This window comes from Tenggerimyces flavus (genome assembly GCF_016907715.1).
Lineage (GTDB): Bacteria > Actinomycetota > Actinomycetes > Propionibacteriales > Actinopolymorphaceae > Tenggerimyces > Tenggerimyces flavus.
The window spans coordinates 4831741-5291037 of the sequence record NZ_JAFBCM010000001.1 but is presented as its reverse complement, the minus strand read 5'-3'; the positions used below and the strand labels follow the sequence as shown (position 1 = coordinate 5291037).

Below are 459297 nucleotides of genomic sequence, written 5' to 3'. Positions count from 1 at the left end.
CGGCCACCTGGCAGGTCGGCGGTTCCTCCGGCGACTTCAGCTGGAACTACCCGATGGCCGTCCCGCCGAGCACGGGCGGTCCCGCCCCGCAGCTCGCGCTCGGCTACGTCTCCGGCGGCGTCGACGGCCGCACGGCCTCGACGAACAACCAGCCGTCGTGGGTCGGTCAGGGGTTCGACCTGCAGCCCGGCGGTTCGATCGAACGCCGCTACGCGTCCTGTGCCTCGAAGCCGGAGAAGACCGGCAACAACGGCACCCGCATCACCGGCGACCTGTGCTGGTCGTCCGAACGAGGCTTGGCGGACAACGCGACGTTCACTCTCAACGGGGCGGGCGGCGAACTCGTCCGTGACGACGACTCCGGCACGTGGCGTCCGCGCAACGACGACGGCTCGACGATCGAGAAGCTGTCCGGCGCGACCAACGGTGACGACGGCCGCAACGCCGCGGACAAGGGCGAGCACTGGCTGCTCACCACGAAGGACGGCACCAAGTACTACTTCGGCCTGAACAACCTGCCCGGCGGCACCGACGTGACGAACTCCAGTTGGACCGTTCCGGTGTACGGCAACCACTCCGGCGAGCAGTGCCACGCGACCGCGTTCGCCGACTCGTGGTGCCAGCAGACCTACAAGTGGAACCTCGACTACGTCGTGGACAAGCACGGCAACACGATGAGCCTGTACTACGACACCGAGGCCAACTACTACGGCCGGAACTCCACGGCGACCGCGGTCACGAAGTACACGCGTGCCGGCAGCATCAAGCGGATCGAGTACGGCCAGCTGGCGGGCGCGCTGAGCACCGGCCGGGTCGGGCGGGTCACGTTCGACACCACCCAGCGCTGCATCGAGAACAGTCCCTGCGCGACGCAGCCGGACTACCCCGACGTGCCGATGGACCAGCGCTGCATCAACGCCGACGGATCCGCTCCGGCGAAGTGCGAGAACAAGCACAACCCGACGTTCTTCACGATGAAGAAGCTGAGCAAGGTCACCGCCGACATCTGGCGCGGCACCGCGTACCAGCCGGTGAGCTCGTGGACCCTGCGGTACTCGTTCCCCGACAATGGCGACGGCACCAGCCGCAGCCTCTGGATGACCGCGATCACGCACGCCGGGCACGTCGGCAACGCCGGCGGGGTGGCGATCCCCGAGGTGAACTTCGACGGCGAGCCGAAGGCCAACCGGGTCGACCCCGTCGGTGACCAGCTGCCGCCGATGAACTGGTGGCGCATGACCCGGGTCAACTACGGCACCGGCGGCTACCTGAACATCGGCTACTACCCGGTGGACTGCGTGCCCGGCGACGTTCCCGCGCCGGACACGAACGGACGTCGCTGCCATCCGATGAAGTGGACGCCGCCCGGCGCGACGACGGAGCGGACCGACTGGTTCCACAAGTACGTCGTGAAGTCGGTCGAGGAACACGACCTCGTCTCCGAGGCCGAGCCGATGGTGACCACGCTCGAGTACCCGAACGCGCCGATGTGGCGGCACGACGACGAGGACGGCCTGGTCGAGATCGGCCAGAAGACCTGGTCGCAGTGGCGCGGCTACGACGTCGTGATCACCAAGAAGGGCAATCCCGGCGGTCCGCAGATCGTCACCGAGAACCGCTACTACCGCGGCATGGACGGCGACAAGACGTCGGTTCCGAACGTGTTCAAGGACGTCAAGGTCACCGACTCGACCGGCGCGAAGGTCGATGACCTGCTGCCGCTCGCCGGCCAACCGCGTGAGGTCCGGACGTTCAACGGGGCCGGCGTTCTGGTGGACCGGACGATCACGGACCCGTGGGTGTCGGAGCCGACCGCGACGCGGGTGCGTACGTGGGGCACGACGAGCGCGTTCCAGACGCAGCAGCTGGCCAACCGGCAGGTCGAGACACTCGCCGGCGGCGGCTTCCGCGAGAGCGGCGCGAACAACGAGTACGACACGAACGGCGTGCTGCTGCGAGCCAACGACCGCAACGACCTGAGCACGGCCGCGGACGACACCTGTACCTACTACGAGTACACAAAGAACGACGCGCTCGGCATCACCGAGATGCCGAAGCGCGAGCTGACGGTCGCCAAGGCGTGCAACGTCGCGTACACCAAGGACGACGTCGTCGGCGACAACCGCACGTTCTACGACAACGCCACCTCGCTGGACGCCCCGCCGACGAAGGGCGACGTCACGAAGACCGAACGGCTGAAGGGCTTCACGTCGAGCGGGACGCCGGAGTACCAGACGGTCAGCACGGTGAAGTACGACGGTCTCGGCCGAACGACCGAGATGACCGATGTTCTGAACCAGAAGAGCACGACGACCTACACGCCGGCCGGTGCCGGGCCGGTGACGAAGATCGAGACGAACAAGCCGAACGGCCAGAAGACGACGATCGAGCTCGAGCCGGCCTGGGGTGAGGAAGTCGCGATCACCGACGAGACCGGCAAGCGCACCGAGGCGACGTACGACGCACTCGGACGGACGGACCAGGTCTGGTACCCGGGCCGAGCTGGTAGCGCCAGCGCGTCGATCCGCAGCGGGATCGCCGGTGCCAACGTGGCCGGTCGCGCGGCGGCGGCCGACAATGCCGCGACCTCGGATGTCGACTACGACTACGGCATCTTCGCGAACAAGCCGCCGTTCGTCACCACGAAGTCCCTGCAGACCGACGGCAGCATCGAGACCTCGTACCAGCTGTTCGACGGCCTGATGCGCCCGAAACAGACGCAGGAGGCCGCACAGGGTGGCGGCCGGATCATCAGCGACGTGGTCTACGACAGCCGCGGCCTGGAGGTGAAGGAGAACGGGCCGTACCACAACGCCGCCGCACCGGTACCCGACGTGGTGGCCGAGCCCGACGAGCTGAGGCTCCCGAGCCAGAAGGTCACCGAGTACGACCTCGCGGGCCGACCGGTCAAAGAGATCTTCAAGTCCGAGAACGAGCCCAAGTGGGAGACCATCCACACGTACTCCGGCGACAGCGAGTCGGTCGATCCGCCGAAGGGCGAGACGCCGGTCACCCGCTTCACCGACGTACAGGGCCGGCTGCTGGAGCTGCGGCAGTATCGCTCCGCCACGCCTACGGGTACCGACTACGACTCGACGAAATACACCTACAACAAGTCGGGTCAGCTGGCGACGGTGACCGACCCCGAGGGCAACCAGTGGAAGTACGAGTACGACGTCCGTGGCCGGATGTTCAAGGAGACCGACCCGGACAAGGGCGCGACGACGTACACGTTCGACGAGCTCGACCGGATGGCGACCAAGACCGACGCACGGGGGGCGACGCTCGCGTACGAGTACGACAGCATCGGCCGGACGACGAAGATCCGCGAAGGATCGGCTCAGGGGCCAGAGCGAGCGTCGTGGGTGTACGACACGCTGTTGCCGGGCATGCCGACGTCGTCGACCCGCACCGACACCGACGGCGACAAGTACACGACGCGGATCACGGGCTACGACGGCGCTGGTCGTGCGACCGGGACCGAGTACGTGATCCCCGCGTCCGAGGGCGAGCTCTCCGGCACCTACCGGTTCGACTCGACCTACAAACAGGACGGGCAGCTCGCTACCGAGACGCTTCCGGGAGTCGGTGGGCTTCCGGCAGAGACACTGACGTACGGGTACGACGAGAAGGACCAGCCGACGACGCTCGCTTCCGCCTCCACCACCTACGTGCGCGAGACGGGGTACACGCGCTTCGGCGAGGTGCAGACGGTCAAGCTCGGCGCGACCGGCGGCAAGTGGGTCGAGCTGGGCTACACGTATGAGACGGCCACTCGACGACTCCAGCAGGTGGTGACGCAGAAGGAGACGCTGCCGCGGATGGTGGCGACCGTCGACTACGTCTACGACGAGTCCGGCAACGTCACGAAGGTCACCGACACCCCGTCGTCGACGAGCGGGGCGCCGACGGACACACAGTGCTTCACCTACGACTACCTGCGCCGGATGGAGCAGGCGTGGACTCCCAAGCCGGGTACGGACAACGTGGCCGGCGACTGCGAGGCCGCGCCAACGGTGGCGAACCTCGGTGGACCGGCGCCCTACTGGAACGCGTGGACCTTCGACAAGACCGGCAACCGCAAGACCGAGACGAAGAAGTGGTCGGGCGGCTCGACGACGGCGACGTACACCTATCCGAACGCCCGCGCCGCGCAGCCACACGCGCTGCAGAGCGTCGTCACGACCGGCTCGGGAATGCCCGCCGGTGGGCGCACCGACAGCTACACCTACAACGAGACGGGCGATCTGAAGACTCGCACGCTGAACGGTGTCGGCGAGGCGATGACGTGGAACGCCGAAGGTGACCTGGAGAAGGTCGCCAAGAACGGCCAGGAGACGTCGTTCCTCTACGACGCGAACGGTGAGCGGCTGATCCGGCGCGACGCCTCCGGGACCACGCTGTATCTCGGCGACACCGAGCTCACCCTCAAGGCTGGGGCGGTCAACGGGACCCGGTACTACCAGCACGGCGAGCAGACGATCGCCGTACGGATGGGGAACAACCTGCACTGGCTGGCCTCGGACCACCACGGCACAGCCACGACGGCGATCGACAACACCGCTGTGCAGAACGTGCAGCGGCGGCGCCAGGACCCGTACGGCAACGAGCGCGGCACGGGACCTGCCGCGTGGCCCGGACAGCGCTCGTTCGTCGGCGGAACGGCGGATCCGTCGACGGGACTGATCCATCTGGGGGCGCGGGAGTACGACCCCACGACCGGACGGTTCATCTCCATCGACCCGTTGGTGGACATCGAGGACCCGCAGACGCTGAACGGGTACTCGTACGGCAACAACAACCCCGTGTCGTTCAGCGACCCGGACGGCAGGTCGTGGTTCTCCAGCATCGTCTCGAGCGTCACGAACGTCGCCAAGACGGTCACCAAGCGCGTGACGGACACCGTCAAGGAGGCGGTGAAGGTCGTCACACCGGTGGTCAACTGGGTAAAGGACCGAGCCACTGACACGTTCTCGGCGGTGCGGTCCTTCGTGGCTAAGACCGTCGAGGTGACGAAGAAGATCGTCAAAACGGTCAAGACCGTGGTGAAGGTCGCGGTCAAGGTCGTGAAGAAGGTGACCAAGAAGGTCGCCCAGGTCGCGAAGAAGGCTGTCGCGAAGGTCAAACAGGTAGCCAAAGCGGTGGTGAAGACCGCGAAGGCCGTCGCCCACAAGGTCGCGGCGGTGGCCGTCAAGGCAGCGACCTGGGTCTACGAGCATCGAGCGGCAATAGCCATGGTGGTCGCCGAGATAGCCCTGACCGTCGCGATCGGCGCGTTGACCGGCGGGGTCGGAGCGCTCGCCGTCCGGGGTGCCATGTGGGGTATCAGGGCGGCGGCCAGCGCACATCGAGCGCACTCGGCGGCCAAAGCGGCGAGAGCGGTCGACAAGATCTTCAAGGATCCGGTGGGCCAGCTGATGCGCAACGGCAAGCTCAAGTCGATCGACAAGGTCAAGGACACGGTCGACAAGGCTGGCAACTGGGAGGCCGGCACGCTGTCGAGGGGAAGCGCGGCGGGCAGGGGCTGGAAGGCAGTCGAGAAGAACGCGCGCGGCAATCCCACCGACCGCATGATGCAGTGGCATCCTGGCGGCGGTCACCACGGACCGAACCCGTACTACAAGGTGTCGAGTGGCAGGACTGGAACCGTGAGAGTGGGTCTGGACTTCCCGTGAGCGTTCAAGCACGACAGCTGATCGGACTGATGCGGGCAGTGGCACGTTTGGCGCTGCCCGCCTCGGACCAGCTCGCCTATCTGGCGAGCATCGGGGTCGGCGATCTCGCCGACGAGCTGGCTCTCGATCTCGATGACTACAAGGCGTCGCTCCAGGCCGACCTCGGGTTGACACCGGGTGAGCTCGGGCGGCTCGAGGCGATCGACGGATTGCTCGTCGAGCTGACCGAAGCAAGCGACGAAAGCCTGTGGAGGACGAGGGGCCTCGTCGAGGACGAGCGGTGGGAACGGATCCGCCAGCTCGCCCGCGAGTTCCTGTTCATGCAAGGGCAGTGAAGGACGCGTAGGCCTCGGCCGATCGGCGGAGGGTCCAGGGTTCGTTCGTGGTGACCGATGAACGTGGGTGGTCGTGGTGCGGCTGAGGGGTTGGGCGTTCGCTGCTGTGGCGGTCGCGTTGATCGTGCAAGGGATGGTCGCGACCGCTGCTCCGGCAGCAACGCTTGGAGCCGAGCCTCGCGGCCCTGCCGCGAGTGCGGCGGTCGCGCCGGCGAAGGAGCTCGCGCCGATGGCCGCGGCTGGCGTGCGGGCGAGGGAGACGGGGAAGCGGGTGGAGGTGTCCGCGTTCCGCACGGAGACCTCCGAGATCTACGTCAACCCCGACGGCACCAAGACGATGGACCAGCATCCGCTGCCGGTGCGGGTGCGTACGGGGGAGGGGTGGGTCGCGCCGGATCCTTCACTGCGCAAGGGGATTGACGGGTCGTACCGTCCGGTCGCGGCGATCACTCCGATCGTGCTGTCCGGTGGGGGCGGCAAGCACCTGCTGACGTTCGGCGAGCCCGGCAAGCGGGTCGACCTCGGCTGGGTCGGGAAGCTGCCGGCGCCCGTCGTCACCGGCTCGCGAGCGGTCTACCCCGAGGTGTTTCCCGGCGTCGACCTGCGGATCGACGTCGGCGTGAACGACTTCACGCATCTTTTGATCGTGAAGAATCGCCAAGCGGCGTTGAATCCCGCGCTCAAGACGCTCCGGTACCCCGTCAGCAGCGACGGACTGAAGCTGTCCGTACGGCCGGACGGGTCGACGCTCGCCACCAAGAACGGCAAGACGGTCTTCTCCGCCCCGCCGCCGACGATGTGGGACGCGGACGGCAAGCCGGAGCGGCTCGGCATCCAGCTCGCGAGCAAGACGATGACGTTGACGCCGAACGCCGGCATGCTGACCGATCCGAAAACGAAGTTCCCCGTCGCCATCGACCCGTCGCTCGACGGCCGGCTCGTCAACTGGGCGCACGTCAACCCCAACATGGACGGCCTGAACGCGTGGACCTACGACCGGAACGACGAGGGGGCCAAGGTCGGCCGCGCGTACGGGTCCATCGCGAACCTCTACCGGTCGATGTTCCTGCTCAACACGACCAGCGGCGCGCAGACGATCGCCGGCAGCCAGATCGTAAGCGCCACCTTCCGGATCACGCTCAACAAGACGCCGAGCAGCACAGTGACACCCGTTCAGCTATGGCGGCTGACCGACATCCAGACCAACCAGTTCATCAACTGGGACAACAGCGTCCCCGGCTTCTGGCTGGAGAACCTCGCCGAGGTCAAGGGCGAGGCGTATCCCTGGACCGAGGACAACCCGATGGAGTTCATCGGTGGTCCGGGCACGCTTCTGCATCGGGTGGTGCAGGATGTCGCGAACGCGCGCCGTCCCACAGTCACGCTCGGCCTGCGCGCACCGAACGAGACCACGTCTGCCGTGGCGCAGAACCAGTGGAAGAAATTCCACCCGAACACAGCCGTGCTCTCGGTGACGTACAACACCGCGCCACTGATGCCCAAGAACCTGAACTTCACCCGGTCGCGGCCGTGCGGAACGGCGGCCGATCCGACCGCGATCGCCACCCTGAAGCCGCAGTTCTCCGCGATCGCGAACGACCCGGACGCCGGCGACGCCGTCACCACGACGCTGCAGATCCTCAACCAGGCAGGCACTGTCGTCCACACGATCGACGTCGGTCCGACCGTCACTGGCGCGGCGTTCGCCTGGCCGGAGACACCCGCCGGCAAGTTGGCGGTGAACACGCTCTACCGCTACCGCGCGTTCACCCGAGACCCCCAGACGACCGGACCGGCGACACCGGACTGCTACTTCACCATCGACTCCGTCAAGCCGTCGATCCCTCGGATCCAGTCCAGCGACTACCCGCACGGCGAGCCCACCCTGTTGACCCAACGGGCCGGCACCGTGACGTTCCTCCCCGGCACGACGACGGAGACGGACGTGACGGAGTACGCGTACGGCTTCGACCAAGACGACCTTTCCCTGTCGGTGAAGGTGAAAGCCGACGGTACGGCCACGATCCCCGTCACGCTTCCACAGGACGACCCGTCGAAGACGCTGTACGTCAAGGCGGTCGACGAGGCCGGCAACGTCAGCGCGACCCGCCCACCCTGGTCCCTGCAGGCGATCGAACGTACTCCCGAGGACCCCGTCGTCCCCAAGACGCGCGGTGACGCCAACGGTGACGGCAAGGCCGATGTCACCGCGGTGTTCGATCACGGGTACGGACGGACCGCCATCTGGAACGTGACCTCGGACGACGGAAACGCCTTCCACAGTGGCTACATCGGCTGGGACAGCGGCGAGGCGGGTGGCTTCGCGTTGTACCGCACCAAGCCGGTGCAGGGCGACTTCGACGGCGACGGCCGGACCGAGCTCGCGATGTTCCGCGAGGGGGCGGGCCGGCAGGTGTGGCTGTACCCGCTCGTCTCGGACGGCAACAGGTACGACATGTTCCCGCACGTGTGGACGAGCCCGCCGAACAGCTGGCCCCTCAGCACGGCCCGCGTGATCGCCGGGGACGTGGACGGCGACGGCAAGGACGACATCGTCGTGCAGAACGCGGGCACGGGCGACAACTGGTCCGCGCTGGTGTTCCGTGCTTCGGACGGTTTCCGGACGCCGGTCACCTGGACGACGGCCGCGGTGGGCAACCCGTGGTCGCGCAGCGCGCCGCTGCTCGCCGACGTCGATGGCGACGGCAAGGACGACCTGCTGAGCATGCGGAACCAGACCGACTGCCGTACGACGGTTGATCTGTACAAGTCGACCGGCACGGGCTTCGCCGCGGCCACGACGATCTACGACAGTGGCGCTGGTGCGTTCTGCTGGGAGAAGAGCCGGACCGCGGTGACCGACGCAGACGGCGATGGCAAGGATGACGTCGTGGCTCTGTACGAGCACGCGGCCAACGACGCGGGGCTGTTCGTGTTCCGCTCTTCGGGGACCGCTCTGTCTGCTTCGTCGTGGTGGCGGCGTACGGGTGAGCTCGATCTGGCGAAGGCGTCGCTGTCTGCGGGCGACTACGACGGGGACGGCAAGGGCGACGCGGCGATCGTCTACGCGGGCGGCGCGAGTGGCGACCGTCAGGTGTACACGTTCCACTCCAGCGGCGCCGCGTTCGGCGACAAGGTGCTCGGCTGGGGTGGGCCGGTCGGCGCGGTGACGGGGCCGAAGTTCGACATCGAGCAGCGGACGTACGAGCTCGTCAACCGCAACAGCGGAAAGTGCCTGAACGTCCAGGGCGCGAGCACGGCGAACGACGCGCGGTACGTGCAGTACCAGTGCCTGCCGGTCGACCTGAACGCACGCTTCCACGTCGAGCAGGTAGCTGGGTCGGACCAGTACGCGCTGAAGCCGGTCCACACCGCGACGGCCGCCGGTCCGTTGAAGTGCGCGGACGTCGAGGACTGGAGCATGGTCGACGGCGGCCAGCTGCTGCAGTGGCCGTGCGGCAACGGCAACGGCGACCCGACGGCGAACCAGCAGTTCCTGCTCGAGTACGTAGACGGCGCCGCGTACGACACGGTGATCCATCTGAAGGCCGCGCACAGCGGGAAGTGCCTCAGCATCCTCAACGGGACGGTGGCCGACCTCGACCCAGTGAAGCAGGAGACGTGCGGGCAGGGCGCGAACCAGCAGTGGATCCTGCGCCCGGCGTTCAACGCGACCCAGCTGGGGGAGGGTGGTGCCGGCCGGTATCGCGTGGAGGCGGCGACCAGCACGGCACGGGTGCTGGACATCACGAACTGCCAGACCGCGGACGGGTCGGACGTGCGGATGTGGGCGTGGGTGACTGGGAGCCCGTGTCAGAGATGGAAGCTGGAGAGCATCGGTGACGACGTCTACAAGATCGTGGATCCGAACTCGAGCAAGGTGATCGACATCGACGGCTGCTCGAAGCTGCCCGGCGGGACGATCCACACGTGGACGAGCAACGAGTCGGAGTGCCAGCGCTGGCGGATCGAACCGAGCCCCGGTGGCAGCTTCTCCGTCCTGCAGCTCGGGTCGGGCTTGTCGCTCGACGTTGCTGGCTGCAGCTCGGCCCAGGGCGCCAACGTGGACACGTGGTTCTACCACGGCGGCGCCTGCCAACGGTGGTTCTTCAAGCGCCAGTGACCGGCGTGATCATGTACGTGATCATGAAGCCAAACTGTGCGTATACGACGGCTACGGCTTCACGATCACGTACATGATCACGGGCCAGGGGGCGCGGACTTGACCTCAACGTTGCTTGAGGTTCTACGTTCGAGGACATGACTGGCACCGCAATGCCGCAACGTGCCGGTCGGCGGGAGTGGATCGGGCTTGCCGTTCTGGTCCTGCCGACCGTTCTGATCTCTGTCGACATGTCCGTCCTCTACCTCGCCGTCCCCAAGCTCTCCGCCGATCTCCAACCCACCAGCGTCGAGCTGCTCTGGATCACCGACATCTACGGGTTCCTGATCGCCGGCTCCCTCATCACCATGGGCACGATCGGCGACCGGATCGGCCGGCGCAAGCTGCTGCTGATCGGCGCCGCCGCGTTCGGCCTGGCCTCCGTCCTCGCCGCGTACGCCCCCACGCCGGAGCTGCTCATCGCCGCCCGCGCGCTCCTCGGCATCGCCGGCGCGACCCTGATGCCGAGCACGATGTCGCTGATCCGCAACATGTTCCACGACGACAGGCAACGCACGGTCGCGCTCAGCCTCTGGATGACCGGCTTCTCCGTCGGCACCGTCATCGGCCCGCTCGTCGGCGGCCTGCTGCTCGAGCACTTCTGGTGGGGCTCGGTGTTCCTCGCCGGCGTCCCCGTGATGGCGCTCCTCGTCGTCCTCGGCCCGTTCCTCGTCCCGGAGTTCAAGACCCTGACGAACGGACGGATCGACCTCCTCAGCACCGCGATGTCGCTCGGCGCCATCCTCGGCGTGATCTACGGCCTCAAGCAGATCGCCGCCGACGGCCTCAGTCTGGAGGCGGCGGCCGCGATCGTCGCTGGCGCGGGCCTCGCCCTCGCCTTCGTACGCAGACAACGCCGGCTCGAGCACCCGCTGCTCGACCTCGACATGTTCAAGATGCGCGAGTTCACCGCGGCCCTGGTCACGATGATGCTCGTCATGCTGGTCGGCCCCGGCACCGCGTTCCTCGTCAGCCAGTACCTCCAGCTCGTCGCCGGCCTCTCGCCCCTCGAAGCCGGCTTCTGGTCGCTGATCCCGGCCGTCGCGATCGTGCTCGGGTTCGTCGCCGCGCCGATCCTGTTCCGCTGGCTCCCGCGCGTGTACGTCGCCGCCGGCGGCCTCGCGATCGGCGCGCTGGCGCTGCTGCTGCTCACCCAGACCGACCAGACGTCCGGACCGCTCGTCCCGACGCTCGCGCACACGTTGTTCTTCCTCGGCGCCTCGCCGCTGATCGTCGTCGGCATGGACCTCGTCGTCGGCTCGGCTCCGGTCGAACGTTCCGGCGCCGCCTCGGCGATCTCCGAGACCGGCTCCGAGCTCAGCGCCGCCCTCGGCATCGCCGCGTTCGGCAGCATCGCGACGGCCGTGTACGTCAGCGGCCTACCGGCGGACGCCTCGGCAGCCGTACGCGAGACCCTCGCCGCCGCGACCGGACCGGAGCTGGAACAGGCGCGGGAGGCGTTCGTCGGCAGCCTGCACGTCGTCGGCATCGTCGCCGCCGTGGTCGTCGCGACCGCCGCCGTCCTCACCGCGGTCCTGCTCGAGCGCGACAACGCGCGCGAGCCCGAGCTCGAAGTCGTGGAAAGCTAGTGCCCATGGACATGGAAACCACCGCGTGGACCTCGCTCTACCACGCGATGACCGCGGAGGAAGAGCGCCGCCCGTTCTCGATGGCGACGACGAAGCGGATCCTCGCCTTCGCGCGCCCGCACCGTCAGTTGCTGATCGCCTTCCTCCTGCTGAGCGTCGTCACCGCCGTACTCGCCGTAGCAACGCCGGTACTCGCCGGACGGGTCGTCGACGCGATCGTGAACAGGTCCGCGTTCAGCCTCGTGCTGTTCTTCGCGATCGTGATCGCGGTGATCGCGCTCGCCGAGGCCGGCCTCAGCGTCCTGCAACGCTGGCTGTCCGCGCGCATCGGCGAGGGACTGATCCTCGACCTGCGGACGGCGGTGTTCGACCACGTCCAGCGGATGCCGATCGCGTTCTTCACCCGCACGCGAACGGGCGCGCTGGTCAGCCGCCTCAACAACGACGTGATCGGCGCGCAGCGGGCTTTCAGCGACACGCTGTCCGGCGTGATCAGCAACGTCGTGATGCTGATCCTCACGCTCGTCGTCATGCTCGGGCTGTCCTGGCAGATCACCCTGATCGCGCTGATCATCCTTCCGGTGTTCGTGATTCCTGCCCGCCGCATGGGCAACCGGCTGGCCCGGATGGAACGTGAGGCCGCCAACCACAACGCCACCATGGGCAACACGATGACCGAACGGTTCTCCGCGCCCGGCGCCACGTTGGTCAAGCTGATGGGCCGCCCCTGGCACGAGTCGGAGGAGTTCGCCCTGCGGGCACGGCGTGTTCGCGACATCGGCGTCCGTTCGGCGATGGTGCAGTGGATCTTCATCGCCGCGCTCACGCTGGTCTCCGCGCTGGCGTTGGCGGTCGTGTACGGGCTGGGCGGCTTCTACGCGCTGCGTGGCACGCTCGATCCCGGCGACGTGGTCGCGCTGTCGTTCCTGCTCGTCCGCCTGTACGCGCCGCTCACCGCGCTCGCGAGCGCTCGCGTCGAGGTGATGAGCGCGCTGGTGAGCTTCGAGCGCGTCTTCGAGGTGCTCGACCTGAAGCCGCTGATCCAGGAGAAGCCGGACCCGAAGAAGGTGCCGGACGGCCCGGCTGCGGTCGAGTTCAAGGACGTGAAGTTCTCCTACCCGTCGGCGGACAAGGTCTCGCTGGCCTCGCTCGAGGAGGTCGCGAAGCTCGACACCCGCGGCGGCGAGGAGGTGCTGCACGGCATCTCGTTCCGCGCCGAGCCCGGGCAGATGGTCGCGCTGGTCGGCTCGTCCGGCGCGGGCAAGTCGACGATCGCGAGCCTGCTGCCGCGGCTGTACGACGTGGACTCCGGCTCGGTCACGATCGGCGGTGTGGACGTACGGGACCTCTCGTTCGACTCGATCCGCGACGCGCTCGGCATGGTCACCCAGGACGGGCACCTGTTCCACGAGTCGATCCGGTCGAACCTCATGCTCGCCGCCCCGGAGGCCACCGACGACGAGATCTGGGAGGCACTGCGCCGCTCCCGGCTGGACACGTTGATCGGCTCGCTGCCCGACGGGTTGGAGACGGTTGTGGGGGAGCGCGGCTACCGGCTCTCCGGCGGCGAACGGCAACGGCTGACGATCGCGAGGCTGCTGCTCGCGAAGCCGCGCGTCGTGATCCTCGACGAGGCGACCGCGCACCTGGACTCCACGTCGGAGGCCGCGGTCCAGGCCGCTCTCGGCGAGGCGCTCGCGGGCCGGACCGCGGTGGTGATCGCGCACCGGCTGTCGACCGTCCGGGCCGCCGACCAGATCCTCGTGATCGAGGGCGGCGTCGTGGTCGAACGAGGCACCCACACCGAGCTGCTCGCCGCGGGCGGGCGTTACGGCGAGCTGTACCGGACCCAGTTCGACCACGAGGACAGTCCGGCACCGGTCGCCTGAGACACACGTACGGGGTGATCTCCCCATAGTCGGTGGGCTCCGCAAGACGCGAGGCTCAGCTCCATGGAGTCCACCGACCACCGTCGTACGCCCTCCACACCGCGACCATGCGCAAGCTCGACGTCCACTCCCGCCTCCAACTGGCCGCCACCTCGACCGCCTCCGCGCCGAGTGACTCCCCAGTGGTGGCAAATGATCATGTTTACATGATCATTTGCCGCTCTACGTGGGGTACACACCGTGCAAAGTAGCCACTCGCCAGGTAAGGCGACATCGGTGCCCATCCGCCAACACCACCGACTTCTGGCCCCGCTCAGCCGCTCCTCGCCCCGCCACGCCCCGTGATCATGTACGTGATCATGAAGGCGGAACCGCCCCAGGTGCCAGTTCGGCTTCATGATCACGTACATGATCACCGGGGGCTGGCGGTCGGTCAGGTGCCGGTGATGTCCTCCGGGCGGACCGGGATCCGCGCCAGCGCACGACCGGTTGCCGCGCGGATGGCGGCGACGATGGCGGGCGTGGACGAGATCGTCGGCGGCTCGCCGACTCCTCTCAGACCGTACGGCGCGTGCGGGTCGGCGAGCTCCAGCACGTCGATGGTCATCGGCGGCATGTCGAGGATCGTCGGGATCAGGTAGTCGGTGAACGAAGGGTTGCGCACCTTCCCCTCCGACACCTGGATCTCCTCCATCACCGCCAACCCCAACCCCTGCGCGGAGCCGCCCTGGATCTGGCCCAGCACGGCCTGCGGGTTCATCGCCTTCCCGACGTCCTGCGCGCACGCCAGTTCGACCACCCGCACCAGGCCCAGCTCCACGTCCACATCCACCACCGCGCGGTGTGCCGCGAAGGCGTACTGCACGTGCGCCACGCCCTGCCCGGTCCGCTTGTCCAGGGCGAACGTCGGCCGATGCCGCCACTCCACGGTCTCGTCGACGACCTCAGAACCCAACACAGCAACGAGATCCAGCGACTCGTACGACGAAGCACCACCCGCGAGCTTCACCACCCGCGCCCGGACGGCGTCGCACGCTGCCTTCACCGCACCGCCCGTCACGTACGTCTGCCGCGAGGCCGAGCTCGACCCCGCGCTCCCCACCGAGGTGTCCGCCGGCGCCATCGTCACGTTCGCGACGCCGAGCTCGGTACGGGCGATCTGCGCCATGACCGTCACCAAGCCCTGGCCGACCTCGGCGGCCGCCGTCTGCACCGACACCACCGGCTCACCGGCGACGACCTGCAGCAGCACGCGCGCCGTCGAGTAGTCGTCGAAGCCCTCCGAGAAGCCGACGTTCTTGATCCCGACCCCGTACCCGATGCCGCGCACGACACCCTCGCCGTGCGTCACGTTCGACACGCCACCAGGCATCGAGCGCAGATCCGTGTCCGCCACCGCCGGAAGGGGCTTCGCCTGCACACGAGACAGCAGCTCCGCCACCGGAGCCGGCGAGTCGATCACCTGCCCGGTCGGCAACGACGAGCCCTCGCTCATCGCGTTGAGGACCCGCAGCGCCACCGGGTCCATCCCCAATGCCGAAGCCAGTTTGTCCATCTGCGACTCGTACGCGAACGCCGCCTGCACCGCGCCGAAGCCGCGCATCGCCCCGCACGGAGGGTTGTTCGTGTACATCCCCCAACAGTCCATCGCGACATGCGGCACGACGTACGGACCGACGCCGAGCGTCGCCGCGTTGGCCACCACCGCGGACGTCGTCGACGCGTACGCCCCGCCGTCCAGATGGACCGACGCCCGCACGAACACCAGCCGGCCGGAAGAATCAGCCCCGTGCTCGTACCGCAGCACCGCGGGGTGCCGGTGCACGTGTCCGAAGAACGACTCCTCGCGCGAGTAGACCATCTTCACCGGCTTGCGCGTGTGCAGCGCCAGCATGCACGCGTGCACCTGGATCGAGATGTCCTCGCGCCCACCGAACGCGCCGCCCACGCCGCCGAGTGTCAACCGCACCTTGTCAATGGGCAGGCCGAGCGCGTGCGCCACCTGCCCCTGATCGACATGCAGCCACTGGGTGGCGATGTAGAGGTCGACGCCGCCGTCTTCGGCGGGGATCGCGAGCCCGGACTCGGGACCGAGGAACGCCTGGTCCTGCATGCCCACGTGGTACTCACCGGTCACGACGACCTCGGCCTCGGCGTCGTCCGGCGAACCGGCGCGGATCCGCACGTGGCGCACGATGTTGCCGCCCTCGTGCAGGTGCGGCACGCCGTCGAACGCAGCGGTCTCGACGTCGACGACGGGCTCGAGCACCTCGTACTCGACGGCGATCTTCGCGATCGCCCGGCGCGCGGTCTCCGGATGGTCCGCGGCGACGACGACGATCGGCTCACCGTGGTAGCGGACGATGTCGACCGCGAGCACGGGTTGGTCGGCATGTTCGGGACCGTAGATGTTCTCGCCCGGCACGTCCTCGTGCGTGAGCACCGCGTACACACCCGGCAGCGCCAGCGCGGCCGAGAGGTCGACCGAGAGGATCCGCGCGTACGGATGCGGGCTGCGCAACGTCGCGCCCCACAGCATGTCGTCGGCCCACAGGTCGGAGGAGTACGCGAACTCCCCACGTACCTTGAGGATTCCGTCCGGGCGCAGCGGGCTCTCGCCTACGCCGCCGACGGTACGGGTGCGGAGATCGGAGGGCGCGGTCATGACGCCATCCGCCGACCGACGACGGCCAACTCAGCGGCGATCTCGGCTTCCGAAGTCGTCAGCAGCTCGTCGGACTCGACGACCGCCTCGCCGCCGACGAGCAACAACGCGAGCGGCGGAACGTCCGAAAAGACCAACGCCGCAACGGGATCCATGATCCCCGCGTGGTCCAACCCGGACAGCCGCCACACCGCGAGATCGGCCAGCTTGCCGACCTCGAGCGAGCCGAGCTCGTTCTGCCTGCCCAGGCACCGCGCGCCGCCCATCGTCGCCAGCCACAGCGCCTGCCGCGGCGTCAACGCGGTCGCGCCGTCCCGCCAGCGCGCGACATACAAGGCCTCCTGCAACTCACCGGCCAACCCGCCCGCCTCGTGCGACGCGGCACCGTCGACGCCGAGCCCGACCGGAGCGCCGGCATCAAGCAGGGCGCGAACGGGCGCCATGCCCGCGGCGATCCGCGCGTTCGAGCTCGGGCAGTGCGCCACGCCGGTCTGCGAAGCGCCGAGCCGATCGATCGCCGCGTCGTCGAAGTGGATGCCGTGCGCCAACCACACGTCGTCGGCCAGCCAGCCGAGCTCGTCGGCGTAGTCGATCGGCTTCACCCCGAACTCCGCCAGGCACTGCTCTTCCTCGTCGACCGTCTCCGCGAGGTGGGTGTGCAGCCGCGTCCCCGTACGCCGCGCCAGCTCGGCGCCCTCCCGCATCAGCTCCTTGCTCACGGTGAACGGCGAGCAGGGCCCCACCGCGACCTGGATCATCGCGGCCGGCGACGGATCGTGGAACCGCTTGATCGCCTCCTCGGTCGCGAGCAACGCCGCCTCGGTCGTCTCCACCACACTGTCCGGCGGCAGCCCGCCGTGCGACTCGCCGCGGTCCATCGACCCGCGTACGCCGAGCAGCCGGATGCCCACCCGCTCGGCGCCGCGGACGACCGCGCCGAACACGTCGCCGCCCTCGCGTGGATGCAGGTAGCAGTGGTCCGCTGCCAACGTGCAGCCGGACAACGCCAGCTTCGCCAGGCCGGCCGAGGCGGCGGCGTAGAACTCGACGTCGGTCAGCCGCGCCCACACCGGATACAACGTCGTGAGCCAGCCGAACAGGTCCGACTCGGGCGCGTACCCACGCGTCGCCCACTGGTACAGGTGATGGTGGGTGTTGACGAACCCCGGCGTCACCAGGCAGCCGGAGCCGTCGATCCGGCGATCGACCGCGCCTTCCGGCGCGGGGCCGGGGCCGACCGCGGTGATGCGACCGTCCTCGATGACGACATGGCCGTCGGCGTACTCGTTGCTCGCGTGGTCCACCGTCGCGATCGCGGCGTGCTCGATGACCGTTCTCACTGCCGAACCCCCGTTCGCGCACGCGTCGCCGCGAGGCGCACCGCGTCGATGATCATCTCGTACCCGGTGCACCGGCACAGGTTGCCGGCCAACGCCTCGCGGATCTCGGCATCGGACGGATCGTCGTCGCGGCGCAGCAGCTCGTGCGTCGCGACGATCAAGCCGGGCGTGCAAAAACCGCACTGCACCGCGCCCGCCTCGATGAACGCCTCCTGCACCGGGTCAAGGTCGTCACCGGACGCCAGGCCCTCGACCGTACGGACGTCCCGGTCCTGCACCTGCCCCGCGGCGACCAGGCACGAGCACACCGGAACGTCGTCGAGATAGACCGTGCAGGAACCACATTCGCCTTGCTCACAAGCGTTCTTGGAACCCGGCAGACCCATCCGCTCACGCAGGACGTAGAGCAGGCTCTCGCCCTCCCAGACGTCGTCCGCCTCCTGCAAGGTCCCGTTGACAGTGAACGTCACACGCATCAGGACCACGCTCCCGTTTGATAGTCGTGCCAGGCCCAGCCCAGCGTGCGGCGGGCCAGCACACTCAACGCGTGCCGGCGGTACGCCGCCGTTCCCCGTACGTCGTCGATCGGCGATGCCGCTGCCGCCACGAGACGGCCGAACTCCAGTCCCACCGTCTCGGGGAGCGAACCCCGCGTCTCCCAGGGCAGCTCGCCCGAGAGGAACGCGTCCGCCTCGGGCGCCCGCACCGGTGTCGGCGCCGCCGAGCCGATCCCCGTTCCGACGACCCGCTCCCGAGGGTGCAGTGCGAGGCCGAACGCGCACACCGCGATCACCATCGCGTTGCGCGTTCCCACCTTGCTGAACTGCTGCGGACCAGTGGCGAGGGGGAGCAGCACCGAGTGGATGAGCTCGTCCGGCGCGAGCGCGTTCTTCTTCACCCCGGTGAAGTAGTCGTCGATCGCGATCTCGCGGCGCCCGCGGACAGACTCCGCCACCACCACCGCGTTCGACGCGAGCAGCGGGGGATGGGCGTCGCCCGCGGGAGACGCTGACCCCAGGTTGCCGCCGACCGTGCCACGGTTGCGGATCTGCGGCGACCCGACGGTACGCGAGGCGAGCGCGAGCCCGGGCAGCCGCTCGCCGAGCTCGGTGATGATCCGCGTGTACGGCACGCCGGCGCCGAGCTGGATCGAGCCGTTCGACGGGCTCCACTCGCCGAGCTCCTTCACCCCGCCGAGGTCGAGCAGGACGTCCGGCCGCCGGACGTCGAAGTTCAGCTCGACCATCACGTCCGTACCGCCGCGGATCGGCAGCGCGGACGGATGCTCGGCCTTGGCGGCGAGGGCGTCGGTCCAGGTCGTTGGCCTCAAGAACTCCATGACAGGTACCTCACCGAGCTGATCGTGCCACGTCGGCGGTCTCTTCGGCGTCCGATCCGTTCTTCGACGGCAGGTGGTTGAACAGCAGGTTCAACAGGATCGCCGCGATCGAGCCGGCCGCGATGCCGGAGTCCATCACCGTACGGAACCAGGTCGGGAACGCCTCGTAGATCGTCGGCGCGCCGACCGGGACGAGCCCGATGCCGAGCGCGACGGCCACGATGAAGAAGTTCGAGTTGTCCTTGAACGACACCTGCGACAGCGTGCGCACGCCGTACGCCGCCACGGTGCCGAACATCGCGATCCCCGCGCCGCCCAGGACGGGCAGCGGCACGGCCGCCACGACCTCGCCGAGCACCGGCACCAGCCCGAGCAGCACGAGGATCGCGCCGCCGGCCGCGACCACGAACCGGCTGCGCACCTTGGTGAGCCCGATCAGCCCGACGTTCTGGCCGAACGCGGTGTACGGGAACGTGTTGAAGATGCCGCCGAGGACCGTCGACAGCCCGTCCGCCCGCAGCCCGTCGGCGAGCACGACCCGGTCGACCTTCTTGTCGACGAGGTCGCCGATCGCGAGGATCGATCCGCTCGTCTCGGTCATCGTGACGAGCATGACGATCATCATCGCCACGATCGCGCCGAGCTCGAACGTGGGCAGACCGAAGTGGAACGGCGTACTGATGCCGAACAGCGGCGCGTCGCCCACCTTGGAGAAGTCGGTGAAGCCAAGCGGGATCGCGACCAGCGTGCCGATCACGATGCCGAGCAGGACCGAGACGCGGCTGAGGAACGGCGGCGCGAACCGCTGCAGCAGCAGGACGACGAGCAGCACGCCGGCCGCCAGCGCGAGGTTGCGGGGAGCGCCGAACGTCGGCGCACCGACCCCGCCACCGGCCCAGTTGACGGCCACCGGCAGCAGGCTGATCCCGATGATGAGGATGATCGTGCCGGTCACGAGCGGCGGGAAGAATCTCAGCAGCCGCCCGAAGACCGGCGCGAGGATCACCACCATCACTCCGGACAGGATCACCGCCCCGTAGATCGCCGGCAGCCCGCCGCCGGTCGTCGCGATGATCACCATCGGGCTGACCGCGGCGAACGTGCAGCCCTGCATGAGCGGCATGCGTACGCCGAACCGCCAGACGCCGATGCACTGGATCAACGTCGCGATGCCCGAGATGAGCAGGTCGGCGTTGATCAGGTACGCGAGGTCGGCGCTCGGGAGCTTCATCGCGCCGCCGACGATCAGCGGAACGGCGACCGCACCGGCGTACATCGCGAGCACGTGCTGGAATCCGAGAGCAGCGAGCTGCCCCCACGGCGGCACCTGGTCGACCTGTGCCTTCGTGGGCTTTGGGGTGTCGTTGCTCAAAGCGGCTCCTTACCAGGCGTCTTCTGCGGAGGGGAATCCGTCGCGCTGGACCGTGCCCTGGATCAGCCCGTACGGTCGGTCGTCGGCGTGGAACACCTCACCGGGGTTGGTGAGCCCGAAGGGTTCGAGGTCCATGACGAAGTGGTGCTTGTTCGGTAGCGAGAGCCGGATCTCGGCAAGGGTGGGTTGACGCTCGAGGACTTGCTGTCCCATGGCGTAGAGCGTCTGCTGGAGCGAGTAGCTGTACGTACCGACGAACGCGTCAAGCAGCGCTTGCCTCGCCTGTGCGTACGACGCGCCCCAGTCCTCGGAGTGGGTGCCGTGCCGCCAGTGCGCGTTGACCGCGGTCGCGAGGATCCGGTCCTGGGTCTCGCCGAGCGTGGTGTACTCGTCGCGCGGGAAGCCCCAGAACTCCGAGTCGGTCGAGTTCAGCACGACGAGTCCCTCGACGCCGGAGACGACGTGGGTGTTCGTGCCGTCGTAGGTGACGGTCGTCGTACGGACCGCCGCCTCGCCGCGGGCGAACGAGTGCGGCGCGTCGCCGATGCGCTGCCAGGCGTACTGCTCGACGCGGATCCGCGCGCGGTGGATCGGCTCCTGGGTGTCGACGAAGTGCCGGGCGAGCCGCAGCGCGAACGCCTCGATCTCGCCGATGCCCTCGCGGGCGAACGCGTAGACGGTGTTCTTCTGCGTGTCCGTCGGCAGCACCTTCGCGTTGTCGCCGGTGAGGTGTGTGTCGATGAGATCGCCGGACAGCGACGTGCTCACGTTCAGGTCGGTGATCCGGTGCACAGGGGAGTCGCGGTCGATGCGGACGACGCGCGTCTCGGCCTTGCCGTACTGGTTGGGACCCAGCGCGATGGCCATTAGGTCCCCCTGTAGGTGGAGTAGCCGAACGGGCTGAGCAACAGTGGCACGTGGAAGTGCTGGTGCTCGCTGTCGGCGATGCGGAAGGTGACCGTGACCTCGGGGAAGAACGCGTCCTCGCCGAGGTAGCCGCCGGTGTCGAAGACGAGGCGGTGCAGGCCGTCCTCGACGTCGGTGTGCCAGGCGCGGATGCGGCCGTCGCCGTCGGTGTGGTGCGTGTCCCGGCGCTGCCAGCCGTCCGGCGTGTGGGTCTCGAGATGGACCTCGACGCCGACGGCCGGTGCGCCGCGGGCGGTGTCGAGAACGTGGGTGCTGAGGCTCATTGCTCGAACCATTTCGTGAGTCGGAGGTCGGCGATCTTGCGGAGCTCGTCTCGGACGACCTCGCGCTCGGTTTCCTCGTCGTTGGTGAGCCTGGCACGCACGTTCGCCAGAATCTCAGCCGCTGACTTGCCTGTCGCGAAGATCAGGAAGACGTGCCCGAACCGCTCCTCGTATTCGACGTTTCGGGCAATCAGCTCATCCCGTTCGGTCTGCTCGGACGTCGCGGCGGCACTCTGCTCCTGTTTCGACCAGGCGGCCTCGGTGCCGGCGCCCTTCGCGCGATCGCCGATCCGGGGGTGGGCGCTGAGGCCTTCGAGGACGTCGTTCCAGCCGAGGTCGTCGAAGATCGTCGCGGAGACCGTTCTCAGGTCGTCGACGTTGACGTACGGCCGGCGCGCGGCCAGCTGGCCAGCCCAGCTCGCCGAGGCACAGCAGGCGAGCAATTCCTGCCTCGCCTCGCTCGGTGGCAGCTCGTTGAAGCGTTCAAGAGTCGCGTTCACCGGCCTAGCATGCCCCGTCGGTGCTTGGGGAGTGAGAAACACTCGCCTTCCTGGGTGCCGATGACGCCGAGGAGGCGCAGCGCTGTGGTGGCGCCGCGCCACGTCCCGGGACGGATGCGGGCCGCGCGCCCGCTCGAGCCGGTGTAGTAGTCGGCGGAGACGAAGGCGAGTTGCGCGACTTGCTCGCGCCTCAGCCCGGGCGTCCGTCTGCGCGGATGGCCTCGTCGGTGCGGCGGAGGCTCGACGGATGACTACTGACGAAGGATTGCTTACGGGCAAGGTCGCGTTCGTCACCGGAGTGGGCCGGCGGAGGGGATCCGCGTCAACGCGATCGCGCCCTGGGACGACGTTCACCGGATGATCCGCTCCTGGGAGATGCACGCGCCTCGCGTTCAGAGGCGGCTGATTGCCGCGACCCCCTGCGCCGCGGCGCAGGGGGTCGCGGCGCAGGGGGTCGCGGCCCCCTGCGTCGCGGCGCCCAACTGGACGAGATCGCCGAAGCTCTCGCGCCTCCGCGTGGCCTCGGGACTTCGTTATTGGTTGGGGTTCCGGCTCACTTACGGTGTTAGCTCCCTGCTGTTGCTTTGCCTTGCTGTGCTTGGGCGGGCTGGCTGGTCGGGCTGTTGCTTTGCCTTGCTGTGCTTGGGCGGGCTGGCTGGTCGGGCTGTTGCTTTGCCTTGCTGTGCTTGCGCGGGCTGGCTGGTCGGGCTGTTGCTTTGCCTTGCTGTGCTTGCGCGGGCTGGCTGGTCGGGCTGTGGCGGCGGTCGATTGTGGTGGCCGGTCCGGGGCGCGTCAAGGGCGCCTCTCTGGGGCGCTTCGCGGAGGAGAGGCGTCGCTTCGCGACCGCGTAGCGGCCCTTGACTCGCCCCGGCCCGGCCACCAGTTTCATACGCGCCGCCCCTACCCCCGGAACAGTGTCCCGGGACAGGCCTGCCTGCGCCTTGGGTCTGTTGCCGTGTTGCGGCTTCTTGTGGAGCCCCCGGTCTCTTGTGGTGGCGATGATGTCGGGGATTTCCCTTGCCGGGTTGGGCATTAGCCTGATTCGGCTGGTAGAATTGCGCTATGGAATCGACCACCTGCTCGAACACCATCGGCACCGCCGATGGTGTGTCGGCGTGGTCGATGTCCGATGACCAACTCACCACCGCGCTCCTCGACAACGCCACCGAGCTGAACCAACTCCAGGGCCGGCGGCTCGAGCTCATCCGCGAAGCCGACGCCCGGAACCTCGCCGTGTCGGCGGGTGCGGCGAACACCGCGCAATGGGTCGCCGGCGTCCTTCGGGTCCCGACAGCTGAGGCCGGTGCGATGGTGAAGCTCGCCAGCCACCTCGACACCGAGTTGCCCGCCACCGCGCAAGCGTTAGCTAGCGGCGAGATCTCGGTTCCGCACGCACGAGTGATCTCCCGGGTCGTGACGATGCTGCCCTCCCACATCGCCACCCCGGAACTCCGCTCCGAGGTGGAGGCGACCCTGCTGAAGAACGCCGCCATCTTCGACCCGAAGGTCTTGTCGAAGGTCGGGAACAGGCTCTTGGAGACCGTCGCGCCGGATCTTGCTGACCAGGTCCTGGAGTTGAAGCTCAAACAGGAAGAGGCCAGCGCTGAGCGGGACCGGTTCCTGCGTATGTCCTTCGACGCCACGTCAGGGACGTGGCGGGTCACCGCCCGGCTCCCCAAGATGGTCGGGGAACGCCTCAAACTGGTTCTCGACCCGTTGGCGGCGCCGCAGCCCGGACCCGACGGACGTGACACCCGGTTCCCCGAACAGCGCAACGTCGATGCTCTTGATGAGGCCTGCCGTCGGTTGTTGGCTGAGCGGTTGGTGCCTTCCCATGGTGGGAACCCGACCCAGCTGGTCGTGACCGTCACTCAGACTGGTGGGCGGACGCTGCACACCGGGATCGAACTCTCGCGCAAACTCGTCGACCAGCTGATGTGCGAAGCGGACCTCACCTACCTGGTGAAGCCCGAGGACCAGCCCGGCAGAGTCACACTGCTGACCGACACCCAGCAGCGACTCTTCCAAGGGAAGCTGCGCCGGTTGCTCGAGCTCCGAGACGGTGGCTGCGCGTTCCCCGGATGTGACCGGCCACCCGGCTGGTGCCACGCCCACCACGTGGTTCCGTGGAGTAAGGGTGGACCCACCACTCGCGACAACGGGGTTCTGCTCTGCGGCTACCACCACCGACTGATTCATCAAGGCGCGTGGCAGGTCCGCATCGCACTCGACGGATTACCCGAGTTCTTACCCCCGGACTGGATCGACCCCCACCAACAACCACTCCGCAACCACCGCCTCACCCCGGCCGCCTAGAGCGGCGGCCGGGGCGGCGAGTGTTGCGCGTGGCCAAATCGCCAACTGTCACCCCACACGGCCAACAACCCCTCTACCTGGCGCCCACCCCACGTAAAGCGGCCAATGATCATGTAAAACATGGTCGTTGGCCCCGGCACCCGCAGAGTGTCGCTCATGTCCCGCGAGTCAGTGATTTCGACAGCTGGTCGGGAGATGTGGCGCCAGACAGTCTGGGCCGGAAGGCTGGGGCGGGTCATGATCCGGGCAAGGTGACGGCGGGTCGATCGTTCGGAGGACGCCGGCTTGGCGGCCGTTGTGCTGAGATGGCTCCGTGTGGGTAGCGACGTTCCTCGGCACCTGGTGGCGGACACCACCGTGGCGTGATCGGTTGGCGCTGGTGCTCACGCTGCTCATCGGCGCCCTGATCTACTCCTCGAACCTCTACGCCGTCGTTCCCAGCCGGCTCGCCGACCTCCCGGTCGGCTGGCGGTTCGCGATCTTCGCGGTCGCCTGCGCCCTGCAGTTCTGGCGGGCGAGCCGTCCGCAGGTCGCGTTCGTGGGCGGCGTCGTCGTGCTGGCCGTCGACGTGCTGCTCGGGCCCACGTTCCCCATGTTCCTGGTGATCGGCGACCTGCTGTACTGCGTGGTCCTGTACGGCCGGCGCGAGTTCGCGCGGGTCGTCGTCGTCCTCACCGCGGTCACGTCGGTCACCACGGCGGTGGCGATCGCGACCCAGGTTCCCGACTGGCGCAACGCGCTCGTGACCTTCCTGCAGGTCGCCACCGTGCCGCTGATCCCGGTCTGGTGGGCGTTGAACGTACGCCAGCACCGCGACATCGCCGACGCCGAACGCATTCGCGCCGAGCAGGCTGTCCAGATCGCCGAGCTCGACCGGCGGGCAGCCGTCGCGGCCGAACGCGCGCGGATGGCGCGCGACCTGCACGACGTCATCGCGGGCCAGCTGTCCGCGATCGCGATCCAGGCCGAGGCGCTGCTCAGCACCGGCGCGAACGGGGTGCCGCCGAACTTCCGCACCGTGCTCGAGTCAGTACGCCAGAACTCCGTGTCCTCGTTGAACGAGATGCGCACGATGGTCGGCCTTCTCCGCGCCGAGGACACCGGCGAGGACGTCGACCCGCACACCTCGCCGCCGCGGTTGAGCGAGCTGTCCAGGCTGCTCGACTCCGCCCGTGCCGGTGGTCTCGACGTCCAGACCGACGTGGACGTTGGCGGGCCGTTGGCGACGGCCGTCGACCTCGCGGCGTACCGGATCGTTCAAGAGGCGTTGACGAACGCGCTCAAGCACGCGCCCGGATCGACCGTTCGGGTGAGCGTCAAACGCGAAGACGACGCCCTCATCGTCGAGGTCGTGAACCCACTGGCGCGGAACGTTCCCGCGTCCTCGAACGGCTCCGGGCTCGGGCTGCTCCATCTAAGAGAACGCGCCCAGGCAGTGGGAGGAACGCTGGCGGCTGGCAAGCTGGGCGACCGCTGGCAGGTACGCGCCGAGCTTCCCGTGGAAGGGAGGAACCCTTGACCACCAAGGTGTTGGTCGCCGACGACCACGCCGCGATCCGCGTCGGCCTGGTGATGATTCTCAACGGGGCCGAGGATATCGAGGTCGTCGGCGAGGCTTCCGACGGCGCTTCCGCGGTCTCGATGGCCCGAGCGTTGCGGCCCGACCTGGTGCTGATGGACGTACGCATGCCCGGCATGGATGGGATCGAGGCCACCCGCGAGCTCGTGGCGGACCGCGTGTGCGAGGTGCTGATCCTCACCACGTTCGACCTCGACGACGTCGTTTACGGGGCGTTGCGCGCCGGGGCGGCCGGGTTCCTGCTGAAGTCGGTCGACGCGGCACGGCTGGTCGACTCCGTACGACGCGTGGCTGCGGGCGACGGGGTGATCGAGCCGAGCGTGACCCGGCGGCTGCTGACCACGTTCGCCACCCAGGCGCCCGAGCCCGTCGCCGCCCCACCAGGACTGGACGACCTCACCGACCGCGAACGAGACGTGCTCGTCTGTCTCGGCGAGGGCATGTCGAACCAGCAGATCGGCAAGGCCCTGTTCATCGGCGAGACGACGGTGAAGACGCACGTGTCGCGAGTGCTGGCGAAGCTGGACCTCCAGTCGCGCGTACAGGCCGCGATCCTCGCGCAGGAGCTCGGGCTCACCTCGGGTCCTTCGAAAGGATGACCCGCTAGTCGTACGGCTCACTGACGCGGCCGAAGGGGGTTCGGCGCGAGGCTCTTAGTCGTGACGAACCTCATCGAACTCCTCAGGGACAACCCGCTCGTCGCGGTGATCGTGGGCGCGGAGGTCGCGTTCTGGGTCTTCATCGCACTGGGACTCTCGGCTCGCTACCTGCTGCTGAAGAAGAAGCTCGGCGCGGCACTGCTGATCTGCGTTCCGTTGATCGACGTCGTGATGCTGGTCGCCACGGTGATCGATCTGCGAAGCGGCGGCAGCGCGGACATCACGCACGGGCTCGCGGCGACGTACCTCGGCTTCAGCGTGGCGTTCGGTCACAGCATGATCCGCTGGGCGGACGTACGGTTCGCGCACAGGTTCGCCGGTGGGCCGGCGCCGGTGAAGCCGCCGAAGTACGGCGCGGAGAAGGTCAAGCGCGAGTGGCGCGAATGGCTGAAAGCCTTGCTGGCTTGGGCGATCGCCTGCGGAATCATGGGCATCCTCGTCGCGATCTTCGGCATGAACGAGCAGACGCGGGTCTTCTGGGAGTGGCCGTGGGGCTGGATCCCGCGGCTGACCATCGTGCTCGGCATCTGGTTCGTCGTCGGTCCGCTGTGGGTGTTGCTCAGCCCGCCTCGCCAACCCGCTACCTCTGAACGCTGAAAGGACAACCCATGAAGGACTTTCTCCAGATCATCGGCGTGATCATCGCGGTGCCGCAGGGGCTGGTGCCGATCATTCTGAACGTGCTCGACAAGAACCTCAGCGGTTGGCAGCTGGTCAGCCATCTGCCGGAGGGCCTGCAGATCGGGGCCTCGATCGGCGCGCTGATCATCGGTGGCCTCCTGCTCCTGCTGGGCGACGCGGTGGGCAAGAAGCGGCGGGCCTCGGCTGCGTAGGCCGGGTCGCATGGAGGGGAGCTGAACGGGCAACGATCGTTGCCCGTTCAGTGCTGTGGGGGCGGAACGGGCGCGGGACTTGCTAGCTTTGCGAGGCTGCGAGCGCGGGCACGGCGCCGATCACCTCTCGAACCCACGGAGTCCTTACGTGCCTGCTGTTTCGCGCGCCACCCGCCTCGGCGCGGTCGCATCCGTTCTGCTCGTCGCTCTGCTCGCCGTCAGCGGCTGCGGCGTCCTCGACTCGAACACGGCGTCGCCGGGACCGAGCGCAACTACCAGCACCGGACCCACGGCCGACCCGACCGCGCTGCCGCAGACCTGTCAGCTGCTGACTGCGGACGAGGTGAAGTCGCTCACCGGCCTGACCGTCGAGGACCAGGCGCCGAGCGACGAGGACGGCAAGCGGGGTTACGAATGGACCCTCGGCCTGAAGCACCTCGTCGTCGAGCTCGGCGTCACCTCCGAGTCATTGTTCAAGGACGAGGCCGACGGCTACGACGTCGTCGAAGGAGTCGGCGACCAGGCGTACGTCCAACGTGCGTTGCTGTTCGCCCGCAAGGGAACCACCAGCATCTACGTCGACGCCCCCGGCGAAGACGATGCCGCCCAGACCGAGACCGCGAAGAAGGTCGCGCTCAAGGTGATCGAGAAGCTCGGCAGCTAGAACCCGATGCATAGGTCGGTGCTGCTGGCGGATGGGCGCGCGGTGGTCAGGCGGAGACGTCGTCCAGGGCGGCGGTGATCTCGGGCGGAAGGGTGACGTCTTCCACAGTCAGGGACCCGCGGAGCTGGGCGGCCGTCCGGGCGCCCACCACCGGGGCCGTCACGCCGGGGCGGTCGCGGACCCAGGCCAACGCCACCTCCAACGGCGCCAGGCCCAGGCCGTCCGCCGCCCGGACCACCGCGTCCACCACGCGGTGCGAGCGCTTGTCCAGGTAGATCCCGACGAAGCGTTCGAAGTGCGGCGACGCGGCCCGCGAGTCGGCCGGCGTCCCGGACCGGTACTTCCCGGTCAGCACGCCCCGCCCCAGCGGCGACCACGGCAGGACCCCGAGGCCCAACGAAGCAGCCGCCGGCAGCACCTCGCGTTCGATCCCGCGCTGCAGCAGCGAGTACTCCACCTGCGTCGACACGATCGGCGCCCGACCGGGCCACGCCTGCTGGTACGTCACCGCCCGGCCCGTCTGCCAGCCCGAGTAGTTCGACACCCCCACGTACCGCGCCCGGCCCGACGACACCGCGTAGTCCAACGCCGACAGCGTCTCCTCCAACGGTGCCGCGTCGCTCCACGTGTGCACCTGCCACAGGTCCACGCACTCCAGCCGCAGCCGCCGCAGCGATCCCTCCAGATCGGCGAGCAGCGTCCGCCGCGACACGTCGACCACGCGGGTGCCCGTACGCCGGGAGATGCCGGACTTCGTCGCCACCACGAGCAGGTCGCGCGGTACGAGATCGCCGATGAACGAGCCCAGCACCCGTTCGCTGTCACCGTCGGCGTACCCGGCGGCCGTGTCCACGAGCGTCCCGCCCGCGTCGACGAACGCGAGCAGTTGGTCGCGCGCCTCGTGCTCGTCGGTGTCGCGGCCCCAGGTCATGGTGCCGAGCGCCAACCGGGACACCTTGAGACCGGTTCGACCGAGATAGCGCTGCTCCACCGACGAGAGGCTACTGGAACGGCGCCCAGCCGCGGCCAGTAGGCTCGCCAGGCCACTCACCCACAGACGACACACGCAGGGAGTCGCTCGCGCATGCGCCTAGGGCTCAACCTCGGTTACTGGGCCTCCGAAGGCCACGCGGACAACCTCGCCCTCGCCGTCGAGGCGGACCGGCTGGGCTACTCGAGCGTGTGGGCGGCCGAGGCGTACGGCTCCGACGCGCTCACCGTCCTGACCTGGGTCGCGGCGCACACCGAGCGGATCGACGTCGGCGCCGCCGTGTTCCAGATCCCGGCGCGGACGCCCGCCGCCACCGCGATGGCCGCCGCCACGCTCGACGCGCTGTCCGGCGGCAGGTTCCGGCTCGGCCTCGGCGTGTCCGGGCCGCAGGTCTCCGAGGGCTGGTACGGCGTCCCGTTCGCCAAGCCGCTCGCCCGCACCCGCGAGTACGTCGACGTGATCCGCAAGGTGCTCGGCCGGCAGAAGCTCGAGTACGACGGCGAGCACATCAAGCTGCCCCTTCCCGGCGGCCCGGGCAAGGCGCTGCGGCTGCTGTTCACGCCGGTCCGCGACAACCTGCCGCTCTACATCGCCGCGATCGGCCCGAAGAACCTCGAGCTCACCGGCGAGATCGCCGACGGCTGGCTCGGCATCTTCGTCGCGCCGGAGTTCACCCCCGAGCTGCTCACCCAGCTCGGCGCCGGACGGGCCAAGGCCGGCAAGGACCTCGAAGGCTTCGACGTGGTCGCGAACATGCCCGTCGTCATCGGCGAAGACCTCCAGCAGTGCGCCGAGCCCGTCCGCTGGTACGCCGCGCTCTACGTCGGCGGCATGGGCAGCCGCGAGCAGAACTTCTACAACCGCCTCGCCGTCCGCATGGGCTACGAGGAGGCGGCCAAGACCGTTCAGGACCTCTACCTGGACCGCCAGCACCGCGAGGCCGCCGCGGCGGTGCCGTTCGAGTTCCTCGACCGCACCGCGCTGCTCGGCCCGATCGAGCGCATCACCGAACGGCTCCAGGAGTATGCGGCAGCCGGCGTCACCACGCTGTCGATCACGCCGTTCTTCGGGGACCAGCAGACGAAGCTCGACACGCTACGGAAGATGGCCGAGGCGCTCGACGCGTCCGGCGTGGGGGAGTAGGCGAGTGCAGCACACGGTCGGGTGGTTCGAGGCGCTGGTCTACGGCGTTTTGCAAGGTCTTACGGAGTTTCTGCCGATCTCGTCGAGCGCGCACATCCGCATCGCCGGCGCGCTCGTCCCGTCGTGGGGCGACCCCGGTGCCGCGTTCACCGCGGTGATCCAGCTCGGCACCGAGGCGGCGGTGGTCCTGTACTTCCGCAAGGAGATCTGGGCGATCATCAAGACCTGGACGCTCGCGCTGTTCCGGCGTGAGCTCCAGCGCGATCCGAACGCCCGCATGGGCTGGTTCATCATCATCGGCACGCTGCCGATCGTCATCCTGGGCCTGCTGTTCCAGGACACGATCGAGACCGCGCTGCGCTCGTTGGTGTACATCGGCACCACGCTGATCGTGTTCGGCGTGATCCTCGGCATCGTGGACTCGTTCGCCAAGAACGCCAAGCCGCTGACCCAGCTCACCTGGGTGCACGCGTTGCTGTTCGGGCTCGCCCAGGCGATGGCGCTCGTGCCCGGGGTGTCGCGGTCCGGCGGTACGACGACGATGGGGCTGCTGCTCGGCTACACACGCGAGGCAGCGGCGAAGTACTCGTTCCTGTTGGCGATTCCGGCCGTCCTCGGCTCGGGGCTGCTCGAGCTGCTCGACATCGGTGGCGAGAACGCGCCGGCGTGGGGGCCGACGATCCTCGCGACGATCGTGTCGTTCGGGATCGGGTACGTGGTCGTCGCGCAGTTCATGAAGTACATCTCGTCGCACAACTTCAAGCCGTTCGTCGTGTACCGCGCGATCCTCGGCGCCGCCGTGCTCTCGCTGCTGGCGCTCGGCGTGATCCAGCCGTTCAGCTGAGCCGCAGGTCGATCCACCGAGCGGTCTCGCCCGGTAGCGCGTAGCGCTCCACCTCGACGAAGCCGTGCTTCAGCGCGAACGCGAGCCCGTCCGCGTTGCTCTCCAGCACCACGGTCTCCACGACCCGCGCGCCGGCCGCCTGCTCGAGCGCACGGGCGTACAGCCGGCCGCCGATGCCTTGCCGCCGATGCTCCGGCAGGACCCGCGCGATCACCGTGACCGCGCCGTCCTCGTCCGGCGCGCGGATGGTCGTGCAGCCGACGAGGACGTCGTCGAGGTACGCGACCTCCAGCACGTTCCGGTGCGCACGTTCCCGCACCTCCGCCAGCGACAGTGCCGCCGGCGGGACGATCACGTTGTGCACGTGCCGCCAGTCCTCGAGCATCTCGTCGGTCGTCAGCCGTTCGATCCGCAAGTCAGCCACGGCGCCAGTCAAGCACCTCGTCCCCACGCGGACCTAGCACCAGCCCGGGGGAGGAGTTGTCGTTCGTCCGAACAGCCGATGCTTCCGCGCCGACCAGCCGAAAGGCTGGGAGGCATGACACCGAAACGCCTGATCGCGGCCGGGTTGGGCGTCGCCCTCGCCGCGACGGTGGGACTGGCACCGGTCGCCTCCGCCGACGCCCCGACGACGTTCACCATCCCGAAGCCCACCGGCCCATACCGGACCGGCACGACCGAGCTGCACCTCGTCGACTCCTCCCGCGAGGACCCGTGGGTCCCAGGCAAGCGGCGCGAGCTGATGGTCAGCGTCACGTACCCCGCGGCGCGGGTGCAGGGGTACGAGCGCGCGGCCTGGATGCCCGCCGCAGCTGCCGCGCACTTCGACCAGAACACCTCGCCGGGCTTCGGTATCGAGCCCGGCACGATCGACTGGGCCGGCACCCGCGCGTGGTCCCGCGTCGGTGCGCCGGCCTTGCCGGGCAAGCGCCCGGTCGTCGTCTTCTCGCCGGGCTTCGGCGTTCCTCGTACGCTCGGCACGGTTCTGGTGGAGGAGCTCGCCAGCCGCGGGTACGTCGTGGTCAGCATCGATCACACCCATGACGCGTCCGAGGTGGAGTTCCCCGGTGGACGGGTCGAGGTCGGGGCGGTTCCGGACCTCACGACCGACGTGCTGAAGAAGGTCCAGGCGACCCGGATCGCCGACAACAGGTACGTGCTCGACCAGCTCGCAGTTCTGCGCCGCGGCGGCAACGCCGACGCCGAGCAGCGGACTCTGCCACGCGGTCTCGGGCGCTCGATGGACCTGTTTCGGGTGGGCATGTTCGGCCACTCCGCCGGTGGTATCGCTGCCGCGCAGACCATGGACGAGGACAGGCGGGTGGACGCGGGGATCAATCTGGACGGGACGTTCGCCTGGGACGCGGGGAACGACCTGATGCCCGTCGCCCAGACCGGTGTGCGCCGGCCGTTCCTGCTTTTCGGCGCCGGCGCGACTACGCACCTCGCGCACCAGTCCTGGAAGGCGTTCTACGAGAACTCGACCGGCTGGAAGCTCGACCTGAACGTCCCCGCGGGGGAGCACTTCACCTTCACCGACACGATCGCGGTGATGCCGCAGCTGGTGGCGAAGGGCGTCGTGTCGCCACAGATCGCCGAGCAGCTCAACGGCACCGTGCGATACCCGGCGCGGGTCCTCGCGTCGGAACGCGTCTACGTGACGGCGTTCTTCGACCAACACCTGCGTGACATTCCGCGGCCGGTGCTGTGGGGACAGTCGCCGCGGCATCCGGATGTGGAGTTCGTCCGCTGACGGCTACGGTGAGCGGGTGCGAGGCTCACCGAACCGACGACCGCGAATCCCGCTGCGTCGCATGCCGCGCGTCAACTGGGCGCGGCAGACGCCGACCTGGCGGGAGGCGCGGCCCGGGCTGATCGAGGGTGCGCTCAAACGGGCCGAGGCGCGGCCGTCCGGCAACTGGTTCGTGCTCGCCGCTTCGTCGGAGGTCCGTGCGGACCGGCCGTTCGGGCGGACCGTCGCGGGGATCGAGCTGGTGGCGTGGCGTACGCAGGACGGCGCGTTGCACGTCGGGCCAGGCGCCTGCCCGCACCTCGGCGCGCCGCTCTGCCTCGCGGCGGTCGACGAGGGCCGGCTGGTGTGCCGGTGGCATGGGCTTTCGCTGTCCTCCAAGGGCTTCCCGGGTTGGGACCCGTACCCGGCGTACGACGACGGCGTCCTGGCCTGGGTACGGCTGGACTCGGTCGGCGGCGAGGAACCGCTGCCCGCGCCGGTGATCCCGCCCCGGCCGGCGTTGTCCACGAGCGTGGCGGCCGTGATGACGGCGGTCGGAACGTGCGAGCCCACCGACGTGGTCGCGAACCGGCTCGACCCCTGGCACGGCGCGTGGTTCCACCCGTACTCGTTCGCGCATCTGGACGTGCTCGAGGCGCCGGTTGATCCGTTGCCGGAGGACGATCGGTTCACGGTCGAGGTGACGTTCAAGGTGGCGGGCCGGGTGGGTGTGCCGGTCCAGGTGGCGTTCAGCTGCCCCGAGCCGCGCACGGTCGTGATGCACATCCTGTCCGGCGAGGGCGCGACGAGCGTGGTCGAGACGCACGCGACGCCGCTGGACGCCGACCCGTTCGGCCGCCCGCGTACGGCGGTGATCGAGGCCACCATCGCGTTCTCCGACCGCCGCGGCTTCGCCCTGGCCCGCACCGCCGCCCCCTTGCTGAGGCCAGCGATGCGCTTCGCGGCAGCCCGGCTGTGGAAGGACGACCTCGCCTACGCCGAACGCCGCTACGAGCTCCGCACCACCGGTCGGCTGCCGAGCTGACCGGGTAGGGCGCCCGACTGCTCGAGGGCGGCGGCGATGTCGAGGAGCTTGGTTTCGGACCAGCGCGGGCCGACGAGCTGGACGGCCGACGGGAGGCCGTCGATGACGCCGGCGGGGACGACGAGGCCTGGGAGGCCGGCGAGGCTGGCGAAGACGAGCTGGCTGCCTGACTCGAGGTACGACACCTGCTCCCCGTCCACGTCCACCGTCCCGTAGCCGTCGACGTGCGGGAACGGCAGCGTCATCGCCGCCGGCAGCAGGAGCGCGTCCACGTCGGCGAAGAACGTCTCCCAGACCGCGACGATCCGGTCGCGCTGCGACAACGCCTCGAAGTACCAGGCGAGCGACTGGTTCTCCACGCCGCCGGTGATGGTGTCGAGCAGCCCGTTGAACAGCTCGTACATCGCGTCCCAGTCCAGCGCCGGCTCGCGTTCCTCGACCTCCGCGCCGGCCGAGGACGCTGCGGCGGCGACGCGCGAGACCTGCTCGCGGACGACGTTCGCCACCTTCGCTCCCGCCAGCGCCGGTGTGAACGCCAGCCGCAATGACCCGAGCGAGCGCACGGCCCGATCCTCAACCGGTACGGGCGAAACGTCGCCATCCAAGCCGTCCGGTCCAGCGGTCAGACGGAGCGCGAGGTGCAGGTCGTCCAGGCTGCGGGCGAGCGGTCCGAGGGAGTTCATGATCCGTACGGTCCGGGCCGGACCACCAGGCGGCGCGAAGAAGCCCGTGACCGAGACGCGGTGCTCGGTGGGCCTGAGCCCGTACACACCGCAGAACGCGGCCGGCAGCCGGATCGAGCCGGCGAGGTCGGAGCCGTACTCCAGCGGCGTCATGCCGGTGGCGACCGCGGCAGTCGCGCCACCACTCGAGCCACCCGGCGAGCGGGTGAGGTCCCACGGGTTGTTCGTACGGCCGAAGAGCTCGTTCCCGGTCTGGTAGTCCGCTAGGTACGTAGGCACGTTGGTGTGCCCGATCAGGTTCGCGCCGGCGGCTCGGAGGCGGGCCGCGACCGTACCGTCCGCCGCGGCGATGCGGTCGAGGTCGGGCGTCCCGACCGTCGTCCGCAGGCCGGCAACGTCGAGCGCGTCCTTCAACGTCATCGGTACGCCGTGCAGCGCGCCCAAGGTGTCGCCGCGCGCGACCGCCTTGTCGGCCTCCTCGGCCTGAGCGCGGGCCACCTCTGGGTCGAGCGAGACGACCGCGTTCACCGACGGGTTGTCCTCGTCGATCCGCGCCAGCTGGGCGTCGAGCACCTCGCGAGCCGACGCCTCGCGGGTACGGATGCGGCGAGCCAGCTCGGAGGCGGTCAGGTCGCAGAGCTCGGTCATGAACGGTGTCCTTCGATCGACAGCTGCAGCTCGGTGACCCACGCGTCGATCCGGTCGGCCGGGCATTCGATGGTGTGCTCCCGGGGATAGCCGAGCGCGCGGTAGCCGTGCGCGTCGACCCAGCGGGCGAGCCGGTGCACGGTGGTGAGGACGTGGTCCATCGACCCGCGATGCAGGATCGTGGCCGCGCCGGTGAGAGCCGGCAGGTCGCGTACGGCGAAGTCAGGGCCGTGGTCGACGGCGACCGGCATCGCCGCGCGGACCAGGACGCCGCCGTCGTCGGCGTCCTCGTACATCGCGATCGGCAGCCCCATCGGTCGGACGCCTGCCGCGTGCAGCCGGCCGCCGAGGTCGCCCAGCAGCGGCCGGATCACCGAGGTGATGGACTCCGGCGAGAAGTCGGAGGCCGCACCGGTGAGCTCGGCAACCCGTACCGGCGGAACGTCCTTCAGCACGACCTCGTCCGCCGACATCGCGCCCTCCTGCTCGATCGACGCGAGGCGCGCGTCGACGCTGAGTAGGCGGGTCTGGTCGTCCGCGATCCGCTGGGCGAGCTCGGCCTGCCGCAGCTTGAGCATGCCGCGCAGCTCCGCCACGCTGACGTGGTCGTCGAGGATGCTCTGCACCTGCTGGAGGGTGAACCCGAGATCCTTCAGCGCCACGACCCGGTTGAGCCGCGCGAGCTGGTCGGCCTCGTACGACCGGTAGCCCGTGACCGGATCGGTGTACGCGGGCTGCAGCAGCCCGATCGCGTCGTAGTGCCTGAGCATCCGCACCGACACACGGCCGTGTCGGGCGAAGTCGCCGATGCTGAACATGAGACCAGTTGTAGGCCCTGACACCGTGTCAGAGTCAACCGCGGCCTAGCGCTCCTTGGGTGGGAGCCGGATGACGGCGGTGCCGTCGGAGAGGTCGACCTTGCTGCGCGGGGGCGCGCCGTCCGGGTTCTCCACTGGCGCCTCGGCCTCGTGCTGGCGCTGGTCGAGCTCCCGCTGCTTGCCCGGGTTGAAGATCGCGTCGATTCCCTCGAGCGCCGTGCCGACCCCGCCGCCGGTCTCGGAGGGTTTGGCGTGCTGCATCAGCCAGCTGAGCAGCGGGAACACCAGCAGGACCGCGACGACACCCACCACGATCGCGACCACACCCCACCCGCTCATGGCGTCAGCCTACGTCGCGAACTGCCGGCTGAGGGTGCGAAGCAGCCGGGAGCGGCCGTGGTTGGGAACGGTCCACACCGGGTGGCCGCGCAGGTCCCAGCGGGCGAGGAGCGTGTTGGCGGCGAGCAGGCCACTCGTCGCCGCGCGTTCCATCAGCGCCACGGGGAGATCGACGCGTACATGGTCGCCGGCGAGCAGCACGCGCGGGTCGGGGGTCGTGATCGACGGCCGGTGCGCGAACCCGTCGACCGCGAACAGCGGGCAGTCCGCGCGCAGCTCGTGCCGTTCGTCGACGATCCGCGCCGCGGCCGTCTCGGGATACACCCGGTGCAGCGCGTCCAGCAGGGAACGCTGCACCGAGGGCAGGTCGTGGTCGTACGGCAACGCGTACGCGTGCAGCTCGACGACCGAGCCGCCTGTCGCCTCCGCCCAGCGGCGCGCCTCGCCCTCGTACTGGTTCAGCACCGACACGTTGTCCAACGGCCCGTAGCCGGCCGTCCCGACGAACGGCTCGCGCGACACCGGACGATCAAGCCAGTAACGCGAAACGAGAAACGGGGGAGCGGAACGCAGACTGTCAACCCGAGGTTGCCAAGCCCCAGGATCCATCGACCGAAGCCCCGCGACGTCCGCCGCGACCACCACCGCGTCGGCGTCCAGCGACGAGACCGACGAGACCGCGGTCCCGGTGTGCACCTGAGCGCCGAGTCCCTCGAGGTACGTGCCGAGCCGCGACCACCACGGGAACGGCTCGGCCGGAACGTCGAACAGCAGACCCTCGGACGAGCCGAGGAAGTACAGGTGGAACATCGTCACGAGCTCCGCCGCCGACAGGACGTCCGGTTCGGCGAAGAAGCTCCGCGAGAACACCGAGAACGCCAGCTCCCTCGCAGCGGCAGGGAATCCGATCCGCTTCAGGAACTCGTCGGCCGACAGCGCGTCGTACCGCTCGTACACCGCCGGCACCGACACGTCCACGAGGGGCAGCGCGTTCCGCGGCCGCAACCCGAGCAGGTCACGCGCCGACACGGTCGGGCTCGAGGCCATGAACGCGGCAGCGTTCAGCGGCGGCACGCGCGGCAGCTTGGCGAAGCTGTCCCGCGTCCCGTTCGCGTGCAGCAACGGGTAGTCGGCCACCGCGACGAGCTGGTCGAGCGCCGGATCGACGCGCCGCAGCAGCGCCCGCAGGTTGTAGTACTGGCGGAAGAACGCGTGGAACCCGCGCGTCATCGTGACGACCGAGCCGTCCCGCAGCGTCGTCGGCCAGCCGCCCGCGCGGCCGCCGAGGTACGCCTCCCGCTCGTACAGCGAGACGGCGACGCCGCGTTCGGCCAGTGCCACGGCGGCGGACAGCCCGGCGATCCCGCCGCCCACCACGGCGACGCGCGGACGTCCGTCGACCGAGGCCCGAGCACGTCCCGGCGCGGCCGGCAGCAGCACGGCCTTCCGGTCCCGCCGCTCGTCCCGGACCAGCGGCACCGCACGTTCCTCGACCGGTCGCCGGCCGAGGAACGTGTGCACGATCCCGCGCTGCCACCCCGTGACCGGCAACACCCGCACGTCGCCGAAGCCAGAACGCCGGAGCCGCGACGCGAACGCCGAAGCGCCGTCGAACGCGAGCACGCTCCGCCAGAGGTACCGGTACAACGTCGCGTCGCCCGACAACGCCGCGCCGGCCGGGATGATCACGCTCCAGCAGATCGCGTTCCAGATCGCCTTGGCCACCAGGGAGTCCGCGACGGAGTACTCGTGGATCGCGAGCGCGGCACCGGGCTTCAGCAGGGCGTGGAGCGAGCCGAGCACCTGGTCGGCCGAGGGGACGTTGCGGATCAGGTACGCCGCGAAGATCCCGTCGAACGGGCCGCGGACGCCGGCCGCGGCCAGCCCTTCGGCGCGGGCGTGCACGAACCGCACGTTCGCCGGCCACGACTTGGCGCGCGCCTGCGCCAGCATCCCGGCCGACGCATCCACCGCGACGATCTCCGCCTGCGGAGCGACGGCGAGCAGCGCCGCCGTCGACGCGCCGGTTCCGCAGCCGAGATCCAGCAGGCGCAGCCCCGATCCATCACCGGACAGGCCGAGCCGCCGCGCGGACAGCCGCAGATGCTCGTGGTAGCCGGGGTTGGCGCCCACCAGCCGGTCGTACGCGGCCGCCGCCCGGTCGAACTCCTCGGGCACCCTCACAGCCGCGACCCCAGCCGCTCCCGCGCGAGCGAGCGCGACCCGATCCACACGAACAGCACCGCCAGGCACCACAACACGACGCCGACGACGATGACCAGCAGCCGGTTGAGGAACACCAGCCCGGAGAACTGCCCGACGATGATGAACACCAACGGCAGAACGGAGACGCCGGCGATCTGCTGCGCGCCCTGGATCGTCCGCGTCCGGGCCGAGATCACCAACGACAACGCGAGCGCGGCACCGGCCAGCGACGGGCCGAGCCACAGCACCAGCAAGAGCCAGTTGACAGTGGGCAGGAACGGTCCGCCGATCGCGGACCACAGCATGACGTCGGTGACGATCGCGTAGACCAGCGTGCCGCCGAACAGCACGACGTACGCGGGGATCAGCGCGACGAGCAGCTTCGCCACGAGCAGGTCGCGGTCGCTCACCGGGGCGAGTAGCAGGCCTTCGAGTGTGCCGCGTTCTCGTTCGCCGGCGACCGCGTCGGTGGCGATGACCTGCGCGACGATCAGCGGGACGACGAGCGTCAACGGGGGCAGCAGCGAGCCGAGCACGAGGCCGGCGAGTCTGGGGCCTGACTCCTCCGGCAGGTCGCGGACGATCTCCTGCGGCACCGTGCGGAGCAGGTCGGCGAGGTCGCGCGGCGGCAGCTCGAGCTGGGCGATGAGGCCCGCCAGGACGGGCATGACGAGCACGAACAGCACCGGCATCACGATCATCGGCACGATGACCGCCTTGCTGCGCGCGACGACGGCGAGGTCGCGGCGCACGATCGCCCGGATCGCTCGCCAGTTCATGCCGGCCGTCCCGCGTAGAGCGCGAGGTAGACGTCCTCGAGGCTGGGCTCGAACGGGCGGACCCCGTAGATGCGTACGTGCGCCGCGGCGAGCGAGCCGACGAGCTCGGGCAGCTGGTGACGGGGGAGCCCTCGGCCGCGAAGCACGGTGCTGCCGTTCGGACCGGGCACCACCTCGATCGCGTCGGCACCGACGGCCTTCGCGAGGATGTCCCGCGCGGTCTCGGCGTCCTCGCGGGCGACCTCCACCTCGACCGCCGCGGCCGCGAGCTGCGCGCTGAGCTCGGCGGGAGTGCCGGCGGCAGCGACCCGCCCGTGGTCGAGGACGACGACCCGGTCGCACAGCAGCTGCGCCTCGACCAGGTCGTGCGTACAGAGCACGACGGTCCGCCCGGCCTCGCGGGACAGCCGGGCGATCAGCTCGCGAACCATCCGTACCGCAAGGGGATCCAGCTGTGCCGACGGCTCGTCGAGCAGCAGGACCTCCGGCTCCGGGAGCAGGACGCGGGCGAGCGCGAGGCGCTGCCGCATGCCGGCGCTGAAGCCCTCGACCCGGTCCTCGGCGCGGTCGGTCAGGTCGAACTCGGCGAGCGAACGTTCGATGCGTTCGGTCAGCCCGTCGCGCGGGACGCCGAACAGCTCGGCCGCGAAGCGCAGGTTGGCCCGCGCGGTGAGCCGCAGGTCGAGGAACGGGCCGGTGGGCAGCACGCCGAGCCGGCGGCGTACGGACACGCCGTCGGCGACCGGGTCCTGCCCGTCGACGCGCACCTTGCCCTTCGTCGGCGTGAGGACGCCGGCGATGAGGCGGACGACCGTTGTCTTGCCCGCGCCGTTGTGGCCGAGCAGGCCGAGCACCTCGCCGCGTTCGATCGACAGCGTGACCCCGTCGACGGCGCGCACGACGCCGTTCTGGGCGCGCCCCTTGGTGTCGAACGTGCGGTGCACGTCGGCGAGCTCGATCACAGCCACTTCTTGGCCTTGAAGTAGCGGTAGACGCCGTAACAGGCGACCACCATCGCGACCATCACGAGCGGGTAGCCGAGGCGCCACTGGAGCTCGGGCATGTGCACGAAGTTCATGCCGTAGACGCCGGCGATCATCGTGGGTACGGCGACGATCGCGGCCGCCGCGGAGATCTTGCGGACGTCCTCGTTCTGCTGGACGCCGACGCGGGCGAGGTGGGCGGAGAGAGCGGAGGTGAGCAGCTCGTCGAGCGACTCGGCGTACTCCGCGAGCTTCTGGATGTGCTCGGAGACGCTGCGGAAGAACGGTGCGGCGTTGTCCGGCACCAGGTTGACGCTGCCGTCAGCGAGCCGCGTCATGGGCTCGACCAGCGGGCGGGACGCCTTGCGGAAGCGGAGCAACTCGCGCTTGACACGGTAGATCGCGTTCGCGTTGTCGGTGCGTTCGTTGGAGAAGACCGACTGCTCGACGTCGTCGGCATCGGTCTCCAGCTCGAGCGTGACGTCGCCGTAGGAGTCGACGACGTGGTCGCAGATCGCGTACAGGATGCCGGCCGGGCCGTGGCCGAGCAGGCTCGCCTTCTGTTCGAGGTCGGCGCGGATGTCGCCGAGCTGGCTGCCCTCGCCGTGGCGAACGGTGACGATGAAGTTGGCGCCCATGAAGATGTAGAGCTCGCCGTTCTCGACCGTGGAGTGGCCCGGGTCGTACCAGAGCGTCTTGAGCGACAGCAGCATCATGTCGTCGTACAGGTCGAGCTTCGGCCGTTCCCGCGCGTGCATGGCGTCCTCGACCGCCAGCCGGTGCAGGTCGAACGCCCGCGCGACCTCGTCCAGCTCGTCCTCGGTGGGCTCGACCAGGCCGATCCAGCAGAACGCGTCGTCGGACTGCTCGATCCGCGCGACGGCACTCCGGACGTCGGGCGCGGTCTCGACCCGCCTGCCGTCGAGGTAGACCCCGGAGTCCACGATCACGTCCCCATTGTGGTCGACCGTCCCTGAGCAAGCCGCTGACCCCACGCCGATCGCGCCGGTGATCATGTACGTGATCATGAAGGGAAACCGGCGTATATGACCGGTTCGGCTTCATGATCACGTACATGATCACGCCGCGGGGTGCGCTGGGCCGGTGCGGTTGGCGGACGTGGGTAGGCTCGCGGTCATGGCGACGTTGCTGCTCGTCCGCCACGGTCGGACGAAGGCCAACGCCGATGGTGTGCTGGCTGGATGGACGCCCGGTGTCGGGCTGGACGACCTCGGCCGCGGGCAGGCCGAGACCCTCGCGACGAGGCTCGCGAGCATCCCGTTGGCTGCCCTCATCGTGAGCCCGTTGGACCGCTGCCAGGAGACCGCGAAGGCCCTGGGCGGCCTCGACGGCCGCCCCGAACCGGTGACCGACGAGCGGCTCGGCGAGGCGAAGTACGGCGACTGGCAGGGCGAGAAGCTCAGCAAGCTCGCCAAGGATCCGCTCTGGAAGGTCGTGCAGCAGAACCCCAGCGGCGTCGTGTTCCCCGGCGAGGGCGGAGAGTCGCTCCGCACGATGTGGGACCGCTCGGTCGACGCCGTCCGCGAGTGGGACGCCAAGGTCGAGGCGGAGCACGGCCCGGACGCGATCTGGGCCGCGGTCAGCCACGGCGACGTGATCAAGGCGATCGTCGCCGACGCGCTCGGGCTGCACCTGGACCAGTTCCAGCGGATCATGGTCGATCCCTGCTCGGTCTCGATCGTCCGCTATACGCCGCTTCGTCCGTTCGTGATCAAGGTCAACGACACCGGCAGCGACCTCACCGCCCTCGTCCCCAAGAAGCCCCGGAAACGCCGCGCCAAGGCGCCGAGCCGAGATTCGGACGCGCCGGTCGGCGGCGGAGCCGGGACCGCGTAGGGTCGTATCCATGGCGCGCGTCGTCCACCTACACGAGATGCCCGAGCGCTTCGTGGCCGGAACGGTCGGAGCGCCGGGGCAACGTAGCTTCTATCTGCAGGCCCGCTCGAGCGACCAGATCACCACGGTCGCGCTGGAGAAGGAGCAGGTCAGCATCCTCGCCGAGCGCGTCGACGCGATGCTCGACGAGGTGCTACGCCTCACCGGCGGCAAGGCTGTGATCCCCGCGATCGTGCCGACCGACCTCGACGACGACAAGCCGCTCGAGCAGCCGATCATCGAGGAGTTCCGCGTCGGCACGCTGCGGCTGGCCTGGGACAGCGACACCGAGAAGGTCGTGATCGAGGCGTACGAGGTCACCGAGGAGGAGTCCGACCCGCCGCCCCCGGTGGAGGAGGACCCCGACGCCGAGGGACCGGAGACGCTGGTCGTCCGCATCACCGGAGCCCAGGCCCGCGCGTTCGTACGCCGGTCGCTCGCCCTCATCTCGCAGGGCCGGCCGCCGTGCCCGTTCTGCGGCGGGCCGCTCGACCCCGACGGGCACCTGTGCCCGCGGCAGAACGGCTACCGCCGGACCGAGCTGTAACGAACCGGCGATGGAATCCCTGGACCAGGCGGACGCACTGCGCCTGCTGCAGCAGGGCGACCTCTCGATCGAGGGGCGCCTGGTCGCGGCGTCGAACGCGACGTTCTACTGCTCGCTGACGATGGACGGCGTGCAGGCCGCCGCCGTCTACAAGCCTGTACGCGGCGAGCGGCCGCTTTGGGACTTCCCGAACGGCACGCTCGCGCAGCGCGAGGTGGCGACGTACCTGCTGTCCACGGCCTCCGGTTGGAACCTCGTCCCACCGACTGTGCTGCGCGACGGGCCGCTCGGCGAGGGCATGGCACAGCTGTGGATCGAGCCGGCGACCGACGTCGAGATGATCGACATCGTGCCTCGCTCCGAGGTGAAGCCCGGCTGGCGGCACGTCCTCGACGCGTTCGACTCCGACGGTGACGAGATCAGCCTGGTGCACGCGGAGAACGAGGACCTGCGCCGGCTCGCGGTGTTCGACTCGGTGGTCAACAACGCCGACCGCAAGGGCGGGCACGTGCTCGTCGACGAGCTGCAGCGGGTGTTCGCGGTCGACCACGGGCTGTGCTTCCACGAGGAGGACAAGCTCCGCACCGTGCTCTGGGGCTGGGCGGGCGAGGCCATGCCGCCCGAGTACGCCGAGGTGCTGGAGAAGCTCGAGTGCGACCTGGCCGGCGCCGTCGGCGGGGGACTGCGGAAGCTGATCCACCGCGACGAGCTGGACGCGCTGCGGACCAGGATCCAGCGGCTCCGGCTCTATCCGGTGTTCCCCGAGAGCGGTGGCGAGGGCTGGCCATCGATTCCCTGGCCGGTTTTCTGACGCCCGATAGGCTTCTAGGCATGAAATCCTGGTCCTCTCCAGACGTCCCCCGGCTGCCCGGAGCGGGACAGGTACCACAGATCTTCGACGTGGGGAGCGGCTCGCTCCGCCCCAGCGCGACCGGCCAGCAGGCGCGGATGTACGTCTGCGGCATCACGCCGTACGACGCGACGCACATCGGGCACACCGCCACCTACGTCGCGTTCGACCTGCTCAACCGGGCCTGGCGCGACGCCGGGCTGGACGTGACGTACGTCCAGAACGTCACCGACATCGACGACCCGCTGCTCGAGCGCGCCACCCGTGACGGCGAGGACTGGGCGGGGCTGGCCGAACGGCAGACCGAGCTGTTCCGGGGCGACATGTCCGCGCTGCGCGTGGTCGCGCCGGCGCAGTACATCGGCGCGGTCGAGGCGATCCCACTGGTCGTGGACTTCGTCGAGGGGCTGCGCGGCAAGGGCGCGGCGTACTCGGTCGACGGCGACCTGTACTTCCCGGTCGGGTCCGATCCCGACTTCGGTGCGGTGTCCGGGCTTTCTCGTTCGACCATGCTCGAGGTCTTCGCCGAGCGTGGCGGCGACCCGGACCGCGTGGGCAAGCGGGACCCGCTCGACTGCCTCCTGTGGCTGCTCCAGCGGCCGGGCGAGCCGGCCTGGTCGTCGTCGTTGGGCAGGGGCCGTCCGGGGTGGCATGTGGAGTGCTCGGCGATCGCGCTGGAACACCTGGGGATGAGCTTCGACATCCAGGGTGGCGGGTCGGACCTCACGTTCCCGCACCACGAGATGTGCGCGTCGGAGGCGCAGGTGCTCACCGGGGAGAAGCCGTTCGCGCACTCGTACGTCTACCAGGCGATGGTGGCGCTGGACGGCGAGAAGATGTCGAAGTCCAAGGGCAATCTGGTGTTCTCGTCGAAGCTGCGTGCTGACGGTGTGGACCCGATGGCTATCCGGTTGGTCTTGCTGACGCACCACTACCGGTCGCCCTGGGAGTGGTTCCCGTCGGACCTCGAGGCGGGGACTTCGCGGCTCGCTCGGTGGCGTGCGGCCGTTGGTTTGCCTTCCGGTGCGGACGCGTCGAAGGTCCTCCCTGGCGTACGGGACGCGCTGGCCTCGGACCTGGACGCGCCGGCAGCCGTCGCTGTCGTCGACGGGTGGGTGGACGCGACGCTGGCCGGAAGCGGCTCCGCCGGGGACGCTGAGGCACCGGCGGTCGTTCGTTCCGTGTGTGACTCTTTGCTCGGTGTCGCGCTCTAGCTTGATCGACTTGATCGACCTCGGGGGAGGCTGAACGCATGTGCCAGTTCCATGGCGGCGGGACGAGTGTGCCGTCGCCTGACCGGCTTGGTCGGCGCGCGTTGCTGGTCGGGGCCGGTGGGTCGGTCGCCGCCTTGGCGTTGTCGGCCGTGGCCCAGGCCGCGCCGCGAGCTCTGGGGCGGACGTGGGCTCTCGTCGGCGCCACGGTGATCGACTCGGTGCGTTCGTCTCCGCTGGTCGATGCCACGGTCCTCGTGCACGGCAACCGGCTCGCGCGGGTCGGACGGCGGCGCGACGTCGTACTGCCGCCGGGCACGACCGTGATCGACGGGCATGGGAAGTACGTCATCCCGGGGCTGGTCGACATGCACCACCATCTCGGTGGGACGTCGCTGGAGGAGCGGGCGGCGAACCTGCGGCAGCTGTTGGCGTTCGGCTACACGACGATCTTCGATCCGGCAGTGTCGTTGCCGGATCTCGTTGCGCTGAAGGGCTTTGCGGAGTCTGTCGACGCGCCGTACCCGCGCTACTTCGGCACGGGGCCGATGCTCGGGACGCCCGGTGGGTGGGGCGACTTCGGGACGCCGGAGACGCGGGTCGTGCCGTCCTCTTCGGCCGCCGCTTCGATCGTTGCCGAGTTCGCCGCTCATGGGGCGGACGCGATCAAGGTGGCGAACGACAACGTCTTGTGGGGCGGCGGATCTGCTGCCGAGATGCCCGAGGACGTCCAGGTCGCGATCGTGGCCGCGGCCCGGCGGCATCGGCTGCGGGTGTTCTTCCACGCGCCTTCGCTGCGGCTGGCCACGCAGGCCTTGCGGGCTGGGGCGCGCGGGCTGTTGCACGGGATCGTCGACGCGCCGCTGGACCGGTCGTTCCTCCGGCTGCTGCGGCGTTCCGATGCGTCGGCGTTGGAGACGTTCTCGTTGTTCGAGACGTTGGGCGACGTGGTGTCGTACGTGGGGCGGCAGCAGGCCTTCGACCGGTTGGGTCTCTATCCCTCGTCGGTGTACGACGCCTTGCGCAGTCCCGAGGCGATCGCCGCGATCGAGGCCTTCGTAGACCCTTCGGTGGTGGCGAAGCACCTGCCGATGCTGCGGGCGAACTCCCGGCGGCTGTTCTCCAGCGGCGCGAACGCGACGTTCGGCTCGGACGGTGGGACGTTCAGCCAAGCGCTGGGTGTGTCGAGCCACCTCGAGCTCGCCGTCCACGAGTCCGCCGGCCTGCGCCCCCACGAGATCCTCCGCGGAGCGACGTTGGGCGCGGCTCGCATGCTGGGCAGAGGCTACGAGCGCGGCTCGTTGGCCCCCGGCAAGCTCGCCGACCTGGTGGTGCTGAACGCGAACCCCTTGCAGTCCATCGCGAACCTGCACTTCGTCGACCAGGTGGCGAAGGACGGAAGGCTCTTCCGCGCAAGGGACCTGCTCGCCTAGATCTCGGCCAGCCAGGGGTGACCTGGTTGGAGCTGCTCCAGGGTCTTGCGCAGCCAGGATCGGCGGGACGGTTCCAGCAGCGGCAAGGTGACGGCGAGGTCCGCGCGGTCCTTCTCACGGTCCAGGTGCGCCTTCAGCAGCAGGGTGATCTCGGGACGCTGGTACGTGATCCCGTCGTGCTCGAACAGCACCCCAGCCATCGGCAGCCGTACGGCGTGGTCCCGGATGCAGAGCCACGTCGACCCCTCGTGCGGCGTCAGCAGCAGGTCGAACAGCCACGGGCTCGAGCCGTCCCGCCGGACCCAGAGCTGCCGGCACTCGTCCGGCAGGTCCGACGCCGATCGCAGCGGCCGGATAGAGCCGGCCACGTTCGTCCACACGCAGAGCGAGGAGCCCACGTGGGACAGTAGGCCAGCAAGGTCCGAACGCAGGATCGAGACGTCGATGTCCTCGTGCTCCCGCTCGACGCCGGTGAACGCCTCGATGGTCCAGCCACCGACGATCCACCACCGCACCGGCAGCCCAGCCAGCAGCGAGGCCACCCCGACAGGTGAGGGCGGCGTCCATGGCCCGTACCAGCGGTAGAACTCAGCGTCGTCCAGCAAGAACTCAGCTCTCCGGGCGCTGGCGCTTCAGATACCGCTCGAACTCCCGCGCGATCGCCTCGCCCGTCGCCTCCGGCAGGTCGGCCGCGTCGCGCGCCTCCTCCAGCGACCGTACGTACTCCGCCACCTCGGAGTCGTCCCGCGCCAGATCGTCGACACCGCGCTCCCAGGCGCGCGCCTCCTCGGGCAGCTCGCCCAGCGGAACGGACAGGTCGAGCAGGTCCTCCAACTGTCGCAGCAGCGCCAGCGTCGCCTTCGGGTTCGGCGGCTGGCCCACGTAGTGCGGCACCGCCGCCCACAGCGACACCGCCGGCAGCCCGCGCTGTTGGCAGGCGTCCTGCAGTACGCCGAGCACACCGGTCGGCCCCTCGTACCGCGAGGCCTCCAGCCCCAGCGCCTTCGCCAGCTCCGGGTCGGTCGCCGACGAGGTCACCGGGATCGGCCGGCTGTGCGGCGAGTCCGCGAGCAACGCACCGAGCAGAACGGCCATCCGCACCTTGTACCGCGACGCCTCGGTGAGGATCTCCGCGCAGAACTGCCGCCACCTCATGTTCGGCTCGATGCCGCGGACGAGCACCACGTCGCGCGGGGCGGCCGGGCGCCGTGCGATCAGGACCCGGCTGGTCGGCCAGGCGATCGAACGGACGCCGTCCTCCTCCATCGACACGGTCGGTCGGTTGACCTGGAAGTCGTAGTAGTCGTCGGGGTCGATCTCGGCGACCGGCTTGGCCTCCCAGGCGTCCACCAGGTGGTCGAGGGCCGCACTGGCAGCGTCCGCGGCGTCATTCCAGCCCTCGAAGGCTGCGATGAGCACCGGGTCCTCGAGCTCTGGCGAACCCTCGAGTTCGGCCACGTGATCGTCCCCTTCCACTGCCCTCGACCCCGCGGAGAGCGGGACCGCTCCGCTCAGCCTACGTGCCCGTCCCCACATCGCCGCACGAACCGGGCCGCCCAGCCCCTGGGACACGCATCTCGCGTGCCAAGACTGGCGTCCAATAGCCGGACAGGCTGGGTACGCTGAACGCTTGTCGCATGTCCGCGAGGGGAGAACCAAGGTGCCTGCCACAGCTGCCGAACTCCGTCGGGCGCTCACTGAGCGCGTCGTCGTGGCGGACGGCGCGATGGGCACCATGTTGCAGGCGTACGACCTCGGCCTGGACGACTTCGAGGGCCACGAGGGCTGCAACGAGATCCTGAACGTCACCCGCCCCGACGTCGTGAAGGCCATCCACCGCGCCTACTTCGACGTCGGCGTCGATCTGGTCGAAACCAACACCTTCGGGGCGAACCTCGCCAACCTAGCCGAGTACGGCATCACCGACCGCATCTACGAGCTCTCCGAGTCCGGCGCCCGGCTGGCCCGCGAGGTCGCCGACGAGTACGGCAAGTGGGCGCTCGGCTCGATCGGCCCGGGAACGAAGCTGCCGACGCTCGGCCACGTGCCGTTCGCCACGTTGCGCGACGCGTACCAGGAAGAGGTCCGCGGACTGATCGACGGGGGAGTCCACGCGGTCATCGTCGAGACCGCCCAGGACCTGCTCCAGGCCAAGGCCGCCGTGATCGGCGCCAAGCGGGCGATCAAGGCCGCTGACGAGGAGATCACGCTGATCGTCTCGGTCACCGTCGAGACCACCGGCACGCTGCTGCTCGGCAGCGAGATCGGCGCCGCTCTCACCGCGCTCGAGCCGATCGGCATCGACCTGATCGGCCTGAACTGCGCGACCGGCCCGGCCGAGATGAGCGAGCACCTGCGCTACCTCGCCAAGCACGCGCGCGTCCCGCTGTCCTGCATGCCGAACGCCGGCCTGCCCGAGCTCACCAGCGACGGCGCCCGCTACCCGCTCAGCCCGCAGGAGCTCGCCGACGCGCACGACCAGTTCACCCGCGACTACGGCCTCAGCCTCGTTGGCGGCTGCTGCGGTACGACGCCCGAGCACCTGCGGCTCGTCGTCGAACGCGTCGGCGGCCGCGAGATCACCCGACGCAAGCCGCGGCACGAGCCGGGTGCGTCGAGCCTCTACCAGCACGTGCCGTTCCGGCAGGACATCTCCTACCTCGCGATCGGCGAACGGACGAACGCCAACGGCAGCAAGGCGTTCCGCGAGGCGATGATCGCCGGCCGCTGGGACGACTGCGTCGACATCGCCCGCGCGCAGATCCGCGACGGCTCGCATGTTCTCGACCTGTGCGTCGACTACGTCGGTCGCGACGGCGTCGCCGACATGCGCGAAGCCGCGGCGCGACTCGCGACCGCGAGCACGCTGCCGATCATGCTCGACTCGACCGAACCGCCCGTGATCGAAGCCGGGTTGGAGATGTTCGGCGGCCGGTGCGCGATCAACTCGGTCAACTTCGAGGACGGCGAGGGGCCGGAGAGCCGGTTCGCGCAGGTGATGCCGATCGTGCGTGAGCACGGTGCCGCGGTCGTCGCGCTGACGATCGACGAGGAGGGCCAGGCCCGTACGGCCGACACCAAGGTCGCGATCGCCCACCGGCTGATCGAGACGCTGACGGGGCAGTGGGGGATGGACGAGAGTGACATCCTCGTCGACACGCTCACGTTCACGCTCGCGACGGGGCAGGCGGAGAGCCGGCGCGACGGCATCGAGACGATCGAGGCGATCCGCAAGCTCAAGCAGGAGCACCCGAACGTCCAGACCGTGCTCGGCCTCAGCAACATCTCGTTCGGCCTCAACCCCGCGGCGCGGCAGGTGCTGAACTCGGTGTTCCTCGCCGAGTGTGTGAAGGCCGGACTCGACTCGGCCATCGTGCACGCGAGCAAGATCCTGCCGATCTCGCGCATCCCCGACGAGCAACGGCAGGTCGCGCTCGACCTCGTCTACGACCGGCGGCGCGAGGGGTACGACCCACTGCAGGCGTTGCTGGAGATCTTCGCCGATGTGAAGACGGCCGACACGAAGGCGTCGCGTCAACAGGAGCTTGCCGCACTCCCGTTGGGCGAACGGCTGCGCCGCCGCATCATCGACGGCGAGGCGAACGGGTTGGAGGCCGACCTCTCCGAGGCGTTGGGGAACGGACGGCCCGCGCTCGACATCGTCAACGACGACTTGCTCGACGGGATGAAGACCGTCGGCGAGCTCTTCGGTCGCGGCGAGATGCAGCTGCCGTTCGTCCTGCAGAGCGCCGAGGTGATGAAGACCGCGGTGGCGTTCCTCGAACCCCACATGGAGAAGACCGACGACGACGGCAAGGGCACGATCGTGCTGGCGACCGTCAAGGGCGACGTGCACGACATCGGCAAGAACCTCGTCGACATCATCCTCACCAACAACGGCTACAACGTCGTCAACCTCGGCATCAAGCAGCCGATCAACCACATCCTCGACGCCGCCGAGCAACACCGCGCGGACGCGATCGGCATGTCCGGGCTGCTGGTGAAGAGCACCGTGATCATGAAGGAGAACCTCGAGGAGATCAACGTTCGCGGCACGGCCACGCGCTTCCCCGTACTGCTGGGAGGCGCGGCGCTGACGCGAGCGTACGTCGAGGAGGATCTCGCGCGGGTCTACGACGGCGAGGTGCGGTACGCGCGGGACGCGTTCGAGGGACTGCGACTGATGGACGCGGTGATGAACGTGAAGCGCGGCGTGCCCGGTGCCGCGTTGCCAGAGCTGCGACAGCGGCGCGTACGGACGACGCAGCTGCGCGAGACGCCGGTGTCGGACATACCCGCGCGGTCGGACGTGGCCGTCGACAACCCGGTGCCGACGCCGCCGTTCTGGGGCGACCGGATCGTGAAGGGCATCCCGCTCGGGGATTATGCGTCGATGCTGGACGAGCGGGCGACGTTCATGGGCCAGTGGGGCCTGCGCGCGGGTCGTGGGTCGGACGGGCCTTCGTACGAGGAGCTCGTCGAGACCGAGGGCCGGCCGCGGCTGCGTACGTTGCTGGACCGGATGCAGACCGAGAACCTGCTGCAGTCCGGCGTGGTCTACGGCTACTTCCCGTGCGTGTCGAAGGGTGACGATCTGATCGTGCTGTCGGAGTCGGGCGCGGAGCGTTGTCGCTTCACGTTCCCGCGGCAGCGGCGCGACCGGCACCTGTGCCTGGCGGACTTCTTCCGGCCGGAGGAGTCGGGCGAGGTCGACGTCGTGGGCTTCACGATCGTGACGGTCGGGTCGCGGATCTCGGAGGAGACCGCGAAGCTGTTCGCGTCCAACTCCTATCGCGAGTACCTGGAGCTGCACGGGTTGTCGGTGCAGCTGGCCGAGGCGCTGGCCGAGTACTGGCACGCGCGGATCCGGGCGGAGCTGGGCTTCGGTGCGGAGGACTCGTCGGAGCTGGACGACATCCTCAAGCTGGGTTACCGAGGAGCGCGCTTCTCGTTGGGGTACGGCGCATGCCCCAACCTCGAGGACCGGGCGAAGATCGTCGACCTGTTGAAGCCGGAACGCCTGGGCGTGACGCTGTCGGAGGAGTTCCAGCTGCACCCTGAGCAGTCGACGGACGCGATCGTCATCCACCACCCCGAGGCGAAGTACTTCAACACCTGACCCCGGGCGGCGGTCTCATCTCTGCCTGACAGGATGTCGGTCGATGAGCCCCTTTCGCCCCATCTTCGTCGTGGGCCTCGGCCTGCTCGCCGTCGCGATTTCCGCTTGCAGCACAGGCGGTGCCGCTGTGCCTGACGAGGTGCGAGGGTGGGAGCGGGCTGAGCTCTACAGCCATCGGGACGTGGTCGAGTACGACCGGGTCGCGGTCGGGAGCAATGGGCAGCTGGCGGCTTGGTTGACGCGGTCCCGCGGGGTGACCGATCTATTGAGCGTGTCCGCGTGGGGGCCGTCCGACCGCACGGAGCATCAGGAGCTCGACCTCCCCGAGGGCGTCACCGGGCAGGAGCTGATCCCCGCCGCGATCGCGGTCGACAACGTGGGGTGGACGGCGGTCGCCGAGGTGCGGCCGAAGGGCGACCTCACCACCGACGTCGCGGTCTGGTCTGGCGCCTCCCGTACGTCGGAGGTGCCCACCACTCTCGAACTGCCCGACGGGCAGGTCGTCTCGCGCACGCTGGCCGCAGGCAGGTCGCGCACCACGGCGGCGGTGCTGGCGCTCACCGGTGTGGCGTCGCCGGGCGCGAAGGGCCTGCCCGAGGCGTCGCGGCTGATCCTGTGGACCGCCACGATCGACCGGAACGGGACGACCACAGGCGCGTGGAAGCGCACCGAGCCCGACCTTGGCACCCGCCTTCCGCTGAACACGGCCGCCATCGTCGGCGCCGGAGCGAACGGGCTCGTACTCGCCGGCACGACCAGAGACGGCGACGCAAAGCTGTGGACGTCTGCCGACGGGAACGCCTGGAAGCCGCAAGAGGGCACGCTGCCCAAGGGCATGGCTGAGCTCGAGCTCCTCGCGCCGCTCGTCGACGGTTCGGCGTTGGTCGCCTGGGCCGACCAGGGGCGAGCCCAAGAAGCCAAGGTGTGGCGCTTCGACGACGGGAAGCTGACCGACCTCGGCACCATCGCCGGCGCCGAGGGTCAGTCCCTCGACCTCAAGAGCGCGGCAACCGTCGACGACCGGCTCGTCGTCGCCGGTTCGACGGTCCAGAACGACACCTGGCGGCCGTTCGTGCATGCCCGGAACGACGACGGTGAGTGGATCGCGAGCGACCAGGCGGATCTTGTCGGTCAGCTCGACTGGTCGATCGAGGCCATCGCGGCGCAAGGCGACGACCGGCTGGGCGCGGTCATGGTGAGCACGCCGTTCCACATCGACGTCTCGACCTGGACGTGGCGCCGCCCCACCGACGCGAAGTCCTAAGGCTGGTGGGAAGCCGGCACGACCTCGTCGGCCGGCGGAGGCGGGGGAGGCGTGCCGTCGCCGAACGGGCGGCCACCCAAGGCCTCACGGCCGTGCGGCAGGAGCCAGCCGGACAGCTCAGGACCAACCGGCACGATCTGCGTCGGGTTGATCGACGTGTGCACCACGTAGTAGTGCCGCTTGATGTGGTCGAAGTCGACCGTGTCCCCGAAGCCCGGCGTCTGGTAGAGATCCCGCACGTACGCCCACAACACCGGCAGCTCCGTCAGCTTCGAACGGTTGCACTTGAAATGTCCGTGGTAGACCGGGTCGAAGCGGACCAGCGTCGTGAACAGCCGGATGTCCGCCTCGGTGATCGTGTCGCCGACCAGGTACCGCTGCGACGACAGCCGCGCAGACAGCCAGTCCAGCCGCGAGAACAACGGACCATAGGCATCCTCATACGCGGACTGCGAGCTCGCGAAGCCGGCGCGATACACGCCGTTGTTCACGTCCCGAAAGACGACGTCGTTGATCTCGTCGATCTCGTCGCGCAGTTCCTTCGGATACAACGAAGGCGCCCCGGGACGGTGAAAGGCAGTCCACTCCGTCGACAGGTCGAGCGTGATCTGCGCGTAGTCGTTCGTCACCACCTGACCACTCGGCACGTCCACGACAGCAGGCACCGTGATCCCACGCGGGTAGTCCGGGAAGCGCGCGAAGAACGCCTCCTGCAAACGTTCGATGCCGAGCACCGGGTCGCGCCCATCGGGATCCAGGTCGAACGTCCAGGAACGCTCATCGTGCGTCGGCCCCGCGATCCCCATGGACAGCACGGACTCCAGCCCGAGCAGCCGCCGAACGATCACCGCCCGGCTCGCCCACGGACAGGCCCGGCTCACGACCAGCCGATACCGACCAGCCTCGACGGGCCAGTCGTCGCCGTCGGCGGTGATGCGGTCGGTGATGTAGTTCGAGTCGCGCTTGTACTCACCCGTGGAAGCCATGCCTCCATCGTGCCCCCAACGGGCGCGATCACACGCTGTGAGTCCCGTCACCACATTGGGACACGGAAGGTTACGGCGAGGTAAACTGCTGGGTCGGCAGCGTGCCGAACCCCCCACACCCGCGCGGCTTGGCTCGCAAAGCAGCAGGTACTGACGTCCAACGGAAACGTTGATGCCGTCGGCGCGAAACTGCAGCGAGCCGAGACGCGCCAATGAGAGAGATCAGGGAGCCTCCGCTTGACCGCTGCCGTTCACGAGCCATTCCCGCTTGCGCCCGAAAAGCTACTGCTCGACCCCGCCGTCTTCACCGCTGGCGACGCCCCGACGCCGCGGACGCTGCTCGACATCCTCGACGACACCATCCGCCGGCACCCCACCGCGGACGCGATCGACGACGGCCGCACCGTCCTCACCTACCGCCAGCTCGCCGCCGAGATCCGCGTCGTCGAGGCGCGGCTGCGGAGCATGGGCATCGGTACGGGCGACCGCGTGGGCATCCGCGTTCCCTCGGGTACGACGGACCTCTACACCGCGATCCTCGGCACTCTCGCGGCCGGTGCGGCGTACGTCCCGGTCGACGCCGAGGACCCCGACGAGCGCGCGCAGTTGGTCTGGGAAGAGGCCGGCGTCGTCGCCGTGATCGGCGACCGGCACACGATCGAGCCCAAGAGCACGCCGACCGGCGAGACCAGCCGGCGCCCCGGCCCGGACGACGACGCGTGGATCATCTTCACCTCCGGCTCGACCGGCAAGCCCAAGGGCGTCGCGGTCACCCATCGCAGCGCGGCCGCGTTCGTCGACGCCGAGGCCGACCTCTTCCTGCAGGACGAGCCGGTCAACCCGAGCGACCGCGTCCTCGCCGGCCTGAGCGTCGCGTTCGACGCCTCCTGTGAAGAGATGTGGCTCGCCTGGCGCCACGGCGGCTGCCTCGTTCCCGCACCGCGCAGCCTCGTCCGCACCGGCATGGACCTCGGCCCCTGGCTGGTCGAGCAGCGCATCACCGTCGTCTCGACCGTGCCCACGCTCGCAGCACTCTGGCCGATCGAGGCGCTCGACGACGTACGGCTCCTGATCTTCGGTGGCGAGGCGTGCCCACCCGAGCTGGCCGAACGGATGGCCGTCGAGGGACGTGAGGTCTGGAACACCTACGGTCCCACCGAGGCCACTGTCGTCGCCTGCGCAACGCAGCTCACCGGTGAGGGCCCGATCCGCATCGGCCTCCCGCTCGACGGCTGGGAGCTCGCCGTCGTGGGCAAGGATGGCGCGCTGGCCCAGCTGGGCGAGGAAGGCGAGTTGGTCATCGGCGGCGTCGGCCTCGCCCGTTACCTCGACCCGGTCAAGGACGCGGAGAAGTTCGCGCCGCTCGAAGCGCTCGGCTGGGACCGCGCCTACCGCAGCGGCGACGTCGTACGTGCCGAAGCCGAGGGGCTGATCTTCGTCGGCCGCGCCGACGAGCAGGTGAAGCTCGGCGGTCGCCGGATCGAGCTTGGCGAGGTCGACGCGGCGCTGCAGGCACTGCCGAACGTCGCCGGCGCCGCGGCCGCGGTGAAGCTGACGAAGTCCGGCAGCCAGCTGCTGGTCGGGTACGTCGTCCCGGCCGGCGACTTCGACCAGGCCGCCGCCGTCGCCGCTCTTCGCGACAGCCTCCCGGCCGCGCTCGTCCCGCTGATCGCGGTCGTGGACACGTTGCCGACCAGGACGTCCGGCAAGGTCGACCGCAACGCGCTGCCCTGGCCGCTCGCGCAGTTCGACATCGCCGCGACCGCGACCGGGCTCACCGGCACGCAGGCTTGGCTGTCGGAGCAGTGGGCCGACGTGATCGGCATCCCGCCGGCCAACCCGACCGCCGACTTCTTCGCCAGCGGCGGCTCGAGCCTGTCCGCCGCGCGGTTGGTCTCGCTCGTGCGTACGCAGTTCCCGACCGTCTCGGTCAGCGACATCTACCAGCGCCCGACGCTCGAGGCGCTCGCGGCCAAGCTGGACGAGCTCAGCGAGCTCACCACCGCCGTTCGCGAGAACGCGCCGACACCCCGTCGGGCTGGCATCCTGCAGACGTTGCTGATGCTCCCGCTCTTCACCGTCGTCGGGCTGCGCTGGACCGTCGTCCTCGCCGCGCTGAACAACGTGCTCGCGTGGACCGGCACCTACACGTTCGCGCCAACCGTCTCGTGGTGGTGGGTGCTCGCCGGCTGGGCTGCTTTCCTCAGCCCCGTGGGACGAATCGCCATCGCGGCGGGCGGCGCGCGGCTGCTGCTGCGTGGCGTACGGCCCGGCACCTACCCGCGTGGCGGCAGCGTGCACCTGCGGCTCTGGACCGCCGAACGACTCGCCGAGCTGTCCGGTGCGACGAACCTGTCCGGCGCGTTCCTCACCTACTACGCCCGCGCGCTCGGCGCGAGGATCGGCGAGGACGCCGACCTGCACGCGTTGCCGCCGGTGACCGGAATGCTCAAGCTGGGCAGGGGATCGGCCATCGAGCCCGAGGTCGACCTGGCCGGTCACTGGCTGGACGGCGACCGGCTGCACCTCGGCCGGATCCGCGTCGGAGCCGGTGCGACCGTGGGCGCGCGCAGCACGTTGCTGCCCGGTGCCCGCGTCGGCAAGCGTGCGGAGATCGCCCCCGGCTCGTGCGTGACCGGTTCGGTTCCCGCCGGCGAGCGCTGGTCCGGTGTCCCCGCGACGAAGACCGGCAAGCCGCACCGCTGGCCCGAGGTGCGGCCGGCCCGGACGCGGCGCTGGACGTTCGCGTACGGGTTCGCCGCGCTCCTGCTCGACCTGCTGCCCGCGATCGCCGGGGTCCCGGCGCTGCTCGTCCTCGCCTCCTTCGTCACCGGCGCGCCGAACCTCAGCGACGCCGTCGTGAGCGCGCTGCTCGCCGTACCGTTCGCGACGATCGCCTGGATGGTGACGTACGCGGGGCTGATCCTGCTCGGCGTCAGGCTGTTCGGGACCGGGCTGCGCGGCGGCTACCACCCCGTGCACGGCCGGGTCGCCTGGCAGGCGTGGGCGACCGAGCGCCTGATGAACATGGCGCGGACCGGGCTTTTCCCCTTGTACGCAAGCTCGTTCACCCCGACCTGGCTGCGCGCGCTCGGGATGAAGGTCGGCCGCGACGTCGAAGCGTCGACCGTGCTGGCGCTGCCGTCGATGACGACGGTCGGCGACGGCGCGTTCCTCGCCGACGACACGATGGTCGCGTCGTACGAGCTCGGCGGCGGCTGGCTGCGGATCGAGGCCGCGCGCGTCGGCAAGAAGGCGTTCCTCGGCAACTCCGGCATGACCGCGGCGGGCCGTTCGGTCCCGAACCGCGGCCTGGTCGGCGTGCTGTCCGCGGCGCCGAAGCGAGCGAAGAAGGGCACCTCGTATCTGGGCATGCCGCCGATCAAGCTGCCGCGTTCGGCGGAGGAGGCGGACCAGTCGCGGACGTTTGCACCGCCGACTCGACTGCGGGTCGCGCGGGCGTTCGTCGAGTTAGCGCGCATCGTTCCGGTGATGGCGACACTCGCGATCGCGGTGCTGGCGGTCGGTGCGTTGGAGGCCGTGGCGAACACGTACGGCTTCCTGGTCGCCGGGCTCGTCTCCGGCGGGATCCTGCTGGGCGGCGGGCTGGTGGCGTGTCTGCTGGCGATCGCCGCGAAGTGGCTGCTGGTCGGGCGGTTCCGCACCAGCGAGAAGCCGCTGTGGAGCGCGTTCATCTGGCGCAACGAGCTCGCCGACACGTTCGTCGAGGTCCTCGCGGTGCCGTGGCTGATCGGCGCGGTCGGCGGCAGCCCGGTGATGAACGTGTGGCTGCGCGGGCTCGGCGCGAAGATCGGCCGCGGTTCGTGGAACGAGTCGTACTGGCTGCCCGAGGCGGATCTGATCTCGATCGGGGCCGGCGCGACCGTGAACCGAGGGTGCGTGGTGCAGACCCACCTGTTCCATGATCGAATCATGCGAATGGACACGTTGGTTCTGGACGAGGGCGCGACGCTCGGGCCGCACGGCATCGCTCTGCCGGGCGTGCGCATCGGTGCGCGGACGACGATCGGCCCGGCGTCGTTGGTGATGCGCGGTGAGACCGTTCCGGCCGCGACCCGGTGGTTGGGGAACCCGATCGCCGCCTGGCGGTGAGCTCGCGGCACGGGGGAGCGGCGCGGTCGGACGACCCGTACTTCCCCCAGCACGGCAACGGCGGGTACCGGGTCGCTCACTACGACCTCGAGCTCGACTACAAGCCGCTGCCCGGGCGGCTCGACGGTCGCGCGCGGATCACGGCCGTGGCGACGCAGACGCTGCCGTCGTTCACGCTGGACCTGGAGCAGTTCCGCGTCGCGCGCGTGGCGGTGAACGGGAAGCCGGCGAAGTTCTCGCTCCGGTCCGGCAAGCTGCACGTCCACCCCGCACGCGCGGTGCATTCGGGCGCGGAGTTCGTGGTCGACGTGCGGTACGTCGGCACGCCACGTCCGGTCCGCAGCACGTGGGGCGACCTCGGCTGGGAGCAGCTCGACGAGGGCGCGCTGGTGGCGAGCCAGCCGACCGGCGCGCCGTCGTGGTTCCCCTGCAACGACCACCCATCGGACAAGGCGACGTACCGGATCGCGGTCACGACGGCGACGCCGTACACGGTCGTCGCGAACGGCAAGCTGGTCTCGCGGCGGGTCGGCGCGAGCGCGACGACGTGGGTGTACGAGCACGCGTCGCCGATGCCGACGTACCTCGCGACCGTGCAGATCGGGCCGTACGAGCTGGTGCCGTTCAGGTCGCACGGGGGATCGGTGCCGCAGCGGGCGGCAGTGCCGGCGGGGTTGATGAAGCGGTTCCGGCACGACTTCGCCGACCAGCCGGCGATGATGGAGACGTTCGAGGAGCTGTTCGGGCCGTACCCGTTCGGCGAGTACGCGGTCGTGATCGTCGACGAGGACCTGGACGTGCCAGTCGAGGCGCACGGGCTGTCGATCTTCGGGCGCAACCATGTCGACGGGCACCGCGGGTCGGAACGGCTGATCGCGCACGAGCTCGCGCACCAGTGGTTCGGCAACTGCGTGACGCTCGGGTCGTGGCGGGACATCTGGCTGAACGAGGGCTTCGCCGCGTACTCGGAGTGGCTGTGGTCGGAACGCTCCGGCGGCGACTCGGCGGGCGCCCACGCGGCGCGCGTACGGGCCCGGCTGGCAACGTTGCCACAGGACCTGGTGCTGGCCGATCCCGGTGCGGCGCGGATGTTCGACGACCGGGTCTACCGACGCGGTGCGTTGACGGTGCACGCGCTGCGCGTGGTGCTGGACGACGGACCGTTCTTCGCCTTGCTGCGCGACTGGGTGGCGACGTACCGGGACTCGGTGGCGACGACCGCGGACTTCGTCGCGCTGGCCGAACGGCACGCGGGGCGGTCGCTGAAGTCGCTGTTCGACGCGTGGCTGTTCGCGCCGAAGCTGCCCGTGCTGCCGCAGCCCGGTGCGTGAGGCAGACTGAGGGCCTGTGAACGCGTTGCAGGGAGTGCTGTTCGACCTCGACGGCACGCTGGTCGACAGTGAGCCGCTGTGGTTCGAGGTCGGCCGTACGGTGATCGAACGGCACGGCGCGGTCTGGACCTCCGACAGCTCGACCAAGCTGCTGGGCGTCAACCTGCCGAAGATCGGCGAAGCCCTCCAGCGGGCGGTCGGTCGCGCCGACCTGAGCGGTGAGTACCTGCTGAACGAAGTCGTTGTCGAGATCTCGGGCCTGCTGCGTTCGTCGGTGATCTGGCGCCCCGGAGCGGTGTCGCTGTTGGCGTCGTTGAACGCGGCGAGGGTGCCGGTGGGCCTGGTGACGGCTTCGTACCAGCCGATTGTCGACGCGGTGAGGTCCCACCTGCCGGCCGGAACGTTCCAGACGACGGTGTCGGGGAACGACGTGAGCCAGGGCAAACCGCACCCGGAGAGCTACCTGCTGGGAGCCAAACGCCTGGGCCTGGAGCCGGAGCGCTGCGTGGCGATCGAGGACTCCCCGACCGGCATCGCGTCAGCAGAGGGAGCCGGCTGCCACGTGATCGGCATCCCCAGCCAGCAGCCGTTGCCGGAGTCCCCGGGCCGCCTGATCCTGACGAGCCTGGAAGAGATCGACCTTCCGCTCCTGCAGAGCCGAGTCGGCTGAGGCGCAAGGACGACGCAAGTACGGCGCAAGTGGGGCGATTTACCCTCGCACCGTGGAGATCCCGGATCCGCCGGGACTCGTGGAACCGGGGGTACCACGATGCTCAGAAGGCTCATCGTCGTCCTGGCCGCGATCGTTGCGGCGGTGGCGTTCGCACCGACGGCCGGCGCGACCGACTCCTCCGAGTCCGCGGCATCACTCGCACCCGAGGTCGCCGCGCCCGCGGAACCGGCAGCATCCACCTGTGAACCCGGCTACCTCTGCTTCTGGACCGAGGACGACTACCAAGGAGCAAAGGGCAAGGTCGCGGGCAACAACAAGTGGTGGGGCGCCTTCTCGCAGCCGGCCTGCCCACGTGGCACCTGGAACGACTGTGCTCAGTCGGCCAAGAACCGCGGGACTTCGTGTACGGCCATCGTGTACTCCGACGTCGACTACGGCGGCGCTCGTCACCCGATCGAGCGCGGCGGAAACCGGCCAATCCTCTGGTACTACGGGTGGAACCGAGTGATCAGCTCCAACAGCTGGTGCTAGAGCGTCCTCACCATGCGGCGCCTCTTCGCGTGGACGGTCGTCGCGACGTTGCTGCTCGCCGGGTGCGGTGCCTGCGGCCCGGCGAGCAGCCCGCCAGCTGCCGACCTCGATGCCCCCACTCTCGATGCCACTGCCCTCGACCTGGTGACTCAGTCAGGGTCCTTCCACCGCCGGCAGCATGCGGTCAAGGTGGCCGAGGAGACTCTCGTTGGTACCTGCATGCGAGCTGCGGGCCAGGACTATCCGACGAGGCTTCCGCCCCTGGATCACCGGACGGACGAGGACCGCGCGCTGCGGACCGAGGAGCGCCGCCGTACCGGGTACGGATTGTCGCTCGGCGCCGATGATGGTGTTCCGGCCATGGATCGACAGGTGCGTGGTCTGTCGGCGGAGCGACAGCAGGCGTTCGCCCGCGCCTTGTTCGGCGCTGAGGACAACAGGCGTGCGATCGAGGTGGCCGGAACGGGACCGGTCACCTTTCCTGGCGAAGGATGTCTTTTCGAGGCCCAGCAGGAGATCTACGGGGACATCCTCACCTGGGCGCGCGTCACGTATGTGCCCGAGGCGCTCAACAACAGGCTCGGTGGTTCCGTCACGAGCGCGCCCGCCTATCTGCGGACGATGCGCGGATGGAGTGCCTGCATGGCACGTCGCGGACATCGCTACGCGTCACCCGCGGAGGCGCAGGCGGACCTGACCAACCGCTATCGGGCGGGCAAGAGCGACCGGCTGCTCGAACAGGAGATCGCCGTCGCGGTCGCGGACGCCGACTGTGCGCGCGAAGGCGGCGTCGTGCGGCTGGTGCTCGACGAGAAGCGGCGCATGGCGAACGCGCTGCCGGAAGCTGAACGCCGTTCGCTCGCCGAGCTCGCCGAGGACTGGTCGCGAGCGGTGCGAACGGCCGGAACGATCGCCTTGGTCGCCTTACCCGGCCAATGACCGCTCTACCTGGCGTCCACCCCACGTAAAGCGGCTAAATGATCATGTAAACATGATCGTTGGCCCCAGGTCGGCCCGGACCGGGCGAACCAACGGCCGGGCGAACGATCGAGGCTAGAGGTCGAGCAGCTCGAGATTCGTCGCCAGCGAACGGAATCGCTCAGCCGGATCCGCGACCAGCCGACGCTGCTCCAGATCCAGGATCCCGACCACAGCGGTCAGCTCCGCCGACAGCACGCCGTCGGATACCCGGTGGAACTCCTGCCGCACCCGGAACGTCTTCCCGCCGGGCCACTCGAACACGCACGACACGTCCACCTCGTCGCCAGAGCGCAGCTCGCGCAGGAACCGGATGGTCGTCTCCAGAGCCACCGGGCCCACGCCCGAAGCGATCAGCTTGTCCTGCGGGACCCCGATCGCGCGCATGAACTCCCAGCGCGCGTGTTCCCCGTACTGCAGATAGACGGCCTGGTTGAGATGTCCCTGGGTGTCGACCTCGTACCCGCGGACCCCGATCCGGACCGTGAACGGCTTGCTCATCGTCGTGCGATCTCCCTCGCGACTTCCACTCCGCGCCGCCCACCCCCGCGGATCCACGTCAGGTCCCCGCCATTAAGGTTACCCGACGGTAGCGAGCCCGAGGCCGCAGCGAGAATCGTACGTATCGGACAGTTCACCACGCACTTCCGGCCGGCGAACTCGACAGCGCGAGGAATTGCTGCCAATCTCGCCGATCGTTAAAGAATCGCGACCCGGTGAGGATGGCGAACAAGTTCCGGCTGAGAGTCGGGGGAGCTATCGTGCGGGGTCAGGTCCGGATCGGGCCACTCACGGACAACCGAGGTGGGAGCATGCGACTGAGCTGGGGCCGTAAGGCCATGGTGCTCGCGGCGGGAAGTGCGCTCGCACTGGCCCTCGCCGCCTGCGGTGGCGACGGAAACGGGGGAGGCGCCGCGCCGACGAGCGGCTCGAGCGGCGGTGAGCAAAAGCCCCTGGTGTTCGGTACGACAGACGCGTTCGGCACGGTCGACCCCGCGGGCTCCTACGACAACCCGGGTTGGGAGATCCTCTACAACACCGGGCAGACGCTGCTCGCCATCCCGCCGAAGGGCACGCAACCCGAGCCCGACGCCGCGGAGAAGTGCGACTTCAGCGACCCGAAGACGTACGTCTGCACGCTGCGCGCCGGCCTGAAGTTCTCCGACGGCAGCGCGCTCGACAGTGCCGACGTCAAGACGACGTTCGACCGGATGATCAAGATCGCCGACCCGAACGGTCCGTCCAGCATCTTCGCCGACCAGCTCGAGACCGTCGAGGCGACGGACGCGACCACGGTGACGTTCAAGCTGAAGATCGCCGACACCACGTGGCCGTACCGCCTCACCACCGCCGCGGCGACGATCGTCCCGTCGGAGTACGCGCAGGACAAGCTGCAGGAGAGCACGCCCGAGACGGTCATCCTGTCCGGCGTCTACAAGATCGAGAAGTACGACCCCTCGCAGCAGATCATTCTGGCGCCGAACGAGAACTACCAGGGCTCCAAGGAGCGCAAGAACAGCAAGGTCCTCATCCAGCTCTTCAAGGACGAGGCCTCGCTGAAGACCGCGGTCGAGAGCGGCGACATCCAGGTCGCGTACCGCAGCCTGAACCCGACGCTGATCAAGGACCTGCAGGACAACGGCGCCGCCAAGGGCGTGAAGGTCGTCACCGGCGACGGCACCGGCATCAGCTATTTGGTGTTCAACAACAAGAAGGCTCCGTTCGACAAGAAGGAAGTACGGCAGGCCGCCGCCGCGCTCCTCGACCGGACCACGATCGCCAAGCTGGCGTACAACGACACCGTGCAGCCGCTCTACACGATGGTGCCGAAGGGCATGGACGGGCACGTCGAGGCGTTCAAGGACCTCTACGGCGACAAGCCCGACCCCGCGAAGGCGAAGACGCTGCTGCAGACGGCCGGCGTGACCACGCCGCTCAAGGTGCAGATGTGGTACAGCCCCGACCACTACGGCGAGGCGTCCGCGGACATGTACCAGGAGATCGAGCGGCAGCTCGAGGCCGGCGGGCTGTTCGACATCGAGCTCAAGACGATCGCGTGGGAGCAGTACAAGGAGCAGTACGCGGCCGGCGCGTTCCAGGCGTTCCAACTCGGCTGGTACCCGGACTTCCCGGACCCGGACAACTACCTGTCCCCGTTCTACGCGACGAACAACTTCATCGGTGACGGCCTCGGCTACTCCGACCCGAAGGCAGACGAGCTGCTGACGTCGGAGAAGACCGAGCAGGACCCGGCGAAGCGCAAGACCACGATGGAAGAGCTGCAGAAGTACGAGGCCGACGTCGCGCCGATGATCCCGATCTGGCAGGACAAGATGATCGCGGCAGTGCGCGACGGTATCACCGGAGTCGAGGAGACCTTCGACCCGCTGTACACGTTCCGGTTCTGGCTCGTCGACACCAGCAAGGCGAAGTAGCAGTTGACCTGAGTGGGGCTCCGCGTACGAGCGGAGCCCCACTGTTGTTCACGACCGGGGAAGGACGGTTCAGAAGGTGGCGGCAGGTTCGGGGTCCATGCGTCAGTACCTGCTGGTCCGGCTAGGCCTGGTCATCCCGAACATCTTCGTCCTGCTCACGTTGGTGTTCCTGCTGCTGCGGGTCGCTCCGGGTGACCCGATCTCGGCGGCCCTCGGCGGCCGGCTCCCTCCCGAGGTTCTCGCCGAACGTCGGGCCGCGGCCGGGTACGACCGACCGCTCATCGTGCAGTACTTCGACTATCTCGGCGACGTGCTTCGCTTCGACCTCGGTACGGCGGTCAGCGACAACCGGCCCGTGACGACGATCCTCTCGATCAACGGCGGCGCCACGATCAGCCTCGCGGTCTCCGCGATCATCATCGCGATCGTCATCGGGCTCCCGCTCGGTCTGCTGGCGGCCCGCTACCGGAACTCGGTGTTCGACGTCGTGGTCCGGATCTTCGGCATCCTCACGTACGCGGCGCCGGTGTTCTTCGTCGGTGTCATCGCGATCACCATCTTCACCGGCATGCTCGGCTGGCTGCCGTCCGGCCAGCAGGCCGGGCCGATCTACCAGGCCACGGTCGAGGCGAAGACCAACATCTTCCTGCTGGACGCGTTACTCGCCGGCAACGGCGAGGCGTTCGTCGACGGCGTCGAGCACATCATCATGCCGGCGGTCACGCTCGGGTTACTGGTGATGGGCGTGCTGGTGCGCATGATCCGGGTGAACGTGGCGCAGACGCTGCGCGACGACTACGTCGAGGCCGCCCGCGCCCGTGGCATTCCGGAACGCCGCGTCGTCTTCCACCACGCGTTCCGCAACGCGATGGTCCCGTTCGTCACCGTGCTCGGCCTGCAGGTCGCGCTGCTCCTGTCCGGCGCGATCCTCACCGAGTCGACGTTCAGCTGGCCGGGCGTCGGCTCGGAGCTGGTCCGCTACATCAACGCCCGTGACTATGTCGCGGTCCAGGGCATCATGACGATGGTGGCGCTCGCCGTCACCCTCATCAGCTTCCTCATCGACCTCGTCAACGCACTCATCGACCCGCGAGTGCGGTACTGAGGGGAGTTTGGACTGATGGCGATCACACCCACCGTCGAACCAGGCGAACCGATCCACGCGGGCGATCGACGGCGCTCCTGGCTGGTCCGGTTGGCGCTGGCCGTCGCGACGCCGTACCGGCAGTCCGCCGGCATCGCGCGCGGCATGCTCATCGCGGGCACCGTTCTCACCGGCCTGATGATCATCCTCGCGGTCTTCGCGCCGTTGATCGCGCCGTACGACTTCGACCAGGTCGCCGGCGACGACGGGCAGCGTTTCGCCAAGCAGGCACCGCCGTCCGGCGAGCACTGGTTCGGAACGAACGTGCAGACGTTCGACGTGTTCTCCCGTGTGGTGTGGGGCGCGCAGACCGAGCTCAAGGTCGTGCTGCTGTCGCTGGCGTTGACCATCGTCGTGGGCGTCCTGCTCGGCCTCGTTTCCGGCTTCGTCGGCGGCTGGCTGGACCGCGTGCTCGTGTTGATCATGGACGCGTTGTTCGCGTTTCCCTATCTGCTGTTGGCGATCGTGGTGTCGTTCCTGCTGGCAGGCAAGCTCGGCAGCGGCATCGTCACGGCGGCGGTGTCGGTGACCGTGGTGTACGTACCGCAGTACTTCCGCGTCGTGCGCAACAGCACGGTGAGCGCGAAGGAGGCGACGTACGTCGAAGCCGCGCGAGCGATTGGCGCGCCACCGTTGACGATCATGATGCGCTACCTGTTCACGAACGTCGTGCAGAGCGTGCCGGTGATCGCGACGCTGAACGCCGCCGACGCGGTGGGAACCCTTGCCGCGTTGGGGTTCCTCGGCTACGGCATCCAGGCGACCGAGGCGTCGGAGTGGGGCTACGACCTCAACCGCGCGGTCGACGACGCGTCGGTCGGCATCTGGTGGACCGGCGCGTTCCCCGGCCTCGCGATCGTTGTACTGGTCGTCGGTCTGACGTTGGTCGGTGAGGGGCTGAACGAGACGTTGAACCCGACGCTGCGCGTACGGAGGCTGCTGCCGGTCGTGCTGCCACCACGCAAGCCGAAGGCCGCCGCCGCGGAAGGGAGCGGCCGATGAGCGGCGAACGGGTTCTGTCGGTCTCGGACCTGCGGGTCTGGTACGGCACCGAGCGTGGACCTGTCCGGGCTGTCGATGGCGTGTCGTTCAACCTGCACGCCGGCGAAACCCTAGGCCTGGTTGGCGAATCTGGCTGCGGCAAGTCGACCCTCGGCCGCGGCGTGCTGGGTCTGCTGCCCGCCGGGGCGAAGGCGGACGGCGAGATCGACTTCAAGGGCACCGACCTGCTCGGCGTCGGCCGCCGCGAGCTCGAGGATCTGCGCGGGCCCGAGCTCGGGATGATCTTCCAGGAGCCGCTGACCCGGCTCAATCCGTTGATGCGGATCTCCGAGCACTTCGAGGAGACGCTCCGGACGCACGAGCCGAGCATCGGCAAGGACGAGACCCGGCGGCGCTCGATCGACACGCTGCGCCGGATGGGCATCCCGCCGACGCGGTACCGCGCGTTCCCGCACGAGTTCTCCGGCGGCATGCGGCAGCGCATCATGATCGCGCTGGCATTGGTGCTGCGGCCGGCGTTCATCGTCGCCGACGAGCCGACGACCGCGTTGGACGTTCTGGTCGAGGCGCAGATCATCCGGATCCTCGCCGACCTGCGCCGCAACTTCGACACCGCGCTGCTGCTGATCACGCACAACCTGGGCATCGTCGCGGAGGCGTGCGACCGGGTCGCGGTGATGTACGCCGGCGGCATCGTCGAGGAGGGCGACGCGCGCGAGGTGTTCGGTGCGCCGCAGCACCCGTACACGCGGGAGCTGCTGCGGTCGACGATCTCCTTGCAGACCACGGGACTGCATTACATCCCGGGCTCGCCGCCGGACCTGGTCGAGCCGCCGTCGGGGTGCCGGTTCCATCCGCGTTGCCCGGACGCGATGGAGGTGTGCTCCAAACAGGATCCGATCGAGGTCATGACGCCACAGGGCCAGCGGGTGACGTGCTGGCTGCACGGGCCGGAGGCCGAGATCCCGTCGGGTGGGCGCGCGCGGCTGGTGCGAGAGGAGATCGACGTTGCCGACGAAGCCTGAGGCCTCCGCCTCTGTGTCTGCCTCTGACGACCGTGAGGTCATCATCGAGGCGCGCGATCTCGAGGTCCATTTCGCCTTGCGTGGTGGGTCGTTGGGCCGCGTCTTCGGTGCCGGCGGGGGAGTGGTCAAGGCCGTCGACGGGGTCTCGTTCCAGCTCCACCGCGGTGAGGTGCTCGGCATCGTGGGGGAGTCGGGCAGTGGCAAGACCACGCTCGGGCGGGCCGTGCTCGGTCTCGTTCAGCCGACGGGTGGGCAGCTGCTCTATCGCGGGCAGGACCTTTCCAAGCTTTCCGAGAAGGAGCTGCGCCCGTTCCGGAAGAACCTGCAGATGGTGTTCCAGGACCCGTCCGCTGCGCTGAACCCGTCGATGGACATCGAGACCGCGGTCGGGCATCCGCTGGTGATCCACAAGGCGGTCTCGTCGAAGGCCGAGCGTCTGGCCAAGGTCTCCGAGGCGCTGGAACGGGTGGGGCTGTCCCCGGTCGAGCGGTTCCTGACGAAGTACCCGAGCGACCTGTCCGGTGGGCAGAAGCAGCGGGCGGTGCTGGCGCGGGCGATCATCATGCGGCCGGAGTTGCTGGTCGCGGACGAGCCGGTGTCGATGCTGGACATGTCGGTGCGGGCGAAGATCCTCGAGCTGATGCTGGAGCTGAAGAGCGACCTGGATCTCACGTACGTCTACATCACGCACGACCTGGCGACCGCGAAGTTCTTCTGCGACCGGATCGCGATCTGCTACCTCGGCCGAGTGGTCGAGATCGGGCCGACGGCGGAGATCTTCGCCGATCCCAAGCACCCGTACACGAAGGCGTTGCTGAAGGCCGTTCCCGAGCCGGACCCGTCGAAGTCGGTGGCCCGCGACCTGCCGCGCGGCGAGATCCCCGACGCCGCAGCGCCGCCGCTGGGCTGCTCGTTCCATCCGCGCTGCCCGGTCGCGTTCGACGCGTGCGGATGGGAGACCCGCGACCTGCGCGCGCTGCTGGAGCAGCACTGGGTGGCGATGCCGGAGGAGGAGTACGAGTCGGAGCGGGCGATCGTCGGCAACCTCGACGACCTCGACGCCGCCAGCCACACCGCGGTGCTCCGCCCCGGTCGCGGCTTCGCGTCGGAGGACGTTCAGGCGCTCCTCGACCGCGTGCGCGCTGCTGATCCTGACGAGCCCCTGTGGCGTGGCGTGCGCGGTGTCGAGACGCGGCCGAACGAGGTGCAGATCGACTTCGACCCGGGCACCGACCCCGAGCTCCGCCTCTCCAACACCGTCGACGTCGCCTGCCACCTGTACTGATCGCCTCTCGCGCCGAGCCTCACGGCATCCCGGGCCAATGATCATGTTGACATGATCATTGGCCACTTTGCGTGGGGTGGACGCCAGGTAGAGGGGCCACTGGCCGTGTAAACCTGATCGTTGGCGGCGCGCGGCGCGACCTAGGTCGCGCCGCCGGGGCGGGTGAGGCCGCTCTCGTAGGCGAAGACCACGGCCTGGACGCGATCGCGCAAGCCCAACTTGGCGAGCACGTTGCCCACGTGGGTCTTCACGGTCGTCTCCGACACGAACAGCTCGCCCGCGATCTCGTTGTTGGACAGGCCGCGTGCCACGTGCCGCAGGACTTCGCGTTCGCGTTCGGTCAAGCGGGCAACGAGATCGTTGACCTTCTCGTTCGGACTCGACAGGTTCTGCGCGAAGCGGTCGAGCAGTCGCCGAGTGACGCCGGGGGCGACGACGGCGTCGCCGCGGGCGACGATGCGGATGGCTTCGACGAGGTCGTCAGGCGGTACGTCCTTCAGCAGGAAGCCCGACGCTCCGGCCTTCAACGCCTCGACGATGTACTCGTCGAGGTCGAACGTCGTCAGCACGAGCACCTTCACCGAGCTCGAACGGTCCGTGCCCGTGATCTGCCGGGTGGCCTCGACGCCGTCCATCCGCGGCATCCGGATGTCCATCAGGACCACGTCCGGCTGCAGCGCCCGCGCCTCACTGACCGCCTTCTCGCCGTCGCCTGCCTCGCCGACCACGGCGATGTCCGGCTCGGACTCGAGGATCATCTTGAAGCCGGTACGCAGCAACGGCTGGTCGTCGACGAGCAGTACCCGAACCGGCGTCGCAGGTGTGGTCACGATGCCACCCGGTCGAGCGGCAGCCGTGCGACGACCTCGAAGCCGCCGACCGAACGCGGTCGTGTCTCCAACGTTCCTCCGTTCAACGTGACCCGCTCCCGCATCCCGACCAACCCATGCCCCGGACGCCGCCCGGGAGTAGCAGGCCGGCCGCGACCACCGTCGTCCGTCACCGCGACCACCACGGCGTCCGGCTCGTACCGCAACAGCACGGCCGCGCGCGTCGGCCCGGCGTGCTTCAACGTGTTCGTGAGCGACTCCTGGACGACCCGGAAGATCGCCAGGTCCACGCTCGACGGCAACGGACGCTCCGAGCCGACCACCGTGAAGTCGACCTCCAGACCAGCCTCGCGAGCCCGCTCCAGCAGATGGTCGAGCTCGGAGACGCCAGCCTGCGGCGCCAGCTCGCGCGCCTCCGTACCCTCGTCGGTCTCGCGCAAAGCGCCGACGATCCGGCGCATCTCGGCGAGCGCCTCCCGCCCGGTCTCCTCGACCGCCTGCATCGCCTCGATGCTGCGATCCGGCGCCCGCTTCACCGTGCGCCGGGCGGCCGCCGCCTGAACGGTCATCACGCTCACGTGGTGGGCGACGACGTCGTGCAGCTCCCGCGCCACGCGCGTCCGTTCCTCCGCCAGCGCGGCACGGACCTCCGCGGCGGCCGTACGTTCCAACCGGTCCGCGCGGTCCTCGAGGTCGTCGAGATAGATCCGGCGCGCACGCAGCGTTCGGCCGACGGCCCACAGCCCGATGAACTGGATGACGATCGCGCCGAGCACCTCCGGCCCGAGCGCCTGGCCCTGCGCGGCGAACGACTCCTGGTGCATGAACGCGTAGACCAGCGAGCCGCCCGTCGACGCGGCGACGATGAGCAGCCCAGGCAGCAGCGCCGCGTGCATGCCGAGCGTGTACGTCGCGACGAGAACGGCGAACGAGCCGCCCAGCGAGCTGTAGCCGAGGAAGCCGGCGAGGTAGTACCCAGCGCCGACGGCGAGCGCGACCAGCACCGGGTACCGGCGTCGCACCGCCAGCGGCGCGCCGGCGGCGAGGGCGAAGAGCACCGCCCAGAAGTCCGGGTCCCGGAACGGGGGCGCGCCGGCGCCATAGTCGCGGACCAGCAGCCCGAGCAGGTTGGCGATCGTGACGACGACCGCGAATCCGATGTCGATCTTCTGCAGGTGGGCGCGGAACCAGAACAGCGGTCGCGCTCCACGTTGCTCCTGCACGAACCGAGCCTATGGCGCCTCGGCGCGTGCGGACTCATCCGTGCAGGTGAGATCGGCTCCGACCTACGGGGGAGTGACCCACCGCCACACCGCCGCAGGACGTCCGGTGGCGCGCACCCGGGTGCGTTCGTCGGTACGTTCCAGGCCCTCGATGCCCGCCAGCGTCCGGTTCAGGTTGCCGGGGTCGGGTCGCGTGGCGGTCAGCGTGGCCGTAAGCGAGACCGCCCGGGTCGCCGGGAACGCCTCGCCGGTGAGTGCCCGCGTGAACGCCAGGTCCCTCCACAGCTTCCCCGCCAAGAGACCCCGCGAGGTGGCGACGATCTGGTCGTGGTCGAACGCCAGCCTCGGGTGGTCGTCGAACGGCACCCACTGCGCGAGCGTGTCGCCGTCGTACTGGCCGATCACCGCCCACATCGCGATCGACAGGGTCGGGCCGCGCGGGTCCCGGTTCGGTTCGTCGAACGTGACGAGCTGCCCGACCGCCAGGATGTGGTCAGCGGGAACGCCGAGCTTCTCCGTCACCGCGCGCCGCGCGTCGCCCTCGAGCCGCGCACCGAGCCCGAGCAGGACGCCGGGCAGCGCGCGCCGACCCTCGTACGGGCCACGCGGGCGCCGCGCGATGCCGAACGTGACCTGCCCGTCGTCAGGCCAGAATCGCAGCGCGACGACGTCGATCGAGACGGCGGACTGATCGAGCTCCACGATCAGCGATCATGCCGCAACCCTGCTCCTGCGGTCGGCGCGGTCCGGACCGTAGGCGGTGAGGACCACCGGGACGCCCAGCTGCTCCTCGATCCACGGCACCGGATCGGCCGGCATCGACGTGAGCACGGGCTCCGCGGTGGTCAGCAGCTTGGTGAGCCGCTCCTGGTAGGCGAGGTCCTGCCACGGACCGCAGGGCAACTCGTCGACCAGCCCCTCCTCGGTGAGGTACGCCGCGGCCGCCTGCCCGGGAGCGACGTCCAGATGCGTGACCGCGAGCCCGTCGACACCGCCGCAGGAAGCGATCGCGTACCGCAGCAGGATCGGGTCGAAGTGCCCGAGCCGGAACGCCCCCTGGAACTCGCCGGTGGCGTTGTGCGGCTCGGGATGGCGCAGCGTCGGATCCTCGGTCGGGAACGGACCCGCGCCATGCCTGGTTTGGTATGTCCGCACGACGCCGAGCACGTACGTGCCACCCAGCCGGCGGGCGTTCCGTGGCTCCACGGTCGACCACGTCGTGTGCGGATGAAACCCACGCCACTCGTCCAGCAACACTCCTTGCGCGCCCTCGAAGACGAGCCGCCCGCTCGGCAGAGAGTCGACGATCCGTACCGCCGAGGCGAACTCGCGATAGAGCGCGACGAGCTCATCGACCGAGCTGGGTCCGACCAGCGGCTCGTAGTGCCTGGCGAGTTCCTCGAGCTGCCGCCGGAGCCGGCCCGGGTCGCGGCAGTCCGCGACCTGTGGCGCCTCGCGGGTCAGTGCGTACGACGCCGTCTCGCCGATCCCCTTGCCGCACGAGCCGTGCCGGCGGGTCTCGTCGCGCGCCCGGTTGGCGGCGACGTGGATCGGGGTGGTGAGCAGCGCCCGTTCGTGTACCGAGACAAGCGCCAACGGATCGGCGACGCCCAGCGCCTCGAGCGCGCGGGCCTCGGCCGCGAGCGCGATCGGCTCGACCAACATGTGCTCGGACAGCAGGGTGGGCACCCCCGAGAAGGTGCCCGACCCGAACTGGGAGAACGTGTGGTGCCGACCCTCGGCGACCACGTTGTGCGCGGCCTGGGCGCCACCGTTGAACCGGACGACCGCGGCGACGGGCCGGGTGGCGCACAGCCAGTCGACGGTCGCGCCCTTGCCGGCGTCGCCGAAACCGAGGTCGACGACGATGACGTTCATCGGGTCGCCAGCGCCTTCCGTACCGCGGCGGCCTCGTCGCCCGAACCGATGTCGCCGAGGTCGGCGAGCCCGGTACGTACGTCGATGCGGTCCTCACCGACGCCGACGATCAGCGCGATGAGCTCGCACACCGCGGCCGGGTCCGGCAGCTTCACGAACCGCTCGCCGAGCAGCCGCTGCCAGTGGTCCTCGATGTCCAGGTGGTCGTAGTAGCTCGACCCACCGGGCAGGATGTACGTGACGTGCCAGCGCTCCTCGAGCGTGGCGTAGATCGACGGGACCGAGACGTCCTGCGGAAGGTCGTCGCCGATCACCGCGCGCACGTGTCGCCGCGCCAGCCGCGGCTTGTTCAGCTCGTCGCCGATGATGAACAGATAGCCCTTCTTCTGCCGCTTCTCCCACGCGTCGGTGGCGATGTGGCGCGCCATGAAGTACGCGGCGAGCTCGTAGCTCTCCGACTTCTGCCCGCCACCGTTGCCCTCCAGGAAGATCGTGCGCAGCTGCTCGTCCATCCGGTTGTCGGACTCGAACTGACCGATCTGCAGCGGCACGCGGTCGCTGTCGGCGTCGCCGATCCCGCCGAACAGGATCTGCGGGTCGTCGGCGTACCCCTTGTCGACCAGCAGACCGTGCAGCTTGCCGAGCTTGCTCTGCATGACGCGCGGCACGCGCCCCATCGAGCCGGTGACGTCGAACAGCACCGCGATCGGCAGCGAGTGGGCGTGGTCGTCGGAGTCGCGGCTCTCCCGGAAGGCGTCCTTCGGGTCGAGCGACGGGTGGACTGCCCACGCCGAGCTGGGCAGGTCGCGCAGATCGGCGGTGTAGCCGAAGTCGTCGAGGCCGCGGGCTCTGCGGTACGTGCGTGCCGCGGTGTACGTGTCGTCGTCCCAGTGTCCGTATCCCATGGTGTCCCCTCCACTTGGTTGGCGTCGTTTTAGTCTAGACGACTAAAACGAGGACGTCGAGAGGCAGTTGACAATCCCGGAGGAGCGGGGTCAGTGCTGCTTGGCGGCGGCGACGAGCTCTTGCATGCGTTCGAACAGTCGGGTGAGGTCGATGCGGAGCGGCTCGAGGCGTTCGGCGGGGAAGTCGGTGAACAGGTCGCGGAGGAGCTCGTCCTGCATCGCCTGGAGTCGGGCCGTGAAGGCGTCGCCCTTCTTGGTGGGCGTTACCAGCGTGGAGCGCCGGTCGTCGGGATGCGCGGACCTGGTGACGTGCCCGCTCTCGGCGAGTCGGTCGACCAGGCCGGTGACCGTACGCGGCGTGACGTCGAGCCGTTTCGCCAACCGATGCGACGGCATCGCGCCCTCTTCGCCGAGCGCCCACAGCAGGTGGACGCGCGCCGGCGTCATGCCCTCGCGTTCGGCGAACTCGGCCAGGTCCTCCGCGAGCACCATGCTGATCCCCTGCAGGAGCCCGAGGACCGCGGTGGCTGGCGTGTCGGAAGTCATATAGTGAGGCTACTACACAATGTTGTACGCTCACCACCAATGGAGGTGAGCGGAATGGAAACCAATCAGAACGTGGAGCTGCTCCGGTCGACCGTGGACGCATTGAACGCGGGCGATCTGGAGACCTGCATGGCTCGCATGGAGCCCGAGTTCATCATCAACATCGCCGGTGTGCCGCAGCGTACGGGGATCGACACCTGGAAGCTCGGCGTCGACTACTTCAAGCAGGCGTTCCCGGACATGAAGGCGACGGTCGAGGACGCCTTCGGCTCGGGCGACCGGGTGGCCGTCCGGCTGACGTTCACCGGGACGCACACGGGGGAGTTCCAGGGCATCCCGGCGACGGGGCGCACGGTGACGTACGAGAGCAACGAGCTCTACCGCGTGAACGACAACGGGCTGATCGCCGAGGAGTGGATCTGCTCGGACATGGCCAGCCTGTTCGCGCAGCTCAGCTGACCGGATATCCAATGGGACACGGGCGCGTCCGCTGACAAGATGGCGGACGTGCCCGCAGAGATGATCACCCAACCTGCCCGCCCGCCTTCGTCCCCGGTCGAGCTCGTTTCCGCGAGCCGCCACGACCGAGCCGTCCTGGAGAACCTGGGCCAGCTGTACCGCTACGACATGTCCGAGGCGTACGGCCTGATGCCGAATCCCGATGGCACGTTCAACAACCGGCGCCTCGACGAGTTCCGCACCGGCGCGAAGCCCGAGCACCGCGCCTGGCTGATCACCGCCGCCGGCAGCCTCGGCGGCTTCGTCATGACCGACCCGCACGAAGACGGGAGCATGACGATCGACGACTTCTTCGTCGTCCGCGCACTTCGCCGTACCGGCGTCGGCCGCGAGGCCGCGCGCCAGGCCATCGCCAAGTTCCCTGGCCGCTGGCGGATCGCCTACCAGCGCTACAACCCCGGCGTGGAGCGCTTCTGGACCCAGGTGGCGTCGGACTTCGTCGGCGACGCGTGGACGACGTACGACGATCCGCCGGTCGAGGGTCGCCCGCCGGACACCTGGCTGCAGTTCACGACCACGTAGGTCACAGCGCGAGGATGGGTTACTCGCCAGAGGGCCGCGGTCCGGTGTACTGCTCGCCGTACGCGCCGGGGGCGGGGCGCCGCTTCTTGCGCGGCGCGATGAAGCCCGGCGCGAGCCTCCTGGTGATCACGAGAAATCCGGTGTGCCCGATCATCCGGTGGTCGGGACGGACCGCCAGCCCTTCGACGTGCCAGGAGCGGACCATGGTCTCCTCGGCGTGCGGCTCGGTGAAGCCGTTGTGTACGCGAACGGTCTCGACGAACCTCGCCATCTGCGTGGTCGTCGCGACGTACGCGCACAGCACGCCACCCGGCACCAGTACCCCGGCGGCCCACTCGACGCAGTTCCACGGATCGACCATGTCGAGGATCACCCGGTCGGCGGCCGCGTCGCCCTCGTACTCCACCAGGTCGCCCACCACGAGGGACCAGTGCGGCTGCTCGCCGTGCAGGAAGCGCTCGACGTTCTTCTTGGCGATCGCGGCGAAGTCCTCGCGCCGTTCGTACGACGTGACCCGTCCTGACGGGCCGACGGCGCGGAGCAGGTACGACGTCAGCCCGCCCGATCCCGCGCCGGCCTCGATGACGTGCGCGCCGGGGAAGATGTCCGCGATGACCAGGATCTGCGCGGCGTCCTTGGGGTAGATCACGGCCGCGCCGCGCGGCATCGCGACGACGTAGTCGGCGAGCAGCGGTCTTATCACCAGGTACTCGACGCCACCGGTCGACTTCGCGACGATGCCGTCCGGCTTGCCGATCAGGTCGTCGAGCGCGATGCCGCCCTTGTGGGTATGGAAGATCTTCCCCGGGACCAGCGTGATCAGGTGCCGCTTGCCCTTCGGGTCCTCCAGGCGGACCTGATCCCCGGCTTCGAGCAGGCGAGAACGATCAGACAACGAACGACTCCTAGCGGTGGTGCGGGCTCGGCCTTGGCTCAGGCTTTGGCGAACGCCTTGTCGACGTCGCCCGAGGCGAGGATGCCGTACACCTGTCCGTCGGGCTCCACCAGGAGGTACTCCGAGTTCGGCGTGCCACTCATCGCCTGGATCAGCGCCTCGCCGGTGAGGTCGGCGCTGATCACGAGTCCGGGCTCGATCCGCCGCGCCACGTCGCCGACCGCGACCCACGGGCGGCGGTGCTCTGGGGTCGCGAGGACGGCCGCCTCGCTGACCAGTCCGACCGGCCTTCCGCCCGGGTCGACCACGACCAGTCCGCCAGACTGCGCCTCCTGGGCGCGCCTGATCGCCTCGGACAGGGGGAGCTCGGGAGGAACGGGGACGCCGCGCCTGGCCAGCTGCCGCGCCTGCAGGGCGGGGAGCTTCTTGCGTACGCGCGCCGAGACCAGGGCTTGCGTCGAGCCGGCCCAGAGGAACGTCGCGATCAGCACGCTCCAGACGATGTGCAGGATGCTGGGCATCCCGTTCGTTCCGGCGAACCAGATCCACGGCACCGCCAGGACCAGGACGGCGACGACGCGGCCGGCCCAGCCGGCGATGAGCGTGCCGAGGTGCGGCTTGCGACTGATCGCCCAGATGATCGCGCGCAGGATCCGGCCGCCGTCGAGGGGGAGTCCGGGGAGCAGGTTGAAGAAGCCGATGAGGAAGTTCGCGGTCGCGAGCATGCTGATCATGAGAAAGAGCAGCGGGGGATCGGTGAAGACGTTCTGGCCGATGTACGCGACCACGCCGATCGCGAGCGAGGTCAGCGGCCCGACGACCGCGACCGCGAACTCGCGCCAGGGAGTGTCGGGCTCCCGCTCGATCTCGGAGACGCCGCCGAGGAACTGCAGCGTGATGCTGCGCACGGGCAGCCCGAACGCGCGGGCGGCGAGCACGTGCGAGATCTCGTGGACGAGCACCGAGAGGTACAGCAGGATCGCGAAGAAGAAGGCGGCGGCGTAGGCCCACGGCCCGAGCTCGGGCATGGCGCTCAGCACCGGCTCGGTGAACGCGTAGGCGATCAGCAGCGCGACGAAGATCCAGGAGACGTTGACGTACACGGGCACGCCGGCGATCCGCGCGATCTTGAGCGCGCCGAAGCGACGCTGCGGGGGCTGCTCGCCCTGCTGACCCGAGTCGCCCTGCTGGTTCTGCTGGTTCTGCGGGCTCGGGCTCGGCTGGTCGGAGCGCTGCGGCTCTGCCACGGTGGTCGGAACTCCTCGAGGTGTGCTGCTGAATACCGCTGGTATTCCGAGCAACGCTATCCGACACCTGCCGCGTTCCCTGTGGATAGGCGCGGCTGTGTCGGTTTGCTCCCTTACAGTCGTCGACATGGGCCTGACACACGTGGAGCATCGGACCGCCATCGACCCGGTCGAGCGGCCCGACGTGCTCGGCGTGCTGTCGCCGTCGCGAGCGAGCGACTTCCTGAGCTGTCCGCTGAAGTATCGGTTCCGGGTCATCGACAAGATCCCGGAGAAGCCGAGCCCGGAGGCAGCGCGGGGAACGGTCGTGCACGCGGTGCTGGAGCGGCTGTTCGACCTGCCGGCGGCGTCGCGGACGTTCGACGAGGCGGACCAGCTGCTCGTGCCGCAGTGGGACGCGCTGGTCGAGGCTGAGCCGGAGTTGGCGGGTCTGTTCGACGACGATTCGACGACGGTGGACTCGTTCCTCGCTCGGGCGCGGGAGTTGCTCTCGGGTTACTTCACGCTGGAGGACCCGACCCGACTGGAGCCGGCCGAGCGGGAGCTGTACGTCGAGTCGCTGCTGGACTCCGGCCTGTTGCTGCGCGGCTACGTCGACCGCCTGGACGTGGCGCCGAACGGTGCGGTCCGGGTGGTGGACTACAAGACTGGCAAGGCGCCGAGGGAGGGGTACGAGCAGCGCGCGATGTTCCAGATGCGCTTCTACGCCCTTGTCCTGTGGCGGCTGCGTGGGACGGTGCCGAAGCTGTTGCAGCTGGTCTATCTGGGCAGCGGGCACGTATTGCGGTACGAGCCTGACGAGGCGGATCTGCTCGCGACGGAGCGCAAGCTGCACGCGGTGTGGAAGGCGATCGACCGGGCTCGGTCGACCGGGGAGTGGCGCTCGAGCCCCAGTGCCCTGTGCGACTGGTGCGACCACAAGGTCCGCTGCCCGTCGTTCGGCGGGACGCCGCCGCCGCTGCCGGAGCAGACCGACGTGGCCGATGTGGACTCCGAAGCCCCCTCACCCCGCGCCTCCGCCGTCGACCTCTGACCCAAACCCGCTGCCCGCGACCTGCTCCGCCGCCACCCGCCGCGGCGACCGCACGCGAGCCTGGGTCGGGGGCACCCTTGTCCGAACCTATGGGACCAGGGCGCCCCTCACCCCAACCTCCGCGGCCACCTGTCCGTGATCATGTACGTGATCATGAAGGCAAACCCGTCGTATACGACCAGTTCAGCTTCATGATCACGTTCATGATCACGGGCATGGGCTCTGGCTCTGTCCGCTCATAGCTGAATCCCAGCGGCGTCATTCCGCAGCATTCGCAGCGCGCCACGGTGATTCCGCACGCCAGGGGATGGGAGCTGTGATCCGCGGGCATCGAGGGCGACACGCGGGTTTCGTTCCAACACCGTAACGAACGCATACACGTTCCAGTCCGTGCTCCTGGGTATAACCACAGTGTTTCGTGTTCGACGCGTCTCGTTCCGTGTACACAGACGTGGACCTTTGGGTGGGTCCGGGATATAGGGTCAGAACTGGGTCGAGGAGCGGCTCGCGTCGAGCACTGAATCACCAGGCACGACGACGCCCGCCGCGACCGACGGCACGAGGACCGGGGAGGTGAGGAAGGTGCCCGCACACGATGACCGACGCGGGTCGCGCTCGGCTGCCGAGCTCGCCAGCCAAGTCACGTACCTTGAAGAAGAGGTAGCGGCACTCCGGCGGAGACTCGCCGAGCAGCCACGAGAGGGCCGGCAGCTCGAGCAGAGGCTCGCCGAAGCTCAAGCCATGCTCGCCAATGTCACGGCCCAGAACGAGCGTTTGGCCGCGACCCTACGAGAGGCCCGCGAGCAGATCGTCACGCTCAAGGAAGAGGTCGACCGACTGGCCCAGCCGCCAGCGAGCTTCGGCATCTTCATCGAGCGCAACGACGACGAGAGCGTGGACGTCTACACCGGTGGGCGGAAGCTCCGCGTCACCGTCAGCCCGAGCATCGACCTGGACGAGCTGCGGCGCGGCCAGGAGGTCATGCTCAACGAGTCCTTCAACGTGGTGCGCGCGCTCGGCTTCGAAGAGGTCGGCGAGGTCGTCACGCTAAAGGAGGTGCTCGAGGACGGCGAACGCGCGCTCGTCATCGGGCACACCGACGACGAACGCATCGCACGGCTCGCCGAGCCGCTGCGGGACATCCCGATCCGGGCTGGCGACGCGCTGCTGTTCGAGCCGCGGTCCGGGTACGTCTACGAACGCATTCCGAAGTCCGAGGTCGAGGAGCTCGTCCTCGAAGAGGTCCCGGACATCAGCTACGAGGACATCGGCGGTCTGCCGGGGCAGATCGAGCAGATCCGCGACGCGGTCGAGCTGCCGTACCTGCACGCCGACCTGTTCAAGGAGCACCAGCTCAAGGCGCCCAAGGGCATCCTGCTGTACGGCCCGCCCGGCTGCGGCAAGACGCTGATCGCCAAGGCAGTCGCGAACTCGCTGGCCAAGCAGGTCGCGAAGCGGGACGCCAAGACGGAGGGGAAGAGCTACTTCCTCAACATCAAGGGCCCCGAGCTGCTGAACAAGTACGTCGGTGAGACCGAACGGCACATCCGGCTCGTGTTCCAGCGGGCGCGGGAGAAGGCCGACGAGGGCACGCCGGTCATCGTGTTCTTCGACGAGATGGACTCGCTGTTCCGCACCCGCGGCTCCGGCGTCTCCTCCGACGTGGAGAACACCATCGTTCCGCAGCTGCTGAGCGAGATCGACGGTGTCGAGGGCCTCGAGAACGTCATCGTGATCGGTGCCTCCAACCGCGAGGACATGATCGACCCCGCGATCCTGCGGCCTGGCCGACTGGACGTGAAGATCAAGATCGAGCGACCGGACGCCGAGGCGGCGCGGGACATCTTCTCGAAGTTCCTGCTGTCGTCGCTGCCGCTGCACGAGGCTGACCTGGCCGAGTTCGGTGGCAACCCGGACGCGACGGTCCAGGGCATGATCCAGCGGACCGTCGAGCGGATGTACTCCGAGCTGGAGGAGAACCGCTTCCTCGAGGTCACGTACGCCAACGGCGACAAGGAGGTCCTGTACTTCAAGGACTTCAACTCCGGCGCGATGATCGAGAACATCGTCAACCGGGCCAAGAAGATGGCCATCAAGGACTACCTCGACCTGGACCAGCGCGGCGTTCGCATCCAGCACCTGCTGCAGGCGTGCGTCGACGAGTTCAAGGAGAACGAGGACCTGCCCAACACGACCAACCCCGACGACTGGGCGCGGATCTCGGGCAAGAAGGGCGAGCGGATCGTGTTCATCCGTACGCTCATCTCCGGCAAGCAAGGCGCGGAGGCTGGCCGTTCGATCGACACGATCGCGAACACCGGCCAGTACCTGTAAAGCAGTCCACGAGAGCCGCGAGGCCTCGCGACCAAGGCTGACGGGCGCTTGGTGACTATCGTCACCTGCGCCCGTCGGTCTTGGGCCGTGCCGTTTTGTGTGGCCTTCGGCCACCGCCGGGTTCGTGCGGCTCTCGTTGCTTTCCAGGGCGGATTCGGCGGTCGGCGCCGTGCGGACGGGTATAACCCGCGTACGCTCGATGAAGTAACGGCCCCTCGCGGGTCGGCGATGTAGCGGTGAGGAGACCCATGAGTGTGCGCCGGGTGATGGGTATCGAGACCGAGTACGGCATCTCGGTAGCCGGTCAGCCCACGGTGAACCCCATGCTGTCGTCCTCGCAGGTGGTGAACGCGTACGCCGGCCAGGCGATCCGGTCCCGGCGGGCACGCTGGGACTTCGAGGAGGAGAACCCGCTCCGCGACGCCCGCGGCTTCGACCTCGCGCGGGACCTGGCCGACGACAGCCAGCTGACCGACGAGGACGTGGGCCTCGCGAACGCGATCCTCACCAACGGCGCGCGGCTGTACGTCGACCACGCGCACCCGGAGTACTCCACTCCGGAGGTCACCAACCCGCGTGACCTGGTGAAGTGGGACAAGGCGGGCGAACGGATCATGGCCGAGGCGGCGCGGCGTGCCGCCGAGCCGCCGCTGTCGGTGCCGATCCTGCTGCACAAGAACAACACCGACAGCAAGGGCGCTTCGTACGGCTGCCACGAGAACTACCTGATGAATCGCTCGACCCCGTTCGCGGACATCGTGCGCCATCTGACGCCGTTCTTCGTGACCCGCCAGGTGTTCGCCGGCGCCGGCAGGGTGTCGATGGGGCAGGACGGCAGCCGGCACGGCTTCCAGCTGTCCCAGCGGGCCGACTTCTTCGAGGTCGAGGTGGGCCTCGAGACCACGTTGAAGCGGCCGATCATCAACACCCGCGACGAGCCGCACTCCGATCCGGACAAGTACCGGCGGCTGCACGTCATCATCGGCGACGCCAACCTGTCCGAGATCGCGACGTACCTCAAGGCCGGTACGACCGCGCTGGTGCTGTCGATGATCGAGGACGGTTTCCTGACCTCGGACCTGTCCATCGAGCACCCGGTGACGTCGCTGCACGAGGTGTCACACGACCCGACGCTGAAGCACCTGCTGACGTTGAAGAACGGGCGGAAGCTCACAGCGGTGCAGGTGCAGCTGGAGTACCTCGAGCAGGCGCGCAAGTACGTCGAGGACCGGACCGGCGCGGACACCGACGCGCAGACGCGCGACGTACTCGACCGCTGGGAGTCGGTGCTGTCGCGGCTCGAGTCCGATCCGATGTCGTTGGCGCGGGAGCTGGACTGGGTGGCCAAGCTCTCGGTGCTGGAGCAGTACCGGACCCGCGACTCGCTGGACTGGGGGAGCCCGAAGCTGCAGCTGATCGACCTGCAGTACACCGACCTGCGGCCGGAGAAGGGGCTGTACCAGCGCTTCGCCGAGCGCGGACGGATGGACCGGCTGCTGACAGAGACCGAGATCGTGCACGCGATCACCCGTCCCCCGGAGGACACCCGCGCATACTTCCGCGGCCGCTGCCTGGCCCAGTACGCCGAGCACATCGCCGCGGCGTCGTGGGACTCGGTGATCTTCGACCTGCCAGGCCACGAGTCCCTGCAGCGCGTCCCGACCCTGGAACCGCTGCGGGGCACGAAGGCCCACGTCGGCGACCTCCTCGACCGCTGCCGCACCGCCGACGAGCTCGTCCGCACCATCACCGGCGGCTGACCCACCGCAGCCCGGTTGGATGAAGGTGCCCTTCATCCAAACGTCCGGTGCATCGCTTGGGGCCGTGAACGTGCCCGGTGGGTTTGGGTCGGGGGCACCCTGGTCCCAAAGGTTCGGACCAGGGTGCCTCCGACCCAGCCAAGTCCCGCCACACCGTCTCCACGGACCACCCTCGACAACAGCCACCCCGCCACGTTTTTAATGAAGGGCACCTTCATTCAATAGGTTCGAATGAAGGTGCCCTTCATTCAAACGGCGGCGAGCCAGCGAGGCGCCGCACTCGTCCGCCGAGAGCGGTGGAACTCCAGCACGTACGGCACCAGCGCGAGATACGCCCACACCGGCACGTGTCGCCCCACGGGAGTGTCGGGCTGCCCAGGCCAGCCGCGGTGACCAGCGATCGAGACGGCGACACCCATCGAGGCGATCGTCTCCTCGACCAGCCATGTCACGACCGGGTCATCAGCAGACGGCCGCGCCGCGAGCGTGTCGGCGATGTCCACGGCATCGACGCCGAGCCGCCGAAGCAGCTGTGAAGCGTCCCAAGAGGTAGGTAGCACGCCACTCCTTCCACAACGGGATGGAGCCGCAGGCGTGCTGGCCTCGGCCGGTACGTCACAAGCTACCTCGCGAGCACCTCGTACAGCTCCGCCATCCCGTGCGCCGAGGGAGCGTCCAGGTCCGGTGCGGGGTTGGCGGCGGTGTCCTCACTGTGGAACAGCACCGGCCGTAGGCCCTCAGCATGGCCGGCAAGGAGGTTGGTCGGCCGGTCGTCCACCAGCACGATCTCGGACGCCGGTGTGCCGGCGGCCGCGATCGCCGCCTGATAGGTCGCGGGATCGGGCTTGCGCGCACCGAGGTCGGAGCTGATCAACCAGCGGTCGATGTACGAGTCCAGCCCGAACCGGGCCCGCAGCAACGCGGACCACGCGGCCGCGTCGTTCGAGAGCGCCAACAGCCGAACACCCGAGGAACGCAACCGTCCCAGCAGCTTGGGAGCCCCCGGAGTCAGCTCGTGCCGCTGGCAGTAGTCCTCGTCGCTGGCCGAGTCGGCGACCCCGAGCGCGGCCCAGAGCTCCCACGTCGAGATCCGCCCGAGCGTGCACGACCGGTACGCCGCACGGATCTCCGCCTCGGAAAGCACGCAGCCGCGAGACCGCAGATAGGGGAGGAGAACGCCCGCGACGACGTTGCCGTGCCGGTACAGCACACCCATCGCGTCGAACACGACCACCCGCGGCAGCACTCCACCAGACTCGCCCAGCAACGAAGCCCCCAGAAAGATGTTGGCCAACCTGTAGCGATCTTCCCTCCCTTGTGTCGGGACGCACTTGTAGGGTCCAGGTAAGGAGCAAAAGCCCGGTGACGGGAGGGTGGTCATGACGACACGAGACAGCGGCGGCCAACAACAACGGTCCACGCGGCGGAACGAGGAGACCGACGAGGTCACCGACGTCCAGTCCGACGAGGCGACCAAGGAGCGCAAGGACGCACTCGACGAGGACGTGGACTCGATCCTCGACGAGATCGACGAGGTGCTCGAGGAGAACGCCGAGGACTTCGTGCGGTCGTTCGTCCAGAAGGGCGGCCAATAGTCCGACTTGTCCGACTAAGCCCAGAGCTGAATCGGGAGTAGTCGGGCACGCCGGTCGCACTACGCAGGCGCGCGCCAGATAGGTTCAAGGAGCCGGTCACGACACGTCCAGTGACCCGCTCGAGCGACAGGACTGGAAGGAGACGTGTGGGCACCGATCGACCGCGCGCCGGGTCCTTGGATCCCGCGTTCATGATCCCGGGGAGCTCGTCGTTCGCCGACTTCCTCGCGTCGTACGCACCCGAGCTGCTGCCCGGCCAGGGCCGCAACGTGCAGCCGGGTTCGACGGCCGGCGAGGAGATCCCGCACGGCACCACGATCGTCGCGTCGACGTACGCCGGCGGCGTGCTGATGGCGGGCGATCGGCGTGCGACCGCGGGCAGCATGATCGCGGTCCGCGACGTCGAGAAGGTCTTCCCTGCCGACGAGTTCTCGCTGATCGGGTTCGCCGGCAGCGCCGGCATCGGCGTGGAGCTGGTGCGGCTGTTCCAGGTCGAGCTCGAGCACTACGAGAAGATCGAGGGCAGTGTGCTCTCCGTCGACGGCAAGGCCAACCGGCTGTCGACCCTGCTCCGCGGCAACCTCGGCCTGGCCATGCAGGGTCTCGCCGCGGTGCCGCTGTACGCAGGCTGGGACGAGGTCCTGCGACGCGGCCGGATCTTCTCCTACGACGTCACCGGTGGCCGGTACGAGGAGCAGCTGTTCCACTCCATCGGCTCCGGCTCGCTCTTCGCCCGCGGCTCGCTGAAGAAGCTGTTCGACGAGGACGCGACCTCCGAAGAGGCCGCGGCCGCGGCGTTGCAGGCGTTGTACGACGCCGCCGACGACGACTCGGCCACCGGCGGACCGGACGTGTTCCGCAAGATCTACCCGATCATCGCCACCGTCAGCGAGGCCGGCTACCGCCGCTACACCGACGAGGAGGTCGCGGCCATCGTCGACCGCATGCTGGAGGGTCGCATGCGGCGACCACTCGGCCCCACCGCCCCCGCCCTGCCCAGCGCCGACGGGGAGGGTGACGCGCGATGAGCATGCCGTTCTATGTCTCGCCCGAGCAACAGATGCGGGACCGGGCCGACTACGCCCGCAAGAACATCGCCCGCGGCCGCGGCTCGATCGTGCTGCAGTACGACCACGGCATCGCGCTCGTCGCGGAGAACCGCCACCGCGCGCTGCACAAGATCAGCGAGATCTACGACCGCATCGCGTTCGCCGCGGTCGGCCGGTACAACGAGTTCGAGAGCCTCCGCGTCGCAGGCGTACGGATGGCCGAGCTGCACGGCTACTCCTACGACCGTTCCGACGTCAACGCGCTGATGCTCGCCAACCGCTACGCGCAGCTGCTCGGCTCGATCTTCTCCAACGCCGGCGAGAAGCCGTACGAGGTGGAGACCGTCGTCGCCGAGGTCGGAGCGTCCTCGGAGGAGGACGAGATCTACCGGCTCACCTACGACGGTTCGGTCGCGGCCGAGCACGGGTTCGCGGTGATGGGTGGTGCGGCCGAGACGCTGACCACGTACGTCTCCGAGCGCTACCAGGCCGGCCAGTCGTTGGCCACCGCGCTGGCGCTCGCGGTCGACACCCTCGGCCGCGACAGCGACGAGCCGCGCCAGCTCGAGGCCGACCATCTCGAGGTCGCCGTTCTGGACCGGACCCGGACGCAGAAGCGCAAGTTCCGCCGGATCACCGGACCGGTGCTCGAGCGTCTGCTCACCCCCGAGCCCGCGGCACCGGAAGCAGCCCCAGAAACTGCCCCGGAAACGGAGCCGGATTCCACCGAGTCCTGACGTCATCGGGCCGGTCCTGAAACAATTCGTGGCGGTGTTCTGACATGTGGTCACAGGGGACCGGCTTTCTTCCTACGCAAGGCATAGTGTGGTGACTATGGACCGTCGGATCTTTGGCCTCGAGAACGAGTACGGCGTCACGTGCACGTTTCGTGGCCAGCGCCGACTGTCTCCCGACGAGGTTGCCCGCTACCTGTTCCGCCGGGTGGTCTCCTGGGGCCGCAGCAGCAACGTCTTCCTGCGCAACGGTGCCCGCCTCTACCTCGACGTAGGCAGCCACCCGGAGTACGCGACGCCGGAGTGCGACTCGATCATCGACCTGGTCACGCACGACAAGGCCGGCGAACGCATCCTCGAAGGACTGCTCGTCGACGCCGAGCGCAGGCTGCGCGAGGAAGGCATCGCGGGCGACGTCTACCTGTTCAAGAACAACACCGACTCCGCCGGCAACTCCTACGGATGCCACGAGAACTACTGCGTCAGCCGGCACGGCGAGTTCTCTCGCCTCGCCGACGTGCTGATCCCGTTCCTCGTGTCCCGGCAGATCATGGTCGGTGCCGGCAAGGTGCTGCAGACCCCGCGCGGTGCGGTGTTCGCGGTGAGCCAGCGCGCCGAGCACATCTGGGAAGGCGTGTCGTCGGCGACGACCCGTTCCCGCCCGATCATCAACACCCGCGACGAACCGCATGCCGACGCCGAGCGCTACCGCCGGCTGCACGTGATCGTCGGCGACTCGAACATGTCGGAGTCGACCACGCTGCTCAAGCTCGGCAGCACCGACCTCGTCCTCCGCATGATCGAGGCCGGCATCGTGCTGCGCGACCTCACGCTGGAGAACCCGATCCGCGCGATCCGCGAGATCTCCCACGACATCACCGGTCGCCGTCGCGTACGACTGGCGAACGGACGCGAGGCGAGCGCGCTCGACATCCAGGAGGAGTACTTCACCAAGGCCCGCGACTTCGTCGAACGACGTGACCTCGCGACGCCCGCGGTGGCGAAGGTGCTCGATCTGTGGGAGCGCACCCTCAAGGCCGTCGACTCCGGTGACCTGTCCTCGGTGGACCGCGAGATCGACTGGGTGATCAAGTACAAGCTGCTCAACCGCTACCGCGACAAGCACGGCCTCTCGCTGACGTCGCCGCGGATCGCACAGCTCGACCTCGCGTACCACGACATCCACCGCAACCGCGGTCTGTACTACCTGCTCGAGCGCCGCGGCCTGGTCAACCGGGTCACCACCGACCTCGGGGTGTTCGAGGCGAAGTCGGTGCCGCCGCAGACCACCCGGGCCCGGCTGCGCGGCGAGTTCATCAAGCGGGCGCAGGAACGTCGCCGCGACTTCACCGTCGACTGGGTGCACCTCAAGCTCAACGACCAGGCGCAGCGCACCGTGCTCTGCAAGGACCCGTTCCGCAGCGTGGACGAACGGGTGGAGAAGCTCATCCAGAGCATGTGACGCGTGCTGGTCCTTTCGAAGGCCGACGTCCAAGCCCTCTTGGACATTGACGCGCTGATCGACGCTCTCGCCGCTGCTCACGTCGAACTCTCAGCTGGTCGGGTCTCGATGCCTTCCCGCGTGGCAGCGACCGTGCCGGAACGGGACGGCTTCCTCGCCGCGATGCCCGCGTACCTCCCATCCGCTGGCGTTCTGACCAGCAAGCTCGTCGCGCTGTTCCCGCACAACGTCGACCGGCCCACGCATCACGCGGTCATCGTCGCGTTCGACCCCGCGACGGGGGAGCCGGCCGCACTGCTGGACGGCGAGGTCATCACCGCCGCTCGGACCGGTGCCGGGTCGGCGCTCTCGGCGAGGCTGCTCGCGCGAGAGGACGCCGAGGTGTTGGCGATCCTCGGCACCGGTGTGCAGGCCCGTTCGCACGCGATCGCCGTCAGCAGAGTCCGGCCGATCCGCGAGCTCCGCGTCGCCGGACGAGACCCGGCCAAGGCCGCGAAGCTCGCGGCCGAACTCGACGACCTCCTCCCGCAGGAGGTACGGGCAGCCGAGACCTATCGCGAGGCGATGGACGGCGCGGCCATCGTCTGCGCGACGACGCACGCCACCGATCCCGTCGTCCGGCGGGAGTGGCTGAGCCCCGGTACGCACGTCACCTCGGTCGGCTTCAATCGCGCCGGGCGAGAGGTCGACGAGGCGACGGTCGCGGAGGCGTTGGTCTGCGTGGAGTCGAGGCAGGCCGCGCTCGCTCCGTTCCCCGCGGGCAGTAACGAGCTGCTCCAATCAGGGGTCCAGATCCACGCCGAGCTGGGCGAGCTCGTCGCCGGAACGAAGCCCTGCCGCACCGCGCCTGACCAGCTGACTCTCTACAAGTCCGTCGGTGTCGCCGTCCAGGACGCCGCCGCGGCCGCCCTCGTGCTCGCCGCGGCGCACCAGAGCGGTCATGGAACGGAGATCGGCCTCTAGCCCCTCATTAAGGCTGCTCACAGACTCGCGGGGTATGGTGTGGCCTTCGTACACCCCCAACCGTTCGTCAACGAGGTGTTCACTGTGCGTCGTCGCCAGGCTCTGGCTCTCCTCATAGTCCCGCTGATGTTCGTCGCCGCCGCCTGTGGTGGCGAATCCGGCAAGAAGACCGAGACCGAGAAGAAGCCCGGCGGCACCGGCATCGAGGCCGTCACGGTGAAGGGCGAGACCAGCGCCAAGCCGACGGTCGAGTTCGCCAAGCCGTTCAAGGTCGCCGAGACCGCGGCGAAGGCCGTGTCGGAGGGCAAGGGCGAGACGCTCGCCAAGGGCCAGCAGGTGATCGTCGACTACGTCGGCATCAACGGCCGCGACGGCAAGGAGTTCGACTCGTCCTGGAAGGGCGGCAAGCCGGCGACGTTCAAGCTCGCCGACGGCGCCCTGATCGCGGGCTTCATCAAGGGTCTGGTCGGCCAGAAGGTCGGCAGCCGCGTGCTGATCACGATCCCGTCGAAGGACGGCTACGCCGAGGGCAACCAGCAGGCGGGTATCAACAAGGGTGACTCGCTGATCTTCGTGGTCGACGTGAAGAGCGCCTACAAGCCGCTCACCAAGGCCGAGGGCACCGCGGTGACGCCGCCCGCCGGCCTGCCGACCGTGACGGTGAAGGACGGAACGCCGACGGCGCTCACCGTGCCGAAGAAGGCGGCGCCGACGAAGCTCGTCGTCCAGGACCTGCTGATCGGCAAGGGCGCGAAGGTCACGGCGGAGAACACCGTGAACTTCCATTACATCGCGGCGAACTGGCGTACGGGCAAGAAGTTCGACTCCTCGTGGGACCGCAAGCAGGCGCTCGACCTGCAGCTCTCGCAGACCCAGGTGAAGGGCCTCACCACCGGCCTGGTCGGCAAGACCGTCGGCAGCCGCGTGCTGCTGATCATGCCGCCGGACCAGGGCTTCGGCCAGGACCTGCAGGGCACCGACGTGAAGAAGACCGACACGGTCGCCTTCGTGATCGACATCCTCGGCGCCAGCTGACGCCAGTTCAATTCAGACTCGACGCGCCCGGATCAGCGTCCGGTGGTTCCGTACGACGAACCGCCCCTCGACGCGGATCCGGGCGTCGAGCGTTCTCAGGGCCTGGTCGTACGTCGTGACGTCGAACCCGGGCACCTGCCACGACACCGCCATCAGGTGGAACACGATCGCGCCGATGTCGAGGTAGCCGGTCTCGTTGAACGTCTCCTCGGCCCGGTCGATCGCGAAGCCCGCTTGCTTCAGTCCGGCGACCGAGTCGGCGAACGACGGGTCGTTGGCATGCGTCGGCGGCGGACCGTCGAGCACCTCGTTGAACTCCAGGTCGTTGTCCCGCCCCACGCCCTGGGTCAGGAAGACGCCACCGGGCTGGAGGACGCGGCTCAACTCGGCAGCCGACGCGCCGGCGTGCCGCGCGAGCACCAGATCGAACTCCCCGTCGGCAGCCGGCAGCGGCTCGCCCTCGACGCTCTGCCGGACCTCGATGCCGAACGGCTCCAGTCGCTCACGGGCCACCGGGACGTTCGGCGCCCAGCCCTCGGTCGCGACGACGTGCGCCGGACGTCGACCGGCGAGGATCCCCTCGAGCGTCTCGCCGCCACCCGTCCCGATGTCGAGCAGCCGGGTCGAATCCGTGATCTCGGCGCTCGCCAGGTCGTCGTAGTTCCAGGCCTCGCCACCCTCGATCCGGCCGGCGAGAAAGCCGAAGTCCCAGCCTCGGAAGTCGGCGGCAAGCGCCTCGGACACCAGGTCGTCATAGGAACGCATGCCCAGGACGGTACGAGCCAGCCCAGGTCGAGCTCAATCGGTTAACAGCGCGGCGGCGTGCCGGCCGGCGGCTGCGCAGGCGAGGAAGTACGGCGCGTCCTCGTCGTACGAACGTCCCATCGACGACACTCGCACCGGCGACTTCGCGATCGCCTCGGCCAGCCCGTCCACCTGTACCCGGACGACCGTGTGCCGCGCCCGCAGCGCCTCCACCGCGTCCCGCAGCTCGTCCCCGAACGGCGGCGGCAGCTCCGGCACGACCACGTCCGCCGCGGCCAGCGCGACCCGTCCGTACGCCGTGAGGCTGTGGTGCGACACGCCCCGGTGCCGCGGCCGCGGGTCCGCCGACGACACCCGCAGCGTCCCGACTGCCCGTCCCGACAGCGCGGCCACGGCGTTCACCGCTTCGCCCGAAGCGACGCCGGAGAAGCCCCAGCGCGTTCCCGTTCCGAGGTTCCCCGGGCCCTGCGTCACCACCGCGACGTCCACGCCCAGCACGTGCCGCGCCGCCAGCAACCCGGTGTGCAGCGTGACCGCCTCGAGGTCGCCGCCGAACGCCTGCCCGACCGTCACCGATCCCACCAGCCAGGACGCAGCCCGCAGCGACGACACCGTCTTGGAGAACGCCAACGGCAGCGCACCGCCGTCGGTCATCACGTACGCCACCCGGGTGCCCGGCCTGGCCGCGTACAGCCCGGCCAGCACGGCGGGCAGCGCGGAGTGCAGGTCGGCCACCACGACCGGCATCCCGCCGAGGTCGTCGGCGTCGCGCAGCACGTCGTACGCGGGGGAGTCGGGCTCGTCCACGCCCAGGACCATCGTCTGCAGCGGCGTGTAGCGCGCCTTGACCAGGTGCCCCGGTCCTTCGACGTCGGGCGGCAGCCGGTCGGGCACGGCCACGACCAGCGCGTAGCCGCCCGTCCCGAGCCCGCGGGCGTACGCGGAGGTGTTCAGCAGCACCCGGTCGCCGACTTCCGGCGTACCGACCAGGGAGACGTACGCGAGCGCCGGCACCGGCCCGTCCGGTGTCTCGACGTCGAGCTTCACGGTGCCGGCCCAGCCGTCACGAACAGTCGTCACGACACCCGAACGCCAACGAATCACAGCGGCGAGGCTAGTCCAATGGACCCGGGCCCGACCGCTCAGCGAGTGGTGACACGTCATCTTTCGACACGCCGGAGGGAGCCTCACGGTCGACCCGGGTCGGCGCTCGTCACTGCTGTAGCTTGGTCGGGTGGAAGGGGGTGAAAGCGCGTGCCGCCCCGCAAATCCGAGCGGCTGATGAACCTCGTCATCTGCCTGCTCGTCTCGCGTCACTTCGTGCCCAAGGCCAAGCTTCGCACGCTCGTGGAGGACTACCACGAGCTGTCGCTCGAAGCTTTCGAGAAGATGTTCGAGCGCGACAAGGAAGAGCTGCGCGAGCTCGGCATCCCGATCGAGATCGGTTCGGTCGCGTCCGGTTTCGACGACGAGGTCGGCTACCGGATCCGCCGCAGCGAGTACGAGCTGCCGCCGCTGACGTTCACCGCGGAGGAGGTCGCCGTCCTCGGCCTGGCGGCGAGGGTCTGGCAGCACGCCAGCCTCGCCGAGGCGACGTCGCGCGCCGTGCTCAAGCTCGGCGCCGAGGGCCTCGATGCCGACACCGCGCACCTCGCCGCGCTCGAGCCCGGACCTGGTGCCGGCGAGCCCTCGTTCGTCCCGCTCTGGCGCGCCGTCCAGACCCACACGGTCGTGACGTTCGACTACCGCCGTCCCGGCACCGCCGGACCGGCCCGACGAACGTTCGAGCCCTGGGGAATCATCAACTGGCGCACGCGGTGGTACGTCCTCGGGCACGACCGGGACCGGCAGGCAGCGCGGATGTTCCGGCTCTCCCGGATCGTCGGCCAGGTCAAGGAGGTCGGCAAGCCGCGCGCGTTCGAGGTCCCGGACGGCGTCGACCTGCGCGCCGAGGCGGAACGGCTGAGGCCCACCGACAGCGATCCCCGCGGCATCGCGACGATCCGCGTCCGTACCGGTGCCGGCAACGGCCTGCGCCGCCGCGCCCAGCTGATCGAACCCGACGGCGAGGGCTGGGACCTGGTCCGCGTCGCGTTCGGCGACGTGGTCACGCTGTCGGAGGAGCTCGCCGGATACGCGACCGATGTCGTCGCCCTCGACCCACCCGACGTACGCGAAGCGACGATCCAACACCTCAAGAGCCTGCTAGTGGAGTCGCGGTGATCGACGACCTGCCGCGATCCGCCGGCCCGGGCGGCGCCAAGGAACAGGTGCGCCGCCTGCTGGCCCTGCTCCCGTACCTGCTCGCCCACCCAGGCGCCCGCGTCGCCGACGTCGCGCGGGTGTTCGGGATCTCCGAACGCCAGCTCGTCGCGGACCTCGGCGTGCTCTGGTTCTGCGGGCTGCCGGGGATGATGCCCGGCGACTACATCGAGGTCGACATGGACGCCGTCGAGGGCGACGGCACGATCCACGTCTCGAACGCCGACTTCCTCACCCGCCCGTTCCGGCTCACCTCCGACGAGGCGCTGGGCCTGCTCGTCGCGCTGCGAGTGCTGCGCGAGACCGGCCGGTCGAACGAACGGGAAATGGTCGACCGGGTGATCGCGCGGCTGGAGGAGGCCGCGGGGCAGGCTTCGGGATCGGTGACGAAGCAGGTCGAGATCCAGGTCGACGCGTTCGAGGACCCGGAGATCCGCGCGACGATCCAGGACGCGTTGGACCGCGGCCGGCGGCTGCACCTGTCGTACTGGGTGCCGGCGCGCGACGAGACCACCGAACGCGATGTCGACCCGATGCGGATCTTCCTCGCCGACGGCCGGACCTACCTCGAGGGCTGGTGCCATCGGGCAGAGGACGTACGGCTGTTCCGGCTGGACCGGGTCGCGAAGGCGCGGGTGCTGGACGAGCCGGCCGTACTCCCGCCGCAGGCGCGGCCGCGGGACCTGTCCGCCGGGCTGTTCCAGCCGTCGCCCGACCACGAGCTCGCGACCATCGACCTCGACCCGCCGGCGGCATGGGTGTCGGAGTACTACCCGTGCGAGGAGGTCATCGACCTCGGCGCGGGTCAGCTGCGGGTACGGCTGCGGATCGCCGACCAGCGCTGGCTCCGCCGCCTCGCGCTGCGCCTGGGCGGGCACGCGCGCGTGATCGAACCCGCCGGCCTCGCCGAAGCAGTCAGCGCCGACGCCCGCTCCGCCCTCGCCGCCTACGAAACCCCCTGACCACCACCGCCACCCACACCTCTCCCGGCCACCTCTCCCGGCCACCGCTGTCCACACCATCCACAGCCAGCCGCACTTCACCCACCGAACCGGGGTCGGAGAGCAATTCCCACGTTGCAGAACCCCGGTCCAGTGGGTGAAGTCGCGGAAGGTGTGGACAGCGGAGGGTTGGCCGAGAGCAGATCCGCTGGTTTCCGGCCAGTGGAGCCGGAAGGATCCAGCTATGAGACTTCTCGTGCTCGGTGGCACCGTGTTCCTGTCCAAGGCGATCGTCGCGGAGGCGCTGCGGCGTGGCCACGAGGTCACCGCCGCCGCGCGGGGGACGACGAGCAACCCGCCGGAAGGCGCGACGTTCGTCAAGCTGGACCGGGACGACGAGAACGGGTTCGCCGCCCTCGAGGGCGAGTACGACGCGGTCGTCGACGTGGCGCGGCAGCCGACGCACGTACGCCGGGCGATCTCGGCGCTCGCCGACCGGGCCAAGCACTGGACGTTCGTCTCGACCTGCAGCGTCTACTCCGACGACGCGACGCCTGGGCAGCGCGTCGAGACCGCGCCACTCCGCCAGCCACTCGCGGCAGACGCGGACGAGGCCGACCCGGCGAACTACGGCGAGGCCAAGGTCTCCTGCGAGCAGGAGGTCGCGGCTGGCCGGGGGAGCGACGCGCTGATCGTGCGTGCCGGGCTGATCGTCGGCCCGGGCGACCCGAGCGACCGGTTCACGTACTGGCCGTACCGCATCGCCCGCGGCGGCGAGGTGCTCGCGCCCGGCAAGCCGGACGACCCGGTGCAGCTGGTGGACGTCCGCGACCTCGCCGCCTGGATCGTCGACTCGACCGAGAACGGGCGGACCGGCGTGTACGACAGCACGTCGACCTCGTTCACGCGCCGGCAGCTGCTGGAGGCGGTCGCGGCCGGTGTGGGGACGGACGTCCAGCTGACCTGGGTTCCGCAGGACTTCCTGCTGGCGAACGAGGTGAACGTCTGGTCCGGCCCCAAGTCGCTGCCGCTGTGGGTCGACGAGCCCGAGAACGCCGGATTCATGGCCCGCGACACCTCCGCGACGGCCGAGGCGGGTCTGACGATCCGTGACGTGGCTGATACCGCACGTGACACTCTCGTCTGGATAGTGGACGAACGCGGCGACAAGCCGTGGCGATCTGGGCTCACCGAGGCCGAGGAAACCGACCTCTTGCGTAACTGGCACAGCAGGTAGGGGCTAGGGTTGGCGCCCGTGAGGTGGGTGCTGCTCTTCGGCGGAATTGTCCTTTTCGCCCTCGTTCTGTACGCCTGCATAGGCGTGTGGCTGTGGCGACGGGCGAAGGAGCTGTTCCTCGAGCTCGGGCTCGCGGCGGACAAACTGGACCGAGCCATGGCAGAGGTCGAGGACCAAGATCGGGCACATTCGGCACCGACCGAGAGCGGCGCCGCGCGCCGAGCCTGAGACGGTGCCCATTCCCTGGCGTACCATCGAGAACAGCCACACGATGAGAGAGGCCAATCCATGCCCAATCTCGGACCCACTGAGATCCTGCTGATCATCGCCGTACTCGTCCTGCTGTTCGGCGCCACCCGGCTTCCGAAGATCGCGGCGGGCCTCGGCGAGTCGCTGCGCATCTTCAAGAAGGAAATCCGGACCAAGGACGAGGACGCCGAGAAGGCGGAGAAGAAGGACGAGACCCCGGCCCCCGCGGCTGAGGCCACCCCGCCGTCCATCACGCACACCAGTGCGAGCGGTCAGGTCCCGGCGCAGCCCGTGCAGGAGCAGGCCAAGGACACCGAGCACACCAACCGGTGATCCGCTGTTTCATCGTCGTGCCTTCCTGAGGCGCGCTGGTCCTCCCCGGGGGCGACGTGAGCATCTCCATCGGACAGTTGCTGGGCCGTAAGAAGCCCAAGCCGACTCCGGACGAAGAGGGTCGCATGACCCTCGTCGAACACCTACGTGAGCTGCGCGGCCGGCTGCTGAAGTCGGTCATCGCGCTGATCATCATGATGATCGTGGCGTGGCAGTTCTACGGCGTGCTGTTCCAGCTGTTGCAGCATCCGCTGGACACCGCGGTCGCGGCGATCAACGCCACGCGCGACGATCTCACCGTCGGCGTGAACTGGGGCAACATCTCCTCGCCGCTCATGCTCCAGTTGAAGATCACGTTCGTCGCCGCGTTGGTGGCGGCGTCGCCCATCTGGCTGTACCAGCTGTGGGCGTTCATCCTCCCCGGGTTGCACAAGAACGAGCGCAAGTGGAGCCTGGCGTTCCTCGGCACCGCTGGGCCGCTGTTCATCATCGGCGTCTTCGTCGGCTACCTCGCGATGCCGAAGGGCATCCAGGTGCTGCTGTCGTTCACGCCGATCCTCGAGGAAACGACGATCAAGACGCAGAACCTGCTCGATGTGTCGAACATGCTCGACTTCATCCTGCGGCTGCTGATCGTCTTCGGGCTCGCGTTCGAGATCCCTGTCTTCGTGATCCTGCTCAACCTGGTGGGCGTGCTGTCCGCCGCGCGGCTGAGCAAGTGGCGCGCGCCGATCATCTTCTTCATCTTCGTGTTCGCCGCGGTCGCGACTCCGTCGATCGACCCGTTCACGATGCTGATGCTCGCGGTCCCGATGAGCGCCTTGTTCATCATCTCCGAGCTGATCGCGCGCCTCATCGACAGGCGCCGCAAAGCGAGCCTGGTGGCCGCCGGCGTCGACGTGGAGAAGATCGAACGAGCCGGCGAGTCCAAGGACGACTAGCGCGCCTCGTCCGCACAAGGCCACGTCGCCCAGTAGTGTTCGCAGACGTGGCCCGTGAGATCACCGTTCTCGTCAATCCGACCTCCGGAGGCGGACGTGGCGCCCGCATGGCGGGTCCCGTCACCGAACGGCTCAGGTCCGCAGGACTCAACGCTCGTTGGGAAGCTGGCCGCGATGCCGGCGAGTCCGCCGAGCTAGCCCGCCGCGCCGTCTCGCGCGGCGTCGACGCGCTCGTCGTCGTCGGTGGCGACGGCATGATCCACCTCGCGCTGCAGGCCGTCGCCGGAACGAACACGCCGCTCGGCATCGTGCCCGCCGGCTCCGGCAACGACCTGGCCCGCGCGCTCGCGCTGCCGCGCAAGGATCCCCTCGCCGCCGTCGACTTGGTGATCGCCGGCCAGCACCGGGCGATCGACCTCGGCAAGGCTGGCGCGACCTGGTTCGGCACGATCTTCACCGCCGGCTTCACCGGCCGCGTCACCGAGCGGGTCAACACCATGCACCGGCTGCGCGGCACGTTGAAGTACGCCGCGGGCGTTGCCGCCGAGGTGCGCGACTTCACCCCCCGGCCGTACGTGCTCGAGCTCGACGGCGAACGCTGGGAGACCAACGCGCTCGTGATCGCGATCGGCAACACGTCCTCGTTCGGCGGCGGCGTCTGGATCTGCGAGGGCGCCGACCCGGCGGACGGTCAGTTCGACGTCACGGTGATCGGTCAGGTGAGCCGGCTCGATCTCGCTCGGCTCTACCCGAAGCTGTTCACCGGCCGCTCGTTCTCGCACCCCGCGATCACCCGCCGGAAGGCGAAGCTCGTCAACGTGGCCGCGCCGGAGACGTCCGGGTACGCCGACGGCGAGAAGCTCGCGCCGCTGCCGCTGACGGTCGAGTGCGTGCCCGAGGCGCTGCAGATCTTCCTGCCACCCAAGCCCTGACGGAGCCCTGACGGATGTCACGCCCGGGTCCCGACGAACGGCATCCTGGCTGATCGACCACCGGGACGACGCTGGGTGCATGCTCAGACGAATCGCTCCCGCTGTCGGTCTGTTCTTCCTGTCGCCATTGGTGGCCGAGTTCTTGCTCGGCAACCTCTCCGTCACGATGCTCGTGGGCCTCGTCGTCCTCTCCCTGCTGTACGGGGGTGGCGCGCTCCTGGTCCGCGAGGTCGCCCATCGCGCCGGGCTGCGCTGGCCGTCGATCGTGCTGCTCGCGCTCGCGTACGGCGTCCTTGAGGAAGGCATCACGACCCAGACGTTGTTCAACCCGCACTACTACGGCCACGACCTGCTGTCCTACGGGCACGTGGACGTGCTGGGCATGGGGATCCCGTGGACGGTCTTCGTCCTCACGCTCCACACGGTCTGGAGCATCAGCGTTCCGATCCTGGTCGTCGAACTGCTCGTCGGGCCGGAACGACGTACCCAGCCCTGGCTGGGGAAGGTCGGTCTGACGGTCACTGCCGTACTGTTCGCCGCCGGCGTCGTGATCACCACCGCGATGCAGCTCGCCAGTGACCCGTTCCGTGCCTCGGTCCCGCAGTTCGCCGGTGTCGTCGTCGCGATCGTGCTCCTCGTCGTCGCGGCGTTCGCGCTCCGCCGCATGCCTTCCGCACCGGTCGAGAAGCCGGCTCCCCACCCGTTGCTCGTGGTCGTCGGCACGCTCGCCGCGGGTGCGGCGGTCATGGAGCTTGCCGTCGAGGAGTCGATCCCGGCGTGGCTCGGCGCCCTCGCGCTGGTCGCGTTGGGCGCCCGTCAGGTGCCGCGCGAAGCGAGGTCCGGCGGAGAGCACGTAGCCTGGGGGCATGACCACTCCGGCGGAGCGGTACGCACAGGTCGCGAGGGATAACGGAACGCGACTGCGGGCGTTCCGCCAGCTCTACGACTTCGACCTCGACCCGTTCCAGGAGGCGGCCTGCCGCGCCCTGGACGCTGGGAAGGGCGTGCTCGTCGCCGCCCCGACCGGCTCGGGCAAGACGGTCGTCGGCGAGTTCGCGGTCCACAAGGCGCTCGACACCGGCCGGAAGTGCTTCTACACGACGCCGATCAAGGCACTGTCGAACCAGAAGTTCAACGAGCTCTCCGAGCGGTACGGCCAGACCAACGTCGGCCTCCTGACCGGCGACAACACGATCAACGGCGAAGCCCCGGTCGTCGTCATGACCACCGAAGTGCTGCGCAACATGCTGTATGCGGGGTCCTCCACGCTCACCGGCCTCGGCTACGTGGTCATGGACGAGGTGCACTACCTCGCCGACCCGTTCCGCGGCGCCGCCTGGGAGGAGGTGATCATCCACCTCCCCGAGTCGGTCCAGCTCGTCAGCCTCTCGGCGACGGTGTCCAATGCCGAGGAGTTCGGCGAGTGGTTGGAGACCGTACGCGGCGACACCGAGGTGATCGTCGAGGAGCGCCGGCCCGTTCCGCTGTTCCAGCACGTGATGGTCGGCAAGCGGATGTACGACCTGTTCGCCGACACCGGCAACCCCGACCTCGAGGCCCGCGTCAACCCGGAGTTGACGCGAATCGCCCGTGACGACTGGCGACACGGCCGCGGCCATGAGCGCGGTGGCCGGCGCGGGCAGCGCAACCACAACCGATCCCAGCGGGTCGCGTTCACACCGAACCGTTCGCAGGTCGCGGAGAAGCTCGAAGCCGAGGCCTTGCTGCCGGCGATCCAGTTCATCTTCAGCCGGCAGGGCTGCGAGTCCGCCGTGATGCAGTGCCTGTACTCCGGGATCCGCCTCACCACGCCGGACGAGGCGGCCGAGATCCGCGCGTACGCGGAGGAACGCACCGCCGAGCTGCCCGACGAAGACCTCGCGATCCTCGGCTACCACGAGTGGCTCGAAGGCCTCGAACGCGGACTCGCCAGCCACCACGCCGGCCTGCTGCCGACGTTCAAGGAGGTCGTCGAGTACCTGTTCGCCCGCGGCCTGGTGAAGATCGTCTTCGCGACCGAGACGCTGGCCCTCGGCATCAACATGCCGGCGCGTTCGGTCGTGCTCGAGAAGCTGGTGAAGTGGAACGGCCAGGCGCACGCCGACGTGACGCCGGGGGAGTACACCCAGCTGACCGGGCGGGCCGGGCGGCGCGGCATCGACGTCGAGGGTCATGGCGTCGTGCTGTGGCAGCCGGGTCTCGAGCCTGCATCGGTCGCCGGCATGGCGTCGACGCGTACGTACCCGCTCCGCTCGAGCTTCCGGCCCTCGTACAACATGGCGGTCAACCTCGTGCGCCAGTTCGGCCGCGACCGGGCGCGCGAGCTGCTGGAGTCGTCGTTCGCGCAGTTCCAGGCCGACCGAGCCGTCGTGAGCCTCGCGCGGCAGGTGCGGCGCAGCGAGGAGGCGCTGGAGGGGTACGCGGAGGCGGCGACCTGCCACCTCGGCGACTTCATGGAGTACGCGAACATCCGGCGCGCGATCAAGGACCGCGAGACCGGGCTCGCGCGGCGGCAGCGCACCGACCGGCGCGCGCAGGTGGTGGAGTCGCTCGCCAAGCTGCGTGCCGGCGACGTCATCCACGTACCGGCGGGCAAGCGTGCCGGGCTGGCGCTCGTTCTCGACCCGGGACACGGCTTCCGCAGCGGCGACGAGCCGCGGCCGACGGTGCTGACCGCCGACCGGCAGGTGCGCAAGCTGTCGATGGTCGACTTCCCGACGCCGGTGGAGTCGTTGACGCGCATGCGGGTGCCACGTTCGTTCAATCCGCGCAACGCACAGCAGCGGCGCGATCTCGCGAACTCCCTGCGCCACAAGGCGCCTGACTCTCCGCCGAGCCGTTATCGGCGGGGCAGCAACGCCGCCGACGACGAGACGCTGCAGGACCTGCGCGCGTCGATGCGCGCGCATCCCTGCCATGGTTGCGACGAGCGCGAGGACCACGCCCGCTGGGCGGAGCGCTACCTCCGGCTCGAACGCGAGACGCAGGCCGTGCAGCGGCGGGTCGAGCAGCGGACGAACACGATCGCGCGGCAGTTCGACCGCGTGTGCGAGGTGCTGGACGAGCTGGGCTACCTCGACGGCGACCGGACGACGCCGGCGGGGGACCGGCTGGCGCGGATCTACACCGAGCTGGACCTGGTCGCGGCCGAGTGCCTGCGGCAGGGAACGTGGGACAAGCTGACCGTGCCCGAGCTGGCCGCGAACCTGTCGGCGTTGGCGTACGAGTCCCGCACCCCCGACGACGCCGCCCCGCCGCGACTGCCGGCCGGTGCGGCACGGGAGGCGCTCGGGTCGTTGGTGTCGACGTGGGGAGATCTGGACCAGCTGGAGCGGGACTTCCACCTGGACTTCCTGCGCGAGCCCGACCTCGGCTTCGCCTGGGCCGCGTTCCGCTGGGCCTCGGGTGCTCAGCTGGCCGACGTGCTGACGGAGTGCGGGCTGGCGGCGGGGGACTTCGTCCGGTGGGTGAAGCAGATCCTCGACCTCGCCGACCAGGTGGCGGATGCGGCAGGGGACAGCGACCTGCGCAAGACCGCCCGCGGCGTCGTCGAAGCCATGCGCCGCGGCGTGGTGGCTTACGCCACGCTGACGGCCTAGGCGAACCCGACCAGCTCGACCGCCACCACGCGTTCGTACAGCGTCCCCTCCTGCCGAGCCGCCTGCTCGACGGCCGTGAGCGATGGTGCGCGGAAGAGGCAGAGCGCGCCCTCGTCGCCTCGTACCAGAACCGAGCCGAGGTACGTACCGGAGCATGCGGCTGCCACCCGCGAGCCGGCGGCCCGCAGCGAGGCGGGCGTCAGGCCGGTCGCGTAGCGCTCGACGAGATACACGTCCATACCTAGGACGGTAGGAAAAACCTGGGCCCGCGACATCGGGCGATCACCTACATTTGGGCCCGTGGACGAGCTGATCGGGCGGGAGGCCGAGCTCGACCGCCTCACGTCCTTCTTCGCCACGGACGACGGGCCGGCCGCCTTGGTCGTCGACGGCGAGGCCGGCATCGGCAAGACCTCCCTGTGGCGGGCGGCCGTCGCGACAGCGAGGGAACGCGGCACGACCGTCCTCCGTTGCCGTCCCGTCGAGGCCGAAGCACCACTGGCGTTCGCCGGTCTCGCGGACCTCCTCGCCGACGTGGCCGACGACGTCCTCGCCGCGCTGCCACCGCCCCAACGCCAAGCTCTCGCGACCGCACTGCTCCGAGGCGACGACGAGCAGGCGCGGATCGACCCGCGCGCGGTCTCGGCCGCGACCCTCACGGCGCTGAAGCTGCTGGCCGAACGAGCCTCCGTCCTGATCGCGATCGACGACGTCCCCTGGCTGGACAGCTCGACCGAACGCGTGCTGACATTCGCGATCCGCCGCGTCGACACCCTCCCGATCCGCATCCTCCTCGCCAGGCGAACGCCGGCGCCCGCGGAGCTGCCGCTCGGCCTCGACACCGCCTTCCCCACGGTGGAACGGCAAACGCTCGGCCCGGTCAACCTGCGCGAGTTGCAGCGGCTGACCCAGAACGCCCTCGGCCGCACGCTGCCTCGTCCCATGCTCGTTCGCGTCGAACGGGCGTCCGGCGGGAATCCCCTGTACGCGTTGGAGATCGTCCGCGCACTCGACCGCGGCGGCATCGATCCCAAGCCGGGCGAGCCGCTGCCCGTGGCGGGCAGGTTGCGCGACCTGCTCGCCGATCGCATCGCGGCACTCGCTCCGGACGAACGCGCCGTCGTCCTGCTCGCGGCGGCTTCCGCCAAGCCCACCGAAGCGTTGCTTCGCGGCCAGCCCGGAGGCACGGCTGCCATCGAACGAGCCGAAGAAGCCGGACTGATCGAGCTCGACGGCGGACGCGTCACGTTCACGCACCCGCTGATGGCCTCGACGCTGTACGGCGACGCGACCGCGACCCAACGACGCCACGCCCACCGGACCCTCGCGGAAGCCGCGACCGTCGCCGAGGACCGCGCCCGGCACCTCGCCCTGGCCATCGGCGAGCCCGACGCCGACGTCGCCCGGGCCCTCGAGCAGGCGGCCGAGGGGGCGGTACGGCGCGGCGCCGCCGCCGCGGCGACCGAACTGTTCGAGCTCGCCGTCCACCGCACCCCGCCGGCCGACACCGCCGACCGGTTACGCCGCCAATTGGCGCTCGCGAGGCATCGGTTCCGCGACGGCGACACGCCCGGCGCGGCCCGCCTCGCCCAGCAGGTCCGCGCCGAAGCGGGACACCCTTCCACGCAAGGCGAAGCCGCTCTGCTGCTCGCCGAGATCGAGTTCGACAACGGCAACGCCGACGGTGCGGCCGCGCTCCGGACCGAGGCCCTCGTCCTCGCGGCGGACGACCTCCACCTCGCGGCCAGGGCGCACGTCCTCGCGGCTAGCGAGGAGTACGAGGATCTCGAAGCGGCCTTGGCCCACGCGGAGAAGGCGATCGCGCTTCTGGAGCGGCTACCGACCAACGATCCGCAGACGAGCAGCAGCGCCCTCCAGGCATACGTCGAGCTCAGGGTCTCACTGGGGCTGCCGTACGACCGGGAGCGCGCCGAGGAAGCCGTCCGAGTCGAGGAAGGCGCCGCCCCGTTCCGCGTGTCCAAGCGCGCGATCACCGGCCTCGGCGCCTGGCTGACCACGCTCGACGAGCTCGACGACGCCCGCCGCGCGTTGACCGAGGCGTACCAAGCCGCTGTCGACGAAGGCGACGACAGCAGCGTGTCCTTCCTCCTCGGCCATTTGGCCAGACTGGACTGGAGATCGGGCGACTGGCACCGGGCCCGCGAGCTCGCGTTGGAGTCGATCGAAACGGCCGGCGCCAGTGGGCAGGCGTCGCAGCGCGGTGCGGCGATCTACCTGCTCGGCATGCTGGACGCGGGGCTCGGCGACATCGACGCCGCCCGGGCCGAGGTCGACGAGAGCCTCGCGTTGGCGTCCGACCTGTGGGAACGCCGGCGCGCCCTGTGGCTGCAGGGCTTCATCGAGCTGACCGTCGGCGACCTTCGGGCGGCACGCCCGAAGCTCGAGGAAGCCGTGGAGCTGAGTGTCAAGATGAGGTTGCGCCATCCCGCCTCCCGTCAAGAAGTAGTTGACGCAGCGGAGGTCCTGGTGGGCTTGGGCGAACGAGACAGGGCGCGCGAGCTTCTCGACGAGCACGAAGAGATCTCGACCCGGCTCGACGTTCCGACCAGCCGGGCACGAGCGGCGCGCGGTCGCGGGCTGCTGCTCGCCGCGGAAGACGACATCGACGGCGCGAGGGAGGCGTTCCACGAGGCGCTCCGCCAGCACGGGCGCGTCGCCGTCCCGTTCGAGACGGGCCGTACGTGGCTGGCGTTGGGGCAGCTCGAGCGCAGGCAACGGCAGAAGAAGCTCGCCCAGTCCGCGCTCACCGAGGCCGACCTGATCTTCACCGCGCTCGGCGCGCGGTCCTGGACCGAACGAGCCCGTGACGAGCTCAGCCGGGTCGGACTCCGTTCCGTCAAGCCGGGCCTACTGACCGAGACCGAACGCCGCGTCGCCGAGCTCGCCGCCACCGGGCTCACCAACCGCCAGGTCGCGAGCGAACTGTTCATCAGCCCGCGCACGGTCGAGGCTCACATTGGTCGCATCTACGGGAAGCTCGGGATCCGTTCGCGTGCCGAGCTCGGCCGGACCCTGGACGCGCTGGCCGAGGAGTGACACAACGTTCAGTACGTTCTGAACGAAGCGTACGATAGGGCACGTGACCACCGGCAAGCTGGACGTCTCGACCCTGCTCAGCGACGACGTGATGTGGACGTTGCTCGGCACGCTCTACCTCCGCGCGTACGAGAGCCGCTCGCCCCACTCGATCCTCCGCGACCACTATGCCGCCGAGGCACTGGAGCGGATCGAGTACGACGAGCCCGCGCTCGCCCGAAGGCTCCGGCCGAAGACGAACCAGTTCCTCGTCGCGCTCCGCGGCAAGCAGCTCGACACCTGGACGACCGCGTTCCTCGACCGCCACCCCGACGCGACCGTGCTGCAGGTCGGCTGCGGGCTCGACAGTCGCGCACTACGGCTCCAGAAGCCGAAGAACGTCCGCTGGTACGACCTCGACCTCCCCGACGTGATCGCCATACGCAGAAGGCTGTTCGAAGAGCGCGACGGCCACTGGATGATCGCCGCGTCGGTCACCGATGACGACTGGCTGAGAGCCATCCCGAACGACCGCCCCACCCTGATCATCGCCGAGGGCCTGTTCCCGTACCTGCAGACCGACGACGTCCGCAAGCTCCTGCAACGCCTCAGCGACCACTTCGGAACCGGCGAGCTGCTCTTCGACTCGCTGGCGCAGTGGATGACGCGCTTCATCAAGGTCTTCGTGTTCAGCTTCCGCGACGGACACGAGATCGAAAGCGGGAACAACCGCCTGCGGCTCCAAGAAACCTCGCCGTTCTCGACGTTCTGGCCGCTCATCCACTCGCCCGGAATCCGGAGGCTCTACCAGGTCGGCCACAAGTTCAAGGCCTGGCGCAACCTGATGGTCAGCTACCGATTCACCTTCTGAAGTAGGCTCCTCAGACAGCCATCGGGGCTCCGGGAGGTGAGATGCCGCGCATCGCGTTGGTCGGTGTCGCCCACGTCGAGCTGACCCGGCGCGTCCTGTCCGACCTGTTCCTGCACCCCGAGCTGCGCGGCCAGCTGGAGATCGTCCTGCACGACGACGATCCCGGCGTGCTCGCGACCTCCGAGTCGCTCGTCCGTGCCCTGGACACCGAGGCCGACGCCGCGGCGACGATCCTCGCCACCGCAGACCGGCACAAGGCGTTGGACGGCGCGGACTTCGTGGTCGCATATCTCGACGTCGGCGGGTTCGAGGCCACGCTCAAGGACTTCGAGATCCCGCATCGGTACGGGCTCCGCCAGACCATCGGCGACACGATCGGCATCGGCGGCATCTTCCGCGGCCTGCGTACGATCCCCGCCTTCGTCGACCTCGGCCAGCAGATGGCCGAGCTCTGCCCGGACGCCTGGCTGCTCAGCTGCAGCGACCCGATGGCGATGACCGGCTGGGCCGTCGAGGAGGCCACCGCCTTCGGCCGCTTCGTCGGCGTCTGCCACGCGGTCTGCGACACCCACATCTACCTCGCCGATCTGGTCGGCCGGGACGTGGACGACGTCGACTTCCTCAGCGCGGGCCTCAACCACCAGTCGTTCGTGCTCAGGTTCGAAGCGGGCGGGACGGATCTGTACCGCGAGTTGGACAATGCCGTCGAGGCCGACGAGGAGCTGGCGCGGCACGTTCGGGTCGAGCTCTACCGGAGGTTCGGCTACTTCCCGACCCAGTCGAGCGAACACGCGGCGGAGTACGTTCCCTGGTTCCTGCGGCATCCCGGCGAGACCACGCGCCTCGGCGTGCCGGTCGAGGAGTACCTCCGGCGCGCCGGCAAGAGCCTGCACCAGTACGAGGAGACGCGCCGCGCGCTGTCGGCGGGCAAGCCGCTGCTGATCCGCTACCAGCACCAGGAGCCCGCCGCCGCGGCGATCCTCGCGATGCTCACCGGGCAGCCCAAGCAGGTGTACGTGAACGTCCGCAACGGCGGCCTGATCGACAATCTCCAAGCGGGCAGCTGTGTTGAGGTGCCCGCGACTGTCGACGCGACCGGTGTGCACCCGCAGGCTGTCGGCGAGCTGCCGATCCAGCTGGCGGCGTTGAACCGTACGTTCCTCAACGTGGTCGAGCTGACCGTGCGCGCCGTCCTCGACGAGGACCGGCGGCACATCTACCATGCCGCGATGCTCGACCCGAACACCGCTGCCACGTTGCCGTTGCCGGCGATCGAACGGCTCTGCGACGAGCTGATCGCGGCCCACGGCTCGTTGCTGCCCGCCGCGATCGGGACAGTGCGATGACCGAGTCGATGCCGACCGAGGTGCGGCGCGAGCGGATGCTCGGCATGCTGCAGGAGCAGGAGTTCGCCCGCGTCGCCGAGCTGGCCGAGGCGTTCGGCGTCTCCAGCGTGACCGCCCGTGCCGACCTGGATGCCCTTGAGGAGCAGGGGAAAGTCCGTCGCGTACGTGGCGGCGCGGTCGCCGCGACACCCGCGTTGGGGACCGAGCCGTCCTTCGAGCTGTCGCTCGGTGAGATGGCGGTCGAGAAGGCGTTGATCGCGCGGGCCGCGGCGCGGTTGATCGGGTCGGGCGAGAGCGTCCTGATGGGCGCCGGCACCACAACGGCCTACGTGGCAAGGGAGTTGGTCGCCCGCGCCGACCTCGCCGAGGTCACGGTGTTCACGAACGGGCTGCGTACGGCGCTCGAGCTCGAGCCCGCGCTGCCTCGCTTCAACGTCGTCGTGACCGGCGGCAGCCTGCGCCGGCAGCAACACTCGTTGGTGGATCCGCTCGGCACGAAGATCCTGGAGAACATCCGCGCCAACACGGTGATCTTCGGCTGCGGCGGCATCCATCCCGAAGCCGGCATGACGAATCTCAACCTGCCGGACGCGGAGATGAAGCAGCGCATGGTCCGCGCCGCCACCCGACGCATCGTGGTCGCGGACTCGTCCAAGCTCGGCGTGATCGAGATGGCCCCGATCTGCGCGCTCACCGACGTCGACCTGCTGATCACCGGCGAGTCGGCCGATCCCGCGATCGTCGCCGACCTGCGCGACCGCGGCCTGAAGATCGAGATCGCCAGCTAGGGCTAGGCGGTCTGCCGGCGTACGAGTTCGTGGATCCAGATCGGCGCGAACGGCGAGGTACAGCCCGGGGGAGTCGGATAGTCCTTCAGCACCTCGAGGCGCTCGCCGATGTCGATCGCGCGGGCGCGGTGCTCGGGGAAGTCGATCCCGATCTGCGCCAGGCAGTGGTTCATCGCCCACTGCAGGCGTTCCGGGGCGTCCTTCATCTCCGCCTCGATCAGGTCGAGCAGCCCCACCAGGTCGAGGCCCTCGGGCTTCTTCAGCACCCGTTCGGTGGTCAGCGCCCAACCGGCACTCGCCACCACCGGGTCCAGGTCGGCGAACCAGGTGACCCGCAGCTCCTCGGCGTACGGGCCCTTCTTCACCACGTAGTTGACCAGCCAGTCGTGCACCTTCGGCGTCCGCGCGTCGCGCAGCATGCCGTCCAGCTCGTCGCGGGAGAACGCCTTCGGCCGGCAGATCAGCAGCGCCAGCAGGCGGGCGGCGGTGTCCGAGGTCGCCCAGAGCTCCCGCGCGAGGTCCTGCTGCGTCTTCAGCCGCTTGGCGACCGCGCGCAGCTTGCCGAGGTTCACGCCGTGGTCGTCGCCGCGCTTCTCGTTCACCTCGCGTGCCCGCGGGTCGTCCAGCGCGGCCAGCTCGGCCCTCAGCTCGGGCACCGTTTCGGCCACCACACACTCCCATCCCATCAGGTGTGGGAGCAGCCTACGCAGGAAAGCCTGCGAAGTACTGATAAGAATGCTGATGCCCGCGCCAGTTGCCCTCCGTAGCGTGCGTAGCGACACCGAAACCGACTTGGGAGGCCCAGAATGGGCAAGGTCTTCACCCACATGACGATGTCTCTGGACGGGTTCATCGCGGATCCGAAGGACGACCCGGGCGAGCTCTTCGACTGGTACCAGGCGGGCGAGGTCGACATCGAGAACCAGAACGAGACCGTCGAGATGCGCGTCGACGACGACAGCGCCGAGGTGCTGCGTGAGTGGACCAGCAACACCGGAGCGCTCATCGCCGGTCGGCGGCTGTTCGACATCGCCGACGGCTGGGGCGACAAGCACCCCGTCAACGCCCCGGTGGTGGTCGTGACGCATCAGCCGCCGGCGGACGCCGCGACGAAGTGGCCGACGACGACGTTCGTGGACAGCGTCGAGGCCGGAGTCGCCAAGGCCCAGGAGATCGCCGGCGACCGGCACATCTCGATCGCCAGCGCGAGCATCATCCAGCAGGCGCTCGCGCTCGGTCTGGTCGACGAGGTGTACGTGAGCCTCGTCCCGGTGCTGTTCGGCGAGGGCATCTCGTACTTCGGCAAGGTCGACCAGGGCCACCTGCTCCTCGAGGACCCGGAGGTCGTCCGCGGCCGCCGCGCCACCCACCTCAGGTACAAGGTCAGCCGCTGACCGCCACTGCTTCACACCGTCCGCCGTCACCGTCCACAGCTGCTTGCGACTTCACCCACCGAAGCGGGGCTTGGCACGCTGTTGCCACGTTGTAGAACCCCGATTGGGTGGGTGAAGTCGGGGACGGGTGTGGACAGTGCGGCGCTAGGCGAGCGTCACGCGCAAGGGCTCGGGGAGCAGTGGGCCGTGGGCGAGCGTGAGCTCGTCCGCGAGCCGCCAGATCTGGTCCAGGGACAGCGCGGCCGAGGTGTTGGGGTCGACCATCATCGCGTGCCGTACGTGCTCGGGTCGCCCCTCCACGGCGGCGCGGACAGTCAGCTCGTTGACGCTCACGTACGTACGGTTCAGCGCCGCGCACTGCGGCGGCAACGCCCCCACCGGCAGCGGTGACACACCGGCGGACGACACCGTGCACGGGACTTCCACGACGGCGTCGCTCGGCAGGTTGGCGATCAGCCCGTAGTTGCGCACATTGCCGTACACCAGCCGCGGCGTCCCGGTCACCATGCTGTGGATGATCTGCGGCGCATACTCGTTCGAGCCCTCCACCGCGACGTCCGTCCCGGCGCGGACGGCGTCGCGGGTCCGCTCGAACTCGCGGACGTTCTCCCGGCTGATCCCCAGGTAGGCGTCGACCGGGATCCGCAGCCGGGCGATCTCGTCGTCGTGGCGCAGCATCCACGGCAGGTACTCCGCGGAGTGCTCGCTGGTCTCGGTCGGGTAGTGGCCGAGCCGCCGGTAGAGCTCGATCCGCACCCGCCGGCGCAGCTCCGGATCGGCCGCGATCAGCGCGTCGAGCCGGTCGTAGAGGTTCTCCCCGGCCGCCTCGAACCGCAGCACCCACGCCTGGTGGTTCACCCCGGCCGCGAGGTAGGAGACGGACTCGTACGGCACCGACACCAGGTCCGACAGCCCCTGCATCGTCCAGTACACCGAGTGGCAGAGGCCGACGAGGTTGCGCACCTTGCCGGTGAGATACCAGACGTTCATCGCCATCGGGTTGGTGTAGTTGAGCACCAGCGCGTCCGGGCACTCGGCGCGGACGTCGGCGGCGAGCGCGTCGAGAATGGGGAACGTTCGTAGCGCCCTGAAGATGCCGCCCACGCCTATCGTGTCAGCGATCGTCTGCCGTAGCCCGTACCGCGCGGGGATCTCGAAGTCGGCGGCGGTCGCCGCGTACCCGCCGACCTGCACGGTGTTGATCACGAAGTCGGCGCCGGCCAGCGCCTCGCGCCGGCCCAACGTCGCCACGACGGACGCGTCGACCCCACGGGCCGCGGCGACCCGATGCGCGACGGCCTCGGCCACCCGCAGCCGCTCCGGATCGATGTCGTGCAGGGCGATGCGTGCGTCCTTGAGCTCGGGATACGCGTACAGATCCGCCAACAGCCCTTGGGTGAACACGACGCTGCCCGCGCCGATGAACGCGATCTTCGGCCTCATGACGTCGCCTCCTCCCAGGTCGGCTGCGCCGCCGTGCCGCCTGCCGCTCGGGTCGACAATGTGCCGCAGCGCACGGCGACCGCCAGGCTCTCCGCCAGCGGCAACCCGCGCAGCCGCGCGGCCAGGAAGCCCGCGTTGAACGTGTCGCCCGCCCCCACGGTGTCGACGACCTCTGCGGGAGCGGCCGGCGCGCGCACCACCGAGCCACCGTCGGAGTACGCGAGCCCGCCGTCGACACCGCACTTGACCACTGGCATCGGGCCCAGCGCCGCCAGCGCGCGGGCCGCGGCCTCGAGATCTTCCAAGCCCGCAAGGCCGCGCGCCTCGCTCTCGTTCACCAACAGCACGTCTGTCGTCGGGAGCACCGCGTCCAGCCCGGACCAGGTCCCGGACGGATCGTCGTTCGTGTCGACCGACGTCGTGGCACCGACCTCGTGGGCAGCGGCGAACAGCGACGGCAGCGTCTTCTGCAGCGTCGGGTGCAGGAACAGCGCCGAGGAGTGCACGTGCGACGTACGCGCCAGCAACGACTCCGGGACGTCGGCGGCCTCGACCCGCTCCAGCGCACCGCGCGACGTCAGCATCGCGTGCCGCTTGCCGTGGACCAGCACGACCGTCAGCGCGGTCGGAGCCTCGGAGTCGACCACACATGCCGAGACGTCGACGTCGCGCCGGCGGAGCGCGTCGAGCACGAACCGGCCGGCCTCGTCGTTGCCGACCCGGCCGACGAACGCCGTACGCAGCCCGAGGCGGGCGGCCCCGCAGGCCGTGATCGCACCGGAGCCACCGAGCACCAGCTCGCCGCCGTCCACGAGCTCCTCATGACCGAACGAGGGGTGTTCGGGCGCGCCGGAGACGATCACGTCCGGGTTGGCGTCGCCGACGACGAGCAGGTCTATTTCCTTGGCGGAGGGCACGCGACGAACGGTCGCAGGCCACGGCCGATCTTGTCAACGCTTTCGATTCCGCCGCCTGGCACCGATCGAAAAGAAAGTCTTGACAAGATTTCGAAAGCTCGCATGATAGGCACCAACACTCCGGCCGGACCCTCAGGAGGTCGCACGATGCTTCTGCGCGCAGCTCTCGCCGGAGTGGTGGCGATGTCCGCGTTCCTGCTGCCCGCCGGAGCAGACGCCGCCGCGGGACCGCCGCCGCGGCCACCCAAGCCGGCCGCGCCGCCGCACCTACCGGTCCACCCGTTGGCGTACGCCCCGGGCCCGCTGGACAACCCGCTCAAGGGCTTCGCCCCGTTCCTCGACGGCATGGACGACCCGACCGCCGGCTACCCGCACAGCCTCGACTGGGCGTACCTCGCGCTGAGCGAGGTCGTCACCGACCCGAACGACTGCCGCAAGCTCGACTGGAGCCTGCTGGAGAGCTACCTCGACCGCGCCGCCGCGGCCGGCCACCAGGTCGCGATGCGCTTCTACATCACGTACCCGGACGGCAGCGGCACGCATCCGGAGAACGGGCTGCCGGCCTGCCTCACCGACAAGGTCGCGATGCGGCCGGACACGTTCTGGGGCGTCGAGCACCCCGACTACGACGACCCCGACCTGCTCGCGGTGCTCCGGCACTTCACCAGCAAGCTCGGCAAGCGGTACGACGGCGACCCGCGCATCGGCTTCCTCACCATGGGTCTCGTCGGGCTGTGGGGCGAGTGGCACACCTGGCCGTACGACACCGACACCTCCGACGGCTACCCCAACTACATGCCGGCCATCGCCAACCAGAAGCGCGTGATCGACTGGCTGGACGACGCGTTCGACACGACGATGCTCGAGGCACGGTACGCCGAGCTCGCCGATTCCGCCGTCATGCAAGCCGATGTGGGCTTCCACGACGACTCGTGGTGCTTCATCGAGGGTGGCAAGGGCGTCACGCTGCCGGAGTCGCTCGGCGGCTGGGACTGGTCGCAGTTGGCGGGCTTCCTGCGCGCGAACGCCGAGAACAGATGGGTCACGAACTCGATGGGCGGCGAGGTCCGGCCGGAGATCCAGCGGCACGCGTTCGCGAACTATCCCGCGGGGAACGGCGCCGACGTCGACGACGTACGCGCCTGCATCGAGCTCGAGCACTCCACCTGGAAGATCAACCACGCCGGCATCCTGAACTACGACCCGGCCGATCCGAAGGTCGCCGCGGCGGTCCGCGCGATGGGGTACGAGCTGCACGTCAGCGCTGCCCGGTTCAAGCCGACCGTGTCGCACGACCTCGACATCGGCGTCACGATCGAGAACAGGGGAGTGGCGCCGTTCTACTACCGCTGGCCAGTCGAGCTCGGCCTGCGCGACGCCAGCGGTCGGGTCACGAAGACCTGGCGTACGGGCTGGGACGTCCGCAAGGTCCAGCCGCTGAAGATCCGCGCCTACCCGGACTGGCAGACGAGCAAGCCCTACCTCGACTTCGGCTGGCCGCAGCACTACCGGACGAGCGTGAACGTCAACCACGTACGATCCGGCAGCTATGACCTCGTGATGCGCGTCGTCAACCCGCTGTTGACGGGGAAGAAGCTGCGCTTCGCCAACGCCGCCCAGGGCGCCGACGGCTGGCTCGACCTCGGCACGGTCCGGGTTCGCCGATGACGGCGACGGCGTCGTCGCTGGAACAGACGACGACCCGGCGACCGCAGACGCCACGGCGGCGTCGGCGCGGCGACGGCCGCATCGCGATCGCGTTCCTGGCGCCGGTGATCGTGGGCTTCGCGGTGTTCTACCTGTATCCCGCGATCCGCGGCACCTGGTTCTCCCTCACCGACTGGAACCTGCTGTCCGAGCCGAAGTTCGTGGGCCTGAAGAACTACGCCACGCTCATCCACGACCCGCTGTTCTGGAACTCGCTGAAGGTCACCGGCTACTACGTCGTGCTCTCGGTCGCGTTCCAGCTGCTCGTCGGGATCGTGCTGGCGACATTGCTGCACCGGGTGACCCGGTCGCTGGTGATCCGTTCGCTCCTGCTGGTCCCGTGGCTGGTGCCGAACGTCACCGCCGGCCTGCTCTGGATGTGGCTGCTCGACGCCAACCTCGGCTTCTTCAACCACCTGCTCGTCAGCCTCGGCGCCGACAACCAGGGCTTCCTCACCTCGCCCGCGCTCGCGATGCCGAGCGTGGTGCTGATCAGCTCGTGGAGCGGCGTCGGCTACACCGCACTGCTGTTCTACGCGGGCATGCTGATGATCCCGTCGCAGCTGTACGAGGCGGCGGCGATCGACGGCGCGAGCGAGCTGCGGACGTTCTTCCGCATCACGCTGCCGCTGCTCCGCCCGATCCTCGCGTTCGTGCTCGTCGTATCGCTGATCGGCGCGGTGCAGCTGTTCGACACGATCGCGGTCACCACCAAGGGCGGACCGGTGAACGCGACGCGCGTCATCTACTTCTACATCTACGAACAGGCCTTCACGCACTTCAAGATGGGGTACGCGTCGGCGCTCGCGCTGAGTCTCGTGCTCGTGCTCGGCGTCCTCACGTTCCTCCAGATGCGCCTGCTGCGCGCCTCCACCTCGGACCTCGCATGAGTACGCCAACGGATCGTCGCAAGGTCACGCCGACGCGCGTCCTCGCGTGGGCCTTCGTGGTCGTCGCGCTCGTGGTCTCGCTGTTCCCGCTGTACTGGATGTTGCGGACCGCGATCACCCCGGGCCGGGAGCTGGCCGGCGACAACGCCGGCCTGCTCCCGAACCATCCGACCCTGTTCAACTTCGAGCGGGTGCTCGGACTGGTGACGCGCGAGGAGGCCCGGGCCGCGGGTGGCTCGGGCGCCCATCTGGACTTCTTTCTGTACCTGCGGAACTCGGTCGTCTACACCGGCTTGATCACGTTCCTGCAGACACTGTTCTGCGCGATGGCCGGGTACGCGTTCGCGCGGCTCCGCTTCCGTGGGCGCGACCTGCTGTTCGGCTTGTTCGTCGGCGCGTTGATGGTCCCGCCGATCTTCACCCTGCTGCCGAACTTCGCGCTGGTGAAGGAGCTCGACTGGATCAACACCTACCAGGGCTTGATCGCGCCGAGCGTGCTGATGACGCCGTTCGCGGTGTTCTTCCTGCGCCAGTTCTTCCTCGGGATTCCGCGCGATGTCGAGGAGGCCGCGTTGATCGACGGTGCGGGCAAGTGGGTGATCTTCTGGCGGATCGTGCTGCCGATCACCAAGGGGCCGTTGCTGACGGTCGCCCTGACGACCGCGGTGTGGACGTGGAACGACTACCTGTGGCCGCAGCTCGTCGCGCCGGGCGAGGAGACCCGCGTGCTCACCGCCGCTCTCGGCATCTTCCTCAAGCAGTCGCCCAACACCGCGCCGGACTGGACCGGCCTGATGGCGGGGTCTGCGCTGTCGGTGATTCCCGTTCTGCTGTTGGTGATCTTCTTCGGTCGCCGCCTCGTCGACTCCATCCAGTTCTCCGGCCTGAAGGGTTAGTCCTATGAAGAAGGCAGCGATTCCGGCGCTGGCACTGCTTGTCGTGGCCGCCGCGTGCAGTGGGGGAGGCGGCGGGTCGTCCGGTGGCAAGGTGGAGTTGACGTATGCGCTGTGGGACGACGTCCAGCAGGCCTCGTACCAGAAGTGTGCCGACGCGTTCACCAAGGCCAACCCCGACATCACCGTGAAGATCACGCAGAACGCGTGGGACCAGTACTGGCAGAACCTCACCACCCAGCTCGTCTCGGGTGAGGCGCCCGACGTCATCACGATGCAGGCGTCGTACTACCCGCAGTTCGTCAAGAACGGCCAGCTGCTCGACCTGCAACCGATGGCCGACGCTGACAAGGTGGACTTGACGCAGTACCGGCCGGGGCTCGCCGAGGTCTGGGTCAAGGAGGGCAAGCGGTACGGGCTGCCCAAGGACTGGGACACGATGGCGATCATCTACAACGCCGACCAGGCGAAGAAGGCCGGCGTCGATCTGTCCAACCTCACCTGGAACCCGACCGACGGCGGCACGTTCGAGCAGGCGATCGCGAAGCTCACCGTCGACGCGAACGGCAAGCGCGGCGACGAGCCCGGCTTCGACAAGAGCAAGGTCGCCGTGCGCGGGATCGTGCCCGAGCTGAACGACGGCTCGCAGGGCCAGAACGGCTGGGGCGACCTCGCGGTCTCCAACGGCTTCAACTACATCGACAAGAACCCGTTCGGCACCAAGTACTTCTACGACGACCCGAAGCTGGCCGAGACCGTCGACTGGTTCCGGAGCCTCGCCGTCAAGGGTTACTCGGCGCCGTACGACAAGACGAGCTCGCTCGGCACCGACGCCGTGCTGAACTCCGGCAAGGGCGCGCTCGGCATCACCGGCTCGTGGATGATCAAGGCGTACCTCGAGTCGACCGAGCAGAAGTTCGCGTTCGCGCCGCTGCCCACCGGACCGCAGGGACGCAAGTCGGCGTTCAATGGGCTCGCCGACGTCATCTACGCCGACACCGACCACCCGGACGAAGCGTGGAAGTGGGTCAAGTACCTCGGCTCGACCGCCTGCCAGGACGTCGTCGCCACCGACGCCGTGGTGTTCCCCGCGATCACGTCCTCGTCGGAGAAGGCGCTGGCCGCGCACGAGAAGGCGGGCCGCGACGTGAAGCTCTTCGTCGAGCAGGCCGACGCCAAGGACGGCACGTTCCTGCTGCCGGTGAGCGACCACGGCGACGAGATCAACCAGATCGTGGCCACCGCCATGGAAGAGGTGTGGCTCGGCCAGAAGGAAGCAGCACCCGCGCTGAGCGCGGCGAACGAGAAGGTCAACGCCCTGTTCGCTTCCGACTGACTCCTGGACACGGGGGAGACGATGATCAAACGGGTTCTGACGGTCGTGCTCATGATCTGCGGGATGCTGGCCGGCGTCACGTCGGCGCAGGCCGCACCGGCAGCGCTGCCCGCTCCGGTGCCTTGTCCGGGGTGCTGGCACCCGGCGCTCGACACCAGTTGGGAATGGCGGCTCTCGTCGGTGCCGACCGAGCCGTTCCTGGACGTGACCATGTACGACATCGACGGGTTCGACGCCACCGCCGCGACGGTGCAGCGGCTGCACGAGACGAAGCCCGGGCGCAACGTGGTCTGCTACGTGAGCGCCGGGTCGTACGAGGACTGGCGACCGGACGCCGGCTCGTTCCCTGCCGCCGTGTTGGGGCTACCGCTGGACGACTGGGAAGGCGAACGCTGGTTGGACATCCGCGCGTTCAACGGGCCACTCGGCGACATCCTGGAAGCGCGGATGGACCTGTGCGCGGACAAGGGCTTCGACGCGATCGAGTTCGACAACGTCGACGGCTACACGAACGAGACCGGCTTCCCGTTGACCGCCGCTGACCAGCTGGCGTTCAACGCCTGGCTCGGCAACGAGGCGCACCGGCGCGGCCTGTCGGTGGGCCTGAAGAACGACATCGCGCAGATCCCGCAGCTGCTGCCGTACTTCGACTGGGCGCTGAACGAGCAGTGCTGGCAGTACGACGAGTGCACGACAGCGCAGAACGGCTCGTTCGGCTACGACCAGTTCGTCGACGCGGGCAAGGCGGTGTTCACCGTGTAGTACGAGCTCGCGACGTCGCAGTTCTGCTCGAGGTCGAACGCGGAGAACTTCAATTCCCTGGAGAAGAAGTACGAGCTCGACGCCTACCGCGTGGCCTGCCGTTAGTGCAACACCTCGTAGTGCTGGACGGTCACCCCGGCCGCGACGGTCGAGGACTCCTTCAGCCGGAGCGGTCCGGGTGTGACGTCGGCGCCGAACAAGGGGATGCCCGAGCCAAGCACGATCGGGTTGACCTTCACGATCAGCTCGTCCAGCACCGGATACAGCGTGGCCGCGAGCTGAGGTCCGCCGCACAGCCAGATGCTCAACCCTGGTTGCTCCTTCAACTCCGCAACCCGTTCGAGGACGTCGCTGGAGATCAGCTGCACCGCTTCGTCCGCGGTCTCGGTCAGGCTGCTCGAGACGACGTAGGTGCGCAGATGCGCGTACGGATTCGTCAACCCCGCCTTGACGCCCTGCTCGTACGTGGTCCGCCCCATCACCGCCGTGTCGAAGACGCGGTTCTCGACCTCGGCGCCGAGCATCGCGCGGACGTGGGTCGGCAACGTCTCGGGATACCGGCTGGCGAGCATCCCGACGTACTCCTCGTCCATCGGGAACAGGTCGATCGACCCGTCCAAAGCGGCGATGAAGCCGTCGATCGACGCGGCCACGAGATAGCAGAGCTTGCGCATCCGGCGAGAATAGCTAGTCGTACAGCTCGCCCGACGTCACGTTCACGATCTCGGCGGTGATGGCGCCGGCCCGGTCGGAGGCCATCAGCACGGCCGCGTTCGCCACGTCGGTGAGCAGGGGCAGCCGGCGGAGCGCGGTCTTCTCGGCCTGCTTCGCCCACCACTCCTGCTTGTGCTGGCCAGCGGGCGTCTCGGGCGAGCCGCCGGAGCGCAGGCACACGACCCGTACGCCGCCCGGGCCGAGTTCGGCGGCGAGCTGCCGGCAGAACGCCTCGATCGCCGCGGACAGCACGCCGAACCCGCCGGTGTTGAGGTACGGCACGCGCCCAGCCTGGGCTGACAGCGCGAGGATCACGCCCGAGCCCTCGCGGACCATGTGCCGGCCCGCTGCCGTCGCGGTGAGGAAGTGCGACTCCATCGCGTTGTGGATCGCACCGACGAACCGGTCGGGCTTCATCACCAGCAACGGCTCGCCCTGCGTGTCGCCGTAGCCGATGACGTTCAGCGAGATGTCGAGGCGACCGGCCTCGTCCACCACTCTGGCCGCATGGGCCTCGACGGCGTCGACGTCCAGTGCGTCGAGCGTCGCCGCGTCCGCCGTGCCGCCGCCCTTCCGGATGGCCGCGCCGACGATCTCCAGCGGCGCGCGGGTGCGCCCGGCCAGGTACAGCCGCGCACCCTCGTGGGCGAACGTACGAGCGATGGCGCCGCCGACGGCCCCACCGCCGCCATAGATCACCGCGACCTTGTCCTTCAGCAGCATGCTCCGCACGCTAGGCGGCAGGGCCATCCGCCGGTAGGTCCATTCGGGTGCGGCGGGAGTGGACCACGTTGGCCCTAGGACCATGTGCCTAGGTCCCGGTGGTCCGATGCCCGATGTGGTGCGCCGCGGCGGCTCGTATGGTCACGATCATGACGACAACGACGATCACCGAACGCCCACCGGGGGCCTTCACCAAGCGCTACCTGTCCCTCAGCGCGGGGTTGATCGCGCTCAGCACCCTGGTCGCGTTCGAGTATCTCGCCGTCGCCACCGCCATGCCCATCGTGGCCAGGGAGCTGGACGGCATGGCCCTGTACGGCCTGGCGTTCAGCGGCGCGATGGCCGCCAGCGTGTTCGCCACCGTGCTGGGCGGGCGCTGGAGCGACCTGCGCGGCCCGGTCGCGCCCCTGTGGACCGGTATCGTCGGGTTCGTCGCCGGTCTCCTGGTCGCCGGGTTCGCACAGAACATCACGATCTTCCTCGCCGGCCGGGTCCTCCAGGGCCTCGGCGCCGGGCTGTTCCTCGTGACGATGTACGTGCTCGTGGCCAGGGTCTACCCGTCGGTGCTGCACCCGCAGGTGTTCTCCGCGCTCGCCGCGGCCTGGGTGATCCCGTCGATGGTGGGACCGGTGCTCACCGGTGTGATCACCGACTACGTCGGCTGGCGCTGGGTGTTCCTCGGCGTCTCGGTGCTTACGCTGCCCGCGTCGTACGTCCTGGCGCGCGGCCTGGTCGGACAACCAATCGTCGGCGGCCAGGCCACGGGCTCCGCGGGGCTCGGTCGGCGCTTGGTGTGGGCCACGGTGACCGCGGCCGGCGCGGCACTCATGCAGTACGGCAGCGGCCACGCGAACGGGCTCGTCGTCCTGCTCATCGGTGCCGCGCTGCTCGCCGTCGCGCTGCCCCAGCTGCTGCCGAAGGGCACGCTGGTCGCGCTCCGCGGGCTGCCGGCCGTGGTGGCGCTCCGCGGCGTGGTCGCGGCCGCGTTCGTCGCGGCCGAGGTGCTCGTTCCGCTGATGCTGATCGAGGACCGCGGTCTCAGCCCGTCGCTGGCCGGGCTCGCCCTGACCGGCAGCGCGCTCGCCTGGTCGTTCGCGTCCTGGCTACAGGGTCGCGGCTGGGTGAAGCGACCGTTCGCCCTGCGCGGCGGTGCCGCGTTCGTGACCGCAGGCATCGTGCTGATCGCGCTGGTCGCCCAGGACATCCTCCCGATCGGTGCCGCGTTCGTGGTGTGGATCGTCGCGGGCTTCGGAATGGGCATGCTCTACCCGACGCTGTCCGTCCTGACGCTGGAGCTCTCGGCGGAGGGCGAGCAGGGACAGAACAGCTCGTCGCTGCAGGTGGGGGAGTCGGTCTTCACCGTGGTCGTGGTGGCGATCACCGGAGCCCTGTTCACGATGGTCGGCTCGGGCTACCTGGTCTCGTTCGCCGTCGCCGCCTTGTTCGGAGTCGTCGGCATCCTGATCGCGCGAAGGTCGTACGCATGAACGCGCTCGACTCGAGCGTGCGGCGTTTCCACCAGGCCTTCGAGATCGCCGACCTGGCCGAGGCGAACGGGATCGACGTGGTGACCGACTACCACGAGCGGCTGGGCTTCGACGGCCTCGTCTTCTGGCCCGTCTTCGGCGACCCCCTCGACCAAGCGCGTCGCTTCGTCGAGGAGGTCAGGCCGAGGCTGCCGCCGCTGTTCCAGGCCTAGGCGTTGTCGAGGTCGTCCAGGCTGGGGGACGTCGGGTACGGGGCGTGCGGCGGCTGCTGGTACCAGAAGGCCGTCGACGCGATGTCGTCGCGCAGCTGGAGGAACCGGGCGCCACCCTTGATGTCCTGCTTGAACCCGAGCGCCTGGATCGTCACGCGCAGGTCGCTGCTGAACCGGATCGGGTCCTGGACATGCCAGCGGTACAGGCCGAACCGCTGCTGGTTGTCCATGTGCCCTTCCGGCTCCAACACCTGCGGCATGCCGAGGTACGGCGTCGTGAACTCCTTGTACCGGTCGTCCACGGTGAAGCCCCACGCGCCGCCGAAGTAGTCCTCGGTGCCCGTGCCGCAGATCGTCGGGAAGTCCTTGTCGCCGTCCATATAGAACTTGATCTCGCCCTCGCCCCACCAGCCTCGGTGGTGCGCCTCCCAGGCGATGTACGTACCGACGTAGTGACCGCGGCCCTGGACGCCGTCGAGGATCGTGTGCACATCGCCCTTGGGCACGGTGTCGGTGCGGCGCCACTGGGCGTGCAGGTACGCGCGGTCCTCCTCGACCTCGGTCAGCGCGTAGCTGATCTGGAAGAAGAAGCCGGTCACCTCGTCGGGGCCGAGGTTCTCGATCGTGATCCGCGCGCTGCCGCGGAACGGCATCTCCCAGTAGGAGTTGAAGCCGCCGGTCGGGTTGACCGCGACCGGGATCGAGCTGACCTGGGCGTGCTTGCCCCAGCCGTTCGCGAAGAAGTCGCCCAGCGGTGCCTCGATGCTGGGCTGGTCCTCGCCGTCCCAGTACGCGCGGATCACCAGCCGGCGCCAGGCGCGGGAGTCGACGGTGATCCAGATGTGCTGGATCGCGCCCGGACCCTCGATCTCGGCGAGCGTGGTCGTGGAGGTGCCGGGGAGGGTGATGCAGGGCCGTACCTTCCAGCCCTGCCCGAGCTCGCGGGCGGCGTTCTCGCCCTCGGTCGCCATCCCGCCCTGGCCCTTGGCCCCGGTCGGGTTCTCGGCGTTGATGCTCCTGGTTTCGGCGTTGGAGACCCGGCTGAGGTTGCCCAGGTGCAGACCGAGGCCGTTGAAGTCGGACACAAGCTCTCCTGCTCTGTCGAGAGAACGATTTCCCGCCGTGTTCCCATGCTTGCAGAAGTCGTGCCTTCGCCGTCTAGGGAACGGCCTGGACCACTTCCGGCCGGCCCCACCCGGTGATCATGTACGTGATCGTGAAGCCAGAGCTGTCCTATGCGCCAGTTTGCCTTCATGATCACGTTCATGATCACGGCGCGGCGTGATACGGATCATGGTCATGGAGTTCTTCTGCTACCACCGCGACCGGCCCGGCTCGTTGGCGCTCCGGACGAAGCTGGTGGAGGCGCACTGGTCCTACATGGACGGGTACGAGGCGTCGCTGATCGCGCGCGGTCCGACGTTCGTCGGCGACGTTCCGACCGGCAGCGTGCACGTCGTCGACCTGCCAGATCCCGCAGCGGCGCGGGCGTTCGCGTTCGACGAGCCGACCTACCAGGCGGGCGCGTACCGGGACGTCCTGCTGCGCCGGTGGCGGAACCTCCTCGGCCGGACGATGTGGGACTTTCCCGGCGGACGCACCGAAGGCGACCGCTACCTCGTACTCGGCTTCGGCACCGGCGAGCCCGTCGATGACATCGTGCCGTCGGACAGCGACGAGCTGGTCGCGTACGGGCCGTTGCTCTCCGACGACGGCACCCAGTGGCTCGGCACGGCGGTGCTCCTTCGAGCCCCTGACGAGGAGACTGCGCGCGCCGTCCTGACCACCGAGAGGTACGACGCGATCGAGGTGCACGCCTGGGAGTTCGGCGGGCGTCGTTAGCGGTGTCCCTGATTCATGATCACGGCCGATCCCGGACACGTTCACGCCTGGCGTAGCGGTGGGTTCCCATAGAGGCTTAGCCCGACTGGGAATCGATCCGAGGAGTGGCTCGCGTGAGCGGCATCATCCTGACCGAACGACCGTTGCCGTACGCCGACCTCGGGCCGGAAAGCCCGCTGCCGCCCCTCGCCGACGAACTGCAGATGCCGTACGAGCTCGGGGGACAGGACCTGCCCGCGCCGCTCGACCTCGAGTACGGCAAGGTCCGCAGCATCTTCCCGTACCTCCCGCAGAACGGGTACGAACGCACGCTTCGCCCCGGCTCGATCAAGACCGCGGTGCTGTCCAACTCGCTGCTCCGCGCCGAGTTCGCGCTCGACCTGGGCGGTCGGCTCTGGTCGCTGCAAGACGTGCGGACCGGACGCGAGCTGCTCTACAACAACTCGATCTTCCAGCCCGCGAACCTCGGTCTGCGCAACGCCTGGTTCGCCGGCGGCGTCGAGTGGAACATCGGCACCCGCGGCCACTCGCCGACGACCTGCGAGCCGCTGTTCGCCGCGGTCGCGCCGGCGCCGAACGGGTCGGACGCGCTGCGGATGTGGGAGTACGAACGGCTCCGCGGCGTCGTGTTCCAGCTCGACGCGTGGCTCGACGACGACTCCCCGGTGCTCTACGTCCAGGTCCGGATCCGCAACCCGCACGACGTCGAGACCCCGATGTACTGGTGGTCGAACGCCGCGATCGCCGAGCAGGAAGGGCTCCGCGTGTTCGCCCCGGCGGCACGGGCGTACCACACCGCGTACGACGGTTCGTTGACGCTCGAGCCGACCGCGAAGGCGCCCTGGACCTACCCGGCCGACAACCCCGCGGCGGCGGACTACTTCTTCGACATCGAGCCGTCCGACCGGCCGTGGATCGCGGCGGTGACGAGCTCGGGCCAGGGCATCGTGCAGACGTCGACCAGCCTGCTGCGTGGGCGGAAGCTGTTCTGCTGGGGGCAGCATCGCGGCGGCCGGCGGTGGTCGGAGTGGCTCACGATGCCGGGCGGCGGGTCGTACGTGGAGATCCAGTCCGGGCTGACGGCGACGCAGTACGAGCACGCGCGGATGCCGGCGCGGGCGGAGTGGCGCTGGATCGAGGCGTACGCGCCGCTCTGGGTCGACCCTGTCGTCTCGCACGGGGAGGACTGGGACGCGGCGGTCGAGCACGTCGCGTCGCGGCTGGAGCTCAAGGTCGAGCAGAAGGTGCTCGAGGACCAGCTCGCGTCGAGCGTGAGCGTGATCGACGCGCCGCCGACCCGGCTGCTGAACGTGGGCGGCGGTTGGGGTGCGCTCGAGTACGACCGCGCGATGGCCGACGGCGAGTCGTTCCTCGACCTGACCGGGACGCCGTTCCTGCGCGTCGACGGACCGGAGTACGAGCACTGGCGGGTGCTGCTGTCGACCGGGCGGTTCCCGCACGGCCGGCCGGCGACCGCGCCGCCGTCGTACCAGAGCGGGTCGCGCTGGGAGGCGCGGCTGAAGGAGTCGTCGCCGAGCTGGCTGACCGAGTACCACCTCGCGGTGCTTTCGCATGTCCGTGGCGACCTGGCTGCCGCGCGGAAGCACTACGGCGAGTCGCTCGAGCTGGGCCGGTCGGCGTGGACGTTGCGTGGCCTTGCCGTGTTGGAGGCCGAGGCGGGGCACGCCGCGTTGTCGGCGGACCTGATGGTCGAGGCGCACCAGCTGGCACCGGCGCGCTGGCAGCTGACGGTGGAGACTGTTACCGCGTTGCTGGGTTGCGCGCGGGCGGCCGACGCGTTGGCGTTGATCGACGACCTGTCCGGTGAGCAGTGTGCAGTGGGCCGTGTCCGGCTGGCCGAAGTGCGCGCGGCGCTGGCGGCTGGCGCTTCGGCTCGGGCGCGGAAGATTCTCCAGACAGGCTTGGAGATTCCGGACCTGCAGGAGGGTGAGGTGAGCCTGGCGCAACTGTGGGAACAGGCCTGTCCAGGCGAACCGTTGCCGCCGGAGTACGACTTCGAGATGAAGCCCGCTTAGCTCCACTAGGCTCTGCGCATGGCAGACCAGCAGAGACTGATGCTTCTGGACGCGGCGTCGTTGTACTTCCGGGCGTTCTTCGGGGTGCCCGAGTCGATGAAGTCGCCCGATGGGAAGCCGGTCAACGCGATCCGCGGGTTGCTGGACTTCATCGCCCGGCTGGTCACCGCTCATGAGCCGACGCATGTCGTTGCCTGCTGGGACGACGACTGGCGACCGGCTTGGCGCGTGGCGCTGGTTCCGTCGTACAAGTCGCACCGCGTCGTCCGTACGGTCAAGGGTGGCAGGGACATCCAGGAGCAGCCGTCCGCGCTCACCGCGCAGGAGCCGGTGATCCGGGAGGTGCTCGACGCGCTCGGCATCGCCGTCCTCGGTGGTGAGGAGCTGGAGGCGGACGACGTCATCGGCACGCTGAGCCAGCGGGCGAAGATGCCGGTCGACGTGGTGACCGGCGACCGCGACCTGTTCCAGCTCGTCGACGACGAACGCGAAGTGCGCATCCTCTACATCGCCCGCGGCGTCGGCCGCCTGGAGATCGTGGACGAGGGCGTGGTCGAGAAGAAGTACGGCATCCCCGGCCGCCTCTACGCCGACTTCGCGACGCTCCGCGGCGACAACTCCGACGGGCTGCCCGGCGTCGCAGGCGTGGGCGACAAGACCGCCGCGAGCCTGGTCACCACGTACGGCGACCTCGACGGCATCGTCGCCGCCGCGAACGACGACACCACGGGCATGTCGCCGACGCTCAAGTCGAAGATCAAGGCCGGCGAGCTCTACCTCACCGCCGCCCGCGAGGTCGTCCTCGTCGCCCGCAACGCCGACCTCCCCGAGGTCGACGCCAAGCTGCCGAAGGCACCCAAAGACACCGCCAAGTGGAAGGAGCTCACCGAACGGTGGGGTCTCAGCAGTTCGGCGGAACGCGTCAACGACGCGCTCTTCAAGGGCTAAGTCACGTCCTCCCGGTCAAAGTCATCCACCGGGCAGAGCCCATCGACCTACCTGACCGCATGCTTGAGCTGGACCGCAGGCGTGCTCGACCTTGGCGTGGGAGCGGCGTCCCCGTTGGGATGGCGGGGACTCACCGGCGCACGCCACGACGCCTACACGAGACGAGCCTTGGTCAGGAGGGCTCGGATCTCGCCGCGTTTCACGCGAGCTTGACTGAATCGGATTGTGTGCGAGTTGGCGATGCTCAGCTCGTGACCTCCAGGCTCACGCAGAGGAACCCGGCAGCCTGGCCGCATTCCCCGCACGACTGATCGAGAAGCCGTCTGCGGTCGTCGCGTGCCTCTCCGGTTCGCTCTACCAACGGGTCTGACATGCCAGCTCCTCACGACCGGACTAAAACGTCCCACAGAACGACATGATAGGCAGTAAGAGTCCGCAGTTCAAGCGGTGTCGACGCGCGCCCGCAGGACTCAAACTGCCTATCCTGTGAGCGTGGAGTTCGCCGAGGTCATCAGACGACGCCGAGCCGAGCTTGGCATTAGCCAGGCCGACCTCGCACGGAGTATCGGCGTCGACCCTCGCCAGGTCCGCCGCTACGAGGCTGGGGAGCAGTACCCAGTCCTTCCGGTCGCCGTGAAGATGTCAGAAGCTCTCGACGTTTCTCTTGCGGAGTTGGCAGGTCTCCCCGCTCACGACGTTGACCTCGCAGGCGATTGGTACACGGCGTGGCAGTCATGGAAGGACGGGCGAGAGCTGGTCGCGGTTCAGCTCACCCGCTTTGAGCAACAGGGCGAGTTGATCACGGTGACGGCGACCCATCGCGGCAGGGACGTCGAGGCAGGCGGCTACCTGTGGCGCGGCGAGCTGAGGCTGTGGAGCAACGACACCCTGCTTGGCTGGTACGTCGCCACCGATGGCCCGGTGCAGGCCAAGGGGACGTTGTACTTTCACCTTCACCAGAACGGATTGAGCGCTCGCGGTCGTTGGGTTGGGCTCTCCTTCGACGGGCCGATCGTGACTGGTTTCAGCGCGTTCGCGCGCACCGAGGACGAGGCGCGAAACGTCATCGCTGAGCTGCAAGGAGGGTCGCGGTGACGAGCATTGTCGAGGTCGTTCTCACCGGCCCACCAGCAGCAGTCGTCGCGATCGTGCGGATCCTCCTGAACCAACGACTCATCGCGTCGGCGCAGATCGCGGACGTTCGATCTTCCTACTGGTGGAGTGGCTCCATCGAGTCAGCGAAGGAAGCGCGTGCAACGATGCGGACCCGCACAGAAGTGGTCCCTGAACTTCTGGAAGTTGCGAACCGCGAGCATCCGTATGAGGTGCCAGGCATCATCGTTCTTCCGGTGATAGACGGCAACGTTGACTATCTGCAGTGGGTGAGGAACGAGACGTCCCCATCGGTAACCTAGTTTCACTGTCTAGGGAAAAAGGGCCGCCAATCAGGTGGGGGATCCTCGCCGGTGCGGCCGTCGACCGCTTCGCGCAGGAGGTCGGCGTGGCCGGTGTGCCGGCCGTACTCCTCGACGAGGTCGCACAGCAGGCGGCGGAGGTTGGCGCGGTGGCCGTCCAGCGCGGGTGCGTGCACGGGCTGGTCGAGTCCGCCCGACTCAAGCGCGGCGCCGAAGCGGGCACGGGAACGAGCGACCGCTCCGTCGTAGAGGGCGTACAGCGACTCGGCCGAGTCGGTCTCGGCAGACGTGAACTCCCAGTCGTCGTTGCCGTCCCACCCCGTCGCGTCCCACGGCGTGCCCATCGTCGCAGCGCCGGCGAGCTTGACCGTGGACGCGTAGTCCTCCTGCGCCGCGAGGTGCTTGAGCAGCCCGGCCAGCGTCAGCGTCGATGGCTCGATGCGCTGGCGCAGCCCGCGAGCGTCGAGGTCGGCGACCTTCCAGCGGAACGTCGCGCGGAGCCGGTCGAGCATGCCGAGAACATGCTCGGCCTCGGTGCCGGCGAGCGGTGGTAGCCACGTCATGACCCGGGACAGTACGCAACGTTCCGGACATTCCACGTCCGGAAGAACTAGACCGCCGGAGGGCGCTGCTCGTACGACGTCGACAGCACGATGACCGTGCGGGTCGACACGTTGGCCTTGGCGCGGATGCGGGCCAGCAGCTCCTCCAACGCGGTGGGGGAGGCGCAGCGCACCTTGAGGATGTAGTTCTCGTCGCCCGCGACCGAGTGGCAGGCCTCGAGCTCCGGCACGTCGGCCAGCAGGTCGGGCGAGTCGTCGGGCTGTGACGGGTCGATCGGCTTGATCGAGATGAATGCCGTCAACGGCAGCTCGATGGCCTCGTAGTCGATGAGCGCCGCGTACCCGCGGATCACGCCGCGCTGCTCGAGCCGGCGCACGCGTTGGTGCACGGCCGACGTCGACAGCCCGGTCTCCTTGCCGAGATCGGTGTACGACATCCGCCCGTTGCCCGCCAGCAGCCGCAGGATCTGACGGTCGAGATCCTCCACGCCCGTCACCCGCTCAGCCGTCCAGCACCGTGAGCTCGCGGGGCCGCAGGTTGACCCGCTCGCCGCCCGACTCGGTCACGACCAGGATGTCCTCGATCCGCGCGCCGTGCTCACCAGCGAAGTAGATCCCCGGCTCGACCGAGAACGCCATCCCCGGCTCCAACGGCAGCGTGTTGCCGGCAACGATGTACGGGTCCTCGTGGCTCTCCATGCCGATCCCGTGCCCGGTCCGGTGGATGAACTGATCCCCGAACCCCGCTGAAGCGATCACCGACCGCGCCGCCGCGTCGACCGACTCCGCCGAGACCCCCGGACGAACGTGTTCGCAAGCAGCGATCTGTGCCTGCCGCAGCACCTCGTAGTACTCCACGAAGGCAGCAGGCGCCGAGCCCATCACGTACGTCCGCGTCGAGTCCGAGCAGTACCCGGCAGCAGTCGTCCCGCCGATGTCCACCACCACCGGCTCACCGCGCTGGATCACCCGGTCGCTGACCTCGTGGTGCGGCGACGCCGAGTTCGGTCCGGAGCCGACGATGGTGAAGTCGACCTGGACGTGCCCCTCCTCGAGGATCGCCGCCGCGATGTCGGCGCCGACCTCGCGCTCGGTCCGCCCGACCTTCAGCCAGTCGGGAACGCGAGCATGCACTCGGTCGATCGCCGCCCCGGCCTCGCGGAGCGCCGCGACCTCGAACGGCGACTTGCGCATCCGCAGCTCGGTCAGCACCTCGTTCGCCAGCGCCTGCGTCACCCCGGGCAGCGCGGCGGCGAACCCGAGCACCTTCTCCGCCCACATGTGGTTGTCCAGCCCGATCCGCCGAACGCCGGAAGGCAGCAGCTTGGCGACCAGCGCGTACGGGTCCTCGGTCTCTTCCCACGTGACGATCTCGACGTCCAGCTGCTCCACACCCGAAGCCTCGGCCGCACCGCGCTCCAGCCGCGGCACGACCAGCACCGGCCCGCCGCCCGACACAGGCAGCGCCAGACAGGTGAGGCGCTCCAGCGCCTTCGCGTCGTAGCCGACCAGGTAGCGCAGGTCCTGGCTCGGCGTGATCAGCAGCGCGTCGATCCCCGCGGCGCCGGCGGTCTGGCGGGCGCGCTCGAGGCGGTTCTTCAGGTCCACTGTGGTCGAGGTAGCGGTCACCCTGCCACTGTAGTGCTGACAGCAGACAGGCTGGAGGAACCGATGCCGAGCTACGTGTTTCTGCTCTACGGCGACGCCGCGGCGTACGTCGACGGGCCGGACGACGACCCGTCGAGCTGGGAGGACAGCATGAAGAAGCACTCCGAGTGGAGTGCGTACGTCGAGGCCTCCGGCGCCCGGATCCTCGGCGGCGAGGCGCTGCTGCCCCCGGCCGAGGCGCGCACCGTCCGTACGGTCGATGACAGCGCCGACCGCCTGGTGATGGACGGCCCGTTCGCCGAGGTGAAGGAAGCCCTCGGTGGCTACTACGTGATCGAGGCCGCCTCGCTGGAGGCCGCCGTCGAGCTGGCGAAAACCTGCCCCGAACCCACCGTCGAGGTCCGGCCGATCGTCCCCACTTCCTAGGGTTCCAGCAGCGCCGCGCGGAACGCGGCCACCCGCTCGGCGGACAGCCCCCGCGACAAGGCGTACGCCTCGAACGAGCCGTACCGCGCGAGGAACTGAGGCAGCAGCGTGGCCATTGCGCTCGCCGTCACCGTCGTGTACGGAGGCGGCATCGAGAGGTGGGACTCCCACCGCTCCGGGTACGTCGCGCGGAACCACCGCTCGTACGGCCCCACCGCCTCGGCCGTCAGCGCGTAGTCCGCCGCGATGTCGTCCAGCCCCACCCCGAGCAGCCCGAGCGCCAGCGCCGCGACGATCCCGGTCCGGTCCTTGCCGCCCGCGCAGTGGAAGACCAGCGGATGCGCGGCGGGGGACACCACGTGGGACAGCACCGCCCCCATGGGCGCCTCGGGATCGGCGAGCATCTCCAGGTACCGCGCGACGAGGAACGCCTCCGGCCCGTCCTCGGGCACATACGTCGCCGGGTCCCACAATGCGGTCAGCAGGCTCACCTGGTGATACGCCACCGAACCATCGTCGAGCGCGACCCGGCCCTCGGCGTCGATCTCGGCAGAGGTGCGCAGGTCGACCACCGTACGAATCCCCAGCGCACGCAGCCGATCCAGGTCCGGCTCCTGCAACCGCGACAGCGAGTCGGCACGAATCAGCCTTCCCCACTTGACTGTTCGGCCCTCGGCGCCGGTATAACCACCGAGATCTCGAACGTTCCAGGCCAGGTCGAACCGCAGTCGTCGTTCGGGCACCCGCTCACCATACGAGCGTCTCGGCTAGCGTGGCTCGTTATGCCGCCGACCAGCCCGACGAATCCCACGACCCGCATGGTCGTGTTCGCCCAGCCCGGGCTCGGCCCGATCATCCGGCGCGACCTCGCTCGCGTCACCGGCAGCGGCAACGACGGCCGCGCCGACATCCTGCTCTGCGAGGTGCCTACCGGCGAGGAGCACAAGCTCCTGAAGCTCCGCACGGCCGAGGACGTCTTCGTCGAGATCGGCCGTACGCTCCGGACCGAGGGCGACCAGCCGCACTGGATCGCGGGCCGCCTGCTGAAGCCGAACCGGCTGGAACGCGCGATCCAGGCCGCCGGTCCCAAGAGAGCGTCCACGTTCCGCGTCGTCGCCCGCGTCCTGCAGGAACGCAGCTTCCAGCGCACCGCGCTCCGCCGCGCGCTCGCCGACGCGGTCGGCAAGGCCAGGCCGGACTGGAAGCCCGCCGACCCGGCGCGCAACGAGATCTGGTGCGTCGAGTACACCAAGGGCCGCTTCATCGCCGGCCTCCGGGTGAGCGGCGTCGACCAGCGCCAGCACGGTGGCCGCAAGGAGGAACGGCAGGGCGCGCTCCGCCCGACCGTGGCCGCCGCGATGTTGGGCCTCGCCACCGACCGCGAGAACGCCCGCATCCTCGACCCTTGCTGCGGCTCCGGCACGATCCTCGCCGAGGCGAAGGCCCGCGGCTGGAACGCGGTCGGCTGCGATATCGACACCGACGCCGTCCGCATCGCCCGCCGCAACGTGGACCGCGTCGACATCGAGCAGGGCGACGTCCGCGACCTCGGGTTCGACGACGCGAGCTTCGATGCCTGCGTGTCCAACCTCCCGTTCGGCCGCCAGTACGAGGTCCAGGGCGACCCGACGAACTGGCTGAAGGCCACGCTCGGCGAGCTCGCACGGGTCACCAAGCCCGGCGGCCGGGTCGTCGTTCTCGTCCCGGAGCTCCCGCGCGCCGCCGTTCCCAAGAGCCTCCGGCTGAAGGACCGGCACAGCCTGCGGCTCCTCGGCACGCAGACGACGATCTGGACGTACGACCGGCTTCCCTAGGATTCCGAAGATGGAGCGCCGCGGACTGCCGATGGTGCCGCCGATGTTGGCGGTCAACGGAGAGCTGCCGCCGGCGCACGAAGAGGACCGCTGGTCGTACGAGATGAAGTGGGACGGCGTACGCGCCGTCGCGTACGTCGATCCCGGCGGCGTCGAGCTGTACGCGCGGTCCGGGCGCGATGTCACCGCCAACTACCCCGAGCTCGCCGGTATCGCCGAGCACCTCGACCGTCCCGCGATCGTCGACGGCGAGGTGGTCGCGTTCGACCCCACCGGACGGGTCAGCTTCGCCGCACTCCAGCCCCGCATCCAGGCCCGCGAGCCGCGCCACATCCGCGCGCTGCTCGCCAAGCAGTCGGTCGTCTACCTGGTCTTCGACGTCCTCTCTCTGGACGGCGAGTCGCTGCTCGACCACACCTACGCCGAACGAAGAGAGGTCCTGCTCGACCTGGAGATCGCCGGGCCGCACTGGCAGACGCCGCCCACGTTCGAGGGCCTCGCCGGCCCGGCGATGGAGGTCAGCGCCGCCCAGAACCTCGAGGGCGTGGTGGCCAAGCGCCTCGACTCCACCTACGAGCCTGGAAGGCGCAGCCACGCGTGGATCAAGGTCAAGCACGTCCGCACCCAGGAGGTGGTGATCGGCGGCTGGCGACCGGGGGAGGGCGCGCGCGAGGGCATGCTCGGGTCGGTCCTCTGCGGCGTGTACGAGGAGGGCGGGCTCCGCTACGTGGGCCGCGTCGGCAGCGGCTTCGACCACCGCAAGCTCGTGGAGATGCGGCGGAAGCTCGCTCCGCTGGCACGCGACACCTCGCCGTTCGACAGCCCGTTGCCACGGCTGGACGCCCGCGGCGCGCACTGGGTCGAGCCGGAGCTGGTGGGCGAGGCGGCGTTCGCGCTCTGGACCCCGGACGGACGGCTCTGGCATCCGACGTGGCGCGGCCTGCGCGAGGACAAATCACCCGAAGACGTCGTACGGGAGTCCTGATGGGCGACCCGCGATCGGGCGAATGCCCCCAGAAAACAGGCATTTTGCGAGCGCGGCAGCATGATGAAGTGGCTCTAGCCGGACTCCGGCGGGTGGGCTACGTTCGCCCTACCCACTCACTTATGACGTCTTGGTGCATTCGGGTCAACCTAAGAGAAATGCCATGCGAACCGGTCGAAACCCGGCTGGGCACGTGTGGCGTCATCGGGGAAGGTGACCATGAGAAGGCTTATCTGGAAGTCCGGTGTCACGCTTCTCGCGGGCGGAGCATTGCTCTTCGCCACGGCGGGAACGACGCTGGCGGCAGGGTCCAGCGAGGTCAACCAGACGGCGGTCCACAAGGCAGCGGTGACGTCTGCGCAGCAGCGGGCCGTGGCCAGGTACTGGACGCCGCAACGGATGAAGAGCGCGGTGCCGATCGAGCAGCTCATGCACGTGAAGGCGCCCACGAACGTGCACGTGCCGGCGGGCAAGCCGACCGTGGTCCAGCCGCAGGCGTTCCCGCACGGTGGTGGAGCGTGGACCGGCGGAGGCGCGGTCGTGAAGACCGCGGGCAGGGTGTTCTTCACCTACCAGGGGCGGACCGCGTCCTGTTCAGGCAACGCCGTGACGAGCTCGAACAAGAGCGCGGTGATCACCGCCGGGCACTGCGTGAAGCTCGACGGCGCTTTCCACACGAACTGGACGTTCGCGCCCGCCTACAACAACGGCGCGACGCCGTACGGCACGTGGACTGCCAAGACCCTCTTGACGACGCCTCAGTGGCAGGCCAGTGAGGACATCAACTTCGACGTCGGCGCCGCCGTCGTCAACCCCCTCAACGGCGCCTCGCTCACCGACGTCGTCGGCTCGCAGGGAATCGCGTTCAACCAGGCCCGTGGCCAGCGGATGTACGCCTTCGGGTACTCCGCCGCGGCGCCGTACGACGGCACCAAGCTGATCTACTGCAGCGGCACGGTGTTCGACGACTTCCTGCTCAGCAACGGCATCGGCATGACGTGCAACCAGACCGGCGGATCGAGCGGCGGTCCCTGGTTCCTGAGCTTCAACGAGGCCAACGGAACCGGCATCCTGAACTCGGTGAACAGCTTCAAGTACAACTTCTTCGCGAACTGGATGTTCGGCCCGTACTTCGGCAACGACGCGCAGGGCGTCTACAACACCGCCCAGGCTGGATAAACAACGGTTAGAAACCTCTCACGTGACCGGCTCGACCGCGACCTGGCTCAGTCGCGGTCGGGCCGGTCCGGCGTGGCCGGTTCGTGACGGGGGTGTTACGTGAAGGGCCTTCTCTACTAGGGTCCAGGCGACTCTTCATCGTTGGAGGCCCCATGACGTTCAAGCTCTTGCGACGATTCGTGGCGTTTGTGGGAACGATTGCACTCGTTGCCGCGATCGCCCCGGCGTCGGCCGTGCAGGCCGGCAACAGCCAGGGGCTTCATGCCCAACGCGCGAAGGCGGCATACAACGCGCTGCAGACCTACTTCTACGACGACGCCTCGAAGTTCTACCTCGAGGAGTACCCGCGCACCGGCGGCAACCCGTGGGCGTACGTGTGGCCGTTCTCCCAGGCGCAGATCGCGACCCAGGACATGGCCGGGATCCCGGGGAACGAGCGCCGCTACGCCGACGACGTCGAGGACCGCTTCGACGCTCTCGAGGGGTACTGGAACGCCGGCACGACCCCGCCGGGGTACGACTCGTACCTGCGTCCGCCGCTCGGCCAGGGTGGCGACAAGTTCTACGACGACAACGAGTGGATCGGCCTGTCGTTCCTGCAGGACCACTACATGTCCAAGCGCGGCGACAAGGCTGCCGTGCAACGGGCGAAGGAGATCTTCGACCTCGTCGTGTTTGGCTGGGACAACGACCCGAGCCACCCGTGCCCCGGCGGCGTGTACTGGACGCAGGCGCCGTGGAGCCAGGACCGCAACACCGTGTCGAACGGACCGGGTGCGGAGCTCGGACTTCACCTGTACCTGTTGACGAAGAAGAAGTACTACCTCGACTGGTCCATCAAGATGTACGAGTGGGCGCGGGGCTGCTTCCTGGCGCCGAACAAGCTCTACTGGGACCACATCGACCTCGCCGGCAACATCGAGAAGACGCAGTGGTCGTACAACCAGGGCGTGATGATCGGTGCGGGCGCACTGCTCTACCGGGCGACCGGCAACCGCAAGTACCTCGCCCAGGCTGAGGAAACCGCGAAGGCGGCGCTGGCGTTCTACGCCGAGGACGAGCGCTACTTCGACCAGCCGGCGCGCTTCCACGCGATCTTCTTCGCGAACCTGCTGCAGCTGTCGACGATTCGGCCGAACTCCCAGTACCGCAAGGCGATGGAGTGGTACGCGAACGAGTCGTACAAGCGGTTCCGCGACCCGGCTACTGGTCTGTACAAGTTCGAGGGCGCCGACCGTCCGGTGACGCTGCTCGAGCAGTCCGGGATGATCCGGATCGAGGCCATGCTCGCCTGGTCCAAGCACGACTACCGCAAGCTGACCTGACGCCACGCCGACGTTTCGAATGAGGGCGTCCCTGTATCGAAGAGATGGATACAGGGACGCCCTCATTCACCTCGTTCAGGAGTGGGCGAGGACGGACTCGGCCCAGTAGACGTACGAGGCGGGCAGGGCGCGCAGGATGTCGCCGATCTCCTCCGACGCCAGCGGCGGCAGGGCGACGGCCGCGTCGTCGGCGAGCGCGTGGCAGTGGGCGAGCGTTCGTTCGACCAGGTCGGTCGACCGTACGGCGGCCAGGATCTCCGCCACGTCGGCATCGGTCAGCTGGCGCGGCCGTTCGCGCAACAGCGCCCGTACGCCGGTCAGCCGGCGGTCCTCGAGCACGCCCAGCAACGGCAACGTGTAGACGCCCTGGCGAAGGTCGTTGCCCACCGGCTTGCCGATCGTCTCCGCGCTCCCCGCGAGGTCGAGCAGGTCGTCGAGGATCTGGAACAGCACCCCGAACTTCGTCCCGAACTCGCGCATCCGATCGACCCCGCCGTCGCCGGCGCCGACGCAGCGCGCCCCGACCGCGCACGACGCGCGGAACAGCGCACCGGTCTTCAACGCGACCGACCGCCGCGCGTTGTCCCGGGTCCGGCCGAGAACGTACGCGTCCTGCATCTCCAGGAACTGCCCGTCGACGAGATCCACCGCCGCCGAGGCGAGCTCGTCCGAGATCGGTTGGCGCAGCGACACCATCGCCGCCTGCGACGCCCGCACGATGATGAAGTCACCGATCATCACCGCGTGCCCCGTACCCCACTCGGCGTTGATCGTCCGTACGCCGCGGCGCTCCTCGGCGTCGTCCAACAGGTCGTCGTGCACGAGCGAGCCGGCGTGCAGCAGCTCGATGCAGGCGGCGGCCGTCACCAGCTCGTCGGTGACCGAGCCGCCCCACGCGAGCGCGCTCGACAGCGCGAGCACCGACCGCAGCCGCTTCCCGCCGGCGCTGACGATGCGCAACGCGACGTCGTTCACGTCCGGAACGGCGGAGGAGGTGGCCAGCCGGTGCATCGTGGTCTCGACTCGGTCGAGACCGTCGGCGACACCGGGGATGCTCGCGCCGAGCACCTTGAGCGGGCTGCTGCCGGGCTGGAACGGCGACGCCTGGCGGGGGATGGTCGGAAGCGTCACGGATGTGCTCATGCGCTCAGCCTCATGCCTGGACCGGTGCCCGCTCATCGGCCGAACGGCCGATCTTCTGTCCGCCAGAAGTGCACCTCGTCAGCCTTTCCGTCGGGGATCACCCCTACGGCGACGCTAGCCGAATCCGCGACGTGCCCGCTGTGATCGCCTTACCGATCGGTGACGGTGGGGCGCGGGCAGCCTCGCAGGATGCCCAATGTTCCTAGACTCGGCGCATGAGCTCGACAGACGCGCCCAGCATCCTCGTCGTCGAGGACGACGTGACGGTCGCCGAGGTCGTGGTGACGTACCTGCGCAACGCCGGGTACGCGACGACGCACGCGACCGACGGCGAGACCGCGCTCCGGCTGGCCGGCGAGCGGTGGCCGGATCTCGTCGTGCTCGACCTGATGCTGCCCGGCGTGGACGGGCTCGAGGTCTGCCGGCGGTTGCGGGCGAAGGGTTCGGTGCCGGTGATCATGCTGACGGCGTTGAGCTCGGAGGACGACCGGATCGCCGGGCTCGAGCTGGGTGCCGACGACTACGTGACGAAGCCGTTCAGCCCGCGGGAGCTGGTGTTGCGGGTGCGCTCGGTGCTGCGCCGCGGTGTCGCCGCGTCGGAGCCGGTCGGCGAGATCATCCTCCGCGACGGCGAGCTCGAGCTGGACGTACGTGCGCACCGCGCGACCCTTCGCGGCGAGGAGTTGGCGCTGACCGTACGAGAGTTCGACCTGCTCGCGTTCCTGCTGGCGCATCCGGGGCAGGCTTTCAGCCGGTCGGAACTGCTGGAACGCGTGTGGGGCTGGACGTTCGGCGACCACTCGACGGTCACCGTGCACGTACGGCGGCTGCGGGAGAAGGTCGAGGACAACCCCGCTGAACCGACGCGGCTGCTCACGGTCTGGGGTGTCGGCTACCGCTGGGGCGCGATGGAGCCGGCGTCGTGAGGGACATCCTCGCGATCTTCGCGATCGCCGCGGGGTGCAGCGCTGTCGTCGGAATCCTTGGCTGGCTGGCGATCCGCGTGCTGCGGCGTACGTCGGTGCGGCAGGCGTTCGTGGCCGTCGCGGTCGTCGCCGTCCTGGCGTTCGTCGCGGGGCTGCTCGGTACGGCGCAGGCGATGTTCCTCAGCAACCACGACTTCTACGTGACGATCGTCGTGACGGTGGCCGCCGGTATTGCGAGCCTGGTGCTGGCGCTGCTGCTCGCCGGGCAGGTAGTGCGGGGGAGCCAGGCGCTCGCGGCGGGCGCGCGGACGCTCGGCGCCGACGGGCACTACGTACCGCCGCCCCCGCCGGCGACGGCCGAGCTGGCGGCGTTGTCGAAGGAGCTGGAGGCGGCGAGCCAGAAGCTCGCGGAGGCGCGGGAACGCGAACGGGCGTTGGAGAGTTCGCGGCGCGAGCTCGTCGCGTGGGTGTCGCACGACCTGCGTTCGCCGCTCGCCGGGTTGCGGGCCATGGCAGAGGCCTTGGAGGACGGCGTCGCACCGGACCCGGCACGCTTCCACCGGCAGATCCGGGTCGAGGTGGACCGGCTCGCGCGGATGGTGGACGACCTGTTCGAGCTGTCCCGCATCCACGCCGGGGCGCTGCAGCTGACGCTGGAGGAGGTGTCGCTGTCGGACCTGGTGAGCGACGCCCTGGCGGCGGCCTCGCCGTTGGCGGAGGCGAAGGGCGTACGGCTCAGCGGGCAGGCCGCAGCCGTGCCGCACGGCGTGCGAGCCGACGCGCGGGAGCTCGTTCGCGCGCTGTCGAACCTGGTCGGGAACGCGATCCGGCACACCCCGTCGTCGGGCGCGGTCGTCGTGGAGGCCGGGACGCGCGACGGGCAGGCGTTCCTCGCGGTCACCGACGCGTGTGGCGGCATCCCCGAGGCGGATCTGCCGCGGGTGTTCGACGTGGCGTGGCGGGGGACCGACGCCCGCACGCCGGGGGAGGACACCGGCGCGGGGTTGGGGCTGGCGATCGTCCGCGGCGTCGCCGAGGCGCACCACGGCTCGGTCAGCGTGCGGAACGTCGGGCCGGGGTGCCGCTTCGAGCTGGCGATCCCGGCGAGCTGACGAGGCCCTCGACCGTTCCTCTGATCGCCTTCGTCAGCTCTGCGCTCTTCGCGTCGGCGAGGCCGTTCAGCTTCAGCAGGTTGCGGCCGATCGAGATGCCGAGCAGGGCGCTGAGCAGGATCGCGCCGCGCAGCTCGGCGTTGCGGCCGCGCGCGACCTTGGCGAAGTTGGCGATCTGCGCGTTCGTGGTGTCGCGGAGAGTTTCGGTCGCGTCGGGGTGGGTGAACATCGAGCGTAGCAAGGCGTTCGCGGCGTCCTGCTGACCGTCGCTGAGCTTGGCGCCGACGAGGTCGAGGCAGAGCTCGACCAGCTCGTCCGGATCGTCGGGCAGGTCTTGCTCGGGGATCTGGGTGGCCTGCTTGAAGAGCTCGTCCTTCGAGCCGAAGTGCTGCATGACGAGGGCCGGGTCGACCTCGGCCTGCTTGGCGACCGCGCGGACCGTGGCGCGGTCGTACCCGACCTCGGCGAACTGCGACCGCGCCGCGTCGAGGATCCGTTGCCTGGTCTGTTCGCGCCGTTCGGCTCTGGTGGTCACCCAGCTCACTCTACAGCCGTTGACCGACGTGCTACCTTCTGCTCTACAACCGTTGAGCGAAGGAGTTGCGAGTGATGCTTGGGCCGCGAGAGGTGTTCGACCGATTCCAGCAGGCCACGCTGGCCGGGACAATCGGTTTCGACGACCTCGCCGAGGATGTGGTCATCGAGTGGCCGTTCGCGCCGGGCGGGCCGGCGCGAGTCGAAGGGCGGTCGGAGTTCGTGGCGTTCGCGACACCGAGCCGCCAGGCCCTGCCGGTGCGGTTCGACGAGTTCCGCGACGTCGTCGTGCACGAGACGGCCGATCCCGAGGTGGTGGTGGCGGAGTACACGCTGGTCGGCACGCACCTGCCTTCGGGACGGGAGCTGGCGGCGCCGTTCGTGATGGTGCTGCGCGTACGCGACGGCGAGCTGGTGTTCTGTCGCGAATACCAGAACCCGCTGGCGATGGCGGAGGCGGCGGCTCTGGCGTCATAGTGGCTGGGTGCCCGTCGTCCTGGTGATCCTCCTGCTCTGCGCGATGGGGTGCTCGTCGCCGCGTTCGGACTGGGACACGTTGGCCGAGGCGCGGGTGCCGCGGACGGAGGTGGCCGCGGCTGCGGTGGGTGAGCGGATCGTGGTGGCGGGCGGGTTCGTGGCTGGTGGGTCGACGGTCGCGACCGTCGAGGTCTTCTCCACGGAGTCGGGAGAATGGACCGCCGGGCCGGACCTTCCGGTGGCGGTGAACCACGCGATGGCTGCCACGGTGGACGGGACGGTCTTCGTGTTCGGGGGATACCTGGACGACGACTCGCCGAGCACGGGTGCGTACCGGCTCTCAGAGTCGTCGTGGGAGACCGTCGCACCGCTGCCATCGGGACGTGCCGCGGGTGCGGCGGCCGTGCTGGATGGTTCGGTGTACGTGTTCGGCGGGATCGGGCCGGGCGGGTTGGCCGCGGAGATGGTGGTCTACGACGTCGCCGCAGACCGCTGGTCCTCGGCGCCAGGCCCGCCCACACGCCGCGAGCATCTCGGCGGAGCCGCGGCCGGCGGCAGTTTGTACGCCGTGGGTGGCCGGACGGCGTTCCCGGACGGCCTGGCCGCCTTCGAGTCGTACGACCCGACCACCCGCCGCTGGACGTCCCAACCCCCGTTGCCCACCGCCCGAGGCGGCCTCGCCGCCACAGCGACCTGCGCCGGCCACCTCGTCGCCGCGGGCGGCGAGGGCGGACTAGGGACGTTCGCGCAGGTGGAGTCCTTCGACCCGACGACCTCGACGTGGCGCACCCTCGCCGCCATGCCCTCACCCCGCCACGGCCTCGGCCTCGTCGCGGTTGGCCCCACCCTCTACACGCTGCTCGGCGGTCCCGATCCCGGCCTCCACGTCGCCCCCACCACCGAGTCCCTCACTCTCGACAACTGCCCCGCCTAGCTCTGGTCATGTCATCTTGGTGCAATAGTTGCCAGATCACGCAACTACTGGCAGGCTGACCCCATGACCGAGTACGCGACTCCCACCGTCGTTCCGTTCCTCATGTACGAGGACGGCGCGGCCGCGATCGACTTCCTCACCAAGGCGTTCGGCTTCAACGAGCGCTACCGGCTCCAGAACGACGACGGCTCCATCGGGCACGCGGAGCTGAGCATCGGCGACGACGGTGTCGTGTTCCTGGCCAGCGGGCTCGGGGCGTACGAGAGTCCCAAGCACCACGCCGAGAACTGCGAGCGGGCACGCTCCTGGCAGGACACCCCGTACATCATCAACGGCGTCTACCTCCAGGTCGACGACATCCACGCGCACTTCGACAACGCCAAGGCCGCCGGCGCCACGATCCTGTCCGCGGTAGAGGACTCCGGTCATGGAGTCCTCTACCGCGCGGCCGACCTCGAGGGGCAGCGCTGGATGTTCAGCCAACGTCCCGACGCCGCCAGCTGACGAGCCCGACCGCCACCAGTCCAACGGCGAGCGCGGTCAGCCACACCAGGCCCAGCCCCGAGTCGGAGCTCGGCACCAGGACGTCGGGCACCGGAACGTACGGCGACAGGAACGTCGCGTTCGAGATCACCCGGAACTCCGCCAGCAGGTCGACGAAGAGGAACAGCCCCAGCGCGGTCCACGTCACCGCGACCGCGATCCGCGGCGCCAGGCCGAAGAACGCCACCGCGATGCCGACCAGCACCCACGTCGCCGGCAGGTACGCGACCGACGCCAGCACGACTCGGCCCAGGTCACCGGTCGACAGCCCGCCGCCGATTCCCAACGCCAGAAGGACAATCGCCGGACTCACGACGGCCATCAGCAGATGGCTCCCGGCCCACGCCACTCGCGACACCGGCGCGGTCAGCAGCGGGTCGGCGCGTCCCGACACCTCCTCGGTACGCATCCGCAGCGCCGCGATGATGGCCACGCCGGTGATCAGCTGGCTCAGCACGTAGATCATGAACGCGAAGAACGCCTCCGACAGCTTCACCCCCGATCCACCGATCTGCTCGGCGAAAGCCCGGAACTGAGGCGTGTCCAGCTGCGCGTCCAGCCCCTTCGCCGCGAACCCGAGCAGCAAGCCCAGCAGCAAGAACCCCACGCTCCGTCCCACCAGCGCGTTGCGATGGAGCCGCCACGCAAGGGCGAACGGGCTCGCCATCGCGCCCGTCGCCGGTCCGAGCTTCTCCGCGAAGTATCCCGACGCCACATCGCGACGCGACTCCAGCACGAAGCCGACAGCGACCAGCACGGCGGTCAGCGCGATCATCAGCCCGAAGACCAGCCAGTGGTCGCCGGCGTACGCGCGGGTCAACCGGATCCAACCGAACGGCGACAGCCACGCCAGCCACGACGTCGCGGGGCCGCCGACCTCACCCACGCCGCGGAGGACGAAGAACAGCGCACCACCCGCGAACGTCAGCACCCGGCAGGTCGCTGCGTTCGCCGACAGCTGGGTGGTGATTGCCGCGGCACCGGCGAACATGATGCCGCCGAACGCCAACGACAGGCCGAGTACGAACGACCCCGCGGCAGGCAGGCCGACCCCGATCAATCCGAGCGCCGCAAGGACGCCGATCACGAGGTTCGCACCGAAGACGACGATCAACGCGGCAGCCAGGGGAGCGTGCCGACCGACGACCGTGGAGCCGAGCAACTCGCGCCGCCCGTTCTCCTCCTCGACCCGGGTGTGCCGGATGACGAGCAGCAGGCTGATCAGACCGCCGATGAGCATCGCCGACGCGCCGACCGTCCACGCGGTCAGGCCGCCGACGTTCGCGGCGTAGATCAGGCCGCGGGTCGCGAGCTGCGCCGGGTTGCCGTTCGCCTGGTCGGCGAAGTCCTGCATCGCCGCGGAGTCCGGGTACAAGCCGCTGGTGCTGTTCGCGACGCCGATCGGCAGCATGACCGTGAGCAGAATCCAGACCGGCAAGATGATCCGGTCCCGCCGCAAGATGAGCTTGACAAGGGCTCCGGTGCCGGTCATCGCGCACCTGCCAGGGCCGGTGCGTCGGTGTAGTGGCGGAGGAACAGCTCTTCCAACGTAGGTGGGTGACACGTCATCGAAGTGACGCCGGCCGCCGCGAGCTTCGCCAGTACCGGAGCGAGCGCCGCCGAGTCCGTCTGGCAGTCCAGGCGATCGCCCTCGATGCGGAGCTCGTGCACGCCGGGGATCTCGGCGAGCCCGTCGATCGAGCCCCGCACCTCGGCCGTGATCGTCGTCCGGGTCAAGTGGCGCAGCTCCGAGAGCGTCCCGGACTCGACCGTTCGGCCGGAGCGGATGATGCTCACCCGGTCGCACAGCGTCTCGACCTCGGACAGGATGTGGCTCGACAGCAGCACGGTCCGCTGCGCGCGCCGTTCCTCCTGCACGCACTCGTTGAACACCGCCTCCATCAACGGGTCGAGCCCCGAGGTCGGCTCGTCCAGGATCAGCAGCTCGACGTTCGACGCGAGCGCCGCGACGAGCGCGACCTTCTGCCGGTTGCCCTTGGAGTACGTGCGGCACTTCTTGCGCGGGTCGAGCTCGAACCGGTCGATGAGCTCCTTGCGTCGTTGCGGATCGATGCCGCCGCGGAGCTTGCCGAGCAGGTCGACGACCTCGCCGCCGGTGAGCGTCGGCCACAGCGTGACGTCGCCAGGAACGTACGCGAGCCGCCGATGCAGCTCGGTCGCGTCCTGCCACGGGTCGCCGCCGAGCAGCTTGGCGGAGCCACCGTTCGCCTTGATCAGGCCGAGGAGGACGCGGATCGTCGTGGTCTTCCCCGCGCCGTTCGGCCCGAGGAACCCGTGCACCTCGCCCTGCCGGACCACGAGCTCGAGTCCGTCGAGAGCGCGCGTGTGGCCGAATGTCTTGACCAGCTTGGAGATTTCGATGGCTGCGGTCATGAGTTGTCCCCGTGTTCGTAGCGGTCGAGACCGGAGCGAGCCAGGTCGGCGATATCGCGGCCGACGAACTCCGGATCGATGATGTCCAGACCCGCGCGGCCTACGCGAGCCGACGCGTTCAGGTCGTACAGATCGCCGCCGAGCGCACGCGACACGTGGCTGCCCAGCACGACGATGCCGAGCTTCATCGCCACGAAAACGGCAGCCTGGGCGCGGAAGTCGGCGTCCTTCAGGCCCGAGTGTTCCTTCAGGTAGTGCTCGGTGATGTCGACCATCTCGTCGAACGTCCGCGCGGCCGCCGGCGAGCCCTCGACGAGCGCGCGCGACAGATAGCGCATGTAGAGCGGACCGTTCTGGTACGCGGCGGCGACGTACCGCGGATCACCGATGTTGCGCTCGTCGATGCCCGAGGTGACCTCGCCGCGGATGTAGCGCATCACGTGGTCGTCGCACTCCTCGCGGAGTCGTTCCTTGGTGCCGAAGTGGTGTTGGACGAGTGCGGGGGAGACGCCCGCCTTCTCGGCGACTCCCCGGATCGTCATGCCGCGGCTTCCTCGGTCGGCGTACTCCGCGAGGGCCGCGTTGCGGATCCGCGCCCGTGCGGTCAGATCCGGGTCCTCTGTACTCATGCCCAGCATCCTATACAGATGTACAGGCAGCAGTACACGTGAACAGCGTCACATCTCGGCCGTGGCGCGTCAGCGGTGGATCGCGACGTAGTCAGCAAACCAGGAGGTTAGTGGCATTAACGGCATAAATGGGGCACTGACTGCAGCGGCGAGCTCTGCCGGGTCAAGCCACGGGCCGAGGCCGAGGTCCGGGCGGTCGAGCCGCCGCTCCAGCCGCCCTCGACGAAGAGGCCGCGGGCCTCCAGTCGTACGGCGAGGCGTACCCGCGGCGCGACCCACCTCGTGAGCGCCGTGCCCATCGGATCCCTACTGGCGAGTGCCGACCAGAGCCTCGATGCCGTCGAGGATCGCGCGGAGGCCGAACTCGAAGGTGTGCTCGGGGTCGTAGCCGCCGGCGGCCTGGCCGACGCGACTGGCGAGGGGATAGCGGGCCTCGCTGTCGGCCGGCATGAGGCGGTCGAGCAACGGCGCGCTCTGCGTCCACCACTCGTCGTCGGTCATCCCGGTCCGCTTCATCACCTCGGTCGCGGACAGGGCGCCGAGCGCGGACGTGTTGACGTGCCCCAACACGACGGTCAGCGCGGCGTCCATCTCCACATCGGTGAGCCCGATGCCCTCGAGAGCCTGCAGCTCGTACTCGTACTTCTCCGTCTGCTGCGGCCCCAGCACCGGCCGTACGGTCACGATCTGAAGCATCCACGGATGCCGCATCGTGAGCGCCCAGTTCTCCCGCGCGACCTGCTCCAGGCGCCCACGCCAGCCACCGTCCACCGACTCCGGGCGCGCGGTCTCGCCGTACACCGTGTCGAGCATGACGTCGATCAGCTCGGCCTTGCCCGGGATGTACGTGTAGAGCGACATCGTGCCGACGCCGAGCTGCTCGGCGACGCGCCGCATCGACAGGGCGGGCAGACCTTGCGCGTCGGCCAGGGCGATCGCCGCCTGGGCGATCCGGTCGACGGACAGGTCGGGCTTGCCCTTACGGCTGGTCCGCTCGCTCGTCCGCCAGAGCAGCGCGATGCTCCGCGCCGGGTCACCTGTTCCGCTGTATTCCGTCATCACCGAGAATCCTAGTTGGGCCGTACCGTACATCGTACGGTACGATGTACGACCAACCCCACCCACCACTCGAAGGAGTATCTGTGCGGATTCTGGTGACCGGAGCCACCGGCAACGTCGGCCGGCTCGTGGTCGACGAGCTCCTCGCCCGCCGCCCCGACCCGAGCGTCGTGGTCAGGGCGCTCACCACCAACCCGGCCAAGGCCGCGCTGCCCGAGAACGTCGAGGGCCTCGAGGTCGTGACCGGCTTCATCGGGAAGCTCTCGACGATGCCGGCGGCGCTCGAGGGTGTCGACACCCTCTACCTCGCGCCACACCAGGCGACCGCGAAGGAGGTCGTCCAGCTCGCCAAGCAGGCCGGCGTCCAGCGGATCGTCGCGCTGTCCTCGACGAACGCCGACGAGGAGGCCAAGGGCGACCCGAGCGAGTGGACGTACTACGCCACCGAGCACGCCGTGCTCACCGAGGGCGAGGGCTTGCGCTGGACGTTCCTGCGCGCCGGCCAGTTCATGTGGAACCTGCTCGACAACGCCGAGCAGATCAAGACCACCGGCGAGGTGCGTGCCGCGTACGGCAAGGCGGCCTTCGCGCCGGTGGACATCGCCGACATCGCCGCGGTGGCGGCGAAGGTGCTGCTGACCGATGGACACGACGGCGAGAAGTACCCGCTGATCGGGTCGGAGACGGTCTCCAAGATCGATGCCACCCGGGTCATCGGCGAGGTGCTCGGGCGGGAGATCCCGTTCATCGAGCTCAGCCGGGAGGAGGCTCGTCAGACGTACCTCGCCGCCGGGCTGGACGAGTACGTCGCCGACTGGCTGCTGGACAACGACGCGATGGGCGTCGACTACCCGCAGCCGCCCGACTTCACCATCGAACGGCTCACCGGCCGACCCGCGAAGACCTTCAAGCAGTTCGTCTCCGAGAACCGCGCGGTTTTCGAGTAGGAGATCTCGATGGCGCCGGAGCAGCCGACCGACCAGCGGATCGGCGGAACGTTCTGCCGGCCCGCGGGCGGCGCGGCGCCGCGTACGGTCCAGGTCCTCGTTCCGGGCGGGTACTACAGCCAGTCCAGTACATCCATCCGGCCAAGCAGGACAGGCTGTTCGCGCATCGACGGCTGGACGACGGGGAGGCGGTGGTCGTGGCGGACAACGGGCATTCGCTGAACCTGCAGCTCTCCGGTCCTGCGTTCTACAACGCCGTTCGGGACTGGGCGGTCCGCAGGTTCTAGCCCTTGGGCAGCTGCCGCCAGCCCCGTTCGACGGACTGGCGGCAGCTGTCCGGATCGTCGCCCGCACTGACGAAAAGCGCGGTGAGCAGGGGAACTCCGTGCGCGAGCGTCGTGCGTGGCAGGGGTCCGACCGCGACCAGCGAGGCCAGCCCGTGGCCGATCGTCCAGCACTGCGTCGCCAGTTCCTGCGCGTCGACGTCGGCGCGGAATCGTCCAGCCTGCTTGGCTCGTTCGGCCGCCTTCACCAGCGCCTGCAAGGAGGCGTCCGCCGCCGCGGCGTCCTCCAGCTCGAACGCGGCGTCGAACATGACCCGGTAGAGATCAGGATGGTCCAGCGCGTTGCCCAGATAGGCCGCACCGAGCGCGGCGAGGTCACGTACCGGGTCGGCAGTCATCCGGACCGTTGTCAATCGCGAAGCCAGGCGAGTGAAACCCTCCTGCCGGAGTGCCCTCCACACGCCGTCCATGCCGCCGAAGTACGTGTAGATCGCCATCGTCGACACGCCCGTACCCGCCACCAACGACCGGAGCGTGATCGGCTCGCGCGTGCGGAGCATCTGCCCGGCTCGCTCGACCAGCTGGGTGCGAATCCCAAGATCTTTCGTCCTTGCCATAGCAGCACTATACATAGCAGTGCTATGTTTACGCCATGACCATCACACTGGTGAACCCGAACGGACTGCCCAAGCCCGACGTCTACCGGCAGCTGTCCATCGCGACCGGCTCCAAGCTGGTGTTCCTCGCCGGGCAGGTCGCCCGCGACGCGGAGGGGAACAAGGTCGGCGAAGGAGACTTCGCCGCACAGGTCGAGCAGGCCTACCTCAACATCGGCACAGCGTTGGCCGAGGTCGGCGGCTCGTTCAACGACGTGGCGAAGCTGACGATCTACGTCGTCGACTGGACGCCCGACAAGTATCCGCAACTCGGCGAAGGCGTAGCCCGCGCGGCAGCCAAGCTGGGTGTGGACCCGATCAAGCCCATCACCCTGCTGAGCGTCGTCGGCTTGGGTGAGCCCGACCTCATGGTCGAGGTCGAAGCCACCGCAGTCCTGGACTGAACGTGCCGTCCGCGCACGATCACCCGCCCGGCCGCCGCTAGGCGGCCGGGGTGAGGCGGTGGTTGCGGAGTGGTCGTTGGTGGGGGTCGATCCAGTCGGGGGGTAAGAACTCGGGTAAGCCGTCGAGTGCGATGCGGACTTGCCACGCACCTTGGTGGATTAACCGGTGGTGATACCCGCAGAGCAGAACCCCGTTGTCCCGAGTGGTGGATCCACCCTTGCTCCACGGAGTGACGTGGTGGGCGTGACACCAGCCGGGCGGCCGGTCACAGCCGGGGAACGCACACCCACCATCGCGAAGCTCGAGCAACCGGCGGAGTTTGCCTTGGAAGAGTCGTTGCTGGGCATCGGTGAGGATGCTGACTCTGCCGGGCTGGTCCTCGGGCTTCACCAGGAACGTGCGGTCGGCTTCACACATCAGCTGGTCGACGATCTTCCGCGAGAGTTCGATCCCGGTGTGCAGGGTCCGCCCACCAGTCTGAGTGACGGTCACCACCAGCTGGGTCGGGTTCCCACCATGGGACGGCACCAACCGCTCAGCCAACAACCGCCGGCAGGCCTCATCCAAAGCATCCACATTGCGCTGCTCGGGGAACCGGGTGTCACGCCCGTCGGGTCCAGGCTGCGGCGCGGCCAGCGGGTCGAGAACCAGCTTGAGGCGTTCCCCGACCACCTTCGGGAGCCGGGCGGTGACCCGCCACGTCCCCGACGTGGCGTCGAAGGACATACGCAGGAACCGGTCCCGTTCGGCGCTGGCCTCTTCCTGTTTGAGCTTCAGTTCCAGGACCTGGTCAGCAAGATCGGGAGCGACGGTCTCCAAGAGCCTGTTCCCGACCTTCGACAAGACTTTGGGGTCGAAGGCGGCGGCATTCTTCAGCAGGGTCGCCTCCACCTCGGAGCGGAGCTCCGGGGTGGCGATGTGGGAGGGCAGCATCGTCACGACCCGGGAGATCACTCGTGCGTGCGGAACAGAAATCTCGCCGCTAGCCAACGCTTGCGCGGTGGCAGGCAACTCCGCGTCGAGATGAGAGGCCAGCTTCACCATCGCCCCGGCCTCAGCCGTAGGAACACGAAGGACGCCGGCAACCCACTGCGCGGTGTTCGCCGCACCAGCCGTGACACCAAGGTTCCGGGAGTCGGCCTCGCGGATCAGTTCGAGCCGGCGGGCTTCGTGCTGGTTGAGTGCCGTCTGGTTGTCGAGGAGTGCGGTGGTGAGTTGGTCGTCGGACATCGACCACGCCGACACACCATCGGCGGTGCCGATGGTGTTCGAGCAGGTGGTCGATTCCATAGCAGAATTCTACCAAGGGAATCGGGTTAATGCTGAACACGGCAAGGGAAATCTCCCGGCTTCATCGAAGCCACAAGAAGCCGGGGGCTCCACAAGCAACCCAAGCACGGCAACAGACCGAAAGCGCAGGCAGGCCTTGCCCGGGACACTGTTCCGGGGGCGGGGGCGGCGCGTGAAAATCTGGTGGCCGGGCCGGGGCGAGTCAAGGGCCGCTCCGCGGTCGCGAAGCGACGTCGCCCCTCTGCGAAGCCGCCGCGACGCCCTTGACCCGCCCCGGCCCGGCCACCACACTCGACCGCCGCCACAGCCCGACCAGCTAGCCCGCCCAAGCACAGCAGGGCAACGCAAGACCTTGAGCCTTCGCTCATGTTCACGTTGGACCACGTTGACCACGTTGACCAGGTTGACCACGCACCGCTATGCGGTGAAGGCCTCGGTCCGGCGGGTGCGGTCCTTCCACATCGCGACGGCCTCGGGATTCCACCGGCGGACGAACGCGAGCAACCGTTCGCAGGCCCGCACCATCGCCGCGTGCCGGTCGGCCCAGGGCGGCGTCCAGCCGTAGGTGTCGTACAACGCGCCGACCTCGCCGGCCGACTCGGCGTGGTGGAAGCGGACGATCCACTCCGCCCAGGCGAGGTCGTGCAGCGGGTCGCCGAAGGCGGCGAGCTCCCAGTCCAGCAAGGCGGCGGGTTCCCAGCGTTCGGCGTCGATCAGCAGGTTCTGCGGGCCGAAGTCGCCGTGCACCAGGACCTCGCCGGCCTTCGGGGTACCGAGTCCGGGAACCAGTGCCGAGTCGACGGCGTGCACCCGACGAGCCAGCCGGCCGCAGATGCCGAGCACTTCGCGGGCGTGGCCGGCGGCGAGCAGCTCCTGGCCGTGGGTGCCCTGGACGAAACCGGTGACGATCGCACCGGGCGGCCTGTCGAGCAGCGGTGGAACGGGCAGGATGCCGCCGACCGCGTCGAGCACGGCGATCTCGTTCGCCCTCCGCCGGTCGGCGTCAGGCCCGAGGTATTCCTTGGTGACCGCGCGCCCGTCGGTTGCGGTGCCGTTGGTGTAGCCGTGGCGGAGTCTTATCGCCATATTGTCCTTCCTGAACTCGGTAGCGAGAGTGGTCTGGTCGATCCAGATCGGTTTCGGACGTCGTCTCCCACGGTTACTTGACCGGAGCATCTGCCGTTCTCTCGGTGCCATGCACGCCACCGGCCCGGACCCGGCGGGACGACGTCGGCGAGCCGAACAAGAACGCTCTTCGACAAGTGGCTCGCCCAGCTCAGCGCGCTCCAGCTCTACAGCGAATCTGACGCACGGGCTGGGAGCTGGAAGCAGTCAACGAGGTTCCGGAGGGTGGTTCACCGGGTAGGCAGGTAGGTGCCGGTGCGGACGGGGTCGAGCACGAACATGGTGGTGAAGCGTTGGACATTGGGTGCGTCTTTGAAGAGGTGCTGGGCGAGTTCTTTGTGGCGGGCCATGCCGGTGGTGGCGAGTAGGACGACGTAGTCCCATTCGCCGGAGACATCGTAGGCCTGCTGGACTTCGGGTACCTCGAGCAATCGGCGCCGGAAGGCCGCGTGGTGTCGGCTGGACTCGCGTTCGAGAGTGACCAACACGACGGCGAGCACGATGTCCGCTGTGCGCTCGAGATCGAGCACCGCGACGTGGCGTTCTAGGACGCCTGCCGCGCGGTAGCGGTTGATCCGGCGCTGCACGGCACTTGCTGAGAGCCCGACAGCCGCCCCCAATATGCGCAGGGTTGAGCCTGCGTCGCGCTGCAACAGGTCGAGCAGGCGATGATCGATCTCATCGAAGGTCAGGTGGCGTCTTGGCACGCAACATTTTTGCGTCATTGTCGAAAAGTTGCAAGTCGCACCGCCTCGTCCGGACCTACTGTTGCCGGGACGGATACGTGTGAAGCCAAGATCAAGGAGCCGGGTTGATGTCTGCGTCGGTGCTGTTCATGTCGATGTCGTTGGATGGGTTCATCGCTGGACTGAACGACGGACCGGACAATCCCGGTGGTGACGACGGTGCGGTGGAACGGCTGCACGAGTGGTCGAACCCCGCGGCCGGCGACGCGCGATCTGCTGCTGCCCTCAAGGAGATGGAGGACGCGATGAACGCGACCGGTGCGGTAGTGGCGGGACGGCGCACCGTGGAACAGGTCGACCACTGGGGCGGTGATCATCACGGCACTCCGATCGTCGTGGTCAGCCATAGCCCCGCCCCGGCCGCGGCGGCCAAGTATCCGATGGTGACGTACGTGACCGACGGGATCGAGAGCGCGATGGCGCAGGCCAAGACCGCGGCCGGCGACCGAGACGTGTTCGTGCACGGCGCGTACACGGCGCAACGGGCACTCGAGGCCGGGGTGCTGGACGAACTGCAGATCCACCAGATCCCGGTGCTGCTCGGCGCAGGACTCCGCCAGTTCGAGGTCCTGGGGTCCCGGATCGAGCTGGACATCATTCGTGTGATCGACACGCCGACGGCGACCCATATCCGCTTCCGAGTCCGCCGCTGACGCCTCTGAGCTTTGAGGGCGCCATCGAGGCCTTTCCTATCGTCGGATCGTTGCAGTGCCACCGCCCCGGCCATCGCGGGTGCACGCACAGGCTCCAGCTCGACTGAGTTGGCACTCGGCCGTTCACAACAAAGGAGAGTAGGAAATGTCCAAGTCGATTCTCTTCATGTCGATGTCGCTCGACGGCTACATCGCCGACGAAAACGATGTGCTCGGCGGTGAGGATGGAACCCGGCTGCATGACTGGCACGGTTCTGGCGGGGAGTCCACATCACTGTCCGCGTCGGTCCAAGAGCTGGGCGACGAATTGAACGCGTGCGGGGCGACCGTCGCGGGACGACGTACCGCCGAACTGATGGATCACTGGGGCGGTGAACATCCCGGCGGTTCCCCAATCTTCGTGCCCAGTCACCGCCCACCACCCCCGCCTGCCCGTTGGGGATACCCGAAAGTGACGTACGTCAACGACGGAATCGAAAGCGCGATCAAACAAGCCAAGGAAGCAGCCGGAGACCGAGACGTCTACGTGGTCGGCGGCTACGTCGCCCGGCGCGCACTCGAGGCCGGAGTCCTGGACGAACTGCAAATCCATCAGATCCCCGTGCTCCTGGGTCGAGGACGTCGACTCTTCGACGTCCTGCCAGCGGAGATCGAACTGGAGATCGTCCGCGTGATCGACACCCCTGAAGCCACCCACATCCGCTATCGCGTCCGTCGCTGAGCTCAAGGAGCATGCGAATCCTCATAGCACCGCACGGTGCAAACTGACCGCTACCCGAACCTTGGGGCTGGATCCTTCTCCACAGGGTGCCGTCCGTGTCGGGGAGCAAGCTGCGTGTCGTGCACGTGGCTTACTCCCCGGACGGTTCGGGCTCGTGACCTGAGCTGACAGGACACACGGCAGGACATGCCGTGCAGACGTTGCCTAGATGGCCTCGATCAGCAGCTGCTTGACCGACGCCTCACGCGACTCCGCGGCCCGTTGCTCCGCAGCAGCCAAGTGCTCACCGCCGTGCTCAGCCCACCAAGCGCGACCCTCAGCAGACAGGGTGTCGATCGGGTCGTAGTACTCATACGTCCGATCCAGCGCCGCATCATCCGGAGCCTCGATACCCGTGCGGTAGTTCTTCTTCCAGTAAGAGATCCCACGCATCTCGTCATACTCAGACACCTGGTGCACCCACCGCTTCCCCACGTACGGCACGTCGCACACGATCCGCGGCGTGGCGAAGCCCGGCAGGTAGCCCAAGATCCCGTGCTGCAGGTGCTGTGCCTCACGAACCGACACCCGCCAGTGCTCGGAGAACGGGATCAGGTCGCACATGTAGAAGTAGTACGGCGTGATCGATGCCCCATCCAGCAAGGCGAAACTCAGATCCAGGAGCTGCGAGATGGAGTCGTTCACCCCACGCATCAGCACGCCCTGGTTGCGGACGTCGCGCACCCCGGTCGCGAGCATCGTCCGCGCGGCCCGGGCCACCAGCGGCGTCACCGAGGTGGCGGCGTTGACGTGGGTGTGGATCGCGATCATCACCCCACGCGAGCGCGCCTTGGTGGCGAGCCGCTCCATCCCCGCGACGACGTCATCCTGCAGCCAGTGCTGCGGCAGGCCCATCAACGCCTTCGTGGCAAGGCGAATGTCGCGGATGTTCTCGATCTCCAGCAGCGAGTCGACGAACGACTCCAGCCGCGGGAACGGCATGTTGGCCACGTCGCCGCCCGACACCACGACGTCGCGGACGCCGGGGGAGCGGCGCAGGTAGTCGAGCATCGCGTCCAGCCGGTTGACCGGCTTCAGCGCGAACTTCAGCTTGTCGACCTGCGGCGTGGAGTTGCCGACGAGGTCCATCCGCGTGCAGTGGCCGCAGTACTGCGGGCACGTCGGCAGGATCTCGGCCAACACCTTGGTCGGGTACCGGTGAGTGAGGCCCTCGGTCGCCCACATCTCGTGCTCGTGCAGCGAGTCCCGCGACGCGCGCGGGTGCGACGGCCAGTCCGAACGGCGGTCGGAGTAGACCGGCAGCATGTACCGGCGTACGGGGTCCGCATAGAACGCGTCGGTCGTCGGCTCCGCGGTCGACGCCATCGTGTTCAGCATCTGCGGGGGCAGCAGCATCGACATCGTCGCGCGCTCGGCCTGGTCACGTTCCAGGTCGGCGTAGAACGACTCGTCGAGCAGGTCTCCCATCACCTCGCGGAGCTGCTTGACGTTCTTCACGCAATGCGCCCGCTGCCACTGCGCGGACTCCCACTCGGCGGCCGTGACATCGCGCCATCCAGGCAGGCGTGTCCAGTCCGGCTCGACGAGCTCGTGGTACCTGTACTCGTAGGGCTGACCATTGGATGTCATACCGCAATAATGGCATACGGCCGGAGGAATTACAGTCAGTAGTGCTGTTGGCAGGAAGATGTCTCGGAGGTGACCCGTTTTGTCCGCGATCGGTTTGCATCGTGTCCTCGCGCCCGCCGGCGCGCTGCCGCAGGCGGCGGAACGGCTCGACACGAGGTCGGAACTCTGGCCCGACGAGGTGCGCGTACGGGTCGAACGGCTCAACCTCGACGCGGCCTCGTTCCGGCAGCTCACCGAGCAGGCCGGGGGAGACCGTGAGGCCGTCCGGGCGACCGTCCGCGAGATCATCAAAGACCGGGGCAAGATGCACAACCCGATCACCGGCTCGGGCGGCATGCTGGTCGGCACCGTCGAGGAGGTCGGCCCCGAGTCACCGCTCGGCCTCGCCAAGGGCGACCGGATCGCGACGCTGGTCTCGCTGACGCTGACACCTCTGGTCGTCGAGGACGGCCTGGCCCGGTGGGACGGCGCGTCGGAACAGGTGCCGTGCGACGGCTATGCAATCCTGTTCGGCCGGTCGATCGCCGCGAAGCTCCCGCCGGATCTGCCGGCGCCGCTCTCGCTCGCCGTGATGGACGTGTGCGGCGCCCCGGCGCTCACCGCCCGCGTGGTGAGCACGTACGCCAAGCCGACCGTCTGTGTCCTCGGCGCAGCGGGCAAGTCCGGCTCGCTCGCCCTCGCCGCGGCCCGCCGCGCCGGGGCCGGGCGCGTGATCGGCGTGGTGCCGATCGAACGGGAGCGCGCCGCGCTCGACAGCGCGGCACTCGCCCACGAAGTCGTGCTCGCCGACGCCCGCGACCCGGTGGCCGTGGCGGCAGCCGTCGAGCAGGCGGGCGGTCCGGCCGACGTCACCATCGTCTGCGTGGACGCCCCCGGCTGCGAGGGCGGCGCGATCCTCGCCACAGCCGCCGGCGGCACCGTGATCTTCTTCTCGATGGCCACCTCGTTCAGCGCCGCCGCCCTCGGAGCCGAGGGCCTGGCGGCCGACCTCACGATGCTGATCGGCAACGGGTACGTCCCTGGCCACGCCGACCTGGCCCTCGACCTACTCCGCACCGAGCCCGGCGTCCGGAAGTTGTTCGAGGAACGTCTCGCCACCTGACCCGCGCCGCTGGTAGGAAAGGGCCAGTCGAGAACCGGGGGGACCGATGACAACTGGCCCGCAGAGCTCCTTCTTCCACCCACGGGGCCTCGAGGTCGTGACCCTTGCTCTCCTCGTGCTGGGCGGCCTGGCGTCCCTGCTCGGCTGGGTCATCGGAGCAGCGCTGCTGTGGGCCTCAGCACGATGGACGGTGCCCGAGAAGCTCCTGGCCACAATCATCTGGCCGGGCGGTGCCGCCGGACTGGTGTGGATCGCCTGGGGTGAGCGCATCGAGAGCCTCGCGGCCACCGGGGTTCCGAGTGACCCGTGGGAGCTGGTCGGCGTGCTCGGTGCCGCTGCCGTTCAGCTCGTCGTGGTCGGGTTCCTCTGGATGCGCTCCACCCGCCGGTTGGCGCTCAGCGCGGCGTAGCTAGGAAGCCGACCGTCGCGCCCGACTTCACGTGCGTCGCGTCGCCGGTGATCTGACCGCGGTCGTTGATCGCGTTCGCGTCACACGGCTGGAGCCGCCCCGACTTGTCCTCGAGCACGATCGGCTTGCTGTCCGAACGCCACAGCACCGCGGCGCACTGGGAGAAGTCCTCGCTCAAGGCCACGCCGACGACGTGTCGCCGTTCGTTGATGCCCAACGCCTGCCCGAACGTGTAGCCGGACGGCAACGTCAACCGGTGCAGCCGACCGGACGCCGACCACCACACCGGCAGCGGCTTCAGCGACGCGCCATCAGCGGCGGACCGGTTCACGAAGCCAGCGATGTCACCACGTTCGTTCAGGTCCATCGGCGTGTCCCAGGCGATCCCGCCGAGATCAGTCAACGCACGCGGCTTTCCGTGGTCCCACACCACGGGTTCCCGCGCGCTCCCACGGCCGACCGCCTGGTCACACGCCCCGGAGATCCCGATGACACGCCCGCGATCGTTCACCCCGGTAGCGGCCGAGACGCTGTCTCCACGCAGCGGCCGCAGCTCACGAGCCCGCATCGTCCGTACGTCCCACACCGTCGCGCGGAACCGCAGCACCTGCGTCCCCACGCACGACGAGTCCCGTATGTTCTCCTCGGCCCACCCCGCGACGAGGCCTCGCGAGTTCGCACCTGCGGCGAACCCGTGAGGCCCGCCCAACGTCGGCAGCGCCCGCATCTTCCCGTCCACATAGGCGAAACCGACGCACGCGTAGCCCGGCCGGGCGGGCAAGAACGCTCCGCAGCTCCACGACTCGTTGTTCGGGTCGGGCTTGTCCGTCTGGGTGATCCCGGCGATCACGCGTCCGGAGCTCGGCCACAGCACCGCGCTGCTCGAGCCCGGGCCTCCCAGCGTGCCAAGCGAGCGCGCCTTGCCGTTCCGCCAGACCGTCGCGTGCTTGGCGGTCCCGGTCGTGGTGGACGTCCCGGCGACGACACCGCGGGAGTCGATGGACGAGCCGATCGCGGTCCGGCCGCCCAGCGGCGCGAGCGTGTCGAACTCGAAGCGCGGCGTCGAGGGGTAGGAGAAGCCGGTCGCGACGAGCGCGACGCCGGCGAGAACCACAAGAGTCTTCTTCACGTGGCGAACGATCCGGCCGCCCGCGACGAGGCGGCAACGATTCCGCCGCTGCTTAATGGTCCGCAACTCGGTCCGAGGCGCTTACGATCGCCGCATGATTCAGATCCGGATGAGGCAGGCGGACCTCGGCCGGATGCGGTTCGCGTTCTCCCCGCTCGCCGAGGTCGGCGAGAGCCTCTACCTGCTCGCCCGCGGACGGATCCCGCCGGTGCATCGCGCCTGGTACGAGCAGGTCGAACCGAAGCTCGCCAAGGCGAACGTCGACACCGCGATGCTCCGCGCGGTCATCCCCGGCACCCCGTTCGTGCCGTCCTATCTGTTCGACAGCGCGAGCAGCCCCGCGACCACGATCGAGAGCCAGCTCGACGTCGTCGCCGCCATCTCACCGGACCTGCTGCGCGAGAAGCTCGAGCTCGTCCAGAACGGTGAGCCGCTCACACCCGAAGCGCACCGGCTGATCGCCGCTGGCTCGGCCGGACCGCCGCTGGTCGCAGACGCGCTCCATCGCTACTGGCGCGTCGCGATCGAGCCGTTCTGGGCCCGCATCCGCCCCGTGCTCGACGACGACGTCGCGTTCCGGGCGGCAGAGCTGACGAGACATGGCGTCGAGGCGATGCTGTCCGGGCTGCACGCCGAGATCAGCCTCGAAGGCGAGGAACTGCAGATCGGCACCAGGTTCAGCGCGCAGGAGGACCTCGCCGGCGCCGGACTCGTGCTCGTACCGTCGGTGTTCACCTGGCCGAACATCGTGTTCGTGCCCGGCACCCGCGGCCCGTCCACGCTGACGTACGGCGCCCGCGGCGTCGGCAACGTCTGGGGCAGGCCACCGGACGAGTACGTCACCGACGAGGACGCCCTCGGCGCGCTGATCGGCCGCAGCCGCGCCGCGATCCTGCTCAGCCTGGAGCTGCCGCTGTCGACCACCGAGCTGTCGGTCCAGCTCGGGCAGAGTCCGCCGGCGGTGAGCCAGCACCTCGCCGTACTGCGTCGCAGCGGGTTGGTGAGGTCGTGGCGGAACGGCCGTTCGGTGCTCTACCGTCGCACCGACCTCGCGGACAGCGTGATCGAGGCCCATCGGAGCCGACCGCAGAACGACGTTGCGTCATACTGAAGTTGTGCGGAAAGAATTACAGCTGTCGCTCGCTCTGACCGGAAGAATTTGCGGATGAGAACGCTCCTGCGCAACGCCGCCCTCTCTCCGTTCGGCACTGCCATGCTGATCGACGGCGACCGCGTCGGCTGGGTCGGCGACGACGCCGAGGCGAGCCGCTACGTCGACCAGGCCGACACGGTCCTCGACGTCGGCGGCAGGCTCGTCACGCCCGCGTTCGTCGACGCGCACGTGCACCTGTCGCAGACCGGAGTCCGGCTGCGCAGCGTCGACCTCGCCGTGGCGACGCGGGCTAGCGACGTCCTAGACGCGATCGCCGAACGGGCTCGTACACAGGACGTCGGCGTCCTGCTCGGCTTCAACTGGGACGAGACCACCTGGTCCGACCGCACGCTGCCCACCGCCGCCGAGCTCGACCGCGCCGCACCCGGTCGGCACGTCTACCTCTCCCGGGTCGACGGGCACTCCGGCATCGTCTCGGCGGCGCTCGCCGACCACGTTCCCGGCATCGCCGAGGCCGAGGGATGGGACGGCACCGGACGGGTCGAACGCGACGCCCACCACCTCGTCCGCGACGTGATCAGCGCGCTCACCACCAAGAGCCAGGTGAAGCGTTCGCTCGTCGCCGCACTGGCCGAAGCCGTCGAGGTCGGGCTCGGCAGCGTGCACGAGCTCTCCGCACCGCACCTCAACGCGCCCGGCGACCTCGAGCTGATCCGCGAGATCGGCGAGCAGGTGCCGATCCTCGACGTGATCCCGTACTGGGGCGAGCACGTCAGCACCGGGGGAGTCGAACGCGCCCGCGAGCTCGGCTTCCGTGGAGCCGCCGGCGATCTGAACGTCGACGGCGCGTTCGGCTCGCGTACGGCCGCGCTGCAGGCCGACTACGCCGACCGGCCGGAGCACCGCGGGCACCGCTACCTCGACCCCGAAGCCGTCGCCGCGCACGTCGTGGCGTGCACGCGGGCAGGACTACAGGCCGGCTACCACTGCATCGGCGACGCGGGCACGGCCAGCGCGGTCGACGGGTTTCGCCTTGCGGTGAAGGAGATCGGCATCGAGGCTGTCCGTGCCGCGAGGCATCGGCTCGAGCATGTCGAGCTGATCGACCTCACGTCGCTCACCGACCTCGCCGAGTGGGGCGTCGTGGCCAGCGTGCAGCCGGCGTTCGACGCCGCCTGGGGCGGGACGGAGAAGATGTACGCCGAACGGCTCGGCGCCGAGCGCGCTCTCGCGTCGAACCCGCTGCGAAGCTTCCACGCCGCCGGGATCACGCTCGCGTTCGGCTCCGACTCGCCGGTCACGCCGCTCGACCCGTGGGGTGGCGTACGCGCGGCCGTCCTGCACCACAACGAGAACGAGCGGCTGCCGGTCGACGTCGCGTTCGCCGCGCACACGGTCGGCGGCTGGCGCGCCGCCGGTGTCGACGACGCGGGGGAGCTGCGTCAAGGCCAACTTGCCTCGTACGCGGTGTGGGACACGTCCGCGTTCCCCGCCCTCGCCGAGGGCGAGACGGCGCCGAAATGCCTGCGCACGGTCGTTCGCGGGAAGATCGTGTTCGACGAGGAAGGAGCGCTGGGATGAGAGGCGTTCTCGAGCTGGATCCCGCGGTCGTACGCAAGGCCCGCACCCTGGCCCGCCGGGCGGGCAAGCCGATCGTGAAGCTCGCGCAGGCGCACACCACGGTCGCCGTGGAACGCGCTGTGCTGCGGCTCGCCGGACTCCGCGGAGCCGATCCCGACACCACGCCGTGGGTCAACCGGCTGCTCGACGCGGTCCGCGCCGACGTACCGCTGGAGCACGGAATCTCCTTGCCGGTCTGGGATGCGCTCGTCCGCGGCGAGGCGGAAGACCTGCTCACGCTCGCGCAGAAGGCGGGCGCCGGGTCGGTGCGGTTCCGCGTTCCGGAGGGACGCGACGCCGTCCGGGCGACGGCCGCCGCGCGGAAGGCGGTCGGCGCCGGGATCAAGCAGATCGACAAGCGTCGCGTCGAACGTGACCGTTGGCTGAAGCGGTTCCCCGAGCCGCGGGAGAAGCCGTGGATCTACCTGATCGTCGCGACCGGCGACATCTACGAGGACATCCCGCAGGCACAGGCCGCGGCCCGCGAGGGCGCGGACATCATCGCGGTGATCCGTTCGACTGGACAGTCGCTGCTCGACTTCGTCCCCGAGGGCGCGACCCGCGAGGGCTTCGCCGGAACGTACGCCACGCAGGAGAACTTCCGTCTGATGCGCGCGGCGCTCGACGACGTCTCTCGCGACCTGCGTCGCTACGTGCGGCTCACGAACTACGCGTCCGGGCTCTGCATGCCCGAGATCGCCAGCCTGGCGGGGCTCGAGCGGCTCGACATGATGCTGAACGACTCGATGTACGGGATCCTGTTCCGCGACATCAACCCGATCCGCACGTTCGTCGACCAGCGCTTCAGCCGGCAGATCCACGCCCGTGCGGGCATCATCATCAACACCGGCGAGGACAACTACCTCACCACCGCTGACGCGGTGGACGCCGCCCACACCGTGACGGTATCGCAGCTGCTGAACGAGTACTTCGCGAAGGAAGCGGGCCTGGAGGACTGGCAGCTCGGGCTCGGGCACGCGTTCGAGATCGACCCCGACCGGCCGGAGTCGTTCCGCCTCGAGCTGGCGCACGCGCTGCTCGCGCGGGAGCTGTTCCCAAAGGCGCCGTTGAAGTGGATGCCGCCGACCCGGCACATGACCGGCGACGTGTTCCGCGGCTACCTGTTGGACGGTTTCTTCAACCTGGCTGGGGCATTGACCGGCCAGCAGATCCTGCTCGTCGGCATGATGACCGAGGCCGTCGTGACGCCGTGGCTGTCCGACCGCGACCTCGCGCTGCAGAACGTACGGTACGTGCTGAACGCGTGCGGCAACCTCTACGAGGACTTCCGCCCGACCCCGGACGGCTTCATCGCCACGCGGGCGCGGCAGGTGCTGTCCGAGGCGATCGACCTGCTCTCGTCGATAGGGGAGGACGGGCTGCTCGACGCGATCGGCGACGGCACGTTCGGCCTGATGCGCCGCCCCGCCGACGGTGGCAAGGGCCTGGACGGCGTGGCGAAGAAGTCGGCCGCCTACTACAACCCGGCCGTGGAGCTCCTGGAGGCGCCGGCATGAGCGGTCCGATCATCCGGCCGTACGGCGACACGACCGGCGACGGGATGGTGCAGCTGTCGTTCACGTTGCCCGTTCCGCACGACAAGCTCGCCGAAGGTGCCGCGGTGCAGCTGGCGAACAAGATGGGCATGGACCCGGCGCTCGTCGTGCACGCGAAGGCGATGGGGCCGGACTTCACGTTCTTCGTCGTGTACGGACGGGTCGCGCATCTCGTCGACTTGGACAAGGTCGAGGTGCTCGAGCGCGACTATCCGCTGCTGTCGCCGAAGGAGGCGAATCTCGTGATCCGTAAGGGATTGCGACGCCGCCTTGTCGTGGTCGGCGCGTGTATCGGCAACGACGCGCACACGGTCGGCATCGACGCGATCCTGAACGTGAAGGGGTTCGCGGGGGAGAAGGGGCTGGAGTACTACCGCGAGCTGAAGGTGGTCAACCTCGGCGCGCAGGTGGCGGTCCCCGAGCTCGTCACGCGGGCCAAGCAGGAGCGCGCGGACGCCGTGCTCGTGTCGCAGGTCGTGACGCAGCGGGAGGCGCACCTCCTCGGCGCGAAGGAGATGGCGGCGGCGTTCCGCGAGTCGTACGACGAGGAACACCGGCCGCTGCTCGTGGTCGGCGGGCCACGGTTCCACGAGTCGATGGCGCCGGATCTCGGCGTCGACCGGGTCTTCTCGCGCGGCACGACGCCGGGCGAGGTCGCGAGCTATCTCGTGCACGCGTTGGTCAGTCAGCGAAAGGGAGTCTTGGTCCATGCCAGCTGAGGTCGGAGTGTCGGTCACGCATCGGCGGTACGTGTCGTACGCGGACGCGCACTACGCCGGCAACCTCACCGCGGGCGCGTACGTGCTGGGCTTGTTCGGCGACGTGGCGACCGAGGTGTGCATCGTGACGGACGGGGACGAGGGGCTGCTGGCGTCGTACGCCGACATCCAGTTCCGCGCGCCCGTCCGCGGCGGCGACCTCGTCGAGGTCACGGCGACCGTGAGCCGGGTCGGCACGCGCAGCCGCGACCTCACGTTGGAGGCGCGCATCGTGGCCCGGTCGAACGCGGCGAAGTCCGAGTCCGCGGCGGAGCTGCTCACCGAACCGATCGTGGCGACGACCGCCCGCGCGACCGTTGTGGTCCCACCCGCTCAGCCGTAACGCGCCTGCTCGGTTTGGGTCGGGGGCACCCCGGTCCCATAGGTTCGGACAAGGGTGCCCCCGACCCAAGCTCCACGTGGCGGCGACGGCGACGACGGTTCGGGGTGAGGGGCACCCCGGTCCCATAGGTCCGGACAAGGGTGCCCCCGACCCAAGCCACATTCCTAGCCGTAGGCGCGCAGGAACGCCTCGGCGCCGGCCTTCGCGAACCGCTGCAGCTCCTCGTCGGTCACGACGTCCGGCCGGCCGCTGAACATCGTGTGGTTGCTGGGGATCCACAGCAACAGGCCGGCGAAGTGGTTGGCGGCCAGCTGCGGATCCTCGGCGCGGAGCTTGCCCGCCTCGGTCAGAGCGCGGAAGTGCTCGCCGACTGTGCCGAGCACCCGGTCGAAGCCGCCCTTCCAGTACGCGTCCGCGACCTCGGGGAAGCGCGGCGCCTCGGCGATCACCAGCCGGCGGATGCGCTGCACCTTCGGGTCCATGACCAGCCGGGTGAACCGCAGCGCGAGCGTGTGGATCCATGCGTCGACGTCCTCGATCGTCGCCGGATCGGGCAGCTCCAGCAGCGCGCCGTCGACCTGCTTGCCGATCTGGTCCACGATCTCGCGGAACAGGCTCGCCTTGTCCGAGAAGTGCTTGTAGAGGGTCTGCTTCGAGACAGCGGCCGCGGCCACGACCTCGTCGAGATTCGCGCCGACGAACCCCCGTTCGCTGAACACCTCGGTGGCGGCGTCCAGCATCACTTGCCGCTTGGCTTCGCCTCGATCAGGCATCGAGTCCCTCCCGAAGATCGGTCGCCCGTGGAGTCTAGACGGTACCGGACCGTACTGCTACGGTACTGAGCCGTACCGTACGGAACAGTACCGTACTCAAGTGGGAGGGACCACGACGATGACCAGCACTGTCACCTCTGCCGACGGCACCAGCATCGCGTTCGACAGCACCGGCTCCGGGCCGGCGCTCATCCTCGTCAATGGCGCCATGAGCTTCCGCGCGTGGAGCCCGACGCTGCAAAGTCTCCAGGCCGGGCTGGCCGACGGGAACACCGTCTTCAACTACGACCGCCGCGGACGAGGCGAGAACGCGCTGATCGAGACGCCCGAGCCGGACGCCGCGACGGCCAAGCAGGCGGAGCTCGACGACCTGGCCGCGCTGATCGCGCAGGCGGGCGGCTCCGCGATCCTGATGGGCTTCTCCTCGGGCTCGGTGCTGTCGCTCGAGGCCGCGTTGGCCGGGCTGCCGGTCGCCGGGCTCATCCTGTTCGAGCCGCCGTTCGTCATCACGGCCGACCGGCCGTACGTCGGCGCCGACTACCGCGAACGCGTCCTGGCCGCGCTGACCGAGGGACGTCGCGACGACGCACTGACGGCGTTCCTGGTGGAGGCCTCGAACGTGCCGCCGGAGTTCGTCGGCGGCATGCAGGAGAGCTCGGCCTGGGCCGGCATGCAGCAGGTGGCGCCGACGCTCACCTACGACGCCGCGATCATGGGGCCGACCCAGACCGGCGACCCGTCGCTCCTGAAGAAGTTCGCCGCGGTCGACGTCCCGACGCTGACGATCGCCAGCCAGGGCAGCGATCCGTGGCTGCAGGCCGGTGCCGCGGCCACCGCCGAGCTCGTACCGAACGCGACGCACCAGGTGCTGCCCGGCGAGGTGCACGACCTCGACATCGAGCCGGCCCTGCCGGTGTTGAAGGCGTGGCTGGGTCAGCTGACGGCGGGACGGTAGGTGCCGAACGACCAGGCATTGCCCTCGGGGTCGACGGCGGCGTACTCGCGCGAGCCGTACGGCTGGTCGGTCAGCTCCATGATGATCTCCGCGCCGGCGGCGACGGCCTGTGCGTGGTGGGCGTCGGGGTCGTCCACCGCGACGTAGAGGGCCATCCGCTTGGCCTCGAACAGGTCGCCCTCGCCGCGCCGCGAGCTGAGCATCACCAGGCCGGTGTCGTAGGCCAGTTGGGCGTGGTTGATCGTGCCGTCGTCGCCTTCGTGGATCTCGTGGCGGACGAAGCCGAACGCGTCGACGAGGAAGTCGATCGCCTTGGGTGCGTCGTCGTAGCGGAGCGTGGGGTAGATGCGGGGTGCTGTCATGCCTTCGACGCTAGGCGTCGGCGGACGGCGGATCTTGAACGAAATCGACCTGCCCGGCGAGCCACGTGGCCGGCGGCGTGCCGGCGTGGCGGACGAACTCGCGGGTGAGGTGGCTCTGGTCGGCGTACCCGGTGGCGATCGCCGCGTCGGCCAGCGGGAGCCGCTGGATCGCTCGGGCGGCGTGCTCGAAGCGGAGCAGGCTCGCGGCCGCCTTCGGGGTGAGACCGATCTGCTGGGTGAAGCGGGTCGTGACGTGGCGGTGGCTGCGGCCCGTTTCCGCCACCAGCGTGGCGATGCTGGCGCGTCCGTGGGTCGCCTCGAGCCGATGCCAGAGCCAGCTGATCATCGGGTCGGGCTCGGGGTTGCCAGCTGCCCTGGCAAGCAGGGTGTGCTCGAGGAGCGTGAACCGCTGCGCCCAGGTCTTCGCCGAGGCGAGCCGATCGGCAAACGAGGCGCCGAGCCAGGGGAGGGCGTCGCCGAGCGGGACCGCCTGGTGGGCGAGCTCGGCGCCGGGGATGCCGAGGAGCCGGAACGCACCGAGCAGGGTGAGGTCGACCTGAACGCCGAACTGGCCGCCGGTGTAGCGCGTGGTGGCCGGACCCGGATGGGGGCCGGCGACGAACGACTCCAGCCGCTCCACAGTGTCGTTGGGGTAGTCCAGCTCGAGCGAGTCGCCGAACGAGATGATCAACGGCATCAGGCTTCCGGCCGGCATGGTGCGCTGGACGACGTCGACGGATCGTTCGCGATAGCCGCAGAAGCGGGCAATCGGACCCGTCTCGAGGCGGGTGGTAGCGATCTCCCACCAGCCGATGGGAGTCTCCGTTTTGCTGATCGAAACGGACCCCACCGATCAAGTATCCCAGCCTCGTAGCGGTACGCTGCGTGTACGAACCGTTGCCGGATTTGCCCCGAAAACGACACGCCGGAAGCGACACGCCGTCCGGCGTGGAAATTCTCGGTGGCCAGGGGGTGTCCGTGGTATGCGGCTGACCTGCGGTTCTTCACATCCGCGCAGGTCAGGAGGCGGTTGACAGTCCTCGCGCGCTGCATCATCGTCGTAGCTTGTCCACCGCAGGTCGACTAGCTCGGGGTCGATGCTCAGTGGCCGCTTCACCAGGGCGAAGCCAGTCCTGGTGTGGAGCGGCAAGCCGAGTCGTACCCCGCGCGGTGGGGTGGCCACGGAACGGGCCCGCCTCCCAGTAGACAACGGTCCTGTGCACGCAGCCCGCGTGTACTCGATCGGTCCGAAGGGATGGCGGGCCGTTCCGTCCTTGGCCCTTTCTCAGTGCCGGCACGCCATTGGTCCGCTGACCGTTATACGGTCCTGACACCTGCCCAGCACGCCGTCAGAAGGGCGCCCGGTGGCTTCTCGTTCCAGCACCGCTACGAAGACTCGACCGACCGAGGACGACAGCCCGCTCGGACCCGGTGGCCCGCCGCTGCTCGCGCGGCTCCCGATCGCGGCCGCGGCAGGCGTCGCGATGGCGCTCGCGTTCCCGCCGAACGACTGGGCCTACCTCGCGCCGTTCGCCGCCGCCACCCTCACCCTGCTCTGCATGGGCACCGGGATCGGCCGGGGCGCACTGATCGGGTTCGCGTTCGGGCTCGGCTACTTCGTGATGCTGCTCAAGTGGCTCGTCGTCATCGGGATCGACGCCTGGCTGGCCACCGGGGTGATCGAGGCGCTGTTCATGGCGTTACTCGGAGCGCTGATCTCGGTCGTCACCAGGCTGCGGTACTGGCCGTTCTACGTCGCCGCCCTCTGGGTCGGCATCGAGTACGCGCGCGCCCACATCCCGCTCGGCGGCTTCCCCTGGGGCCGGGTCGCGTACGCGTTCGACGACTCGCCGTTCGGCCACTGGGCCGCGATCGGCGGCGTCCCGTTCGTCACGTTCCTGGTCGTGCTCGCCGGCAACCTGCTGCTGTTCGCGATCGTCGCGAGCGACAGCCAGGCGCTGCTCCGGGTCATCGCGTTCGTGGCCGCGGTCGGGCTCCCGTTCGCCGGCCTGCTGATCCCGCTGCCGACCGCCGGGAACGGCACCGCCACGGTCGCGATCGTGCAGGGCAACATCCCCGGCCGCGGGCTCGAGCCGCTCGGCCGGGCGCGTACGGTCACCCGCAACCACCTCGCCGCCACCGAGGAGCTGATGCGCGGCGTCGCGGACGGGAAGTACCCACGGCCGGACTTCGTGCTGTGGCCGGAGAACTCCACCGACATCGACCCGTTCGACGACCCCATCACCCGCGAGACCGTCGAGTCCGCGGTCCGCGTCGCCGGCGTGCCGGTCCTCGTCGGCGCGATCCTGAACGGGCCTGGGCCGACGCACCGGCAGACGGCCGGCGTCGTGTGGGACCCGAAGACCGGGCCGGGTGAGGTGTACGCGAAGCGGCATCCGGTGCCGTTCGGTGAGTACATCCCGTTCCGCGCCCAGCTCACGCCGTACATCAAGCGGCTCGAGCTCGTCGGCCGCGACACCTACCCGGGCGACAAGCCGGGGCTGATGGAGATCGCGGGAACGAAGCTGGGGTTGGTGATCTGCTTCGAGATCGCCTACGACGAGATCGTCCGCGACGTGGCGGCGGAGGACAACACGCAGCTGCTGACCGTGCAGTCGAACAACGCCACGTACATGGGGAGCGGGCAACCGGAGCAGCAGTTCGCGATCACGCGGATGCGGGCGATCGAGTACGGGAAGGCCACGCTCGTGGCGTCGCCCAGCGGCATCTCCGGGGTGATCGCGCCGGACGGGCGGGTGATCCACCAGTCGCAGGAGGCGACCCGGCAGATCTACGTCGAGCAGGTGCCGTTGCGGACCCAACGTACGCTCGCCAGCGTTGCGGGTCCGGGGATCGAGTGGGGATTGGCTATCGTCGGCTGCTTCGCTGTGATTGCCGCCGTCTTCCTACGGCGCCGACGGGAGGGCTAGGTCTGTGGGGGAGCTGGGGCGCGTCCTGGTGGTCGTGCCGACGTACAACGAGTCCGACAACCTCGAACGCATCCTCGCCCGCGTCTTCGCCGCGGCGCCGTCCGTCCACGTGCTCGTCGCCGACGACGGCTCGCCGGACGGGACCGGGGAGATCGCGGACCGGCTGGCCGCCGAGGACTCGCGGGTGCACGTCCTGCACCGGCCGCTCAAGGAAGGGCTGGGCCGTGCGTACGTCGCCGGGTTCCGGTGGGGACTCGCGCGCGACTACGACATCCTGTGCGAGATGGACGCGGACGGGTCGCATCCGCCCGAGGCCCTGCCGGCCCTGCTCACGGCGCTGACCTCGGCCGACCTCGTGCTGGGATCGCGGTGGGTGCCCGGCGGTCGGGTGGAGAACTGGCCGATGACGCGGGAGCTGTTCTCGCGCTGCGCCAACCTCTACACGCGGATCGCGCTGGGGATGCCGTTGCGGGACGCGACAGCCGGCTTCCGGGCGTACCGGCGGGAGACGGTCGAGGCGATCGACCTCGACGGCGTGGCGTCGTTGGGGTACGCGTTCCAGATCGACCTGGCGCTGCGGACCATCCGGGCCGGGTTCCGCGTGGTCGAGGTGCCGATCACGTTCACCGAACGCGAGTTCGGGCGGTCGAAGATGAGCCAGCGGGAGATCGTCGAGGCGCTCTGGCGCGTCACGCTGTGGGGGTTGGGGTACCGGACCCAGCAGGTGCGGGAACGACTGGGCGGCCGGAAGGCGTTGACCCGGAAGGGGTGATCGCGACTATGTGGCCACTGATTCTGGCGGTTTTGTTCATCGGCGTGCCGATCCTGGAGATCTACGTGATCATCCAGGTGGGACAGGTCATCGGCGCCTGGTGGACGGTGGGCCTGCTGCTCGCCGAGGGCTTCCTCGGCGGTTGGCTGGTGAAGCGTGAGGGCCGGCGTGCCTGGTCCGCGCTGCAGGGCGCGTTCCGCGGCGGCAAGCTGCCGAACCGCGAGGTGGCCGACGCGGCGCTGATCCTGGTCGGCGGCACGCTGCTGTTGGCGCCGGGGTTCGTGACGGACGTGTTCGGCTTCTTCATGGTGCTCCCGTTCACCCGCCCGTTGGCGCGTCGCGCGCTGACCTGGGTCGCGAACCGGCAGGTGAAGAAGGCCGTGGCACGCCGGTCCGCGGGTGCTCCGGGCTCCGGCCCGACCACAGTCATTCAGGGCGAGGTGCTGAACGGGGACCAGCCGCCTCCTCGCTGATCACGATGCCGAGTGCCCCGGCGAGGGCGTACGAGAGCGCGACCAAGTCCGCCGCGTCGATGGTGGCACCGGCGAGGTTCTCGACGTTGCCGATCTGATCGAGGACGCAGTTCGTGAGCCGCGCGCCCTTGAGGTTGGCCTGGGCGAACTTCGCGCCGGTGAGGTCGCAACTGGTGAACTGGACACCGCGCAGATCGGCGTTGCCGAAGTCGGCTTGGCGAAGGCTGCAGCCGTCGAAGACCGTCTTGCTGAACGTGCTGAACCTGAACGCCGAGAGGTCGAGGCGGCAACGGTCGAACGTGACCTCGCGGATCGTTCCGTCGGCGAACCCGAGCCCGGTCATGCGCAGGCCTTGGAGCTCGCTTCGGATGATCGAGGAGCCGATGGCCTGCACGTTCGCCAGGTCGGACTCCTGCAGCCGGCAGTCGGCGAACGTCGTCTTGCTCAGCCTCGAGCCGCTGAGGTCGACCTGGTCGAACGTGCACTCGGTGACGTCAAGGAGATGCACGTCGAGGTCGGCGAGGTGCGTGTCGGTGAACGCGAGGCCGTGCAGATGGCCGTCGTCCTCGGGTTGGTGCTCGGGGAGGGTGGCAGGAATCAGGTCGCGGGGGAGTCGCGGTTTCACTGGCGGCTTGAGGGATGGCGGCACCGGTCGAACCTAGCCGAGCCTTCCGACAACCCCTCGCACCCCGGACAGCACCAAGCCGCGTCGCCGGGGGGTCGCGACGCGGCTTGGGTCTTGGTACGGCTCAGGCGCTCTTTCGTTGCCTTGGGGGCTTACCGCCGCGGGGGCGGTGCAGGTGCTCTGGGCCGATCTGTCCGGAACGCAGGAGTTCGAGGCGTTCGGACAGCAGCTCTTCCAACTCGTCGATGCTGCGTCGTTCGAGCAGCATGTCCCAGTGGGTCCTCGCGGGCTTCACGTGCTTCGGCTCCGGCTGGTCACCGTCCAGGCGGACGCCCTCCGCACCGCAGCGCGGGCATTCCCACGCGGATGGAACCTCGGCTTCGGCGGCGAACGTCAGCTCGAAGTGGTGCGCCTGCGGACAGGTGTAACCCACCAGCTGCCGAGGCGCGGGCGTGATCTCCCGTTCGTCCTCGTAGCTGGACGCTCCGAGCCGTGAGCCGCGCAGTGCGCGCTCTGACATGGATACTCCGTTCCCCCTGCAGTCTTTCGCTGGTCCGACAGACGGTCCAACGACCGGACACCCCTGAAGATTCCCGTTCCGGCATCCACCGAATCCTGACCCGAGTCAGCTACCTCACACCACGGCCGGCTGCTCGTTGCCCGCCTCCCGGATCGCCCGCCGCGGGTCGACGCGCAACAGCAGCACGAAGCCGACGACGAAGAAGACGATCAACGCGATGATCGCCGGCCGGTACGAGTTCGTCAGCTGGTGGACGACGCCGAACACCAGCGTCCCCAGCCAGCTCGTCCCTCGCTCGCACGCCTGGTAGAGCGAGAAGTACTCCGCCTCCCGTCCCCGCGGCACGAACTGGCTGTAGAGCGACCGGGAGAGCGCCTGCGTCCCACCGAGCACCAGCCCGATGAACACCCCGAGCACGAGCACCGGCACGATCTGCCGGACCGGGAGGAAGTACGCCGCGATCACCACGAACACCCAGATCACCAGCGCCCCGAGGATCGTCTTCTTGCTCCCCAACCGCCCCGCCACGCGCCCGAAGAGCAGCGCGCCGCCGAACGCGACGAACTGGACGATCAGGATCAGCACGATCAGCGTCGACTGACCCATCCCGAGCTGCGACGACGCGTACACCGACGACGCGTAGATCACGGTCTGCACACCGTCGTTGAAGAACAGGTACGCGATCAGGAACAGCAGCGTCATTGGGAAGGCCCGCGCCTCGCGCAGCGTCGTGAACAGCTGCCCGAAGCTCTGCCGCACCACCCCGGCCCGCGTGGAGACGGTGACCACCGCGACCGGCGGTCGGTTCCGCAGGCCGAAGAACGGGATGAACGTGAAGCCCGCCCACCACACTCCGGCCGACGCGATCGAGATCCGCACCGCGTCGCCGCTCGACAGCCCGACCAGGTCGTGGCCCTGCACCAACGCGAGGTTCAGCACCAGCAGCAGGCCGCCGCCGAGATAGCCCAGAGCCCAGCCCCGCGACGAGACCCCGTCGCGTTCGTCCGGTGTGGCGATGTCGCACAGGATCGCGTCGTAGACGACCAGGGACGAGGCGAGACAGATGTTGCCGACGAACAACAGCAGCACGCCGAGACCCCAGTTGGTCCCGGCGACGAAGAACATGCCGACGTTCGCGGCGGCGCCGATCCAGGCGAGTCCGACGAGCAGGTTCTTCTTGTGCTGGGACCGGTCGGCGAAGGCGCCGACGATCGGCAGCAGGATCGCGGCGAGCAGCGTCGACGCCGTGATCACGTACAGGGGCAGCGAGCCGGGGGAGATCGGGATGCCGAGCAGATGCAGGTCGGTGGTGCAGGGATTCTCCGGCGTACCGGTCCGCCCGCACGCAGCGCGCTCGGCGACCGAGATCAGGTACGGGCTGAACAGGACGTTGAGAACGGTGGTCGCGTACGCGGAGTTGGCCCAGTCGTAGAAGTACCACGCGCGCTGCTCGCGGCGGCGCTCGGTGGCGTCGGGGTACGACGCCGGCGTGGTCCCCGTGCCCGTGTCAGTCATGCACGCATCATGGCGTCCACTGCCCGCGTTCGGTGAGGACATCCCGAAGCGTGTCGATGCGATCGGTGATCAGCCCGTCGACGCCGAGATCGAGCAGCGCGCGCATCTCGTCCGGCTCGTCGACGGTCCACACGTGCACCTGCTTGCCGAGCGCGTGCGCGAGGTCGACGAAGCCCTTGGTGAGGATGCGGAAGCCGTAGTACGAGACCGGCACCTGCACGCACGGCACGTCGGCAACGAGCAGTCGACCGAGGCCGCGGGGGAGCGGCAGCCGGACGAGCGCGATGCCCAGCGGCGCGAGGCCGCTCGCGACCTCGGGACCGAGCAGCTTTCGGGCCCGTTTGATGCGGCGGCCGGAGAACGAGGAGACGCAGATCCGGTCGTGCGCGTTGGTCCGTTCGACCGCCCGGACCAGCGGCTCGATCGCGTTCGCCTCCTTGACGTCGATGTTGAGGCGGGCGTCGGGCCAGGTGTCGAGGATGTCCTCGAGCAGCGGGATCGGCTCGCGGCCGCCGATCCGGGCCTTCTCGACCTCGCGGAACGGCATGTCCGCGATCCGTCCCTGCCGGTCGGTGACCCGGTCGAGCGTCTCGTCGTGGAACGCGATGAGCACGCCGTCCGACGTGGCGTGCACGTCGGTCTCGAGGTAGCGGTAGCCGAGGCCGACGGCGTTGCCGAAGGCGGCCATCGTGTTCTCGATGCCATCGTTCGGCTCGTACTTGGCGCCGCCGCGATGAGCGAAGGCCAGCGGGCCGGGATGATCCAGGAACGGATAGCGCGCCCAGCGCGGAGTGTCGCCCACGTGCGCAGTATGGCCGAGCGGAGCGGCCCACATCGTGGGAATCTCGCCGTCCCTGGGCAATTCTCCGGCGCCTTAGCACAGCGAGCCTGTGGACGGAGCGCGCAATCCACAGGCCGATTCGGGCATTCTGCCTGCATGGACGATGTGCGACCCGTACCCGTCGAGCGGATGGAGCCGGCGGCGCTGGAGACGCCGGAGGCGATCCGCGCCCATTTCGACGCGCTGGTGGGACCGGTGCGGCGAACCGAGTTCACCGCGTACGGCGTGCTCTGCGACCAGCAGCACCGACCGCAGGCCAACCGCGCCGTCGACGGCTGCCCGGAGCACCCGTCGGTGCAGGAGTGCGCCCGGCTGGTCAGCACGTTCGCCGAGGTGCTGGCCGCGTCACATCCGCACGGCCGGCTGCTGCTCGGCGTGTCCCGCCCCGGGCCGGACCACGTCGTCGAGAGCGACCGGCGTTGGTACCAGGGCCTGAACAGAACCTGCGCCCTGCACGACGTCCGCCCCCTCGGCGTCTACGTCCTGACCCCCACCGGCACGTTCGCCGTGACCTTGGACGACATCCTCTAGCCTGGGTCCGCATGGACCTGTCGCTCGCCGAGGCACGCCGGATCGCCTTGTCGGCGCAGGGCTTTGGGCGGGTGCCGGCCAAGGCGACGTTGGCGCACGTACGCAAGGTCGCGGACAAGCTCCTGACGATCCAGCTCGACTCGGTGAACGTGCTGGTCCGCTCCCACTACCTGCCCGCGTACTCGCGCCTCGGTCCGTACCGGCGCACGGCGCTGGACGACCTGACGTACGACCGCAAAGAGCTGTTCGAGTGCTGGAGCCACGCGAGCTGCCTGCTGCCGGCGCGACTGTTCCCGCTGATGCTGCACCGGATGCTGGCGATGCGGACCAGCCGCACCTGGTCGTCGGGCGCCCCGGTCGAGGGCGACGAGCACATCGAGGCGGTCCTGCACGAGATCTCCGAACGCGGCCCGCTCGCCGCGGCCGACCTGACTGACGGCGGCACGCGTACCGGCAAGTGGTGGGGCTGGAGCAAGGGCAAGGCCGCGCTGGAGGCGCTCCTGGAGTGCGGCTATCTCGGCATCGCCGGCCGGCGCGGGTTCACGCGCGTGTACGACCTGATCGAGAACGTCATCCCCGCCGAGCATCTCAACGCGCCCGTGCCTGACCGCGAGGAGGCGCAGAAGGAGCTGCTCTGCCTGTCCGCCGGAGCGCTCGGCGTCGCCACCGGACGGCAGCTCAGCGAGCATCTCGGGCTGCACAGCTTCCGGATCCGTGTAAGGCAGGAGAACGGCAAGCCGAGCCGGGCGATCTGGCCCGCGCTGCTGAAGGAGGTGGTCGCCGAGGGGCGCCTGGTGCCGGTCGCGGTCGAGGGCTGGAAGGACCCCGGCTACGTACTCCCGGGAACGCGGGTGCCGAAGCCGGTCCAGCTGCGGGCGCTGCTGTCGCCGTTCGACTCGTTCCTCCGGGTCTCCTCCGCGGCGCTCTGCGGCTTCACCAACCCGGTCGGCCTGCAGCTCTACGTCCCTGCCGAGCGCCGCCAGTACGGCTACTTCGTACTTCCGTTCCTGCTCGGCGACACCCTCGTCGGCCGCTGCGACCTCAAGGCCGACCGCCAACGCGGCACGCTGATGGTCCAGAGCGCGTACGTCGAGCCCGGCCACGACCCCAAGCACGTCGCCCACGAGCTCGCCGCGGAGCTGCGGCAAATGCAGGCCTGGCTGGAGCTCGAAGACCTCGAGGTCGCCGACCGCGGCAACCTCGCCAAGCAGCTGCGACGCGCGCTCTAGCCTCGTGGTCGCCTTACCCGGCCAGTGGCCGCTCTACCTGGCGTCCACCCCACGTAAAGCGGCCAATGATCATGTAAACATGATCATTGGCCCCAGGGCGGGCCGGACCGGTCGAACCAAACCGCCGGACGAAAGATCGAGGCTAGAGACGCGCCACTGAACGCGCGACCCACTCCTCGAACTGCGCGTACTCCACCCGCTGCTCCGACGTCGACGGCTCCCGCAGGTCGAGGATTCCGTCGGCCGCGTCCAGCAGGTCCCAGTACGGGTGGTGGTCGGTCACCGTCGCACCGGACTGGTACAGCGCGAGGAACCGGTCGGCGAACTCGCCGCCGTAGCGGCCGGCGAGGTTCAGCCGCATCCGCGCCAGGTCGATCCCGCGCGGGCCGAGGCAGCCGGTCGTCCAGTCCACGATGCCGACGAGGTGCTCGCGGGTCCACAGCGACTGGCCGGGGTGGTAGTCACGGTGGATGAACCCGGGGTCGAAGTGCGGCGGCCGCGACGCGACGACCTCGAACACGCGCTCCCACACCTTCGGCTCTCGCGACCAGGTCGGCGGGCGGCGGTCGCCGTCGATCTTGCGGTCGTAGTACGGGCGGTACGCCGGCAGCGCCTTCACCACCGGCAGGTCGATCGCGTGGATGACGTGCAGCATGTCCGCGAGCGCGACGAGGATGCGGTTCGGGTCGGTCGCCTGGTCGGGCGGGCCGCCCGGCAGCCGCGTGGTCAGCAACGTCGGCAGGTCGCAGGTCGTCGCCATCGTGTCGGCGGCGAGCAGCCGCGGCGCGGGAACGTCGGTCTGCTCGAGCATCCCGAGCACGGTCGCCTCGTTCGACGGGAGGTACCAGGGGTCGGACGCGAGCCGCTCGACGTGGTGGTACCGCCGCAGCATCAGCCGGTGCAGGACACCGCTCGCGCTGAGTACGTCCACGGCGTGCAGCGCGGTCGACGCCGTCGGCAGCTCGCGGAGTGACGCGATCAGGCTGCCCGAGCCCACCGCGGCACGCACCCACCGCAGCGTCGCCTCATCGGGCGGAAGCTGCTCGGCGGAGTCGGACATGCCCTCGGCGGTCATCAGCCGTGACACTACCGGCGCCGGCCAACAATCTCAGCGAGCAATGTCACCTGGTTACGGCATGATCGTCGGCATGCGCTTAGGGGTCGTGGGGACAGAGAGCTCACACGTCGAGCTGATCGTCCGGCACCTCAACCTCGAGCACCGCTTCGGCGGCTGGCGCGTCGCCGCGCTGTGGGGCGCCGACGCCCAGCGGACGAACGATGTCGCCAAGCAGGGCGGCGACATCGCGGTGGTCTCGACGCCCGAGGCGCTGCTGGAGAACGTCGACGCCGTCGTCGTCGCCGACCGCGACGGCGCGGACCACCGAGCGCACGCGATGCCGTTCCTCCGGGCCGGGATGCCGGTACTGGTCGACAAGCCGTTCGCCACGAACGTGGGAGACGCCGACGCGATGCTCGAAGCGGCGAACGCGTCCGGCGCCGCACTCCTCTCGGCCTCGGCGCTGCGCTGGGCCCGCGAGGTCGTCGAGACGAGAGAAGCGCTGCCGTCCATCGGCGGCGCGCGGATCGTCGTCGCCACCGGCCCCGCGGATCCGGACAACGCCTACAGCGGCTGGCACTACTACGGCGTGCACCCCGCCGAGATGGCGCTCGCCATGGTCGACGGCGACCTCGGCCCGGTCATCACCACCCGCTCCCGCGGCATCCTCACGCTCGCCACGACGGTCGGTGCCACCCACGTCGTCGTCAACCTCGTCCAGCCGTCCGACGAGGGGCGCGTGCCGTTCCACCTCCAGGTCGTCGGCGCGCACGGCATCCTCAGCCGCGAGGTCCCGCTGGCCGACGCCTACCTCGCGCCCGTGCTCGAACGCTTCTTCGCTCTCGTCCAGAACGGCGACCGCCCGCTCTCCGACGCACAGATGCGCCGCTCGGTCCAGCTGCTGGCGGCGGTCGACCGTGGCTAGAACCCGCGTCGGCATCCTGGGCCTCGGCAGCGTCGGACGTACGCATGCCAAGGCGCTCGCGCGGCTCGCAGACCAGGCCGAGCTCGTCGCCGTCAGCGGCGGCGCCAGCACCGATCTCACCGAGCTCGGCTGGCCCGACGCCGAGCGCACGAGCCACGACGCCCTCCTGGAACGCAGCGACCTCGACCTCGTCGCGATCTGTGGACCCAGTGCCCTGCACGCCGAGCAGGCCATCCGGGCGCTGAAGGCCGGCAGCGACGTCGTCGTCGAGAAGCCCCTCGCCCTCACCGTGAAAGACGCCAAGGCAGTCGCCGCCACCGCGAAGGAGACGGGACGGCAGGTCAGCGTCGTCTCCCAACGCCGCCTCGAGCCGCAGAACCAGTACCTCAAAGTCAAGCTCGACGCCGGTGAGCTCGGCACCCCGATCCTCGGCGAGGCGTTCCTGCACTGGCACCGCGACGACGCCTACTACGCGCACGCGCCCTGGCGGTCGAAGCAGAACGAGGGTGGCGGCTCCCTGTTCAACCAGGCCGTCCACAACGTCGACCTACTGACCTGGCTGCTCGGGCCCGTCGCCGAGGTCACCGCCCAGTACGGCACGCTCGGCCACGCCGGACTCGACACCGAGGACACGACCGTCGCCACCCTCAGGTTCGCCAGCAACGCCCTCGGCGTCGTCGTGTCCACGACCGCCACCAAGCCCGGCGATCCCGCCCGCCTGGTCGTCTACACGAGCAAGGGCACGATCGAGCTCGCGAACGCCGAGGTCACCCGCTGGGACATTCCCGGCGTCCCGCCACCACCCACCCCGAGCACCGCGAAGAGCGGAGCGAGCGATCCCGCCGCGATCGGCGTCATCGGCCACGAGACCCAGTGGCGCGACGTTCTGGCAGCGTTCCGCGACGGGAGGCCGCCCGCCGTCACCGCCGAGGCAGGGCTCGCCACCGTACGACTGCTCTGTGCCATCTACGAGGCCGCCGACAGCGGCCGAGCCACGCCAGCAGGAGGCTGAGTTGCGACGCTTCGAGGGCAGGACCGCGCTGATCACGGGCGCCGCGCACGGGATCGGCCGCGCGATCGCGACCCGGCTCGGTGGCGAGGGCGCGCAGGTCGCGGTCCTCGACATCGACGCCGACGGCGTCCAGCAGGCCGCCGCCGAGCTGGCGAACGAGGGCGTCGACAGCCTCGCGATCCACTGCGACGTCACCCAGCGCGCGTCCGTCGAGGCCGCGTTCGCCGCGGCCATCGAACGGTTCGACAAGCTCGACGTGCTGGTCAACAACGTGGGGGTCGCCCGCGACGTCCCGTTCGAGGAGACCGACGAGGAGGAGTGGGCACGCCAGGTCGAGCCGACGCTCGGCGGCGCCGTCCGCTGCCTGCAGACCGCGCTGCCGCACCTGCTCCAGACCAAGGGCACGGTCGTCAACATCGGCTCGGTGAACGGGATCACCGCGTTCGGCAACGAGGCCTACTCCGCCGCCAAGGCCGGCCTGCACAACCTCACCGAGAACCTCGCCATGCGCTACGCCCGGCGCGGCATCCGCGTGAACGCGGTCGCGCCCGGCACCGTCCGTACGCCCGTCTGGGCCCGGCGCCTCGCCGAGAACCCCGCGATCTTCGACGACGTCGTCCGCCACTATCCGCTCGGGCGGGTCGGTGAGCCGGAGGACATCGCCGCGGCGGTGGCGTTCCTGGCCTCCGCTGACGCATCCTGGATCACGGGCGTGGTGCTGAGGGTCGACGGAGGGGTACTAGCCGGACACACGGGGTTCCTGCAAGATGTGTTCCAATCCGGCCACGAGACATGATCCACAGCGTTGCGGTCCTGCCCCTAAGCTGGCGGCATCCGTCCCCCTTCGGAGAGGCCCAACCGGAACGTGTACGACATCTCGTTGCTCGGCGGCTCGGTCGTGGAACACGCGGGTGGGACGCCCCGGCGTGCGGACCTCGCGATCACCGGCGGCCGCATCGCGGCGATCGGCGAGCTGACCGGCGCTGAGGCGCACACGGTCATCGACGTGACCGGCCAGCTGCTGTTTCCGGGGATGGTCGACGCCCACGTCCACGCCGACGCCGTCCTCACCCGGCCCGAGGTGCAGGAGGCGATGCTCCGCCAGGGCATCACCTCGGTCGTGCTCGGCCAGGACGGGCTGTCGTTCGCACCAGGGTCGACCGAGACTGTCGCGTACGTCGCGCGCTACTTCGCCGCGGTCGACGGCGCGCCGCCGGAGGAGCTCGCGAACGGCTGCTCGGTCGCCGACCTGCTCGGCTTCTTCGACCGGCGGACGCCGCTGAACGTGGCCTACCTCGTCCCGCTCGGCACGGTCCGCCAGGACGTCCTCGGCTCCGGCTCGGTCCGCGCGAACGACGCCGAGCTCCGCACCATGGCCGCCCTCGTGTCGCAAGGCCTCGACGAAGGTGCGGTCGGGGTGTCGACCGGCTTGGAGTACGTGCCCGGCGTGTTCGCCGACCTGAACGAGCTCACCGCGCTGTGCGCGCCGGCCGCCCGCATCGCCGCGCCGTACGTGAGCCACCTGCGCAGCTACGACGACGGCGCGCGGGTCGGGATGGCCGAGGCCGCCGACATCGGCAAGGCCACCGGCATCCCGCTGCACATCTCGCACTACCGCGGCCACGCGCCCCGGCTCGTCGCACGGCTCGAGGAGTGCCTCGCCGACGGGCTGGACGTCACGTTCGACTCCTACCCGCACCTGTGGGCGAACACGATCCTCGCGATGAAGGCGCTGCCGGCGACGTTGCAGGAGGGTGGCGTCGACGTGACGCTCAGCCGGCTCGCGGACCCGGCCGTACGCGAGCAGCTCGCCCGCGACTGGTTCCCGACCGTCGAGGAGACGATTTCCCCGTCTGTGTTGGGATTCGTCGCCAGCTCACGGCTGCGGTGGGCGGAGGGCCTCACGGTCGCGGAGGCCGCGGCACGGATGGGCATGTCGTTCGGCGACGCGGTCTGCGAACTGATCCTCGACAGCGACGTGGCGGTCGGCGCGATCGTGCCGGCGCCGAGTGGGGCGGGGGAGTCCGACGTGCGGGAGCTGCTCCGGCACCCCGCGCACATGGGCTGCTCGGACGGGATCTACCTCGGCGGGCATCCGCATCCGCGCGGCTGGGGTGCGTTCGCGCAGTTCCTCGGCAAGCACACCCGCGAGCTCGGCGACTGGACCTGGAACGAGGCGAGCTGGCATCTGTCCGGTCACCCGGCCTCTCGCTTCGGGCTGGCGGGGCGTGGCACGCTGGCGGTGGGCAACGTCGCCGACATCGCCGTCGTCGACCCGGAGCTCGTCGGCGACCGGGCCACGTACGACGAGCCACGGCTGCTCGCGTGCGGCGTCAACCACGTTCTCGTCGCGGGGGAACCGGTGCTGGTCGACGGCAAGCTGACCGGCGCGACTCCCGGTCGCGCCCTGCGCAGAGGAGAGGTCGGGCTATGAGCGAGGTCCGTGCGTACGATCCGGACGTGCTGGCCTCGGCTTTGCGCCAGCTCGCCGCGCAGCCGATCAGCCCAGCGGAGAAGGGCTTCACGGCACTGCCCAGCATCACTGCCGACGATGTTGTCAAGCGCAACTTGACGGTGCGCGGAGGCGAGCTGACGTACCCGCTGATGGTCGTGCGCGACTCGGCGCTGACGTCGAACGTCGCGACGATGGCCGCGTGGTGTCGCAAGCACGGCGTGGAGCTCGCGCCGCACGGCAAGACGACGATGTCGCCGGAGATCACCGCCCGGCAGCTCGAGGCCGGCGCGTGGGGGATCACCGCGGCGCACATCGGGCAGGTGCGCGCGTACGTCGACCTCGGCGTGCGGCGGGTTCTGCTGGCGAACGAGCTGGTCGACCCCGCCGGGATCGGCTGGCTGGCCGACTCCTTGTCCTCCGATCCGGGGCTGACGTTCGTGGGTTATGTGGACTCGGTCGAGGGCGTGGCGCTGCTGGACCGCGAGCTGACGGCGCGCGGTGCCTCGCGGCCGCTGGCCGTGATGGTGGAGCTCGGGGTTCGGGGCAAGCGGACGGGCGCCCGTTCGGCCGAGGCGGCTGTCGCCGTGGCGCGCGCCGCTGCGGCGACGACGACGGTCGACGTGGTCGGCGCGACGGGCTACGAGGGCGTGCTCGGACACTCCCGTGCGTCGGCGGATCTGGCGGCCGCGGGTGCGTTCTGCGCGGAGATTCGTGCGCTGGGGTTGGAGCTTTCCCAGCAGGGCCTCGTTCGTGGCACGGAGCTGGTAGGCGTATCGGACGGGTTGCTGCTGTCGGCCGGCGGGAGCACGTACTTCGACGTGGTCGCGGAGCACCTGACCGGCGAGGAGCCGGCGACCGTGGTGATCCGCAGTGGGGGATACGTGACCCACGACGACGGGCTGTACACCGAGTCGACGCCGCTGCCGACCGGCGGTGTGCCGTACGCCCTGCAAGCGGCGATTGACGTGTGGGCGTACGTGCTGTCGCGGCCGGAGCCCGGGCTCGCGCTGGTCGGTGCGGGACGGCGGGACTTCCCGTTCGACGTGGCCTGGCCGGTGGTGCGGTCGGCGTACTCGACGTCTGGCGAGGCGCGTTCGACGGACGGCATGACGGTCACCGGCCTGAACGACCAGCACGGCTTCGTCGAAATCCCGGAGAGCTCGGAACTGCGAGTGGGCGACGCGATGTGCTTCGGCGTCGCCCACCCCTGCACGGCGTTCGACAAGTGGCGCCTGGTCCCGATCGTCGACGACGACGGCGTCATCGTCGAGGTCGCGCACACGCTCTTCTAATGGCTCGCACCGGTCGGCGGCACCAGGCGTCGCCTTCTCGGCTACGGCACCGACGACGCCACGAGATCACGTTGGCTCACCGACATCGGTGGGACGTCGTCGCTGCATAGCGGGGCCGAGAAAGCAACGCCGCCGCCGACGCTCATGCGAGCGGTTTCTAGCGCTCGCTATCGAGGTGCGCCATCTGGCTCTCTGGATAGCGGTCTCCGGCGGCCGAGCCCTCCGGTATGGCCGCCTCGATCGCGGCGAGGTCCCCGGTGCCGAGCTCGAGGTCGAGCGCTGCCAGTGACTCCGCGAGCTGGTCGCGACGGCGGGCGCCGATGATCGGGACGATGTCGTCGCCGCGCGACGCGACCCAGGCGATCGCCAGCTGGGCGACGGTCGCACTCTTCGACTCCGCGACCTTGCGGAGCGCGTCCACCAGCTCGAGGTTGTGGCGGACGTTCTCCTCGTGGAACCGCGGGCTGAAGCGACGGAAGTCGCCTTCCTGCGCGGTTTCGGGTCGCCAGCGTCCGGACAGCAGGCCGCGGGACAGCACGCCGTAAGCGGTGATGCCGACACCCAGCTCCCGCGCCGTCGGCAGGATGTCGGCCTCGATTCCCCGTGACAGCAGGGAATACTCGATCTGCAGGTCGCTGATCGGATGCACCGCGTTGGCCTTGCGGAGCGTCTCGGCGCCGACCTCGGACAGCCCGATGTGGCGTACGTACCCGGCCTGCACCAGCTCCGCGATCGCGCCGACGGTGTCCTCGATCGGGACACGCGGGTCGAGTCGCGCCGGCCGGTAGACGTCGACGTGGTCGGTGCCGAGGCGGCGGAGCGAGTAGGCCAGGAAGTTCTTCACCGCCGCCGGGCTGGTGTCGATGCCGAGCCAGCCGCCGGCGGGGTCGCGCATCCCGCCGAACTTCACGCTGATCGTCACCTCGTCCCGGTTGCGGTCGCGGAGGGCTCGGTTGATCAGCAGCTCGTTGTCGCCCATGCCGTAGAAGTCGCCGGTGTCGATCAAGGTGACGCCGGCGTCGAGCGCGGCGTGGATCGTGGCGATGCTCTCGATGTCGTCTGCGGGGCCGTAGGCGCCCGACATGCCCATCGCGCCGAGCCCGAAGGCGGAGACGTTCGGGCCGTTCTTGCCCAGTGTTCTGATGTCCATGAGTCCGACTGTGCTGCGGGACCGGCGGTCGCGGGAGGGACCGTCAGTCCCTGGCTAGCGCCCCCCTGGACTGCCCTGGCGCGGCGGGAGCGGGCCCCTAACGCGGAGCCGTACCCCACCAGGTCTCGCATTAACGCGAGGAATCTTGCGTTAGATACCTTCCAGGGGTACCTTCGGCTCATCAACCACAGATACCCCCCAGTGGTATTGCGAAGGAAGGTCACCGCCATGTCTGGCGTCGAGAGCGCACCGCCCGTTCAGGGCACGCGTTGGAAGGTTTGGCTCGGGCTCGCGATCCTCGCGCTGCCCGCGATGTTGCTGTTCATGATGCTCACGATCTTGTTCCTCGCCATCCCGCAGCTTGCCGCGGACCTGCGGCCCAGCCCGACCCAGACGCTGTGGATCATCGACATCTACGGCTTCCTGATGGCCGGCCTGCTCGTCACGATGGGCACGCTGGGGGACCGGATCGGGCACCGCCGGCTGCTCGTCGGAGGTGCGGCGGTGTTCGCCGTGGTCTCCGTGCTCGCCGCGTTCACGACCGATCCCGGGATGATGATCCTCTGGCGCGCGGTCCTCGGCATCGCCGCGGCGACCCAGATGCCCGCCACGCTCGGCCTGATCTTCGCCACGTTCACCGACGCCAAGCAGCGCGGGGTGGCAGTCGGCGTGTGGGCCGGCGGGATCTCGCTCGGTACGGCGCTCGGACCGGTCGTCGGCGGAGCGCTGCTCACCGCGTTCGACTGGCGGGCCGCGTTCCTCGTCGCCGTTCCGATCATGGTCATCGTCGCGATCGGCGCCCCGTTCCTCGTTCCCGAGAACCGCAATCCGGCCGCCGGCAAGCTCGATCTGTTCAGCGTCGGGCTCTCGCTCGCCATGTTGCTGCCGGTCATCTACGGCATCAAGGAGCTCGCCAAGCAGGGCAGCTTGGTGGTCCCGCTCGTCTCCATCGCGGTCGGGCTCGCGTTCGGCGTCTGGTTCGTCCTCCGGCAGCTTCGGCTGCCGCACCCGTTGCTGGACGTACGGCTGTTCGCCAACCCCGTGATCAGCGGCGCGCTCGGCGTGTTCCTGCTCGCCGCGACCGCGCTCGGCGGCGTCTACCTGCTCTTCACGCAGTACCTGCAGCTCGTCGAGGGCCTGTCCCCGTTGCAGGCTGGGCTCTGGGTGCTCCCCGCCGCCGCGCTGCTCGTCGTGGTGTCGTCGTTCTCGCCCGTTCTGGTACGAAGGATCCGGCCCGGTGTGCTGATCGCGGTCGGTCTCGCCGTGCAGGTCGTCGGCTACCTGATGCTCACGCAGGTCGGCAGCGGTGGCGGACTCGCGCTACTGATCGCGGGCTTCGTCGTGCTGTACCCGGCGGTGGCGCCCTCGATGGCTCTGACCACGAACCTCGTCGTGGGCTCGGTGCCGCCGGAGAAGACCGGCGCGGCGTCCGGATTGGCAACCACAGCGAGCGATCTGGGCATCTCGCTCGGCATCGCGGTCATCGGCAGCATCGCCGCCGCGGTCTCCCGCGCGCAGTTCGGTGGCGACCTGCCGGCCGAGGTCGCGCTGCCCGAAGCGGCGCGAGAAGCCTTCACCAGTGGGCTGAACGTCGCCGCCCTGATCGCCGCGGTCATCGCCGCCACGGCCGCGGTCCTCGCGGTGGTCAAGCTCCGCAAGGTGCCGACCACGGGATGAGGGGGTCGTGTCTGGCAAGGACGGAAGTGCCTGTCCTGCTGAGGAGACTTGTGATGAGTGATCCGAGCGGGAAGGCACCCCGTAGGTGAAGCGTCGCGGGTCGCCTTACCCGGCCAGTGACCACTCTACCTGCCGTCCACCCCGCGTAAAGGGGCCAATGATCATGTAAACATGATCGTTGGCCCCAGGGCGGGCGGGGCCGGGCGAAACCACCGCCGGACGAAAGATCGAGGCTAACTCGTGGGGCAGGCGTTCTTGCTCAGAAGCTGCGGTGCGGGGTTGTCGGCCTCCAGGCTGTACTGCTTGCCCTGCAACACCGGAGTCACGATCTCCGACGGGGGCGCGTCGCCGGACGCGTCCTCGTCGAAGAGCTGCTCGTAGTGCAGGTGCTCCACCCGCGTTCCAACCTTGCCCACCGCGCCGATCGGTTGCCCCGCCACGACCTGCTCGCCGGGCTCTACGCGGATCTTGTCCATGTGCAGGTAGATCGTGTACCAGCCCTTGCCGTGGTAAAGCTTCACCCCACCCGGCCGCACGAGCCGGCGGACCTCACCCGTCGCCGACGCCACGACCGTGCTGCCCGCGGTCTTCGCGCCGAGGCGGAAGAAGTCGACCTTCTTGTCCTCCGGGTTGTGGCTCGCGTACGTCGACAGCCGCCACAGCTGCCCACAGGCGAAGGGCAGTTGGAAAGCGGGCCGGGCATTGAAGTCCGGCGGATCGGTCAGCCGCCCGACGCGTCCGAAGATCGCTCCGACGACAAGGATCGCGGCGATCGAGCCGGCGATGAACAAGGACGTCGAGAGCCGTCGGCTCATCGCCATGCAGAGTGCTCCGATCCACCGGTGAGGACGCGTGCTGTCGGTGCCTCAACGTACGAAGATCGACCGAAGTTTCCCCGATGTCGGCACCAAGCACAAAGGTAAAGGATCGGCTAAGTTGCTGGCCATGAGCGAACTGATGTGCCCGAAGTGCCATGGCCCCATGAGGCAGTACGAACGCGGCGGCGTCACCGTCGACCAGTGCGAGGAGTGCCGCGGCATCTTCCTGGACCGAGGTGAGCTCGAGCGCCTCGTGGACGCGGAGACCCGCTGGCACGGCGGCCAGCAGGCACCGCCGCCGCCCCCGCCGCAGCAGCCATATCCGAACCAGCAGGGTGGCTACTACGGCCGGCAGTCCCCGCCCCCGGGATACGGCAGGCAGTCGCCGCCGCCCGGGTACGGACACCACGGCGGCCACCGCCGCAAGCGTTCGTTCCTCGACGACCTGTTCGACTAGTCGCATGGTCGCGCTGGCGCGCTCCGAGCCAGCAGGAACGCACGAAGGGGCAGGCCGCACTGCGCGGTCTGCCCCTTCGTGGCTGAAAGCTGGTCGAGCTCAGCGGGTGCGCTTGGCGGTCTTCTTCGCCGGCTTGACCGCCGCCTCGCTGGCGACCGCGGCACGCACCGCGGCGTAGTTCTGGCCGGCGTCGGCGAACAGCTTCGCCACCGCCGAGTCCGCGTCGCCGAGCAGTCCGAGCAGCACGTGCTCGGTGTCGACCGCGGCCGAGCCCACCCGCAGCGCCTCGCGCTCCGCGAGCTCCAGCGCCTTCACGCCGCTGCGGCCGAGCGCCGGGTTCGTGGTCTTGCGCTTGGTGTCGCCGGGCAGCGCCGCCCGGGCCGACTTGCGCAGGTCCGCCGTGCGCAGTCCGAGCGTCTTCAGCGCCGAAATCGCCGCACCCGTACGGTTTTCGAGCAGTCCGAGCAGTACGTGCGCATCGTCGACACTGCGATGTCCGTGCTCACTGGCCAGCGTCCGAGCGGCCTCGATCGACGTCGCTGCGCGAGCCGAGTACGGAAGTCCGCGTCCCGTCGCCGCCGCGAAGTCAGCACTCTCCGACGCGACGAACCGCTGCTGCGCGGCCTGCCGAGTGACGCCGAGCGCGCTGCCGATCTGCGTCCACGAAGCGCCGCCCTGCCGAGCCTCCTCGACGAACTGCGCGATGACGTGCTGCGACAGCGTCTCGAGCCGAGCCGCCATCGCGCGGGCACCACTGACGCGGTCCAACGCCGAGCCTGGGTTCGCCTCGGCGACGACGTCGATGATCTGATCCAGGTCGATGTTCTTGGCAGCCATGCGTCAAGGGTTGTTTGACAACGGTGCGTTTGTCAAATGCTCCTTGACGGCATGGCTGCCCCTCGCTATGTCGCTACCAGCGCGGGCCTGACGGCACCACATCCACGTCGGTCGACTTCACGTAAGCGATCCGGTGTCCCCACTGGAGCTGGTAGTACGTGTCCTTCCCGCGGACGTACACGTTCTTGCTCGTGTCGAACTCGGACCAGAAGTACTCACTCGGAACGGTGAAGGCGTACGGATAACGCTGCCCAGCAGGCAGGTTGTACATCAATGGAGTCACCGACTGCACCGGAACGCCCGGCGGGTACGCCGCCGCCTCCGGGTACGGCCGCCCGTAGAGAGGAACGGACTCCTTGCCCGCCTTCGGCGTGACGACGAACCCGGATGCCCACTCCACGGTCGGCGCCTTGCGCGGGTTCTTCAGCCAACCCTTCTGGCCGAGGTACCAGACCGCGACCCAGTCACCACTACGGTCGGCGATCGCGAACCTCGTTCCGGCGGAGACCCGACTGCCGTGGTCGCTGACCTTCGTCGTGCTGGTGCCGTCGGGCGGGTTGCGGCCGATGTCCTTCAGCAGTGGGGCGTCCTCGCGCGGCTCCGTACGCAGCCACAGCGCGGACGATCCCCAGTCACCACAGGGAATGTTGACGCCACCCTCGCTCGGCGGGCCGGGGTTGTCCTCACAGTTGGTGTATGCCGGACGGTTCTTGTCGAAGTCCGGGTTGATCGTCACCATGCCGCCGTTCGAGGACCGCGCGATCCGATGGAACGGCGCACCCATCAGCGTGAAGTAGCGCGCCCAGTCCCAGTACGGACCCGGATCCCAGTGGGTGAGCGGCAGGTTCGCGTTCAACGGCCCGATCACGTTGTCGTGGCCGATGATGTGCTCGCGGTCGAGCGGGATGTCGTACCGCTTCGCGAGATACCGCACCAGCTGCGCGGACTTGCGGTACATCGCCTCGGTGTACCAGGTGCCGCGCGCCGCGTAACCCTCGTGCTCGATGCCGATCGAGCGACCGTTGATGTACCAGTTGCCGGCGTGCCAGCCGACGTCCTTGGCCTTGATGTGCTGTGCGATGTGACCGTCCTGCGCGCGCACCGAGTAGTGCCACGAGGCGTTGTTGGCGATGTTCACGACCCCGTTGACGGTCGAGGCGTACGTGATCTCCGTGTCGTGGATGACGATGTACTTGATCGCCGCGGTCTCGGGCCGGTTGCTCTTGTCGTGGTTGCCGTAGTCGACCGGGTCGCCGAACTGTCCGAACGGAGCCGGCATCCACTCACACGCGAGGCTCTTCGGACACTCGGCCTCCGCGCCGGTAGTCGTGCGCAAGCCCAGCTTGCCCAGCCCGCTTCTGTCCGGCGTCACCCGCGTCGCGGCGAGCGTGACGCGCTGACCATCGTCCGTCGTACGGGTCGCGCCGTCGGCGAGCACGTCGTACACCTGGTCCGCGAATGCCTTGGCAGACTGCTGATCCGTCGCGCCGCTGTACTTCGCGACCGCGCCGTACCACTGCGCCGGGTCGGCGGAGAGCGGTCGACCGAGCTGCTGCTGGAAGTCGGCGAGCAGCGCGGCGCCGCCGGCGATGTTCGCCGCTGGCTTGGACCGGAGGTCCTGCACGGTCCGTCCGGTCAGCTCGGCGGCCTGGTCGAGCGTCTCCTTCGCGAGCGGCTCGTGTTCGGTCTTGACGTTGGCCTTCGTCGCGACGAGCGGGCGGCGGGCATCGCCTCGCGGGTCCTCGATGCCCTCGCCGTGGTGGTCGCCGCCGACGCCGGCCGCGGTGTAGTCGGTGAGGTGCATCGGGCCGAAGCCGGCGCTGGTGGACGGGTTGCCGGCGTTGGTGTCCCAGCGCGACTCGAGGTACGAGACCGCGAGCAGGACGTCCTGCGGCACTCCGTACTGCTCGGCCGCCTTCGCGTACTGCTCCTGCCGGGTCTTCGGATCCGGCCCCGTCGCGGAGGCCGGCACCGCGCTGGCGAACGCGGCGGCGATCAGGGCTGCCGAGGCGCCGATCGCGAGAAACCTTCTCGTTCTGATCACTTTCACCCCTCGTGTCGGTTTCGCCGCGAACGATAGCGGGACAACGGCTTGCAAGCCGTTCGCAGCGTGATGGCGGAGGTAAATGGAATGCGCGTTCCGTAGATCGTTGCCAGGCTCGCGTTCATGGCGTACACCGCACTCGACAGTGACCCCGATCCCGCTCTCGTCCGCCAACTGACCTTCGTCCCGTTCCGCAACGACGGGCTGTGCTGTGCCATCCCCACCTCCACGTCGGTGACACTTCCGACCGGTGCGGTGTTGCGGGGCGAGCACTGGATTCTCGATTCCAGCCTGCGCATCCCGTTGGAGACCGCCGCGTTCCGGATGCAGCGCGTCGTGCCGATCGGCTCGGCGCCGCTCGACGACGGGCTGCATGTCTACGCCTGGCTGGAAGGTGCGGCCCCGTACCGCGGCGAACGTCCGCACGCCGCCATCGACCCGGTGGTCCTGACCGCGGAGGACCTCGCGGCCAAGCTGGCCGACCCGTTGCTGTCGCGGGTGGTGCTGGACGCGGCGCGTTCGTACCGGAACGAGGACGACGCCGCCTACTACGCGAACAACCTGCGGCTGCTCGAGCCCGCGTACCTGCGCGAGCCCACGGCCGAGGGCGGATCCGGGATGGCCGGCTCGCCGGAGAAGTGGCGAGCGCATCGCGAACACATCGTCGACGGCATCGACCGGGACGGGACGCTGCTCGACATCGGCTGTGCCAACGGCTTGCTGATGGAGACCATCCAGACCTGGGCCGGCGAACGGGGCATCGCGATCGAGCCGTACGGCGTGGACCTCGCCGAGGGTCTCGTCGAGCTCGCCCGCAAGCGCTATCCCGCGTGGGCGGACCGGATCGAGGTCGGCAACGCGATCGACTACGTGCCGTCGAACGGGCGGCGGTTCACGTTCGTCCACACCCTGGTGGACTGCGTTCCGGAACACCGCCGGATGGACCTGATCCGCCACGTCGTCGACGACCTGCTCGAGCCGGGTGGGCGGCTGCTGGTGAGCCAGTACGGCGCGCTGGCCGGCGTCGACCGGACCGCGCGCGAGCGGCTGGAGGACGCGGGGTACGCCGTCGCGGGGGAGTCCCAGGCGACGGCTTGGTCGGACCCGGACTGACCGTTCACTGCTCCGCCACCACCGGGCCATTCGACAGACGTCTGACGCTCCTAGCTTGCGACGGTGCGCAGACTGCCTGGTTCCGTTGCCCTCACCCTCGCCCTCCTGGCGAGCTTCGCCCTGATCGCGGCTACTCCCGTCGCGAGCGCTCGCCCCGCGCCGAAGGCGTCGTTCGCGACGCTGCCCGACATCGGGCTCGCGTCGTTCCAGAACAGGGAGCTTCCGCACTCGATCGCCAACGACCGCGGCGTCGACCTCGGCGGCATCGGCAGCGACCTGTACCCGGCGCGGCGGTCTGACGAGTACTGGATGGTCACTGACCGCGGGCCGAACGGGCTGATCGAGGTCGACGGCAAGAACAGGCGCACGTTCCCGGTGCCGGCGTTCGACCCGACGATCGTGCGAGTCCGGGTCGCGCACGGGAAGCTGCGCGTGGTGGAGGCTCTTCCGCTGCGGACGCGTGCTGGTCGGCCGGTGACGGGGATGTCGAACCAGCTGACGCACGACGAGAGCCCGTACACCTACGACGCCTCGACGCCGTTGCCGTTCAACCCGAACGGTGTCGACACCGAGGGCCTCGTGGTCGCGCCGGACGGCTCGTTCTGGCTGGTCGAGGAGTACAACCCGTCGCTGCTGCACGTCTCGCGGCACGGTGTGGTGCTGGCGCGGTTTGTGCCGCGCGGGCTGGGGCTGACGGGGACGGGGTATCCGGTGTACGAGACGTTGCCGGCGATTCTCCTTACCCGTAAGCAGAATCGCGGCTTCGAGGGGCTCGCTCTCTCGCGCGATGGACGGACCTTGTACACGTCCGTGCAGAGCCCACTGTCGAACCCGACCAAGGCGGCCGGCGAGGCGTCGCGGGCGATCCGGTTCCTGACCATCAGTGCGCGGTCGGGCAAGCCTTTGGGGGAGTACTTGTACCGGATGCAGCCGGTGGCGGAGTACGAGCCCTCTGGTGTGCAGGACGCGATGAAGATCTCGGGGATGGTCGCGCTGGGTGGTGACCGGCTGCTCGTGGACGAGCGGACGGACAAGGTGGCGAAGCTCTATGTGGCGTCGCTGCGGCGGGCCACGAACATCCTGGGCAGCGCTTGGGACGCGTCGACGACCTTGCCGAGCCTGGAGGCGTTGGCCGAGGTGCCGTCGTCGGTGCGCCCGATGCGCAAGTCGCTCCTGCTGGACCTGTCCACGGTGCCCGGCGTGCCAGGCAAGATCGAGGGCATCGCGGTGCGGGGGAGCCGCACGGTGACGGTGGTGTCGGACAACGACTTCGGCATGTCCGACGGCCCGGCAGCATTCGACGCGAACGGCCGCCTGGTGGACAGCAACGTGGAGACGGTGCTCGCCACCATCACCCTCCCGCGCGGCACCAACCTCCGCTAGCCCCGCTTGGCCCAGCCCACGATTGGATGAAGGTGCCCTTCATCCAAAACCACCGCGAGCTAAGCCTCCAAGCCGTTCCAGGACCAGCGCGGGATGGTGAGCCCGTCGGGTACGGCGTCCGCGGACCCGTGGTACGCCGCCATGCTCGTGGTCGTCGCCCAGAGGAAGTAGTCGTACAGCGCCTGGCGGAGCCGAGGGTCGGAGTCGAGCCCGGTGTCGGTGAGGGCCTCGTCGAAGCAGGCGATCGCGCGCCGGTCCATCTCGTCGTGCTGGCCGTTGCCGCTGTGCATGCGTACGACCGACGTCTCGGAGCCGTACTTCTCGGAGTACGTCGTCGGCCCGCCGAGCGCCTCGGCCCAGTACGCGGCCAGCCGCACGGTGTGGTCCGGTCGGAAGCCGTGGCTGAACGCGTGGCTCACCAGCTCGTCCGCGAGCACTCGTTCATGCCACGCCGCGGCCAGGCGGAGCATGCCGTCGTCGCCACCCGCGGCCTCGTAAAGGGTCGTCATGGCAGTCATGATGCCGGAGCCCGGGGACAGCTCGCTTGGAGAAAATGGTCGACCAGCCGACTTATTCACACCCTGGGTAATCGCGCATGCCAACACCCAGACGAGCGGCTAGGGTCGCTGCATGTCCGAGCAGATGTCCGAAGTCACCCAGCCGTCGATCCACACGCCACCGCGGCCGGCTCAACGCCCCGTCACGTCCACCTACCACGGTGACGAGCGGGTCGACGAGTACGCGTGGCTACGGGACAAGGACGATCCGGACGTCATCACCCATCTCGAGGCGGAGAACGCGTACACCGACTCGATGCTCGCCCACCTCGGCGGGCTGCGCGAGGAGCTGTACGCGGAGTACCGCTCGCGCACCCAGGAGACCGACGAGCAGGTGCCGTATCCCGACGGTGCCTGGGAGTACGTGAGCCGCACGGTCGAGGGCAAGCAGTACTCCATCTACTCCCGCCGGCCGCTCGGCGGCGGCGACGAGCAGACCGTGCTCGACCCGAACCAGCTGGCGGAGGGCCTGGACTACTTCAGTCTCGGCGCCTTCGCGGTCTCGCCGACCGGCAACCTGCTCGCGTACGCGACCGACACCGACGGCAGCGAGCGGCTGCACCTGTACGTCAAGGACCTGCGCACGGGCGAGCTGCTGCCGGACACGATCGACAACTGCGGCTACGGCGCGGCTTGGTCGGCGGACGAGCAGTACGTCTTCTACACGACCGTCGACGAGAACACCCGGCCGTACAAGCTGTGGCGGCACAAGCTCGGCACCGACCCCAGCGCGGACGTGCTGCTGCACACCGAGGACGACGAGGCGTACTTCATGTCCGTCCGCCGCACCCGGTCCCGCGCGTGGCTGGTGATGTCGCTCGGCGCGAGCATCACCAGTGAGGTGCGCGTGCTGCCCGCCGACGACCCCGAGGGCGAGTGGCAGCTGGTCGCGCCGCGTCGGACCGGCGTCGAGTACTTCGTCGACCACCACGGCGACCGGTTCCTGATCGTGACGAACGACGAGGGCCCGGACTTTCGCGTCGCGCAGGCGCCGGTCACGGCGCCCGGTCCGGAGAACTGGACCGACCTGATCCCGCACACGCCGGGCGTCCGGATCGAGGGCATCGACCCGTTCGCCTCGCAGCTGGTCGTGTCGCTGCGCGCCGAGGGCCGGACCGAGCTGGACGTGCTCGAGGTGAGCAGCGGCGAGCGCCGGCGGCTCGCGTTCGACGAGCCGATCTACGCGGTGGGCCTGGGCATCAACCGCGAGTTCGACACGTCGGTGGTGCGGGTCGAGTACACGTCGATGACGACGCCGCCGTCGACGATCGACGTCGACCTGGTGTCGGACGCCCGCGACATCCGGAAGGTCCAGCCGGTGCTGGGCGTCGACCTCAGCCAGTACGAGTCGGCGCGGCTGTGGGCGACGGCCTCGGACGGGACGCGGATCCCGATGTCGTTCGTCTGGCGCAAGGACCGGGTGCAGGGCGGGCCGGCGGTGCTGTACGGGTACGGGTCGTACGAGATCTCCTACGACCCCTCGTTCTCCACCGAGCGGCTGTCGCTGCTCGATCGCGGCGTCGCCTTCGGCATCGCGCACATCCGCGGCGGCGGGGAGATGGGCCGCGCGTGGTACGAGCACGGCAAGAAGCTGGAGAAGGTGAACTCGTTCACCGACTTCGTCGCCTGCGCGGAGCAGCTCGTCAAGGACGGCTGGACGACGCCGTCGCAGCTGGCGATCCGCGGTGGGTCTGCTGGCGGGCTGCTGATGGGCGCGGTGCTCAACCTGCGGCCGGACCTGTTCGCGGGCGTGCTCGCGCAGGTGCCGTTCGTCGATGCGCTCAACACGATGCTCGATCCGACGCTGCCGCTCACCGTCCGCGAGTGGGACGAGTGGGGCAACCCGATCGAGGACCCGGAAACGTATGCGGCGATGAAGGCGTACGCGCCGTACGAGAACGTCGCGAAGGGCGACTACCCGCGGGTGCTCGCGACCGGCGGGCTGAACGATCCGCGGGTCGGGTTCTGGGAGCCGGCGAAGTGGGTGGCCAGGCTGCGCGACCGGCTGACCGGTGGCGGGCCGATCCTGCTGAAGACCGAGCTCGGCGCCGGGCATGCCGGCCCGTCGGGCCGGTACAACCGGTGGAAGGACGAGGCGCTGAACCAAGGGTTCCTGCTCGATGCGATCGGAGTCGTACGCAGCGACGGTTGATCATCGACCGGGCGATGTGGGCATACTGTGTGCGCCGTCCGCCCTGAGGAGGACATCGTGAGCGGGGATCTTCGAAGGTCCTTGGTGTGGCTCAAGAGCGCCGGGGCTGAACTGGTCGAGCTGAAGTTGTCGGGCACCCAGCTGACGGCGAAGGGTCTGGCGCTGGGCGCGGACCCGGTGCCGTACCGGTTGGAGTACATGCTCTCGACCGGCACCGACTACGTGGCGTCACTGTTGAAGGTGCACACGTCCGGTGCGGGCTGGGCCCGGTCGCTGGAGCTGCGCCGGGACGGCAGCGGCACCTGGGAGATCGCGGCCGAGGCGACCGGCAAGTTCGAGGGCGCCGCCGAGCCAGGCGGCGACGGCAAGGACTACCAGGGCGCGCAGGACTGCGACCTCGGCCTGTCGCCGTTGACGAACACGATGCCGGTCCTCCGCCACGGGTTGCTGGAGAGCGGTGCGGAGCCGGTCGACCTGGTGATGCCGTGGGTCTCCGTGCCCGACCTGGTCGTCGAGCCGTTGCCGCAGCGGTACTCCCACGTCCGCCGCTACGGCGGCACCTCGATCGTGCGCTTCGAGAGCGACGGCTTCGGCGCGGACATCGTCTTCGACAAGGACGGCTTCATCCTCGACTACCCCGGCATCGCCCGCCGTACGTCCTCGGAGCGCTGACCAGCTCCGGTGGTTTGGATGAAGGGCACCTTCATCCCAACCTATTGGATGAAGGTGCCCTTCATCCAAACGTGGGCGGCTGGCCAGCTCTGCACTGAAGGGGGCCAGAGGGCAGCGAGCCCCATTACCCTCTCTTCACGCTCGCGCTGCTTCCCGCACATCTGCAGGCCGTTCGCAGCTGGGACTGTTCGCGGCGGACGACAGACAAGCTGGGGAGGGGTTCGATGGTTCGTTGGCGCAGGGCCGGCACCGCGCTCGTGCTGGTGGCTGGCATGGTCGTCGCGGCAACGGGGGTGGCCGCCGCGGTTCCAGACGACAAGAAGCATGGCGGCGGCAAGACGTTCGACATCCAGGGTCACCGCGGCGGACTCGGGCTGCGGTCGGAGAACACGCTGAGCTCGTTCGGCAACGGGATGCGAGTCGGGGTGAGCACCCTCGAGCTGGACGTGCAGATCACCGAGGACAAGCAGGCCGTCGTCACGCACGACCGGCAGATCTCCGCGAACAACAAGTGCAAGGACACCGCGCCGGCGACGGCCGGTGACCCCGAGTTCCCGTACGTCGGGAAGTTCGTCAAGAACCTCACGCTCGCCCAGGTCCGCACGCTCGACTGCGGCGTCCAGCGGCTGCCCGAGCACCCCGGTCAGGTGCTGAGCCCCGGCAGCAAGATGCCGCTGCTGTCCGAGGTGTTCGCGCTGGTCAAGAGGTACAAAGCCAAGGACGTCAAGCTCAACATCGAGACCAAGGTCGAGGCCGGCGCACCGGACCAGACCGCGCCGCGCGAGGACTTCGTGCAGGTCACCGCGGGCGAGATCCGCAAGGCGGGCATGATCCGCCAGGTCACGATCCAGAGCTTCGACTGGGGCACGCTGATGCGCTGGCGCGAGGTCGAGCCGCGGCTGCCGATCGTCGCGCTGACGAACTTCGACTTCCTGCAGACCGGCCAGCCCGGCAAGTCGCCGTGGCTCGGCGGCATCGACATCGACGACTTCGGCGGCGACCCGATCAGGGCGATCAAGTCGTTCGGCGCCGACGCGTTCTCGCCGGTGCACGGGTTCCCGCAGGGCGGCAAGATCGGCGACCCCGACTACCGGCCGTACGTCACCAAGGCGATGGTGACCCACGCACACCGCAACGGCATCGAGGTCGTCCCGTGGACGATCGACGATCCGGCGACGATGGCAAAGCTCATCGACGACGGCGTCGACGGCATCATCACCGACTACCCGGACCGGCTGCGGACCGTCGCGGCTTCGTACGGGTTCAAGCTGCCGAAGAAGTACGCGTCACCGTTCGACGTCCAGGGCCACCGCGGCGCGCGGTCCGTTCGCCCGGAGAACACGCTCGCGGCGTTCTCCTACGCGCTGGCCAACCCGGACGTGTCCACACTGGAGCTCGACACCGGCGTGACGCAGAACGGTGTCCTCGTCGTGACCCACGACCGGACGGTGAACGGCTCGCACTGCGTCGACACCGCGCCCGCGTTCGCCGGCGACCCGGAGTTTCCCTATGTGGGCAGGACGATTCACTCGCTCACGTTGACGCAGCTGAAGATGCTGGACTGCGGTTCGAAGACGCTGCCGGAGTTCCCGAAGCAGCAGGCGGTGCCGGGGGAGCGGATCCCGACGCTGGCCGAGGTCTTCGCGCTGGTGCGGGCGAGCGGCCGGAAGGACGTGCGGCTGAACATCGAGACAAAGATCAGCCCGCTGGTGAACGACACCGCGCCGTACCGCACGTTCACGCGCAAGCTGGTCGACGCGATCGACGACGCCGGGTTCGAGAAGCGGGTGACGATCCAGTCGTTCGACTGGCGGACGATCCAGTACGCGCGCGAGCTGCGGCCGCGGATCGAGACGGTCGCGCTGGTGTGGCAGTACGGTCCGGCCGAGTGCGCGACGCTCGCGGACGAGTGCTCGCTGCAGGCGGTGTACGGCGACAAGAAGGTGAAGTCGCCGTGGACCGGCACGCTCGACTGGTGGAAGCTGCGTGACCTCGGCAAGCTCGTGCGCAAGTCCGGCGCGGACACGGTGTCGTCGAACTGGCAGGTGCACGACCCGGCGCAGGGGAACGTGTCGTCGCCGGACTGGTACCTCAAGGAGAACCCGGCGTTCTTCCACGGCCCGAAGGTCCAGGTCCTGCAGGACAAGTACGACCTGAAGGTCGTGCCGTACACGATCGACGACGAGCCCACGATGGAACGCGTCATCAACCTCGGCGTCGACGGCATCATCTCCGACGACCCCGACCTCCTGGTCGCCGTCGCGAGACGAGCCGGCCTCCGATAACCGACGGAACACCGAAGGGCTCGACCCACCGCGGGTCGAGCCCTTCGGTTCATACCAAGCGGGCGGCGAGCGCCTCGAGGTGGGCGCGCCACTGGGCCAGGGCCTTGTCGTCGCCGCCGGCGTGGGTGACGACGAGGCGGGCGCCGCCGTTGCCTTCGCGCATGGTCCAGCGCACCTCCGCGGTCGCGAGCACGTCGGGCGGTTCGGCCACCAGGATCGGCCCGACCTGCACCCCCGCCGGCAGGAAGCCCGCCGGGACCGCACCGCCGACCGACACGACCGTGCCGCCGGACAGCACCTCCCACACGTCCAGCGGCCCCTGGACCAGCTGCCGCTCGTACCGCGCCTCCTCGCCGTCGACTGTGCCAGCGTCGAGCCCCAGCTTCACGATCCACTCCTCGTGCGAGGACTTCAGGTCGGGCGTCATCGTGTGGTCGAGCGACGCGTCGCCGTCGGCGCCGAACGGCTGCTGGCCGTCGACCACCAGCGCGAGGTACACGAAGCAGCCGTGCCAGCCCGCCGCGTAGCTCGCCGCCGCCGGACGGTCCTGGAACGTCTGCGTCAACGTCAGCTTGCACCCGTCGCCGTCAGGCTCGAGCTCCCAGCGCAGATGCTCCGACCCCCAGCTGTACGCGAACGTCCGAGGCGGGTCGCACGCGGTGACCTCGCCGTCCTGCGGGTCGTCCTCCGGACCGAAGCTGAACGTGATCTTCGCGCCAACAGCCAGCTCCACAGTCATCGACGCCGGGAACCACTGGGCGAGTTGCTCGGGCTCGGTGAGAGCGCGCCAGACCTTCGCCGGCGGGTGGTCGAAGCTGCGCTCGAGCACCAGGACCTCGTTGTCCCCGTCGGTGCGCACGTACTCGTTCACTGGCTGTCCTCCGGCAGGTCGGGCATCTGGTCGAGGTGTCGTTCGAGGGCGTCGAGGCGGTCGGCCCAGAGTCGGCGGTACGGCATCAGCCAGTCGTCGAGCTCGACCAGAGGCTCCGGACGCAGCTCGTACCAGCGCCGCTGGGCGTCCTGACGTACGCTCACCAGGCCGGCCTCGCGGAGCACGCGCAGGTGCTTGGACGTGCCCGGCTGGGAGAGCCCGAGCTGGTCGGTGAGCTCGCCGACGAGGCGAGGCCGCTCCAGCAGCAGGTCGAGGATGCGGCGGCGCGTCGGTTCGGCGACGACCTCGAACGCGGTTGCGGTCATGGTCGACGACGATAGCCAGATCGCTATATATCCGTCAAGGCATATAGCAGAATGGGTGCGTGCCCGACTTCCTCGAGGTGCTGGCGGGGGAGGAGTCGACCCGCGGTTGGCTCACTCACCTCCAAGCGCGCCCTACGCCCGACCCCGTCCAGCTGCCCAGTCGCGACGACCTCGCACCGATCCTGCTCGACCTCGCCGTTCCCCACCAGGACATCGACGGGTTGATCGCGAGGCTGCCGACGCCAGAACGTACGCCTGACCAGTGGTGGCTACTGGAACGCGCGACCGCCGAGCTGACCACGACGATGGGCGTGATCGACGGGCCGCCGTCGTTCCCACGGCTCCCCGCCGAACTCGGCCCGGAGGGCCGGTTCTTCTTCGTCTACGTCTTCGTCGCGGCTCTTCCCGCGGCGCGGGCGTTCCACCAGACGCGCGGCATCCCCGCCGACGTCAGCCGGCGAACGTTCGCCGACCTCGGCCGCAACCTCGCCGTGCACCGGTGGCGTACGGGCGAGGGCGGGCTGGGCGTGCCGTTCTGGCTGATGAACCACTTCCGCGGAAAGCTGTACGACCTGGGCCGGCTCCAGTTTGAAAGGGTGAAGCTCGGCGGCCGTACGGGCGCCAGCGTGTCGGCAGCCGGATTGCCTTATGGGCAAGGTGATTTCGGCCTGTCGGTGCACATCCCGGAATTCTCCGGACCGTTAAGCCCGGCGGCGTGCGACTCCTCGTTCGGCGCGGCCCGCGAGTTCTTCCCGCGACACTTCCCGGACGAGCCGCTGGGCGTCGCCGCCTGCTACTCCTGGCTGCTCGATCCGCAGCTCGCGGACTACCTGCCGCCGGAGTCGAACATCGTCCGGTTCCAGCAGCGGTTCAGGCACTCCCACGACCTGGCAGACGCGGACGCCGACACGATGGAGTTCGTCTTCGGCCAGCGCGAGCCGGACCTCGACAAGCTGCCGCGGGACACCACGCTGCAACGCGCGATCGTCACCCACCTCCGCGCGGGCCGCCACTGGCACGGCGGCGCCAGCTGGTCGCCGCTGTGATGTCGGCGGCCCATGGCAGGGTGCGCGCATGGAGCCGTTGACGCACGACTGGATGATCGAGCAGCGCGAGTACGACCGGCAGCAGGAACGCCGGGGGAGGAGACACGCGTTCACCACGCTCGATCCGCGCCGCACGGCGCTGGTGGTCGTCGACATGGTCCCGTTCTTCGTCGCCGACATGGAGTACGTCCAAGGCATCGTGCCGACCATCGAACGGCTCGCCCACGCCCTCCGCCAAGCCGGCGGCACGGTCGCGTGGGTCCTCCCCGGCACCACCGAGCGAACGGCAACCACCGACGAGCTCTACGGCCCGGAGGTCGCCGAGCTGTTCCGCACCTCGGGCGGCGAAGGCCCACTGGAGAAGCGGCTCTGGCACGAGTTCACGGTCGCCCCGGAAGACCTGCTGGTGGAGAAGACCGCCAGCAGCGCGTTCTTCCCCGGCCGCTGCGACCTCCCCAACAAGCTCCGTGAGCGCGACATCGACACCGTGCTCATCACCGGCACCGTCGCGAACGTCTGCTGCGAGTCCTCCGCGCGCGACGCCAGCACGCTCGGCTATCGCGTGATCATGGTCGCCGACGCCAACGCCGCCCGGCGCGACCAGGATCTCAACGCCACGCTGTACACGATCTACCGCACGTTCGGCGACGTCCGCCCCACCGACGAGATCCTCGACCTTATCGCCCACTGAGCAAGGCGGAAACCCACTCAGGAGTCGTCGTCCGACCCTTCGCTCTCCTCGGGTTCCTCGGGCGAGGCGGACTTCGCCCGGATGGTCAGGTACCACCAGCCGTCGTGGTACGGGTCGGGCGGCAGCCGGCGCGGGCTCGCAGGCTCGTCGTCGTCCGACGACATGTCAGCCCTCGCGCCGTACGACGGCGAGCGGCGGAGCGGTCCGGTACGGGTCCTGCCCGCGCCCGTCGACCGAGTCCAGCAACGCGTTCCGCACCTCACACGGCGTCGGCGCACCCGCCAGCAGCCGAGGAACGTTCGCCAACGCCTCCGAGGAGAACAGCCGCACGGCGAGCGGCGAGAACGCCACCAGATAGTCCCCGCCCTCGGAGCGCACGGGTCCCGCCTCGACGCCGGTGGTGGCCGCACGACACACGGCACCGGGCGACTCGTGCGCACCGAGGAAGAGGACTGGCGGAGAGACTCGACGCGCGATGTCGACCTGTCCGGACGCGTGCAGGTCGAGCATCGTCATGCTCGGACCGGGCTGGAAGTCGCTGCCCAGTTGCCGACTCATCAGCTTGCACAGCACTTCCACCGAGTCCTGCGCCGGGCAACCCACGGCGGCGAGCTTGGCCGTCGCCGCCTCGAGCTGTCCGACGACACTCGGGTGCCGGCCGCGCGTGGCAGGTTCACCTACCAGCACCCGCACCCGATCGGCGGCGTCCACGCGTACGGCGAAACCCCCGGGCCACGCCGTGACACAAATGGACCAACCGAACGGGCCGCAGGGATCGCAGGCGCGGTGGGCCCCCGTGACGTCGTGCCGCGCGTCGGCCAGCGTCATCCCGCGTTCCTCATCTCCTGTTGCGTTTCGACGTGTGTCTCGATCTCGAACACGTGGTGCAGCCCGGTACGCCGGAGCAGATCCAACGTGCGCCGGTTGGCCTTCCTGACCACGACCCCGCCCCCTCGCGACCGGCAGACCCGATGCGTGCTGAGCAACGCGGCGACCGACGTCGAGGACAGCTGCCGCAGACCTGCCAGGTCGACGACGATCACGCGGGCACCGCCGGCCAGCAGATGTCGCAGCTGCCAACGAAGCCTCGCCATCCCGTCGACGAACGTCTCGTCGTCGAGCCGCACCACGACACGTCCGTCGTCCCTCGCGTCGCCAGGTAGCACCACGGCCAGCTCCTTTCGACGAGGTGTCCACGCTGGCAGCGCGAGGTTGCGGTGGAAGCGCGCACTACTTTGAGATTCTGTGACGATCGGCACCGCTGCCCATGTGGACATGTCGGTTTTGGCAGCATGAAGGTGTGACGAACCGGCTGCTCATCGTCGAGGACGACGACCGGATCCGCACCGCACTACGACTCGGGCTGGAGGACGAGGGATACGTCATCATCGAATCGGGCTCCGCCGAAGCGGCGCTCGCGGAGGTCGCGGACGCGCCTCCCGACCTGATGATCGTCGATCTGATGCTCGGCGGGATCGACGGTTTCACCTGTATCCGTGAGATTCGTCGGCAGCACGACCTGCCGATCATCATCGTCAGCGCGCGTACGGACACGCATGACATCGTCGCCGGGCTCGAGGCCGGGGCGGACGACTACGTCACGAAACCCTTTCAGATCAAGGAGATCTCGGCTCGCCTGCGAGCGCTGCTTCGACGCTCAGGTTCGACGACCGCGGACGATTCGGCTGGCGCCGACCTCGTGATCGACTCCGTAGGGACGACGCCGCTCGTGCTCTCGCCGCGTGCGGGCGTCGTACGGCGCGGCGACCGCGAGATCCACCTCACGCTCACCGAGTACCGCGTGCTGTCCGAGCTCGCGAGCGAACCGGGCCGCGTCATCAGCCGCCGCGGACTGCTCGAGACGGTGTGGAACCGCGACTACTTCGGTGACGAACGCATCGTCGACGTGCACGTCCGAAGGCTGCGTACCAAGATCGAGCCCGATCCGGCCAACCCGTGTCTCGTCGTCACGGTCCGCGGACTCGGGTACCGTCTCGACCCACGATGAGGCTGCCCATTCTCGGCCTTCGCGGGCGAGTGATCCTGGCGTTCGGGCTGGGAGCCACCACGATCACCGCGGCGTTCGCGGTACTGACGTACGTGCTCGCGCAGAACTACCTGGTGGAGCAACGGCAGCGTTCCTCGCTCCGGCAGGCCTACACCGACGCGACGCTCGTCCGCGACCAACTCGAGACGAACGGGGTCGGCGCCGCCGACGCGATCGCCAAGCTCGCGCCGCCCACGTCGACGTCGATCGTCCTTTACTGGCAAGGAGATTGGTATGCGTCGTCGCTCGAAGCCGGACGCGACGCCGTCCCCACGCAGATCCGTCGCCTGGTCGCCGACGGCAAGGTGGTCACCCAGCGCGTGGACCAGGACGGGGACACGCCCGAGCTCGTCATCGGGCTGCCGCTGCCCGCGGTCGACGCGGAGCTGTACGAGATCAGCACGATGGAGCAGCTCGACGAGACCCTCGCGGTCCTCGGCACCGTCCTGATCGTCGGTGCCGTGGTCGCCGCGCTCGGCGGCGTCGCGTTGGGCATCTGGGCGAGCAGATCGGTGATCCAACCGCTCGATCGGGTGGCGGCCACCGCCGCGCAGATCGCGGCCGGACAACTCGGCAGCAGACTTCCCGCGACCCGAGATCCCGGGCTCGCCACGATCGTCGGATCGTTCAACAGCATGGCCGAAACGTTGCAGCAAAGATTGCAGCGCGACGCCCGGCTCGCGGCCGACGTGAGCCATGAGCTCCGATCGCCGCTGACGACGCTGATGGCTGCCGTCGAGGTGATGAACAAGCGGCGCGAGGAGCTGCCGCCGCGGTCGCAGGAGGCCCTGGGACTGGTGACGGAAGAGCTGGGGCGGTTCGAACGGCTCATGCGGAACCTGCTCGACCTCGCCCGCGCCGACGCCGGACTCGATCCCGCCGACACCGAGCAGCTTCCGTTGACGGAGCTCGTCCGGCACACGCTCTCCAACACGGGACGTTCGGCCGCGCTGCTGAACGTGACGACGTCGGAGCCGACGATCGTCCGCGGTGACCGGGCAAGGCTGGACCGCGTTCTCACCAACCTGCTCGACAACGCCGATCGCCATGGCGGCGGCGCGACCGCCGTCACGGTCAGCACCACGGCCGACCGCGTCCTCGTCGATGTCGACGACGACGGACCCGGCGTCGCCGAGGCCGACCGCGAGCGCATCTTCGAACGGTTCGCGACCGGTGTCGCCCGCTACTCCTCGTCCGGAACGGGTCTCGGGCTCGCGCTGGCGACCGAGACGGTCGGCGCGCACGGCGGCACCATCTGGTGCACCACACCGCCGTCGGGCAACGGCGCCAGGTTCACGTTCGCACTACCGCGGAGCGCGTCATGACTCGACGCCGATTGGTTGTGATTGCCCTTGCCTGCCTGGCGATTCTCGCCGGATGTGGCGGCGTCTCGGCCGAGTCCACTCCCCGCGTCATCAACCCCACCCTGGTACCGAACCAGCTGCTGGACACGAAGGCACCGCGGCCGTCCGACCAGCCCACCGGGACCGGCGGGACCGGCGGGACCATGGTCACGTACTTCGTCTCCGCGGGCCGCATCGTTCCCGTCCGCAGGCCCGAGCTCGAGGGAACGACGGGGGAGCGGCTCCGCAGGTCGATCGGACTCCTGCTCGAAGGCCCCACCGAGAAGGAGCAGGCCAGTGGTCTCGGGACCGCGGTGCCGATCGACCTCGACCTCTCCGTGACGTCGGTCCGCGGGTCGACGGTGACCATCGAGGTCGCGGGAACGGCGCGGAACTCGCGGTCGGAGGACCGCACGCTCGCCGTCGCCCAGATCGTTCTCACCACGACGTCGGTCAACGGCATCGACGCCGTTCAGCTCACCCAGGAAGGGAAAACGATCGAGGCGCCGCTCGTCGACGGCAGCCTCAGCGCGGCGCCGCTGACCGCGTCCGACTACGCGGCCCTGCTCGCCGCGACGACGACCTGGCCTACTCGTACGCGCTGAGCAGCCGGGTCCGTGACGTCTCGAGGTGGGCCCGCATCGCCTTCTCCGCGACCTCCGGGTCGTGCTCGCGGATGGCCGCGACGATCGCCTGGTGCTCGGCGACCGTGACCTCGGCGATGCCGTGGTGGAAGTAGAGCCGGTACGTGTGGGTGTGGGTGCGCAGCCGGGTCAGCGTCTCAGCGATCAACGGGTTGCCGCTGGCGCCCGCGATGGTCGTGTGCAGCGCGGTGTCCTGGCCGGCGAACTCGCGGTACGCCTGGTAGTCGTCGCCTTCGACCGCCGGCATCATCAGCCCGACGGCGTCCTCCATCGCCCGCACCTCGCCGGCGGTCGCGTGGGTGGCGGCCCTGGCCGCGGCGACCGGCTCGAGCAGCAGCCGGAGGTCGTACAGGTCGAGCAGTCCCTGTCGGTCGAGCAGGGGAGCGACCAGGTAGCCCGCGTTCGGGCGGCGAACGACCAGCCCCTCCGCCTCGCAGCGGAACAACGCCTCACGTACGGGCGTCGCTGAGACCTGCAGCTCCCGCGACAGCCCGTCGATCGACAGCCTCGTGCCGGGCTGCAGGTCGGTGTCCATCAAGAGCTGCTTGACCGACTCGTACACGGTCTCGCGCAGCATCAACCGCGGCGCCCGCTCCAGCTTCGGTCTCGGCTCTGCCACCTCGGACCTTCCCCGTCGTTCACGAAGGTCCCCACGCTATCGGTTCGGTTTTCGTATCCGATGACGCCGGATTACTTGACAAGGTGTCGAAATAGGATTCCAATATCGTATCCGATCCAGCGATGGGGATTTCATGACCAAGATCGCGAACGTCCGGTGCCAGTTGGTCGACCTCGAGCCCGAAACCGTCCGCTTCGACGCGAGCCAGAGTTTCGTCAAGCAGGAGACCGTGCTGGTGACGATCGAGACGGTCGACGGCGTCAGCGGGACCGGGTACTCGTACACGATCGGCACCGGGGGAAGCTCGGTCCTCGCGTTGCTCCGCGACCACCTCGTGCCCGGGCTGCTGGGGGCGGACGCCCGCGACGTCGAACGGATCTGGCAGCGGATGCTGGCCGGCACCCGCGCCACCACCACCGGGGTCATCACCGCGCTCGCGATGGCCGCGGTCGACATCGCGCTGTGGGACCTACGCGGCAAGCGGGTCGGTGAGCCGGTGTGGCGCCTCGCAGGCGGGGCGCACGAACGGCTGCCGCTCTACGACACCGAGGGCGGCTGGATCCACCTGTCCGTCGACGAGCTGGTGCGCAACGCGGTCGCCGCCAAGGCGACCGGCGTACGCGGCGTCAAGGTGAAGGTCGGCAAGCCGTCGCTCGTCGAGGACGCCGAACGGCTCGCCGCCGTTCGGGAGGCGGTCGGGCCCGAGTTCGAGGTCATGGTCGACGCCAACCAGTGCTTCACCGGCGCCGAGGCGCTGCGCCGGGCACACGCGTACGAGGCGCTGGGCATCGCCTGGTTCGAGGAGCCGCTGCCCGCCGACGACCTCGCCGGACACGTGCGGCTCGCCCGGGCCACGACCGTCCCGGTCGCGGTGGGGGAGTCGATCTACTCGACCCAGCGGTTCGCCGAGTACCTGTCCGCCGGCGCGGCCGGGATCGTCCAGGTCGACGCGGCACGAATCGGCGGGATTACGCCGTGGCTCAAGGTGGCGCACACCGCGGAGTCGTTCAACGCGCCGGTCGCGCCGCACTTCCTGATGGAGCTGCACGCCAGTCTGGCCTGCGCCGTACCGAACGGCATGTACGTCGAGCACATCCCGCAGCTGGACGCGATCACCCACAACCGGCTGCTGGTCGAGGAGGGCTGGGTTCGCCCGCCCGAAGGGCCTGGCATCGGCATCGACTGGAACCTCGATGCCATCGACGACCTGCGGGTGGGGTGATGACGACCACCCAACCCGGCGCACCTCTCGTTCGCCTCGACGAACCGATCGACCCGGCGCCGCAGCCGAAGCGGGGACGCGGCCACGTCAAGCGGGACCGCTGGACCGAGGCGAAGCGGTCGTGGCGGCGGCACTGGCAGCTGTACCTGCTGATCATCCTGCCGGTCGCGTACTTCGTGATCTTCAAGTACATCCCGATCAGCAACGCCGTGATCGCGTTCAAGAGCTTCAACGTGCTCGAGGGTCCGTGGGGCAGCCCGTGGGTCGGGTTCAAGAACTTCGAGCTGTTCTTCAGCAACCCGATGTTCGGCACGCTGCTGAAGAACACGTTCACGCTCGCGTTCTACCTCGTGCTCGCGAGCTTCCCGCTGCCGATCCTGCTGGCGATCGGGCTGAACGAGATCCGCCAGGGGATCTTCAAGAAGTCCGTCCAGCTGATCACCTACGCGCCGTACTTCATCTCCACCGTCGTCGTGGTCTCGATGACGATCCTCATCCTGTCGCCGCGGATCGGGCTGATGAACGACGCGCTCGGGCTGATCGGCGTCCCCGCGGTCGACTTCCTCGGCGACGAGGACTACTTCCGCCACATCTACGTGTGGTCCGACGTCTGGCAGACGACCGGCTACTCCGCGGTGATCTATCTCGCCGCGCTGGCCGGCATCGATCCTGCCCTGCACGAGTCGGCGAAGATGGACGGCGCCAGCCGGCTGCAGCGGATCTGGCACGTCGACCTTCCGGGCATCATGCCCACCGCCGTGGTCATCCTCGTGCTCGGCGTCGGCAACCTGATGGCGATCGGGTTCGAGAAGGTCTACCTGCTGCAGAACCCGCTGAACCTCGCCCAGTCGGAGATTATCGCGACCTACGTCTACAAGACGGGTCTGCTGAACGCGGACTTCTCCATGGCGACCGCGGTCGGGCTGTTCAACTCCGTCGTCAACCTCGCCTTGCTGCTGCTCGTCAACTTCGTCGCCAAGCGGATCACCGGGAATGGACTGTGGGGTTGATGAGCGCGCTCACGTTGGACCGCGAGCAACGGCGAACGCCGGGAACGCCGCCCAGCAAGAAGATTCGCGATCCGTTCAGCGATCGCGTCCTGGTGATCGTCATCACCGTCATGCTCGCGGTCGTCCTGCTGCTGGTGCTGCTGCCGATCGTCTACATCGTCGCGAACTCGTTCTCCAGCCCGCGCGCCGTCAGCTCCGGGCAGGTGACGTTCTGGCCGGTCGACTTCTCGCTGGTCGCGTACCAAGAGGTCCTCACCAACCCGCAGGTCCTGCAGGGCTACTACAACTCGCTGATCTACGCCGTCGCCGGAACGTTGATCAGCGTCACGCTGACGGTGGCGATCGCGTACCCGCTGTCGCTCAAGACGTTCTTCGGGCGCAACGTCGTGATGACCGGTCTGCTGTTCACGATGCTCTTCTCCGGCGGCCTGATCCCGACCTACCTGGTCGTCCAGGACCTTGGCATGTTGAACACCCGATGGGCGCTGCTGATCCCCAGCGCGATCGGCGTGTGGCAGGTGATCATCGCGCGGACGTTCTTCGCGCACTCGATCCCGAACGAGCTGTACGAGGCGGCGATGCTGGACGGGGCGAGCGAGCTGCGCTTCCTGTGGTCGGTCGTACTGCCGCTGTCCAAGCCGCTGCTGGCGGTGCTCGCGCTGATGTACGCGATCTTCCAGTGGAACTCGTACTTCGATGCCCTTGTCTACTTGAAGGATCCCAATCTCTTCCCGCTGCAGATCGTGCTGCGGAACATCATCATCCTGAACACGACGACGGCCGCCTCCGGTGACATCGGGCAAGGGCTCGACGCACGGGAACTGGCCAACGTCCTCAAGTACGCGCTCATCGTCGTCTCGAGCCTGCCCGTACTGATCATCTATCCGTTCATCGCGCGGCACTTCACCAAGGGCGTCATGGTCGGCGCCATCAAGGGCTAAGCAGCAATCCCCCCAAGAGGCTCAGCAGGGAAGGTAGAAATGTCCGTCAAGATCACCACCGCGTTGTCGCTGGCCGCCGTGCTGACGGTGGCAGCGGCTTGCGGCTCCGGCTCGAACAACCAAGGCGAGAAGGCCGAACTCAGCAAGGACGGCAAGGTCGTCATCGACGTGATGTCGCCCGTCGACCCGAAGACCAACATGGCGAGCAACACCACGACGAAGTTCGTGAGCGACAAGTTCAAGATCGAGTTCCGCTGGCAGCCGACGACGTTCGACGCCGGACCGGCCAAGGAGAAGCGGTCGATCTCGTTGGCCAGCGGCGACTATCCGGACCTGTTCTTCCTCATCCCCTGGGTGGACGGGTTCGGTCAGGCCGAGGTGATGAAGCTCGGCACCCAGGGCGTCGCCGTTCCGCTGGAGGGCCTGATCAAGGAGCACGCGCCGAACATCCAGAAGGCGTTGGACTCCAACCAGACCCTGAAGGAGATGGCGACCGCGCCCGACGGGCACATCTACGCGATGCCGCAGTGGGCGGACTGCTACCACTGCAGCTACCCGGACAAGCTGTGGATCAACAGTGCCTGGCTGAAGAAGCTCAACCTGCAGCTTCCGAAGACGACCGAGGACCTGCGCAAAGTCCTGCAGGCGTTCAAGACCCAGGACCCGAACGGCAACGGCAAGGCCGACGAGATCCCGATGACCACCGACGTCCAGGACAGCAGCCTGATCGCGTACCTGATGGGCGCGTTCGCGTACGACCCGGTCGGCGCGAACAACGGCGTCCGGTCGCTGCTCACGCTGGACGGCAACAAGGTCGTCACGCCGGTCGACGACCCCGCGTTCCGCGACGGGCTGAAGTACATCCGTTCGCTGCACTCGGACGGCCTGATCGACCCGGCCTCGTTCACCCAGAACGCCGAGGCGCTGCAGGCGCTCGGCAACGACCCGAAGGCCGTCCTCATCGGCTCCGCGCCGGTGCTGTGGCCGGGGATCTTCGTCCAGCTCGGCTCCGAGGACGGCCGCGACAAGCAGTACGACGCCGTGCCGCCGCTCACCGGGCCGGACGGCAAGAACTACTCCGGGCTGAACCGCCCGACCTCGACCGGCTACACGTTCATGCTCACGAACAAGGCGAGCAAGGAGGCCCAGGTCGCCGCGGTCAAGATGCTCGACTACATCTACACCGACGAGGGCCAGCTCCGGATCTGGGGCGGACCCGAGGGCGTCGGCTGGGACAAGCCAGCAGCGGGAGACATCGCGCTCGACGAGAACGCCAAGCCGATGTACAAGCCGCGCCCGGGCGACAAGGTCCCGCCGAACACCGCGTGGGGCGCGCTCGCGCAGTACAACAACACGTTGGCGTTCCGGAACGCCCAGGTCGTGCCGAAGGACATCTACACCGAGGCCGGGCTCGAGCGACGGCTGTTCGAGGCGACGAAGCTGTACGAAGGGCACGAGGACAAGGCACAGTACTTCCCGGTGGCCCAGGTCTGGGTGGACCCCAGCGCGAGCGCGGAGATCGCGACGCTGAAGACCAACCTGGACAGCTACGTCACGCAGGGCCAGCTGGCTTTCATCACCGGTAAGAAGAACATCGACACCGAGTGGGACGCCTGGGTCCAGGGCCTCGACGGGGTGGGGATGAAGCGGTATCTGGAGCTGTACCAGAAGGCGTACGACACGTACAAGGGCGGCGCCAAGTGACCCTGCGCCTGCGCTGGCCGGCACCTGCCGCGGAGTGGTCCGCGGCGGCGCCGGTCGGCAACGGCCGGCTCGGCGCGATGGTGTTCGGCGACGGACGGCTGCAGCTCAACGACTCGACCGTGTGGTCGGGTACGCCGTCCGGTCCCTCGCACGCACTGCGTTCGGTGCTGGCGTCGGGCGCGGGGCCGGAGCGGTCGCAGCAGGTGCGTGACGCGATCGACAAGCGGGACTACCGGTTGGCCGAGTCGTTGCTGATGTCGTTCGAAGGCCCGTACAGCCAGGAGTACTTGCCGTTCGCGGATCTTTGGATGGAGATCGGCGGATCGCCCACGTACGAAGGTCGCGTGCTCGACCTCGACGACGCGCTTGTCGAGGAGTCCTTCGCCGGGCTGCGGCGACGGACGTTCGCGAGCCGGCCAGCCGGCGCGCTGTGCGTCGAGCTGATCGCTGATGCTCCGGTCGACGTCCGGCTGCGGCTGTCGTCGCCGTTGCGGGTCGACGTACGCGAAGGCGACCCGCACACGCTGGTCGTCGGCGTGGCGGTGCCGGTCGACGGCGCGCCGCAACACGAGCCGGACGTCGAGGAGCCGTTGCGGTATCTCGAGCTCGGTGAGCTCGTGGACGGGTACGACCCGTTCGCCGCAGTGGCGGTCGCGATCGACACCGACGGCCGGTCGTCGTACCACGGCGGGTTGGTGATCGAGCAGGCCACGCGCTTGCTGGTGACGATCAGCAGCTCGACGTCGGCCGCGGACTGGTGGACGTCGGGTGCTGCCCGTTCCCGTCCGGAGCACCTCGAGGCGGCTCGGCAGCAGGCGCGTTCCGCCGCCGCGTTGGGCGGTGAGGCGTTGTTGGCCGCGCACCTGGCCGATGTACGACCGTTGCTAGGTACCGCGTCGGTACGGATCGGGCCGGAGCCTGCGGAGCCCGTCGACGTCGCGTCGCTGCTAGAGGGCGACGACGCCGCGCTGATGGCGACCGTGATGGTGCAGCTCGGCCGCTACCTGCTGGTGTCCGCGTCCCGGCCGGGTGGTCCGCCGGCCAACCTGCAGGGCATCTGGAACGACCAGCTCCGCCCGCCCTGGTCGTCGAACTACACGATCAACATCAACACCGAGATGAACTACTGGGGCGCCGAGCCGACCGGACTCGGTGAGTGTCAGCTGCCGCTCGCCGAGCTGCTGTCCAGGATGGCCGCGCAGGGCACTGCGGTCGCGAAGGAGCTGTACGGGACGCGCGGCTGGGTCGCGCACCACAACACGGATCTGTGGGGTTGGGCGCTGCCGGTCGGGATGGGCCACGGCGCCACGTCGTGGGCGATCTGGATGATGGGCGGCGTCTGGCTCGCGCGCCAGCTGTGGGACCACTACGTGTACGGGCTGGACGAGTCGTTCCTGCGTGACCAGGCATGGCCGATCCTGCGCGGCGCGGCGGAGTTCGGCCTGGACTGGCTGCACGAGGACGCCGACGGGGTCCTTCGTACGAGCCCGTCCACGTCGCCGGAGAACCTGTTCGTCGGCCCGGACGGGCACGGCGAGTCGCTCAGCACTTCCACGCCGATGGACATCGCGCTGCTGCGGGATCTGTTCACGAACTGCCTTGCGGCGTTGGACGTTCTCGGCCTGTCCGATCCGTTGCGGGAGGAGCTGACCTCCGCGCTCGCTCGGCTGCCGGAGCCTCCGGTCATCGCCGACGGCCGGCTGGGGGAGTGGAGCGAGGACCTCGTCGAGCAAGAGCCGCTGCACCGGCACATGTCGCACCTGGTCGCGCTGTATCCGCTCGGTCAGATCGCGCCCGGCTCGCCGCTGGCTTCGGCTGCCGCGAAGGTGCTGGACGCGCGCGGGCCGGGGGCGATGGGCTGGTCGTGGGCGTGGAAGATCGCGTTGCGGGCACGGCTCGGCGACGGCGAGACCGCGCTGTCGTTGTTCCGCGAGGCGACGATGCCACTCGAGGGCGACGCCGGCCGGTACGCGCCGGTCGACGGCTCCCGCTGGGGCGGACTGCTGCCGAACCTGTTCAGTACCCATCCACCGTTCCAGATCGACGGCAACTACGGCTTCGTCGCGGCGGTCGTCGAACTGCTCGTGCGGAGTCTCGACGACTCGCTGGTGCTGCTGCCCGCGTTGCCTTCGGACTGGCCGGACGGCTCGGTCCGCGGCGTGCGAGCTCGAGGTGGGCTGGCCGTGGACCTGTCCTGGCGCGACGGCGAGCTGGTAGCCGTGTCGGTTCGCAAGCTCGCCGGCTCGCGGCCGGTGGCTGTTCGTGTGGTGTACAGGGACCGCGAGGTCGAGCTCGTTCTCGGGCTCGGTGACTCGACCGATCTGAAGGACCGCCTCCTCCTGCCATGAAAGAGGTGCACCGCTCATGTCCCTACGAAACAAGGCGATCCGAGGCCTGCTCGTGGCCGCCCTCGTTCCGCTCGGCTTGACCACTACACCGGCGTCGGCCGTTCCCGAACCGGCCGTGGCACTGCCTGCCGCGCCGGTAGTCGCCGCTGCGTTCCCACCGGCGGGGGAGGTGGCACGGAAGCCGTACATGGGCTGGAGCAGCTACAGCATGCAGGTGTTCGTCCCCAACGGCGGGACGTGGATCACCGCTGCCCAGATCAAGGCGCAGTCGGACGCGATGCACACCAAGCTGCAGCGGTTCGGGTACGACCGGATCAACATCGACGCGGCCTGGAACGGCGGCATCGACGGCTACGGCCGGCCGGTGCCGAGCACGACGTTGTATCCGAACGGATTCCAGGAAGTGATCGACCACGTTCATGACAACGGGCAGAAGATCGGGATCTACGCGATTCCCGGCATCAGCAAGTCCGTGATCGACGCCGACCTTCCTGTCTACGGCGCGCCCGAATGTTCGACGGGTGACCTGCCGGTCCTGCCGCTGAAGCAGGCGGACTACTGGGGGATCGGGCACAAGATCGACTTCTCCAAGCCCTGTGCGCAGAAGTACATCGACTCGATCGCCGACCTGTTCGCGTCGTGGGGGATCGACTTCCTCAAGTTCGACAGCGTGACGCCCGGCTCCGGGATCGGCGACCTCTCGCTCGACGCGCGCGACGACGTCAAGGCGTGGTCGCAGGCCCTCGCGCGGCACAAGATCTGGCTCGAGCTGTCGTGGGCGTTGGACATCCGCTATGCCGACTACTGGAAGCAGTACGCGAACGGTTGGCGGATCGACTGGGACGTCGAGTGCTACTGCACCGGCGTGGCGCTGACGCAGTGGCAGAACATCGCACGGCTGTTCCCCAAGCTGGCCGACTGGTGGCGCCACGGCGGGCCGGGCGGGTGGAACGACCTCGACTCGCTGAACGTCGGCAACGGCTCGATGGACGGGCTCACCAAGGACGAGCGGCGGACGGCGGCGACGTTGTGGGCGGTGTCGGCGGCCCCGTTCTACATCGGCAACGACATGACGCGGCTGGACTCGTACGGCCTCGAGCTCCTCACGAACCGCGAGGTGATCGCGGTCAACCAGGCGGGCGTTCCCGCGCGGCCGGTGTCGATGCAGACCAACCGGCAGGTGTGGTACGCGCTCAACGCGGACAGCTCCTACACCGTGGCGGTGTTCAACCTCGGGCGTACCGACGCCGATGTCACGGTGAACTTCGCGGACCTCGGCCTCGACGGCACCGCGAAGGTGCGTGACCTGTGGGCGAAGAAGGACCTCGGCTCGGCGAAGGGCACGTACGTCGCGAAGGACGTGCCGATCAACGGCACCCGGCTGTTCAAGGTGACGCCGCAGAAGGGCGCGTCGATCTCGGTCAACGACGACGACCTGCGGGTCTCCTACGACGGCGATTGGAAGCGGAACGAGAACTTCGAGGTGCCGGCCGTCTCGGAACCGCTCGCGGTGACGGTGAAGGGTCCGGCGGCTCGCGCTGCCGCGCCCAGGTCCAAGCTGAACGCCACCCCCGAGCCGTCGGCCAAGGCCTCGAAGGTGAACGCCGCCGGGGTGCGGACGATCCAGGTGAACAACGACGACCCGCAGATCACCTACACAGGCTCGTGGAGTCGAAGCACCGGGCGCGGGCTGGGTGACTACCTGGACGACGTGCAGTACACCGAAGCGAACGGGGACGCGTTCCAGTACACGTTCGTCGGGACCGGCGTCGACTACGTGACGGAGACGCACAACTCACAGGGCGACGTGGACATCTACGTCGACGGTGAGTTCAAGCAGACCGTCTCGACGTTCCAGGCCGAGGGCCGGGGCGCGCAGCAGGTCGTGTACGGGATCTCGGACCTGCCGAACGGGACGCACACGATCCGCGGAGTGAAGAAGACCGGGCAATTCATGCTGCTGGACAAGCTGAGCGTGCGGCAGGAGAGCCTGCTCGATCCGGGCTCGGCGACGTTCGACCCGGCTGCCCCGGCCGATATCGCTGTCACTGTCGCGCGCGACCCAGCCGAGCTCGTCTCGGTCTCGCGTGGCGGTACGGCTCTCGTGCGTGGCTCGGACTACACGGTGGCGGGTTCGGTGGTGACGATCTCGAAGTCGTACCTCGCCTCCCTGCCCGCCGGCGACGTGGCGCTGGACTTCTCGTTCCGCGGCGACAACGCGAACGACGTCCACTACGCGAAGGCGAACGGTGCCGCGGTGTCGTTCTCGTTCCGCGGCACGAAGGTCGACTGGCTGACGGCGTTGGGTCCCGACCAGGGCGAGGCCGACGTGTTCGTCGACGGCAAGCTCGTCCGCCGGGTCTCGCTGCAGAACCCGACGCGCGTGACCAACCGCGTGGCCTTCACCGCCACCGGACTGAAGGACAAGCAGCACACGCTGCGCATCGTGAAGGTGTCCGGCGAGGCGCTGCGGAACGACGTGATCCGCTACCAGCTCGCGAGGTAGCGGACAAAAGCCAACGGGCGGGTCCGAAGACCCGCCCGTTGGCGACGTACACGGCCGGTGTGGCGGTCGCCTCTCGGCGAGTGGCGCGACGCGGCTCCAGCCGAACGGTATTCCGCGAAGGCAATAGGTGAGGCCCGGGGACACTGACCACACCGACCGCTAGGTAGAAGGTACCAGCCCCAAGATCTATTCCACCGACACCAACTTCTCGAAGAAGAACTCGTGCTTGAGGAACGACACGTCGTACTCGTGCCCCGGGTACGGGGGGTGGAGCGGCGACACCTGGATCAGCCGCCAGCCGTCGAGCAGCGCCTCGAGGCCGGAGGTGTACGGCGGCTCGTCGGAGTCGCCGGTCGTCGGCGACGTCGCGCCGGTGCCGTCGTACACCGACCAGCCGACCACGGACGCGTCGAGCGCCGACGTCGAGAGGTACAGCACCAGCACCTGCTGGCGGACGCGCTGCTGCACAAGGGTTTCCGTACTCATCAAGGGCTCCTTCACACCACGACGCGCTGCGGACGGTTGGACACGCGGGTGACCCAGTAGTCGAGGTCGAACGTGTCGTCGCCGGTCAGCGCCCGCCACATCTGTACCCGGTTGTAGATCTCGAGCCGCCCGGTCGCGCCCTCGTACCACGGGAACCGCGTCCGCAGTTCGGCGCCGACCTCCGGGTCGTTCAGGTCGTCGGTGTTCCACAGCCGGCGCTGCTTCACGGTCGGGTTGAAGCGGATCTTGAACATGTAGCGCTCGATGTCGCTGTCGTTCCGCCGCCCGCCGTGCCAGATCCCGTGATGCAGGATCACCACGGTCCCGGCCGGGCAGGTGAGGCGCGTCTGCCCGCGCAGGTTCTGGTAGCGGCCGGTGTCGCTCTCGTTCGTCCGCCGCAGGTGGCTGCCCGGCACGCTCAGTGTCCCGCCCATGTCGAGCGTGACCTTCTGCGGGTAGTACATGAGCTGGACGTCGAACGCGTCGAGCCGGGCGTCGATGATCGCGTCGCCGTGCAGCGGCTGCGCGTGCCCCTCGTTCGGTCGGCGGATGTGGACGGCGTGGTGGTCGATCGTCGGGCCGGGGCCGACCAGGCTGTGGATCGCGCCCGCGACCTGCGGCAGCTCGATGAGTCGGCGGGCGAACGAGCCCTCGGGAAACGCCTCGGGGATCGGTGTGCCGTACGGGACCGCGGGGATGCCCGCCTTGAAGACCTCGATCGCCTGCTCGTTCAGGTCGTCGGGAACGATCGCGTCCATCCGCACCGATCCGTGCGAGACGAAGTGGGCGAGCTGCACGGAGGTGAGCAGGTGGTCGCGGGCGGGATGAGCTGTCATGGGCCGCTCCAGTGTTGGCCAACGTGGTGGTCGGATACCACTCACGCTAGGCGGCTTCGGGCCTTCACGCGTGGGTTGTATTCACCCAGTACTGGTACGTTTTCACCATGGTGGTGTCCATAACCGTGCGGTTGGACCGGCCGCCGCAGGTCGCGAACGTCGGCGTCGGGCTGCACGGGGTGAAGCGGGACCGGGACGTGTTCCGGCTGCCGGACCTGTGGCAGCTGCACCTCTACCAGTACGTGGCGGAGCTGACCGTCGACGGCACGCCGTACCCGATCCGTCCCGGTCACGTGAGCCTGGTGCCGCCGGGCGCGGTGGTGCAGTACCGGTATCAGGGGCGGTCGCAGCACCTGTACGCGCACCTGCGGCTCGGCCGGACGGGGGAGCCGCGGTCGCTGCCGATCATGCAGGACGCCGGGGCAGAGACGCCGATACTGTCGGCACTGTTGTTGTCGGCGATCGCGGCGTGGTCGAGCGCCCCGCGCCGTACCGAGTCCGATGTCTGGGCCGCGCTGTGGCGGGTGGCGTCGCTGGCGGCGCCGTCTCGGTCCGAGCGGCCGCACGCGGCGGTAGCGGCGGCGGTCGCGTACATCGAGTCCCACCTCGCCGGGCCGTTGGCGGTCCCCGACATCGCCGCGGCGGCGGGTGTCTCGCACAACCACCTGACCCGGTTGTTCCGCGCCGAGACCGGCGACACGATCGTGGCGCACGTACGCCGGCGCCGGATGGAACGAGCCCGCCACCTGCTCCGTGAGTCCACCCTGCCGATCGCCTCGATCGCGACGGCCGTGGGGATCGGCGACCTGCAGGCGTTCAACAAGACCTGCCGCCGCGAGCTCGGCACCTCACCTCGCGCCCTCCGAGCCCAGTGATCATGTACGTGATCATGAAGCCAAACTGGTCGTATACGGCGGGTTACCTTCATGATCACGTACATGATCACGGCCGTGTGCGATCGTCGCCACCCGGGCACCCTGCGCCGTGAGCGCGGCGAAGATCGCCTCGAGGTGACGCATCACCGCGTCCAGGTCCCACCGCGGGCGCAACAGGTCGTTGACACCCGCCACCACCGTCGCCAGATCCGGGCGCATCGCCAACGCCGCCGGGAGTTGCTCCTCGAACACCTGCGCGGCGACGCGACCACGTACCGCCAGGTTCGCGTACGACAACTCCGGGCTGAACGCGGCGACCAGCTCCGCGAGCCGGTCCGCCCAGCCACGCAGTCCTCTGATCTCGTCCCCGTCGCCGAGCCCCTCGGTCTGGCTGTCGCCGAGCGCGACGTACCGCAGGTACTCACCGCTGGCCATGGGCCCCTGCCTTCCCCGCAAGAGAACACATCTGTCCGCAAAAGCTACTTCTCCATGGTCGCGACACTGGCTAATGCGACGGTTGCGTCAGGAGTCATGTCGGTAAACGGTCCCTGAAAGCTTGGCCATGCGTGGGGTCGAAGAATTCGGTCGACGCGGGTGGAGCGGGTTGCTACGTTCGCGGGATGTCGGATCTCCTGCTGAGGTTGACGATCCGCGACATGGTCCCGGCCGACCTGCCCGGCCTGGCGTGGTCGGGGGACCCCGGCCATCTGAAGGCCGTGGCGGAGATGCTCGAGCTCGCGTCCGCCGGCGAGGCGGAGAATCTTCTCGTCTGTCTCCCCTCTGGTGGGTCGGTCGCCAAGTGCGCTCTCCGGTACGACGAGAACCCGGGCGCGGGAACGTTGATCATGTTCTCCGTGCACGGCCTGGTGCAGTCGTGTGGCATCGGCACCGCACTGATCGTCGAGTGCGAGCGCCGGATCCTGACCAGGGGACTGTCCCGCGCGGAGATCGGCGTCGAGACGGACAATCCTCGCGCGCAGGCGCTGTACGAACGCCTCGGGTACGTCGAGTACGCGCGGAAGCTCGGCGGGTGGAACTACGAGCTGCCCGATGGCAGCACCGGCCGCTACGAGACCATGCTGGTCGATCTGAACAAGCAGCTCGTGCCAGCTCGCGACGTTGGCGGGAGCTCGGATCTCCTGCTGGGGTTGACGATCCGCGACTTGGGACCGGCCGACCTGCCCGGCCCGTGGGCACCGTATCCCGGCCATGTCGAGGCCGTCATCAAGGTGCTCGACCGCGTCCCGTCCGGCGGCGCGGAGTGTGTGACGGCCTGCCTGCCGTCCGGCGTACTCGTCGGCAAGGGCGTGATCGACTACGAGCAGGATCCCGGCGCCGGCACCTTGACCATGTTCGACGTCGAGGGGCTGCTCCACTCGTGCGGCATCGGCACCGCCCTGGTCGAGGAGTGCGAGCGGCGGATTCGAGCCAGGGGAGTGCGCCGCATCGAGATCGGAGCCGAGACGAACAACCCCCGTGCGCAGGCTCTGTACGAACGCCTCGGCTACGTCGAGTACGCGCGGAAGCCCGGCGGTTGGGACCAGCAACTGCCGGACGGCACGTTCGGCCGCTACGAGACCACGATCGTGCACCTGCGCAAGGAGTTCTCCGAGTAGGCCGTAGCCTGAGCACGTCCCTGGTCGACCTGATCCTTGGAGCCAACGATGCGCAAGCCCGTTCTCATCGCGGTCGGCCTGCTCGTAGCCGTCATGGGCACGATCTTCTTCTTCCAAGGCATCGGCGTCCTCGGCGGCAGTGGGATGACCGGCTCGACCCTGTGGGCGGTGCTGGGCCCGATCATCGCGCTCGCCGGCCTGGGTCTGGCGGCGTTCGGCTTCCGAGGCTTCCGAGGCAGCAAGCCCAGGCAGGACGTCTAGCCGCCGAGTACCCGCACCTCGGCGTGGGGGAGTTGGCTCCACCAGCGTTCGTAGAAGCTGTACACGCGCGGCTCTCGTTCGGACAGCAGCGCCAACAGTCCGCCGGCCTCCGTCTCGAGCCCCTTCCAGACCTTCGCCGGCAACGGATGGAACGCCGTCGCCTCGATTCCCCCGTCGACCGCGCGCCAGACGCCGGCCACGTACCCGTCGACCAGCAGCGTCGGCAGCGTGTCACCGTTCACACGGGTCACGTGCTTGCGGTACTCGGGCGAAATGACACGGCTGCGATCCGCGTACGCGAACAGGATGCTGTCCCACATCGCCATCAGCCGCGGCGGCGCGGGCGTGCGTTCGTCCGGTCGGGGCGCGTCCGGTACGTCGTACAGAACGTCGGTCACCGGCTCCAGCTCGAGCTCCCGCACCGCGGCCTTCACCCGCGTCCGCGGCACCAGCGTGAACTGCGCCATGTCCGCGATCGACGCCGGCCCGAAGCCCGCCAGATAACGCTGCAGCAGAACCTTCAGCGACTCGGCGGAAACGCCGGCGTCGCCGACGGTCGGCCGCGCCGGCGGGGCGACGTAGGAGACCTTCGCGTTGAACTGCCACGGCGCACCCGTCGGTGCCCGCAGCATCGGCGCGTACGAGCGCACACCCCACCACGCACCCTCGTGCAACTCACGCTCGAACCTGCGTTCGAGCCATCGCGCACACTCGGCGGCAGTGCGCGGCTGGGCAACGAACGCCAGCAGCTCGGGCGTCAGCGCGTCTGCGTCCGCGGGACTCAGTCCGCTGATCGTGTACCGGGAGTCCAGCCTCGATGCGCGCAGTCCCGGATCGACGGCCTCGCGGAACGTCGGATAGTCGTCGGCGTGCACGGCATGCAGCGTCATCCGCATCAGCGTCGACCGGACCACCCGCAGCTCGGCGAACGCGGCGTCCAGGTCGGTGGGATCGAAACCGGAGAGTCGGTTCCACAACGCGACATAAGGCGACGCGGGTTGTTGAGCCTGAATGCCGACGATCTGCCTTACCGCGTCGGCGACCGGCAACGTGGAGCGCTCCAGCAGCAACTGCCGCGCGAGCGTGGCGCGGTTGAGCGCTCGTGCGGTCACCGTCATAGCCCGCACCGTACCCACCAGCACGCGACCCCGCTCGCTCCTCTTACGCCTGGCAAGACAGTGCCGATAATGTACATTATGTCAACTTGGCTTTGAACGAGTGCAGGCTGGCCCCTCCCAGGGTCGGACGACGCCCGGTCGGCGGCGATGTGGTCGGCGGACAGCACAGTCACTACCCCACCACATCACCGATCGCCTCCACGACCGCATCCGGCTGCTCGATGTGCAGTCCGACGAGCACGTACGGCGCTGGCACGTTCGCCGCCGCCAGAAGCGCGTGCAACTCCCCCGCGACGTCGGCCGCCGAGCGTGGCAACGACACCGCGTCGCTCCAGCCCGTCCCGGCGCGGTCGTAGATGACGCTCGTCGTCCGCTCGGCCGCACGTTCCTGCACCTGCAGGAAGTCGAGCCCGACCAGGCCTCCCCCGGGTACGAACACCACGCTCGGCGTCCCCGCGCCGGACCGGTGCAGCCACAGCTGCCGCCCGTTGGTGTCGTACCGCTGTCCGATCTCCATGCCGGCCCCTCCCGTTACGTTCTCAACTTTGAGAACGGTATCAGATGTGAGATCGTTCGGTCCATGGACACCGCTGACCTGCTCGTTCACCCGGTCCGGCTGCGGATCGTGCACGCGATGTCGGGCGGCCAGGCCTTGACCACCGCCCAGCTGTGCGCGCGGCTGCCGGACGTGTCGAAGGCGACCGTGTACCGGCACGTCGCGCTACTCGCCGACGGCGGCGTGCTCGAGGTGTCCTCCGAGCACCGCGTGCGCGGCGCGGTCGAGCGCAGCTACCAACTGCGGCGCGAACAGGCGGTGATCGACGCCGAGCAGGTGGCGTCGGTCGACAAGGACGAGCACCGGCGCATCTTCGCCCTGGCGATGGCGATTCTCACGGCGGAGTACAACGCGTACCTCGACGTCGACGCTTCCGATCCCGTACGCGACGAGGTCGGCTACCGCCAGCACGCCCTGTGGCTCACCCCCGACGAACGCGCAGCACTGATCGACGACCTCCGCGCCGCCATCGTGCCGCGACTGGGCAACTCCCCCACCGACGGACGCACCCGACACCTGCTCAGCCCGATCATGTTCCCCACCACACAAGGCAAATAGCGCGGCGCGACCTCAATCGCCGAGCCCGGTGAGGTGCAGGGCGAGGGCGGCCACCGAAGTCTGTGTCGGGCGGCGCGCCTCGGCTGCCGGAGTGAGGACGTCGAAGTCGTGGAGCAGACCCCACCCGAGCAGCCGCAGTGCCGCACCGTCGGCCAGGTCGGCCTCGGAAAGCCCGTACCCGTTGAGGAATGCCGGCACCAGGTGGGGATCGCCATGCAGGAGACGGAAGCAGGCATCGGCGAGGTCGTACCACGCATGCCCTGCCTGGACCTCGTTGAAGTCGATGATGCCGACCAAGGCACCGGTCCCTGGATCCAGCAGCACGTTCCCGCCGTGGACGTCGCTGTGTAGCAGGCTCGTCGACCGAGTTGTGTCGACCTCGCTCAAGGTTGACGCGGCCAAGGCGTGCAGGGCGCCTTCGGGAACGGGACCTAGAAGCGCGAGCCGGTCGTCGTCCGCGCCCAGGGTGTCGCGCTCCTCGGTGACCAGGCGCAGGAAGTTATCCCAACGAGCGTTCACGATCTGTCCATGATCGTGCGGAACGGAGTGCCACCGCTGGAGAGTCGCCCCCAGCTCGGCCGCGCTCCGGAGCTGAACGGACGGCGGCAAGGTCGGCACGACCTCCGACCACGGTCTGCCGACGACCTCGGTCTCGATCAGCCACGGCCACGGGTGATCGGACGTGCTGGCGAGCAGCGTTCCGTGCGCCACCAGACGCGGGATCGGCAAGCTTGTCGGCTCGAGCAAGGCGTGCGCGTCGAGCTCCAACCGGTACGCATCGAACCCGCCCCAGTGCGAGGGGTAAACCGTGGCCACGAGACCGTGGTCACGCGCCGCCGCCGTCGGGTACTGCGAGGGTGCGAGCAGTTCGAGAGGCCCGTCGGGCGACAAGCCCGCTGCCCGAAGCGCGCGGCGGAAGACCGGGAGCCACAACGTCGGATGGTTCCGCCCCGCCGCGTACTCCTCATCGGATCCGAACCGCGGCAGCTCCACCCGCCCGACGCTAAGGCAACCAAGAAGCGGACCGGCAAGTGGGTCACGCTCTTCATCGACGCCCCACCCGACTCCGGCCGCCCGTTCAGCGGCGTCGAGCCCAACGGCGAGTGGGGGCGCTGGTAAGGATCGTGTCACCAGGTGCAGACGAGCCAGGCGCCGCCGGTTCAGCTCGTCATCGCCGCACCGACATCGAACTCCGTGCCGAACGGGTCCGTGATGTTCGCGACCCGCCCGTAGATCGTGTCGTAGGGCTCGGCCGAGGTCCCACCCGCGTCGATCGCTCGTCGCGCCGCCGCATCGGCGTCGTCCACCTGGAACAAGGTCCCCCAACGGGACTTCGTGGCCTTTGGGTCACCGACGATGCCGCCGATCTCGTGGCCATCCGGTCTGCGCAGGAACGTGAAGTCGAGCTCGGGCATGTCCGGGTTGGCATCCAACGTGTAGCCGAAGACCGCGACGTAGAAGTCGCGCGCGGGCCCGGATTCCGCGGTGACCAGGTCGTTGCGGAGCAGGGCGTTCGGCTCGTTGACGATCTCGCAGCCGATGTGGGCACCGGCCTGCCACAGTCCACACTGCGCACCGGTGGTGTCCTTGATGATCGCCGTCCGGCCCTGGTCCAGCACGTCCATCGGGCCGGTGATGATCGAGCCGCCCGCGTTCCGCGCTCGGGCGGCCGCGGCGTCACAGTCATCCGTCGCGAAGTAGACGTTCCACCAGAATTCCGTGGCGTCGGGATCGGGGTTCGGCCTGATGGCCGCGACGGGTCTGCCCCGTAGCAAGCACTGGGTGTAGTGGCCGTACTCCGCCGGTCCCACATCGAACTCCCAACCGAACAACGCGCCGTAGAAGGTCATCGCGCGGTCGAGATCCGGGATGCCCAGGTCGATCCAGGTCGGTGTGCCGGCCGGCTGCGTGGTGGTCAACTCGCTCATCGTCTCTCCTTGTCGTGTCCCCATGTTGTCCCGCATGACCCCGGAACCTAAGCACCGGTGTAAACCCAGCTCACCTACTTCTTGTTGCGGTAGAGGACCATGGTGATGGGACCGAAGACCGCGACGAGAAGTACGGACGACACGAGCACCCAGCCGATTTCCCCGGCGGGCACCGAACCGTGCATCAGGCCGCGTACCACGGTCGCCAGGTGGGTGATCGGGTTGACCTCGACGACCGCCTGCAACCACCCCGGCATCGTCGTCGGGTCCACGAAGATGTTGCTCACGAACGTCAGCGGGAACATCACCATCATGCTGACTCCCGCCACCGAGTTCGGCGTGCGCAGGATCAGGCTGAGCATCGTCCACAGCCACGACAGGCAGAACGAGAACACCAGCAGTAGCGCCACCGACAGCACCACCCCGACGGCGCCACCTTCCGGCCGGAACCCGAGGACCAGGCCGAGCGTGATCACGACCACCGACCCGATCGAGTAGCGCATCACATCGCCGAGCAGGGCGCCGACCAGCGGCGACGGTCGCCACACCCCCGGTCGCCTATCTCAGCTGCAGCGCCAGCCCCAGCTAGAACGGACCGGCTGCGATCAGCCGGTCGCGCTGGGCCTGCCACATGCCCTCGCCGGCGATCTCGCGGTCGTAGTGCACGACGACCGAACTGGGGATGGCGTGCAGGTCTTCAGGTTCCAGGCGCGTGATGGTCTCGGTGGCCTCCATCCTCTGCTTCCCCATCTTGAACACGACTCGCGAGATGGTGCCGAGCTGGCCGTGCCCTCCGTCCACCGGCTCGTGCAGCACCAGGCCCCGCAGCCACTTCGGCATGTGCGCCGGGCCCGCGAGCAGCTGGCGCACCTTCTCCCGCGGCAGCGCGATCTCGATCGAGGTGGTGTACTTCATCAAGCGTTCCCTCCGGGGGCGTAGAACGCGGTGGTGGCCTGGACGGCGGCCGCGCCCCGACCGCATCCAGCTGCTGCACATGCCCGTGGGTGAACGACCGCAGATACGTCCCATGCGTCGATGGCGCCCGCACCCCCCGGTGAACAGCCGGGCCATCCCGCCGTGCCGGAGCACACCCAGGTCATCGATGCTGTCCGCGCCGGCGAGCATCCCACCGACCACGCCGGTCGCCTTCACCGCCGCGTTCGGCGAGGCCACCGTCAGCCCCTCGGCGAGCAGATCACCCAGACCGGCCGACTCGGCCAGCCCCGGCAGCGGCACCAGACCCGCCGCCGACACCAGATTGGGGTCGTCGAACACCGGCCGGATCCTGTGCGATGCTTGCACCCGCGAGATGCACTTCGCTCGGTAGACGATCGGACCTTGAGACAAGCCCGATCCTCCCGCCCGGCAAGGGCATTCTCGTTCTACGCCACGCTCACCTACCCGCTCTTCGGTGGATCAGGGCTGAACGCCCCGTAAGCGGATCCACGTGTTCAGAGAACCATGCCTGGTTCCGTTCCGGCGTCGGGCACGGCGTGACCCGGGCACCACGATCCACCAAGCCCTGATCTCCGAAGTCCCGTCTCTCCGACGCCGTGTCACCAAAGCTCCTGACCCAGCAACAAGCTAGTCGGGGTCGGGTGGCGAGGCTACTGGCGCACCGGTCGGGCCGCCGCGAGTACCTTGTCGCAGACCGCGGGCGGGCCGTTCTCGTCGAACTCGCGCTGGGTGAGCACGACGACGGTCAGGTCCTGCGCGGGCACGTTCCACCACGCCGTGCCCTGCCCGCCGTGCCACGAGTAGCCCCCGTCGTCGAGTACCGAGACGCCGAAACCCCAGCCGCGGCCGAGGAGCATGTCGAAGCCCGGCCACACCCGCGCCCGCTGCTCGCGGGTGAGCTGGTCGCCGGTCATGGCCGCGGCCGTCTCCGGGCGCAGCACGGGCGCGCCCCCGCGGGCGAGCATCCGCCCAAACGCGACGAGGTCGTCGACCGAGGACACCAGCCCGTCGCCGCCGTCCGGGAACGCCGGGGGTCGGGACCACTGCCCGCCCGGCGGGTCGGTCTCCACGAGCCGCCCGTCGCGCAGGGCGTACGCGGTGGCGAGGCGGCCGGTCTCTGCGGTGTACGCGGTGTCGCGCATCCCGAGCGGGTCGAGCACCCGTTCGCGCAGGACGTCCGGGAACGGCATGCTCGCTGCTCGTGCCGCCAGCACGCCGAGCACCTGTGAACCGGTGTGGTAGAGCCACCGCTCGCCGGGCGGGGCGACCAGCGGCAGCTCACCCAGTCGGGCCAGCCAGGTGTCCGGGTCCGGCGCGGCGGCCGATTGCGGCGGACCGAACGTCATGACCTGGCGCTCCGTGGCCGCGGCGACGATCGGCCACGGCTGCTCCGCCGTGAGCATCGCGCCCAGCAACCCGAAGCCCCACGTGAAGGTGAGCAACTCGCGGACCAGCGGGGAGCGCAGCGCCGGCATCGTGTCGTCGAGCGGGCCGTCCGGCCTGCGCAGCACCCGACGGTCGGCGAGCTCGGGCAGCAGGCGATCGACCGGCTCGTCCAGATCGAGCACACCGTCGTCGGCCAGCGACAGCACGGCGGCCGCCGTGATCGGCTTGCTCATCGAGGTGATCCGGAACAGCGTGTCCCGCGCCATCGGCGGCCCGCCGACCGCGCTCGCGCCGGCCGTCGCCACGTGCACCGCCTCGCCTCGCGCCACGGCCGCGACCACACCGGGCACCTGGCCCTCCTCGATGGCCTGCGCGACGGTCGCGTCGACCCGGTCACGCACCTCCACGTCGAGCGTCATCCCGTCATTCCCTTCGTCAATGGCGCCGACTGGTAGCCCTCTGTCGACGTGCCGTAAGCGGATCAACCTCAGTGGGAGGACACCACTGCACCTCGGACCACCCGCCGCGCAGCCAACCGGTGAACGGATGAGTTGAGCACGGTGCGCGGCCAGCGCCTCGGCGAGTGGGGCGTTCTCCGTTCCGTCGTCGAGACCGCCGCCGGCCAGGATCACCGGGGGCCCGTCGCCGTGCCGTGTGTAGCCGATGACGGTGCCGTCGGCGGAGGTCACAGGGTTCACGCTCCTAAGTTAGTAGCGTTCACACCTGTTGTGCAAGTACACTCGGTGCATGAGTAAGAAGCGGCTGTTCGACGACCCCTGCGGCATCGCGCGAGCGCTGAACGCGGTCGGCGAGCGGTGGGCGTTGCTGGTTGTGCGGGAACTGGTGTTCGGCCCGAAGCGCTACTCCGACCTGCACCGCGGGCTGCCGCAGATGAGCCAGAACGTCCTCGCGCAGCGGTTGCGCGAGCTCGAAGCCGACGGCCTGGTGCGGCGAAGGCGCCTGGGGCCGCCTGCGTCCGCCGCCGTGTACGAGCTCACCGAGCGCGGGCAGGAACTGGAGCCCGTGCTCCGCGCGCTCGCCCACTGGGGCAGCCGCGCACCGCTGCCCGAGGACGGCGCGGCGGAACTGAGCGTCGACGCGCTGCTGTTCGCCCTGCGCGCCACCTTCGATCCGGAACTGGCGGGTGAGCTGTCGGTGCGCTGCCAGCTGGACGTCGCGGGCGACCGGTTCCGCATCACCGTTGCTGGCGGGCGCCTCGAATTGGACCGCGGTGAGCACGCCGAACCCGATGCGTGGCTGACCGTGCCAGAGGCGGCGACATTGCGCGATCTGGTGTTCGCCGGTGCGGCGCTGCACGACGCCGTCGAGCGGGCAGACACCGAGGTGGCGGGCGACACCGCGCGGCTCGCCGCCCTGCTGCGCTGCTTTCCCGCAGCCGTGCGGTATCCGGCGCCACAGGACCCCGGGCCGACGGATCCCGTGTCGCCGGGCCCCGTTTAACCTGGCCCCGGGTCACCGGACGCCGAACTCGCGGATCCCGCCGTCAGCGCACCCAAGACGATCAACGCCTTCTAAGCGCCGCGCCATGGTCGCGCCATCAGGACATGTCACATTACAAGGGACTTGTCTGACCAGGAGGTGCGAATGGTACGAAAAATCGCTCTGGCCGCGATCCTCGGTCTCCTCGCGATCTTCCTCACTCCAGGACCCGCGTACGCCGCGGCGCCGGGGAATGGAAGATGCGATGCCAACGAGGTCTGCCTGTTCGAGCACGAGCGCTTCGGCGGCGGCGTGGCCGACTTCCGATGCGGCAGCAACTACTGCGAGTTTCGCAGCTTCACCTCGTGGACGTTCGGCAACGGCCACCGGCTCAACGACGCTGTCAGCTCGGTCAAGAACCGGACCGGCAAGTGGGTCACGCTCTTCATCGACGCCCCGCCCGACTCCGGCCGCCCGTTCAGCGGCGTCGAGCCCAACGGCGAGTGGGCGGTCATGGGCTTCGACTGGAACGACTACTTCAGCTCGATGTGGATCTCCCAGTAGCTACAGGTCGAACGAGGGCGCCGCGGCGGACAGGACCGCCGACCGCGGCGCCACCGACCACGCGGCCCCAAGAGCAGACACGACGGAAGCGACCAACTCGGCGACGTCCTTGTCCGCCGAGGAATGCAGCGCCTCCGCGACGATCAGCACGCGCGAGCTCGACGGCTGGATCGCCGAACGGGCGCTCTGCCGGTTCGTCCACCGCCGAGCATGCGCCTGCCCGTCGGCGTCGGCGAAGATCACCTCACCAGTCTCCGGCGACTCCACCGTCCCGCCGAACGTCAGGTACAGCTCGGACCCCACCGCGCGCCGCACCTCCAACGACCCCACGACGTGTGCGAGATCGAAGACCGCCACCGGGATCGCGTACGCCAACGAGATCGCGTTGCACACATCGATCAACGGATGGATCGACGGCAGCGCGCTCTCCTTCTTGAACCGCCGCAGCAAAGCCTCCGAAGCGCACCGATACTGCGTCGGCTTCAACCCCATCGACGAGAACGTCCGCCGCCAGGCCCGGATCTCCGGCAGCTCGCTCTCCGACGACGAAGCCAGCCGCTCCGAAGCCCGCGCGTAGAACGAGTCCACGGACACCGACACGTCAGCGGTGATCCCGTCGACCCGCACGACACCCGCGACCAACGCCGGATAATCCCGCCACAGCTCAGAAGAGTGCTGGAACGTCGAGCTCATCGGTCCGTCACCGCCAGCCGCGCACCCAGCGCCACGAACGAGCCGGCGAAGACCCGCCGGATCCACGTCATCACCCGCGGCCGCGAGATCACCTGCGACCGCACGGCCGCCGCGCACAAACCATAGATCGCGAAGATCACCAGCGTCGCCAGCATGAACACGCCGCTGAGCTCGAGCATCCGCGGCAAGGCGTTCGCCGAGTTGGCGGGCACGAACTGCGGCAGGAACGCGAAGAAGAAGATCGTGAGCTTCGGGTTGAGCAGGTTGACCACGATGCCGCTGAGGATCACGTTCAGCGCCGACTTCGGCGTCTGGTCCTCCTGCACCGTCAACGCGCCCTTGTCACGCCACGTCGACCACGCCATGTACAACAAGTACGCGACACCGGCGTACTTGATCACCTGGAACGCGGTCGCGCTCGCGTGCAACAGCGCCGCGAGCCCGGTGATCGCCGCGACCAGGTGCGGAACGATGCCGAGGGTGCAGCCAACGGCCGCGATCACGCTCGCGCGGCCGCCGCGCGACAGCGCCGCCGCGAGCGTGTAGACCACGCCGGCGCCCGGCGTCGCGACGACGATCAACGTGGTCAGCAGGAACTCGACGGTCACCGCGATCCTCCCGTGTGCTCCACCAGCGCTGGTACGACGACGTCCCACGTCGCGGGCGGCGGCGCCTCGTGTCCAACGCCCTCGAGCGGAAGCAAGGTCGCCTGAGGCAGCTCGGCGACGAACGCCTCGCCGTGCGCGAGCGGGAACAGCGGGTCGACCGTACCGTGGATCACCAACGTCGGCGCCTTGATCTCGCCGAGCCTCGGACGGACGTCGGTGCCGCCCTTGAGCACGCCGTGGTTCCCCGCCGCGCCCGGGTCGATGCTGCGGTCGAACGCCCGGCCGATCAGCTCCCGCTGGCTCTGCTCGTCCAGGCTGACGGTTCCGGCGTACACCGCCGTGTCAGCCGCGAGGTAGTCGATGTAGGCGTCCCGGTCGTTCCAGTCCGGGTCGGGAACGGGGTTGGCCCAGTGCTTCCGCAGCCGCGGCGCGACCGGCGGCAACCCGTTCGCGGGCGAGCCCGGTCCGGCGGGGCTGGTCGACATCAGCGTGAGCGTGCTCACCCGGTCGGGATAGCGGAGGACGGCGCCCAGCGCGATCGTGCCGCCCATCGAGATCCCGACGATGTTCCCCTTCGCGATGCCGAGGCCGTCGAGCACGCCGATCGCGTCGGTGGACAGGTCGGGGAACGAGTAGCCGGGGTTGCCGCGCGGGTACGTCGTCGACTGCCCGGTGTCGCGCAGGTCGTACCGGATCACGAGACGCCCACTCGCAGCCAGCCGCGCGCAGAACTCCGCGTCCCACCAGTCCATCGAGGCGCCTCCCCCACCGATCAGGAGGATGGCCGGATCGCTGGGGTCGCCGAACGTCTCGACGCACAGCTCGGCGCCGTTGGCGGGGATGGTCTGCAAGCTCATGCAGGCATCTCATCACGTTCCAGAACGAGCGACATCGTCGCGTTCGGGATCGGCATCGTGAGCACCTCGTGTTCGAGCCGCGCCAGCTGCTCGGCGGTGAGCGCGCGGGCGAGCCGGACGCGGACCTTGCCCTTGCTCCTCCCCCACGCTCCGGCGAGCTCGCCGTCGACGACGACGCCGTGCGCGTGGAACGAGTCGCGACCGGGCGGCTTGCGGCGTTCGCCCGGGCCGACGAACAGCCCGGTCTTGTCCTGGCCGAACAGCCTCAGCTCCGGAGCCGGGATCAAGCGGATTCCCTTGGGCTCCGGAGCCGCTGTCAAGGTGTCCTTGTCGGTGGTGAGGATCCAGGCGGTGGTGCCGTCAACGTCGACTTGCGTGAGCTCGTCGGCGAGTTCTTCCCACGTACGTTGGGCATCCGCCGGTGGAAGGCCGGTCCACCACGCGTACGCGGCAGTGGTGGTCGGGCCGAACGCGTGGACGTGGCGCCGGCACAGTTCGCGACGGGCTTCGCTCGGATCGATGTCCTGTGCCGGGACTTCGCGGGTGAAGATCGCGCTCGCGGTCCACCGGATCACCACGCGCCCGGTCCAGGTCGCCTGCCGCATGTCCACCGGTCCGCTGCCTCGTCGCTCGTGGCCGGCGAGCTCGCGGCAGACACGGTCGGTGAGCTCGTCGAACTCCTTACGTGCTTGGGGATCGCTGGGAAGTCGCCCGATCGTGAACACGCCGAGATTTCGCTTGGGCAGCAGGTAGACGGCCTGCCGAGGGCTGTAGGCCTGGACGAGCCGTTCGTCCTCCCAGGAGTCCGGCGGGCAGTCGGTGACGCGGGCGTGCAGGCTGACCAGCGCGTCGCGCGGACCGGTGTCCTGCAACCCGGCGTGTACGGCGCGCTCGTACTCGCCGGGCGGCAACCGATCGACCAGGTGGTTGACGTGCAGGCGGTAGGCGACGACCTGGTCGTACGTGACCTTCACCATGCCCGCGACCGTACCCGGTGAACAAGCCAGCGGCTGTCCTGTTTCGCGCGGCTACCTGGCCGCCTGCTCCAGCAGCGCGGCGAACTGGTCGACGTCCATGCCCATGGCGCGAGACGTCATGACCGGGTTGCCGTAGTCGCGCGAGCTCACGATGAGCCCGTCGCGAACGCGGACGACCATCACGTACGAGAGCACGAACGGCTTCTGGTCGCGGAACTGGCCGTGCAGGTCGTACTCCACGATCACGACCTCGGGATCGACGGTCTCGTGCAGGACGACGTTGTCGACCTTGGTCAGCTCGCGCATCGTGCCGAACGACTTCACGCGCTCGCGAAGTCCTTCGCGACCGACGGCGCGGGCGGTCTGTCCGTTCGGCGTGAACGGGATCTCGATGACGACGTCCTCGGCGTAGAGGTCGGCGAACTCGTCCCAGGCGTTGTCCACCGAGGCTTGCAGCATGCGTTCGACGGTTTCGCGTGGTGTCACTGGTCAGATCTCCTGTTGGCTAGAATGCGGAACGTTGGCCCCGTTTCGACGATACGGAACGCGCGCCCCGGTTGTCAACGAGTGGAGGTGGCGGTCGCATGACCGACGCGAAGCCGCTGCGCGCCGACGCGCGCCGGAACCGTGCCCGCGTGCTCGAGGCGGCACGTTCGGCGTTCGCCGACCTGGGCGCCGCGGTGCCGCTGGACGAGATCGCGCGGCGGGCCGGCGTGGGCGCTGGAACGATCTACCGGCACTTCCCGACGAAGGAAGCGCTGTTCGAGGCGGTCGTCGCGGGTGGGCTCGAGGACCTCGTCGCCCGATCGGAGTCGCTGCTGACCGCGTCCGATCCGGGGGCGGCGTTCTTCGAGTTCTTCTCGTCGATGGTCGAGCAGGCGCGCTTCAACCGGGCGCTGTGCGACGCGTTGGAGGCGAGCACCGGGGCGCCGATGGCAATGGTCGGGCACTCGTTCAAGGACGGGGCGCAGGCGGAGTTCCGCTCGACGCTCGGCGTACTGCTCACGCGCGCCCAGGAGGCGGGCGCCGTACGCGACGACGTCCAGGTTCCTGACGTCGTCGCGCTGATCGCCGGCGCCGTTCTCGCGGCACAGCGACACGACCAGGACGACGCGATCGCTGGGCGCGTGCTGACCGTGATCTCGGACGGTCTGCGACCTTAGGCCGGCTGGCAGGTGACCGTGGTCGCGCAGCTGCCGGGGTGGGCGTCGAGCAGGCGGCGCGGGCCGGGGCCCTCCTCGCCGAGCTTGTCGTAGCGGTTGGCGAGCAGGCAGTTGTCGAGCGACAGGCAGCCGCAGCCGATGCAGTCGGTGAGGTCGTCGCGGAGCTGTTGCAGGTGCAGGATCCGATGGTCGAGCTCGGCGCGCCAGCCGCCGGACAGGCGGGCCCAGTCCTCGCGCGTCGGCGTACGTTCGGCGGGCAGCGTCGACAGCGCGTCGCGGATCGCGCCGAGCGAGATGCCGACCTGCTGGGACAGGCGGATGAACGCGACTCTGCGGAGGGTGTCGCGGCTGTAGCGGCGCTGGTTGCCGGACGTACGGCGGCTGCGGATCAGGCCCTTGGACTCGTAGAAGTGCAAGGCGCTCACCGCGACCCCGCTCCTCGTGGAGAGCTGGCCGACGGTGAGCTCCTTGGCGTTCCAGGCAACGGTGGTCACGTTGTCCACCGTACCCGGTGAACCTCGACTTAGCTCGAGGTCGTCACCCGGTCGGCGCAGGACGCGATACCTAGCCAGGTATGGCGATTGCCCGCCCAGCACCAGCCGAGCTTCGGCGCCTTGTCGCTGATCCAGACCGCCGGCACACGGCGGTCGCCGCAGCGCGAGCCGGGCATCATCCAGCAGTTGTTGGGTTCGAGCGACTCGGGGAACAGCGTGGCGAACGCGATGCCCTCCTCCATCGTGAGCGGCGTCCTCCCCCGTTCGGCGATCGTCGGCATCGCCTCGTCGGGCGTGACGTTCAGGAACTCCGGGCCGCGGTCGATGCCGAACGCGAGATAGGCACCGGTCGTCGGGACCGGGAGGCCTTCGATCGGAACGAAGTTCTTGAGCTCGCCCTCCTTGAAGTGGCGGTCGATGACGCCGGACTTGGCCTTGCCGGCCAGCGTGAGGTGCGGAACGGTCTGCTCGGGCCGGACCATGCCGGGCGCGAGGACGAGCAGGAACGGGACCCGCTCGCGCGTCGGCTCCTCGTGGGTGCGCGCGACCGCCTTCTCGCGCAGTGGTGTCACGAGGTCGGTGAACGCTTCGGGGGTGAGGCCCGCGAGCGCGGGATAGTCGAGCTCATCGAGGACGCGGACCTGACGATCGAACTCCAGCGCAGCATCGAACATGCTTGAACCGTACAGCGTACGGTTCAGTTCCGCAAGTCCGCGCCCCTCGTTTGGGTCGGGGGCACCCTCGTCCCATAGGTTCGGACGAGGGTGCCCCCGACCCGAACGACGGACCACGGGACAGGGGCGGTCGTCCACAACCTGAGCCCGGACGGGCGACGCGCACCTATCCGGACGTCGCATCATGGTCTGATGCCCCGACGTCGCAAGATCGACCACCACGCGTTGGAAAGCCTTGTCGCCCGACACCAGGGCGTCGTGCGCGGCAGGGAGTTGGAGCGACTCGGCATCGCACGCCAAACGATCAGCTACCGAACTGCGGTCAACGGCAGCTGGCAACGGGTCCTTCCGGGCATCGTCGCTACTCATAGCGGTCCCACCACGATGACCCAGCGCCTGATCGCGGCGCACCTGTACGCCGGTACCGGCTCGATCCTCACCGGCCTGACCGCCCTGAGGCTCTACGGCGTACGAGCCGCGGCGAACTGCACGACGGCCCACCTGCTCATCCCGCATGATCGGCGACGCGCAGCTCGGTCCTATGTCGTCGTCGAGCGGACTCGAAGGCTCCCGAGCCATCGGTGGCGGATCACTCTGCCTTGCTCTCCTGTCGCGCGAGCAACCATCGACGCCACCCGCCGGTTGGACTCGATCGACGCTGTCAGAGAACTCGTCGCCGAAGTCGTGCAGCGGAACCTCTGCAGCGTCTCTGAGCTCATCCTCGAACTTCGGGCAGCCCCCTCCGCTGGCAGTAGGCTCCCGCGCCTGGCGGTGCGCGAGATCGCGGCGGGCATTCGATCGGTGGCCGAGGCCAAGTTGCGACGCGCTCTCCTCGACGCGAAGATCGTTCAACCACACTGGAACTGTGACCTGTTCTCGGCCGCGGATGACTGGCTCGCCAGACCCGATGCTGTCTGGCCAGACCTCGGAGTGGCGCTCGAGCTCGATTCGCTCGCCTGGCACCTCTCGCCGCAGTCGTACCGGCGAACACAGGCACGACAACGGCGGATGACCAAGTACGGCTTGCTGGTTCTTCCCGTGGCACCGGGAGATGTCGAGACTCGACTGGGCGAGATTCTCGACGAGATACGGCAAACGCTGGAGACCGCAAGACAACGCGTGCCGCCGACTCTCCGAGTGCGCCCACAGGTCCAAGCCCAGACCGCCGCCTAGTCCAGGGCGCGCGCTCTTGGGTCGGGGGCACCCTTGTCCGAACCTATGGGACCAAGGTGCCCCTCACCCAAAACGTCGCCGCCAACCTCACCGCCAACGTCGCCGCCACCTGAGCTTGGGTCGGGGGCACCCTTGTCCGAACCTATGGGACCAAGGTGCCCCTCACCCAAAACGTCGCCGCCAACCTCACCAAAACGTCGCCGCCACCTGAGCTTGGGTCGGGGGCACCCTTGTCCGAACCTATGGGACGAGGGTGCCCCCGACCCAGAAGGACGTGCGGAGGCGCGGCGAATGAGGGTGAGGCGAGCGCGGGTGGATCAGGACAGGCAGACGCAGCCTTCGTGGTTCTCCTGCGCGGGGCCGCTGAGGTGCTCGGTCAGCACCCGCTGGCGCGTCGGCGCCGCTTCGGCGTGGCGGGCGCGGCCGACTGAAGTGATCGCCACGAAGATTCCCCGCCGGTCGTCGGGGCACATCGCCCGTTCGACCAGGCCGTCCCGCTCCAGCCGCGCCACCACGCGGGACAGCGCACTCTGGCTCAGGTGAACGGACGACGCGAGCTCCTGCACCCGCGCCTTCGGGGCCGAAGACAGGCGGTCCAGGACCTCGAAGTCGCTCACGCCCAGGCCGTACTCCCCCAGCGCGCGGTCCAGCGCGCAGGACAGCAGCGCGTAGCGGGCGTGCAGGTGATGCCACTCCAGCTCGAGCGTGGCATCGGCGGATGCTTCAGGCGTCACGGCGAGCAGATTATCACATGCACGCGAACAAGCTGTTAAAGAATATTTTGCTTGTGCAATCAATGCACGTGCATGTAGCTTCCCAGCCATGGCTTCAGCAACACAACCCTCGACTACCGCGCCCGCAGGCGGAAACACGGAGAAGTGGAGCCCACGTCTGTGGGGCGCCCTCTTCGTTCTCTGCGGCGCGTTGTTCCTAGACGGCCTCGACGTCTCCATGGTGGGCGTCGCTCTCCCCTCCATCCAAGCCGACCTCGGCCTGTCCACGAGCGCCCTGCAGTGGGTCGTCTCCGGCTACGTCCTCGGGTACGGCGGCCTGCTGCTGCTCGGCGGACGCACCGCCGACCTGCTCGGCCGGCGCAAGATCTTCCTCATCGCGATCGGGGTGTTCGCGGTGGCGAGTCTGGTCGGCGGCCTGGTCGACGACGGCACGCTGCTGATCGTCACCCGCTTCATCAAGGGTGTCAGCGCCGCATTCACCGCTCCCGCTGGCCTGTCCATCATCACCACGACGTTCCCCGAGGGCCCGACACGCAACAAGGCCCTCAGCATCTACACCGTGTTCGGCGCGAGTGGGTTCTCGTCCGGACTGATCTTCGGCGGCCTGATGACCGAGATCGGCTGGCGCTGGACGTTCCTGCTGCCGGTCCCGATCGCGATCGCCGTTCTCATCGCCGGCATCAAGCTGGTGCCGCAGGACAGGGCGGTGACGCGCGGCAAGTACGACCTCGCCGGTGCCGCCACCCTGACCGGCGCGATGTTGCTGCTCGTCTTCGGCGTCGTCGAAGCGCCCCACGCCGGCTGGCTCAGCCTGCGGACGCTCGGCACGCTGGTCCTGATCGTCGCCCTGCTGTTCGCGTTCGTCGCGATCGAGAAACGATCACCGCATCCGCTGGTGCGGCTCGGGATCTTCAAGAACCGCGCGATCGTACGAGCGAACATCGCGGCGATGACGGTCGTCGGCTCGTATGTCGGCTTCCAGTTCGTCACCACGCTCTACATGCAGCAGACGCTCCAGTGGTCGCCGATGATCATGGCGCTCGCGCTGCTGCCGGGCGGCCTGATCGTCGCGTTCGGCGGGCCGCAGACCGGCAAGCTGGTCGACCGGTTCGGTGCGGCGAAGATCACCCTGCTGGGGCTGGCGGCGTTCGTTCCGGGGTACCTGCTGTTCCTGCGGATCGACCTCGACCCGCTGTACGTCGCGGTGGTCCTGCCGACGATGGTGCTGATCGGCATCGGGTTCGGGCTGGCGTTCCCGGCGCTGAACATCGAGGCGACGAACGGGGTCGCCGACCACGAGCAGGGCCTCGCGTCCGGCCTGGTGCAGACCTCCTTCCAGGTCGGCGGCGCGATCGTCCTGGCGGTCGTCACGGCGGTGCTGACCTCCGGGTTCGCGGCCGGGGCCGACCCGATCGCGGCGTACCACCCGGCCATCGGCGTGGTCGCGATCGTCGCGACGATCGGGTTGGCGATCATCGCTGCTGGCCTGCTGTTCCGGGGTCGCCGTGCCCGGCCGGTCGAGGAGCCGGTCGACGATCGGCTGCCCGAGCTCGAGAACGTCTAACTCAACGGGAATCGACGGCGCGACCGCCAGGTCGCGCCGTCGAACGTGAACAGGTCCACCTGCTCGACCCGCTCCCGCACGGGGAGGCGCGGGGAGAGCTCGGCCTCGACGGCGTCCATCGCGGCGCCGTCGACGCCGTTCGCCACCGTGAGATGCGGGACCACCTCGTCGTACGCGCCGCCATAGGGCGGCGCCTCCGGCCAGCGAGTCGTCACAGCCTGGGTCAGCGCGCGGAACGGCTCGGCGGGCTCGGGCGCGAGATAGAGCAGGTCGGTGAACCTGCCGCAGCTGCCGAACTTCACCTCGAACGCCTGCTGCCCCGCGCAGATCACCCGGAGCTCGTCCAGGTCCCGGTCGGTGATCAAGTCCTCCGGGAGGAACGGGAAGAGCACGGTCACATGCGCGGGCACACCCCGCGCCGCGGCATCGTCGTGCTCGGCTCGCCAGCCCTGGACGACGGCGTCGGCCGCCGGGAAGAGGACGACTAGCGCGGTCTGACCTGGTTCGTACAACACGAACCCCATGATGACGTCAGCGCGAGGCCTCGTCGACCGGTTCCGCCGCACGCTCCTTCGCGCGCTCGAGCCGGGCGACCTTCCATTCGGCATAGAACGACGCGAAGGGGATCGTGCCGGCGAGCACGACGAGCGCGGTCTGCTTGAGCGACCAGCGCCGCGAGTACGCGACGACCAGCACGAGCACGACGTAGAACGCGAACAGGTACCCGTGCTTCACGCCGATGAACTGCACGCCCCACGGGTCGTCCCAGATGTACTTCAGCGGCATCGCCCAGAACACCAGAGCGAGCAACGTGCAGCCGGTCGCCCACGCGGTGATGCGGTAGACGATGAACAGGACCTGCGACATGCTCCGACCCTACTTCGGGCCGGGTCCTCAGGTCGTGAGCACCCCGTCATGGAGCATGCCCTTGAGCACGTCGCGCGAGGCTTCCAGCGTCCGGTCGATGTCGTCCTCGGTGTGCGCGCCCGACACGTGGTTGCGCTTCAGGCTCATCGGCAGCATGAAGAAGCCGGCGTCGGCCATCCGGCGGTGGAACTCCAGATAGGCCTTGTCGTCGTTCCGCATCAGGTCCCGATACCCGAGCACCGGGGCGTCCATGAAGTACAGAACGAAGACCGAGCCGAAGCCGCGCACCTGGCCGGCGAAGCCGAACTCGTCCACGATCGACCGCAGCCCCGACCGCATCCGCTCCCCCAGCGTCTCGGTGCGCGCGTAGAAGGAGGGGTTGTCGCGCAGGTACGACACCGTCGCGATGCCCGCGGCGCAGCCGATCGGGTAGCCGTTGAACGTTCCCAACAGCGCCACGTCGCCGCCGGCCGAGGTGAAACGCGACATCAACGAACGCGGACCCGCCAACCCCGCAAGGGGAAAACCGTTAGCCACGGCCTTGCCGAACGTCGTCAGGTCCGGCGTGATCCCGCACACCGACTGGTAGCCGCCCAGCGTGTGCCGGAATCCCGTGATCACCTCGTCGAAGATCAGCAACGCACCCGCGGACGACGTCAGCGAACGCAAGCCCTCCACGAACTCCTGCGTGGGAAGCAACGCGCCCACGTTGTGTGGGATCGGTTCCAGGATCACCGCGGCGATCTGTTCCGGATGCTCGTCGAACAGGGCCTGCACCGACGACAGGTCGTTGAACTCCGCGATCAGCGTCGAGGTCAGGGCCTGCTCCAGGATGCCGGCCGACACCGGGTCCATCCCGTACGCCAGCGACGGCGGCGAGATCACGTTCCGCGCCACCGCGTCGTGCCAGCCGTGGTAGCCGCCCTGGAACTTCACGATCAGCGACCGACCGGTCTCAGCCCGCGCCAACCGGATGGCGTACGCGGTGGCCTCGGACCCGCTCATCGCGTTCGTGACCATCTCCGCCGACGGGATCACCGAGCAGATCAGCTTCGCGAACTCGATCTCGATCGGCGTCACGCCGGCCCCGATCAGGTCGACGCCGTCCAGCGCGCCACGCACCGCGTCGTTGACCAGCGGCTCGTTGTGGCCGAGCAGGATCGCGCCGAACGCCGCGTGGTAGTCGACGTACCGGCCGCCGTCGGCGTCGGTGATGTACGCGCCGTCGGCACCGGTGAAGGCGTACGGCCGCCCGACGTACCTCGTCGCCGAGTTCACCCCGCCGGGGATCACCTCGCACGCTTCCTCGTAGAGGCTCTGCCCGCGGGGCTTGGCGTTGGTCACCGTTGGTCCTCCGACGTTCCCGTTCGCGCGACACGGAATGCTGTTCCAACTCCGGACCATAGGTGTGGCCACGGGTCGTGTCAATCGGATCACGACCACGTTGAAACGCAGCTCACATTCTTGACAGCGCCCCAGGTCACTCCGATCATGTCGTGACATGGAACGTGGTTCCGCAACTCTCGACAGTCGACCCGAGCAGACCGGCGTGCTCGTGGTCGGGGCCGGCGCGATCGCCAACGAACACCTGCGCGCCATCCAGGCCGCGGGGACCGCGACACTGGCCGGAATCGTCGACGTCGACGCGGGACGAGCATCGGCCTCGGCACACGCGAACGGCGGCGCCCGCTGGGCCACCGACCTCGCCGAGGCCCTCAGCTGGCCCGAGGTCGACGCCTGCATCGTCTGCACGCCGAACCACACCCACGGAGCGATCGGACAGCAGATCGCCCAAGCCGGCAAGCACATGCTGGTCGAGAAGCCGCTCGCCACCACCGTTCAGGACGCGACCGCGCTGGTCGAGGCTTTCGCCAACCAGCACACCGTGTTGATGGCCGCGCACACCCACCGCCACTACGACTACGCACGCGCTGTCAAGGCCGCCATCGACGACGGAACGATCGGGCGCCCGGTCCTGGCGCGGTTCGCGATCCTCGGCGGCTGGATCTGGCCGGACTGGCGCGCGTGGATGATCGACCCGGTCAAGTCCGGCGGACACAGCCTGCACAACGGCGTCCATCTGCTCGACCTCGTGACCTGGTGGTTCGGCGAGAAGCCCGCCACCGTCTACGTGCGCGGGCAGAAGCAGACCGGCGCGACGCTCGGCGTCTACGACTACCTCGAGATGGTGCTGCGGTTCGAGAACGGAGCCACCGCGATCTGCGAGATGAGCCGGGGACACCGCCCGGCCAACATCGGACACCGCGACGTTCTGGTCGCGGGAACGAAGGGCGAGCTAGCGCTCGCCTGGGACGGCGAGTCCTCGCTCGTGATCGACGAACGAGGCACTGGTCAGGTCCCGCCGGTCTCCACGAACGGCTTCCAGGCGCAGCTCGAGGCGTTCCTCGCCGCGATCATGGGCGAACCGAGCGCGATGTCCGCGGAAGAGGGCAGGCGAGCGGTCGCGATGGGTGTCGCCGCCGAACGGTCCATCCAGACCGGGCTCCCCGTTCAGCTCGAGGAGGCGGCGTGATCCACGTCCTGCTCGCCGGCAACGCCGGCCTGGGTCCGACCCAGGACCACCAGCGGCAAATGTACGCGCCCGCGTTCGAGGCTCACCCCGGCTTCGAGCTCGTCGAATTCCCCACCCTGGCTGAAGGTCTGGCCTCGGACGAGGTCGACCTGGTCAGCGTCTGCGTTCCGCTCGACGAACGCGTCGAGACGCTCACGCGGATCGCGAACGCCGGCAAGCACGCCCTCGTCGACAAGCCGCTGGCCGGCTCCGCCGCGGACCTCCGGACGATCGACGAGGCCTTCAAGCAGGCCGGCACGATCTGTCTTCCCGCGCACCACCTGCGGTATCACCCCACGATCCAGTCCACCAGCGCGGCGATCGCCGGTGGCAGGATCGGGCTGCCGTGGAACGTGCAGGGCGACTTCCTCGTCGCCGGCGGCGACCCCTGCCCCGCTGGCGAGCTCGTCAACTTCGCGCTCTACCCGATCGACGTGCTCCGGGCGATGACCGGCCTCGCCGTACGCAAGGTCTGGGCCACCGGCGGGACGTTCTGGCACGACGACTCCCCCGACGACCTCGCGGTGATCTGCCTCGACCTCGACCACGACGTGACCGCCACGCTCACCGTGGGACGCACCGCGACGAAGGACGAGTCCGGCTTCGCCGTGCACAGGTACCGGGTCAGCGGCTCGCACGGAGTCCTGCTGGTCGACGCTGCCAAGCCAGCCTTGACAGTGCGCAACGAGGCCGGCAAGAGCTCGCGCTGGCTGGGTCAGAGCACGGTCACGCGCATGCTCGACGACCTCCAACGAGCCATCGAGACCGGCAGCAGACCGGCCGTCGGCCCGCAGGACGCCCTCGCGACCCAGCAGGTCGTCGAGGCCGCCCAAGAGTCCATCGCCAAAGGCGTTCCCATCCATCTCGAGGAGGTGTCCTGAGTGCGGCTGCTGAGCTTCGAGCGCGACGGCCGGAGGTACCACGGCCAGCTCGTCGGCGCGGACGAGGTACGAGAGCTCGGCCCCGGTGACCTGACAGAGCTGCTCGCCCAGGAGCCCGACTTCGCGACCTGGACCCCCACCACGGGCAGCACGCACAGGCTCCAGGACGTCAAGGTCGTCACCCCGATCGCGCGTCCCGGCAAGCTGCTCGGCGTCGCGGCGAACTACCAGGACCACGTCGTCGAATCGGGCGGACCGCCGCTCGACCGTTCCCGCATCTCCCCTCGCCTGTTCCTGATGCCGCCGACCGCGCTGATCGGCCCGGGCGACGACATCCCGTACCCCAAGGTCAGCCAAGAGGTCGACTGGGAGGCCGAGCTCGCGGTCGTGATCGGCAAGCAGGCAAGAGATGTGGCCGAGCAGGACGCGTTGAACGTCGTCGCCGGGTACGCCGCGAGCAACGACGTCTCCGCGCGTTCGATGGACTACGGCTACCCGCGCGACACCGACGACAAGGCCGTGTGGTTCTTCGACTGGCTCGCCGGGAAGTGGCTCGACGGCTTCGCGCCCGTCGGCCCGTACCTCATCACCGCGGACGAGATCCCCGACCCGCAGGATCTCCTGATCGAGCTGCGCCGCAACGGCGAGATCCGCCAACAGGGCAGCACGAAACACATGATCTTCAACGTCGCGGAGCTTGTCGCCCACGCCTCCAGGCTGATGACGCTGGAGCCGGGCGACGTCATTCTCACCGGCACGCCGGCCGGTGTCGGTTCGACCACGGGGGACTACCTCAAGTCCGGCGACGAGGTGTCGGTCAGCATCACCGGTCCCGGTGTCGACTTCGGGATCCTGACCAATCGCGTCGCCTGAACCCAAGAAGGGCTAGAGATGAAAAGGACCCTCCTCCGCAGGGCAGCGGCGGCAGCGGCCGGACTCGCGCTGGTCGCCACCGTAGCCGCGGCCTGCACCGACCCGACCGCCGGCGGCACCGATCCCGGTGGCGAGAAGAGCGGCAACCCCAGCGCGGCCGCTGGCCCGAAGACAGTGAACGTCTACCTCTACCAGAAGCCGACCACGTTCTACCCCGCTGCTCCGGCCGCCGGTGCGAACCAACTCGTGATGACGACGATCTTCGAGCCGCTGCTCGGGACGAACGAGAAGTACGAGCTGATCCCGAAGCTCGCCGAGAAGTGGGAGATCTCCCCCGATGGCAAGACGATCACGTTCAACCTGCGCCAGGGCGTGGTGTGGAGTGACGGTACGCCGTTCACCTCCAAGGATGTGAGCTTCTCCTTCCACAAGTTCGCCGACGCGAAGTCCGGCAGCGGGTACGCGCTGAACTTCGCCGGCGTCGAGGGCATCGACGACTTCCAGAGCGGCAAGGCACAGACCGTGACCGGCTTCCAGACGCCGGACGACAACACGTTCGTGGTCAAGTCGACCAAGCCCAACGTCGGCCTGGTCGCGCAGATCGGGGTCTACCTGATCTTCCCCGAGGCGCCGCTGAAGGACGTGCCGGTCGCCGGCTTCGACAAGAACGCGTTCTGGACCAACCCGACCGTCGGCACCGGACCGTTCTCGTTCGTCACGTACAAGACCGACCAGTACGTCGAGGTGAAGGCCAACCCGAAGTACCGGACGAAGGTCGCCGTCGACCGGATGTACCTGCGGCCGGTCACCTCCGACGCGGCCACCGCCTCGCTGCAGAACGGTGAGATGGACCTCGTGCAGGTCTCCCCCACCGACCTCCAGCGCGTCGAGCAGATGGAAGGCATCACGGTCTCGTCCGGTCCCGGGCCGGGCTTCATCCGGATCGCGTTCGACCTGCAGCAGCCGCGGTTCAAGGACAAGCGGGTCCGGCAGGCGATGGTCTACGCGATCGACCGCAAGTCGATGGTCGAGACGATCCTCGGCGGCAAGGGCACCGTGCAGAACGGCGTGTTCATGGGTGACGCCGTGCCGGCCGACATCAACCAGTACGAGTACGACCCGGAGAAGGCGAAGTCGCTGCTGAAGGAAGCGGGGTGGGATCCCAAGGAGGTCGTGACGATCAACTGGATCCCCGGCCAGCGCGACCGCGACGCCGCGGCGACGATCGTGGAGAGCCAGCTCAACGCGGTCGGCATGAAGGTCAAGCTGAACCAGACCCAGACGCTCCCCCCGCCGCCTCCGCAGGACGCGACCCTGTTCGGTGGTGGCAACTACATCGTCGAGCCGTACAACGACCGGGTCGTGATCAGCTGCAAGACCTGGGTGCCGAACGGTGGCAACCTGCCCCGCTACTGCAACGAGCAGATCGACACGTTGATGGAGCAGGCGAACGGCACGCTCGATCGCGACGAGCGAATGAAGCTGTACCAGCAGGCGGCGAAGATCGAGAACGACGAGGTCTCCTACCTGTGGCTGTTCAGCCCGGACGCGATCTGGGCGACGAGCAGCCGGCTCAAGGGCGTGAAGGCGACCGGTGACTTCACCGGCATCTTCTGGAACGCCGCGGAGTGGACCATCGACGACGCAGCCAAGTAGACAGTAGAAACGGCACATGGGCGCGTACCTCATCAGGCGGCTGATCACCAACATCGGCGTGCTGTTCGTGATCTGCGTCGGACTGTTCATCCTGGTCCGCGCGGTTCCCGGCGACCCGATCGACGTGCTCGTCCCGCCCGAGGTACGCGGCTCCGCCGGACCGGAGTTCCTCGAGCTGAAACGCCACGAGCTCGGACTGGACCAACCGTTGGTGGTCCAGTTCGGGCGGTGGCTGGGCGACGCGGTGACCGGCGACTTCGGGATGTCGTTCCAGTACAACCGGTCGGTCACCGGCATGCTGCTCGAGCGGGTCGGGCCGACCGTGCTGCTGATGGGCACGGCGCTGCTGATCTCCTGGCTGCTCGCGTTCCCGTTAGGCATCCTCGCGGCGCTGCGGCGCAACTCGGCGGTCGACTACGTGACCGCCGCGTTCAGCCTCGGCGCGATCTCGATCCCGACGTTCTTCCTCGGCATCGGCGCGATCTACGTGTTCTCGCTGAAGCTGCAGGTGCTCCCGTCGTCGGGCATGTCGTCGCCCGACGACGGCAGCGGGCTCGACATCCTGCGCCACCTGGCTATGCCGGCCGTGCTGCTCGGGCTCGCCGGCGCGGGACCGTACGTCCGGTACGTCCGCAGCGGACTGCTCAGCGAGCTGTACGCCGACTACGTCCGCACCGCGATGGCGAAGGGAGCGAGCAGGTTGCGCGCGGTCGTACGGCACGCGCTGCGGAACGCGTTGATCCCGCTCGTCACCGTGGCGGCGCTCTCGATCCCCAACCTGCTGGGAGGTGCGGTGGTCGTCGAGACGGTGTTCTCCTGGCCAGGCATGGGACAGCTCGCGGTCGCCGCGACGAACGCGCAGGACTACCCCGTGATCACCGGGTTCGCGTTGCTCATCTCGGTGCTCGTGATCGCGAGCAACCTCGCGGCCGACCTGCTGTACGCGGTCGTCGATCCCCGGGTGCGGCTCGGATGACCGGCGCCGACCTGACCGCCGCGTCGGCGGTGCCGCGCGGGATCCGCAGCCGGACCCCCGGCGGCATGGCAGTCCGGCGGTTCTTCCGCAACAAGATCGCCGTCGGCGGCGCGGTCGTGCTGATCGTCGTCGTCGCGTTGGCGATCTTCGCGCCGTTGGTCTCCTCGTACGACCCGAACGCCGTCGACCTGCGCGCGTTCCGGCAGGCACCGTCGGCTGAGCACCTGTTCGGCACGGACTCCTCCGGCCGGGACGTCTTCACCCGCGCGATCTTCGCGGGCCGGGTGTCGCTCGGCATCGGGCTGTCCGCGTCACTGATCGCGATCGTGCTCGGCACGCTGCTCGGTGCCGTCGCCGGGCTGCTCGGCGGCTGGGTCGACGCGGTCATCATGCGGTTCGCGGACATCATGATGTCGCTGCCGTCGCTGGTCGTGATCCTCGTGGTGGCGGGCATCCTCGGGCCGAGCCTCGTCACGCTGATCGTCGCGATCGGGGTGTTCGGCTGGCCGGTCACCGGTCGCGTCGTCCGTGGCGCGACGTTGTCGCTCCGCGAGCACGAGTTCATCCTGGCCGCGAACGCGGTAGGCGCGAGCAACTGGTGGCTGATCCGGCGGCACATCCTGCCTGCCGTTCTCGCGCCGGTGACGGTCGTCGGTACGTTGACCGTCGCCGGAACGATCCTCGTCGAGGCCGCGCTGTCGTTCCTCGGCCTCGGGGTGCAGCCACCGCAGGCGAGCTGGGGCAACATGCTGATCGACGCGCAGAACCTCACGCTCGTCCAGACGATGCCGTGGCTGTGGCTGCCGCCGGGCATCGCGATCGCGCTCACCGTACTGTCGGTCAACTTCGTCGGCGACGGCCTGCGGGACGCCGTCGACCCGAGGCAGGGGTGAGGCGATGAACGAGCAACCCCTGTTGGAGATTCGCGATCTTCGCGTCGAGTTCAACACCGACGACGGTGTGGTCCGGGCTGTCGACAGCGTCAGCTTCGACGTGTTCCCCGGCGAGGTGCTCGGCGTCGTCGGCGAGTCCGGCTCGGGCAAGAGCGTCACCGCGATGAGCATCCTCGGACTGATCCGGCAGCCGCCCGGCAAGATCACCGGCGGCACGATCGGCTTCCGCGGCAAGGACCTGTTGCGGATGAAGACCAAGGAGCTGCGGCGCGTCCGCGGCGGCGACATCGCGATGGTGTTCCAGGACCCGATGACCGCGCTCAACCCGGTCATCACCGTCGGGCAGCAGATCACCGAGGCGCTGCACCTGCACAACGGCAACCTCAGCCCGGGCGGCGCGCGGGAGCGGGCGATCGGGCTGCTCGCGCTGGTCGGCGTACCCGATCCGCCGGCGAGGTTCCGGCAGTATCCGCACGAGTACTCCGGCGGCATGCGGCAGCGCGCGATGATCGCGATGGCGATCGCGAACGACCCCGCGCTGCTCATCGCCGACGAGCCGACGACCGCGCTCGACGTGACGATCCAGGCCCAGGTGTTGGCGCTGCTCCGCAAGGCCGCGCGGGAGACCGGGGCCGCGACGATCCTCATCACCCACGACCTCGGCGTGATCGCCGAGCTCGCGGACCGGATCGTGGTGATGTACGCGGGCCGCATCGTCGAGACCGGCGACGTCCGCAGCATCTTCGCCAACCCGCGCCACCCGTACACCCGCGGCCTGCTCGACAGCCTCCCCCGGCTCGACCAGGACACCGACGAGCTGCGGCCGATCGCGGGCAGCCCGCCGAGCCTCATCGACGTGCCGTCCGGGTGCGCGTTCCATCCGCGCTGCGCGATCAGCCGGGGGCGGGAACGCTGTCGTACGGAACGTCCGGAGCTCGCCGTCGCCGCGACGGGTCAGCTCAGCGCCTGCCACTTCCACGCCGAGCTCGCCCCTGAGCCCTCGCACCAGGAGGTGACCGCGTGATCATGTACGTGATCATGAAGCCTTACTGGCCGTATGCACCGGTTTCCCTTCATGATCACGTACATGATCACCGGGTCTTGCCGGTGGGGAGCGAGGTGTCGGCATGAGCGATCCGATCCTCGAGGCGCACAACCTGGTCAAGCACTTCCCCATCCGCAAGGGACTGTTGCGACGGCAGACCGGCGCGGTGCAGGCGGTCGACGACGTGAGTTTCGCCTTGCAACGTGGGCGAACGCTGGGCCTCGTCGGCGAGTCGGGCTGCGGCAAGTCGACGACCGGGCGGATGCTCGTCCGGCTGCTCCCGCCGACGTCGGGCCGGATCGTCTACCAGGGCACGGACCTCGCGTCCATGGATCCGGCGGCGATCCGGCGGCTGCGCAGCGAGATCCAGATCGTCTTCCAGGACCCGTACTCCTCGCTCAGCCCGCGCCTCACCGTGCACGAGATCGTCGCGGAGCCGCTGCGGATCCACGGGCGGTACAAGGACGGCGGCAAGCGGCGGGTCGGTGAGCTGCTCGAGCTCGTCGGCCTCTCCCCCGAGCACGCCAACCGGTACGCGCACGAGTTCTCCGGCGGGCAGCGGCAGCGCATCGGCATCGCGCGGGCTTTGGCGCTCGATCCGAAGGTGCTGGTGCTCGACGAGCCGGTGTCCGCGTTGGACGTCTCGATCCAGGCCCAGGTCGTGAATCAGCTTGCTCAGTTGCAGAAACGGCTCGATCTGGCGTACCTGTTCATCTCCCACGACCTGTCGGTCGTGCGGCACATCTGTGACGACGTCGCGGTGATGTACCTCGGCAAGATCGTGGAGATCGGGACGCGCCAGGACATCTTCGAGCGGCCCACCCATCCGTACACCCAGGCGTTGCTGTCGGCGGTGCCCGTTCCGGATCCCGTCGGGCGGGACGAACGCGAACGCGTGCTGCTGAAGGGCGACGTGCCCAACCCGGCGAATCCGCCGTCGGGCTGCCGGTTCCGTACCCGCTGCCCCAAGGCCGACCAGCTGTGCGCCGGGCAGGAGCCGGCGCTGATCGACCGGCTCGGCGAGGGGCACCCGAGCGCCTGCCACTACCCGGAGCGGATCGACATCCTCGCCACCTCCTCCGGGAGGGCTCCGTCGTGACGGATCTGGTGTTGAGCGGTGGGTTGCTGGTCGACGGGACGGGTGCACCCGCGCGCTTGGCGGACGTCGCGATCAGCGGCGGCCACGTGTCGGCGGTCGGCTCGGTCGGCCCTGCGACGCGAACGATCGACGTGTCCGGGCGGGTCGTCGCACCCGGGTTCGTCGACCTGCACAGCCACTCCGACGTCACGTTGCTGAGCAACCCGTCCGCGCCGAGCAAGGTCCGGCAGGGGGTGACGACCGAGGTCGTGGGCAACTGCGGGCTCGGCACGTTCCCGTTCGGTGGTTCCGTCGGCGAACTGCGAGGCGCTGTCAGCTTCCTCGACCGCGATCCCGCGGTGGCGTGGGACTGGACGGACTTCGTCGGGTACGTCGCGGCGCTGTCGGCGGCGGGTCCGGCGGTGAACGTCGCAGCGCTCGTCGCCCACATCCCTCTTCGCCTGGCCAGTGGTGGCGACCTCGTGCGACTCCGCGGGCTGCTCGCCGACGCGTTGGCCGCGGGTGCCGCCGGTGCGTCGACCGGTCTGGCGTACGCGCCGCTCCACGACGTCGGCGAGGACGAGCTCGTCGCGATCGGCGAGACCGTCGCTGCGGCGGACAGGCTGTTCGCCTGGCACCTCCGGGACTACGCCGACGAGCTGCTCCCGTCGGTCGAGCAGGCGGTCCGCGTCGCGGAACGCACGGGCTGCCGTACGCAGATCTCCCATCTCGTCGGTGTCGGCCGCCGCAACTGGGGCAAGGTCAAGCTCGCGCTCGACCGCGTCGACGAGGCGCTGAATCGCGGCATCGACGTCGGCGTCGACATCTACCCGTACCTCGCCGGCAGCACCGTGCTCGCCCAGCTGCTCCCCGACCTCGACGACCATCCGCTGGAGTGGAGCGACATCACGCTCGCGACCGGTGTGCCGGACGAGCTCGTGGGCCGGACGATCGCCGACCTCGACGGGGACGGCGCGGACGTCGTACGTACGTTGGTCGCCGCGCACCCGACCGCGACGATGATCGCCGGCGGCCGCAGCGCGGACGACCTGCTCGCGGTGCTCACCCATCCGGCTGCGGTGGTCGGGTCGGACGGGTTCGCGCTCGACGCCGCTGGTCCGACCGGCGAGGGGCTGACGCATCCGCGTTCGTACGGCTGCTATCCGCGGCTGCTGACCGACTACGTCGGCGCCGGCCGGTCGACGCTGGAGCAGGCGATCGCGAAGTGCACGTCGCTGCCCGCGCGGCGGATCGGGCTGACCGACCGCGGGGCCGTCGCGGAGGGGTACGCGGCGGACCTGGTCGTGCTGGACCTCGAGCGGCTCGCCGATCGTTCGACGTACGTCACCCCGCATGCCTATCCCGAGGGCGTGGAACTCGTGATCGTCAACGGGTCGGTTGTGGTACACAACGAGGATCACGCGTCGACGCCGGCCGGTGTGGTGCTGAGGCTCAAACAGGATCGGAGACAGTCGTGGCACGAGTAGTCAGGACCGGGCCAACCGCGGTGGTCGACGACGAGAAGCCGGCATCGGCCAACTATCACGCGCACGCGCTGGCGCGCGGCCTCGCGCTGCTCGAGCTGTTGGCGAACGGGCCGCAGCCGATGACGCTCACCGAGTTCCACCGGCGAACGAAGATGCCGAAGAGCACGCTCGTCCGGCTGCTGGCGGTGCTCACCGAGGCGGAGTTCATCGTGCGTGTCGACGAGCGTCCGGCGTTCCGGCTCGCGCACAAGGTGCTGACGCTGTCGACTGCGTACGTCGCGAGCCTCGACGTGTCGGAGACAGCGGGGGCGTACCTCGCCGAGCTGTCGGCCAAGACCGGGCACACCGCGAACCTCGGAATCCTCGATGGCGACCAGGTGCTGCACCTGTGCGTGCACGAGCCCGACCGGCCGATCCGCTTCACCGCGATGGCCGGGTCGCGCGCGTCGGCGTACTGCACGGGTCTGGGCAAGGTGCTGCTGGCGAACGTCGCGGCGGACCGGATCGAGCTGCACGTGCCGGAGGAGCCGTTCCCGCCGCGGACGGAGGCGACGGTCACCACGGTGGAGCAGCTGAGCAAGGAGCTGCGGAAGATCCAGCGTCGTGGCTACGCGTTCGACGACAACGAGTGGAGCATCGGGCTGCGCTGCCTCGCGGTGCCGGTGCCGATCGCGGACGTCGGCGTGGCTGCGCTGAGCGTGGCGGGTCCGGCGGCGGAGTTCGTGAACGATCGGCACGCGGGGTATCTGGAGTCGCTGCGCGAGGCGGCGTCGGCCATGGCGGCGGACGCGGATCTCGTTGCGGTGTTGAGCATTACGTACAAGTCGTTGTTGCCGGCTGAACAGGGTGGCAAGTCGTGATCGATGTTCATACGCACTGTCTGACCGCGGAGCACTGGGGGTGTGAGTACCACGACCACTGGCAACCGGTGTACGGCGACCCGTGGGTGGACGTGACGCCCGAGGCGTACGACGCGGCGATGGTCGGGGTGAAGGCGGCGTTCGTCTTCGGGCTGCGCGCGACGGCCGCGGGGGTGGGGACGCCGAACGACTTCGTGGAGAAGTTCTGCGCGTCCACGCGTACCGAGACGATCGGCTTCATGTCGTTGGACCCGACGGACCCGGACGTGTTGGAGCAACTGGCCGACGGTGTCGCGCGGGGGCTGCGTGGGATCAAGCTGTACCCGGTGTTGGCTCTGTTCGACCCGCGGGACGCGCGCTTCGACCCGTTCTACCAGGCGGCTCTCGATGCTGGGCTGGTGTTGCTGTGGCACATGGGCGCGACGCCGAGCCCGGTCGGTGACCTGTCGGTGAGCCAGCCGCTGGTCGTGGACGAGGTGGCGCGGCGGTTCCCGGACCTGGTGCAGATCATCGCGCACATGGGGCATCCGTGGCAGCGCGAGACGATCGTGGTGCTGCGGAAGAACCGGCGGGTGTTCTCCGACGTGTCGGCGAACTGGGCGCGGCCGCAGGACGGGTTCCACGCGTTGGTGCGGGCGCAGGAGTGGGGCGTGGTCGACAAGCTGCTGTTCGGCTCGGATTATCCGGTGTGGACGCCGGCCGAGGCGGTCGCGGGCCTGCGTGGGCTGGGTGACATGAAGCCGGCGGGACTGCCGTGGATCGAGCCGTCGACCATCGAGCACCTGCTGGACTCCGACCCCCGCGCGGTCCTCGGCCTCGCCTGACCGCCACGAGTTGAATGAAGGGCACCTTCATTCCAACCTATTGAATGAAGGTGCCCTTCATTCAAACGGGGCAAGCCACGGAAGGCGAGTAGGCGTCGATGAGCGTCACGTTCCGCCCCGCCACCCCACCACCACCAGCCACCTGTGCGCTGCCGTGAGTTGTTGGACAGATCTCGGTCTCTATCCCGAGATCTGTCCAACAAGTCGGTTGCCAGCCAGCACCGGCCGCTCATTCGCAGAAGAGGTGCCCGATGAGTGTCACGTTCCGCCCCGCTACGCCGGCCGATGCCGAGGCGGTGGCGCTGCTGCACGCGGACAGTTGGCGGCGGTTCTATCGCGGAGCGTTCGCCGACTCGTACCTCGACGGCGACCTCGAGACCGAACGCCGTAGCGTCTGGGCCGGGCGGCTCGGCGAGCCCAGCGGGACCGTCACGGTCGTGGCCGAGGACGCGCGAGGGTTCGCCGGGTTCGTGCACGTCATGCTCGACCACGACCCGGTGTACGGCAGCCTCCTCGACAACCTGCACGTCGCGCACGACCGGCAGCGGTCCGGCATCGGGCGCGCGCTGATCGTCCGCGCTGCCGAGGGCGTCGTCGCCCGAGCCGCGAGGCCCACCTTCTACCTGTGGGTGCTCGAGCAGAACACCCGAGCCCAGGCGTTCTACCAGGCCCAAGGCGGCCAGCTCGCCGGCCGCGAGGCGGTCAACAGCCAGCCCAAGGACAGGCTGAACGGCGACCCGTACGGCCTCCGCGTCGTCTGGCCCGACGCCCGCATGGCACCGCCGCGTTAATTCGGGTCGCGCTCCCCCGTTCGTTCCCGTATCCTGGCCGGCCCGACAAATCCCCGGCTCACCCTTCTCCGGGGCATAGTGACGCCCGCACCACCCTGAACCCCCCTGCCCGTTGGCATGGGGGAACTTCGGCGTGCGCGCGATCACCCGACCAAAGGAAAGGAGGCGATACCCATGCGGCTCTACGCGGCGGTCGCCTGGCGAGGTTTTCGCCGGTACTCGACCTACCGCGCGGCAACAGCCGCCGGAGCATTCACCAACACGATCTTCGGATTCATCATGGCCTACACCTACATCGCGCTGTGGGAGGCCAGACCCGGGCTCGGCGGGTACGACACCGCCGAGGCCCTCACGTACGTCTTCATCGGCCAGTCACTGCTCGCGCCGATGGCGCTGTTCGGCGGCGGATTCGGCGACGAGCTCGCCGAGCGCATCCGCACCGGAGACGTCGCCATCGACCTCTACCGCCCGGTCGACATGCAGACCTGGTGGTTCGCCGCCGATCTCGGGCGAGCCGGATTCCAGTTCCTGGCAAGGGGAATCCCACCCACCATCGTGGGTGCGCTGATCTTCCCCCTCGCGCTTCCGGTGAACCCCCTCACCTGGCTCGCGTTCCTCGTCGCGGTCGTCCTCGGCCTCATGGTGAGCTTCGCGATCCGCTACATCGTCACGCTGTTCACGTTCTGGCTCCTCGACCTCCGCGGGATCCAGACCGCGGCGGGGCTCGTCGGGATGTTCATGTCCGGCATGCTCCTCCCCCTCACGCTCTTCCCCGACGTGCTGGCCCGGACGGCCCTGCTGCTGCCCTGGGCCAGCGTCCTGCAGATACCCGTCGACATCCTGCTCGGCAAGCATCAGGGCGTCGAGGTGCTGGAGGCGTTCGGATTCCAGGCAGCCTGGGCACTCGTCCTCCTTCTCGTCGGACGGGCCATCACTGCGGTCGCCACGTCGAAGGTGGTGGTCCAAGGTGGTTGACGGACTTCGCGCGTTCTGGTGGATGTCGATCCTCTGGATCCGCTCCGCGCTGATCTACCGCGGCTCGTTCCTGCTCTTGGTCGGGAGCCAGTTCGTCATCACGGGGCTGGACTTCGTCGTCATCTTCATCATGTTCAGCCACACGCCACAGCTCGGCGGCTTCGATCTCGCGGAGGTCGCCTTCCTGTACGGCGCGTCCGGCGTCGCGATGGGGCTCGCGGACCTGCTGGTCGGCAACAGCGAACGGATCGGGCGGAAGATCCGCACCGGCGAGTTCGACGCGATGATGATCCGGCCCGTGCCCGTGTTCATCCAGTCGGCCGCCGACAACTTCGGCATCCACCGGCTCGGCCGCGTGATCCAGGCAAGCGTCATCTTCGCCTGGTCGATCGCCGCGCTCGACGTGCACTGGACCTGGGACCGCGTCCTGCTGACGATCGTCATGGTGGTCTGCGGAACGGTGATCTTCAGCGCGATCTTCGTACTCGGCGGCGCGTTCCAGTTCGCGGCGACCGACGCTGCCGAGGTCGCGAACGCCTTCACGTACGGGGGAAACTTCCTCACCCAGTACCCACCGACGCTCTTCGCCCGCGAGGTCGTCCTGCTCGCGCTGTTCGTGATCCCGCTCGGCTTCGTCAACTGGATGCCGGCGCTCTACATCCTCAGCCACCCCGACCCGCTCGGCCTGCCGACGGCGTTCCAGTTCGCGTCGCCGGTCGCCGCCCTCCTGCTCTCCGCTGTCGCCGCGCTCGCCTGGCGGACCGGCGTTCGCAACTACCGAAGCACCGGGAGCTGACATGCCCCTCATCGAGCTGCAAGACGTCGCCAAGACCTTCGTCGTACGGCGAAAATCCGGCCGGCTCCGGCGCACGAGGTCAGAGGTGCACGCGGTCGCCGGGCTCTCGTTCGCGGTCGAACGCGGCGAGATGGTCGGCTACATCGGGCCGAACGGCGCCGGCAAGTCGACCACGATCAAGATGCTCACCGGCATCCTCGTTCCCTCCTCCGGTTCGCTCCGGGTCGCCGGGATCGAGCCCTCGCGGGACCGGATCGCGCTGGCCCGACGCATCGGTGTCGTCTTCGGTCAGCGGACCACGCTGTGGTGGGACCTGCCGCTGCGCGACTCGTACGGACTGCTTCGGCGCATCTACAAGATCCCGGACCAGCGGTACGCGGAGAACCTCGAGCGGATGGTCGAGCTGCTCGAGCTCGGCGACCTGCTCGACGTACCCGTTCGTCAACTGTCGTTGGGACAACGCATGCGCGGCGACATCGCGGCCGCGTTGCTGCACGACCCCGAGGTGCTCTACCTCGACGAGCCCACGATCGGGCTCGACATCGTCAGCAAGGCGCGCGTACGCGACTTCCTGCGCGAGCTGAACACCACGTCCGGCACCACCGTGCTGCTGACCACCCATGACCTGACCGACATCGAGCACCTCTGCAAGCGGGTGATGGTGATCGACCACGGGCAGCTCGTGTACGACGGTGGGCTGGAGGGGCTGCACGAGCTCGGTGAGAGCGAACGGACGTTGGTCGTCGACCTCGCCGAACCCCAGGGCCCGGTCTCGATCGAGGGCGCGCGCGTGGTGAAGGTCGACGGCCCGCGGCAGTGGCTCGCGTTCCCCGCCGCCCAGAGCGCCGCGCCACTCGTCGCCGCGGTGGCCGAGCGGTACCCCTTGGTGGACCTGTCGATCCAGGAGCCGGCAATCGAGGCGGTGATCGGGCGGATCTACGCCGAGGGGATCACCCGGCCAACACCTTGAGGCGCGATGCCACGAGGACCCGTGGGGTAGGTCGGGCGTGTTGGCGGATGGGCACCGATGCCGCTTTACCTGGCGAGTGGGTGCTCTACGCGGGGTGTATCCCAGGTAGAGCGGCAAATGATCATGTAAACATGATCATTGGCCCGGCTAGACGTCGATCATCCTCGACAGGATGCGGCGCACTGTTGCCCGTTCTTCCTCGGAGAGGTCGATCTCCGGCGCGTACCGGCGGAAGCGGTTCACCGAGACCGTACGCACCTGCTCGGTGATCACCCAGCTCGCGGCCGACGCGACGTGCACCCGGTGCAGCCAGCGCGGGCGTTCGACCGTCGTCAACGGGAGGATCGTGACCAGCTCGGCGTTGGTGAGCGCGAGATGGAACCGCGAGGACACGACCAGCGCCGGGCGGTCCTTGCCCTGTTCGTGGCCGCGGATGGGCTCGAGGTCGACGAACCACACCTGACCCGGCTCGACGGGCGGCTTCACTCGCGCTTGCCCGACCAGCCGTCGGCGATCGCGGCGTCCGCGCCGGCGAGCTGATCGGCCTCGGCGAGGTAGTCGGCCCAGCCTCGCGGGTCGTCCTCGCGGAACTCCCGGACCGCCGCCACGGCCATCGATTCCCAGTGCTCGTCGATGAGCCGCCGGATCGTCTCGTCGGCGGACACGCCGCCGTAGTCCTCGCGGGCGATCCGCAGGACTTCCTCTCGGGTCTCGTCACTCACGCGCAGCACAACGACAGTCTACCTCGCCGTCAACACGTCTGTTAACACCTGCGTATCGGCGGAGACCCCATGTGTCTCAGCCCGTGGTCAGCGCAAGGATGATCACGTGCCTCGCTACCGGTTCGGCGTTCCGACGACGTTGATCGTGTCGCTCGCGTTCGGCACTGTGCTCAACCCGCTCAACTCCTCCATGATCGCCGTCGCCCTCATCAGCCTCGAGCGGCACTTCGAGGTCGGCGTCGCGACCGCGAGCTGGCTGGTCTCCGGCTTCTACCTGGCCGCGGCGGTCGGGCAGCCCCTGATGGGACGGTTCGCGGACCTGTTCGGCGCGCGGCGGCTGTTCGTCGGTGGGCTCGTGCTGGTCGCGATCGCCTCGATCCTGGCGCCGTTCGTCCCCGGGTTCTGGTGGCTGGTCGGGATCCGGGTCATCCAGGCGATCGGTACGTCGGCCGCGTTCCCCTCCGCGCTCGTCCTGCTCCGCCAGGCCGACGGGCCGGACGCGACCAGGCCGCCGGCGAGCGCGATGGCCGCGCTCACCGTGGCCGCGTCGACCAGCGCGGCGCTCGGACCGGTCATCGGCGGCTTCCTGGTCGCGTTCGCCGGCTGGCAGGCCGTCTTCCTCGTGAACATCCCGCTCACGATCACCGGCGTGATCCTCGGCCTGCGGTTCCTGCCGAAGGAGCAGCAGTACGCCCGGCCCGCCGCGAAGATCACCGTCGACTTCCCCGGCATCGCGCTGTTCACCTGCGGCCTCGGCAGCCTGCTGGTCTTCCTGCTCTACCTCGACGACCAGCCGCGCTGGTGGCTGCTGATCGCGTTCGCCGTGCTGGCGGTGCTGCTGGTGCTACGCGAACGGTCGGTCGACGAGCCGTTCCTCGACGTCCGCGGACTCGCCGCCAACCCGGCGCTGACCTCGGTCCTGCTCCAGCAGGGCCTGACGAACCTGATCTTCTACTGCGTGTTCTTCGGCCTGCCGATGTGGCTGGAGTCCGTGCGCGGCTTCGGCGCGAACCAGGTCGGCCTGCTCGTGCTCCCGATCGCCGCGATGGGCGTACTTACCGTGCCGTTGGCGGCCCGCGTCGTCCGGAGCCGCAGCTCGCGCACCGCGCTGGTCTTCGGCACCGCGGTCGTGCTCGCCGCCACGCTGCTGGTCCAGTTCATCGACAGCAGTACGCCGATCGTCCTGCTCGTCGGCATCGCGCTGCTGCTCGGCATCCCCAACGGGTTCAACAACTTCGGTCTGCAGACCGCTTTGTACGAGGCGAGTCCGCCGAACCGGACTGGGTCGTCGGGCGGTTTGTTCCAAACGTTCCGCTATCTCGGCGCGATCATGTCGACCAGCGTGTTGGGCATCGTGTTCGAGCAAGATCTCAGCGATCGCGGGCTGCATCACGTGGGCTGGGTGATGACCGTTCTGGCGGTTCTCCTGCTCACCATGGCGATTCTGCTGCGCCGGGCTCGCCAGCCGGAGTGAGTACGCTGGGCGACGCGCGCCACTGGCCGGACCGGTCCACTCGCGTTCGCCCGGTCGTCACGCGGTGTTCTCCGCCCAGTTCCCGGGCCTATTCGTCACCGTTTGTAGTCGCCACGGCACCTTCCGCTGAAGATGGCCACTGAGCGTCATTTTGGATACGCTCCCCAGCGTTGCGGGGGCAGCAATCGGGTCAGTGGGGAGGAACGTCACGATGCCCGGACGCCATTCAGGCGCCGCCCGCCGCAGAACGATCCGACCGAGCCGCCTTCTCGCGGCCGCGGGCGGAACGGTAGCGGTTGTTCTCATCGCCTTCATTGGCGCCCGCGCTCTCGACCGCCCTGCCGCGGCACGTGACGACGTCTGCTCCGGCACGTTCCGGGTCGATGTCGCCGCCGCACCCGAGGTCGTGGCTCCGGTGCGCGCGTTCGCCGACGAGATCGCCGACGACAACGTCTCGATCGGTGGGGCTTGTCTGGTGTTCGAGGTGCGCGCGGAGGACCCGGCGGAGACGTTCGGAAAGCTGGCGCAGCCGGAGCCGCGCGACCTTCCCGAGCTCTGGATCCCCGACACCGTCGAGTGGATCAACCGCACCGGCATCCCGCCAGGCCGCGTGACCTCGCTCAGCCCCTCGGTCGCGGCGACGCCGCTCGTGTTGGCCTCCACTCAGGCCACGGCCGCCCAGCTCGCGTCGAAGAAGAACTCGTGGGCCTCGCTCGCGGGCTCGGCACCGACGATGCTCAGCAGCCCGGAGACCTCGGGCACCGCGTTCTCGGCACTGCTCGGCGTCCGCCGGTCGGCGCCGGACGACACGCCCGAGAAGGCGCGCCGGAATCTCGGCGGCACGATCGTCCGGAACACGCCGTACCGGGTCCCGAGCCTCGCCGGCCAGCTCGACCGTTCCTCGGACCCAAGTGGGCTGAAGTCGGCGATCCCGACGACCGAGCAGCAGGTGCTCTCGTACCTCAAGGTCCACCCGGACGCGGACATCGTGCAGACGATCCCCACCGCCGGGACCGTGCTGATGGAGTACCCGCTGCTCGCGATCCTCGGTCCGGAAGGCAAGCGGAACCAGATCAACAACGCCGGCGCGACGTTGCTGCGGTACGTCGACGCCGACCGCTCGCGGAGCACCATCCACAACGCCGGCTTCCGCGACTACCGCGACCTCGCGCCACCCAACTCCAACGTGAAGACCGGCAACCTCAAGGTGCTGAACCCGCTCGACTTCGACGCGGACGACGTGCTGCGGAGCTGGGCCGCGATGACGATCGAGCCGAAGATGCTCGCGATCATGGACGTGTCCGGTTCGATGAACGAGTCGGCCGGGCTGAAGACGCGGATCGACCTCGCCGAGGATGCCCTGCGAGCCGCGATGACGTACCTGCCGGACACGGCCGAGCTCGGCCTGTGGGCGTTCTCCGAAGGCCTCGGGCCGGAGGGGATCGACCACCTCGGGCTCACCGGGATCGAGCCACTGGGCGCGGTCCACCGGGCCACGCTGACAAGCCGGATCGCCGGCCTGTCGGGACGCGTGGGCCGGAACACCGCGCTCTACGACACCATCCTGGCCGGCTACCGGACCGCCCGTTCGAACTTCGACGGGTCCCGGTTCAACGCGGTCGTCCTAATCACCGATGGCAAGGACGACAACAGGAGCAACATCAAGCTCGAGCCGCTGCTGGCCGAGCTGAAGCGCCTGAACGACCCGGCCCGTCCGGTGGAGCTGATCATGGTCGGCATCGGTAAGGGCACCGATGTCGCCACGCTCCAACGCATCGCCGCGACGACGGGTGGCCGGGCGTACAAGGCCGAGGATCCACGGTTCATGGAAGGCATCATCATCGACGCCCTACTTCGGCGGCAGTGCGCCAATGGCTGCTGAGGGCGGAGTGAGAAGTGTCTGAATTGATCTGTTTGGCCGCTCCGAGACAGGTCGGTCGAACCCGTGGCGATGCCGCAGAGGCGACGCATATTGTTAACCACGGCCAAAACGGGCTGTCCCGGATGTCCTCAATGTGCGCTGTTTCACCGCCTTGACCGGCAGTTATGACGCCGTGTAGTCGATCAGGCACAGATTCGCCCCATTGACCACGGAGTGTCACTTTCCTGTACTGTCGGCGCGTCGTACAGGGGGGAACTGGAGGACTGTACCTACATGCCCGGACGTCATGCCGCGTCAAACGGGCCTCGTCGACCCGGTGGACCGTCGCCGGATCGTCAGCAGGCCTACAGCGCGCCCAGCCGGGGCCTTCGTGGCCACGGTCGGGTGTTTGCTGCCGCGGCGGCAATTCTCGGCGTCGTGCTCGTCGCGTACGTCGCGGTTCAGGTGTTCGACAACAAGAACAACGTGGCCAAGCGCCCGACCTGCACGGGTTCGCAGGAGGTCGCGATCTCGGTCACGCCGGAGCTCGAGGCTCCCGTTCGCGCGATCACCAAGCAGATCACCGACGACAAGGCTTCGGTGAACGACATCTGTCTGTCGTTCACGGTCCGCGGCGTCACGTCGATCGAGGTCTTCAACCTGCTCGCGAACGGCGACGACGAGAGCGACACGCCGAACCTGTGGATCCCCGACTCGGAGGCGTGGCTCGGCCGGACCGGCATCCTCGGTGACCGCCTGCTGCCGATGAAGGCGTCGATGGCGCTGTCCCCGCTCGTGGTCGCGACCACGAAGGCGCAGGCCGCGCAGCTGCGGCCGATCGCCGGGAACTGGGCCGACATGACCGCCAAGGGCAAGGTCGCGCTGGCCGACCCGGACAAGTCGATGACCACGCTGCAGGCGCTGCTCGGCATCCGGCGGACGATCCGCGGCGACCGCGTGGAGTCCCGTGAACGCATCGGCCGCACGATCATCGAGCGCGCGCAGGACCGGGTGAAGGACCTGACCGAGGAACTCGGCCGGGCGTCGACCGGGCTGAAGCACGCGGTGCCGACGTCGGAGCAGCAGTTCCTGAAGACTGCCAAGGCCAACCCGGACGCCGACCTGACGGCGATCGTTCCGACGACCGGAACGGTGATGTTCGACTATCCGATCTACGCGGTGATGCTCGGCAACGAGGACGTCGAGCTCGACCCGACGATCGAGGCCGGCAAGACGCTGATCCGGTACGCCGAGAGCGAGGCCGGGAAGAAGGTCCTGCACGACGCCGGCTTCCGCGACTCGGTGTCGAAGACCGTACCGGACCCGAAGGCGGTGAAGCTGCCGCCCGAGCTCAAGCCGGTGCTGGCGCCGACCGACGCCGACGACATCCTGCGTACGTGGGCCGCGGTCACGCTCGACCCGCGCCTGCTCACGGTGGTCGACGTGTCCGGGACGATGGGCAGCAAGGCCGAGGGCAGCGGTTCGACCCGGATCGAGCTCGCCCGCCAGGCCGCGAAGACGGCGCTCACGTACTACCCGAACTCGGCAAAGTTCGGTCTGTGGATCTTCTCCCAGAACCTGGGTCCGAACGACGAGGACTACCGTTCGCTGGTCGAGGTGAACGCGCTGGATCCCGTTCATCGCCAGAACGCCGTGAAGGCGCTGGACGGCCTGCCGCGCCAGGTCGCCGGGAACACCGGCCTCTACGACACCGTGCTGGCTGCGTACCGCTCGGCGAGGCAGAACTTCGAGAGCGGCCGGTCGAACACGATGGTGCTGCTGACCGACGGCAAGGACGACAACGTCTCCAACACGAACCTGGAGACGCTGGTCCGGCAGCTGCGGAACGAGACGACCGCGGACAAGCCGATCCAGGTGATCCTGGTGGGCCTCGGCCCGGACGCCGACATCGGCGTGCTCCGCCAGCTGGCCGACGCGATGGGTGGCCAGGCGTTCAAGGCGCAGAACACCGAGGACATGCAGAGCATCGTCATCGACGCCCTGCTCAGCCGTGAGTGCCGCGGCTCCTGCCGTAGCTGACTCCCACCGGATCGTCGGCCCGTGGTCGGGGTCGACGATCCGGTGACTCCCAAGTAAGGATCCCCTCCGGACGCCACGCCAGACCAGGAGCGCGGTGAACATCCGGTACCGGCCCGGCGATGACAACAGTCGACGGCGCGGCATCCTGAGGGGATCCTTCCTACCAGCCGTTCTTGTGTGCCCGTGCCTCGAATAGAAGGATCCCAGCAGACAGGGCGACGTTGAGCGAGTCCGCCAAGCCGAGCATGGGGATCGAGACGGCCTCGAAGCCCTGCGATCGCCATTCCGGTGGCAGGCCGGAGCCCTCGGAACCGACCACGATCGCCGTGGGGGCGGCCGCGTAGTCGACGGACCGGTAGCTCACGCTCGTCCCCGGATCCGCGAGCAGCACGTGGAAGCCGTGCTCGCGAAGCCAGTCGGCCGACGCCGACACCGTGTCGAACTCGACGACCGGCGTCCGGAGCACCATCCCCCGGCTCGCTGACAGCACCTTCGGGTGGCTGCGGCGGGCCCGGCGGTTGGTGAGGACGAGGCAGTCGGCGCGCGCGGCATCGACCGTACGGATCAGCGTGCCGAGGTTGCCGGCGTACTCGACTCCGTCGGCGACGAGCACGAGCCCGGACCGGCCGAACCGGAACTCCGAGGGCTCCCAGCTGGGGAGCCGGGCGACCGAGAGCAACCCGTCCGGCCGGCCCTGGCGGGTCAGCCGGGCGAGCGCCCGTTCGGAGATCCGGTACGACGCGAGCGCGGTCGTGCTCGTCTCGGCGGCGTACTTCTGGGCCCGTTCGCTCTGCGAGGCTTCCGGGCACCAGAAGAACGACTCGACTACGGCGCCGCTGGTGAGGAGCTGTTCGTGCTCCCAGGCTCCCTCGACGACGATGCGGTCGGGTGTGGAGCGGCCTTCGTTCCTGCGCAGCGTGAGGAGCTCGCGGAAGACAGGGTGCTGAAGGCCGATGTGTAGCAGCGCCATGATGGATGCGCTCCAGGAAGGCATGATGCGGTGAAGAGAAGGCGTGAGGCTGGCGGCGGCCCTTCCTAAGCCGCGGCAACAGCATGTGAGGGTGGGCGTCTCCCGACGGTCACCCAGGCGTGGCAGTGCGGTCTAAACCGCACTAGCCAAGGGTTCTCATCACGGGCGCGATCGTAGGCGGCGCGAGGCCGCCGAGTCATTCGGTTTTCGTGCCCGAGGGAGCAAGATGGGCGGTGTCGACCAACCGTGTCGACCCACCGGAGGGCGCGATGACCACCGTTCGTCCCGCTGGCCTGCACCACGTCACGGCGATAGCGACCGACCCGCAGGCCAACGCCGACTTCTACCTGAACGTGCTCGGCATGCGTTTGGTCAAGCAGACCGTGAACTTCGACGCCCCCGACACCTATCACCTCTACTACGCCGACGAGGTCGGGACGCCCGGCACGATCCTCACGTTCTTCCCGTGGCCGAACGCCAAGCCGGGTGTGCACGGCACCGGGCAGGTCACGCGGACCGCGTTCACGGTGCCGGAGGGCTCGCTCGGCTGGTGGCGGTCGCGGCTGGCCCAGCTCGACATCGCGACGTCGGAGATCGAGGACCGCGGCTCGGAGGTGGCGCTGTCGCTGCACGACCCGGACGGGTTGATCGTCGAGCTGGTCGAGCACGAGGAGGACGGCCGCAGCGTGCCGTGGACGAAGGGGCCGGTGGGTGACTCGTACGCCGTCCGCGCGCTGCACGCGGTGACGCTGACCGAGGACGACCACGAGAAGACGGCCGGGCTGTTCGCCGACGACCTCGGGTTCGGGCTCGTCGAGGAGTCGGGCGACGGGGTGCGGTTCTCCGCCGACGGTGGTTCTGGCGGCTCGGGCGCTCTGGTCGACCTGGTCAGCGACCCGTCGGCGCCACGCGGTCTGGTCGCCGCCGGAACGGTGCACCACATCGCCTGGCGGGCGCCGGACGACGCGGCACAGGAGGTGTGGCGCGACGAGCTCGTCGAGCAGGGGCTGAACGTGACGCAGATCCTCGACCGGAACTACTTCCGTTCGATCTACTTCCGCGAGCCGGGCGGCGTACTGCTGGAGATCGCGACGGATCCGCCGGGGTTCGCGGTGGACGAGCCGCTGCTCGAGCTGGGCCGGCACCTGCGGCTGCCGCCGTGGTTGGAGCCGAACCGCGAGGAGATCCAGCGCAACCTTCCGGCTCTGCACCTTCCGGAGCAGGCATGACCGAGGAGCTGACGGTCGGGCGGAAGCGACCGGGCACCGTCGTGCGCGTACGGGTGCGCGAGGTGAACGGCTCCGACTCGCGGTACCGCGACGACCAGCTGGCGACCGAGGAGCCGCTGGAGATCCGGCTGGCGCAGCCGGGGTCGGAGGCCCGTTCGTTGGTCGTGACGATGCGGACTCCGGGGGCGGACTTCGAGCTCGCGGCAGGGTTTCTGTCGTCGGAGGGGATCATTGCCTCGTCGTCGGACGTACGGCGGGTCGCGTACTGCGTGGATGCGTCGCTGACGCCGGAGCAGCTGTACAACGTGGTCACCGTCGAGCTCACTCGCCCGGCCCAGCACCTGCCCGCGCCCCGGTACGGCGCGGCGACGTCGGCGTGCGGGGTGTGTGGGAAGAAGAGCCTCGACGAGCTGGAGCTGCGCGGGTGCTCGCCGGTTGCTTCGGGGCCGGTGGTGGAGCCGGAAGTCCTGCACACGTTGGCGGATCGGCTTCGCGAGACGCAGAACGTGTTCACGCGTACCGGTGGCCTGCACGGGTCGGGCTTGTTCTCCGCCGACGGCACATTGCTGTGTGCGCGGGAGGACATCGGGAGGCACAACGCGGTGGACAAGCTGGTGGGCTGGGCGCTGCTGAACGACAAGCTGCCGCTCTCCGACACCGTGCTGATGGTGAGCGGGCGTGCGGGCTACGAGATCACCCAGAAGGCCCTCGCCGCCGGCATCCCCTTCATCGCCGCGGTGGGGGCGCCTTCCAGCCTCGCCGTCGACCTCGCCAAGCGCTTCGGCATGACCCTCGCCGGCTTCGTCCGCAACGAACGCTTCGTCCTCTACTCCCACCCCGAACGCGTCGCGCTGGACTAGGCAGAACTAGAAGTGGATGACCTTGGCGTTCGGGACCCAGGCGTAGCGGTCGGGGACCGAGGTCAGCAGCAGGACTTGGGAGGACTCGCCGACCTTGGCGAGCAGGGAGCCCATGGACTTGAGGCGGCTGGGGTCGGACCAGCCCAGGGCGTCGTCGAGGATCACCGGGACGCCGGTGCCGTCGGTCGCGGTCAGGCCGGCGATCGCCAAGCGGACCAGGATGGCCAGCTGTTCGCGGGCGCCGGTGGACAGTGAGGTCACGGGGAGCTGGACGCCCTCGATCTGGCGGTAGGCGACCTCGAGCTCCTCCCCCAGCGTCACCGAGAACGTCGGGCCGTACAGCTCCCGGCCGAGCGACTCCACCTGGTCGCGCAAGGGCGCGGCGAACCGGCGACGCGTGTCGGCGCGGTGCCGGGCGAGCGTCTCGGAGAGCCGTCGGGCGGCGAGCGCACGGCGCTCGATCACCGAACGGCGCGCGGCTGCCTGGGCCAGCTCGGCCTGCAGCCGGTCTCGCTCCGACGCCAGGCCCTGCGCGCCGGCCATCTCCAGCCGGCCTTCGATCCGCCGCAGCTCGCCGTGCAGTTCTTCGGCCTCCTCGGCCAGTTGGTCGCGCAACTCCACCGCCGCGGCGAGCTCGGCCACCACGCGTTCGGCGCCGCTCGCCGCGAGTGCGGCCTCGGCCTTGCCGCACGACGCGTTCGCCTCCGCGAGCGTAGCTGTCGCCGATCGTACGAGCTCGGTGACCACGGCGTCGGTCTGCGCATCACGAGCCGTGGCGAGGGCGGCGACGGCGTCGTCGCGCCGTTCGTTCTCCTGCTCGGCTCGTACCCGCGTCGCCGTCGCGTTGCTGCTTGCGGTCTCGAACGCCTTACGGGCTTGGGATTCCTCACTCTCGGCCACCGCGAGCACCTTGGCCGCGTCGGCCTCGACGGTGCGCGCCGCGCCGAGATCGGTCCGCAGGTCGTCGAGCTCAAGCGGCAGCATGCCGTCGAACTCCGCCGACTCCTCCAGTCGCGCCGCAAGCTGGGCTTGACGCGCGATCAGGTGCTCGATCGTCGAGCCGCGCAGCCGCTCGGCGAGCCGCTTCCGCGCCGCCTGCAGGTCTCGTACGGCGGACGCCCTCTTCTTCGCCGTCGCCCGGACCGTCTCGACGTCGGCGCAGTCGAGGTCGGCGAGGACGGCTCGTTCGGCCTGCTCCGCCGACGACAACGCGGCGGCGAGCCCGGCGACGCCGTCTCCGGGGCTGATCCGCACCTCGACCACGCCATCGACAGCGACGGTCACCGTGCGGTCGACCGTGATCGAACGTTCCGACGTCACCTTGTCCGGACCCACTACGACGTCGGCCGCGCCGAGCCGCTGGATCTCGACCTTCGGGGCGCCGGCCGTCAACGCCGAACGTGCCACCAACACCGCACGATGCGCGGACTCGGCCCGCTCCAGGCAGCGCTCGTCGACCGGATTCTGCTCGAGCATGTCGTTCGCGGCGCGCTCGGCCGCGTAGGCCTCCTGCACGGCGGTGAGCGTCGCGTCCAGCTCGGCCAGGTCGGCGCGGTCGCGCTGCCGGGACACCTGGCGGTCGAGCTCGTCGGCGTCGGCGCGGGCGGCCGCGTGCTTCTCGCGCGCCTTGCGGAGGGCCGAACTCGCCTTGTCCAGCTCGCGTTCCGCCGTCTTGAGCGTGGCCGCGGCCTCGCGTGCCTGCACGGTCGCGCCCGCCACGGCCTTCGCGCGCTGGTCCGCGGCCTTCACCAGGACGACTCGGCGCTCGGCCAACCCGGTCGCGGCGGCGTGGCGTTCGGAGGCCAGCTCGACCGCCGTCCGCGCCAGCTCGGCGGCCGTCACCAGGTCCGCGGTCTGCTGCCGGCGCTTGTCCAGGTCGGCGACCGTCGCGGCGTGGTCGGAGATGCGGTGCAGGAGCGCGGCTCGTTCCCGCGCGAGTCGCTGGGCTCGTTCGACGTCCTGCTCGACCTCCGCGAGCCGCGCGTCGGCGGTCGCGGCCACTCGTTCGGCGTCAGTGTGCGCGACGATCACCGCCGCGTACTCCCCCGTCGTGCGGCCGAGCCGGGTGAAGTAGCGGAGATACTCCCGCTGCACGGCCTCGACCAGCGGCACCGACGCGCCGTGGTCGACCTCGCCGCCGGCCGCCTCGTCCAACGCGGTGAGAACGGGCGCCACGTTGCCCGCGACCGGAGCGACGAGCGCGTCGCCCTGGCCGACGACCAACGCATTCCACAGCGTGGCGTCGACGTGCTGGGTGAACAACCGGTGCGCCTCGTCGTGCGCTTCGCGGCCGATCCAGGTGTGGCTGCCCGGTTGCACCGACAGCTCGGTGGCGCGCTGCCGGAACCAGCGCTTGCGGTAGCGCATGCGTGCCGACCCGAGCGACAGGTCCGCCTCGACCTCGGTGCCGACGTCGCGACCCACCGGCTGAACGACCCGCAGCCGGGTGGCCTTGGAGTCGTCGGGCAGGTCGAACAGCAGGGCCAACGCCTCGAGCAGGCTCGACTTGCCGGTCTCGTTGTTGCCGACGACGACGGTCACGCCGGTGTCGGCGAGGGTCAGCTCGCGGCGTTCGACCCCGCGGAAGTCACTCAGCGCCAGCCGGTGCAGCCTCATGCGACACCGCCCACCAGCCGATGGAACAGCGCGAGGGCGTCCGCGGCCTCGGCATCGCCGTTGCCGGTGGCGATGCGCAGCTCGTCCAGCGCCGCGCGCGAAGGGCCGGTGACGCCGAGCCGGTCGAGCGCGAGGTCGTCGGGGCGGATCGTCACGTCCCACCGCTTCGGCCACCGCTGCACCGCGGCGTACACCTCGTCCTGCGCGTCGACGAGCATGTCGAGCCGCGCCATGCCGGTGACCGAGAGGCTGCCGCGGACGCCGAGGCGGACGTACGTACGGGCCTTGTCCGGCTGGTCGCCGAACCAGTTCGCGAGCGCCTCGAGCCCCTCGCCGTCGTCGACCTCGACGACGTGCGAGTGCATCCGCCAGGTGCCGATCGGGATGGGTTGGACGTCGCAGCTGTCGTCGGTGAGGCGGACGCGGAGCACCTGGCCGGGCAGCTCTTCCTCGGGTCGCGTGACCTCGGGCGTCCCGGCGTACCAGATCCGCCCCGTGTCGCCGACCGACGTGACCGAGTGCCGGTCGCCGAGCGCGACATAGTCGACGCGGCGTTCCTTGACGGCTCGCTCGACCTTGTCGAGGTCGACGAGCTCGCCGTCGACCACCCCGGGCACGAGCCCGTCGAACCGCCCGTGGCCGACCAGGACGCGCAGGTTGTCGTTCGGCGGTGGCAGCGCGGCGGCCGGCTCGCCGACCGGGTCCTCCTCGGGCCGCCGGCTCCGCCAGGGCGCGCCGATCACCTCCACGCCCGGGACCGGAGTCCGCGGCCGCGCGTCGGTGAGCACCTCGACATGACTGGGCAGCGCCTGGGTCAGGGCGGGGCTGGTCCAGACCGAGCCCGGCTCGAGCGAGTCGTGGTTGCCGGGCAGCAGGAAGACCGGACAAGTAATCGCCCGCAGCGCCTCCCCGGCGCGACGAACGATCTGCCGGTCGACCTGGTTGGCCTCGAACACGTCGCCGGACACGACGACGAACGCCGCGTCGGTCTCGGTCGCGACCCGCCCGATCCGTTCGATCGCGTCGATCCGAGCCTGGCCGAACCTCGCCTGCGCCTCTGGACCCAGGAAGCGGCGAAGCATCCCGAGCTGCCAGTCGGCCGAGTGCAGAAAGGTGACTGCCATGGTTCCTCGCACGCTAACCGAGCGGACCGACAGGACCTCGGTGCCACGCCCAGTGGGCGTCGCAGTTACTCATCTCGGAGCTCCTTCCGGCGGTTTCATGGGCCTCAAGACTCGCCGGTGGGAGTGGCGAACGAGGGACGGGGAGCGCAACCTGTGGACAACTCGCCAAGCCAGCCACCTGTGGACGAAGCGCGGTCTCGCCGTGATCATGAACGTGATCATGAAGCCAAACCCGGCGAATACGACCGGTCAGGCTTCATGATCACGTTCATGATCACCGGCTGGGGCGGCGGCGGGCGCGGTTTTGAATGAAGGGCACCTTCATTCAATAGGTTCGAATGAAGGTGCCCTTCATTCAAACGACGGGGAGCGCGCACGGTGGGTGAGTCGTGCAGGTTGTAGGCAGCGATCAGCTGATCCCGCATCGTGACATTGCCCATGAAGGGGGCGTTCCCACCCCTGCGAGCACCCTCGGAACGCCCCCTTCAGGGGCAAAGTGGATGACGCATGAGGGCAGCGGGGCAGCTCAGCCGCCGGTGGAGGGAGTGCGTTGGATGAAGGTGCCCTTCATCCAAACAGCGGGAGGGGTGGCGAAGGGGATGGGGCGCGGCAGAGCTGGGTGCGCCAGCTGGTCGACGGGGAGCGCTGTCGCCAGGGAGCTGGCAGGGAGTCGATCAGGCGCCACGTCGATCTCGTCCATGCGCCTTTCCGGTCGCGGCGGAGCTAGTCAAGGGCCGCAAAGCGGTCGCGAAGCGACGCCTCTCTCCCGCGCGAAGCGCCACCTAGAGAGGCGCCCTTTACTCGCTCCGCCGCGACCGGACACTGGCGGACGAGATGACGAGGCGGAGCACCCACACCCCGCAGAGCGCGCTGACGGACCCGCTAGCCGGACAGCTCCATCGCGAGGACAGTGAGCCTCGCCCGGTCGGGAGGGGCCTCCACGCCCCGGAGCGTGGCCGCGGCGGATGAAGCAGGTAACAGCTGGGGAGGATCGAGGCATGTCCAGTCTCGTACCGGTCACTCATCACACCATCGACGTCGATGGCATCGAGATCTTCTACCGCCAAGCCGGCCCACCAGACGCACCAGTAGTGCTCCTCCCCCACGGCTATCCGTCGTCGTCGTTCCAGTACCGCATGTTCATGCGCGCCCTAGGCGACCGCTACCACCTCATCGCCCCCGACTACCCGGGCTTCGGCTACAGCGAAGCGCCGCCGCGCGACACCTTCACCTACTCCTTCCAGGCCTACGCCGACGGACTCGAGCGCTTCACCGAGGTCCTCAGCATCGACAAATACACCCTCTACATCTTCGACTACGGCTCAGACGTCGGCTTCGACCTCGCCGCCAGACACCCCGAACGCATCGACGCGCTGATCATCCAGAACGGCGACCTGTACGAAGACGCGCTCGGCCCGAAGTACCAAGCCCTCAAGGAGCTCTGGGCAGACCCCACCGAGGACAAGCGCGCACAGCTCAGGGAGAACGTCACGTTCGAAGGCCTCAAAGAAGAAGTCCTCGGCGAGGTCGCACCAGACATCGCGCAACGCATCAGCCCCGACCTGTGGCAGCTCTCCTGGCCGATCCTCGAACGCAACCGCGAAGCCATGGTCGACCTCTTCCTCGACCTCGGCGAGAGCATCAAGCGCTACCCCGCCTACCGAGCAGCCCTCCGCAAGCTCCAGCCGCCGACGCTGATCATCTGGGGCCCGAACGACGGCTACATGCCGGCAAACTCAGGCCGCGCCTACCTCCAAGACCTCCCCAACGCCGAGTTCCACCTGCTTCCCGACGCCGGGCACTGGGCGATCGAGACGCACCTGGCCGAGATCGTCGACCTGACCCGCGACTTCCTCGGCCGCTTGCACCGATAGGCGAGGATCGGTGCATGTCGACCGAACTCACCGCCGAGCTCCTGACCAGCCTGTGGATCCCGCAGTCCATCGACCTGTCCCCCGACGCCACCCGAGTCGCCTGGAGCGCGGGCCCGTTCGGCAAGGAGGACGAGCACCACGAGGCCGCGATCTTCGTCGCGGACGTCGGGGTCGCGGGGTCGGGGCGGCGCTGGACGTACGGCGGCGCCGACCGCATTCCGTGCTGGTCGCCCGACGGGACGCGGCTCGCGTTCCTCTCCGACCGCAAGGAGCGCGGCACGAACGGCCTGTACGTCATGTCCGCCGACGGCGGCGAGGCGCGCCCCATCGTGGTGCGCAAGAAGAGTATGGAGACGTACGCCTGGTCCCCGGACGGGACGCGGATCGCGTTCCTCGCGCCGAGCGAGCCCGACGAGGAGGACGAGCGCCGCGAGAAGGAGCGGGACGACCCGGCGGTGTACGGCGAGCGCCTGCCGTTCCGGCGCCTCTGGCTCGTCGACGTCGAGAGCGGCGAGGTCACCGAGGTCGCGACCGGCGAGGTCCACGTCGACGGGATCGCCTGGTCGGCGAGCGGGACGAAGCTCGCCTACATCGCGCGAACGAACCCCGAACTCGACCACACCGGCACCAACGCGCTGTACGTCATCGCCCTCGACGGCGGCGAGCCCGAACGCCTCTGCCCGGCAGCTTGGGCGAGCACGATCAGCTGGAACGACGACGCCGAGCCCATCGTGTTCACCACTTACCACAAGGCCTCGGTGCTGGGCGGTCTCACGGTTCACGCGGTCGACCCGAAGGGCGGCGAGCCGCGGATCATCGGCTCGAGCACCGACGACCCGTTCTGCACCGTCCTCGCCACCGCCATCCCCGGCGAACGGCGCGCGCTCGTCCTCGTCGCGGAAGGTCTCGACACCCGCCTCGAATGGCGCGACCCAACGACCGGCGACGCCGAGCCCATCACCGAACTGGACTCGTTCCCGAACGGCACCGCCGCCCGGGTGACCGACGACGGCATCGTGCTCGCGATCGCCAGCGGCCACGAGGTACGCACAGGCCGGCCCGGAGCACTCGAGCTGGTCAGCGACCACCACGAGCCGGTCGCCGACGTGGCCGTCGGAGCGTTGGAGAACTTCACCTGGCGCTCCGCCGACGGCCTGGAGCTGGACGGCATCCTGATCCGGCCCACGAACGCCGGCGACGGCCCGTACCCGCTGATCGTCGTCCCCCACGGCGGCCCGTACGGTCGCGTCGACCGGAGCGAGATCCTCGGCTGGTGGACCTGGGGACAGTGGCTCTCCACGATCGGCTACGCGGCCCTGATGCCCAACTACCGTGGCGGAATGGGCCACGGCCACGCGTTCGCGGAGCTCGCTCGCAACGGCGTCGGCGGTGACGAGTTCGGCGACGTGATGGCGGCCGTCGACGCCGCGATCGAGCGCGGCATCGCCGACCCGGACCGGCTCGCGATCGGCGGTTGGAGTCAGGGCGGCTTCCTGACCGCATGGGCCGTGACGCAGACGGATCGGTTCAAGGCCGGGATCATGGGCGCGGGCGTCAGCGACTGGGGCGGCATGGTCCTGCAGGGTGACATCGGCGGGATCGAGGCCGAGTTCTGCGGCGACCGTCCGTGGGACGGTCCGGGTCCGCACGAGGCGGCGAAGAAGTCGCCGATCTCGTACGCCAAGAACGTCACCACCCCCCTGCTGATCCTGCATGGAGAGAAGGACGCCCGCGTGCCGCTCCCCCAGGCGACCGGTTTCCAACGCGCGCTGAAGGACCACGACGCGACCGTCCGGTTCGTCACGTACCCGCGCGAGGGCCACGGCATCGTCGAAGCCAAGCACCAGCGGCACCTCCTCGCCGAGGTCCGCGCCTGGATCGAGAAGTACGTCTAGTGCTGACCGCTGAGCAGGTCGCCGGCCTCTGGCTGCCGACCGAGGTCCACCTGTCCCCCGATGGCTCGCGCGTCGCCTGGGGCGCGGCCCCGATCGGCAAGCCGGACGAACGCGGTGAGGCCGCGATCTTCGTCGCCGCTGTCGACGGCTCCACGCCGCCGCGTCGCTGGACGTACGGCGGCGTGGACCTCCAACCCCGCTGGTCGCCCGACGGCGAGCAGCTCGCGTTCCTGTCAGATCGCAAGGAGCACAGCAAGAACGGCCTCTACCTCATGTCCGCGAACGGCGGCGAGGCACGGCCGTTCGTCGTGCGGAAGAAGAGTGTCGAGGCGTACGAGTGGTCGCCGGACGGCACACGCATCGCCTTCCTCGGTGTCGCCGAACCCGACGAGGAGGACGAGCGCAGGGAGAAGGAGCGCGACGACCCGGCGGTGTACGGCGAACGCCAACCGTTCCGGCGCCTCTGGCTCGTCGACGTCGCCTCCGGCGACGTGACCCAGCTCCCGACCGGTGACGTCCACGTCGCCGCTCTCACCTGGTCGCCGGACGGTACGCGGCTCGCCTACACCGCCTCGGCGACGACGACGGGCGTGCTGGGCGACGGCACCCTGAGCACCGTCTACGTCTGCCCGATCGAAGGCGGCGAGTCTCAGCGCCTCTGCACGGCGGCCGACGCCAGCACGGTCGCCTGGCCGTCCGAGGGGTCCCGGCTCGCGTTCGCCGCCGAGCACGAGCGGATTCCGCAAGCAGGCTCGACCGTGTGGGCGGTCGATCTCGAGGGCGGCGAACCCGTCGTGATCGGGTCGCAGCAGTCCGACCCGTACTGCAGCACGCTCGCGACCAGTGCCGTACCCGGCGAACGGCGCGTGCTCGTGATCGTCGCCGGAGGACTCGGCACGCGGTTGGAGTGGCGCGACCTCGGGACCGGCGTGGTGGAGGTCGTCACCGAGCTGCCGGACAACCCGTGGTGGGTCGCCGCGCGCCAGACGCCGAACGGTCCGGTGATCGCCTACAGCTGCCCGACCAGCGACCGTACCCGCGAGGTGTGGGCCGGCCCGCCCGGCGCGGTCCGCCGCATCAGCTCGCACGGCGACTCGTTGGACGGTGTGGCGCTCGCTTCGGTCGAGGAGTTCCGCTGGCGTACGCACGACGAGTGGGAGCTCGACGGCATCCTGCTCCGGCCGCCGAACGCCGGCAACGACCCGCTGCCCACGGTCGTGATCCCGCACGGCGGTCCATACACCCGGCGCGGCCCGTCACTGCAGTTGGAGAACGCGATGGGCTGGGGCCAGTGGTTGGCGACGGCCGGGTACGCGGTGCTGATGCCCAACTTCCGTGGCGGATTCGGCCGCGGCCACACGTTCGCGGCGACGGTCCGCGGCGACATCTGCGGTGCCGACTACGGCGACGTCATCGCCGCGGTGGATGTCGCCGTCGAACGTGGCATCGCCGATCCGGATCGGCTCGCGATCTGCGGGTGGAGCGGCGGCGGCATGCTGACCGCCTGGGCGGTCTCGCATACCGACCGGTTCAAGGCCGCGATCGTCGGCGCCGGCGTGACCGACTGGGCGGGCATGGTTCGGGAGTGCGACATCCCGACGTTCTCCGCCACGCTCGGCGGCGACCGGCCGTGGGACGGGCCGGGGCCGCACGAGACGGCCGTACGGTCGGCGATCTCGTATGCGAAGAACGTGTCGACGCCGGTGCTGATCGTGCACGGGGAGAGCGACGTCCGCGTGCCCGTCTCGCAGGGGATCGGCTTCCACCGGGCGCTGCTCGACCACGACGCCACTGTGCGATTGGTCACCTATCCGCGGGAGGGCCACGCGATCGCCGAGGCCGCGCACCAGCGGCACCTGCTCGCCGAGGTCCGCGCCTGGATCACCAAGTACGTCTGAACGCTCGAGCTGACCGGGAGCGGCTGGCCGGTTGAGGACCGCTCCTGGGATTCTTCTCTCATGCCTGAGCCCCGAGCCGTCGCGGTGGTCGACATCGACGGCGTCCTCGCCGACGTCACCCACCGACTACATCACGTAGCGAAACGCCCGAAGAACTGGGACGCGTTCTTTGCCGCAGCTGTCGACGATCCGCTCCTTCCCGAGGGGCTCGCGGTCGCGCGAGAGCTGGCGGAACGGTACGACGTGACCTATTTGTCCGGGCGGCCGGAACACTGTCGCCGCGACACCGAGAAGTGGTTTTCCACCCACGGAATCCCGGCCGGAGAACTGTTGCTGCGACGGCCGAACGACCGTCGCCCAGCGCGCATAACAAAGGTCGAAATTCTCAAGAGAATCGCCGCGACACGCCGAGTCGCACTGCTCGTCGACGACGATTTTGAGGTGTGTTCGGCCGCCCGCGCGCAGGGTTTCACAGTGCTCGAGGCGACCTGGGGAAAGCCGTCGAACACCCAGGACGACCCCGGTCAAATCGGACTATTCGACGCGCTCAGTGATGCTCAGGAACGAGACGGACGGACGTGACCCCGCTATCCACATGCCCGATCCCCCCGGTTGTTAACGAAAAGGTCACGACGTAGAGTCTGTCCGGTCGCGCCTCGGAGGTGGCGCGATTGTGGCCCGTCTCGCCGAACTCCGCCCGGCGGACCACAACCTACGAGTACATGCAGGGCGGAGACGGAGGACCCACCACCGGGCCCCCATTAGTGGGAGTCCTTGGGGTGAAGCCACCTACGGGTGGCCGGGCACACCTCTCGCCCGAATCCGACAGCTGACTCCGCAGGCGCCGAGAGGATCGGATCAGCATGCCCTATAAGGGGAAGCACCGCGGCGCAAGCCGTTCGAAACAGACCGCCAAGCGCATCACCACCGTCGCCGCCGTCAGCGGCGTCGCAGTCGCCGTGCCCGTGATGGGGATGGCACTGCCGGCAGAAGCAGCGAGCCTCAAGACCTGGGAGCGGCTCGCGCAGTGCGAGAGTGGTGGCGACTGGCACATCAACACCGGCAACGGGTTCTACGGTGGCCTGCAGTTCACCAAGGGAACCTGGCGTGCGTTCGGCGGAACGAAGTACGCCTCGCGCGCCGACAAGGCGACGAAGATGCAGCAGATCGCGATCGCCGAGAAGACCCTCGCTGGGCAGGGCTGGGGCGCATGGCCCGCCTGCTCGCGCAAGTTGGGCCTCGGCCGCAGCGACAAGGGCGGTGACCCGGGTGCGCCCGAGACGCCCAAGAAGAAGAGCAGCGACTCCAGCGAGAAGAAGAACGACGACCGCGAGAAGTCCAGCAAGCGGACCTCGCGTTCGACGGAGCGCAAGTCGAGCAGCTCCGAGGAGAAGTCGACCCGCACGGTGCGTACGTCCCCGGCGAACCGCAAGGCCGCCGCAGGTGCGAGCTACGTGGTCAAGGGCGGCGACACGCTGTCCAAGATCGCGCGTGCGAACAAGGTCACGGGCGGTTGGCAGCAGCTCGCGAAGCTCAACAAGAGCCTCGTGGGTGGCAACCCCGACCTCATCTTCCCAGGTGAGAAGCTCCTCCTCGGCTGATCCGGCCCTCTTGAAGTAACAACGAAGCCCCGCCCGACCCCTCCGGGCGGGGTTTCGTCGTGTCCAGGCTGCTTGCTCGCCGGCGCCCCGGGAGTTGTTGGACAGATGTCGGGATAGAGGCCGAGATCTGTCCAACAACTCTCCGTGGCCGCGCTCGGAGGAACGGCGGGAGCGGCTGATCGTGGCCGGGTACGAGGTGATCCGCCAGCACGGGTTGGCCAATCTCCGTACCCGCGATGTCGCCGCAAGGGCCGGCATCACGGTGGCGACGCTGCACTACTACTTCCCCACCAAGGAAGCCCTCGTCCGTGCGGTCATCGAGCACGCCATCACGGCGCGCATGCTCATGCCCCTCGAGCTCGACCAGGACCGCGCCGACGGACCCCAAGCGCTCCGCACGATGGTCGACGGGCTCGTCGAGCAGGCCAAGAACGACCCGGGCCATTTCCGCTTGCTGCACGAGCTGATACCCCGCCGCGGGCATCGAGAACGCCGTACGCCAGGCCAATCCCTGGCAGATCGACGGCACCGGAATCCTCTGGGCCGAGAGCCTCACCAGTGACAACTACCGCTGGATCGACCCACCCAACGTCGAGCAGCCCGACGACACGATCAGCCCCAGCCGGGACGTCGTGCTCTCCCAGGACAGGCTCGAAGAGGTCTTCCGCTCGTCGCGGCGGACGGCAACGACAGCCCGACCAGACACGGCCTGGGCATAGCCCGCCACGGCATCGGAATGCTTGAGGACGTGGCTAGCATCATGGTCCGTGCCGACCTCGGAAACGCCTTGCAGGACAAGACGTTCGCCATCGGCCAGGTCAGCAACGAGTAGTACGAGGGCATGGTCCGCATCGTCGGCGACCTGCCCAACCTCTACGTACGCTTCGACCCGGACAGCGGCGAGACCGTCGACCAGGCCGTCGCCACCGGCCGCGCGTGGTTCGGCGGCGACACAGCCGACGACGGCGACGACGACGAAGCCGAGCTCGTCGACGACCTCACGCTGAAGTTCGGGTACACCTACGCCGGTCCCCCGTTCGACGACCCTCGCCACCCGAGCGCCAAGCCGGGCACCAGGCTCCCCCACGTCTGGCTCGACGAGAACACGTCGACCGTCGACGTCTGGGCGAACGGCCTCGCGCTGATCACCGACGACGCCGGGTGGGCCCAGGCGGCCGGTCGCAAGGGGCTCGTCCACCGCCACGACAGCGCCTGGCGGTACGGAACCGTGCTGGTCAGGCCGGACGGCTTCGTCGCCTGGCGCACCGACGACCCGCCCCACGACGACGCGGACACCGTCCTCGGCGAGGCGATCCGGCAAACATTGTCGTAGTAAGACCAATCCGGACGCATCGCGGCGACGAACTCCCCGTGTCCAGCCCCACCACCGAGGTCGGGAGTCTCGATATGCGCCATGCCCTTCGCAAGGCTCTCGCCGCGAGTGGGGTGCTGGCCCTGCTCGTCGCCGCGAGCTGCGGTCAACAGAACGACCCGGCCGCCGCGCCCACCACGCCGGCGCCGGAGAAGACCACGGCGGCACCGTCGCCCGAGCACTCCGAGCACACCGCCGAGGCGCTGATGCCGAAGGGCACCGGCGACCCGTTCGCCGACTCCCGCGCCGCGGCCGGCCATATGCCGATGACCGCGACGGCGCTCGCGACCGGGTTCGCCCAGGCCGCGGGCATCGAGGGCGCGCTGGACTCCAAGGCCGCCGAGCTGCGGTCCGGCCTCACGTACCTGCTCACCGAGCACGTCTACCTCGCCGGCATCGCGGTCGCGACCGCGTACGCGAAGGGGGCGGACTCCCCCGAGTTCAAGCTCGCCGCGAAGACGCTCGACGCCAACTCCCAGGCAGTCGGCGCGGCCGTCGCGAGCATCGTGGGCAAGGAGCAGGGCGACACGTTCCTGCAGTCCTGGCGGTCCCACATCAATGACTTCGTCGCGTACGCCGTCGCCGCCAAGACCAAGGACGCGAAGGGCAAGCAGGAAGCAGTCGACAACCTGATGGCGTACGCGAAGGCCGCCGGACGGTTCTTCGACGACGCGACCGGAGGTACGCTGCCGGCAGCCGCGGTCCAGAAGGAGTTCGAGACGCACATCAGCTCGCTCGCGAAGGCGGTCGATGGGTTCGCCGAGAACAAGCCCACGGCCTACGACGATCTGCGCGCCGCCGCGGCGCACATGCCGATGAGCGCGACAGCGCTGGCCGGCGGCATCGCGAAGGCGACGAAGATGGCGGGCGACCCGAACGACGCCGCGTCAACATTGCGCGCCAACCTCACCGCCGCCCTGACCGAGCACGTCTACCTCGCTGGGATCGCCGTCTTCACCGCGTACACCGCCGGCGCGGACTCCCCCGCGTTCAAGGCCGCGACCGCCACGCTCGACGCGAACTCGGTCGCGATCTCCAAGGCCGTCGGCTCGCTGTCCGACCAGAGCACCGAGGAGACGTTCCTCGAGGCCTGGCGCTCGCACATCAACGACTTCGTCAGCTACGCCGTCGCGGCCGCCGGCAAGGACGAGGCCGGCAAGAAGGAAGCGCTCGCCAACCTGTCCGCCTACACCGTGGCCGCCGGCGGGCTGATCTCCGAGACGACCAAGGGCGCGCTGCCCGCCGAAGCCGTGACCGCCGAGCTGGTGGGCCACGCCGAGTCGCTCGCGGGTGCGATCGACTCCCTCGCCGCGGCGCTCACGTGACGGGTCGCAGGGTCAAGCTGACGGGACTGCCCGGCGGCCAAGCGGCCCAGCCGCCGCCGGACGGTCCCGACGGCCTGCTCGTCCTCGTCGCTCGCGGCGACGAGGGCGCGTTCGCCCGGCTGTACGACCAGCTCGCGCCGCAGGTGTTCGGCCTGATCCGCCGGCTCCTTCGGGACCCGTCGCAGGCCGAGGAGGTCACCCAGGAGGTGTTCGTCGAGCTGTGGCGTACGGCGACGCGCTACGACCCGTCGCGCGGCTCGGTGCACGGCTGGGCACTCACGCTCGCGCATCGCCGCGCCGTCGACCGGGTGCGGTCGGAGCAGGCGTCGTCGGACCGGGAGCGGCGGGCCGCGGCGGGGAACGAGACGCCGCCATACGACGAGGTCGTCGAGCAGGTGACGGCGAACCTCGAACACCAGCAGGTCCGACATTGCCTCGGTACGCTGACCGAACTGCAGCGCGAGGCCGTCACGCTCGCCTACTACCGGGGCTACACCTACCGCGAGGTCGCCGAGCTGTTGGACGCCAACCTCGCGACCGTGAAGACCCGGATGAGAGACGGACTAGTGAGACTGCGCGACTGCCTCGGCGTCGCAGGGGAGGTGTCCGAATGAACGCCGATGTGCACAGCCTCGCGGGACCGTACGCCCTCGACGCGTTGCCGCCGGACGAGCGCGCGGCGTTCGAGGCGCACCTCGCGTCGTGCTCGACCTGCCAGGCGGATGTCGACGAGTTCCGGCTCACCGCGACCCGCCTGGGCGGAGCGGTCGCCGAGACACCGCCGCCCGCGCTGAAGAACAAGGTGCTGACGGAGATCCGGCAGACCCGGCAGCTGCCGCCGCCGGTCGTCCCGATCAAGCGCCGCGGCACCCCGCGGCGGACCTGGCTGGTCGCCGCGGCAGCGCTGGTGGTGCTGGGAGGTGCCGGCGGAGTGACGGCCGTCCAGGTGGGCAACGCGCAGCAGGCCGACCGGGAACGGAACGCGATCGCAGCGGTCCTCGCGGCGCCGGACTCGCGGACGTTCCACGGCACGGTACGCGGCGGCGGAACGGTCACGCTCGTGGCTTCCACGAACCAGGACGCCGCGGTCGTCGTGCTCGACCAGCTGCCCGCGGCACCGCAGGGCAAGGACTACCAGCTGTGGATGGTCCACGACAACAGGTTGGTCTCGGCCGGCGTGGTGGAGCACGGCAAGCCCGGCAGAGTCGTACAGATCATGGACGAATCGGTCGAAGGCGCCTCCGCCTTCGGCCTCACCGTCGAACCCGAGGGCGGCTCGCAGCAGCCCACCACCGCGCCCATCTCGGAGGTCCCCTTCCAGACCTGACCAAGCACGACCGTGCGGTCGCCATGAGCACTGCAGGCACTGGGTAGGCTCAGCCGGGTGCAGCATCAGATCGATGGGAGCTTCCTCGACCTCCCCCTCCGGGAGCTCGCGGACGCCGCGCTGAGCCGAGCCCGCCAACAGGGTGCCGAGTACGCCGACTTCCGGCTGGAACGCATCCGCGACCAGCACATCTCCGTCCGCGATGGTGTCTTCGAGGGCAGCCGCGACGGCGAGGACACTGGCTTCGCCGTACGCGTCATCCACGAGGGCACCTGGGGCTTCGCCTCCAGCGTCGTCCTCACCAGGGACGAGGCGATCCGGATCGCCGACCAGGCGGTCGACGTCGCCCGGGTGGCCTCCGGGATGAACGCCGAACGCATCGAGCTGGCGGACGAGCCCGTCTACCCGGACGTCACGTACATCTCGGCGTACGACATCGACCCGTTCACCGTGCCCGACGCCGACAAGGTGGGTCAGCTCACCGACTGGAGCCGGCGGCTGATGGCGGCCGACGTCGTCGACCACGTGCGCGCGAGCCTCGGCCAGGTGCGGGAGAACAAGTTCTTCGCCAACAGCCACGGCACCGTCACCACGCAGCAGCGGGTGCGCGTCAACCCGGAGGTCGAGGCGTTCGCGTCGGACCCGGAGACCGGGCGGATGGACTCGATGCGCACGCTCGCTCCCCCGGCGGGCCGCGGGTACGAGTACCTCACCGGCACGGGCTGGGCGTGGAGCCAGGAGCTCGCGATGATCCCCGCGCTGCTCGCCGCCAAGCTGAAGGCGCCCGGCGTCGAGCCCGGAACGTACGACCTCGTCGTCGACCCGTCCAACCTCTGGCTCACGATCCACGAGTCGATCGGCCACGCGACCGAGCTGGACCGGGCACTGGGGTACGAGGCCAACTACGCCGGCACGTCGTTCGCGACGCCGGACAAGCTCGGCACGCTGCAGTACGGCTCGGAGCACCTCAACATCACCGGCGACCGCACCGTCGAGCACGGCCTGTCGACGGTCGGGTACGACGACGAGGGCGTCGCCACCCAGCAGTGGGACATCGTCAAGAACGGTGTGCTCACCGGCTACCAGCTCGACCGCCGGATCGCCCGGCTGTTCGGCTACGAGCGTTCCAACGGCTGCGCGTTCGCCGACTCCTCCAGCCACGTTCCCGTGCAGCGCATGGCGAACGTGTCGCTGCAACCCGCGGTTGACGGTCCCACCACGATGGAGCTGATCGGCCGGGTCGAGAACGGCATCTACGTCGTCGGCGACAAGTCGTGGTCGATCGACATGCAGCGTTACAACTTCCAGTTCACCGCACAGCGGTTCTTCCGCATCGTCAACGGCAAGTTGGCAGGGCAGCTGCGCGACGTCGCGTACCAGGCGACGACGACCGACTTCTGGGGCTCGATGGAGGCCGTCGGCGGTCCGTCGACGTGGGTCCTCGGCGGCGCGTTCAACTGCGGCAAGGCCCAGCCCGGACAGGTCGCTCCGGTCAGTCACGGATGCCCGTCGGCGTTGTTCCGTGGCGTACGCATCCTCAATACGAGCCAGGAATCGGGTCGGTGAGTCCAGCTGTGAAGGAGATCCTCACCCTGCAGGAGACGGTCGAGCGCTCGCTCGCGCTGTCGAAGGCGGACGGCTGCGTGGTGATCGCCGAGGAGTCGTCGAACGCCAACCTGCGTTGGGCAAACAACACGCTGACGACGAACGGTGTGTCGCTGTCGCGGAAGCTCACCGTCATCGCGGTCGTGAACGGCCAGACCGGCGTCTCCTCCGGTGTGGTGAGCCGCAGCAGCGTGGATCTCGACGAGCTCGAGTCGTTCGTCCGCGCCGCGGAGGAGATCGCGCGCAACAGCGACGACGCTCCCGACGCGCGGCCGCTGGTCGAGGGACCGACGTCGGTCGACTGGTCCGATCCACCCGTGGAGACGTCGATCCGGGTGTTCGACTCGTTCGCGCCGGCGCTCGGCGAGACGTTCGGCATGGCACGTACGGAGGGCACGTTCCTGTACGGCTTCGTCGAGCACGATGTGACGACGACGTACCTCGGCTCGTCGACCGGGCTGCGGCTGCGGCACGTCCAGCCGACCGGCTACGTGACGTGGACGGGCAAGTCGAACGACCGGGCACGGTCGGCGTGGGTCGGGCAGGCGACACGCAACTTCACCGACGTCGACGTTCTCGGGCTGAACGACGAGCTCCGCAAGCGGCTCCGCTGGTCCGCGCGCCGGATCGACCTCGAGGCCGGCCGGTACGAGACGATCATGCCGCCGGCGGCCGTCGCGGACCTACTGATCTACACGTACTGGCGTTCCTCGGCGCGCGACGCGCAAGAGGGCCAGTCGGTGTTCTCCAAGCCTGGTGGCGGAACGCGGGTCGGCGAGCGGTTGTCGTCGACGCAGCTGTCGATGCGTTCCGACCCCCGCCAGCCCGGCCTGGAGTGCGCGCCGTTCGTCGTCGCGCACCGGTCGACGAGTGCGCAGAGCACGTTCGACAACGGGCTGCCGCTCGGTCGCGTCGACTGGATCCGGGACGGTTCGTTGGCGGCGCTCGCGACCACGCGGCATTCGGCCGACCTGACCGGGCTGGAGACGACACCGTTCGTCGACAACCTGATCCTCGAGGTGCCGGGCGCGACGGGCACGACCGCCGAGCAGGTCGCGCGCACCGAGCGCGGGCTGCTGCTGACCTGCCTGTGGTACATCCGCGAGGTCGATCCGCAGACGCTGCTGATGACCGGCCTCACCCGCGACGGCATCTACCTCGTCGAGCGCGGCGAGGTCGTCGGTGAGGTGAACAACTTCCGGTTCAACGAGAGCCCGGTCGACCTGCTGAGCCGCTTCACCGAGGCCGGCGCCACCGTGCCCGCGTTCTCCCGCGAGTGGGGCGACTACTTCCCGCGCGTCGCCGCGCCGACGCTGCGGATCCCGGACTTCAACATGTCGAGTGTGAGCCAGGCCAGCTAGGGAGTCTGTTCACCGGCAGCCGTTACGGTCGCCGGCACGGTGACGATCTCACGCAGGTCCATGCTGGCTGCCGGTGCGGGTGCTGGCGTCCTCGGGATGGCAGCACCCGCGAACGCGTCCGCCGATGGGCGCGTCCGGACCGGGTTGGAGCACCTGGTCCGTGACCGGTTCCGGACCGGCTCGGACCGCGTCCGGAAGGCCATCGACGCGGGGACGTCGGTCGACGCGATCGTCGCGTCGTGGCGGCCCGAGCTCGCCGACTTCACCCGGCTGCGGCGGCGCTTCCTGCGCTACGACTGACGGGCAACGGCTGGAGGCTACGCGCGGGGCAGCCTCTGGCGCCACGCTGGCGTTGCCAGGCCCGATCGTTCCTTTCGAGCCGATGGCCATACAGGTACGATCCAGTATCTCAGCGACGAGGGGACACCGATGAGACTGACTCGACGCCAGGTCCTCGTGACCGGTGCAGCCACAGTGGGAGCTTCCATCATGACGACCGGAACCGCGCTCGCCGAGGACTACGGCTCGGGACCGATCGGCGACTGGTCGAACAGCTCGAGAGCGATCTCGACCATCACCCAGATCCGGCCGGTGCTCAACGGGGACGGCCTGTACATGTTCGGCGACAGCATCGCCTACCAGGACGGCAGAGCGCTCGCCGAGCGGCTGTTGGACCAGACCGGGGACGTCATCGCGGTCCACAACTGGTCCGGACGTCCCACGGCGCCCGCCGTCGACGCGCTCGCCTCGTGGGCACAGACGTACGGCATGCCGAACCGGATCCTGATGGCGACCGGCTCGAACGACATCTTCAACCCGCCGGTGTTCGCGGCGCAGATCGACCGCACGATGACCATCGTCGGCCCGAGCCGCATCGTGCTGTGGGTGAACGTGCAGGTCGCGCGGACCAGCAAGCCGGCGGCCGTCCAACTCGCCGACCAGCGCAACAGCGGCTGGATCAACCTCCAGCTCGCCGACGCCCAGAAGCGCCACCCGAACCTGCGCATCGTCCGCTGGGCCGAGTTCCTCGCCGCGAGGCCGACCCGCCTGCTGCCGACGAACTACATCCGCGACGGCGTGCACACCACCGTTCCGCTGGGTCAGAACGCGCGGAACGAGCTCATCGTCCAAGCCATCAAGGCAACCCGCCCCTAGCCCCTCGTTTCACCTGAAGGCGTGCAGGTCAAGAGTCAAGGCCGAGTCGACTGACGCTGGCGATAGGCGCGTTGCTGGCAGGCCCTCGAGCAGTAGTCCCGCGGTCGTCCCCGCCCTCCCTCGTCCAACGGCTTCCCGCACATCACACACTCCGCTCCCCCCTTTTCATCACGCCTTACCTCGCTCCCCTGGCTTTCGACGAGGGTCTGGACGCCATCGAGCGTGCGTTGCAGGCCGAACTCGAACGGGTCGAGCGGCTCGTCCATTCCCCCGCTCTCCCACAGCCTTCCCAAGGCCTGGTAGGCGTCGAACCGCTCGAACAGGGACTCGCGTTCGCTCCACCAGCGCTCGTGGGAGATCCCCGTACGCCGCTGGAGCTCCGCGGTCTCCCCCGCTTGTTGCGCGACGGACTCGACGAAACCGCCCACGAGGTTCACGACCGCGACCACCTGAGCAGGCGCCAGACCGGTGCGCGAAGCGACGTCGAGCGCGTGGTCGTACCCGGCCATGATGTTCGGCCCGGGCAGGCGGCGGCTTCCCGCGCTGTAGACCAGCCAGGGATGCAGCTGGTGGATCTCCCACGTCCGCCGCGCCCAGCGTTCGAGGCCGGCGCGCCAGTCCAGCCCGTCCGCGGGCTCCAGAGGCGCCTCCCCGTAGACGGCGTCCCGCATGAGTTCCACCAGCTCCGCCTTGCCAGGGACGTAGCGGTAGAGCGACATCGTCGTGGTGCCGAACCGTTCCGCGACCTTGCGCATGGACAGCGCGCCGAGCCCCTCGGCGTCCGCGACCTCGACCGCCGCCGCGACGACCCGGCCGAGGCTCAACCCTGGCCGGTCCGGTTCGTGCGCGCCCCACAGCAGCTCGATCGCACGATCCGGATCCGGCTGCGCGTCGTCTTCAGCCACCACTACTCCCTTGACGCTTGTCACTCGATCGTGTTTAGCTAATAAACCTCAGTATATCTGATAAACCTTCCCGCAGGAGCGCTTCGCCATGCCCGAAAACAGGTTGTACGTGTCCCCCGACGGCCAGGACGACTGGCCAGGCACCCTCGACCGGCCGTTCGCCACTCCGCACGCGGCTCAGAGAGCTGTCCGCGCGCTCACCACCGAGATGACCGGCGACCTCGTCGTGGCCTTCCGAGCCGGTGTCTACCACCTCGACGAACCGCTCGCTTTCGACGACACGCAAGCCGACTCCGGAACCCACGGCTTCCGAGTGATCTACCAAGCCCACGGCTATGGAACTGCCGACCAGGAGAAGGTCGTGTTCAGCGGCGGCCGCGAGATCACCGGCTGGTCCGCGGACACCGACGGCGTATGGACCGCCCCGATCGGCGAGCTGGACCCACGCCGGCTCGCCGTCGACAATCGCCCCGCGTCCCGGGCGGCCCGCACCGTCGGGCTTCCGGGAAGTGTGACGAAAACGGCTACCGGTTACGTCACGGACAGCGTGGAGCCTCAGTCGTGGCCGGATCCCTCCGGACTGGAGTTCGTCTACCCCGGCGTCTATCCATGGTCCGAAGCTCGCCTGGCGGTCGCCGCGATCTCCGGAGAAGGCTCCTCGACCACCATCACCATGGCCCAGCCCGCGTTCGACAACGCCAAGTCCCTCTACGACTCGAAGTGGTACGGCGAAGGGGGTGACGGGACCTGGGACGGCCTCGCCGTACCGTCGGTGCTCGAGAACAACGTGGCCTTCCTCGGCGAGCTAGGAACCTTCGCCGTCGACTGTTCCGAACCGGGCGGACACGTCCTGCACTACCGTCCGCGCCCCGGCGAGGAGATCGGCAAGACCACCGCGATCGTGCCCGTTCTCGAGACGCTCGTCAGCGGGAAGAACGTGCACGACATCGTGCTGCGCGGCCTCACCTTCGCCGACGCTCACTGGTCGGGTCCCACCCGCACCGGTGGATACCTGCACTACCACGGCAACAGCCGCCACGAGCGGGGCGAGTTCCAGAAGATCGACATGGGTGCCGACGTGGGCTACGTCCACGTTCCGGCGACGCCGACCCAGCTACCGGCCAACGTCACCTTCGACGCAGTCAGCCGGATCGTGCTGGAGGGCAATCACTTCACCCGCCTCGGCGCCGGCGGGCTGGCGATCGAGGGCAGTACCGCGGTCGAGGTCCGGGGGAACGTCTTCGACGAGATCTCGGGCAGCGGGATCGCCATCCATGGCGCCACCCGCGTGACCGTCGAGGACAACCTCGTCCACCACATCGGCACCGAGTACCGCGGTTCGCCCGCCATCCTGGTGGTCGAATCCGAAGAGACCACCGTGGCGCACAACGAGATCCAGGACGTTCCGCACAACGGCATCGTGATCACCGGTGGCGAGCGGGCCAGGGACACCCAGGTGGTCGGGAACCTCGTCGAACGCAGCATGGGCGCCTTGATGGACGGCGGCGGGATCTACCTGTCCGCACCGCAGGGCTCCTCCTTCGCCGGCGGGGCGGTCGTCCGGGGCAACGTGATCCGCGATGTCCTGACGTCGTACAACTTCGGGCTCTACACCGACTACGGCGCCGCGTGGATCACCGTCATCGGGAACATCGTGTGCCGGGCCGACACCCCGATCGTGCTGCAGGTCGGCCCTCCGATGGAGAACGTCGCCTTCATCGGCAACTTCTGGGACGTCCTACCCGGCGGCTACGACGACCCGCCCAAGACGGTGACCGTGGCCGGGAACACCGTGCTGCCCAAGGAAACCTTCGACGATGAGATCAAGGCCAACCCAGCGGCCGCGGACATCCTCGCCCGAGCAGGACGCCGAGTCTGAACGCGGCCAGCCCCGGCTTCATCGACACCACAAGAGACCCGGGGAAGCACCACAAGAGACCCAAGCACGGCACCAAACCCCAGCAAGAAGGAACCTCCTCCGGGCACCCGTTCCCGGGGGGTGGGGCGGCGCGTTAGAAACAGGTGGCCGGTCCGGGGCGAGTCAAGGGCCGCTCCGCGGTCGCGAAGCGACGCCTCTCGCCGCGCGCGAAGCGCCCCGCCGAGAGGCGCCCTTGACGCGCCCCGGACCGGCCACCAAAATCGACCGCCGCAACAGCCCACGCCAGTTGCCCTCCTCGACGAGATCTCGCCGGACACCGCACCAAGTCAGCACCAACAGCCAGCGAGCTTCGCCAAGAACATGAGGCGCACCCGTCGCACACGGCGCCGCCACTCCGCGACCATTTGAATGAAGGGCACCTTCATCTCAACCTATTGAATGAAGGTGCCCTTCATTCAAGGCGGCGGCCGCTGTCGAGGTGGCCGGGTAGTGCTGGTGTGACGAGGTCTGGCTGGGTCGGGGGCACCCCGGTCCGAACCTATGGGACCAGGGCGCCCCTCACCCAAAACCTCCGCCACCTACCCGTGATCATGAACGTGATCATGAAGGCAGACCCGGCGAATACGACCAGTTCGGCTTCACGATCACGTACATGATCACGGGCATGCGAGGGGCGCCCCGATGCGAATCCGTCAGGACAGGGCGAGGCGGCGGACGGTCGACGTACCGAAGCGCTCAGCCGTCGCCGCCTTGAGCGCAGCGAGGCCGGACTGGCGGACCTTGCGTACCAGCCCGGTCAACGCACGCTGGGCCTTCGCGTCGCCGTCGAAGGCCTGGACGCACTCCTCCGGCACCACGTTCGCCAACGCCAGCAGGGCGCCAGCGGCGCCGAGGGGGCCGCCGAAGCTGAGGATCGCCGACGAGCCCAGGTAGACCTGGCCGTCCCAGGTGTCCAGCTCGTCGAGCAGCCGGCCGGGGTCGCCGGAGGAGTCCTTCACGCCGCCGATCGGCAGGTCCATGAGCGTCTCGACCGGGATGCCGGGAACGCCGAGCGGGCCGGGGTTGTGGTAGCCGATCACCCGCGACGTCTCCCCCACGGCCTCGGTCACCGCGTCGAAGAACGCCTGCAACTGCACGCCACCACGCGCCGGTGCGACGAGCACCGTGTCCGCGCCGGCCTCCCGCGCGGCTACGGCCCGGGCGGAAGCGGCCCGCGCCCACGCGCCGCTCGCGCCGGCGATCACCGTGACGTCGTCCGGCAGGGCCGCCCGAGCCGCGGCGATGAGCTCCAAGCGCTCGGGGTCGGTCAGCGTGTCCGCCTCCCCTGTCGTACCGGCGACGAGTACCGCGCGTACGCCGGACCCGGCCACCCGCACCGCGTGCGCGATCGTCGCGTCCACGTCGACCGTGCCCGACTCGTCGAAGAACGTCAGCAAGGCGACGCCGACGCCACTGAAGGTTGGCTCTGCCATCTGCGCCTGACTCCTCGTCCCGGGATGCGAAATTCCCCTCCATCCTGCCCCAGTCATCAGATGTTTTCCAGCGACCATCAAAACGTCGCAGTCCGGCTCGTCGAAGAAGCCCAGGCAGAACGCCGGAAGGTCGCGGGACAGACGGTGGCGTGCGGCGAAACTGAGCGAGCCGGGGCTGCGACCAATGTGGGCAAGGTTGCTACGGTCGCGATATGCCTTCCGATGACGCGCTGCTGCGCCAGCTGCTGAGCCAGCCCACGGTCTGGGTCCACGACGTCGACGACGATGGCCGGGTCCTCGTCAGCACCGACACGAGCGGCTCGCTGCAGCTGCACGAGATCGGCGCCGACGGTACGTGGCGACAGCTCACCGACCTGGGCGAGAGCGCGACCGGCCGCTACCTGCCCGGCACCAGGAGCGTCGTCGTCCAGCACGACAGCGGCGGCAACGAACGAGGCCAGCTCTCCCTGCTCGACATCGAGGACACAGAAGGTTTCCCCGAGCTGCGGCCCCTCGTGCACGACCCGGACTGGATCCACGGACTCTCCGACACCAAGCCCGGCAAAGTCCTCTACAAGACGAACAGAAGAAATGGCGTCGACTTCGACCTGATCAGCCGCGAGATCGAGACCGGCGAGGAGCAGGTCCTCTACGACGGCGGCGGCTGGGTGATGGAGGTCTCCGCCTCGCCCGACGAGAGATGGGTCGCGTTCACGCTTCCCACGCTGGCGCACTCGCTGCAGCTCGTTCTCGTCTCGACGGCCGACGGCACGCTGCACGAGCTCACCAGCGCCGACGAGCCCACGTTCCTGGAGGCGCCGTCCTGGCTGCCGGACTCCTCCGGCTTGCTGGTGGCGACGAACGCCGACCGCGAGTTCACCGAGATCCGGCACTACGACCTGGACAGCAAGACCTGGACGACGGTCCTGGCCCACGAGACCCGCGACCTGGTCGCCTGGTCCGCGCCGACCGGCAAGCAGATGTTCGTCGCGACCAACGACGACGGCGTCCTCCGCGGCGGGCTGCACGACATCGTCACCGGTGCCGACCTCGGCAAGCTGGACCTGCCGGCCGGGCTGTCGCTCGCGGTGGACTTCTTCCCGCCGCGGTGGTCGCCGAGTGCGACCTACCTCACGATGTCGGCCAGTGGCCCACGCTCGCTGCCCGTCGTCGTACGGCACGAGGTCGGCTCGGGCGCGACTACGCCGATCCCGTTGCCCGGCTCGATGGAGCTGCCGTCGGTTCTGGTCGAGCCGGAGTCGGTGCGCGTCCCGACCCCGGACGGCGAGCAGGTGCCGGTCTTCGTCTACCGGCCCGCCGCCGCTGACGGCTCGGTCGTGATCCTCGTACATGGCGGCCCGGAGGGGCAGTCGATGCGCAACTGGGCGCCGATCGTCGCCGCGATGGTCGCGCAGGGCCACACGGTGCTGGTGCCGAACGTGCGCGGCTCGACCGGCTACGGCAAGCGGTGGTACGCGCTCGACGACGTCCGGCTGCGGCTGAACTCGGTCGCCGACCTCGCCGCGCTGCACGAGTGGCTGCCGACCGTGGACCTGGATCCGAGCCGGGCGGCGTTGTACGGCGGCTCGTACGGCGGCTACATGGTCCTTGCTGGCTTGGCGTTCCAGCCCGAACGCTGGGCGGCCGGCGTCGACATCGTCGGCATCGCCTCGCTCGTCACGTTCCTGGAGAACACCTCCGACTTCCGCCGCGCGCACCGTGAGCGGGAGTACGGGTCGCTCGAGCACGACCGCGACTTCCTCGAGTCGGCCTCGCCGATCAGCCGGGTCGACGAGATGCGCGCACCACTGTTCGTCATCCATGGCGCTAACGACGTTCGCGTCCCCCTGTCCGAGGCGGAGCAGATCGCCGAGGCGTTGCGGAAGCGGGATGTCCCGTGTGAGTTGAGGGTCTACGACGACGAGGGGCACGGTTTGAAGAAGAAGGTCAACCAGCTGGACGCCTACCCGGCCGCTCTGGCGTTCCTCGCCGAGCAGCTCGCGCCGAAGGCGTCGTCATGAGCCGGCCGGTGGGGTTCGTCGGCCTCGGCATCATGGGCGCCGGCATGGCCGGCAACCTACTGAAGGCCGAGCACGAGGTCGTCGTGTGGAACCGTACGGCCTCCCGCGCCGAGCCGCTGGTGGAGCAGGGCGCGACATCGGCCGTCACCCCGAGTGCGGTGGCGGAGCAGTGCGACGTCGTGTTCGTCTGCGTCAGCGACACGCCGGACGTCGAGGCGGTGCTGTTCGGTGAGAACGGGCTCGCCGCGGGACTGCGCAAGGGCTCGCTGGTCGTGGACTGCTCGACGGTGAGCCCGTCCGCGACCCGTGCGTGGGCGGAGCGGCTGGCGGAGGCGGGCATCTCGTTCGTCGACGCGCCGGTCTCCGGCGGCAGCGAGGGTGCGAAGAACGGCACCCTGTCGATCATGGTCGGTGGAGCCGCCGACGACGTCGAACGCGCGCGGCCGTACCTCGAGGCGATGGGCAAGACCATCACCCACCTCGGTGAGGTCGGAACCGGGCAGATCTGCAAGCTGGTCAACCAGATCCTCGTCGTGGTGAACATGCTCGCGGTGTCCGAGGCGCTGGTGTTCGCCAAGGCCGGCGGGCTGGACCTGGAGAAGACACTCACCGCGGTGACCGGCGGCGCTGCCGGGTCGTGGATGCTCGCGAATCGCGGACCGCAGGTGATCGCGCGCGACTGGCGGCCAGGTTTCCGGCTGGACCTGCAGCAGAAGGACCTGCGCCTCGTGCTGGAGGCCGCCGACTCGTTGGGCGTTCCGGCGCTGGCGACGAGCACGGTGTTCCACCTGTACCGGACGCTCGAACGCGAAGGCCTCGGCGCGGAGGGCAACCACGCGCTGGTGAAGGCGTTGGAACGGCTGTCCGGATTCGAGGCCGCGCAAGACTGATATGCCGACGATAGGTTTCGGCGCCTAGGTTCGAGCGATGGAGATCAGAGCCGCGCACAGCGCTGACGCCAAGGCCATCAACGAGCTGCTCGACCAGCTGGGCTATCCGCAGGAGGGCGAAGCGGCGACGGAGGCCCGGCTCCAGGCGTGGATCGACGATCCGGCCAGTGCGGCGTACGTGGCCGACGTCGAGGGCGAGCTCCATGGCGTGATCGCCGTTCACGTCTGCCCGTTCTTCGAACGGGACGGCGCCTGGGCCCGCATCACCGCCCTCGTCGTCTCGGACCGCGTGCGCAAGCAGGGGGTCGGCTCCCGTCTCGTCGAGGCCACCGAGGACTTCGCCGCGAGCCAGGGTTGCCTGCGGATGGAGGTCACCAGCTCCGACCGGCGGGACGACGCGCACGCGTTCTACCAGGCCCGCGGATACGTCAGCCAGACAGGGAGATCGTCGCGCTTCCTCAGGGACCTGCGGGGCTGAGCCACTACTGCATCCGAGGGTCGTGCGTGGGGTCGTCGTACATGGGCGGGCAGCCGTTCTCGACGGCCTCCGGGCGCAACTCGTAGTGCCAGGGCTCGTTGCGGTAGATCTGGCACAGCCCGTACGCGGCGCCGCGCTTGGACAACCAGGCCTTGGCTTCGGCGTGCCCGATGTCGATCGCGTGCCCTGCCACGTGGTTGGACTTCTCGGGGGTGGCGACCCAGCGGGAGGCCTCCTCTTCCGAGCCGTACTTCCGTACTGCCTCCCGGAGCAGGTTCTCCTGGTACGCCGGGGAACGCCAGCCACCGTTGACGAAGATCTCGACCCCGTCCTCCGCGGCGTCCGTGGCCGCCTGGCGGAGGGCCTGGAGGAAGTCGGCGTCGAGGTTGGCGACGGCCGGAACGTCGTCGAACACCGTCGTGCCGTCGGGTACGGCGCCGTCTGCTTCGCCGAGCACACGGGGGCGGTGCCGGGTCGGCGACTCGGCCGGGGACGGTGCCGCGGCCGAGGAGGGCGAGGACGTCAGCGACTGCCCGATGAGGACTGCCACGAACCCCGCGTTGACGACAAGAAGAGCGGCCAGGAAGGTCGATCGAGCGCGACGAGGTGTCGTGCGTGCTGGTTCGTTCGAGGTCATACCCGCAGTCAAGGCAGCGCGGTGTTGCCAGCCCGTATGTGCTTCTCGATATGCGGACGATATGGCCGGACTCGTAACATCGTCGGATGCGTGTGTTGATCGTCGAGGACGAACCCCTGCTGGCAGAGGCCATCCGCGACGGTCTACGCCTGGAGGCGATCGCCGCTGACCTCGCCGGAGATGGTGACACCGCGCTGGAGTTGTTGAGCGTCAACACCTACGACATCGCCGTCCTCGACCGCGACATCCCCGGCCCGTCCGGCGACGAGATCGCCAAGCGCATCGTCGCTTCCGGCAGTGGCATGCCGATCCTCATGCTCACCGCTGCCGACCGGCTCGACGACAAGGCCACCGGGTTCGGACTCGGCGCCGACGACTACCTCACCAAGCCGTTCGACCTCCGAGAGCTCGTCCTCAGGCTCCGAGCCCTCGACCGCAGGCGTGCCCAGAACAGGCCACCGGTGCGCGAGCTCGCCGGGCTGCGGGTGGATCCGTTCCGCCGCGAGGTCTATCGCGACGACCGGTACGTAGCGCTGACCCGGAAGCAGTTCGCCGTGCTCGAGGTCCTCGTCGGCGCCGAGGGCGGTGTCGTCAGCGCGGAAGAGCTGCTGGAACGGGCCTGGGACGAGAATGCGGACCCGTTCACCAACGCCGTCCGCATCACCGTCTCGTCACTGCGCAAACGACTCGGCGAACCCTGGCTCATCGCCACCGTGCCCGGCGTCGGCTATCGCATCGACACGGCACCCGACACCGGGCGTCCGGGAGGAGACCGTGGATAGGCAACCGGGGTTGAGCGTTCGCCTCAAACTCACCATCAGCTACGCGGCTTTCCTCATGCTCGCGGGCATCTTGCTGCTCGTCATCTGGATGGTCCTCCAGCAGCTCTACCCCCAGTGGGGGATCATCAGAGAGGCGCGATCGGGCATAGGTGGTGCGTTCGTTCCCGGCCGCTCCAACACCCAGCGAGCCTTCACCGAGATCTCGGTCGCCACCCTGCTGTTCCTGATGGTGTTCGGTCTGGTGGGCGGATGGATCCTCGCCGGCCGCATGCTCGCTCCCCTGACGCGCATCACCGAGGCCACCCGTCTGGCCGCGGACGGCTCGCTGGCCCACCGCGTGCGGCTACCGGGCCGCAAGGACGAGTTCCGCGAGCTGGCCGACAGCTTCGACACGATGCTGGCTCGGCTCGAGTCGCAGATCGCCGAGCAGCAGAGGTTCGCGGCCAACGCCTCCCACGAGCTGCGCACCCCGTTGGCGATCACGCAGACACTTCTCGATGTCGCCCGCAACGATCCGAACCGGAACCCGGGCGAGCTCGTCGACCGGCTGCACTTCGTCAACACCCGGGCGATCGATCTCACCGAAGCCCTGCTCGTGCTCAGCCGCGCCGACCAACGGTCGTTCACCCGAGAGCACGTCGATCTGTCCCTCACCGCGGAAGAGGCCGCGGAGACGCTCCTTCCGTTCGCGGAGAAGCGCGACATCACGATCGAGACCTCCGGCGACCTGGCCACCGCGTTCGGCTCGCCCGCGCTGCTGCTGCAGCTGACGACCAACCTCGTCCACAACGCGATCGTCCACAACCTGCCCGAGCACGGCAAGGTGTGGATCACGACCAGCGTTCATCCCGATGCTGTGGTGCTCACGGTCGAGAACACTGGCCAGCGGCTCAGCGCAGCTATGGTTTCCACGTTTGCCGAGCCATTCCAGCGCGGCTCCCAACGGGTACGCACGGACCATGTTGGTGCCGGCCTCGGCCTGGCGATCGTGAAGAGCATCGCCCAGGCGCACGACGGGACCCTCACGCTCGCCCCGCGCCCCGGCAGCGGGCTCAGCGTCACGGTGCGGCTGCCCGTCGCGCCACCGCACGCCGACAGTTGACGTCGCGGCGGCGCTCGGCGACCGCCGCGAGGACGTGCCGGGCCAGCACGACGTCGGCGTCGGGTGCGCCGGCCGCCGACGCGTTCGCCGACATCGCCGCGATGCGATCGGGATCTCTCAGAACGGGGAGCAGGACGGTCTCGATCCAGGCCGGGTCGAGGTCGGCGTCGTCGACGAGCAGTGCCCCGCCGGCTCTGACGACGGGAACGGCGTTGAGCCGCTGCTCGCCGCCGCGCAGCGGCAGGGGGACGTACGCGGCGGGCAGGCCGACCGCGGCGAGTTCGGCGCACGTCATCGCACCCGACCGGCAGATCACGAAGTCCGCGGCGGCATAGGCGTACCGCATCTCGTCGACGTAGGAGACCACGACGTACGGCGGGTCGCCGGCCGGGACGTCGACCGCGTGGTTCGGTCCGGTGATGTGCAGCACCTGCACGCCGGCGGCCCTCAGCTCCCCCGCCGCGGCGGACACAGCGACGTTGATCGTCCGCGCGCCCTGCGATCCGCCGGTCACTATCAGCACGGGCCCGTCGGGTCGCAGGCCGAACCGCCGCCGGGCCTCGCCGCGCAGCCCGGAGCGGTCGAGCCCGGCGATCGCCGGCCGCAGCGGGATCCCGATGGCGGTCGCGTGCGCCAGCCGGACGCTCGGCCCGGCGGTGAACACGTGGGTCGTCATCCGGGCCGCCAGCCAGTTGGCGACTCCGGGCCGGGCGTTCGCCTCGTGGACGACGAACGGCAGACCGCGTCTGTGGGCGGCGACGTACGCCGGCGCGGCCACGTAGCCGCCGAAGCCCACCACGGCCTCGGCCCGGACGCGGTCGAGCACCGCCCCGGCCGCCCGCACCGCGTCGCGCAGCCTGATCGGCAGCCGCAGCAGGTCCAGGCTCGGCTCGCGCGGCAGCGGCGCCGGCGGGATGAGCTCGAGCGGGTAGCCGCGGGCCGGGATCAGCGTGGTGTCCAGACCGCGAACGGTGCCGAGGGCGGTGATCGCTGCCGCCGGCTCCAGCCGACGGAGGGCATCGGCGAGGTTCATCGCGGGCTCGATGTGCCCGGCCGAGTGACCGCCAGCGACGACGATACGAGGTGCGAGCACTAGCTGGTCACGATCCGGTCGAACGTGGTCAGCGTCATGCCGACGTTGACGTCGAGCTCGTCGCCGACGTTCGGGGGTTTCACCTTGCTGGGCACGAGGATCATGCTGACCTGCTGATGAGGTGGCTCGGCGAACCACCGTCGGCGGCCGGCGATCGTGTACGGGGACAGCGCGCGGCCGGCGGCTTCGAGGCTGCTGGCGGCGAGGACCTTCGCCCGGGTACGAAGATCCGCGACCTGGCTGGGTGCCTCGAGCGCGATGCCGTTCGCCGTTCCGCCCGCGACGACCACGATCGAGCCGCGCCTGACCCGATGAACGTCCAGCACGTGCGCCTTGGCGCGGTACAGCTGGTCCTTCTTCAACCACAGCGCGGTCCCGACCCGCGGACGGATCGTCAGCTCCGGATGCTTCGCCGACAACGCCGCCAGGTCGCCGCTCGTCAGATGCGACACGAACAACCGCTCCAACGGCAGCCCCGAGCCACGCAGCCGGCCGATCCACCGCTCGACCTCCGCGCCATGCGCACCCGCGGCAGTCAACGGCAGATGCAACGCCCAGCCGACCGACTCCACGCGATCGAGCAGCGGCCCGATCAGGCCGAGCTCGGCGGCAGGAATCCCGTGCCGTCGCATCGACGTGAGCAGCTCGACGACCACGCGGGGCTTCGGCCCGGTGACCTTGGCGATCGCCTCCAGGTCCGCCAACCGGCTCACCGTGTGGATCACCGGATACTTCTCGGTGACCTCCGCGAACGGCCGCCACGGCACCAGCACGAGGATCTCGCCGTCGAAGACCTCAGCGGCGGCGGGCACCTCCTCGTACATGCCGACCGCGATCAGGTCCGCACCCAACAGCTGCGCCTCAGCCGCGAGCCGCGCGTTGCCGAACCCGTACCCGTTCCCCTTGCACACAGGCACAATCCCCGGGAACGACGCGACGACCGACCGCTGATGCGCCCGCCACCGGTCACCGTCGACGTACAACGTGAGCGGCATCTACGTGATCGGAAAGTCGAAGTAGGTATGGGGATACGGCTCGCGCTTCAGCGTGTAGTGCCACCATTCGCAGTCGTACGAATCGAATCCTGAAGCCTCCATGAGCGAACGCAGGCACTGCCGGTTCCTCGCTTCGACCTGCGTGACCCCTGGTGCCCCGTGATGGGACACCGAGTCCATCAGGTCGTGGTCACCGCCCATCGGAGCGAGGTCACCGGTAGCCAGGTCGTACAGCGTCAGGTCGACCGCGCTCCCCCGGCTGTGGCCGGACCTGGCGGACACGTACCCCTTCTCGAACATCCCCGCCCGGTCGATGTTCGGGTAGTGGCGCGGCTTCGTCCGGCCGTCCTCCGGCTGTTGCGACCAGCGCAGGAACCAGTCCACGGCGCGCTGCGGGCGATACCCGTCCCACAGGAGCAGGCCGAAGCCGAGCGACTCGGCCTTCTCCCGAGCGCCGTCCAGCGCCGCGCAGAGCGCCCTCGTCCCGACGATGCGGTTGGCGAGATAGCCGTCCACCGGCTTGCCGGTGAAGTTGTCCCAGGTGGCGTACTTGGCGTCCCACCGCACGCCGGGAACGACCTCGTCGACGAAGACGAAGTCGTCGTTCACTGGATCTTGCCGGTCAGGGCCAGCGACACGGTACGGTCGATCACCTCGGCGAACGAGATCCCCGCAGCCTCCATCATGCGCGGGTAGCGGCTGTAAGAAGTCAACCCAGGCAGGGTGTTGACCTCGTTGAGCAGCACCCGTCCGTCGTCCTGCAGGAACATGTCGACCCTCGAGATGCCCTTGCATCCAAGGGCGCGGTAGATCGCGCGTGCGGTCTGCTGAACGGCCTGCCGCGTCTCCGCGGGGATGTCGGCGGGAACGATGATCGTCGAGTTCTCCGAGCCGCTCTCGGGCGAGTCCTCCTGGTGGATCTTGAAGAAGCCGTGGGTGAGCCGGATCTGGTCCACCTCGCCGACGATCAGCTCGGTGTCGTTCCCGAGGACGGCGCAGCCCACCTCGCTGCCGACGACGGCCTCTTCGATCAGCACCTTCGAGTCGAACTCCCCTGCGGTCACCATCGCGTCCGGCAGTTCCTCCGGGCTGGACACCTTGCTGACGCCGAACGACGAACCCGACCGGGCCGGCTTGACGAAGATCGGGTAGGTGAACTGGTCGGGATCGACGTTCTCGTCGGCCGCGACGATCCAGTAGCTCGGCGTGGGGATGCCCGCGTTCCCCACCACGTTGTAGGTCAGGGACTTGTCGATGCACAGAGCGGAGCTCGGGATATCGCAACCCACATAAGGGATTCCGGCCAGCTCCAGCAGACCCTGGATCGCGCCGTCCTCACCCAGCTTGCCGTGCAGAACGGGAAGCACCACGTCCAGCCGGATCGTCTCGTGCCGCCCCTGCTCGAGCACGAGCAGGCCGTGGACGCTCCGGTCCGGTGACAGCACGGCTGGGCGGCCGCTGGTATCCCAGTCCGAGCTGGGGCCGTCGCACAGCTTCCAGGCGCCGTCCTTGGTGATCCCGATCCAGAACGGCTCGTACCTCTCGGCATCGAGGTGCTGCTCGACCTGCTGGGCGGACTTGACGGAGACGGGATGTTCCTCGGAGCAGCCACCGAAGACGATGCCGACCTTGAGCCTATCCACGCGGGTTCCTACTTTCGAATCTCAGGCAGTTGACGAGGGAGTTCTCGACCGTGTCGCTCAGCGCGTGGTCGGTGTAATAGGCCGTGTGAGGACTGACGATCACGTTCGGCAGCTCCTGCAGCCGCACCAGCACCTTGCTCTCCATGGGCCGGTCGCTGCAGTCAGCGTAGAAGATGCCCTCCTCCCCTTCGAGGACATCAAGCGCCGCGCCACCGAGCCGGCCGTCCTCCAACGCCTGCAGGAGAGCCTCGGTGTCGAGCAGCGCACCGCGCCCTGTGTTGACGACGATCGCGCCACGTTTCAGCTGCCCGATCCGTCGACGGTCCAGGAGTTGGTACGTGTCCGCGGTGAGCGGCGTGTGCAGCGTGACGAGGTCGCTCTCCCGCAGCAAGTCGTCGAGCGGGACGTACTCGGCGGAGGTCTTGGGACGGAGGTCGTACGCCAGCGTCCGGCAGCCGAATCCCCGCAGCCGGTCCAGGACCGCGGCGCCGATGCGTCCCGTTCCCACGACCCCGACGGTCAGGTCGCGCAGCTCTCGGCCGCGTACGTCGCTCAGCCGGTAGTCGTGGATGTCCGCGCGGCGGATGATCGTCTTGGCGTCCCGGACCGCCATCAGCATCAACATCAACGTGTAGTCGGCAACGCTGTCGGGCGAGTAGACGACGTTCCCCACCTCGATACCGACGCTCTCCGCGTAGCTCACGTCGAGGTGGTTGAAGCCGATGCTCCTGGTGGAGATGTACTCCACGCCGACCTGGCTGAGCGCGAGCAGCGTCGCGTTCGTGATCTCGGTCTTGTGACCCACGCTGATGCAGCGGTTTCCGAGGGCCAGCTCGATGGTGGCCTCAGCCGCCGGCGCCTCGGTGATCGTCAGCACCACGCCGAAGTGCGGCGCCAGCTCGTGGAACATGCCGGCCTCGTCGGGCTCGCACCCGTAGACCGTGACGCCCGTGGTCGGGACGGTCGCGACGGACGAGGGCTCCAGCGAGCGGGCGTGACGGGACGCTGTTGGCGCGGGATCGCTGTGGGCCATGCGACGCAGTCAAGACTTTGCGGTGTTGCCGGGGTGTATCCGGTTTTCGATATGCCGACGATAGGTGCCGGTTCGTAGTCTCGGGCGCATGTGTGTGTTGATCGCCGGGGACGGGTAGTCGCGACTGTGGTCTCTCGCGTACGGGCCATCACGACCAGCGAGCACGTCGCGTTCAACGCGACCCGACCGTCGGTGAGCTTCCTGCAGACCCCGGCCTGGGCCGGGGTGAAGACCGAGTGGGGCTCGGAGTCGCTGGGCTGGTTCGACGACCACGATCGGCTGGTCGGCGCGGGCCTGGTGCTGTATCGCCGGCTGCCCAGGACGAATCGGTCGCTGGCGTACCTGCCCGAAGGGCCGTCGATCGACTGGGCCTCGGACGACCTGGCCAGCTGGCTCGACCCGCTGGTGCGACACCTTCGGAGCGCGGGTGCGTTCGCCGTACGGATCGGTGGGCTGGCGGTGACCCGCACCTGGAGCGCTCCGACGATCAAGGCTGCGATCGCCGACCCGACGATCAGCAGGCTCAGCGACGTACCGCCGGACTCCCAGAACGACGCCGCCCACCGGGCTGGCGCCCAGCTCCTCCGGCTGGGTTGGCGGCCGCGGAACGACGACGACGGCGGATTCTCCGTCGGGCAGCCGCGTTGGATCTTCCAGCTTCCGTTGGCCGGCAAGGACGAGGCTCAGCTCCTGCGAGGTATGAACCAGCTCTGGCGGCGCAACCTCAAGAAGGCCGCCAAGGCGGGCGTCGTCGTGACCGAGGGCGGGGTCGAGGACCTGCCCGACTTCCATCGGATCTACCTCGAGACCGCGGCGCGTGATGGCTTCACGCCGCGGCCACTGAGCTACTTCCAGCTGATGATCGAGGTGCTGCTGGCCGAGGACAAGGATCGGATCCGGCTCTACCTCGCCCACCACGAAGGCGACCTCGTCGCCGCCACCACCTGGGTCCGCGTCGGGGACCACGCTTGGTACAGCTTCGGCGCGTCCACCACGGCCAAGCGGGACGTTCGCGGCTCCAACGCCGTGCAGTGGCGGATGATCACCGACGCGCTGGCCGCCGGCTGCACGGTCTACAACCTGCGCGGCATCACCGACACCGTCGACGAGAACGACCCGCACCTCGGCCTGATCCAGTTCAAGGTCGGCACCGGCGGCGAGGCCGTGGAGTACCTCGGCGAATGGGATCTGCCACTGAACCGCCTGCTGTACAAGGCGTTCGACTTCTCCCTGTCCCGTCGAGGCCGGCGCCTGCTGCGATTGGTCCGGTGACGCTGCCGCCGAGTGGACCGTTCTCTTGGTTCCTCGCTGGCTAGCTTCGAAGGCATGCGACAGCTCACCATCGGCGACGAGTACGGAAAGCTCTCCGTCTCCGCGTTCAGCCTCGGCACGATCCCGTTCGGCACCGGCTGGAACGAGCAGGACTCGTTCGCGCTGCTCGACCGGTTCGCCGAGGCCGGCGGCACCTTCGTCGACACCGCCGACAGCTACAACCAGTGGCATCCCGGCGCGCGAGGCGGCGAAAGCGAGGAGACCATCGGCCGCTGGCTGAAGGCACGCGGCAACCGCGACGAGATCGTGATCGCCACCAAGAACGGCGCGCTCACCACCGATCCGAACCGCCCGAGCGACCTGGAGGTCTGGGCCGGCCTTGCTGGTAAGGCGATTCGGCAGAGCGTCGAGGGCAACCTGCGCCGGCTCGGCGTCGAGCGGATCGACCTGTACTACGCCCACATCGACGACCGCGCGGTCCCGCTCGAGGAGACCGTGGAAACGATGGCGGCGCTGGTCCAGGAGGGCAAGGTCGGCGTCATCGGCTGCAGCAACACCGCGCTCTGGCGGTTGGAACGGGCTCGTGCGCACGCGCGTTCGCTCGGGCTCCCCCGCTACAGCTGCATCCAGCAGATGCACACGTACCTGTGGCCGCGGCCCGACAAGGCGCAGATCGACACGATCACGCCCGAGCTGCAGGACTACGCCCGCGTCGAGACCGACCTCGCGCTGCTCGGCTACAAGCCCGTGATGAACGGCGCGTATACCTGGAACGGCGACCGCACGTTCCCGCTCGACTACGACCACCCCACGAACGCCGCGCGGATGCGGACGCTGCTCGAGGTAGCGGACGAGCTCGGTACCAACCCGTACGCGGTGATCGTCGCCTGGATGCTGCAGTCCGACCCCGTCGTGATCCCGGTCAGCGCGGCTCGGACGGTCGAGCAGCTCGACGCCCAACTGGCGGGCGTCGAGCTGCACCTGGAACCCGAGCTGCTGCGGCGCCTCAACGAGGCAGGCACCGAGTCCGTCTCGTTCTAACGGCCGTAGATCTCGATCTCGTCAACGAAGATGTACTCGGCGAAGTACCCGTAGGTCTTGGTCGCACGCACCTTCACGTACCTTGCCGGCGACTCGGTGAACCCGACCGACAACCACCGGTCGGACGCCTTCGTCACCGAGCCCTTCTCGGTCCAGTTCGTGCCGTCGGTGCTCGTGGACACGACGACCTTGTCCGGCGCGTACTTGTGCTCGCCGTCGAAGTACTCACGGAAGTTGACCAGGCTCACCGTGCGGGCCTGGCCCAGGTCGAACGAGATCTCCGCGTCGATCGTCTCGTCCGGCTTGGCGACGTACGCCCACGACTTGCCGTCGGAGTAGTGCCCGGCCAGCACGCCGTCGGTCGACTCGCCGCCACTGTCCGGGTACGACGGGTCGAGCCACTTCGTGGTCGCTGTGTACGCGCGGCCGGCCGCGAGGTCGGACGTCGACTGGGCCGGGTCGCCGAAGATCGCGACCTCGTCCAGGAACAGATAGTCGGCGAATCGCCCGTCTGCCTTGGACAGATCGAGCCGCACGTAGCGCGCCTTGACGTCGGTGAGCGGGATGTCGAACCACGAACCGATCGGCCACGCGGCCTCGCCTTGGAGCTCGAAGTCGCCGCCGTCGGCCTTCGTGTAGACGCGGACACTGTCCGGCGAGTACTGGTGGAAGCCGTCGTCGTACGCTTTCAGCTGCACCAGGTCGAGCGCCTTCAGACCCTTGAGGTCGAGTGTCAACGACACGTTGCGCGTCTCGTTGTTGCCGGCGTAGAAGGCGTAACCGTACTCGTCGGTGAACGGACCGGCGATCACACCGTCGGTCGACTCGCGGATGCCGGCGTCGGCGAAGTATGGGTCGTCCGGCTCGGCGGACTTCGTGTACTGCCGTCCCTCGGCGAAGTTCACCAGGCCGGCCGTACGCGGTCCGTACGCCTCGATCTCGTCGAGGAACAGGGCGTCCGCACCGTCGGCGTACTTCTTCTGGTAGCTCACCTTGACGTACCGCGCCGCCGTGTCGGGGAACGTCACGTCGTACCACAGCCCGTTCGGCCCGTTGGCCGCCGCGAAGGTGCCCTTCGGGACGAACGTGGTGCCGTCCTTGCTGGTGAACACGCGCACCTTGTCCGGTGAGTAGGTCTGCTCGTAGTCCTCGTAGCGGTGGATCTTCACGTTGCCGACCTGCTTCGCCGCGCCGAGGTCGACGGTGACGTCCACGGTCTTGTCGTCGCCGGGCTTGAGGTGATAGCCGTACCCGCGGGCGTCGCTGTAGTGCCCGGCGAGGATCCCGTCGGTCGACTCCCGTCCACCGCTGTCGCCGTGGTCGGCTGCCGGGGCGTCGGACTTGGTGTACGGGCGGCCCGCGGCGAGGTTCTCGCGGTCGAGCGCGTAGCCGCCGACCTCCAGGTCTGCGAGCGTGTAGCCCGCGGTGGGCACGCTGCTCGCAGTCGCCTTGAGTTTTATGAAGCGGGCTTTGGCATTGAGCCCGACGAAGTCCTCACCACCGTTGCCGGTGGTCGTGGTGAAGGCGTCGGTCCAGGTGGTGCCGTCGTAGGAGAGCTGGATGTGGTAGCCCTTGGCGTACGTCGGGCCCCAGGCGAGCCTGACCCCGTCAACCTGGGTTTGCTTGCCGAGATCGACCTGGAGCCATTGGGCTCCGGAGTCCGCGCGGGCGGAGCGCCAGCTCGTCCTCGGGTTGCCGTCGACGGCGTTCTTCGCCTCGAAGCGGCCTTCTTCGGACGAGGCTGTGGTCGGCTTGGTCCTGGCCAGGTCTTCCGCGAAGACCGGCTTGCCGGCGGCGGCGCGGACGAGCTGTTCGCGGGTCCGTTCCATCAGGGCGGTGTCGCCGGAGTAGCGGTTGGCGCGTTGCACGAGGTTGGCGACGATCCCCTGGGCCAGGTCGGGATGCAGCTTGCCTACCTGCTCGAGCAGCTCGCGTTCCTCGAGTCCGTCGCGCAGCGACTCCAGCCTGATCGTGGACTTGATCGTGTTGTTCTTCTTGTCTGGCTTGGTGATCCAGCCGTCGCCTCGGACTTCTTGCTGGTCCATCGGGTACTGCCAGTTGTTCAACGCCCAGTGCAGGTAGCCCGTAACGCCGAGCGAGTAGGCGTACCACATCGTCAGGCGCTGGTGGTAGACCGGCTGGTCGATGAAGCGGTTGAGGTACATCTTGGTCGGGATGTTGCAGTTGTAGAGCCAGACTTCCTTGCCTGCTTTGATCTTGTCCTTGTAGTACTGCTGGTGGTCGTCGAGGTTCCACTCGTTCGGGATGAGGAACGACTGGATCGGCTCGAGCTCCTCGACCGAGCCCTGGTTGAACGTCGCGTCGGACAGCCGGACGTCGGTCCAGTGCTCGCGGATCATGCTCGCGACCTTCTTGTACGACGCGACGTCAGCGGCACCGTTCGGCTCGTCACCGACATGCATCCACCACTTGTCGGCCCAGCCCTTCTGCTCCAGGTGGGTCTTGAGGGCGGGGACGAACTGGTCCACGAAGTTCTTCGCCTTGGCGGACTCGACGCGTTCCCATCCCCTGACGTACTTACCGTTCGCGTCCTTGTCGACGATCTCGATCTGCCAGTAGTCGCGGTAGTAGGCCTTGCCGTGCATCCAGAAGCCTTCGAGCCGCTTGATGGCGCCCTGGTCGATGAACGTCTGAGCGAGCTTGTCGAACAGCGTCCAGTCGAACGCGTACTTGCCGTCTTCGTTCATCGTGGTGCCGCCGCCGATGAGAAGCTGGACGACGTTCAGGGGAACGGTGTTCAGGCGATGTTGCTTGTTGTTCTTGGCGATGTTGGTGATCAGCTCCCACCACTCCGGGCTGAGCCGCTCATGCTCGTAGAAGAGCTCCAGCGTGTCGCCGGCGCCTTCGTCCCAGGAGAGTGCGCCGTAGAGGATCTGCCAGAAGTTCGTGGTGAACGTGCTGTCCTTGGCGTCGGGGATGGTGACGTTCTGGACGTCGAGCTTGATGGGCACTGGGTGGTTGCCCTGGCTGGTCTGGACTGTTGCGGTGCCTGTGTAGATGCCGGGCTTGGTGTCCTTGGGGACGTACGCGCGGATCCAGATCGGCTGGGTGGTGCGTGCCGGGACCTCGATGGTTTGCTCGTTGGAGAGCGCGTCGGGGAAGTCGCCGGGGGCCTTCCGGACGAGGTCCTTGACGGGGTCGCGCTGGCCGAAGGTGGAGTTGGCCTTGAGGTGCTCGTACTCGACGAACTGGGCCGTGAGGTTGGCGGCGCTGATGGTGTTGGCGCCGCTGGTGAGGTTGGTGAGCGCGACCTTGTCGATCGTGAACCGCTGGTCTTTTCTGAGCACGATCTGCGCGGCCTCGTACTCGTTCCTCGCGGCTGTGAGGTTGATGGCTGAGCTGGCGTCTGGCGTGGGGAGCGTGTCCTTGAAGACGTTCTCGTACGACGACGCCGTCCAGACACTCGTGACGCGCGCCGCCGCGGGCGCCGCCGGGGCTGATGCGCTGGAGATCAACAGGAACGTCGCGAGCAGTGCGAGCGTGGCCGCGATGGCCGGTGGTCTCCGCAGTCGTCGTAGTCGCATGGTGGCCTCACCCTCCCGTACGCCGGCATGGCGCTCTCATTGACGGGGTTGGGGGCGCGGGAGGACAAGGCGATGGCAGGAATCGGGCTAGACCAGTGGGCCAGGCCGTGTCTCTCAACTCTCGCCTGACGCGGCCATCGCGCTGCGTCGTGGCCGCCGTACCCGGCCAGTGGCCCCTCTACCTGGCGTCCACCCCACGTAAAGCGGCCAATGATCAGGTTTACATGATCATTGGCCCGGCTAGGGGTGGAGCGGCTTGGTGCGTGGTCTGACGGTGCGGTGGGCGAGGCGCCAGCCTGCTTCTGTACGGACGACATGGTCCTCGTAGGTGGCACTGGCCGTGGTGCCGTTGGTCATGACGGCGAGGCCTTTGGACCTGACGTGGGCGGTGTCGGTGGTTTGGTCGGTGACGACGACGTTGGTGACGTGATGGGCGACGGGATTGGCGTCGCCGAGCTGCGTGGCCGCCGCGCGGATGGCCTCGATGCCTACGAGGACGCCGCCGCCGAGGTGGGTGACGTCGTAGCGGACGTCGTCGGTGAAGAGCTCGTCCAACCGCTCGAGCTCCCCGTTGTCGAACAGATGGCCGTGCAGGTTGATCAGCTCGATGATCGCGAGTCGGTCCTCGACCAGGTCAGACATGGCCACAGAGCTTATCGGGGACAGTCCCCGCTTAGCAACCGGCATGCGGAGACTCGCGACTTGTTGGACGGATCTCGGCTTCTAGCCCGAGATCCGTCCAACAAGTGCGCCAGATCGACAGCGGAGCCAGAGGCGGCTCAGCACTGGGCGGCTTCGCGCTTCCAGGTGAACTCGAAGAACTCCGTGAGCGCCTGGTAGTGCGCCGGTTGGGTGACCTGGACCATCAGCTCGTCGGAGTGGATCGAGCTGTCGGCCATGTTGTCCGACCCCAGCCAGCTGCGATAACCCCGTGTCCCACCCGACACGAGGCTCACCAGCAGCATCTTCGAGTGGTTGAAGCTGACGTCGTTCGCCGGCGCGCCGCCGCAGGTTTGGGTGTCCAGCCGCGAGACCCCGCCGCGGTCGAGGATGCCCCGAACGACTGGTCCCGCACCGGCGGTGTGCATGACCTTCACCGAGGCGCCAGCCCGACGCAGCCGCACGAGTTCCTCCGCGATCCGCCGGGCCCGCTCGTTGGTGAAGCCCGAGGTTGCCACCCGGATCACGGACTGGCCGGGGTTCGGGATCGTCCGCAGCCGGGTGAGCAGGGGGTCCTCGGCGATGCAGTCCAGCGGGTACGCCATCACGCCGAAGTTGGTGAAGAAGTGCTGGAAGAGCCTGCCGTCGTTGGGCGCGGCGGTCTGGCACCGGGCCGGGCGGGGGCGATCGGCCTGCTGCTGTTGGAACAGCGCCTTCAGGTCGTCGTGCATGGTCTGGTTGCTCACGAACTGGAAAGCGACGTTGTACTGGTTCTTGTTCGCGTGATCCGTCGGGTTGTACGACGTGACGACCGAAACGTGGTTCGCGGTACCCGTCCGGGAGAACGTGAACGACTTCTGGTGCAGCTGACCCTTACCCTCCGGCCCCCGGGCGGAGTGCTTGATGCACTTGAAGAAGCTCGCGTCACCAGCGGCCCCCACAGCCCTACGCAGAGCGGCCGTCGCGCTGCTGCAGTTGCGGTCCCACACCAGAACCTGCACATGCACCCCACGCTGGTGCGCCCTGATCAGCGCGGCGGTGATCCCCTGGTCGTCGAGGTTCCAGGTCACCACGCGAATCGTCTGCGAACGCGGGGTGTTAGCGATGTTGTCGAGGATGGCGCGGCGGATCGGGCTCGACTGCGCCCCGGTGGCGGTGGGGTGCTGGCCGATCGGGCCGGCCTTCGGCGTGTACGCCACCGCGGTGGTAGCCGCTGGCGCGGCCGAGGAGGTGGCGACCATGGGTGCCATCAGGGCGGCGATCGCCACCGTGGTTCCCAGCACAGCCCGCTTCCAGGCACGTTGCATTGCCGCTCCCCCGTCTAGGTGATCCATTTCTCGGATGGGTCGGCGACCATCCAAACAGATGCCGGGGATACGCACCAGGAACGTAAACCGGCAGTTAGAGGCGTTCGAGCCGCTCGACCAGTGCCTCGGGCCGGCTGAGGAACGGCGAGTGGCTGCCGTCCAGCTCCTCGGGCACGAGACCGAGGCGCTCGGCCACCACCCGGCGGACCCACGGTGCTGGCAACAGGCGGTCGTCGCGGCAGAGGAGGTAGCTGGTCCGGACCGCGGGCCAGGCATGAGCTGGCCAGGGTTCCTGCAGCGCTCGCGCCGTCTGGTTCCGCCAGCGGGCGCGAGCAGCGGCGGCAAGGTCGGCGGGGACGTCCTCGTAGAAGTAGTCCACCTCGTCCCCCGCGTCCTCCCGTTCGGCAGCAGCCTCGGCGAGCAGTTCGAACCCCGTCTGACCAGGAGCCATCACCATCGCGGCGAGCAGGACAACCGACGAGACCGGCACCCGCGCGCACACCTCCGGGACCACCACGACCCCCAGCGAGTGCACCACGAGCACCACGTCCGACCGGGAGCCGACCGCCGCGACCACCGCCGCCGCGTACTCCGTGCGACCCGCCGACGGGTCCTCGATCGGCAGGTCCATCGTCACCACCGCGTGCCCGCGCGCCTCCAGGAACGGTGAGACGAGGGACCAGCACCAGGCGCCGTGCGAGGCACCGTGCACGAGGACGTACGTCGACACCAACCACCACCGATGAGTTCTGCTGCCTCGACAGGTCTACCACCTACGACGACCAGAACGGAGCCCGAGATGTCCGCCAGCGAGTACGTCAAGCAACTACAAGCCGAGATCGTCGAGGAGGCGCTCGAGGAACGCACGAGCACGAGGCAGCGCAGGCAACGGCTGCTGCGGGTCCGCTACCGCTGAGTCCCCGCCGGCTCCGGCACAGCCTCGGCCTCCGGCGCCACAGGAACGCGGGCCTTCCGCTTCTTCAGCACGTGCCGCACCACCTCGACCACCACGGTCACGCCCACTGCGAGGCCGACCCCGAGGATTACCCCCTTGATCGGGTCGTTCTCGAACGCCATCCCGCCCACGTAGCCGATCAACGCCCCGTACAACCCCCACGACACCGCCGCGATCGCGTCGAAGAACGCGAACCGCCGCACCGGGTACGCCGTCGAGCCCATCGTCAGCGTCACGGCCGTCCGCCCGCCCGGGATGTACCGCGCCACGACGAGCACCAGTCCCCCGCGTTCCTCCAAGGCGGTGGTCGCCCAATCGTACACAGCTCGCCGTTTCGTCCCCGGCTTGAACCGGCTCAGCAGCCGATGCCCCGCCGACCGGCCGATCCAGTACGAGATGTGGTCACCGAGGAACGCCCCCGCGGCCGCCGCCAGAACGACCAGCCACAGCATCGGCTCGCCCGAGGACGCCGCGAACACGCCGGCGGTCACGACCACGGTCTCGCTCGGCACCACGGGAAAGAACGCGTCGAGCAGCGCGAGCCCGAGGATCACGGCGTAGATCCACGGCGAGGCCATGGCGTCGTGCACGAAGGCGAGGATGGCGTCGGTCATGCCCTCAGCGTTCCGCTCGAGAGCAGAGCTGACGTCGCCCTAACGTCTCCGCGAGCTGAAACTTTAGTTGCAAACGACCCTGAACCTTCGAGTTGGCACATCAGGGGAGTCCCCACTTACGCTCGCGGCATGGACCTGCAGAGCGCGCCGCCCGTCGGTGGTCGCGTACTGGAGTGGACGAACCGCTGGTTCGACCGCGCCGCCCCGGTCATCGCCGCGGGCGCGGTCGTGCTCGCCTCGGTCGGGTTGCTGGAGAACATGAGTGACCAGGGCATCGAGCTGCACGCCGTGGTGAGTGGCCTGATCGGGATCGTGTGCGGCGTGCCTGTGCTGTTCGCGCGTCGCCGGCTCTGGCCGCTGTTCGTCGTCGCCGCGCTCGGTTGGATCGTCTTCCTGCTCTGGCCCGCCATGGCCATCGCGTCGTACTACGTCGGGTCCACGTTCCGCCGCCGCCTCGAGCTCGGCCTCTACGTCGCAGCGACCGGCGTGGCGTCGGCGATCGCCGCGGTGGTGAGCTTCGCGATCGGCGGCTACCGCGAGTACATGGCCTACCTCCCGAACGCGGTCATCGCGCTGCTCGTCTACGTCGGGCTGCCGCTCGTCGTCGGCCTCTGGGTGAACGCCCGCCGCCAGCTCCTGCTGTCGCTCCGCGAACGGGCCGAACGAGCCGAGCGCGAGCAGGCCGCCCGTTCGGACCGGGCGCGGACCGAGGAACGGGGCCGCATCGCCCGCGAGATGCACGACGTCGTCGCGCATCGCGTGTCGCTGATCGTGCTGCACGCCGGCGCGCTCGAGGTGAGTGCGAAGGATCCACAGACCGCGGAGACAGCCGACCTCATCCGCACGACCGGGCGCGAGGCACTCGCGGATCTGCGTACGGTGTTGGGCGTGCTGCGCTCCCAGGACCCGATCGCGGACAAGACGCTCGCCCCGCAACCCGTGCTTGACGACCTCGACCGGCTGCTGGAGCAGTCCCGTGCGGTCGGCATCGACGTGCGCCGTACGGAGGTCGGCGACGTACGGGCCTTGCCGGTGACCGTCGAACGAACCGCGTACCGGGTGATCCAGGAGGCACTCACCAACGTACACAAGCACGCCGGCGCGGTGCGCGCATCGGTGCTGCTGACGTACAGGCCCGAACAGCTCGAGGTCGTCGTCGAGAACGAAGCGTCGACCGGCGGGGCGACGCCGATGCCGGCGAGCGGCTTTGGCCTTGTGGGGTTGGCCGAACGCGTTCATCTCGTCGGCGGAACGCTGTCGTCGGAGCCCCGAGCCGACGGTGGGTTCGTCGTCCGCGCGACGCTCCCAGCTGCCGTGGCCGCCGACCAACCGGTAGGAGATCCCGCATGATCCGCGTGCTGGTCGTCGACGACGAGTCGCTGGTCCGATCGGGGCTGCGGATGATCCTGGAGGCGACCGGCGACATCGTGGTGGTCGCCGAGGCGAAGGACGGCGCGGACGGGATCGCGGCGGTCGCACGGCATCGGCCGGACGTGGTGCTGATGGACGTCCGCATGCCGGGGATGGACGGCCTGGCCGCCGCCGCGGAGCTGCGGTCGTCGGAGTCGCCGCCGAAGGTGATCATGCTGACGACGTTCGACCTGGACGAGTACGTGCACGAGGCGCTGCGGGCCGGGGCGGTGGGCTTCCTGCTCAAGGACACGCCGCCGAAGGACCTCGCGGACGCCGTGCGGACCGTGTACGCGGGGAACGCGATGCTCGCGCCGACCGTGACGCGGCGGCTGATCTCGTCGTTCGCCCTGCGCGAGCCGGCCCGGGCCGACGTGGCCCGGAAGCGGCTGGCGGAGCTGACCGAACGGGAGTACGAGGTGATCCGCGCGGTCGCCCGCGGGCTGTCGAACGCCGAGATCGGGCGCGAGCTGACGATGAGCGAGGCGACCGTGAAGGCTCATGTGAGCCGGTCGCTCGCGAAGCTCAACCTGACGAACCGCGTCCAGGCCGCGATCCTCGTGCACGACGCCAGCTAGACCCTTGCGAGAACGCGCTTGTGCAGCACGTCGAGGACGCCGAGCACGACCAGGGTGGCGACGAGCTCCCGGCGTCCTCCCGCGGGCGACCGGCGGTGTACTGCTCGCGGAGTTGCCAAGCCCGGGCGTACCGGCGGCGCCGGCAACCGCCCGAGCCCGAGCCGCCGGAGCCGCCGACCGCGCAGGCGAAGCGGCGCCGGCAGATCGTCGAGGCGGTCTGGCGCATGGCGTCGACGCGCGGACTCGACGCGGCGAGCATGCGCTAGATCGCCGGCGAGGCCGGGGTTTCCCTACGAGTGGTGCAGTACTACTTCGCGAACAAGCACGCGCTGCTCGTCACGGCGCTCCGGATGCTCAATGCGGACAACGAGGCCCGTACGCTACGCCGGATCGCCGCGCAGCAGGCACCGCTGCCGCCACGTGAGCTGCTCGAGGTGATCTTCGACGAGTTCCTGCCGCTGGACGACGAACGACGCCGCAACCAGCTCGTGTACGCCGCGTACTTCGCCCGCAGCCTCACCGACCCGGCGCTCGCGGCGGTGTTCCTGAGCGACGAGCATCCACTCGAGGAGCTCGTGGCGGCGATCCTGACGCAAGGCGGCCTTGACGGCAACGTGGCTCAGCACGAGGCTGACCTCCTCGTGTCCGGCATCTCCGGCATCGGCCTGGACATCCTCTACGAACGGCGATCGGTGGCAGCGGTCCGTCGGGTCGTCGACTACCACCTGGACCGGCTGTTCTCCGCGAGCCCGGACACGTTCAGTACGTCCTGAACGAACTGTATGGTCAGCAGGCATGGAGCTGAGTCCGGAGGAGAACGCGTTCGTCGACCGGATGGGCCTGGTCATGGAACGGTTCGGCGGCGCACGCACGATGGGCCGGATCTACGGCGCGCTGCTGATCTGCGATCCGCCGAGCCCGTCCCTCACCGAGCTCGCCTCCGCGCTCCAGGTCAGCAAGGCGTCGATCAGCACGGTCACGAGGCAAATGGTCGAAGCGGGCTTGATCGAACGCGTTCCCGCCGCCAACCGGCAGCACCGCTACCGAGTCATGCCGGGCGGGTGGAGCCAGGTGCTCCGCATCCAGTTCTCCGGCCTGCGGATGGTGCTCGACACGCTCGACCAAGGCCTCGCAATGCGCGCCTCAGCCGATCGAGACCAGCGGCAACGGCTCGAGGAGACTCGCGACTTCTTCGCCTTCGTCGATGCCGACGCCAGCCACATGCTCCGCCGCTACGCCGAGTACAAGAAGACGAAGTAGCTACTCCGCGAACGCGTCCGGCGGCGGGCAGACGCAGACGAGGTTGCGGTCGCCGTACGCCTGGTCGATCCGGCGCACCGGCGACCAGTACTTCCGCCGGCGCAGCGTCGCGACCGGGTAGGCGGCGTCCTCACGCGAGTACGAGTGCGACCACGACGAGTCCGCGATCATCTCGATCGTGTGCGGCGCGTTCCGCAGCGGGTTGTCGTCCGCCGGCCACTCCCCCGAGCCGACCCGGTCGATCTCCCCGCGGATCGCGATCATCGCGTCGCAGAACCGGTCCAGCTCCGCCAGATCCTCCGACTCCGTCGGCTCGACCATGAACGTGCCCGCCACGGGGAAGCTCATCGTCGGCGCGTGGAAGCCGTAGTCGATCAGCCGCTTCGCGACATCGTCGACCGTCACGCCTGTCGACTTCGTCAGGTCCCGCAGGTCGATGATGCACTCGTGGGCGACCAGCCCGCCGCGCCCGGTGTAGAGCACGCGGAAGTGCGGCGCGAGCCGCGTCGCGACGTAGTTGGCCGCGAGCACCGCGGTCTCCGTCGCCTCCGTCAGTCCCGGCCCGCCCATCATGCGGATGTACGCCCAGGTGATCGGCAGGATCCCGGCCGAACCGTACGGCGCCGCGGACACCGGGCCGACCGCCGAGTCCGCGCCGAGCACCGGGTGCCCGGGCAGATACGGCGCGAGGTGCTCGCGTACGGCAACCGGTCCGACGCCCGGACCGCCACCGCCGTGCGGGATGCAGAATGTTTTGTGCAGGTTGAGATGTGAGACATCTCCGCCGAACTCGCCGAGGCGCGCGAGACCGAGCAGGGCGTTCAGGTTCGCGCCGTCAACGTAGACTTGCCCGCCCGCCTCGTGCACGATGTCGCAGACCCAGCGGACGTCCGACTCGTACACGCCGTGCGTCGACGGGTACGTCATCATGATCGCCGCGAGCCGGTCGCGGTGCTGCTCGACCTTCGCCTCGAGGTCGGCGTGGTCGATCGTTCCGTCGTCGGCCGTCGCGACCACCGCGACGCGCATGCCGGCCATCACCGCCGACGCCGCGTTGGTGCCGTGCGCGGACGCCGGGATCAGGCACAGGTCGCGGTCGGGCTGGCCCTGCGCCCGGTGGTACGCGCGGATCGCCATCAGCCCGGCGAGCTCACCCTGCGAGCCCGCGTTCGGCTGCACCGACACCGCCGCGTACCCGGTCACCTCGGCGAGCCACGACTCGAGCTGGTGGATCAGCTCGCGGTAGCCCTCGGTGTCCTCGTCCGGCGCGAACGGGTGGATGCCCGCGAATTCCGGCCAGCTGATCGGCTCCATCGCCGTGGTGGGGTTGAGCTTCATCGTGCAGGAGCCGAGCGGGATCATGCCCCGGTCGAGTCCGAAGTCGTCGTCGGCGAGCCCACGCAGGTAGCGCAGCATCGACGTCTCGGAGTGGTACCGGTCGAACACCGGGTGGGTCAGGTACGCGCTGGTCCGCCGCAGCGCCTCGGGAATCGCCATGCCAGCGGACAGATCGGAGTACGGGCCGACGCCGAACGCCTCCCACACCGCCTCGACATGCGCCAGCGTCGTGAGCTCGTCGCACGCGACGCCGACGTGGTCGGCGTCCGTCAAGCGCAGGTTGACACCGCGGTCGCGGGCTGCGGCGACGACCTCGGCGGCCCGGCCCGGGACGTACGCCGAGACCGTGTCGAAGAAGGACTCGGACACCAGCTCGACGCCGCCCTGCCGCAGTCCCTCGGCCAACGTGGAAGCGTGTCGATGCACTCGAGCGGCGATGGCCTTCAGCCCCGCCGGCCCGTGGTAGACCGCGTACATCCCGGCGACGACCGCGAGCAGGACCTGCGCGGTGCAGATGTTGCTGGTCGCCTTCTCGCGCCGGATGTGCTGCTCGCGCGTCTGCAGGGCGAGCCGGTACGCGGGCTTGCCCGCCGCGTCCACCGAGACGCCGACGAGCCGGCCGGGCAGCGACCGCTCGAGCCCCTTGCGTACGGCCATGTACCCGGCGTGCGGACCGCCGTACATCAGCGGAACGCCGAAGCGCTGGGTGTTGCCCACCGCGATGTTGGCGCCGAGCTCGCCCGGCGAACGTACGAGCGTCAACGCGAGCAGGTCGGCGGCGACAGCCACCTCGGCGCCACGCTCGTGCGCGTCGCGCACCAGCGACGCGGGGTCGCGCAGCGCGCCGCTCGCGCCCGGATACTGCAGCAGCACGCCGAAGAACTCGCCCTCCGGCAGCCCCTCGGTGAGGTCGGCGACCACGACCTCGATGCCCAGCGGTTCGGCGCGCGTCTGCACAACCGCGATCGTCTGCGGCAGCGCGTCGGCGTCGACGACGAAGCGAGTGCTCTTGGCGGAACGGTTGGTCCGCCGGATCAGCGTCATCGCCTCGGCGGCGGCCGTCGCTTCGTCGAGCAGCGACGCACCCGCGACGTCCAGACCGGTGAGATCGGTGAGCACCGTCTGGAAATTGACGAGCGCCTCGAGCCGGCCCTGGCTGATCTCGGGCTGGTACGGCGTGTAGGCGGTGTACCAGGCCGGGCTCTCCAGCACGTTCCGCCGGATCACGGCCGGGGTGTCGGTGTCGTAGTAGCCGAGGCCGATCATGCTGGTCAGCCGGAGGTTGCGATCGGCGTACGCGCGCAGCTCGGCCAGCGCCTCCGCCTCGCTCGCCGCGTCCGGAAGCGACAACGGCCGGTCGGTGCGGATGGTGGTGGGAACGGCCGCGTTGACGAGCTCGTCGAGGGAGCCGTAGCCGGTGGCGGCGAGCATCTTCGCCCGGTCCTCGGACGACGGGCCGATGTGACGTTCGGCAAAGGCGACCATGGGGCTCATCCCTTCGACGGCTCGCGTCTATAGGTGTGCTCCCCCTCTGTCACGCCGCGCGCTCCAGAGTCGCCTCGTCCATGTGGTCCGTTGGCCTGAGAGGTTCCGGGGATGGTTGCCCCTTCGGCGCCCCGCCGAAACGGGGACTCTCCCACACGGGATCTGTGGCGTGAATAACGGTACCAGGGCAGCAACACGCCCCCGCCGTTATGTCGGCGAGGGCGTGTCGGCGGTGCGGAGTACTAGATGGCGCGGGACTGCCTGCGCCGCGCGAGCTCGTCGCTCGGGTGCGGGTCGGCGCTGGTCTCGCCGCCGCCGGTACGTTCGCCCGGCAGCTCCGCGAGCGTGCCCTCGACCTCGCGGGAGACTCGGCCGAGCGCGATGCCGAACACGCCCTGACCACCCTGGAGCAGGTCGATGACCTCGTCCGGCGAGGTGCACTCGTACACGCTCGCGCCGTCGCTCATCAACGTGATGTCGGCGAGGTCGTCAGCACCGCGGTCGCGCAGGTGTGTCACCGCGGTGCGGATCTGCTGCAACGAGACCCCGGCGTCAAGCAGCCGCTTGATCACCTTGAGCAGCAGGATGTCGCGGAACGAGTACAGCCGCTGCGTCCCGGAGCCGGTCGCGGGGCGGATGGTGGGCTCGACCAGGCCGGTGCGGGCCCAGTAGTCGAGCTGGCGGTACGTGATGCCCGCCGCCGAACAGGCGGTCGGACCCCGATAACCCACGTCCTCGGCGGGCGCCTCGGGCATGCCGTCCTCCGGGCCGAAGAGCAGTCCCTGCTCACCGGCCGCGACGATGGCGTCCGTACGTTCTGGCTGTGTCATTCCAGGCGCGGTCGTAGCGGCACCTAGCCCGCTTTGGTCTCCCGTGCTGCTCACGCCGGCCTCCCACCATCTCCGCCGGGCACCCTGCCGCGGCGGCGCTTCTTGGTACTTACGTGCGTGGAGTTACATCAAGAGGTTTCGTCGTCACGGTATGCCGCCCAGCCGGGTGGGTCAACGCGGGAAGCGGCGTGTCGTGTCGCAACCTCAACTTGAGGTCGAGGTGCCTCTCACCTGCTCGAACGCACGTTCGGCGGGAACTATTGGTTCGGGTTGTTCGGGCTGTCGAAGTCGTCCGGGGTGACCTGGTCGAGGAACTCGCGGAACTTCTCGACCTCGGCCTCCTGCTCGTCCGGGATCGCGACGCCGGCCTCGGTCAGCACCTCGTCCGCGCAGACGATCTTCACGCCGAGCCGCAGCGCCAGCGCGATGGAGTCGGACGGCCGCGCGCTCACCTCGACGCCGGACGCGAACGCGAGGATGCCGTAGAAGACACCCTCGCGCAGATCGGTGATGCGGACCTCGGTCAGCTCCTGCCCGGTCGCGACCAGCACGTCCCGGAACAGGTCGTGGGTCAGCGGCCGCGGCGGCACGATCCCTTGTTGCGCATGGGCGATAGCGCTCGCTTCGGCGGCCCCTACCCAGATCGGCAGGAACCGTTCGCCCCCGACCTCCCGGAGCAGGACGATCGGCTGGTTGGACGGCATTTCGACCCTGACACCGACCACGTCGAGCTCCCGCATATCGACCACATTACCCCCGAGGACACCCGGAAGCTTGCGACCCTGTGACATGGTCGAGTCGCCTCGCTCAGTTTCGCGCCGGTTCGGCCGGCCACCGCCTGTCAGCGGCATGACCGATGTGCACTTGGGCTGCTTCTTCGACGAGCCGACTCGATTAAGAACGCGACCGCAATCCCACTTTGACCAAAGTCGCGTGCAGTCGTACCGACAATGCCGCCAGCTCGCGGACGACCTCTTCTGCGCGTCCCTGCGACGAGACTCCGCGCTGGCGCAACAGCGGCGCCACGACCTGCTCGAAGAGCCCGACCTCGCGGTCCGCCGCGGTCTTGAACGCACGCAGATGCCGCGGCTCCACACCGTACGAAGCCAGCTCGCCGGCGATCCGCGCGATCACCAACGCGTCCCCGTCGTACGGCTCCCGCCCCGCACGCGACAACACCAGGCCGTACGACTCCAACTGGTCCAACAACGCCGCGTCGATCTCCGCCGACTCCAGCAGCTCCGCCCGCGACAGCCGCAGCTCCCGTTCGTCGTGCCGGAACGCCTCCGACTGGGGATGCGACTCCCCCGGCGACACCATCCGCGGCACCTGCGGCGGCCCGACCGGCAACGCCGGCGGCTCCAAGCCCTGGTCGAGCGCGTCCAGATGGTCCTTGATCACCCGCAGCGGCAGGTAGTGGTCGCGCTGCGCGGTGAGAACGAAGCGCAGCCGCTCGACGTCGTGGTGCCCGAACTTCCGGTACCCCGACGGGGCCCGCTGCGGCTCGATCAGCCCCTCGGCCTCGAGGAACCGGATCTTCGAGATCGTCACGTCGGGAAAGTCCGGACGTAGCTGAGAGAGCACCTCCCCGATCGAGAAGGTGCCGCTGGACCTGCTGGACCCACTGGACCGAGCGGACGCCGCACGGCTCACGTAGTGCCCTCCGCACCACTGCTGTCGGCGGAAGCGGCACCGAAGCCGCCGCGTTGGCTGGCGAAGTAGACCAGCCGGAACTTGCCGATCTGCACCTCGTCGCCACCGGCGAGCACGACCTCGTCGATCCGATCGCGGTTCACGTACGAGCCGTTCAGCGAGCCGACGTCGTGCACCGCGAAGCCGTCCGGCGTACGGCGGAACTCCGCGTGCCGGCGCGACACGGTCACGTCGTCGAGGAAGATGTCGCTGTCCGGATGCCGCCCGGCCGTCACCAGGTCGGTGTCGAGCAGGAACCGGCTCCCCGCGCTCGGGCCGCGCTGAACGATCAGCAGCGCACACCCCGGCGGCAGCGCGTCGACCGCCGCCTGCTCCTGCGGCGCGAGCTCGGCCTCGGCACGGTCGTACTCCGAGTCGATCACCACCGGCGCGATCGTCGCCGTCTGCTCGGCCGGACGTTCCTCCCCGAGCGCGCGGCCGCACTGCGAGCAGAACCGGCTGCCCTCCGGGTTCTCATGCCCGCAATGCGCGCAGACCACCATGTGTGACTCTCCTCCTACAAGACCTACTCGAGCACCCGCACGACCGAACCCTTGACCCACACTTGAGGTCCAGGCATCTGGGAAACCTATTGTCGTCGCGAACGGTGGTCAACTCCGCCGATCAACTCTCTCCGACTCTCTGCGACTGAGAGAGTCTCAGCCCTTCTCGACCTCGGCCTCGTAGTCCGCGGCCGACAGCAGGTCGTCCAGCTCGTCCGCGTTCGACGTCTGCAGCTCGAACATCCAACCGTCGCCGTACGGGTCGCTGTTCACCAGCTCCGGCGAGGTGTCCAGGGCCTCGTTCCGCGCGACGATCTGGCCGGTCAACGGCGCGTAGATGTCGCTCACGCTCTTCGTCGACTCGAGCTCGCCGCACGCCTCGCCGCGGGTCACCTTGGCGCCGACCTCCGGCAGCGTGACGTACACGATGTCGCCGAGCGCGTCCTGCGCGTAGTTCGTGATGCCGACCCGCACGCTCCCGTCGGACTCGCCGGGCTCGCGCACCCACTCGTGCTCGCTCGTGTACTTGAGGTCGTCGGGATAAGTCACTGCTGGGGCCTTTCTGGGAACGGTTGGTCTCGGCACACGCCGGGTCGCCTAGTCGCCTAGTCGCCGCCCTCGCCGTCGGGCGCCGGCTTGGCGAACCGCGGCGGCCGCGGTCGGTGCACGGTGTTGATCGCGGTGTCGTCGAGCTCGCTGACCTGGACGTGGCCGCCCTTGTCGTCGACCGAGTCGACCACGCCGCCGGGGATGCGCATCGCGGTGGCGAGCGTGCGCGGGTCGCCGATCGCCTCGATCGTGTACGGCGGCGGGATCAGCGACTGGTCCACGACGATGCCGCCCTGTCCGTCGAGCATGTAGCTGCTCGCGACCACGCGGACCTGGTCGTTGATCTCGATCGCCTCCGCGCCGGCATCGCGGAGCTCCTCGATCGTGTTCAGGATCAGCGCCGCGTAGATCGCGTCGCCGCTCCCGGAGATCGTGAGCTTGATGCCCGGGCCGGCCGCCGGCAGCGTTCCGGCCAGGATGCCGAGCGTGACCGCGCGTTCGTCGGCCTGCTCGATTGCCGTACTCGTCTTGTCCTTGTCCGAGGTCAGCCGGGCGCGTACCTGCTCGGCCTCGCTGATCTCCGACTCGAGCGAGCGCGACTTCTGCTGCAGGCCGTCGAGGACCTGGATCAGCTCGGTGCGGCTCGCCGTACCCGGGTAGCCGGAGTCGGTACGCAACGCGCGCACCTGCACCGCGGCCGCGAACCCCAGCAGCGCGAGCAGCACCGCGCCGGCGATCTGCGACCGCGACACGTGCGGTCGGAACGCTCGGACGAGGCGCCTCCAGGCGGGGTTCGTGATCTTCATCGTCAGGCCTTGAAGAGTCTTCGCCTGATCGCGGCGACGTTGGAGAAGATGCGGATCCCGAGGACGACGACCACGCCGGTCGACAGCTGCGCGCCGACGCCGAGCTGGTCGCCGAGGTAGACGATCAGCGCCGCGACCAGCACGTTGCCGATGAACGAGACCACGAACACCTTGTCGTCGAAGATGCCGTCGAGCAGCGCCCGCAGGCCGCCGAACACCGCGTCCAGCGCGGCGACGACGGCGATCGGCAGATAGGGCTGCATCCAGAGCGGTACCGCGGGCTGGAGGAGCAGTCCCAAGACGATGCCGACCACGAGACCGAGAGTGGCGATCACCTGGGGGCGCCTTCCGTACGGGCGTAACGAAGCTGTGCCCCAGAGTCTGCCGGTAGCGCGATCTCGTCGATCGTGTGGGTCTCGTATCGGATGTTCGCTACCGCCTTCAGGTTGTGGAGCCACACGCCGCCGGGGCTTTCGGCGAAGCGGGCCTCGAGCGTCGCGGGGTCGCCGATCGCCTCGACGGTGTACGGCCGGGCGAGCGGACGGTAGTCGACGGTGATCGACTTGTCGGCGCCGCGGATCGCGGTGAGAACGGTGAGCCGCTCGCCGTTGATCGCGATCGCCTCGGCGCCCGCGGCCCACAGGCCGTTGACGAGCTGCTGCAGGTCGAGGTCGAGGATCCGGTTGTTCGCCGACTCCTCCCCGCCGGACACCTCGTCGATCGCGGCGTCGTCGACGATGATCCGTACGCCCGGTCCGACGACCCGGCCGGTGCCGGTGAGCGTCTCGAGGGCCTGCAGGCGTTCGCGCAGCGCCTGGCCGCCGACGGAGGACTCGAGGGCGTCGTTCTGCATACGGGTGATGTCGCGCTGCAGCCGTTCGGCCCTCGCCCGCTGGTCGTCGACGCGCTGGGTCTCGGTGGTGATCCGTTCGGCGAGCTCCGCCTTCTCCTTCGCGACAGCGGGCGCGGACTGCCGGGTCTGGATCGCGGCGACGGTGATGATCAAGCCGAAGAGCACGATCGCGACGACGAAGACGGGGACCTTGCGCTTCTTCTTCGGCTTGTTCGGGTCACGCCTCGCCGCCGCCGACGCGTATCCGTCGTCGAGAGCGTGGGAGACGAGCTCGCGCATGAGCGACATGGACTCGTCAGGTCGGCGTGGTGGCTGCGTCGGAGTTTCCGCCTCGGGATGCCGCTGCTCGGGGATCTGGGCAGGGATGCCCGGCGACGTGGCGTTCCCCCGCTCCGCACCGGCCATGGGGGTCATCGTTTCATGACTTTGGTGTCATGAGGTCGAGACCTTTGGACTAGTCGTCGCAGGTCGGGAATTACCTACCATGGACGGCATGAACGGGGATGCGAAGTCGCGGGTCCACCCGTCGGTGCTTCTCGCCGTCGGCTCTGTCTTGTTGGCCGCCGGCGTGGCCGCGCTGATGGTGATCGTCTTCGTACTGCGGCCGGCCGATGCCGACAACGAGGTCCTGATGTGGGCAGGCACGCGGCTCGCGGCCGCGGCGTTGCTGGGCAGCGGCGCCTGGTGTGCCGTTCGGGGCTGGAACCGCCGGAAGGCGCTGAGCTCCACCTCGTCCTAGCTCGGTGGGTGGCCGCCGTGCAGGTTTGTATGAAGGGCACCTTCATACAAACCTATTGAATGAAGGTGCCCTTCATTCAAAACGGTCCGAAGCCGGGTCCGCTGTGGCCGGCCCCGTGATCATGAACGTGATCATGAAGGCAACCCGGCGTATACGACCAGTTCGGCTTCATGATCACGTACATGATCACCGCGGGCGCGGAGAGCTGACGGCGCTCAGGGGGTGGGGGCGTCGACCAGGGGCGGCGTCGTTCTCGTCCCCGCCGCCCGTTGGCCGGAGCCGTACGGGTCAAGGGGTCGCTTGCGATCGCGAAGCGACGCCATCCCGCGCGAAGCGCCGCCCATGGCGCCCTTGACGCGTGCGGCTCCGGCTAAAACCCTGGCGGACGAGAATGACGCAGCTCGAGCTCGTCACGCCGCGGATCCCTGGGCATGGAGCTCTCGAGTGTCCGCGGCTAGGGGCCGGGGTGGGGCCGGAGCTTGAAGATCAGGATGCCGAGGTACTTGTTCATCCACTCCTGCTTGTGCGGGTAGCGGCACCGGGCGTCCTCGGAGAGTTGGGGCTCGATCGCGGTCTCGATCCACAGTCCCGCAGCACTGAACACGTTGATCAGGTCGGAGATCGTGTACGGACGCTTGGTGAGGGTGATCTGCTCGTTCCAGCCGCTGACGTACGAGAACGGGGCGGTGGAGAAGTACTCCTCGCCCAAGGAGGTTCCGTTCTGTTCGGCCTGTTCGACGGCGTAGCGGATCGGTTGTGTCTTGGTCAGCAAGATGAACCCATCGTCGGCCAGCATCGCGCGCGCTGCCTGCAGGGTGCGGACGGGATCCTTCGCGTAGCCGAAGGATTGCAGAAACAAGATCCGGTCGAACGTGCGTCCGGCAAGCCCGGGCACCGCGTCCAGCTCCGAGAGATCGCCTCGGATGAACTCCACGCCAGCTGGCGGGTCACCGAGGAAGTTCGCACTGACGTCGACCCCCACGGACGCGACCGCGCCGTCGTGAACGAGCTCGGCGAGCTTGCCGCCGTTGCTGCAACCGAGATCGAGCACCGACCGTCCGGTGACATCACCCAGCAGCTCTCGCTGCGCAGGCCACTCGACGAGCCGATCCAGTGAGTCCTCCTTGGTTCGGGCCCGCTCGTAGTCTGGAGCGAGTTCCAGCCACGCCTGACTCGGATCCCCAGCACTGTCCGGGCGAGAACCCGCCGCCGCCCGTGCGTCGTCTGACATCACCACCAGACCATAGTGAGGCCCGGAAGCTCACGGTGCCCATGGCCATACCGCCCTGCCCCGTGATCATGTACGTGATCATGAAGGCAAACCCGGCGTATACGACCAGTTCGGCTTCACGATCACGTACATGATCACCGGCCCTGGCGGGTGGCGGACGGGGATCGAACCGGTCTGAGGGTTGGTGCGTGTCCTGAGGGTGAGTCGTGCCACAGCGGATGTCCCCGGGCCGAAAGACCGGCAAGCTTGGGGGATGACGTCAATCTGGACCGGTCCGGTCGCCTGGGCTGCCACCCAGACCGCCCTGCTCGCCGCGCTGATGGCGGCGGGGCTCGGGGTGGTCGCGGGTGTCGCCGGGACCACGTACGCGGTCGTCGTTGCCGGGCTGCTGATCGTGGGGCTGCGCCGTTCGGGGCGCGCGGCCCTCGGCCCAGCGGACCACGTGACCGAGGCGCGGACGCTGCTCGTCGGGCTCGTGACGGCCCTGATCGTGGAGTCGTTCACCGGACCGGTGTCCGTACCTCTGCTGGTTTCCATGGCCGCGGTGGCGCTGGCGTTGGACGCGGTCGACGGACGGGTGGCGCGGCGTACGGGGACGGCCTCGTCGTTCGGCGCGCGCTTCGACATCGAGGCCGACTCGTTCCTCGCGCTGGTGCTGGCCGTCTACGTGGCCGGCACGCTCGGCCCATGGGTGCTGGCGATCGGCCTGATGCGCTACCTGTTCCTCGCCGCCGGCTACGCGATGCCCTGGCTGAACGCGCCGCTGCCGGTGAACCGGCTGCGCAAGCTGATCGGCGCCATGCAGGGCATCGTGCTGGTGGTGGCCGCGGCCGGCATCGTTCCGACGCCCGTCATGCTCGCCATCACCGCCTTCTCCCTGGCCGCCCAGCTCTTCTCCTTCGGCCGCGACGTGATCTGGCTGCGCCGGACGGCACTTCACGCCTGACGACTCCGCTACGGTGTGGTGCTGTCATGGAAGCCGCATCCGGGCAGGTCCCCAGCCCCCTCGGCGCACGGACCCACGACGAGTTGGTCGCCCGGCTCCGAGAACTGCGCGTCAAGGCCAAGAAGTCGATCCGTGAGACCCACCGACTGGTCGACGAGCTCCGGCAGGAGAACGGTCGGGGCTCGCTCGGCTTCGAGACCGTCCGGCGTTGTTTCGAGTACGGCCGTACGCGGATCGAGTCCGACCTCGTCGCCGACATCGCCCAGGTGCTGCTGGGCAACAAGCTGCGCAGCGTGGAGTGGCGGCAGGTCTGCGAGGCGATCGAAGCCGGCGCGGGACAGCAGTCGGTCGTCCGGGTCGACACCACGTTCCCGGCCGTCGACTTCGTCGGGCGAGACGAGGAGATCCGGCAGGTCCTGACAGCCTCCAGCGGGAACGCGGTCGTGCTGATCCACGGCATGCCCGGCACCGGCAAGACCGCGCTCGCGGCACACTGCGCGCGGCTCGTCGAGCGGGCATCGGGGCCGGCGCGTCGGCTCGCGGTGAACCTGCGCGGGTACGACAGCGCGAGCCCACCGGCCGACCCGGCGGCCGCGTTGGACGGGTTCCTCCGCGCCGCGGGGATCAGCGCACACCGGTTCGCCGGGCAGTCGTTGCAGACGCGCCGCTCGCTGCTGGCCACCGCACTCGGCGACCAGCCGGTCGTCGTGCTCCTCGACAACGCCCGGCACGCCGACCAGGTCGAACCGCTGGTCCCCACCGTTCCCCACAGCGTGGTGCTGGTCACCAGCCGGCACCACCTCGACCTTCCCGACGCCGTACGACTGCGGCTCGAGCCACTCACCGCGACCGACGCGCTGGAGCTGCTCCGGTCCCAGATCGGCGCCGAATTGGTCGACCGGGCGCCGGAGGTCGCCGCGGACGTCGTCGAGCTTGCCGGGCGCAATCCCCTGGCGCTGCGGCTCATCGCCGGCCGGATCCGCGAGTACGGCGACGTCACCCTCGCCGACCATCGCGACTGGCTGGTCGACGACCGGGAGCGGGGCCGGATCGAGGACCGGGTGGAGCTGGCGTTCCGCTCGTCGTACCGGCAGTTCCCGGCCGCGGTCGCCCGGCTGCTGCGGCTGGTGTCGTTGCATCCGGGACACGATCTCGACGGCTACGCGGCCGCCGCGTTGGCCGGCGTCTCGCACACCGAGGTGACTGAACAGCTCCAGAGCCTCGCCGCGGCCAGCATGCTCGAGCCGCTCGAGTCCGGCCGCTACCAGCTGCACGACCTGGTGCGCGCGTTCGCCGCCGAGGAGGCACGACGCGGCGACCCGCCGCCCGTTCGGGAAGCGGCGATCGGACGGCTCCTGGACTACTACCGGTTCGCGGCGGCGAAGGCGATGGACGCGTACTCACCCCACGACCGCGCCCGGCGGCCGTCAGTGTCGCCGATCGAGCTCCCGGTGCCCGAGTTCGCCGACCGCGAGGCCGCCCGTGCCTGGCTCGACGCCGAGTACGCGAACCTGGTCGACGTCGCCGATCGGTCGCGGGCACACGCCGTGGATCTGTCCAGCATCCTGTTCGCGTACCTCGACGACGCCGCCCACCACCGCGACGCCCTCCGGCTGCACACGCAGGCCGAGACCGTCGCCGCAGGCGTCGAACGCGGCCGCGTCCTCGTCAACCTCGGCGCGACCTCGTCGCAGCTCGGCCGGTACGACGACGCCATCGGGTTCTACGAACAGGCCCTCGTCGTCCACCGCGAGAACGGCGACCGGGCCGGCGAGGGCAGGGCGCACGGCAATCTCGGCATCACCAACGCCGAGCTCGGCCGCACCCTCGAGGCGATCGACCACCTCGAGCAAGCCGTATCGATCCATCGCGAGGTCGGCAACCGCCTCAACGAGGCGATCGCGAGCGGCAACCTCTGCCACCTGTTCCAGCTGATCGGCAAGTACGACGACGCGAGAGCGTTCGGCCAGCATCAGCTCAGGGTCGCCAGGGAGCTCGGGCATCGCGTGGCCGAAGGCGTCGCGCTCGGCAACCTCGGCAACGTCGAGCGCAGCGAAGGTCGCCACGAGCTCGCGCTCGACCTGCACGGACAGGCGCTCGCCATCGCCCGCGAGACCGGCATCCGCGGCCAGGAGATCGACGGGCTGAACGACCTCGCCACCGATCTCCGCCTGCTCTCCCGCCCCGAAGAGGCCCAGCGCCGCCACCGCGAGGCACTGGCTCTGGCAACGCGGCACGGCAACCTGATGCAGCAGGCCAAGGCTCATGAGGGGATCGGCCGCTGCCTGCTCCATGCCAAGGATGGTGCCGCCGCGCGGCCTGAGCTCGCCGAGGCCCTGCGCATCTATAGCGAGCTCGGGGTGCCCGCGGCGGGCGAGCTTACCGACCTGTTGGCGTCGCTGAGCTAGGGATTTTTGAACGCTCGGGGATCGGCTCGTACCACCATCCCGGGCAAGGCGCCGCCGGAGGACAGGCGACCGTGGGGTACCAGCCGGATCCGTCGGGGACGAACCGGTTGGTGAGGTACGTGTACACACCGCGCCGACCCACATAGGAGACCCGGCCCTGAGCGTCCGTGGTCCGCTGGTACTGCGTGCCGTGGACAACTGCCCAACCGAACGCGTTGGACACCACGGGGAAGCCGATGAACCTTCCGCTCGTGCCGTCCGTCGCGGTCACGCTGTTCGGGATGGCCTGGGTGAACCGCGTCCGCCACGGCCCCCAGGTGATCCGGTCCGGGACCGAGTCGTACGTGCCGACGCGGCCCTCCCCAGCGCGCGCCTGACCACAGCTCGCGATCCAGTGCCCCTCGATCCGCAGCGCCGTCGCGCATTCCTGGAACACCGCGATCGGGCTCAGGGCCCGATCCCGGTCCGGCGGCACCACGGCCTGGGCGCCGCTGCCGGACGTCGGCACCAGGACGGCGACCGCCAGACCGACGACCGCCGCGATCCGCTTCCACGTTCCTCGCATCGTGTTCGCATCCCTCCGTCGCGTCTTCCTGGTCCGCAGCCTGGCCGCTCCGACGGGCCGTCGGGGAGCAACCGAGTCGAACCGAGTCAACGGCGCTCATTCTGCCTGACGGCCGGCCGACTCGGTTCGACTCGGTTCCGGGCGGTGCCGCGGACCGGGCCGTCACGGTGGTCGCGGCCGAACGGTTCGGCCGCACGGCGACGAGGAACGAGGCACGATGTCTGGCTACGACTCCCCCTACACGCAGCCGCCGCCCAGTGACGATCAAGGGATGCGACGGCACGTCGACCCCTCGGCGCTCGCCACGCTCGTGCTCCAGCTGCCGCTGGTGATCCTCAGCCTCGGGTTCATGGCCGCGATCGGGGAGAGCGCCGGCCAGGCACTTCTCGGCCACGCGGGCATCGGTACGGCGATCGTCCTGGTGCTGTGGATCGCGTCCGGTGCGCTGATCTTCCAGCGACCCGTCGAGGTTCTGCTCGCCAGAGTGGTCGGACGCGCCCGGCGTCCGCAGCCGCGGGAGCACGACCTGCTCCAACCGCTGTGGAACTCGGTCACCCGAACCGCCGGCGTGGACGGCACGCGATACCAGCTGTGGATCTCCGAGAGCGACGAGGTCAGCGCCGCTGCGGTCGCCGGTCACCTCGTCCTCGTGACGCGGGCCGCGCTGCAGGCGCTGCCGCCGCGCGAGCTCGCCGCCGTCCTCGCGCACGAGCTCGGGCACCATCTCGGCGGCCACGTGTGGGCTGCCGCGCTCGCGTACTGGTACTCGCTCCCCTGCCGGATCCTGGCCCGGTTGGCAGTCCTGTTCATCCGGCTCGTGACGGTCGTCACCGCCGCGATCCTCACCGGGCTGCTCGCGTTCACCCGGCTCGGATTCCTGGCGGCACTGTTCTTCCATCCGCTGCTGTGGCTCTGCACCGCCTTCATGGTGCTGATGTACTCGCCGCTCATCGTCATGGTCGTCGTCCCGCTCGCGCTGCTGCGCTGGTGCGACCGGCTCGGCGAGCTGCGGGCGGACGGCACCGCGGCGGAGCTCGGGTACGGCCACGACCTGCGGCGCGTCTTCGAGATCTGGCAGGCGCAGGGCCTCGACGAGCCCGACGTTCCGCCCGGCGTCCGGCCGACGCTCGGGGAGCGGCTGAACGCGCTGCAGGAGCGGCTGTTCGACACCCATCCGCCGTTGTCGAAGCGGATCGCGGCGCTGAGTCTGCTCTAGCGTCCGGCGCGCGTCGCCAGGTCCGCCCAGCGATGCGCGAGCGCGGTGGCTCGTTCGGTGGTCGCCGCCTCGGCCCAGACTCGGGTGACCGCCTCGGTCGGGTCCGGCAGCACGAGGGCCCAGGAGCCGTCGTCCTCGACGACGCGGACGCCGTCGGTCGTGTCGACCGTGCGGCCCTCCGCGGCCTCGAGCGCCGAGCGCATCACGGCGCCCTTCGTGGCCCACGGAGTGGGGACGGTCAGGCGTACGACGTGGGCGCGCGGGATGCGGGCGTCGACCTCGGACAGCGCGAGATGCGTACGAGCCACCAGGCCGACGAAGCGGACGAACGCCGCGAAGCCGTCCACGGCGCTGGAGAACTCCGGCACCACGAAGCCCCCGCGACCGTCCCCCGCCAGCAACAACCCGGGCTCCCCCGCCGCCGTCGCCAGCGCGTCGGAGGCCGTCGTCGTCCAGCGGATCTCCACACCGTGGTACGCCGCGACCCGCTCGGCGACGCGCGTCGTCGTCACCGGCAACGCCACGTGCCCGCCAGACGCCTCGGCCGCGACCAGGTCGACGAACACGAGCAGCGCGCGTTCGTCGTCGATCACCGAGCCCTTCTCGTCGACCAGCGAGATCCGTTCGCCCAGCGGGTCGAACCGCACGCCGAACGCCGCCCGCGAGGAAGCCACCAGCTCACCCAGCAGGGACACGGCCGCCGAACGCTGCTCGGAGGTCTCCGTCGGAGTCCGCTCGTCCAGCCCGGTGTTCACCAGGTAGGCGTCGACGGACAGCTTGCCGAGCAGGGTTGGGAGCACCATGCCGACCGTTCCCCGCCCGGCGTCGATGACGACCTTGAGGTCGGCGTCGGCGACGTCGGTGATGTCCGCGCTGCGGAGCAGGTCCTGGGTGTAGGTGTCGACCGTTCGCGAGGGGAACGTCAGGTCGCCGATCTCGCCGGGGAACGCGCGCCGGAACTCCTGCCGGCCCAGCACCCGTTCGACCTTGCGTTGGTCGGCCTGGGAGAGGTCGGCGCCGCGTTCGTCGAGGAACACCAGGTCGACCGAGTCGGGCCTTCCTGCGGAGGTCCGGATCAACAGCCCCCCGGCGGCATTGCTGCGTGTCGTCTCCAGGCGGGCGACCGGAGTCGCGGTCATCTCCAGGTCGTTCACGTCGATCGCGGACGACGTGAACGCCGCGATCGCGGCACGCTTGAGGGCCCGTGCCGCCCGGGACCCGTCGCGTCCGGTGACGACGGTCGCACCCTTCCGCAGTGTGGTGGCGAAGGCGCTCGTCAGGCGTACGACCAGCTCGGGCGTGATCTCGACGTTGATGATCCCGCTCACGCCGCGCGGCCCGAACAGCGCGCGCTGCCCGCGCGACTCCCAGATCACGCTGGTGTTGACGACCGCGCCGGCTTCGATCGTCTTGCTCGGATAGACCTTGATCTCCGGATGGAGAACGGCCTCCTCCTCGATCACACAGTCGTCCCCGACGATCGCGCCGTCGTCGATCCGCGCGCCGCGCATCACGTCGGTGTTCTTGCCGACCACGCAGCCACGCAGGTTGGTGTGCGGGCCGATGTAGGCGTTGTCGTGGATGACCGAACGGTGCAGGAACGCGCCCTCGCGGACGACGACGTTGTCGCCGACGGTCGTGAACTCGCGGATCTCCGTGCCGCCCTCGACCTTGGCGTACGCGCCGATGTACAGCGGGCCCTTCAGCTCGGCGTCCGGCGATACGTCCGCGCCCTCGCCGATCCACACGCCCTTGGAGACCTCGAAGCCGTCGATCTCCAGCTCGACTTCGCCGCCGAGCGCGTCGTGGTTGGCCTTGAGGTAGCTGCGGTGACTGCCGACGTCCTCCCAGTAGCCGTCCGCGACGTACCCGTAGATCGGCGCGCCTTCCTTCAACAGCTGGGGGAACACGTCGCTGGACCAGTCGACCGAGGTCTCGTCCTCGACGTACGACAGCAGCTCCGGCTCCATCACGTAGATGCCGGTGTTGACCGTGTCGGAGAACACCTGTCCCCAGGTCGGCTTCTCCAGGAACCGGTCGACGCGGCCGTCGTCGTCGAGGATCGTGATGCCGAAGTCGAGCGGCTCGGGCACCCTTGTCAGGCACAGCGTCGCGAGGGCGCCCTGCTTCTTGTGGTACGCGATCAACGCGGTGAGGTCGATGTCGGTGAGGGCGTCGCCGGAGATCACCAGGAACGTGTCGTCCTTGAGCGCGTCGGCGGCGTTCTTGACTGAGCCGGCGGTGCCGAGGGGCTTCTCCTCGGTGGCGTACGTGAGGCGCATGCCGAGGTCCTCGCCGTCGCCGAAGTACGCGCGGACCATCGAGCCGAGGAAGTGCACGGTGACGACGGTCTCGGTGAGGCGGTGCTTGCGGAGCAGCCGCAGGATGTGCTCCATGATCGGCTTGTTCACGACCGGCAACAGCGGCTTCGGCATGCTCGTCGTCATCGGCCGAAGGCGCGTACCCTCTCCGCCAGCCATGACGACGGCCCTCATGGCGTGACTTCCCTGTCTATCGCGTGTGCTCTGAGCAGCGTGCGGGTCTGGACGCCGTAGAGGATGCCGCCCCACCAGTAGAGCGCGGTGCCCCAGATCGCGAACGCCCAGCCGAAGACGTTCGCCAACAGCGCCAGCACGCCGTCGCCGTCGCCGAGGAGCAGCAGCGGGAACGCGTACAGCAGGGCGAACGTGGCCGCCTTGCCGAGGAAGTGCACGGGCAGCGGGCCGTAGCCGAACCTGCGCAGGATGAGGATCTGGATCAGCATCATCGCGTCGCGGGCGAGGATGATCACGACAAGCCAGAGCGGGATGATGTCGCGGATCGTCAACCCGACAAGGACCGCGAGGATGTAGAGCCGGTCGGCGAACGGGTCGAGCAGCTTGCCCAGCGTGCTGATCTGCCCCATCCGCCGGGCGATCTGGCCGTCGAGATAGTCGGTGAGACCGGCGATGCCGAGGACGATGAACGCCCATCCGTCCTCTTTGGGGCCGAGGACGAGCCAGAGGAACAGTGGGACGCCGGCGAGCCGAAGGAAGCTCAGAATGTTGGGAACGGTCCACACCTTCTCGACGGTGGTGTCCGCTTCCTGAGCTTGCTCGGTCACTTGTGCTCATCCCCTGTTGACGTAACTTGCTTGAGCGTACTTCACGGAGCTGGTCGTGTTAGCTGCTCGACCCCTCGTACGTGTCGCAGCGTCACGAACGGCGGCACGGATGCGATCAGCGTCACACCGCCGACGATCCACAACGTTCCGCGCACGCCGATCGTGCCCCCGAGCAGGCCGCCGGCGAGCGCTCCGATCGGGAAGCTGCCCATGACGAGGAATCGCATGGTCGCGCCGACCCTGCCGAGCAGCTCGTTCGGGCAGAGCTGCTGGCGGAGGTTGTTCGCGGTGATGGAGTAGACGATCTGCCCGAGCTCCCCGGCGGCGAGGCTGAGGACGAAGACGGCGATCAGCAATCCCGGTTGGGCGAGCGGGGCGAGGGCGGCGAACGGACCGGTCACCGCCAACGACATCCAGACGATGCGGGCGCTGCCGATCCGCCGAGCGAGCAGCGGCGTGATCGCCGCGCCGACCATGGCCGTCACGGCCCCCGATCCGACCAGGACGCCGATCGCGGTGGGGGTCAGTCGCAGCGTCCCGGGCCATGAAGATGAAACTCACCGCGGAGGCCATCGCGAACGCGAAATTGCTGGCGAGGCTGGCGAGCAGGATTCCGCGCAGAGCCGGGGTTTTCCGGACGAAGCGGAGTCCGTCGGCGATCTCCGTCCGCAGCCTCGTCTGGCGTTGTTCGGGTCGCGCCGGCTCCCGGGCGCCGATGGCGACGAGCGACAGCGCCGAGCAGGCGAACGAGGCGATCTGGACCAGGACCACGTTCGCGGCACCGGCGACGCCCACCAGCCAACCGCCCAGGCCTGGACCGGCGATCTGGCCGGTCGCGCGGATCGTCTCGAGGGCCGCGTTGCCCGCGAGCAGGTCGGAGGTGCCCACTACCGTGGGCAGGTACGCCTGGTACGCGACGTCGAAGAACACGCGCGCGAACCCGACCACGACCGTGACGGCGAGCAGCAGCTCGATGGACAGCGCGTCCAAGGCCGCCGCGATCGGGATCGCGAGCAGGGTCGCGGCGCGGACGAGGTCGGCCACGACCAGGACAGGTCGACGCGGCAGGCGGTCGACCCAGGCGCCGGCTGGCAGCCCGATCAGCGCGAAGGCGATCGTCCCCGACGCGGCGAGCAGGCCGGTTTCCCATGGGCTCGCGTGCAGGGTGAGAACGGCGAGAAGCGGAATCGCGACGGCACTGACCTGGGCACCGAGCTGGCCGGTCACCTGTCCGAGCAGGAGCAGCAGAACGTCACGGCGGCGAAGCAGGGAGGCGGTGGACACCGGAGGGCTCCAAGGGTTCGAAGGAACCCCACCCCGTCGCTCCGGGGAGGGAGACGCTATCCGCCGCTCCCCGGAGACGTCAACCGCTCCAGACGCCCTCCGCGCCGACCGTGATGAGACGTTGGGTGGCCCTCGTCAGCACGACGTACAGCGTCCGGATCCCCGTGGTGCTCTCGGCCACGATCTCGGCAGGCTCCACGACCACCACGCCGTCGTACTCGAGACCCTTGCTGGCCAGGGCTGTCACGACGCTCACCCGTTCGTCGTCGAGACCGTCCAGCCAGTCGCCCGCCTGCTCGACGCGATGGGTGGCGACGATGACCCCGACCGTTCCCGCCACCTCGGCGAGCAACCCGCGAACGGCCGCGCCGACCGAGGACGGCAGGGACGACTCCTCCGCAGCCACGTGCGTCGGCGAGATGCCCGTCGTACGGACGGCATTCGGCAGCTCGAGCGTCGGGAACTCCTGCCGGATCACGCGACCCGCGACCGCGAAGATCTCGGCCGAGTTGCGGTAGTTCGTGTGCAACGTGAACTGCCGCCGCTCCCGCCGACCCAAAGCCGCGTCCAACGCCGAGGTCGCCTCCGGCGCGTCCGGCCACGAGCTCTGGGCCGGGTCGCCGACGATCGTCCAGCTCCCGTGCCGGCCGCGCCGACCGACCATGCGCCACTGCATCGGGGACAGGTCCTGTGCCTCGTCGACGAGCACGTGCGCATACCCGTCGTTCCGCACCGAATGCTCCGGCCGCACCTGGCGGTCGAACGCCGACTTCAGCTCCGGTACATCGCCGAAGTCGTCCCACGGCTCGCGCTCCGGCCCCGTCCGAGGCACCTCGCCGAGCAGCGAGTCGATCTCGTCGAGCAACGGCACATCCTCGATCGACGGCTCTTTCGCGCCATCCCACGAGGCGAGCAGCGTCGACACCTCGGCAGGCGAGAGCGTGCCCTTTGCGTACGACCCCAACCGATCGGGATCGGCCAGCCACCCGAACACGACCGAAGGCGACAGCATCGGCCACCAGGCGTCCAAGAACGCACCGAAGGCAGCCGAGTTCTCCACCTCGTCGTCGAACTCCGAACGGCTCCGGCCCGACGGCCCCTGGCTCCACAACGCGGCGAGCAACGTCCGCGTCGCCTCGGCGCGGCCGCGGTTGCGCTGCGCGCCGCGCCGGAGTACGTCGATGCGGACGCGGTCGAGCGCGCGGGCGTCCAGCCGGCGGATCAGCCCGCCCGCGTAGATCCGGAACTCCTGCGGGGTTCCGGGCGCACCGTCGCGTACGGCCCGGCCGAGCACGCGCCGCATGCGCAAGGAGCCCTTGACAGCGGCCGCCGCGGACGAGTCGCGGCGGGTCGCGGCCACGCCGTCGACGAGCTCGCCGAGCGAACGCAGCGTCGCCTCGTGCTCGCCGAGGCTGGGCAGCACGCGTTCGATGTAGCTCATGAACACCGACGACGGCCCGACCACGAGCACGCCACCACCGGAGATGCGGCGGCGCTCGGTGTAGAGCAGGTACGCGGCGCGGTGCAGGGCGACGACCGTCTTGCCCGTACCCGGGCCGCCACCGATCAACGTCGCACCGAACGACGGCGCGCGGATGATCAGGTCTTGCTCCTGCTGGATGGTCGCGACGATGTCGCGCATCTGCTGCCCGCGAGCAGCCGTGAGCGCGGCCATCAGCGCGCCGTCGCCGACCACCACGAGGTCCTCGGGCGCGGCGTCCGGGTCGAGCAGGTCGTCCTCGACGCCGGTGACGCGCTGGCCGAGGCAGCGGAGCACGCGGCGCCGGATCACACCCTGCGGCCGGACCGGCGTGGCCTGGTAGAACACCGACGCGGCGGGAGCGCGCCAGTCGAGAACGAGCGGCTCCTGCTCCTCGTCGCGAACGCCGATGCGGCCGACGTACCGCACGACGCCCTCGCGCTGGTCGAGGCGGCCGAACACCAGCCCCTCACGCTGCGCGTCGAGCACGGCGAGCCGCCGCACGGCGTGATCGACGAGCACATCCCGTTCGAACAGGCTGCGGTAGTCGTCTTCCTTGATCTCGCCGGTGTAGTCGAGCAGCCCGCGCTGCCGGCCTTCCTGGCCGACCGCCGCGGCTCGCTCCACCATGCCGCCGAGGCGCTCGTACACACGGTCGACGTACTGCTGTTCCTTGTCGATCTCGTCCTGCGCGCTGGACGTGGTACGCCCCACCTTGAGGTCTACCCCCGGGCTCGTCGGGATCACCGCCTGGATTTCGACGGCAAGAATCCGAGCCTACTAGCGCCGGTCGAGCCTTCGTTCGAGGCGTACGATCGCGGCGTGCAGGGCGGCGATGTCGCCCTTCGTCGCCGGCTGCAGCTCGGGCTTGAGATCGGCGACCAGCGCACCGCCGGGCTCGAGCGTGAGCTGGTCGAGATCGCCGACGTCGTTCGCGCCCTGGCGTCGTACGGCGGCGGCCACGTCACCCCGGCGGAGCCCGAGCCGTCCCAGCGTCCGCCGGTCGAACGTGCCGTGGCTCGCGAGCACAGTCGGCGTGCCCTCGAGCAACCGGTGCAGCGGCTCGAACCAGCTGGTGAGCCGTACGACGATCGCGTTCACGGCGATGAGCACCAGCGCGCCGATCAGGCCGCCGGTGAGCGAGAGGTCGTCTCCGATGATCGCGTTCTGGACCACGTTCGAGAGCAGCAACATCACGACGAGGTCGAACGAGTTGAGCTCCGCCAGATCGCGCTTACCGGCGAGTCTCAGCAGGATCGCGATGCCGAGGTAGACCGCGACCGTACGGAGGACCTTCTCGTCGATGCCGATCGGGAGCGCGAACAAGTCATGCCACATGCGCTGATCATGCTCGCCCCACCCACCAGGTTTGTATGAAGGGCACCTTCATACGAACCTATTGAATGAAGGTGCCCTTCATTCAAACAGCCGGGACGGAACCACCCGGCTTCATCGCCACCACAAGAAACCGGGGGAAGCCCCACAAGAGACCGCAACACGGCAGCAGACCGGAACGGCAAGCAGGCCTGTCCCGGGACACCTGTTCCGGGGGCAGGGGCGGCGCGTGAAAAACAGGTGGCCGGTCCGGGTCGGGTCAAGGGTCGCAAAGCGATCGCGAAGCGACGTCGTTTGCCAAATGCGCGAAGCGCCGCCCAGACGACGCCCTTGACGCGCCCCGGACCGGCCACCACCATCGACCGCCGCCACAGCCCCCGAGAGCACCAAACCCCGGCGAGCTCTCATCGAGGACCGCACCAAAACAGCACCAGAACCAGAAGATCTCCGCCTAGAACATGAGCCACTCAGCACCCAACGATGGGAAGCGCAGCACCCGCGACAACCTCCAGGACCTTGGATGAAGGGCACCTTCATCCAATAGGTTTGGATGAAGGTGCCCTTCATCCAACCCCCGCTCGAACCTCGCCCCACCTGTCCATGATCATGACAGTGATCATGAAGACAAACCCGTCGTATACGACCAGTTCGGCTTCACGATCACCATCATGATCACGTGCGCTGACGGCACCCGCGGACGACCTATTGGATGAAGGTGCCCTTCATCCAATAAGTCCGGGCGCTCAGCCCGAGGTGTAGAAGGCAGTCGTACCGGCGACCTGCTTCGCGACGAGGTCGGCGGGCTCGCCGGCGGCGATCGAGGCCTCGCCCCAGGCTTCGGCGGCCCGGGTGCTGCCCTGCTTCGCCTCGGGCGTCGCCTCCCAGGTCTTGGGGTCGAAGTCGACGCCGCGCAGGTGCCAGGCGAGCGCGACCAGGCTGGTGTCCCAGCCGACACCGGCCGCGCCGGGGCCGAACTGGTTCCACATCTCGTCGGGGATGACCGCGGCGTGCTCCAGCACGAGCCTGGTCGCGTCGCCCTCGGCGTGCAGGCTCACCTCGACCTCGCTGACGTCCTTCTCGGTCGCCTCCTCGCCATACACCCAGGTGAGCTTGAACCGGTGTGGCGGCTCGCACTCCAGCACCTCACCGCGCGCGTTGTCCTGGAGTTGGTACGAGCCACCCAGCCGCAGGTCACCCTCGACGGGCAGGAACCAGCGGGCGAGGCGCTCGGCCGAGGTGAGCGCGTCCCAGACGTCCTTGACCTCGGCGTCGTACGAGCGCTCGAGGATGATCGCCCGGCCGTCGCCGGCCTTGATGGTCTTGGCGCGGACCGACCTGGTCACGGCGTTGACGGCGTCGAGAATGTCGTTCATGTGGGTTTTTCCTTGTCTGCTTGGTCTTTCTCGGCCTTGAGGCGTCGCTCACGTTTGCCGCGGGCGAGCTCGGTGCCGAGGGCGTCGAGGTGCTGGTTCCAGAACGCGCGGAAGCGGTCGAGCCACATGTCGACCTCCTGCAGCGGTGCCGCGTCGACGGCGTAGAGCCTGCGCGTGCCCTCCGCTCGGACGGAAGCGAACCCGTTCTCGCGCAGGACGCGCAGGTGTTGGGACACGCCCGGTTGGGAGATGCCGAACTCGTCCTGGATCACCGCGCTGACTTGTCCGGAGGTCTGCTCCCCGTCCGCGAGCAGCTCCAGAATCCGGCGCCGGACGGGGTCGCCGAGGACATCGAACGCGTGCATGCTGGCGACTCTAGCAACGCTAGCTTATATAAGTCCAGACTTTACGAGACTGTACGCGCCACAACGCGAGTGAGACCCAGCGAACGGCCGGCGTCGAGGCGGAGCATGTCGGCCTCCCACTCCGGCTTGCCGCGGAAGGCGTCGCACGCCTCGTTCCACCGCAGCCAGTCGCCCCAGCCATCCTCGAGCTGGTCGGCGACCTCGACCGTCACCAGCCCCGTCTTCTCCCAGTGCCGACGCCACCAGGCGGGACTGTGCCAGGCGCAGAAGTCCCAGTGCCAGTACGCCTTCAGATGTGGCGGCGGCAGCGTCTCGTACTCCTCCACCAGACCTGGACTCACCATGCCGATCGGCGCGCCCGGGCGCAGCAGCCGGGCGACGTAGCCGAGGTACAGGTCGTCGGTGCCGAAGTAGTGGTACGCGCCGAAGCTGACCATCGCGTCGAAGAAGCCCTCCGCGAACGGCAGCGCGTGGGCCTCGGCGAAGATCGGGTGGACCTGGCCCCGCAGTCCGGCGTCGTCGATCCGGCGCAGGTTCTCGTCGGGCTTGATCCACAGGTCGGTCGCCCAGACCTCGACGCCGAACTCCTTCGCCAGGAAGATCGACGACAGAGCAGTCCCGCACCCGAGGTCGAGGACCCGCATCCCCGCCGAGAGCGGCAGCACGGCGTTCAACGCCTCGGCCTGCCACAGCGGGTTCGGGCCCATCGCGTTCTCGACCACCCAGCGGGCCGGGTACGTGGACGACCGCGGATAGCGGGAGTTCTTCACCCGCGCTTCGAGCTCGGCGTCGTCCACAAGACCTCAGCTCTCCACCTGGGAACGGACTTCCGCAACGATCCGCTCGACGCTCGGCAGCCAAGCCGACTCCAACGAACGCGCTGCCGGCACCGGCGTCTCGTCCGCCGCGATCAGCAACGGCGGCGCGTCGAACAGGAAGAAGTGGGACTGCAGCATCCGCGCCACCAGCGCGCTCCCCCAGCTCCCATTCGGCGGCGCCTCCTGAACGACGGCCAGCCGCGACGTCGACTCCAGACTGCGCGCCACCGCGAGGTCGTCGAACGGCACCAGCGTGCGCGGGTCGATCACGGTCGCCTCGATGTCCTCGTCCGCCAGCACGTCCGCGGCCTCCAGGCACCGGTGCCGCAGGACCTGCGAAGCGACGATCGTCACGTCCGACCCGCGGCGTGCGACGTCGGCAACGCCCAGCGGTACGACAGCCGCATCAGAATCGAGGTCGCCCGCGAGCTCGTACAGCGACTGGTGCTCGAACACGAGCACCGGGTTGTCGTCGCGAATCGCCGAGCGGAGCAGCCCGTAGAGATCCGCGACCGTCCCGGGCACGGCGATGCGCAGGCCGGGAACGTTCAGGAACCAGTTCTCCGCGGCCTGCGCCTGCTGCGGCCCGGCCCCGGTCCCCGACCCCGTCGTCATCCGGAGGGTCACGGGAACCGAGACCTGCCCCCCTGTCTGATACCGGTATTTGCCCAGCTGGTTGACGATCTGGTCGAAACCCAGACCAACGAGACCCGCCGTCGTGAGGTCGACGACCGGTCGCACCCCCAGCGTCGCCGCGCCGAGAGCGGCACCGACGACCACGCTCGGCGAGAGCGAGGTGTCGCGGATCCGTTCCGGCCCGAACGTCTCCAACAGCCCAGCGGTCGTGCCAGCCCGGCCTCCTGCCGCCGCGACGTCGGCGCCGAACACCATCACAGTGGGGTCGGCGGCGAGCTCGTCGGCGAGTGCCCGGGCGACGGCCTCGGCTCCAGTCACGCCCATACGTTGTCGAATCGCTCCTCTGCGTCTGGTTCGGGCCATGACAAAGCAGTCGTCAATGCGGCGTCGACCTCGGCGACCATCTGGTCGCGAATCTTCGCGAGTTGGTCCACACTGGCGCGGCCGGCGCCGACGACCGTACGCGCCAGCCGGTTGATCGGGTCACGCGCCATCCAGAACTCGAGCTCGCCCTCCGGCCGGACGTCGGTCGCCTCGATGCCGAGATGCCCACGCTGCAAGAACGTGTCGGCCTCGATCAGCATCGGGCCGGCGCCGCCGCGGGCTCGTTCGACGGCCTCGTCGGCGACGTCGCGGACGGACAGGACGTCGTTGCCGTCGACCCAGACCGAGGGGATGCCGTACGACACCGCCCGGTCGGCGAGCCGCTCGATCGGCGTGGTCGAGGTGAGCGGGCTGTAGCCGCCGTAGTGGTTGTTCTCGACGACGAACACGACGGGCAGTCGCCAGGTCGCGGCGAGGTTCAGGCTCTCGTGGAACGTGCCGGTGTTCGTCGCGCCGTCGCCGCAGAACGTCACCGCGACCGTGTCGGTGCGCAGGTACTGGCTGGCGAGGGCCTGCCCGCACGCGATCGGCAGCTGGCCGCCGACGGTGGCGATCGACCCGTACGCCCCGACGCTCACGTCGGCGAGGTGCGCCGAGCCGCCCTTGCCGCCGCACAGTCCCTGCGCGCGACCGAGCAGCTCGCCGAACGTACGGTCCACCGGCGCGCCCATCGCCAGGACGGCGGCGTGTCCGCGGTGCGAAGAGGTCATCGTGTCGCCCTCGCGGAGCGCCCCGCAGACCCCGACGGAGACAGCCTCCTGGCCCTGCCCGAGATGCACCGGACCGTGGATCCGACCGTCGTTGACCAGGTCGAAGATGCGGTCCTCGAACGCGCGGATGCGCAGCATCGAAGCGAGCATCGCGACGACGTCGACGGTCATGATCGACATTCTCGACGCTGAGGCCCCCGTTGCGCTCGGCGGGGCACATGGTTGTCCAGGGCGGTCACTCGTCCTGTGTGCCGCACAGCGGACAGTCGCAAACACCAGGGATGGCCCGGAAGCGTCTCGGGGCCGGAACATGCCAAGATCAGGTACGTGAGCATTCTCATCCGCGTCGTGATCAACGCGGTCGCGCTCTGGGCGGCAACGCTGCTGCCCGGCGTCGACCTCGGTGGCTCGTCCACCGGCAACCGGATCCTTACGCTGGTCGTCATCGCGATCATCTTCGGTCTGATCAACGCGATCCTGAAGCCCCTGATCAAAACCGTCGGCTGCGCGTTCTACGTTCTGACGCTCGGCCTGATCTCGCTGGTCGTCAACGCGCTGCTGTTCCTGCTGCTCGGCTGGATCGCCGGCGAGCTCGAGCTGCCGTTCACGGTCGACGGCTGGTGGCCCGCCTTTTGGGGCGCGATCGTCGTCGGCGTCGTGAGCTTCCTGCTGAGCGTGCTGTTGCCAGACGGCTCGAACAAGGACGACTGACCTGACTCGTTCACTTCTCCTCGCGGACCTCGCTGCTCGCATCGCCGGTCTCGTCCAGCCGCATCCCGTCCGGGTCGCGGTCGACGGGGTCGACGGTGCGGGCAAGACCTGCTTCGGCGACGAGCTCGGCGCGGCCCTGGAGGCTGCGGGACGAACGGTGATCCGGTCGAGCGTCGACGGCTTCCATCGGCCGCGCGCCGATCGATGGGTGCGCGGACGTACGTCGCCGGAGGGCTACTACCGCGACTCCTACGACTACGACCAGCTGCGCTCGGTGCTGCTCGATCCGCTCGGTCCGGGCGGCGACCGCACGTACCGGACGCAGGTCTTCGACTGGCGTACGGACTCGACGGTTTCCGTGCCGGCCGAGACCGCGCCGGAGTCCGCGGTGCTCGTCATCGACGGGATCTTCCTGCATCGCCCAGAACTGCGTGCCTGTTGGGATTTCTCGGTCTTCCTCCGAGTGGGTTTCGGTACGTCGTTCGGCCGGATGGCCGGCCGCGACGGCAGTCCGCCCGACCCCGCCGATGCGGCGAACCAGCGGTACCTCGAGGGCCAGCGCCTCTATCTCGCCGAGGCCTCCCCCGACCAGCACGCGACGGTGGTCGTGGACAACGACGACCTCGCGCTGCCGGTGGTCGTGCGCGATCGGGCACAACCAGTCTGAACCGGACGTCTCGTGGTCTACCGACGAGCTTGTGAACAGCATCTACAAGTCGCCTGCTGGAGCCGCGATCCTCGAGCAGCGCTACCGCGAGCTGCTCGAGCTCTGGCCGGTGCCGCACGAGACCCTTGTGCAGCCGACCATGCAGGGCGACACGTTCGTGGTCGCGAGCGGTCCCGTCGACGCGCCGCCGGTCGTCGTGCTGCACGGCTCGGGCGGCAACTCGGCGCGATGGATCCGCGAGAGATTCCGACGTTCGCCGCGGTGTTCCGCGTCTAATCGATCGACCTCATCGGGTGAGCCCGGCCTCAGCGCGTCGAGCCGTCCCTCATACGACTCCGACGCGTACGCCAGCAGCGAGGTCTGCGCTTGGGTCGGGGGCACCCTGGTCCGAACCTATGGGACAAGGGTGCCCCCGACCCAGACCGATCGCGCGGCAAACTGCCCGAAACTGCGCACTACTGCTTAAGAGTTGGCACCAACGTGCCGTTGCTTCGAATTGACTGCTCATCCTATGATCGCAATAAGAGATAGATCTTCGAAATGCCGTACATAACTCATGGGGTGGGTGGCTATGACGATCTTTCCACGCAGGAGGCTGTTCTCACTCGCTGGCGGCGTCGCCGCCGGCACCGTACTGATGAACCAGGGAGTCGCGCGGGCGGCCGGCGGGCCGCCGGCGACGATCCCGGCACTGCAGGAGTGGACCGAGGCGGCCGGCCAGTACACGTTCGCCGCCGGCGCGCGCATCCTGCTCGCCAGCGGACAGGCGAGCGAGCTGAGGAACGCCGCCGACGTCCTCGCCGACGACCTCAGGCGCGTCACCGGCATCACACCGCAGGTCGTCACGCAGGCGACCCCGGCACCACAGCCCGGCGACATCCTGCTCACGCTGACCGCGCCCACGCCGGGGCCGAGTGACGAGGGCTACGAGCTCACCGTCGCCGCCTCGCTGCGCGTTCGTGGAGCCAAGCGCGGCGTGTTCAACGGCACGCGCACGATCGTGCAATGGCTGCGGCAGACCCGTACGGTCAACGCCGGCCTCGCGCGCGACTGGCCGAAGTATCCCGAACGCGGCTTCCTCGTCGCCAACTCGGCGAAGAAGTTCACCATGCAGTGGTGGGAAGGAACGATCCGCGAGCTGTCGTACCTCAAGCTGAACCTGCTGTGGATCTACGTCGGGTACGGCCTGGACAACGCCGCCGACATCAGGGCGATCCGCGACCTCGCCGCACGCTACAACGTGCAGGTGATCCCGCAGCACAACATGCCCGACCACATGTACCTTCCGCTCGCCGAACGTCCCGACCTCCAGCTGTCAGGACGCACCGGCAGCCTCGACCTCAGCAAGCCCGCCGCGTACGACTGGGCACGGCAGCTCACGTCCTCGCTCCTCGGCGACTTCCCGTCAAGCCCGCATTGGCACCTGGGCTCCGACGAGTACCTGCTCGGCTCGAGCTACGACAACTACCCCCAGCTGCTCGCGTACGCCAGGCAACGCTTCGGCGCGAACGCCGTGGCGCCGGACGTGCACTACGGCTTCGTCAACGACCTCAACCAGACCGTCCGCGCCGCCGGTAAGACCATGCGCATCTGGAATGACGGCATCTTCGACAACGCGACCGTCGCCGTGGACAAGAACGTCGTCATCGAGCACTGGACCCAGTGGGACAACCGGAAGACCCCGCAGCGCTTGCTCAACGAGGGCTACAAACTCCACAACTCCAACCAGGACTTCCTCTACTACGACCCGGGCAGCCGCTACCCAGGCGCCGCCAACATCTACGACAACTGGCGCGTGGGACTGTTCCAGGGCGGCCAGTCCGTCTCCGACGACAGCCCCGGCCTGCTCGGCGCCAAGATCCACCTGTGGACGTTGGACACCGAGTTCGAGGCCCTGCAGTCGGACCGGCTCGCGCCGGCGTTCCGCTCGTTCGCCCAACTCCTGTGGGGATCACGCAAGCCGTTCCCCACGCACGCCGCCGGGTTCGCCGCGCTGAGCTCGGCGCTGGGCCGGGCACCCGGATTCCCCGTGCTCCGGCGGCAGGTCGCCCCCGTCAACCAGGCACGGAGCGTGTGGCCGCGCCGCGTCGTCACGGTCCAGTTCCAGGATCCGATCGTGGCCAGCTCTCTGCTGCTCACGAACGGAAGCCCAGAAGGTACGAGCTATCCCGGCACGGCCGCGTACGACCCCGCGACGAAGCTCGCGACGTTCACGCCGACGAACCCCTGGCCGTACAACGTCGACGTTCAGCTGAACCTCGGCGCGCGAGACGCGGCAGGCAACGTGATCAGCCCACCGGCGCTGTGGTCCTTCCGCACAGCAAGGCGGCCGAACAATTCCTACCCGCGGTCGATCTGGAACGACGAGGACGGGCCGCACAACGAGTACGTCATGGAGGGCAGGCCGCTCGAGCTCGGCGTGAAGTTCCGTACTGACGTGCCCGGACAGGTGCTCGGCGTCAAGTTCTACAAGTCCGCCGGCGATCTGGGTCTGCACCTCGGCAACCTCTGGTCGCGCGCCGGGGCGAACCTCGGGCGGGCCACGTTCACGAACGAGTCGGTGAGCGGTTGGCAGGAGGTCAGATTCGCCAGCCCGGTAAGGATCCTGGCCGACACGACTTACGTGGCCTCGTACAATACGCGGCTCGGCATCTACGGCTACAACCGGCCTGGGTTCGCCGGGAGCATCGACAACGGAGTGTTACACGGGTTGCAGACCGGCGCCGACGGCGGCAACGGTGTCTTCAAGTACGGGCTGAACCTGTTCCCCAACGAGTCGTTCGAGAACACGAACTACTGGGCGGACGTCGTGTTCATGCCGGACACGTACGGACTGTGGAACCGAAGCGACGCGCCCGCGCTCGGCGCCACCGACCCGCAGTCGTTGGAGATCGGCGTGAAGTTCTCCTCCTCCATCAACGGGCGCGTTCTCGGCGTCCGGTTCTTCAAGGGCACGCACAACACCGGGACCCACGTCGGCTCGGTGTGGAACGGCATGGGTCAGCGCCTGGCGTCGGCGACGTTCACCAACGAGTCCGCGTCCGGCTGGCAGGAGGTGCGGTTCGCGAACCCGGTCCAGATCGTCGCGGGCCAGACCATCACCGTCTCCTACAGCTCCCCCACCGGCGCCTGGTCCGCCACCGAGCAGGGACTGGCCACCGAGCGCGTCAACGGCTCCTTGCGTGCACCCGCGAACGGAGGAGTTTTCGCAGTCGGGCAAGGGAACTTCCCGACCTCGACGTTCAACAACCGGAACTACTACACCGATGTGGTCTTCTCTCACGGTTAAGGTGAAGCATGACGGATGCGGTGATCACCGACGTCGAGGTGCTGATCCTCGACAGCGGTGCGGAGTACGGCACGAGGCTGCCGGACGGTGAGTGGTCCGGACCGCGGCACAGCTGCCTGATCCGGGTCAGCACCGACGCCGGGATCGTCGCGTACGCCGACGTCGACTCGCATCCGTGGGTAGTGAAGGCGATCGTCGAAGCCCGGCCGCACATTCCCGCGTTCTGCGCCGGCCTGCGCGACGCGGTGGTCGGGCAGAGCGTGTGGGACCGGGCCGCGTTGTGGGACCGGATGTACCAGCACAGCTGGTATCACGGCCGGCGCGGCCCGGCGCTGCACGCCATGAGCGGGATCGACCTTGCCGTGTGGGACATCGCGGGCCGTCTGGCGGGACGGCCCGTGCACGACCTGCTCGGCGGGAAGCGGCGCGACCGGGTGCTGGCGTACGCGAGCACGCTGTTCGGCGAGACACCGGAAGAGATGCGCGAGGCCGCGCGCGGGTACGTCGACCGCGGGTTCCGGGCGATCAAGTTCGGCTGGGGTCCGTACGGCCGCGACCCCCGGCGGGATCGGGAACGGATCGGGGCCGCCCGCGCGGAGGTCGGGCCGGACGTCCGGCTGATGGTCGATGGCTACATCGAGGGCGACCTCGGGCAGGTGACGAGGTTCGTTGCCTCGTTGGAGGAGCTCGACCTCACCTGGGTGGAGGAACCACTGCCGGCGGACCGTCCGGGCGACCTCGCCAAGCTGGGGCGGGACGCGCCGGTGCGGATCGCGACGGGCGAGCAGCTCGGTGGCGTGTCGGAGTTCGCCGAGCTGCTGCGTGACGGCGGGGTGTCGGTCGTTCAACCGGACCTGTCCCGGTGCGGCGGGTTCACCGCTCTGCAGCGGATCGTGCCCCTGGCGTTGGACCATGGCGTACGCGTCGTGCCGCACGCGTGGACCTCGCACCTGCTGACCGCGGCCGCGCTGCAGGTCAACGCGTGGCTGCCCGGTGAGGTCTTCGTCGAGTACAACGTGTCGTCGGCGTCGGTCGCTTCCTCGCTCGTGACGGGGCTGACGATGGAGGAGGGGCACGTGCTGGTGCCGTCGGGTCCCGGCCTCGGTGTGGAGGTCGACGAGGACGTCGTGGAGAGGTATCGGGTCGCATGACCGTCGCTGTCGTCACCGGTGGGGCTGGTGGCATCGGCTCCGCGTGTGCCCGCGCGTTGGCCGAGGCTGGCCACGCGGTCGCGGTGGTGGACCGCGCCGCCGAGTCGGTCGAACGGGTGGTCACTTCATTGCGGTCGGATGGTCATACCGCGTTGGGGATCGTCGCCGACGCGACGTCCGGGATCGCCGTTGCGTTGGCGGAGATCCGTTCCGCGCTCGGTCCGGTGTCGGTGGCGGTGTCGGCGGTCGCGCACGAGGAGCACGCGCCGACGTTGTCGCTTCAGCCGGAGCAGCTCGAACGCGCGTTGTCCGGCACTGTCAAGGGCGCGTTGACGTACTGGCAGCTCGCGGCCCAGCAGATGATCGAAGCTGGACAGGGCGGGCGCATCGTCGTCGTCTCGTCGTTGCACGCCACGCTGCCGTTCACCGGCGCGGCCGGCTACAACGCGGCGCAGGGCGCGTTGCGCGCGATGGCGTTGACGTTCGCCCGCGATCTCATCCCGCACCGCGTCACGGTCAACCTCGTCGAGCCGGGCTGGATCGACACACCGGGCGAACGTGAGTTCTACATCGACGAGGAGCTTCGGCTCGCGGGCGAACGTCATCCGTGGGGCCGGCTCGGTCTGCCCGAGGACATCGCCGCCGCGGTCGCGTACCTCGCCTCCCCCGGCGCCGCGTACGTCACCGGCGCCACGTTGCGCGTCGACGGTGGCATGTCGCTGGCGATGACGGAACTGCCTCGAGGAGACGGATGAACATCGTCTGCGTGACCGCGCACCAGGACGACGAGATGAACTGTCTCGGCACGTTGCTGCGTTTGCATCGCGAACGCGGCGACCGGATTTCCTTTGTGGCGTTGACGAACGGCGACCGCGGCGCGTCCTGGACGCCCGACGCCCCGCTGGCCGAGACCGCCGCCGTGCGGGCCGCCGAGATGCAGTCGGTCGCCGACGCGTTCGGTGGAACGTACGTCTGCCTCGGCGAGCCGGACGAGTTCCTCTTCGACACGACCGACGTGCGGATGCGGCTGATCGAGACGCTCCGCGCGCTGTCGGCGGAGCTGATCTTCACCCACAACCCGGCCGAGTACAACCAGGACCACGTGACGACCGCGCAGGTCACCTGCCACGCGGCGCTGATGACCGAGATCGCGTCGATCCCCACCTCGAGCGCGGCGTTGGCGCGGGCGCCGGGGATCTTCCACCTGACGCCGGGCGAGGGGTACGGGTTCGACGGCACGCACTTCGTCGCGCTGCCGCCGGAGATCGTCGCGGAGAAGTCGCGGCTGATCCGGCTGCACGTGAGCCAGAACGAGGTCATCCGAGAACGCGGCGGCCGCGACTTCGCCGACCGGATGGAGGAGCGCGACCGCGCGACCGGCGCGCGGATCGCCCAGGACGCCGCCGAGGTCTTCCGCCCGTGCCTGCTGGACCGGCGGATCCCGTTCGGGAACGTTCTCCCCTAGCCTCGCTCTGAGCCCGCGGCGTCAGTCCTCGGCTTCGACGAGGACCGCGCGCACCGGAGCGAGGTGGCTCGCGACCCGGCTCCACGACGTGCCGGAGTCCTCCGACAGGTAGACGTCGCCGAGTGCGGTGCCGAACGCGACCGTGGTGGAGACCGCCGCGACCGTACCGGTGTCGATGTTGCCCGGCTGCCAGGTCGGCAGTCCGGCGCTGCACCGTTGGAACGCCTCGTCCGCGCTGGCCGCGAGCGGACGGCGGTAGAGCGCCGCGTACCCGCCGGACGGGCCGACCGAACTCGAGACGAGCACGTTGTCGGAGCTGACCGCGACGGCCCGGCAGTACGAGGCGTGCAAACCTTTCACGCCGAACTCCCAGGTCTCACCGGCGTCCTGCGTCTCGGCGAGCCCGCGCGCGGTGGCGGCGAACACCCGGCCTGTGGTGGCTGGGACAGAAGTGACCTGATGGACGTCGGCATTGAGGTCGATCGTCGGCTGCCAGGTCTCCCCTGCGTCGTCCGAGCGCATGATTCCGCCGACATGCACGTTCACGTAGTACGCGCCCGAATCGTCAACGGTGATGGACCGAACGTCCGGTGGTCCACCCCACGGCGTGTGCCAGGCCTTGCGGCCAGGAGCGTCGTCGAACGATTCGATCGCTTCGAGCTCGTCGTTGTTGAGGCGGAAGAGCCGGGCTTCGGTGGAGCCGGCAAGTACGCCTTCGGCTGTCGTGGCGAGACAGGTCAATCGGAGCTCGGAGGGCGACTCGACCACGAGCTCGGCGGCAGCGTTCACCACCCGCCATACCTGTCTCCGGTCGACCAGGGCCAGGGTCGTTCCGTCGTCGTGCGTCAGTGCGGTCACTGGGTGCCCGGACAGCGTGGCCAGCGAACCTCCGTCCAGGCGGTAGAGACCATCCTCGGTGCCGACCAGGACTGTCATCTCGGTCTGTTCCTCCCCGCATCCTTCATACCCGTACTACGAGGACGCGAACGCCGGTCGATCCTGGCCCGGGATCGGAGGACGCGCACACTCGTTTCATAGCACGGATCGGCGCTCATGATCACCCGTTGTGGGCAGCAAACCTCGTTGTGTTCTCGGATTGGCTTGGCCGGGTCCGGCAGCAGCCGGAATCGACGCCTCGACACGCCACTTGTGTCGAGCCTGTTTCCCCCATCGCGGCCCCCACCTGCACGACCAGCCGACCGATGATCCCCGGTACGGTACAGGTCCACCGGAGACCGCCGACGACCGACTCGCCGGATGTGCGCCGCAGGGCCGCCAGGCGCTCCGCGGCCCCGGTCTGCGCCCGGGGGCGTGCGGCGACCAGAGCCGTTCGCGACGCCGTTCCCAGGCCCGTTGCCCGGCCTGTTGTCAGGCCCGTGGGAGCGCCCGTCGGAGGTCCCGGCGCGCGGGTCTGGCGGGCCCGTCGTACCGGCCGACGGTCCCGATCCGGAGCCACCCGTCGCCCGACCGGACGCACCCTCGTCCGGCTCGTCGCCGACCTGCCGGAGCGCGTCCGACGGATACCAGCTGGTCGCCCCGTTCGCCTCCAACCGGACGCGACCGTGCCAGCCGTCGCTCTCGCGCACCCACCAGTCGAGCTGTCCTGGCCACCAGGTGTCGCGCACCTGGACCAGCACCTGCCGTGGTGGCGCCACCTTCCGCGAGCCCGCGCCGGTGGCCGTCTGTCGAGCGGCCACCGAGGCGTTCATCTTGCCGGCGAGCTGGACCGCCTCGTCCCTGGGGACGTCCCGCTTGCCGTGCCATCCGTTGACCGCCGCGTCCCACACACCGAAGCCGCGGTCGGTCGTTCTCACTGCGAACCGATCGGTCATGCCTGTCCTTCGTCCGAGTCGCTGACGTTGGGCAGGTCGTACGAACGGGTGTTCGAATCATAGACATGGATCGGTGTGAACGCCAACCCCGGGTTGGTTGTCGCGGCGGCTCAGTGTGAGGCGCTCGCCAGCCGGGCGGGCTGCGCGGACGCGGGCATCCGTGCCACCGCGCCGAGCAGGTGCCGGAACCTGTCCTGTTGCCTCGCGGTCAACGACTCGGTCAGCAGCGACTCGACCCGCACGATGCCCGGCGTGACCTCACGCAGCGCCTGCTCACCGGCAGGCGTCAGCGTCAGCAGGTTGCGCCGGGCGTCGTGGACGTCTCGCGTACGCGACACCAGTGAACGCCGCATCATCCGGGCGATCATCTCCGCGCCGGTGGCCTTGTCCAGGTGCGCCCGCTCCCCCAGCGACCGCTGGTCGCTGAACGGTGCCTCGGCCGTCGCCGACAGCAACGCGGTCTGGGACGAGGTGAGCCCACCGATCTCGTGGCTCCACAGCCGTTCGTGCGCCTGCTGTGCCCGCCGGATCAGATGCCCGAGCACCGCCGGCAGCTCCGGAATCGCGAACCGGTGATGCCCGGCCACGATCTCGACCACCTGCCCACTCGTCCGCGCCGCCAGCTCGACGTGCGTGATCGTCCGCAGCAGATCCAGCAGGACGTCGAAGTCGTCTGCCGGCACCGGCGTGGCCAGGCGCAGCTGGACCTCGTCGATGATCGGCGTCGCCTCACGCAACACCCGCCAGCCCGCCGGCGTCAACGAGACCAGGTTGCGCCGCGCGTCGTCGGGGTCGCGCGCTCGCCGGAGCCAGCCGTGCCTGACCATGCGGGCGATCATGTCCGCGATCGTCGCCTTGTCGAGCGAGGCCCGTTCGCCGGCCGAGCGCTGGTCGATGCCCGGCTCGTGCGAGACCACGACCAGCAGTGCGTACTGCGGCGAGGTGAGATCTGGACCGACGAGGTCCGTCCAGAGTCGTACGTGCACTTGTTGGGCGACGCGTAGGAGATTTCCCACGGTCCAGTCCCAATCGGGGAGGGGTACGTGCGCCACTGCCAGGAACCTCGATCCTTCGGGTTCCCCCCAACTGGTCACAGTAGTCCAGGACCGTCCCGCGGTGCCCGATCCGCACTCCCGGCGTGCCGCCTCCTTACCCGCCTTACGCCGCTCTTTCCCCAGGTCAGCGCCGATAAGGCCGGCCAGGTAAGGGGCCTGCTCCGCAAGATGAGGCAGCTGCCTCATGTGCGCCCAGGGGCCTTACGACGAATCTGTAACTACCGCGAAAACGCGGACCCAGACAAGGAGAACCGAGATGAACAGCTTCATCATCACCGACCTGGCCCGCACCACCATCTCCCAGCGCCACGCCGAGGCGGCCGCCCACAACCGGGCGAAGCTGGCCAGCCGGGCCTTCACCAAGGCCACGCATTTCATCACACGGGTGACGAACCGCCCCCTGGTTCCCGCCCAGCGCGGTCCCCAGTCGAGCAACCAGCAGCCCGAGTTCGTCGGAGGCGGACGAGTCCGTGGCTGACCTGACGAACATGCCGACTCCAGATGGCATCCTTGACCTCGTGCCAGACGTGGTCTCCAGCCCGGCCTTCATCGGCCGGACACGAGAGCTCGCCGATCTCGAAGCGGCTCTCGCAGGTGTGAAGAACGGCCCGACCGCGATCTTCGTCGGCGGTGAGGCGGGAGTGGGAAAGACCCGCCTCACCGAGGAGTTCGCGGTACGGGCACGTTCGGCTGGCGCCCGCGTTCTGACCGGGGAGTGTTTCGAGCTCAGCAGCGAGGCCGTGGCGTACGCGCCGTTCACCGGCATCCTCCGCGACCTCGCTCGTGAGCTCGGCGCACCCGCGATCGCCCAACGCGCCGGCCGCGGCGCACCGATCCTCGCTCGCCTGCTGCCGGATCTCGACGATCCGTCCGCGCCGGCGATCGATCCGGAGACGGCGCGCGCCCAGCTGTTCGAGCACGTGCTGCTGCTCGTGGAGGATCTCGCCCGCGAACGGCCGTTGGTCCTCACCATCGAAGACGCCCACTGGGCCAGCGCCTCGACGCGCGATCTGCTGGTGTTCCTGGTCCGGAGTCTGCGCGTCGTTCCCGTTCTGCTGTTGGTCAGCTACCGCTCCGACGAGCTGCACCGCACTCACCCGTTGCGTCCCCTGCTCGCCGAGCTGGACCGTTCGCGTTCGGTCGACCGGATCGAGCTCGGCCGGTTCGAGCGGGGCGAGGTACGCGAGCAGATCGCGGCGATCATCGACGCGGAGCCGAACTCCGCTCTGGTCCGGGCGATTCACGACCGTACGGACGGCAACCCGCTGTTCGTCGAGGAGCTGGTCTGCTGCAACCGCGGCGAGGCGACCAGGTTCCGTGCGGCGCGACTGTCCGACTCGCTGCGCGATCTGCTGCTGTCGCGGGTCGAACGGCTTCCCGAGGAGAGCCAGGACCTGCTGCGCGTCGCCGCGGTGGGCGGCCGCGGCGTCGAGCACGATCTGCTGTCGGCGGTCACCGAGCACACCGAGGACCAGCTCGAGGCAGCGCTGCGGCCAGCGGTCGAGGGGCACATCCTCGTACCGGACGATCAGGGCTACCAGTTCCGGCACGCGCTGATCCAGGAGGCGGTCTACGGCGATCTGCTGCCGGGTGAACGGACGCGACTGCACGCGCGCTACGCCGCGAAGCTGTCCGAGCCGAGCGGCTCCGCGAAGGGCGGCCGGGCGGCGGCCGTGGCGCGGCACTGGTACGCCGCGTGGGACGTCGAGCGCGCGTTCAACGCCGCGTGGGTGGCGGCCGGCGAGGCCGAGCAGGCGACCGCGCACGCCGAACGTCTCGGCTTGTTGGAACGCGTTCTCGAACTCTGGGATCGGGTGAACGATGCCGCCGGGCAGCTCGGCCTGTCCCACGTTCACGTGCTGGACAGAGCGATCACCGCTGCCTGGAACAGCGGCGACAACGAGCGCGGCATGTCGTTGATCAACGCCGCGATCGCCGAGGTCCAGCCCGCTGCCGAACCCGAGCTGACCGCGCTGCTCCTCACCCGGCGGGCCAAGGGTCTTCGTGCGTTGGGGAAGCCCGGCTTCGAGGCGGATCTCAAGCGGGCCGAGCAGATCGCCCGTGCGCTGCCGCCGGGTCCGGTGCTGTCGAGAGTGCTCGGCGACCTCGCCAAGGTGCAGGTCGCGATCCCGTTGGACGACGACGCCCGCGCGTACGGCGAGGAGTCGCTCGCCGTGGCTCGCGCGGTCGGCGACGTGGAGAGCGAGCTCGGCGCGCTGATCACGCTCGCCTGCGCGTACGACCACTTCGGCGACCGGGACGCCGCGATCGCTCGCGTCATGGAGGCGCGGGAGATCCTCGACAAGTCCGAGCTGCCGAAGCTGTGGCTGCCGCTCGCGATCAACGAGTCGGACATGTACGAGGGACTCGGCGAACACCAGAAGGCCGCGGACGTCGCGCTCGAGGCGATGGCCTATGCGAAGGAGCTCGGATTCGCCCGTACGCAAGGGGCATTCCTCGCGATCAACGTCGCGGAGCCGCTCGTTTCCCTTGGCCAGTGGGACAAAGCGCTGGCGATCCTCGACGACGCGATCGACCTCGACCCGCCGTTGCGCAACATGGGACTGCTGTTGACGTTGCGCGGCCTGGTCCGGGTCGGCCGGGGGGATGTCGAGGATGGGGAGCGAGATCTCGAAGCTGTGCGTTCGCTGTTCGAGGGCCGGGTGACCGACTCGCAGGACCACCTGCCGATGGTGCAGCTCGAGGCGAAGGTCGCGCTGGCGCAGGGCCGGCTCGACGACGTCTTCGCGTCGCTGGACGAGCCGCTCAACGAGGAGCGGTTCCTGCGTTCGCGGCGCTATGTCTGGCCGCTGCTGGAGATCGGCGCGCGTACCGTCACCGTGTGCACGTTGCGGTCCCGCGCGTTGCGGGACGACATGACCGCCAAGCGGGCGGCGAAGTCGGCGGCGAAGATCGAGCTGCGGGCCTCGAAGCTGAAGTCGGTCGGCGTTCTGGAGACGGCGCGCAAGCTGACCGTGTTCGCCGAGCTGGGCTGGGCGCGGGGGCTGCACGACCAGCGCGCGTGGGACGAGGTAGCGGCCGCGTGGGTGACGGGCGCGCAGCCGCACGACGAGGGCTGGGCCTTGACCCGAGCGGCCGAGGCGGCGCTGCTCGCGGGTGACCGTTCCGCGGCGGCCGAACGACTGGAACGCGCCGGCGCGATCGCCGACGAGCTGCAGGCCCGCCCGTTGCGGCTCGCGGTCGACCGGCTGGCGGCTCGTGCGCATCTCGAGGTGAGCACGGCCTCGGACGCTCCCGCGGCGAGCGCGGTGGAGAAGCTCGGCCTGACCGCGCGCGAACTCGAGGTGCTGCGGCTGGTCACGTCGGGGCGGACGAACCCGCAGATCGCCGCTGAGCTGTTCATCTCGGCCAAGACGGCGAGCGTCCACGTGTCGCGCATCATGGCCAAGCTCGGCGTCGCCAGCCGCGGCGAGGCCGCGGCGGCCGCGCACCGCCTGCACCTGTTCGACACCGACGACGAGGTCCCCGCCTGAGCCCTTCCGCGCGCTGTTCGCGGTGATCATGTACGTGATCATGAAGCTGGACTGGTCGTATACGACGGGTTGCCTTCATGATCACGTTCATGATCACGGGCAGGGCTCGGTGGCCAGGGTTGGAGCGGGGGTTGGCGCCGGTGCTGCGGTTTCCTCCATCTTGGGTGCCCGAGTGCCTTGACCTCTTGGCGAAGCTCTTCTGGGTCTGGTGCTGTCTTGATGCGGTGTTCACTGAGATCTCTTCGGGGTTTGGGGCTCTCGGGGTCTGTGGCGGCGGTCGATTGTGGTGGCCGGTCCGGGACGCGTCAAGGGCGTCGCGGCGGCTTCGCAGAGGGGCGACGTCGCTTCGCGACCGCGGAGCGGCCCTTGACTCGCCCCGGCCCGGCCACCTGTTTTTCACGCGCCGCCCCTGCCCCCGGAACAGGTGTCCCGGGGGAGGTTCCTTCTTGCTGGGGATTGCTGCCGTGCTCGCGTTGTTTGTGGGGCTTCCCCGGTCTCTTGTGGTGACGATGAAGCCGGGGCGATCCGTTGCCCGTCGTTTTGAATGAAGGGCACCTTCATTCAATAGGTTCGTATGAAGGTGCCCTTCATTCAAACCCTGTTGGCGCGAAGAGCTCGCTCTGGGACTAGTCTGGCCCGCGCTCCAGGACAAACGTGAGAAAGGTGACTATGAGCCCCGCGAGCGCCCTCAGTGCACTGCTCGTCGCCGCGCTCGTTCTCGCTGGGTGTGGTGGCGCCGACGAGCCTGCTGAGGCACCTAAAGAGGTCGCCGCTCCGCTTCAGGGGCCGGACGCCTGCGACCTGGTCTCGGCCGCGACGGTTGCTGACGTTGTCGGGCCTAGCCTTCCGATCGACTACGGCGGCGTCGGGTCGCCGGACAGGACGTCCAGCGAGTGCGGCTGGACCTTTCACGTCATCACGTTCGGCGACGAGAACGTCCGCCGCCCGTTCGAACGACGCCTCACTCTCGAGGCCACGGGCACCAAGGGTGACTCGTGCGCGGAGGTGAAGGCGCAGGGAACGGCTGTTTCGGACCTCGGTACGAAGGCGGCGATCGACTGGACGGACGAGGGTGTCGAGCTCACCTTCTGCCGTTCCGGCGGGTTCGCGACGATCACCTGGTCCGCACTGGACTGGCAAGCCGGTAAGAAGATCTCGCCGTCCAAGGCGGAGGACACGGACACCCTGAAGCGCCTGGGCCGAGAGGTCGACAAGCGATGGAAGTCGGCGAGGCGCGCCACGGCCACGAGTTTCAGGCTCCCCTCACGAGGCCCCGGGCCCGAGATCCCTGCCGTGTGCGAGTTCGTCTCGGCGGACACGCTGGAGGCCATCCGGGTCGACAAGCGCGTGCGTTCGGACAAGAGCCTCGCCACCTGTGGGTGGGAGCTTTCGCGCGAGGGCGGGACTACGCCCGGTTCACCGATAGGCCGCCTCCTGGAGGTCGATGTCGATTCCTACCCCGATGGGCAGTACTCCGGCTGGGAGGAGGCGAGCAACTCGGCGCGCCAGTTCAGCCACGCGTACGGGGCCGCACCCGACTCCGTACTCGGCGGAGGTTCGGTCGTGGCTGAAGCGACGTCGGGCCGCGGCAGAGGTGCCAAGGGAGCGTTCGCCGTCGAGGTCAGCCTCGTGGCCAGGGACTTCGGCGGGACCGAGGCGCGTCCGGATCCCTCGAACGACGAGATCATCGCCCTCACCCGCAAGGTCCTGACGGAGGTCCTCGCAGCGCTCCCCCAGTGACGAGGCCGACCTAGGTAGCTCAAGAGCGGGCGCGGCGGCCTCCGGGGCGGCGGGGTTCGAAGGCGAGAACGGCGCCGGCGATCATCAGGATCGAGCCGGCCAACAGCAGGATCGTGCCCATGCCGATCTGGCCGGAGAGGTAGCGCTCGTCGGTTCCCGCGCGGATCCCCTGCCACACCCCCACCGTGAACAGCACCAGGCCCGGAGCCCCCGCGCCGATCGAGAGCAGCGGTCGGTTCAGGACCAACGCCAGGACGCCGCACAGCACGCCGATCACGAGCGGCAGACCCGGGAAGAACAGGTCCGAGCTCCCGAACCCATCCCCCGGGAACACGTACTGCGGCACATAGACGCCAGCGATCTGATCGCCCGGCAGCTCCATCCGCGCGTCGGGCTGCGGGATGCCGGCACCGATAATCAGGGCGCCGATGAAGACGATGAACGCGGCCCCGACCGCCAGCGTGTCCGGCCGGCCGGGCGCCTCAGCAGGCGGCGACTCGACGGCAGCAGCGGGAGAAGGAGCGAACGAGTGTCGACCGGCCATCCCCACCACCCAGCGTCACACGAGCGTCACTGAAGCCTTCGTAGGAGAGCAAGGTACATCGCGTCTGTTCCGTGCCGGTGAGGCCATAGCTGTATGTCCGGTCCAGGCCCGAGCTCCGGCACTCTGGGCAGCAGCGGACGCGCGTCGATCCGGTCGACGTCGGCGCGTCCGGCGAACGTCTTCGCGATCACCTCGCGCGTCTCCGCGGGGTGCGGCGAGCACGTCACGTACGCGACCAGTCCACCCGGTCGTACGGACGCCAATGCGCTGTGCAGTAAGCGAATCTGCAGGTCCTGCAGCACCGCAACGTCCTTCGGCTGCCGCCTCCACCGCGCCTCCGGTCGGCGCCGCAAGGCGCCCAGACCGGTGCACGGCGCGTCGACCAGAACGCGGTCGAACGAGCCCGCCGGCCAGGCCGGCACCGTTCCGTCCGCGCAGACCGTCAGGGTGGGGCTGGCGTTCCCCTGCAGCGCGTCGGCGACGAGGCGGGCGCGGTGCGGTTGGCGTTCGACGGCGACGAGCTGTGCCGACCGTTCGCCGGCGAGACCGGCCAACAGCGCGGCCTTGCCGCCTGGCCCCGCGCACAGGTCGAGCCACCGCCGGTCGGGGCCGTCGAGCGGCGCGTTGGCGAGGGCGAGCGCGACGAGCTGGCTGCCCTCGTCCTGCACGCCGGCGCGACGCGAGGCGATCGGCGCGAGTGCCGCCGGGTCGCCACCTTCGAGCACGGCGCCGTGCGGTGACCACCGGCTCGCGATCGCGCCCGCCGCGACCAGCTCGTCGACCGTCGAGCGCCCCGGCCACGCCGCGAGCGTCACCCGAGGCGCCGCGTTGTCCGCCTCCAAGGCGGCCGCCGTCTCCTCCAGCGAGCCGCGCAGAGCGGCGAGGAACGCCTCGACCACCCATCGGGGATGCGCGTGCCGGGCGGCGAGGTTGCCGACCGGGTCGTCCTCGTACGCCGGCGCGGTGACCGCGAGCCAGCCGTCGGAGTCGCGCGCCGCCACCTTGCGCAGCACCGCGTTGACGAACTTCGACGGCCCGACCCCGGCGACCGAACGTGCGAGGTCGACGCTCGTCGCGACCGCGGCGTGCGCGGGCACCCGCATGCCGAGCAGTTGGTGGGTGCCGATCCGCAGCACGTCGAGCACGGCCGGATCGACCTTGGTGAGCGCACGATCGACGCAGCGGCCGATCACGTCGTCGTACCCACCCCGATGCCGGAGCGTGCCGTGCGCGAGCTCGGTCGCGAACGCGGCGTCGCGCGGGTCGAGCCGGTGGTCGCGGAGCGCCGCGGCGAGGGCGAGGTTGGCGTACGCGTCGCGTACGGACACCGCGTGCACGACCTCGTACGCGGTCTGCCGAGCGCTGTCGACGCGTGCGCGGCGCCGTTGCTGTGGGGCCATCACTCGAGGCGATCGGAGGGGTCGAGCCGGTGCCCGCGGGTCCAGTCCGACGCCGGCATCAACCGCTTGCCGAGCGGCTGCACGTCGCCGAGCTGGACGGGCGTGGTGCCGGTGCCGACGAGGACGCGCGACTTCTGCACCGACAGCTCCCCCGGTGCGAGCTGGGGCTCGTCGGGCTGGACCAGCACGGGCCCGAGCTTGAGGCGTTCGCCGTGGATCGTCGTCCACGCGCCCGGCGCGGGCGTGCAGGAACGGATCAGCCGGTCGACCGCAAAGGCGGGCTGCGACCAGTCGACGCGGGACTCCTCGACGGTGAGCTTCGGCGCGTACGTCATGCCCTCGACCGGCTGCGGGCGTGCCTCGAGCGTGCCGGCGGCGATGCCGTCGATGGTGTCGAGCAGCAGCTTGGCACCGGAGACCGCGAGCCGGTCGAGGAGCTCACCGGCGGTGTCGGTCGGGTGGATCGGCTCGGTGAGTACGCCGAACACCGGGCCGGCGTCGAGCTCCTTGACGATGCGGAACGTGGACGCGCCGGTGACGTCGTCGCCCGTGCGGATCGCGTACTGCACGGGCGCCGCACCCCGCCACGCCGGCAGCAGCGAGAAGTGCAGGTTGACCCAGCCCTGCGGCGGAACGTCCAACACTGATTGGGGAAGCAGCCCGCCGTACGCGACGACCGGGCAGCAGTCCGGGGCGAGCTCGCGGAGCCGCGCCTTGAACGTCTCGTCGCTCGGCTTCGGCGGTTTGAGGACCTCGATGCCCTCGGCCTCGGCGCGTTCGGCGACCGGCGAGGGGTGCAGGTGCCGGCCGCGGCCGGACGGCGCGTCGGGTCGGGTGAGGACGGCGACGACCTCGTGCTCGCTCGCGAGGAAGGCGTCGAGCGCAGGGAGAGCGACCTCGGGGGTGCCGGCGAACAGCAGCCGCACTAGAGGGCTCTCCCGAACGTGCTGTGCGGCGACACCCGTACGTCCGGCGCGGCCAGCCCGGACCACTCGGCCTCGCGGATGAGGCGCATCGCTTCCTTGCGGGTGTCCTTGTCGAGCCGGTCGAGGAACAGCACGCCGTCGAGGTGGTCGGTCTCGTGCTGCAGGCAGCGGGCGAGCAGCTCGGAGCCCTCGATCGTCACCGGATCGCCGTACATGTTGAAGCCCTTGGCGATCACCCGCATCGCGCGGACGCAGTCGATGCTGATGCCCGGAATCGACAGGCAGCCCTCGAGCCCGCGCTGCTCCTCCTCCGACAGCTCGAGCGACGGGTTGATCAGGTGGCCGACGACGTCCTCGACGTTGTAGGTGAAGACGCGGAGCCCGACGCCGATCTGCGGAGCCGCGAGGCCGGTGCCGGGCGCGGCGAGCATCGTGTCGGTGAGGTCCTGGACGAGCCTGCGCAGCTCCTTGTCGTACGACGCCACCGGCTCGGCCTTGGTGCGGAGAACGGGATCGCCGAACAGGCGGATGGGCTGCACTGCCACGCGTTTGCTCCTCGTTGAAGACTGGGGTCCAGCAAGTGTACGGCTGGACATATTGGTCGAGCCGACTCGCTCAGTTTCGCGCCGGGACAAGCGAGCAAGCCCCGGTCAGCGGCATGACCGATGTGCAATCTGGCTGTTTCTTCGACGAGCCGGCTCGACTACTTGCCGAGGACCCCCCTGGCCACGAGCTGCTCGCGGAGCGTGGCCGCGCCGACGAACTGCTCTGACTCCATGCCGACGGCCCGGGCGCCCTCGACGTTGTGCATCACGTCGTCGATGTAGAACGTCGAGCTGGCCTCGAGCCCGAAGCGGTCGAGCAGCAGCTCGTAGATCTCCGGCGCGGGCTTGACCAGGCGTTCGACGCCGGACACGACGACGCCGTCGAACTCCTGCAGGATCGGCCACTCCGCCACCGAGATCAGCCACTTGGCCTCGGAGAAGTTCGTGAGCCCGTACACCGGCAGGCCCTTGGCCTTGAGCTCCCGGAAGATCGCCACGGTGTCCTCGATCGTGCCCGACACCATCTCGGCCCAGCGTTCGTCGTACGCGCGGATCAAGGCCTCGTGCTGCGGGTGCTGGGCGATCAGCTCGGCGATGGCCTCGGGCCAGGGGCGGCCGGCGTCCTGCTGGTAGTTCCACTCGTGCGTGGTCACCTCGGCGAGGAACGCCTCGATTGCCGCGTCGTCGGGCAGCAGGCTGCGGTAGAGGTAGTAGGGACTCCAGTCGAGCAGGACGCCGCCGACGTCGAACACGACGGCCTTGATCGGTGTGGTCACGTGATCTGACCCTACCGATGCGCGGCGATCATCGCCTTCTAGGCGAGGGCCAGCGGGTCGATGCGGACGCGGGCGTTGCCGGGTGACTTGCGGGCGCTGCGGACGCCCTGCGCGCCCTTGAGCGCGGCGGACAGGGCGCCGCCCTGGGCGCGGGGGACGCGGATGACCGTACGGAACACCTCCTCGTCGTCGGCCGACTCGACCGGGACCGGGCCGAGCACGCTCGCGGTCGGCGGGAGCTGGGCCAGGTCGACCAGGTCCTGGACGACGTCGGACGGGCCCTCGACGGTCGCGAGCCGGACGGCGGGCGGGAAGCCTGCGTGCTGGCGCTCGCCGAGCTCGCGGCTGGCGTACCCGTCGGGGCTCCACCGGACCAGCGCCTGGAGCGCGGTGCCGGCGGGGTCGCCGACGACGATGACCGAGCCGCCCTGGTCGCCCGGCCTGACCAGAGCCGCTGCGGCGAACCAGCGTCGGAGCGCTTCCTCCCCGGCGCGCAGGTCGGCGCGGGCGAGGAACAGCCAGGTGTCGAGCAGCAGCGCGGCGGCATACCCACCGTCGGTCGCGACTGGCTCGGCGCCGGGGGTGGCGACGACGAGGGCGGGCTCGTTCGACACCTTCATGAGGACCTTGTCGCCGCCGGAGGTCTTCACCGGGAAGCGCGGGAACGCGCGGCCCAGCTCCTCGGCGGTCCGCCGCGCGCCGACGACGGGAGCGCGCAGCGTACGGCCGCCGCAGTTCGGGCACTCCCAGCCGACGGCCGCCCTGCCGCACCAGCCGCACGCCGGCGGGCTGCCGGGGGCGCCGCGCTGGAGCGGGCCGTGGCAGTGCGTGCAGCGCGCTGGGTGGCGGCAGTCCTGGCAGGCGAGCGCGGGGAGGTAGCCGGCTCTGGGCACCTGGATCAGCACCGGGCCTTTGGTGAGGGCGTCGCGGGCGATCTCGAAGGCGCGGTGCGGGATGCGTACGGCCTTGGCCGCGGGGTCGCGGGCGAGGTCGGCGTCGTCGGTGACCACGACGCGCGGCACTCGTCGGCGGACCACGTCGCGGGCGGCGGCGAGCGGCCTCGCCCAGCCGGTCTCGACGAGCTGCGCCCCCTCCGCGGTGACGGCGAAGCCGCCGATGATCGCGGCGGTGTTCTCCAGGTGGGCGCGGAGCAGCAGGACCTCGCGGACGTGCGGGTACGGGGCGCGCGGCTCGGCGTGCAGGTCGTCGCCGTCGTCCCAGACGCCGACCAGGCCGAGGTCGCGGACCGGGGCGAAGGCGGCGGCCCTCGTGCCGATGACGCAGCGGACGTCGCCGCGCCGCACGGCGAGGAACCTTCGGTAGCGCATCGCCGGGCCGACCTCGGCGCTGAGCAGGACGTGCTGGCCTTCGCCGAGCTCTTCCTTGCAGGCTTCGTCGAGGCGGGCGGCGTCGCGGTGGTCGGGAACGATGAGCAGCACACCGCGTCCCTTGGCGAGCGTCGCCGCGGCGGCCTTCGCGAGACAGCGCGGCCAGTCCTCGCCGGGGAGCGCGGTCCAGACGGCTCTCGGGGTCTCGCCTCGTGCGAGCGCGTCGAGGTAGCGGGGGCCGGTCTCGTACGCGGCCCAGGGTCCGGGGGCTGGTCGTTCTTGCTGGTGCTCTTGGCGTTCTTGGCGTTCCTCGGCCTCGACGCGGGCGTGGCGCGGTGGGACGGCGAGCCTCAGGACGTCGGGCAGTGTGCCGGCGTACCGGTCGGCGACGGCGCGGGCGAGCTTGGCGATCTCGGGCGCGAGCACCTGCTCCGCGGAGACGAGCCGTTTGATCGGCAGTAGCTTGCCCTGGTGGTCGGTCTCGTCGACGCGGTCGAGGACGAAGCCGTCGAGGTCCTGCCCGGCGAACCGGACGCGGACGCGGGTGCCGGGTTGGCAGTCGTCGTGGAACTTCTCGGGCACGACGTAGTCGAACGTCCGGTCCAGGTGCGCGAGCGGCGTGTCGACGACGACCTTGGCGATCGGACGTTCCGGCGCGGGGCGCGACGGCGCGACCGGGCGCGTCTTGCGCACCTTGGTCTTGAGCAGCGCGAGCTGCCCGCCGTCATCCTCGATCATGGTCCGAGGTTAGGCGGTACCTCCGACGTGTTGCCTACAGGCCGGCGGCCGTTCGCAGCGTGTCGGCGCGGTCGGTGCGCTCCCAGGTGAAGTCGGGTTCGTCGCGGCCGAAGTGCCCGTACGCGGCGGTGCGCGAGTAGATCGGCCGGCGCAGGTCCAGGTCGCGGATGATCGCGGCGGGGCGCAGGTCGAACACCTGGAGGACGGCCTTCTCGATGGTCTCGATCGGGACGACCTCGGTGCCGGAGCAGTCGACGTAGAAGCCGACGGGCTGCGCCTTGCCGATCGCGTACGCGACCTGGCACTCGCAGCGCTTGGCGAGGCCGGCGGCGACGATGTTCTTGGCGATCCAGCGCATGGCGTACGCGGCGGACCGGTCGACCTTTGTCGGGTCCTTGCCGCTGAACGCCCCGCCGCCGTGCCGTGCGTACCCGCCGTACGTGTCGATGATGATCTTGCGGCCGGTGAGGCCGGCGTCGCCCATCGGGCCGCCGATCTCGAACCTGCCGGTGGGGTTGACGAACAGCCGGTAGCCGGTGTGGTCGACGTCGAGCTCGGCGAGGACCGGCTCGACGACGTGCTCGCGGATGTCGGGGGTGAGCATCGCGTCGAGATCGATGTTCGCGGCGTGCTGGCTGGAGACGACGATCGTGTCGACGCGGACCGGGCGGTCGTCCTCGTACTCGATGGTGACCTGGGTCTTGCCGTCCGGGCGGAGGTACGGGAGCGTGCCGCTCTTGCGTACCTCGGCGAGCCGCTTGGACAGCTTGTGCGCCGCGTGGATCGGCAGCGGCATCAGCTCGGGCGTCTCGTCGCAGGCGAAGCCGAACATCATCCCCTGGTCGCCGGCGCCCTGGCGGTCGATCGGGTCGACGGAGCCAGAGGTGCGCTCCTCCCAGCCGGAGTCGACGCCCTGGGCGATGTCGGGGCTCTGGCTGCCGATCGAGACTGTGACGCCGCAGGAGCCGCCGTCGAAGCCCTTCTGACTCGAGTCGTACCCGATCTCGAGGATGCGTTCGCGCACGATCGTGGGGATGTCGATGTACGTCTGGGTGGTGACCTCACCGGCGACGACGACCAGGCCGGTGGTGACGAGGGTCTCGACGGCGACTCGGCTGAGCGGGTCGTTCTTGAGCAGGGCGTCGAGGACGGAGTCGCTGATCTGGTCAGCGATCTTGTCGGGATGGCCTTCGGTGACCGACTCCGAGGTGAACAGTCGACGGGACACGGCCGTCCTTTCCAGGGCGCGCGGTTCAGGAGGGCGCGTGGCGCGCACCGCGCTTCCAGGGTAGCGAGCCCCGGCAGCTTGGACCGCGTGCGGGTTACAGAAAGTGAGATTTGTCCACATGGCGAGCGGCGAAGTCGGCGAGGGTGATCGCCAGGTCGCTCGGGTTCTCCACTTGGAGGAGGTGGGTCGCCCTCGGGAGGACGTATGACTCGGCCTCGGGGAACCACTCTTTGAGCAGGGCGTGCGCTTCCACCGCGACGGCCGTCACCTCACCGCTGCGTTCGCCCACGATGGCCAGCACCGGGGCGGTGATGCGCGTGGCTTCGGCTTGGCTGAAGGACCAGGGGCCGACCGACGGCGCTTCGACGGTGATGAACGTGTCGACGTCCTGCACCGCCTGGTCGAACGCGCCCTCGGGCAAGCCACGATCGATGCTCGCGCGGTAGTCCTGCCCGCAGACTCCGGCGAGGAACGCGTCGACCGTTCCGGCCTTGTCTCCGTTCTGGTACCGCTGGAACATCGGCATGATCGTCCGCTCGGCGAGTACCGCGGAGCTTGGCACCGGCAGCGACGGCTCGAGCAACGCCAGCGACGCGACGAGCGAAGGTGCTTGGAGCGCGAGCTGCAGCGCGATCAGGCCGCCCGACGAGTGGCCCACCACGTGCGCCCGATCGATGCCCAGGTGCGCGAGCAGGCCGCGGGTCTGCTCGGCCTGGTCGGCGAGGTCAACGGGACCGGGCGCACGGCTGGACTCGCCGTACCCGATCCGGTGGTAGTTGATCAGCTGGAACCGCTCCGTCAGCGCCGGCTCCCCCAACAGCGGCGCGAAGAACGACGCGATCAGCCCTCCGTGGACGAGCACCACCGGCTCTCCGCTGCCCACCACCTCGTACGCGAGCTCGACCTCGCCAAGCCGTACGCGTTCCATCACAGTCACTCCCCCGTCAGACCCCAAGACCGCGGACGAGTCTACGGCGGAGCCGGAACGCGACGGGCCTCACCAGCTTCCAGCGAACCGAGCCGATACCGCCTGGCCAGCTCCCGCACTCGCCCCGAGATCGATGACGAGTACGCCTTCGGCGCGTACGACCCGCCGCCGTACAGCCGCTCGTACCGCGGCACCAGCGACGGATGCTCCCGCGCGAGCCACGCGTAGTACCACTCGCGCGCACCCGGCCGCAGGTGCAACACGATCGGCGTGATGCTCGAAGCGCCCGCCGAAGCGATCTCCCGCACCGTCTCCGCCAGCTGCGCCGGCGAGTCGGACAGGAACGGCAGGATCGGCGCCATCAACACCGCGCACTTCAGTCCCGCCGAGGTCAGCGTCGAGCACATCGCCAGCCGTGCCCGCGGACTCGGCGTGCCTGGCTCGACCGTGCGCCAGAGGTCCGCGTCGGTGGACCCGACCGAGACCGCCACCGACACGTCCGTCACCTCCGCCGACTCCTGCAGGAGGGGAAGATCCCGCAGCAGCAGCGTGCCCTTGGTGAGGATCGAGTACGGATTCCGCGCGTCTCGCAAGGCACCGAGGATCTCCGGCATCAGCTTGTACCGGCCCTCGGCACGCTGGTAGCAGTCGACGTTCGTGCCCATCGCGATGTGCTCGCCCGTCCACTTCGGCGCGGCCAGCTCGCGCCTCAGCACCTCGGGCGCGTTGATCTTCACGACCACCTTGCTGTCGAAGTCGGCGCCGGCATCGAGATCGAGGTACTCATGCGTGCGCCGCGCGAAGCAGTTGTGCGACACCACCCCGTTGGCCACGAAGTCGCCGGTGCCGGTGGTGAGGTCGTACATCCGCAGCTCGGCCCCCACCGGCTCGACTGTCTGCACGCGTCGCCCGCACGACTCCGCGACCCGGGCACCGACCAGCCCGAGCTCGGCCGTGTCGGTCCCCAACCCGATCCCGCTCACCGGCTCCCCCGGCCGGAGGAACGGGCGGCCCTCGTAGACACCCGGGTCGTCGGTGACGTACTTCCACCCGCTCGGCGTGAGGAACCGATGGTCGCCACTCGCGATCAGCTCGGTCCCGTCGTCGAGCCGAACGAGATACCCCTGCTTCGTCGTCGCCCAGTGCGCCAGCACCTCGGTCAGCGCGAACCGCCGGTCCTTGCCGTTGTCCAGCGTCCCGTACACCACGTCGCCGGTCCTGACCTGCGCCAACGGCTTGGTCCGCCCGTCGGACATCAGGATCGGCGTGTCACCGGACAGGCAGTAGACACACGCGTGGCTGCACCCCCTGTACGGGTTGATCGTCCACGAGAACGGCACCCGCGACATCCCCGGCACCTTGTTGATGACCGACTTGGCGCGCACCTCGTAGAACGTCATCCCGCGAAACTCCGGGGTGTCGAACGTGCGGGTGACGAACCCGTCCATGCCGAACAGAGCCTCCTGCCCTGGCAGGTCCGGCTGTCGCAGGTTGTCCCATCGCATGCGCCCACTTTATCGAACACGCGTTCGAACGCAAGTCAGCGCAGAGCGCGGGCCAACTCCGAGGCGACGTCGGCGCGGACCGGGTTCGAACGGGGCGTCTCCCGCGTGGGATGTACCCGGTTCGACAGCACGATCACGAACGCCTGCGACGCGGGGTCCGCGACCACCGACGTCCCCGTGAAGCCCGTGTGTCCCCACACCCCCGGCCGGGCCATATCCCCCATGAAGGACTCCCGTTCCAGGTCGAACCCCAACCCGCGCTGACTGCGTGGTCCGATGCCGGCGTTCGCGTCCGTCAACATCTCCTTGACAGAAGCCTCGGACAGCAAGGGCGGCCCACCTGACAACAAAGCCTGGGTGAACACGGCCAGGTCGTACGCCGTCGCGAACACGCCCGCGCTGCCCGCCACGCCTCCCAGGAGCCACGCCGTGCTGTCATGCACCGACCCCCAGATCAGCCCGCGATCCGGCTGGAACTCCGTCGGCGCGATCCGCGGCAGCAGCGAAGCGGGCGGGTTGTACAGCGTGTCGACCAAGCCGAACGGCTCGCAGATCTCCTTGCGGACAAGGGCATCCAGGGACGAGCCCGACACTGCCTCGACCACCTTCGCCGCCACGATCGCGGACAGATCCGAGTACTTGTACGCGGTACCCGGCTCGGCCTCTGCGGGCACCTCGTAAATCGTCGCGAGCCGCGACTCCACCGAGGGATACGGCTGCAGTTTGTGTCCCGAAGGCAGTCCCGCCGAGTGCGAGAGCAGCTGCCGAACGGTCGCGCGCCGACCCACGACGAACGAGGGAAGGTAGTCGGCGACAGGCACGTCCAGAGCGAGCGAGCCCGACTCGACCAGTTGCATGGCGACGACAGCGACGTACAGCTTCGAGATCGACGCGAGGTCGTAGATCGTGTCCGTACGCGTTGGCACCGGCGACGGCAACAACGCGCCGTCGACCCCGTGCGTCGCCACCACGCCGACTGCGGAGTGCTCGACGATCACGCCGTCGCGCGCGACCAGCAACACCGCACCCGGAGGTAGCCGCGACGCCAGGATGGAGCGCATCCGAACGAGAGGCTCGCGGAGCAGGCCAACCTCGTCCGGTGTCCCCAAGCGCACGCCGGAAGGATAGGGCACGTCTCTCAAACATCGCCGGGCGCGCGACACCTCCCAGAAGTCAGCAGAGGCCGCCGGGACGCGGTGGTCGCCTTACCCGGCCAGCTGCCCCACTACCTGGCGTCCACCCCACGTAAAGCGGCCAATGATCATGTAAACATGATCATTGGCCGCAGGGCGGGGCCCGGACCGGTCGAACCCACCGCTGGACGAAAGATCGAGGTTAGCGGTCCCCGGCTCGCGCGAAGCGGGCGGCGGTGGACCGAACGAGCTCCTCCAGCTCCGGCGGCGAGACGACCGAGAACTCGTGGCCCATCGCGGTCAGCACCATCGCCGGCCACACCAGCTCGTCCACGTTCATCACCATCCGCGTCGACGACTCGTCGATCGGCGAGAACGTCCCACCCACGTCCGACGACGCGTTCTCCAGCTCCGCGTACGGGACATGGAAGACGACCTCGACGCGGTGCTGCATCGGCACCGACGCGAGCCGCGACCGGACGAACGCGACCGCGTCCTCTCCGGGCAACGGACGTTGCCGGAACGGCGTCCCCGTCGACCGCGGCTCCCGCAGTCGGTCCACCCGGAACGTCCGCCAGTCCGCGCGCTCGACGTCCCAGCACACGAGGTACCAGCGCCGCCCGAGCGACACCAGCCGATGTGGCTCCACCAGCCGCTCGGTCTCGACACCGTCGGCCGCGGAGTACGAGAACCGCAACCGCTCGTCGTCCCGGCAGGCCTGCGCGATCACCGTCAGCGCGGTCGGGTCGACCCGCGGCCCGCGACTCCCACCGGCGGGAACGGTCGTGTACGTCTGCAGCGCGTCCACCCGGCGCCGCAGCCGAGGCGGCATCACCTGCACGACCTTGGCCAGCGCGCGTACCGACGTCTCCTCGATCCCCTCGACAGCCCCACCGGCCGCCGTACGCAGTCCCACCGCGATCGCCACGGCCTCCTCGTCGTCGAGCAGCAGCGGCGGCATCGCCGCACCGGAGCGCAGCTGGTAGCCGCCGGCCACCCCGCGGTTCGCGTCCACCGGGTACCCCAGCACGCGCAAGCGGTCGATGTCGCGGCGCAACGTCCGTTCGCTCACCTCGAGCTTGCCCGCCAGCTCACCGCCCGGCCAGAACCGATGGTTCTGCAGCAGGGACAGGAGCTGCAGCATCCGGGAGCTCGTGTTCGCCATGACTCCAGCCTGGTGCTGATTGAGGACGAATTCTGACCGGAATGCTACCTAGTCTCGATCTCAGAACAGCGAAAGCCGGAATAAGAATCCGCGTACCGTACGTTGTACGGTACGATCTACGATCCCCGCCCGAAGGAGCAGTTGATCGGCACATGACCACCACGATGATCCACACCGTCGGCCTGACCAGGCACTTCACCGTCAAGAAGGAGACGGTCGAGGCCGTTCGCGACCTCGACCTGCACGTGGAGACCGGCGAGCTCGTCGCCTTGCTCGGGCCGAACGGCGCCGGCAAGTCGACCACGCTTCGGATGCTCACCACGCTGATCCCGCCGACCTCCGGAACGGCCGAGGTGGCCGGCCTCGACGTCGCCCAGGACCCGCGCGGCGTCCGGAGCCGGATCGGGTACATCGGCCAGGGCAACGGTGCCGGCCACAGCCAGCGCGGGCGAGACGAGCTGTACTCGCAGGGCCGCGCGTACGGCATGAACCGTGCCGCCGCGAAGGCGCGGGCGAACGAGCTGGTCGCCTCGCTCGACCTGGAGAACGTCGCCGACCGCGTGGTCTCGTCGCTGTCCGGCGGCCAACGACGGCGGCTCGACATCGCGATGGGCCTCATCCACACCCCCGGGCTGCTGTTCCTCGACGAGCCGTCGACCGGCCTCGATCCGCAGAACAGGGCCAACCTGCAGGACCACATCAAGAAGCTCCGCTCCGAGCACGGGACGACGATCGTGCTCACCACGCACTACCTCGAGGAAGCCGACCAGCTGGCCGAGCGCGTGATCGTCATCGACCACGGCAAGGTCATCGCGGACAACACCCCGACGCGGCTCAAGTCGGAGTTCGCCGGCGACAAGATCACCCTGACGTTCGACCACGCCGAGGACGCGCGGCACGCGCTCGGCCGGATCGGGATCGACGGCGCGCAGGTCACCCAGAACGAGGCCGTGGTCACGGTCGTCGCCGACGGCGGTGCGGCGCTGGCGCCGAAGCTGCTGCGTTCCCTCGACGAGGGCGGCCTGCCGGTCGCGAGCGTCGAGGTGGCGCGACCCACTCTCGACGACGTTTTCCTCAACCTCACGGGGCGAAGCCTGCGCGAAGACACCACCGCGGCGACCGAAGAACAGGAGCAGAAGGCATGAGCAGTACGACGTTCGTCACCGACACCGCGACCGTCTTCAACCGCGAGCTGAAGCCGGTGCTGCGCGACCCGTTCTCGGTCATCTTCACGATGGTGCAGCCGCTGTTCTTCCTTGCCCTGTTCACTCCCCTGCTTCCGGACGGGATCGCCGGGGCGAGCGCGCTGCAGTGGTTCGTGCCCGGCATCGTGGTGATGTCGTGCCTGTTCGGAACGTCCGCGACCGGCTCCAACCTGCTCTTCGAGATGATGACCGGCGCGCACGAACGGATGCTCGTCTCGCCACTGCGCAGGTCGTCGCTGATCGTCGGGCGGGCGCTCAAGGAGATCGTGCCGATGTTCGTGCAGGCACTGATCATCGTGCTCGTGACGCTGCCGTTCGGGTTCCGCGCTAACCCGTTCGGCGTGCTGATCGGGCTGGTCATGCTCGCGGTGTTCTGCGTCGGCCTCGGCGCGTTGTCGTACACGCTGGCGCTCGCGGCGAAGAACCAGGAGTGGCTGTTCTGGGCCGTGCAGCAGACGCTGCTGTTCCCGTTGTTGCTGCTGGCGGGGATGATGCTGCCGATCGACAACGGTCCGGGCTGGCTGCAGACGATGTCGAGGTTCAACCCGTTGACGTACGTCGTGAACGCCGAACGCGCCTTGTTCAACGGCTTGTTCGACGCCTCGACGATCGGTGCGGGTGCACTCGCGGCGGGCGCGATCGCGGTGCTCGGCCTGGCGGTCGGCATGCGGGCGATGCGTAAGAGCAACTGACCCACTCGGTGGTTGGTGCTGGCCGCCAGTCGGATCGCGACGGCGGCCAGCACCAACAGCCCGCTAGGGACGGCGCAGGGCGGAACGGGCGGCGATGCGGGCCTGGACCTCGGGCCGGCGCAGCGGCGGCACCGTGGTCGGCGGGTTGCGGCGCGGAGGCAGCGAGGCGAGCAGCTTGGTCGTCGCCTCGGTGACCGCGGCGACCGCCTCGTCGAACGCCTCACGCGTCGAGTCGGTCACGGTCGCCACCCCGCTGACCTTCCGCACGTACTGCGTCGCGGCGGCCTGGACCTCCTGAGGCGTCGCCGACGGCTCGAGGCCACGAAGCACGGTGATGTTCCGGCACATGCGCTATCCCTCCTTCTTCGCCGTGGGGATCAAAGCGGCCCCGACGATCGCGAACACCGACAGGATCGCAGCTACGAGGAACGCCGAGTGCACGCCACCCGCGGTCGCCTCGACCTCCGACGAGCCCGTCCGGGCCAGCCCGGCCGCGGCCAGGCTCAGCACGGTCACCAGCAGCGCCACGCCGGCGGCGCCGGCGAGCTGCTGGATCGTGGCGAAGATCGCCGAGCCGTACGAGTACAGCTTCGGCTCGACCGCCGCGAGGCCCGAGGTGAACAGCGGCGTGAACACGAACGCCAGGCCCACGCTCAGCATCAGGTGGAACGCCAGCACCAGCCACAGCGAGCTCGTCGCGCTGAAGAACAGCGTCGACCACAGCGCGAGGCTCGTCAGCACGGCGCCGGGCACGAGCAGCGTGCGCGCGCCGAGCCGGTCGTACAGGCGTCCGACCACCGGGCCGAGCAGACCCATGATCAGACCGCCCGGCAGCAGGAGCAGGCCGGTCTTCAACGGCTCCAGGTGCAGCACGTTCTGCAGGTAGATCGGCAGGATCACGACCGCGCCGAGCAGCGTCATCATCATCACGACCATCAGCGCGGACGAGACGACGAACGCACGCGACTTGAACGTCCGCAGGTCCAGCAGCGCACGGTCGTCGCGCTGCAGGATCAGCTGGCGCCACACGAACGCGACGAGGCCGAGACCACCGACGACGAACGGGACCCACAGCGGCAGGAACGGCTCGGCGTTCGCGGCCTCACCGACACTGCTCAGCCCGTACACCAGACCACCGAAGCCGAGCGCCGAGAGCACGACCGACAGCACGTCGATGCGGTCGTTCGTCGCCTCGCCGATGTTCACGATCTTCGGGATGCCGATGACCATCGCGATCAGCGCGATCGGCAGCACGGTCCAGAACATGAACCGCCAGCTCAGCAGGTCGAGCAGGATGCCGGACACGGTCGGTCCGATCGCCGGCGCGACCGAGATCACGATCGACAGGTTGCCCATCACCGCGCCGCGGCGTGCGGGTGGGACGAGCGTCATGACCGTGGTCATGAGCAGCGGCATCATGATCGCCGTACCGCTGGCCTGGATGAAGCGCGCGGTGAGCAGGACGCCGAATCCCGGCGCGATCGCGGCGAGCAGCGTGCCGATGCTGAACAGCGTCATCGCCGTGCCGTACAGGACCTTGGTAGGGATGCGGCGGATCAGGAAGCCGGTGATCGGGATGATCACGGCCATCGCGAGCAGGAACCCGGCGGTGAGCCACTGGCCGGTGGCCGGGGTCACGTTCAGCTCGGTCATCAGGACCGGCAGCGCGACGCTCATGATGGTCTCGTTCAGCAACACGACGAACGTCGAGACCAGCATGACCGCGATCACGGTGCGATCGCGGGGACTCATTCGTTCCGGCGTCGCCTCACCGGCGTCGGCGGCAAGTGGTCTGTCGCCCGTCGATTCCACGACGTCAACTGGCATGGTGATGAGCCCCCTCGAAGCTACGGTGTTGTGGCTTACGCCAGAACTGACTACCGAACCCTCTGAAACTCATCGGTGCAACGAGATATTTCCGGTTCTCAGGCGTGGATGTGGTAACGATCACACAAACACTCTGGTCCTGACCTCCTTTGTTGCAAGGAGTTTGCCTGCGAGTCGTGACTGCAACATCACCAGGCCACAGACGATCGCCGATCCGGCGTACACGAACAGCAGCCCGCCGACGACGCCGTGGAACGCCCACGCGCCGGCGAGCGTCGGCCCGCCCCACGCACCGTCGAGCGCGTGCGAGGGCGTGAACAGTCCGGGCAGGTCGAACGGGAAGCCGTCGACGCGGACCGGGTAGGCGACGTTCAGCACCAGCCCGGTGAGCGCGTACGTGGTGAGGAAGAACGTCGCCACGCTGAGCGGGAGGGCGACCACGGTGTGCAGGAGCGGATGGGCACCGTTGCCCGCCGGCTGCGGCTCGTCGAGCGGCACCTGCAGCAACGTCCGCACGAGCGCTCGTTGCAGGTGCCCGGCTGCGCCGTACCGGCCCGACAGCGCGAGCCCGAGGGCGAACAGGCCGACCAGCGGCGCGAGCAGCGCGTACGCGAACCGGCGCCAGACGTAGGGAGTGAACGGGGTACGCAGGAGTCCGACCATGCCGCGGAAGGTACGAAGGAGGTGGCACCCGAGACGTCACTCCGAGGAGCCACATCCCACCTAGCCCTCCAGGCTGACCGTGGCCCACGACTGACCGTGGCCCCACAAATCACCGTGGCCCCACAAACTGTGGGGTTCTGGTAGCCACACGCCAGCGTGTCGCTACCAGAACCCCACAGTTTGGGACGGTTGGGATTCGCGAGGTAGGGTCCACCGTCGTGCCGACCGCATCGACTGTGCCCTCGACGAGCCACGTCCTCGTGCTGCTCGCGATGGATGCGCACACGGTCGCCGACGTGCTCTGTTCTTAGTCACACGCCTTCGCTCCGCATTCCTCCAGGCACTTCCCGTGAGGGTGCGTCTCCCTGTATAAGTCCGGTTGTCACCGGATCGACCCGAAGGATCCTCTCCATGCGCGAAACAACCCGTCGGCGACGGTTTGCTCTCCCCGTGGTCGTGGCCCTACTCGCCCTCGTCGCCGCGGCCTGCGGCGGCAACGGCGGCAACGGCTCCGGCGGCACCACGAACGACGCCGCGTTCGACCCCAACGACTGCCAGGGCGGCACGCTCCAGGTCCTGAACCAGCGCGACATCACCCACCTGGACCCCGCCCGCCTCTACACCTCCGGCGGCGGCAACATCCCATCGCTGCTGTTCCGCACGCTCACCACCCGCAACCGCGAAGGCGGCGCCGAGGGGACGAAGGTCGTGCCCGACCTCGCGACCGACACCGGCAAGCCGAGCGCGGACGCGAAGACGTGGACGTTCACGCTGCGGGACAACCTGAAGTTCGACGACGGTACGCCGATCACGTCCAAGGACGTGAAGTACGGCATCGAGCGCTCGTTCGCACCGGAACTGCCCGGCGGTGCACCGTACCTGCGCGACTGGCTCGAGAACGCCGCGAAGTACCAGGGCCCCTACAAGCAGCCTGAGGGCATCAAGGCGATCGAGACGCCGGACGACAAGACGATCGTGTTCAAGCTGCGCAAGCCCGAGGGCGACTTCCCGTACCTCGCGACCGCGACACAGTTCGCCCCGGTGCCGAAGGCCAAGGACACAGGCACGAAGTACGAGAACAAGCCGGTCTCCAGCGGCCCGTACAAGGTCGAGAGCTACGAGAAGAACAAGCTGCTCGTGCTGACCCGCAACGAGCACTGGTCCCGCGACGTCGACCCCGAGCGGCTCGCCTGCCCGGACAAGATCGAGATCACCTCCGGCCTCGACGCGGCGGTCATCAACCAGCGCCTCTCGACCAGCGGCGGCGACGACGCGAACGCGGTGACGACCGACACTGAGCTCGGCCCGTCCGAGCTCGCCCGCGTGGACTCCGACCCGAACCTCGCCAAGCGCGTGGCGAAGGGGCACTTCCCGTACGTCTACTACATCGCGTTCAACCCGAAGGTGAAGCCGTTCGACAACCCGAAGGTGCGCGAGGCGATCTCGTACGCGGTCAACCGGCAGTCGGTGATCAACGCCGTCGGCGGCACCGCGCTGGCCGACCCGGCGACCACGTACCTGCCGACGCAGAAGTCGATGGGGCACAAGGACTACGACCACTTCCCCGCGGGCGAGACCGGCAACCCGACCAAGGCGAAGGAGGTCCTCGCCGAGGCCGGCTTCCCGAACGGGCTGACGATCCCGCTCACGCACACGACGGACAAGGGCGCGGGGAACGGGCCCGAGGTCGCGGCCGCGATCCAGGACGCGTTGAAGCAGGCCGGTATCACGGTCCAGCTCAACGGGTTGGAGGACGAGGCGTTCAACGGCACCGTCGAGGTGCCGGCGAAGTCGCCTGGCGCGGCGTTGTTCGGCTGGGGCGCGGACTGGCCGTCGGGCTTCCCGTTCCTGCAGCCGATCTTCGACGGACGGCAGATCCTCGCGCAGGGCAACTACAACATCGCCCAGTACAACGACCCTGAGGTCAACCAGGAGTTCGACGACATCGCCAAGCTCACCGACCTGTCCGCCGCGGCCTCGCGGTACGGCGACCTCGACGAGAAGATCGGCGAGCTGGCGCTCACCGTGCCGCTCTACCACGGCAAGGACCTCGCGCTGTTCGGCACGAACGTGAAGAACACGTTCGTCAGCGACTGGACCGGCAAGTACGACCTCGCCGGACTGTCGGTGAAGTGAGCGAGACCGTCCAGGCGCCGGAGACACCGGCGGAGGCAGCACCCCGGATCGGGTCTGTCCTCCGCCGGTTCGCCGGCAACCGCGGCGCGGTCGTCGCGACTGTCGTCGTCGGGCTGCTCGTGCTCGTCGCGCTCGCCGCTCCCCTGCTCACCGCGCTGGAAGGGCAGGACCCGACGACGTTCCACAACGAGCTGATCGACTCCGCCCGCGGCGGCGTGCCGATCGGGCCGTGGGGTGGGATCAGCGCCGAGCACTGGCTGGGCGTCGAGCCGACGACGGGACGCGACCTGTTCGCGCGCGTCGTGTACGGCGCGCAGGTGTCGCTCGGCGTCGCCGCCGCGGCGACCGTTCTGCAGGTTCTCATCGGCACTGTCATCGGGCTGATCTCCGGGCTCGGCGGGCGGTTCCTGGACGCGGTGAGCGGACGGTTCATCGACCTGATCCTCGCGTTTCCCTCGCTGGTGTTCGCGATCGCGCTGCTCGCGATCGTGCCGAGTTCGTTCCCGCGACCGGTGCTGCTCGTGCTCGTTCTCGGTGTGCTCGGGTGGGGCGGGATCGCGCGCGTCGTCCGCGGCCAGACGCTGACGTTGCGTTCTGCTGACTACGTTGCGGCGGCGCAGCTGGCCGGGGCGCATCCGGCGCGGGTGGCGCGGCGGGAGATCGTGCCCGGGCTGATGGCGCCGGTGCTCACGTACGCGGCGCTGCTCGTTCCGGGCAACATCGTCGCGGAGGCGGCGCTGTCGTTCCTCGGCATCGGCGTACGCCCGCCGACGTCGTCGTGGGGGCAGATGCTGTCGACCGCGACCACGTGGTTCCGGGGTGACCCGATGTACGTCCTGATCCCGGGTGGGCTGTTGTTCGTGACGGTGCTCGTCTGCACGATCGCCGGCGACGGCCTGCGTACCGCGCTCGACCCGCGCGCCGCCGCGCGCGTGAGGGGGCGGGCGTAGTGCTGGGCTTCCTTCTTCGTCGGCTGCTCGGCGCTGTCGTTGTCTTGTTCGTGCTGTCGGCGGTGGTGTTCGGGCTGTTCTTCCTGTCCCCCGGCGACCCCGCGCAGCTGGCATGTGGCAAGGGTTGCCGACCCGAGCAGGTCGCGGTGATCGCGCAGCAGATGGGCCTGGACCGGCCGGCGTACGTGCAGTACGGCGAGTTCCTCGGCGGCATCTTCGTCGGCCGCGACTTCAGCTCCGGCCCGACGGTCGACCACTGCCCAGCACCGTGCCTCGGCTTCTCGTTCCAGACCGACGAGCCGGTGGTGTCGCTGCTGCTCGACCGGTTGCCGGTGACCTTGTCGATCACCATCGGGTCGCTGGTGCTCTGGCTCGCGGTCGGCGTGGGCGGTGGCGTGCTGTCGGCGCTACGTCGTGGTCGGGCTCTCGACCGCGCGATCATGGGTGCCACGCTCGCCGGGATGGCGACGCCGGTGTTCCTGCTCGGGTTGCTGCTGATGATGCTGGTCTGCGCGTACCTGCAGTGGCTGCCGTTCCCGACGTACGTGCCGTTCACGACCGATCCCGCGCTGTGGTTCAGCAATCTGCTGCTGCCGTGGGTCACGATCGCGGTCTCGCAGGCCGCTGTCTACACGCGCATCACGCGGACCGCGATCCTCGAGACGCTCGCCGAGGACCACATCCGCACGGCTCGCGCGTGCGGGCTGTCCGAGGCTCGGGTGATCGGCCGGCACGGGCTGCGCAGCGCGCTCACTCCCCTGGTCACGCTGGTCGCGCTCGACCTCGGTGGGCTGCTCGGCGGCGCGGTGATCACCGAGAAGGTCTACGGGCTTCCCGGCCTCGGGCATCTGCTGATCTCGTCCGTCGCGGAGATCGACCTGCCGGTCGTCGTCGGGGTGACATTGCTCGCGGGCTTCTTCATCGTGGTGGCGAACCTGGTCGCGGATCTCCTGTATGCATTGGTGGATCGGCGGGTGACCTTCACATGAGCTCTCCGGTGGTCTCGGTCCGCGACCTGCGCGTGGAGTTCCCGGGCGTGGTCGCCGTGGAGCGGTTGTCGTTCGACCTCCAGCCTGGTGCCGCGTTGGGGATCGTCGGCGAGTCGGGGTCGGGCAAGACCGCGACGGCGTTGGCACTGCTCGGGTTGCACCGGGGCACGTCGGCGACGGTCTCGGGCGAGATCGACGTGGCGGACGTTCCGGTGCTGTCGGCGCCGATCGAGGACATACGGAAGCTGCGGGGATCGAAGATCTCGATGATCTTCCAGGACCCGTTGTCGGCGTTCGACCCGTTCTTCAGCGTGGGCAACCAGATCGGCGAGGTGTTCCGGCTGCACACCGGTGCGTCGCGGCGGGCGGCGCGAGAACGTGCGGTGGCGATGCTCGACCGGGTGCGGATCCCCGACGCCGCGCGGCGGGTCGACGCGTACCCGCACGAGCTGTCCGGTGGGATGCGGCAGCGCGCGCTGATCGCGATGGCGTTGGCGTGCGGCCCTTCGGTGCTGGTCGCGGACGAGCCGACGACGGCGTTAGATGTGACGGTGCAGGCTCAGATCCTCGACCTGCTTGACGAATTGCGTACCGATCTGGGCATGGCGTTGGTGCTCGTCACGCACGACCTCGGCGTGGTGGCGGGATCGGTCGACGAGGTGTTGGTGATGGCTTCGGGGCTCGCTGTCGAGCGCGGGCCGGTGTCGTCCGTCCTGTCGCGACCCGTTGAGCCGTACACGCGGCGGTTGCTGGCTGCCGTTCCTCGGGTGGACGTGCCGCGTGCTGTGGTTGCCTCGGGTGGGGAGCCGGTGCTGTCGGCGGTCGACGTTCACCGCTCGTTTCCGTCGCCGCGGCGGTTGCTCGGTCGCGGGGCGCCGGTGCGTGCGGTGGCCGGGGTGTCGTTGGACGTACGGCGCGGCGAGACGCTCGGCGTCGTGGGCGAGTCGGGGTCGGGCAAGACGACGTTGGCGCGGATGCTGGTGGGGCTGCTGCGGCCTTCGTCGGGTCAGGTGCTGCTCGACGGCACGGACTTGGCGTCGTTGTCCGGCGCCGCCTTGCGCTCGCGGCGGCGGACGGTGCAGATGGTCTTCCAGGATCCGGCGTCGTCGCTGAACCCGCGCCGTACGGTGGGCGACGCGATCGCCGAACCGCTGCGGGTGACCGGGGTCTCCGCGCGTGCCGCTGCTGAGCAGGTGCGGTCGCTGCTGCATCGGGTCGGGTTGGATCCGACGCGGTCGGAGGCGTATCCGCACGAGTTCTCCGGTGGGCAGCGGCAGCGCGTGGGGCTGGCGCGCGCGTTGGCGGCGTCGCCTTCGGTGCTGGTGTGCGACGAGCCGGTGTCCTCGTTGGACGTGACGACGCAGGCCCAGGTGTTGGAGCTGCTGGAGGAGCTGCGCGCGGAGTTCTCGCTGTCGGTGGTGTTCGTCTCGCACGACCTCGCGGTGGTGCGGCAGGTGAGCGACCGGATCGCGGTCATGCAGCGCGGCGTCGTCGTCGAGCTGGGGCCTTCCGACGCGGTCTACTCGGCTCCCGCGGACGCGTACACGCGGGAGCTGCTGAACGCCGTTCCCGTTCTGGATCCCACGCTGGCGCGGCAGCGACGAACCGAGCGGCGGCTAGCGAATGTTCGCTAGGACGACGTAGACGAAGAGCCCGATGATGGCGACGGGCAGGATGACGCTCTTGAACGCGGTGTTGCGGGCGGTGCGGGCCTTGCCGATGCCGGTCTTCGCGCCGGCGAGGTCGGCGCGGGCACGGGTCAGGATGCGCCAACGGCTACCGACGATGAGCGCGACGATGATCGCGATCACCACCAGGATTGCCGAGTCGGCCCCCACGTTCATGCGCACCTCCACCCGGGGGCCGATGCTAGTCGGCGGATTCGTCCCGTACACCCGGATTTCCGACCTCGGCCAATGTCCCTATCAGGGCAAACCCTCCACCCCACGAAATCGCTCCGTCACCGGCATGTGGCCGCCGAGCGTCGTGCCACGATTTCGCGGGGACCCCGGAAAACAGGGGGGCTAGCCCCCGTATCGACCGGGTAGTAGGCGGCATTCTGCGTGGTCTACCTGGCGTCCAGGATTAGGTGTCGTGACCGCTACCGACATCGATACCCAGCCCACTCAGCCCGCGACTGGCGGCAGCGACTTCGCCCAGTTGACCAGGCGAATCCAGTCCGCGGGCCTCCTCGACCGCCGTCCTGGCTACTACGTTCTCCGCCTGAGCCTGGTGGCCGGCGCGTACCTCGCGGCCTGGGCCGCGTTCGTCGCGCTCGGCGACACGTGGTGGAACCTGCTGCTCGCCGTCGTCCTCGGCGTGGTGTTCGCCCAGGTCGCGCTGGTGGCGCACGACCTCGCGCACCGGCAGGTGTTCCGTACGCGGCGACCGTCCGAACGGGCCGGGATCATCGCCGGCAACCTCGGCATCGGGATGAGCTACGGCTGGTGGATGGACAAGCACACCCGCCACCACGCGAACCCGAACCACGAGGACCTCGACCCGGACGTCTCCCCCGACATCCTCGTGTGGTCGCAGGACCAGGCGCGGTCCGCGCGCGGGGTCGCGCGGTTCATCGGCCGCTGGCAGGCGTTCCTGTTCTTCCCGCTGCTGACGCTCGAGGGCTTCAACATGCACGTCTCGAGCATCCGCGCGCTGTTCCGGCCGTCGTTGAGGAACCGCCGCATCGAGGCCTTCTTGCTCGTGCTGCATCTGGTGCTGTACGTCTCGGTGTTGTTCACGGTGCTGTCGCCGGGCAAGGCCGTCGTCTTCATGCTGGTGCACCAGGCGGTCTTCGGCGTGTATCTCGGCTGCACGTTCGCGCCGAACCACAAGGGCATGCCGACGCTGACTGGCCCGTCCGAGCTGGACTATCTGCGCAAGCAGGTGCTGACCTCCCGCAACGTCCGCGGCGGCCGCTTCGTCGACGTGGCGCTGGGTGGGCTGAACTACCAGATCGAGCACCATCTGTTCCCGAACATGCCGACCCCGAACCTGCGCCGCGCGCAGCCGATCGTGCAGGGCTACTGCGAGGAGCTCGGGGTGCCGTACGAGCAGACCAGCCTGGCCGAGTCGTACGCCATCGCCTTGCGCCACCTCCACCACTCCGGCGCCCCCATCCGCGAAGCCGACCGCGCGGCGCGCGCGGCCTAGCCATGCGTCAACAGAAGGCGACCAGGTCGCGCAACCACTCGCTCAGGTCGGCGATCTCGGTGGCGGAGGCCGTACCGAGCGGCTCGGACCGAACGAACCTCTGGGTCGACACCGCTGTCAGATCCTCGGTGCGCGCCCAGCTCGGGCGGTTCAGCCCGGAGCCGGCAGGGTCGATGCGCACATGGTGGTCCAGGCCGCGATCACGTGAGGTCAACGGCACCACCATCGCCCTACCGATGGGGAACCGGCAATGGATCTGGGAGCCGACAACGACGGCAGGCCTGACTCCGCCCTGCTCGTGTCCAACCGGTTCGCCGAAGTCCACGAGCCACACCTGCCAAGGCTCGAGTCTCGGCGGTCGGGTCACCGGTTGTACTCCGGGTACTCCTCGGCCGCCCCTGGCAGTCCGTCGCCGGCCGCGTTGTCGGTCAGCCTCGCCTCGGCCTGGTAGCTCGCCCACTCCTCCGGGTCGGCGCGCAGTTCCTCGTAGCGCTGGACGATGCGATGGAGCTGATGTTCCTTGACCAGCCGCCGGACCGCCTCGCCAAGCGTCACGCCATCGAAGTCTCGCTGAGCGATGGTCGCCAGGTCGTCACGCAGACGGGAGTCGATCTGCATCGAGGTCGGTGCCATAGCATCCAGTATGGCACGCGCTATAGCCATCAGTCCGGGCTCGATCGACGCCACGGAAGAGCGACGACGCTCGCGACGCCCAGTGCGGCCGCTGCACCGAGCGCGACCCTGACGCTGGTCGCCGCCGCGATGAGCCCGCCGAGAGCGATGCACGCGGGCTGAACCACCTTGGCCGAGCCGGACCACGCCGCAGACACGCGGGCGATCATGTCGACGGAGGACGCCTGGAGTCGGGTGGTCGCGAAGGTCGGGTTGAACACCCCGGCGGCGAACAGCAGCAGGGCCTGGCTGCCGAGGATGACCCAGAGGGCGGCCGGGCCGGAGGGCGCGAGCGCGAGCGGGACGAGGCAGGGACCGCGCAGCGCTCCGAAGAAGAGGAGCGTCCTGCGTTGTCCAAGGGCGCGATGGAGCCGCGGCGCGCAGAACGCCCCGGCCAGTCCTGCCACCGCTGGCAGCCCGACCGCGAGGCCGTACTGCCAGGCGGGGAGGCCGAGGTCCCTGAGCATCAGCAGGGCGACGAGCGGGCTCGCCATCAGCAGCCCGCCGCCAAGGGTCATCGCGTTGAGGTAGAGCGGGCGAAGGATGTCGTTGCGCCAGATGTACGGCAGCCCGCCGCCGAGGCGTTCGTTCGGCCCGCGTCGAGGTTGCCTGTCGTCCTTGGCCTTGGCGAGTCCGAGAGCGGAGGCGACGAAGCTGAGCGCGTCGATCGCCACCGCGAGGAACGGACCGACGGCACTGGTGAGTACGCCGCCGAGCATCGGGCCGATCGACTGGGTCGTCCAGGTCGTCGCCTCGATGCGCGAGGTCGCGACGATCAGGTCGTCGTCCTCGAGCGACTGCTTCAGGTGCAGGTTGAAGCCCGCCGCGTAGGCGATGAAGCCGGCAGCCTGGATGGCCGCGACCACGACGAGGTGAGTGAACGTCAGCCAGCCAACGGCAGCGACGATCAGCAGGACGGCCAGGGACGCGCACTGGAACAGCTGGATCCACCGGAGCACGGCGAGCCTCGGCGCCCGATCGAACAGCCGGGCGCTGAGCGTTCCGCCGACGCCGCCTGCGACCGCGGAGATCGCGGCCAGGGCGGAGACCTGAGCAGCCGAGGCGTGCAGGTGGAGGATCGCGATGATCGGCAGGATCCCGCTGGCGACCGACGTACCGCTCGCACTGACCGCGTAGGAGAACCAGAGCGGCCGCCAGCGACGCAGCGTTGGGGACTCAGCCATCCTCAGAGGGCTAGGACAGGCGGGTGGCGACGAGGTCCCAGATGTGGTGGGCGAGGAGGTCCTTCGAGCCCAGCGGGACGGGGGTCTCCGAGCCGTCCGCGCCGAGGATGACGGCCTCGTTCTCGGTCGACTCGAAACCCTTGGTGGCGCCGACCTCGTTGACCACCAGCAGGTCGGCGCCCTTGCGGGCGAGCTTGGCCCGGCCGTGGTCCAGGACCGAGCCGGACGCGTCGCCGGTCTCGGCCGCGAAGCCCACCACCACCAGCCCGGGAGACGGCCGGTTGTGCGCGAGCTCGGCCAAGATGTCCGGGTTCTGCACCAGCACGACAGAAGGTGCCGAGACGTCGTCGACCTTCTTGATCTTGTGCTCGACATACTCCGCCGGCCGGAAGTCTGCCGGCGCGGCCGCCATCACCACCGCATCAGCGGACGCGGCAGCGGACAGCACCGCTTCGCGCATGTCCCGCGTCGACACCACCGGGACGACCTTCACCCCCGCTGGCTCCGGCAGCGCCGACGCGGACACCAAGGTCACCGAGGCGCCCCGAACGACAGCGGCCCGGGCCAGCGCGTAGCCCTGCCGCCCCGACGAACGGTTCCCCAGATACCGAACGGGATCCAAAAACTCCCGCGTCCCACCAGCCGACACGACGACCCGGCGCCCGGAAAGGTCCTGCGACAACCCGGCAGCGCCCCGTGCCAAAACCAGTGCGCACACATCGAAGAGAGCGTCTGGCTCCGGCAACCGCCCCTTCCCCGTGTCAGCACCGGTCAGCCGGCCCTCTGCCGGCTCCACCACCAGCACACCCCGCGACCGCAGCAACGCGACGTTCGCGCGCGTCGCCGCGTGCTCCCACATCTCGGTGTGCATCGCGGGCGCCAGTACGACCGGGCACCGGGCGGTGAGCAGCGTCGAAGTCAACAGGTCCGACGCCGAGCCGTGCGCCGCCTGAGCCAGCAGGTCAGCCGTAGCGGGCGCGACCACGACGAGGTCTGCGGTCTGCCCCAGCCGTACGTGCGGCACCTCGTGCACGTCCGACCACACCGACGTATGGACCGGCTCGTGCGACAGCGCCGCCCAGGTCGCCTCGCCCACGAACTTCAAAGCCGAAGCAGTCGGGACGACGCGCACCGAGTGCCCCGCCTCGACCAGCAGCCGGAGCAGGCTCGCCGCCTTGTACGCCGCGATCCCGCCGGAAACGCCAAGCACCACCCGAGCTGCTCGGGTGGTGGCGGGCATCGTTCGTCTTCGGTTGTCGCGCGAGCCGTGGCTTAGGAGGCCGCGGGCGGGTTGGTCTCGGTCGGCTCGATGTCCTCGACCGTCAGCAGACCCTCGTTGATCTCACGCAGCGCGATCGAGAGCGGCTTCTCCTGGACATGGGTGTCCACGAGCGGGCCGACGTACTCGAGCAGGCCCTCGCCCAGCTGGGCGTAGTAGGCGTTGATCTGGCGGGCGCGCTTGGCGGAGAACAAGACGAGCTTGTACTTCGAGTCAGCCTTGGTCAGTAGGTCGTCGATGGGCGGGTACGTGATGCCCTCGGCCGTGGTCGGGGTGCCGGACAAGCTCAGGCCTCCGGTGCTGTCGTGTGGGAGTACATCAAGGATACCAACTCCGCGGCAGCGGTCGGGACATCGGTGTTGACAATGGTCACATCGAACTCCCGCTCGGCCGCCAGCTCACGCCTGGCGGTGTCCAGCCGGCGGGCCTGTTCCTCGGCCGACTCGGTTCCCCGACCGACCAGCCGGCGAACGAGCTCGTCCCAGTGCGGCGGCGCGAGGAACACGAACATCGCCTCCGGCATCGTGTCCCGCACCTGGCGCGCGCCCTGCAGATCGATCTCCAACAGCGCGGGCCGGCCCGCCTCGAGCGCCTCCAGGACGGCGCGCCGCGGCGTTCCGTACCGGTGAACGCCGTGCACCACCGCCCACTCGAGCAGCTCGCCGGTCTCGACCATGTGGTCGAACTCGGCGTCGTCGACGAACCAGTAGTGGGTGCCGAGCACCTCACCCGGTCGCGGCGGTCGAGTCGTCGCCGAGACGGAGATCCAGACCTCCGGATAGTGCGCGCGGATCGCGGCGGCGACGGTGCCCTTGCCGACCGCGGTCGGCCCGGCCAGCACGGTGAGGCGGGAGGCACCCGCCGTTTCGAAGAACGCTGATCCGGTCATCGCCGTACGTACCGCCTCGTGCTCAGGTTCTGTGGTGGCTAGCGGCTCAGGACTCGCCGAACTCGCGCTTGAGCGCGGCGACCTGGTTCTCGCCGAGTCCGCGGACCCGGCGGCTCTCGGAGATGCCGATCCGCTCCATGATCTGCCTGGCGCGGACCTTGCCGACTCCCGGCATCGCGCAGAGCAGGTCGAGGACCTTCATCTTGCCGATGATCTCGTTGGAGTTGCGGCCCTGGCTGACGACCTCGCCAAGGGATGCGCCGGAGTGCTTCAGGCGGTTCTTCACCTCGGCTCGCTCCCGCCGGGCCTGCGCCGCCTTCTCGAGGGCAGCTTGACGAGCTTCGGGAGTCAGGGGAGGAAGCGGCACGGACGGTCACCTCGGGGCGTGGGGACGGGCAGGGCAAGGGAGATTCTTACGCTTCTGGCGTCGGCCTGTGTGCAGTTGTCGCGTTTTCGTGTCGGCAGCTGTCTCGAGCGTGTCGCACGAGGCTGTGCGATCTTAGCCAGCCTCGCAGGTGAGGCTACTCGGCTGACCGGCATCATCGAAGCAGAGCCGACCGACACATGTGACGGGGGCGTCCGCAACCCGGACGCCCCCACACATTCTGGGCCGCGTCTGACGGATATCGCCGGGCGTGCGACACCCCACATCCCGTCTGGCCGCGGTGCACATCGTCACCCATATAACCAATATGAGTTCCTCCTGCACCACGCCCATACGGGCGCGGGGCGCCGAACGCAGCGCGCGCTACGCGCGCTTGTCCGACGCTCTCCGTCATCCCCGGCCCACCTCATCACGCGTTGACGCAGCGCTTGGTCGTGTCCTCGGAGACCTTGGTGATGGCCTCCTGCATCTTCGTGCTGGCCTCTTCGGTCTTCTTCTGCTGCGCCTCGAGGTCGGCGGGGTCCGTCGTGGCGATGGCCTGCGGGTCGATCTTGAGGCCCTCCTGGAGGACCTTCATCTGGTCGGCCAGCGTCTGCCAGGACGGCTTGATGTCGTCCGGAGCCACGTCGGCGATCTTCTGGTACGTCGACGAGAGGTCCTTCGTCTCACCGGCCGGAGCCGGCTTGAGCAGCTCGGTGCCGGCGTCGCGGACCGCGGCGCAGTACGCCTTGACGTCACCGCTGCCAGCGTTGCTGTTGCCACTGCCGGAGCTCCCGCTGCCCGTGGTGGTGCTCCCGCCACTGCCCCCGCAAGCGGTCAGGACGGCCAGGCTCAGGCCAGCGGCGAGGAGCAGTGCCCCCGTGCGTCGCTTCACAGTTTGTGCCCTTTCTGGAGATGTCGTACGGCGCGCACTAGGACGTTCCGTACGTGAGGTCAGGTTCCCCGATGCCCGGTCTCAACGTCCCCGCGCGCCTGAGGCGCCGTCGCCCCGAATGCGAGGAATGACGGGTTGGCGAACCCGGGCTTGCCGTAGCGTAGCGGCGTTCCGGACGGCGTCGTGACCGCCCCTCCGGCGGCGAGCAACACGGCCTGACCTGCGGCGGTGTCCCATTCCATGGTCCGCCCGAAGCGCGGATAGAGGTCCGCGGCACCCTCCGCGATCCGGCAGAACTTCAGCGAGCTACCGGCCGAGATACGTTCGGTGACCGGGACGTCGGCGAGCCAGCGTTCGGTCTCCTCGTCCAGATGGCTGCGGCTGACGAGGACGCGGAACCCGGCCTCGTTCGCCTGGACGACACCAAGGTTTCGTCGCTCGTGTCCTTTCGCGACGGTCGCCGCGCCGGCGCCGCCGAGATAGCTCGTGTCCTGGACCGGGAGGTGGACGACGCCGAGGACGGGTACGCCGGCCTCGACCAGCGCGATGTTCACCGTGAACTCGCCGTTGCCGGACAGGAACTCGCGGGTGCCGTCGAGCGGGTCGACGAGCCAGAACGGGCCGTCGTCGGTCTCCGGGACGACGCCAGCCGCGACGCTCTCCTCGGCCACGATCGGGACGTCGGGCGTGAGCTCGCGCAGGCCCGCGAGGATCAGCCGCTCGGACTCCAGGTCGGCCTCGGTGACCGGCGTACGGTCGGCCTTCTCGCGCGTGCCGGGGTCGGAACGGGCGTAGATCTCGAGGATCGCCGCGCCCGCGGCGTCGGCGAGGGTGCTGATCGAAGCCGCGAGCTCCGCGCTGGCGAGAGACATGCCGGCCAGACTCTCACGGCGGACAGCCGCCAGGCGGGTGCGGGGCCCACTCCCCGCACCCTCCTCCCGGCCGTTACCTGAACTGGCTCAGATCGATGGCGTTGGCCATCACTTGGTAGCCGGCGTCGCTCGGGTGGATGCGGTCGCCGGAGTCGTACGACGGCCGCAGCCGCTTCGGGAAGATCGGGTCGCGGGTGGCCTTGTCGAAGTCGACCACCGCGTCGAACGCGTTGCTGGAACGGATCCACTGGTTCACCTGCTGGCGGAGCCGTTCGCGCTCCTCGGTGTAGAACTTGTCGCCGTAGAACGGCATCAGCGTCCCGCCGATCACCTTGATCCCGTGCGCGTGCGCTCGCGCGACGATCTGGCGGTACGCCGCGGTCAGCTGCTCGGGCCGCGTCGCCACGTCGAGGCGGATGTCGTTGATGCCCTGCATGAACACGAGCGTGTCCACGCCCGGCTGAGCGAGCACGTCGCGGTCGAACCGGGCCAGGCCGCTGACGCCGGTGCCGTCGCCGGTGAGGCGGTTGGAGGAGATGCCGACGTTGGCCACTCCGGCGTACCGGGTGGAGTGCTGCTGCTGGAGCCGCGTGGCGAGGTAGTCCGGGTAGCGGCGGTTCAGGTTCTGGCTCGACCTGGTGCCGTCGGTGATCGAGTCGCCGAGACAGACGACGGTGCCGATGGTCGACGAGGTCGTCACGACCACCCCGTCGAGGAAGAACCAGTTCGGGGTCGGCGTGAACTGGGCGCCGTCGGAGCGAGCGGCGTAGTCGCCGACGCTGCTGACGTACGAGACCTGGCTCGCCACCGCGTGGCCCGTCACCTGGCCGGCGTTGCCGACGACGTGCAGGCTCACGGCGAGCTTGGTGTTGGCCGCCACCGTTCCGGACAACGGGTCACTGAGCACGGACGAGCCGGGCGGTACGACCACCGACCGCGAGCCGCCGAACCGCAGCTGCCGGTTGGAGCCCGACGCCACCGTCGCGCCCGACCCCTGTCGCCCGAGGTAAGCACTGCCGAACGTAATGGCTCGCGTACCAAATGCGTTCGAAAGTCGAATTTGCACATTGTTGCCGGCGACGCTCGTCTTCACGATCATCCGGAACGTCTGGGTATTGAACGTGTTCGTCATCTTCTGCGGTGCTGCACCCCAGGTGACGACCTGGTGGTACGCGCTCGCGGGAGCCACGGCGGGCTCGGCTCGGGGCTGGAGGACGGTCGGGGCCGCAACCCCCACCGTCGTAGCCAAAGCGGCAACGACGACAGCGAGCCCTCTTCTGGACACACCTCGCCAAGACCTCGGTGCACTCACGGTAAACCCCCTCGTCCCAAAGACCTCTGTCCGCACGAATCGCCCGAATTGTTCGTACAGAAAGCATTCGTTCGACAACAGTTCGTCATCGAAGCGATCCCCTATCGCGATGTTAAGTCGCGCGACACACAGAGATGACCCAAATGCAGAAGATGCTGCATTCCGCCGCTAGCGGACAATGCCCGGCGTCCGCTTTGGCCCGATCGGGCACCGTCTGGGAAACCGCTGTCCGCGCGGTTCACATCCTTGGTCAATACTTTTCGCCGATGCCGCTGCGTCCGCACAATGTTGCCCATGTCCGGTCGCCGCCTCGCCCAGTCGGCCCAGTCCGCACTGGCCGCACTGCCCGCACCGCTCAGCGCGGTCCTGGGCGTGCTCCTCGTCGCCGCGCTGCTCGCGATCCCCGTCGCGCCCGCGCAGGCAGCCACGACCAGCATGTCGTTCAGCTACACGCAGACGGCTGGCCCCGTTCCGCTGGCGAAGATCCTGAAGGGCTCGCAGGGCGGCTACCTGTCGGCGCAGAACCTGAACTGGTTCACGTCGCAGATCCCGGAGCTCGCGCGGATGGGGCTGAAGGAGATCCGCATCGACCACCTGCTCGAGGACGGCTTCTACACGCCCGTCTCGCGGAACCCCGCCGGGGTGCTCGAGTACGACTTCAGCCGGCTCGACCGGGTCGTGCTGGAACTGGTCGAGAACGGGATCCGCCCGTTCATGTGCCTGTCGTACATGCCCAGCGCGCTCGGACCGGCGTGGAACGCGCCCGCGACCGATCTGGCGGAGTGGGCGGCCACCGTACGCGCCGTCGTCGACCACTACGAGGGCCTCGGGATCGCCGGGCTGGACTGGGAGATCTGGAACGAGCCGGAGTGGTTCTGGACCGGGACGATGGATCAGTACAACGCGATGTACGAGGCGTCCGCCCGCGCGGTGAAGGAGGCCGACTCGACCGCGAAGGTCGGCGGCGCGGGCTTCGCGAACATCGGCAGCACCCAGACCGCGGCGTTCCTGGACTGGTACCGCACCCACCTCGACGTGCCGATGGACTTCCTGTCCTGGCACCACTACGGGTCGGACGACTTCGCGACGGTGACGACGGCGCAGGGCCTGCTCAGCGCGCGCGGCATCCCCGCGAAGCGGCTGCTGATCAACGAGTGGAACAGCACGTCGAACATGACCGGCAGCCCCGGCGCCGCACCGGACACCCACGTCAACGCCGCGTACACCGCCCGCCGGTTGAGCCGCGCCCTGGACAACCCGTCGCTCGGCGGCGCGTACTTCTTCAGCCCGATGGAGGGGTGGACGCCGACGGCCGGCTTCTACGGCGACCTCGGCATGCTGACGGCGAACGGGCACCGCAAGGCCGTGGCGAACGTGTTCGAGATGTACGGCAAGCTCGGGCCGGAGCGGCTCACGACGACCGGCGGGCTCGCCGATCGGAGTCTCTACGGCGTCGCGACGCGGGATCCCGCGCACAACCGGGTGGCCGTGGTGCTGTGGAACCACACCGCGGCGGCGTCACGGATCGACATCTCGCTGACGAATCTTCCTTACCTGGCTGCGAATCAGACGTTCCGCGCGGTGCGGACGGTCGTCGACGCCGCGAACGGGAACTACTACGCGGACTGGGCCGCCGGGGTGCGCAGCCAGCGGCCGGGGCCGCACGAGTACCCCGTGCAGGTGCAGAACCAGGTGATCGCGCCGACGTCCTCGTTCGCCGGTCCGGTGAACCTGCCGCCGAACTCCGTGACGTTGCTGACGCTCCAGCCCGTTGCTGAGGGACCGCCCGTTTTCCCTGCCCCGGTGGACGATCTGGCCGCGGGACGTACGGTGACGTCGAGCTCGTCGTACGAGTCGCCGGCGCAGGGCTGGGGCCGGGCTCGACTCGTGGACACGATGCGGCACAGCCTGGCGAGCGCGAACGCGGAGGGACCGACGGCGGGCTTCACGTCGACTGGGTACACCGACCCGAACCACCTCGAGTGGGTGCAGGTCGACCTCGGCAGCGCGCGTTCGTTCAACCACGTCAGGCTGTGGCCGCGCGACGACCAGGCCGCCGAGGGCGCGAGCTTCCCGGTGGACTTCACGCTCGCGGCGTCCAACGGGCCGACCGGGCCGTGGACGTTCCTGCACACGGCGACGAACTACGCCGGCGGGCAGCGAGTGCGCGGTCCGCAGTCGTTCCCCGTGCCGTTGACCACGCTGCGGTACGTCCGCGTGACGGCGACCAAGCTCGGCGTCCCCGTCCAGGAGCCGGCGACGACGTACCGGCTCCAGCTCGCCGAACTGGAGGTCGAGCGGCGCTAGTCCCTGCTAGGTCCACTCACCTCGCCACACGTTGTACTGCGGGCCGCACTCCTCGAACGGCCACGTGGCCGGGAAGTGCCCGCAGACCTGGATCCGGACCCGGTCGATGCCGCCGACGAGGTTGGGGTCGCCGATGAAGAACCGGAACGGCCGCTCCTCGTTGTTCGCCGTCCGTGAGGTCGAGTCGATCTTGGTCGACCCGGCGAACGCGTCGAAGTAGACGGTCACCCACTCGTACTGGGACTTGCTGGAGTCGCGCACCGACCCGCTGACCTCGGCCGTGCGGTTGCCCCAGACGACGGCGCCACCCTTCGCCCAGTCCGGGCAGCCGGTGTTGGCGCTGCACACGATCGGCCAATGGTCGACCTCGGCCGCCGAAGCGGTCCCCGAGCCGACCCCGACCATGGCGGCAGCCGCCGCGAACATCGCGATACCTCGACGCTGTATGCCCATGGAACTTTCCCTTCTTGGGTCCCTCGGACCCCGTGACGGTGAGGACCTGTCTCGTAGTGCCGCGGTACCTGGCGAATGGGTGCTCTACGCGGGGTGTATCCCACGTAGAGCGGCAAATGATCATGTAAACATGATCATTTGCCATCACTGGGGAGTCACTCGGGAGCTTCCGGGGCAGCCTGCTCGTCGCCGCTGCGTCGCTCCAGCTACTTTCGTCACAGGGCCTAGTTGCGGAGCACGTTCACCGGTGCGCTGCACTCCTTGTACGGCCACAGCGGGAAGTGCGAGCACACCTGGATCCGGACGCGGTCGATCCCGCCGACGAGGTTCGGGTCACCGATGGGGAACTCACCGAAGGGCCGATACTGGCCGTTCGCCGTACGAAAGTCCGAGTCGACCTTCGTCGACCCGGCGAACGCGTCGAAGTAGACCTTCGTGTAGTCGGCCGGGTCTTCGTCGAAGTCCCACACGTACCCCTTGATCCCGGCCGTCCGGTTGCCCCACTTGATGTAGCCGTCCCCCGCCCCGGCGTCGCACGCCGGGTCGACGGGACTGGCACACACCTCGGGGAACGGATCGGTGGCCCACTGGACGCTCGCCGCCGAGGCGCTCCCCGAGCCCAACCCCAGCGCGGCGACGGCCGCCACGAACACCGCGATACCTCGACGCCCAAGGCCCATCGAGCATGTCCCTTCTCGACCCCGTGCGGATTCAGGTCCGGACCAGTATTGGGCACGGGTGCGCCGGGCCGCTAGGGAACGAACGTCCAAAGATTTCCGGCGAGATGGCTACAGACCGGAGAGCTGGACCTGCCGCAGGCGGTCGGGGTCGGCGAGGATGTCGATCTGGACGATCTTGCCGTCCACGATCGTCATCGACGACACGGCGGTGAGGCGGCCCTTACGGATCGCGACCGTGCCGGGTGCGCCATTGATGAGGGCGTGGCGGGTGTACTGCGCGCTGTCCGCGTACAGCCTCGCCTGGGCGATGACATCCTGCGGACCGCGCACGAGCGTCGAGACGCGGGCGGCGCCGAAGTCGGCGCGGAGGACGACGTCGGGGTCGAGGATCTCGAGCAGCTTCTCGAACTCGCCGGCGCGGGCCGCGGCGAGGAACGCCTCGACGACCTCGCGCTGCTTGGCAAGGTCGGGGTCGGGCAGGTGCGCGCCCTGGACGCGGCGCCGCGCGCGGCTGGCGAGCTGCCGCGCCGCGGTCGGCGTACGGTCGACGATCGGCGCGATCTCGTCGAACGGCAGTCCGAACGTGTCGTGCAGGACGAACGCGAGCCGCTCGGCCGGCGGCAGGGTCTCGAGCACGACGAGCAGCGCGAGCCCGACCGAGTCGGCGAGCAGCGCCTGCTGCTCGGGGTCGGTGCGGTCGTCGAGAGTGACGATCGGGTCGGGGACGAACGTCTCGTACGGCTGCTCGCGGCGCGCCTTGCGCGAGCGCAGCATGTCGAGGCAGACGCGGGCTACCACCGTCGTCAGCCAGCCGCCGAGGTTGTCGACGTCGGAGGTGTCGCTGCGGCTGAGCCTGATCCACGCCTCCTGCACCGCGTCGTCGGCCTCGGTGAGCGAGCCGAGCATGCGGTACGCGACCGACCGCAGCTGGCTGCGACTCTCCTCGAACCGCTCGGCCAGCTCGCTCTGCTGCTCCACAGTGATCCCTTTCTTCGCCAGCTCCGTCACCGCACTGACGAACGCCGCACCGCGAAGGTGACCGCCGGTGCCAGCCCACCGACTGGGTCGGGGGCACCCTGGTCCGAACCTATGGGACGAAGGTGCCCCCGACCCAACTAGGCGGCGAGGATGGCGCGGGCGATGGAGGTGAGGGACTTCCGCTGGGCTTCGTCGACCGTGAGAAACACCATCGCCTGCCCTTCGCCGCAGACCACGTCCTCGTCGCGCGCGTCGGTCGTCGCCTCGAAAAGGTGGTAGCGGACGAGCTGGCCGTCGCCGCCGACGAGCACGCGTACGTCGGCGAGCGCGAGGTCGGGGCAGCGGAGTCCGGTCTCCTCGAGCAGCTCGCGATGTGCGGCAGTCAGCGCATCCTCACCTGGCTCGAGGTGGCCGCCCGGCGGCGTCCAGAGCCCGGGGCTGATCGGCGCGTCGTCCGTACGGTGTTGCATCAGCACCCGCCCGAGCCGATCCGTCACCAGCGCGACAGCGATCTCGCGGGAGATCCCGCTCTGTGGGAGGTTCTCCCGTGCGACGCGGGTAAGGTCGCGTTGCCAGGCTTCCTCGAGACCGAGGAACACCATCGCCTGGCCCTCGCCACAGACGAGCTCGTCGTCCTTCGCGTCGGTCGTTCCCACGAACACGTGGACGCGCAGCTGATGGAGCCCGTTGCTCGACGGCCGCTCGTAGACGTGTGAGCGAGCGAGGTCGTCACAGCTCAGCCCGGTCTCCTCGAGCAGCTCCCGATGCGCGGCGTCGGCCGGCAGCTCGCCCGGCTCGACCCCGCCGCCCGGCACCGACCACAGCCCGGCACCCGTCGGCGCGTCGTCCGTCCGGTGCTGCATGACCACCCGGCCCTGCCGATCGGTGACGATCATCACCACGACGTCGAGCACGCCCACCCCCTCTGTCCCCATGGTGTGCGACTTTACCCATCCAACCGGGGTTGGCAATCGATTGCCGATCGCCGGGAGCCCCGGTTCGGTGGGTGAAGTGCGGGTCAGCGGAGGACGGTGGCGAGGGAGTCGTTGAGGCTGTCGGCGGTGGACCGCAGGGCCTCGACCGACGGGCCTGCCGAGAGCAGCTCCCGCGACGTGGACGGCAGGACGTTGCGCAGCGCGTCCGTGCCGAAGATCTCGCGGAGTCCCTCGGCGGTGCCTCCCTGCGCGCCCATGCCCGGCGCGAGCAACGGGCCGTTGACGGCGAAGTCCTCCCCCGTCGAGCCCACCGTCGCACCGACCACCGCGCCCACCGAACCCAACGGTGAGACGCCGGCGTTCTCCGCGGCGAGGTGCGCGAGCATCGCGCCCGTCACCGTTCGCCCGTCCGGCGTGCGCGCCTGCTGCACCTCCGGCGCCTCGGGATTGGAGGTCAGCGCGAGCACGAACACCCCAGCCCCGTTGGCGAGAGCCGTGTCGATCGTGGGCCGCAGCGACCCGAAGCCGAGGTACGGCGAGACGGTGATCGCATCGACGAACAGCGACGACTTCTCGTTCAGGTACGCGTCCGCATAGCCCTGCATGGTGGTCCCGATGTCGCCGCGCTTCACGTCCAGCAGCACCAGCGTCCCCTCGGCCCGCAGCGCGCCGATCGCGCGCTCCAGCACGGCGATCCCGGCAGAGCCGTGCCGTTCGAAGAACGCGGACTGCGGCTTCACCACCGCGACCCGACCGGCCACCGCCTCCACGACGGTCATCGCGAATCGCTCCAGCCCGTCCACGGTGTCGGGCAGCTCCCACGCCTCGAGCAAGGCCGCGTGCGGGTCGAGCCCGGCGCAGAGTGGTCCGAGGCGGTCCAGGTTCTTGCGTAGGCGAGCGCCGAACGGATCGATCATCGAGCATCCTCCACTGGTCGATGCGCGGCGCCCACGACGTCCGCGAGACGCTTGATTCCCCTTGCTGCCAAGGCTTCCCGCAGTTCACCGAGTACGCGGACCGGCGCAGACGGGTCGCCGAACGTCGCCGTTCCCACCTGCACCGCGGACGCGCCCGCGAGCACGAACTCCAAGGCGTCGAGCCCGGTACGGATGCCGCCGATCCCGATGATCGGTACGTCCGGCAACGCCTTGTGCACCTGCCACACGCAGCGAACGGCGACCGGCCGGATCGCCGGACCGGACAGCCCGCCGGTGATGCCGGCGAGCACAGGACGCATCGTGTCGACGTCGATCGCCATGCCCAGCAGGGTGTTGATGACCGACAGCCCATTGGCGCCGGCATCGACGCAGGCACGAGCGATCGTGGTGATGTCGGTGACGTCCGGCGAGAGCTTCGCGAACACCGGCACCCGCGCCGGCAGCTCGGCACGTACGGCGGACACCACCTCGGAGGACGCCCCGGGATCGCAGGCGAACACCAGCCCGCGGTTCTCGACGTTCGGGCACGAGATGTTGACCTCGACCGCAGCCACCCAAAACTCGGGAGCGAGTCGAGCGGCCAACGACGCGAACTCCCCCACCGATCCGCCGGCGATCGACACCAGCGCCCGGGCGCCTAGATTCTTCAAGTAGGGAAGGTCGTTCGCGAGGAACGCGTCGATCCCGGGCCCCTGCAGACCGATCGAGTTGAGCATCCCCGACGGCGTCTCCGCCATCCGCGGCGTCGCCCGGCCGGAGCGAGGCGCCGCCATGATCGACTTCGTCACCACCGCACCGATCGCGGTGAGGTCGAAGAAGTCGGCGAGCTCACGCCCCGCGGCAGCACACCCCGAGGCGGTCATCACCGGGTTGGGAAGCTCCCAATGACCAAGCTGGGTGGAAAGATCGGGCTCCAGTGTCACCATCAGCGCACACCCACCTTCGGCGCCCCGAGCGTGTCCGCCGGCACCGTTCCGACCTCCGACCACCGCACCTGCGTGCCGCGGAACACCGGACCGTCCACGCAGGAACGCGACATCCGCGTCACCCCGTCCGCACCGATCACCGGCAGGACGCACGTCATGCAGACGCCGATCCCGCAGGCCATCGCCTCCTCGACCGCGCACTGGCTGTGCGCGCCCTCGGCCGTGGCCACGTCGGAGACCGCGCGCAGCATGCCCATCGGCCCGCACGCGTACAGCACCTCCGACGACGTACGCCGCACCAGCTCGGGCAGCACGTCGGTCACCCGACCGCGCACCCCCGCCGACCCGTCCTCGGTCGTCACCGTGACCGGGCAGCCCATCCGCTTCGCGTCCAAGGCACCGAACAGCCGAGCCTCGGTCGCCGCCCCGAGCACGAACTGCACGCGACAACCGCGCGCGAGCAGCCCCTCGGCCAGCATGAAGAGCGGCGCACTCCCGTACCCGCCGCCGACCAGTACGCACGACACCGGCTCCTGCGGCAGCGCGAACGGTTTGCCCAACGGGCCCACGACATCCACCACATCACCTGGCCGGCATCCCACCAGCCACTCGGTGCCCTTGCCGTGCACGCCGACGACGATCTCGACGGTCCCACCGGTCGGCCCTTGCTCGCTGACGCGGTAGATCGAGAACGCGCGCCGCAGCAGCATCGACGTCTGCGGTCCACCGACCGCCAACGCCACGAAGTTGCCGGGACGGGTGCGCTCCGGAATGCCCGGCGCCGCGATCGTCAGGTGGTGGTACGCACCGACCCGGCGCGTCGCGACGACCTTCCCGCGGACCTGCGTCGGGCTCACGACTCCCCACTCCGCATGTCGGAAGCCCAGTCCTGCAACGAGCGCACCCCGATCTTGTCGGTGAGCAAGGCCTCGATCCCCTGCACCGCGGCCGCCAGCCCTTGCACGGTGGTGATGCACGGGATGTTCGCCATGATCGCGGCGGTGCGGATCTCGTACCCATCGATCCGCGGGCTGCCGCCGGACGTCGTACCCCGCGGGGTGTTGACGACCAGGTCGACCTCGCCGTCGACGATGCGCTGCACGATCGTCGGCTCCCCCGCCGGCCCGGGGCCCTGCGTGACCTTGCGAACGACGGTCGCATGCACGCCGTTGCGCCGCAGCACCGCAGCGGTGCCCTCGGTCGCGAGGATCTCGAAGCCCAAGTCCGCAAGGCGTTTCACCGGGAAGATCATGTGCCGCTTGTCCCGGTTGGCCACCGAAACGAACGCGCGGCCGGACGAGGGCAGCGCACCGTACGCGCCGGCCTGCGACTTCGCGAACGCCACCCCGAAGCCGGCGTCGATGCCCATCACCTCGCCGGTCGAGCGCATCTCCGGACCGAGCAGCGTGTCGACCGTACGGCCGTCGCCGGTGCGGAACCGGTTGAACGGCATCACCGCTTCCTTCACCGCGATCGGCGCGTTCGGCGGCAGCGCACCACCGTCGCGGTCCGACGGCAGCAGGCCCTCCGACCGCAGCGAGGCGATCGACGCGCCGAGCATCACGCGAGCCGCGGCCTTCGCCAACGGCGTCGCCGTCGCCTTCGAGACGAACGGCACCGTCCGCGACGCGCGCGGGTTGGCCTCCAGCACGTAGAGAACGTCAGAAGTCAACGCGTACTGCACGTTCAGCAAGCCCCGCACCCCCACGCCGCGAGCGATCGCCTCGGTGGAGGCGCGGATCCGGTCGATCTCCTCCGACCCGAGCGTGATCGGCGGCAGCGCGCACGCCGAGTCGCCGGAGTGGATGCCGGCCTCCTCGATGTGCTCCATCACGCCGCCGAGGAACAGTTCCTTGCCGTCGTACAGCGCGTCGACGTCGATCTCGACCGCGTCGTCGAGGAACCGGTCGACCAGCACCGGGTGTTCCGGCGAGATCGCCGTCGCGCGGGCGATGTAACCGGCGAGCGCCTCGTCGTCGTACACGATCTCCATGCCGCGACCGCCGAGGACGTACGACGGCCGCACCAGCACCGGGTAGCCGATCTCGTCGGCGATCTGCTTCGCCTCGACGTACGACGTCGCGGTCCCGTGCTTCGGCGCCGGCAGCCCCGCCTCGGCGAGCACGTGCCCGAACGAGCCGCGGTCCTCGGCGAGGTGGATCGCCGCCGGCGACGTGCCCACGATCGGCACACCCTCGTCGGCGAGTCCCTGCGCGAGACCGAGCGGCGTCTGCCCACCCAGCTGCACGATCACACCCGCGACCGGACCCGCCGTCAACTCGGCGTTGACGACCTCGAGAACGTCCTCCAACGTGAGCGGCTCGAAGTACAGCCGGTCGCTGGTGTCGTAGTCGGTCGAGACCGTCTCCGGGTTGCAGTTGACCATCACGGTCTCGTAGCCGGCCTCGGCCAGCGCCATCGCCGCGTGCACACAGGAGTAGTCGAACTCGATGCCCTGCCCGATGCGGTTGGGGCCCGAGCCGAGGATGATCACCGCGGGCTTCTCCCGCGGCTGGACCTCGGTCTCCTCGTCGTAGCTGGAGTAGTGGTACGGCGTCGTGGCGGCGAACTCCGCCGCACAGGTGTCGACCGTCTTGAACACCGGGCGGATGCCGAGCGCGTGGCGTACGCCGCGGACGACGTCCTCACGCATCGACTTGATCGCACCGATCTGCGCGTCGGAGAAGCCGTGCCTTTTCGCCTTGCGCAGAAGGGAAGGATCGAGCTGCGGCGCGTCCGCGACCTCGGTCGCGATCTCGTGCAGCAAGAAGAGCTGGTCGAGAAACCACGGGTCGATCTTCGTCGCCTCGAACAGCTCCTCGGCCGTCGCACCCGCGCGGATCGCCTCGACGAGGTTCTTCAGCCGGCCGTCGTGCGGCGTACGGAGCAGCGTGAGCAGGCCCTCCTTCGGCCGCGGCTCCCCCGCCCACGTCAGCACCGCGTCGCGCTTCTCGATCGAACGCAGAGCCTTCTGCAGCGCCTCGGTGAAGTTGCGGCCGATCGCCATCGCCTCGCCGACGCTCTTCATGTGCGTGGTGAGCGTCTGGTCGGCGTGCGGGAACTTCTCGAACGCGAACCGCGGCACCTTCACCACCACGTAGTCGAGCGTCGGCTCGAACGAGGCCGGCGTCTCCGCGGTGATGTCGTTGGGGATCTCATCCAACGTGTAGCCGAGCGCGACCTTCGCCGCGATCTTCGCGATCGGGAAGCCGGTCGCCTTGGAAGCAAGGGCGCTCGAACGGGAGACGCGCGGATTCATCTCGATCACGATCATCCGGCCGTCGGCCGGGTCGACCGCGAACTGGATGTTGCAGCCGCCGGTGTCGACACCGACCGCGCGGATCACGCCGATCGCGACGTCGCGCATGTCCTGGTACTCGCGGTCGGTCAGCGTCATCGCCGGCGCAACCGTCACCGAGTCGCCGGTGTGCACGCCCATCGGGTCGACGTTCTCGATCGAGCAGACGATGACCACGTTGTCGGCGCGGTCGCGCATGACCTCGAGCTCGTACTCCTTCCAGCCGAGGACCGACTCCTCCAGGAGCACCTCGGTGGTCGGGCTGAGCTGCAGGCCGAGGCCGCCGATCTGGCGGAGCTCGGCTTCGTCGTACGCCATGCCGGAGCCGGCGCCGCCCATCGTGAACGAGGGCCGCACCACGACCGGGTAGTTGAGCTCGGCAGCCGCGGCGAGGCACTCCTCGATCGTGTGGCAGATCTTGCTCTTGGCGACCTTCGCGCCGAGCCCCTCGACGATCCGCTTGAACGACTCGCGGTTCTCACCGCGCTGGATCGCCTCGATCGACGCGCCGATCAGCTCGACGCCGTACTTCGCGAGCGTGCCGTTCTCGTGCAGCGCGACCGCGGTGTTGAGCGCGGTCTGCCCGCCGAGCGTGGCAAGCAGGGCGTCGGGACGTTCCTGCTCGATGACCTTGGCGACCGCGGCCGGCGTGATCGGCTCGACGTACGTGGCGTCGGCGAACTCCGGGTCGGTCATGATCGTGGCCGGGTTGGAGTTGACCAGGATCACCCGCAGGCCCTCGTCGCGGAGCACCCGGCAGGCCTGCGTACCGGAGTAGTCGAACTCGCACGCCTGGCCGATCACGATCGGACCGGAGCCGATGACGAGGACCGAGGAGATGTCCGTACGGCGGGGCATCAGGCCTTCCCTCCACGCTTCGCCATCAGGTCGACGAAGCGGTCGAACAGGTAGGCGGCGTCGTGTGGTCCCGCCGCGGCCTCGGGGTGGTACTGGACCGAGAAGCCGACGACCTCGCCGTCCCGCTTGAGCTGCAGGCCCTCGACCACGTCGTCGTTGAGGTTGACGTGGCTGACCTCGGCGCTCCCGAACTCGGTGGCGGTCGCCTCGTGCAGCGGCGCGTCCACGGCGAACCCGTGGTTGTGCGCGGTGACCTCGACCTTGCCGGTCGAGCGGTCCTGCACGGGCTGGTTGATGCCGCGGTGGCCGTACTTGAGCTTGTACGTGCCGAAGCCGAGCGCCCGGCCGAACAGCTGGTTGCCGAGGCAGATCCCGAAGAACGGCTTGTCCGCGCGCAGCACCCCGCGGATCAGCTCGGTGACGTGCTCGAGCGGCTCCGGATCACCGGGACCGTTGGACACGAACACGCCGTGCGGGTCGACCGCGAGCACGTCGTCGAGCGTGGAGGTCGAGGGCAGCACGTGCACCTCGATGCCCCGCTCGGCCATCCGGAGCGGCGTCATCGCCTTGATGCCGAGGTCGATCGCGGCCACCCGGAAGCGGGTCGGCACGTTGGCGACCGTGACGTACGGATGCTCCGTCGTCACGTCGTCGGCCAGCGCGGCGCCGACCATCTCCGGCGAGGCGAGGACGCGTTCGAGCAGCGCGTCGGGATCGCGTTCGACCGTGGAGATGCCGACCCGCATCGCGCCGCGCTCGCGCAGGTGCCGGGTGAGGGCGCGGGTGTCGATGCCGCTGATGCCGACGATGCCGTCGCGCTTGAGCGCGGTGTCAAGGCTGGCTTGCGCGCGCCAGTTGGACGGGACGCGGGCGGGGTCGCGGACGACGTACCCGGCGACCCACATCCGGCGCGACTCCGGGTCGGCGTCGTTGACGCCGGTGTTGCCGATGTGCGGGGCGGTCTGGACGACGACCTGGCGGTGGTACGACGGGTCGGTGAGCGTCTCCTGGTAGCCGGTCATGCCGGTCGCGAAGACGGCCTCGCCGAAGGTTTCGCCGTCGGCTCCGTAGGCGTCGCCGCGGAAGGTGCGGCCGTCTTCGAGGACGAGCAGTGCGTTCATGCGGGCTTCCCGTCGAGCACGGTGGCGCGGCCGCGGAGGAACGTCGCGACGACCCGGCCGGGCAGCGTGCGACCGCCGAACGGGGTGTTGCGCGACTTGCTGGCCAGATTCGCCGGCTCCACGGCCCAAGGGGCGTTCGGGTCGTACAGGGTCACGTTCGCGGCCACTCCGCGCTCCAGGGTGCCGCCATGGCCCTGCAAACGGCCGATCCGGGCAGGGGCGGCGGACATCCGTTCGGCGACGCCGGCCCAGTCCAGCAGGCCGGTGTCAACCATGGCTTGCTGCACGACCGCGAGCGCGGTCTCGAGGCCGACCATGCCCATCGCGGCGGCCGGCCACTCGCACTCCTTCTCCTCGACCGGGTGGGGTGCGTGGTCGGTGGCGACGACGTCGATCGTCCCGTCCGCAAGGGCTTCGCGTACGGCGGTGACATCCTCGGCGGTGCGCAAGGGCGGGTTGACCTTGTAGACCGGGTCGTAGCTCGCGACGAGCTCGTCGGTGAGCAGCAGGTGGTGCGGCGTGACCTCGGCGGTGACCGCGTACCCCTTGCTCTTGGCCCACCGCAGGATCTCGACCGAGCCGGCGGTGGAGACGTGACAGATGTGGACCCGGCTGCCGACGTGGGCGGCGAGCAGGACGTCGCGGGCGATGATCGCCTCCTCGGCGACCGCGGGCCAGCCGCGCAGGCCGAGCTGGCCGGAGAGCACGCCCTCGTTCATCTGGGCGCCCTCGGTCAGCCGGGGCTCCTGGGCGTGCTGGGCGATCACGCCGTCGAACGCCTTGACGTACTCCAGCGCGCGGCGCATGAGCACGGCGTCGGAGACGCAGTCGCCGTCGTCGGAGAAGACGCGGACGCGGGCGGCGGACTCGGCCATCGCGCCGAGCTCGGCGAGCTGCTTGCCCGCGCGGCCCTGGGTGACGGCGCCGATCGGCTGGACGTCGCAGTAGCCGGCGTCGCGGCCGAGCCGGTAGACCTGCTCGACCACACCAGCGGTGTCGGCGGCGGGCTGGGTGTTGGGCATCGCGAAGACGGCCGTGAACCCGCCGAGCGCGGCGGCGAGCGTGCCGGACTCGACGGTCTCGGCGTTCTCCAGGCCGGGCTCCCGCAGGTGGGTGTGGAGGTCGACGAGGCCGGGCAGCGCGATCAGGCCGTCGGCGTCGATGGTGACGTCGGCAGTCAGCCCGGTGCCGAGCTCGGCGATGACGCCTTCGTTCAACACGAGGTCGACGGGGTCGCCGCCGAGGGGACGTACGCCCTTCAGCAGGTAGCTCACGAGTCCTCCTGGGTATCTGGGGCACCGGCCAGCAGCAGGTAGAGCACGGCCATGCGGACGGCGACGCCGTTCGTGACCTGCTCGACGATGACGGACCGGGTGGAGTCGGCGACGTCGGCGGAGATCTCCATGCCGCGGTTCATCGGGCCGGGGTGCATGACCAACGCGTGGTCGGGCAGCATCGCCATCCGCGCGGAGTCCAGGCCGTACCGGCGGCTGTACTCGCGGGCGCTGGGGAAGAACGCGTCGTTCATCCGCTCCTTCTGGACGCGGAGCATCATCACGGCGTCGGTTTTGGACAGCACGCTGTCGAGGTCGTAGCTGGTGTCGCAGGTCCAGCCCTCGACGCCGACGGGCAGCAGGGTGGGCGGGCCGACGAGGGTGACCTCGGCGCCGAGCGTGGCGAGCAGCAGCACGTTCGACCGCGCGACCCGGCTGTGCAGGACGTCGCCGACGACCGCGATCCTTCTTCCTTCGAGGCTGCCGAGATGCCGTCGCATGGTGAAGGCGTCAAGGAGGGCTTGCGTCGGGTGCTCGTGGGTGCCGTCGCCGGCGTTGAGCACGCTCCCCCGGATCCAGCCGGTTCCGGCCAGGCGGTGCGGCGCACCGCTGGCCCAGTGCCGTACGACCACCGCGTCGGCGCCCATCGCCTCGAGCGTGAGCGCGGTGTCCTTGAGGCTCTCGCCCTTCGTGACGCTGGAGCCCTTGGCTGAGAAGTTGATCACATCCGCACTGAGGCGCTTGGCGGCGGCCTCGAACGAGATGCGGGTGCGCGTCGAGTCCTCGAAGAAGAGGTTGACGACCGTCCGGCCTCTGAGGGTGGGGAGCTTCTTGATCGGACGGTCGGCGAGGCTGCGCAGCTCTTCGGCGGTGTCGAGGATCTGGAGCGCTTCGTCGCGGCTGAGGTCGCCGGCGGACAACAGGTGCTTCACTTCGGTTCCCCCTCCTTGACGATCGCGACGAGGTCCTTGCCGTCGCGTTCTCTGACGTGAACCGTGACGCGTTCGTCGGCGGCCGTGGGGAGGTTCTTGCCGACGAAGTCGGCCCGGATCGGCAGTTCGCGGTGGCCGCGGTCGACGAGGACAGCGAGCTGGACGGCTCGCGGCCTGCCGATGTCGTCGAGGGCGGTGAGCGCGGCGCGGATCGTACGCCCGGAGTACAGGACGTCGTCGACCAGCACGACGATCTTGCCGTCGACGCCGCCGTCGGGGATGTCGGTGTGCTCGAGGGCCCTGGTGGGGCGCATCCTCAGGTCGTCGCGGTACATCGTGACGTCGAGGGCGCCCTGGGCGGCCGCGGACTCGACGGCGGCGATGCGTTCGCCGATCCGTCGGGCGAGGTCGACGCCGCGGGTGGGAATGCCGAGCAGGACGACGTCCTTCGGGCCTTTGTTGCGCTCGAGGATCTCGTGCGCGATGCGGGTCAACGCTCGGGAGATGTCGTCCTCGTCGAGGACGGCGCGTACGGAGCGTTCAGGCTGATGGTGGGCAGCGACAGCCACTGCCGAACCTCCTTCCCCGCCTCGCTGGACGGGTCGTTAAAGGGGGTAGGACCGGCTTTGACAGTATCAGCCGGTGACCAGATCGGGACTCCGACCCACCGTGTACGACGCGAGGCAACGCGCCTGGCCGGACTCGATTCCGATACTCTTCGTGGCGTCGGCTTGACTTGGCCGCCACAACGAGTTACCGTCACGCTCCGTGATCGTTGTGGACAGGGCGTCGTCCGCACTGTCCCTCGTGTGGACGCTTGAGAACGGGTGAGGCACGGATGCCGACCGACTACGCCAGGTCCCTGGGGGCGAAACTCCGCGCCATCAGGCAGCAGCAAGGGCTCTCCCTCCATGGGGTCGAGCAGAAGTCCAAGGGCCGGTGGAAGGCCGTCGTCGTAGGCTCCTATGAGCGCGGCGACCGGGCCGTCACCGTACAGAAGCTCTCCGAGCTCGCCGAGTTCTACGGCGTGCCGATTACGGAGCTGCTGCCCGGTGTCGGGCCCTTGGGAGCGGCCGCCGAGCCGCCGCCGAAGCTGGTTCTGGATCTCGAACGCCTCGGCGAGCTGGAAGGCGTCGAAGTGGCGCCGCTGGCCCGCTACGCGGCGACGATCCAGGCGCAGCGCGGCGACTACAACGGCAAGGTGCTGTCGATCCGAAAGGACGACCTGCGGACGCTCGCGGTGATCTACGACGAGCGCCCCTCGGTACTGGCGGACCGGCTCGTCGCCTGGGGCGTGCTGAACGCTGATGCGGCCGAGGCCGTCACCGACGAAGAATAAGGATCACCGTCACCCGCCGCCACCTGAGAAGTGAAAGGTGGCGGCGGATCGGATCTGGCCGCTCAGGCCTTCCGATAGACGGCGTGCACCACGCCGCTGCCGAACGAGGCTGAACTCTCCAACGCCAGCGGGATCGTCTGGTCGAGGTCGTCGAACAGGTGATGGCCCTTGCCGAGCACGATCGGGTGCACGAGCAAGTTCAGCTCGTCGACCAGGCCCGCCCGCAGCAACGCCCGCCCTGGGCCAATGATCATGTTTACATGATCATTGGCCGCTTTACGTGGGGTGGACGCCAGGTAGAGGGGCTACTGGCCGGGTAAGGCGACCACGACGCACCGCGTCCAGAGGGCCCCTGCTGACTTCTGGGGGGTGTCGCGCGCCAGGCGATCTTTGACAGGACACGACCTAATCACCGCCGTGCTCACGGGTCGGAGCGCAGGCTCCCGGGCCGGGGAGGTCTGGGCTCGGCCTTGAGCGCCTCGACCTGGTCAGGCGCGATCGCACCCAGGCGGACGCCCAGCTCGATCGCGGCGTCCCGGTGGCGGCGCGCTTCGTCGACGTGCCCGAGGTCGTGCAGGACGTCGGCCAGGTCCCACGTTCGGGCGGCTTCCCGCAGGCTCATGCCGACCTTCCGGCAGGCCTCGACCGCCTGGCTGAGGTACGAGGCGGCGTCCTCCAGGTCCCCGGACCGCTGGCACAGCTCCCCCAGCTTGCCCAGCGCGCGGCCGATGCCGGTCGTACTGCCCTGGGTGCGGTACAGGTCGAGGGCCTTCTCCAGGCAGCCGCGCGCGTCCGCGTACTCGCCGCCCTTGGCGAGCAGTTCCGACATCGCGACGAGCGCGTTCGCCTCGAGCCGGTAGTCGTCGAACCGCTGCGACAGGGCGCGGGCTCGCCGGAGGTGGTCGACCTCGCCGTCGGCCTCGGCCAGCAGGACCAGCGTGTCGGCCTCGAGATAGGCGTCCCCGCGGTCCCGGAACGTCCGCACCGCCTGCTCCAGGACTACCCGCGCCCGGTCGAACAGGCCGAGATGGCAGCAGACGAGCCCCAGGTCACGCTGGACGTACGCCACGTCCGCGGTGCTCTCCGCCAGTACGAGCTCGTAGATCTCGCGCCGCTCCTGCCAGTAGCCCTGGCTCCCGACGGGAACGTGCAGCGCGACCGCGTACGCGACCAGCTCGCCGCCGCCCAGGCTTGCGGCGAGGTGGGCGAGCCGGACCAGGTTGCCGCTCTCCGCCCGGATCCAGTCGATGATCGCCTGCCGGTCCGCGAACGCCATGCCGCTCGCGCGCAGCTCGTGGTCGGCGACGCCGGTGGTCACCCGCCAGGCCGAGTGCGGCGCGTAGAGCCGCGAGGCCGTGCGCAGACTCTCCAGGAAGAAGTGCACGAGCCGTCTCGCGGCCTCGTCCCGCTCGGTCGCGGACAGCTGGGCGGAGCGTTCCCGGGCGTCGAGCCGGACCAGGTCGTGCACGGTGAAGCGGTCGGGTCCGGCGCCGGGCTCGAGCAGCCGGGCCTCCACCAGCTGGTCCAGGTCGCGCCGGACCGCCCTCGGTGCGCGGCCGTCGAGGGCAGCCGCGGCTTCGAGTCCGAGCTCGTCGAGCTCGAGCGTTCCGATCAGTCCGAGCAGGCGGGTGGCGGTGTCGTTCAGGCCCTGCCAACCGACGGCGAGGCTGGCGCGGACGGCGAGGTCGCCGTACTGCAGCTCGTCCAGCCTGTTGCGTTCGTCACGAAGCCGCGCGGCGAACGTGGCCAGCGCCCAGTCCGGCCGCCCGACCAGCCGGGCACCCGCGATCTTGACCGCGAGCGGCAGCCGTCCGCACTGCTGGACGACCTCCGTGGCGGCGTGCGGCTCGGCGGCGACGCGGGCGGTCCCAACCAGGCGGGCCAGCAGCTCGACCGAGCGGACGTCGTCCATGCCGCCGACGGCGAGGTGGTCGGCGTCTTCGAGGTCCGCGAGCACGGAGCGGCTGGTGACGATCGTGGTCGCGTCCGGACCGGCGGGCAGGAGCGGGCGTACCTGACTCCCGTTCAGCGCGTCGTCGAGGACGACGAGCAGCCGTCGGCCGGCGGTGAGCGTGCGGAACCGGGCGGCAGCCTCGTCCTCGGTCGACGGGATGTCGCGGTCCGGAAGTCCGAGCGAGCGCAGGAACCTCCGGAGTACGTCCAGCGGTGCCAGCGGTTCGGTCCCGGGGGTCGCGCCGTGCAGGTTGACGTACAGCTGGCCGTCGGGATGCTCGGGGGCGAGGGCAGCCGCGACCTGCCAGGCGAGGCAGGACTTGCCGACGCCGCCCGGGCCGTTCAGGGCGAGGCGGCGCGCGGTCGAGCCCAGCAGCTTTGCGAGCTCGGCCTCGCGTCCGGTGAACGTGGGCGAGGTCGACGGCACCTCGGCGGGCGCGACCGCTGCCGGTGGGGCCGGCTCCGCGTCCGCCTCGTCGGCGGCGTGGTCGTCGGCGAGGATCGCCTGATGCAGGTCCCGCAGCTTCGGGTCGGGCTCGATGCCGAGCTGCTCGACGAGGAGGTTCCGCCCGGCCTGGTAGGCCTCGAGAGCCTCGACCTTGCGGCCGGACCGCCAGAGCGCGGTCATGAGCTTCGCGCGGAACCGTTCCCGCAACGGATCCTCCTCCACGAGTGCGCGCAGCTCGTTGATCACCTCGCGGTGCCTGCCGAGCCTGAGCTCGGCGTCGTAGAGCTCGTCGGCGAGTGTTGTACGCAACTCCCCCAGTCCGCGGACGACGATCTCGAGGCCGGGCGTCCGGAGGCCGACGAGCGGCTCGGCGCGCCACAGCTTCAGGGCCGCGCGGAGCAGCCCGACCGCGTCGTCGGCGCAGTCCTGCTCGCGGGCCTCCCGGAGAGCTCGTTCGGCCCGGTCGGCGTCGACTCGTACGGCGTCGTCCCGCAGCCGGTAGCCCTCAGCGGTCGTCTCGACGGCCTCGCCGAGAGCGCGTCGCAGCGCGGAGATCTGGATCGCGACCTGGGTACGTACGGACTTCGGCGGGTCGTGCGACCAGACCAGGTCGACCAGCCGTTCGACGGAGACCGAACGCCCCACGTCGACAGCGAGGGCCGCGAGCACCTGACGGGACCGCCGCCCGGGCAGCTCGACAGGCTCACCGTCGACAAGGACCTCGACCGGCCCCAGGACCCGTACCTCCGCCGCCCCCATGGCACAGCAGAGTAGTCAACAACGGGTGTCCTTCTCGACCCGGAAAGGCCGGATTCGGCTTGATCCCCTAGACGAGCCACCCGAACCAGCGGTCGCAGTCGCCCGCGTCGACGAACTTGTGCGAGCTGATGCTGTTGCTCCACCAGTTGTTCGTGCCCTCCCCGTCGCCGTACACGTACAGGCGCCGCAGGTAGTTGCCCGGGCGGAGGCAGAAGCTGTCGCCCTCATAGTTTGGCTTGTTGAAGAAGGCGACGTTCTTCTTGGTGGTGTTGACGATGGAGTCGGTCTTGTTGTCGAAGGCGGTGATCTTGCCCTTGCCGTCGCCGTAGTCGCTGTCGTTGTCGTCGTCCCACTCGTCGTTGCCGCCCTTGCAGTAGGACCGGCCGTAGAGATAGAGCTTGTTGCTGTCCTTGTAGGTGTGGGCTGTCTCTCGGCAGTCCAGCTCGTTGGTCGAGACCTCTGCCTGCGCCGCACCGACCCCAGTGGTGAGTGCCAGGACACCCGCCACCGCGGCGATCAGCCGCTTGCTCTTCACGTTCTCCCCTCTCCGTTTCGTCGCCGGTCCGACGGTAGGAGGCGGGCTTATGGGGTCGTTATGGACGTTCGATAACGGGCGTATAGCTGCGATCCGTACGGTCGCGGCCATGAGACCACGGGACCTAGCCAAAGGAGCGGTTGCCGCCGCGGCGGCCATCGTGCTTGTGACGAGCACGGTCACGACGGGATCGGCCGAGGAGCGCGCGGTCACGGAGGAGGTCCTGCAGAACAACCCGGACTCCTCCGCCAGCAAGTTCGCGATCCACGATCGGCTGGTGCAGCTCATTCGCGGCGCCGAGGACACCGACATCACGATCGCGACCTACCACATGAACGACAGGGCGGTCGCCAACGAGCTCGCTGACGCTCTGAAGCGGAACGTCCGGGTCCGGATCCTGGCCGACGGGCTCGACGAGGGCTTGGATCCCTACAAGACGATCAAGAGCGCCATCGCGGACGCTCCGTCCGGATCCTGGATCAAGCACTGCGGAAAGCCCGACCTGGACGCCGACAACAAGGGTTCCTCGTGCATGGGCGAGCACATCATGCACAACAAGTTCTTCCTCTTCGGCAAGACGGGCGGCACCTCGAACGTCGTCGTGCAGACGAGCGCCAACCTGAACGGGCACTCGGGAACGAACATGTGGAACACGGCGTACGTCACGCCGGACGCCTGGCTGTACTCGAAGTACCTGGCGTACTTCAACGACCTCTCCGCGGCGAGCGCGCCGGGTGCCAGTGACTCCGACTACTACTCCACGTTCCGATCGAAGCACAGCCCGTCGAACGGGAAGTTCGCGATGAATGTGTCGCCGCGGACGTCGGGCAACGTCTACCTGGACGTGCTGAACGCGGTGAAATGCAAGGGAAACACCTCCGGCGGCACGACCGGCAAGCACCACACCATCGTGCGGGTCGCGCAGATGCAGATCGCGGGCAAGAACGGGATCAACATCGCGAAGCGGCTGTGGGAACTCGACAACCAGGGCTGCTACGTGGACATCGTGGCGGACGAGATCTCGCTGAAGAAGAAGCGCAATGGCCCCAAGGGGGCGCTGGAGTACCTGCTGGCCCGGCCGGTCGCGATGCCGCCCGAGCGGGACAACTACCACGGCCCCGAGGTCCGCGAGTTCAGCGGCAGTCAGTGCGGCGTACACCAGAAGAACGTGCTCATCGACGGCCACTTCAACGGCAAGCCGAACCAGAAGATCGTCGTCACCGGCAGCCACAACATGAACAACAAGTCGCCTCTCTACAACGACGAGGTCATCCTTCGGATCAACTCGGCGTCGGTGCACGAGAAGTTCAAGCAGGCCTTCTTCAAGCTCCGCGCCGGCGCCGCGATCACGTGGCAGACGAGCAAGTACGACGTCGAGCCGAAGCGCAACCCGAAGTACAACTGCAAGTAACGAGCGGCGCTGCCCGAGCCTGGTAACTCCGGCAGCGCGCAGGGCCCTCGAGGCCCCCCGGAAGGCCGGCCCTCGCCTGGGCCGGCCTTCCGTCAACTTGACCCCGCGAGGTCTCCGACGGTGTGCTTGAGCTCGTGCCAGAACTCGGTGATCTCTCCACGCGCGGGTACCTCTCGCGTCCAGCCCTCAGCTCCGACAGCGAGCCGCTGTACGCCCTCCACAAGGCGACGATGCTGACGTACGTCGAGGCGATCTACGGACCTTGGATCGACGAAGTTCAGCTCGCCATGCACCACGAGTGGCTGGAACGCGGCGACCCGCAGGTCGTCCTCCGTGACGACGAGCTGGTCGCGGTCGTCGACTGGACCTGGCGAGAGCACGACCTCTACGTCGGGCGGATCGAGGTTCGGCCGGACCTGCAGGGCGCGGGGATCGGAACGATGCTCCTCCGACGTCTGGCCGTGGTCGCGGCGGAACGATCCAAGCCCGTGGTGCTCGAGGTCATCGACGTCAACCCCGCCCGCCGACTCTACGAGCGCCTGGGGTTCGCGGCGTTCACGACGACCGGCCGCAAGGTTCACCTCCGACTGGACCATTGACAAAATCGAGTTTTATAAACAAACTCGTTCTTGCCATGAGAGACGTCCTGTATCTAGATCGGATCGAGCAGGCCGAGACCCTGCTCAAGCCGCAGCGCATCGAGGTGCTGCGGCAGCTGGCTGAGCCGCGGACGTGCAATGAGGTCGCGGAGCGACTCGGCCAAAGCCCTCAGCGCGTCTACTACCACGTCAAACGGCTGGTCGACGCTGGCCTCGTCGAGCAGGTGGCCGAACGGAAGGTGCGCGCGATTCACGAGGGCATCTACCAGGCCACCGCGCGTTCGTACTGGCTCTCGCCACGCCTCGTCGGACGCCTCGGCGGCGACCGGCACAGCCAAGATGCCACCAGCCTCGACTACCTCCTCGACCTCACCGAAGAGGTCCACGCCGACGTCGGCGCCCTGGATCGCGACCAGGAGCTGCCCTCGATCGGCATCGCCGGGCACCTCAGGATCCCGCCCGAGGAGCGTCAACAGTTCCTTGACGACCTGCAGACCATGCTGCAAGCCCTCTTCACCCGCTACGGCGGAGCCGAGGGCGACGCCTTCAAGCTCGCCCTCGCCTGCTACCCCAAGGGAGAACGCCCCCATGACTGAACCGATGACGATCCGCGCCAGGTTGGACGCGCCGATCAAGGTGGTACGAGACGCGCTCACCACCAAGCAAGCACTCGAGACCTGGCTCGCCGAGCACGCCGAGGTCGAACTCCCCCACCGCTTGGAGTTCTGGGGCCGCTACACCCCCGAAGGCGACGCGCCTCATCAGACGCTGGTCCATGCCGACGACACCAGCATCCGGTTCACCTGGCTGCTCGACGGCACCGAGACCACCACCGAGATCACCCTCGCCGAACAGGCAAGCGACAAGACGATCGTCACGCTCACCCAGACGCACGTCGACACCCAGGAGGCCATGGCGGAGACGAGCGTCATCGGCGTGCTCTACACGTACTGGGTGCTCGCCCTCGCCAACCTCGCGGACTACGTCGCCGGGCGAACGATCACCGCGAGGATCGACTTCACCACGCCCGTGCTCCGCCAGGAGATCACGATCCACGCGCCGGTCGCCGAGGTGTACGACTCGCTGATCGACGACAAGAAGGCGAGCGAGTGGTTCGGCTTCCCGATCGGCATCGAGCCCGAGGTCGGCGGCCGGTTCGCGATGGGTGGTTTCGACAACCCACAGCCGGCGAAGATCGTCGACCTCGAGCCGAACCGGCGGATGTCGGTCGACTGGGGCCCGAACGGCATCTCGACCTGGGAGCTGGACGGCTCCGAAGGCGAGACGCGGCTGACGTTCGTCCAGAGCGGTTTCGGCACGCCCCGGACCCCGTACGGCGCCTGGGGCGGCACGCTCGCCGGGATTGCCGAGCTGCGGCGGTACCACGAGCTGGAGAACTGGCAGCCGATCTGGTTGGCGGCATGAGGCGCCTCGCCCTCGCCGCGGCGGCCGCGGTCCTGCTCGTTGGCGCTACGGCGTTGCCCGCCGAGGCGTACGGGTGGACGACGGCGTGGACGGCCTCACAGCAGCCCGCGTTCGCCGGCTTCGAGGGGCCGAACTGGTCGGTCGAGGGCTTCGCCAACCACTCCGTTCGCCAGGTCGTCCGCGTCACGGCGACCGGGCCGCTGGTACGGATCCGGCTGAGCAACGCGTACGGCAGCAAGCCGCTCGAAGTCGCCGGCGCCACTATCGCTCGTACCGACCAGGGCGCGACGGTCGACAAGCGATCGCTCCGCCGCCTCACGTTCGGCGGGCGTCCGGCGACCACCATCGCCCAGGGTCGCGAAACCGCGTCGGACCCAGCGCTGCTGCCCGTGAAGGCGCTGGACAAGCTCACGGTCACGCTCTACCTCCGCGAGCCGAGCGGACCAGCGACGTTCCACGAGCTCGGGCTCGCCCCGACCTATCGCGCGAATGGCGACCACCGCTTCGACGCCGGCGGCGGTGCGTTCACCGAGACGACGAACTCGACGTACTTCCTCACTGGCGTTGACGTTCTGGCCGCGCGGCAACATGGAACGGTCGTGCTGCTCGGCGACTCCATCACCGACGGGTACGGCACGACGAGCGGCGCCGACAACCGGTATCCGGACGAGCTCGCCGAACGCATCGCCCGTTCGCCCCAGCGCCACAAGCTCGCGGTCGCGAACGCCGGCATCTCCGGCGACCTGCTGCTCACCGACGTGCCCTGCTTCGCCGACTCGGCCCGCACCCGGTTCGGCCGGGACGTGCTCGCGCAACCGGACGTGCGGACGGTGGTCGTCCACATCGGCATCAACGACATCGGCACGGGCGGCTTGGACCTCGGGTGCGCCCAGCCGCCGGTCGCGACCGCGCGGGCGCTCATCGCCGCGCATCGCTCGCTGATCCGGGCGGCGCACGCACGCGGGATCGAGGTCATCGGCACGACGATCCTGCCGATGAAGGGCACGCCGATGTACGACACGGTCGAGCACGAGGCGGTCCGGGACTCGTTCAACCACTGGGTCCGGACGAGCGGGATGTACGACGCGGTCGTCGACTTCGACCAGGTGCTGCGCGATCCGACCAACCTCGACGCGCTGCTGCCGGCGTACGACTCCGGCGACCACCTGCACCCGAGCGACGCCGGAGCTCACGCGATGGCGAAGGCGATCAAGCTGTCGTCCCTGTGAGGGAGGATCCGCTTTGGTGCCGTCTAAGCCCGTGATCATGAACGTGATCATGAAGCCGAACTGGTCGTATACGCCGGGTTTGCCTTCATGATCACGTTCATGATCACGGGGCGGGTGGAGGTCGTGTGGGGGGCTCTGCCTCAAGGGTTGGATGACGGTGCCCTTCATCCAATGCATGGGGGTTGGCTGTTGTCGAGGTTGCCCGTGGCGCTCGTTTGGGGCGGGGGTGGTTGGGTCGGGGGCACCCTGGTCCGAAACTATGGGACTCGGGTGCCCCCGACCCAGACCGACTGGGCACGTTTCACGGTCCCGCTGGGACGCGCGGGCTTGTTGGATGAAGGTGCCCTTCATCCAAGGGGGTCGCGGCAGAACGATGCTGGCGTGATCGAGGTCGCCGCCTCTTTGGCCGGCCATCCCTCGACCCTCACCACCGCTCGACCATCGGTCTGCCAGTCCCTTGCCCGTCGGCCGGTCGGCCCTCCCCCGCCACCGCTCGGCCGATGCCCCATCGGTCGGCCCTCGACCATCCGTCGCCAATCCCCTATCGGACCAGCTGCTTCTCATCCGTCAGTTGGCCGTCGTCGATGGCTCGATGGCTCTCTGTCAGCGGATTGTTGCTGTTCTTGGCGGGTGGGCTCGATTGTTCTCTGCGCAGCTGTCCTTGGTTGGTGCTGTCCGTGGGCTGTTGCGGCGGTCGAGTGTGGTGGCCGGTCCGGGGCGCGTCAAGGGCGCCGTTTGGACGGGCGCTTCGCGCAGGAGCAAACGACGTCGCTTCGCGATCGCTTTGCGACCCTTGACTCGCCCCGGACCGGCCACCAGTTTCTAACGCGCCGCCCCCTCCCCCGGGAACGGGTGCCCGGGCCAGGCCTGCTTGCGGTTCCGGTCTGCTGCCGTGTTGCGGTCGCTTGTTGGCCCCGGGCTTCTTGTGGCTCAGATGAAGCCGGGGCCGTCCGTTCCCCCGTTTTGAATGAAGGGCACCTTCATTCAATAGGTTCGAATGAAGGTGCCCTTCATGAAAACTGCGTCAGACCGTGAGGGTGGGTTTGAGCTCCATCAGGCGGGCGAGTAGGCCGTTGATGAAGGCGGGCGACTCGTCGGTCGAGAGGTCGCGGGCGAGCTCGACGGCTTCGGCTATCGCGACCGGGTCCGGGATGTCCGACGCGTAGAGGAGCTCGTACGCGCCGAGGCGGAGGATGTTGCGGTCGACGGCTGGCATCCGGTCCAGGGTCCAGCCGACGGCATGCTCCGCGAGCAGCTCGTCGATCCGGCCGACGTGCGCGTCGACGCCCTCGACGAGCGTGACCGCGTACTCCGGGACGGGCGGGTCGGCTTCGGAGAGCCGCTCCGCCAGGAGCTCGACCGGCGGAAGCCCGCGTGCTTCGGACTCGTACAGCAGGTCCAGTGCTCGCTTCCGCGCCTTCGACCTAGCGGGCAAGTCAGACCCGGCCGAGGTAGTCGCCGGAGCGGGTGTCGACCTTGACCTTCTCGCCGGTGGTGAGGAACAGCGGGACCTGGATCTCGTAGCCGGTCTCCAGCCGCGCCGGCTTGGTGCCACCGGTCGAACGGTCGCCCTGCAGGCCGGGCTCGGTGTACTCGACAGTGAGCTCGACCGAGGCCGGCAGCTCGATGTAGAGCGGGTTGCCCTCGTGCACCGCGACCGTGGCGGTCTGGTTCTCGAGCATGAAGTGCGACGCCTCGCCGACGGTCTCCGGCGGCACGGGCAGCTGCTCGAACGTCGAGCCGTCCATGAACACGTAGGACTGGCCGTCGTTGTAGAGGTAGGTCATCTCGCGCTTGTCGACGTTGGCCACCTCGACCTTCACGTCGGCGTTGAACGTCTTGTCGACCACCTTGCCCGACAGCACGTTCTTCAGCTTCGTCCGCACGACGGCGCCGCCCTTGCCGGGCTTGTGGTGCTGGAACCACGTGACGCTCCACAACTGGCCGTCGAGGTTCAGCACCATGCCGTTCTTCAGGTCGTTCGTCGTCGCCACGTTTTCTTTTCTTTCGCTAGTCCAGGACGACGAGATCCTTCGTCGTCGGTGTGAGCAGCTCCGGCTCGCCATCGCGGACCACGAGCGTGTCCTCGATGCGGACCCCGCCGCGCCCCGGGAGGTAGATACCCGGCTCGACGGTGACAGGAGTGCGATCAGCAAGCGTACCCGTTGCGTTCGCGGCGAAGAACGGGTCCTCGTGGATCTCCAGGCCCACCCCGTGCCCGAGACCGTGCGTGAACTCGCCGCCGTGACCGGCCGCCGTGATCAGGTCGCGGGCCGCGGCGTCGACGGCCGACAGCTCGGCGCCGGGCTTCAGCGCCTCCCGGCCGGCCTGCTGGGCGGTACGAACGAGGTCGTGCAACTCCTGCTGCCAGGCCGCAGGCGCCGCGCCGACGACCACGGTCCGGGTGCAGTCGGCGTGGTAGCCGGTGTGCCGGGCGCCGAAGTCGATCTTGAGGAAGTCGCCGCGCTCGACCACCCGGTCGGTCGGCGAGTGGTGCGGGATCGCCGAGTTGGGCCCGCTCGCCACGATCGTGTCGAACGCGAGCGCCTCGGCCCCCTCGGCGTACATCCGGCTCTCCAGGTCGCGGGCGATCTCTCGTTCGGTACGGCCGCCCAGCCTGGTCTCGAACAGCCCCTCCAGCGCGCGGGCCGACATCGCGCAGGCCGTACGGATCAGGTCGAGCTCGGTCTCGTCCTTGGTGTAGCGGAGCTTCTCCACGGCGCGGTCGAGCGAGACCGTCTCGACTTCGGCCGGCAGCGCCGCTCGTTCGTCGAGGGTCAGGACGTGGGTCTCGACGCCGAGCCGGCCGATGTTGCCCGCGGTCAGCCACCCGTCGACCGGGCCGAGCAGCGGGCGCTCGATGACGATCTCGACGCCCTCGGTCTGGGCGGCCGCCTGGTCGCGGTAGCGGCCGTCGGTGACGAGCACGTCGGCACCGTCGGCACGGACGAGCAGCAGCCCGTTCGAACCGGTGAAGCCGGTGAGGTACCGGACGTTCAGCAGCCGGGTGATGAGGGCAGCCGGAACGTCGCGGGCGGCGAACGTCGCGCGGAGCGCGTCGCGGCGGGCGGCGTGGGCGGCTTGGGTAGCGGTCGGCACGTGCTCCACCCTCACGCGACACGGCACGCATGGCAAGTCGGGTCCGGGTCGCCTGTGGACAAGCTCAGTAAGCTGCCGCCATGCCGAAGCCGCCCCAGTCCAATCTCGCGGCGGCGATCGTCGCCACCGGAGTCGTGGTCGTCGTGCTGGCAGTCGCCAATCCCTCGATGCTCGGGCTCGTCGTTCCGGTCGCGCTGGTCCTGCTCGGCATCTACGCCAAGAGGAAGCAGGAGCAGCAGGCGGTGGGGCAAGGGGAGACCGCGGCCCAGACGCTGCAGCAGAGGCAGCAACCCCCGCGACCCCAGCAACCGCAACCAGCCCCGCAACCGCAGGCGACTCAGCAGCAGCAGCAGCCGCCGCCGCCGGCGTGGGCGCAGCCGGGTCACCCGACCACGCACCAGGCGCCGCCGCCGCAGTGGTGGGCGTCGCAGACGTTCCCGACGTCCCAGCCGCCCGTTCCGGCGACACCGCCTCCCCCGGTGCCGACGCCGCCGACGCTGGTGGACCCGAACGACATCAAGGTGTCGCCCGAGCTGCACGCCCGGGTCGAGGTCCTGCGCAAGACCGGCAAGACCGTCGAGGCGATCGACGTGCTCCGCGAGGAGACCGGGATGGAGCTCTACCCGGCGAGCCGGTACGTGCTCGCTATCGAGGCGCCGTAAGTCCCGCGATCGCGCGCAGCGCCAGGCGGTAGGAGTCGAAGCCGAAGCCGGCGATCGTTCCCGTCGCCACTCCGGCGACGACGCTGGTGTGCCGGAACTCCTCGCGCGCGGCGGGGTTGGACAGGTGCACCTCGATCAGCGGCGCGGTCAGCATCGCGCAGGCGTCGCGCAGGGCGTAGGAGTAGTGCGTGAACGCCGCCGGGTTGAGCGCGACCGGAGTCTCCAGGTCAGCTGCCTCGTGTAGCCACTGGATCAGCTCGGCCTCGTCGTTCGTCTGGCGAACGTCGACCTCCAGCCCGAGCTCGGCACCGACCTTGGCGCACTCGGCGGCCAGGTCGGCGAACGTCTCGTGCCCGTAGACGTCCGGCTCGCGGACACCGAGCCGGTTGAGATTGGGACCGTTCAGAACGAGGACTCGCACGCGTACAGATTAGGGCCAGCTACGCTCAGCGCGTGACCGATGTCCTGATCGTCCTCGCCGTGGCGGCGGTCGTGATCCTGGTGCTCATCGGCGTCCGGGCCTCGAACCGCGCCCGTGCCGAGGTACCCACCGGCCCCGACCCGCGGCGCGAAGCCCTGATGCGGCAGCCGCTCAGTCCTGGCCTGGTGGCCCGGATCACCGAGCTGTGTACGGCGGGCCGGAAGATCCAGGCGGTCAAGGAGCTGCGCGAGGTCACCGGGCTGGGCCTGAAGGACGCGAAGGACCTGGTCGACGCGATCGAAGCCGGCCACCGCCCGGCGCCGCTCGTCCAGGGCGAGATCATCGCGGAACGGCTGCACCGGCCGGACCTCGCTGATCGGGCCCGCAAGCTGATGGCCGACGGTCAGGAAGTGCAGGCGATCCGGCTGGTCTGCGACGAGACCGGCATGGGCATCGCGGACGCGCAGAAGTTCGTCAAAGCGCTGTAGCTCATGGCGACCGCTCGCACGCGTCGGCCGCGGGCGGCCTAGCGGCTTCGGGTCGCGGTGCTCGGCGGCTTCGGGTGGCCCTGCGGCGAACAGACGGCGGCCTTCGGCCGGAGGGCTCGTCCTCGGACCCCGGAAGCCGAACCCGCCGAGCGTGGTGGCTGGGTAGTCAGTCGGCATTCAGGCGGAAGTACGCGGCGCGCAATAGCTCGTCCGACGGCCCCTCCAGCAAGGCGGGCTTGGCGAGGCCGTCCAGCACGATGAAGCGGAGCAGGTCGCCGCGGGTCTTCTTGTCCACGCGCATCCCCGCGAGCAGGGCGTCGAAGTCGCCGTCGTACGTGGTCGGCAAGCCCAGCGCGGAGAGCACCATGCGGTGCCGGTCCGCCGTACCGTCGTCGAGGCGGCCGGCCAGCCGGGCCAGCTCGGCCACGAATACCATGCCCACCGCGACCGCGCGCCCGTGCCGCCAGCGGAACTGCTCGACGCGTTCGATGGCGTGCGCGAGCGTGTGCCCGTAGTTCAGCACCTCCCGCCCCGGTCCCCCGCCACGCAGCGCGGAGGACTCGGTGAGGTCGTCGGACACCACCGTCGCCTTCACCCGGACCGAACGCTCGACCAGCTCGGCCGTCAGCGGCCCGTCCGGCAGAACCGCGGCGGCGAGGTCGGACTCGATCAGGTCGAGGATCACCGGGTCGGCGATGAACCCGCACTTCACGACCTCGCCCAGCCCCGCGACGTACTCGTCGGCAGGCAGCGTCGCGAGCGTCGAGAGATCGCAGAGCACGCCGGCCGGCTCGTGGAAGGCGCCGACGAGGTTCTTGCCCTCGGGGATGTTGATGCCGGTCTTGCCGCCGACCGCCGCGTCGACCATGCCGAGCAGGGTCGTCGGGATCTGGACCAGGCGGACGCCCCGCAGCCAGGTCGCGGCGACGAAGCCCGCGAGGTCGGTCGTCGCTCCCCCGCCGACGCCGATGATCGCGTCGGAACGGGTGAAGCCCAGCTCACCGAGCTGCGACCAGCAGAGCGCCGCGACCTTCGCCGTCTTCGCATCCTCGGCATCCGCCACCGACAGCGTGTGCACCTCGAGGCCGTGGTCAGCGAGCACGCTCGCGATCGACATCGCCAACGGCTTCACCACGGCGGGCAAGATGATGCTCACTCGACGGGTCGAATCCCCAAGCAGGCCGGGCAATTCGCCGAGGAGGTCGCGTCCGACGAGCACGTCGTACGGCGCGGCGGCATCGACGCGGATCCGCGACGTCATGAGAGCGCCTTGACGATCTCGTCGACGATGTCCTCCGGCGTCCGGCCGCTCGTGTCGACCACGACCGTGGCGACCTCCTCGTACAGCGGTCGCCGCGCGTCCATCAGCTGCTTCAACCGCCCGCGGACGTTGCCCAACAGCAGCGGCCGCGAGTTGTCCAGCCCTACCCGCTTCGCCGCGTCCGTCAACGACACCTCGAGAAACACCACCCGCTCCGCGGCAAGCAACGCACGCGTCGCGGGGTCGAGCACCGAGCCGCCGCCCAGCGACAGCACCCCCGAGTGCGACGACAGAGCAGCAGCGATCGCGGCACGTTCCAGCGAACGGAAATGCGGCTCGCCGTCGGTCACGAAGATGTCCGCGATCGACGCGCCCGCCGAGGCCTCGATATCCGCGTCGGTGTCCCGAAACTCAACCTCGTAACGGGAAGCGAGCAACGAGCCGATCGTGGTCTTCCCCGACCCGGGCGGCCCGACGACCACCGCGCGGGGGCTCATCGGACGCTCAGGTTGGCGAGGTAGCCCTCGACGTTGCGCCGCGTCTCCGCCACCGAGTCGCCACCGAACTTCTCCAGCACCGCGTCGGCCAGCACCAACGCCACCATCGCCTCGGCGACCACGCCGGCCGCAGGGACCGCACAGACGTCCGACCGCTGGTGGTGCGCGCGGGCCTCCTCGCCAGTCGCGACGTCGACGGTCCGCAGCGCGCGCGGCACCGTGGAGATCGGCTTCATCGCGGCCCGGACCCGCAGCACCTCGCCGGTCGACATGCCGCCCTCGGTGCCGCCAGAGCGGCCGGACGTCCGCCGGATCCCGTCCGGGGTCAGCTCCATCTCGTCCTGCGCCGCCGACCCGCGCGTCCGGGCCAGCTCGAAGCCGTCGCCGACCTCCACGCCCTTGATCGCCTGGATTCCCATCAGCGCGCCGGCGAGCCGCGCGTCGAGCCGGCGGTCCCAGTGCACGTGGCTGCCGAGGCCCGGCGGGAGTCCGTACACGACGACCTCGACGACACCGCCGAGCGTGTCGCCCTCCTTCTTCGCCGTGTCGATCTCGCGGACCATCGCCTCGCTCGTCGCCGGGTCGGCCGCACGGACCGGGTCGGCGTCGACGCGTTCGAGGTCGTCCGGGCCGGGCAGCGTGCCGTACGGGGCGCGTACGGTCCCCAGCTCCACGACGTGGCTCAGCACCTTCGCGCCGAGCACCTGGTCGAGGAACCGCCGCGCGACCGCGGCGAGCGCGACGCGGGCAGCGGTCTCGCGGGCGCTGGCGCGTTCGAGGATCGGGCGCGCCTCCTCGAAGCCGTACTTCTGCATGCCGGCGAGGTCGGCGTGGCCCGGTCGGGGCCGCGTCAGCGGCGCGTTGCGGGCGAGCGCCTCGAGCTCAGCTTCGTCGACCGGGTCGGGCGCCATGACCTGCTCCCACTTCGGCCACTCGGTGTTGCCGATGCGCAGCGCGACCGGGCTGCCCATCGTCACGCCGTGCCGCAGGCCGCCGACGAACTCGAGGTCGTCGCGTTCGAACGACATCCGCGCGCCGCGGCCGTGGCCGAGCCGGCGGCGGGCGAGTTCGTGGGCGACGTCGGTCGAGGTGACCTGGACGCCGGCGGGAAGTCCTTCGAGGATCGCGACGAGGGCCGAGCCGTGCGACTCGCCCGCGGTAAGCCAGCGGAGCATGAGGTCAATTCTCCCATTCAGCGGTAGCTGAGGTACCAGCGGGCGAGCTCGCCCGCGGCGAGCAGCGCGACGAACCAGCCGCCGACGAGGAACGGGCCGAACGGGATCGCGGTCTTGCGCCCGGCGCGCTTGGCCGCCATCAGCACCAGGCTGGTGAGGCCGCCGAGGACGAACGCGCCGAACGTGGCGACGACGAGGTGGGCGAGCGCGTACCAGCCGAGCGTGAGCCCGAGCAGGCCGGCGAGCTTCACGTCGCCGAAGCCGAGGCCGGCCGGGTAGATCAGCTCGAGCAGCGCGAAGAACCCCCACAGCGCGGCGCCGCCGAGCGCGGCCCAGAGCAGGCGGTCCCAGCGGCCGGAGGCGAGCGCGGCAACCAGCAGGAGGACGGCGACGACGGGGTACGACGGGAGGACGATGGCGTTCGGGATCAGCTTGACCCGGATGTCGACGTACGAGACCAGCACGCCGACGACCACCGTGTAGAGGACGGCCGGCAGGGCGGGGTCGAGGCCAAGTCGCCAGACCAGGAACGTGGCGCCGAACGCTGTGCACAGGATCGCGACAAGGTGCAGGTGGGGCCAGGCGGCGAGCTGGGTGTACGGGACCTTGGTCTCGCCGTCGGGCAGGTCGGGCTCGGGCAGCCGCGCGATCCAGCTCGGGATCAGGGCACCAGCCATCCCGCCGGCGAGCACGCAGCCGACGAGAAGGACCATCCCGACCGTCACGGGCAGCGAGCCTATGCGATCTCGCCCACCACGGCCCGAGCGCTTGTGGACAACCGGGACGGGCTACGGGGAGGGCACCGCCGAGCTGACCGCGGGTCGGCGAGAGAAGCGCATCGCGCCGTCCTCGATGCGCCCGTGGCGCAGGGCGAGCAGGTCCTGCGCGTAGCTCATCCCCAACCGCCACGGAGCCCGCGACCCCGACCGCGGGAACGCGTCGATCGACCGCAGCACGTACCCCGCCTGGAAGTCCAGCAACGGCCGCTCGGTCACGGTCGGGTCGTCGAGGCTCGGCACGAACTGGTCGAACCCACGCGCGTCCAACTGCCGCAGCAACCTGATCGTGTACTCCGTCACCAGGTCGGCCTTCAACGTCCACGACGCGTTCGTGTAGCCGATCGTGAACACGAAGTTCGGCACGTCGCTGAGCATCATGCCCTTGTACGCCATCGTCTTCGGCAGCTCCACGGCCCGACCGTCGACCACCAGCTCGATGCCACCGAACGGCAACAACCGCAGCCCGGTCGCCGTCACCACGATGTCCGCGTCCAGCTCCGCACCCGAAGCCAGCCGAAGACCCGACGGCGTGAACTCGTCGATCACGTCGGTGACCACCGAGGCACGACCACGGCGAACGGCGCGGAACAGGTCGCCGTCCGGTACGAAGCACAGCCGCTGGTCCCACGGGTTGTAGCGCGGCTTGAAGTGCGTGTCGACATCGAAGCCCGCTGGCAGCTGCTTCACCGCGGCCTCGCGGAGCAGCGCCTTCACACGCTCCGGCCGCCGCCGGGCCAGCTGGTAGAAGAACGTGCTGATCAACACGTTCTTCCAGCGGACGAAGAAGTACGCACGCCGCGCGCCGAGCCAGCGGCGCAGCTTGATCGCGAGCGCGTCCTCCCGCGGCAGCGTCGAGACGTACGACGGCGACCGCTGCAGCATCGTCACGTGCGTGGCGCGGTCCGCCATCGCCGGCACCAGCGTGACCGCCGTCGCGCCGCTGCCGATCACCACGACCCGCTTGTCGGTGTAGTCCAGGTCCTCCGGCCAGTGCTGCGGATGCACGACCGTGCCGCCGAAGCGATCGATGCCGGGGAACGGCGGCTGGTGGCCGCGGTCGTAGTGGTAGTAGCCGCTGCACAGGTACAACAGCGAGGCCGTGATGACCACCGGTGCGCCGTCGTGCTCGGCCTCGATCGTCCACCGCGCGGAGGCCGTCGACCAGGACGCGCGGACGACCCGGTGGCCAAACCAGATGTGCCGGTCGACGCCGGCCTCGTGCGCGGTGTCGCGGACGTACTGCAGGATCGACGGGCCGTCGGCGATCGACTTGGCGTCGGTCCACGGGCGGAAGCGGTACCCGAGCGTGTTCATGTCGGAGTCGGACCGCACGCCCGGGTAGCGGAACAGGTCCCAGGTGCCACCGATGACGTCGCGCGCCTCGAGGATCGCGTACGTACGCCGCGGGAACGCCGCCTGCAGCTGGTGCGCCGCTCCGACGCCGGACAGCCCAGCGCCGACGATCACCACGTCGAAGTGGGTCACCGGCCCGATCTCCTCATGGCCCACAGCCGCTTCTGCACGGCCATGATCGCCTGGTAGGAGTGCGTCGGGGTGAGGCGGGCGAGCGCGTCGATCAGGTACGCGTCCGGCCCGACCAGGATGCGCGCCTTGCCGCGTTCCATGCCGCGGTGGATGATCTCGGCGGCCTTGTCCGGCGAGGTCATTGTCACAGCCTCGAACTCCGCCGCCAGCTGGTCCTTCGTCCGGCCCAGCCCGGTCGGGTCCTTGCGGACGCGCGCGTTGCGGGCGATGTTCGTGGTGATGCCGCCGGGATGGATCGCGACGGCACGGACGCCGGTACGCCGCAGCTCTTGTCGCAGCGAATCGGTGAAGCCGCGGACCGCGAACTTCGCAGCGCAGTAAGCGGTCTGGTACGGCACGCCGACCAGGCCGTAGACGCTCGACGTGTTGACGATCGCGCCCTCGTTCTGCTCGACGAGCAACGGGAGGAACGCGCGGGTCCCGTTCACGACGCCGTGGAAGTTGATGTTCCACAGCCACTCGTCGTCGTCCGGATCGGCCTCGAGCAGGGTCGACGTGACGGCGACGCCCGCGTTGTTGAAGACGGCAGCGAGCGGTGCCGGCAGCCAGCCCCGGACCTCGCCGGCGAAGCGATGAACGTCGTCCGCGTCACGGACGTCCAGCACCCGGGTCAACACCATGCCGCCCAACGACGCGGCGGTCTCCTTCAGCCCCGCCTCGTCGACGTCCGCGATGGCGACCGGCGCACCGAACCGGGACAGCCGCCGCGCCAGCGCCCGACCGATGCCCGACGCCGCGCCGGTGATCATGACCGGGCGGCCGGTGATGCTAGACCTGCTAGGTGGTGGCATCGCTCTTCCTCCTGGCATGGTCGTCGATGAGCTCGAGCAGCTTCGGCCACGCGGCCTGCGGAAGGTCGTGGCCCATGCCGCGGATCGTCTCCAGCCGCGCGCCGGCGATCGCGCGAGCCGTGGCCGCACCGCCGGTCGGGTTGACCATCCGGTCGCGGTCGCCGTGGATCACCAACGTCGGCGCGGTCACCTCACCGAGCATCGCGGTCCGGTCGCCGGAACGGAAGATCGCGCCCAGCTGGCGGCCCACTCCGGCCGACGACGGGTCGCGGTCCCACGCGCGGCCGGTCGCCTCCCGAACGTACGCCTCGTTGAACGGGAAGCCGTGCGATCCGATATGCCGAAACAGGCGTACGGCTCGTGCCTCGGCCTCCTCCCGCGAACGCGCCCGGCCGCGCATCAGCCGCCACGTCGACAGCGCCGGCCGCCCGATCCGGCGCGCACCCGTCGTCGACATGATCGACGTCAATGTCCGCACGCGCCGCGGATACCGCGCGGCAACGGTCTGCGCGATCATGCCGCCCATCGAGATGCCGGTGAGATGCGCGTCGGCCACGCCGAGCTGGTCGAGCAGCCCGACGGTATCGGCCGCCATGTCACTGAGGTCGTACTGCCCGTTCGGCCAACGCCGCATCATCATCGCGCCGAAGCTCGGCGGCCGGAACCGCAGGTGCGTCGACCGGCCGGCGTCGCGGTTGTCGAACCGGATCACCCGGTAGCCGCGGTCGGCGAGCGAGACGCAGAACGGCTCGGGCCAGCTGTACAGCTGCTGCCCCAGCCCAGCGACCAGCAGCAGCGGCTCGCCGCCGGCGTCGCCGAGCTCGTCGTACGCCAACGTGATGCCGCGCCCGACCTCGACCTCCTTCTCGCTCACGACCGTGCTCCCGTCGTCGCCCCGGCCGCGGCAGGCAGGACGCGGATCGCTCGGCGGTGCACGACCGCGATGCCGCCCTTCGCCGGAGCGTTGGCGACGCCGCGGGAGCGCCAGCGTTCGTCCGGGTCGCTCGTCGGTACGAGCGTGAAATCGCGCAGCGTCGTCCGCAGCACCACGTTCAGCTCCATCGACGCGAACGCGGCGCCGAGGCAGCGCCGGATGCCTCCGCCGAACGGGATCCAATGGTGCAGGTCCGGCTTCGTCCCGAGGAACCGGGACGGGTCGAACGCGCGCGGGTTCGGGAACACCGCCGGGTCGTCGTGGATCAGGTCGATGCTGACCAGCACGTTGCGTCCCTTAGGCACCGTCCAGCGGCCAAGCTGTATATCGGACTTGATATGCCGGCCGACGATGTCGATGACCGGCCGGACCCGCTGCACCTCGATGATCGACGCCTCGCGCAGCTCCTTGCCGCCGGCGTCCACCTCGACGACCAGGTCGTGCAGAACGTTCGGGTGCCTGCGGAGCCGCTCCACCAGCCAGGCGAGGGTGGTCGCGGTCGTCTCGTGTCCGGCGGCCAGCAGCGTGAGCAGCTGGTCGGCGAGATCCCGTCGGGACATGGCCGTTCCGTCCTCGTACCGGCTCTGCAGCATCATCGCGAGCACGTCGTTCCGCTCGTCGAGGCGCTCGTCGCGTTCGGCCTTGTCGACGAGCCGGTCGACGATCGCGTCGTACTTCTGCCGCGCGGCGCGGTACCGGCCCCACGGACTCCACCGCCCGCCGCCCTGCGGGATCGGGAGGAAGAGCAGCCGCGAGCCGAGCGTCACCATCCGGGGCAGCAGCTCCCGAAGCTCCTCCAGCTCGGCGCCCTCGGCGCCGAAGACGGCGCGCAGGATTGCGTTCAGCGTGATCCGCGCGGTCGACGGCAGGACCGGGAACGGGCGACCCTCCGGCCACGTGGCCAGCTCACGGACGGTCTCGTCCTCGACGAGCTGCTCGAACGCGGCCAGCCGGCGTCCGTGGAACGGCGGGATCAGCAGCTTGCGCTGGGAGCGGTGCTCGTCGCCCTTCAGCGCGAACAGCGACCCCGGGCCGAGCACGCGGCCGAGGTTCGGCTCGAGCGTCTCCGCGACGTCGGTGCTGGCCTGGAACAGCTGCCTGATCTCCCCCGGATCGCTGATCACCGGGGCGTCGCCGAACGGCGGGAGGTGGATCGTGAACGCGTCGCCGTACCGCTCTCGCATCCTCCGCATGCCGCGATGCGGCTGGGTCAGCGTCGCGAGCGCCTGCACGAAGCGCGGCGAGGACGGACTGGGTGGAAGCGTCGTCATGGACCAACTCCAACCTGGTACGGTCGCGTACCAGGGACGGTACGCTGATGTACCAGCACGGCACAAGACCTCGACTACGGTGACGACGATGACGACCCAGCAGCTCCTGCGGACCGGCGATCCCTATCGCCAGCGGCTGCTCGACGGCCTGGGCGAGTCGATCGCGGAGATCGGCTACCGGAACACGACCGTGGCCGACGTCGTCCGCCGTGCCCGGACCTCGCGGCGGACGTTCTACGAGCACTTCGGCAGCCTCGGCGAGTGCCTGATCGCGTTGCTGAACGAGGCGAACGTGGCGATGATCCGCGGCATCGAGGCCGCGGTCTCCCCCGACGCGCCCTGGCACGTGCAGGTCCGGCAGGCGATCGAGGCATGGATCGAGCACGCCGAGTCGGCGCCGTGGATCGTGGTGAGCTGGATCCGCGACATCCCCACGCTGGGCATCCCGGCGCGTGCGCTGCAGCGGGAGATGATGGACGCGTTCGTACGGATGGTGCAGGTGCTGACCGCGACCGACGCGTGGCGGGCGATCCGCCCCGACGGCGTGGACCGCGGCCTGGCGCTGATCCTGCTCGGTGGCTTGCGCGAGCTGATCGCGACGACCGTGGAGGAAGGCGGTCGGCCCGCCGACATCCTGGACGTCTCCGTCCAGGCCGCCATCGCCCTCCTCGGCCCACCACCCGCGCCACGCCCCTGAGCGTCCAACGGGATGGGCCAATGATCATGTTGACATGATCAACTGCCGCTTTACGTGGGGTAGACGCCGCGTCAAGGACCTGCTGGCCAGGTGTCGTCCACGACGACAGCGCTGTGCGTCAGGCGGGCTGCCAGACCGGCCCGTCCGCGGTGTCGGTCACGGTCACGCCGAGCTCGGTCAGCCGGCCGCGCAGCCGGTCGGCCTCGGCCCAGTCCTTCGCGGCGCGGGCGGCCGTACGGGCGGCGACCAACCGTTCGATCTCCACGACCGGCAGCTCCGCCGCCGACTCCGTCACCTCGACGGCGCCCGCGTCGAGCTCGTCGAGCGACAGGCCCAGCAGGAAGTCCGCGGCGCCGGTGAGCACCGCCTTGTCCGCGTCGTTCAACGCGTCCGAACGCAGCGCACCGTGCAGGATCGCCAACGCACGCGGGGTGTGCAGGTCGTCCGACACCGCGGCGTCGAGCTCGATCAACGACTCCAGCGCCGCACCGGTCAGCTTCGAACGCCCCTCCTCGAACGTGCGAACCGAGGGCAGCGGCCGCAGCGGCGCGGCGCGCGCGAGCAGCCGGCGGTACGCACCCGTCGCACTCGACAGCCCGGCGTCGGTCAGGTCGAGCTGGCTGCGGTAGTGCGCGGTCAGCAGGAAGTACCGGAACGCCAACGGGTGCGACGTCGTCGCGAACTCCGCCAACGTCGGCATCTTGCCGCCGGACTTGGCGATCTTGCGTCCGTTCGACACCAGGAACTCGTTGTGCATCCACAACGGCACCCACGGTTTAGCGTCGGACAGGTACGCCTCGCTCTGCGCGATCTCGTTCGGGTGGTGGATCTCGCGGTGGTCCACTCCCCCGGTGTGGATGTCGAAATGCCTTCCCAGCAAGGCGATACTCATCACCGAGCACTCCAGGTGCCAACCCGGTACGCCCGGTCCCCACGGCGAGTCCCAGCGCATGATGCGCGGCGAGTCCGGCGGATCGGTACGCCACACGGCGAAGTCCGCGGCGTTCCGCTTCCCCTCGACCGCCGCGACGCGCGCGCCCTCGAGCGCACCCTCCGCGGGCCGCAACGCCAGCGCGCCGTACGACGGCGAGCGCGACGTGTCGAAGTACAGCCCCGACGGCAGCGCGTACGTGAAGCCGTTCGCCTCGATCTCGCGGGCGAAGTCGATCATCTGCGGCACGTAGTCCGAGGCGCGCGGGTAGTCGTGCGCGGGCAGCACGTTCAGCGCCGCCATCGCGTCGAAGTAGACCTGCGTGTAGTGCGCGGTCACCTCCTGGACCGTGCGCCCTTCGCGCCGCGCGCCGAGCTCGACCTTGTCCTCGCCCTCGTCGCCGTCGCCGACCGCGTGCCCGACGTCGGTGATGTTCACGACCTGCGTGACGTCGTAGCCCTTCCACGCGAGCACGCGGCGCAGCGTGTCGCTGAAGACGTACGGCCGCATGTTGCCCAGGTGCGGGTCGGCGTAGACCGTCGGACCACACGAGTACAGGCCCACGCGCTGTCCCGCCGGCACGGCGAAGTCCTCGGCCTGCCGGCCCAACGTGTTGAACAGCCTCAGCGGGGTCGCGTCACTCACGAGGGTCAGAGTACGTAGCCCGGGCGGAACACGTTGCCCGGGTCGTACTTCGCCTTCACCGCCCGCAGCCGCTTCAGGTGCGTCCCGAAGTACGGGTGGGCGCCCGGTCGCGACGGCTCGAGGTAGTTGACGTACGCGCCGGCCGACGACGCGCGCACCGAGGCATGGCTGTCGCTCACCCACTTCTCCGCTGCGGCCGTGGTCGTGCGGCCCCGCTCGGCGTACCACTGGATCGTCGCGAACGCCGACCGCCACGGGAACGCGGTCGCGTCCGCCCCGACGCGTCCGGCAGCTCCTCCGAGCGGGTCGAAGATCGCGTCGGCCTGCAGCTTCGCGGCAACGGCCCGGTTGACGACCGCGAGCACGGCGTCGATGCCGGCCGCGGGGATCGGTGCCTTCAGCACGTCGCTGCCGGCGAAGAACGTCACCCGGTCCGAGCCACCGAGCGGGCCGAGCTTGCGGTTGCGCCTGATCGACGTTCCGCTCGGGTCCTTGCCCACCGCGGCGACGAGCTTGGCCAGCTGGTCGTTCGGATCGTTGTCGTACGTCACGCCGAACACCACCGCGGACCGGCTCCCGCCCGACGTCGTCTGCAGGTGCAGGTTGGCCCAGACGTTGTCGCCGACCGCGCGCATCCTGTTCTGCCAACCACGCAGCACCGCGCCTGCGTTGGACCATGACCAGGTCGCGCGGAACGAGGAGAACGTCGGCGACGGGAACGTCTTCATCTGAAAGGCGGTCACCACGCCGAACGTGCCGCCGCCACCACCGCGGCAGGCCCAGTACAGCTCGGGATCGTGGTTTGCGTCGACCGTGCGGATCTTCCCGTCCGCGGTGACGAGCTGCAGCGACTGGATCGCGTCGCACGTCAAGCCGAACTTGCGGGTGGCCAGCCCCTCACCGCCGCCGAGCGCGAGCCCCGCGATGCCGACTGTGGGGCACGTCCCTCCCGGCACGACGCGGCCGCGCGCACCGAGGATGGAGTAGACCGACTCGAGTTGTGCGCCGGCGCCGATCCGTGCTGTGCCCGACCCGACGGTGATGTCGGCCATCGGACGCACGTCGAGCACCATCCCGCCCGCCCGCGTCGACGCACCGACGTAGGAATGACCGCCGCTGCGCGAGACGATCGGGAGGCCGAACCTGCGTGCGAACGCGATCGACTCGGCGACGTCGGCGGGCTCGGCGCAGCGGACGACGGCTGCTGGCTTGACGTTGTCGTAGCGCGGGTTGAACAGCGTGCGGCCGGTGTCGTACGCCGGGCCGGAACGCAGCAGGTCGCCGCGCAGCCCCTTGGACAACGCGTTCCAGTCCGCCGCCGCGGGTGCGGTCGCACGGGCCGTCGCGATCGGGGTGGGCGGAGCGGTCGCCGTCGGCGCGGGAACCGGCGACGGCGAGAACGTCGGTGGGCTGGCGCTGGGCCGCACCGGCGTAGGTGTCGGACCCTGCGGGTTCCGCGCGATGCTCGGTGTCTTCGAGGGCAGTGGCGTCGCGCCGTTGCCGCCGGTGCCGCAGCCCGTCGTGACCGCCACCCCTGCGAGCGCCGCGAGGCGCAGCACGGTCCTGCGGTCGGATCCCCGTTCGTTCGTCACTTACCCCATCTTGCTCGCAACGCCGCGACACCGCTGGAACGCATCGCGGCGAGCGGCGCGGGCGTACGTTCCGTCATCAGCTCGACCTGCAACGCCGCCTGGTGTACGAGCAGATCGAAGCCGCCGACGACGGTCCGGCCGGCCTGCTCCCCCGCTGCCGCGAGCACCGTCGGCCACGGGTCGTACAGCACCTCGAAGATCGTGCCCACGCGCTTCACGACGGTGTCGGCGACGACGGCCGACGCGGCGTCGGGAACGGTCGACACGGCGACGTCCGCGGCGTCGAGCGAGCCGAGGTCGTCGAACGACACAAGCGCGACCTCGACGCCGCAGCGTTCCGCGACCGCCCGCAGCTCGCCCGCGGTCGCGGCGTTCCGCGCGACCGCCATCACCGTCCTGGCGCCAAGCGACGCGAGCGCGGCGACCGCGGAGCAGGCCGTCGCACCGACGCCCAACAGCAGCGCGGACTCGACCGCGTCGACACCGCGTTCGCGCAACGCCGCCACCATGCCCGGGACGTCGGTGTTGGTACCGCGCCGCCGGCCGTTCTCGTCGAGCAGCAGCGTGTTGACCGCGGTGACCGTACGCGCGACCTCGTCCACCTCGTCGCACAACGGGATCGCCGCGCGCTTCAACGGCATCGTCAGCGACAGCCCGCGCCACGAGGCGTCCACCCCGTCGACGAACGCGGCGAGCCCGGCCTCGTCCACCTCGTGCACCGAGTACGTCCAGTCCAGCCCGAGCTCCGCGTACGCCGTGCGATGCAGCACGGGCGACAACGAGTGCGCGATCGGCTTGCCCAGGACAGCGCAGTGATGCTGCGTGGAGCTCAGCATCGCCCGCTGTTGTCTCGGCACCATTGCTGGAACTCCTGCGCGTACACCTCGAACTGCTCCCCGGTCGTGGCGAACTTCGTCTCCCCCGTGTCCGGGTTGGTCGTGACGAAGAACAACCAGTCGCCAGCGGTGGGTTCGAGTGCCGCGATCAGCGCGTCCTCACCAGGCGCGTTGATCGGACCGGGCGGCAGGCCGACGTACTTGTAGGTGTTGTACGGGTTCGTGCTGGCCCGGTCCTTCGCCGTGCTGGACACCTTGTCGAACTTGCCGACCGCGTAGTGCACGGTCGAGTCGAACTGCAGCTTCTGTCCCTTGGCGAGCCGGTTGTAGATGACGCGCGCCACCTTGCCGAAGTCCTCCGGGCGGCGTGCTTCGGCCTGGACCAGGCTGGCGATCGTCATCACCTGCAGCGGCGACCTGCCGACGCCCTTGGCGCCGTCGACGAGCCCGAGTTGGTCGGCCTCCTCGTTGTAGCGGGTCACCATCTGGGTCAGCAGGCTCTCCGCCGTCGTCCCCGGATCGATGTCGTAGGTGGCCGGGTACAGGAAGCCCTCGGGCTTCTTCGCGTACGCGGGCATGCCCAGCCCCGCCGGGTTCTTCAACGCCGCGTCGAAGTCCGCTCGCGGGAGCTTGGTCTGCTTGGACAGCGTGTCCAGGATGACCTTGAGCCGCAGTCCCTCGGCGATCGTCACTCGTTCCAGGACGCGCGACTTCGGGTCGAGCAGCAGCGCGAGCGCGGCCGCGGCGCTCATCTGCGAGCGCAGGTTGTAGAAGCCGGGCTGGATCGACCGCGACCGCTGGTCGGACTTCGCCGCGGTCGTGAACGCCTTGGCGCTCTTCACCACGTCCTTGTTCTCGAGCGTCGCACCGATCTTGGTCGAGGTCTCGCCGGCCTTCACCTCGATCGTGACCTTGCCGGTCCCCGCACCGCTGTAGTCGGGCGTGGTCAACTTGCCGACGAGGAAGCTCTGGCCCTTGAGGACGGCGAACCCGATGCCACCGCCGAGGACGGCGAGCGCGATCAGGACGGCGAGGCAGCCGCGGAACCGGCGATGCCGTACGCGGCCGCTGCTCCGGAAGCCGAGGTCGCCGAGGCCGGCGTCCTCCGCCTGCACCTTCGGGTCGTGGTCGCCGCCGCCCGGGGTCGCTGCGCGGCTGCGCGGCTGGACCGGCTGGGCCGGCTGTGCCGGCGGGGCCGGTGGCGGGAGGTGCTGCTCCTCGCCGAACAGGCTGATCGGCTCGTCGTCGCGAGGGATCGCGCGGCGTGCGGCGTACTGGTCCTCGGCCGGCGGGAGCGGCGCGGGAGGCGGCGGAGCCTGCGGCTCCGGCTCGGGGTCCGGCCGCCAGGTGCGCTCGGGCTCGGGTGTCGGGTCCGAGGCCGCCGGGCGGTACAGGGACTCGTCCGCGTAGTTGCCCTGGCCCGCGCGCGGGTCCGCGAGCGGATCGGTCAGCGGGTCGTGCGGCTCGCTGAGCGGGTCGTGCGCGGGCTGCGCCAACGGGTCGGTCAGCGGGTCGCGGTACGAGTCACGATAGGGATCGTGGTGGGGCTCGGCGGGACCGCTCGGGTAGCCGGGGTCGTCCGAGGCGAGGTAGCCGGCGACGTCCTCGGTACGAGGTGAGCGCCGATCGTTCGTACGGAAGTAGTCCGACTCCTGAACCGGCTGGCCCGCCTCGAGCTCCTCGGCGAGGTACTCCCCGAGCGCGTCGGACTGGTAGCGAGGCACGGGGTCTTCGCCGTACTGGCCGCCGTCGCCGAACAGGTTCAGCTCGTCGTCCTGCGGCGGTGGAGGAGTCGCGCGCCGGCGTCCCGGGCTGGTCGCCCGGTGGCGCGCCGAACCCTGCTCGGGAGCTTCGCTCACCGCTTCGGTCCGGTCACGTTCGTCCCTTTATCTTGTGATTCTGTGCCCCCTGGTACGACCTCGCCGGCCGGATTCCCGGTGCTCCGTTCTGCGTCGAGGGCGCTCTGCAGAATAACCACGGCGGCGGCCTGGTCAAGCCGGCCACGGGCCCCGCGCGTGTCCACACCACTCGCGTGGAAGGCCTGCTGGGCACTCACCGACGACAGTCTCTCGTCAACGAGCCGCACCGGGATGGGAGCGACACGCCCGGCGAGGGCACCGGCGAAGTCCCTCGCGGCCTGCGCCGACGGCCCTTCCTTCCCCGAGAGCGAGAGCGGCAGGCCGACGACGACCTCGAGGATCTCGTACTCCGCGGCCAAAGTGGCCAGCCGTTCGAGGTCACCGTCGCCGCGGCGCACCGTTTCGACCGGAACCGCGAGGAACCCGGACGGATCGCTCCGTGCGACCCCGATCCGGACCGTGCCGACATCGACGGCCAAGCGTACGCCTGTACGCACCCTAGGCCCTGTCTGCCAAATATCGCCGTGCGCGCGACACCCCGCATCCCGCCTGACCGCGGTTCAGTTCGTCACCCATATTACGAATATGAATTCCTCCTGTACCACGCCCAGCCGGGCGCGGATGCGCCGCGCGCAGGCGCGCTGCGCGCGCTAGCCGACGCTCTTTGTCAGACACGGCCTAGCCGCTCGTCACCTTGGCACCGATGGCCGACTCGACCTCGCGGACGGCGTCGGCCGCCTTGCTCGGATCGGTGCCGCCGCCCTGCGCCACGTCGGCCTTGCCGCCGCCGCTACCGCCGAGCGTGCCGGCCGCGACCTTGACCAGGTCGCCGGCGGACAGCCGCCAGGCCTGGGCCTGGTCGTTCAGCGCGATGACGACCGACGGGCGGTCGTTCGCGGTGCCGACGACGGTCACGACTGCGGGGCGGTCGTTCGCCATCCGGCCGCGGATGTCGAGCGCGAGCTTGCGCAGGTCGTTGCCGCCGGCACCCTCGACGACCGTGCCGACGTACGCGACGCCGAACACGTCGATCGGGTTCGCCGCGAGCTCGCCCGCCGCGGCCAGCACCTGCTGGACACGGACGCGCTCGAGCTCCTTCTCCGCGACCCGCAGCCGCTCGACGATGCCGGCGACCCGGTCGGGCAGCTCCTCGGGCCGCGCCTTCAGTGCCTCGGACAGCTGCGCGACGAGCACGTGCTCGCGGGCGAGGAAGCGGTACGCGTCCGCGCCGACGAGCGCCTCGACCCGACGTACGCCGGAACCGATCGACGACTCCCCCAGCAGCTTGACGACGCCGAGCTGGCCGGAACGGCCGGCGTGCGTGCCACCGCACAGCTCGCGCGCCCAGTCGCCGACGGAGACGACACGCACCTCGGTGCCGTACTTCTCGCCGAACAGCGCCATCGCGCCCATCGAGCGCGCCTCGGCGATCGGCATCACCTCGGCGGTCACCGCGAGGTCGGCGAGCAGCAGCGCGTTGACGCGTTCCTCCGCCTCGGCAAGCACGGCCGGGGGCACGGGACCCGACGAGGTGAAGTCGAAGCGGAACCGCCCCGGCGCGTTCTCCGAACCGGCCTGCGCGGCGCTCTCGCCGAGGGCCTCGCGGAAAGCCTTGTGCACCATGTGCGTGGCGGTGTGCGCACGCGAGATCGCGCGGCGGCGTTCGATGTCGACGGCAGCGTGCGCCGCGGCACCGGTGACGACCTCGCCGCGGGCGACCTTCGCGCGGTGCACGATCAACCCGGTCAACGGCGACTGGACGTCGTGTACCTCGATCAGCGCGCCGTTGGCGAGCTCGATCAGGCCCTCGTCGGCGAGCTGGCCACCGCCCTCGGCGTAGAAGGGCGAACGGTCGAGAACGACGTCGACCATGTCGCCCTCGCGGGCGACGGTCACTGGTGCGCCGTCCATCAGCAGACCGGCGATGCTCGCGTCGGAGTCGACCTCGTCGTACCCGGTGAACTCGACCTGGCGGCCCAGGCTGTCGGCGATGCCGCGGAACGCGGACAGGTCGGCGTGCCCGGTCTTCTTCGACCGCGCGTCGTCCTTGGCGCGCTGCCGCTGCTCGGTCATCAGCCGGCGGAAGCCCTCCTCGTCGACGGACAGGCCGCGCTCGGCCGCCATCTCGAGGGTGAGGTCGAACGGGAAGCCGAACGTGTCGTGCAGCTGGAAGACCTGCGCGCCGGCCAGGCTGCTGCCGCCGGCCTTCTTCGTCTCGTCGACCGCGAGGTCGAAGATCTGCGTGCCGCTGCGGAGCGTCTGGCGGAACGCCTCCTCCTCGCCGTCGATCACGGTGTGGATGCGCTCCCACTCCTGCTGGAGCTCGGGGTAGGAGTTCTTCATCCGCCCGAGGCTCACCGGGAGCAGCTCCGGCATCGCGTGGTCCTCGTAGCCCAGCAGGCGCATCTGGCGTACGGCGCGGCGGATGATCCTGCGCAGGACGTAGCCGCGGCCCTCGTTGCCGGGGGTCACGCCGTCGCCGACGATCATCAGCGCGGACCTGACGTGGTCAGCGACCACCCGGAGACGGACGTCGGTGTCGTGGTCGTCGCCGTACTTGCGGCCGGCGAGGTCGGCGGCGCGGTCGAGGACCGGGTAGATCTCGTCGGTCTCGTAGTTGTTGTCGACGCCCTGCAGCAGGAACGCCATGCGCTCCAAGCCCATGCCGGTGTCGATGTTCTTGGCGGGGAGCTCGCCCAGGATCGGGTAGCCCTCCTTGCCCGGGCCGTCGCCGCGCTCGTACTGCATGAAGACGAGGTTCCAGAACTCCAGGAACCGGTCGCCGCCGAGGTCGAACTCGGGGCCGCCGTCGGGACCGTACTCCGGGCCGCGGTCGAGGTGGATCTCGCTGCACGGACCGCAGGGGCCGGGGACGCCCATCGACCAGAAGTTGTCGGCCATGCCCATGCGGACAAGGCGATTCGGCGAGATGCCGATCTTCTGGGTCCAGATGCGCGCGGCCTCGTCGTCCTCGAGGTAGACCGAGACCCAGAGCTTGGACTCGTCGAGGCCGAAGCCGCCCTCGTTCTCCGGGCGCGTGCACAGGTCCCACGCGAGCTCGATCGCGCGTTCCTTGAAGTAGTCGCCGAAGGAGAAGTTGCCGTTCATCTGGAAGAACGTGTTGTGCCGCGTGGTCTTGCCGACCTCCTCGATGTCGAGGGTGCGGACGCACTTCTGCACGCTGGTGGCGCGCGGGTACGGCGGCGTCTCCTGGCCGAGCAGGTACGGCTTGAACTGCACCATGCCGGCATTGACGAACAGCAGGTTGGGATCGTCGAGCAGCAGCGAGGCGCTCGGGACGGCGGTGTGACCGCGTTCTTCGAAGAACGACAGGAACCGACGGCGGATCTCCGCGGTCTCCATGTTGGCTAGTTTCCTTCCCGCCACTGCGCGTCGGGGTTGCGATGCAGTCGTGCGGCGGCATCGGAGTCGAGGCCCGAGTGCCCGTTCGGGTGCGCGTCGCCCAGCGCCAGGGCGTCGCGGAGCTCGTCCTCGCGGGACTCCATGCCGGCACGTACCTCTTCGCCGAACGCCTTGATCTGCTTGCCGAGACTTTGGACGGCTTCGGCCAGACCCTGCGGCGTGAACGAGTCGGCGCGCTGGCTCAGCTTGCGGACCACGACGACGCCGACGGCGACGCCGACCGCCAGCCAGAACAGTCTCTTCATCGGGGCGCTCCTCGTCGGCGGGCGGTCTTCTTCGCCTTGATGTCGGCTCGCACTCGGCGCTCGAGGTCGCGGCGTTCCTGCACGCCGAGCGCGCGGCGGACGCCGTAGGAGAACGCGGCGATCTTGACCAGCGGCCCGCCCAGCGTCGCGGCGAACAGCGACGACATCCCGGCGATGTTGCTGGACAGTGTCTCGGCGTTCGAGGTGATCGCGTCGACCCGCTCGAGCTGGGCGTTCGTCGTGGTCACGGTCGTGGTGACCTCGCCCAGCAGCGGCACGGTCTCGTCCGACACCCCGCGCACGAGCAGGCGCGTCTCGTCCAACACCTTGCCCAGCTTGAGAATCGGGTAGGCGAGCAACCCGACCAAGAGGAGCAACGCGGCAGCAGCGATCAGCCCCGCGACTTCACCGGCAGTCATAACCCCTCAACCTATCTCGCTCACTGTCGGTTTCCTTGCCGGGTCTACTCGCCGCGGACCTGGCCCGTGATCATGTACGTGATCATGAAGCCAGACTGGTCGTATACGCCGGGTTGGCCTTCATGATCACGTACATGATCACGAGGTGGGGCATGGCTGTCCCCGCGCCCGGATACGCTCGATGGCGTGACGGATGATGCGCTCTTCGAGGTTCCAGGCCGGCCGGCTGCCCAGGCGCGGCCGGGAGGTGGGAGTCTCGCGGACGCCGACCACATCGCCGCGCCGTTGGCCGTACGGATGCGGCCTCGTACGCTCGACGAGCTTGTCGGACAGAAGCAGCTGCTCGCGCAGGGCGCGCCGCTGCGGCGGCTGATCGAGGGCGACCAGCCGATGTCGCTGCTGCTCTGGGGTCCGCCCGGCAGCGGCAAGACGACGATCGCGGCGATCGTCAGCCGGCAGACCAACCGCGAGTTCGTCGAGCTGTCCGCGGTCACGGCCGGCGTCAAGGACGTCCGCGCGGTCATCGACGGCGCACGGAAGGCTTTGACCCGCAACGTCGAGACCGTCCTGTTCGTCGACGAGGTCCACCGGTTCAGCAAGGCTCAGCAGGACGCACTGCTGCCCGGCGTCGAGAACCGCTGGGTCACGCTCGTGGCCGCCACCACCGAGAACCCGTTCTTCTCCGTCATCTCCCCCCTCCTGTCCAGAAGCCTGCTGCTGCGGCTCGAGGTCCTCACCGACGACGACGTCCGCGACGTCGTCCACCGCGCGCTCGAGGACGAGCGCGGGCTGGGCAACCAAGTGAGGTTGGACCAGGACGCCGAGGACCATCTGATCCGGATGTCCGGTGGCGACGCCCGCCGCGCGCTCACGTACCTCGAGGCCGGCGCCGGCGCCACGCTCTCCAACGGCAGTACGACCGTCGACCTGAAGACGCTCGAGACCGCGGTCGACCAGGCGGCCGTACGGTACGACCGCGACGGCGACCAGCACTACGACGTCGCGAGCGCGTTCATCAAGACGATCCGCGGCAGCGATGTCGACGCCGCGCTGCACTATCTGGCGCGGATGGTCGAGGCCGGCGAGGACCCGCGGTTCATCGCCCGCCGGCTCGTCATCCTCGCGAGCGAGGACATCGGCATGGCCGACCCGACCGCGCTCGGCGTCGCCGTTGCCGCTCACCAGGCTTGCCAGTTCGTCGGTTTCCCCGAGGCCGCGATCAACCTCGCGCACGCGGTGATCCACCTCAGCCTCGCGCCTAAGTCGAACGCCGTCGTCAAGGCGATCGGGGCCGCGCTGACCGACGTACGCGCCGGCAAGATCGGCGCCATCCCCGCGCACCTCCGCGACGCCCACTACGGCGGTGCGAAGAAGCTCGGTCATGGCGCCGACTATGCCTACTCACAAGCAGATCCGCGTGGGGTCGTCGCCCAGCAGTACGCGCCGGACTCGGTGGCGGGCCAGCGCTACTACGAGCCGACGCAGCGCGGTGCGGAGAAAGCGTTCGCGGAGCGGCTGGACCGCATCCGCCGCATTCTGGCCGGCGAGGAGTGAGCCGCGCACTAGGTCGTCGTACGCGCGGCGGGGCTGGTCGTCGAGGTTGGATCCTGCTGGCCACATGAGGAATTCCTCCGGTTCTTGGCGAGGATGAGCGCGAACGCGCCCACGATGACGAAGAGGGACAGGGCGGCCGGAAGCCCGAAGCCGCCGATGGCGAACAACCACGTGGAGGTAGCGGTCGCGAGCGCGGACGCGCCCCAGGCCACGGCCTCCAGCGCGGACTCCACAGTGCTGCGAGAGACGTGCGACGGAACGGAGCGGAACACGACCGCGCTGCCGCCGAGATAGCACAGGTTCCAGCCGTAGCCGAGGACGAACAGAGCGACGACGAACGCGTGTCCGAACGCCATCAGCATCCCGGCCAGGCTGAGCAGGAGCAGCCCGCAGAGCATCGCGGGTCGCGGTCCGGCGCGGTCGATCCACCAACCTGTCAACGGGGCAAGGGCGGACATGCCGAGGATGTGTATCGAGAGCATGACCCCGAGCTGGGTGAGTCCCTGGCCGTGTTGCGAGGCGTGGATCGGTACGGCAGTCATGAACAGGACCATGACGAGCTGCGTGACGAGCATGGCGACACCGCCGACTCGTACGCCCCAGGTTTGGGTTCCTTCAAGCCTGGTTGGCGATTCCCGTTCGGGTTCGCCGTTGCGCAAGCCGAACGTCACAGCGCAGGCGATCGCCGCCGCGACGGTGGCGACGACGAACGGTCCCGCCGCCGTGCCCAGACCGAGGTGCCTGGCGGGTTCAAGCAGCAACGGCCCGAGGACCGCGCCGGCGGCACCGCCACCGACGACCGTGCCCATCGCCGTCGTGCGCCGGTCTGGCTTGGCCAGCTCCGCGGCGGCATACCGCGACAGGAGCGCGGACGCGTTTCCGGCACCGAGCATCGCCATGCCGACGAACAGCCAACCCAGCCAGGCTCCCGCCGCGGCGAAGAGCGCGAACCCACCGCCGACGGCCGCGGTCGCGTACCCGAGCCGGAGGGCGCCCGCCCTCCCGAGGCGGTCGGTGAGCCGGCCGACCGCGAGCGCGCCGGCGGCCGTACCGAGGACCGCGGCCGTGTTGGGGAGCCCGCTCGCGCCGACGTTGAGCCGGTCGGCCACCACGAGCGTGCTCATCGCGCTGGTGACGGCCATGGCGACGTTCATCGAAGCGGTGGCGAGGACCAGACGTGTGAGCATGGCTACGACGATAGGTAAGTCGAAGCGCCGGTTGAATGGGGAACGAAAGGCGTTCGGGCTTGCCGACCAGCGATGAGAAAGGTGTACTGGGGGTCTCGCCTTTCGAACGATTTCGAGGTGGCATTCCGATGAGTCGAGAGCTCGACCAGACCGACTGGCGCATCATCGCCGAGCTGCAGGAGGACGGGCGGCTGTCGTTCAAGCAGCTCGGCACGCGCGTCAACCTCTCCCCACCCGCGGTCGCCGAACGGGTGCGCCGCCTCGAGGAGAGCGGCGTGATCGCCGGCTACCGCGCCGACATCGACCCCGTCGCGGCCGGCCAGCCGTTGTCGGCGTTCGTCCAGATGCGCTGCGCCACCGGCCGCTGCCTGTTGAAGACCACGCGAGCGGACGACTTCCCGGAGGTCGTCGAGATCCACAAGCTGAGCGGCAGCTCCTGCTCGATGCTGCGCGTCCGGGTGACGTCGATGGCCCACCTGGAGGGCCTGTTCGAGCGCCTCGGCGAGCACGGTGAGATGAACACCCACATCGTCCTGGCCACCGAGTACGAAGGCCGCGCCGTCCAACCCCCAACCGAGGAAGCCCGAACCGTCACCCGCTCAGCCGGCTGGTCGGCCTAGCTGCCAAAGCCGGCCTGCTTTGAATGAAGGGCACCTTCATTCAATAGCCCGGCTCATCCACCATGTTCCATCAAACTGTGGGGTTCTGGTCGCGACACGCCAGCGTGTCGCGACCAGAAACCCACACTTTCGCGAAGAGCGGAGGGTCCCCTCGCTCGAGGAGGTTCGAATGAAGGTGCCCTTCATGCAAACGCCGCCGCAGCTCACTCTCGAGAGCGCCAGGACCAGGGCGCTTCGACGGGAGGTCGTGCTGCGGTGATCATGTACGTGATCATGAAGCTAAACCGGTCGTATACGCCGGTTTGCCTTCATGATCACGTACATGATCACGGGGCGCGGGCTTCGGACGGTTTGAATGAAGGGCACCTTCATTCAATAGGTTCGAATGAAGGTGCCCTTCATGAAAAACGCGGGTGCTAAGGGGTGATCGCGCCCAAGGGGACTTCGCCGTCGCCGGAGGCGGCGACTTCCGCGGCGATCTGGCTGGCCTTCGCGTCCTCCACCGTCGGGGGCGCCGCGAAGTGGCAGGCGACCTGGTGCCCCGTCACCAGCGTCGTCAAGGGCGGTTCGACCTCGGCGCAGATGTCCTGGGCCTTCCAGCAGCGCGTACGGAAGCGGCAGCCCGAGGGCGGGTCGATCGGCGAAGGCACGTCGCCGAAGAGGCGGATCCGTTCCCGCCGCGTGCCCACGGTCGCTGCGGTCACCTCGGGGATGGCCGACAGCAGAGCCTGGGTGTACGGGTGGTGCGGCTGCTCGTACAGCCGGTCCCGCGGCCCGACCTCCATGATCTTGCCGAGGTACATGACCGCGACGTCCGGGCAGAAGTGCCGGACGACGGCCAGGTCGTGCGCGACGAAGATGAACGAGATCCCGAATTCCTTCTGCAGGTCCTCGAGCAGGTTCATCACCTGCGCCTGGATCGAGACGTCCAAAGCCGAGACGGGCTCATCAGCCACGATCAGCTTGGGACGAACGGCCAAAGCGCGCGCGATGCCGATCCGCTGCCGCTGACCGCCGGAGAACTCGTTCGGGTAGCGGTTGTAGTGCTCCGGGTTCAGGCCGACGACCTCGAGGAGCTCCTGCACCCGGGCCAGCGTCTTGTTGCGCGGAACGATGTTGTGCACCCGCAGCGGGGTGCCGACGATCGCGCCGACCGTGTGCCGCGGGTTCAGCGACGAGTACGGGTCCTGGAAGATCATCTGGATCTCGCGCCGGAACGGCAGCATCTTCTTCTGCGAGATCTTCGCGACGTCGTGGCCGAGGAACTTCACCGCGCCGGACGTCGGGTCGAGCAGGCGCGTCAGCAGCCGGCCCGTCGTCGACTTCCCGCAGCCCGACTCGCCCACCAGGCCGAGCGACTTACCGGCCTGCAGCGAGAACGAGACCCCGTCCACCGCCCGGACCTGCCCGACCACCCGGCGCAGCACGCCGCTCGATCGGACCGGGAAGTGCTTCACCAGATCGGTCACCTCGAGCAGCGGAGCGTCGCCCGTAGGCTCCACTCCGGCGGCGGCAGGTGCCGTCTTCACGTCGCTCATCGACAAATCGTCCCTCATCAGAGCCGCGGCTGAACCTCGTTGACAAAGATCTCTTCCGGATTGGGCAGATGGCAACGGACCAAGTGTCCGCGACCGCGCCCACCCGGGCGAAGCTCGGGCAGCACCTCGGCGGCCCGGTTGTCCGGCAGCCGGTTGGCGTACGGACACCGCGGCTCGAACGAGCAGCCCTTCGGCAGGTCGATGAGGCTCGGCGGGTTGCCCCGGATCGGCGTCAGCCGCAGGTCCGGGTCACCGGTGAGGTGCGGGGCGCTGGTGAGCAGGCCCCAGGTGTACGGATGCTCGGGGTGGGTCAGGATCTCCTTCGCCGCCCCGTACTCGACGCAGCGGCCGGCGTACATGACGAGAACCTCGTCCGCCATCTCCGCGACGACGCCGAGGTCGTGGGTGATGATGATGATCGCCGACCCGAACTCGCGCTGCAGGTCCTGCAGCAGGTCCAGGATCTGCGCCTGAACGGTGACGTCCAGCGCCGTCGTCGGCTCGTCCGCGATCAGCAGCTTCGGGTCGTTCACCAACGCCATCGCGATCATCGCGCGCTGGCGCATGCCGCCGGAGAACTGGTGCGGGTAGTCGTCGACCCGACGGTTCGCCTGTGGGATGCCGACGCGGTCCAGCATCTCGATCGCGCGCTTCTTCGCCGTGGACTTCGACGCCCGCGGGTGGTGCGAGAGGTACGCCTCGGAGATCTGGTCGCCGATCGAGAAGAACGGGTGCAGGCTCGACAGCGGGTCCTGGAAGATCATCGAGACGAGGTTGCCGCGAACGCGGCGCATCTTCTCGTCCTCGAGGCCGACGATGTCGGTGTCCTCGACCCGGATCAGGCCGTCGATCTTCGTGCGCTTGGTGTCGTGCAGGCCCATGATCGCCATGCTCGACACGCTCTTGCCCGAGCCGGACTCCCCCACGATGCCGAGGGTTTTTCCGAGCTCGACGGAGTAGCTGAGGCCCTGGACGGCGGCGACGACGCCGTCGGCGGTGGGAAAGCGGACACTGAGGTCTTCGACCTCGAGGAACGGTCGCCCGTTCGTGGTGGCATCAGTCATGGATTCAGCTCAGCTCAGTCTGACTCGGGGATCGAGGAAGCTGTACACGATGTCGATCAGGATGTTCAGAGCCACCAGGATGATCGCGGCGTACAGCACCGAACCCATGATCAACGGCAGGTCACCGACGTTGAACGCGTTCAACGCCAGGATGCCGAGCCCCTGCACATCGAAGATCCGTTCGGTGAAGATCGTTCCGGCGAACAGTCCCGCGAGGTCGAGGCCGAGGATCGTGACCACGGAAGTCAGCGCCGCCCGGAGCGCGTGCCGGAAGTAGACCTTCCGCCGGGTCAGCCCCTTGGCCCGCGCGGTCCGGACGTAGTCCTCGCCTAACGCCTCCACCATCGCGGCTCGCGTATATCGCGCGTACTGCGTGGCGTAGACCAGGCCGAGGACGAACCAGGCGAGCAGCAGGCCCTTGAACCAGCCGATCGGATTCTGGGTTAACGGCACATAGCCGCCGCGCGGGAATATCTCGTACTGGATGGACAGATAGATCGCCGCCAGCAAGGCCACGATGTAGTACGGGAACGCCGACAGGACCAGCGATCCGCCCACCAGAAGCTTGTCGAGGATCGTCCCTCGATGGATGGCCGCGTACACCCCGGTCGTGATCCCGATGAGCAAGAAGAAGACCATCGCGCCTAACGCGACCGACAAGGTCACCGGTATGCGTTCGACGATCAGCTTCGTCACCGGGTCGTTGGCGACATAGGAGTAGCCGAGACACGGAACGGGGCATTCCTTCGTGAAGCCACCGGTCTTGATCTCGCGACCGGTGAAGATGCCACCGAAGTAGTCGGTGAACTGCTTCATGACAGGTTCGTCGAGCGACAGGCTGGCACGGATGTCCGCGAGCCGGTCGGGCGTGCAGTTGCGGTCACCGCAGATCGCGTACTCCGGTTGGGTCGGCCCCACGAAGAACAGCACGAACGCGGCGACCATTGCCACCAAGACGACGGTGATTCCGGCCAAGATGCGCCGAATGATGTACCCGAGCATGAAGTACCAACCTTGTGCTGCGGCCTGGAGACACGTTGGCAGATGAGGTGGGGGACCGTCGCCGGTCCCCCACCCCTTCAGTGACTACTTCTTGACGAACAGCTTGGAGAAGTCAGGTCCGCCCGCGTAGGCGTCGTTGACGACTCCACCGATGCCGGAACCGGTGAGGAACGCGTTCTTCGCGTAGTCCACCGCGACGACCGGGTAGTACTTCTCCATCATCAACTTGTCGAGCTTCGCCCACTCCGCGGGAGCCTCAGCGATCGGCAGCGCGGAGATCCGGTCGATCTCGTCGTTGACTTCCTTCTCGTTCAGCAGCGACTTGTTCGGCAGCGACGTCGGGTTGAGCGCGATGAGGCGCCCATCGAAGATCGCCGGAAAGATCGTCGCGGCCGACGGCCAGTCCGGGCACCAACCGGAAGGACGCATGTTGATCGCGGCCTTCGGGTCGTCCAGCGCGGCACGGACCTGCTCGCGAGGCATCGGGATCGGCTTCACCTTGAAGCCCGCGGCCTCGAGACCCTTCTGGCGCGCCAACGAGGTGTTGACGGCGATCGGGTTGTCCTGCGAGTACGGCCACACGAGCTCGAAGCCGAGCTGGCCGGCCTTCTCGAGCATCGCCTTCGCGCGCTCCGGGTCACCGTTGCCCTTGGCTGCGGTGCCGGTGACGTCGAAGTTCTGCCATCCGGGGACGACCGGCGAGTACGTCGTCGTACCCGGCTGGAACGTCAGCGGGCTGTCGCCAGCCGCCTTGTGGATGTTGTCGTACGGGTAGGCGACACCAATCGCCTTGCGCACGTCGACATTGGTGATCTTCGTGGTGTCGAGGTACACGTACGTCGTGCAGGTACCGGGACCGGTGATGAGCCTGGGCTCGACGTCCGGCTTGCCCTGGATCTTCGGCAGCAGCGAGGAGTCGACGTTGTCGTAGGTGATCGACGTCTTGTCGATGCCGTTGTCGGCGATCAACTGCTCCTGCAGCTTCAACGGCTCCTGGCTGAACTTGAAGTCGAACTGGTCGGCGTACTGGTGCCGCGCCGGGTCGGAGTTGGCGTCCCAGTTCGGGTTCTTGTCCAGGATCAGGCTCTTGCCCTTCTGGTACGACTTGACCTTGTAGGGGCCGGTCGACACGGGCTTGTTGCCGTAGTTCTCCTTGGTTTCCTTCGCCTGCGGGATCGGCGAGTACAGCGGGAACGTCAGGTAGTACGGCAGGTCCGGGAACGGCTTGGCCATCTTGACGATCAGCGTCTCGTCGTCAGGCGTCTCGACGCCGGCATAGTCCTCGCCACCGCCCTGAGCGGCCGGCTTGAACGGACCCTTGTACTTGTCGCCGTCCAGGAAGTAGATCTGCTGGTACGTCGGACCACCGGCGAGTTCCTCGGTCGCGAACGACCGCTTGATGGCGTACGCGAAGTCCTTCGAAGTGATCGGCGTGCCGTCCTCGAACTTCTGGCTGGGCTTGATCTTGAAGGTGAACTCGGTGAAGTCCGCGTTCGCCTTGCCCAGGTCCGTCGCGAGGTCCGGAACGAGCTCGTACTTGCCGTCCTTGTTGAGGTACAGCGCGGTCAGCGTCCGGTGGATCAGACGACCGACGCTCAACGTGTCGATGTAGTACGAACGCGTCGGGTCGAACGTCTCCGGCGCCGCGGCGGTGAGCACGGTGACCGTGCCGCCCTGCTGCGCACCTTCGACCTCGGGCGCCGGTCCGGTCGCCTTGTCGTTCAGGATCACGTCGAACTCGCCGCCGGCCGGCTTGGCCGTCGCCGTGCTCTGCGATCCCTCGTTGCGGTCGGAGGGTGTAGTCCCCCCGCCACATGCTGCGGCGATGCCGAGCGTCAGCACCGCGGCAACCGCTGCGGCTGATCTCAATCGCATTCGATCTTTCCTGCCTCTCTCATTGCCAGTCGGCGTTGACTTACCGACGTGTCTTGGGGTCGAACGCGTCGCGGATCGCGTCGCCAAGAAGGTTCAGGGCCAGCACGAGGACGAGAATGCCCAGCGCTGGTTGCCAGAAATAGATGGGATAGGTCTGGTAGTAGTTCTGTGCCTGGAAGATCGTCTGACCCCAGGACGCCGTGGGTTCGACCAGGCCGATGCCGAGGAACGACAGGCCTGCCTCGGCCGAGATGTAGGCCGGGATGGACAGCGACAAGAAGACGATGATGGGGCCGGTCAAGTTCGGCAGCAGCTCGCGGAACAGCACCTGGTACCGCGGTACGCCGATGGCCCGCGCGGCGAGGATGAACTCGCGTTCGCGCAACGACAACACCTGCGCACGAATCAGCCGTCCCAGACCGGTCCAGCCGAAGAATGCGAAGACCAGGATCAACGTCCACAGCCGGACCGTCGAGACCGTCTCGGCGTCGTTGCCGAACCGAGTCGCGACGACCGGGCCGATCGCGATCACGAAGAGCAGGAGCGGCAGCGAGAGCAGGAAGTCGATGACCCAGGAGATGACCCGGTCGATCCAGCCTCCGGCGAAGCCCGCCAGCATGCCCATGATCGTGCCGATGATCGTGGAGAGCACCGCCGCGAGGACCCCGACCTGGAGCGACGGGCGCGCGCCCTGCACCCAGCGGGCGAACAGGTCGCGGCCGAGCCGCGGCTCGATGCCGAACGGGTGCGCGGCGCTCGGGTTGATCATCGGGAAGCCGTACTCGTCGATGAGATCCTGGTTCGTCGCGTACGCGTCCGTGCCCGTCAGGGACGTAATCACGTTGGCAAAGATCGCGATCAGCACGAAGATGAGGACGACGACGGCACAGATGATGGCGATCTTGTCCTGCCGCAGTCGCTCGAGCGCGATCTGGGTGGGGGACTTGCTCTTCAGAGTCCGTCGTTCCGGGGTCGCCGGCTCGGTCGGGATGTTCTCGAGCAGTGCTGGGTCCGCCATCGGTTGGTTGGTCGCCCTCTCTCGCCGCGTGTGGCACTCGAAGTGGGCCACACGCCACCTACACGCGCTGCTTGACGATAGACGAAGCCTTCTGACCCGACAGCGCGGGTGAGGTCACGATTTGTATACGCTTTGCGCTACTTTCCGTGCCGGTCTCGCGACCGTCCGCGCTTACTCCCTGTACAGAGGCTCGTTACTCCATTTCCGGTCGGACAACGAAGTGGAAACATTTCATCCACGCGAAATCGTTGATGACCGGATGCCCTGCGGCATAGGGCGGGTCTGGAACATATCGCCTGGCGCGCGACACCTCGCATCCCGGCTGGCTGCGTTGCAGATCGGCGGACGTACAGACGAGTACGACCTTGACCTGCACCACACCCAGCCGGGCGCGATGCGCCGCGCGCCATCGCGCTACGCGCGATGACCGACGCTATCTTCCAGACACGCCCTAAGGGACTTTCGGCGCCGCGTCTACACCCGCATCGCGTCGTTGTACGGCCGTGATCGGCGACGGCGCACCGGTCAACGGGTCCGAGCCGGACGCGGTCTTCGGGAACGCGATCACGTCACGAATCGACTCCGCGCCGGTGAGCAACGCGCACAGCCGGTCCAGCCCGAGCGCGATTCCGCCGTGCGGCGGCGGTCCGTACTGGAACGCGTCGAGCAGGAAGCCGAACTGGCTCGTCGCCTCCTCCTCGGACAGGCCGATCACCTCGAACACGCGCTGCTGCACGTCGCGTTGGTGGATACGGATCGAACCGCCACCCAGCTCGGTGCCGTTGAGCACGATGTCGTACGCCTGGCTCAGCGCCTCCCCCGGCTCCTTGTCGAACCGGTCCACCCACTCCGCGGTCGGCGCGGTGAACGGGTGGTGAATGGCCGTCCACCCCGTCGTGCCGTCATCGGCGACGACCTTCTCGAACATCGGCGCGTCGACGACCCAGCAGAATTCCCAACGGGAGTGGTCGATCAGGCCGCACCGCTCCCCCACCTCGAGCCGCGTCGCCGCGAGCAGGCCGAGCGCCTCCGACCGCGTACCGGCGCCGAAGAACACACAGTCGCCCGGCTTCGCGCCGGCGTGCGCCACCAGCCCCGTGCGCTCCTCCTCGGAGAGGTTCTTCGCTACTGGGCCGCCCAGTTCGCCGTCCTCTCCCACGAGCACGTACGCCAGGCCCTTGGCCCCGCGCGAGCGCGCCCACTCCTGCCACGCGTCGAGCTCGCGGCGGGCCTGGCTCGCGCCGCCCGGCATGACAACCGCGCCGACGTGCCAGTCGTCACCCTTGGGAGCGAACACGCGAAACGGCGTGTTCGCGAAGTACGCGGTGAAGTCGACGAGCTCGCACCCGAAGCGCAGATCGGGCCGGTCGATGCCGAACCGCCGCATCGCCTCCGCGTACGTCATGCGCGGAATCGGCAACGTCACTTGATAACCGTGAACCTCGCGCCAGATCCGCTCGATCAGCTGCTCGGTCAGCGTGACCACGTCGTCGGTGGTGCCGAACGACATCTCCACGTCCAGCTGGGTGAACTCCGGCTGCCGGTCGGCGCGGAAGTCCTCGTCGCGGAAGCAGCGCGCGATCTGGAAGTAGCGCTCGAAGCCCGCGACCATCAGCAGCTGCTTGAACAGCTGCGGTGACTGCGGCAGCGCGTACCAGCTGCCTGGCTGCAGCCGTACGGGCACCAGGAAGTCGCGCGCGCCCTCCGGCGTCGACCGGGTGAGGTACGGCGTTTCCACGTCCAGGAAGGAGTTGTCGTCCATCACGTCGCGGATCAGCCGGGTCACCCGCGAGCGCAACCTGAGGTTGGCAGCCATGTCGGGACGGCGCAGGTCGAGGTAGCGGTAGCGGAGCCGGACCTCTTCGTTCACCGGTGTCGTGTGATGTTCCTCGACCGGGAACGGCAACGGCGCCGACTCGCTGAGCACGTCGACGGTGTCGACGACGACCTCGATCTCGCCCGTGGGCAGGCCAGGATTCTCGTTGCCCTCGGGGCGTCTGCTCACCTCGCCGACGACGCGGAGGCAGTACTCCTGGCGCAGTCCGTGCGCGGCCTGCTCGTCCCGGATCACCACCTGCGCGACGCCGGAAGCGTCCCGCAGGTCGACGAACGCGACGCCGCCGTGGTCACGGCGGCGGGCCACCCACCCGGTCAACGTCACGTTCTGGCCGATGTGCTCAGCGCGCAGGACGCCGGCTTCGTGGGTGCGGATCACCCGAGTTTCTCCTTCACCTGTTGAGCAATGTCAGCGAGCGGTAGTTCGATCTGTTCGCCGGAACGCAGGTCCTTGAGCTGTCCGGTGCCTGCCTCGAGGTCGCGGTCGCCGATCACGACCGCGTAGTCGGCACCGGCGCGGTCGGCGCCGCGCATCGCGCCCTTGAGCCCGCGGCTGCCGTACGCGAGGTCGACGCTGACACCGAGTGCACGGAGCTCACCGGCGAGGACTACGCAGCGCTCCCGCGCCTGGTCACCCAGAGGCACCAGGAACGCCTGACAACGCGCCTGGTTGCCGACCTCGAGCCCCTCGGCCTTGCAGGCGAGGAACGTCCGGTCGGTGCCGAGCCCGAAGCCGATGCCCGACAGGTCCTGCCCGCCGAGCTCGCCCATCAGGCCGTCGTACCGGCCGCCGCCGCCCATCGCGGACTGCGATCCGAGCTTGGCGTGCACGAACTCGAACGTCGTCCGCGTGTAGTAGTCGAGGCCGCGCACCAGCCGCGGGTTGAGCTCGTACTTCACCCCGAGCAGGTCGAGGCCGCGCTTCACGGCCGCGAAGTGCTCGGCGCACTCGGCGCACAGGTGGTCGACGATCAGCGGCGCTTCGGTCAGCTGCTTCTGGACCGATTCGCGCTTGTCGTCGAGCACGCGGAGCGGGTTGAGCTGTGCGCGCCGCCGGGTCTCGTCGTCCAGGTCGAGCTTCTCCAGGAACGCGACGAGCAGCTCACGGTAGGCGGGCCGGCATTCCTTGCAGCCGAGCGAGGTCAGCTCGAGGCGGTAGTCGGTGAGGCCGAGCGCGCGGAACCCCTCGTCGGCGATCGCGACGACCTCCGCGTCGAGCGCGGGGTCGTCCACGCCGACCGCCTCGATGCCGACCTGGTGGAACTGGCGGTACCGGCCGGCCTGTGGGCGTTCGGCGCGGAAGAACTGCCCGGCGTACCAGAGCTTCGCCGGCAGCTGGCCGCGGTCCAGGCCGTGCTCGACGATCGAGCGGAGGACGCCGACCGTTCCCTCTGGGCGCAGCGTGAGCGAGCGGCCGCCGCGGTCGTCGAACGTGAACATCTCCTTGTTCACGATGTCGGTCGACTCCCCGACGCCGCGGACGAACAGGGCCGTGTCCTCGAAGACGGGGATCTCGATGTAGTCGTAGCCCGCCAGCTCCGCGGCACCGGTCAGCGCGTCGCGCACCGCCTTGAAGGCGCGGGAGTCGGGTGGGAAGTAGTCAGGAACCCCTTTGGGGCCTTGATAGGTCGCGTTCAATGGAACTTTCCTCTGTCCTCGCCGGGCACTGCCAACCCGGTGAGGAACGGATTGGTCTGGCGCTCACGGCCAATGGTCGTCTGGTCGCCGTGGCCGGGCAGGACCACGATCCGGTCGTCGAGCGGCAACACCTTGGTGGCAAGGCTGCGCAGGATCGTCGGATGGTCTCCACCCGGCAGGTCGGTGCGTCCGATGGAGCCGGCGAACAGCAGATCCCCGGAGAACATCAGCTCCGGGATCTCCTCGCCCGCGTACGGCGTCCGGTACGTCACCGACCCCCTCGTATGGCCAGGGGTGTGGTCGACGACGAACTGCAGGCCGGCGAGCTCCAGCGTGACGCCGTCGGTGAGCTCGCGGACGTCGTCGGGCTCGGCGAACTTCTCGCCGTCGCCCAGAAGCGAGCTCGCCCACTGCGGGGAGATCCCGGCGAGCGGGTCGGCGAGCAGGTGCCGGTCCTCGGGGTGGACCCAGCAGGTGGCTTCGTAGGTTCCGCACACCGGCGTGACGGCCCACATGTGATCGAGGTGGCCGTGGGTGAGGACGACGGCGACCGGCTTGAGCCGGTGCTCGCGGACGACCTCGGCGACCGCTTGCGCCGCATCCTCGCCGGGGTCGACGACCACGCACTCCGTGCCGGGGTCGGTCGCCAGCACGTAGCAGTTGGCGGCGAAGCCCCCGGTCGGGAAGCCGGCGACGAACACGAAGGATCCTTAGTAAATGGAGGGGTGCGGCGTACCGAGCGTACCCAGCGCTGATTGCCGGCTGCGACCCGGATTCGTCGGGGCTGCCGTCCTTCCGGCGGGTTTTCGGACCTTTGCTTAGACTGACCCTCCAATCGAGCCGTTTTCCTCCGCCGAAGAGTAGGTCGCCCACGTGGTCAGTAGGAGACAGCGCCAGCGGCAGCTGGCCCGCGAGAAGTGGGAGCGCCAGCAGCAGGCTCGCGCCGTTCATCGGCGCAAGGTCCGGCAGCGAGCGATCGTCATCGGTGCCGTCGTGGGCGTGATCGCGGTCATCGCCGGTGGCTATGGCGTCTACCTGCTGGTGCGCGACGAGCCATCGGAGGCGGCCACACCGACTCCTTCGCCGTCGGTCTCCGCTCCTTCGGTCGCACCTTCGACCACGCCGGTCGCTGCCCCGCAGCCGAAGGCCGGCGAGTGCCTCTACCAGGCGGAGGCCGGTGCGGACCAGAAGGAGGTCGGCCTGCCGCCGACCAAGCCGACGCTCGCGGCCTCGTACGTCGCCTCGATCGTCACCAGCCAGGGCACGATCACCGCGACGCTCGATCCGAAGGTCGCGCCGTGCTCGACGAACTCGTTCGACTTCCTCGCGACCAAGAACGCGTTCGACAAGACGGCCTGCACCGAACTCGCCTCCGCGCCTGCCAAAGCGTCGTACCTGCGCTGCGGCTCGCTGACCGGGACCCCGACGAGCGGGCCGGGGTACATCTTCGCGGGAGAGAACGAGAAATCGGCCTCCGTCCCGGCCGGCAGCCTGGTCATGGCGGGCGACGCGAACCGCGGCGGAAGCCAGTTCCTCGTCACGTACGGCAAGGCCTCGACGTTCGATCGACCCGTCACCGTCTTCGGGAAGGTGACGAAAGGACTCGACATCGTCGAGAAGATCGCCAAAGGTGGAGTAACGCCGAGCACCAGCCCGGTGGCGGGAGTCGGAAGCCCGAAGACCGCCGTAGTGATTCAGGATGTCAAGATCACCAAGAAGTGATCTGTCGACCAGGAGCGAGCAGTGAGCGCAACCGCAGAGGACAGCTGGGGCAGAGTCGCCGACGACGGAACGGTGTTCGTGCGCACTGCGGCTGGCGAGCGTCGCGTCGGATCGTGGCAGGTCGGTGATCCCGAGGGCGCGCTCGCGTTCTTCAAGCGCAAGTACGAGGCGATCGCGCTCGAGGTCGAGCTCCTCGGCTCCCGGATCACGTCCGGCGTGCTCGCGCCCGACGACGCGCACCAGGCGGTGCGGCGGGAACGGCGCAACGTCGAGACCGCGCAGGCGGTCGGCGACCTCGACTCGCTGCTGACCCGGCTGGACGAGTTGGAGAAGGTCGTCGCCGAGCGGCGGACCGCGCGGCGCGAGGAACGCCGGCGGCAGCTGGACGAGGCGAAGGACACCAAGGCCTCGATCGCCGCCGAGGCGGAGACGCTGTCCGCCGGCACCGACTGGCGCGGCGGGGTCGGGCGGTTCCGCGAGCTGCTGGACCAGTGGAAGGCGCTCCCCCGGCTGGACAAGGCGACCGACGACGAGCTGTGGCACCGGTTCTCCTCCGCCCGGACGGCGTACACCCGGCGGCGGAAGCAGCACTTCGCGGAGCTGAACGCGCAGCGCGAGGACTCTCGTACGGTCAAGGAAGAGATCGCCGCCGAAGCCGAGACGCTCGCCGACTCGACCGAGTGGGGTCCGACGTCCGGGCGGTTCCGCGAGCTGATGCGGCGCTGGAAGGCGGCCGGCCCGGCACCGCGCGACGTCGAGGACCAGCTGTGGAAGCGGTTCCGGGCCGCGCAGGACCGGTTCTTCACCTCGCGGAACGAGACGCTGGCCGAGCAGGACACCGAGTACCGCGCGAACCTCACCGCGAAGGAAGCGCTGCTGGTCGAGGCCGAGGCGTTGCTGCCGGTCCGCGACCATCGGTCGGCGCGGGAGGCGTTCCGTTCGCTGGTGGAACGCTGGGACGCCGTCGGACGGGTGCCGCGCGAGTCCATCCGGACCGTGGAGTCCCGGCTGCGACGAGTCGAGGAGGCCGTACGTGCGGCCGAGCAGAACGAGTGGCGCCGTTCCAACCCGGAGACCCAAGCGCGGGTGAACGACACGGTGACGCAGCTGCGGACGTCGATCGCGAAGCTGGAGTCGCAGCTCGCGGCGGCCCAGACCCGTGGCGACGCCCGGGCCGAACGGCAGGCCTCCGAGGCGTTGGAAGCCCGGCGTTTGTGGCTGGCGGAGGCCGAGAAAACCTTGGACGAGTTCTCCGGATAATCGCTTGCTGGGCCGTGGTATTGGCCTGGTAGGGCCGTGCGTAAATGGTTCGCTCGGCCGGTCCGCCTGCGCGTAATCTCGAAGACGTATCTGATCGTCTGATGAATGTCTTCGAGGAGTGAAACGCCGTGAACGGCGGATATGAGATGTTCGTCCTGCGCCAATTGACCGAGGCGGCGGAAGCTTCCCGGCGGCACGCAGGACTGTCTGTACGTACGTCGAAGTGGCGTGCTTGGCGGAACCGCCGCCGGGCCGCGGCCGCGGCTCGCCTGGTTGTCAGCGTCCCGCGCCAGCGCGACGCCGAGCGGTCGACGCCGGAGCTGACGAGCTCCAGCCGCTGAACTGACGTGTCGGTGCGGGCGCCCGCCTAACGCCACGAGGCAAGCGGTTTGGCGTTCGGATCGGGGTTCGTGATCACGCTCTGCACGAAATGGACGTCGTCGACAAGGGGGCCAAGGACCCTTTCGGCGACGTCCTGGCCGCTCACGATGTCGATCTGGATCTTGCCGAGCTGGAAGTCCGGCCCGGTGCCCACGATGTCGGCGCCCGCGGCGTGCAGCTCGTCCAACAGCGCGTCCACCCGGGCATGCAGAGCCAGCAGCTCCGCACGCGAGCGTGGGGCGGCAGCCGTGACCGTGACCGAGTCGATCGGACGGCCCGACCTCGCCACCAGCTCAACCACCGCGCGGACCGCGGCCGATCGATTCGCCCCGCTCTTGATCAGCACCTCGTAGCGACCCGCGGGCCGCGCCATGAGGGCGGCGTAGATCCGCGGGTTCTGCTCGACCAGAGCACCGAGGTCGTTCACGAACTGCTGGTGTTTGCGCGCCTGGATGACCGCCGGATCGCTCTCGTCGACTGGTTTGTCGACCTTCTGGTCAGTCACCACGACGTCAGCCTTGGGCGAGGGGGTCGCGGCGGCGACCCCGGAGAACGCGCCAACGATGACCAGCGACATTGCCCACGGAACCAGCCGAAACCGCATAGAGCCTCCCGCACCTCCCTTGCAATCTACGCGCCGGATCGGTGCTAGCGCACAGCTTTCAACACGAGCGCGGTGTATGCGGTAGGTGCGGCTGCTTCTCGATAACTGATCAGTTGGTGAGGCGGTACGCGTCGAACACTCCGTCGACGCCGCGGACTGCTCGCAGGACGTGGCCCAGGTGCTTCGGGTCACCCATCTCGAACGTGAACCGGCTCTTCGCCACCCGGTCGCGGGTCGTCGTCACCGACGCGGACAGGATGTTCACGTGCTGGTCCGACAGCACCCGGGTGATGTCCGACAGCAACCGCGCCCGGTCCAGCGCCTCGACCTGGATCTGGACCAGGAACAGCGACTGTGCCGTCGGGGCCCACTCGACCGCGACCATGCGTTCGGGCTGGGATTGCAGCTGGGACACGTTCACGCAGTCGTCGCGGTGCACCGAGACTCCCGCACCGCGGGTCACGAAGCCGACGATCCCGTCGCCCGGCACCGGGGTGCAGCACTTCGCGAGCTTCACCCAGACGTCCGAGACGTCCTTCACGACCACGCCGGAGTCGCCGTTCGGCAGCCGTTCCTTGCGCCGTGCCTCCGGCGACAGGACCGCTCCGGCGGCCGACAGGTCCTCGGTCTCCTGCTCGTCCACCCCGAGCGCCTGCACGAGCCGACGGACGACGGCCTGGACGGTGACCGAGCCCTCGCCGACCGCGGCGTACAAGCCCGACACGTCGGAGAAACGCAGGTCGCGCGCGACCGCGGCCATCTGGTCGTGGGTGAGCATGCGCTGGAGCGGCAGGCCCTCCTTGCGCAGGATCCGCGCGATCGCGTCCTTGCCCTGGTCGATCGCCTCTTCGCGGCGTTCCTTGGTGAACCAGTGCCGGATCTTGTTGCGCGCCCGCGGCGAACGGACGAAGGTCAGCCAGTCGCGGCTCGGTCCCGCGCCCTCGGCCTTGGACGTGAAGACCTCGACCAGGTCGCCGTTCTCCAGCTGGCTCTCCAACGGCACCAGGCGGCCGTTGACGCGCGCGCCGATACAGCGGTGTCCGACCTCGGTGTGGATCGCGTACGCGAAGTCGACCGGCGTCGATCCGGCCGGCAGCGCCAACACGTCGCCGCGCGGGGTGAACACGTAAACCTGGGTGGAGTTGATCTCGAACCGCAGCGACTCGAGGAACTCCCCCGGGTCCTCGGTCTCCTTCTGCCAGTCGAGCAGCTGCCGCAGCCACGCCATGTCGTTCGGCCCGGCGGAGCGGTCGGTCTCGATGCCGGTGTTGGAGTCTTCCTTGTACTTCCAGTGCGCGGCGACGCCGTACTCCGCCCGGCGGTGCATGGCGAACGTACGGATCTGGATCTCGACCGGCTTGCCCTCCGGCCCGATCACTGTCGTGTGCAGCGACTGGTACATGTTGAACTTCGGCATCGCGATGTAGTCCTTGAACCGCCCGGGAACGGGGTTCCATCGCGCATGGATGACGCCGAGCGCCTGGTAACAGTCGCGGACGGACTCGGCGAGCACCCGGATGCCGACCAGGTCGTAGATCTCGCCGAACTCGCGGCCGCGGACGATCATCTTCTGGTAGATCGAGTAGTAGTGCTTCGGCCGTCCGGTGACCGTCGCCTTGACCTTCTCCGCCCGCACGTCGGCCTGCACGCGGTCGACGACCTTCGCCAGATACTCGTCGCGGGAGGGCGCGCGCTCAGCGACCAGGCGGACGATCTCGTCGTACAGCTTGGGATGCAGGGTCGCGAACGCGAGGTCCTCGATCTCCCACTTCAGCGTGTTCATGCCCAGCCGGTGGGCCAAGGAGGCGTAGATCTCCAGCGTCTCGCGGGCCGAGCGCTCCTGGCTGGACTGCTTGACGTACCGCAGCGTCCGCATGTTGTGCAGCCGGTCGGCGAGCTTGATGACCAGCACGCGGATGTCCTTGGCCATCGCGATGACCATCTTGCGGATCGTCTCGGCCTGCGCGCTCTCGCCGTACTTGACCTTGTCGAGCTTCGTGACGCCGTCGACGAGCATCGCGATCTCTTCGCCGAAGTCGGCCTTGAGCTCGTTCAGCGTGTACGGGGTGTCCTCGACGGTGTCGTGCAGCAGCGCGGCGCACAGCGTCGGCGGGGTCATGCCGAGCTCGGCCAGGATCGTGGCGACGGCGACCGGGTGGGTGATGTACGGGTCGCCACTCTTGCGGGACTGGCCGCGGTGGTAGCGCTCGGCCGTGACGTACGCCCGCTCGATCTGACTCAGGTCAACGCGCGGGTGGGTCGACCGGACGATCCGGAACAGCGGCTCGAGCGCGGGGTTGCCCTGCTGGGTGCCCCGGCCAAGCCTGGCTAGGCGGTCGCGTACGCGGCGGGAGCCCTCGGCGAACGTGGTCGCGCCATTGGCCCGGCCGCGCCGCTCACGCTTGCGTTCGGTCTCCTCTGGGGCGGCCGGAGCGGGCTCCGGCGGAGTCTCGGCTGGTGGCGTGGGCACCACGCGAGTCGCGGCCGCTCGGGCGGCCGCGACGCTGGACCCGGTGCCGGGCGCACTGACCGGCCGCGGCTGCGGGCGCTCCGTATCGCCACGCACCGGCGCGGTCGAGACTCTGTCATCGGCCACAGGCACTCCTCGTTACGCCGAGAGTCCAGTGTACGGGGAGTGACCTGAGAGCTGTCACGGACGCTGCCGACAGGTGGATAACCGGTCACGATCCGTCGCCGGACGGGCCACACCACACATCCCGCCTGGACGCGGACTAGCCTCTACCTAGCCTCGATCTTTCGTCCGACGGTGGGTTCGCCCTGTCCGCCCCCGCCCTGGGGCGAATGATCATGTTTACATGATCATTCGCCGCTCTACGTGGGGTGGACGCCAGGTAGAGCGGCCACTGGCCGCGTAAGGCGACCACGACGCCCGAGGCTAGGCCTTGGTGGCGATCTCCCACAGGTGCCCGGCGGGGTCGGCGATCAGCGCGGTACGGATGCCCCACGGCCGGTCCATCGGCCCGTTGAGGAGCTTCGCCCCACGCCCGGTGAGCTCGGCACAGGTGGCGTCGACGTCGGTCACGTGGATCGTGAACTGGAACCGCGCGCCCGCGTCCGGGGACGCCACCGCGACCGGGGCGATGAGGCCCGGCGCCTCGCTCACCTGCAGGAGGTTGACCATGGTCTCGCCGAAGAGGAAGACGACCGAGACGTCGTCCTCCCAGGTCACCGGCAGCCCGAAGATCTCGGTGTAGAAGGCCTTCGTCGTCGCCAGGTCCTCGGCGAACAGCGTCACGGCGCCGAGTCGGGGCTGGAAGTCGCTCATGAGATCTCCTCAGATCGTGGTGTCGCCTGAGACGTCGGAGCGGAGGGGAAGATTTCGACAGCCAGGCCGATCCGCACTCCGCCTGTCAGAAGACGTCGAGTACCCAGTCCCAACGGAACGCGGCGGTTATCGCGTCGCCTTGGCCGGAGGGCGTGGATTCGACGTGATCGCGTGTGCCGGTGGACGGATCGACGAGAACCACGCCCGATCGGCGGAGCAGGTCGAGCGACGTCGTCCAGGCTGGGTGTCCGGCGAGGTCGTGTTTGGCGAAGGGTACGGCGACGCAAGGGGTGCCGGCCCCGAGCCGGGCGCACAGGGTCGCGAGCGGGTAGGTGTCGGCACGCCCGGTGGCCCAGGCGGTGAGGGTGTTGAACGTCATCGGCACCACGGCGACCGCGTCCGCAGGAGGAAGACGTTTCTCCTGCCCTGGTTGACGATGCCCGCTGATGTGGGGCACATCAGCGAGCGCGTCGTCGGGTATCCAGGCGAGGGATGCCTCGGTGGGGATGACGGCCGGCGTCCAACCCGCTGCGCGTGCGGCGGTGATGCCGTCACCGATACGCGCGGCCAACGGCGCACCGCAGGTGAAGAGGTAGAGCACTCTGCTCACGCGAGTACGCCTGCCCGTTGTGCCGCGACCGGGTCAGTCCGAGACGGTCAGCAAAGCGCGGACGTCGAAGCCGTCCTGGCCCTCCAGCCGGGCCCGGCCGGCAAGGAACGCCAGCTCGAGCAGCACGCTGACGCCGACGACCTCGGCGCCGGCTTCGCGGATCAGGCTCGTCGTCGCCTCGACCGTCCCGCCGGTCGCCAGAACGTCGTCCACGACCAGCACCCGCTCCCCTGGCGCGAACGCGTCCCGGTGCACCTGGAGCGTCGCCTCGCCGTACTCCAGCGCGTACGAGCGGCTCAGCACGGCCGACGGCAGCTTCCCCGCCTTCCGAACGGGCACGAAGCCCGCTCCCAACGCCAGCGCCACCGGAGCCGCGAGGATGAAGCCGCGCGCCTCGATGCCCACGACCTTGTCCACGGCGGGAGAGGCTCCAAGCCAGGGCGACCCGAGCGCCTCCACGGTCGACTGGAAAGCCGACGGATCCGCCAACAGGGGCGTGATGTCCTTGAAGACGATCCCCGGCTTCGGGTAGTCGGCCACGTCCCGGATCCGCGAGCGCACCAGGTCGGCGATGTCGCCCGCGGGCTCCGGGGACGCGACGTGAGTCACCGGCGGCCCTTCGGCCGCCGCGACGAACGCGTGGACCGCGTCTTGCGTTGCGGCTGCGTACGGGACCCGCTGCCCGGCGCCTGGCCCACCTTCACCGCGGGCCGCGGCTCGGCGCCACCAGGCGCCTCGTCAGCAGCCTCGTCGGCAGCATCACCCGAGGGCTTCTTGCCGCCAGTGAGCCCGGCCTTCGCGGCGTCGCTCTGCTGCCGCTGCTCGACCCGGCGACGCAGCGCCTTCATCGCGGGCTCGCGCTCCTTGAGGTCGCACAGCAACGGCGTCGCGGTGAAGATCGACGAGTACGTACCGGCGGCCAGACCGATGAACAGGGCCAGCGAGAGGTCCTTCAACGTTCCCGCACCCAGCACGAACGTGCCGATGAACAAGATGCCCGCGACCGGCAGCAGCGCGATGATCGAGGTGTTGATCGACCGCACCAGCGTCTGGTTGACCGCGAGGTTGGCCGCGTCGCTGTACGTCACGCGACTGCTCGACGCGAGCCCCCGGGTGTTCTCCCGGACCTTGTCGAACACGACCACCGTGTCGTACAGCGAATAACCCAGGATCGTCAGCACACCGATGACGGTCGCCGGCGTCACCTCGAAGCCGATGAGCGCGTAGATGCCGACCGTGATCACCAGGTCGTGGATCAGCGCGACGATCGCCGCGACCGACATGCGCCACTCGCGGAAGTACAGCCAGATCACGCCCATGACGAGGACGAGGAACACCCCGAGCGCCTGCAGCGCCTTCGCGGTGATCTGCCCACCCCAGCTGGGACCGATCAACGAGTAGTTGACGTCTTCCTCGGCGACGCCGAGCTCGTCCGCGATCGCCTGCCGGATCTTCGGGACACCCTCGGTCGCGTCGAGCGGCGGGGTCTGGATGTCCAGCCGGTTGTTGCCGACCGCGGTGACGATCGGCTCCTCGGCCAGCCCGGTCTCCGCGACGGCCTCGCGAACCTCGGCGATGCGCTCGTTCGCGTTGTTCGTCGAGACCGGCGCCTGGAAGTCGGCACCGCCACGGAACTCGATCGAGAAGTCCACGCCCCGGAGCCAGAGCCCGCCGACCGAGATGACGATGATCGCGACCGAGACGAGGTACCAGGTCTTGCGCCGCTTGATGAAGTCGATCGAGACCTCACCGGTGTAGAGCTTGTGTCCAAGCTCTCCAAGGCGGGACATCAGGCCTCCCTCGGGGCGGGCGTACGGCGGCCGAACGCGCCTGTCAACTTCGCCTTGCTGACACCCAACCGGGATGGATCAAGGCCGGACAGCCGATGCCCCTCGCCGAAGAACTTCGTGCGACTGAGCAAGGTCACGAGCGGTTTGGTGAACAGGAACACGACGATCAGGTCGACGATCGTGGTCAGGCCGAGTGCGTACGCGAAGCCGCGGACGTTGCCGACCGACAGCACGTACAGCACGACGGCGGCGAGCAGCGACACCGAGTCGGCGGCGAGGATCGTACGCCGGGCTCGGTTCCACCCGCTGTCGACCGCGCTGCGCAACGTCTTGCCCTCGCGGATCTCGTCGCGTAGTCGTTCGAAGAACACGACGAACGAGTCCGCGGTGATGCCGATCGCCACGATCAGACCGGCGATGCCGGCGAGCGTCAACGTGAAGCCCTGTGCCTCGCCGAGCAGCACGACCGCCGCGAACGTCATCGCCGCGGCGACGGCGAGCGAGGCCACGACGACGAGGCCGAGACCGCGGTAGTAGAGGAACGAGAAGATCACGACCAGGCCCAGGCCGATGATGCCGGCGGTGAGGCCGCCGGTCAGCTGGTCGGCACCGAGCGTCGGCGTGACCGTCGACACCTCACTGGCCTCGAACGCCAACGGCAGCGCGCCGTACTTCAGCACGTTCGCGAGGTCGGTGGCCTGCACCTGGGTGAAGTTGCCGGTGATGCTCGCCTCGCCGCCGGGGATCGGCTCCTCGAAGTTCGGGTACGAGATCACCTTGCCGTCGAGCACGATCGCGAACGAGTTCAGCGGCGGATCCAGCTGGTACATCTCGCGGCTCGCCTGGGCGAGCTTCTTCGGGCCCTGGTTCTTGAACTTCAGCGAGACCTGCCAGTTGATCTCCTGCTGCGGAAGGCCAGGCGTCGCGTCGGCGATCTCCGAGCCGAGGATGATCGCCGGGCCGAGCACGAACGACTGGCTGCCGTCCCGGTCACAGGTCAGCAGCGGCTGGTTCGGGTCGTCCTTCGCCGCGTCGTAGTCGTCGCACTTGTACTTCGCCAGCGCGGCGAGCTGCGCCTCGTTCGCCGGCGTCGTGGCGATCTTCAGCGGACCTGACGGAGCGGGAGTGGCGGGGGTGGCGGGGGTGGACGCGGTGGCGCTCGGCGACGGTGACGGCGAGGCCGTTCCCTGGGCGAGCAGCGCGCTCGTGACGGCCCGGCCCGCGTTGGTCGCGGTCGCGGACGGAGTCGGCTGCGGCGTCGCCGTACCCGACGGCGTCACGCTCGGCTGCGGTGCGGCCGTGCCGGTCGCGGTCGGGTTGGGCGTCGGGCCGGTGGCACTGGGGCTCGGCGTCGGGGTCGGTGCGGGCGGAAGGCTCGCCGCCTGCACCGCGAGCACCTGCCGGAACCGCATCTGCGCGGTCTGTCCGACCAGGCGGACGATCTCGTCGCGGCCGACGCCGGGCACCTCGACGATGATGTGCTCGTTGCCCTGCGTCGTGACCTCGGCCTCGGAGATCGCGCCGATCCGGTTCCGGATGATGTCGACAGCCTCGTTCAGCTGGTCCGGCGTGATCGGTCCCTGCCCGGCGGCCGGTCGAGCCGTGAGCGTGATGGACGTTCCACCACGCAGGTCGAGGCCGAGCCGCGGAGTCCAGGCGCCCAGCAGCGCCATCACCACGAACCCGACCACCAGAGCGGCCAACAGCGCGAGGAGCGCGCGCCAGGGATGTGGCCTCTTGGTCGTCGTTGCCACTTTGTCTTGTCCCCCGTGTCTAGCTCGAGGCGGAGTCGCCCGGCTTGCTGCTCTGTGATTTGTCGGCGGTCTTCGTGTCCGTGTCGGTCACCGGCTCGGTCACCGGCTCCGTCGCGTCCGCGGCGGTGGCGTCGGTGGACTCGACCGGCGTGTCGGCGACGGGGTCGATGACCCGCCCGATGACCTGCTTGACGAAGCGCGAGTGGACGCCCGGGGCGACCTCGAGCACGACGGCGTCGTTCTCGATCGCGACGACGGTCGCGTACATGCCGGTCGTCGTGACGATCTGCTGGCCGGGCTGGACGCGGCCCTGCATTTCCTGCTGCTCACGCTGCCGGCGCCGCTGCGGGCGGATCGCCACGAAGTAGAACAAGGCCAGCAGGAGCACGGGAAGCAACAGGGTCCACAACGATCCTCCGCCTCCGGAGGACTGGGCGGCCCAGGTACTGAGCTGTTCGGCACGCATCTCGCGGGTGTTCCTTCCCTGGCGGTCCTTCGACTAAGGGCGCCCTCGACATGGAGTGACCACGCAGAGTGGCCACCGGCGGAGTCTAACCGCGTGACCTGGATGAACGTACCCGGGTCCGGCGTCGTTCCCGAAAGCCGTTGACCGGCCCTCGATCCGTCGTCAGCGATCGACCTCGTTGGCTCCGGAATCCAACGAACAGCACGTTACGCCGGTGCTGGCGGATGGGCACGACGGCGCTCTACCTGGCGAGTGGGTGCTCTACGCGGGGTGTACCCCACGTAGAGCGGCGAATGATCATGTAAACATGATCATTCGCCGCCACTGGGGAGTCACTCGGGAGCCACCGCGGCAGCCGGCTAGTCCTCGACGTCGAACAGGCTCGGCGCGTAGGCGGCGTCCACGGGGACGGCGAGGCCGAGGTGCTTCCAGGCGGCTGGCGTGGCCATCCGGCCGCGCGGGGTGCGTTGCAGGTAGCCGCACCGCACGAGGAACGGCTCGGCGACCTCCTCGACGGTCTCGCGTTCCTCCCCCACCGCGACCGCGAGCGTGCCGAGGCCGACCGGTCCCCCGCCGAAACGCTTGCAGAGCGCGTCGAGCACGGCGCGGTCGAGCCGGTCCAGCCCCAGCTCGTCCACCTCGAACAGCGCCAACGCCGCGCGGGCGGTGTCCTCGCGGACGATGCCGTCGGACCGAACCTGGGCGAAGTCGCGGACCCGGCGCAGCAGCCGGTTGGCGATCCGCGCCGTTCCCCGTGACCGCGCGCCGATCTCGTGTGCGCCGTCGTCGGTGACGGGGACGTCCAGCAGCTTGGCCGAACGGTGCACGATCTGCTGCAGCTCGCTGGTCTCGTAGTAGTCCAGGTGCGCGGTGAACCCGAACCGGTCGCGCAACGGTCCCGGCAACAGCCCGGAACGCGTCGTCGCGCCGACCAGCGTGAACGGCGGGATCTCCAACGGGATCGCGGTCGCGCCGGGGCCTTTGCCGACGACGACGTCGACGCGGAAGTCCTCCATCGCCATGTAGAGCATCTCTTCGGCGGGGCGGCTCATCCGGTGGATCTCGTCGAGGAACAGCACCTCGCCTTCGCTCAGCGAAGAGAGGATCGCGGCGAGATCGCCGGCGTGTTGGATCGCCGGGCCGGACGTGATGCGCAGCGGGGTGGCGAGCTCGTTCGCGATGATCATCGCCAAGGTGGTCTTGCCGAGCCCGGGTGGACCGGACAGCAACACGTGGTCCGGCGGTTTGCCCCGGGACATGGCCGCTTCGAGCACGAGCCCGAGCTGGTCGCGGACGCGGTTCTGCCCGATCAGCTCGTCGAGCGTACGAGGCCGCAGGGCGCTCTCGATGACGCGTTCGTCATCGGAGGCCTCGGCGGAGACCACGCCCTCCTCGTACTGCGTCATCGGGTCCACGCTCTCACGCCCGCGACAACGTCCGGAGCGCGGCCTTCAGCAACGTCGCGACCTCCGGCGTCTTGCCGGCGGCGAGCTGGTCCTCGGCGAGCGGGACGACCGCGTCGATGGCCGCGTCGGCCTCGCGGACGGACCAGCCGAGGCTGATCAGGCCGGCGTGGACCTGGTCGCGCCAGCCGGCGGCCGCGCTCATGCTGGGCCTGCCGTTCGCCGTGTGGGTGCCGGTGCCGACGGGGGCGCCGAGGCGGTCCTTCAGTTCCAGCGCGATGCGTTGCGCGCCCTTCTTGCCGATGCCGGGGACCTTGGTGAGCGTGACGAGGTCGTCGGTGGCGACCGCGCGGCGGATGTCGTCCGGGCTCAGCACGGCGAGGATCGCCTGCGCGAGGCGCGGGCCGACGCCGCTGGCGGTCTGGACGAGCTCGAACACCGTGCGCTCGTCCTCGTCGGCGAACCCGTACAGCGTGAGCGAGTCCTCGCGTACGACGAGGCTGGTGGGCAACGTCGCCGGCTCACCGATGCGGAGCTCGGCGAGCGTGCCGGGTGTCGCGCGGACCTCGAAGCCGACGCCGCCGACCTCGACCACGGCGGAGTCGTACCCGACCGAGGCGACCTTCCCCTTGACGAACGCGATCATGACCGACCTCCCGGGACTTTCCACTGCGTACGAACGGGTCCGGCGGCCTTCTGCGCGGCCGCGAGCCTGGCCGCGGCGGGGCCGCGCCACAGGTGGCAGATCGCGAGCGCGAGCGCGTCCGCGGCGTCGGCCGGCTTCGGGCTGCTCTCCAGCATGAGGATCCGCGTGACCATGTGCGTGATCTGGGACTTGTCCGCGCGCCCGTTGCCGGTGACGGCGGCCTTCACCTCGCTCGGCGTGTGCAGAACGACGGGCACCCCGCGCTTGGCCGCGGCCGCCATCACGACGCCGCTGACCTGGGCCGTCCCCATCACGGTACGAACGTTGTGCTGGCTGAAGACCCGCTCGAGCGCGACCGCGTCCGGCTGATGGTCGTCCAGCCACTGCTCGACCGCGCACTGGACGGCGAACAGCCGCACCGCGAGGTCGGTGTCCGGGCTGGTGCGGACGACGTCGACGGCCACGAGCGCCAGCTTGCGCTGTGCCCCCTGGTCGACGATGCCCAGCCCACACCGCGTCAGACCGGGGTCGACCCCGAGCACCCGCACCCACGCCTCCCTCTTGCCGAACACCTGTTCGGAGGTTAACCGCCACGGTCGACCGGGCAGCTTAGGCGCGCCGAGCGAGTCAGTCGCCGAGCGACGGGCCGCCGATCCAGTTGCCGACCAGGCCGCCGAGGCGGCCCGGGAGCTGGAACTCGCCGAACGGCCAGGGGTTCACCGGCTCGACCGTGGCCAGGGCGACGAAGCCGATGATCGCCACGCTCAGCACGGCGGCGACCGCGATGGCGAGCCAGCGCGGCTTGAGCAGTGTGTTCAGCACCCGGATACTGCCGCGCTGGACGCTCTCCCCCTCGATGCCCCACCAGGCCAGGGCCGCGGCGCCGAGGACTCCGACCGCGGTGACCAGGGCGAGCGGTGGCGTGACGTTCCCGGCCAGCATCCCCAACACGAGGATCGCCGCGACGACAAACGCGCCGGCGAGCGCGATCGGCAGCGTCAACGTGGTGAACAGCAGCGAGCGGGTGCCGTGCCACGGCATCGCGCCGGCGACGGCCCAGCCGTCGGAGCGCCGGCGGCCCTTGCCGGTACGGCGACGTTCGAGCTGTTGCGCCGCCCGGTCGACCATCCGTACGCCGAGCAGCCAGCACACCAGTGCGACCAGCGCCACGATCGGGAGCGTCGCGGCCAGCGCAGTAAGGGTGCCGAACAGCAGCACGGTCACGACCGGGTGCAGGTTCCGCTGGTCGACCCGGGACAGGTTGAACGGACCGCCGCCCTGCGCTTTCACCGGCTGCGGAGACGGCGCGGGCGACTCGACCGGCAGCTGCCCTGTCGACGGCGCGGCCGCCGCCGAAGGTGCCACCGCCGTGTACTGCCGGGTCGGGCTCGGCGGCTCGCGCGTCCAGTCGTACGGCTGCACGATGTCCGGTCCCGCCTGGGGCGTGGCGTCCTCCGCCGGCTGCTGCACCGGCACGACGAAGGTGGGGATCCGTCCCGCCGGGTACTTCCGGACGTCGGCCGGCTCCTCGCCCTCCTCCAACCACAGCAGCAGCTCCGGTGCCGTCGGCCGGTCCAGCGGGTCCTTTGCCAGGCAGCGCTTCAGCACCGGAACGAGCCACGGCGGGCAGCCGGTCAGGTCGACGTCGTCGTTCAGCACCCGGTACGCGATCGTCGTCAGCCCGCCCTTGCCGAACGGTGCGCGGTTGGTCGCGGCGAACGTCACCGTGGTCGCCCACGCGTGGATGTCGGCCGCCGGCGTGACCGCGCCGCCGGAGAGCACCTCCGGCGCGACGTACCCAGGCGTCCCGTACACCATTCCAGGCATGGTCAGGCGCGTCTCGTCGGCGATCTGCGCTATGCCGAAGTCGATCACGACCGCGACCCCGTCGTGGATCAGGACGTTGCCCGGCTTGAGGTCGCGGTGCACGACGCCGGCCGAATGGATCGAGCACAGCGCGTCCGCGAGGTCCCCCGCCAGGTCGGCCAGGTCGGCGCCGTCGAGCACCCCGTGCTTGGCCACGACGTCGTGCAGCGGCGGCCCGGAGACGAAGCGGGTCACGAGGTACGGCGTCTCGGCCGCGAGGTCGGAGTCGATCACCTCCGCGACGTGGTCGCCGCGGACGCGCGCGAGCACGCGGGCCTCGCGGGCGAACCGCTGCCGGCTCTCCACGTCGCTCGCGACGTTCGGGCGCAGCAGCTTGACCGCGACGGTGTTGTTCTGCCCGTCGACCGCGCGGTGGACGAAGCCCATGCCGCCCTCGCCGACGCGTTCGAGCAGCGTGTAGCCGCCGAGCCGCACCTGCTCAGCTACGCGTTCGTCGACGCCCCCCTGCACGGACACCACGGTAACGCGAACCGGACCTCAACGCCGTTAGTGCGCTGCGATCCGGTACGAAGCCCACCCGGTGCCGATCTCGTCAGCGGCCGCGACGGTCCCGTCGCCCCGCCCGCTGAAGCGGAACAGCTTGCCGTCGCTCCGCGCCGCGACCAGGTCGGCCCGCCGGTCCCCGTTCAGGTCCAGCACGTTGACCGGGCCGAACCCGTCCCAGCCCTTGCCGACGTTCACTCCCGCCGAGAAGCCGCCGCTGCCGTTGCCCTTCCAGAACCACAGCGCGCCGGCCGCCGTCGTGCCCCACAAGTCACCGTCGCCGTCCCCATCGGCGTCACCGCCGGCGAAGCGGGCGAAGTTCGACCACCCCTCGCCCACCTGGACCCGGGTAGCGAACGTCCCGGAACCCTGCCCGCGGTACCAGTACAGGAGGCCGCCGTCCCGCGCGACCACGTCGGCCTTGTTGTCGCCGTTCAGGTCGACCAGCGCGAACCACTCGAGCGCGTTCCAGCCCGAGCCCGCGTTCTCCAGCTTGGCGAACGTCGCGTCCCGGCCGTTGTGCCAGTAGTGCAGCCGGCCGTCGGTCGACGTCGCCAGCACGTCGGCGTACCCGTCGGCGTTGCTGTCGCCGACGCCGATCCGGTTGTACGCCTTCGACCAGCCCGTGCCGACGACCGACGCCGCACCGAGCGCGCCGTCGGACCGGCCCGGATACAGCCGCAGCGTGTTGTCAGGCCCGATCGCGAGCAGGTCGTCGAACCGGTCGCCGTTCACGGTCTCCGCGGCACCGTTCGCGGTGTCGAGGAAGTCGCGGTCGATCGCCATCCTCACACCGCCCCAGGTCTCGGTGACGTCGCCGGCGTACTGCTTCACCCGCTGGTGGTTGGCCCAGTAGCTGTCCGGGAGGTACGAGCCGCCATCGGTGTTCGCCGCGTTGTTCCACCAGGCGAAGAACACGTGGTCGGGCCGGGTGTAAGCGGAGCTGGAGTAGTTCGCGACCAGGTCGGCGATGCCGGTCGACACGCTGGAGTAGACGCCGGACAGGTAGCCGCGAGCGTGCAGCTCGTCGGTCCAGCCGGCTAGGAAGCTCAACACCGCGGTGCTGCAGGAGCCGCCGCGGTCGTACGACTCCATGTCGTTGTAGAGCACGCTGCCGGGAACGATGCCGAGGTTGGCGGCGGCTCCGACGGCCTCGACAGCTGCCGAGCGACCCTGGCTGCGCGCGGTCGCCGGTGTGGATGACATCCGGGCGCCGAAGCCGCGGCACGGAGCTTGCAGGCCGAGGTGGATCGGCAGGAACTTCCAGCCGCGGCTGTGCTGGTTGGCGATCCAGTTCGGGGTGAGGTTCGGCTGCGCGCACGCTCGTTGGACGCCGCTGATGTAGATGCCGACGGCCCGGTACGGCGACGACTTCAGCCACGCGTCCATCGTTCCCTGCGACGGGGCCGCGCACTGGTCGAAGCCCTTGCCGTTCGCGGTGCCGGGCGCGACCACGACCGACGCCATCGGCCTGACCTTCGTCGCCAGCTTCCGGGGCGCGGCGCCGGCGACGACCTTGCCGGTGCCGAGGACGGCGCCCGCCCCCGGTGCCGCCGTCACCAGGACGCCGGCGCTTTCCACCGCGACCTGCCGCATCCCCGTCGTCGCGGCGCCGACAGCTGTGCCGGCCTTCGCGCGGACGATCCCCGGACGCGCGGCCGACACGGTGGTCAGCGGCTCGATCAGCAGGCCCGCGTCGCTCCCGGCCAGGTGCGCCGGGCAGGTCTCCTGGTAGCGCGGTGTACCGAGGTAGACCGCCGACTTGTCGAACCGTACGCACACCTTCTGCTTCGCCAGCTCGATCACCGGCCACGAGCTCGGCACCGAGACCTGGTAGCCGCGGTACGTCACCAATTTGGTCTCGGCGGCCGGCCGGGGCGGCGCGGCTACGGCGCTGACCCCCAAAGCGCAGGTCAAGCCCACGATGGCAACGGCAGTCAGAACGGCGCGAACGAACGCCCGTGCACGACGGGACGACGGCATGAAGAAACCCTTTCGAATCGACTTGCCCCGTCCCAACCGCGGGCCACTCTTCGCCACGCGCGGCGCGAGAGTCCACCCCGGCGTCCGCTTGCGGACGCCGAACCACCCGCCCACCAGAGCGGCGAGCGGGTGGTTTCAGTCGTTATGCGTTAGTAGCTGGCGATGCGGACGTCGGTCCAGCCGAAGCCGATGCGGGGTCCGGCCGAGTTGAACTTGCCGTCACCCTTGCCCAGCCACCGGAACAGATCACCCGCGGCATTGGCAGCGACCAGATCCGCCTTGCCGTCACCGTTGAGGTCCATCACGTTGAACGGACCAAACACGTTCCACCCCGACCCCGCCTCGATCTTGGTAGCGAACCCGCCCGCACCGTTGCCCCGCCAGAAGAACAGCTTGCCGGCCGCGTCGGTGGCCCACAGGTCTCCGTCACCATCACCGTCGGCGTCGCCACCGCCGAACTCCGGGAACGTGGCCCACCCTTCACCGATCTCCGTCCGCGCCCCGTACACACCCGTGCCCAGACCACGCCACCAGTAGAGGACATCGCCATCGCGCGCGACGATGTCGGCCTTGTTGTCACCGTTGAGATCGACGAACGTCAACCACTGGTAGCCACTCCAACCAGAACCCTCGTTCGTCGATTTCGAGAACGACGTCCCATTTCCGTTGTTGCGCCAGTAGTTCAACTTCCCCGCCGCCGTCGTTCCGACGATGTCACCAAGACCATCGCCATCCACATCCGACGTACCCAGCCGGTTGAACACCGCGTCCGTCCACCCCGGACCCACCCGCACCGACTGACCGAACACCCCGGTCGCACGACCCGGATACATCCGCAACTCGTCCGACGCCGTCACCGCCAACAGATCGTCGAACGCGTCACCGTTCACACTCTCCGCCGGACGGGCCGAGACTCCGCAGTTGTAGCTCGTGTAGAGCGGACCGTTGTACACGTAGCTGTAGGTGATCGCCACGCCGTGCAACACGATGTGCACGGCGGTCCCGTTCAGCTGCTGGGCATAGTGCAGGTGCGGCCCGGACGCGTTACCCTCTTCGCCGACCTTGCCGATCAGCTGTCCCCGCGCGACCGTCGACCCGTTGGCCGCAACGCGGTTGCTGAGGTGCCGGTACGACGTCGACCAGCCGTCGCCATGGTTGATCTCGATGACTCCGGCGACGCCGTAGCTCACCGTTCCGGCAGCGCTGGCGACGACGGGCTTGCCGAGGTCGTCGTCGCCGGATCCCCAGTTCAGGTCGAGCGGGAAGTCGTTCCCCGATCCGCCGTGGTTGTTGTAGGTGGCGCCGTTCCACTTCTCTCCACAGGGAAACGGCAGTTCGAAGTTGGGCCGCGCCGCCACCGCCGCCGTCGCGGACGGAACGACCGTCGCGGTCACCACGCACAAGGCCGCGATGGCCAACGCGGCAAAGGTCTTTCTCATCTCAGTCCCTCCCCTTGGGTTTAGTAGCTGGCGATGCGGATGTCGGTCCAGCCGAAGCCGATCCGAGGACCGGCAGCGTTGAACTTGCCGTCACCCTTACCGAGCCACCGGAACAGATCACCCGCGGCATTGGCAGCCACCAGATCCGCCTTGCCGTCACCGTTGATGTCCATCACGTTGAACGGACCGAACACGTTCCACCCCGACCCCGCCTCGATCTTGGTAGCGAACCCACCCGCACCATTACCCCGCCAGAAGAACAACCTGCCCGCCTCATCGGTGCCCCACAGATCGCCATCACCATCACCATCGGCATCACCACCACCGAACTCCGGGAACGTCGCCCACCCCGCACCAACATGGAGCTTGGGACCGTACGTACCGTTCCCCGCGCCACGCCACCAATACAGCTGATCCCCATCACGAGCCACG

At 69.2% G+C, this 459297-nt stretch carries 436 protein-coding genes, 2 pseudogenes and 2 riboswitches (2 of these 440 cut by a window edge); of the genes and pseudogenes, 213 read left to right on the top strand and 225 right to left on the bottom strand.

Annotation, left to right across the window (positions count from 1 at the left end):
* The 5 genes from JOD67_RS24760 to JOD67_RS24740 all read left to right on the top strand — a co-directional run.
* Positions 1 to 5675: the 3' portion of an RHS repeat domain-containing protein gene (locus JOD67_RS24760; protein WP_205120086.1), read on the top strand. Its footprint begins 724 nt before the window's first position; the window shows 5675 of its 6399 coding nt (coding positions 725-6399); its start codon lies off the left edge, out of view; it ends in the stop codon at positions 5673 to 5675.
* Positions 5672 to 6010 carry a hypothetical protein gene (locus tag JOD67_RS24755; RefSeq protein ID WP_205120085.1) on the top strand — a complete coding sequence of 113 codons (339 nt, stop codon included), beginning with the start codon at positions 5672 to 5674 and terminating at the stop codon, positions 6008 to 6010. The genes JOD67_RS24760 and JOD67_RS24755 overlap by 4 nt, the downstream gene beginning before the upstream one ends.
* A 73-nt stretch (positions 6011 to 6083) precedes the next feature.
* Positions 6084 to 10133 carry an RICIN domain-containing protein gene (locus JOD67_RS24750; protein WP_205120084.1) on the top strand — a complete coding sequence of 1350 codons (4050 nt, stop codon included), beginning with the start codon at positions 6084 to 6086 and terminating at the stop codon, positions 10131 to 10133.
* Between the two features lie 137 nt (positions 10134 to 10270).
* Entirely contained in the window at positions 10271 to 11761 is a 1491-nt protein-coding gene (locus JOD67_RS24745) for an MFS transporter (RefSeq protein WP_205120083.1), read from the top strand.
* Between the two features lie 5 nt (positions 11762 to 11766).
* Positions 11767 to 13650 (top strand): ABC transporter ATP-binding protein, encoded by a 1884-nt coding sequence (locus tag JOD67_RS24740; protein WP_205120082.1) that lies wholly within the window; start codon positions 11767 to 11769, stop codon positions 13648 to 13650.
* Positions 13651 to 14083: 433 nt separating this feature from the next.
* Here JOD67_RS24740 and JOD67_RS24735 read toward each other — a convergent pair whose 3' ends face one another.
* The 8 genes from JOD67_RS24735 to uraD are packed head-to-tail and all read right to left on the bottom strand — an operon-like array spanning position 14084 to position 22056.
* Positions 14084 to 16315, bottom strand: a complete 2232-nt coding sequence (locus JOD67_RS24735) for a xanthine dehydrogenase family protein molybdopterin-binding subunit (RefSeq protein WP_205120081.1) — start codon at positions 16313 to 16315, stop codon at positions 14084 to 14086.
* Positions 16312 to 17655 (bottom strand): 8-oxoguanine deaminase, encoded by a 1344-nt coding sequence (locus JOD67_RS24730; protein ID WP_205120080.1) that lies wholly within the window; start codon positions 17653 to 17655, stop codon positions 16312 to 16314. The genes JOD67_RS24735 and JOD67_RS24730 overlap by 4 nt, the downstream gene beginning before the upstream one ends.
* Positions 17652 to 18131: a (2Fe-2S)-binding protein gene (locus tag JOD67_RS24725; protein WP_205120079.1), complete on the bottom strand. Its 480-nt coding sequence runs from the start codon at positions 18129 to 18131 to the stop codon at positions 17652 to 17654. Before JOD67_RS24725 ends, JOD67_RS24730 begins: the two co-directional genes overlap by 4 nt.
* Entirely contained in the window at positions 18131 to 18994 is an 864-nt protein-coding gene (locus JOD67_RS24720) for an FAD binding domain-containing protein (RefSeq protein ID WP_205120078.1), read from the bottom strand. Before JOD67_RS24720 ends, JOD67_RS24725 begins: the two co-directional genes overlap by 1 nt.
* A gap of 10 nt (positions 18995 to 19004) precedes the next feature.
* Positions 19005 to 20366 carry a nucleobase:cation symporter-2 family protein gene (locus JOD67_RS24715; protein ID WP_239554033.1) on the bottom strand — a complete coding sequence of 454 codons (1362 nt, stop codon included), beginning with the start codon at positions 20364 to 20366 and terminating at the stop codon, positions 19005 to 19007.
* A 9-nt stretch (positions 20367 to 20375) separates the two neighbouring features.
* On the bottom strand, positions 20376 to 21233 hold the full coding sequence (gene pucL, locus JOD67_RS24710) for a factor-independent urate hydroxylase (protein WP_205120077.1): 858 nt from the start codon (positions 21231 to 21233) through the stop codon (positions 20376 to 20378).
* The gene (gene uraH, locus JOD67_RS24705; RefSeq protein ID WP_205120076.1) at positions 21233 to 21556 is read right to left on the bottom strand and encodes a hydroxyisourate hydrolase; all 324 of its coding nucleotides are present in this window, start codon (positions 21554 to 21556) and stop codon (positions 21233 to 21235) included. Before uraH ends, pucL begins: the two co-directional genes overlap by 1 nt.
* A complete protein-coding gene (gene uraD, locus JOD67_RS42045) occupies positions 21553 to 22056 on the bottom strand; it encodes a 2-oxo-4-hydroxy-4-carboxy-5-ureidoimidazoline decarboxylase (protein WP_205120075.1) in 504 nt (167 codons plus the stop codon). The genes uraH and uraD overlap by 4 nt, the downstream gene beginning before the upstream one ends.
* Before the next feature lie 1062 nt (positions 22057 to 23118).
* On the opposite strand from uraD, the gene JOD67_RS24695 reads away from it, so the two are divergent.
* From JOD67_RS24695 to JOD67_RS24670, 6 genes are all read left to right on the top strand, one after another.
* Positions 23119 to 24372, top strand: coding sequence for an HNH endonuclease signature motif containing protein (locus tag JOD67_RS24695; protein ID WP_205120074.1), 1254 nt, complete (start codon positions 23119 to 23121; stop codon positions 24370 to 24372).
* 313 nt (positions 24373 to 24685) lie between these two features.
* A complete protein-coding gene (locus tag JOD67_RS42040) occupies positions 24686 to 25891 on the top strand; it encodes a sensor histidine kinase (protein WP_205120073.1) in 1206 nt (401 codons plus the stop codon).
* On the top strand, positions 25888 to 26550 hold the full coding sequence (locus JOD67_RS24685; protein WP_205120072.1) for a response regulator: 663 nt from the start codon (positions 25888 to 25890) through the stop codon (positions 26548 to 26550). Before JOD67_RS42040 ends, JOD67_RS24685 begins: the two co-directional genes overlap by 4 nt.
* A 60-nt stretch (positions 26551 to 26610) precedes the next feature.
* On the top strand, positions 26611 to 27207 hold the full coding sequence (locus tag JOD67_RS24680; protein WP_239554032.1) for a hypothetical protein: 597 nt from the start codon (positions 26611 to 26613) through the stop codon (positions 27205 to 27207).
* Positions 27208 to 27218: 11 nt separating this feature from the next.
* Entirely contained in the window at positions 27219 to 27443 is a 225-nt protein-coding gene (locus tag JOD67_RS24675; RefSeq protein WP_205120071.1) for a hypothetical protein, read from the top strand.
* Between the two features lie 148 nt (positions 27444 to 27591).
* Positions 27592 to 28107 carry a DUF3558 domain-containing protein gene (locus tag JOD67_RS24670; protein WP_205120070.1) on the top strand — a complete coding sequence of 172 codons (516 nt, stop codon included), beginning with the start codon at positions 27592 to 27594 and terminating at the stop codon, positions 28105 to 28107.
* A 46-nt stretch (positions 28108 to 28153) separates the two neighbouring features.
* Here the strand turns inward: JOD67_RS24670 and JOD67_RS24665 are convergent, their stop codons facing one another.
* Complete coding sequence (locus tag JOD67_RS24665; RefSeq protein ID WP_205120069.1) at positions 28154 to 29098, bottom strand: aldo/keto reductase; 945 nt, start codon at positions 29096 to 29098, stop codon at positions 28154 to 28156.
* Between the two features lie 93 nt (positions 29099 to 29191).
* Here JOD67_RS24665 and JOD67_RS24660 point away from each other — a divergent pair, with 93 nt between their 5' ends.
* Together JOD67_RS24660 and JOD67_RS24655 are read left to right on the top strand one after the other, a co-directional pair.
* Positions 29192 to 30241 (top strand): LLM class F420-dependent oxidoreductase, encoded by a 1050-nt coding sequence (locus JOD67_RS24660; RefSeq protein ID WP_205120068.1) that lies wholly within the window; start codon positions 29192 to 29194, stop codon positions 30239 to 30241.
* A 4-nt stretch (positions 30242 to 30245) separates the two neighbouring features.
* A complete protein-coding gene (locus JOD67_RS24655) occupies positions 30246 to 31085 on the top strand; it encodes an undecaprenyl-diphosphate phosphatase (RefSeq protein WP_307782539.1) in 840 nt (279 codons plus the stop codon).
* Here JOD67_RS24655 and JOD67_RS24650 read toward each other — a convergent pair.
* The gene (locus JOD67_RS24650) at positions 31078 to 31509 is read right to left on the bottom strand and encodes a GNAT family N-acetyltransferase (protein ID WP_307782538.1); all 432 of its coding nucleotides are present in this window, start codon (positions 31507 to 31509) and stop codon (positions 31078 to 31080) included. The two genes, JOD67_RS24655 and JOD67_RS24650, sit on opposite strands and share 8 nt — an antisense overlap.
* A gap of 114 nt (positions 31510 to 31623) precedes the next feature.
* On the opposite strand from JOD67_RS24650, the gene JOD67_RS24645 reads away from it, so the two are divergent.
* Both JOD67_RS24645 and JOD67_RS24640 read left to right on the top strand, forming a co-directional pair.
* Positions 31624 to 32838: an alpha/beta hydrolase family protein gene (locus tag JOD67_RS24645; RefSeq protein WP_205120066.1), complete on the top strand. Its 1215-nt coding sequence runs from the start codon at positions 31624 to 31626 to the stop codon at positions 32836 to 32838.
* A gap of 61 nt (positions 32839 to 32899) precedes the next feature.
* Positions 32900 to 33862 carry a Rieske (2Fe-2S) protein gene (locus JOD67_RS24640; RefSeq protein WP_239554031.1) on the top strand — a complete coding sequence of 321 codons (963 nt, stop codon included), beginning with the start codon at positions 32900 to 32902 and terminating at the stop codon, positions 33860 to 33862.
* Here JOD67_RS24640 and JOD67_RS24635 read toward each other — a convergent pair.
* The 7 genes from JOD67_RS24635 to corA are packed head-to-tail and all read right to left on the bottom strand — an operon-like array spanning position 33826 to position 41345.
* Positions 33826 to 35193 carry an amidase gene (locus tag JOD67_RS24635; protein WP_205120064.1) on the bottom strand — a complete coding sequence of 456 codons (1368 nt, stop codon included), beginning with the start codon at positions 35191 to 35193 and terminating at the stop codon, positions 33826 to 33828. The genes JOD67_RS24640 and JOD67_RS24635 overlap by 37 nt on opposite strands.
* Positions 35190 to 36011: a MerR family transcriptional regulator gene (locus JOD67_RS24630; RefSeq protein WP_205120063.1), complete on the bottom strand. Its 822-nt coding sequence runs from the start codon at positions 36009 to 36011 to the stop codon at positions 35190 to 35192. Before JOD67_RS24630 ends, JOD67_RS24635 begins: the two co-directional genes overlap by 4 nt.
* A 45-nt stretch (positions 36012 to 36056) precedes the next feature.
* The gene (locus tag JOD67_RS24625) at positions 36057 to 36350 is read right to left on the bottom strand and encodes a DUF6191 domain-containing protein (RefSeq protein ID WP_205120062.1); all 294 of its coding nucleotides are present in this window, start codon (positions 36348 to 36350) and stop codon (positions 36057 to 36059) included.
* Between the two features lie 9 nt (positions 36351 to 36359).
* Entirely contained in the window at positions 36360 to 38534 is a 2175-nt protein-coding gene (locus tag JOD67_RS24620; RefSeq protein ID WP_307782537.1) for an FAD-dependent oxidoreductase, read from the bottom strand.
* Positions 38531 to 39334: an ABC transporter permease subunit gene (locus tag JOD67_RS24610; RefSeq protein WP_205120061.1), complete on the bottom strand. Its 804-nt coding sequence runs from the start codon at positions 39332 to 39334 to the stop codon at positions 38531 to 38533. The genes JOD67_RS24620 and JOD67_RS24610 overlap by 4 nt, the downstream gene beginning before the upstream one ends.
* Positions 39331 to 40296 (bottom strand): ABC transporter ATP-binding protein, encoded by a 966-nt coding sequence (locus tag JOD67_RS24605; protein ID WP_205120060.1) that lies wholly within the window; start codon positions 40294 to 40296, stop codon positions 39331 to 39333. The genes JOD67_RS24610 and JOD67_RS24605 overlap by 4 nt, the downstream gene beginning before the upstream one ends.
* Entirely contained in the window at positions 40293 to 41345 is a 1053-nt protein-coding gene (gene corA, locus JOD67_RS24600; RefSeq protein WP_239554029.1) for a magnesium/cobalt transporter CorA, read from the bottom strand. Before corA ends, JOD67_RS24605 begins: the two co-directional genes overlap by 4 nt.
* Before the next feature lie 109 nt (positions 41346 to 41454).
* On the opposite strand from corA, the gene JOD67_RS24595 reads away from it, so the two are divergent.
* The 5 genes from JOD67_RS24595 to JOD67_RS24575 are packed head-to-tail and all read left to right on the top strand — an operon-like array spanning position 41455 to position 46254.
* Entirely contained in the window at positions 41455 to 42174 is a 720-nt protein-coding gene (locus JOD67_RS24595; RefSeq protein ID WP_205120059.1) for a histidine phosphatase family protein, read from the top strand.
* A gap of 10 nt (positions 42175 to 42184) precedes the next feature.
* Entirely contained in the window at positions 42185 to 42760 is a 576-nt protein-coding gene (locus tag JOD67_RS24590; RefSeq protein ID WP_205120058.1) for a DUF3090 domain-containing protein, read from the top strand.
* A 10-nt stretch (positions 42761 to 42770) separates the two neighbouring features.
* Complete coding sequence (locus JOD67_RS24585) at positions 42771 to 43571, top strand: SCO1664 family protein (protein WP_205120057.1); 801 nt, start codon at positions 42771 to 42773, stop codon at positions 43569 to 43571.
* Between the two features lie 20 nt (positions 43572 to 43591).
* Positions 43592 to 44824, top strand: a complete 1233-nt coding sequence (mshC, locus tag JOD67_RS24580) for a cysteine--1-D-myo-inosityl 2-amino-2-deoxy-alpha-D-glucopyranoside ligase (RefSeq protein ID WP_205120056.1) — start codon at positions 43592 to 43594, stop codon at positions 44822 to 44824.
* Between the two features lie 38 nt (positions 44825 to 44862).
* Positions 44863 to 46254, top strand: coding sequence for an amidohydrolase family protein (locus JOD67_RS24575; protein WP_205120055.1), 1392 nt, complete (start codon positions 44863 to 44865; stop codon positions 46252 to 46254).
* Here the strand turns inward: JOD67_RS24575 and JOD67_RS24570 are convergent.
* Both JOD67_RS24570 and JOD67_RS24565 read right to left on the bottom strand, forming a co-directional pair.
* Complete coding sequence (locus tag JOD67_RS24570; protein WP_205120054.1) at positions 46251 to 46859, bottom strand: nucleotidyltransferase domain-containing protein; 609 nt, start codon at positions 46857 to 46859, stop codon at positions 46251 to 46253. The two genes, JOD67_RS24575 and JOD67_RS24570, sit on opposite strands and share 4 nt — an antisense overlap.
* A gap of 4 nt (positions 46860 to 46863) precedes the next feature.
* Positions 46864 to 47712 (bottom strand): PAC2 family protein, encoded by an 849-nt coding sequence (locus JOD67_RS24565; RefSeq protein ID WP_205120053.1) that lies wholly within the window; start codon positions 47710 to 47712, stop codon positions 46864 to 46866.
* 202 nt (positions 47713 to 47914) lie between these two features.
* Here JOD67_RS24565 and metH point away from each other — a divergent pair, with 202 nt between their 5' ends.
* Positions 47915 to 51373: a methionine synthase gene (gene metH, locus JOD67_RS24560; protein WP_205120052.1), complete on the top strand. Its 3459-nt coding sequence runs from the start codon at positions 47915 to 47917 to the stop codon at positions 51371 to 51373.
* 43 nt (positions 51374 to 51416) lie between these two features.
* Positions 51417 to 52637, top strand: a complete 1221-nt coding sequence (locus JOD67_RS24555) for a hypothetical protein (protein ID WP_205120051.1) — start codon at positions 51417 to 51419, stop codon at positions 52635 to 52637.
* Here the strand turns inward: JOD67_RS24555 and JOD67_RS24550 are convergent.
* Positions 52634 to 53623 (bottom strand): glutathione S-transferase family protein, encoded by a 990-nt coding sequence (locus tag JOD67_RS24550; protein WP_205120050.1) that lies wholly within the window; start codon positions 53621 to 53623, stop codon positions 52634 to 52636. The two genes, JOD67_RS24555 and JOD67_RS24550, sit on opposite strands and share 4 nt — an antisense overlap.
* Before the next feature lie 237 nt (positions 53624 to 53860).
* Between JOD67_RS24550 and JOD67_RS24545 the strand changes: the two genes are divergently transcribed.
* The 5 genes from JOD67_RS24545 (at position 53861) to JOD67_RS24525 (ending at position 61210) form a co-directional block, all read left to right on the top strand.
* Positions 53861 to 57736, top strand: coding sequence for a Pls/PosA family non-ribosomal peptide synthetase (locus JOD67_RS24545; protein ID WP_239554027.1), 3876 nt, complete (start codon positions 53861 to 53863; stop codon positions 57734 to 57736).
* On the top strand, positions 57733 to 59067 hold the full coding sequence (locus JOD67_RS24540; protein WP_205120049.1) for a M1 family metallopeptidase: 1335 nt from the start codon (positions 57733 to 57735) through the stop codon (positions 59065 to 59067). The genes JOD67_RS24545 and JOD67_RS24540 overlap by 4 nt, the downstream gene beginning before the upstream one ends.
* A gap of 16 nt (positions 59068 to 59083) precedes the next feature.
* A complete protein-coding gene (locus JOD67_RS24535; RefSeq protein ID WP_205120048.1) occupies positions 59084 to 59737 on the top strand; it encodes an HAD family hydrolase in 654 nt (217 codons plus the stop codon).
* Between the two features lie 99 nt (positions 59738 to 59836).
* Positions 59837 to 60271 (top strand): peptidase inhibitor family I36 protein, encoded by a 435-nt coding sequence (locus JOD67_RS24530; RefSeq protein ID WP_205120047.1) that lies wholly within the window; start codon positions 59837 to 59839, stop codon positions 60269 to 60271.
* A 12-nt stretch (positions 60272 to 60283) separates the two neighbouring features.
* Positions 60284 to 61210, top strand: coding sequence for a lipoprotein (locus JOD67_RS24525; protein ID WP_205120046.1), 927 nt, complete (start codon positions 60284 to 60286; stop codon positions 61208 to 61210).
* Between the two features lie 114 nt (positions 61211 to 61324).
* Here JOD67_RS24525 and JOD67_RS24520 read toward each other — a convergent pair whose 3' ends face one another.
* Positions 61325 to 61750, bottom strand: a complete 426-nt coding sequence (locus JOD67_RS24520; protein ID WP_205120045.1) for an acyl-CoA thioesterase — start codon at positions 61748 to 61750, stop codon at positions 61325 to 61327.
* A 311-nt stretch (positions 61751 to 62061) separates the two neighbouring features.
* Here JOD67_RS24520 and JOD67_RS24515 point away from each other — a divergent pair, with 311 nt between their 5' ends.
* From JOD67_RS24515 to JOD67_RS24495, 5 genes are all read left to right on the top strand, one after another.
* The gene (locus tag JOD67_RS24515) at positions 62062 to 63684 is read left to right on the top strand and encodes an ABC transporter substrate-binding protein (RefSeq protein ID WP_205120044.1); all 1623 of its coding nucleotides are present in this window, start codon (positions 62062 to 62064) and stop codon (positions 63682 to 63684) included.
* Positions 63685 to 63781: 97 nt separating this feature from the next.
* The gene (locus JOD67_RS24510; RefSeq protein ID WP_239554026.1) at positions 63782 to 64789 is read left to right on the top strand and encodes an ABC transporter permease; all 1008 of its coding nucleotides are present in this window, start codon (positions 63782 to 63784) and stop codon (positions 64787 to 64789) included.
* Between the two features lie 15 nt (positions 64790 to 64804).
* Positions 64805 to 65830, top strand: a complete 1026-nt coding sequence (locus JOD67_RS24505; protein ID WP_205120042.1) for an ABC transporter permease — start codon at positions 64805 to 64807, stop codon at positions 65828 to 65830.
* Complete coding sequence (locus JOD67_RS24500) at positions 65827 to 66855, top strand: ABC transporter ATP-binding protein (protein WP_205120041.1); 1029 nt, start codon at positions 65827 to 65829, stop codon at positions 66853 to 66855. Before JOD67_RS24505 ends, JOD67_RS24500 begins: the two co-directional genes overlap by 4 nt.
* A gap of 13 nt (positions 66856 to 66868) precedes the next feature.
* Positions 66869 to 68140 (top strand): ABC transporter ATP-binding protein, encoded by a 1272-nt coding sequence (locus JOD67_RS24495; RefSeq protein ID WP_307782536.1) that lies wholly within the window; start codon positions 66869 to 66871, stop codon positions 68138 to 68140.
* A 140-nt stretch (positions 68141 to 68280) separates the two neighbouring features.
* Here JOD67_RS24495 and JOD67_RS24490 read toward each other — a convergent pair whose 3' ends face one another.
* The 6 genes from JOD67_RS24490 to JOD67_RS24465 all read right to left on the bottom strand — a co-directional run bounded on the left by JOD67_RS24490 (position 68281) and on the right by JOD67_RS24465 (position 73522).
* Positions 68281 to 68973 (bottom strand): response regulator, encoded by a 693-nt coding sequence (locus tag JOD67_RS24490; RefSeq protein WP_372442369.1) that lies wholly within the window; start codon positions 68971 to 68973, stop codon positions 68281 to 68283.
* Entirely contained in the window at positions 68967 to 70193 is a 1227-nt protein-coding gene (locus JOD67_RS40405; RefSeq protein ID WP_205120038.1) for a sensor histidine kinase, read from the bottom strand. Before JOD67_RS40405 ends, JOD67_RS24490 begins: the two co-directional genes overlap by 7 nt.
* A gap of 63 nt (positions 70194 to 70256) precedes the next feature.
* Complete coding sequence (locus tag JOD67_RS24480; RefSeq protein WP_205120037.1) at positions 70257 to 70895, bottom strand: NUDIX hydrolase; 639 nt, start codon at positions 70893 to 70895, stop codon at positions 70257 to 70259.
* 9 nt (positions 70896 to 70904) lie between these two features.
* Positions 70905 to 72071, bottom strand: a complete 1167-nt coding sequence (locus JOD67_RS24475; RefSeq protein WP_205120036.1) for an adenylosuccinate synthetase — start codon at positions 72069 to 72071, stop codon at positions 70905 to 70907.
* Positions 72068 to 72976 carry a hypothetical protein gene (locus JOD67_RS24470; RefSeq protein WP_205120035.1) on the bottom strand — a complete coding sequence of 303 codons (909 nt, stop codon included), beginning with the start codon at positions 72974 to 72976 and terminating at the stop codon, positions 72068 to 72070. The genes JOD67_RS24475 and JOD67_RS24470 overlap by 4 nt, the downstream gene beginning before the upstream one ends.
* 90 nt (positions 72977 to 73066) lie before the next feature.
* Positions 73067 to 73522 carry a MarR family winged helix-turn-helix transcriptional regulator gene (locus JOD67_RS24465; RefSeq protein ID WP_205120034.1) on the bottom strand — a complete coding sequence of 152 codons (456 nt, stop codon included), beginning with the start codon at positions 73520 to 73522 and terminating at the stop codon, positions 73067 to 73069.
* A gap of 54 nt (positions 73523 to 73576) precedes the next feature.
* Between JOD67_RS24465 and JOD67_RS24460 the strand changes: the two genes are divergently transcribed.
* Positions 73577 to 73981 carry an ester cyclase gene (locus JOD67_RS24460; protein ID WP_205120033.1) on the top strand — a complete coding sequence of 135 codons (405 nt, stop codon included), beginning with the start codon at positions 73577 to 73579 and terminating at the stop codon, positions 73979 to 73981.
* Between the two features lie 48 nt (positions 73982 to 74029).
* Entirely contained in the window at positions 74030 to 74563 is a 534-nt protein-coding gene (locus tag JOD67_RS24455) for a GNAT family N-acetyltransferase (RefSeq protein WP_307782535.1), read from the top strand.
* Between the two features lie 19 nt (positions 74564 to 74582).
* Here JOD67_RS24455 and JOD67_RS24450 read toward each other — a convergent pair whose 3' ends face one another.
* A complete protein-coding gene (locus JOD67_RS24450; RefSeq protein WP_239554025.1) occupies positions 74583 to 75458 on the bottom strand; it encodes a tRNA (adenine-N1)-methyltransferase in 876 nt (291 codons plus the stop codon).
* Between the two features lie 38 nt (positions 75459 to 75496).
* Entirely contained in the window at positions 75497 to 76705 is a 1209-nt protein-coding gene (locus tag JOD67_RS24445; RefSeq protein WP_307782534.1) for a site-2 protease family protein, read from the bottom strand.
* Positions 76706 to 76832: 127 nt separating this feature from the next.
* Here JOD67_RS24445 and JOD67_RS24440 point away from each other — a divergent pair, with 127 nt between their 5' ends.
* The 3 genes from JOD67_RS24440 to dop all read left to right on the top strand — a co-directional run bounded on the left by JOD67_RS24440 (position 76833) and on the right by dop (position 81832).
* Positions 76833 to 77738: a RecB family exonuclease gene (locus JOD67_RS24440; RefSeq protein ID WP_205120032.1), complete on the top strand. Its 906-nt coding sequence runs from the start codon at positions 76833 to 76835 to the stop codon at positions 77736 to 77738.
* A 582-nt stretch (positions 77739 to 78320) separates the two neighbouring features.
* Entirely contained in the window at positions 78321 to 80072 is a 1752-nt protein-coding gene (gene arc / locus JOD67_RS24435; protein ID WP_307782533.1) for a proteasome ATPase, read from the top strand.
* A 248-nt stretch (positions 80073 to 80320) separates the two neighbouring features.
* Positions 80321 to 81832, top strand: coding sequence for a depupylase/deamidase Dop (dop, locus tag JOD67_RS24430; RefSeq protein WP_239554024.1), 1512 nt, complete (start codon positions 80321 to 80323; stop codon positions 81830 to 81832).
* A 248-nt stretch (positions 81833 to 82080) separates the two neighbouring features.
* Here the strand turns inward: dop and JOD67_RS24425 are convergent, their stop codons facing one another.
* Positions 82081 to 82392, bottom strand: coding sequence for an acyltransferase domain-containing protein (locus JOD67_RS24425; RefSeq protein WP_205120030.1), 312 nt, complete (start codon positions 82390 to 82392; stop codon positions 82081 to 82083).
* Positions 82393 to 82454: 62 nt separating this feature from the next.
* Positions 82455 to 83126, bottom strand: a complete 672-nt coding sequence (locus JOD67_RS24420) for an HAD family hydrolase (RefSeq protein WP_205120029.1) — start codon at positions 83124 to 83126, stop codon at positions 82455 to 82457.
* 85 nt (positions 83127 to 83211) lie between these two features.
* Here JOD67_RS24420 and JOD67_RS24415 point away from each other — a divergent pair, with 85 nt between their 5' ends.
* From JOD67_RS24415 to JOD67_RS24390, 6 genes are all read left to right on the top strand, one after another.
* Positions 83212 to 83427: a ubiquitin-like protein Pup gene (locus JOD67_RS24415; protein ID WP_205120028.1), complete on the top strand. Its 216-nt coding sequence runs from the start codon at positions 83212 to 83214 to the stop codon at positions 83425 to 83427.
* 191 nt (positions 83428 to 83618) lie between these two features.
* A complete protein-coding gene (gene prcB / locus JOD67_RS24410) occupies positions 83619 to 84455 on the top strand; it encodes a proteasome subunit beta (protein WP_205123150.1) in 837 nt (278 codons plus the stop codon).
* Positions 84452 to 85213, top strand: a complete 762-nt coding sequence (gene prcA, locus JOD67_RS24405) for a proteasome subunit alpha (protein ID WP_205120027.1) — start codon at positions 84452 to 84454, stop codon at positions 85211 to 85213. Before prcB ends, prcA begins: the two co-directional genes overlap by 4 nt.
* A 97-nt stretch (positions 85214 to 85310) precedes the next feature.
* The gene (gene pafA / locus JOD67_RS24400; RefSeq protein ID WP_205120026.1) at positions 85311 to 86672 is read left to right on the top strand and encodes a Pup--protein ligase; all 1362 of its coding nucleotides are present in this window, start codon (positions 85311 to 85313) and stop codon (positions 86670 to 86672) included.
* Between the two features lie 3 nt (positions 86673 to 86675).
* On the top strand, positions 86676 to 87635 hold the full coding sequence (locus JOD67_RS24395; protein ID WP_205120025.1) for an ornithine cyclodeaminase family protein: 960 nt from the start codon (positions 86676 to 86678) through the stop codon (positions 87633 to 87635).
* Between the two features lie 84 nt (positions 87636 to 87719).
* The gene (locus JOD67_RS24390; RefSeq protein ID WP_205120024.1) at positions 87720 to 88670 is read left to right on the top strand and encodes an FKBP-type peptidyl-prolyl cis-trans isomerase; all 951 of its coding nucleotides are present in this window, start codon (positions 87720 to 87722) and stop codon (positions 88668 to 88670) included.
* A gap of 12 nt (positions 88671 to 88682) precedes the next feature.
* Here the strand turns inward: JOD67_RS24390 and JOD67_RS24385 are convergent, their stop codons facing one another.
* The gene (locus JOD67_RS24385) at positions 88683 to 89435 is read right to left on the bottom strand and encodes a class I SAM-dependent methyltransferase (protein WP_205120023.1); all 753 of its coding nucleotides are present in this window, start codon (positions 89433 to 89435) and stop codon (positions 88683 to 88685) included.
* 33 nt (positions 89436 to 89468) lie between these two features.
* Complete coding sequence (locus tag JOD67_RS24380) at positions 89469 to 90515, bottom strand: DUF3866 family protein (protein WP_307782532.1); 1047 nt, start codon at positions 90513 to 90515, stop codon at positions 89469 to 89471.
* Positions 90516 to 90689: 174 nt separating this feature from the next.
* On the opposite strand from JOD67_RS24380, the gene JOD67_RS24375 reads away from it, so the two are divergent.
* The 9 genes from JOD67_RS24375 to JOD67_RS24335 all read left to right on the top strand — a co-directional run bounded on the left by JOD67_RS24375 (position 90690) and on the right by JOD67_RS24335 (position 99929).
* Positions 90690 to 91658 (top strand): helix-turn-helix transcriptional regulator, encoded by a 969-nt coding sequence (locus JOD67_RS24375; RefSeq protein ID WP_205120021.1) that lies wholly within the window; start codon positions 90690 to 90692, stop codon positions 91656 to 91658.
* Positions 91655 to 92659 carry a helix-turn-helix transcriptional regulator gene (locus JOD67_RS24370; RefSeq protein WP_307782531.1) on the top strand — a complete coding sequence of 335 codons (1005 nt, stop codon included), beginning with the start codon at positions 91655 to 91657 and terminating at the stop codon, positions 92657 to 92659. Before JOD67_RS24375 ends, JOD67_RS24370 begins: the two co-directional genes overlap by 4 nt.
* Before the next feature lie 223 nt (positions 92660 to 92882).
* Positions 92883 to 93875, top strand: a complete 993-nt coding sequence (locus tag JOD67_RS24365) for an NAD-dependent epimerase/dehydratase family protein (RefSeq protein ID WP_205120020.1) — start codon at positions 92883 to 92885, stop codon at positions 93873 to 93875.
* 18 nt (positions 93876 to 93893) lie between these two features.
* Positions 93894 to 94103 (top strand): hypothetical protein, encoded by a 210-nt coding sequence (locus JOD67_RS24360; protein ID WP_205120019.1) that lies wholly within the window; start codon positions 93894 to 93896, stop codon positions 94101 to 94103.
* 60 nt (positions 94104 to 94163) lie between these two features.
* Entirely contained in the window at positions 94164 to 94457 is a 294-nt protein-coding gene (gene tatA / locus JOD67_RS24355; protein ID WP_205120018.1) for a Sec-independent protein translocase subunit TatA, read from the top strand.
* 56 nt (positions 94458 to 94513) lie between these two features.
* Positions 94514 to 95398, top strand: coding sequence for a twin-arginine translocase subunit TatC (gene tatC, locus JOD67_RS24350; protein ID WP_307782530.1), 885 nt, complete (start codon positions 94514 to 94516; stop codon positions 95396 to 95398).
* 47 nt (positions 95399 to 95445) lie between these two features.
* The gene (locus tag JOD67_RS24345; protein WP_205120017.1) at positions 95446 to 96330 is read left to right on the top strand and encodes a diacylglycerol/lipid kinase family protein; all 885 of its coding nucleotides are present in this window, start codon (positions 95446 to 95448) and stop codon (positions 96328 to 96330) included.
* A gap of 79 nt (positions 96331 to 96409) precedes the next feature.
* Positions 96410 to 97240, top strand: a complete 831-nt coding sequence (locus JOD67_RS24340; RefSeq protein WP_205120016.1) for an AF_0692 family protein — start codon at positions 96410 to 96412, stop codon at positions 97238 to 97240.
* Positions 97197 to 99929 carry a DEAD/DEAH box helicase gene (locus JOD67_RS24335; RefSeq protein ID WP_205120015.1) on the top strand — a complete coding sequence of 911 codons (2733 nt, stop codon included), beginning with the start codon at positions 97197 to 97199 and terminating at the stop codon, positions 99927 to 99929. Before JOD67_RS24340 ends, JOD67_RS24335 begins: the two co-directional genes overlap by 44 nt.
* On the opposite strand, the gene JOD67_RS24330 is transcribed toward JOD67_RS24335, so the two are convergent.
* Entirely contained in the window at positions 99926 to 100168 is a 243-nt protein-coding gene (locus tag JOD67_RS24330) for a nickel-binding protein (RefSeq protein WP_205120014.1), read from the bottom strand. The genes JOD67_RS24335 and JOD67_RS24330 overlap by 4 nt on opposite strands.
* Before the next feature lie 61 nt (positions 100169 to 100229).
* Here JOD67_RS24330 and JOD67_RS24325 point away from each other — a divergent pair, with 61 nt between their 5' ends.
* From JOD67_RS24325 to JOD67_RS24310, 4 genes are read left to right on the top strand one after another with little or no spacing between them, the layout of a single operon-like run.
* Entirely contained in the window at positions 100230 to 102986 is a 2757-nt protein-coding gene (locus JOD67_RS24325; protein ID WP_205120013.1) for a helix-turn-helix transcriptional regulator, read from the top strand.
* Between the two features lie 43 nt (positions 102987 to 103029).
* A complete protein-coding gene (locus tag JOD67_RS24320) occupies positions 103030 to 103836 on the top strand; it encodes a class I SAM-dependent methyltransferase (RefSeq protein ID WP_205120012.1) in 807 nt (268 codons plus the stop codon).
* A 41-nt stretch (positions 103837 to 103877) separates the two neighbouring features.
* The gene (locus tag JOD67_RS24315) at positions 103878 to 105182 is read left to right on the top strand and encodes a family 4 glycosyl hydrolase (protein WP_205120011.1); all 1305 of its coding nucleotides are present in this window, start codon (positions 103878 to 103880) and stop codon (positions 105180 to 105182) included.
* Positions 105179 to 105970, top strand: coding sequence for a DeoR/GlpR family DNA-binding transcription regulator (locus tag JOD67_RS24310; RefSeq protein ID WP_205120010.1), 792 nt, complete (start codon positions 105179 to 105181; stop codon positions 105968 to 105970). Before JOD67_RS24315 ends, JOD67_RS24310 begins: the two co-directional genes overlap by 4 nt.
* Positions 105971 to 105972: 2 nt before the next feature.
* Here the strand turns inward: JOD67_RS24310 and JOD67_RS24305 are convergent, their stop codons facing one another.
* The gene (locus JOD67_RS24305; RefSeq protein WP_205120009.1) at positions 105973 to 106638 is read right to left on the bottom strand and encodes a DNA alkylation repair protein; all 666 of its coding nucleotides are present in this window, start codon (positions 106636 to 106638) and stop codon (positions 105973 to 105975) included.
* A 138-nt stretch (positions 106639 to 106776) separates the two neighbouring features.
* Here JOD67_RS24305 and JOD67_RS24300 point away from each other — a divergent pair, with 138 nt between their 5' ends.
* Complete coding sequence (locus tag JOD67_RS24300; protein WP_275577174.1) at positions 106777 to 107364, top strand: dihydrofolate reductase family protein; 588 nt, start codon at positions 106777 to 106779, stop codon at positions 107362 to 107364.
* 144 nt (positions 107365 to 107508) lie between these two features.
* On the opposite strand, the gene JOD67_RS24295 is transcribed toward JOD67_RS24300, so the two are convergent.
* Positions 107509 to 108807, bottom strand: a complete 1299-nt coding sequence (locus JOD67_RS24295) for an alpha-glucosidase/alpha-galactosidase (RefSeq protein WP_205120007.1) — start codon at positions 108805 to 108807, stop codon at positions 107509 to 107511.
* A complete protein-coding gene (locus JOD67_RS24290) occupies positions 108804 to 109724 on the bottom strand; it encodes a carbohydrate kinase family protein (RefSeq protein WP_307782529.1) in 921 nt (306 codons plus the stop codon). The genes JOD67_RS24295 and JOD67_RS24290 overlap by 4 nt, the downstream gene beginning before the upstream one ends.
* A 147-nt stretch (positions 109725 to 109871) precedes the next feature.
* Between JOD67_RS24290 and JOD67_RS24285 the strand changes: the two genes are divergently transcribed.
* The 5 genes from JOD67_RS24285 to JOD67_RS24265 are packed head-to-tail and all read left to right on the top strand — an operon-like array spanning position 109872 to position 115312.
* Positions 109872 to 111392, top strand: coding sequence for a DUF4832 domain-containing protein (locus JOD67_RS24285; RefSeq protein ID WP_205120006.1), 1521 nt, complete (start codon positions 109872 to 109874; stop codon positions 111390 to 111392).
* Entirely contained in the window at positions 111389 to 112321 is a 933-nt protein-coding gene (locus JOD67_RS24280) for a carbohydrate ABC transporter permease (RefSeq protein ID WP_205120005.1), read from the top strand. Before JOD67_RS24285 ends, JOD67_RS24280 begins: the two co-directional genes overlap by 4 nt.
* Positions 112318 to 113217, top strand: coding sequence for a carbohydrate ABC transporter permease (locus JOD67_RS24275; RefSeq protein ID WP_205120004.1), 900 nt, complete (start codon positions 112318 to 112320; stop codon positions 113215 to 113217). The genes JOD67_RS24280 and JOD67_RS24275 overlap by 4 nt, the downstream gene beginning before the upstream one ends.
* A gap of 4 nt (positions 113218 to 113221) precedes the next feature.
* A complete protein-coding gene (locus tag JOD67_RS24270; RefSeq protein ID WP_205120003.1) occupies positions 113222 to 114550 on the top strand; it encodes an ABC transporter substrate-binding protein in 1329 nt (442 codons plus the stop codon).
* 21 nt (positions 114551 to 114571) lie between these two features.
* Positions 114572 to 115312: an endo alpha-1,4 polygalactosaminidase gene (locus tag JOD67_RS24265; RefSeq protein ID WP_205120002.1), complete on the top strand. Its 741-nt coding sequence runs from the start codon at positions 114572 to 114574 to the stop codon at positions 115310 to 115312.
* A gap of 101 nt (positions 115313 to 115413) precedes the next feature.
* Here the strand turns inward: JOD67_RS24265 and JOD67_RS24260 are convergent, their stop codons facing one another.
* Together JOD67_RS24260 and JOD67_RS24255 are read right to left on the bottom strand one after the other, a co-directional pair.
* Positions 115414 to 115986, bottom strand: a complete 573-nt coding sequence (locus tag JOD67_RS24260) for a dihydrofolate reductase family protein (RefSeq protein WP_205120001.1) — start codon at positions 115984 to 115986, stop codon at positions 115414 to 115416.
* A 13-nt stretch (positions 115987 to 115999) separates the two neighbouring features.
* Positions 116000 to 116749, bottom strand: coding sequence for an SDR family NAD(P)-dependent oxidoreductase (locus tag JOD67_RS24255; protein ID WP_205120000.1), 750 nt, complete (start codon positions 116747 to 116749; stop codon positions 116000 to 116002).
* A 149-nt stretch (positions 116750 to 116898) separates the two neighbouring features.
* Here JOD67_RS24255 and JOD67_RS24250 point away from each other — a divergent pair, with 149 nt between their 5' ends.
* Both JOD67_RS24250 and JOD67_RS24245 read left to right on the top strand, forming a co-directional pair.
* Positions 116899 to 118236, top strand: coding sequence for an MFS transporter (locus JOD67_RS24250; RefSeq protein ID WP_205119999.1), 1338 nt, complete (start codon positions 116899 to 116901; stop codon positions 118234 to 118236).
* A complete protein-coding gene (locus JOD67_RS24245; protein ID WP_205119998.1) occupies positions 118233 to 118448 on the top strand; it encodes a hypothetical protein in 216 nt (71 codons plus the stop codon). Before JOD67_RS24250 ends, JOD67_RS24245 begins: the two co-directional genes overlap by 4 nt.
* Here the strand turns inward: JOD67_RS24245 and JOD67_RS24240 are convergent.
* Positions 118445 to 119533 carry a glycoside hydrolase family 172 protein gene (locus JOD67_RS24240; protein ID WP_307782528.1) on the bottom strand — a complete coding sequence of 363 codons (1089 nt, stop codon included), beginning with the start codon at positions 119531 to 119533 and terminating at the stop codon, positions 118445 to 118447. The genes JOD67_RS24245 and JOD67_RS24240 overlap by 4 nt on opposite strands.
* 214 nt (positions 119534 to 119747) lie before the next feature.
* Between JOD67_RS24240 and JOD67_RS24235 the strand changes: the two genes are divergently transcribed.
* From JOD67_RS24235 to cutA, 5 genes are all read left to right on the top strand, one after another.
* Positions 119748 to 120290: a YciI family protein gene (locus JOD67_RS24235; protein ID WP_205119997.1), complete on the top strand. Its 543-nt coding sequence runs from the start codon at positions 119748 to 119750 to the stop codon at positions 120288 to 120290.
* Between the two features lie 113 nt (positions 120291 to 120403).
* Entirely contained in the window at positions 120404 to 122326 is a 1923-nt protein-coding gene (locus tag JOD67_RS24230) for a DUF5107 domain-containing protein (RefSeq protein ID WP_205119996.1), read from the top strand.
* An 18-nt stretch (positions 122327 to 122344) separates the two neighbouring features.
* Positions 122345 to 123274, top strand: coding sequence for a 5'-3' exonuclease (locus JOD67_RS24225; protein ID WP_239554023.1), 930 nt, complete (start codon positions 122345 to 122347; stop codon positions 123272 to 123274).
* 492 nt (positions 123275 to 123766) lie between these two features.
* The gene (locus JOD67_RS24220) at positions 123767 to 124369 is read left to right on the top strand and encodes a helix-turn-helix transcriptional regulator (protein WP_205119995.1); all 603 of its coding nucleotides are present in this window, start codon (positions 123767 to 123769) and stop codon (positions 124367 to 124369) included.
* Positions 124366 to 124689: a divalent-cation tolerance protein CutA gene (cutA, locus tag JOD67_RS24215; RefSeq protein WP_205119994.1), complete on the top strand. Its 324-nt coding sequence runs from the start codon at positions 124366 to 124368 to the stop codon at positions 124687 to 124689. Before JOD67_RS24220 ends, cutA begins: the two co-directional genes overlap by 4 nt.
* 2 nt (positions 124690 to 124691) lie before the next feature.
* On the opposite strand, the gene JOD67_RS24210 is transcribed toward cutA, so the two are convergent.
* The 3 genes from JOD67_RS24210 to JOD67_RS24200 are packed head-to-tail and all read right to left on the bottom strand — an operon-like array spanning position 124692 to position 126881.
* The gene (locus tag JOD67_RS24210) at positions 124692 to 125252 is read right to left on the bottom strand and encodes a mycothiol transferase (protein ID WP_205119993.1); all 561 of its coding nucleotides are present in this window, start codon (positions 125250 to 125252) and stop codon (positions 124692 to 124694) included.
* A 47-nt stretch (positions 125253 to 125299) separates the two neighbouring features.
* Positions 125300 to 125749: an Lrp/AsnC family transcriptional regulator gene (locus tag JOD67_RS24205; protein ID WP_443734639.1), complete on the bottom strand. Its 450-nt coding sequence runs from the start codon at positions 125747 to 125749 to the stop codon at positions 125300 to 125302.
* A 4-nt stretch (positions 125750 to 125753) separates the two neighbouring features.
* Positions 125754 to 126881 carry a M24 family metallopeptidase gene (locus tag JOD67_RS24200; protein WP_205119992.1) on the bottom strand — a complete coding sequence of 376 codons (1128 nt, stop codon included), beginning with the start codon at positions 126879 to 126881 and terminating at the stop codon, positions 125754 to 125756.
* Between the two features lie 42 nt (positions 126882 to 126923).
* Here JOD67_RS24200 and JOD67_RS24195 point away from each other — a divergent pair, with 42 nt between their 5' ends.
* Positions 126924 to 127286, top strand: a complete 363-nt coding sequence (locus JOD67_RS24195) for a YciI family protein (protein WP_205119991.1) — start codon at positions 126924 to 126926, stop codon at positions 127284 to 127286.
* On the opposite strand, the gene JOD67_RS24190 is transcribed toward JOD67_RS24195, so the two are convergent.
* Entirely contained in the window at positions 127283 to 128029 is a 747-nt protein-coding gene (locus JOD67_RS24190; RefSeq protein ID WP_205119990.1) for a tyrosine-protein phosphatase, read from the bottom strand. The two genes, JOD67_RS24195 and JOD67_RS24190, sit on opposite strands and share 4 nt — an antisense overlap.
* 39 nt (positions 128030 to 128068) lie before the next feature.
* Between JOD67_RS24190 and JOD67_RS24185 the strand changes: the two genes are divergently transcribed.
* The 4 genes from JOD67_RS24185 (at position 128069) to JOD67_RS24170 (ending at position 132589) form a co-directional block, all read left to right on the top strand.
* Positions 128069 to 129100, top strand: a complete 1032-nt coding sequence (locus JOD67_RS24185; protein WP_205119989.1) for a methyltransferase domain-containing protein — start codon at positions 128069 to 128071, stop codon at positions 129098 to 129100.
* 10 nt (positions 129101 to 129110) lie between these two features.
* Positions 129111 to 130085: a non-homologous end-joining DNA ligase gene (gene ligD / locus JOD67_RS24180; RefSeq protein ID WP_205119988.1), complete on the top strand. Its 975-nt coding sequence runs from the start codon at positions 129111 to 129113 to the stop codon at positions 130083 to 130085.
* 219 nt (positions 130086 to 130304) lie between these two features.
* On the top strand, positions 130305 to 131264 hold the full coding sequence (locus JOD67_RS24175; protein WP_205119987.1) for a trypsin-like serine peptidase: 960 nt from the start codon (positions 130305 to 130307) through the stop codon (positions 131262 to 131264).
* Positions 131265 to 131416: 152 nt separating this feature from the next.
* On the top strand, positions 131417 to 132589 hold the full coding sequence (locus JOD67_RS24170; protein WP_205119986.1) for a glycoside hydrolase family 76 protein: 1173 nt from the start codon (positions 131417 to 131419) through the stop codon (positions 132587 to 132589).
* 75 nt (positions 132590 to 132664) lie between these two features.
* Here JOD67_RS24170 and JOD67_RS24165 read toward each other — a convergent pair whose 3' ends face one another.
* Positions 132665 to 133732 carry a polyprenyl synthetase family protein gene (locus JOD67_RS24165; protein ID WP_205119985.1) on the bottom strand — a complete coding sequence of 356 codons (1068 nt, stop codon included), beginning with the start codon at positions 133730 to 133732 and terminating at the stop codon, positions 132665 to 132667.
* 215 nt (positions 133733 to 133947) lie between these two features.
* Here JOD67_RS24165 and JOD67_RS24160 point away from each other — a divergent pair, with 215 nt between their 5' ends.
* Positions 133948 to 134658, top strand: a complete 711-nt coding sequence (locus JOD67_RS24160; protein ID WP_205119984.1) for a response regulator transcription factor — start codon at positions 133948 to 133950, stop codon at positions 134656 to 134658.
* A complete protein-coding gene (locus tag JOD67_RS24155) occupies positions 134655 to 135770 on the top strand; it encodes a sensor histidine kinase (protein WP_205119983.1) in 1116 nt (371 codons plus the stop codon). The genes JOD67_RS24160 and JOD67_RS24155 overlap by 4 nt, the downstream gene beginning before the upstream one ends.
* Here the strand turns inward: JOD67_RS24155 and JOD67_RS24150 are convergent.
* On the bottom strand, positions 135712 to 136305 hold the full coding sequence (locus tag JOD67_RS24150) for a TetR/AcrR family transcriptional regulator (protein WP_307782527.1): 594 nt from the start codon (positions 136303 to 136305) through the stop codon (positions 135712 to 135714). The genes JOD67_RS24155 and JOD67_RS24150 overlap by 59 nt on opposite strands.
* 74 nt (positions 136306 to 136379) lie before the next feature.
* On the opposite strand from JOD67_RS24150, the gene JOD67_RS24145 reads away from it, so the two are divergent.
* The 3 genes from JOD67_RS24145 to JOD67_RS24135 all read left to right on the top strand — a co-directional run bounded on the left by JOD67_RS24145 (position 136380) and on the right by JOD67_RS24135 (position 138219).
* Positions 136380 to 136781: a nuclear transport factor 2 family protein gene (locus JOD67_RS24145; RefSeq protein ID WP_205119981.1), complete on the top strand. Its 402-nt coding sequence runs from the start codon at positions 136380 to 136382 to the stop codon at positions 136779 to 136781.
* A gap of 7 nt (positions 136782 to 136788) precedes the next feature.
* Complete coding sequence (locus tag JOD67_RS24140) at positions 136789 to 137715, top strand: Kelch repeat-containing protein (protein ID WP_205119980.1); 927 nt, start codon at positions 136789 to 136791, stop codon at positions 137713 to 137715.
* Between the two features lie 63 nt (positions 137716 to 137778).
* On the top strand, positions 137779 to 138219 hold the full coding sequence (locus JOD67_RS24135) for a VOC family protein (protein ID WP_205119979.1): 441 nt from the start codon (positions 137779 to 137781) through the stop codon (positions 138217 to 138219).
* Here the strand turns inward: JOD67_RS24135 and JOD67_RS24130 are convergent.
* From JOD67_RS24130 to JOD67_RS24115, 4 genes are all read right to left on the bottom strand, one after another.
* Entirely contained in the window at positions 138191 to 139750 is a 1560-nt protein-coding gene (locus JOD67_RS24130; protein ID WP_205119978.1) for an ABC transporter permease, read from the bottom strand. The two genes, JOD67_RS24135 and JOD67_RS24130, sit on opposite strands and share 29 nt — an antisense overlap.
* The gene (locus JOD67_RS24125; protein ID WP_205119977.1) at positions 139747 to 140652 is read right to left on the bottom strand and encodes an ABC transporter ATP-binding protein; all 906 of its coding nucleotides are present in this window, start codon (positions 140650 to 140652) and stop codon (positions 139747 to 139749) included. Before JOD67_RS24125 ends, JOD67_RS24130 begins: the two co-directional genes overlap by 4 nt.
* Positions 140649 to 141281, bottom strand: coding sequence for a TetR/AcrR family transcriptional regulator (locus JOD67_RS24120; RefSeq protein ID WP_205119976.1), 633 nt, complete (start codon positions 141279 to 141281; stop codon positions 140649 to 140651). Before JOD67_RS24120 ends, JOD67_RS24125 begins: the two co-directional genes overlap by 4 nt.
* Before the next feature lie 306 nt (positions 141282 to 141587).
* Positions 141588 to 142340 carry a TetR/AcrR family transcriptional regulator C-terminal domain-containing protein gene (locus JOD67_RS24115; protein WP_239554020.1) on the bottom strand — a complete coding sequence of 251 codons (753 nt, stop codon included), beginning with the start codon at positions 142338 to 142340 and terminating at the stop codon, positions 141588 to 141590.
* Positions 142341 to 142423: 83 nt separating this feature from the next.
* Between JOD67_RS24115 and JOD67_RS24110 the strand changes: the two genes are divergently transcribed.
* Positions 142424 to 143287, top strand: coding sequence for an NAD(P)H-binding protein (locus JOD67_RS24110; RefSeq protein WP_205119974.1), 864 nt, complete (start codon positions 142424 to 142426; stop codon positions 143285 to 143287).
* Positions 143288 to 143296: 9 nt separating this feature from the next.
* Positions 143297 to 143509 (top strand): hypothetical protein, encoded by a 213-nt coding sequence (locus tag JOD67_RS24105; protein WP_205119973.1) that lies wholly within the window; start codon positions 143297 to 143299, stop codon positions 143507 to 143509.
* 61 nt (positions 143510 to 143570) lie between these two features.
* Here the strand turns inward: JOD67_RS24105 and JOD67_RS24100 are convergent, their stop codons facing one another.
* Positions 143571 to 144188, bottom strand: a complete 618-nt coding sequence (locus JOD67_RS24100) for a TetR/AcrR family transcriptional regulator (protein ID WP_205119972.1) — start codon at positions 144186 to 144188, stop codon at positions 143571 to 143573.
* A gap of 35 nt (positions 144189 to 144223) precedes the next feature.
* Here JOD67_RS24100 and JOD67_RS24095 point away from each other — a divergent pair, with 35 nt between their 5' ends.
* Entirely contained in the window at positions 144224 to 144631 is a 408-nt protein-coding gene (locus JOD67_RS24095; protein ID WP_205119971.1) for a RidA family protein, read from the top strand.
* A gap of 37 nt (positions 144632 to 144668) precedes the next feature.
* Here JOD67_RS24095 and JOD67_RS24090 read toward each other — a convergent pair whose 3' ends face one another.
* The 3 genes from JOD67_RS24090 to JOD67_RS24080 all read right to left on the bottom strand — a co-directional run bounded on the left by JOD67_RS24090 (position 144669) and on the right by JOD67_RS24080 (position 147754).
* Positions 144669 to 145922: an HNH endonuclease signature motif containing protein gene (locus JOD67_RS24090; protein WP_205119970.1), complete on the bottom strand. Its 1254-nt coding sequence runs from the start codon at positions 145920 to 145922 to the stop codon at positions 144669 to 144671.
* A gap of 417 nt (positions 145923 to 146339) precedes the next feature.
* Positions 146340 to 147008, bottom strand: coding sequence for a phosphotransferase family protein (locus tag JOD67_RS24085; RefSeq protein WP_205119969.1), 669 nt, complete (start codon positions 147006 to 147008; stop codon positions 146340 to 146342).
* 269 nt (positions 147009 to 147277) lie between these two features.
* On the bottom strand, positions 147278 to 147754 hold the full coding sequence (locus tag JOD67_RS24080) for an Lrp/AsnC family transcriptional regulator (protein ID WP_205119968.1): 477 nt from the start codon (positions 147752 to 147754) through the stop codon (positions 147278 to 147280).
* 107 nt (positions 147755 to 147861) lie between these two features.
* Between JOD67_RS24080 and JOD67_RS24075 the strand changes: the two genes are divergently transcribed.
* On the top strand, positions 147862 to 148446 hold the full coding sequence (locus JOD67_RS24075; protein WP_205119967.1) for a dihydrofolate reductase family protein: 585 nt from the start codon (positions 147862 to 147864) through the stop codon (positions 148444 to 148446).
* 145 nt (positions 148447 to 148591) lie between these two features.
* Positions 148592 to 149167, top strand: a complete 576-nt coding sequence (locus JOD67_RS24070) for a dihydrofolate reductase family protein (RefSeq protein ID WP_205119966.1) — start codon at positions 148592 to 148594, stop codon at positions 149165 to 149167.
* Between the two features lie 204 nt (positions 149168 to 149371).
* Here JOD67_RS24070 and JOD67_RS24065 read toward each other — a convergent pair whose 3' ends face one another.
* Positions 149372 to 150796, bottom strand: a complete 1425-nt coding sequence (locus JOD67_RS24065; protein ID WP_205119965.1) for a KamA family radical SAM protein — start codon at positions 150794 to 150796, stop codon at positions 149372 to 149374.
* A 79-nt stretch (positions 150797 to 150875) separates the two neighbouring features.
* Here JOD67_RS24065 and kdd point away from each other — a divergent pair, with 79 nt between their 5' ends.
* Both kdd and JOD67_RS24055 read left to right on the top strand, forming a co-directional pair.
* Positions 150876 to 151898 carry an L-erythro-3,5-diaminohexanoate dehydrogenase gene (gene kdd / locus JOD67_RS24060; RefSeq protein ID WP_205119964.1) on the top strand — a complete coding sequence of 341 codons (1023 nt, stop codon included), beginning with the start codon at positions 150876 to 150878 and terminating at the stop codon, positions 151896 to 151898.
* A gap of 97 nt (positions 151899 to 151995) precedes the next feature.
* Entirely contained in the window at positions 151996 to 152307 is a 312-nt protein-coding gene (locus tag JOD67_RS24055; RefSeq protein WP_205119963.1) for a hypothetical protein, read from the top strand.
* Here JOD67_RS24055 and JOD67_RS24050 read toward each other — a convergent pair.
* On the bottom strand, positions 152294 to 153436 hold the full coding sequence (locus JOD67_RS24050; protein WP_205119962.1) for a hypothetical protein: 1143 nt from the start codon (positions 153434 to 153436) through the stop codon (positions 152294 to 152296). The genes JOD67_RS24055 and JOD67_RS24050 overlap by 14 nt on opposite strands.
* Positions 153437 to 153530: 94 nt before the next feature.
* Between JOD67_RS24050 and JOD67_RS24045 the strand changes: the two genes are divergently transcribed.
* The 5 genes from JOD67_RS24045 to kal are packed head-to-tail and all read left to right on the top strand — an operon-like array spanning position 153531 to position 158827.
* Complete coding sequence (locus tag JOD67_RS24045) at positions 153531 to 154547, top strand: ArsR/SmtB family transcription factor (protein WP_205119961.1); 1017 nt, start codon at positions 153531 to 153533, stop codon at positions 154545 to 154547.
* 54 nt (positions 154548 to 154601) lie between these two features.
* Positions 154602 to 156131 carry an amidohydrolase gene (locus tag JOD67_RS24040; protein WP_205119960.1) on the top strand — a complete coding sequence of 510 codons (1530 nt, stop codon included), beginning with the start codon at positions 154602 to 154604 and terminating at the stop codon, positions 156129 to 156131.
* Complete coding sequence (kamD, locus tag JOD67_RS24035; RefSeq protein WP_205119959.1) at positions 156128 to 157687, top strand: lysine 5,6-aminomutase subunit alpha; 1560 nt, start codon at positions 156128 to 156130, stop codon at positions 157685 to 157687. Before JOD67_RS24040 ends, kamD begins: the two co-directional genes overlap by 4 nt.
* Positions 157684 to 158445 (top strand): lysine 5,6-aminomutase subunit beta, encoded by a 762-nt coding sequence (kamE, locus tag JOD67_RS24030; RefSeq protein WP_205119958.1) that lies wholly within the window; start codon positions 157684 to 157686, stop codon positions 158443 to 158445. Before kamD ends, kamE begins: the two co-directional genes overlap by 4 nt.
* Positions 158435 to 158827 (top strand): 3-aminobutyryl-CoA ammonia lyase, encoded by a 393-nt coding sequence (kal, locus tag JOD67_RS24025; RefSeq protein WP_205119957.1) that lies wholly within the window; start codon positions 158435 to 158437, stop codon positions 158825 to 158827. Before kamE ends, kal begins: the two co-directional genes overlap by 11 nt.
* Positions 158828 to 158991: 164 nt before the next feature.
* On the opposite strand, the gene JOD67_RS24020 is transcribed toward kal, so the two are convergent.
* The gene (locus JOD67_RS24020) at positions 158992 to 159600 is read right to left on the bottom strand and encodes a TetR/AcrR family transcriptional regulator (protein ID WP_205119956.1); all 609 of its coding nucleotides are present in this window, start codon (positions 159598 to 159600) and stop codon (positions 158992 to 158994) included.
* Positions 159601 to 159718: 118 nt separating this feature from the next.
* Between JOD67_RS24020 and JOD67_RS24015 the strand changes: the two genes are divergently transcribed.
* A complete protein-coding gene (locus JOD67_RS24015) occupies positions 159719 to 160555 on the top strand; it encodes an alpha/beta fold hydrolase (protein WP_205119955.1) in 837 nt (278 codons plus the stop codon).
* On the opposite strand, the gene JOD67_RS24010 is transcribed toward JOD67_RS24015, so the two are convergent.
* Positions 160534 to 160917: a VOC family protein gene (locus tag JOD67_RS24010; protein ID WP_205119954.1), complete on the bottom strand. Its 384-nt coding sequence runs from the start codon at positions 160915 to 160917 to the stop codon at positions 160534 to 160536. The genes JOD67_RS24015 and JOD67_RS24010 overlap by 22 nt on opposite strands.
* 10 nt (positions 160918 to 160927) lie before the next feature.
* Positions 160928 to 161767: an AraC family transcriptional regulator gene (locus JOD67_RS42035; protein WP_205119953.1), complete on the bottom strand. Its 840-nt coding sequence runs from the start codon at positions 161765 to 161767 to the stop codon at positions 160928 to 160930.
* Between the two features lie 514 nt (positions 161768 to 162281).
* On the opposite strand from JOD67_RS42035, the gene lnt reads away from it, so the two are divergent.
* The 3 genes from lnt to JOD67_RS23990 are packed head-to-tail and all read left to right on the top strand — an operon-like array spanning position 162282 to position 165092.
* Positions 162282 to 163847, top strand: a complete 1566-nt coding sequence (gene lnt / locus JOD67_RS24000) for an apolipoprotein N-acyltransferase (protein ID WP_307782526.1) — start codon at positions 162282 to 162284, stop codon at positions 163845 to 163847.
* 4 nt (positions 163848 to 163851) lie between these two features.
* A complete protein-coding gene (locus JOD67_RS23995) occupies positions 163852 to 164619 on the top strand; it encodes a polyprenol monophosphomannose synthase (protein WP_205119952.1) in 768 nt (255 codons plus the stop codon).
* A gap of 8 nt (positions 164620 to 164627) precedes the next feature.
* Positions 164628 to 165092, top strand: coding sequence for an FxsA family protein (locus tag JOD67_RS23990; protein ID WP_205119951.1), 465 nt, complete (start codon positions 164628 to 164630; stop codon positions 165090 to 165092).
* Here JOD67_RS23990 and JOD67_RS23985 read toward each other — a convergent pair.
* From JOD67_RS23985 to JOD67_RS23970, 4 genes are all read right to left on the bottom strand, one after another.
* A complete protein-coding gene (locus tag JOD67_RS23985) occupies positions 165046 to 165741 on the bottom strand; it encodes a pentapeptide repeat-containing protein (protein ID WP_205119950.1) in 696 nt (231 codons plus the stop codon). The two genes, JOD67_RS23990 and JOD67_RS23985, sit on opposite strands and share 47 nt — an antisense overlap.
* 100 nt (positions 165742 to 165841) lie before the next feature.
* On the bottom strand, positions 165842 to 166237 hold the full coding sequence (locus JOD67_RS23980; protein ID WP_205119949.1) for an RNA polymerase-binding protein RbpA: 396 nt from the start codon (positions 166235 to 166237) through the stop codon (positions 165842 to 165844).
* 114 nt (positions 166238 to 166351) lie between these two features.
* Complete coding sequence (locus tag JOD67_RS23975; protein WP_205119948.1) at positions 166352 to 167752, bottom strand: MFS transporter; 1401 nt, start codon at positions 167750 to 167752, stop codon at positions 166352 to 166354.
* 7 nt (positions 167753 to 167759) lie between these two features.
* A complete protein-coding gene (locus tag JOD67_RS23970) occupies positions 167760 to 168554 on the bottom strand; it encodes a glycerophosphodiester phosphodiesterase family protein (RefSeq protein ID WP_307782525.1) in 795 nt (264 codons plus the stop codon).
* Between the two features lie 135 nt (positions 168555 to 168689).
* Between JOD67_RS23970 and JOD67_RS23965 the strand changes: the two genes are divergently transcribed.
* Together JOD67_RS23965 and JOD67_RS23960 are read left to right on the top strand one after the other, a co-directional pair.
* Complete coding sequence (locus tag JOD67_RS23965; protein ID WP_205119946.1) at positions 168690 to 169124, top strand: hypothetical protein; 435 nt, start codon at positions 168690 to 168692, stop codon at positions 169122 to 169124.
* Positions 169125 to 169135: 11 nt separating this feature from the next.
* On the top strand, positions 169136 to 170353 hold the full coding sequence (locus JOD67_RS23960; RefSeq protein WP_205119945.1) for a winged helix-turn-helix domain-containing protein: 1218 nt from the start codon (positions 169136 to 169138) through the stop codon (positions 170351 to 170353).
* 142 nt (positions 170354 to 170495) lie between these two features.
* Here JOD67_RS23960 and JOD67_RS23955 read toward each other — a convergent pair whose 3' ends face one another.
* A complete protein-coding gene (locus JOD67_RS23955; RefSeq protein ID WP_205119944.1) occupies positions 170496 to 171428 on the bottom strand; it encodes a phosphotransferase family protein in 933 nt (310 codons plus the stop codon).
* Between the two features lie 73 nt (positions 171429 to 171501).
* Between JOD67_RS23955 and JOD67_RS23950 the strand changes: the two genes are divergently transcribed.
* The 5 genes from JOD67_RS23950 (at position 171502) to JOD67_RS23930 (ending at position 177094) form a co-directional block, all read left to right on the top strand.
* Complete coding sequence (locus JOD67_RS23950) at positions 171502 to 172335, top strand: Gfo/Idh/MocA family protein (RefSeq protein ID WP_205119943.1); 834 nt, start codon at positions 171502 to 171504, stop codon at positions 172333 to 172335.
* Positions 172328 to 173347, top strand: a complete 1020-nt coding sequence (locus JOD67_RS23945) for a Gfo/Idh/MocA family protein (protein ID WP_205119942.1) — start codon at positions 172328 to 172330, stop codon at positions 173345 to 173347. Before JOD67_RS23950 ends, JOD67_RS23945 begins: the two co-directional genes overlap by 8 nt.
* Position 173348: 1 nt before the next feature.
* Positions 173349 to 174143, top strand: a complete 795-nt coding sequence (locus tag JOD67_RS23940) for an SDR family NAD(P)-dependent oxidoreductase (protein ID WP_205119941.1) — start codon at positions 173349 to 173351, stop codon at positions 174141 to 174143.
* 69 nt (positions 174144 to 174212) lie between these two features.
* On the top strand, positions 174213 to 175781 hold the full coding sequence (locus tag JOD67_RS23935) for an N-acyl-D-amino-acid deacylase family protein (RefSeq protein WP_205119940.1): 1569 nt from the start codon (positions 174213 to 174215) through the stop codon (positions 175779 to 175781).
* Entirely contained in the window at positions 175778 to 177094 is a 1317-nt protein-coding gene (locus JOD67_RS23930; protein ID WP_205119939.1) for a type III PLP-dependent enzyme domain-containing protein, read from the top strand. Before JOD67_RS23935 ends, JOD67_RS23930 begins: the two co-directional genes overlap by 4 nt.
* Before the next feature lie 157 nt (positions 177095 to 177251).
* On the opposite strand, the gene JOD67_RS23925 is transcribed toward JOD67_RS23930, so the two are convergent.
* Positions 177252 to 178244, bottom strand: a complete 993-nt coding sequence (locus tag JOD67_RS23925; protein WP_205119938.1) for an aldo/keto reductase — start codon at positions 178242 to 178244, stop codon at positions 177252 to 177254.
* Positions 178245 to 178472: 228 nt separating this feature from the next.
* Here JOD67_RS23925 and JOD67_RS23920 point away from each other — a divergent pair, with 228 nt between their 5' ends.
* Complete coding sequence (locus tag JOD67_RS23920; RefSeq protein ID WP_205119937.1) at positions 178473 to 179921, top strand: MFS transporter; 1449 nt, start codon at positions 178473 to 178475, stop codon at positions 179919 to 179921.
* Between the two features lie 233 nt (positions 179922 to 180154).
* On the opposite strand, the gene JOD67_RS23915 is transcribed toward JOD67_RS23920, so the two are convergent.
* On the bottom strand, positions 180155 to 180736 hold the full coding sequence (locus tag JOD67_RS23915) for a M23 family metallopeptidase (RefSeq protein WP_205119936.1): 582 nt from the start codon (positions 180734 to 180736) through the stop codon (positions 180155 to 180157).
* Between the two features lie 130 nt (positions 180737 to 180866).
* Here JOD67_RS23915 and JOD67_RS23910 point away from each other — a divergent pair, with 130 nt between their 5' ends.
* The gene (locus tag JOD67_RS23910) at positions 180867 to 181196 is read left to right on the top strand and encodes a TFIIB-type zinc ribbon-containing protein (protein WP_205119935.1); all 330 of its coding nucleotides are present in this window, start codon (positions 180867 to 180869) and stop codon (positions 181194 to 181196) included.
* Between the two features lie 99 nt (positions 181197 to 181295).
* Here JOD67_RS23910 and JOD67_RS23905 read toward each other — a convergent pair whose 3' ends face one another.
* Positions 181296 to 182033, bottom strand: coding sequence for a Clp protease N-terminal domain-containing protein (locus tag JOD67_RS23905; protein WP_205119934.1), 738 nt, complete (start codon positions 182031 to 182033; stop codon positions 181296 to 181298).
* Positions 182034 to 182106: 73 nt separating this feature from the next.
* Positions 182107 to 184077: an N-acetylmuramoyl-L-alanine amidase gene (locus tag JOD67_RS23900; RefSeq protein WP_307782524.1), complete on the bottom strand. Its 1971-nt coding sequence runs from the start codon at positions 184075 to 184077 to the stop codon at positions 182107 to 182109.
* Between the two features lie 123 nt (positions 184078 to 184200).
* Between JOD67_RS23900 and JOD67_RS23895 the strand changes: the two genes are divergently transcribed.
* Both JOD67_RS23895 and JOD67_RS23890 read left to right on the top strand, forming a co-directional pair.
* Positions 184201 to 185190, top strand: a complete 990-nt coding sequence (locus JOD67_RS23895; protein ID WP_239554014.1) for a class I SAM-dependent methyltransferase — start codon at positions 184201 to 184203, stop codon at positions 185188 to 185190.
* 63 nt (positions 185191 to 185253) lie between these two features.
* Positions 185254 to 186573, top strand: coding sequence for an esterase-like activity of phytase family protein (locus JOD67_RS23890; protein WP_205119931.1), 1320 nt, complete (start codon positions 185254 to 185256; stop codon positions 186571 to 186573).
* A gap of 59 nt (positions 186574 to 186632) precedes the next feature.
* Here JOD67_RS23890 and JOD67_RS23885 read toward each other — a convergent pair whose 3' ends face one another.
* The gene (locus tag JOD67_RS23885; protein ID WP_205119930.1) at positions 186633 to 187082 is read right to left on the bottom strand and encodes a group II truncated hemoglobin; all 450 of its coding nucleotides are present in this window, start codon (positions 187080 to 187082) and stop codon (positions 186633 to 186635) included.
* 121 nt (positions 187083 to 187203) lie between these two features.
* Between JOD67_RS23885 and JOD67_RS23880 the strand changes: the two genes are divergently transcribed.
* The 3 genes from JOD67_RS23880 (at position 187204) to JOD67_RS23870 (ending at position 192239) form a co-directional block, all read left to right on the top strand.
* A complete protein-coding gene (locus JOD67_RS23880; protein ID WP_205119929.1) occupies positions 187204 to 189282 on the top strand; it encodes a S9 family peptidase in 2079 nt (692 codons plus the stop codon).
* A 57-nt stretch (positions 189283 to 189339) separates the two neighbouring features.
* Entirely contained in the window at positions 189340 to 189954 is a 615-nt protein-coding gene (locus JOD67_RS23875) for a putative glycolipid-binding domain-containing protein (protein ID WP_307782523.1), read from the top strand.
* 224 nt (positions 189955 to 190178) lie between these two features.
* Positions 190179 to 192239, top strand: coding sequence for a glycerophosphodiester phosphodiesterase family protein (locus JOD67_RS23870; RefSeq protein ID WP_205119927.1), 2061 nt, complete (start codon positions 190179 to 190181; stop codon positions 192237 to 192239).
* Positions 192240 to 192288: 49 nt separating this feature from the next.
* Here the strand turns inward: JOD67_RS23870 and JOD67_RS23865 are convergent, their stop codons facing one another.
* A complete protein-coding gene (locus tag JOD67_RS23865) occupies positions 192289 to 193110 on the bottom strand; it encodes an SRPBCC family protein (RefSeq protein ID WP_205119926.1) in 822 nt (273 codons plus the stop codon).
* Positions 193107 to 193436 carry an ArsR/SmtB family transcription factor gene (locus JOD67_RS23860; protein WP_205119925.1) on the bottom strand — a complete coding sequence of 110 codons (330 nt, stop codon included), beginning with the start codon at positions 193434 to 193436 and terminating at the stop codon, positions 193107 to 193109. The genes JOD67_RS23865 and JOD67_RS23860 overlap by 4 nt, the downstream gene beginning before the upstream one ends.
* Positions 193437 to 193495: 59 nt before the next feature.
* Between JOD67_RS23860 and JOD67_RS23855 the strand changes: the two genes are divergently transcribed.
* Positions 193496 to 194482 (top strand): acyltransferase domain-containing protein, encoded by a 987-nt coding sequence (locus tag JOD67_RS23855; RefSeq protein ID WP_205119924.1) that lies wholly within the window; start codon positions 193496 to 193498, stop codon positions 194480 to 194482.
* Between the two features lie 28 nt (positions 194483 to 194510).
* Positions 194511 to 195173, top strand: coding sequence for a cysteine hydrolase family protein (locus JOD67_RS23850; protein ID WP_205119923.1), 663 nt, complete (start codon positions 194511 to 194513; stop codon positions 195171 to 195173).
* A 17-nt stretch (positions 195174 to 195190) separates the two neighbouring features.
* On the opposite strand, the gene JOD67_RS23845 is transcribed toward JOD67_RS23850, so the two are convergent.
* The 3 genes from JOD67_RS23845 to JOD67_RS41315 all read right to left on the bottom strand — a co-directional run bounded on the left by JOD67_RS23845 (position 195191) and on the right by JOD67_RS41315 (position 196342).
* Entirely contained in the window at positions 195191 to 195337 is a 147-nt protein-coding gene (locus tag JOD67_RS23845; protein WP_205119922.1) for a hypothetical protein, read from the bottom strand.
* 1 nt (position 195338) lies between these two features.
* Complete coding sequence (locus JOD67_RS23840; protein WP_205119921.1) at positions 195339 to 195884, bottom strand: hypothetical protein; 546 nt, start codon at positions 195882 to 195884, stop codon at positions 195339 to 195341.
* Between the two features lie 113 nt (positions 195885 to 195997).
* Entirely contained in the window at positions 195998 to 196342 is a 345-nt protein-coding gene (locus tag JOD67_RS41315; RefSeq protein ID WP_205119920.1) for an STAS domain-containing protein, read from the bottom strand.
* 131 nt (positions 196343 to 196473) lie between these two features.
* Here JOD67_RS41315 and JOD67_RS23830 point away from each other — a divergent pair, with 131 nt between their 5' ends.
* Genes JOD67_RS23830 through JOD67_RS23820 form a run of 3 tightly spaced genes read left to right on the top strand, consistent with a single transcriptional unit; the run spans position 196474 to position 199168 of the window.
* A complete protein-coding gene (locus tag JOD67_RS23830; protein ID WP_205119919.1) occupies positions 196474 to 197181 on the top strand; it encodes a response regulator in 708 nt (235 codons plus the stop codon).
* On the top strand, positions 197178 to 198545 hold the full coding sequence (locus JOD67_RS23825; RefSeq protein WP_205119918.1) for a HAMP domain-containing sensor histidine kinase: 1368 nt from the start codon (positions 197178 to 197180) through the stop codon (positions 198543 to 198545). Before JOD67_RS23830 ends, JOD67_RS23825 begins: the two co-directional genes overlap by 4 nt.
* Positions 198542 to 199168: a GerMN domain-containing protein gene (locus JOD67_RS23820; RefSeq protein WP_205119917.1), complete on the top strand. Its 627-nt coding sequence runs from the start codon at positions 198542 to 198544 to the stop codon at positions 199166 to 199168. The genes JOD67_RS23825 and JOD67_RS23820 overlap by 4 nt, the downstream gene beginning before the upstream one ends.
* On the opposite strand, the gene JOD67_RS23815 is transcribed toward JOD67_RS23820, so the two are convergent.
* Positions 199152 to 199826, bottom strand: coding sequence for a GntR family transcriptional regulator (locus JOD67_RS23815; protein ID WP_307782522.1), 675 nt, complete (start codon positions 199824 to 199826; stop codon positions 199152 to 199154). The genes JOD67_RS23820 and JOD67_RS23815 overlap by 17 nt on opposite strands.
* A gap of 133 nt (positions 199827 to 199959) precedes the next feature.
* Between JOD67_RS23815 and JOD67_RS23810 the strand changes: the two genes are divergently transcribed.
* From JOD67_RS23810 to JOD67_RS23785, 6 genes are read left to right on the top strand one after another with little or no spacing between them, the layout of a single operon-like run.
* Positions 199960 to 201048 (top strand): mandelate racemase/muconate lactonizing enzyme family protein, encoded by a 1089-nt coding sequence (locus JOD67_RS23810; RefSeq protein ID WP_205119916.1) that lies wholly within the window; start codon positions 199960 to 199962, stop codon positions 201046 to 201048.
* Positions 201048 to 202058 (top strand): ABC transporter permease, encoded by a 1011-nt coding sequence (locus tag JOD67_RS23805; RefSeq protein ID WP_205119915.1) that lies wholly within the window; start codon positions 201048 to 201050, stop codon positions 202056 to 202058. The genes JOD67_RS23810 and JOD67_RS23805 overlap by 1 nt, the downstream gene beginning before the upstream one ends.
* Positions 202058 to 202999 (top strand): carbohydrate ABC transporter permease, encoded by a 942-nt coding sequence (locus JOD67_RS23800; RefSeq protein ID WP_205119914.1) that lies wholly within the window; start codon positions 202058 to 202060, stop codon positions 202997 to 202999. Before JOD67_RS23805 ends, JOD67_RS23800 begins: the two co-directional genes overlap by 1 nt.
* A 39-nt stretch (positions 203000 to 203038) precedes the next feature.
* Positions 203039 to 204703 carry a type 2 periplasmic-binding domain-containing protein gene (locus tag JOD67_RS23795; protein ID WP_205119913.1) on the top strand — a complete coding sequence of 555 codons (1665 nt, stop codon included), beginning with the start codon at positions 203039 to 203041 and terminating at the stop codon, positions 204701 to 204703.
* Positions 204700 to 207051, top strand: coding sequence for a glycosyl hydrolase family 95 catalytic domain-containing protein (locus tag JOD67_RS23790; RefSeq protein ID WP_205119912.1), 2352 nt, complete (start codon positions 204700 to 204702; stop codon positions 207049 to 207051). Before JOD67_RS23795 ends, JOD67_RS23790 begins: the two co-directional genes overlap by 4 nt.
* A gap of 16 nt (positions 207052 to 207067) precedes the next feature.
* Complete coding sequence (locus tag JOD67_RS23785; protein ID WP_239554012.1) at positions 207068 to 209557, top strand: X2-like carbohydrate binding domain-containing protein; 2490 nt, start codon at positions 207068 to 207070, stop codon at positions 209555 to 209557.
* A gap of 186 nt (positions 209558 to 209743) precedes the next feature.
* Here the strand turns inward: JOD67_RS23785 and JOD67_RS23780 are convergent, their stop codons facing one another.
* Positions 209744 to 210043, bottom strand: a complete 300-nt coding sequence (locus tag JOD67_RS23780; RefSeq protein WP_205119911.1) for a hypothetical protein — start codon at positions 210041 to 210043, stop codon at positions 209744 to 209746.
* A gap of 11 nt (positions 210044 to 210054) precedes the next feature.
* A complete protein-coding gene (locus tag JOD67_RS23775) occupies positions 210055 to 210879 on the bottom strand; it encodes a phytanoyl-CoA dioxygenase family protein (RefSeq protein ID WP_205119910.1) in 825 nt (274 codons plus the stop codon).
* Positions 210880 to 210986: 107 nt separating this feature from the next.
* Here JOD67_RS23775 and JOD67_RS23770 point away from each other — a divergent pair, with 107 nt between their 5' ends.
* On the top strand, positions 210987 to 211754 hold the full coding sequence (locus tag JOD67_RS23770; protein ID WP_205119909.1) for an AraC family transcriptional regulator: 768 nt from the start codon (positions 210987 to 210989) through the stop codon (positions 211752 to 211754).
* A gap of 12 nt (positions 211755 to 211766) precedes the next feature.
* On the opposite strand, the gene JOD67_RS23765 is transcribed toward JOD67_RS23770, so the two are convergent.
* Positions 211767 to 212189, bottom strand: a complete 423-nt coding sequence (locus tag JOD67_RS23765; RefSeq protein WP_205119908.1) for an SGNH/GDSL hydrolase family protein — start codon at positions 212187 to 212189, stop codon at positions 211767 to 211769.
* A 185-nt stretch (positions 212190 to 212374) separates the two neighbouring features.
* On the opposite strand from JOD67_RS23765, the gene JOD67_RS40395 reads away from it, so the two are divergent.
* Complete coding sequence (locus JOD67_RS40395; protein WP_239554010.1) at positions 212375 to 213370, top strand: GNAT family N-acetyltransferase; 996 nt, start codon at positions 212375 to 212377, stop codon at positions 213368 to 213370.
* Between the two features lie 48 nt (positions 213371 to 213418).
* Positions 213419 to 213631: a hypothetical protein gene (locus tag JOD67_RS23750; protein WP_205119907.1), complete on the top strand. Its 213-nt coding sequence runs from the start codon at positions 213419 to 213421 to the stop codon at positions 213629 to 213631.
* Here JOD67_RS23750 and JOD67_RS23745 read toward each other — a convergent pair.
* The gene (locus JOD67_RS23745) at positions 213628 to 214749 is read right to left on the bottom strand and encodes a winged helix DNA-binding domain-containing protein (RefSeq protein WP_205119906.1); all 1122 of its coding nucleotides are present in this window, start codon (positions 214747 to 214749) and stop codon (positions 213628 to 213630) included. The genes JOD67_RS23750 and JOD67_RS23745 overlap by 4 nt on opposite strands.
* Before the next feature lie 172 nt (positions 214750 to 214921).
* The gene (locus JOD67_RS23740) at positions 214922 to 215266 is read right to left on the bottom strand and encodes an alpha/beta fold hydrolase (RefSeq protein WP_205119905.1); all 345 of its coding nucleotides are present in this window, start codon (positions 215264 to 215266) and stop codon (positions 214922 to 214924) included.
* Positions 215267 to 215329: 63 nt separating this feature from the next.
* Here JOD67_RS23740 and JOD67_RS23735 point away from each other — a divergent pair, with 63 nt between their 5' ends.
* Positions 215330 to 215863 carry a helix-turn-helix domain-containing protein gene (locus JOD67_RS23735; protein ID WP_205119904.1) on the top strand — a complete coding sequence of 178 codons (534 nt, stop codon included), beginning with the start codon at positions 215330 to 215332 and terminating at the stop codon, positions 215861 to 215863.
* A 12-nt stretch (positions 215864 to 215875) separates the two neighbouring features.
* Here JOD67_RS23735 and JOD67_RS23730 read toward each other — a convergent pair whose 3' ends face one another.
* The 6 genes and pseudogenes from JOD67_RS23730 to JOD67_RS23705 all read right to left on the bottom strand — a co-directional run bounded on the left by JOD67_RS23730 (position 215876) and on the right by JOD67_RS23705 (position 220832).
* Positions 215876 to 216856 carry a phosphotransferase family protein gene (locus JOD67_RS23730; protein WP_205119903.1) on the bottom strand — a complete coding sequence of 327 codons (981 nt, stop codon included), beginning with the start codon at positions 216854 to 216856 and terminating at the stop codon, positions 215876 to 215878.
* Positions 216857 to 217023: 167 nt separating this feature from the next.
* Positions 217024 to 217791 carry a VOC family protein gene (locus JOD67_RS23725; protein WP_205119902.1) on the bottom strand — a complete coding sequence of 256 codons (768 nt, stop codon included), beginning with the start codon at positions 217789 to 217791 and terminating at the stop codon, positions 217024 to 217026.
* Between the two features lie 74 nt (positions 217792 to 217865).
* Positions 217866 to 218339, bottom strand: coding sequence for an ABC transporter permease (locus JOD67_RS23720; protein WP_205119901.1), 474 nt, complete (start codon positions 218337 to 218339; stop codon positions 217866 to 217868).
* A 37-nt stretch (positions 218340 to 218376) separates the two neighbouring features.
* Positions 218377 to 218526, bottom strand: a complete 150-nt coding sequence (locus JOD67_RS42620; protein ID WP_205119900.1) for a hypothetical protein — start codon at positions 218524 to 218526, stop codon at positions 218377 to 218379.
* 229 nt (positions 218527 to 218755) lie between these two features.
* A pseudogene (locus JOD67_RS42615) lies at positions 218756 to 219093 on the bottom strand (IS1380 family transposase); the annotation flags it as partial.
* A 305-nt stretch (positions 219094 to 219398) separates the two neighbouring features.
* On the bottom strand, positions 219399 to 220832 hold the full coding sequence (locus JOD67_RS23705; protein ID WP_307782521.1) for a serine hydrolase domain-containing protein: 1434 nt from the start codon (positions 220830 to 220832) through the stop codon (positions 219399 to 219401).
* A gap of 49 nt (positions 220833 to 220881) precedes the next feature.
* On the opposite strand from JOD67_RS23705, the gene JOD67_RS23700 reads away from it, so the two are divergent.
* Together JOD67_RS23700 and JOD67_RS23695 are read left to right on the top strand one after the other, a co-directional pair.
* Positions 220882 to 221595, top strand: coding sequence for a winged helix-turn-helix transcriptional regulator (locus JOD67_RS23700; protein ID WP_205119899.1), 714 nt, complete (start codon positions 220882 to 220884; stop codon positions 221593 to 221595).
* Positions 221596 to 221739: 144 nt separating this feature from the next.
* On the top strand, positions 221740 to 222138 hold the full coding sequence (locus JOD67_RS23695; RefSeq protein ID WP_205119898.1) for a peptidase inhibitor family I36 protein: 399 nt from the start codon (positions 221740 to 221742) through the stop codon (positions 222136 to 222138).
* On the opposite strand, the gene JOD67_RS23690 is transcribed toward JOD67_RS23695, so the two are convergent.
* Genes JOD67_RS23690 through JOD67_RS23670 form a run of 5 tightly spaced genes read right to left on the bottom strand, consistent with a single transcriptional unit; the run spans position 222139 to position 225759 of the window.
* Complete coding sequence (locus tag JOD67_RS23690) at positions 222139 to 222831, bottom strand: B3/B4 domain-containing protein (protein ID WP_205119897.1); 693 nt, start codon at positions 222829 to 222831, stop codon at positions 222139 to 222141.
* On the bottom strand, positions 222828 to 223439 hold the full coding sequence (locus JOD67_RS23685; protein WP_205119896.1) for a LysE family translocator: 612 nt from the start codon (positions 223437 to 223439) through the stop codon (positions 222828 to 222830). The genes JOD67_RS23690 and JOD67_RS23685 overlap by 4 nt, the downstream gene beginning before the upstream one ends.
* Entirely contained in the window at positions 223436 to 224296 is an 861-nt protein-coding gene (locus JOD67_RS23680) for an alpha/beta fold hydrolase (RefSeq protein WP_205119895.1), read from the bottom strand. Before JOD67_RS23680 ends, JOD67_RS23685 begins: the two co-directional genes overlap by 4 nt.
* Complete coding sequence (locus tag JOD67_RS23675; RefSeq protein ID WP_205119894.1) at positions 224293 to 225273, bottom strand: DNA glycosylase AlkZ-like family protein; 981 nt, start codon at positions 225271 to 225273, stop codon at positions 224293 to 224295. Before JOD67_RS23675 ends, JOD67_RS23680 begins: the two co-directional genes overlap by 4 nt.
* A gap of 51 nt (positions 225274 to 225324) precedes the next feature.
* Positions 225325 to 225759, bottom strand: a complete 435-nt coding sequence (locus JOD67_RS23670) for a nuclear transport factor 2 family protein (protein ID WP_205119893.1) — start codon at positions 225757 to 225759, stop codon at positions 225325 to 225327.
* 98 nt (positions 225760 to 225857) lie between these two features.
* Here JOD67_RS23670 and JOD67_RS23665 point away from each other — a divergent pair, with 98 nt between their 5' ends.
* Positions 225858 to 226436, top strand: coding sequence for a TetR/AcrR family transcriptional regulator (locus JOD67_RS23665; protein WP_205119892.1), 579 nt, complete (start codon positions 225858 to 225860; stop codon positions 226434 to 226436).
* On the opposite strand, the gene soxR is transcribed toward JOD67_RS23665, so the two are convergent.
* On the bottom strand, positions 226433 to 226930 hold the full coding sequence (gene soxR / locus JOD67_RS23660) for a redox-sensitive transcriptional activator SoxR (RefSeq protein ID WP_205119891.1): 498 nt from the start codon (positions 226928 to 226930) through the stop codon (positions 226433 to 226435). The two genes, JOD67_RS23665 and soxR, sit on opposite strands and share 4 nt — an antisense overlap.
* Positions 226931 to 226959: 29 nt before the next feature.
* Positions 226960 to 227604, bottom strand: coding sequence for a DUF5701 family protein (locus JOD67_RS23655; RefSeq protein ID WP_205119890.1), 645 nt, complete (start codon positions 227602 to 227604; stop codon positions 226960 to 226962).
* A 192-nt stretch (positions 227605 to 227796) separates the two neighbouring features.
* Between JOD67_RS23655 and JOD67_RS23650 the strand changes: the two genes are divergently transcribed.
* A complete protein-coding gene (locus JOD67_RS23650) occupies positions 227797 to 228777 on the top strand; it encodes a type IV toxin-antitoxin system AbiEi family antitoxin domain-containing protein (protein ID WP_205119889.1) in 981 nt (326 codons plus the stop codon).
* Between the two features lie 317 nt (positions 228778 to 229094).
* Here the strand turns inward: JOD67_RS23650 and JOD67_RS23645 are convergent, their stop codons facing one another.
* Positions 229095 to 229511 carry a MarR family winged helix-turn-helix transcriptional regulator gene (locus JOD67_RS23645; RefSeq protein WP_307782520.1) on the bottom strand — a complete coding sequence of 139 codons (417 nt, stop codon included), beginning with the start codon at positions 229509 to 229511 and terminating at the stop codon, positions 229095 to 229097.
* 88 nt (positions 229512 to 229599) lie between these two features.
* Here JOD67_RS23645 and JOD67_RS23640 point away from each other — a divergent pair, with 88 nt between their 5' ends.
* Positions 229600 to 231075 carry an MFS transporter gene (locus tag JOD67_RS23640; protein ID WP_205119887.1) on the top strand — a complete coding sequence of 492 codons (1476 nt, stop codon included), beginning with the start codon at positions 229600 to 229602 and terminating at the stop codon, positions 231073 to 231075.
* On the opposite strand, the gene JOD67_RS23635 is transcribed toward JOD67_RS23640, so the two are convergent.
* From JOD67_RS23635 to JOD67_RS23625, 3 genes are read right to left on the bottom strand one after another with little or no spacing between them, the layout of a single operon-like run.
* Positions 231072 to 231590, bottom strand: coding sequence for a 2'-5' RNA ligase family protein (locus JOD67_RS23635; RefSeq protein ID WP_205119886.1), 519 nt, complete (start codon positions 231588 to 231590; stop codon positions 231072 to 231074). The genes JOD67_RS23640 and JOD67_RS23635 overlap by 4 nt on opposite strands.
* Before the next feature lie 16 nt (positions 231591 to 231606).
* Positions 231607 to 231942 carry a DUF3817 domain-containing protein gene (locus JOD67_RS23630; protein WP_205119885.1) on the bottom strand — a complete coding sequence of 112 codons (336 nt, stop codon included), beginning with the start codon at positions 231940 to 231942 and terminating at the stop codon, positions 231607 to 231609.
* Between the two features lie 27 nt (positions 231943 to 231969).
* Positions 231970 to 233286, bottom strand: a complete 1317-nt coding sequence (locus JOD67_RS23625) for an aspartate aminotransferase family protein (RefSeq protein ID WP_205119884.1) — start codon at positions 233284 to 233286, stop codon at positions 231970 to 231972.
* Positions 233287 to 233443: 157 nt separating this feature from the next.
* Here JOD67_RS23625 and JOD67_RS23620 point away from each other — a divergent pair, with 157 nt between their 5' ends.
* The 15 genes from JOD67_RS23620 (at position 233444) to JOD67_RS23550 (ending at position 248619) form a co-directional block, all read left to right on the top strand.
* Positions 233444 to 234475 (top strand): Gfo/Idh/MocA family protein, encoded by a 1032-nt coding sequence (locus JOD67_RS23620; protein ID WP_205119883.1) that lies wholly within the window; start codon positions 233444 to 233446, stop codon positions 234473 to 234475.
* Positions 234472 to 235395 (top strand): Gfo/Idh/MocA family protein, encoded by a 924-nt coding sequence (locus JOD67_RS23615; RefSeq protein WP_205119882.1) that lies wholly within the window; start codon positions 234472 to 234474, stop codon positions 235393 to 235395. Before JOD67_RS23620 ends, JOD67_RS23615 begins: the two co-directional genes overlap by 4 nt.
* Positions 235396 to 236268 carry a fumarylacetoacetate hydrolase family protein gene (locus JOD67_RS23610; protein ID WP_205119881.1) on the top strand — a complete coding sequence of 291 codons (873 nt, stop codon included), beginning with the start codon at positions 235396 to 235398 and terminating at the stop codon, positions 236266 to 236268.
* 18 nt (positions 236269 to 236286) lie between these two features.
* The gene (locus JOD67_RS23605) at positions 236287 to 237924 is read left to right on the top strand and encodes an ABC transporter substrate-binding protein (protein ID WP_205119880.1); all 1638 of its coding nucleotides are present in this window, start codon (positions 236287 to 236289) and stop codon (positions 237922 to 237924) included.
* A 16-nt stretch (positions 237925 to 237940) separates the two neighbouring features.
* Complete coding sequence (locus tag JOD67_RS23600; protein WP_205119879.1) at positions 237941 to 238900, top strand: ABC transporter permease; 960 nt, start codon at positions 237941 to 237943, stop codon at positions 238898 to 238900.
* Entirely contained in the window at positions 238897 to 239793 is an 897-nt protein-coding gene (gene opp4C / locus JOD67_RS23595) for an oligopeptide ABC transporter permease (RefSeq protein ID WP_205119878.1), read from the top strand. The genes JOD67_RS23600 and opp4C overlap by 4 nt, the downstream gene beginning before the upstream one ends.
* 4 nt (positions 239794 to 239797) lie before the next feature.
* On the top strand, positions 239798 to 240817 hold the full coding sequence (locus JOD67_RS23590) for an ABC transporter ATP-binding protein (protein WP_205119877.1): 1020 nt from the start codon (positions 239798 to 239800) through the stop codon (positions 240815 to 240817).
* Between the two features lie 103 nt (positions 240818 to 240920).
* Positions 240921 to 241937 (top strand): ABC transporter ATP-binding protein, encoded by a 1017-nt coding sequence (locus JOD67_RS23585; protein ID WP_205119876.1) that lies wholly within the window; start codon positions 240921 to 240923, stop codon positions 241935 to 241937.
* Positions 241934 to 243403 carry an N-acyl-D-amino-acid deacylase family protein gene (locus tag JOD67_RS23580; RefSeq protein ID WP_205119875.1) on the top strand — a complete coding sequence of 490 codons (1470 nt, stop codon included), beginning with the start codon at positions 241934 to 241936 and terminating at the stop codon, positions 243401 to 243403. The genes JOD67_RS23585 and JOD67_RS23580 overlap by 4 nt, the downstream gene beginning before the upstream one ends.
* Complete coding sequence (locus JOD67_RS23575; RefSeq protein ID WP_205119874.1) at positions 243391 to 244263, top strand: IclR family transcriptional regulator; 873 nt, start codon at positions 243391 to 243393, stop codon at positions 244261 to 244263. The genes JOD67_RS23580 and JOD67_RS23575 overlap by 13 nt, the downstream gene beginning before the upstream one ends.
* Entirely contained in the window at positions 244260 to 245087 is an 828-nt protein-coding gene (locus JOD67_RS23570) for an amidohydrolase family protein (RefSeq protein WP_205119873.1), read from the top strand. Before JOD67_RS23575 ends, JOD67_RS23570 begins: the two co-directional genes overlap by 4 nt.
* Before the next feature lie 251 nt (positions 245088 to 245338).
* Positions 245339 to 245878 carry a GNAT family N-acetyltransferase gene (locus JOD67_RS23565; RefSeq protein WP_205119872.1) on the top strand — a complete coding sequence of 180 codons (540 nt, stop codon included), beginning with the start codon at positions 245339 to 245341 and terminating at the stop codon, positions 245876 to 245878.
* Between the two features lie 174 nt (positions 245879 to 246052).
* Positions 246053 to 246853 carry an ABC transporter permease gene (locus JOD67_RS23560; protein ID WP_205119871.1) on the top strand — a complete coding sequence of 267 codons (801 nt, stop codon included), beginning with the start codon at positions 246053 to 246055 and terminating at the stop codon, positions 246851 to 246853.
* Entirely contained in the window at positions 246846 to 247649 is an 804-nt protein-coding gene (locus JOD67_RS23555; protein ID WP_205119870.1) for an ABC transporter permease, read from the top strand. Before JOD67_RS23560 ends, JOD67_RS23555 begins: the two co-directional genes overlap by 8 nt.
* Position 247650: 1 nt before the next feature.
* Complete coding sequence (locus tag JOD67_RS23550) at positions 247651 to 248619, top strand: ABC transporter ATP-binding protein (protein ID WP_205119869.1); 969 nt, start codon at positions 247651 to 247653, stop codon at positions 248617 to 248619.
* 147 nt (positions 248620 to 248766) lie between these two features.
* Here the strand turns inward: JOD67_RS23550 and JOD67_RS23545 are convergent, their stop codons facing one another.
* On the bottom strand, positions 248767 to 249105 hold the full coding sequence (locus JOD67_RS23545; protein WP_205119868.1) for a type II toxin-antitoxin system PemK/MazF family toxin: 339 nt from the start codon (positions 249103 to 249105) through the stop codon (positions 248767 to 248769).
* Positions 249102 to 249350: a hypothetical protein gene (locus JOD67_RS23540; RefSeq protein WP_205119867.1), complete on the bottom strand. Its 249-nt coding sequence runs from the start codon at positions 249348 to 249350 to the stop codon at positions 249102 to 249104. Before JOD67_RS23540 ends, JOD67_RS23545 begins: the two co-directional genes overlap by 4 nt.
* A 97-nt stretch (positions 249351 to 249447) precedes the next feature.
* Between JOD67_RS23540 and JOD67_RS23535 the strand changes: the two genes are divergently transcribed.
* From JOD67_RS23535 to JOD67_RS23525, 3 genes are all read left to right on the top strand, one after another.
* Positions 249448 to 250815 (top strand): MFS transporter, encoded by a 1368-nt coding sequence (locus JOD67_RS23535; protein WP_205119866.1) that lies wholly within the window; start codon positions 249448 to 249450, stop codon positions 250813 to 250815.
* A gap of 211 nt (positions 250816 to 251026) precedes the next feature.
* On the top strand, positions 251027 to 252697 hold the full coding sequence (locus JOD67_RS23530; RefSeq protein ID WP_205119865.1) for a VWA domain-containing protein: 1671 nt from the start codon (positions 251027 to 251029) through the stop codon (positions 252695 to 252697).
* Positions 252698 to 253081: 384 nt separating this feature from the next.
* Positions 253082 to 254716 carry a VWA domain-containing protein gene (locus tag JOD67_RS23525; protein WP_205119864.1) on the top strand — a complete coding sequence of 545 codons (1635 nt, stop codon included), beginning with the start codon at positions 253082 to 253084 and terminating at the stop codon, positions 254714 to 254716.
* A 160-nt stretch (positions 254717 to 254876) separates the two neighbouring features.
* Here JOD67_RS23525 and JOD67_RS23520 read toward each other — a convergent pair whose 3' ends face one another.
* The gene (locus JOD67_RS23520; protein WP_205119863.1) at positions 254877 to 255686 is read right to left on the bottom strand and encodes a TrmH family RNA methyltransferase; all 810 of its coding nucleotides are present in this window, start codon (positions 255684 to 255686) and stop codon (positions 254877 to 254879) included.
* A gap of 233 nt (positions 255687 to 255919) precedes the next feature.
* Here JOD67_RS23520 and JOD67_RS23515 point away from each other — a divergent pair, with 233 nt between their 5' ends.
* Positions 255920 to 256915 carry a ring-cleaving dioxygenase gene (locus tag JOD67_RS23515; RefSeq protein WP_307782519.1) on the top strand — a complete coding sequence of 332 codons (996 nt, stop codon included), beginning with the start codon at positions 255920 to 255922 and terminating at the stop codon, positions 256913 to 256915.
* The gene (gene fdhD / locus JOD67_RS23510; protein ID WP_205119862.1) at positions 256912 to 257775 is read left to right on the top strand and encodes a formate dehydrogenase accessory sulfurtransferase FdhD; all 864 of its coding nucleotides are present in this window, start codon (positions 256912 to 256914) and stop codon (positions 257773 to 257775) included. The genes JOD67_RS23515 and fdhD overlap by 4 nt, the downstream gene beginning before the upstream one ends.
* A 6-nt stretch (positions 257776 to 257781) precedes the next feature.
* On the opposite strand, the gene JOD67_RS23505 is transcribed toward fdhD, so the two are convergent.
* Together JOD67_RS23505 and JOD67_RS23500 are read right to left on the bottom strand one after the other, a co-directional pair.
* Entirely contained in the window at positions 257782 to 260391 is a 2610-nt protein-coding gene (locus tag JOD67_RS23505) for an AAA family ATPase (protein ID WP_205119861.1), read from the bottom strand.
* Positions 260388 to 261515, bottom strand: a complete 1128-nt coding sequence (locus JOD67_RS23500; RefSeq protein WP_205119860.1) for a metallophosphoesterase family protein — start codon at positions 261513 to 261515, stop codon at positions 260388 to 260390. Before JOD67_RS23500 ends, JOD67_RS23505 begins: the two co-directional genes overlap by 4 nt.
* 153 nt (positions 261516 to 261668) lie before the next feature.
* Here JOD67_RS23500 and JOD67_RS23495 point away from each other — a divergent pair, with 153 nt between their 5' ends.
* The 7 genes from JOD67_RS23495 to JOD67_RS23465 all read left to right on the top strand — a co-directional run bounded on the left by JOD67_RS23495 (position 261669) and on the right by JOD67_RS23465 (position 269345).
* Entirely contained in the window at positions 261669 to 261827 is a 159-nt protein-coding gene (locus JOD67_RS23495) for a hypothetical protein (protein WP_205119859.1), read from the top strand.
* Between the two features lie 686 nt (positions 261828 to 262513).
* The gene (locus JOD67_RS23490) at positions 262514 to 263389 is read left to right on the top strand and encodes an alpha/beta fold hydrolase (protein ID WP_205119858.1); all 876 of its coding nucleotides are present in this window, start codon (positions 262514 to 262516) and stop codon (positions 263387 to 263389) included.
* Between the two features lie 14 nt (positions 263390 to 263403).
* Entirely contained in the window at positions 263404 to 265284 is a 1881-nt protein-coding gene (locus JOD67_RS23485) for a S9 family peptidase (RefSeq protein ID WP_205119857.1), read from the top strand.
* Positions 265284 to 267182, top strand: a complete 1899-nt coding sequence (locus JOD67_RS23480) for a S9 family peptidase (RefSeq protein WP_205119856.1) — start codon at positions 265284 to 265286, stop codon at positions 267180 to 267182. The genes JOD67_RS23485 and JOD67_RS23480 overlap by 1 nt, the downstream gene beginning before the upstream one ends.
* An 84-nt stretch (positions 267183 to 267266) precedes the next feature.
* Positions 267267 to 267764: a phosphatase domain-containing protein gene (locus JOD67_RS23475; protein ID WP_205119855.1), complete on the top strand. Its 498-nt coding sequence runs from the start codon at positions 267267 to 267269 to the stop codon at positions 267762 to 267764.
* Positions 267765 to 267863: 99 nt separating this feature from the next.
* A riboswitch (cyclic di-AMP (ydaO/yuaA leader) is annotated at positions 267864 to 268038 on the top strand.
* A 7-nt stretch (positions 268039 to 268045) separates the two neighbouring features.
* Positions 268046 to 268783 carry a LysM peptidoglycan-binding domain-containing protein gene (locus JOD67_RS41310; protein ID WP_205119854.1) on the top strand — a complete coding sequence of 246 codons (738 nt, stop codon included), beginning with the start codon at positions 268046 to 268048 and terminating at the stop codon, positions 268781 to 268783.
* Positions 268784 to 268964: 181 nt separating this feature from the next.
* The gene (locus tag JOD67_RS23465; protein WP_205119853.1) at positions 268965 to 269345 is read left to right on the top strand and encodes a TetR/AcrR family transcriptional regulator; all 381 of its coding nucleotides are present in this window, start codon (positions 268965 to 268967) and stop codon (positions 269343 to 269345) included.
* Between the two features lie 3 nt (positions 269346 to 269348).
* Here JOD67_RS23465 and JOD67_RS23460 read toward each other — a convergent pair whose 3' ends face one another.
* Positions 269349 to 269489, bottom strand: coding sequence for a hypothetical protein (locus JOD67_RS23460; protein WP_205119852.1), 141 nt, complete (start codon positions 269487 to 269489; stop codon positions 269349 to 269351).
* A 135-nt stretch (positions 269490 to 269624) separates the two neighbouring features.
* Between JOD67_RS23460 and JOD67_RS23455 the strand changes: the two genes are divergently transcribed.
* From JOD67_RS23455 to JOD67_RS23420, 8 genes are all read left to right on the top strand, one after another.
* Positions 269625 to 270116, top strand: a complete 492-nt coding sequence (locus tag JOD67_RS23455) for an aromatic-ring hydroxylase C-terminal domain-containing protein (RefSeq protein WP_205119851.1) — start codon at positions 269625 to 269627, stop codon at positions 270114 to 270116.
* A gap of 74 nt (positions 270117 to 270190) precedes the next feature.
* Positions 270191 to 271480 (top strand): hypothetical protein, encoded by a 1290-nt coding sequence (locus JOD67_RS23450; RefSeq protein WP_205119850.1) that lies wholly within the window; start codon positions 270191 to 270193, stop codon positions 271478 to 271480.
* Entirely contained in the window at positions 271477 to 272094 is a 618-nt protein-coding gene (locus tag JOD67_RS23445; protein WP_307782518.1) for a sigma-70 family RNA polymerase sigma factor, read from the top strand. The genes JOD67_RS23450 and JOD67_RS23445 overlap by 4 nt, the downstream gene beginning before the upstream one ends.
* Positions 272091 to 272807 carry an anti-sigma factor gene (locus tag JOD67_RS23440; RefSeq protein ID WP_205123136.1) on the top strand — a complete coding sequence of 239 codons (717 nt, stop codon included), beginning with the start codon at positions 272091 to 272093 and terminating at the stop codon, positions 272805 to 272807. The genes JOD67_RS23445 and JOD67_RS23440 overlap by 4 nt, the downstream gene beginning before the upstream one ends.
* Before the next feature lie 57 nt (positions 272808 to 272864).
* Positions 272865 to 274373 (top strand): TldD/PmbA family protein, encoded by a 1509-nt coding sequence (locus tag JOD67_RS23435; RefSeq protein ID WP_205119849.1) that lies wholly within the window; start codon positions 272865 to 272867, stop codon positions 274371 to 274373.
* The gene (locus JOD67_RS23430; protein WP_307782517.1) at positions 274370 to 275773 is read left to right on the top strand and encodes a metallopeptidase TldD-related protein; all 1404 of its coding nucleotides are present in this window, start codon (positions 274370 to 274372) and stop codon (positions 275771 to 275773) included. Before JOD67_RS23435 ends, JOD67_RS23430 begins: the two co-directional genes overlap by 4 nt.
* A gap of 39 nt (positions 275774 to 275812) precedes the next feature.
* Positions 275813 to 276073 (top strand): hypothetical protein, encoded by a 261-nt coding sequence (locus JOD67_RS23425; RefSeq protein WP_205119847.1) that lies wholly within the window; start codon positions 275813 to 275815, stop codon positions 276071 to 276073.
* Positions 276074 to 276262: 189 nt separating this feature from the next.
* Complete coding sequence (locus JOD67_RS23420; RefSeq protein WP_239554005.1) at positions 276263 to 276928, top strand: SGNH/GDSL hydrolase family protein; 666 nt, start codon at positions 276263 to 276265, stop codon at positions 276926 to 276928.
* 35 nt (positions 276929 to 276963) lie between these two features.
* Here JOD67_RS23420 and JOD67_RS23415 read toward each other — a convergent pair whose 3' ends face one another.
* On the bottom strand, positions 276964 to 277833 hold the full coding sequence (locus JOD67_RS23415; RefSeq protein ID WP_205119845.1) for a TetR/AcrR family transcriptional regulator: 870 nt from the start codon (positions 277831 to 277833) through the stop codon (positions 276964 to 276966).
* An 88-nt stretch (positions 277834 to 277921) separates the two neighbouring features.
* Between JOD67_RS23415 and JOD67_RS23410 the strand changes: the two genes are divergently transcribed.
* Positions 277922 to 279712 (top strand): right-handed parallel beta-helix repeat-containing protein, encoded by a 1791-nt coding sequence (locus tag JOD67_RS23410; RefSeq protein WP_205119844.1) that lies wholly within the window; start codon positions 277922 to 277924, stop codon positions 279710 to 279712.
* Positions 279713 to 280404: 692 nt separating this feature from the next.
* Here JOD67_RS23410 and JOD67_RS23405 read toward each other — a convergent pair.
* Complete coding sequence (locus JOD67_RS23405) at positions 280405 to 281184, bottom strand: dihydrodipicolinate synthase family protein (protein WP_205119843.1); 780 nt, start codon at positions 281182 to 281184, stop codon at positions 280405 to 280407.
* 212 nt (positions 281185 to 281396) lie between these two features.
* On the opposite strand from JOD67_RS23405, the gene JOD67_RS23400 reads away from it, so the two are divergent.
* The 3 genes from JOD67_RS23400 to JOD67_RS23390 are packed head-to-tail and all read left to right on the top strand — an operon-like array spanning position 281397 to position 284573.
* A complete protein-coding gene (locus tag JOD67_RS23400) occupies positions 281397 to 283205 on the top strand; it encodes an alpha/beta fold hydrolase (protein ID WP_239554004.1) in 1809 nt (602 codons plus the stop codon).
* Complete coding sequence (locus tag JOD67_RS23395; RefSeq protein ID WP_205119842.1) at positions 283202 to 284095, top strand: NAD(P)-dependent oxidoreductase; 894 nt, start codon at positions 283202 to 283204, stop codon at positions 284093 to 284095. Before JOD67_RS23400 ends, JOD67_RS23395 begins: the two co-directional genes overlap by 4 nt.
* Before the next feature lie 37 nt (positions 284096 to 284132).
* Positions 284133 to 284573 carry a GNAT family N-acetyltransferase gene (locus JOD67_RS23390; RefSeq protein WP_205119841.1) on the top strand — a complete coding sequence of 147 codons (441 nt, stop codon included), beginning with the start codon at positions 284133 to 284135 and terminating at the stop codon, positions 284571 to 284573.
* A gap of 4 nt (positions 284574 to 284577) precedes the next feature.
* On the opposite strand, the gene JOD67_RS23385 is transcribed toward JOD67_RS23390, so the two are convergent.
* On the bottom strand, positions 284578 to 285123 hold the full coding sequence (locus JOD67_RS23385) for a M15 family metallopeptidase (RefSeq protein WP_307782516.1): 546 nt from the start codon (positions 285121 to 285123) through the stop codon (positions 284578 to 284580).
* Positions 285124 to 285296: 173 nt separating this feature from the next.
* On the opposite strand from JOD67_RS23385, the gene JOD67_RS23380 reads away from it, so the two are divergent.
* Positions 285297 to 285992 (top strand): response regulator transcription factor, encoded by a 696-nt coding sequence (locus JOD67_RS23380; RefSeq protein WP_205119839.1) that lies wholly within the window; start codon positions 285297 to 285299, stop codon positions 285990 to 285992.
* Positions 285985 to 287094 (top strand): sensor histidine kinase, encoded by a 1110-nt coding sequence (locus JOD67_RS23375; protein ID WP_205119838.1) that lies wholly within the window; start codon positions 285985 to 285987, stop codon positions 287092 to 287094. The genes JOD67_RS23380 and JOD67_RS23375 overlap by 8 nt, the downstream gene beginning before the upstream one ends.
* On the opposite strand, the gene JOD67_RS42030 is transcribed toward JOD67_RS23375, so the two are convergent.
* Genes JOD67_RS42030 through JOD67_RS23350 form a run of 5 tightly spaced genes read right to left on the bottom strand, consistent with a single transcriptional unit; the run spans position 287051 to position 291735 of the window.
* Positions 287051 to 288187: a UDP-N-acetylglucosamine--N-acetylmuramyl-(pentapeptide) pyrophosphoryl-undecaprenol N-acetylglucosamine transferase gene (locus tag JOD67_RS42030; protein ID WP_205119837.1), complete on the bottom strand. Its 1137-nt coding sequence runs from the start codon at positions 288185 to 288187 to the stop codon at positions 287051 to 287053. The two genes, JOD67_RS23375 and JOD67_RS42030, sit on opposite strands and share 44 nt — an antisense overlap.
* The gene (locus JOD67_RS23365; RefSeq protein WP_205119836.1) at positions 288187 to 289182 is read right to left on the bottom strand and encodes an alanine racemase; all 996 of its coding nucleotides are present in this window, start codon (positions 289180 to 289182) and stop codon (positions 288187 to 288189) included. Before JOD67_RS23365 ends, JOD67_RS42030 begins: the two co-directional genes overlap by 1 nt.
* A complete protein-coding gene (vanX, locus tag JOD67_RS23360) occupies positions 289183 to 289791 on the bottom strand; it encodes a D-Ala-D-Ala dipeptidase VanX (protein ID WP_205119835.1) in 609 nt (202 codons plus the stop codon).
* Positions 289788 to 290825: a D-alanine--(R)-lactate ligase gene (gene vanA, locus JOD67_RS23355; RefSeq protein WP_205119834.1), complete on the bottom strand. Its 1038-nt coding sequence runs from the start codon at positions 290823 to 290825 to the stop codon at positions 289788 to 289790. Before vanA ends, vanX begins: the two co-directional genes overlap by 4 nt.
* Complete coding sequence (locus tag JOD67_RS23350) at positions 290818 to 291735, bottom strand: D-isomer specific 2-hydroxyacid dehydrogenase family protein (protein WP_239555268.1); 918 nt, start codon at positions 291733 to 291735, stop codon at positions 290818 to 290820. The genes vanA and JOD67_RS23350 overlap by 8 nt, the downstream gene beginning before the upstream one ends.
* Before the next feature lie 249 nt (positions 291736 to 291984).
* Between JOD67_RS23350 and JOD67_RS23345 the strand changes: the two genes are divergently transcribed.
* Together JOD67_RS23345 and JOD67_RS23340 are read left to right on the top strand one after the other, a co-directional pair.
* Positions 291985 to 293130 carry a lipid II:glycine glycyltransferase FemX gene (locus tag JOD67_RS23345; RefSeq protein WP_205119832.1) on the top strand — a complete coding sequence of 382 codons (1146 nt, stop codon included), beginning with the start codon at positions 291985 to 291987 and terminating at the stop codon, positions 293128 to 293130.
* Positions 293131 to 293184: 54 nt separating this feature from the next.
* Complete coding sequence (locus JOD67_RS23340; protein ID WP_205119831.1) at positions 293185 to 294171, top strand: aldo/keto reductase; 987 nt, start codon at positions 293185 to 293187, stop codon at positions 294169 to 294171.
* Here JOD67_RS23340 and JOD67_RS23335 read toward each other — a convergent pair.
* From JOD67_RS23335 to JOD67_RS23315, 5 genes are all read right to left on the bottom strand, one after another.
* Positions 294168 to 297716 (bottom strand): discoidin domain-containing protein, encoded by a 3549-nt coding sequence (locus JOD67_RS23335; protein ID WP_205119830.1) that lies wholly within the window; start codon positions 297714 to 297716, stop codon positions 294168 to 294170. The genes JOD67_RS23340 and JOD67_RS23335 overlap by 4 nt on opposite strands.
* 240 nt (positions 297717 to 297956) lie before the next feature.
* Positions 297957 to 298358 carry a nuclear transport factor 2 family protein gene (locus JOD67_RS23330; RefSeq protein ID WP_205119829.1) on the bottom strand — a complete coding sequence of 134 codons (402 nt, stop codon included), beginning with the start codon at positions 298356 to 298358 and terminating at the stop codon, positions 297957 to 297959.
* Between the two features lie 137 nt (positions 298359 to 298495).
* On the bottom strand, positions 298496 to 299683 hold the full coding sequence (locus JOD67_RS23325; RefSeq protein WP_205119828.1) for a phospholipase D-like domain-containing protein: 1188 nt from the start codon (positions 299681 to 299683) through the stop codon (positions 298496 to 298498).
* Positions 299684 to 299777: 94 nt separating this feature from the next.
* A complete protein-coding gene (locus JOD67_RS23320) occupies positions 299778 to 300413 on the bottom strand; it encodes an alpha/beta hydrolase (protein ID WP_205119827.1) in 636 nt (211 codons plus the stop codon).
* 176 nt (positions 300414 to 300589) lie between these two features.
* Complete coding sequence (locus JOD67_RS23315) at positions 300590 to 301252, bottom strand: DedA family protein (protein ID WP_205119826.1); 663 nt, start codon at positions 301250 to 301252, stop codon at positions 300590 to 300592.
* Positions 301253 to 301381: 129 nt separating this feature from the next.
* Here JOD67_RS23315 and JOD67_RS23310 point away from each other — a divergent pair, with 129 nt between their 5' ends.
* From JOD67_RS23310 to JOD67_RS23290, 5 genes are read left to right on the top strand one after another with little or no spacing between them, the layout of a single operon-like run.
* Positions 301382 to 302602 (top strand): sensor histidine kinase, encoded by a 1221-nt coding sequence (locus tag JOD67_RS23310; RefSeq protein WP_205119825.1) that lies wholly within the window; start codon positions 301382 to 301384, stop codon positions 302600 to 302602.
* A complete protein-coding gene (locus tag JOD67_RS23305; protein WP_205119824.1) occupies positions 302599 to 303240 on the top strand; it encodes a response regulator in 642 nt (213 codons plus the stop codon). The genes JOD67_RS23310 and JOD67_RS23305 overlap by 4 nt, the downstream gene beginning before the upstream one ends.
* Before the next feature lie 20 nt (positions 303241 to 303260).
* Positions 303261 to 303506, top strand: a complete 246-nt coding sequence (locus tag JOD67_RS23300; RefSeq protein ID WP_205119823.1) for a hypothetical protein — start codon at positions 303261 to 303263, stop codon at positions 303504 to 303506.
* Positions 303507 to 303539: 33 nt separating this feature from the next.
* On the top strand, positions 303540 to 304013 hold the full coding sequence (locus tag JOD67_RS23295; protein ID WP_205119822.1) for a TetR family transcriptional regulator C-terminal domain-containing protein: 474 nt from the start codon (positions 303540 to 303542) through the stop codon (positions 304011 to 304013).
* 22 nt (positions 304014 to 304035) lie between these two features.
* Positions 304036 to 304500, top strand: a complete 465-nt coding sequence (locus JOD67_RS23290; protein WP_205119821.1) for a GbsR/MarR family transcriptional regulator — start codon at positions 304036 to 304038, stop codon at positions 304498 to 304500.
* Here JOD67_RS23290 and gcvP read toward each other — a convergent pair whose 3' ends face one another.
* The 9 genes from gcvP to JOD67_RS23245 form a co-directional block, all read right to left on the bottom strand.
* On the bottom strand, positions 304501 to 307323 hold the full coding sequence (gene gcvP / locus JOD67_RS23285; protein ID WP_205119820.1) for an aminomethyl-transferring glycine dehydrogenase: 2823 nt from the start codon (positions 307321 to 307323) through the stop codon (positions 304501 to 304503).
* Positions 307324 to 307396: 73 nt separating this feature from the next.
* Positions 307397 to 307487, bottom strand: a riboswitch (glycine riboswitch).
* Positions 307488 to 307565: 78 nt separating this feature from the next.
* On the bottom strand, positions 307566 to 308153 hold the full coding sequence (locus JOD67_RS23280; protein WP_205119819.1) for a MerR family transcriptional regulator: 588 nt from the start codon (positions 308151 to 308153) through the stop codon (positions 307566 to 307568).
* Between the two features lie 257 nt (positions 308154 to 308410).
* Positions 308411 to 308893, bottom strand: a complete 483-nt coding sequence (locus JOD67_RS23275; RefSeq protein ID WP_205119818.1) for a bifunctional nuclease family protein — start codon at positions 308891 to 308893, stop codon at positions 308411 to 308413.
* Between the two features lie 154 nt (positions 308894 to 309047).
* Positions 309048 to 309737 (bottom strand): transcriptional regulator FtsR, encoded by a 690-nt coding sequence (gene ftsR, locus JOD67_RS23270; RefSeq protein WP_307782515.1) that lies wholly within the window; start codon positions 309735 to 309737, stop codon positions 309048 to 309050.
* A 65-nt stretch (positions 309738 to 309802) separates the two neighbouring features.
* Positions 309803 to 310348: a double zinc ribbon and FHA domain-containing protein gene (locus tag JOD67_RS23265; protein ID WP_205119816.1), complete on the bottom strand. Its 546-nt coding sequence runs from the start codon at positions 310346 to 310348 to the stop codon at positions 309803 to 309805.
* A gap of 156 nt (positions 310349 to 310504) precedes the next feature.
* On the bottom strand, positions 310505 to 310897 hold the full coding sequence (gene gcvH / locus JOD67_RS23260; protein WP_205119815.1) for a glycine cleavage system protein GcvH: 393 nt from the start codon (positions 310895 to 310897) through the stop codon (positions 310505 to 310507).
* A gap of 56 nt (positions 310898 to 310953) precedes the next feature.
* Positions 310954 to 311703 carry a DUF881 domain-containing protein gene (locus tag JOD67_RS23255; RefSeq protein WP_205119814.1) on the bottom strand — a complete coding sequence of 250 codons (750 nt, stop codon included), beginning with the start codon at positions 311701 to 311703 and terminating at the stop codon, positions 310954 to 310956.
* A gap of 2 nt (positions 311704 to 311705) precedes the next feature.
* Positions 311706 to 312038 (bottom strand): small basic family protein, encoded by a 333-nt coding sequence (locus JOD67_RS23250; RefSeq protein WP_205119813.1) that lies wholly within the window; start codon positions 312036 to 312038, stop codon positions 311706 to 311708.
* Positions 312035 to 312961 (bottom strand): DUF881 domain-containing protein, encoded by a 927-nt coding sequence (locus JOD67_RS23245; RefSeq protein ID WP_205119812.1) that lies wholly within the window; start codon positions 312959 to 312961, stop codon positions 312035 to 312037. Before JOD67_RS23245 ends, JOD67_RS23250 begins: the two co-directional genes overlap by 4 nt.
* 88 nt (positions 312962 to 313049) lie before the next feature.
* Here JOD67_RS23245 and JOD67_RS23240 point away from each other — a divergent pair, with 88 nt between their 5' ends.
* A complete protein-coding gene (locus JOD67_RS23240; RefSeq protein ID WP_205119811.1) occupies positions 313050 to 313295 on the top strand; it encodes a hypothetical protein in 246 nt (81 codons plus the stop codon).
* A gap of 454 nt (positions 313296 to 313749) precedes the next feature.
* On the opposite strand, the gene JOD67_RS23235 is transcribed toward JOD67_RS23240, so the two are convergent.
* Positions 313750 to 314526 carry a class I SAM-dependent methyltransferase gene (locus JOD67_RS23235; protein ID WP_205119810.1) on the bottom strand — a complete coding sequence of 259 codons (777 nt, stop codon included), beginning with the start codon at positions 314524 to 314526 and terminating at the stop codon, positions 313750 to 313752.
* Between the two features lie 253 nt (positions 314527 to 314779).
* On the opposite strand from JOD67_RS23235, the gene JOD67_RS23230 reads away from it, so the two are divergent.
* Both JOD67_RS23230 and JOD67_RS23225 read left to right on the top strand, forming a co-directional pair.
* On the top strand, positions 314780 to 315472 hold the full coding sequence (locus JOD67_RS23230; RefSeq protein ID WP_205119809.1) for a CDP-alcohol phosphatidyltransferase family protein: 693 nt from the start codon (positions 314780 to 314782) through the stop codon (positions 315470 to 315472).
* Between the two features lie 26 nt (positions 315473 to 315498).
* Positions 315499 to 317880 carry a tetratricopeptide repeat protein gene (locus JOD67_RS23225; protein ID WP_205119808.1) on the top strand — a complete coding sequence of 794 codons (2382 nt, stop codon included), beginning with the start codon at positions 315499 to 315501 and terminating at the stop codon, positions 317878 to 317880.
* Here JOD67_RS23225 and JOD67_RS23220 read toward each other — a convergent pair.
* Positions 317852 to 318445 (bottom strand): hypothetical protein, encoded by a 594-nt coding sequence (locus JOD67_RS23220; protein ID WP_205119807.1) that lies wholly within the window; start codon positions 318443 to 318445, stop codon positions 317852 to 317854. The genes JOD67_RS23225 and JOD67_RS23220 overlap by 29 nt on opposite strands.
* A 271-nt stretch (positions 318446 to 318716) precedes the next feature.
* Here JOD67_RS23220 and JOD67_RS23215 point away from each other — a divergent pair, with 271 nt between their 5' ends.
* Positions 318717 to 319661 (top strand): M48 family metalloprotease, encoded by a 945-nt coding sequence (locus tag JOD67_RS23215; protein WP_205119806.1) that lies wholly within the window; start codon positions 318717 to 318719, stop codon positions 319659 to 319661.
* Here the strand turns inward: JOD67_RS23215 and JOD67_RS23210 are convergent.
* The 11 genes and pseudogenes from JOD67_RS23210 to JOD67_RS23165 form a co-directional block, all read right to left on the bottom strand.
* Positions 319658 to 322141 (bottom strand): sugar phosphate nucleotidyltransferase, encoded by a 2484-nt coding sequence (locus tag JOD67_RS23210; RefSeq protein ID WP_275577171.1) that lies wholly within the window; start codon positions 322139 to 322141, stop codon positions 319658 to 319660. The two genes, JOD67_RS23215 and JOD67_RS23210, sit on opposite strands and share 4 nt — an antisense overlap.
* Positions 322142 to 322152: 11 nt before the next feature.
* The gene (gene clsA / locus JOD67_RS23205; RefSeq protein ID WP_205119804.1) at positions 322153 to 322764 is read right to left on the bottom strand and encodes a cardiolipin synthase ClsA; all 612 of its coding nucleotides are present in this window, start codon (positions 322762 to 322764) and stop codon (positions 322153 to 322155) included.
* A gap of 41 nt (positions 322765 to 322805) precedes the next feature.
* On the bottom strand, positions 322806 to 323240 hold the full coding sequence (locus JOD67_RS41300; RefSeq protein WP_275577500.1) for an MFS transporter: 435 nt from the start codon (positions 323238 to 323240) through the stop codon (positions 322806 to 322808).
* 130 nt (positions 323241 to 323370) lie between these two features.
* Positions 323371 to 323991 (bottom strand): annotated as a pseudogene (locus tag JOD67_RS42450) (MFS transporter); the annotation flags it as partial.
* 136 nt (positions 323992 to 324127) lie between these two features.
* Positions 324128 to 326242 carry a HelD family protein gene (locus tag JOD67_RS23195; RefSeq protein ID WP_307782513.1) on the bottom strand — a complete coding sequence of 705 codons (2115 nt, stop codon included), beginning with the start codon at positions 326240 to 326242 and terminating at the stop codon, positions 324128 to 324130.
* 66 nt (positions 326243 to 326308) lie between these two features.
* Positions 326309 to 326866 carry a DUF421 domain-containing protein gene (locus JOD67_RS23190; protein ID WP_205119802.1) on the bottom strand — a complete coding sequence of 186 codons (558 nt, stop codon included), beginning with the start codon at positions 326864 to 326866 and terminating at the stop codon, positions 326309 to 326311.
* Between the two features lie 740 nt (positions 326867 to 327606).
* Positions 327607 to 328236 (bottom strand): SRPBCC family protein, encoded by a 630-nt coding sequence (locus JOD67_RS23185; protein WP_205119801.1) that lies wholly within the window; start codon positions 328234 to 328236, stop codon positions 327607 to 327609.
* The gene (locus JOD67_RS23180; protein WP_205119800.1) at positions 328233 to 328601 is read right to left on the bottom strand and encodes an ArsR/SmtB family transcription factor; all 369 of its coding nucleotides are present in this window, start codon (positions 328599 to 328601) and stop codon (positions 328233 to 328235) included. Before JOD67_RS23180 ends, JOD67_RS23185 begins: the two co-directional genes overlap by 4 nt.
* Before the next feature lie 41 nt (positions 328602 to 328642).
* Complete coding sequence (locus JOD67_RS23175; protein ID WP_205119799.1) at positions 328643 to 329398, bottom strand: SAM-dependent methyltransferase; 756 nt, start codon at positions 329396 to 329398, stop codon at positions 328643 to 328645.
* Positions 329399 to 329404: 6 nt separating this feature from the next.
* On the bottom strand, positions 329405 to 330373 hold the full coding sequence (locus tag JOD67_RS23170; protein WP_205119798.1) for an alpha-ketoacid dehydrogenase subunit beta: 969 nt from the start codon (positions 330371 to 330373) through the stop codon (positions 329405 to 329407).
* The gene (locus JOD67_RS23165) at positions 330370 to 331320 is read right to left on the bottom strand and encodes a thiamine pyrophosphate-dependent dehydrogenase E1 component subunit alpha (protein ID WP_205119797.1); all 951 of its coding nucleotides are present in this window, start codon (positions 331318 to 331320) and stop codon (positions 330370 to 330372) included. Before JOD67_RS23165 ends, JOD67_RS23170 begins: the two co-directional genes overlap by 4 nt.
* A 156-nt stretch (positions 331321 to 331476) precedes the next feature.
* Between JOD67_RS23165 and JOD67_RS23160 the strand changes: the two genes are divergently transcribed.
* Positions 331477 to 331860 carry a phage holin family protein gene (locus tag JOD67_RS23160; RefSeq protein ID WP_205119796.1) on the top strand — a complete coding sequence of 128 codons (384 nt, stop codon included), beginning with the start codon at positions 331477 to 331479 and terminating at the stop codon, positions 331858 to 331860.
* Between the two features lie 10 nt (positions 331861 to 331870).
* Here the strand turns inward: JOD67_RS23160 and JOD67_RS23155 are convergent, their stop codons facing one another.
* Positions 331871 to 332047, bottom strand: a complete 177-nt coding sequence (locus tag JOD67_RS23155) for a hypothetical protein (protein WP_205119795.1) — start codon at positions 332045 to 332047, stop codon at positions 331871 to 331873.
* Positions 332048 to 332068: 21 nt separating this feature from the next.
* Here JOD67_RS23155 and JOD67_RS23150 point away from each other — a divergent pair, with 21 nt between their 5' ends.
* From JOD67_RS23150 to JOD67_RS23125, 6 genes are all read left to right on the top strand, one after another.
* Entirely contained in the window at positions 332069 to 332527 is a 459-nt protein-coding gene (locus tag JOD67_RS23150; protein WP_205119794.1) for a nucleoside/nucleotide kinase family protein, read from the top strand.
* A gap of 31 nt (positions 332528 to 332558) precedes the next feature.
* A complete protein-coding gene (locus tag JOD67_RS23145; protein ID WP_205119793.1) occupies positions 332559 to 332993 on the top strand; it encodes an alpha/beta hydrolase in 435 nt (144 codons plus the stop codon).
* A 105-nt stretch (positions 332994 to 333098) separates the two neighbouring features.
* Entirely contained in the window at positions 333099 to 335816 is a 2718-nt protein-coding gene (locus JOD67_RS23140) for a DUF4082 domain-containing protein (RefSeq protein WP_205119792.1), read from the top strand.
* Positions 335817 to 335824: 8 nt separating this feature from the next.
* Positions 335825 to 336967, top strand: coding sequence for a mandelate racemase/muconate lactonizing enzyme family protein (locus JOD67_RS23135; RefSeq protein WP_205119791.1), 1143 nt, complete (start codon positions 335825 to 335827; stop codon positions 336965 to 336967).
* On the top strand, positions 336964 to 337722 hold the full coding sequence (locus JOD67_RS23130) for an SDR family NAD(P)-dependent oxidoreductase (protein WP_205119790.1): 759 nt from the start codon (positions 336964 to 336966) through the stop codon (positions 337720 to 337722). Before JOD67_RS23135 ends, JOD67_RS23130 begins: the two co-directional genes overlap by 4 nt.
* The gene (locus JOD67_RS23125) at positions 337719 to 338432 is read left to right on the top strand and encodes a PIG-L deacetylase family protein (protein WP_205119789.1); all 714 of its coding nucleotides are present in this window, start codon (positions 337719 to 337721) and stop codon (positions 338430 to 338432) included. The genes JOD67_RS23130 and JOD67_RS23125 overlap by 4 nt, the downstream gene beginning before the upstream one ends.
* 21 nt (positions 338433 to 338453) lie before the next feature.
* Here JOD67_RS23125 and JOD67_RS23120 read toward each other — a convergent pair whose 3' ends face one another.
* Complete coding sequence (locus tag JOD67_RS23120; RefSeq protein WP_205119788.1) at positions 338454 to 339368, bottom strand: WD40/YVTN/BNR-like repeat-containing protein; 915 nt, start codon at positions 339366 to 339368, stop codon at positions 338454 to 338456.
* A 1006-nt stretch (positions 339369 to 340374) separates the two neighbouring features.
* On the bottom strand, positions 340375 to 341316 hold the full coding sequence (locus JOD67_RS23115; protein ID WP_205119787.1) for a MarR family winged helix-turn-helix transcriptional regulator: 942 nt from the start codon (positions 341314 to 341316) through the stop codon (positions 340375 to 340377).
* A gap of 259 nt (positions 341317 to 341575) precedes the next feature.
* Here JOD67_RS23115 and JOD67_RS23110 point away from each other — a divergent pair, with 259 nt between their 5' ends.
* The 3 genes from JOD67_RS23110 (at position 341576) to JOD67_RS23100 (ending at position 346553) form a co-directional block, all read left to right on the top strand.
* On the top strand, positions 341576 to 341797 hold the full coding sequence (locus JOD67_RS23110) for a hypothetical protein (protein ID WP_205119786.1): 222 nt from the start codon (positions 341576 to 341578) through the stop codon (positions 341795 to 341797).
* Between the two features lie 40 nt (positions 341798 to 341837).
* Complete coding sequence (locus JOD67_RS41290) at positions 341838 to 344813, top strand: helix-turn-helix transcriptional regulator (RefSeq protein ID WP_205119785.1); 2976 nt, start codon at positions 341838 to 341840, stop codon at positions 344811 to 344813.
* A gap of 669 nt (positions 344814 to 345482) precedes the next feature.
* Positions 345483 to 346553 carry a hypothetical protein gene (locus JOD67_RS23100; protein ID WP_205119784.1) on the top strand — a complete coding sequence of 357 codons (1071 nt, stop codon included), beginning with the start codon at positions 345483 to 345485 and terminating at the stop codon, positions 346551 to 346553.
* A 19-nt stretch (positions 346554 to 346572) separates the two neighbouring features.
* On the opposite strand, the gene JOD67_RS23095 is transcribed toward JOD67_RS23100, so the two are convergent.
* The 11 genes from JOD67_RS23095 to JOD67_RS23045 form a co-directional block, all read right to left on the bottom strand.
* Positions 346573 to 347097, bottom strand: coding sequence for a hypothetical protein (locus JOD67_RS23095; protein ID WP_205119783.1), 525 nt, complete (start codon positions 347095 to 347097; stop codon positions 346573 to 346575).
* A gap of 26 nt (positions 347098 to 347123) precedes the next feature.
* On the bottom strand, positions 347124 to 348497 hold the full coding sequence (locus JOD67_RS23090; RefSeq protein WP_205119782.1) for an RsmB/NOP family class I SAM-dependent RNA methyltransferase: 1374 nt from the start codon (positions 348495 to 348497) through the stop codon (positions 347124 to 347126).
* Complete coding sequence (gene fmt, locus JOD67_RS23085) at positions 348497 to 349423, bottom strand: methionyl-tRNA formyltransferase (RefSeq protein WP_205119781.1); 927 nt, start codon at positions 349421 to 349423, stop codon at positions 348497 to 348499. The genes JOD67_RS23090 and fmt overlap by 1 nt, the downstream gene beginning before the upstream one ends.
* On the bottom strand, positions 349423 to 349968 hold the full coding sequence (gene def / locus JOD67_RS23080; RefSeq protein WP_205119780.1) for a peptide deformylase: 546 nt from the start codon (positions 349966 to 349968) through the stop codon (positions 349423 to 349425). The genes fmt and def overlap by 1 nt, the downstream gene beginning before the upstream one ends.
* Positions 349969 to 350126: 158 nt before the next feature.
* The gene (locus tag JOD67_RS23075; protein WP_205119779.1) at positions 350127 to 350744 is read right to left on the bottom strand and encodes an HAD family hydrolase; all 618 of its coding nucleotides are present in this window, start codon (positions 350742 to 350744) and stop codon (positions 350127 to 350129) included.
* Positions 350745 to 350782: 38 nt separating this feature from the next.
* Complete coding sequence (locus JOD67_RS23070) at positions 350783 to 352810, bottom strand: primosomal protein N' (protein ID WP_205119778.1); 2028 nt, start codon at positions 352808 to 352810, stop codon at positions 350783 to 350785.
* A gap of 34 nt (positions 352811 to 352844) precedes the next feature.
* Complete coding sequence (metK, locus tag JOD67_RS23065) at positions 352845 to 354038, bottom strand: methionine adenosyltransferase (protein ID WP_307782512.1); 1194 nt, start codon at positions 354036 to 354038, stop codon at positions 352845 to 352847.
* 94 nt (positions 354039 to 354132) lie between these two features.
* Entirely contained in the window at positions 354133 to 354966 is an 834-nt protein-coding gene (locus JOD67_RS23060; RefSeq protein ID WP_205119776.1) for an alpha/beta fold hydrolase, read from the bottom strand.
* Positions 354967 to 355007: 41 nt separating this feature from the next.
* Positions 355008 to 356471, bottom strand: coding sequence for an Rv2578c family radical SAM protein (locus tag JOD67_RS23055; RefSeq protein ID WP_205119775.1), 1464 nt, complete (start codon positions 356469 to 356471; stop codon positions 355008 to 355010).
* Between the two features lie 35 nt (positions 356472 to 356506).
* Positions 356507 to 357586, bottom strand: coding sequence for a serine hydrolase domain-containing protein (locus JOD67_RS23050; RefSeq protein WP_205119774.1), 1080 nt, complete (start codon positions 357584 to 357586; stop codon positions 356507 to 356509).
* A gap of 220 nt (positions 357587 to 357806) precedes the next feature.
* Positions 357807 to 358769, bottom strand: a complete 963-nt coding sequence (locus JOD67_RS23045) for a helix-turn-helix transcriptional regulator (RefSeq protein ID WP_205119773.1) — start codon at positions 358767 to 358769, stop codon at positions 357807 to 357809.
* A 152-nt stretch (positions 358770 to 358921) separates the two neighbouring features.
* Between JOD67_RS23045 and JOD67_RS23040 the strand changes: the two genes are divergently transcribed.
* The gene (locus JOD67_RS23040; protein ID WP_239553992.1) at positions 358922 to 359914 is read left to right on the top strand and encodes an ATP-binding cassette domain-containing protein; all 993 of its coding nucleotides are present in this window, start codon (positions 358922 to 358924) and stop codon (positions 359912 to 359914) included.
* The gene (locus JOD67_RS23035; protein ID WP_205119772.1) at positions 359911 to 360666 is read left to right on the top strand and encodes an ABC transporter permease; all 756 of its coding nucleotides are present in this window, start codon (positions 359911 to 359913) and stop codon (positions 360664 to 360666) included. The genes JOD67_RS23040 and JOD67_RS23035 overlap by 4 nt, the downstream gene beginning before the upstream one ends.
* A 63-nt stretch (positions 360667 to 360729) precedes the next feature.
* Here the strand turns inward: JOD67_RS23035 and JOD67_RS23030 are convergent, their stop codons facing one another.
* The 3 genes from JOD67_RS23030 to JOD67_RS23020 all read right to left on the bottom strand — a co-directional run bounded on the left by JOD67_RS23030 (position 360730) and on the right by JOD67_RS23020 (position 363156).
* A complete protein-coding gene (locus JOD67_RS23030; protein ID WP_205119771.1) occupies positions 360730 to 361014 on the bottom strand; it encodes a DUF2277 domain-containing protein in 285 nt (94 codons plus the stop codon).
* 3 nt (positions 361015 to 361017) lie between these two features.
* Positions 361018 to 362418 (bottom strand): DHA2 family efflux MFS transporter permease subunit, encoded by a 1401-nt coding sequence (locus JOD67_RS23025; protein ID WP_239553990.1) that lies wholly within the window; start codon positions 362416 to 362418, stop codon positions 361018 to 361020.
* Positions 362419 to 362613: 195 nt separating this feature from the next.
* Complete coding sequence (locus tag JOD67_RS23020; protein ID WP_205119769.1) at positions 362614 to 363156, bottom strand: hypothetical protein; 543 nt, start codon at positions 363154 to 363156, stop codon at positions 362614 to 362616.
* Positions 363157 to 363567: 411 nt separating this feature from the next.
* On the opposite strand from JOD67_RS23020, the gene JOD67_RS23015 reads away from it, so the two are divergent.
* The 4 genes from JOD67_RS23015 to JOD67_RS23000 are packed head-to-tail and all read left to right on the top strand — an operon-like array spanning position 363568 to position 368865.
* Complete coding sequence (locus tag JOD67_RS23015; RefSeq protein WP_205119768.1) at positions 363568 to 365292, top strand: ABC transporter substrate-binding protein; 1725 nt, start codon at positions 363568 to 363570, stop codon at positions 365290 to 365292.
* On the top strand, positions 365289 to 366242 hold the full coding sequence (locus JOD67_RS41285) for an ABC transporter permease (protein WP_205119767.1): 954 nt from the start codon (positions 365289 to 365291) through the stop codon (positions 366240 to 366242). Before JOD67_RS23015 ends, JOD67_RS41285 begins: the two co-directional genes overlap by 4 nt.
* Entirely contained in the window at positions 366242 to 367231 is a 990-nt protein-coding gene (locus JOD67_RS23005; protein WP_307782511.1) for an ABC transporter permease, read from the top strand. Before JOD67_RS41285 ends, JOD67_RS23005 begins: the two co-directional genes overlap by 1 nt.
* Complete coding sequence (locus JOD67_RS23000) at positions 367228 to 368865, top strand: dipeptide ABC transporter ATP-binding protein (RefSeq protein ID WP_205119766.1); 1638 nt, start codon at positions 367228 to 367230, stop codon at positions 368863 to 368865. Before JOD67_RS23005 ends, JOD67_RS23000 begins: the two co-directional genes overlap by 4 nt.
* Here the strand turns inward: JOD67_RS23000 and JOD67_RS22995 are convergent.
* Entirely contained in the window at positions 368848 to 369087 is a 240-nt protein-coding gene (locus tag JOD67_RS22995) for a hypothetical protein (RefSeq protein WP_205119765.1), read from the bottom strand. The genes JOD67_RS23000 and JOD67_RS22995 overlap by 18 nt on opposite strands.
* Positions 369088 to 369325: 238 nt before the next feature.
* Here JOD67_RS22995 and JOD67_RS22990 point away from each other — a divergent pair, with 238 nt between their 5' ends.
* On the top strand, positions 369326 to 370384 hold the full coding sequence (locus tag JOD67_RS22990; RefSeq protein ID WP_307782510.1) for a fatty acid desaturase family protein: 1059 nt from the start codon (positions 369326 to 369328) through the stop codon (positions 370382 to 370384).
* Positions 370385 to 370391: 7 nt separating this feature from the next.
* Here JOD67_RS22990 and JOD67_RS22985 read toward each other — a convergent pair whose 3' ends face one another.
* The 10 genes from JOD67_RS22985 to JOD67_RS22940 all read right to left on the bottom strand — a co-directional run bounded on the left by JOD67_RS22985 (position 370392) and on the right by JOD67_RS22940 (position 377776).
* Positions 370392 to 370718: a type II toxin-antitoxin system PemK/MazF family toxin gene (locus JOD67_RS22985; RefSeq protein ID WP_307782509.1), complete on the bottom strand. Its 327-nt coding sequence runs from the start codon at positions 370716 to 370718 to the stop codon at positions 370392 to 370394.
* Between the two features lie 29 nt (positions 370719 to 370747).
* A complete protein-coding gene (locus tag JOD67_RS22980) occupies positions 370748 to 371017 on the bottom strand; it encodes a hypothetical protein (protein ID WP_205119763.1) in 270 nt (89 codons plus the stop codon).
* Positions 371018 to 371046: 29 nt separating this feature from the next.
* Positions 371047 to 372240, bottom strand: a complete 1194-nt coding sequence (locus JOD67_RS22975; RefSeq protein ID WP_205119762.1) for an MFS transporter — start codon at positions 372238 to 372240, stop codon at positions 371047 to 371049.
* Positions 372241 to 372250: 10 nt separating this feature from the next.
* On the bottom strand, positions 372251 to 373480 hold the full coding sequence (coaBC, locus tag JOD67_RS22970; protein WP_205119761.1) for a bifunctional phosphopantothenoylcysteine decarboxylase/phosphopantothenate--cysteine ligase CoaBC: 1230 nt from the start codon (positions 373478 to 373480) through the stop codon (positions 372251 to 372253).
* Between the two features lie 32 nt (positions 373481 to 373512).
* A complete protein-coding gene (gene rpoZ, locus JOD67_RS22965) occupies positions 373513 to 373803 on the bottom strand; it encodes a DNA-directed RNA polymerase subunit omega (RefSeq protein ID WP_205119760.1) in 291 nt (96 codons plus the stop codon).
* A 2-nt stretch (positions 373804 to 373805) separates the two neighbouring features.
* Entirely contained in the window at positions 373806 to 374408 is a 603-nt protein-coding gene (gene gmk, locus JOD67_RS22960; protein WP_205119759.1) for a guanylate kinase, read from the bottom strand.
* 46 nt (positions 374409 to 374454) lie between these two features.
* Positions 374455 to 374775, bottom strand: coding sequence for an integration host factor, actinobacterial type (gene mihF / locus JOD67_RS22955; protein WP_205119758.1), 321 nt, complete (start codon positions 374773 to 374775; stop codon positions 374455 to 374457).
* 427 nt (positions 374776 to 375202) lie between these two features.
* Positions 375203 to 375667, bottom strand: a complete 465-nt coding sequence (locus JOD67_RS22950) for a hypothetical protein (RefSeq protein ID WP_205119757.1) — start codon at positions 375665 to 375667, stop codon at positions 375203 to 375205.
* 59 nt (positions 375668 to 375726) lie between these two features.
* Entirely contained in the window at positions 375727 to 376539 is an 813-nt protein-coding gene (cysQ, locus tag JOD67_RS22945) for a 3'(2'),5'-bisphosphate nucleotidase CysQ (RefSeq protein WP_205119756.1), read from the bottom strand.
* 73 nt (positions 376540 to 376612) lie between these two features.
* Positions 376613 to 377776 (bottom strand): SGNH/GDSL hydrolase family protein, encoded by a 1164-nt coding sequence (locus tag JOD67_RS22940; protein WP_205119755.1) that lies wholly within the window; start codon positions 377774 to 377776, stop codon positions 376613 to 376615.
* A gap of 369 nt (positions 377777 to 378145) precedes the next feature.
* Here JOD67_RS22940 and JOD67_RS22935 point away from each other — a divergent pair, with 369 nt between their 5' ends.
* A complete protein-coding gene (locus JOD67_RS22935; protein ID WP_205119754.1) occupies positions 378146 to 380158 on the top strand; it encodes a GH39 family glycosyl hydrolase in 2013 nt (670 codons plus the stop codon).
* Positions 380159 to 380164: 6 nt separating this feature from the next.
* Here the strand turns inward: JOD67_RS22935 and JOD67_RS22930 are convergent, their stop codons facing one another.
* The 12 genes from JOD67_RS22930 to pyrR all read right to left on the bottom strand — a co-directional run bounded on the left by JOD67_RS22930 (position 380165) and on the right by pyrR (position 393120).
* Positions 380165 to 380611 carry a hypothetical protein gene (locus JOD67_RS22930; protein WP_205119753.1) on the bottom strand — a complete coding sequence of 149 codons (447 nt, stop codon included), beginning with the start codon at positions 380609 to 380611 and terminating at the stop codon, positions 380165 to 380167.
* A 224-nt stretch (positions 380612 to 380835) separates the two neighbouring features.
* Entirely contained in the window at positions 380836 to 381291 is a 456-nt protein-coding gene (locus JOD67_RS22925; RefSeq protein WP_205119752.1) for a hypothetical protein, read from the bottom strand.
* Positions 381292 to 381399: 108 nt separating this feature from the next.
* Positions 381400 to 382269: an RNA polymerase sigma factor SigJ gene (gene sigJ, locus JOD67_RS22920; RefSeq protein ID WP_205119751.1), complete on the bottom strand. Its 870-nt coding sequence runs from the start codon at positions 382267 to 382269 to the stop codon at positions 381400 to 381402.
* Between the two features lie 137 nt (positions 382270 to 382406).
* Positions 382407 to 383204 (bottom strand): NUDIX domain-containing protein, encoded by a 798-nt coding sequence (locus JOD67_RS22915; RefSeq protein ID WP_205119750.1) that lies wholly within the window; start codon positions 383202 to 383204, stop codon positions 382407 to 382409.
* Between the two features lie 83 nt (positions 383205 to 383287).
* Positions 383288 to 384121 (bottom strand): orotidine-5'-phosphate decarboxylase, encoded by an 834-nt coding sequence (gene pyrF, locus JOD67_RS22910; protein ID WP_205119749.1) that lies wholly within the window; start codon positions 384119 to 384121, stop codon positions 383288 to 383290.
* Entirely contained in the window at positions 384118 to 385068 is a 951-nt protein-coding gene (locus JOD67_RS22905; protein ID WP_205119748.1) for a dihydroorotate dehydrogenase, read from the bottom strand. Before JOD67_RS22905 ends, pyrF begins: the two co-directional genes overlap by 4 nt.
* Complete coding sequence (locus tag JOD67_RS42025; RefSeq protein ID WP_205119747.1) at positions 385068 to 385925, bottom strand: dihydroorotate dehydrogenase electron transfer subunit; 858 nt, start codon at positions 385923 to 385925, stop codon at positions 385068 to 385070. Before JOD67_RS42025 ends, JOD67_RS22905 begins: the two co-directional genes overlap by 1 nt.
* Entirely contained in the window at positions 385922 to 389224 is a 3303-nt protein-coding gene (carB, locus tag JOD67_RS22895; RefSeq protein WP_205119746.1) for a carbamoyl-phosphate synthase large subunit, read from the bottom strand. Before carB ends, JOD67_RS42025 begins: the two co-directional genes overlap by 4 nt.
* Positions 389224 to 390345 (bottom strand): glutamine-hydrolyzing carbamoyl-phosphate synthase small subunit, encoded by a 1122-nt coding sequence (gene carA, locus JOD67_RS22890; protein WP_205119745.1) that lies wholly within the window; start codon positions 390343 to 390345, stop codon positions 389224 to 389226. The genes carB and carA overlap by 1 nt, the downstream gene beginning before the upstream one ends.
* Complete coding sequence (locus tag JOD67_RS22885) at positions 390342 to 391619, bottom strand: dihydroorotase (protein WP_205119744.1); 1278 nt, start codon at positions 391617 to 391619, stop codon at positions 390342 to 390344. The genes carA and JOD67_RS22885 overlap by 4 nt, the downstream gene beginning before the upstream one ends.
* Positions 391616 to 392551, bottom strand: a complete 936-nt coding sequence (locus tag JOD67_RS22880; protein ID WP_205119743.1) for an aspartate carbamoyltransferase catalytic subunit — start codon at positions 392549 to 392551, stop codon at positions 391616 to 391618. The genes JOD67_RS22885 and JOD67_RS22880 overlap by 4 nt, the downstream gene beginning before the upstream one ends.
* The gene (gene pyrR, locus JOD67_RS22875; protein ID WP_205119742.1) at positions 392548 to 393120 is read right to left on the bottom strand and encodes a bifunctional pyr operon transcriptional regulator/uracil phosphoribosyltransferase PyrR; all 573 of its coding nucleotides are present in this window, start codon (positions 393118 to 393120) and stop codon (positions 392548 to 392550) included. The genes JOD67_RS22880 and pyrR overlap by 4 nt, the downstream gene beginning before the upstream one ends.
* A 269-nt stretch (positions 393121 to 393389) precedes the next feature.
* On the opposite strand from pyrR, the gene bldD reads away from it, so the two are divergent.
* Positions 393390 to 393890, top strand: coding sequence for a transcriptional regulator BldD (bldD, locus tag JOD67_RS22870; RefSeq protein ID WP_205119741.1), 501 nt, complete (start codon positions 393390 to 393392; stop codon positions 393888 to 393890).
* Between the two features lie 62 nt (positions 393891 to 393952).
* Here bldD and JOD67_RS22865 read toward each other — a convergent pair whose 3' ends face one another.
* From JOD67_RS22865 to JOD67_RS22855, 3 genes are all read right to left on the bottom strand, one after another.
* Complete coding sequence (locus JOD67_RS22865) at positions 393953 to 394144, bottom strand: dihydrofolate reductase family protein (RefSeq protein ID WP_205119740.1); 192 nt, start codon at positions 394142 to 394144, stop codon at positions 393953 to 393955.
* Between the two features lie 167 nt (positions 394145 to 394311).
* Positions 394312 to 397050, bottom strand: a complete 2739-nt coding sequence (locus tag JOD67_RS22860; protein WP_205119739.1) for an AfsR/SARP family transcriptional regulator — start codon at positions 397048 to 397050, stop codon at positions 394312 to 394314.
* A gap of 67 nt (positions 397051 to 397117) precedes the next feature.
* On the bottom strand, positions 397118 to 397585 hold the full coding sequence (locus JOD67_RS22855; protein ID WP_205119738.1) for a peptidase inhibitor family I36 protein: 468 nt from the start codon (positions 397583 to 397585) through the stop codon (positions 397118 to 397120).
* Positions 397586 to 397694: 109 nt separating this feature from the next.
* Between JOD67_RS22855 and JOD67_RS22850 the strand changes: the two genes are divergently transcribed.
* The 5 genes from JOD67_RS22850 (at position 397695) to JOD67_RS22830 (ending at position 402249) form a co-directional block, all read left to right on the top strand.
* Positions 397695 to 398996, top strand: coding sequence for a phospholipase D-like domain-containing protein (locus tag JOD67_RS22850; protein ID WP_205119737.1), 1302 nt, complete (start codon positions 397695 to 397697; stop codon positions 398994 to 398996).
* 134 nt (positions 398997 to 399130) lie between these two features.
* Complete coding sequence (locus JOD67_RS22845; protein ID WP_205119736.1) at positions 399131 to 399595, top strand: GNAT family N-acetyltransferase; 465 nt, start codon at positions 399131 to 399133, stop codon at positions 399593 to 399595.
* Between the two features lie 35 nt (positions 399596 to 399630).
* A complete protein-coding gene (locus tag JOD67_RS22840) occupies positions 399631 to 400191 on the top strand; it encodes an ArsR/SmtB family transcription factor (protein WP_205119735.1) in 561 nt (186 codons plus the stop codon).
* Positions 400184 to 401020 (top strand): SRPBCC family protein, encoded by an 837-nt coding sequence (locus JOD67_RS22835; RefSeq protein WP_205119734.1) that lies wholly within the window; start codon positions 400184 to 400186, stop codon positions 401018 to 401020. The genes JOD67_RS22840 and JOD67_RS22835 overlap by 8 nt, the downstream gene beginning before the upstream one ends.
* A complete protein-coding gene (locus tag JOD67_RS22830; protein ID WP_205119733.1) occupies positions 401017 to 402249 on the top strand; it encodes an SGNH/GDSL hydrolase family protein in 1233 nt (410 codons plus the stop codon). Before JOD67_RS22835 ends, JOD67_RS22830 begins: the two co-directional genes overlap by 4 nt.
* A 1024-nt stretch (positions 402250 to 403273) precedes the next feature.
* On the opposite strand, the gene nusB is transcribed toward JOD67_RS22830, so the two are convergent.
* Genes nusB through JOD67_RS22815 form a run of 3 tightly spaced genes read right to left on the bottom strand, consistent with a single transcriptional unit; the run spans position 403274 to position 405348 of the window.
* Complete coding sequence (gene nusB, locus JOD67_RS22825; RefSeq protein ID WP_205119732.1) at positions 403274 to 403684, bottom strand: transcription antitermination factor NusB; 411 nt, start codon at positions 403682 to 403684, stop codon at positions 403274 to 403276.
* Position 403685: 1 nt separating this feature from the next.
* Positions 403686 to 404243, bottom strand: coding sequence for an elongation factor P (gene efp, locus JOD67_RS22820; RefSeq protein ID WP_307782507.1), 558 nt, complete (start codon positions 404241 to 404243; stop codon positions 403686 to 403688).
* A 16-nt stretch (positions 404244 to 404259) separates the two neighbouring features.
* Positions 404260 to 405348, bottom strand: a complete 1089-nt coding sequence (locus JOD67_RS22815) for a M24 family metallopeptidase (protein WP_205119730.1) — start codon at positions 405346 to 405348, stop codon at positions 404260 to 404262.
* Between the two features lie 80 nt (positions 405349 to 405428).
* Between JOD67_RS22815 and JOD67_RS22810 the strand changes: the two genes are divergently transcribed.
* Positions 405429 to 406010, top strand: a complete 582-nt coding sequence (locus JOD67_RS22810; RefSeq protein WP_205119729.1) for a hypothetical protein — start codon at positions 405429 to 405431, stop codon at positions 406008 to 406010.
* Here the strand turns inward: JOD67_RS22810 and aroQ are convergent.
* The gene (gene aroQ, locus JOD67_RS22805) at positions 405994 to 406431 is read right to left on the bottom strand and encodes a type II 3-dehydroquinate dehydratase (protein ID WP_205119728.1); all 438 of its coding nucleotides are present in this window, start codon (positions 406429 to 406431) and stop codon (positions 405994 to 405996) included. The two genes, JOD67_RS22810 and aroQ, sit on opposite strands and share 17 nt — an antisense overlap.
* Positions 406432 to 406463: 32 nt before the next feature.
* Between aroQ and JOD67_RS42445 the strand changes: the two genes are divergently transcribed.
* Positions 406464 to 406919 (top strand): ribosomal protein L7/L12, encoded by a 456-nt coding sequence (locus tag JOD67_RS42445; RefSeq protein ID WP_372442344.1) that lies wholly within the window; start codon positions 406464 to 406466, stop codon positions 406917 to 406919.
* 166 nt (positions 406920 to 407085) lie between these two features.
* Here the strand turns inward: JOD67_RS42445 and aroB are convergent, their stop codons facing one another.
* The 8 genes from aroB to JOD67_RS22760 all read right to left on the bottom strand — a co-directional run bounded on the left by aroB (position 407086) and on the right by JOD67_RS22760 (position 415172).
* Positions 407086 to 408180 (bottom strand): 3-dehydroquinate synthase, encoded by a 1095-nt coding sequence (gene aroB / locus JOD67_RS22795; protein WP_205119727.1) that lies wholly within the window; start codon positions 408178 to 408180, stop codon positions 407086 to 407088.
* Complete coding sequence (locus tag JOD67_RS22790; RefSeq protein WP_205119726.1) at positions 408177 to 408677, bottom strand: shikimate kinase; 501 nt, start codon at positions 408675 to 408677, stop codon at positions 408177 to 408179. The genes aroB and JOD67_RS22790 overlap by 4 nt, the downstream gene beginning before the upstream one ends.
* Positions 408674 to 409852 (bottom strand): chorismate synthase, encoded by a 1179-nt coding sequence (aroC, locus tag JOD67_RS22785; RefSeq protein ID WP_205119725.1) that lies wholly within the window; start codon positions 409850 to 409852, stop codon positions 408674 to 408676. Before aroC ends, JOD67_RS22790 begins: the two co-directional genes overlap by 4 nt.
* Before the next feature lie 17 nt (positions 409853 to 409869).
* Positions 409870 to 410577 (bottom strand): prepilin peptidase, encoded by a 708-nt coding sequence (locus tag JOD67_RS22780; RefSeq protein WP_205119724.1) that lies wholly within the window; start codon positions 410575 to 410577, stop codon positions 409870 to 409872.
* Positions 410578 to 410640: 63 nt separating this feature from the next.
* A complete protein-coding gene (locus JOD67_RS22775; protein ID WP_205119723.1) occupies positions 410641 to 412116 on the bottom strand; it encodes a flavin-containing monooxygenase in 1476 nt (491 codons plus the stop codon).
* Positions 412113 to 412925 carry an SDR family NAD(P)-dependent oxidoreductase gene (locus tag JOD67_RS22770; protein WP_205119722.1) on the bottom strand — a complete coding sequence of 271 codons (813 nt, stop codon included), beginning with the start codon at positions 412923 to 412925 and terminating at the stop codon, positions 412113 to 412115. The genes JOD67_RS22775 and JOD67_RS22770 overlap by 4 nt, the downstream gene beginning before the upstream one ends.
* A 28-nt stretch (positions 412926 to 412953) precedes the next feature.
* On the bottom strand, positions 412954 to 413841 hold the full coding sequence (locus JOD67_RS22765; protein ID WP_205119721.1) for an alpha/beta fold hydrolase: 888 nt from the start codon (positions 413839 to 413841) through the stop codon (positions 412954 to 412956).
* Positions 413838 to 415172 (bottom strand): cytochrome P450, encoded by a 1335-nt coding sequence (locus tag JOD67_RS22760; RefSeq protein WP_205119720.1) that lies wholly within the window; start codon positions 415170 to 415172, stop codon positions 413838 to 413840. The genes JOD67_RS22765 and JOD67_RS22760 overlap by 4 nt, the downstream gene beginning before the upstream one ends.
* 88 nt (positions 415173 to 415260) lie before the next feature.
* On the opposite strand from JOD67_RS22760, the gene JOD67_RS22755 reads away from it, so the two are divergent.
* Positions 415261 to 415869, top strand: a complete 609-nt coding sequence (locus JOD67_RS22755) for a TetR/AcrR family transcriptional regulator (protein ID WP_205119719.1) — start codon at positions 415261 to 415263, stop codon at positions 415867 to 415869.
* A 118-nt stretch (positions 415870 to 415987) separates the two neighbouring features.
* Here the strand turns inward: JOD67_RS22755 and cysS are convergent, their stop codons facing one another.
* The 8 genes from cysS to JOD67_RS22715 form a co-directional block, all read right to left on the bottom strand.
* Entirely contained in the window at positions 415988 to 417445 is a 1458-nt protein-coding gene (gene cysS / locus JOD67_RS22750) for a cysteine--tRNA ligase (protein ID WP_205119718.1), read from the bottom strand.
* 5 nt (positions 417446 to 417450) lie between these two features.
* Positions 417451 to 419037, bottom strand: coding sequence for an FAD-binding oxidoreductase (locus tag JOD67_RS22745; protein WP_205119717.1), 1587 nt, complete (start codon positions 419035 to 419037; stop codon positions 417451 to 417453).
* On the bottom strand, positions 419034 to 419897 hold the full coding sequence (locus tag JOD67_RS22740) for a shikimate dehydrogenase (RefSeq protein WP_239553986.1): 864 nt from the start codon (positions 419895 to 419897) through the stop codon (positions 419034 to 419036). The genes JOD67_RS22745 and JOD67_RS22740 overlap by 4 nt, the downstream gene beginning before the upstream one ends.
* On the bottom strand, positions 419867 to 421732 hold the full coding sequence (gene mltG, locus JOD67_RS42015; protein ID WP_205119716.1) for an endolytic transglycosylase MltG: 1866 nt from the start codon (positions 421730 to 421732) through the stop codon (positions 419867 to 419869). Before mltG ends, JOD67_RS22740 begins: the two co-directional genes overlap by 31 nt.
* The gene (gene ruvX / locus JOD67_RS22730; RefSeq protein WP_239553984.1) at positions 421729 to 422211 is read right to left on the bottom strand and encodes a Holliday junction resolvase RuvX; all 483 of its coding nucleotides are present in this window, start codon (positions 422209 to 422211) and stop codon (positions 421729 to 421731) included. The genes mltG and ruvX overlap by 4 nt, the downstream gene beginning before the upstream one ends.
* 199 nt (positions 422212 to 422410) lie before the next feature.
* Positions 422411 to 425095 (bottom strand): alanine--tRNA ligase, encoded by a 2685-nt coding sequence (gene alaS / locus JOD67_RS22725; protein WP_205119714.1) that lies wholly within the window; start codon positions 425093 to 425095, stop codon positions 422411 to 422413.
* Positions 425096 to 425100: 5 nt separating this feature from the next.
* Positions 425101 to 425400, bottom strand: a complete 300-nt coding sequence (locus JOD67_RS22720; RefSeq protein ID WP_205119713.1) for a DUF6167 family protein — start codon at positions 425398 to 425400, stop codon at positions 425101 to 425103.
* Positions 425397 to 425819 (bottom strand): DUF948 domain-containing protein, encoded by a 423-nt coding sequence (locus JOD67_RS22715; protein ID WP_205119712.1) that lies wholly within the window; start codon positions 425817 to 425819, stop codon positions 425397 to 425399. The genes JOD67_RS22720 and JOD67_RS22715 overlap by 4 nt, the downstream gene beginning before the upstream one ends.
* Before the next feature lie 186 nt (positions 425820 to 426005).
* On the opposite strand from JOD67_RS22715, the gene JOD67_RS22710 reads away from it, so the two are divergent.
* Entirely contained in the window at positions 426006 to 427373 is a 1368-nt protein-coding gene (locus JOD67_RS22710; protein ID WP_205119711.1) for a replication-associated recombination protein A, read from the top strand.
* A gap of 8 nt (positions 427374 to 427381) precedes the next feature.
* On the opposite strand, the gene JOD67_RS22705 is transcribed toward JOD67_RS22710, so the two are convergent.
* The gene (locus tag JOD67_RS22705; protein WP_205119710.1) at positions 427382 to 428560 is read right to left on the bottom strand and encodes an MFS transporter; all 1179 of its coding nucleotides are present in this window, start codon (positions 428558 to 428560) and stop codon (positions 427382 to 427384) included.
* A 128-nt stretch (positions 428561 to 428688) separates the two neighbouring features.
* Between JOD67_RS22705 and JOD67_RS22700 the strand changes: the two genes are divergently transcribed.
* Positions 428689 to 429180: an Lrp/AsnC family transcriptional regulator gene (locus JOD67_RS22700; protein ID WP_205119709.1), complete on the top strand. Its 492-nt coding sequence runs from the start codon at positions 428689 to 428691 to the stop codon at positions 429178 to 429180.
* Between the two features lie 416 nt (positions 429181 to 429596).
* On the opposite strand, the gene JOD67_RS22695 is transcribed toward JOD67_RS22700, so the two are convergent.
* The 8 genes from JOD67_RS22695 to JOD67_RS22660 form a co-directional block, all read right to left on the bottom strand.
* The gene (locus JOD67_RS22695; RefSeq protein ID WP_205119708.1) at positions 429597 to 430718 is read right to left on the bottom strand and encodes an ABC transporter ATP-binding protein; all 1122 of its coding nucleotides are present in this window, start codon (positions 430716 to 430718) and stop codon (positions 429597 to 429599) included.
* Between the two features lie 17 nt (positions 430719 to 430735).
* Positions 430736 to 431782 carry an ABC transporter ATP-binding protein gene (locus tag JOD67_RS22690; protein WP_205119707.1) on the bottom strand — a complete coding sequence of 349 codons (1047 nt, stop codon included), beginning with the start codon at positions 431780 to 431782 and terminating at the stop codon, positions 430736 to 430738.
* A 9-nt stretch (positions 431783 to 431791) separates the two neighbouring features.
* Positions 431792 to 432784, bottom strand: a complete 993-nt coding sequence (locus JOD67_RS22685; RefSeq protein WP_205119706.1) for an ABC transporter permease — start codon at positions 432782 to 432784, stop codon at positions 431792 to 431794.
* Between the two features lie 84 nt (positions 432785 to 432868).
* A complete protein-coding gene (locus JOD67_RS22680) occupies positions 432869 to 434659 on the bottom strand; it encodes an ABC transporter substrate-binding protein (RefSeq protein ID WP_205119705.1) in 1791 nt (596 codons plus the stop codon).
* 40 nt (positions 434660 to 434699) lie between these two features.
* Positions 434700 to 435677: an ABC transporter permease gene (locus JOD67_RS22675; RefSeq protein ID WP_205119704.1), complete on the bottom strand. Its 978-nt coding sequence runs from the start codon at positions 435675 to 435677 to the stop codon at positions 434700 to 434702.
* 451 nt (positions 435678 to 436128) lie between these two features.
* Positions 436129 to 437892: an aspartate--tRNA ligase gene (aspS, locus tag JOD67_RS22670; RefSeq protein WP_205119703.1), complete on the bottom strand. Its 1764-nt coding sequence runs from the start codon at positions 437890 to 437892 to the stop codon at positions 436129 to 436131.
* A complete protein-coding gene (hisS, locus tag JOD67_RS22665; protein ID WP_205119702.1) occupies positions 437889 to 439151 on the bottom strand; it encodes a histidine--tRNA ligase in 1263 nt (420 codons plus the stop codon). Before hisS ends, aspS begins: the two co-directional genes overlap by 4 nt.
* On the bottom strand, positions 439148 to 439852 hold the full coding sequence (locus JOD67_RS22660) for an MBL fold metallo-hydrolase (RefSeq protein ID WP_205119701.1): 705 nt from the start codon (positions 439850 to 439852) through the stop codon (positions 439148 to 439150). Before JOD67_RS22660 ends, hisS begins: the two co-directional genes overlap by 4 nt.
* A 172-nt stretch (positions 439853 to 440024) precedes the next feature.
* Here JOD67_RS22660 and JOD67_RS42010 point away from each other — a divergent pair, with 172 nt between their 5' ends.
* The 3 genes from JOD67_RS42010 (at position 440025) to JOD67_RS22645 (ending at position 442474) form a co-directional block, all read left to right on the top strand.
* The gene (locus tag JOD67_RS42010; RefSeq protein ID WP_205119700.1) at positions 440025 to 440873 is read left to right on the top strand and encodes a peptidylprolyl isomerase; all 849 of its coding nucleotides are present in this window, start codon (positions 440025 to 440027) and stop codon (positions 440871 to 440873) included.
* Positions 440874 to 440894: 21 nt separating this feature from the next.
* On the top strand, positions 440895 to 442133 hold the full coding sequence (locus tag JOD67_RS22650; RefSeq protein ID WP_205119699.1) for a DUF349 domain-containing protein: 1239 nt from the start codon (positions 440895 to 440897) through the stop codon (positions 442131 to 442133).
* Between the two features lie 128 nt (positions 442134 to 442261).
* Positions 442262 to 442474, top strand: coding sequence for a hypothetical protein (locus JOD67_RS22645; RefSeq protein ID WP_205119698.1), 213 nt, complete (start codon positions 442262 to 442264; stop codon positions 442472 to 442474).
* A gap of 26 nt (positions 442475 to 442500) precedes the next feature.
* Here the strand turns inward: JOD67_RS22645 and JOD67_RS22640 are convergent, their stop codons facing one another.
* The 15 genes from JOD67_RS22640 to JOD67_RS22570 all read right to left on the bottom strand — a co-directional run.
* Positions 442501 to 443118, bottom strand: coding sequence for a hypothetical protein (locus tag JOD67_RS22640; protein ID WP_205119697.1), 618 nt, complete (start codon positions 443116 to 443118; stop codon positions 442501 to 442503).
* A gap of 109 nt (positions 443119 to 443227) precedes the next feature.
* Positions 443228 to 445714: a RelA/SpoT family protein gene (locus JOD67_RS22635; RefSeq protein WP_307782506.1), complete on the bottom strand. Its 2487-nt coding sequence runs from the start codon at positions 445712 to 445714 to the stop codon at positions 443228 to 443230.
* 300 nt (positions 445715 to 446014) lie between these two features.
* Positions 446015 to 446404: a VOC family protein gene (locus JOD67_RS22630; protein ID WP_205119696.1), complete on the bottom strand. Its 390-nt coding sequence runs from the start codon at positions 446402 to 446404 to the stop codon at positions 446015 to 446017.
* An 85-nt stretch (positions 446405 to 446489) separates the two neighbouring features.
* The gene (locus JOD67_RS22625) at positions 446490 to 447014 is read right to left on the bottom strand and encodes a flavoprotein (protein ID WP_205119695.1); all 525 of its coding nucleotides are present in this window, start codon (positions 447012 to 447014) and stop codon (positions 446490 to 446492) included.
* Positions 447015 to 447047: 33 nt separating this feature from the next.
* Entirely contained in the window at positions 447048 to 447623 is a 576-nt protein-coding gene (locus tag JOD67_RS22620) for an adenine phosphoribosyltransferase (RefSeq protein ID WP_307782505.1), read from the bottom strand.
* Positions 447620 to 448804, bottom strand: coding sequence for a protein translocase subunit SecF (secF, locus tag JOD67_RS22615; protein ID WP_205119694.1), 1185 nt, complete (start codon positions 448802 to 448804; stop codon positions 447620 to 447622). Before secF ends, JOD67_RS22620 begins: the two co-directional genes overlap by 4 nt.
* On the bottom strand, positions 448804 to 450558 hold the full coding sequence (gene secD / locus JOD67_RS22610; protein ID WP_307782504.1) for a protein translocase subunit SecD: 1755 nt from the start codon (positions 450556 to 450558) through the stop codon (positions 448804 to 448806). Before secD ends, secF begins: the two co-directional genes overlap by 1 nt.
* Before the next feature lie 19 nt (positions 450559 to 450577).
* On the bottom strand, positions 450578 to 451024 hold the full coding sequence (yajC, locus tag JOD67_RS22605; RefSeq protein WP_205119693.1) for a preprotein translocase subunit YajC: 447 nt from the start codon (positions 451022 to 451024) through the stop codon (positions 450578 to 450580).
* Between the two features lie 359 nt (positions 451025 to 451383).
* Complete coding sequence (gene ruvB, locus JOD67_RS22600) at positions 451384 to 452430, bottom strand: Holliday junction branch migration DNA helicase RuvB (RefSeq protein ID WP_205119692.1); 1047 nt, start codon at positions 452428 to 452430, stop codon at positions 451384 to 451386.
* Positions 452431 to 452443: 13 nt separating this feature from the next.
* Entirely contained in the window at positions 452444 to 453073 is a 630-nt protein-coding gene (gene ruvA / locus JOD67_RS22595; RefSeq protein ID WP_205119691.1) for a Holliday junction branch migration protein RuvA, read from the bottom strand.
* On the bottom strand, positions 453070 to 453621 hold the full coding sequence (ruvC, locus tag JOD67_RS22590; protein ID WP_205123125.1) for a crossover junction endodeoxyribonuclease RuvC: 552 nt from the start codon (positions 453619 to 453621) through the stop codon (positions 453070 to 453072). Before ruvC ends, ruvA begins: the two co-directional genes overlap by 4 nt.
* Before the next feature lie 79 nt (positions 453622 to 453700).
* Positions 453701 to 455410: a serine/threonine-protein kinase gene (locus JOD67_RS22585; protein ID WP_205119690.1), complete on the bottom strand. Its 1710-nt coding sequence runs from the start codon at positions 455408 to 455410 to the stop codon at positions 453701 to 453703.
* A 36-nt stretch (positions 455411 to 455446) separates the two neighbouring features.
* Positions 455447 to 457426, bottom strand: coding sequence for a glycoside hydrolase domain-containing protein (locus tag JOD67_RS22580; protein ID WP_205119689.1), 1980 nt, complete (start codon positions 457424 to 457426; stop codon positions 455447 to 455449).
* 149 nt (positions 457427 to 457575) lie between these two features.
* The gene (locus JOD67_RS22575) at positions 457576 to 458865 is read right to left on the bottom strand and encodes a VCBS repeat domain-containing M23 family metallopeptidase (protein ID WP_205119688.1); all 1290 of its coding nucleotides are present in this window, start codon (positions 458863 to 458865) and stop codon (positions 457576 to 457578) included.
* Between the two features lie 20 nt (positions 458866 to 458885).
* Positions 458886 to 459297 carry the end of an FG-GAP repeat domain-containing protein gene (locus JOD67_RS22570; protein WP_239555195.1) on the bottom strand. It continues 896 nt past the right edge of the window, so 412 of the gene's 1308 nt are visible here — the last part of the coding sequence; the start codon falls outside the window, past its right edge — the gene reads right to left on this strand; the stop codon is at positions 458886 to 458888.

Coding starts and splice junctions, on each gene's coding strand:
- JOD67_RS23130 (WP_205119790.1), top strand. CDS start 336,964: ATGACCGTCGCTGTCGTCACCGGTGGGGCTGGTGGCATCGGCTCCGCG.
- JOD67_RS23640 (WP_205119887.1), top strand. CDS start 229,600: ATGGCTTCAGCAACACAACCCTCGACTACCGCGCCCGCAGGCGGAAAC.
- JOD67_RS23765 (WP_205119908.1), bottom strand. CDS start 212,189: ATGGCCAGCGGTGAGTACCTGCGGTACGTCGCGCTCGGCGACAGCCAG.
- JOD67_RS23680 (WP_205119895.1), bottom strand. CDS start 224,296: ATGAGCTTGCAGACCATCCCCGCCAACGGCGCCGAGCTGTGCGTCGAG.
- JOD67_RS24735 (WP_205120081.1), bottom strand. CDS start 16,315: ATGACCGCGCCCTCCGATCTCCGCACCCGTACCGTCGGCGGCGTAGGC.
- JOD67_RS23920 (WP_205119937.1), top strand. CDS start 178,473: ATGTCTGGCGTCGAGAGCGCACCGCCCGTTCAGGGCACGCGTTGGAAG.
- JOD67_RS23210 (WP_275577171.1), bottom strand. CDS start 322,141: ATGGCTGGCGGAGAGGGTACGCGCCTTCGGCCGATGACGACGAGCATG.
- JOD67_RS24695 (WP_205120074.1), top strand. CDS start 23,119: ATGGAATCGACCACCTGCTCGAACACCATCGGCACCGCCGATGGTGTG.
- kamD (WP_205119959.1), top strand. CDS start 156,128: ATGAGAGGCGTTCTCGAGCTGGATCCCGCGGTCGTACGCAAGGCCCGC.
- JOD67_RS23880 (WP_205119929.1), top strand. CDS start 187,204: ATGTCCGAGCAGATGTCCGAAGTCACCCAGCCGTCGATCCACACGCCA.
- JOD67_RS24195 (WP_205119991.1), top strand. CDS start 126,924: ATGCCGAGCTACGTGTTTCTGCTCTACGGCGACGCCGCGGCGTACGTC.
- JOD67_RS24075 (WP_205119967.1), top strand. CDS start 147,862: ATGTCTGCGTCGGTGCTGTTCATGTCGATGTCGTTGGATGGGTTCATC.
- JOD67_RS23035 (WP_205119772.1), top strand. CDS start 359,911: ATGAGCAGTACGACGTTCGTCACCGACACCGCGACCGTCTTCAACCGC.
- JOD67_RS24630 (WP_205120063.1), bottom strand. CDS start 36,011: ATGTTCAGCATCGGCGACTTCGCCCGACACGGCCGTGTGTCGGTGCGG.
- JOD67_RS24280 (WP_205120005.1), top strand. CDS start 111,389: ATGACGGCGACGGCGTCGTCGCTGGAACAGACGACGACCCGGCGACCG.
- JOD67_RS40395 (WP_239554010.1), top strand. CDS start 212,375: ATGTCGGATCTCCTGCTGAGGTTGACGATCCGCGACATGGTCCCGGCC.
- JOD67_RS24640 (WP_239554031.1), top strand. CDS start 32,900: ATGCCGCGCGTCAACTGGGCGCGGCAGACGCCGACCTGGCGGGAGGCG.
- JOD67_RS23290 (WP_205119821.1), top strand. CDS start 304,036: ATGGAGCTGAGTCCGGAGGAGAACGCGTTCGTCGACCGGATGGGCCTG.
- JOD67_RS22630 (WP_205119696.1), bottom strand. CDS start 446,404: ATGAGCGACTTCCAGCCCCGACTCGGCGCCGTGACGCTGTTCGCCGAG.
- pyrF (WP_205119749.1), bottom strand. CDS start 384,121: ATGATCGATCCGTTCGGCGCTCGCCTACGCAAGAACCTGGACCGCCTC.
- JOD67_RS23305 (WP_205119824.1), top strand. CDS start 302,599: ATGATCCGCGTGCTGGTCGTCGACGACGAGTCGCTGGTCCGATCGGGG.
- JOD67_RS23140 (WP_205119792.1), top strand. CDS start 333,099: ATGACGATCTTTCCACGCAGGAGGCTGTTCTCACTCGCTGGCGGCGTC.
- JOD67_RS24100 (WP_205119972.1), bottom strand. CDS start 144,188: ATGGCAAGGACGAAAGATCTTGGGATTCGCACCCAGCTGGTCGAGCGA.
- JOD67_RS23310 (WP_205119825.1), top strand. CDS start 301,382: ATGGACCTGCAGAGCGCGCCGCCCGTCGGTGGTCGCGTACTGGAGTGG.
- JOD67_RS22915 (WP_205119750.1), bottom strand. CDS start 383,204: ATGGGGACAGAGGGGGTGGGCGTGCTCGACGTCGTGGTGATGATCGTC.
- JOD67_RS24235 (WP_205119997.1), top strand. CDS start 119,748: ATGGAGTTCTTCTGCTACCACCGCGACCGGCCCGGCTCGTTGGCGCTC.
- JOD67_RS23365 (WP_205119836.1), bottom strand. CDS start 289,182: ATGCCGCTCACGTTGTACGTCGACGGTGACCGGTGGCGGGCGCATCAG.
- JOD67_RS24250 (WP_205119999.1), top strand. CDS start 116,899: ATGACGACAACGACGATCACCGAACGCCCACCGGGGGCCTTCACCAAG.
- JOD67_RS23780 (WP_205119911.1), bottom strand. CDS start 210,043: ATGAGTACGGAAACCCTTGTGCAGCAGCGCGTCCGCCAGCAGGTGCTG.
- JOD67_RS23675 (WP_205119894.1), bottom strand. CDS start 225,273: ATGGTGAAGGTCACGTACGACCAGGTCGTCGCCTACCGCCTGCACGTC.
- JOD67_RS23915 (WP_205119936.1), bottom strand. CDS start 180,736: ATGAGCCGACGGCTCTCGACGTCCTTGTTCATCGCCGGCTCGATCGCC.
- JOD67_RS24740 (WP_205120082.1), top strand. CDS start 11,767: ATGGACATGGAAACCACCGCGTGGACCTCGCTCTACCACGCGATGACC.
- ruvA (WP_205119691.1), bottom strand. CDS start 453,073: ATGATCGCGTTCGTCAAGGGGAAGGTCGCCTCGGTCGGGTACGACTCC.
- JOD67_RS23275 (WP_205119818.1), bottom strand. CDS start 308,893: ATGCGGGAGCTCGACGTGGTCGGTGTCAGGGTCGAAATGCCGTCCAAC.
- JOD67_RS22715 (WP_205119712.1), bottom strand. CDS start 425,819: ATGACTGCCGGTGAAGTCGCGGGGCTGATCGCTGCTGCCGCGTTGCTC.
- JOD67_RS24440 (WP_205120032.1), top strand. CDS start 76,833: ATGGGCCTGACACACGTGGAGCATCGGACCGCCATCGACCCGGTCGAG.
- JOD67_RS23490 (WP_205119858.1), top strand. CDS start 262,514: ATGTCCAGTCTCGTACCGGTCACTCATCACACCATCGACGTCGATGGC.
- JOD67_RS24165 (WP_205119985.1), bottom strand. CDS start 133,732: ATGAGCACATCCGTGACGCTTCCGACCATCCCCCGCCAGGCGTCGCCG.
- JOD67_RS24720 (WP_205120078.1), bottom strand. CDS start 18,994: ATGGAGTTCTTGAGGCCAACGACCTGGACCGACGCCCTCGCCGCCAAG.
- JOD67_RS23845 (WP_205119922.1), bottom strand. CDS start 195,337: ATGTCGTCGGACGACGACGAGCCTGCGAGCCCGCGCCGGCTGCCGCCC.
- JOD67_RS23585 (WP_205119876.1), top strand. CDS start 240,921: ATGAGCGATCCGATCCTCGAGGCGCACAACCTGGTCAAGCACTTCCCC.
- secF (WP_205119694.1), bottom strand. CDS start 448,804: ATGTCCCGCCTTGGAGAGCTTGGACACAAGCTCTACACCGGTGAGGTC.
- JOD67_RS24300 (WP_275577174.1), top strand. CDS start 106,777: ATGGGCAAGGTCTTCACCCACATGACGATGTCTCTGGACGGGTTCATC.
- JOD67_RS23450 (WP_205119850.1), top strand. CDS start 270,191: ATGCGCCATGCCCTTCGCAAGGCTCTCGCCGCGAGTGGGGTGCTGGCC.
- JOD67_RS23180 (WP_205119800.1), bottom strand. CDS start 328,601: ATGCACGCGTTCGATGTCCTCGGCGACCCCGTCCGGCGCCGGATTCTG.
- JOD67_RS23695 (WP_205119898.1), top strand. CDS start 221,740: ATGGTACGAAAAATCGCTCTGGCCGCGATCCTCGGTCTCCTCGCGATC.
- JOD67_RS22835 (WP_205119734.1), top strand. CDS start 400,184: ATGACTGAACCGATGACGATCCGCGCCAGGTTGGACGCGCCGATCAAG.
- JOD67_RS24475 (WP_205120036.1), bottom strand. CDS start 72,071: ATGAACGTCATCGTCGTCGACCTCGGTTTCGGCGACGCCGGCAAGGGC.
- JOD67_RS23565 (WP_205119872.1), top strand. CDS start 245,339: ATGAGTGTCACGTTCCGCCCCGCTACGCCGGCCGATGCCGAGGCGGTG.
- JOD67_RS24525 (WP_205120046.1), top strand. CDS start 60,284: ATGCGGCGCCTCTTCGCGTGGACGGTCGTCGCGACGTTGCTGCTCGCC.
- JOD67_RS22580 (WP_205119689.1), bottom strand. CDS start 457,426: ATGCCGTCGTCCCGTCGTGCACGGGCGTTCGTTCGCGCCGTTCTGACT.
- tatA (WP_205120018.1), top strand. CDS start 94,164: ATGCCCAATCTCGGACCCACTGAGATCCTGCTGATCATCGCCGTACTC.
- kamE (WP_205119958.1), top strand. CDS start 157,684: ATGAGCGGTCCGATCATCCGGCCGTACGGCGACACGACCGGCGACGGG.
- JOD67_RS23820 (WP_205119917.1), top strand. CDS start 198,542: ATGACTCGACGCCGATTGGTTGTGATTGCCCTTGCCTGCCTGGCGATT.
- JOD67_RS24585 (WP_205120057.1), top strand. CDS start 42,771: ATGGAATCCCTGGACCAGGCGGACGCACTGCGCCTGCTGCAGCAGGGC.
- JOD67_RS23265 (WP_205119816.1), bottom strand. CDS start 310,348: ATGGTGGTCTGCGCGCATTGCGGGCATGAGAACCCGGAGGGCAGCCGG.
- JOD67_RS23500 (WP_205119860.1), bottom strand. CDS start 261,515: ATGGCAGTCACCTTTCTGCACTCGGCCGACTGGCAGCTCGGGATGCTT.
- JOD67_RS23870 (WP_205119927.1), top strand. CDS start 190,179: ATGGTTCGTTGGCGCAGGGCCGGCACCGCGCTCGTGCTGGTGGCTGGC.
- JOD67_RS23665 (WP_205119892.1), top strand. CDS start 225,858: ATGACCGACGCGAAGCCGCTGCGCGCCGACGCGCGCCGGAACCGTGCC.
- JOD67_RS24625 (WP_205120062.1), bottom strand. CDS start 36,350: ATGAGCGGGTGGGGTGTGGTCGCGATCGTGGTGGGTGTCGTCGCGGTC.
- JOD67_RS24515 (WP_205120044.1), top strand. CDS start 62,062: ATGCGACTGAGCTGGGGCCGTAAGGCCATGGTGCTCGCGGCGGGAAGT.
- JOD67_RS22935 (WP_205119754.1), top strand. CDS start 378,146: ATGTCCGGTCGCCGCCTCGCCCAGTCGGCCCAGTCCGCACTGGCCGCA.
- JOD67_RS22705 (WP_205119710.1), bottom strand. CDS start 428,560: ATGCTCACACGTCTGGTCCTCGCCACCGCTTCGATGAACGTCGCCATG.
- JOD67_RS23335 (WP_205119830.1), bottom strand. CDS start 297,716: ATGCGACTACGACGACTGCGGAGACCACCGGCCATCGCGGCCACGCTC.
- JOD67_RS24135 (WP_205119979.1), top strand. CDS start 137,779: ATGACCGAGTACGCGACTCCCACCGTCGTTCCGTTCCTCATGTACGAG.
- JOD67_RS22755 (WP_205119719.1), top strand. CDS start 415,261: ATGACGACCCAGCAGCTCCTGCGGACCGGCGATCCCTATCGCCAGCGG.
- mshC (WP_205120056.1), top strand. CDS start 43,592: ATGAAATCCTGGTCCTCTCCAGACGTCCCCCGGCTGCCCGGAGCGGGA.
- JOD67_RS23280 (WP_205119819.1), bottom strand. CDS start 308,153: ATGACACAGCCAGAACGTACGGACGCCATCGTCGCGGCCGGTGAGCAG.
- gmk (WP_205119759.1), bottom strand. CDS start 374,408: ATGACCGGATCAGCGTTCTTCGAAACGGCGGGTGCCTCCCGCCTCACC.
- JOD67_RS23440 (WP_205123136.1), top strand. CDS start 272,091: ATGAACGCCGATGTGCACAGCCTCGCGGGACCGTACGCCCTCGACGCG.
- JOD67_RS24335 (WP_205120015.1), top strand. CDS start 97,197: ATGACCACTCCGGCGGAGCGGTACGCACAGGTCGCGAGGGATAACGGA.
- JOD67_RS23185 (WP_205119801.1), bottom strand. CDS start 328,236: ATGAACGACATTCTCGACGCCGTCAACGCCGTGACCAGGTCGGTCCGC.
- JOD67_RS23605 (WP_205119880.1), top strand. CDS start 236,287: ATGAAAAGGACCCTCCTCCGCAGGGCAGCGGCGGCAGCGGCCGGACTC.
- JOD67_RS24255 (WP_205120000.1), bottom strand. CDS start 116,749: ATGCTGCTGAAGGACAAGGTCGCGGTGATCTATGGCGGCGGTGGGGCC.
- JOD67_RS23530 (WP_205119865.1), top strand. CDS start 251,027: ATGCCCGGACGCCATTCAGGCGCCGCCCGCCGCAGAACGATCCGACCG.
- JOD67_RS24725 (WP_205120079.1), bottom strand. CDS start 18,131: ATGCGTGTGACGTTCACTGTCAACGGGACCTTGCAGGAGGCGGACGAC.
- ligD (WP_205119988.1), top strand. CDS start 129,111: ATGGAGCGCCGCGGACTGCCGATGGTGCCGCCGATGTTGGCGGTCAAC.
- JOD67_RS23895 (WP_239554014.1), top strand. CDS start 184,201: ATGGCGTACACCGCACTCGACAGTGACCCCGATCCCGCTCTCGTCCGC.
- JOD67_RS23390 (WP_205119841.1), top strand. CDS start 284,133: ATGGAGATCAGAGCCGCGCACAGCGCTGACGCCAAGGCCATCAACGAG.
- JOD67_RS23620 (WP_205119883.1), top strand. CDS start 233,444: ATGGAACGTGGTTCCGCAACTCTCGACAGTCGACCCGAGCAGACCGGC.
- JOD67_RS23650 (WP_205119889.1), top strand. CDS start 227,797: ATGCCCCGACGTCGCAAGATCGACCACCACGCGTTGGAAAGCCTTGTC.
- JOD67_RS23485 (WP_205119857.1), top strand. CDS start 263,404: ATGTCGACCGAACTCACCGCCGAGCTCCTGACCAGCCTGTGGATCCCG.
- JOD67_RS24210 (WP_205119993.1), bottom strand. CDS start 125,252: ATGACGTGGCTACCACCGCTCGCCGGCACCGAGGCCGAGCATGTTCTC.
- JOD67_RS24020 (WP_205119956.1), bottom strand. CDS start 159,600: ATGCCTGATCGAGGCGAAGCCAAGCGGCAAGTGATGCTGGACGCCGCC.
- JOD67_RS23600 (WP_205119879.1), top strand. CDS start 237,941: ATGGGCGCGTACCTCATCAGGCGGCTGATCACCAACATCGGCGTGCTG.
- JOD67_RS23505 (WP_205119861.1), bottom strand. CDS start 260,391: ATGAGGCTGCACCGGCTGGCGCTGAGTGACTTCCGCGGGGTCGAACGC.
- JOD67_RS23410 (WP_205119844.1), top strand. CDS start 277,922: ATGCCCGAAAACAGGTTGTACGTGTCCCCCGACGGCCAGGACGACTGG.
- JOD67_RS23975 (WP_205119948.1), bottom strand. CDS start 167,752: ATGACTGACACGGGCACGGGGACCACGCCGGCGTCGTACCCCGACGCC.
- JOD67_RS24465 (WP_205120034.1), bottom strand. CDS start 73,522: ATGACTTCCGACACGCCAGCCACCGCGGTCCTCGGGCTCCTGCAGGGG.
- JOD67_RS23590 (WP_205119877.1), top strand. CDS start 239,798: ATGAACGAGCAACCCCTGTTGGAGATTCGCGATCTTCGCGTCGAGTTC.
- JOD67_RS23770 (WP_205119909.1), top strand. CDS start 210,987: ATGGTGGTGTCCATAACCGTGCGGTTGGACCGGCCGCCGCAGGTCGCG.
- JOD67_RS22675 (WP_205119704.1), bottom strand. CDS start 435,677: ATGGCGGACCCAGCACTGCTCGAGAACATCCCGACCGAGCCGGCGACC.
- corA (WP_239554029.1), bottom strand. CDS start 41,345: ATGATCACGTACATGATCACCGGCGCGATCGGCGTGGGGTCAGCGGCT.
- JOD67_RS24745 (WP_205120083.1), top strand. CDS start 10,271: ATGACTGGCACCGCAATGCCGCAACGTGCCGGTCGGCGGGAGTGGATC.
- JOD67_RS23340 (WP_205119831.1), top strand. CDS start 293,185: ATGCGACAGCTCACCATCGGCGACGAGTACGGAAAGCTCTCCGTCTCC.
- JOD67_RS23795 (WP_205119913.1), top strand. CDS start 203,039: ATGTCCGTCAAGATCACCACCGCGTTGTCGCTGGCCGCCGTGCTGACG.
- JOD67_RS24245 (WP_205119998.1), top strand. CDS start 118,233: ATGAACGCGCTCGACTCGAGCGTGCGGCGTTTCCACCAGGCCTTCGAG.
- aroB (WP_205119727.1), bottom strand. CDS start 408,180: ATGACGTCGCGGATCCGCGTCGATGCCGCCGCGCCGTACGACGTGCTC.
- fdhD (WP_205119862.1), top strand. CDS start 256,912: ATGACCGAGGAGCTGACGGTCGGGCGGAAGCGACCGGGCACCGTCGTG.
- JOD67_RS24550 (WP_205120050.1), bottom strand. CDS start 53,623: ATGGCTTCCACGGGTGAGTACAAGCGCGACTCGAACTACATCACCGAC.
- JOD67_RS24635 (WP_205120064.1), bottom strand. CDS start 35,193: ATGACCGAGCTCTGCGACCTGACCGCCTCCGAGCTGGCTCGCCGCATC.
- JOD67_RS23125 (WP_205119789.1), top strand. CDS start 337,719: ATGAACATCGTCTGCGTGACCGCGCACCAGGACGACGAGATGAACTGT.
- JOD67_RS23100 (WP_205119784.1), top strand. CDS start 345,483: ATGAGCCCCGCGAGCGCCCTCAGTGCACTGCTCGTCGCCGCGCTCGTT.
- JOD67_RS24660 (WP_205120068.1), top strand. CDS start 29,192: ATGCGCCTAGGGCTCAACCTCGGTTACTGGGCCTCCGAAGGCCACGCG.
- JOD67_RS24505 (WP_205120042.1), top strand. CDS start 64,805: ATGGCGATCACACCCACCGTCGAACCAGGCGAACCGATCCACGCGGGC.
- JOD67_RS24470 (WP_205120035.1), bottom strand. CDS start 72,976: ATGGGATACGGACACTGGGACGACGACACGTACACCGCGGCACGCACG.
- JOD67_RS24105 (WP_205119973.1), top strand. CDS start 143,297: ATGGCGCCGGAGCAGCCGACCGACCAGCGGATCGGCGGAACGTTCTGC.
- JOD67_RS22695 (WP_205119708.1), bottom strand. CDS start 430,718: ATGAGCGACGTGAAGACGGCACCTGCCGCCGCCGGAGTGGAGCCTACG.
- JOD67_RS23230 (WP_205119809.1), top strand. CDS start 314,780: ATGACGTCAATCTGGACCGGTCCGGTCGCCTGGGCTGCCACCCAGACC.
- carA (WP_205119745.1), bottom strand. CDS start 390,345: ATGAACGCACTGCTCGTCCTCGAAGACGGCCGCACCTTCCGCGGCGAC.
- JOD67_RS23110 (WP_205119786.1), top strand. CDS start 341,576: ATGAACAGCTTCATCATCACCGACCTGGCCCGCACCACCATCTCCCAG.
- JOD67_RS24385 (WP_205120023.1), bottom strand. CDS start 89,435: ATGCGTTCCTATGACGACCTGGTGTCCGAGGCGCTTGCCGCCGACTTC.
- JOD67_RS22905 (WP_205119748.1), bottom strand. CDS start 385,068: ATGGTGACACTGGAGCCCGATCTTTCCACCCAGCTTGGTCATTGGGAG.
- JOD67_RS24145 (WP_205119981.1), top strand. CDS start 136,380: ATGCTTGGGCCGCGAGAGGTGTTCGACCGATTCCAGCAGGCCACGCTG.
- JOD67_RS23520 (WP_205119863.1), bottom strand. CDS start 255,686: ATGGCGCTGCTACACATCGGCCTTCAGCACCCTGTCTTCCGCGAGCTC.
- JOD67_RS23630 (WP_205119885.1), bottom strand. CDS start 231,942: ATGTCGCAGGTCCTGTTCATCGTCTACCGCATCACCGCGTGGGCGACC.
- JOD67_RS24295 (WP_205120007.1), bottom strand. CDS start 108,807: ATGAGGCCGAAGATCGCGTTCATCGGCGCGGGCAGCGTCGTGTTCACC.
- JOD67_RS23850 (WP_205119923.1), top strand. CDS start 194,511: ATGGAGCCGTTGACGCACGACTGGATGATCGAGCAGCGCGAGTACGAC.
- JOD67_RS22740 (WP_239553986.1), bottom strand. CDS start 419,897: ATGGTGCCGAGACAACAGCGGGCGATGCTGAGCTCCACGCAGCATCAC.
- carB (WP_205119746.1), bottom strand. CDS start 389,224: ATGCCCCGCCGTACGGACATCTCCTCGGTCCTCGTCATCGGCTCCGGT.
- JOD67_RS22690 (WP_205119707.1), bottom strand. CDS start 431,782: ATGACTGATGCCACCACGAACGGGCGACCGTTCCTCGAGGTCGAAGAC.
- pafA (WP_205120026.1), top strand. CDS start 85,311: ATGGACCGTCGGATCTTTGGCCTCGAGAACGAGTACGGCGTCACGTGC.
- JOD67_RS23315 (WP_205119826.1), bottom strand. CDS start 301,252: ATGACCGACGCCATCCTCGCCTTCGTGCACGACGCCATGGCCTCGCCG.
- JOD67_RS24225 (WP_239554023.1), top strand. CDS start 122,345: ATGGCAGACCAGCAGAGACTGATGCTTCTGGACGCGGCGTCGTTGTAC.
- JOD67_RS24175 (WP_205119987.1), top strand. CDS start 130,305: ATGAGAAGGCTTATCTGGAAGTCCGGTGTCACGCTTCTCGCGGGCGGA.
- JOD67_RS23155 (WP_205119795.1), bottom strand. CDS start 332,047: ATGGAAGCCGTCGACGCTCGACCGGATCACCGTTCGTCCCGCAGCCTC.
- opp4C (WP_205119878.1), top strand. CDS start 238,897: ATGACCGGCGCCGACCTGACCGCCGCGTCGGCGGTGCCGCGCGGGATC.
- JOD67_RS24530 (WP_205120047.1), top strand. CDS start 59,837: ATGCTCAGAAGGCTCATCGTCGTCCTGGCCGCGATCGTTGCGGCGGTG.
- JOD67_RS23000 (WP_205119766.1), top strand. CDS start 367,228: ATGAGCTCTCCGGTGGTCTCGGTCCGCGACCTGCGCGTGGAGTTCCCG.
- JOD67_RS23400 (WP_239554004.1), top strand. CDS start 281,397: ATGCCTTCCGATGACGCGCTGCTGCGCCAGCTGCTGAGCCAGCCCACG.
- JOD67_RS23725 (WP_205119902.1), bottom strand. CDS start 217,791: ATGAGCGAGTTGACCACCACGCAGCCGGCCGGCACACCGACCTGGATC.
- JOD67_RS23960 (WP_205119945.1), top strand. CDS start 169,136: ATGGACCTGTCGCTCGCCGAGGCACGCCGGATCGCCTTGTCGGCGCAG.
- JOD67_RS23135 (WP_205119791.1), top strand. CDS start 335,825: ATGACGGATGCGGTGATCACCGACGTCGAGGTGCTGATCCTCGACAGC.
- JOD67_RS23700 (WP_205119899.1), top strand. CDS start 220,882: ATGAGTAAGAAGCGGCTGTTCGACGACCCCTGCGGCATCGCGCGAGCG.
- JOD67_RS22850 (WP_205119737.1), top strand. CDS start 397,695: ATGAGACCACGGGACCTAGCCAAAGGAGCGGTTGCCGCCGCGGCGGCC.
- ruvB (WP_205119692.1), bottom strand. CDS start 452,430: ATGACGCAGTACGAGGAGGGCGTGGTCTCCGCCGAGGCCTCCGATGAC.
- JOD67_RS23095 (WP_205119783.1), bottom strand. CDS start 347,097: ATGGCCGGTCGACACTCGTTCGCTCCTTCTCCCGCTGCTGCCGTCGAG.
- JOD67_RS23655 (WP_205119890.1), bottom strand. CDS start 227,604: ATGTTCGATGCTGCGCTGGAGTTCGATCGTCAGGTCCGCGTCCTCGAT.
- JOD67_RS23330 (WP_205119829.1), bottom strand. CDS start 298,358: ATGTCTGACCTGGTCGAGGACCGACTCGCGATCATCGAGCTGATCAAC.
- JOD67_RS24610 (WP_205120061.1), bottom strand. CDS start 39,334: ATGAACTGGCGAGCGATCCGGGCGATCGTGCGCCGCGACCTCGCCGTC.
- JOD67_RS23070 (WP_205119778.1), bottom strand. CDS start 352,810: ATGATCGAGGATGACGGCGGGCAGCTCGCGCTGCTCAAGACCAAGGTG.
- JOD67_RS24555 (WP_205120051.1), top strand. CDS start 51,417: ATGAGCCCCTTTCGCCCCATCTTCGTCGTGGGCCTCGGCCTGCTCGCC.
- JOD67_RS23455 (WP_205119851.1), top strand. CDS start 269,625: ATGGTCCGCATCGTCGGCGACCTGCCCAACCTCTACGTACGCTTCGAC.
- JOD67_RS23980 (WP_205119949.1), bottom strand. CDS start 166,237: ATGTCAGAGCGCGCACTGCGCGGCTCACGGCTCGGAGCGTCCAGCTAC.
- JOD67_RS24675 (WP_205120071.1), top strand. CDS start 27,219: ATGAAGGACTTTCTCCAGATCATCGGCGTGATCATCGCGGTGCCGCAG.
- JOD67_RS23025 (WP_239553990.1), bottom strand. CDS start 362,418: ATGAGTCCCCGCGATCGCACCGTGATCGCGGTCATGCTGGTCTCGACG.
- JOD67_RS22930 (WP_205119753.1), bottom strand. CDS start 380,611: ATGGGCATACAGCGTCGAGGTATCGCGATGTTCGCGGCGGCTGCCGCC.
- gcvP (WP_205119820.1), bottom strand. CDS start 307,323: ATGGTCGCCTTTGCCGAACGTCACATCGGCCCGTCGTCCGAGGACCGG.
- JOD67_RS24185 (WP_205119989.1), top strand. CDS start 128,069: ATGCCGCCGACCAGCCCGACGAATCCCACGACCCGCATGGTCGTGTTC.
- JOD67_RS24260 (WP_205120001.1), bottom strand. CDS start 115,986: ATGCGCAAGCTCTGCTATCTCGTGGCCGCGTCGATCGACGGCTTCATC.
- JOD67_RS22720 (WP_205119713.1), bottom strand. CDS start 425,400: ATGAAGAGACTGTTCTGGCTGGCGGTCGGCGTCGCCGTCGGCGTCGTC.
- JOD67_RS24310 (WP_205120010.1), top strand. CDS start 105,179: ATGACCGAGTCGATGCCGACCGAGGTGCGGCGCGAGCGGATGCTCGGC.
- JOD67_RS22980 (WP_205119763.1), bottom strand. CDS start 371,017: ATGGCACCGACCTCGATGCAGATCGACTCCCGTCTGCGTGACGACCTG.
- JOD67_RS24460 (WP_205120033.1), top strand. CDS start 73,577: ATGGAAACCAATCAGAACGTGGAGCTGCTCCGGTCGACCGTGGACGCA.
- JOD67_RS22700 (WP_205119709.1), top strand. CDS start 428,689: ATGAGTCGAGAGCTCGACCAGACCGACTGGCGCATCATCGCCGAGCTG.
- JOD67_RS23810 (WP_205119916.1), top strand. CDS start 199,960: ATGACCAAGATCGCGAACGTCCGGTGCCAGTTGGTCGACCTCGAGCCC.
- JOD67_RS24340 (WP_205120016.1), top strand. CDS start 96,410: ATGCTCAGACGAATCGCTCCCGCTGTCGGTCTGTTCTTCCTGTCGCCA.
- JOD67_RS24520 (WP_205120045.1), bottom strand. CDS start 61,750: ATGAGCAAGCCGTTCACGGTCCGGATCGGGGTCCGCGGGTACGAGGTC.
- JOD67_RS24125 (WP_205119977.1), bottom strand. CDS start 140,652: ATGACCGCAGCCATCGAAATCTCCAAGCTGGTCAAGACATTCGGCCAC.
- JOD67_RS23750 (WP_205119907.1), top strand. CDS start 213,419: ATGCGCAAGCCCGTTCTCATCGCGGTCGGCCTGCTCGTAGCCGTCATG.
- JOD67_RS22680 (WP_205119705.1), bottom strand. CDS start 434,659: ATGCGATTGAGATCAGCCGCAGCGGTTGCCGCGGTGCTGACGCTCGGC.
- JOD67_RS23055 (WP_205119775.1), bottom strand. CDS start 356,471: ATGCGATGGGACAACCTGCGACAGCCGGACCTGCCAGGGCAGGAGGCT.
- JOD67_RS23950 (WP_205119943.1), top strand. CDS start 171,502: ATGCGCTTAGGGGTCGTGGGGACAGAGAGCTCACACGTCGAGCTGATC.
- JOD67_RS23930 (WP_205119939.1), top strand. CDS start 175,778: ATGAGCGAGGTCCGTGCGTACGATCCGGACGTGCTGGCCTCGGCTTTG.
- JOD67_RS23060 (WP_205119776.1), bottom strand. CDS start 354,966: ATGGAACGCGTACGGCTTGGCGAGGTCGAGCTCGCGTACGAGGTGGTG.
- uraH (WP_205120076.1), bottom strand. CDS start 21,556: ATGAGCCTCAGCACCCACGTTCTCGACACCGCCCGCGGCGCACCGGCC.
- JOD67_RS24330 (WP_205120014.1), bottom strand. CDS start 100,168: ATGGACGTGTATCTCGTCGAGCGCTACGCGACCGGCCTGACGCCCGCC.
- JOD67_RS23380 (WP_205119839.1), top strand. CDS start 285,297: ATGCGTGTGTTGATCGTCGAGGACGAACCCCTGCTGGCAGAGGCCATC.
- JOD67_RS22925 (WP_205119752.1), bottom strand. CDS start 381,291: ATGGGCCTTGGGCGTCGAGGTATCGCGGTGTTCGTGGCGGCCGTCGCC.
- JOD67_RS23240 (WP_205119811.1), top strand. CDS start 313,050: ATGAACGGGGATGCGAAGTCGCGGGTCCACCCGTCGGTGCTTCTCGCC.
- bldD (WP_205119741.1), top strand. CDS start 393,390: ATGCCGACCGACTACGCCAGGTCCCTGGGGGCGAAACTCCGCGCCATC.
- JOD67_RS24270 (WP_205120003.1), top strand. CDS start 113,222: ATGAAGAAGGCAGCGATTCCGGCGCTGGCACTGCTTGTCGTGGCCGCC.
- JOD67_RS24120 (WP_205119976.1), bottom strand. CDS start 141,281: ATGAGTACAGAGGACCCGGATCTGACCGCACGGGCGCGGATCCGCAAC.
- JOD67_RS23245 (WP_205119812.1), bottom strand. CDS start 312,961: ATGGCCGGTGCGGAGCGGGGGAACGCCACGTCGCCGGGCATCCCTGCC.
- alaS (WP_205119714.1), bottom strand. CDS start 425,095: ATGGAGACCGCGGAGATCCGCCGTCGGTTCCTGTCGTTCTTCGAAGAA.
- cysQ (WP_205119756.1), bottom strand. CDS start 376,539: ATGTCTCTCGCCAGCGCGGAGCTCGCGGCTTCGATCAGCACCCTCGCC.
- JOD67_RS24010 (WP_205119954.1), bottom strand. CDS start 160,917: ATGACAGCACCCCGCATCTACCCCACGCTCCGCTACGACGACGCACCC.
- JOD67_RS23235 (WP_205119810.1), bottom strand. CDS start 314,526: ATGTCAGACGACGCACGGGCGGCGGCGGGTTCTCGCCCGGACAGTGCT.
- JOD67_RS22640 (WP_205119697.1), bottom strand. CDS start 443,118: ATGCGGTTTCGGCTGGTTCCGTGGGCAATGTCGCTGGTCATCGTTGGC.
- JOD67_RS24265 (WP_205120002.1), top strand. CDS start 114,572: ATGATCAAACGGGTTCTGACGGTCGTGCTCATGATCTGCGGGATGCTG.
- JOD67_RS23015 (WP_205119768.1), top strand. CDS start 363,568: ATGCGCGAAACAACCCGTCGGCGACGGTTTGCTCTCCCCGTGGTCGTG.
- JOD67_RS22810 (WP_205119729.1), top strand. CDS start 405,429: ATGCCGAAGCCGCCCCAGTCCAATCTCGCGGCGGCGATCGTCGCCACC.
- JOD67_RS23745 (WP_205119906.1), bottom strand. CDS start 214,749: ATGACGGTGACCGCACGAGCGCTCAACCGCGCCACGCTCGCGCGGCAG.
- JOD67_RS23965 (WP_205119946.1), top strand. CDS start 168,690: ATGGACGATGTGCGACCCGTACCCGTCGAGCGGATGGAGCCGGCGGCG.
- JOD67_RS24040 (WP_205119960.1), top strand. CDS start 154,602: ATGAGAACGCTCCTGCGCAACGCCGCCCTCTCTCCGTTCGGCACTGCC.
- coaBC (WP_205119761.1), bottom strand. CDS start 373,480: ATGCCCGCCACCACCCGAGCAGCTCGGGTGGTGCTTGGCGTTTCCGGC.
- JOD67_RS42620 (WP_205119900.1), bottom strand. CDS start 218,526: ATGGAGGCCACCGAGACCATCACGCGCCTGGAACCTGAAGACCTGCAC.
- JOD67_RS22830 (WP_205119733.1), top strand. CDS start 401,017: ATGAGGCGCCTCGCCCTCGCCGCGGCGGCCGCGGTCCTGCTCGTTGGC.
- JOD67_RS24015 (WP_205119955.1), top strand. CDS start 159,719: ATGACCAGCACTGTCACCTCTGCCGACGGCACCAGCATCGCGTTCGAC.
- JOD67_RS22975 (WP_205119762.1), bottom strand. CDS start 372,240: ATGGCTGAGTCCCCAACGCTGCGTCGCTGGCGGCCGCTCTGGTTCTCC.
- JOD67_RS24085 (WP_205119969.1), bottom strand. CDS start 147,008: ATGGCGATAAGACTCCGCCACGGCTACACCAACGGCACCGCAACCGAC.
- JOD67_RS23885 (WP_205119930.1), bottom strand. CDS start 187,082: ATGACGACCCTTTACGAGGCCGCGGGTGGCGACGACGGCATGCTCCGC.
- JOD67_RS23735 (WP_205119904.1), top strand. CDS start 215,330: ATGGACACCGCTGACCTGCTCGTTCACCCGGTCCGGCTGCGGATCGTG.
- JOD67_RS24095 (WP_205119971.1), top strand. CDS start 144,224: ATGACCATCACACTGGTGAACCCGAACGGACTGCCCAAGCCCGACGTC.
- JOD67_RS23255 (WP_205119814.1), bottom strand. CDS start 311,703: ATGAAGATCACGAACCCCGCCTGGAGGCGCCTCGTCCGAGCGTTCCGA.
- JOD67_RS24415 (WP_205120028.1), top strand. CDS start 83,212: ATGACGACACGAGACAGCGGCGGCCAACAACAACGGTCCACGCGGCGG.
- dop (WP_239554024.1), top strand. CDS start 80,321: ATGAGTGTGCGCCGGGTGATGGGTATCGAGACCGAGTACGGCATCTCG.
- JOD67_RS24645 (WP_205120066.1), top strand. CDS start 31,624: ATGACACCGAAACGCCTGATCGCGGCCGGGTTGGGCGTCGCCCTCGCC.
- JOD67_RS22760 (WP_205119720.1), bottom strand. CDS start 415,172: ATGACGACGCTTCCACCCAGTCCGTCCTCGCCGCGCTTCGTGCAGGCG.
- JOD67_RS24575 (WP_205120055.1), top strand. CDS start 44,863: ATGTGCCAGTTCCATGGCGGCGGGACGAGTGTGCCGTCGCCTGACCGG.
- JOD67_RS23690 (WP_205119897.1), bottom strand. CDS start 222,831: ATGAGCTCGACGTTCCAGCACTCTTCTGAGCTGTGGCGGGATTATCCG.
- JOD67_RS24090 (WP_205119970.1), bottom strand. CDS start 145,922: ATGGAATCGACCACCTGCTCGAACACCATCGGCACCGCCGATGGTGTG.
- JOD67_RS22770 (WP_205119722.1), bottom strand. CDS start 412,925: ATGATCACCGGCGCGGCGTCGGGCATCGGTCGGGCGCTGGCGCGGCGG.
- JOD67_RS24115 (WP_239554020.1), bottom strand. CDS start 142,340: ATGACGGAATACAGCGGAACAGGTGACCCGGCGCGGAGCATCGCGCTG.
- JOD67_RS24275 (WP_205120004.1), top strand. CDS start 112,318: ATGAGTACGCCAACGGATCGTCGCAAGGTCACGCCGACGCGCGTCCTC.
- JOD67_RS22685 (WP_205119706.1), bottom strand. CDS start 432,784: ATGCTCGGGTACATCATTCGGCGCATCTTGGCCGGAATCACCGTCGTC.
- JOD67_RS22575 (WP_205119688.1), bottom strand. CDS start 458,865: ATGAGAAAGACCTTTGCCGCGTTGGCCATCGCGGCCTTGTGCGTGGTG.
- JOD67_RS23775 (WP_205119910.1), bottom strand. CDS start 210,879: ATGACAGCTCATCCCGCCCGCGACCACCTGCTCACCTCCGTGCAGCTC.
- JOD67_RS24500 (WP_205120041.1), top strand. CDS start 65,827: ATGAGCGGCGAACGGGTTCTGTCGGTCTCGGACCTGCGGGTCTGGTAC.
- JOD67_RS24065 (WP_205119965.1), bottom strand. CDS start 150,796: ATGACATCCAATGGTCAGCCCTACGAGTACAGGTACCACGAGCTCGTC.
- prcA (WP_205120027.1), top strand. CDS start 84,452: ATGAGCATGCCGTTCTATGTCTCGCCCGAGCAACAGATGCGGGACCGG.
- JOD67_RS24590 (WP_205120058.1), top strand. CDS start 42,185: ATGGCGCGCGTCGTCCACCTACACGAGATGCCCGAGCGCTTCGTGGCC.
- JOD67_RS24315 (WP_205120011.1), top strand. CDS start 103,878: ATGCCGCGCATCGCGTTGGTCGGTGTCGCCCACGTCGAGCTGACCCGG.
- JOD67_RS23190 (WP_205119802.1), bottom strand. CDS start 326,866: ATGTGGCATGACTTGTTCGCGCTCCCGATCGGCATCGACGAGAAGGTC.
- JOD67_RS24130 (WP_205119978.1), bottom strand. CDS start 139,750: ATGACCGGCACCGGAGCCCTTGTCAAGCTCATCTTGCGGCGGGACCGG.
- JOD67_RS24045 (WP_205119961.1), top strand. CDS start 153,531: ATGATTCAGATCCGGATGAGGCAGGCGGACCTCGGCCGGATGCGGTTC.
- JOD67_RS22865 (WP_205119740.1), bottom strand. CDS start 394,144: ATGATCATTGGCCCAGGGCGGGCGTTGCTGCGGGCGGGCCTGGTCGAC.
- JOD67_RS24170 (WP_205119986.1), top strand. CDS start 131,417: ATGACGTTCAAGCTCTTGCGACGATTCGTGGCGTTTGTGGGAACGATT.
- JOD67_RS22790 (WP_205119726.1), bottom strand. CDS start 408,677: ATGAGCCCCCGCGCGGTGGTCGTCGGGCCGCCCGGGTCGGGGAAGACC.
- JOD67_RS23350 (WP_239555268.1), bottom strand. CDS start 291,735: ATGTTCCACGAGCTGGCGCCGCACTTCGGCGTGGTGCTGACGATCACC.
- JOD67_RS23550 (WP_205119869.1), top strand. CDS start 247,651: ATGCCCCTCATCGAGCTGCAAGACGTCGCCAAGACCTTCGTCGTACGG.
- JOD67_RS23225 (WP_205119808.1), top strand. CDS start 315,499: ATGGAAGCCGCATCCGGGCAGGTCCCCAGCCCCCTCGGCGCACGGACC.
- JOD67_RS23120 (WP_205119788.1), bottom strand. CDS start 339,368: ATGACAGTCCTGGTCGGCACCGAGGATGGTCTCTACCGCCTGGACGGA.
- JOD67_RS23860 (WP_205119925.1), bottom strand. CDS start 193,436: ATGACCGCAACCGCGTTCGAGGTCGTCGCCGAACCGACGCGCCGCCGC.
- JOD67_RS23020 (WP_205119769.1), bottom strand. CDS start 363,156: ATGGTCGGACTCCTGCGTACCCCGTTCACTCCCTACGTCTGGCGCCGG.
- JOD67_RS23955 (WP_205119944.1), bottom strand. CDS start 171,428: ATGACCGCCGAGGGCATGTCCGACTCCGCCGAGCAGCTTCCGCCCGAT.
- JOD67_RS22860 (WP_205119739.1), bottom strand. CDS start 397,050: ATGGGGGCGGCGGAGGTACGGGTCCTGGGGCCGGTCGAGGTCCTTGTC.
- JOD67_RS23825 (WP_205119918.1), top strand. CDS start 197,178: ATGAGGCTGCCCATTCTCGGCCTTCGCGGGCGAGTGATCCTGGCGTTC.
- JOD67_RS23420 (WP_239554005.1), top strand. CDS start 276,263: ATGACGACCGGAACCGCGCTCGCCGAGGACTACGGCTCGGGACCGATC.
- JOD67_RS23395 (WP_205119842.1), top strand. CDS start 283,202: ATGAGCCGGCCGGTGGGGTTCGTCGGCCTCGGCATCATGGGCGCCGGC.
- aroC (WP_205119725.1), bottom strand. CDS start 409,852: ATGCTCCGCTGGCTTACCGCGGGCGAGTCGCACGGCTCGGCCCTCGTC.
- JOD67_RS23325 (WP_205119828.1), bottom strand. CDS start 299,683: ATGCAACGTGCCTGGAAGCGGGCTGTGCTGGGAACCACGGTGGCGATC.
- JOD67_RS24510 (WP_239554026.1), top strand. CDS start 63,782: ATGCGTCAGTACCTGCTGGTCCGGCTAGGCCTGGTCATCCCGAACATC.
- kal (WP_205119957.1), top strand. CDS start 158,435: ATGCCAGCTGAGGTCGGAGTGTCGGTCACGCATCGGCGGTACGTGTCG.
- JOD67_RS23905 (WP_205119934.1), bottom strand. CDS start 182,033: ATGGCTGCCAAGAACATCGACCTGGATCAGATCATCGACGTCGTCGCC.
- JOD67_RS23560 (WP_205119871.1), top strand. CDS start 246,053: ATGCGGCTCTACGCGGCGGTCGCCTGGCGAGGTTTTCGCCGGTACTCG.
- JOD67_RS23805 (WP_205119915.1), top strand. CDS start 201,048: ATGACGACCACCCAACCCGGCGCACCTCTCGTTCGCCTCGACGAACCG.
- JOD67_RS23220 (WP_205119807.1), bottom strand. CDS start 318,445: ATGCGAGGAACGTGGAAGCGGATCGCGGCGGTCGTCGGTCTGGCGGTC.
- JOD67_RS24070 (WP_205119966.1), top strand. CDS start 148,592: ATGTCCAAGTCGATTCTCTTCATGTCGATGTCGCTCGACGGCTACATC.
- JOD67_RS23215 (WP_205119806.1), top strand. CDS start 318,717: ATGCGACGGCACGTCGACCCCTCGGCGCTCGCCACGCTCGTGCTCCAG.
- yajC (WP_205119693.1), bottom strand. CDS start 451,024: ATGCGTGCCGAACAGCTCAGTACCTGGGCCGCCCAGTCCTCCGGAGGC.
- JOD67_RS23925 (WP_205119938.1), bottom strand. CDS start 178,244: ATGGACATCAGAACACTGGGCAAGAACGGCCCGAACGTCTCCGCCTTC.
- JOD67_RS24595 (WP_205120059.1), top strand. CDS start 41,455: ATGGCGACGTTGCTGCTCGTCCGCCACGGTCGGACGAAGGCCAACGCC.
- JOD67_RS41310 (WP_205119854.1), top strand. CDS start 268,046: ATGCCCTATAAGGGGAAGCACCGCGGCGCAAGCCGTTCGAAACAGACC.
- JOD67_RS24160 (WP_205119984.1), top strand. CDS start 133,948: ATGAGCTCGACAGACGCGCCCAGCATCCTCGTCGTCGAGGACGACGTG.
- JOD67_RS23030 (WP_205119771.1), bottom strand. CDS start 361,014: ATGTGCCGGAACATCACCGTGCTTCGTGGCCTCGAGCCGTCGGCGACG.
- JOD67_RS23990 (WP_205119951.1), top strand. CDS start 164,628: ATGTGGCCACTGATTCTGGCGGTTTTGTTCATCGGCGTGCCGATCCTG.
- prcB (WP_205123150.1), top strand. CDS start 83,619: ATGATCCCGGGGAGCTCGTCGTTCGCCGACTTCCTCGCGTCGTACGCA.
- JOD67_RS23040 (WP_239553992.1), top strand. CDS start 358,922: ATGACCACCACGATGATCCACACCGTCGGCCTGACCAGGCACTTCACC.
- JOD67_RS23740 (WP_205119905.1), bottom strand. CDS start 215,266: ATGGAGATCGGACAGCGGTACGACACCAACGGGCGGCAGCTGTGGCTG.
- JOD67_RS23165 (WP_205119797.1), bottom strand. CDS start 331,320: ATGACCGTCGACGTCGTCGCGATGCTCGCTTCGATGCTGCGCATCCGC.
- JOD67_RS23800 (WP_205119914.1), top strand. CDS start 202,058: ATGAGCGCGCTCACGTTGGACCGCGAGCAACGGCGAACGCCGGGAACG.
- JOD67_RS41300 (WP_275577500.1), bottom strand. CDS start 323,240: ATGGTCGGCGCGGCGATCACGCCGCTGCTCGCTCGGCGGATCGGCAGC.
- JOD67_RS23910 (WP_205119935.1), top strand. CDS start 180,867: ATGAGCGAACTGATGTGCCCGAAGTGCCATGGCCCCATGAGGCAGTAC.
- JOD67_RS23405 (WP_205119843.1), bottom strand. CDS start 281,184: ATGGCAGAGCCAACCTTCAGTGGCGTCGGCGTCGCCTTGCTGACGTTC.
- JOD67_RS23090 (WP_205119782.1), bottom strand. CDS start 348,497: ATGGCCCCACAGCAACGGCGCCGCGCACGCGTCGACAGCGCTCGGCAG.
- JOD67_RS22840 (WP_205119735.1), top strand. CDS start 399,631: ATGAGAGACGTCCTGTATCTAGATCGGATCGAGCAGGCCGAGACCCTG.
- JOD67_RS23785 (WP_239554012.1), top strand. CDS start 207,068: ATGTCCCTACGAAACAAGGCGATCCGAGGCCTGCTCGTGGCCGCCCTC.
- JOD67_RS23045 (WP_205119773.1), bottom strand. CDS start 358,769: ATGGCGAACACGAGCTCCCGGATGCTGCAGCTCCTGTCCCTGCTGCAG.
- JOD67_RS24365 (WP_205120020.1), top strand. CDS start 92,883: ATGAGACTTCTCGTGCTCGGTGGCACCGTGTTCCTGTCCAAGGCGATC.
- pucL (WP_205120077.1), bottom strand. CDS start 21,233: ATGGCCATCGCGCTGGGTCCCAACCAGTACGGCAAGGCCGAGACGCGC.
- JOD67_RS24285 (WP_205120006.1), top strand. CDS start 109,872: ATGCTTCTGCGCGCAGCTCTCGCCGGAGTGGTGGCGATGTCCGCGTTC.